Raw genomic sequence first — 453,633 nt, forward strand, 5'->3', positions numbered from 1 at the left:
CGAACGCCGCCGGTTCGCTGACGATCAGGGCGGCGCTGTGCAGCAGCACCACCGCCGCGGCGGCAAGCCAGCGGGCGGCATCCAGTCGGGCGTAGCGGTCATCGGTCAAAGGCATCGGACTCCCGGAGACAAGTGAGGCGGGGGAGGGCGCGGCGGCCGTCCTCGCTTTTCACCTTAGCAGCCGGGGCGGCGCGGGTACTGTATCCAGGGGTTAGGTTGCGCATGAAAAACCGACAGGGCCGCGCGGGCGCTGTCGGTTGAGGGGCGCCCTGGGCGCCGGTTCGCGGACGTTGCGGGTCCGTGAACCTTTTGTCACGAAACGGCGGTGGCCGTCATTGCAGGACGATATTGGCCTGCTTGATCAGTTGCGACACGATGGGCTGCTCGTTCCTGATCTGCCGGGCCAGTTCCGACGGGCTGCCGGAACGCGGGTCGATGCCCATCTCCAGCATGCGCTTTTTCACGGCTTCGTCCTTGAGCGTATCTGCCAGGGCCGCCTGCAGCTTTTCCAGCACCGGGGCCGGCGTGCCCTTGGGCGCCACGAAGCTGAACCAGGCGGTCATGTCGAAGCCCGCGTAGCCCTGCTCGGCCAGGGTCGGCAGTTTCGATTCGGTGGCCAGGCGGTTGGGGCTGGTGATGGCGAACACCTTGACCTTGCCGGCCTCGGCCTGCGGCATGCCGGTGGCGACCATGTCGAAGAACAGGTCGACGTCGCCGCTGATCAGCGCCGGCAGGGCCTGGGTCGCGCCCTTGAACGGCACATGCAGGATGTCAATGCCGGCGCGTTCCTTGAACAGTTCGCCCGCCAGGTGCGACGAGGTGCCAGCGCCGAAGGTGGCGAAGGTCAGCTTGCCCGGGTTCTGCTTGGCGTACGCGACCACGTCCGCCGTGCTGTTGAACGGTCGCTTGGGGCTGGACAGCAGCACCAGTGGGCCCACCCCGACCATGCCGATCGGCGCGAAACCGTCGGGATCGTAGGGCAGTTCCTTATACAGGTAGCGGTTGGTCACCAGGGTGGAGTTGGTTGCCATCAGGATGGTGTAGCCGTCCGGCGTCTCGCGCGCCACGAAGGCGGCGCCGATCGAGGTGCCGGCGCCCGCCTTGTTCTCGACGATCATGGGCTGTCCCAGCGTCTTGGCCATGCGCTCGGCCAGCACCCGGGTCAGTACGTCGGTGGCGCCGCCTGCCGGGAACGGCGACACGACCTTGATCGGACGCGACGGATAGGAATCGGCCTGGGCGCCCAGCGCGGCGACGCTGAGCAGTAAACCCGCCAGGAATGGGTAGCGCTTGCGAATCATGTTTTCCCCTTGAAATCGCGTGTGTGTTAAATTCCGAATACTGGAATTTAGTTTTGTTATTCGAAATAAACTATAAAAACGAAGCGAATAGAAATGCAATCTTTTTCTGACCCCAAGCGCATTCCCCATCCCGCCGCCAAGCCCGACCAGAAGCTTGAATTGAGCGCGCCGGCGCGCCGCAAGCGGGCGGGGGCCGTGGGCGAGGGGCCGGTATCACCGGATTTCATCACCGCGCTGGCGCGCGGGCTGGAGGTGCTGCGCTGTTTCCGGCCCGGCGTGGCGGCGCTGGGCAACCTGGATCTGGCCCGCCTGACCGGCCTGCCCAAGCCCACCATCAGCCGCATTACCTACACCCTCACCGAACTGGGCTACCTGCGCTATCACCCCGATACCGGCAAGTACTCGCCGGGCTATGGCGTGCTGGCGTTGGGCTTCGGCCTGTTGGCCGGGCTGGAGGTGCGCGAGCTGGCCAAGGCCTCCATGACCGACCTGGCGCGCGAAACCGGCGGCGCGGTGGCCCTGGGCGCCTTCGACGGCGACGCCATGACCTACGTCGAGGCCATCCATGGTTCGTCCGCTCTCTACCTGCGCCTGCCGGTGGGCTATCGCGCCAGCCTCGACAGCGCCATGGGCCGCGCCTACCTTGCCAGCCTGCCGGCGGCGGCCTGCGCCGACGTGATGGAACGATTGGGGCCGGCCGCGCCGGCGGCTGCCGCGATCGAGCGCGCCCGCGCCGAGTTGCGCGACACGGGTTGCTGCTTCGCGATCGGCGAGTGGCAGTCGGGCATCAATGCCGTGGCGGTGCCATTCACGTCCGTGACCGGGGAGGGCGTGTTCGTCATGAGTTGCGGCGGCCCCGAAGGCCTGCTGCCCGAGGCCGGGTTGCGCACCCAGGTGGCGCCGGCGCTGCGGGCCGCCATCGCGGGCCTGGCGGGCGCTCCCGCCTGAGCGCAAAGGCGCGGCGTGGCGCGACCGTGGTATCTCGTACAATTCACGGATTGATCCACCCCTAGCGCCCTCGGAGACCCGTTTGGCCAAACCCGCACAAGCCGATCCGCAGACCGACGACCGTCCCTTGCCCCAGGATTTCGAAACGGCCCTGGCCGAACTCGAATCGCTGGTCGCGGCCATGGAAGACGGTTCGCTGCCGCTCGAGCAATCGCTGGCCGCGTACCGTCGCGGCGTGGCGTTGACGCGCGTCTGCCAGGACCGCCTGGCCCAGGCCGAACAACAGGTCAAGGTCCTCGAGGGCGACCTGCTGCGCCCGCTGGATCCGGCGGCGCTGGATGACGAATAAGAATCGGATGAAGCAAATACAACTCGCTTTCCCGGAGTGGCTGCAGGGCCGCGTGCGGCATGTCGAAGACGTGCTCGACGATCTCCTGCCGCCCGCCGACGCCGTGCCCGCCCGCCTGCATGAAGCCATGCGCTACGCCGTGCTCGGCGGCGGCAAGCGGGTGCGCGCCGCGCTGGTCTACGCCGCCGGCCAGGCCTGCCCGGTCAGCGGCAGCGTGCTGGCCGTCGAGGCCTCGCTGGACCGCGCCGCCGCGGCGGTGGAACTGATCCACGCCTATTCGCTGGTGCACGACGACCTGCCCTGCATGGACGACGACGTCCTGCGCCGCGGCCGCCCCACCACCCACGTGCAGTTCGACGAAGCCACCGCCATGCTGGCTGGCGACGCGCTGCAGCCGCTGGCCTTCGAATTGCTGGCCTCCATGCCGATCGCCCCGGCGCTGATCGTGCAGGCCACGCAGTCGCTGGCGCGCGCCGCGGGCAGCCAGGGCATGGCCGGCGGCCAGGCCATCGACCTGTTCAGCGTCGGCCGTTCGCTGTCGCGCGACGACCTGCAACTGATGCACAGCATGAAGACCGGCGCCATGCTGGCCTGCAGCGTGGCGCTGGGCGGCATCGTCGCCGGCGCCAGCTCGGCTTCGCGCCAGGCGCTGGACGTCTATGCGCAGGCCATGGGGCTGGCGTTCCAGGTGGTGGATGACATCCTCGACGTGACCGCCGATTCCGCTAGCCTGGGCAAGACGCCGGGCAAGGACGCTGCCGAAAACAAGCCGACCTACGTTTCGCTGCTGGGCCTGGACGAGGCCCGCGCCTTTGCCGGCGAGCTGCGCGAAGCCGCGCTGGCCGCGCTCGAGCCGTTGGGCGATGCCGGTTCGCGCCTGGCCGAACTGGCTGATTTCATCGTCCTCCGAGACCGCTGAACCGTGACCCGTCCGGGCTGGCCGCAGGCCGGGCATACGAACCCCATACAAGCATGACGACAGAATTACTGGACCGCATCCAATCCCCGGCAGACCTCAAGCGCCTGGATCGTCGCGAGCTCAAGCGCCTGGCCGACGAGTTGCGCGGCTTCGTGCTGGAGTCGGTCTCCAAGACCGGCGGCCACCTGTCGTCGAACCTGGGCACGGTGGAGCTGACGCTGGCCCTGCATCAGGTCTTCGACACGCCGCATGACCGCATCGTCTGGGACGTGGGCCACCAATCCTACCCGCACAAGATCCTCACCGGACGCCGCGCCGGCATGGCCAAGCTGCGCCAGCAGGGCGGCATCTCGGGCTTTCCCAAGCGCAGCGAATCCGAGTACGACGCCTTCGGCACCGCGCATTCGTCCACTTCGATCTCGGCCGCGCTGGGCATGGCGGTGGCCTCGCGTAACGCTGGCGTGCAGCGCCAGCACATCGCCGTGATCGGCGACGGCGCGATGTCCGCCGGCATGGCCTTCGAGGCCATGAACAATGCCGGCGTCACCGCCAACATCAATCTGCTGGTGATCCTGAACGACAACGACATGTCGATCTCGCCGCCGGTGGGGGCGCTGAACCGCTACCTGGCGCGCCTGATGTCCGGCCGCTTCTACGCCGCCGCCAAGAACGTCGGCCGCGCCGTGCTGCAACATGTGCCGCCGGTGCTGGAGCTGGCGCGCCGCTTCGAGGAACACGCCAAGGGCATGGTCACGCCGGCCACGCTGTTCGAGGAATTCGGCTTCAACTACGTCGGCCCGATCGACGGTCACGACCTCGATGCGCTGGTGCCGACGCTGCAGAACCTGAAGGCGCTGCAAGGGCTGCAATTCCTGCATGTGGTCACCAAGAAAGGGCAGGGCTACAAGCTGGCCGAGGCCGACCCGGTGCTGTACCACGGCCCGGGCAAGTTCGATCCCGCCGTCGGCATCCAGCAATCCAAGGCGCCCGGCAAGCGCACCTTCACCCAGGTGTTCAGCGACTGGCTCTGCGACATGGGCCAGCAGGATCCGCGCCTGGTGGCTGTCACGCCCGCCATGCGCGAAGGCAGCGGCCTGGTCGAATTCGAGAAGCGCTTCCCGCAACGCTACTTCGACGTCGGCATCGCCGAGCAGCACGCCGTGACGTTCGCCGCCGGCGTGGCCTGCGAAGCGCAGAAGCCGGTGCTGGCGATCTACTCGACCTTCCTGCAGCGCGGTTACGACCAGCTGATCCACGACGTGGCGCTACAGAACCTGGACGTCACCTTCGCGCTCGACCGCGCCGGCATCGTCGGCGCCGACGGCGCCACCCACGCCGGCAACTACGACACCGCCTTCCTGCGCTGCGTGCCAAACATGGTGGTGGCCACGCCCTCGGACGAAAACGAAACCCGCCTGCTGCTGTCCACCTGTTATCAGTATCCCGGCCCGGCCTCGGTGCGCTATCCGCGCGGCGCGGGCTGCGGCGCGGCGGAAACGGCCGGCCTGGACACGGTCGAGCTGGGCCGCGGCGTGGTGCGGCGCGAAGGCCGCAAGATCGCCATTCTTGGCTTCGGCACGCTGCTGCAGCCGGCGCTGGCTGTGGCCGAAAAGCTGGATGCCACCGTGGCCGACATGCGCTTTGTCAAGCCGATCGACCGCGCGCTGATCCTCGACCTGGCCAGCCGCCACGACGCGCTGGTGACGATCGAGGACGCCGCGATCATGGGCGGCGCTGGCAGCGCGGTGCTGGAGGTGCTGGCCGCCGAAGGCGTCTCGATTCCGGTGCTGCAACTGGGCTTCCCCGACGAATTCATCGACCACGGCGATCAGTTGGCGCTGCTGGCCGGAATCGGCCTGGATGCCGCGGGCATCGAGCAATCGATCCGGACGCGCTACGCCGCGCTGCTGGCCTGATTGCGCGCACCCACGGACCGGCCCGGTGGTTTGGTCCGTGTGGCGAAACAGTGTGTTCCGGCCCCGACAGCCTACGAATGAAAGGGTTTTCCCTGGCGCTGGCGGGACTTTGGGCGATAATGGCCCCCTCCTAAAGATTCCTGGGTCTGCGTGTTCACGCCACGCTCGTCGCCCAGACTGGTAAGCCGAAATGAATTCTCCGATCGACCCCGCCATCGTGATGCCCGACGTCCAGAGCTCGACGGACACGCGGCACATCCCGATCCAGCGCGTGGGCATCCGTGGCGTGCGCCACCCCATGCTCATCGAGAACGCCGATGGTTCGCCCCAGGGCACCGTGGCCAACTGGACCCTGACGGTGGCGCTGCCGCCCGAAGAAAAGGGGACGCACATGTCCCGCTTCGTGGCGCTGCTGGAAAAGTACCGCAGCACCCCCATGACGCCGACGCTGTTCCGCGCCATGGCGGCCGACATGCTGCCGCTGCTGCATGCCGAGCGCGGCGACATCACCGCGGCTTTCCCGTACTTCATCAACAAGTCGGCGCCGATCTCCGGCGTGCAGAGCCTGCTGGACTACGAAGTGCAGTGGATCGCCCGCGCCCAGGGCGACCAGGTCGAGTTCGAGCTGGTGGTGCAGGTGCCGGTGACCAGCCTGTGCCCGTGTTCCAAGGCCATCTCCGAATACGGCGCGCACAACCAGCGCTCGCATGTGACGGTCTCGGCCATCCTGGAATCCGACATCAGCATGGACGGCGTCATCCGCCTGATCGAAGACGAAGGCTCGTGTGAGCTCTGGGGCCTGCTCAAGCGCCCCGACGAGAAGTACGTCACCGAACGCGCCTACGACAACCCCAAGTTCGTCGAGGACCTGGTGCGCGACGTGGCGGCCCGCCTGAACGCGCATCCCGGCATCGCGCGCTACCGCGTCGAGGCCGAGAACTTCGAATCGATCCACAACCACTCGGCCTACGCCGTGGTGGAAGGCTGAGTCCTCCGTGCGGCATCCGGCGGCCAATGACTGGCCGCTCATCGCGAGACTGCAGGGGTGGGAAGCGCGGCTGGCCGATCATCTGGCCGGCCGCGGTCGTTTGGGCGTCGCCTTCTACGAGTTCTTCCGCTTCGGCGTGAAGCAGGCCTGGGCCTGCCTGTTCGGCGGCCTGATGTGCGCGCTGCTGCTGGGCACGCACTGGTGGTATCCCAAGGACGCCTGGCTGGCGCGCTACGATTTCCTGACGCTGGCGGCCCTGGCGATCCAGGCGGCGCTGCTGGCCCTGCGCATGGAAACCTGGAGCGAGGCCAAGGTCATCCTGATGTTCCATGTGGTCGGCACCGGCATGGAACTGTTCAAGACAGCGGCTGGCTCCTGGATCTACCCCGAGGCGAGCGTGCTGCGCATCGGCGGCGTGCCGCTCTTCACCGGCTTCATGTACGCCGCGGTCGGCAGCTACCTGGCGCGGGTCTGGCGCCTGTTCGACTTCCGCTTCCGTGCCCATCCGCCGCTGGCGGCGACCGTGGCGCTGTCGGTGCTGATCTACGTGAACTTCTTCGCGCACCATTTCATTGTCGACTTCAGGCTGGCGCTGTTCGGCCTGACGGCGCTGCTGTTCGCCCGCACCTGGGTCTATTTCCGCATCTGGCGCGACTACCGCCGCATGCCGTTGCTGCTGGGCTTCGTGCTGGTGGCGCTGTTCATCTGGTTCGCCGAGAACATCGGCACCTTCGCCAACGCCTGGCGCTATCCCAACCAGTCGCAGGGCTGGGAACTGGTATCCATTGCCAAGCTGGGCTCGTGGTTCCTGCTCATGATCATCAGCTACGTGATGGTCAGCCTGGTCAGCCGGCCGCAGCCGATCGGTGTGGCGGCTGTGCCGCATGCCGTGGGACCGAATAACGCGTCCCCGATTTCCTGAGCGCCGCTGGCTTGCGTCCAGGGGCCCGATCGGCGATAATCGAGAGCTTTCTTGCTCGACCGCCCATGTTTTTTGGGTAGCGGGCTGCCCCTTGCAAGCCATACGCCTCGAAGAAAAAGACCAGTGATAGAGAAAGCACTGGAAAGCCGGAACTGATCGCGAACACGATGTGTGCGCGGACTGATGACGGTGTCGGGCGGACGGCGGGCAAGACATCCTCAAGGAGTTTTACTCATGCGTCACTACGAAGTGGTGTTTATCGTTCACCCCGACCAAAGCGAGCAAGTGCCCGCCATGGTCGAGCGTTACCAAGCGCTGGTCACGGGCCAAGGCGGCTCGGTGCACCGCCTGGAAGACTGGGGCCGCCGTCAACTGGCCTACCCGATCCAGAAGCTCGTCAAGGCTCACTACGTCTGCCTGAACATCGAGTGCGGCCAAGCCACGCTGGATGAGCTGGAACACTCGTTCCGCTACAACGACGCCGTGCTGCGCCACCTGGTCATCAAGACCAAGAAGGCCCAGACCGCTCCCTCGATCATGATGAAGTCGGTCGAGCGCGAAGAAGCCCGCAAGGCTTCGGCGGAAGCTGTCGCGGCTCAGGCCGAGTAAGCAGGGCTCAGGCAGAGCCCATCCCATGAAGTCCCCTTGGTGCCTGGCAGGATGAACAAGCTGGAACTCAGCGCCCGCGTTCTCGAATGCGAGCCTTTGCGCCACACTCCCGCCGGTCTGCCAGCCCTGGAAATGGTGCTGGCGCACGAATCCGAGGTCATCGAAGCCGGCCATCCGCGCCGTGTCGAACTGACGATCTCGGCCGTGGCACTGGGCGATCTGGCGTTGCTGTTGCAAGGAACGGCGCTGGGGTCCGAATTGCAGGTGCAGGGGTTTCTGGCCCCCGTACGCAAGGACTCGGTGAAGTTCAAGCTGCATCTGCAGCAGGCGCGCAGGATCAGCGGCAGCGCAGGACGCGATCCGCTGGTGGCTTGACGGGAAGGGCAACGGGCGCGAGAGCGCCTTCTGAATACGGATAGGTTACGGGGAGTCGGGCCCGATCAAGGCAGACCCGGTCCCCTCAAACATAAGGCACATATCATGGCTTTCTTCGGAAAACGCAAGGAAAAACGCAAATTCACGCAGCAGAACCCGCTCTTCAAGCGTCGTAAGTTCTGCCGCTTCACCGCCGCCGGCGTCGAAGAGATCGACTACAAGGATCTGGACACCCTGCGCGACTTCGTGCAAGAAAACGGCAAGATCATCCCGGCTCGCCTGACCGGCACCAAGGCAATCTACCAGCGCCAGCTGGACACCGCCATCAAGCGCGCGCGCTTCCTGGCCCTGTTGCCTTACACCGACAACCACAACTAATCCGGGGCACTGAAATGCAAGTTATTCTGCTCGAAAAAGTCGTCAACCTGGGTAACCTCGGCGAAGTCGTCCGCGTGCGTGATGGCTACGCCCGCAACTTCCTGATTCCCCAGAAGAAGGCCCGTCGCGCAACCGACGCCGCCCTGAAGGAATTTGAAGCCCGCCGCGCCGAACTGGAAAAGATCCAGGCCGAAAAGCTGGCCGCCGCCCAGGCCCTGGGCGAGCGCGTCAACGGCTACCAGCTGAAGATCGTCCAGAAGGCTGGCGTCGACGGCCGTCTGTTCGGCTCGGTCACCAACGCCGACATCGCCGAAGGTCTGAAGAAGGCCGGTTTCGAAGGCATCGAAAAGGCCCAGGTGCGCATGCCCAATGGCCAGCTCAAGGCCATCGGCGAGTTCCCGATCCAGGTCGCCCTGCACGCCGACGTCGTCGTCGACGTCACGGTGTTGGTCGAAGGCGAACTGTCGTAAGCCTCGCCCCGCGGTAGAAAAAAGCCGGCCCGCGCGCCGGCTTTTTTTCTTTGTGGCTTGTTTTCCGCCGCGGTACTCGCCGCCATTTGCGTGTAGTCTTGCGGGCTGCACGCTTGTCTCCCACGCCGTTTCCTTCGAGGACCTCTTGACCCAGCCGCCCGTCCACCATAACGCCCCCGCCGGATTGCGAGCCTGGCTCGACAGCCTGGACGCCGAGCGCGAGCCGTCGGTGCGCGATGCGACCATCGATGGGGTGCGCTGTATCGTCAAGCGCCGGCGCCCGGGACTGGCGAGCGGCGTGAGCTACGTGTTGCGCTATGCGCGCGCGTTGTTCCTTGGGCTGGGGTGCAAGCTGTTCCTGGGCGAATTCCCGCGGCCCGGCATCCTGTTGCGCAACGGCCTGGAGCACGAGGCCCGGCGCCTGAAGCAATTGCTGCAGGCCGGCTGCCGCGTGCCCGAGGTCTGGTGGCAGGAAGAGGGGCTGCTGGTGCTGGAGTTCGTCGGCGACGACCTGGCCGACCTGATCCGCAACGAAGACACCACCTCGCGCCTGTGGCTGACGCGGGCGGCCGCGACCGACCTGGCCGCCTTCCACGCCCGTGGGCTGTGGCATGGCGGCGCCCAGATCCGCAACATCACCTTGCAGGATGGCGAGTTGTGGCGCATCGACTTCGAGGAAAACATCGGTTCGACGCTGTCGCGGCCGCTGGCGCAGGCCTATGATCTGTTCCAGATGCTGGCGTCGCTGGCATCGTTGCGCAAGTTGCCCGACGAGGTCGGCCGCACCCTGGGTAAACTGGCGCTGGAAGTCTATTTCGAGTGCAATCCCGATCCCGAGGTCAAGGCGCGCCTGCGCCGCCTGACCCGGGTGCTTTCTTTCATCGCCACGCCGTTGCGCCCGCTCCTGGGCCGGCTGCCGTCGCGCGATGTGCAGGGTTTCTTCCGCGTCGCGGATATCCTGCAGCCGTTACTATTGAAGCCATGAACACACCTGCCGATTCCCAGCTCGAATACCTGCGCGTTCCTCCCCATTCGATCGAGGCGGAGCAGTCGGTGCTGGGTGGCCTGCTGCTGGACAACGCAGCCTGGGACCGTATTGCCGACGTGCTGGTCGAAGAGGACTTCTACCGCCACGACCACCGGCTGATCTGGCACCACATCGCCCGCCTGATCGGCCTGGCGCGTCCGGCCGACGTCATCACGGTGCATGAATCGCTGGTCAGCGCGGGCAAGGCCGAGGACGCCGGCGGCCTGGCCTACCTGAACGCGCTGGCGCACAACACGCCGTCGGCCGCCAACATCCGCCGCTATGGCGAAATCGTGCGCGAGCGCGCCATGCTGCGCAAGCTGGTGTCGATCGCCGACGAGATCTCCTCGGCCGCCATGAATCCGCAGGGCAAGGAAGCGCGCCAACTGCTGGACGAGGCCGAGTCCAAGGTGTTCCAGATTGCCCAGGAAGGCGCGCGCGGCGCCGCCGGCTTCCAGGAAATCCAGCCGCTGCTGACGCAGGTGGTCGAACGCATCGACGAGCTCTATCACCGCGAAAGCACTTCTGATGTGACTGGCGTGCCCACCGGTTTCACCGATCTCGACAAGATGACCTCGGGCATGCAGGGCGGCGACCTGATCATCGTGGCCGGCCGCCCGTCCATGGGCAAGACCTCGTTCTCGATGAACATCGGCGAACACGTGGCCATCGAAGAGGGCCTGCCGGTGGCGGTATTCTCGATGGAAATGGGCGCGGTGCAGCTGGCGATGCGTATGCTGGGTTCGGTCGGCCTGCTCGACCAGCACCGCATGCGGACCGGCAAACTGATCGCCGAGGACTGGCCGCGCGTGACCCACGCGGTGCAATTGATGCAGGACGCGCAGGTCTACATCGATGAATCGCCCGCGCTCAGCCCGATGGAAGTGCGCGCCCGCGCGCGGCGCCTGGCGCGCCAGTGCGGCCAGCTCGGCCTGATCATCATCGACTACCTGCAGCTGATGTCGGGCAACGGTTCTGGCGAGAACCGCGCCACCGAGGTGTCGGAAATCAGCCGTTCGCTCAAGGGCCTAGCCAAGGAACTGAACTGTCCGCTGATCGCGCTGTCGCAGCTGAACCGAAGCCTGGAACAGCGCCCCAACAAGCGCCCCGTGATGAGCGACCTGCGCGAATCGGGCGCCATCGAACAGGACGCGGACGTGATCCTGTTCATCTACCGCGACGAAGTCTACAACCCCGATTCGCCGGACAAGGGCACCGCCGAGATCATCATCGGCAAGCAGCGTAACGGCCCGATCGGCACGGTGCGCCTGACCTTCCAGGGTTCCAGCACGCGCTTCCTGAACTTCTCCGGCGCGCAGCCGCGCGACATGTACTGAGCGCCCGGCGCCCGGCCCCCCAAAAAAAAACCGCGCCCGAGCGCGGTTTTTTCATGCGGGCACGGCGATTCACTCGTCCGTTTCGGGGCGCTTGCCGTAGCGCGCGGCCAGCACGCCGCAGACCATCAGCTGGATCTGGTGGAACAGCATCAGCGGCAGCACGATGGCGCCCACCGCATGGCCGGCGAACAGCACCTGCGCCATGGGAATGCCGCTGGCCAGACTCTTCTTGGAGCCGCAGAACAGCAGCGTGATGCGGTCGGGCAGGTTGAAGCCGAACATCTTGCCGGCCAGCGCCGACAGGCCCAGCGCCAGCGCCAGGATGACGGCGCAGCACACCACCAGGCCCAGCAGCGCCGGGATCGGCGTGGAACTCCACAGGCCCTCGTTGATGGCTTCGGAGAACGCGGTATAGACCACCAGCAGGATCGAACCCTGGTCGACGAACTTCAGCATCGCCTTGCGCTTGTGCACCCAGGCGCCGATCCAGCGGCGGGCAAACTGTCCCAGCACGAACGGCAGCAGCAGCTGCAACATGATCTTGCCGACCGCATCGAACGAGATCGGCGCGCTGCCGGCGTTGGCGACCACGGTGCCCACCAGCAGCGGCGTCAGGAAAATCCCCAGCAGGCTCGAGGCCGAGGCGCTGCAGACCGCCGCCGGCACGTTGCCGCGCGCCATCGAGGTGAAGGCGATGGCCGACTGCACGGTGGCCGGCAGGCAGCACAGGAACAGGATGCCGAGATAGAGCTCGGGGGTGACCAGCGGTTCCAGCACCGGCTTGAGCGCCAGGCCCAGCAGCGGGAACATGAGGAACGTGGCCGAGAAGATCGTGAGATGCAGCTTCCAGTGGGTCAGGCCGGCGATGATGGCCTCGCGCGACAGGCGCGCGCCGTGCAGGAAGAACAGCAGGCCGACCGCGATGTTGGTGATCCAGCCGAACACCACCACGCCCTTTCCGTGGGCGGGCAGGATGCTGGCGATGATGACGGTGCAGATCAGGTAGAGGGTGAAGCGGTCGGGCAGGAGGCGGGCAAGGCGTGACATGGAGATAGGGAGGGGAGGAAAAGCGGCGGCGGCGCGCGACAGGCGCCGGAATCGGGGCGTATTGTAGACGCGGGGGCTTGGACGGTCAGGGCGTCATGGCCAGGGCCAGGTCGAACGCGGCGATCAGCGAGGCCTGGTCGGCGACCCCCTTGCCGGCGATGTCGAAGGCGGTGCCGTGGTCGACACTGGTGCGCACGAACGGCAGGCCCACCGTGACATTGACGCCATGATCCAGGCCCAGGTACTTGACCGGGATCAGGCCCTGGTCGTGGTACTGGGCCACCACGATGTCGAACTCGCCGCGGCGCGCTCGCATGAAAATGGTGTCGCCGGGCCACGGGCCGCTGGCGTCGATGCCCTCGTCGCGCGCGCGGCGGATGGCAGGCTCGATGATGTCGATGTCTTCGCGCCCGAACTTGCCGCCTTCGCCGGCATGCGGATTCAGCCCGGCGACCGCGACCCGCGGGCGCGCGATGCCCATCTGGCGGCAGGCATGGTCGGCCAGGCGCATGGCGGTGAGTTCGGCCTCGGGGGTGATGCGCGCCATGACGTCGGCCAGCGCCACATGGATGGTCACCAGCAGCACGCGCAACTCGTCGTTGGCCAGCATCATGGCGAAATCATCGGTGCCGGAGCGTTCGGCCAGGATTTCGGTGTGGCCGGGATAATCGATGCCGGCCTCGTGCATCGATTTCTTGTTCAACGGCGCGGTGACGATGGCGCGGATGTGGCCGGCCCGGGCGTCGTCGATGGCGGCGCAGACATAGTCGTAAGCGGCGCGGCCAGCGGCGGCACTGATCCGGCCATAGGGCAGGTCGGGCGGCAGGGCGGGGCTGCAGGTCACCACCTCGATGCGGCCGGCGTCGCCGCTGGCCTGCCCGGCCCGCGCGATCTCGGTGATCTCCAGGCGCGCGCCCAGCGCGCTGGCGGCGCGGCGCAAGGCGCCGGCGTCGCCATAGACCACGCAGGGGGCGTTCAAGCCCTGGGCGCAGGCCTTGACGACGATTTCGGGGCCGATGCCGGCGGCATCCCCCATGGTGATGCCGACGGGCGGGGGTGTCTTCACGATGGGTTCCCGGCTTATTGCTGCGGCGCGCTCTTGGGCGGCGGAACCTCGCCGCATTCGAACGTGACGGTGGCGCGCTTGGAGCCCAGGCCCGTGGCGTGGTTCGAGGTGATGGCTGGCTTTTGCAGCTTGCGTCCGATCGACTGGCAATACTGGTCGGCGCGCTGCAGCGCCTGGTTCTTGATTTCGACCCAGGTCAGCAATTGCGTGCCGGAACTGTAGGTGACGCTGTAGCTGTTCTTGCCGGTGGGCGTCACTTCGCTCATGCTGGAACAGGCGGTCAGCAGGGCGAGCAAGGCGGAGGCGAGGGCAAGGCGTGCGAACATGGGGAATCCGTAAAAGGCGACAATTCACATTACAACATTATGCCGCTCCCGCTGTCCCCGGGATACACAATACGGAGAAAGGCCAACGTCGCGTGGCGGCTGCCGGCGGGCCGGTCAGCGCGCCGCTAGGGCGCGCCCACGGCGCTGCGCCGATCGACCTTGCGGCTCAGGACGATCGAGGTCTGCGTCTGCTTGACGCCATCGATCAGGCCAATGCGGTCCAGCAGCGCGTCCAGTTGTTCGTGGGTTTCGCAGCGCAGGAAAATCAGGTAGTCGTAGGGGCCGCTGACGGACGAGACTTCCTCGACCTCGGGCATTTTCTCCAGTTCGCGGATCACCGCGGCCGGCGTCTTGGGCAGCACGCTGATGAAGCAATACGCACGCACCGCGGCTTCTTCAAGCAAGCGCCCCAGGCGCACGCCGTAGCCTGCCACGATGTTCTCGCGTTCCAGGCGGGCTATGCGCGCCACCACCGTGGTGCGCGCCAACCCCAGCTTGCGCGCCAGGATGGCGGCGGGTTCACGGGCGTTGGCCTGCAGCAGGCTGAGCAACTGCCGATCGATGGCGTCTAGGCGTTCGTTCATGCGCCCGACCATACAGGCGCGGCGCGGCGCAAGTCAATGCATGTGTCAGCCGTCGGATTCTGGCGGGATGCCGCCGCGGTAGACGCGGCCGTCGAAGACGAAGCGGGTGATGGTCCGGGAGGCGGCGTCGAAGACCCGGTCGCGGCGCGCGGCATCCTGCTCCCGCGCCGGAACCAGGGTGAAACGACAGAGGTCGGCGCCGCTGTCGTAGCGCGCCACGCGCACCAGGTCGGTGACGCCGAACGCCTGGGCATGGTGCGCGAATTCCCGCAATTGCTCCATCTCGTGGAAGGCGCCGTGGTCGCTGACGAGCTGCATGCCGAACTTGCTTTCCTGCGCGGGAGGCGGCGCCGGCGTCGGCGTCGCAAGCGGCGCCCGGGCGATGTCATAGTCGAAGCGCGCGCCGATCTCGCGCATGGCCGCCAGCACCGCCTGCCAGGCCGGGTCGTCCAGGGCCAGGCGGGCGGCGATGGCTAGCAGCCGGTGCTGTCCCAATGCCCGCGGTTGCGGGCCGCCGATATAGCTGGACCAGGGCACGGCATCGTCCAGGCCGGCCAGTTCGGCCATCTGGGCGTCGCCGTATCCCAACCGTTCCTGCAACCGCCGCAGCGCCGCCGCGTCGGGGGGCATGTAGTCGTGGATCGTCTTCATGGGTACGCTCCCGGTTGCCTTGGCGCGCCGTCGCCGCGCCGCGCTACGCTTCATGCTAGCGCGCAGCGCGCGCCTTGCCCAGTGGCCGCGCGCGCCCATGCTAGGATTTGCGCCGACATCAATCCAGGAGGCTTACCCATGGACACCCAGGAACAAATCGCGGTCATCGTGCATACCATCTCGCACCAGGGCGGCCGCATCGATGCGCTCAATTCGGCGTTGTTGACGATGCTGCACCTGGCCAAGGCTTCGCCCGGACTGCGCGAGGCGATCGAGGCCCAGCTGGAGCAAAACTATTCCAGCCTGCTCGCCCGTTCCGAAAACCCGCAGTACGTGGCCGGATTCGAGAGCGTGCGCGACCAGATCGTCGCTGCGCTCAAGTAGCCACACAGTCTCACGGCCCGCCGAAGTTACCCACAACTTCTGTGGACAAGCCTTGGGATAGCGCTGGCATAGGATGCCTTTTTCCTTTGTTTACAACGGCTTGCAAAGTGCGATCAAAGGCGGCGCCAGAGTCGCCCACGAACGGCGCCTGACGCAGGCCGGCAAGGGTCACGCAAGCCGGGTAATATGCCGCCCCATGCGGAATCAGTATCCATTGGAACACCGGAACCGTGGCCTGGCGGCCCGGGGTTCGGAAGCGGCAAAGCTGGCGGCCTTCGACCCCGGCAAACTCTCTCCCGAGGCGCGCCAGAGCTGGGAGCGCCTGGGCCATGGCTTCAAGGCCTGGCACGACTTCGACCAGCGCCATCCGGTCCTGCGGCGGCTGGCCCTGTTGCCCTTCATCGGCGCGTTGTATCGCAAGGCGCGCCGCCGCCACGTGATGCGCGCCAGCGGCAAGCTGGTTTTCTGAAACGGCATCCGCCTGGCGCCGCCACGCATAGGGCCCTAGCGCCGCCGACGGCGGCGCGCATACCACCAATACACCAGCCAGGTTGCCGCGCCGATCACGGCGGCCACCGCCAGCTTGGTTTCCACGCCGTGCAAGCGGCCGAGCAGGGACTCGATGGTCTGCCCGAACAGATAGCCCACCAGGCTGAAGCACAGCGCCCAGATGGCGGCGGCAAGGGCGTTGAGCGCGAGAAAGCGCATGGGCGGAACCTGCGAAACCCCTAGCGCCACCGGTCCCACGGTGCGCAGGCCGTAGAGAAAGCGCAGCGCCAGGATGAAGCCGTGCGGATAGCGGTCGACCGCGGCCAGGGCCTTGCCGAAGGCCGGTTGCGCGCGGATGCGCCGCACGTAGCGATGTTCGCGATAGCGCCTGCCAAGGTAGAACAGCGCCTGGTCGGCCAGGAACGAGCCCGCGAATGCGCACAGCATCACGTAGGGCAGGTGCAGCAGCCGCTGGTGCGACAGGAAACCCGCCAGCACCACCACGCTTTCCCCTTCGAGCAGGGTGCCGCCGAAGACCGCCCACAGGCCATAGTCGACGATGAACTGGTGCAACTGCGGATTCATGGCTGGCGCGCGCCCACGATTCGCGCCAGGGTCACCAGCGCCCGCGCGATTTCGGGGGTGTGGCGCTGGCCACAACTGATGCGCAGGAAATGGTTATAGCGCGCGCTGTTGGAAAACATGGCACCGGGTGCCACGCGGATGCCCTGCTGCAGGGCGGCTTCGAACACTTCCAGCCCGGAGCGGCCGTCCGGCATTTCGACCCACAGCAGCATGCCGCCGGTAGGCATGCTGAGGCGGGTGCCGCGCGGGAAGTGCGCGGCGATGACTTCGGCGGTCTGGTCGCGCTGCGTCTTCAGGAGCCGGCGCAGCCGCGTCAGGTGCCGGTCGTAGGCGCGCGAGCCCAGGTACTCGGCGACCGCCATCTGCGCCAGCGGCTCGTTGGGCCGGCTTTGCGCGAATTTCAGCATCGCGATGCGGGCCTTCCAGCGGCCGCCCAGCAGCCAGCCCAATCGCATGCCGGGCGCCAGGGTCTTGTGCATCGACGCGCAATAGATGACGTTGCCGGTGGGGTCCCAGGACTTGGCGGCGGGCAGCGGGGTGTCGTCGTCGGTCAGCGCGCCATAGGTGTCGTCTTCGATCAACGGCACTTGTTGGCGTTCGCACAAGGCCACCAGCCGCGCCTTCTCGGCATCCGGCATGACGCAGCCGAGCGGATTCTGGAAATTGGGCACCACCACCACCGCGCGGATGTTGCCGTGGGTCTGGAAGGCCAGGTCCAGCGCTTCGATCGACAGTCCGTGCTGCGGGCTGGTGGGAATTTCCAGCGCGCGCATGCCCAGGCTTTCGAGAATCTGCAGCAGGCCGAAGTAGGTCGGCGATTCGACGGCGATGGTATCGCCCGGGCGCGCCACGGCGCGCAACGCCAGGTTCAGCGCTTCGATGCAGCCGTGCGTGACGATGACGTCGTCGGGGGTGGCATTGATACCGTTGGCCAGGGCGCGCCGCGCCAGCACGGTGCGCAGTTCCGGGTGGCCCTGCGGCGGCACCGGGCTGACCAGCACCTGCGGCGCCTGCCGCAGCGCGCGGATCATGGCCTGCTTCAGGTCTTCCATGGGATAGGCGTCCGGCACCGCCGCGGCCAGCGCGAAATTGGCGCTGACGGGATGGGCCTCGCATTTGGCGACGAAGTCCGACACGCGGTCGTGGATGCCGACGTACTGGGCGGCGCCCAGCGCCTGGCGGATGTCGGGTTCGTTGACCGGTGGAATGCTGTTGCGGCGTGGCTTGAGGACGAAATAGCCGGACCGTGGCCGGGCCTCGATCAGGCCGTCGTCTTCCAGCAGCCGGCAGGCCTGCAAAGCGGTCGACAGGCTGACGTGGTGGGTGCGCACCAGGGTGCGCACGGAAGGCATGCGCTGGTCGGGGGCCAGGACCCCGGTCTGAATGGCGCGCCGGTAGTGGTTCGCCAGGCGGAGATATAGCGGTTGCGGGTCCATGCGCCGATCATGCTCCCCTAGGTTGGGTTGAGGGTAGGCACAGATTCACGCAAAGTACACCATAACAGGGCTAAAATCGGAAGACTGCATCGGTACAGAAAGCCGGATTGTGTGGCTGTTGCGCAAAGCAGGGCGCGCGTAGCCTGTGAGGGTCAGATTGGAGATGACCATGGCCCTTTTTTCCGCCCCCGAGCCGCAATCCCTACGCTTCGACCTGCCGGCCGGCGCCAGCCGGCAGGTACGCCTGCGTGCCGGGGCCGCCGTCGTCTGCGTCAGCGGCCGCCTGATCGCGATAGAGCCGTCGTCCAGGCCGGATTTGCCGCCCGGCGGGCGTTTGGCGCCGCCGCCAAGGTTGAATGCCGGCGAGACCTATTGCCTGGCGGAAGGGGGCTGGCTGGCATTGAGCGCGGTGACATCGGCCCAGGTGATCTGCCTGAATCCGCCGGGCATGGCGGCCCGTGCCGTGGCGGTCCTGGCCCGGCTTTTGCACCTGGTACGGGGCAATTGCGCGCCAGCGCGCCTGGGTGCAATGCACAAGATTTCAAAATGATGTATGATTCACACATCAGACGCGGGGTGGAGCAGTCTGGCAGCTCGTCGGGCTCATAACCCGAAGGTCGTAGGTTCAAATCCTGCCCCCGCAACCAGTTTCCAGCAGTACCCGGCGCCATTGGCGGCAAGGTTCCAAGCCTTTGCCAGCGCTGTGAAAAAACCGTGACACGCGTCGCGGTTTTTTTTCGCCCTTCGCTTGCCTTGCATCAAGCCATCGTTCCAGTCGGGAGTTTCCCTGGGTCCACGGACCGCACAGCCGGCGGGCGCTGCGCTACCATGGCTCAAGCGCGCGAGTCCGCCGCATACGAGGAGGGTCCATGGGCACGGCAAAATACGATCATCCCGGCTATGTCGCCGATACCGGCGCCGAAGGCAAGTACCATGTGGGCATCTGGTGCCCGCACGGCTATCCGGCCCACATCCATATCGGCCGGCCTGCCGAACGCGGCGATCCGCAGGCGCTTCTGCGATTGCGCATTCCCGATGGGGTGTTCCAGTCCTTGCCCGACGATCCCGAAACCCTCTGCCGCCGGGCCCTGGGCCAGGCCTTGGGGGCGGGGCTGTTGCGCGCCGTGGCCGTCGACGGCGAATACCAGGAGCTGCGTTTCCAACTCGATGCCGAACCCTGGTCGGGCCCGATGCAGGCGGCCGGCAACGCCTAGGCTGGAGTTACCCACAGCGATTGTGGACAAGCCTTGGGATAGACGCTGTGCATGTCTCGATATGGCAGCAATATCAAGGGCTTGGCCGCGGCGATGAAAAAATGCCCCATACGGGGCTTTTTTCATTCCGGCGGCAGGCGCCGTGACGCGTGCGACAATCGCAGCCCCGGCGGCGTGTGCCGCCTCGGTAATTCCGGATTCCTCCTCATGCATTGCAACCCGCATCCGTTCCGTGGCGGCGCGAAGGCGCCAGCGCCATGAGCGCGTCCTCCTGGCGTGTGGCCGTCATCGGCGGCGGGCCGGCTGGCCTGATGGCCGCCGAAGGCCTGGCCGCGCGCGGCATCCAGGTCGATGTATACGACGCGATGCCATCGGTGGGCCGCAAATTCCTGATGGCCGGCCGTGGCGGGTTGAACCTCACCCACAGTGAAGCCGCGGCGCCGTTCCTGGCGCGCTACGGCGCGCGCGCCGCGCAGATCGAACCCTGGCTGCGCGCGCTGGATGGCGATGGCCTGCGCGCCTGGGCGCGACAGCTCGGCATCGAGACCTTCGTGGGGTCGTCGGGGCGGGTCTTCCCCGCGGAAATGAAGGCCGCGCCCTTGTTGCGGGCCTGGCTGGCGCGCTTGCGAGCGAGCGGCGTGCGCTTCCACATGCGTCACCGTTGGTTGGGCTGGCCGCCGGCCGAGCGGCCCGACGCGGCCAGCCTGCGCTTTGATACGCCCGACGGCGTTCGCACTCAGGCGGCGGACGCCGTGGTGCTGGCGCTGGGCGGCGGAAGCTGGGCCAAACTGGGCTCCGATGGCGCGTGGCTGCCGGGACTGGCGGCGCACGGCATTGCCATGGCGCCCTTGCGGGCGGCCAATTGCGGCTTCGAGGTGGCGTGGTCCTCGCATTTCCGCCAGCGCCATGCCGGCCAGCCGGTCAAGTCGGTCACGCTGCGCTGTGTCGGCGACGCCGGACCCGGGCCGGCCCGCCAGGGCGAATTCGTGGTGACCGAGAGCGGCATCGAGGGCAGCTTGGTGTATGCGTTGTCGGCGCTTTTGCGCGATCGGATCGAAGCGGCCGGCCAGGCCGTGGCGCTGCTCGATCTGGCGCCGGACTGGAGCGACGAAAAGGTACTGGCCGCGATCATGCATCCGCGTGGCGCGCGTTCGATGTCGAGCCACTTGCAGAGCAGGCTGGGGCTGACGGGAGTCAAGGCGGGGTTGCTGCGCGAATGCGCGGGCGCCGACGATTATCGCGACCCGGCGCGCCTGGGCCGATTGATCAAGGCCTTGCCATTGGTATTGCAGCGGACCCGTCCGATCGACGAGGCCATCAGCACGGCGGGGGGCGTGTGCTTCGACGCGTTGGCGCCCGGCCTGATGTTGCGCCAGGCGCCGGGCGTGTTCTGCGCGGGCGAGATGCTGGATTGGGAAGCCCCGACAGGCGGCTACCTGCTGACCGCGTGCATGGCCAGCGGCGTGATCGCCGCCGAGGGCGTGGCGCGGTTCCTGGCGAGCCGCTGAGCGACTTCAGGAGCCGTTGGGATAGGGCGCGGCGCTCTGCGCCGGGCGCGGCGCCAGGTCGTTGACCACGTGGCCGACCACCGCCGGGCCCTCGGGTTGCGTGACGATGCCGATGACCCGGGTGATGGCGCTGGCCGGCATGCTGGTGCCCTGGCCGGGATCCTGCACCAATTGCCAGATCCTGGCGTCCCCGGAAAAACCATCGGTTTCCGTGCTGTCGGGGGCATCCAGACAGCTGCGGGCGAATACTGACCAGTCGGAGGCGCTGCAGGGCAGGCCGTGGGCGGTGGCCAGGCGGGCCAACGCCAGGGGCGCGTCCGCCTGGCTCGCGGCATGTTGCGCGGCCGCGCCCAACGAGACATCCAGCGACAGCAGGCGGAGGAACTCTACGACGTTGTCGGTATTCATGCTGCGGTCTCCCTCTTGTTGGAGCTGTTCTGGCCGGTCGCCCACAGGCGCGCCGGGGCGGGGTCAGCCGGGTGCTTGGCCAAGCATCGCGACCAGCGACTGTTTCAGGCGCGACGAAAAAATGGGTACCGTATGCGAGACGCCGCTGCGGTCGACGCCTTCCTTGAGCTGCACCGACTGCCCCAGGAAAATCTCGGGCGCCGCGGCGATGTCGTTGTATCGGACCAGCAATTGGTCGACTTGTTCCTGGGCATCCGCCAGGGTGCTGCTGGCCGCCAGTTGGCCGGCGGCGTGCGCCTGCAGGATGCGGTGCAGATCGTCGATGAAGAGCGCCAATGCGGCCTGGCCGCGGCATTGCGGCTGTTCCCAGCCCCATGCCTGGGGCCCGCCGCCCGTGTTTTCCGATAGGTGTTTCGTGGTCATTGGAGAATCCTAATCGATTGCCGGCAAATACGCGACAGGCCGCGCAAGGCCGGGCCATGTGACCGCGCGGTTGGCCAGGCCGGCGAGAGACGCCAGCGACACAGCGCGCAAAACGGCGGTCTTTGCGGTATGCTGGCTTCGGTTTTCACGCCTCGATAGGAGATGCCCATGAAGAACAAAGTCATTCTCGTGATGCTGCTTTCGATTGCCGCCATGTCGGCGGGGTGCAATACCGTGGCAGGGGCCGGCAAGGACATCCAGCGCGGTGGCGAGAAAATCGAGGGCGCCGCGACCAAGTAATCCGGGCAGGCGAGCCGGGCAAGCCAGTCTCGGCCGGCATGGGTTTCGCGCTTCGCGGCGCGGCCAGGGCCACGCAGGAATGTTGCGGCATTTCGGGCGTGGCCTTTTTGCGTGCGCTGGCATAATCGCGGAATCCGAATCCGATGGCAGGAAGAATCATGCGCAAGTCTGTGTGGGTGGGCGTCACGTTGATGGCCTTGTTGGGTGGTTGCGCCAGCACGGGCGTCTACGAGTCCGAAACCACGCTGAAGGAAACCTTCAGCGTGGATACCAATTACCAGGCTGCCTTCCGCCGCGCGGGCGAATACGTGCGCACCTGCCACGTCAACGTGCAGCATCCCTACAACGTCGCCTATGCGTGGAAGCACGTCATCGGCGAGAAGGGCGCCCCCGACGAGGTGCAGGTCTACAAAGTGGGTGAAACCGCCAAGATCCTGGAGCTGGTGTCCGCCGAGTCCGACGGGCCGGCCAAGGCCAAGGTCACCGTGACGGTGCTGGGCGAGGGCCGCTGGGACGCGGCCGAGATCGCCGCCGCCCGCGCATCGATCCAGAGCGCCACCCCCGTGTGCCGCAAGGGCGACTAGGCATGGACCCGCGCGCCCAGCAGATCCGCGCCGCCGGCTTGCCGTTCGCGCTGCTGACGGGCGCTTTTCGCCTGCTGGGCTGGTTGAACGGCGGCGCCGCGCTGGGCCTGGTGGCATTCGTGCTCGGCATGGTGGGCGGCGACATCGCCGCGCCCGATCTGCAATTGCCGCTGTTCTTCCTGCTGGCGGGCCTGCTGGTGGCCTGCCTGGGCGTGTTGTTCGCCTACCTGGCGCAGGTCAGTCTGTTGCGCCAGGGCTACACCGGTCGCCTGGGCCGCGGCCACCTGCCGGCGCAGATGCTGGCCATGCTCTGCTACGTGGCCAGCGCCCTGGCATTTTGCGCCGCCTGCTGGCTGGCCGCCGGGCAGGGCGCCACCGATGCCGCCTCGCAAATGACGACTTACGCCACGCTTTGAATTTTCAGGGTAAACCCGTGTGCGCAAAAATGTTGGACTTGCGCATGCGTTGGGCATAATATGCGCAGTGCGTATATAACCCCATTCTCCGGGACCTGCCATGACCATTTCCCAGCAAGCCTTCCTGCGCGACGCGATGCGCCGCCTGAACCTCACGCGCGATGTGTTCGCCACCCGGATCGGCGTCAAGCGCCGGGCCCTGGATACGTGGCTGCTGCCGGAAGGATCGCAGGAATTCCGCGCCATGCCTGAAGTGGTGCAGCGCTTCGTCAGCGAAATCGTGCAGAACGGCGTGCTGCTCGAAAAATATACGCAAAGCGTACAAGAAGGGCCGCTGCGTGAACGCATCGCGGTGGAAGGCAAGCATCAACTGCTGTCGGTGGACCAGTTCACCCGGGAATCGGTGGAAGACCTGTTCCGAGTGGCCGACATGATGCAACCCATCGCGCGCCGCCAGAAGGTCTCGCGCGTGCTGGAAGGCGCAGTGCTGGGCAACCTGTTCTTCGAGGCCAGCACGCGCACCCGCGTCAGCTTCGGCTCGGCCTTCTGCCGCCTGGGCGGCTCGGTGTGCGACACCACGGGCTTCACGTTTTCGTCGATGGCGAAGGGCGAATCCATCTACGACACCAGCCGCGTCATGAGCGGCTACGTCGATGCGATGGTGATCCGCCACCCCGACCAGGGTTCGGTCGCGGAATTCGCGCGCGCCACCAACATCCCGGTGGTCAACGGCGGCGACGGCCCGGGCGAGCATCCCAGCCAGGCCCTGCTGGACCTGTACACGATCCTGACCGAGTTCTCGCGCCTGGGCAAGCTGCTCGACGGCGCGCACATCGCCATGGTGGGCGACCTGAAATACGGGCGCACGGTGCATTCGCTGATCAAGCTGATGGCGCTCTACAAGAACGTCAAGTTTTCGCTGGTGTCGCCCAAGGGACTGGAAATGCCGTCCTACATCGTCGAGCAGGCCAGCCGCAACGGCAACATCATCGAGCAGAAGAGTTCGTTGGCCGAAGGCCTTGCCGGCGCGGACGTGATCTACGCCACGCGCGTGCAGAAGGAGCGCTTCGCCAACGAAGAGAACGAAGGCTATACGCCCGACTTCCAGATCAACCGCGCCATCATCGACGCCTATTGTGGTCCGGACACCATCGTCATGCACCCGCTGCCGCGCGACAGCCGGCCGGGCGCCAACGACCTGAGCGTGGACCTGAACCACGATCCGCGCCTGGCGATCTTCCGCCAGACCGACAACGGTATTCCCATCCGCATGGCCATCTTCGCGGTGCTGCTGGGCGTGGAAGGGCTGGTGCAGCACTCGCTGCGCGATGTGACCTGGCAGCACCCGTCGCACATCGGTCCGGACGACTCGGTGTTCCACGGCCTGGAATAAGGCGTCCGCGGGCCGCGCGGCGGTGTGGTCATGACGGCCGCCGCCGGCGATTTCAAGCATAATCCGCGCTGGTTTTTCCCGTCGCGTGCCGCTCCAGGGCACGCCGTGGAATCTTCGGTCGGATGGTCTTATGTCTTCGAGCAGTCGCGCAGTCCCGTCTTCCCCTGATCCCGCCGGGCAGGCGTGCTACCTCAGCGCTTCCAATGCCCAGGCCTGGCAGGCGGTCTATTCCTCGGTCGATGCCTATACCCGCGGCCAGGTTGCCGCGGTGGTGTCCGACAGCGCCAACGAACTGGTCGACGCCTTTTATTCCACCCTGCTGGCCGATGCCGAGGCCGGGCCGCGCCTGTCCCACGAGATCGTTTCCACGCGCCTGCACAAAGGCATGAAGGGCTGGCTCAGGGGCCTGCTGTGCGTGCGCGAGCAGGGCGACATTGCGGTGTTGATGGCGACCCAGAAAAAAGTGGGCGAAGTCCATGCGCGCGTGCATATCCCGATCCATCTGGTGATGGCCGGCGCCCGCATTCTGAAAAATGAGATCGCCCAGCGACTGCGCGCCAGCGACCTGGATGGCATGGCTGCGTCGATCGCGACCCAGTACGTCTGCAACCTGTTCGACCTGGCGATCGAGCAGATGAGCCGCGCGTTCATGCGCGACATCAACCGCGGCGCCCGCAACGACGAGGCCTATCGCTTGTTCGCGTTGGGACAGAACATATCGACCGAGCGCGAGCGCCAGCGGGCCGCGTTGCTCGAATGGAGCCAGGCGGTGCTGATCGGCCTGCACTATCGCGCCCCCGAGCAGGTGCTGCCGCGGCTGGCCGCTTCCGAGTTCGGCCTGTGGCTGCAACACAAGGGCGGGGTGCTGTTCGAGAGCGCGCCCGCGCTGGGACAGATCATCGAGGCAGTGGCGCGGCTCGACGACGTGGTGCTGCCACGCCTGCTGCAGGGCGGCCCCGAGTCGCTGCCGGACCAGGTGCGCGAACTGCAGGAACTGGTGGAGCGCATCAAGCATCTGCTCAACGGCCTGTTCGACATGGTGGCCGAGATCGAAAGCGGCAGCGATCCCCTCACCAATGTGCTCAACCGCCGCTTCCTGCCGTCGGTGATCGGCCGCGAGATCCTGATCGCCACGCGCGAGCATTCGACCTTCTCGGTATTGCTGCTGGACATTGATCACTTCAAGGCCATCAATGACAGTCATGGCCACGCTGGCGGCGACCAGGTGCTGCGGCAATTCGCCGAAGTCGTGCATCAGTCCTGTCGCTCCAGCGATTTCGTGTTCCGCTATGGCGGCGAGGAATTCCTGGTGGTGCTGGTGGACACGGCGCGCGAGGCGGCGCTGGCCGCGGCCGAGAAACTGGGCGCGGAAATCCGCCGGCACGCCTTCGCCATTCCGGAAGCGGGCAGTCTGCGGATCACCGCCAGCATCGGCGTGGCGACCTTCGATGGCCATCCGGACTACGCCTACCTGATCGATCGGGCCGACAAGGCCTTGTACCAGGCCAAGCAGGCGGGGCGCGACCGCAGCGTCGCCGGCTAGCTGCCCCCCGAGGGGGCGTTTTCATCTTGAGGCGGCTCGGCGATGAAGGAAGCCCCCACGCCGCGCCTTCGGCTTGCTGCCCCCCAAGGGGGCGTTTTCATCTTGAGGCGGCTCGGCGATGAAGGAAGCCCCCACGCCGCGCCTTCGGCTTGCTGCCCCCCAAGGGGGCGTTTTCATCTTGAGGCGGCTCGGCGATGAAAGAAGCCCCCACGCTGCGCCTTCGGCTTGCTGCCCCCCGAGGGGGCGTTTTCATCTTGAGGCGGCTCGGCGATGAAAGAAGCCCCCACGCTGCGCCTTCGGCTTGCTGCCCCCCGAGGGGGCGTTTTCATCTTGAGGCGGCTCGGCGATGAAAAAAGGCCGCCTCTTGCGAAGGCGGCCTGTGTCGGCGAGGCGGGCTGCGTTCAGATCTTCTTTTCGCCGCCGAGAGCCTCGACCAGCTCGGCCAGCATCTTGGCCAGTTCGCCGGTCATGAGTATCATGTCGGAGTCGAACTTCTCGTCGTCGTTGGCGGCGACGGTGTCGTTGCCTTCCTTGAGCACGTCCAGCGGCGCGACGCGCTTGACGTCCAGGCCCTCGGTCAGCACGAACGAAATGCGGTCGGCCCAGGTCATGGCCAGGCGCGTGCACTGCTTGCCCGACTGGATGTGGCGGCGCACGTCGTCGGCGTCGATGGAGTGCTTGACGTAGCGGATGGCCGCGCCGCTTTCACCGGACGAACGCAGCTCGGTGTCCTGGTCGATGCTGAAGTTGCTCGGCGCTTCGTCTTCCGCCAGCCAACCGGTCATCGCGGAGGCGGGCGACTGCGCCACGTACAGGTTTTCGAGCGGGAACGGGTCCACGCACTTGGCCAAAAGGCCGATGACTTCATCGGCCTTGGCCGAGGCGGCGGCGTCGATCACCAGCCAGTGGTTCTGCGGGTCGATCCACACGCGGGTGTCGCGGTACACGCTGAAGGCGCGCGGCAGCAGTTCGTCAGTGACGCGCTCCTTGATTTCCTTCATCTGCTTGCGGCCCGGCTTGTAGCCTTGCTGCTCTTCGATTTCCTGGGCGCGCGCCTTGGCGACCTGGTTGACGACGGTGCTGGGCAGCAGCTTTTTCTCGGCGCGCAGATTCAGCAGGATCTGCCCGCCCACGACGTGGGCCAGCCCGCCGTTTTCGCGCGGCGGGACCCAGCCCAGGCTTTGCATTTCGAGGTTGTTGCCGGCCTGGTAGGCATGCCGCGCAAGCGTTTCTTCAAGCTGCTCGCCGGTCAGCGTCCACGGCGAGGAGAGACGGTAAATCTTGAGATTCTTGAACCACATGAGCGTCGGCCAAAAGGGTTGATTCTATACGACGCGGACCGCTTTGCCGTAGCGGCGCAATACGATGGGGCCAGGCGACACGTTCTGTCACTGACAGGGGGACGGCCTTGCGGTAATGTCCGCGACATCCCCGTGCAATAGGAGAAGAAGCATGAAGATCGTCGGCGCCATCCTGATCGTGCTGGGCATTGCCGCCCTGGCCTACAAGGGCTTCAGCTACAAGTCCGAGGAAACCGTGCTGCAGGTCGGCTCGGTCAAGGCCACGGCCGAGACCGAGAAGTCCGTGCCAATTCCGATGTGGGCCGGTATTGCCGCGATCGTGGCCGGCGTGCTGGTCATCGGGGTCGGCATGCGCCGTTGAGGCGCATCCCCCGGAAAACCGGAGGCGGCCATCGCGGCCGCCTTTTTTTTGCGCCGGCGTCAGCCACCGCAAAAAAAAGCGGCCCGGCTCAATAAAGGCCGGGCCGGTACGGGAGCACACAATACCGCGTCATAAAAGGCTCGCGGGGAACGCGGTATCGGTGTCAGAACACTAGCCCTGCAACCGCCTGGCAGGGGGATCAATCGCCGGGCGATGAGGCGCAAGGCCGTAATCTGAGGCGCCAGTCTAACGGCGGGGGTCTGACAGCGTCCTGAATCAGGATTGCGCATCGCGTGTCCGCGGTCCATCCAGCCCCGGTCGTTGCCAGGCTGGACGGCCGGCGAGGATTGCGGCGCAAAAAAAAAGCTCCCAGGGGAGCTTTTGAAAGGCCGGGCAGGCGCAGCAGTCCCGCCCGGCGGGGGATGGTCGTTAAGCGTTGATGTCGTTGTCCTTGGACTCGCGCACGAAGAGCGTGCCGATGACCAGGGTCATGACCGCGATGATGATCGGGTACCACAGGCCGTCGTAGATGTTGCCGGTGGCGGCCACCACGGCGAAGGCGACCGGGGGCAGGAAGCCGCCGAACCAGCCGTTGCCGATGTGGTACGGCAGGCTCATCGAGGTGTAGCGGATGCGGGTCGGGAACATTTCCACCAGCATGGCCGCGATCGGGCCGTACACCATGGTCACGTAAATCACCAGGATGGTCAGCAGTACGACGACCATGACGTTGTTGCTCTGCGCCGGATCGGCCTTGGCCGGGTAGCCGTGGCTGCGGATCGCGGTGGTCAGGGCCTTGTCCAGCTCGGCGGCCTTGGCCTTGAAGTCGGCCGGGGCCATGCCCTTGCCGTCGAACGAGGCGAATTCGTCGCTGCCGATCTTGACCTTGGCCACCGAGCCGGCCGGGGCCGCCTCGTTCTTGTAGTTCACCGAGTTGCGCGCCATGAACGACTTGACCACGTCGCAGGAGCTGGTGAACGAAGCAGTGCCCACCGGGTTGAACTGGAATGAGCAGGTGGACGGGTCGGCGATGACCGTGACCGGCGCGCTGGCCTGCGCCTTTTCGAGCGCGGGGTTGGCGAAGTGCGTCAGGCCCTGGAAGATCGGGAAGTAGGTTGCGGCGGCGATCAGGCAGCCCGCCATGATGATGGGCTTGCGGCCGATCTTGTCCGACAGCGCGCCGAAGATCACGAAGAACGGCGTGCCGATCAGCAGCGCGATCGCGATCATGATGTTGGCGGTGTTGGCGTCGACCTTCAGCGTCTGCGTCAGGAAGAACAGCGCGTAGAACTGGCCGGTGTACCAGACCACGGCCTGGCCGGCGGTCAGGCCCAGCAGCGCCAGCAGCACGACCTTCAGGTTCTTCCACTGGCCGAACGATTCGGCGATGGGAGCCTTCGAGCCCTTGCCTTCATCCTTCATGCGCTGGAAGGTCGGCGACTCGTTCAATTGCAGGCGGATCCACACCGAGATGCCCAGCAGCACGACCGAGATCAGGAACGGAATGCGCCAGCCCCAGGCCTTGAAGTCGTCCTCGCCCATGAAGGTGCGGATGCCCAGGATCACCAGCAGCGACAGGAACAGGCCGAGCGTGGCGGTAGTCTGGATCCACGACGTGTAGAAGCCGCGGCGGCCGTGCGGCGCGTGCTCGGCGACGTAGGTCGCGGCGCCGCCGTACTCGCCGCCCAGCGCCAGGCCTTGCAGCAGGCGCAGGACGATCAGGATGGCGGGCGCGGCCAGGCCGATACTGGCGTAGCTGGGCAGCACGCCCACCAGGAAGGTGGACAGGCCCATGATCACGATGGTGACCAGGAAGGTGTATTTACGTCCGACCAGGTCGCCCAGGCGGCCGAACACCAGCGCGCCGAAAGGGCGCACCGCGAAACCGGCGGCGAAGGCCAGCAGCGCGAAGATGAAGCCGGCCGTGGGGTTCACGCCGGAGAAGAAGTGCTGGGCGATGATGGCGGCCAGCGAACCGTAAAGATAAAAGTCATACCACTCGAACACCGTGCCCAGCGACGAGGCAAAGATGACGCGGCGTTCATCCTTGGTCATCGGGCGCGGATTCGCGGATGGACCGCGACCTGCCATGGTAGTTGTGCTCATGATGTCTCCTCGATTTTTCTGGCCGGCGGTTTTCCGCCGTGCTTGACCCTCCGCCGGCGGGGCCGACATCGAGCTACCGCAAGGTTGGAACGCCAGGCTGACGGGGTTCTGACGAGACCCTTACCTGAATCTTAAAATTGAAATAAAAGGTAACTTTTCCCTGGGGGGCTAGGGATAGTCCTAGGGACATAGTGGGGAACCTTGCCTCGCCCGGGCGCGAACCTGCCATGCGAAGAATGGGTCGGCAAGATGGGGCGTGCGCCTGTGCGCAAGGGGGGAGCCTTGCATGGCGCCCGCACGCCACGGCAGCCCTAGTCGCCGAGGTCCTCGACCGGTTCGGCGTAGAGCGGAAACACCACCCGGATGCGAGTGCCGGGCAGCTCGGAGTGCGGGGTCGGATGGTCGCTGATGAGGACGGTCGCCTGGTGCTTCTGGGCGATTTCCCGGACGATGGCCAGGCCCAGTCCGCTGCCGTCGGACAGGGTGCCCAGCACGCGGTAGAAGCGGTCGAACACGCGTTCGCGCTCTTCGAGCGCGATGCCGGGGCCAGAGTCCTCGACTTCCAGCACGGCCTGCCCATCGAGGGCTTGCACGCGCACCGTGATGTGGCCGCCGCGCGGCGTGTAGCGCAGCGCGTTGTCGACCAGGTTGTTGAGCAGCTCGGCCAGCAGCAGCGGGTTGCCGTTGATCTCGACCGGGGTCTCCGAACCCTCGAAGCCCAGGTCGGTGCCGAGCGACAGCGCCTGCGGCACCCAGTGCATGGCCTGCTCATAGGCGATGGCGTTCAGGTCGGTGGCGGCCAGCCCGATGGCGCTGGGGTTTTCGGCCCGCGCCAGCAGCAGCAATTGGTTCACCAGGCGGGTGGCGCGTTCGGAGCCGGTCACCAGCTGGCGCAGGCTGGCCTGCATTTCCTCGGGACTGGCGTCGCGCAGGGCCAGCTCGGCCTGGGTGCGCAGGCCGGCCAGCGGCGTCTTCAACTGGTGCGCGGCGTCGGCGACGAAGCGGCGCTGCGCCTGCACGTTGGCGGACAGGCGGTCGAGCAGGTCGTTCATGGCCGCCACCAGCGGCGCGATCTCGGAGGGCGCGGCGCGTTCGTCGATGGGCGACAGGTCGTCCGGCCGGCGCGCCCGCAGCCGCTGCTGCAGCGCGTTCAGCGGCGCGACGCCGCGCGACAGGCCGAACCACACCAGCAACACCGCGATCGGCAGCACCACGAACTGCGGAATGATCACGCCCTTGATGATGTCGTTGGCCAGCTGGGTGCGCTTTTCCACCGTCTCGGCCACGATCAAGAGCGCCGGCTGGGTATTGGGCAGGTTCAGGTCGACCCAGGTGAAGGCCAGGCGTACGCCGAAGCCGCGCAGGGTGTCGTCCTCGTACTGGACTTCGCCGGGTCGCGGCTGGCCGACCGAGGCCGGCAGCGGCAGGGCGCGGTCGCCGCCCAGGTATTCGCCGCGGCTTCCCAGGGCCAGCCAGAACACGCTGTCGGTTTCATCGGCGCGCAGCACCTCGCGCGCCGGGTCGGTCATGCGCAGCACCGCGCGGCCATCCTGGGCATGGACCTGGCGCGTCAGCACGTGCAGGTTGTTGGCCAGCGCGCGGTCGTAGGGCACGTTGGCGATGTTCTGCGCCACCACGTAGGTGATGGCGACGCTCATGGGCCACAAGAGGAACAGCGGCGCCAGCATCCAGTCGAGGATCTCGCCCAGCAGCGAGCGCTGCGGTGGCGCGAAACTGGGGCCGCGGGCCCCGGCCTGCATCACATCCAGCGCTTCCTGGTTGAGCGCCTCCGGCTGTGGCGGTTCAGCTGGCGAGGTAGGCCGCACCCTGGTCCCGTTCGAGGCAATAGCCCAGGCCGCGCACCGTCACGATCTTCACGCCGCTGGGCTCGAGCTTCTTGCGCAGGCGGTGCACGTAGACTTCGATGGCATTGGTGCTGACTTCCTCACCCCATTCGCACAGGTGGTCCACCAGCTGGGTTTTGCTGACCATGCGGCCGCTGCGGGTCAGCAGGATTTCCAGCAGGCTGACCTCGCGCGCGGACAGGTCCAGCGTCTGGTCGTCGACCGTGGCCACGCGCCCGGTCTGGTCGAACACCAGTCGGCCATGCTTGAGCAACGTGGCGCCGCCGCCCGCGCCGCGGCGGGTCAGAGCGCGCACGCGCGCTTCCAGTTCCGACAGGGCGAAGGGCTTGGCCATGTAGTCGTCGGCGCCCAGGTCCAGCCCCTTGACGCGCTGCTCGATGCTGTCGGCGGCGGTCAGGATCAGGACAGGCAGGGCGGAATTGCGGGCGCGCAGCCGGCGCAGGACCTCCAGGCCGGCCAGTTGCGGCAGGCCGAGGTCGAGGATCAGCAGGTCGAAGGCCTGGGCCGCCAGCGCCGAATCGGCCGCCAGGCCGTCGCGGACGGCGTCGACCGCGTAACCGTTGTGGCGCAACGAGCGTGACAGGCCGTCGGCCAGGATGCTGTCGTCTTCCGCGATCAGGATGCGCATGGGCAGTCGAAAAGAAGAAGGGCGCCGGGTGAGCGGCGCACGCGTGCCGCCCTCGGTGGGATGCCGGGGCGGCGTGCCGGGAGCGCAATGGGGACATAGCGCCAGTTTTTTCCCTGATTCTGTCATACGGCACCGGGCTTGCCCACTCAGGGAATACGTGGAAAACTGTGGCGCACTGGTTTTTTGTACAGTACAATCCGATGCCATAATCTGCGCTATCGCTTTACCGATCACCGCTTCAGCGCCACAGCTTTCACCGCCAGTTTTCTGGCAACAGCTGTCAGCAACGGCCCGATCACCCCTTGCGACAACCCGCGCGCTGACCGACACCCGTGCCGCGCCCCGATACGTTACAGACCCAGACCTGACAGGACACTACATGGACGACAAAACCACCAAGGCCGCCGCTTCGGAAAAAGCCAAGGCGCTGGCCGCCGCGCTCTCGCAGATCGAAAAGCAGTTCGGCAAGGGCTCGATCATGCGCTACGGCGACAACGAGGTCTCGCATGACATCCAGGTGGTGTCGACCGGCTCGCTGGGGCTGGACATCGCGCTGGGCGTCGGCGGCCTGCCGCGTGGCCGCGTGGTGGAAATCTACGGTCCGGAATCCTCGGGCAAGACCACGCTGACCCTGCAGGTCGTGGCCGAAATGCAGAAGCTGGGCGGCACCTGCGCCTTCGTCGACGCCGAACACGCGCTGGACGTGCAGTACGCCTCGAAGCTGGGCGTCAACCTGGCCGACCTGCTGATCTCGCAGCCGGACACGGGCGAGCAGGCCCTGGAAATCACCGACGCGCTGGTGCGCTCGGGTTCGGTCGACCTGATCGTGGTCGACTCGGTCGCCGCCCTGGTGCCCAAGGCCGAAATCGAAGGCGAAATGGGCGATTCGCTGCCCGGCCTGCAGGCCCGCCTGATGAGCCAGGCGCTGCGCAAGCTGACCGCCACCATCAAGAAGACCAACTGCATGGTCATCTTCATCAACCAGATCCGCATGAAGATCGGCGTGATGTTCGGCAACCCCGAAACCACCACGGGCGGAAACGCGCTCAAGTTCTACGCCTCGGTGCGCCTGGACATCCGCCGCATCGGCTCGATCAAGAAGGGCGACGAGGTCGTCGGCAACGAAACCCGCGTCAAGGTGGTCAAGAACAAGGTCGCGCCCCCGTTCAAGCAGGCCGAGTTCGACATCATGTACGGCGCCGGCATCTCGCGCGAAGGCGAAATCATCGACCTGGGCGTGGCCGCCAACGTGGTGGACAAGTCGGGCGCGTGGTACAGCTACAACGGCAACCGCATCGGCCAGGGCAAGGACAACGTCCGTGAATACCTGAAGGAACACAAGGAACTGGCGATCGAGATCGAAAACCGGGTCCGCGAGAACCAGGGCATCGTCAGCCGCGCCGCGGAATTCGTGCCCACCGCCGAAGACGACAGCGAAGAGTAATCGCGTCGCCCCTTCACCGGATAGCGCCGGGCCCGCCAGCCCGGCCGCCAGCGGCAGGCTCCCGTCCCGGGAGGCCTGCCGCTGGCACATAGAGGAAGCGCATGAGCTGGAAACCGCCCGTCACGTCCGCTGATCGCCTGCGCGCCAGGCTGGACGATGAATTCGAGACCGTGGCCAAGCCCGAAGGGCTGCGCCGCACGTCGGACCTGCGGCGGGCCGCCGAATCCACCGGGGCGTCCGGCCAGGAACCAGAGGGCGCCGGCGCGCCGGCGTCGCAGTGGCAGCGCAGCTCCGAACGGCGCGCGGCCGGCGGGCGCGGCCGGCGTGGCAAGGGCGGTGATGATGGCGATGGCACGGACGAGGGGGCGCAGGCATCCGAAGACAAGTCGCGCCCGCGCCCCAAGGGGCCGTCGCTGAAAATGCGGGCGGTGGGTTATCTGTCGCGGCGCGAGCATGCCCGCGATGAGCTGGCGCGAAAACTCGCGCCCCATGCCGAAGACCCCGATGAGGTCGAGCGCGTGTTGGACGCGCTGGAAAAGGAAGGCTGGCTGTCGACCGAGCGTTTTGCGCAAAGCCTGGTGCACCGCCGCGCCTCGCGCCAGGGGGCGGCCCGCATCGTGCAGGAATTGCGCCAGCACGGCGTGGATGACGCCCAGGTATCCGAGCTGCGCGAGCAATTGCGCGCCACCGAATACGAGCGCGCGCTCGAGGTCTGGCAGAAACGCTTCGGCGCCAAGCCCGGGGATCGCGCCGCCTATGCCAAGCAGGCCCGCTTCCTGGCCAGCCGCGGCTTCGCGCATGACGTCATCCGTCGCATCCTGGGCGCGGGCGACGACGACTGAGCGGGCCGCGCGGCGAGGGCCATTGCCGGCCCGTCGTTGCCTTTTCCTATTTCGCCGACTTGATGCCGCTCAGCGTCTTGAAGCAGACGTCGCGCGTCAATGTCAGGAATTCGTCGATGTACGAGGCGTCGGTGTCCTCGCTGCGCACCGTCGCGTACAAGGTGCGCCACACGCCCTGGGGCCCCAGCCGGCACTGTCGCAGCCAACCCTGGTTCATGTATTCGGTCAGCGCCCAGTTGGGCAGGGCGGCCACGCCGCGGTTGCTGGCCACCAGTTGCGCGATGATGGGCGTCAGTTCCGCCTTGCGGATGGCGGCCGGTTCGACGTCGGCGGGATCCAGGAAGGCCGTGAAGATGTCCAGGCGCTGCTTGTCCACCGGATAGGTGATCAGCGTCTGGTCGGCCAGTTGGTCGGGCATGACGAACTTGCTGCCGGCCAGCGGATTCGATTCGGACACGGCCAGCACCAGTTCGTACTTGAACAGGGGCAGGTACTCGACCGCGTCCAGCGGCTGCGGGTCGGACGTGATCACCAGGTCGAGGTCGCCGCGCACCAGCGCGGGCAGGGGGGCGAACGAGAAGGCCGCCGACAGGTCCAGCGCCACGTCGGGCCATTGCGCGCGGAAGGCGTCGAGCGCCGGCATCAACCACTGGAAGCAGGAATGGCAATCGATGGCCAGGTGCAGGCGGCCGGTGCGGCCCGCGGCCAGCCGCTGCAATTCCCGTTCGGTGGCGCGCATGCGCGGCAGCACTTCGTCGGCCAGCGCCAGCACGCGCAGGCCCGCCGTGGTCAGGCGGGCCGGCCGGGTGCGGCGGTTCAGCAGCGGCGTGCCCAGCCGGGTTTCGAGGTCGCGCAACTGATGCGACAAGGCCGACTGGGTCAGGTGCAGGCGCTCGGCGGCTTCCTGCAGGCTGCCGCCTTCGCGGATGGCGGTCAACGTTTCGAGGTGGCGGATTTCCAGCATGGGGCGGCGGTAGCGGTGAGGATGGCGCCGTCGCCGGGGGGGCAACACGGCGGGAACTCCCGACCAGGGGCGGGCATGAACTTATATTCTATGAGATTTTTTCATCTTATGAATGTAGACATTGATTTTGATTCATTTTGCTTTGGGTCCAGAATAATCGGCACTTGAACAAAATTTGCCTAAGACGCGACTGCCATGACTACGATTCATAATTTGGGGTTCCCCCGCATTGGTGCCCAGCGCGAACTGAAGCGCGCGGTCGAAGCCTATTGGGCGGGTAAGCAGACCGGCGAAACGCTGGAGCAGACCGGCCGCGAGCTGCGCGCCCGGCACTGGCAGGTGCAGGCCGCCGCCGGCGTCAAATTCGTGCCGGTGGGCGATTTCGCCTGGTACGACCAGATCCTGGAATGGACCACGCTGTTGGGCGCCGTGCCGGCGCGGTTCGGCCAGAAGGACAACGAGCCGGTTTCGCTGGACACGCTGTTCCGCATGGGCCGCGGTCGCGCCCCGTCGGGCAAGCCCGCCGCCGCTTGCGAAATGACCAAATGGTTCGACACCAACTACCACTACATCGTGCCGGAACTGGTGCCGGGCCAGGCGTTCCGCATCGCGCGTGAATCGCTGTTCGAGCAGATCCGCGAAGCGCAGGCGCTGGGCCATGCCGTCAAGCCGGTGATCCCGGGTCCGCTGACCTGGCTGTTCCTGGGCAAGGGCGACGCCTTTGCCGGCGGCGCGGCCGACGCGGCCAAGCTGCAATTGCTGGCCAACCTGCTGCCGGTGTACCAGGAAGTGCTGGCCCGCTTCGCCAAGCTGGGCGTGGAGTGGGTGCAGATCGATGAACCCATCCTGGTGCTGGACCTGCCGCAAGCCTGGCGCGATGCCTTCAGGCAGGTCTACGCCACGTTCTCGGCCAGCCCGGTCAAGCTGCTGGTCGCCACCTACTTCGATGGCCTCAAGGACAACCTGGGCACGGCGCTGGCGCTGCCGGTAGCCGGCCTGCACGTGGACCTGGTGCGCGCTCCGGAGCAACTGGCCGACGTGCTGGCCGGCCTGGGCGCCGACAAGGTGCTGTCCGCCGGCGTCATCAACGGCCGCAACATCTGGCGCACCGATCTGGATGCCGCGATTGCGACGCTGGCGCCCGTCAAGCAGCAACTGGGCGAGCGGCTATGGCTGGCGCCGTCGTGCTCGCTGTTGCACGTGCCGGTGGACCTGGCCAACGAAACCGAACTGGACGCCGAGCTCAAGAGCTGGCTGTCGTTCGCCGCGCAGAAGCTGGACGAGTTGAGCTTGCTGGGCCGCGCGCTGGACAGCGCCACCGAGGCCAGCGTGCAGGACGGCCTGGCCCGTCAGCGCGCCGCCCTGGCCGCGCGTCGCTCGTCCGCCCGCATCCACAACCCCGCCGTGGCGCAACGCATGGCCGCCTCGGCCGCGGTATCGCGTGACCGCGCGCCTTTCGCCGGCCGTATCGCCCGGCAGCAGGAAGAGCTCGGCCTGCCGGCGTTCCCGACCACCACCATCGGTTCGTTCCCGCAGACCGCCGAGATCCGCGCGTTGCGCCGCGACTGGAAGGCGGGCGCGCTGACGGATTCGGCCTACGAGAGCGCCATCCGCAAGGAAATCGAGGAAGTGATCCGATTCCAGGAGAAGGTCGGCCTGGACGTGCTGGTGCATGGCGAACCCGAGCGCAACGACATGGTGGAGTACTTCGGCGAGCTGCTGGCCGGCTTTGCCTTCACCAGGAACGGCTGGGTGCAGAGCTACGGTTCGCGTTGCGTCAAGCCGCCGATCATCTTCGGTGACGTGGCGCGCCCCGCGCCGATGACGGTGGGCTGGTCCTCGTACGCCCAGTCGCTGACCGACAAGCCGGTCAAGGGCATGCTGACGGGTCCGGTCACCATCCTGCAGTGGTCGTTCGTGCGCGACGACCAGCCGCGCGAACAGACCTGCCGCCAACTGGCGCTGGCCTTGCGCGACGAGGTGGTGGACCTGGAAGCGGCCGGCATCAGCGTCATCCAGATCGACGAGCCGGCCATCCGCGAGGGCCTGCCGCTGCGCCGCGCCGATTGGCAGGCGTACCTGGACTGGGCCGTGGATTGCTTCCGCCTGTCGACCGCCGGCGTGCGCGACGAGACCCAGATCCACACGCACATGTGCTATTCGGAGTTCAACGACATCATCGAGTCGATCGCCGCCATGGACGCGGACGTGATCACGATTGAGACGTCGCGCTCCAACATGGAACTGCTCAAGGCGTTCGAGGATTTCCGCTATCCGAACGACATCGGCCCGGGCGTCTACGACATCCACTCGCCCAACGTTCCGGAAGTGGACTGGATGGTCGGCCTGATGCAGAAAGCCGCCGCCCGCCTGCCCAAGGAGCGGTTGTGGGTCAATCCGGATTGCGGCCTGAAGACCCGCGCCTGGCCGGAAACCGAAGCGGCGTTGATCGGCATGGTGCAAGCCGCCCGCGCACTGCGCGAAGCCGCCTGACCGGCGGCTGCCGGCCCGCCGTGAGTTTGCCGGGGCCGGCAACCCGGAGCCCCTGTGTTGCGCGCCTGATGCACGCCACAGGGGTTTTTTTCGTCCCTGCTTGAACGAATTCGCACCGTGTGGGTCAATAGGCAAACATCCCATTTGCCGGATTGTCGCCGTACCTATGATTCTCCAAGGCCCCCGTCGGCCGGATCTGCTGCAAGCGGAAACGCTGCCCGATATCCTGGAAGCCACGATCCTGCGGCATCCCGCCGCCATTGCCATCCACTGGCTGGATCAATCCCTCACTTATGACGAACTCGGGCGCCGCGCCGACCTGGCCGCGCACCACCTGATCGAGGCCGGCGTGCGGCCGGGCGACATCGTCGGCCTGTGCCTGCCGCGCGGCGACGAACTGCTCGTCATGCAGGCGGCCATCGCCAAGGCGGGCGCGGCCTGGCTGCCGTTCGAATCCGACACGCCGCCCGAGCGCATGCTGGTTTGCCTGCAGGACGCCGGCGCCCACGGGCTGGTTGCCGGTGGCGAGGTCAGCCTGGACGGCATGGCCACCTGGACGCCTTGGGAATTGGCGGCGGCGGTCGACGCGCCATTGCGGCGCCGGGATGGCCTGCTGCCCGAACATCCCGCCTACGTCATCTACACGTCGGGGTCCACCGGCAAGCCCAAGGGCGTGCCGATCAGCCAGGCCAGCATCTGCCATTTCCTGCGCAGCGAAAACGAGGTGCTCGGCGTGCGCCACGGCGACAAGGTCTACCAGGGCTTCTCGGTTGCCTTCGATATGTCGTTCGAGGAAATCTGGATCAGCTACCTGGTCGGCGCGACGCTGTGGGTGGCGCCCAAGATGCTGACCACCGATCCGGAGGCGCTGCCCGATGCGCTGGCGCGCGAGGGCGTGACCGTGCTGCACGCGGTGCCGACGCTGCTGGCGCTGTTCGCGCGCGACGTGCCGGGCCTGCGCATCGTCAACCTGGGCGGCGAGATGTGCCCGGAGTTCCTGGTGCAGCGCTGGGCCACGCCCGGCCGGCGCCTGTTCAATACCTATGGTCCCACCGAGACCACCGTGTCGGCCAGCCTGGCCGAACTGCTGCCCGGCCAGCCGGTGACCATCGGCACGCCACTGCCCAACTACGGCATGCTGATCCGCGGCGAGGACGGCGCGGTGCTGCCGCAGGGCCAGACCGGCGAGCTCTGTATCACCGGCCCGGGCGTGGCCGGCGGCTATCTGGGGCGCCCCGAACTGACAGCCGAGAAGTTCCTGGCCAACCCGCGTCCCAGCGGCGAACATGACACCCGCATGTACCGCAGCGGCGACCTGGCGCGCATCGATGAGAACGGCCAGATCCAGTGCCTGGGCCGCAGCGACGATCAGGTCAAGGTGCGCGGCTTTCGCGTCGAACTGGGCGAGATCGAGGCCGCGCTGTACCGCCAGGCTGGCGTTGGCGCCGCCGCCGTGGTGCTGCGCGACCTGGCGGGCATCGACCAACTGGTGGCGTTCCTGACGCCGGAGGGCGATGCCCGTCTCGACCCGCACGCGCTGCGGGCGGCGCTGGCCGCCGAACTGCCGGCCTATATGATTCCGGCCCGTTTCGAGCTGGTGGCCGAGGTGCCGCGCCTGACCTCGGGCAAGATCGACCGCAAGGCCTTGAAGGCGCGCGAACTGGCCACGGCGTCCGAGCCCAGCGGCGAGGATGACGTGCCGGTCTCGGCGGGTGAGCAGGCCCTGTTCGAGGCGCTGCGGCCACTCTTTCCGGGCCAGCCGCTGCGGCTGGCGAGCGATTTCTTCCGCGACCTGGGCGGCCATTCGCTGCTGGCGGCGCGGCTGGTGTCGTCGTTGCGCAAGCATCCGCAGTTCTCGGCTCTGACCATGCACGAGCTCTACCAGCATTCGGTGCTGGGGGCCCTGGCGGCCCGGCTCGATGCGCTGGCGCTCGCTTCGGATGAGGTCCAGGCCCCGGCGGCCGAGGCAGCGGTGGTCGAGCGCGCGCCGCAGTGGCGCCGCTGGGCCTGCGGCCTGGCGCAGCTGGCGGTGCTGCCGCTGTTGATCGGCGTGCGCATGCTGATCTGGCTGACGCCGTTCTTCACTTACCACTACTTCACCGGCGACGAGGGCGATTCGGTATGGCGCGCGGTGGCGCTGTCGATCGCCAGCTACCTGGCCTGCAACCTGCTCAGCTTTGGCGTGGCGGTGGTCTGCAAGTGGGGCATCCTGGGGCGACTCAAGGCCGGCCGCTATCCGCTCTATGGCTGGACCTTCTATCGCTGGTGGCTGGTCGACCGCATCCTCGACATCCCGCCGGCTCACCTGCTGGCGGGCTCGCCGTTGCAGGCCTGGTACTTGCGGGCGCTGGGCGCGCGCATTGGCCGCGACACCGCCATCAGCCGCATTTCGGTGCGCGCCCCGGATCTGCTGACGGTGGCTGACGGCGCCAGCATCGGCGCCGCCGTCAACCTGGAGAACTTTGAAGTGCGCGGCGCGCATTGGGAGGTGTCGCCCATCGCGCTGGGCGCGAATGCCTACGTCGGCTCCTACGCGGTGGTGCAGGGCGACGTCGTGATCGAGGACGACGGCCGGCTCGAGGGCCTGTCTTCGCTGCCCGCCGGCGCCCGTATCCCGGCCGGCCAGATATGGACCGGCGCGCCGGCGCGGCACGATCCGCAGGCGCGCGCCCCCGAGCTACCCGCGCGGCCGGCGCGCGAAGGACGCTGGGCGCGGCTGGACGTGCTGGCCTACGCGGCCGGCGGCACGCTGATCGCGGCCCTGTTCTTCATGCCCGTGTTCCCGAGTTTCGTGCTGATCGACTGGATCGACGCGCGCTGGCTCGACCTGATGGGCTCGCGCGTGTCCTGGCCCTACGCGTTCCTGGTCTACCTGTTGCTGGCGCTGCCGGCCAGCGCCTTGCTGCTGCTGCTGACCGTGCTGGTGTCCGCGCTGTTGCGCTGGACGCTGCTGCCGCGCCTGACCAGCGGCCGCTGGCCGGTGTATGGACAAATCTACCTGCGGCGCTGGCTGACCAACCAGATCCAGGAATCCAGCCTGAGCGTGCTGCACGGTTTGTACGCGTCGATCTACGCCGGCACCTGGTACCGGCTGCTGGGCGCCAGGGTCGGGCGCGGCACCGAAATCTCGACCGCGATGGGCATCGTGCCCGACATGTTGACCCTGGGCCGCGACAGCTTCATTGCCGACGGCGTGATGCTGGGCGACGAGGAGATCGACCGGGGCTGGATGACCATGCGGCCCACCGTCATCGGCAATCGCAGCTTCGTTGGCAACGGCGCCTATGTGCCGGACGGCTCGGTGCTGCCCGACGACGTGCTGATCGGCGTGCAGAGCCGGGCCCCGGCCAATGCCCGCATGGCCAGCGGCCAGACCTGGCTCGGCAATCCGCCGTTGGCGCTGCCGGCGCGCGAGCAGGCGGCCGGTTTTCCCGAGCACCTGACCTTCCGCCCCAGCCTGGGCCGCAAGGTGGCGCGCGGCGCGGTCGAGCTGATGCGCATGATCCTGCCGCTGGCGGTGGTGATCGCGGTGGGCTACCTGACGGTCATGAAGGTCATCCCGATCGCCGCGCGCGAGGGATTCCTGGCCGCCTTCGACGAGCTGATGCTGGCCGGGGTGCTCTACGGCGTCGGCACCTTCCTGTTCCTGGTGCTGCTCAAGTGGCTGCTGGTCGGCCGCTACCGGCCGCGTGCCGAGCCCATGTGGACGCCGTTCGTGTGGAAGAGCGAGGCCGTCACCAGCCTGTATGAATCGATCGCGGTGCCCAATTTCTTCAATTTCCTGCGCGCCACGCCCTGGCTACCGCTGGCGCTGCGCTGCATGGGCGCGCGCATCGGCAAGCGCGTGTTCATGGACACCACCGACGTCACCGAGTACGACTGTGTATCAATTGGGGACGATGCCGTCATGCACGCCTGGTCGGGCCCTCAGACCCACCTGTTCGAAGACCGCGTGATGAAAATCGGGCCGGTACGGATCGGCCATGGCGTCAACGTCGGGCCGCGCAGCACCATCCTGTACGACACCCGGGTCGAGGACGGCGCCCGACTGGGGCCGCTGACCCTGGTGCTCAAGGGCGAGAGCATCCCGGCTGGGCAGTCCTGGATGGGTAGCCCGGCCACGCCGTGGACGCGCCAATGAGCCGGCAAGTGTCGGCAAGTGTCGGCAAGTGCCGGCACGCCCGGCGCGGGGCGGGCGCAGCGCGTATTCTGACGGTCGGGGCAGGGCGGGCTGCGCTATACTTTGAAGGTTTTGTTGCCGCGCACCATGCGCCGGCCGTCTCTGCCCCGCAGGCCCCAAGCATGCCCTTGCCACCGCCGGATTGTCCTCGCCAGCCGCTGCACACGCGTTCCATACGCGTGCAGTCGTATGCGCGCGATGACGGCAACTGGGACCTGGAGGCCGAACTCATCGACGTCAAGGCGTACGATTTCCCCAAGCGCGACGGCGAGATGTTCAAGGCGGGGCAACCCATCCACCATATGCACCTGCGCATCACCATCGATGGCGATTTCACCATCGTGGCGGCGCAGGCCGTCTATGATGCCGCGCCTTACGGCGAGCATTGCATGGCCATCGAATCCGCCTACGCTGACCTGATCGGCATGAACCTGCTCAAGGGGTTCCGCCGCCAGGTCAAGGAGCGCTTCGGCCATGTCGAGGGCTGTACGCACATGACCGAACTGTCGCAGGTGCTTCCCACCGCGGCGGTGCAGACCATGGCCAACCGCCGGCGGCAGGAAAGCAACCCGAACCGGCGTCCATTCCAACTGGACGGCTGTCATGCCCTGAGCACCGACGGCCCGGTGGTGGCTGAGCACTATCCCAAGTGGTACACCGGGGGCAGCGCTGAGGCATCGGCCGATTCGACCTCCGATTCACCTTCTCTTTCTCATACGTCCTGACAGGTAACACATGAAAATCCACGAGTATCAAGGCAAGGAACTGCTGAAGCAATTTGGCATCCCGGTGCCGCGCGGGATCCCCGCTCTTTCCGTCGACGAGGCCGTGGCTGCCGCTGAAAAGCTGGGTGGACCGGTCTGGGTCGTCAAGGCACAGATCCACGCGGGCGGCCGCGGCAAGGGCGGCGGCGTGAAGCTGGCGCGCTCGCTGGACGACGTGCGCAAGCTCGCCTCCGAAATCCTGGGCATGCAGCTGGTCACGCACCAGACCGGCCCGGAAGGCCAGAAGGTCCGCCGCCTGTACATCGAAGACGGCGCCGACATCCAGAAGGAATACTACGTGTCGCTGGTCACCGACCGCGCCACCCAGAAGGTCGCCTTCATCGCCTCCAGCGAAGGCGGCATGGACATCGAGGAAGTGGCCCACTCCACCCCCGAGAAGATCGTCACCGAATACATCGACCCGCTGACCGGTCTGTCCGCCGAGCAAGCCACCAAGATCGCCAACGCGATCGGCCTGCCCGCCGACTCGACCGCCCAGGCCGTGGACGTGTTCCAGAAGCTCTACAAGTGCTACATGGACACCGACGCCTCGCTGGTCGAAATCAACCCCCTGAACCGCGACAGCAAGGGCAACATCATCGCCCTGGACGCCAAGTTCAACTTCGACTCCAATGCCCTGTTCCGCCATCCGGAAATCGTCGCCTACCGCGACCTGGACGAAGAAGATCCGGCTGAAATCGAAGCCTCGAAGTTCGACCTGGCCTACATCCAGCTCGACGGCAACATCGGCTGCCTGGTGAACGGCGCCGGCCTGGCCATGGCCACCATGGACACCATCAAGCTGTTCGGCGGCGAGCCGGCCAACTTCCTGGACGTCGGCGGCGGCGCCACGGCCGAGAAGGTCACGGAAGCCTTCAAGATCATGCTCAAGAACAAGAGCGTGAAGGCCATCCTGGTCAACATCTTCGGCGGCATCATGCGCTGCGACGTCATCGCCGAAGGCGTGATCGCCGCTTGCAAGGCCGTCAACCTGAACGTGCCGCTGGTCGTGCGCATGAAGGGCACCAACGAAGAACTCGGCAAGAAGATGCTGGCCGAGTCGGGCCTGCCGATCATCAGCGCCGACACGATGGCCGAAGCCGCCACCCGCGTCGTCGCCGCCGTCAAGTAAAGAGAAAAAATCCAAGGATTCACAAATGTCGATTCTGATCAACAAGGACACCAAGGTCATCACCCAGGGCATCACGGGCAAGACCGGTCAGTTCCACACTCGCATGTGCCGCGAGTACGCCAATGGCAAAGCCGCCTTCGTGGCCGGCGTGAACCCCAAGAAGGCCGGTGAGGACTTCGAAGGCGTGCCGATCTTCGCGTCGGTCAAGGACGCCAAGGCCGATACCGGCGCCACCGTGTCGGTCATCTACGTGCCGCCCGCCGGCGCTGCCGCCGCCATCTGGGAAGCCGTCGAGGCCGAACTGGATCTGGTGATCTGCATCACCGAAGGCATCCCGGTCCGCGACATGCTGGAAGTCAAGAACCGCATGAAGGCCAAGGGCAGCAAGACGCTGCTGCTGGGCCCGAACTGCCCCGGCCTGATCACCCCGGACGAAATCAAGATCGGCATCATGCCCGGTCACATCCACCGCAAGGGCCGCATCGGCATCGTCAGCCGCTCGGGCACCCTGACGTACGAAGCCGTGGCGCAAGTCACCGAGCTGGGCCTGGGTCAATCCAGCGCCGTCGGCATCGGTGGCGACCCCATCAACGGCCTCAAGCACGTCGACGTCCTGAAGATGTTCAATGACGATCCCGACACCGACGCCGTCATCATGATCGGCGAAATCGGCGGCCCGGACGAAGTCAACGCCGCCCAGTGGGCCAAGGACAACATGAAGAAGCCGGTCGTCGGCTTCATCGCCGGTGTCACCGCCCCTCCCGGAAAGCGCATGGGCCACGCCGGCGCGCTGATCTCCGGCGGCGCCGACACGGCCGACGCCAAGCTGGAAGTCATGGAAGCCTGCGGCATCCGCACCACGCGCAACCCCTCCGAAATGGGCAAGCTGCTCAAGTCGGTGCTGTAAGGTTGTCAGCCTGACCCAAAAGGCCCGCTTCGGCGGGCCTTTTTCTTGCCCGCTCACCGCAGGGCCTAGGGGAAATCCCGCGTCCATGATGCGGCCGGGTGAAACATACGGAAAGCTGAACGAAACTATAATGAAAGAAATTCTGCACGTACCCAGCAAGAATGCCGTCGGGCTCGCACCAAGACGGTCAGTACGTCTTTTTGTCTTTTCCACCCATTCATTTGGTTTGTCCTAGGGGGATCACGTCCTAGGAAAGAGAGGTATGGAACTCAGTTCAGCGGCATTCTGGTTAGCGTTGCTCCAGATCATTTGGGTCAACATTCTGCTGTCGGGCGACAACGCCGTGGTAATTGCGCTGGCCGCGCGCTCGCTGCCTCCGGCGCAGCAAAAGAAAGCGATCGTGATCGGCTCTGCCGCCGCGATCATCATGCGTATCGTGCTGACGCTGGTCGCCGCCAAGCTGCTGATGCTGCCGTGGCTCAAGCTTATCGGCGCGTTGCTGCTGGTCTACATCGGCGTGACGCTGCTGTTGCCCGAAGGCGAAGAAGAGGGCGATGGCAAGACCCACGGCAATCTGCTGACCGCAATCCGCACTATCATGATTGCCGACCTCGTGATGAGCCTGGACAACGTGGTGGCCGTGGCCGCCGCGGCCATGGGCGACACGACCCTGCTGGTGCTGGGCCTGGCGATCAGTATTCCGCTGGTCATTTTCGGCAGCACGCTGCTGCTCAAGGTCATCGAGCGCTTCCCCCTCATTGTCTGGGTGGGCGCGGCGCTGCTCGGGTTCATCGCCGGCGAACTGCTGGTGGGCGATCCGGCCCTGCAGGAGCCGGTGGCGCGCATCGACGCGGCCCTGGGCGTGACGCAGCACAGTTTCGCCCTCATGACCGGCGCGATGGGTGCGCTGCTGGTCCTGGCAATTGGCAAAGTTTTGTTGATGCGCCAGAAAGCTGACTGAAAGCTGAACTACAATAATATGTTGTTTTGAATGGGCCCGCCCGCGCCAGGCGCGCGGCGGGCTGGCCGGCACGGGGCCGGCCTTTATTTTGATAAATGCCTTCGGGGGTTCAAATTGCTTGAGTTTTTCCAGACGCTGAGTTGGGCAGCGGTATTCCAGATCATCCTCATCGACATCCTGCTCGGTGGCGACAACGCGGTGGTGATCGCGCTGGCGTGCCGCAACCTGGAGCCCAAGCAACGCATGCAGGGCATCCTGTGGGGCACCGCCGGCGCCATCCTGCTGCGCGTGGTCCTGATCGCCTTCGCGCTGACCCTGCTGTCGATCCCGTTCCTGAAGGTGGTGGGCGGCGCATTGCTGGTGTGGATCGGCGTCAAGCTGCTGATCCCCGAAGACGACGCCCATGGCAACGTGAAGGGCGGGACGTCCATCATCAGCGCCATCAAGACCATCATCATCGCGGACTTCGTGATGAGCCTGGACAACGTCATCGCCATTGCCGGCGCCGCCCAGAACGCTCACGCCGATCACCAGATCGGCCTGGTGATCTTCGGCCTGGTCGTGAGCGTGCCCATCATCATCTGGGGCAGCACGCTGGTCCTGAAGCTGATCGACCGCTACCCGCTGGTGGTGACCTTCGGCGCGGCGTTGCTGGGCTGGATCGCGGGCGGCATGCTGGTTACGGACGTGTTTGTCGAAAGTCAATTCGGCGTCCAGCCCACTGCGGTTAAAATCGGCGTAGAAATCTTCGGCGCCTTGCTCGTTGTTGTCCTTGGACGGTGGCTGGCAAGCCGCAAAACCGCCTCCAAGGAATCCGTACATGAGTCTGCGTAGATCCGCCGATCCCCAGCAATCCGAATCAGGCCTGAGCCTCCTGCAGGGCCTGTTCGTGCTGGCCATCCTCGGGGTCGTGGCGACGGTCATCGTCTCCAACTTCGTTTGATGGCGCGACGTGTCGCTACCGCAACGCTTGGTCATCGCGACCCGCGCCAGCCGGCTTGCCCTGTGGCAAGCCGAGCATGTGCGCGATCGGCTGCGCACGCTGTATCCGGCGTGCGCGGTTGAGCTTCTCACCCTGACGACCCGAGGCGACCAGATCCTCCACCGCACCCTCTCCAAGGTGGGTGGCAAGGGACTCTTCGTCAAGGAACTCGAAACCGCCTTGCTCGACGGCCGCGCCGATCTGGCCGTGCATTGCCTGAAGGACATGCCGGTCGACATGCAGGCCCCGTTCGAGCTGTGCGCGGTGCTCGATCGCGCCGATCCGCGCGACGCCTTTGTCTCCAACCGCTACGCCACGCTGGCCGACCTGCCGGCCGGCGCGGTCGTCGGCACCTCCAGCCTGCGCCGCGAATCGCAGATCCGCGCGCGCTATCCGCAGTTGGTGGTCAAGCCGCTGCGCGGCAACCTCGACACCCGCCTGGGCAAGCTCGATCGCGGTGAATACGACGCCATCGTGCTGGCCGCGGCCGGCCTGAACCGGCTCGGCCTGACCGACCGCATCAGCAGCCTGCTCGATCCCGCCGAAAGCCTGCCGGCGGCAGGACAGGGCGCGCTGACCATCGAAATCCGTGACGATCGCGACGATATGCGCGCCTGGCTGGCGCCGCTGAATGACGCGGGCGCCACGTCGATTTCGCTGGCCGAGCGCGCCGTGTCGCGCCGGCTGGGCGGTTCCTGTCAGGTGCCGCTGGCGGCCTACGCTGAAATCGCCGATGACACCCTGACGCTGCGCGCATTGGTGGCGTCGCCCGATGGCACGCGCATGCTGCGTGCCCACGGCAGCGGCCCGGTGGCCCAGGCCCAGGCGATCGGCGAGGCGGTCGCCGCCGAGCTGTTCGACGCCGGCGCCCAGGCCATCCTCGACGAACTGCAGCAAGACGCCGCCCCCGAGTGATGGAAAGGGCCGCCGCCCGAGCGTCGCGCGTGGCCGTGCTGACACGGCCCGCGGGCCGCAATGAGGCGCTGGCCGACCGTCTGCGTGCCGCCGGCTGGACGCCTTGCGTCCTGCCGGCGCTTGCCATCCATGCCTTGCCGGTGGCCGCGGACGACCTGCCGCGGCCGGCCGACCATGACATGGTGGTGTTCGTCAGCGGCAATGCCGCCCGACAGTACCTGGACCAGCTGGCGCGCGTCGGAGCCTGCACGGCCTGGCCGCGGCAGGTGGTCGTCGCCACGGTCGGGCCGGCCAGCGCGGCGGGGCTGCGGGAAATGCCGTGTTTTGGCGCGAATACAACAGTTCTGCACCCTGGGGACGAGGCCGCCAGCCATGACTCCGAAGCCCTCTGGGAGGTCCTTCGCGGGCTGCCACGGGCTCCCGCCCGGGTTCTGCTGGTCCGCGGCACGCAGGGGCGTGACTGGCTGGGCGAAAAATTGGCGGCGCATGGCGTTGTCGTGACACGTCATGCGGCCTATGCGCGGTCTCCCGCGCAATGGGACGAATCCGAGCTGTCGCGCCTGCGGCGCTGGGCCGCGGAAGGCGTTTTCCCCACCTGGCTCATCACCAGCGGGGAGGGCGCGGACGCGGTGCGCGCACAACTGCGGGCCGCGGGGCTGGCCGCCTGGTGGCAGCGCTGCAGCTTCGTCCTGACCCATCCCTCGCTCGGCGCCCGCGTGCCCGCACCGGCCGGTGGAGCCGGGCAGCAGGCAATGGTAAAAATCTGCATGCCCAACGACGAGTCGATTTTCCAGGCTTTTGTTGCTGCTTGATTCGTTGCTTCGGACTGACACCGAATACAATCGCGTCATGACAGACAAGACTCCCGCTACCGATCCGGCCGTTCACCCGGCCGCCCCGGGCGCCAGCGCGCCCGCATCGGCCCCGGCCGATTCCGTCAAGGCCCGTCCGGCCAAGCGCGGCAGTGGCCCCCTGGTCACCGCCCTGATCATCGTCATCCTGCTGGCCGTCGGCCTGGGATACGCGCTGTGGCAACAGCGTACCCAGTTCGTCGCCGCCGGCCGCGAGGTCGCCTCGCGCCTCGATACGCTGACCGCCGACGTGGCGCAGGCGCGCAAGGACGCGCGCGAAGCGCTGGCGCTGGCGCAAGCTCAGGCCGGTCGCCTGGGCGACCTCGAAGAAAGCGTGCGCGAGACCCAGAGCCAGTACAACGCCCTGCAACAGGCCTGGCAGAACTTCAACGACAGCGCCAGCGACGAACTGCTGGCCAACGACGTCGAGCGCCTGCTGACCATCGGCAGCCAGCAGTTGCGCCTGGCCGGCAACGTCTCCAACGCCATCGTCGCGCTGGAAACGGCGCAGGCGCGGCTGGCCCGCGCCGACCGTCCGCGCTTCTCCAGCCTGCAGCAAGCCATCAATGGCGACCTGGACCGCCTGCGCGCCGTGTCCACCGTGGACATCCCCGCCCAATCGGCGCGGATCGAGCGCCTGACCGCCTTGGTCGGCAAGGCGCCGCTGCTGGTGCCGGACGCTGCCGCGCCCGGTATCGCCGCCGCCGGCGACGCCCGTCCCGCGGCCCCGGCTCCGGTCGTGGCCGACCCACAGGCCGCCTTGCCGGCCGATGCGCCCTGGTGGCAACGCTGGCGCGCCGAAGTGGCGTCCTGGCCTGGCCGTGCCGGTTCGGCGCTGGCGCATGAACTGGGCGGCCTGATCACCATCCAGCGCGTGGACGAACCCGCGGCGCTGCTGTTGTCGCCGGAACAGGCCGACCAGGTGCGCGGCACGCTGCGCCAGCGTCTGCTGACCGTGCAACTGGCCATGTTGATGCGCCAGCCCGCGGTCTGGAAGAGCGAACTCGACAACGTCGGCACCACGCTGGCCAAGTACTTCGACAACCGCTCACCGGACACGGTCGCGGCCCAGAACCTGGCCCGCGAACTGGCGCAGACGGACATCGCCGTGCGCATGCCGGACGTCTCCGACAGCCTGAACGCCGTGGCCGCCCTGCGCGCCGCCGGCTTCAAGACCACCGACCAGGACTAGGCCCATGCGTACCTGGTTCTGGACCCTGCTGCTTGCCGTCATCGCCGTCGCCCTGGCGGTGGTGCTGCGTTCCCATTCCGGCAATGTCCTGCTGCTGGTGTGGCCGTGGCGCATCTCCATGTCGCTGACGCTGGCCGTGCTGTTGATCGTGGCGGCCTTCGTGGTGCTGTACGTGGGCCTGCGCCTGCTGGCCTGGCTGCTGGCGATTCCCGATCGCGTCCGCGCCTGGCGCGGCAAGCGCGCGCAGGCGCGTGATCACGAATTGCTCGAACGCGGCTGGATCGGCCTGCTGGAAGGCCGCTATTCCCATGCCGAGAAAGACCTGACCCGCCTGCTCGACCAGACCAAGGTGCAGACCCGCCGTGTGCTGGCCGCCTTGTCCGCCGCGCGCGCGGCGCATGGCCTGGGTGAATTCGACCGCCGTGACCGCCTGTTGGCCGTGGCCCAGGAACATGCCGGCGCCGAGCCGGGCCTGGTGGAGGCCACCGCCACGGTGTCGGCCGACATGCTGCTCGACCAGGGCCGCGCCGAACGCGCGCTGGCGGTGCTGGCGCCGCTGGCCGACGGCGGCGCGCGTCATTTGCATACCATGCGCCTGCTGCTGCGCGCCCACACGGCCCTGCATCATGACGAGCAGGTCTTCACGCTGGCGCGCGGCCTGCTGCGCCGCAATGCGCTGGCGCGCAGCGAAGGCGACCAACTGATCGACGCGGCCGGCGCGGCGCGCCTGCGCGCGGGTGCGGCCAATGACGCCTGGCGCGCCATCTGGAAAGACCTGAAGGCCGAAGAGCGCCTGCTGCCGGAAATCGCGCTGGCCGGCGCCTCCGCCTTCGAGGCGGCGGGCGAGGCCAACGAGGCCGCCAAGGTGCTGGAAGCCGCCATCGCCGTGAAATTCAATCCCGCCCTGGTGGCTGCCTACGCCCGTTGTGATGCCGGGCAGGTCTCGCGTCGCCTGGCCAAGGCCGAGACCTGGCTGCAGCAGCGTCCCACCGACCCCGATCTGCTGACCGCGCTGGGCATGCTGTGCCTGAACGGCCAGCTGTGGGGCCAGGCCGAGCGCTACCTGCTGCGCAGCCTGTCGCGCCGCAGCGACGCGCAGACGCACGCGCTGCTGGGCAGCCTGTACGACCGCCTCGATCGGCCGGCCGACGCGGTGCGCCACTGGCGCCTGGCGACGGCCGCCAGCATGGCGCTGCCGGTGCTGGCCGCGGACGCGGCGCTGCCGGCCGCGGATACCGGATCGGATCCCTACCACGTCGACGCCGAGGGCGGCTACGCGGTGGGGCTATCGGATGGCGACGCCGAGATCGGCGGCGACTATCCCGCGTTGCCGCCCGCCGTGGCGGCATCGGCGTCCGACTACGTGCTGGATCCGGATGCCCGCGCCAGCAAGGAGCAGCAGGCCCGCGCCCTGGCGCCCGAAGACGCGCCGGTCGTCGGCGGCAGCACCTCCGACATCGACGAGTATTTCGACAGCGCGCCCATTCCCGCGGCGGCTTTCGACAATCCCGTGCCGACCTATACGCCGGCCACGCCGGCCGCCCCCAAGCCGGCCGCGCCGCCCGCCGTGCCGGTGCCGACCACCAAGCCGCCGTTCAAGGACGACGGTTCGCTTTGATCCTCTTTTCAGACTGACAAGGTTCCATCATGAGTTATGACCGCGTGCCCCCCGGCAAGAAGCTGCCGGAAGACTTCAACGTCATCATCGAAATCCCCATGAACGCCGACCCGGTGAAGTACGAGGTCGACAAGGAATCGGGCGCGATCTTCGTCGACCGCTTCATGCTGACGGCCATGCACTACCCGTGCAACTATGGCTACATCCCGCAGACCCTGTCGGAAGATGGCGACCCCGCCGACGTGCTGGTGCTGACCCCGTTCCCGATCCAGATCGGCGCCGTGGTGCGCTGCCGCGCCATCGGCGTGCTGGAAATGGACGATGAGTCCGGCGGCGACGCCAAGCTGCTGGCCGTGCCGATCGAAAAGCTGTACCCCCCGTACCGCAACATCAAGTCCTACGAGGACCTGCCGGCCGAAGACACCGCCCGTATCCAGCATTTCTTCGAGCACTACAAGGACCTGGAAAAGGGCAAGTGGGTCAAGGTCAAGGGCTGGAAGGGCGTCGACGCCGCCCACGAGGAAATCACCAAGAGCGCCGAGCGCTACAACAAGGCCTGATCAGGCCTTGCCACGCCGCGCCGGTGTCGCACCGGCGGGCGTCTTCAGGCGGCGCGGCCGCGACGGCATGATGCCGATCGCTGCCGCGCCGTTGTCTTGCAGGCCCTGCAGATTCTGCGTCACCTGCGCCGCCGCGGCCTGGATGCGTTCCTGCAGTAGCGCCAGCCGCTTGGCCGGGGTGCGCGCCTCGGCGGCGATGAACACCAGGCTGCCCACCACCTTCTGGTCCGGCGTGAAGATGGCCGAACCGATCCCCATCAACCCCGGGTCGACCTCGCCGTGCGACACGCACACGCCGGCCGCCCGCAATTGCTTGAGGTTGGCGCGGAACGCATCCCAGTCCTCGCCCAGCCCGGCCTCGCGGATTTCGGCGGCATGCCACAGCATCAGGTTGCGCAGCTGGTAGGGCGGCAGGTTGGCCAGGATGGGCTTGGCGGTGGCGCCGCGGAACATCGGGAAGGGGCGACCGCGGGCGTAGCTGGATTCGATCGAATGGTCGGTCCAGTAGCGGTCCACGCACATGACCTTGTCGCCGTAATAGCTGCACAGCATCAGGTTGGCGTTGAGTTCGTCGCCGGCGGCGCGCATGACGTCGCGCGCCGCGCGCATCAGCGGATCGTGCCGGCGCAGGTGCCGGTCCAGCTCGATGATGCGCGAGCCGAGCACGTAGGCGCCGCCCGCGGTGGGCGCAAGCAGCCCGCTTTCGGTCAGCGACTTGAGATAGCGGTAGGCGGTGGCGCGCGAGCACTCCAGATGCGCCATGACGTCCTCCTGGAAGGCGGCGGTGGTGTCGTCGCGGAAGAGGTCGAGGATGGACAACATGCGATCGGGAGTGCTCATTGCTGCTGACGCGCCTAGTGAATGTGGAAGCCGCCGTTGACGTCGACCACGATGCCGGTTGAGTAGGAGGACAGGTCCGAGGCCAGGAACAGAATGGCCTGCGCCACTTCGGCCGGAGAGCCGAAGCGTTGCAGCGGAATGCCCTGTTTGAGTTCTTGTTCCCAATTTTCGCCGAATTTGCCGAGCGTCATGTCGGTCTCGATGATGCCCGGCGCCACGCAGTTGGCGCGCACCCCGCGAGGCCCCAGTTCGCGCGCCAGCGCCTTGGTGAAACTGATCACGCCGCCCTTGGACGCGGCATAGTGCGATCCGCCCAGCAGGCCGCCGCCGCGCAGTGCGGCCGTGGAGCCCAGGTTGACGATGGCGGGGCCGCGTCCGCTCTCGAACAGATGGGGCAGGGCGGCGCGGGTGACGTTGTAGGTGCCGGTCAGGTTGACGTCGAGCATGCGGCGGAACTCGTCCTCGGGCAGGTCCCAGATGCGGGTGGCGGCGACGATGCCGGCGTTGTTCACCAGCAGGTCTATGCCGCCCAGCGCCTGCGCCGCCCGCGCCACGGCCTGCTCGCAGGAGGCGCCGCTCGACACGTCGCAGTGCAGGTTGACGCGGCCGCCGACCAGCGCGGCGTCGGCGCCGGCCGGGTAGTCGCGGTCCAGCACCGCCACGCTGGCGCCCTGCGCCAGGAACTGCGCGACGATGGCCGCGCCGATGCCACGGGGGTTGGCGCCCCCCGTGACCACGGCGCGCTTGCCGGCCAGCAGTCCGAGTGAGCCGCCGCTCATGGCTTCACCAGCGCGCAGCCGCCCTGGTCCAGCGGACGGAACGCCTGTTCGGCGGGAATCTTGCGCACCAGCTTGTAGTAGTCCCAGTCGCGCTTGGATTCCGACGGCTTCTTCACCTGGAACAGGTACAGGTCGCGCATCACGCGGCCATCCTCGCGGATGCGGCCGTTCTCGGTCATGAAGTCGTTGATGGGGGTGTCATGCATCTTCTTGAGCACCGCCTCGGACGCATCGGTGCCGGCGGCCTTGACCGCGTTCAGGTAGTGCATGGCGGCGCTGTAGTTGCTGGCTTGCACCATCGAGGGCATGCGCCCGGTGCGCTTGAAGTAGCGTTCGGACCATTGCCGCGCCTTGTCGTCCTGGTCCCAGTAGAACGGCTCGACCAGGTTCAGCCCCTGCGCGTATTCCAGCCCGACGCTGCGCACGTCGACGATGCTCATGAAGAGCGCGGCCACGCGCTGCTTGCTGCCCATGATGCCGAACTCGAAGGCCTGCTTGATGCTGTTGATGGTGTCGCCGCTGCCGTTGGCCAGGCCGATCACCTGGGCCTTGGAGGCCTGCGCCTGCAGCAGGAATGACGAGAAATCGGCGCTGGCGATGGGGTGGCGCACGCTGCCCACGACCTGGCCGCCCTTGGCCTTGACCACCGCCATGGCGTCGCGTTCGAGCGAATGGCCGAAGGCATAGTCTGAGGTGATGAAGTACCAGCTCTTGCCGCCGTCCTCCATGACGCCGCTGGCCACGCCGGTGGCGTAGGCGTAAGTGTCGTAGGTCCAGTGCATGCCGTTGGGCGAGCACGCCTTGCCGGTCAGGTCGGCTGAGCCGGCGCTGGTGAAGATCACCACGCGCTTCATCTGGCGGGTCAGGTCCTGCACCGCCAGGGCGATGGCGGAGTTGGGCACGTCCAGGATCAGGTCGACCTTTTCGTTCTCGTACCAGCGCCGCGCGATCGAGACGCCGATGTCCACCTTGTTCTGGTGGTCGGCGGACACCACCTCGATGGGTTTGCCCAGCACCGTGCCGCCGAAATCCTCGACGGCCATCTTCACGGCCTCGACGCCGAACTTGCCGGACAGGTCGGCCATCATGCCAGACTGGTCGCCCAGCACGCCGATCTTGACGACGTCGTCGGACACCTGTGCCTGGGCCGACAGTGAAACGGCGCCCAGCGCGCAGGCGGCCAGGCAATGCTTGAAACGGATCTTCATGGGTTTGTCTCCTCGGGGGCTTGTATCTTGGCGCGCCATCCTGTGCCGGGCGGTCGCGCGGGTCTTACCGGGGTGCGCCTGTTCCGGCGTCTATTCCAGCGTCTGGCCGGCGTAGGCGTCGATGAACAGATTGGGTTTCAGGAAGAAGCTCAGCACCAGCGCGCCGTGCGGCGCCCGCGCCACGTGGCGGTTGCCGCGCGGGCGCCAGACGTAGTCGCCGGCGCGCACTTCGCCTTCGGCATCGACGATCGAGCCTTCCAGCACGTAGGTCTGCTCGACCTCGACGTGCTCGTGCAGCGGCAGCTCGGTGCCCGGCTGCCAGCGGAACAGGGCGGTCAGCAGGCCGGACTCCTTGTCCTGCATCAGTACCTTCATGTCGATGCCTGCCACTTGCGTGGGTTTCCAGGGCAATTCATCCACTTTCAAAAAGCGCGATGCCAGCGGCGGCAGCGCGTTGGCCGCAGGGCAGCCAGGGGTTTCGAGGGCCATGATGTCTCCTAGCCAAAACTCGTTATGGAAGAAAAACTAAAAATCTTGTTATTGAGTGTTTAAAAATAGTCGCGTATATTGAGATTTATGTCAATCACGTTCTCCAGCAAGGAAAGCGGAGCGACACGGGCCGGGCCAGGGCGCGGCGACCTTCAGGAGCCAATCCCGAAGGTCGCCCGGCGAGAGATCCGGCGCCTATAAAACAAGGAGACAAGCTTGAATCAGGACTATCTGGGCCAGGCCTTCGGGCTGGCCGGGCGCACCGCGCTGGTGACGGGGGCCGCGCGCGGGCTGGGCTATGCGATTGCCGCCGGCCTGGGCCGGGCGGGCGCGCGCGTGATCATCAACGATCTGTCGCAGGCCGCCTGCGATGGCGCCTGCGAACAATTGGCCGCGGCCGGCATCACGGCGCGTAGCGCGGTGTTCGACGTGGCCGACGGCGCCGCCGTGGCGGCGGCCGTCGCGCAGCTGGAAGCCGATGGCGTGGCCATCGACGTGCTGGTCAGCAATGCCGGCAACCAGAACCGCAAGCCGGTGGTCGAGATGACTCCGGCCGAGTGGCAGGCGCTGCAGAACGTCCACGTCAACGGCGCCTTCCATTGCGCCCGCGCGGTGCTGCCCGCCATGACGGCGCGCGGCTTCGGCCGCATCGTGCTGATGTCGTCGGTCGCGGGCCAGGCGACCATGCCGAATATCGCGGCCTACGCCACCGCCAAGGGCGCGATCGCGGCGTTCACCCGCGCGCTGGCGGTCGAGTATGGCGGCCAGGGCATCACCTGCAACGCATTGGCGCCGGGCTTCGTGCGCACCGACTTCACCCAGGGGCTGCAGGACAATCCGCAGTTCCAGTCGTTCCTGTCGACGGCGGTGCCGGTGGGGCGCTGGGCCACGCCCGAAGACATCGCGCCGGCGGTGGTGTACCTGGCCTCGCCGGGCGCCGCGTTCGTCAACGGCCACGTGCTGGCCATCGACGGCGGCCTGCTGGCCCGCATGTAGGAGGACGGCCATGAGCACCCAAGCGGTTCTGTCCGCCCAGGGGCTGGTCAAGCGGTTCGGCGGCTTCAATGCCGTCGACGGCGTGTCCCTGGCCCTGCGGGAAGGTTCCATCCATGCCTTGATCGGCCCCAATGGCGCCGGCAAGACCACCTGCTTCAATCTGCTGACCAAGTTCCTGACGCCCGACCTGGGCACGATCCACTACCGCGGCCGCGACATCACCGCGCTGGCGCCGGAGCAGATCGCGCGCCTGGGCATCGTGCGCTCGTTCCAGATCTCGGCGGTGTTCCTGGGGCTGACCGTGCTGCAGAACATGCGCGTGGCGCTGATGCGCCAGCATGGCGACGGCATGCGGTTCTGGCGCAGCCGCCGCAGCGTCGATCGGCTCAACGACCAGGGCCTGGCCCTGCTGGAGGCCGTCGGCCTGGCGGGCCTGGCCGACACCACGGCGGCGCTGCTGCCCTACGGCCGCAAGCGCGCGCTGGAAATCGCCATGACGCTGGCCCTGGAACCCGAAGTGATGCTGCTGGACGAGCCGATGGCCGGCCTCGGCCAGGAAGATGTGGCCCGTATCGCGGCGCTGATCCGCCGGGTCTCGCCCAATCGCAGCATCCTGATGGTGGAGCACAACCTGTCGGTGGTGGCGGACCTGTCCGATTCCATCACGGTGCTGGCGCGTGGCGCGGTGCTGGCGCAGGGCGACTACGCCACGGTGTCGCGCGACGAGCGCGTCATTACCGCCTACATGGGCGCCGACGAGGGAGACGACTGATGCTGTCGATCAAGGACCTCAACGCCTGGTATGGCGAATCGCATGTGCTGCACGGCGTCGACATCGAGGTGCGGCGCGGCGAGCTGGTCACGATCCTGGGCCGCAATGGCGCCGGCAAGACCACCACGCTGCGCGCCGTCATGGGCATCCTGGAAAAGCGCCGCGGCTCGATCCGGCTCAATGGCCAGGAAACCGTGGGCATGGCGCCGCACCGCATCCCGCGCCTGGGCGTGGTGTATTGCCCGGAGGAACGCGCGGTGTTCCGCAGCCTGGACGTGACCGAGAACCTGATGCTGCCGCCGCGCCTGGCCGACGGCGGCATGTCGCTGGACGAGATCTACACCCTGTTTCCCAACCTGCGCGAACGCAGCGGCAGCTCCGGTGGCAACCTGTCCGGCGGCGAGCAGCAGATGCGGCCATCGCGCGAATCCTGCGCACTGGCGCCCAGCTGATCCTGCTGGACGAGCCCACCGAAGGATTGGCGCCGGTGATCGTGCAGCAGATCGGGCAGGCCATCCGCACGCTCAAGGAGCGCGGCTTCACCATCGTGCTGGTCGAGCAGAATTTCCGCTTCGCCACCAAGGTGGCCGACCGCCACTACGTGATGGAGCATGGCCGCGTGGTCGACCAGTTGTCGGCGCAAGAGGCGCGCAACGATCCCGGGCGGATCGCGCGCCGCCTGGGTGTCTGAGGGGGAGAATCCTGTGTTCGAAATTTTCGGCGTGCCGTCCACGGCACTGTTCGGCCAGCTCCTGCTCGGCCTGATCAACGGTTCGTTCTACGCCTTGCTCTCGATCGGGCTGGCGGTGATCTTCGGTCTGTTGAACATCATCAACTTCGCCCATGGCGCGCAGTACACGGCGGGCGCGTTCCTGGCCTGGATGCTGCTGAACTACCTGGGGGTGAACTACTGGGCCGCGCTGGTGCTGGTGCCGCTCATCATGGCGGCGTTCGCCATCGTGGTCGAGCGCGTGCTGATCTCGCGCACCTACCGCATGGACCATCTGTACGGGCTGCTGCTGACCTTCGGGTTGGCCTTGCTGATCGAGGGCGGGCTGCGCCAGGCCTATGGGGTGTCGGGGCTGCCCTACACCATCCCCAAGGCGCTGACCGGCGGGGTCAACCTGGGTTTCATGTTTCTGCCCTGGTATCGCGGCTGGGCGGTGGTGGTGTCGCTGGTGCTGTGCCTGGCGGTGTGGGTGCTGATCGAGAAGACCCGGGTCGGCGCCATGCTGCGCGCGGCCACCGAGAACCCGACCATCGTGCGCTCGTTCGGCATCAACGTGCCGCTGCTGATCACGCTGACCTACGCGCTGGGCGTGGCGCTGGCCTCGGTGGCGGGCGTGATCGCCGCGCCCATCTACCAGGTCAGCCCGATGATGGGCTCGAACCTGGTGGTGGTGGTGTTCGCCGTGGTCGTGATCGGCGGCATGGGCTCGATCATGGGCGCCATCGTCAGTGGCTTCGGACTGGGCATCATCGAGGGGCTGACCAAGGTGTTCTACCCGGAGGCCGCCAACCTGGCGATCTTCATCATCATGGTGCTGGTGCTGCTGTGCAAGCCGGCCGGCCTGTTCGGCAAGCCGCTGCAGGTGCAGAACGTGCTGGCGGCCGAAGCCACGCGCGAGCCGGTGCAGCTGGGCCGCCGCGCCATGCGCTGGTGCATGGCAGGCCTGGCCGTGGTGGCGCTGGCCGCGCCCTGGTTCGTCTATCCCACCTTCCTGATGAAGGTGCTGTGTTTCGCGCTGTTCGCCGCCGCCTTCAACCTGCTGGTGGGCTATGTCGGCCTGCTGTCGTTCGGCCATGCGGCCTTCTTTGGCGCGGCGGCCTACGCCACCGGCATCGTCATGAAGTTGCTGGGCGCCACGCCCGAACTGGGCCTGCTGGCCGGCGTGCTGACCGGCGGCCTGCTGGGGCTGGTATTCGGCGCCATTGCGATCCGGCGCCAGGGCATCTACTTCGCCATGATCACGCTGGCGTTGTCGCAACTGGTGTACTTCATCGCGGTGCAGGCGGGTTTCACCGGCGGCGAGGACGGCCTGCAGAGCGTGCCGCGCGGCAAGCTGTTCGGCCTGTTCGACCTGGACAGCGTGATGCCGATGTACTACTTCACGCTGGCGGTGTTCGCCCTGGGTTACGCCTTCGTGCTGCGGGTGCTGAACTCACCCTTCGGCGAGGTGATCCGCTCGGTGCGCGACAACGAGCAGCGCGCGCGTTCGCTGGGCTATTCGACCTCGCGCTACAAGCTGCTGGCCTTCACGCTGTCTGCCGCGGTCGCGGGGCTGGCCGGCGGGCTCAAGGTGCTGGTGTTCGGCGTGGCTTCGCTGACCGACGTGCATTGGCACGCCAACGGCGAAGTGGTGCTGATGGCGCTGCTGGGCGGCATCGGCACGGTGTTCGGGCCGCTTGCCGGCGCGTTCACCTTCGTCTCGCTGCAGAATTACCTGGCGCCGCTGGGTTCCTGGGTATTGATCGTGCAAGGCGCCATTTTCATCCTCTGCGTCCTGCTGTTCCGCGACGGCATCATGGGACTGGTGTCCCGCGCCTGGCTGGCCGTCGCCCGTTCGAAAAAGGAGTCCTGATGTTCCTGCATGTCGTGATGCTGCAATTGTCCGGCGCCGCCGATGCGCGCTTCCATGACCGGGTGCAGGGGTACTGCGACCGCATCCTGGCCGAATGCGACGGGGTGGCCGGCTACGCCTTCCGGCCCAATCTGGCCAGCCGCGCGGACGGCCTGACCCACGCCGTGGTGGCGGCTTTCACCGATGCCGCCGCCCACGACCGCTACCAGGTGTCGCCTGCCCACCAGGAAATGAAGGCCTACATGGCGGATTTCATTGAACGCCTGGTGGTGTTCGACGGGGAAATCCCTACAATTTCCTGAATATTCGCGTTCCCGGAAAGGGATACACTCGCGGATGATTTTTGCCATCGGACCGTCCCACCCGTCATAGGTTGATAGATCATGGACTACGTATTGCCTCCCCAGCCGCTGACCGCGGTTCCCGTTGCCGGCAGCGCCGCGTTGTTCCCGGTGCGCCGCGTCTACTGCGTCGGCCGCAACTACGCCGAGCACGCCAAGGAAATGGGCTTCACCGGCCGTGAAGATCCGTTCTTCTTCTGCAAGCCCGCCGACGCGGTGCTGAGCGTGGCCGACGGCGAGACGGGCAAGATGCCGTACCCGTCCAAGACCTCCAACCTGCACTACGAAATGGAACTGGTGGTGGTGCTGGGCAAGGGCGGCCGCGACATCCCCGTTGAAGAAGCCAACGACTGCGTCTGGGGCTATGCCCTGGGCCTGGACATGACGCGCCGCGACCTGCAGGGCGAGATGAAGAAGCAGGGCCGTCCCTGGGAAGTGGGCAAGGCCTTCGACCTGTCGGCGCCGCTGGGCCCGATCCATCCGCGCAGCGTGGTCGGCACGCTCGACAAGGGCGCCATCTGGCTCGACGTGAACGGCCAGCGCAAGCAGGCCAGCGATATCTCCCAGATGATCTGGAACGTGCCGGAAAGCATCGCCTACCTGTCGGGCCTGTTCGAGCTGCAACCGGGCGACATCATCTTCACGGGCACGCCGGAAGGCGTGGGCGCCGTGGTGCAGGGCGATGTCATCACCGGCGGCGTGGAAGGCCTGGGCGAACTCCGCGTCCAGATCGTTTAAAGTACGCCCCGGAACCGTTTCTTCACTTCAGGAGCGCCAGCATGCGCAGCAAGATCGTGCTGACCGCCTTCGTCGTGTTCGGCTTCGTACTCGCCGGTTGCAATACCGTGGCGGGCATGGGCAAGGACATGTCGCGGGCCGGCAACGCCATCACCAACGCCGCCGACAAATAATCGTCCGGCCCCGGTGATAAAAAAGCCCCTTGATCGCTCAAGGGGCTTTTTCTTTGGAGACGCCGTCCCGGGGAGGCAGCGTCCGCCCACGGCGGTGGGCGCGGCGTGGAGACTCACCCGCGAGGGTTCACAGCACGTCTCCGGCGTAGTCCGCCAGGCGCGAGCGTTCGCCGCGCTGCAAGGTCACGTGGCCCGAATGCGGCCAGCCCTTGAAGCGGTCGACCACGAACGTCAGGCCCGAGCTGCCTTCGGTCAGGTAGGGGGTGTCGATCTGGGCGATGTTGCCCAGGCAGATCACCTTGGTGCCGGGGCCGGCGCGGGTCACCAGCGTCTTCATCTGCTTGGGCGTCAGGTTCTGGGCCTCGTCGATGATCAGGTACTTGTTCAGGAAGGTGCGCCCGCGCATGAAGTTCAGCGACTTGACCTTGATGCGCGAACGGATCAGGTCCATGGTGGCGGCGCGCCCCCAGTCGCCATTGCCTTCGCCTTCGCCCATGTTCAGCACGTCGAGGTTGTCTTCCAGCGCGCCCATCCAGGGCAGCATCTTTTCTTCCTCGGTGCCGGGCAGAAAGCCGATGTCTTCGCCGACGGGCACCGTGACGCGGGTCATGATGATCTCGGTGTAGCGCTTGGTTTCCAGCACCTGGGTGATGCCGGCCGCCAGCGCCAGCAGCGTCTTGCCCGTGCCCGCCTGGCCCAGCAGCGACACGAAGTCGCATTCCGGGTTCATCAGCAGGTTCATGGCGAAGTTCTGCTCGCGGTTGCGCGCGGTGATGCCCCAGACGTTGTTCTTGCCGTGGGTGTAGTCACGCAGCGTCGCCAGCACCGCCATCTTGCCGCTGACCTCGCGCACCTGGGCATACAGGGGCATCTGGCCTTCGAAGTAGACGAACTGGTTGACCACGAACTGCGAACACAAGGGGCCGTGGATGCGGTAGAAGGTGGTGCCGCCCTGTTGCCAGGATTCGACGTCCTTGCCGTGCTTGTTCCAGAAGTCCTCGGGCAGCTGCATCACGCCCGAGTACATCAGGTCCGAGTCTTCCAGGACGTGGTCGTTGAAGTAGTCTTCCGCGGCCATGCCCAGCGCGCGCGCCTTCAGGCGCATGTTGATGTCCTTGGACACCAGCACGACTTCGCGCTGCGGGTATTTTTCCTGCAAGGCCCGCACCACGCCCAGGATCTGGTTGTCGGCCTTGCCCATGGGCAGGTCCGACGGCAGGGTGCTGTGGATGGCGGTGGTCTGGAACATCAGGCGCCCGGTGGCGTCCTTGTTGCCCAGCTTGGCCAGCTCCAGGCCGTCTTCGAGTTGGGTCGCGTCCTGCACCAGCGCGTCGAGCGAGCGGCTGACCTGGCGGGCATTGCGCGCCACTTCCGACATGCCCTTTTTCTGGTGGTCCAGCTCTTCGAGCGTCATCATCGGCAGGAAGATGTCGTGCTCTTCGAAGCGGAACAGCGAGCTGGGGTCGTGCAGCAGCACGTTGGTGTCCAGCACGAACAGCTTGCGCGGGGCGTTCTGGGCACGCGCCTTGGCGCGCTTGGCCGGGGCCGGCGCGGGTTTGGCCTGGCGGGCCTGGGGGCGCGGCGCCGGCGCGGCGGGCGGCGGGGGGGGAACCTGGCGGGCCGGGATCTGCGCCTTGCGGGCCGGCGAGCCGATACCGTCGAGTTCGGGCTGGACCAGCAGCTCGTCCTCGTCGTCTTCGGCCAGGACGGCCTGGGTATTGGTATTGGACCGCGCAGCGGCGGTCTTGGTCGTGCGGGCCTGCGCCCGGGCGTTATCGCCCGAGGGGAAGGTCAGGATGGCTGCGGGGCGGGTGGGCAACTTCGGAAGCGGCATATGCGTCACTCTCCAGTATGGGCCGGCTATGGCACCTGACGGGTATTCCTGTGCACGGCTAACCGATGCTCTTGGCGGCCTGCAGGACTTCCTTGGCGTGGCCCGGGACCTTCACCCCGCGCCACTCCTGCACCAGCACGCCATAAGCGTCGATCAGAAAGGTGCTGCGCTCGATGCCGCGCACCTGCTTGCCGTACATGTTCTTCTGCTTGATGACGCCGTACAGGTTGCACACGGTTTCGTCGGCGTCGGAGATGAGAGGGAAAGGAAGCTCGTACTTGGCCTTGAAGTTCTCGTGCGACTTCAGCGAATCGCGCGAGATTCCGACCACCACGGCGCTGGCCGACAGGAAGTCGGCGTGCAGGTCGCGGAAATCCTGGCTCTCGGTGGTGCAGCCAGGGGTGTTGTCCTTGGGGTAGAAATACAGGATCACGGCGCGACCCTGGCACTGCTCCAGGCTGATCGGCCCGATGGTGCTTTCAGCGGTGAACAGCGGGGCGGGCTTGCCGATGATGGGCATCATCATGTCTGGGGGTCTCCGTTGGGGGGGATGAGGGCGACGACCACGCGCCGGCCCTCCGCCATCAGGATGTTGTACGTGCGCGAGGCGGCGTGGGTGTCCATGATTTCGACGCCGATGCCGGCCGCCAACAGGGGACGCAGCACCTCGGGGCGCAGGAACTGTTGCCGGCCGCCCGTGCCGACCAGCAGCACTTCCGGCGCATTGGCCGGGCGGCTGGGGGTGGCTTCGGGTTCGTCCAGGAACGCCAACGGGTCGCGGACGGGTTCGGACAATCCGGCCGCCTGGCGCAAGAGGGTGGGGGTGATGTCGGCCGGCGACTGAACGGGCCAAGGGGTAACTTCGCCTTCGGGGCCAAAAGCGACCGAGGAGGAAAAACGTACCTGGTTGACCTCGATATAGCCATCACCATAAGCGGTGACGGTGTTCAGGGCGGCCGTCGCAGGATCGGTATGCAGCTTCAATAAATACTCCGGCTTTATGGTTCCGATAATAGCGCATCAGGATGGCCGTATGTTGCAAAGGGAATACCCCCACGCTTGACTCGTTGCGCTCGCGCTCCGCCCCCCCGCGGGGGTTGCCCGCCCTTGGGGCGGCCCGGCGGGCGGGCGGGCATTTTCGCCACCAAATTCGCCATCAAGCAGGCCCTATTTTTGTTCCATTTGCCGCCCGGGCGTCCTTGCGCTAGATTACAGGGTTTTGCTGCGCCGCAAACCTGCGCTGGCGCGGCTTTTGAGCCCGTTTCCCCTTCGCGCGCCCGCGCCCTGGATTTTTGCCCCTTCGCCCCTAAGGATTCCCATCATGAGGAAGTTCTCTCGCATTGAGCGTTTGCCCCCGTACGTTTTCAACATTACCGGCGAGCTCAAGATGGCAGCCCGTCGGCGCGGCGAGGACATCATCGACATGTCGATGGGCAATCCGGACGGCGCCACTCCCAAGCACATCGTCGACAAGATGGTCGAGGCCACCACCCGCCCGACCACCCACGGCTACTCGGTATCCAAGGGCATCCCGCGCCTGCGCAAGGCCATCTGTGACTGGTACCAGCGCCGCTACGCGGTCGAGTTCGATCCCGATTCCGAAGCCATCGTCACCATCGGCTCCAAGGAAGGCCTGGCGCACCTGATGCTGGCCACCCTGGACCGTGGCGATACCGTGCTGGTGCCCAACCCCAGCTACCCGATCCACATCTACGGCGCGGTCATCGCCGGCGCCAACATCCGCTCCGTGCGCATGACGCCGGGCGTGGACTTCTTCGAGGAACTCGAGCGCGCCGTGCGCGAGTCGATTCCGAAGCCCAAGATGATGGTGCTGGGCTTCCCCAGCAACCCGACCGCCCAGTGCGTCGACCTGTCGTTCTTCGAGCGCGTGGTGGCCCTGGCCAAGGAACACGACATCCTGGTGGTGCACGACCTGGCCTACGCCGACATCACCTTCGACGGCTACGTCGCCCCCTCGATCATGCAGGTGCCCGGCGCGCGCGATGTCGCGGTCGAGTTCTTCACCATGAGCAAGAGCTACAACATGGCGGGCTGGCGCATCGGCTACATGGTCGGCAACCGCGAGCTGGTGGGCGCGTTGGCGCGCATCAAGAGCTATCACGACTACGGCACGTTCACGCCGATCCAGGTGGCTTCGATCGCAGCCCTGGACGGCCCGCAGGACTGCGTGAACGAGATCGTGGCGCAGTACCAAAGCCGCCGCGACGTGCTCGCGCGCGGTCTGCACGAAGCAGGTTGGAATGTGGAAATTCCCAAGGCGTCCATGTACATCTGGGCGCAGATCCCCGAACCCTACCGGGCGATGGGCTCTTTGGAGTTTGCCAAGCGTGTCCTGTCGGATGCGAAAGTGGCCGTGTCCCCCGGGATCGGCTTCGGCGAGTATGGCGACGAATACGTGCGCTTCGCTCTTATCGAAAACGAGCAGCGCACCCGCCAGGCGGTGCGCGGTATCAAGGACATGTTCCGCAAGGACGGCTATAGGTAAGGTCCCCCCCCGAAGGTAGGCCCACCCCCGAAGCGCCTGCGGCGCTTCCCCCTCGAGGGGGCATGCCTGCGGACCGGCGGAGCCGGATCCGCGGCATCCCGATACGGGGGCAGCCGTTTTTTGCGTGGCGTAGCGCCCGCATTATGGAGAAATGAAATGAATTCGCCTCAACGCCCGCCCGCGGAGGGCGCCGCGATGAATCCCATGAAAGTGGGCCTGCTCGGCCTGGGCGTGGTCGGCGGCGGCACCTGGACGGTGCTGTCGCGCAATGCGGAAGAGATCGCGCGCCGCGCCGGTCGCCGCATTGAAGTGACCCGCGCCGCTGTGCGCGACGTGCCCAAGGCGCGCGCCCGCGTCGGCGACACGCTGCCCGTGGACACCGACGTGCACGCGCTGGTGCGCGATCCCGAGATCGACATCGTGGTCGAGCTGATCGGCGGCGATACCCTGGCGCGCGAACTGGTGCTGGAAGCCATCGCCAACGGCAAGCACGTGGTCACCGCCAACAAGGCGCTGCTGGCCAAGCACGGCAACGAGATCTTCGCCGCGGCTTCCGAGCGCGGCGTGATGGTGGCGTTCGAAGCCGCCGTCGCCGGCGGCATCCCCATCATCAAGGCCATCCGCGAAGGCCTGACCGCCAACCGCATCCAGTGGGTCGCCGGCATCATCAACGGCACCACCAATTTCATCCTGTCGGAAATGCGCTCGCGCGGCCTGCCGTTCGCCGACGTGCTGGCCGAGGCCCAGCGCCTGGGTTACGCCGAAGCCGATCCCACGTTCGACGTGGAAGGCGTCGATGCCGCGCACAAGCTGACGCTGCTGGCCTCGCTGGCCTTCGGCGTGCCGGTGCAGTTCGACCGCGCGTACATCGAAGGCATCTCGCAACTGGCCGCCGAGGACATCGAGCACGCCGAGCGCCTGGGCTACCGCATCAAGCTGCTGGGCATCACCAAGCGCCGCGCCGACGGCATCGAGCTGCGCGTGCATCCGGCGCTGGTGCCGGCCGAGCGCCTGCTGGCCAACGTCGAAGGCGCGATGAACGCGGTGCTGGTCAAGGGCGACGCCGTCGGCCCGACGCTGTACTACGGCCAGGGCGCCGGCGAAGAGCCGACCGCCTCGGCGGTGGTGGCCGACCTGGTCGACGTGACCCGCCTGCACACCGCCGATCCGGGCAACCGCGTGCCGCACCTGGCGTTCCAGCCGGACGCTATGGCCGACACGCCGATCCTGCCGATCGAACAGGTCAGCACGTCGTACTACCTGCGCCTGCGCGTGGACGACCAGCCGGGCGTGCTGGCCGACATCGCGCGCCTCCTGGCCGACCGCTCGATCTCGATCGGCTCGATGATCCAGCAGCCTTCGCACATCGGCGGCGCGGACATCATCTTCCTGACGCATGAAGCGGTGGAAGGCAACGTCAACCAGGCCATCGAGCGCATCGAGGCCTTGCCGTTCGTACGTTCCAAGGTCACGCGCCTGCGCGTGGAGCATTTGGTATGAGGTCCCACCCCCGAAGCGCCGGCGGCGCTTCCCCCTCAAGGGGGCGCCGGCGGCGGCCCGGCGGAGCCGGCTCCGCGCGGCCTGGCTCGGCGGGATGCCGTGCATTGTGGAGTTTCTGATATGAAATACATCTCAACCCGTGGGGGCATGGCGCCCCAGCCGTTTTCCGACATCCTGCTCGAAGGGCTGGCGCCGGACGGCGGCCTGGCCGTGCCGGAACAGTTGCCGCAGATTTCGGCCGAGACGCTGGAATCGTGGCGCGGCCTGTCGTACGCCGACCTGGCGTTCGAAGTGCTGTCGCGCTTTGCCACCGACATCCCGGCCGAGGACCTGCGCCGCCTGACCCGCGCCGCCTACACCTCGCAGATCTTCAACAGCGAAGACATCGTCCCGCTGCGTCCGCTGAACGACGGCCTGTCGCTGCTTGGGCTGTCCGAAGGCCCGACGCTGGCCTTCAAGGACATGGCCATGCAGTTCCTCGGCCAGGTGTTCGAGTACGTGCTGACCCAACGTGGCACCACGCTCAACATCGTCGGCGCCACCTCCGGCGACACCGGTTCGGCGGCGGAATACGCGCTGCGCGGCAAGCGCGGCGTGGCCGTGTTCATGCTGTCGCCGCACGGCCGCATGAGCGCGTTCCAGCGCGCCCAGATGTACTCGCTGCAGGACGAGAACATCCACAATATCGCCGTGCGCGGCGTGTTCGACGAAGCCCAGGACATCGTCAAGGCGCTGGCCGGCGACCTGGCTTTCAAGGCCAAGTACCGCCTGGGCGCGGTCAACTCGATCAACTGGGCGCGCATCGCCGCCCAGGTGGTGTACTACTTCCACGGCTGGCTGCGCGCCACCGACAAGCCGGGCCAGCAGGTCTCGTTCACGGTGCCCTCGGGCAACTTCGGCAACATCCTGTCGGGCCACATCGCCCGCGGCATGGGCCTGCCGGTACGCCGCCTGGTGCTGGCCACCAACGAGAACAACGTGCTGGAAGAATTCTTCCGCACCGGCATCTATCGTCCGCGTCCGGCCGAGCAGACCTACGCCACCTCCAGCCCGTCGATGGACATTTCGCGCGCCTCGAACTTCGAGCGCTTCGTGTTCGACCTGGTGGGCCGCGACGCCGGCCGCGTCAAGGCGCTGTGGGCCGACATGGCGCGCGATGGTTTCTTCGACCTGTCGGCGCTCAAGCCGCAATTCGAGGCGCAGTACGGCTTCGTCGCGGGCGCCAGCACGCACGATGACCGTCTGGCCACCATCCGTTCGCTCTACGACCAGACTGGCGTGCTGGTCGATCCGCACACCGCCGACGGCGTCAAGGTCGCGCGCGAGCACGTCGAACCCGGCGTGCCGATGCTGGTTCTGGAAACCGCCTTGCCGGCCAAGTTCTCGGAAACCATCGAGGCCGCGCTGGGCCGTCCGGCCACGCCGCCGGGCAACCTGGCCAACCTGGAATCGTTGCCGCAGCGCGTTGAAGTCATGGACTGCGATGTCGCCGCCGTGCGCCGCTACATCGAGGCGCACGCCAAGGTGTAAAGGCAGCTTGCGGTTGTATGGGGTTGCAACCCCTCGCCGGTGTGAGCCGCGAGGGGTTTTTTACGTTCATATGCATTTTGGCCACATGCCGTCACTTTTTCCGGGCGGTCATCCGATAAAGTGAATTCACCATTCACAATCGGAGAACACGCCCATGAATCTGAAGACCATGACGTTGGCCCTGGTGGTGACCGGAGTAGGGGTGCTGGCCGGATGCTCGTCGCCCTCGGTTATTCAGCAACGGGACGGGACCTCGACCGTGACGCCCGACGAGCCGACCTATGACAAGAAGTCCGGCATGTACGAGTACGACAAGGACGGCAAGAAGGTCCAGATCAACAAGGACGACGTGAAGTCCATCGAAGAGGTCAAGTAACCCCTTCGCGGGATCTGGATGAAAAAGCCCCGGCTCAGGCCGGGGCTTTTCGTTTGGCCGCGTGCGTGGCTTACTTGCCCGCGTCCTCGGCGTGGTAGCGGCCCACGCGCTCGACTTCGTTCTTCGAGCCCAGGATCACGCTGACGCGCTGGTGCAGCTTTTCCGGCTGGATGTCCATGATGCGCTGGGTGCCGTTGATGGAGGCGCCGCCGGCCTGTTCGATGAGGAAGCTCATGGGGTTGGCTTCGTACATCAGGCGCAGCTTGCCGGCCTTGCCCGGCTCGCGCGCGTCCCAGGGGTACATGAAGATGCCGCCGCGGGTCAGGATGCGATGCACGTCGGCCACCATCGAGGCGATCCAGCGCATGTTGTAGTCCTTGCCCAGGGGGCCGGTGGTGCCGGCCAGGCAGTCGTCGATGTAGCGCTTGACCGGGGCGGCCCAGTGGCGCATGTTCGACATGTTGATGGCGAATTCCTTGGTGTCCTCCGGCACGCGGATGTTCTCGTGGGTCAGCACCCACGAGCCCATTTCGCGGTCCAGCGTGAAGCCGACCACGCCGTTGCCGATGGTCAGCACCAACATGGTCTGCGGGCCGTAGACGGCATAGCCGGCCACCACCTGCTTGTTGCCCGGCTGCAGGAAGTCGGCCTCACAGACCGGCGCCCCCGACACGTTGTGAGGAGCGTGCAGCACCGAGAAGATGGTGCCGATCGACACGTTCACGTCGATGTTCGACGAGCCGTCCAGCGGATCGAACAGCAGCAGGTATTCGCCCTTGGGGTAGCGGTTCGGAATCAGGTGGATGGTCTCCATCTCTTCCGAGGCCATGGCCGCAAGATGGCCGCCCCATTCGTTGGCTTCGAGCAGGATCTCGTTGGACAGCACGTCCAGCTTCTTCTGCACTTCGCCCTGCACGTTCTCGCTTTCGAGGCTGCCCAGGACGCCGCCGAGCGCGCCCTTGCTGACCGCGTGGCTGATCGCCTTGCAGGCGCGCGCCACGACTTCGATGAGCAGCCGCACTTCGGGGGCCAGGGCCTGCGCGGAGCGTTGCTGCTCCACCAGGTATTGGGTAAGTGTTTTACGTTTCAAGAGGTTCTCCCTATGCTGCGAATTCTAAAGCCTTGGATACGATTTCCTGCACGTTGCGCGACAGCCCCTCGTGGCCGCGCACCCGCTGCAGGGCTTCCTGCATGGGGCCGCGCAGGGCGGGCACGTAGCGCGACCAGTTGTCCAGGGCGCGCGCCAGGCGCGCCGCGATTTCGGGATTGAGCGCATCCAGCGCCAGCACCTGCTCGGCCCAGAAGGCGTAGCCCGATCCATCCGGATGGTGCATGCCGCGGGCGTTGTTCAGGCAGAACTGGAAAATCAGCGCGCGCGCCCGGTTGGGATTGCGCAGCGTGAAGGCCGGGTGCGTCATCAGCTCGCGCGCGGTTTGCACCGTGGTGTAGCGCGCCGCGGCCTGCAACGCGAACCACTTGTCCACCACCAGCGCGTTGTCGCGCCACCTGTCGTAGAACGCGGCCAGCGCCTGTTGCGGGAAATCGCCCTGGCCGTAGTTGATCAGGGCCGACAGCGCCGCCATGCTGTCGGTCATGTTGCCGGCGTGCTCGTATTGCTGCTCGGCCAGGCGCTGCGCCTCGTGCTCGCCGGCCGCCATCAGATGGCTGAGCGCCAGGTTCTTCATCGCGCGCTTGCCGGCCGGCACTGGCGCGGGGCTGTATGCGCCCGGCGTCTGGTTGTCATCGAAGGCCTGGCGGAATTCGGCCGCCAACTGCCGGCCCAGCTCGGCGCGCAGGAAGTCGCGCGCCACCGCCAGCGCCGGCGGATCAACGGCCTGCATGCGTTCGGCCAGCGTCTTTTCCGACGGCAGCGCCAGGGCGCGGGCGCGGTAGGCGGCATCCAGCGCCGGGTCGGTCAACAGCGCGCGCCAGGCGGCGATGAAGGCCGGGTCGGCGTGCAGCGTGCGGCCGGCCTGGCGCGCCTCGGCCAGCGCCAGGATCTGGCGGGTGGCCAGTTCCTGGCCGGCTTCCCAGCGCGCGAAGGGGTTGCCGTCGTGGGCCGACAGCAGCGCCAGTTCCTCGTCGCTCCAGTCGTACTCGACGATCACCGGCGCGGAAAAATCGCGCAGCAGCGAAGGCACTGGCATCTCGTCGATGCCGTCGAAATGCCATTGCTGGGTCTGCGTGGTCAGTTCCAGCAGCGCCGTGTCACGCTCCACGCCGTCGAGCCGCAGGGGCAGGGCGCGGCCATGGCGGTCCAGCAGGCCGATGGCGAACGGGATGTGGTACGGCGCCTTGACGAAGCCGGCGGGGGCCTTCTTCTCGACGCCGACCGGCTGGCATTCCTGCGACAGCGTCACGGTGCAGCGGCGCGCCGCGGCGTCGTGCGTCAGCTTGACCGTCACGCGCGGCGTGCCCGCCTGGCGGTACCAGTTGCGGAACACCGACAGATCACGGCCCGGGTGCTGGCGCGTGTAGACCGATTCCATGGCGGCGACGAAGTCGTCGCAGGTCACGGCCTGGCCGTCGTGGCGGCGGAAATACTCGTCCATGCCGGCGCGAAAGCCCGCCTCGCCCAGCAGCGTGTGCTGCATGCGGATGACTTCGGCGCCTTTCTCGTACACCGTGGCGGTATAGAAATTGCCGATTTCCTGGTAGCTGTCGGGGCGGATCGGGTGGGCCATCGGGCCCGCGTCCTCGGGGAACTGCGCCGCGCGCAGCGTCACCACGTCGTCGATGCGCTTGACCGCGCGGGCGCTGGCGGCAGCCGCCTCGTCCATGTCCTGCGCCATCATGTCGGCGCTGAATTCCTGGTCGCGGAAGACCGTCAGGCCTTCCTTCAGGCTCAACTGGAACCAGTCGCGGCAGGTGACGCGGTTGCCGGTCCAGTTGTGGAAGTACTCGTGGCCGATGACCGATTCGATGCCTTCGTAGTTGGCGTCCGTGGCGGTATCCGCGTCGGCCAGCACGTAGGCGGCATTGAAAATGTTCAGGCCCTTGTTCTCCATCGCGCCCATGTTGAAGTCATGGACGGCCACCACCATGAAGCGGTCCAGGTCGAGTTCCAGGCCGAAGCGGGTTTCGTCCCAGCGCAGCGCGCGCACCAGGGAATCCAGCGCCCATTCGGTCTTGGTCTCGGCGCCCGGGTCGCTGTAGACCTGCAACAACACGTCGCGGCCGCTGGCGGTCTTGACCGTGGTTTCGCGGTGGGTCAGGTTGCCGCCCACCAGGGCGAACAGGTAGCAGGGCTTGGGGAACGGATCTTCCCATTCAACCTCGTTGCGGCCGTCGGGCAGTTGGCGCGAGGCCACCAGGTTGCCGTTGGACAGCAGGACCGGGTAGGCCGGCGCGGCGCGCAAGGTCACGCGATAGCGCGACATGACGTCGGGACGGTCGGCGAACCAGGTGATGCGGCGAAAGCCCTCGGCCTCGCATTGCGTGAAGAAATTGCCGCCCGAAACGTACAGGCCCATCAGCGTGGAGTTGGCCGAGGGTTTGCAGCGGCTGACGATCTCGACGGTGGCCTCGGCGGGCAGGCCGTACAGCGCCAGGCTGTGTTCGGACAGGTGGTAGCGGTCGGGGGGCAGCGCCTGGCCATCCACCGCTACCGAAACGAGTTCCAGCTCTTCGCCATCGAGCACCAGCGCGGCGTCGGCGCTGGCCTCGGCTTTGCGCCGGACCTGCATGACGCAGCGGACTTCGGTGCTGTCGGGCGCGAGATCGAAGGCGAGGGAAACCTGCGGGATGTCGTAGGGGTAGGGCTGGTAATCCTTGCGGTATACGGTAACGGGCGTGTCGGTGCGCATGGGATTGCAGTCCTGTATGAACGAGAGTCCTATTGTAGTGGCTGGGTTGCCGGGCGCAGGGCTGCAAGGCGTCGCAAGGCGTAAACTTTCCACGGGCCGCGCGGTCCAAGCTCAGTATGATGGGCGCCGTTGCGCGCGATGAGGAGTTGCAAATGTTCCGTTCTTTCCCGTTCAATACCGGCCGCTGGGCGGCCGTCCTGGCCGTATTCGGGGCACTGGTGCTGAGCGGATGCGCCACCCCCACCGTATCGGCGCGCGTCACCTCGTTCCAGCAATGGCCTGCCGGGGTCGAAGGCCAGACTTACCAATTCGTGCCGGCCGAGCCGTCGCAGGCCAATAACCTCGAATACCAGTCCTACCAGGACATGGTTCGCGCCGGTATCGGCGCCACCGGACTGGTGGAGGCCCAGGGCGGCGCCAAGGCCCGTTTCAATGTCTCGTTCCGTTATGGCACGACGCAGACGCAGGTCATGGTGCGGCGCCCGTACGATCCGTATTTCAATGGCGGTTACGGTTATGGCGGTTTCTACGGCCCGCGTCCCTGGGGTGGTTACTACGGCTACTGGGGCCCCGAATGGGTCGACGTGCCCGTGGTGGCCCAGCGCAATACGCTCACGCTGCAGATCCACGACAGCCAGCGGGGCGGGGCCGAAGTCTATCGGTCCAGCGCTTTCATACTCAGCGAGCAGGACAATTTCATGCGCATGATGCCCTATCTGGTTCGTGCAATATTTGACAACTTTCCAGGAAATAATGGCGCGGAGCGCGAAATCCAATTCCCGGTTCAGTAAATTTCAGCAGCCCGCAAGGATTGTTCGAAAATAAAAAAGGCGCACCATTTTGGTGCGCCTTTATTTTTCTTACTGAAAGATAGGTTTTATTCTTTGATAAGAAAGCTGTCGCGCGTGGCCCCCGCGGCTTCTTCCGCGGCGAGCCAGCGAGGCGCCTTGCCGCGGCCGCTCCAGGTCTCCCCGGTCTGGGGATGACGGTACTTGGGCGCAACGGCGCGTTTGGCGGCGTTGGCGGGGCGGGCGGCGGCGCCGGTCTTGCGGCGACCACCGCTGCTGGCGGTGCGAACGGATTTGCCAGCACCAAAGGCGGCGGCAATTTCTTCGGGCGTGATGTCGTACTCGCGCATCGAGGTGATGATCGAAGCGATCACCGGCTTGCGACGCTTGGTCTGGAGGACTTCAGCCTTCTTTTGGAGCTTGTTGATTTCCTTTTCGATCTTTGCTTGCAGAGCTGCGTAGGTTTCTCGGGCCATGGTTATTCCTGATTATGGAACTGCTTTAATCGCCGGCGGAGTTATGTTTATTTGTTGTGCCTCGCATAATACAGAAGTTACCGAGCCATTGCCGCAGTTTCGGACTAATTACTTTGTATCAAAACCGCCCGAGAGCGTTCAGGCTTGCGGCTTCCGGCCTGGAACAAGTATTGGGAATGATATTCCCAAATTTGGGACTAATTGAAACAAGATAGTCTTTGGTTCACGGGGCGGACGAATGCTGCCGGTCGGGCGCCGAATTGCACGGTTTTGTTTCACGAAGCGAGCGGATGAGAAGGGAATCGGTATTTTTCACGGTAAGGGAACACGCCTGGCCAGGGTTAGGCAAATTCCGCGGATGAGGAATGCGCGCGGCAAATCAGTGGTAGGACGACATGGATACCGTGGCATATTCGCGGGATTTGGCCAGGGTATGCGGATTTTCATTCCCATCCTGCGAGAATGGTATACGTGCCCCCTTGCGCCGTGTTTTTTTTCGGGTGTTCATTTTGTCGTTGGGTTGTATGACAAGTTTTTGATCCGAGCGCGGCAGGCCGATTTGGCGCGTCCGGACGGCGACGGAGCCGCTGGCGTCCGGGTCGTGCCGGGGGCTTCCTTATTTTGTGCCGCGAGCCCGCAACAGTTTGGGAACGGTCCCCAATTGGTTAACTTGATAGACAATATTCGCGGCCCGGGACGCCGGACCCGTGTCGGCGTTACGATAGAGGCTTGCGTGTCACGGCTGCCGCGTTTTCCGCGCCTGCGCCCCCAAACAGAGTCCTATGAAAATCATCGATCCCGCTATTGCATCCCTGGCCACCGCCAAATCGCTGTTGCTCGACCCCTGGGGGCTGACCGAGGCCGACATGGCGCGCGCGCTCGGCGAAATCTTCACCCACAAGGTCGACTATGCCGACCTGTACTTCCAATACACCCGCAGCGAAGGCTGGAGCCTGGAAGAGGGCATCGTCAAGACCGGCAGCTTCTCCATCAGCCAGGGGGTCGGCGTGCGCGCCGTGAGCGGCGAGAAAACCGCTTTCGCCTATTCCGATTCCCTGTCGCCCGAGGCGCTGCTGTCGTCGGCCCACGCGGTGCGTGGCATCGCCCGCCGCGGCGCCGGCAAGGTCAAGGTCGCGGCTCAGGTCGAAGCCGAGATGGGCCGCAGCCTGTATGCGGACATCGATCCCGTGGCCACGCTGAGCGCCCCCGAGAAGGTCGCCTTGCTTGAACGCATCGAACGCATGGCGCGGGCCCGCGACCCGCATGTGATCCAGGTCATGGCCGGCCTGGGCGCCGAGTACGACGTGGTGCTGGTGGCCGGCAGCGATGGCCGCCTGGCCGCCGACGTGCGCCCGCTGGTGCGCCTGTCGCTGACCGTGATCGCCGAGCGCAATGGCCGGCGCGAAATGGGCCATGCGGGCGGCGGCGGCCGGCTGGGGCTGGCATATTTCACCGACGAAATGTTGCAGGGCTACGTCGAGCGCGCCGTGCACGAAGCCATGGTCAACCTCGAGGCCCGTCCCGCGCCCGCCGGCGAAATGACGGTGGTGCTGGGGTCGGGTTGGCCCGGCATCCTGCTGCACGAAGCGGTCGGCCATGGCCTGGAAGGCGACTTCAACCGCAAGGGCTCCAGCGTGTTCTCGGGCCGTATCGGTGAACGCGTCGCGTCCAAGGGCGTTACCGTGGTCGACGACGGCACCATCCCCGACCGCCGCGGTTCGCTCAACATCGACGACGAGGGCAACGCCACCCAGCGCAACGTCCTGATCGAAGACGGCATCCTGCGCGGCTACATGCAGGACACCCTGAATGCGCGACTCATGAAGACCGCGGCCACCGGCAACGGCCGCCGCGAATCGTTCGCGCACCTGCCGATGCCGCGCATGACCAACACCTACATGCTGGCCGGCGACAAGGCGCCAGAGGAAATCATCTCGTCCGTCAAGCGCGGCCTGTATGCGGTCAATTTCGGCGGCGGCCAGGTCGACATTACCAACGGCAAGTTCGTGTTCTCGGCCTCCGAGGCCTACATGATCGAGGACGGCAAGGTGACGTATCCGGTCAAGGGCGCCACGCTGATCGGCAACGGCCCCGACGCCATGACCCGCGTCACCATGATCGGCGACGACCTGAAACTGGATTCGGGCGTGGGCACCTGCGGCAAGGATGGCCAGAGCGTGCCGGTGGGCGTGGGCATGCCGACCGTCCGCATGGAAGGCCTGACGGTGGGCGGCACCGCGTGAAATGGGGCGCCGTCCGCCGCTGAAATCCGGCGTGACGGCTCCAAAATTTTGTGCTAGAGTCTTTTCCCATGAAATTCGCGTCCCCCGCCTTTTACTTTTACTTTTATGGTTTTCTGAAGCCGCTGGCGGAGGAAGGGACGCGCTCAATCTGAAGTTTGGAAAGAATCCCCCCAAAAAAGCCGCCAGCGAACTGGCGGCTTTTTTTGTGCCGTCAGCTTGAGGAACACCCCGGGACCGATCCCGGTGGCGGGAAACCCAGGAGCAGTACCGTGTCACACAATACCGACGACCTTCGCATCCGAGAAATCAAAGAGCTGAATCCGCCCGCGCACGTGATGCGCGAGTTCGCCTGCACCAAAGAGGCCTCCGACACCGTGTTCGCCGCCCGGCAGTCGATGCACCGCATCCTGCATGGCATGGACGACCGCATGATTGTCGTGATCGGCCCGTGTTCGATCCACGACACCCGCGCGGCGATCGAATACGCGAAACGGCTCAAGCCGGTGCGCGACCGTCTGAGCGCAGATCTGGAAATCGTCATGCGCGTGTATTTCGAGAAGCCGCGCACCACGGTCGGCTGGAAAGGCCTGATCAACGATCCGGACCTGGACGGCAGCTTCGACATCAACAAGGGCGTGCGCGTGGCGCGTGAACTGCTGCTGGACATCAACAGCCTGGGCCTGCCGGCGGGGTGCGAGTTCCTGGACATGATTACGCCGCAATACATTGCGGACCTGGTTTCCTGGGGGGCGATCGGGGCGCGCACGACGGAGAGCCAGGTGCATCGCGAGCTGGCGTCCGGATTGTCGTGTCCGGTGGGTTTCAAGAATGGCACCGACGGCAATGTGAAGATCGCGGTCGATGCGATCAAGGCGGCGTCGCAGCCGCACCACTTCCTGTCCGTGACCAAGGGCGGGCATTCGGCCATCGTCTCGACGGCCGGCAACGAAGACTGTCACGTCATCCTGCGCGGCGGCAAGACGCCGAACTACGATGCCGCCAGCGTCGATGCGGCCTGCCAGGACATGTCCAAGGCCGGTCTGGCGCAACGCGTGATGGTCGATGCCAGCCACGCCAACAGCAGCAAGAAGCCCGAGAACCAGCCGCTGGTGATCGAGGACGTGGCGCGTCAGATGGAAGCCGGCGACGCGCGCCTGGTCGGCGTGATGGTCGAAAGCCACCTGCTGGGCGGCCGCCAGGACATGGTGCCGGGCACGCCGCTGGTCTACGGCCAGAGCATCACCGACGGCTGCATCGACTGGGATGCGTCGGTGGCCGTGCTCGAGCGCCTGGCCCATGCCGTGCGTGAACGCCGCCGCGTCGCGCTGACCTCCGGCAAATAAGGCAGGATTGCCGCAAGCCGCCGCGGGCGGCGGTTTGCGGCGCAGCAAGGCGGGCGGCGTAGAATAGCCGGATTACCCAACCCGAGAATCCGCTGATCATGAATGCTCCCCTGCACGCTGAATCGCTGCGCCGCGCGGTGCCGGCCGCCTGTCTCGAGGCCCTGCGCGCCCGCTTTGGCGATCGTTTCTCCGAGTCTTCCGCGGTGCGCGAGCACCACGGCCGCGATGAATCGCCGTATCCGGCGATGCTGCCCGACGCCGTCGTCTTCGCCCAGAGCACCGAGGAAGTCGCCGAGGTCGCCAGGCTGTGCAACGAACACCGCGTGCCGCTGATTCCCTATGGCGCGGGTTCGTCGCTGGAAGGCCACATCCTGGCGATCCAGGGCGGCATCAGCCTGGACCTGTCGCAGATGAACAAGGTGCTGGCCGTCAACGCCGAAGACCTGACCGCGACGGTGCAGGCGGGCGTGCTGCGCAAGCAGCTCAATGAAGAGATCCGCAGCACCGGCCTGTTCTTCCCGATCGATCCGGGCGCCGACGCCAGCCTGGGCGGCATGGCCGCCACGCGCGCCTCCGGCACCAACGCCGTGCGCTACGGCACCATGCGCGAAAACGTCATGTCGCTGACCGTGGTCACCGCCGACGGCCGCATCGTGCGCACTGCCGGCCGCGCCCGCAAGTCGTCGGCCGGCTACGACCTGACCCGCATCTTCGTCGGTAGCGAAGGCACGCTCGGCATCATCACCGAAGTGACAGTGCGCCTGTATCCGCAGCCCGAGGCCGTGTCGGCCGCGGTCTGCAACTTCCCCACGCTCGACGCCGCGGTGCAAAGCGTGATCGAGATCATCCAGATGGGCGTGCCGGTGGCGCGCGTCGAGTTCATGGACGCGGCCAGCGTGCGCGCCGTCAACCTGCACAGCAAGCTGACGTTGCGCGAGACGCCGCTGCTGGTGTTCGAATTCCACGGCAGTCCGGCGGGCGTGCAGGAGCAGGCCGAGACCGTGCAGGCCATCACCGCCGAGCATGGCGGCATGGACTTCGAATGGGCCGAGCGCCCCGAGGACCGCAGCCGCCTGTGGACCGCGCGCCACAATGCCTACTTCGCCGGCCTGCAATTGCGTCCGGGATGCCGCGCCAGCACCACCGACGTATGCGTGCCGATCTCGCGCCTGGCCGATTGCGTGCGCGACACGGTCGAGGAACTGGATCGGGCCAGCTTCCCATACACCATCGTCGGCCACGTCGGCGACGGCAATTTCCACGTGCTGATGTTGCTGGACGCCGACAGCGAACGCGAATGGCAGGAGTCGGAAACCATCAACCACAACCTGGTGCGGCGCGCGATCGCCGCCGACGGCACCTGCACCGGCGAACACGGCGTCGGCCTGCACAAGATGCAATTCATGGCCGAAGAGCACGGTGACGACGCGCTGGACCTGATGCGCAGCCTCAAGCATGCGTTCGATCCGAACAACATCCTGAATCCGGGCAAGATCGTGTCCTGGTGAGTCGTCCCAAGGGGCGCAGATGAAGGCCGGCGGGGGGCGACCCGCCGGTTTTTTTTTCGTCCAGCGGAACGGGCGACGGGCATGGCCGAGAGGCATTCCCAATGGATGGGAATGAAGTGGGTGCCTGGGCCAGCAACGTCCATGTCCATTCGGCGCGCAGTGACTTTACGGCTGGTTACGTCTGTGCGCCCTTGTGGCCGGCGGATGTACGCAGGATGCGGGTAAATCCCGGCCTGCGTCCAATCTGCGGTCGCGCTATTGTTGCGCTCATGAATTCACTGGTCGAAACCGGCCTGGCTCAAGCGCAGGCGCCTTATTCGTTGCAGCAACTCGTCGAGGCGTTGTCGGCCGCGCTGCCGTCGCATTGCGTGCTGTTTCGTGAAGAGGACACGCGTCCCTACGAATGCGACGGCCTGTCGCTGTACCGCGCGCTGCCGGCGGTAGTGGCCCTGCCCGAGAGCGAAGAGCAGGTGCAGGCCGTGATGCGCATCTGCAAGCGCCTGAATGCCCCGGTGGTCGCGCGCGGCGCCGGCACCGGCCTGTCGGGCGGCGCCATGCCGCACAGCCAGGGCGTGCTGCTGGGCCTGTCCAAATTCAATCGCATCAAGCATATCGACCTGGCCAGCGCGACCGCGGTGGTCGAGCCCGGTGTGCGCAACCTGGCCATTTCGGAGGCCGCGGCGCCCTATGGGCTGTACTACGCGCCGGATCCTTCCAGCCAGATCGCCTGTTCGATCGGCGGCAACGTCGCCGAGAATTCGGGCGGCGTGCATTGCCTGAAGTACGGCCTGACCGTGCACAACGTGCTGCGGGTGCGCATGGTTACCATCGACGGCGACGTGGTGGAACTGGGTTCCGAGGCGCCGGATGCGCCGGGACTGGATCTGCTGTCGGTATTCATCGGCTCGGAAGGCATGCTGGGGGTGGTGACCGAAGTGACGGTCAAGCTGATTCCCAAGCCGGCCTGCGCCCAGGTCGTGATGGCCAGCTTTTCCAGCGTCGAGGCCGCGGGCAACGCGGTGACGCAGGTGATCGCCGACGGCATCATTCCCGCCGGGCTCGAGATGATGGACCGGCGCGCCACGCACATGGTCGAACCCTTCGTGCGCGCCGGCTACGACATGGACGCGCAGGCCATCCTGCTGTGCGAATCCGACGGCACGCCGGAGGAAGTGGCGCACGAGATCGCGCGCATGGAAGCCATCTTCCGCGCGGCCGGGTCCACCCGCTGCCAGGTGTCGGCCTCGGAGGCCGAGCGGCTCAAATTCTGGGCGGGGCGCAAGAACGCGTTTCCCGCCGCCGGGCGCGTGTCGCCCGATTACTACTGCATGGACGGCACGATTCCGCGCCGTCATCTCGCCCGGGTGCTGGGCGCCATCGAGCAAATGGAAGACGAGTTCGGCCTGCGTTGCGCCAACGTGTTCCATGCGGGCGATGGCAACCTGCATCCGTTGATCCTGTTCGATTCGAATAAACCGGACGAAGTGGAGCGCGCCGAGAAATTCGGCGCGGCCATACTCGAACTGTGCGTGCAGGTGGGAGGAACCGTGACTGGAGAGCACGGTGTGGGAATGGAGAAAATAAATCAAATGTGCGTGCAATTCTCTCGCGAAGAACTCGACGCGTTCCTGGCGGTCAAGCGGGCATTCGATCCGCCGTGCCTGCTCAATCCCGAAAAGGTCATACCTACGCTGGCCCGCTGCGCTGAATACGGCAAGATGCACGTACACGCGGGCGAGCTGCGCTTCCCGGATCTCGCACGCTTCTAGGACGTCTCCCTTATGGATTTCGTCCTGTCGGAATTGTGCGACCAGGTCATGACGGCTCGCGCCGGTCACAAGCCGCTGTTCGTCATGGGCGGCGGCAGCAAGGCGTTCTACGGCAACTACCGGCCGGTGACGCCGCAGGATGGCCATTGCCTGCTGGACATGACCCCGTATCGCGGCATCGTCAGCTATCACCCGTCGGAACTGGTGGTGACGGTCAGGGCCGGCACGCCGCTGGCGGAGCTGGAGGCGGCGCTGGCCGAGCACGGCCAGATGCTGGCCTTCGAACCCCCGCATTTCTCGCCCGCCGCCACCATCGGCGGCTGCGTGGCCGCGGGACTGTCGGGGCCGCGCCGCATGAGCGCCGGCGCCTTGCGCGACTTCGTGCTGGGCGCGCAGCTGCTGGATTCCGACGGCCGGGTGCTGTCGTTCGGCGGCGAGGTCATGAAAAACGTGGCCGGCTACGATGTGTCGCGGTTGCTGGCCGGTTCGCATGGCATCTTCGGTGCGATCCTCGAAGTGTCGCTCAAGGTCGTGCCTCGGCCGATGGAAGAACTGACGCTGGCGTTGCCGGCGACGCAGGCCCAGGCCCTGGCCAGCTTCGCGCTGTGGCGCGGCAAGCCCTTGCCGATTTCGGCGACCAGCTGGGTGGGCGGTGCCGACGAGGAAGGCCAGATGCATGTGCGCCTGTCGGGCGCGCCGCCGGCCATCGCCGGCGCGCGGCAGGTGATCGGCGGGGATCCGCTGGCGCCGGAGGCGGCGCAAGCCTGGTGGAGCGGGCTGCGCGAACAGACCCATCCGTTCTTCGCGCCGGGCCAGCCCTTGTGGCGATTGGCCCTGCCGCCGACGGCGGCGGCGATTGGCGGCGGCCAGGCCCTGGTGGAGTGGGGCGGCGGCCAGCGCTGGCTGTCGGGCGCGCAGGATGCCGCCGAGCTGCGCGAACTGGCGCAACGGTTGGGCGGCCATGCGACGCTGTTCCGTACGGCAGGCACGCGGCCGCCGACCGACGGCGTGTTCCATCCGCTGTCGCCGGGCGTGGCGCTGATCACGCGCCGCCTCAAGCAAGAACTCGATCCGGCGGGGCTGTTCAATCCCGGCCGGCTGGTCCTGGAGCTATAGGCATCATGCAAACCAATCTGGCAGCCTGGGCTCGTGACACCGACCTGGGCAAAGAGGCCGACGCGATCCTGCGGCGCTGCGTGCACTGCGGCTTCTGCACCGCCACCTGTCCCACCTACCAGGTGCTGGGCGATGAACTGGACAGCCCGCGCGGCCGCATCTACCTGATCAAGCAGGTGCTGGAGGGCGCCGAACCGACGCAGTCGACCCAGCAGCACCTGGATCGCTGCCTGACCTGCCGCAATTGCGAAACCACTTGCCCCTCTGGCGTGGAGTACGGACACCTGGTGGATATCGGGCGCCAGATCGTCGAGGAACGCGTGCCGCGGCCCTGGGCCGAGAAGGCCAAGCGCAAGATGCTGCGCCGGGCCATGCTGTCGCCGCTGTTCGGGCCCGCCATGCGGGCGGGCCAGGCCGTGCGCGGGCTGTTGCCCGAGGCGCTCAAGCGCAAGGTGCCGGAACGGCGTCCCGCTGGCGCGCTCCCGCAAGTGGCCGGGCACGGCCGCCAGGTGCTGATGCTCGCCGGCTGCGTGCAGCCGTCGATGATGCCGACGATCGACGCCGCCACCATCCGCGTGCTGGATGCCATCGGCATCGGCGCGCGCATTGCCCCGGGCGCCGGCTGCTGCGGCGCCGCCAGCTTTCACCTGGACGCGCAGGCGGCCGCGCTCGACCAGATGCGCGCCAACATCGACGCGTGGTGGCCGCTAGTGAAGGATGGCGGGATCGAAGCCGTCGTCATGAATGCGTCGGGTTGCGGCGCCATGGTCAAGGAGTATGCGCATCACCTGCGCCATGATCCCGCCTACGCCCAGCGGGCGGCGGACATCGTGGCGCTGGTCAAGGACGTGGCGGAAATCGTGGCGCCGCACGCGGCGCAACTGCGCCAGAGACTGGCGGGCAAGGGCGCGCGGGCATCGTTCCACCCGCCATGCACCCTGCAGCACTGGCAGGGACTGCGGCCGTTGTCGGAACGATTGCTGGTCGAGTTGGGGTTCGAGTTGCAGCCGTTTGCGGAGCAGCACCTGTGCTGCGGCTCGGCGGGCGCGTATTCAGTGCTGAATCCCGAAATCGCGTTGGCGCTGCGCGACCGCAAGCTGGCCGCGATCGCGCCGGCCGCGCCGGACGTGATCCTGTCGGCCAATATCGGCTGCATCGGGCACTTGCAGAGCGGCACCAGCACGCCGGTGCGGCACTGGATCGAAGTGGTGGACGAGCAACTGGCGCCGGCCTGATCGCGCGGACGTTGCCGCGGACATTGGGCGCGGGGCCGCAGCCTGGCAGGAAGCGGCCCCGCGGATGCGCATGCGCATCGCGAGGCCACGCGCATCACTCCACCGCCTTGACCATGTCTTCCAGCACCTTCTTGGCGTCGCCGAAGACCATCATGGTGCGGTCCATGTAGAACAGTTCGTTGTCCAGGCCGGCGTAGCCGGAGGCCATCGAGCGCTTGTTCACGATCACGGTGCGGGCTTTGTAGGCTTCCAGGATCGGCATGCCGGCGATCGGCGATTTCGGATCGTTCTTGGCCGCCGGGTTGACCACGTCGTTGGCGCCCAGCACCAGCACCACGTCGGTCTGGCCGAACTCGCTGTTGATGTCTTCCATCTCGAAGACCTGGTCGTAGGGCACCTCGGCCTCGGCCAGCAGCACGTTCATGTGCCCTGGCATGCGCCCCGCCACCGGGTGGATGGCGTACTTGACCGTCACGCCGCGTTCGGTGAGTTTTTCGGCCAGTTCCTTGAGCGCGTGCTGGGCGCGCGCCACCGCCAGGCCGTAGCCCGGCACGATGGTGACGCTTTCGGCGTTGGTCATCAGGAACGCGGCGTCGTCGGGGCTGCCCGACTTGACGCTGCGCTGCTGGCCGCCCCCAGCCGCCGCGGCCTCGCCCGCCTGGCCGCCGAAGCCGCCCAGGATGACGTTGAAGAACGAGCGGTTCATCGCCTTGCACATGATGTACGAGAGGATGGCGCCGGACGAGCCCACCAGCGAGCCGGCGATGATCAGCATCGGGTTGTTGAGCGAGAAGCCGATGCCGGCCGCCGCCCAGCCCGAATAGCTGTTCAGCATCGACACCACCACCGGCATGTCGGCGCCGCCGATCGGGATGATGATCAGCACCCCCAGCACGAAGGCGATCAGCGTCATGATGACGAACGGCGTCCACGCCTGCGTCAGCATGAACCACACGCCCATCGCCAGCATCAGCAGCGCGAGCGCCAGGTTCAGCATGTGCTGGCCGGGGAACACCACTGGCGCGCCCTGGAACAGCCGGAACTTGTATTTGCCCGACAGCTTGCCGAAGGCGATCACCGAACCCGAGAAGGTGATGGCGCCGACGAAAGTGCCGATGAACAGCTCGAAGCGGTTGCCGGTGGGGATCAGCGTGCCGGCGGCGACGATGCCGAAGGCGTGCGGCTCGGCCACCACGGCCACGGCGATGGCGACCGCCGCCAGGCCGATCATGCTGTGCATGAAGGCGACCAGTTCGGGCATCTTGGTCATTTCGACGCGCTTGGCCATCAGCGTGCCGATCGAGCCGCCGACCAGGAGGCCCAGCAGCACCCAGCCCAGCCCGATGGTGGCGGTGCCCGAGCGCGCCAGGCCGACGATGAGCGCGCCGGTGGTCAGCACCGCGATCGCCATGCCGGCCATGCCGAAGGCGTTGCCCAGGCGCGAGGTGGTGGGGTGCGACAGGCCCTTGAGCGCCTGGATGAAGCAGACCGAGGCAACCAGGTAGAGCAGCGTGACGAGGTTCAGCGAGATCATTTCGCTTCCTCCTTGGCCGGCTTCCTGTCCTTTTTCTTGAACATCTCCAGCATGCGCCGCGTGACCAGGAAGCCGCCGAACACGTTGACCGCGGCCAGCGCCACGGCGAACACGCCCATGCCGCGCGCCAGTCCGCCTTCGGTCAGCGCCGCCGCCAGCATGGCGCCGACGATGATGATGGCCGAGATCGCGTTGGTCACCGCCATCAACGGGGTGTGCAGCGCGGGGGTGACGTTCCAGACCACGTGGTAGCCGACGTAGATGGCCAGCACGAAGATGATGAGATTCATCAGGGTGGGATTGATCGCTTCCATGCTTTCAGCTCCTGCGCGTCACATTGCCGCCTTCGCACACCAGGCAGGCCGCCACGATTTCATCGTCGCGCTGGATTGCCAGCGCGCCGTCCGCATTGATGATGAGTTTCAGGAAGTCGAGGATGTTGCGGGCATAGAGCGCCGACGCGTCCGTTGCGACCAGGCCGGGCAGGTTGGTCAGCCCGACCAGCGTCACGCCGTGTTTCTCGACCACCTTGCCTTTCTCTGACAGCGGGCAGTTGCCGCCGCGTTCGACCGCCAGGTCCACCAGCACCGAGCCGGGCTTCATGGCCGCGACCGTCTCGGCCGACACCAGCGTGGGCGCGGGGCGGCCGGGGATGAGGGCGGTGGTGATGACGATATCGGCCTGCTTGCAGCGTTCCGACACCAGCGCTGCCTGCCGCGCCATCCAGGCCGGCGGCATGGGGCGGGCATAGCCGCCCACGCCTTGCGCGATCTCGCGTTCCTCGTCGGTCTCGAACGGCACGTCGATGAACTTGGCGCCGAGCGATTCGACCTGCTCGCGCGCGGCGGGGCGCACGTCCGAGGCCTCGACCACCGCGCCCAGGCGCTTGGCCGTGGCGATGGCCTGCAGGCCGGCGACGCCGGTGCCCAGCACCACGGCGCGCGCGGCCTTGAGCGTGCCGGCGGCGGTCATCATCATGGGGATCAGGCGGCCGTAGTGGTGGGCCGCCAGCAGCACGGCCTTGTAGCCGGCCAGGTTGGCCTGCGACGAGAGCACGTCCAGGCTTTGCGCGCGGGTGATGCGGGGCGCGGCTTCCAGCGCGAATCCGACCAGTCCGGCGGCGGCCATCTGCTGCAGGCCGTCGGCATCGAAGGGATCGAGCATGCCGATGACCACGCTGCCGGGTTTCATCTGCGGCAGTTCGGCCGCAGACGGCGCGCGAACCTTCATCACGAGCTCCGCCCCCAATGCCTCCTGGGCGGTGCCGAGCGTGGCGCCAGCGGCTTCGTAGGCTTCGTCGAGATAGCGCGCCGCAGTGCCCGCGCCACGCTCCACGACAACGGTGTGTTTGCCGCCTACGTACTTCTTGACGGTCTCTGGTGTTGCTGCGACACGGGTTTCCCCGTCTCGGGTTTCCCTTGGTATCCCGATGTGCATCGACGCCTCTCCTCAGAAGGTTCGCCGTAGTTATAACGGATATACGCCCGGGGGAGGAGGTTCGGCGGGGCGCAAAAGAAAAGCCCCATGGGGTTAACCATGGGGCTTTGGGGCTCGCGCCCCGGTCATACCGGCCAGACTGACAGCTGGCTGCTGGCCGGCACCCGGCGCGCAGGCGTCCGGCGTCAGGCCGTCTGCGCGCGAGTCCAGTCGATCAGCGCGGCGGTGAGATCGCGCAGGTCGGCCTTGAGCCGGCCGTAGTTGGCCGACGGACGCAGGCTGGCCTCGTCCATGTAGAGCTTGCGGTTGATCTCGATCTGCAGGCTGTGGCGGCCTTCTTCGGGACGGCCGAAGGCGCGTACCAGCTCGACGCCCTTGTAAGGGTCGTTCACGGTCACGTTGTAGCCGCGCTCGCGTAGCCACGCCGCGATGAATTCACGGAAGGCTGGATCGCTGGTGCTGCCGTCGCGGTCGCCCAGCACGAAGTCGGGGTGGACCAGGCCGGGACGGTCGGTGGCGTAGGCGCCGGCGACGCTGGGCATGGAGTGGCAGTTGATGTGCCAGACCTTGCCGAACTTCTGGTGGGCGCTGTCGAGCACCTGGCCGAGGGCGGCGTGGTACGGCTTCCAGCAGGCCTCGATGCGGTGCGTCACTTCCTCGACGCTCAGCTTGCGGTCGTACAGCGGCGTGCCGTCATCCAGCATGCGCCAGATCAGGCCCTTGCCCAGCTTGACCTTGGGCGAGGCGTTGACCGCGCCGGGCCAGGCCTGGTCCAGCAGCAGTTCGTCGATTTCGTCCGGGGCGCGATTGGCATCGATGTAGGCGCGCGGAAAGCTCGCGGCGATCATGGGCACGCCCATGTCGATGGCGTCGCCCCACAGATCGTCAACCCAGGTGTCCTCGGCGGTGCGCAGGGCGCCGAAATCGACCGCGGGCGCGAAGTCGGGCGGGTAGGTGGTGCCGCTGTGCGGGGAGTCCAGCACCAGCGGGGCCGAGGGCGCCGAGTTCGGATATTGCTGCGGGAGGTCGAGCCGATAGGACAGGGGTTGGGTAATTCGCATATGGGGGTATTGCGTTCGTGAATCGGAGATCCCCGCGCGCCGCGCGGGCGCGGCGGGGATCGAAGGTCGCTCAGTCGATCTTCACATTGGCTTCTTTGGCGATGCGCTTGTTCTTGGCGATTTCCGCCGAGATCTGCTTGGCAAACGCTTCGGGGCTGTTGGCGGCCGGCTCGGCGCCCAGCGCTTCCAGGCGCGACTTGACGTCGGCTTCGGCGCTGACCTTCTGCACGGCGGCGTTCAGCTTGGCCAGGATCGGGGCGGGCAGCTTGGCCGGGGCGACCAGGCCGAACCACGAGGCGTCGTTGACGGCGGGCAGGCCGACTTCGGCGAAGGTGGGCACGTTCGGCAGGCTGGCCACGCGCTTGGGCGCGGCGACGGCCATGGCGATCAGGCGGCCGGACTGCACATGTGGCAGGGTCGAGGGCAGGTTGTCGTACATGACGTCGACCTGGCCGGCCAGCGCATCGTTCAGCGCCGGGCCCACGCCGCGGTACGGTACGTGCATCAGGTCGGTGCCCGAGGCCATCTTGAACAGTTCGCCCATCATGTGCGACACCGAGCCGTTGCCGGCCGAGGCGTAGGTCAGCTTGCCCGGCTGGCTCTTGGCCAGCTTGATGAACTCGGCCATGTCTTTGGCCTGCACCTTCGGGTTGATGGTCATGATGTTCGGCACGGCGGCCAGGTTCGAAACCGGCGTGAAGTCCTTCTCGCCATCGAACGGCAGGTTCGGGTAGATGGCCGGGTTGATGCCGTGCGTGCTGACGGTGGCGATGCCCAGGGTGTAGCCGTCCGGCGCGCTGCTGGCCACGAAGGCGCTGCCGATCGAGCCGCCGGCGCCGCCGCGGTTTTCCACCACCACGGTCTGGTTCAGTTCCTTGCCGAGCTTGTCGGCGAACAGGCGGCCGACGATGTCGGTGGTGCCGCCGGGCGGGAATGGCACGATCAGGCGGATCGGCTTGCTCGGGTAGGCGTCTTCGGCATGGGCGATGCCCGAGGTCAGCGGCGTGGCCAGGGTCGCGGCGGCGACACAGAGACCTAGGACTACATTACGGCGTTGCATGGATTCCCCTATAAATTGGAAAGCGACTGCGCAAAAGGCAGACGCAAACAGGAAGATTCTTTCGTGCAAGGCCGGTTTGCACAAACGAAAGTTTCTCCTTAAGCTATGACTTTTTTTCATGCCTCTTTTGCGGCGAAGTTTTCTTTTTGTAACTTCAAGCCCCGTCGACCGGGTCCGCAGGCATTCCCCCCATGAGACGGTTCTGTCCTTCGCTCACCGACCTGCAAGCCTTTGAAGTGGCCGCCAGGCACAGCAGCTTCACCCGCGCCGCCCAGGAGCTGTGCGTGACGCAGGGTGCGGTAAGTAAGCAAGTGAAACATCTGGAGGAGTTCGTCGGCGTCGAACTATTCCTGCGCATCAGGCAAGGGCTGGTCCTGACCGAGGCCGGCCGCAGCTACCTCACCAAGATCCAGGCGGGACTGGGCCAGATCGAGGCGGCCACCGTGGAACTGATCGCGCACCAGGGCCAGGGCGGCACGCTCAACCTGACCTGTATGCCGACCTTCGGCGCGCGCTGGCTGATCCCGCGCCTGACGGCCTTCATGCGGCTGCGCCCGGACATCCACGTGGAATTCCTGCCGCACCGCCAGGGCTACGATTTTTCGTCGCCCGAGCTGGACGCCGCCGTCCGTTTCGGCGAGGGCATCTGGCCGGGCAGCGGCGCCGACTACATCGTCGGCCGCGAGATCCTGCCGGTCTGCAGCCCGCGCCTGATTCCCGGCGGCTGTAGCGTGCCGGCGGACCTGCTGGCCTACCCCCTGCTGCACCATACCTCGGCTCTGGAAGGCTGGCGCGACTGGTTCGAGCAAGCCGGCTGCGACACCCGGCGCAGCCTGGAAGGGGCGCGCTTCGACCAGTATGCATTGCTGTCGCAGGCCGCCGCCGCCGGCTTCGGCGTGGCGCTGATCCCGCGCTGCCTGATCGAGGACGAATTGCGCGACGGCAAGCTGGCCGTGGCGATCCAGCTGCCGATCCGCGCGCGCATGGGTTACTACCTGTGCTACCCCGAGCAGAAGGCCAACCTGCCCACCCTGCAGGCGTTCCGGACCTGGCTGATGGAGGTCTCGCGGGCGGCCGAGCCGCAGCCGCAGGACGCGGCCAGCCCACAGTAAAATGGCATCATCATGAGTCAAACATCCACCAAGAAGGGCCGCGTTGTCGTCGGCATGTCCGGCGGGGTCGATTCTTCGGTCACCGCCTGGCTGCTCAAGCAGCAAGGCTACGAGGTCGTCGGCCTGTTCATGAAGAACTGGGAAGACGACGACGATTCCGAATACTGCTCCACCCGCCAGGACCTGCTGGACGCGGCCAGCGTGGCCGACCTGGTCGGCGTGGAATTCGAATACGTCAATTTCGCCGCCGAGTACAAGGACCGCGTGTTCGCGGAATTCCTGCGCGAGTACTCGGCCGGCCGCACGCCCAATCCGGACGTGCTGTGCAACGCCGAGATCAAGTTCAAGGCCTTCCTCGACCACGCCATGGCGCTGGGCGCCGAACACATCGCCACCGGCCACTACGCCCGCGTGCGCGAAGTGGCCGCCGAGGGCGGCGGCTCGCGCTTCGAGCTGCTCAAGGCGCTGGACGGTTCCAAGGACCAGAGCTATTTCCTGCACCGGCTGAACCAGGCGCAACTGTCGCGCACCCTGTTCCCGCTGGGCGAGATTCACAAGACTGAGGTGCGTCGCATCGCGCACGAGATCGGCCTGCACAATGCGGCCAAGAAGGACTCCACCGGCATCTGCTTCATCGGCGAACGACCGTTCCGCGAGTTCCTGAACCGCTACCTGCCGACCGAACCGGGCCCGATCCTGACGCCGGAAGGGCAGAAGGTCGGGCGCCACGAGGGCCTGTCGTTCTACACGCTGGGCCAGCGCAAGGGCCTGGGCGTGGGCGGCGTGAAGGGCCGCCAGCGCGAGGACGGCACGGCCGAGGCCTGGTACGTGGCGCGCAAGGACCTCGAGCGCAATGTGCTTTACGTGGTGCAGGGGCATGACCATCCCTGGCTGCTGTCCGGCTCGTTGCGGGCGCAGGACGTCAGCTGGGTGGCGGGGCAGGCGCCTGCCGCGGGCGAATACGGCGCCAAGACGCGCTACCGCCAGGCCGATGCGGCCTGCCGCCTGGGCGACGCGACCACCGAGGGCTTCACGCTCGATTTCGCCGAGCCGCAATGGGCGGTCACGCCCGGGCAATCGGCGGTGCTTTACGATGGCGATATCTGCCTGGGCGGCGGCATCATCGTCTAGGCACGCCGGCCTGTGACGGGCCGTTGCAACACCGATAGCAGTTCCAGCCAGGCCCCGCGGGCGTCGCGTCCGCGGGGCCTGGCTCATGAAAAACGGCGCATGCCGACAACGAGGAGAGGGATGTGGATGTAACGATGGTGATTTGCCTGCTGGCGCTGGGCGCGGTGGCGGGCTTCGCGGCGGGGCTGCTGGGCATTGGCGGCGGCATGCTGCTGGTGCCGTTCCTGACGATGCTGTTCGCCTGGAAAGGCATGCCGGCGGACCTGGTGGTGCACGCCGCTATCGCCACCTCGATGACCTCGATCCTGTTCACCTCGATCTCCAGCGTGCGCGCCCACCAGCAGAAGGGCACCATCAAGTGGCCGATCGTCTGGGCCATGGCGCCGGGCATCATCCTGGGCGGCCTGCTATCGGGCGGCGCGGTGTTCGCCGCGCTCAGCACTCTGTGGCTGTCGCTGTTCTTCGCGCTATTCGTGGGCTATTCCGGCTGGAACATGCTGCGCAACAAGAAGCCCAAGCCGAGCCGCCAGATGCCCGGCGTGATCGGCACCAGCGCGGCCGGCGCCGGCATCGGCTTCCTGTCGGGGCTGGTGGGGGCGGGCGGCGGCTTCCTGTCGGTGCCCTTCATGGTCTGGTGCAACGTGGCGCTGCACAATGCGGTGTCGACCTCGGCGGCGCTGGGCTTTCCCATCGCGCTGGCCAACAGCATCGGCTATGTGGTGTCGGGGCTGAACGAAGGCGCGACCCGCCCCGGCATGCTGGGCTACATCTACTGGCCGGCGCTGCTGGTGCTGGTGTGCGTCAGCGTCCTGACGGCGCCGCTGGGCGCGCGCATGGCGCACCGCTTGCCGGTGCAGACGCTGAAGCGGGTATTCGCCTGCCTGCTGTTCGCGCTGGCCGCCTACATGCTGTTCAAGGCCGGGCAGGCGTTCCGGGCCTGAGCCGCAAGTGAAACCGGCCGCGCAAGGCGGCCGGAACGGTGCGGGACGATGCCGGTGGGCGTCAGGCCGTCTTGGGGATGGTATCCACGAACGACTGGCGCTGCGACAGCTTGTCGTACAGGCGCGCCAGGTTGGGGTGGTTGGCGCGCCAGTCCAGCTCGGCGAAGCGCAGGTCCAGGTAGCCCAGGCCACAGCCCACGGCGATGTCGGCCAGGCTGTAGTTGATGCCCATGCAGTGGGCGTTCTCGCCCAGGCTCTTGTCCATGGCGTCCAGGCTGGCGTGGATCTTGCCGTACTGGCGTTCGATCCATTCCGGGCTGCGCTGCGCCTCGGGGCGCTGCTTTTCCTTGACGATGGTGACGCAGGCGTCCAGCAGGCCGTCGGCGATGGCTTCCCAGCACTTGACGGCCGCGCGGTCGCGGCCCGGCTGCGGAATCAGGCGGGCGACGGGGGACAAGGTATCCAGGTACTCGACGATGACGCGCGAATCGAACAGGGCGCCGCCATCTTCCATGACCAGGCAGGGCACCTTGCCCAGCGGGTTGTACGTTTGGATCTGCGTGTCGGCGGACCAGACGTTTTCGAGTTCAAGCCGATAATCCAGCTTTTTCTCGGCCATGACGATACGCACCTTGCGCACGTATGGACTGGTAAGCGAGCCGATCAGTTTCATGGATTCACAAGCGGAGTCGGAAAGCGGCCGAAGTATAGCAGGCCGCATGACGGCCAAACCGTCCGCGGGACGGAATCCCGCTCAGTTTGCCACAATGTTGCGCGGCCCTGAATGATAAAATCGCCGGGTTTTCCCACCCGCAGCTTTTTCCTTCCCAGACCATGCAAATCGCCGACCAGCTTAGCCAACTTAATGCCCTTTCGCCACTGGATGGCCGATACGCCTCCCGCGGCGACGCGCTGCGCGGGCTGCTCTCCGAGGCCGGTTTCATGGCCCACCGCGTCGAGGTCGAGGTGGCCTGGCTCGTGGCCCTGTCCGATGCCGGTCTGCCGGAGCTGCCCGCCTTCTCCCAGGAAGCCCGCGCCCGCCTGCAACAGCTGGTGCGCGACTTCTCCGAGGCCGACGCCGCCCGCATCAAGGACATCGAACGCGTCACCAACCATGACGTCAAGGCGGTCGAATACTGGCTCAAGGAAAAGGTCGCCGACCACGCCGAGCTGGCCACCGCGGCCGAGTTCATCCACTTCGCCTGCACCTCCGAGGACATCAACAACACCTCGCACGCGCTGATGCTGTCGCGCGCCCGCAGCGAAGTGGTGCTGCCGCGCCTGCGTGAAATCGCCGCCAGGCTCAACGACATGGCCGTGGCCCAGGCCGACCAGCCGATGCTGTCGCGCACCCACGGCCAGCCGGCCAGTCCCACCACGCTGGGCAAGGAATTCGCCAACGTCGCGGCGCGCCTGAACCGCGCCATCGCCGCGATCGAAGCGGTCGAGCCGCTGGCCAAGCTCAACGGCGCCACCGGCAACTACAACGCCCACCTGTCGGCCTACCCGGAAATCGACTGGCCCGCCTTCAGCCAGCGCGTGCTGGCCGGCCTGGGCCTGACGCAGAACCGCCACACCATCCAGATCGAACCGCACGACTGGATGTCGGCGCTGTTCGATGCCATCGTGCGCGCCAACATCATCGTGCTCGACCTGGACCGCGACATCTGGGGTTACGTGGCCCTGGGCTATTTCAAGCAACGCCTGAAGGAAGGCGAGGTCGGTTCGTCCACCATGCCGCACAAGGTCAACCCGATCGACTTCGAAAACTCCGAAGGCAACCTGGGCCTGGCCAATGCCGTGCTGCGCCATCTGTCTGATAAATTGCCGATCTCCCGCTGGCAGCGCGACCTGACCGACTCCACCGTGCTGCGCAACCTGGGCGTGGGCCTGGGCTACTGCCTGGTGGCGTGGGACGCCTGCATGCGCGGCCTGGGCAAACTCGAAGTCAACACCGCCGCGATCGACGCCGACATCGACGCCTGCTGGGAAGTGCTGGCCGAGCCGGTGCAGACCGTCATGCGCCGTTATGGCCTGCCGCAGCCCTATGAACAGCTCAAGGCTTTGACGCGCGGCAAAGGCATCACCGAGGAAGCCCTGCGAGAATTCATCCAGGGCCTGGCCCTGCCGGACGAACCCAAGGCGCGCCTGCTGGCGATGACCCCGCGTTCGTATATCGGCCTGGCCGCGGACCTGGCCCGGGCGGTATAGTCGCCTTGCCGCGCGCCGGGCGCGCGGCATCCTTGTTGTACTTACGGGAGATTGCAATGAAGAAGTTGTCCACGCTCGCCGCGCTGGCCTGTATGACCGTCGGATCGCTGCTGGCGACCTCGGCCCAGGCGCAGTTCGCCAAGCCCGAAGATGCCGTCAAGTACCGCCAGTCGGCGCTGACGCTGATGGCCTCGCACTTCGGCCGCATGACGCCGGTGGTCAAGGGCCAGGCGCCCTACGACGCGGCCCAGATCAAGGCCAACGTCGAAGTGCTCAAGACGCTGTCGGCGCTGCCCTGGGCGGCTTTCGGTCCCGGCACGGAAGGCGGCGACGCCCGTCCCGAGATCTGGAGCGACGCGGCCGGTTTCAAGCAGAAGCAGCAGGCGTTCCAGGACAACATCGTCAAGCTGTCGGCGGCTGCCGACGCCGGCGACCTGGACAAGCTGCGCGCCGCATTCGGCGACGTGGGCGCGAGCTGCAAGGCCTGCCACGACGCCTATCGCAAGAAGAAGTAAGCCGGTACCGCGGCCCTGTGGCGCACCAACGGAAAAGCCCCTCGACCGAGGGGCTTTTTCGTTGGTGCGCGGCCTGGATACCGGGCGTGGCCGGCGGCCAGCGCCACGCGCGAGCCCGATGACTACGAGAACGACATGTCCGCGGCGATCTCCAGCGAGCGAATCCACAGCACTAGGCCGGTGACACAGGCGCCCAGGATCAGGGCGCGCAGCCAGATCGCGAAGCCGTCCTGGGTCGGCGGTGTGCCGGGCGGAACGTCTTTCGGATCGACGTTGCCGGTGATGATGGCGCGCACCAGCCGCTTGCGGCGCACCAGGGCGTACCAGGTCACGGCCAGCAGGTGCAGGGCGATCAGGCCGATGATGACCCATTCATTGAGCTTGTGCCACGAGGTCAGCAGGCCGGCGGTGGACTCGCTGACGTGGCCGAACAGCGGGCCCTGCGTCATGATGTCATCGGTGGTGAACAGGCCGCTCACGGCCTGGAAGCCGAGCACCAGCAGCAATGCCAGCACCGACCACGCCCCCAGCGGATTGTGGCCGGCCGGCGCGGCCGCGCCCTTGAGATAGTTGGCCACCGCGCGCGGCCCGCGCACGAACTGGGTGAAGCGCGCATAGCGCGGACCCACAAAGCCCCACAGCACGCGAAAGACGATCAGGCCCAGCGCGACACAGCCGAAGCGCACGTGCCAGTCCATGTACAGGCCGCCCAGCTTGACGCTGACGAAGGCGCCGACAATGCAGACGACGAGGGCCCAGTGGAAGAGTCGGGTGGGAAGGTCCCAGATGCGAATGGCAAGCCGGTTGTTTTGCATGATGGTCGCGCCTTGACTGCGTTGCCTGCGACTTTATCACGCACAAATGAAGCCGCCACGGCGTGGGCCGTGGCGGTTTTGCGCCAGATTAAGGTTGGGAACCGCTGGCTCAGCGAGCGGCGCGGCGCACCGGTTCGATGCGGTGCACGTGCTCGTGGCGGAAGCGGATACGCTGTCCGGGGACCTTCTGCGCGGCCGTTCCGCAAGGCACGATTTCGGTGGTGTACGTGGTCGTGCCGTCGATCGGCGCGTTGAAGATCACGGCGGCGCGGATGGCCGGGCCGTCGGCCGGTTGCAGGTAAACGATGTCGCCGATGTGGATCGGCATGTTGTCCAGCTTGGTATGGGCCGGGCGTCGGATCAGGTCCGAGGTAGTGAAACGAGTATTCATGTTGTGTTCTCTTTCAAGTTCTTGTTATGGGAATTGCTGCGTAGCGCATGCCACGAAGCGGGGGCGAGGGCGCTGTCGCGCGCCGCGCCCCGGCCACGTGCCGGGTCATGCATGACACTAACGCATATCCGCCGCCGGTCCTTTGCGCATTCTCATGGTTTGCGGGCGCGCCGGACTGGCTGCGGGGGCCGTCCCGGGCCTGGACCTGGGACGTTGCGGGCGCCGCCTGCCAGTATTGGTGGACGGCGGACCCAATAGGCGATGGCGTTACGGCGCCATCGCGGGCGCATGGCAGCGGATCAACGCTGCGTTGTGCGTTTTCCGACCGGGCCGGACTCGGCGGCATGGTCGGGGCGAAGGTTGGCTATGGCCCGCGCCATCGTCGTGACGACGCGCAAGGCAAACCGGCAACACAATTGCGTGCAATAAATGGTTGGCAACCGGTTCCGCGTTCTTAGGGTTGTCTGTCGCGAAACAGGATGAACACCGGGGTGATCAACGGGTTGGCCAATAGGGTTGGTCAACGGATGGTGACCGATGCCCCGCCGGGTAGCTCAATGGCTGGTTTTTCAACGCCTGGTTCGCTGGCGGACCCAGTTGAGGCTGAGTGGGACCTGAGCAAAACCCGACCAAGGCGGCGGCAAAGCCTGGAGCGCCAAATGGCCAAGTTCCATAGGATCAACCAATGATTATATGGCTAAATTAATGATTTCGCAAGGATTTTTGTGAGGCGCGCCGAAATGAGTGCGATGCCACCCTTGCCGTCCGGCCGGGGTGCCCCCTGGCGCGGGCGCTGACGCCTCCCGCGCCAGGGGGGCAGGACCCAGGTCAGTGCGTGGCGGGGCGCGCCTGGCGTTGCGCTTCGATGATCAGCGCCTCCAGGCGGGGCGACATGCGCAGCGCGACCTGCGCGGCGGTCGAGCCGTCGGGACGGGTGTCGGTTTCCAGCGCCAGCTCGATGCGTTCGCCATCGAAGGCTTCCGGGGCGGCCTCGATCTCGGTATAGCGTTGCAGCAAGGCATCCACGGCTTTCTGCGCATCGGCCAGCGCTTCTTCGCCCAGGTGCCCGGGGCGCAGATACTGGTTGGCCACGCGGGCCAGGTCGTTCATGAAAAACAGCAGGGCGGCGGCGCCACGGCAATCGGGATGGGCGAAGCCCCAGGTGTCGGGGGAAGCGTCTTGGGTCATTCAGGCTGGAAAGACAAGAGGTGGCGGGCGGCCGCAGCGGGCCGGCAATCCTGCATTTTAGGCCGGGTCCGGCCCATTGCGGGGCGCTGGCGGAACGCGGCCAAGCGTGAGGTCCCGGCGCGCGGCCCGCACAGTGGGGCTGCGCATCCCGTTTCCGTGCCGCTTGGGGCATACTGGGCGCCCCATGATCAGACACGCACGCCCCGCCGACCTGGCGCTCCTGCCCGATATCGAACGTTCCGCCGCCGCCCGCTTCCTTGGGACCCCCATGGCCTGGGCCGCCGCGGGCGAGCCCCTGCCGCCAGCCGAATTGGCGCGCGCCGCTGCCGCGGGCCTGTTGTGGGTCGCGCCGGGCGACGACGACCGGCCGGCGGGATTCGCGCTGGCCCGGCCGATGGACGGCGACCTGTACCTGGCGGAAATGTCGGTCGCGCTGCCTATGCAGGGGCGCGGCCTGGGACGCGACCTGCTGCGGGCGGTGGTCGAACATGCGCGCGCCGCGCGCATCTACCGCGGCGTGGCGCTGACCACCGATCGCGAGCTGCCCTGGAATGCGCCTTTCTACCAGCGGCAAGGCTTTGTCGAGGTCCCGGCCCCGCAATTGGGGCCCGCATTGCGGGCTCGCCTGGAGGCGGAGGCGGCCGCGGGTTTCGACCCGGCGCGCCGCTGCGCGATGCGCCACACGCTGGCGGTGTGAGCCGCGAAGGCGCGCGCCGGTGGGCTGTGTCATATCGATTCGATGGCAACAAAATCCGCCCACCGGCGGCGGGTGGCGGACGCTTCGGGATAATCTGCCGGGGAGGATGCCGGCCGCCGGGCGGGTGTTCCCGATGCAACGTTTTACGCAAGGAGGGAAGGGCATGGCAATGCTGCGGATCTGCCTGGCCGGCCTGGCGGCGGCTTCGATGCTGGCGCTGGCCGCTTGCGGCAATCGCGAGCCGCAGGAACGCGCGGCCTTCATCGAGCTGCTGCAAAGCCGTATCGCGTCCGGGTCGCTGGTGCCGGTCGGCGCCCTCGGCGAAGCCGAGAAAGACGCCGTGGGCCGCTACGACGATGCCTACGAGGTGATCGTCGATTTCCAGTCCGCCATGGCCAAGGCGGCCGTGACGCTGCGCCCCATCCTTGCGGCCGAGCGCATCCAGTCGGTCGACGACATCGTGCGGCGGCGCGAGGCCCTGCTGGCCGCGCGCAAGACGCTGGCCGACAGCGCCGGCGCCTTGCAGGATGCCAAGGCCCGCGCCGACCGCGCGCGCAGCGGACTGGAGCTTGCGCCGGATCTGGCGCCGGTCTACGACGGGGTGTATGACGAGGCGGTCACGGCGCCGGCGGCCGAGTTGATGGACGCGGCGGCGCGCATGGATACCGTCGCGCGCGATGCGCTCGGCATCGCCGATTTCGTCGCGGCCAATGAGGCCGAGATCACGCTCGAGGATGGGCTGGCCAAGGTCGCCACGCCGTCGCTGCAGCATGAACTGAATCTGCGCCTGCAGGGCCTGAACGCCCAGTCGCCGGCGCTGGAGGCCGCCCGCGCCGTGGTGTCGCGAGCGGCCGCCGGCGAGCCCTGAATGCCGGCCGCGCGCCGCTTTCCGCGCAATGGCGCCCGCCGGACGGCCCGGGCCGGGGCCAGCGGGGGAAACGAGCGGGGCGGGACGCTGCTTTGTACAATGCGGGTCTCCGCGGTTCAGGCCGCGCCTTGGACGGAACATGAGCCAATCTTCCAGCTTGCACTACCGTACCTTCCTGCTCCTCCTGGTGGTGGTATCCATCGCGTTCGGCTGGCTGTTGTGGCCGTTCTACGGCGCGGTGTTCTGGGGCGCCATCCTGGCCATCCTGTTCGCGCCGCTGCAACGGCGGCTGGTGCCGCGCATCGGCGGCCGGCGCAACCTGGCGGCGCTGATCACGCTGGCCATGGTGCTGCTGCTGGTGATCCTGCCGCTGGTGGTCATCAGTGGGTCGCTGGTGCGCGAGGGGGCGAACCTGTACCAGAGCATCAAATCCGGCCAGATCAACTTTGGCGCCTACTTCCAGCAGGCCATGGAAGCGCTGCCGCCGTCCGTGCATGACCTGCTGGCGCGGTTCGACCTGGCCGACATCCCCAGCCTGCAGGAAAAGCTCAGCGCCGGCGCGATGCAGGCCAGCCAGTTCCTGGCGACCCAGGCGCTCAGCATCGGGCAGGACACCTTCCAGTTCGTGGTCAGCTTCGCCATCATGCTGTACCTGCTGTTCTTCCTGCTGCGAGACGGGCCGCAACTGGCCCAGCGCGTCAAGCGCGCGGTGCCGCTCAGCGAAACCCACAAGCACCATCTTTTCCGCAAATTCACCACGGTGGTGCGCGCGACGGTGAAGGGCAATATCGCGGTGGCGGCCTCGCAGGGCGCCCTGGGTGGCATCATTTTTTCCATCCTGGGGATCCAGGGGGCGCTGCTTTGGGGCGTCATCATGGGCTTTCTGTCGCTGCTGCCGGCGGTAGGAGCGGGCCTGATCTGGGCGCCGGTGGCGATCTATTTCCTGTTGACCGGCGCGACCATCAAGGGCGTGGTGCTGATCGCCTTCGGCGTGCTGGTGATCGGCATGGTCGACAACGTGCTGCGTCCGATCCTGGTGGGCAAGGACACCAAGATGCCCGACTACGTGGTGCTGATCTCGACCCTGGGCGGCATGGCGCTGTTCGGCCTGAATGGTTTCGTCATCGGCCCGCTGATCGCCGCGCTGTTCATGGCCAGCTGGGACCTGTTCTCGCCTCCGGATGACGTGGTCGCGGCCGCGCTGGCCAAGCCCGTGGTCCCGCCTTCCAGGCCGGCGACCCCGGCCTCGACCCCGGTTGCGCCCCCCAAGGCCGACTGACAAGGCCGAGCGCGCCTGCCAGTGGCCTGTGCGCGGTCAAGACGACGTCAGGGCCGAGGGTGTAAGGTGTGGTGGTGCCGGCCCGCCGGGGCCGGCGTCCTGTCTCCGCGGCGCCGCCGGCCTGACCCGGCTGTGCTGCGGATTTCCTTCATGAGGAGCGCGTCGGATATGGACTGGAAACTACACAAGTCGGGCTGGATCGAAGAGCGCAACTTCGACATCGAATTCGCCGAAACTCCCGAGGGCTACCATGCCCGCGTCCGCGTTTTCGGCTTTCCCGTGCTGGAAGACACGCGAAACGTGTTTCCGAACGCGATGCTGGCGGAGAAGGGCGCGCTGGCGCTGCTCAAGAGCCAGTTCGCCGGCACGCCGGACCTGGAAGAAAAGTAGGCTGCGGCAGGCCGCCGCCTGCGGCCCGCGCAACGCACGCGGGCTTGCGCTGGAGACGGCGGCGGCGCGCCATTCAGCGCAGCGGCAGGCGGCGTCCTCCGACGATGAGGTCGCGGTCCTGGCGTGGCTCGGTATGCACCTGCCCCTGTGCCAGCGCCCCGCCCATGTCGACTTCCGGACCGCTCTCGGACGTGCGATGGGTCCTGGACGACACCACGCGCCAGCCGTCCTTGCCCAGCCCCTGATAGGTCAGGAAGATTTCGTAGCCCCCGGCCGTGGCGTCGGCGCGCGGCGGTACATACAGGACCAGATCGGCCGCGCCGGGGCCGGTGATGTCCGCATGGATCAACCAGCAGCGCGCAGCGGCCAAGACGGGGTTGGACGGATCGTCGGCAGCGGCCTTTTCCGCGCTTACGCATCGGTCCAGCTCGAACGGGTTTTCGGTCGCGGCGTAGCGCCACCAGGCGTCCGGCACGGCGCTGCCGGCAGGATGGACCTGCAGGCTGCCGGGCTTGGTCAGCGAGGCTGCCAGGCCGGACTGGCGCGGCCCCCAATCGTAGTATTTGCCCGTCAGTGCGTCGGCGGCGGCGATTGCGATCTTGGGCGATTGGGCCTGGGCGGCACCATCGGCCAGCCTGCGCACCGCCTGCCGGCCGTATTCGCCGCGATCGCGCGCGGCCGAGAGATAGCTGAATTCCTCGGGCGGGACGCGGCCGTCGATCAGGCGTTGCACCTGGCTGTCGACCTCGATGCGGTCGGGATTCAGGAGCGGCGTGTTCACCAGGGCCAGCATGGCCAGCGCGCAGAAGGCCGCGACGATGTTGGTGCCTCCCAGGATCGTGTGGAAACGCCGCGGCGCGAGCGCCGCCCAGGCATAGCCCAGCGCGTATAGCGTCAACAGGACCGCGGCGTAGACGCCCCAGATGCGCGGAATGGTCCAACCGTACTGTTCGACCCGCACGACGAGACCGTACAGCGCCACCAGCGCCAGCGGCAACAGGCCGCACGCCGCCACGCGCAGCACCGCGCGCAGGCGCGGGCCGAAGGGCGGCGCCTCGGGGCTGTCCTGCCAGGCGGAGTTGATGAGCTTGATCCACAGCGCGCTGAAGGCGATGAGGGCGCCGGCGGACAGCGCCACCGCCTGCAGGTCCAGCGCCAGCCGGGCCGCCAGCGCCATCACGAAGGCGATGCCGACCAGCGCAACCAGCGGCAACAGCCACGCGGTGAGCGTGAGCCAGGAGCGTTGCAGCGTGTCCGCCAGCTGCGGCCGGCGATGTACCCCCACCAGGCTGACCGCCAGCACCAGCGGCATCACGCCCAGCGTGAAGCGGGTGGACTTGACGACCTTGCCGACGGCGCCAATGCCGATCATGCCGAACATGGCGCCCGCGGCCCAGAACAACAGCCAGACCGCCAGGGCCAGGCCGCCGGCCAGCGCCAGCTTGACGGTGTTGCGCCAGGCCGCGCGAAACACCGCGGGGTAGTCCCAGCCCGCCCGGGATGGGTCCAGCGCCTGGATCAGGGGAAGCAGCATGAAACCGCAGGCGGCGGTGATCACGGTGGCGAGCGCGCGCGGGCCGTCGTCGGAATAGCGCACGGGTTGCGAGCCCAGCAGCGGCATCAGGCCGTAGGCGTGCAGCGCGGGCAGCGCCAGGGCATAGGCCAGCAGCGCCAGCAGCCAGCGCCTGCCAGAGCGCATGCCGGCCAGCATGGCGCCCGCCAGTGGCACCAGCCAGACCCACTGGATCGCGAACAGGGTGGCGAACGGGTTGTGCCATGGCCACACGCGGTTCAGCAGCGCGGCATGCAGCGCCAACGCCAGCAGCGCGCCGAGCGCGCCGTGGACCAGGATGGTTCTTTCGGGAGCCGACAGGGGAGAGCGGGTTGCCATGGGGTCAGAAGTCCTCGCTGCGCCAGACCTTCAGCACGCGGCCGAAGACCTCGAAATCCATGCCTTCGGTGATGTCCCAGGCGTCGTACTTGGTGTTTTCGGACTTGGCCCGCACCACCAGCCCGGAGGCGGTGGGAATGCGCTGCAGCCGCTTGATGAAGCCTTCGCTGCCGACGCGGAAGAAGTAGATGGCGTCGTATTCGACGGCCTGCACGCCGCGGTCGACGATCAGGGGATCGCCGGGATTGAACATGGGGCGCATGGAATCGCCAAAGCCCGTGACGATGCACAGGTTCTTCGAGGCGGAAAAGCCGCGGACGTTCTTCTGCAGCCATTCGGGGCTGACGTTCCAGCTCTGGATGACGCCCGGCTGGTCGCGCAGTTCCAGGCCGCTTCCCATCGCGCCGCCGGTATCGAACTGGGCGATGAGCACATTGCCGTGATCGGGCCGGCCCAGCCGCCCGTGGTTGAAGGAGACCTGCCGGCCCGGTGGCTCGTCGGCGATGACGTCGGGCGAGAGCTCGTGCCACAGGTCGGGGTGGGGAAGATCCATCCAGTGGGCGGGCTGGCCCAGGCCGGCGGAAATCCTGGCGGCCAGGGCATCGCCGACGCGGCGCGGGTTCTTGTCGCGCTTGCCCTGGAACCCCTGGAGGATCTGGTCGAGGTATTTGCGACTCACGCCCGCGCGTTCGGCCAGGCGGTCCACTCCCCCGGCCTGGAGCACAGCGTACTTGAGGTTGTTCAGTCGTATCGAGCGGATATCCATGGTAGCGATAGTAGCAATCCGCTACCTGAAAGTACAGTAGCGATTCGCTGTTGATTTTCAGGTAGCGAGTCGCTACCATGATTCCAATCCCGAAGATAGTCGGGGCGACCGCAGCCATCCCCGGCCGCCGGTGGCCCTGCCGGGACCCACCCCGCCGACCGTGGCGCACGAAGGGGCACCGGCCAATGTGCCCTTGAATCGCTACCGGAGTAGCGACCGCCATGGGCGGACAAACCGGGATGACGACGAATCGAAGGCTTGGAACAAGGAAAAAAGCATGGATAAGCATCTTGTCCGGGAGGCATCCCGATGAAATATGCAAGCGAAGTCCTGGATCTCATGGCGGCGGCGCCGGGGCGTCCCTGGCGCATGGCGGAACTGGTGCGCGGCGCATCCGGCGCGCGCGAGCTGACGCGGCGCGAACGCAACGCGATGCGACAGGCCATCCTGCGCGTACTCGAAACGCTGCGCGAGGGCGGCCAGGTGGCGCGCATCGAGCATGCCCGCAACTCGCTCAGCTACGTCTGGAGCGAAGTGCGACACAATGGGGATTGCCAGCGCGCCTGATGCCGCGAGACAATGCATCCATGTCGTCGCGCTGCGCACCGACGACGAACCGAAAAAGGCCCGCCACCAGCGGGCCTTTTTTATGAGAGGGTACGTGTGCCCGGGCGGTGCGTCCCAAGGCGGATGCATCACCTGCCCGTTCCCCCCTCGCGCTCTTTGCAGTTCCCCACGACAGGCTCGCCACAGGCGGGCCTTTTCTATTTGCACGCCCCGCGTTCTCGAACAGAGCGCGGGGCGTTTCGTTTGGGCCGTCCAGCGGCCTGCCGCCTCGCCTTTCCTGCAATGACCGGGCCTTTCTCCCGCCCGTGGTGACCCGGAACGGCTCGAGGCGGCAGCCCGGTGGGCGACAGCCGGAATCCGCCGCAACCCGGCCGTACGCATCACGCAACGCGGCATCGCGCCGATGGCGCGGCAAAGTCGGCGATCCGCCTCCAGGCAACTGGATTCCCCCGATCCGCCCTCGGGCACTTCAACACGACAAAGGAGCTACGCATGGCGAACAGTTCGGCCACCGGCGGCTACCTGGCGCCGATCGCCATTTCTCCGCCCCTGGAGGATGCCGAACTCGAGGCGCTGTTCCTGGGGTTCATCGCCGGCGTGTCCGGCTTGCCCCCGAACATGGTTCGTACGCACTGGCCCGCGGCCGGTGTGGAACCGCCCGCGCAAAGCGATACCTGGTGCCTGATGGACATCCGGGCGCAAACCGCGGACGCCGGCCCGGTCGTCGCTCACGACCCGGCCGGGGAAGGATCTGATTCATACGTCCGGCACGAAGACATCGAGGTGCTTTGCTCGATGTTCGGCCCGAACGCGTTGCGCCACGCGGCCTTGCTGCGCGATGGCGCCGCCGTGCCGCAGAACCGCGAACCCCTGCTCGCGCAGGGCATGGCGGTCGGCGGCGCGGGGCCGATCCTGGCCCGGCACGAGCTCGTGAATCAGCAGTGGATACGGCAGTTCGACATGACCTTGCATTTCAAGCGCCGGGTCACGCGCATCTATCCGGTCCTGAATCTCCTGTCGGCGCAGGTCACGACGCATGCCGCGTCGCTGTCGCCGACGGATCACATCAACCACCTTGCAGATTAAGGGATCTACCATGGCTAATGGATTGCCGGTATCACGCCTGATCAACGTCACGATCAACATGTCGCCGCTCGCGGCGCAGGGCGCGAGCCTGAATACCGCGCTGCTGCTGGGCGCCTCCGCCGTCATCGACACCGGCGAGCGCATGCGCTCCTATGGCGGCATCGACGCCGTCGCCGCCGACTTCGGCACCGCCGCGCCCGAATATCGCGCGGCCCTGCTGTATTTCCAGCAGACGCCCCAGCCCTCGCAGTTGTACATCGGCCGCTGGGCCAAGGGCGCGACCTCGGCCACGCTGCGCGGCGCGGTGTTGTCGGCCGCCGAGAAGCAGATGTCGGCCTGGACCGCGGTGACCGCGGGCGCCTTCACGCTGTCGGTCGACGGCACCGCCAAGACGGTCAACGGCCTGGATTTCTCCGGCGCCACCAACCTGAACGGGGTCGCGTCGATCATCTCGACGGCACTGGCCTCCGCTTCCGTCACCTGGAACGGCTCGCAGTTCGTGGTGACTTCGAACACCTCCGGCGCGACCTCGACGCTGGGCTACGCCACGGCCGCGGGCACCGGCACCGACATCTCGTCGATGCTGGGCCTGACCGCGGGCCAGGCCTCGACGCCCGTCGCCGGCATCGTCGCCGAAACGCCGGTGGACGCCGTGTCGCTGTTCCTGGACCGCTTCGCCAACAAGTTCCTGGGCGTGGCGTTCGCCGATGCCGACATCACCGACGCGCAGCACCTGGCCGTGGCCGGCCTGATCGAGGCCGACCAGCGCCACCTGTACGGTGTGTCGACCCAGGCGCCGCAGGTGCTGGACCCGACCAACCACGAGGACATCGCCAGCCAGCTGAAGGCGCTGAAATACAAGTACTCGATCGTGCAGTTCTCCAGCGCCAGCCCGTATGCGGTCGCTTCGCTGCTGGGCCGCATGCTGACGGTGAACTTCAACGCCAACAACACCACCATCACGCTGATGTACAAGCAGGAGCCCGGCATCGTCGCCGAGACCCTGACCAGCAGCCAGGCCGACACGCTGGCGGCCAAGAACTGCAACGTGTTCGTCAACTACGACAACGACACGGCCATCATCCAGTACGGCGTGACGCCCAGCGGCATCTTCATCGACTCGGTCTACAACGCGATCTGGTTCCGCAACCGCGTCCAGACCGATGTCTACAACCTGCTGTACACCAGCCCCACCAAGGTGCCGCAGACCGACGCCGGCAACCAGCTGATCGCCTCGGTGATCGAGGCCGCGTGCGAGGCCGCCGTCAACAACGGCTACCTGGCGCCGGGTGTGTGGAACTCGGCCGGCTTCGGCGCCCTCAAGCAGGGCGACACGCTGGCCAAGGGCTACTACGTCTACGCGCCGGCGATCGCCACCCAGTCGCAGGCCGACCGCGAAGCGCGCAAGGCCGTTCCGTTCCAGGTCGCCGCCAAGGAAGCCGGCGCCATCCACACCGTCGACGTTCTGGTCACGGTCAACCGCTAAACAGGAGTAGCAGATGTCTACCTATTCGTTCGCTGATATCAGCGCCAGTCTCGTGGGCCCGGGCGGGGCGATTTCGCTGGGTTCCGGCTCCGGCGTGGCCGATGAAGGCATCGCCATCGCCGCCAAGGGCGAGAAAAGCGCCATGACGGTGGGCGCCGATGGCGAGGTCATGCACACGCTGCGCGCCGACAAGAGCGGCACCGTGACGCTGAGCTACCTGAAGACCTCGCCCGTCAACGCCCAGCTGCAGGCCCTGTACGACGCCCAGTCGCTGGACAGCCGCCTGTGGGGCAAGAACCTGATCACCATCACCAATCCGGCCACCGGCGACGTGACGGCGTGCCGCTCGTGCGCCTTCAGCAAGAAGCCCGACCTGACCTACAAGAAGGACGGCGACGTGGTGAAGTGGACCTTCGACGCCGCGAAGATCGACACGATCCTGGGAACCTACTAAGCCATGGCACAGGAACTCGATCTGAACGGCCACCGGTACTCCATCGGGAAACTGAGCGCCAAGCAACAGTTCCACGTGTCGCGCCGCATCGCTCCGATCGTTCCTACGCTGATCCCCGTGTTCGTCCGCCTCGCGGCGGGCGGGCGCGGGATCACCGAGGATCCGGGCGGCATGGCCGACGTGCTGCAACCGCTGGCCGATGGCCTGGCGGCGATGAAGGACGAGGACGCCGACTACGTGCTGGACACCTGCATGCAGGCGGTCCAGCGCCGGCAGGAGCATGGCTGGACCGCCATCTGGTCGGCCGGCCAGCGCGTGCCGATGTTCCAGGACATCGACCTGTCGGTCATGTTGCCGCTGGCGCTGCGCGTCATCGTCGGGAGCCTCGGGCCTTTTATACAAGGGCTGCTTACCAGCCAGACCGGCAGCCCCGAGGCGACACAGGCTGGCTGAAGAGCCTGCCCGGTGGCGAGGATTGGTTGCTGGCGCCGGTCCTCGAGGGACTCTGCAAGTACGAGTCCCTCAAGGACGGCACCCTGGACCTGGCCGACATCGCGCTCCTGAACGACGCGCTGTCGGTGCGGGCAGACAACAAGGCGGAAGCGTACCGCCGCCACATGGCAGAAAAAAATGGCTAACACGATTCTGTCCATCGACCTGTCGGGGTTGATGGGCCCATTCAAGATCGACAAGGACGACCTGAAGGACCTCAAGCAGGCAATCGGCGACTCGCGCAAGCAGAGCCTGGCCGATGCGCTCGCGGTGTTCGCGGGGCGGGCCAAGAGTGTCGTCGACTTTGCCGAGAACAAGATTGCCCAGTTCGAGCAAGGCTATTTCGCCGCCCGGCTGGGCGGCACCTCGGGCAGGGACATGCGGGCGCTGGAGACGGTCGCGCAGGACTTCGGCGTTTCCGTCGAAGCGATGCGCAACAGTACCCAGGCCTTGCATCGCAATGTGCGCGATGACCCCAGGGTTGCCGCGCTGCTGGAACAGCTGCATATCTCGCCGAGCGATGGCGCGGGCGGCCAGCGCAACACCGCCGACCTGGTGCTGGAACTGAGCGATGCGCTCAAGCGCGTGGACCCCGGCCAGGCCGGGGAGACGGGCAGGAAACTGGGGCTGGACGCCGGCCTCGTGGAGGCCCTGCGCGATCCGGCATTCGGGCAGCGCCTGTCGGTGCAGCGTGACGCCGAAGAAAGCAGCAGGATCGAGGCGGCCGGCGAGCGCGCCCATCAACTGATGGCCACCATCCGCGCCTTGAGCGGCTCCGTCGACGCGATGTTCGCGCAGGCGCTGCTGACGATGGGCCCGCAATTGCAGCAGACGCTCGACAGCATTTCGGCCTGGTTCAAGGAGAACGGGCAGACCGCCGGCAAGCGGCTGGGCGAAGTCGGCAATTTCGTGTTGTCGATCATGTCGTTGCTGGGGCCGGTGGTCAGCCTGATCACTTGGCTCGACGGCGTGACGGGGGGGCTGAGTTCGCAGCTCCTGTTGCTGGTCGGCGGATTCCTGATGCTGGGCGGCGGCGGCGTCGTGGGAGCGCTGGCAGGCCTGGTCTCGCGACTGGGTGGCATGCGGTCGCTCATCGGCGGGCTGGGCTCCCAGCTGGCATCGTTGCCAGGACGGATCGGCGGTTTCGTGAGCCGGGCCTGGACGGTGACCAGCAATTTCGTTGCTGGCGTGTTCGGCAGGATGACCTCGATGGGCCGCACCGCCGTGACCCAGATGGGCAATATGGCCGGCGCGGTCTGGTCCTGGATGGGCAATATGGCCGCGCGCGGCGGCGCGCTGGTGGTCGATGGCGTCAAGGCCGCGGGCCAGACCGCGTTGCAGTGGGGCAGATCGCTGTGGGAAGCCGCGGGCTCGTGGATCGGCCGCATCGCCGATGGCGCCAAGGCGGTGGTGCGCAGCGTGGCCAGCAGCCCCGCGGCCGTGGGCGCGGGACTGCTGTTGTACCCCAGGCCCCTGGGCGACGGGACGTTGAAATCGCTGGAGGGGATGCCAGGCTTTCCGGCCGGACAGCCCGGCCCGGGCCTGAACCTGCCCGGTGGCGGCATCCGGCCCGAGCACATGGACGGCGCCCAGGTCGAGCCGTGGCGCGATTACCGCTCCGGCTTCGCCACGGGCGAAACGGCGGCCGGCGTGCTGGCCGCGCCCGCGCCCGCATCGGTTTCCATCAACGCCACCACGAATATCCACGTCAATGGGACGAACGATCCCCATGCGACCGGAGAAGCCGTGGCCAATCAACAGAGCCGGGTCAATGCCGACCTGACGCGCAACCTGCAGGGATCCTATGGCTGACTTGAACATCGCGGGCGCCGACATGGTCGGCCTGCTGTCGAAGAAAATCGGCGACATCGTGGTGGAGGCGACGCTCAGCGAGTCGCATGAGGACACGCTCAAGATCACCAGCCACCCGGTGGAGTCGGGCCCCTATGGCAAATCGGCGATCAGCGACCATGCCTTCAAGCAGCCGCTGACGCTGACCTTGAAGTGCGCGTGGAGCAACGCCTCGTATGAGGCGCTGGCGGGCGCGCAGGCCAAGGACGTGGCCAATGGCAAGGCCGCGGCCGACGACTACGCGACCGCCATTTACTCGCAGCTGCTCAGCCTGCAGGAATCGCGCGAGCCGGTGACCGTGGTCACCAGCCGGCGGCGCTACAGCGACATGTTGATCGAGAAGCTCTCGGTCGAGACCAACAAAGACAGCTTCGGCGCCGTGTTCGCGACGGTGACGCTGCGCGAAGTGGTGGTGGTACAGACGCGCAGCACCTCGCTGCCCCCGTACGCGGGCCAGAAGGAAAAAGAAAATACCGCGGACAAGCAGAACCTGGGCGTGAAGACGCCCCGGCCCGTGGCGGCGCCCAACGGCGGGTCGCTGCACTGGAACTAGGAGATACGCATGAACTACTTCGAGATACCCGTGTCGCCGATTCCGCAGGTGTTCGCGATTTCGCTGGGCGGCGACGACTATCGGCTGACATTGCAATACCGCGACGGCTGGATCCTGGACGTGGCCGACGATCTGGGCCGGCCGCTGGTGTGCGGCGTTCCGTTGGTGGCCGGCCTGAACCTGTTGGGCCAGTACCGCCACCTCGGTTTCACCGGCGGGCTGCGGGTGACGGGGGCGGAATCGCCGGACGACGCGCCGACGTTCACCGACCTGGGCCGCGGCGCCCGGCTTTATTGGGTGGCGGACTGACATGGCCGGGACGACCACAATGGAACCCATCGCCGTGTACGGCGATCCGGTGGACGACGACAAGGGCGTGCGCCAGTGGGGCAGGAAAGTGTCGTTGATCGTCGGCGACGAGGAAGCGCTGGATCTGTCGGCGCTCAGTTTCAGCTTCGCGATCAAGCGCAATGATGCCAAGGCGCCCAACACCGCCACCATCAAGGTGATGAATGCCAGTCGCGAGACGGCCAGCATGGTGCAGCGCGAATTCACGCGGGTCGTGCTGCAGGCCGGCTACGAGGGCAACTACGGCGTGATCTTCCACGGCAACGTGGTGCGGGCCAGGTGGGGGGGATCGGGCGACACCGAGACGGTGCTGGAGATCACGGCGGCCGATGGCGACAAGGCCTACAACTTCGCGGTGGTCAATGCGACCGTGCCCAAGGGCTCCTCCCGCGCCGACAAGGTGCGGTTGCTGTGCTCGGCCATGAACCCGTATGGCGTCAGGCAGGGCTACGTACCCGACCTGGGCGGCAAGACCGCCATCCGCGGAGCCGTGATGTCCGGCATGGTGCGCGACCACATGCAGGACGTCTGTGACGGCGCGAACACGCTGTGGAGCATCCAGGACGGCAAAGTCGTGATCGTTCCCGAGACCGCCTACGTGCCGGGCTCGGTGCCCGTCATCTCGCACGACACCGGCCTGGTCGGCATGCCCGAACAGGCAGAGAAGGGCATCAAGGTGCGCATGTTGCTCAACCCCAGCATCCGCGTGGGCGGGCTGGTCAACCTGGACAACAGCCGCATCGCCGAGTACGGCTACGAGGGGCGCGCCCAGGGCAAGGACGCGACAGAAATCGATCGCGGCGAACAGCGCCGCATCAGCGGCGACGGCTACTACTACGTCATGGAAGTCGAGCATCGCGGGCATACCCGCGACAACGACTGGTACACGGAGATCCTGTGCCTGGCCACCGATGCGACGCTGTTCCCGGACGACCTGGGACGGGCAGGGGCGGAGGGCGCCGCGGCCAGGCCGGCCGACGTCGTCAAGTAACGGCCCGCGCGGCTTCATTTCAGCAGGATGATTCATGAACCGACTAGAGAATTTGAACGACCCGCAAGCCGCGATCGGCGCGGCGCTGCGCGGCGCGCTGGCGCAGACCTGGACCGCCATGCCGGCCATCATCGGCGCGTTCGACCCGGTGGCCATGACGTGCACCGCGCAACCGGCCATCCGCGCGCGCGTCACCACGCCCGAGGGAACGCAGCGCAGCATGACGTTGCCGCTGCTGGTGGATTGCCCCGTGTACTTTCCCGCGGGGGGCAATTGCACGCTGACTTTCCCGGTGAAGCCCGGGGACGAATGCCTTGTGGTGTTCGCGTCGCGCTGCATCGATGCCTGGTGGCAATCGGGCCAGGTCCAGGACCAGGCGGAAGTGCGGATGCATGACCTGTCCGACGGTTTTGTCTATGTGGGCGTGCGGTCGCAGCCGCGGGTGCTGCCCGCGGTCAGCACTCACACGACCCAGTTGCGCAGCGACGACGGCTCGACGTTCCTGGAGCTGGATCCGGCCGCGGGCAAGGTGAGGATCGTGGCGCCGGGCGGCTTCGACGTGGTCGCGCCGACGTCCGAGTTCTCCGGACAGGTGCTGGTCAACGGCCTGCTGAGCTATCTGGCCGGCCTGGTCGGCAGCGGCGGCCAGGGCAATACCGCCCAGATCACCGGCGTGTTGAACGTGATCGGCCAGATCCTGGCCAATGGAAAACGGGTGGACGACACGCACACCCACATCGCCCAAGGGGCCAACGCGGTGACCACACCGCCCAATTGAGGACTCCCATGCGTTACCGAAAACTGGACGCCGACGGCGACTATTCATTCGGCTCGTCACGGGCCGATTTCCATCGCGACACGGCCGCGACCGTGGCTCAGGCCGTCAAGACGCGGCTGATGCTGGCGCGCGGTGAATGGTTCCTCGACGTCACCGAAGGCATGCCCTGGCGCGGCGAGGTGCTGGGCAAGCAATCCAGGGCCAGCTACGACTGGGCCATCCGCCAGCGCATCCTGGGCACGGCCGGCGTGACCGGCCTGGCCGGGTATTCGAGCCGGCTCGATCCGCAAACCCGCGGCCTGAGCGTCACGGCATCCATCTCAACCCTTTACGGCACGGCCACTGTGCAGGCGGCATTATGACGATTCCATCCACGGCCCCGGTCATCGACGCCGCGGGCATACGCGCGCCGAGCTACGGCGAGGTGCTGCAGTATTTCAAGGAGCAGTACCGCGGCATCTACGGCGCGGACACCTATCTGGAGGCGGACAGCCAGGACGGCCAGTTGCTGGCCCTGTTCGCCCTGGCCATCCACGAGGCCAACACGGCGGCGATCAATGTGTACAACGCGTTCTCGCCCGCCACCGCCGCCAATGCGGCGCTGTCCAGCAACGTCAAGATCAACGGCCTGGCGCGCGGCGTGGCGACGCGCTCTGCGGTGGACCTGCGCATCGTCGGGCAGGGCGGCGTCACCATCGTCGATGGCGTGGCGACCGATGCCAATCGCGGCCGCTGGCAATTGCCGTCCAGCGTCACCATCCCGCCTGGCGGCGAGATCACCGTCACCGCGCTTAGCCAGACGCTGGGCGCGGTGACGGCGCCGGCCGGCAGCATCAACCAGATCGGCACGCCGACGCTGGGCTGGCAGTCCGTCACCAATCCGGCGGCCGCGACCCCTGGCGCGCCGGTCGAGAGCGATGCCGCCCTGCGCGTGAGGCAGGCCATCTCGGTGGCCCTGCCATCGCGCAGCGTGCTGGAAGGCACCATCGGCGCGGTGGCGTCGGTGCCCGGGGTATTGCGCCATGCCGCCTTCGAGAACGACGCCGCGGTGGTCGACGCCCACGGGCTGCCGCCGCACAGCATCGCCTTGGTGGTCGATGGCGGCGACGCGGCCTCGATCGCGCAAGCCATCGCCGCCAAGAAGACGCCCGGCACGGGCACGCACGGCACCACCACGGTGGTGGTGACGGACATCTACGGCATCGCGCATCGCATCCGCTTTTTCCGGCCCACCCTCGTGCCGCTCTCGGTACAGGTGCAGATGCGGGCGCTGCCCGGCTACACCACGGCCATCGGACAAGCGGTGCAGCGCGCGGTTGCCGACTACATCAATGGTGTCGCGATCGGTGGCGGCGCCAGCGCCTCGGTGGAATGGGCCGACGCCATCTCGGCCGCGAACGGCGTGGCCGGCAATGGCACGTTCAAGATCACGGGCCTGGCGCTGCGCGGCCCGGCCGGCGATGGCGCGCCGGATGTGCCGCTGGCCTTCAACGAAGCCGCCGCCGCGACGCCCGACGACGTGAAACTCACGGTGAGCTGACATGGCCAATACGGACGACTACATCGCGCGGCTGTCGGCCTGGCACCGCGGCAAGCCCAGGTTCGTTGCCACCGTGACCGCCCTGTGCGGCGCGGCGGCCAGCCTGCGTGAGTTGTACGGCGGCATGCCGGCGGCTTTCGACCTGGACCTGGCGGTTGGGGCGCAGCTGGATGCCGTGGGGCGCTGGGTGGGGCTGGACCGGAAGGTCCGCACGCCGATCGCCAACGTGTATTTCTCGCACGACACCGACGGCCTGGGTTTCGACCAAGGGGTATGGCAGGGACCGTTCGATCCGGACAGCGGCCTGACCGCGCTGGACGACGACACCTATCGCCTGCTGCTGCGCGCCAAGATCGGCGCCAACCACTGGGACGGCACGCTGGAGGCCTCGGCCGCCATCCTGGAGCGCATCTTCGGCGGCGGCACCCACGTGTTCATCCAGGACAACGGCGACATGTCGGTCGACATCGGCGTCGCCGGCACGCCGCCGTCGGCGCTGTTCCTGGCACTCCTGACGGGCGGGTACATCCCGCTCAAGCCGCAGGGCGTGCGCATCAGTTACTACGTCATCCCCTCGAACGAGGGGCCCCTGTTCGGTTTTGACGTTCAGAACCATTACATCTCGGGGTTCGACAGCGGACTCTGGGGTTCGCTTTTCGCAGGTTGAATAAGGACAATTCCGTGGCTATCAATCAAATTCTTCCCTTCGGCACCGTGCCCGGCGCCAACGTGCTCGATCCCGCCGACTACCAGGCCCTGGCGGCCCGGCTGGGCGGCTTCTCGGCCGGCACGGCCAAATCCAAGGAACTCAACACCGTCTGGCGCCAGGCGTCCTTCGTGGCCGCCATGATCGGCCAGTACATCGCCGACAAGACGGGCCAGGACGTACTCGACGACGGCGACCTGGCGGCGCTGCAGGCCCGCTTCGTGGCCGCGCTGGCGGCGTCGCCGGCGCTGACCGGGACGCCGACCGCGCCGACGCCGGCGGCGGGCGACAAGAGCGCCCGTATCGCGACGACCGCGTTCGTGGCGGGAAATTTCCCCAGGATCTACTCGATCAACGCGCTGCCGACGCAGGATGTCGGCCCCATCATCGTTGCGGAATGCAGCGAAGTCTGGAACTGGGTGGCCGGACAGTATTTCACCGGCTACCGTTCGCCCCTTTGCGGCCGCCCGTTGGATGGCCATACCAACCTGCCGCTGGCCAGCGAGGTCGACGCCACCGGCGGTTTGCTGTCGAAGACGGATTACGCCGCGCTGTGGGGTTACGCGCAGGAGCAGGGGTTGGTGAAAACCGAGGCCGTGTGGTCGGCAAGCCGCGGCAGTCATTGGTTTTCGGACTATTCGGCGACGCAGTTCCGGGTGCCGGATCTGCGCGATATGTTCCGTCGATTTACCGGAACTGACGCTGACACTGCAAATGCGAGAGCGATGGCCAGCCGGCAGGCCGGCGATTTCGCGAGCCACGTACACACCCTGTTATACCGATGGCGGCACCCGGGACACCTTCAGCGGCTCATCTGCAATGAGTGGTGGCGGAACCTCCGGAACAGTGATTGGGCGTCTCGGAACGACTCCCACAGGCGGCAAGGAAACTCGTCCGATGAACGTCGCATTTCACCCGCGAATTCATGCGTAGATTTATGCATGAATGCGCGGGTGATAGGCCACGTTCTGGGGCCTGGTCTCGGCGCCGCCCGCTGGAGTCGCCGATGTACGTCAATACTGGCGCCGGAGCCACCGCCAGTATTCAGCCCAAACAGGCCGCCGCCGGTGTCCCGGGTTTGCCGACATCAGGTATCCAAACAGCTGGTGCCGATGAGCCTGCAACGCCCCAGCCTGGCGGCTTGCGAATGCTCTCGCATTTGCAGTGAAAGAGGCATCACGCATGGATGCGAGGGTGATAGGCGACGTTCACGGGACGGCTCTCCGCTCCCCCACTAGCAGCTGTACTTCCCCCGTTGGACTGAACCCAGCCTTGAGGATCCACAGCAATGTTCGCGTACCCCCCAACTGCGGGGATCTTGTTGATTACGAAGTTGCTGCCCGATGAGGGCAAGTGGAAGTGCGATTTGTTGGCGTCGGCTTGGCGGCCGGCCAGAACGCGCGCATTTGCAGTGCAAATCTCATATTGAAGGAGTAACCAACATGCAGAAAGCAGTATTCCAGGCCGATAACGACGGCCTTTACCTGTATCAATCGACCGCGAATGAACTGGCCTTGACGCCAGGTTCGTTCAACATTCCCTACGGCGCATACGAGGACGCGCCGCCGGCGCCGCCGGCCGGAAAATGGCCCCGGCGCCTGGGCGATGCCTGGGCCATGGTCGATGACTATCGCACCACGCCGCTGTGGGTGGTGGAGACGGGAGCGCCGTATTCGATCGGCGCGCAGCATGACGGCACGATCGGCAAGGTCAGCTATCCGGGCTGGGGGGAATTGCCGGCCTGGCTGACCACGGTGGAACCGCCGCGCCCGGTTGAAAGCGCTGCCGCGTAGCGTCAGGCGGCCAGGGGCAACGTATCCAGCTCGACCTCGCGCTCGCGCCGCATTTCCTCGAGCTGGCGCCGGCCTAGCTGGCTGCGCGCCAGCTTCTGGGCCAGTTCGCGCCCATGCGGGTGGTAATAGCGCAGCAGCATGCGGGTGTCGACGTTGCCGTTGACCTTGGCCAATTCATGGATCTGGAACACGGTGGCAAGTTGCGACGTGCCTTCATGCCGCAGATCATGGAATCGCAGATCGCGGAAGTAGGCGGCATTGGGGCGCCGGCCATAGTGCCGGCACATGCCTTCGTATCGCGATCGGGCACGGCGACGGGCGCGAATGAATGCCCGGGTGACCGAGCCGGGTTGCATTGCGAAGATGCGGCCTCGCATCGGTTTGCCTGTGACCCAGCGGCGCAGGGCCTCGCGGGCCCGGGGGGTAAGCGGAACATCGCGGGCCCGGCCATTTTTCGTATGGGGCAGATGCACCACTCCGTGCATCAGATCCAGATGCTCGCGCTGGATCCCCACGACCTCGGACCGGCGCATGCCGGTTTCCTTGGCCACCGTCAGGATCGTGGGTAGTTCGGCCGAGCGGGTGGCGCGGATGATCCATTCCAGTTCTTTGCGCGGACAGTCGTCCTCCGACAGCCCGCGCAGGGTGATGCGGTCGAACAGACGCCGGTCTCGAGCGTCGTCCACAGCCGGACGTCGCACCAACTGGACAGGATTGGCCAACTGGTCGAAACCCCAATCCTTTCGGATCACCGTATAGACGTGTGACAGGAAAGCCATGCGGCGCACCACGGTGGCCGGGGCACGATCCTTGAGCCATTCGTCGCGCAGTTCCGTCAGGTCCGAGCTGCGGATGCGATCGACCGGGCGGATCGCCAGACGCGTGGCGCGCCAGATCCGCGCGATCGACTGTTCCGACGTATGGCCTTTCTTGGTTGCCGAGACCTCGAGGAGATAGCGGGCGAGCGCCTCGGCGAGGGTCGGAGCGGGCTTGCGGCGAGGTTGGCGGCGGGTCCAAGGTTTCATGGCAGGTCGGACTGAAAGGAAAGGGAAATAGACAGGGAAGATACCAGGACGCATGCAGGCAGCGCCTGCACCAAACGGACGACAGTGTCGCCCGCATTTCAATTTGTCCATCCGGTGCGCCATTGCGGCGCCCGTGATGTTCACGGGAGGCAGCAATGCGCACCGTCGACAGGAGCGGTGTAACCATGGAACCGGCATCTACAGGATTGGGCGGCTGGGCCGCCCTGAAAATCGCGCTGGCCTTCGGCATGCCGGCGGCGATGGCGGCCTTGATCGGCATGTTGCTGATGCCGCCGCGCACGCCGCGCGAATTCGTCGCGCGCACCGCTTGCACGGTGGTCAGTTCTTTTCTGTTCGGGCCGTTGCTGGCGATCGCCATGATTGCCTGGATGCCCGACATCATGTCGTCCGCCTATTGGATGGCGCAGCGCACCGGGCTGGGCGAGGACGGTCTTCTGGCCATGTTCTATGTCCTGGGCCCCTGCATGCTGCTGGCCGGCCTGCCGGCCTGGTGGGTGCTGGGCGCCTACCTGCGCCTGACCGCCAAGCTGCAGAACCAGGACCTGGTGGACTGGGCGGTGGAGATCCGGCGCAAGACGCTGGGCATGGATACCCAAACGGATAAGGAGGGCAGGCATGACGCTTGACCAGATCACGGATCACGCACTGCGGCCGGCGATGGCATCACTGCCGGCGCGCATGGATACGGGCGAGGCGCGTTGCATGCTGCTGGCGATCGGCCTGCAGGAAAGCCGCTTCGTGCATCGACGCCAGATCGGCGGACCGGCGCGCGGTTTCTGGCAGTTCGAGAGGGGCACGCCCGCCAGTCGCGGCGGTGTGTGGGGCGTGTTCCTGCACGCGGCGAGCAGGGATTGGCTGACCGCGCTGTCCCGGGCGCGCGGCGTGGCCGCCGATCCGGACGCGATCCACGCCGCGCTCGAGCATGACGACGTGCTGGCAGCCGGCGTCGCCCGGTTGCTGCTCTGGACCGATCCGAAGGCGCTGCCACCGGTCGGTGAGACAGATGCCGCGTGGGCGCTGTATCTGCGCACCTGGCGGCCGGGCAAGCCCAAGCCTGACAGTTGGCCCGCCCTGTATCAGCAGGCCGTTGCGGCCGTCCGGGCGCGGGCAGACAGGAGCGCGACGCATGTTGCAGCAATGGATTAAGCGGGGCCTCGGCTTGATGGCGGCAGTGCTGGCGGGCCTGGCCGCCGTCGCCGGGGTTTATTGGCGGGGGCGGGCCATGGGCCGGGCGCAGGAACGCTCGGACAGTGCGGCCCGCCTCCAGGAGCGGGCGGGCCAGGCCCGCCAGGAGGCCAGGGATGTGCAGGATAAAGTGGCTCGCAGCGATGACGATGCCGTGGCTGATCGCCTCAAGTCTGGGTGGGTGCGCGCCGCTCGCCCCGCGGACCGGGATTGAGTATTGCGAGCATGCCCGGCCGGTATATTTCAATTCCGCCGCCGAGGTCGACGCCACGCCGCCGAACATCCGCCGGCAGGTGCTCGAGCATAATGAAATGGTGGCTCGGCTTTGTTTTTGAGGTAAATTGGGGACGCGGATTTTTCATCGTCGGGAACCTGATTCCTGGCGCCGACAGGCGATGAATGAGTATGCCGCGGTCTGGTTCTGCAATGATTTCTGGTTTTTCGCCAACCCGCGCCCGAGGCGCGGTTGGCTTTTCCAGGAGAGGCGCAATGGGTCAGAGAATGCAGTATCGGCAAACGTGTTGTCCCGCGCGGTGGCGCGGCCGGGAAAAACAACATGGCTGATGGCGAAAGCCTGGCCGCCGCGCGGGTCCGTTCCAAGCACCGGTACTCGATGCGCACCGGCCTGCTTGGGCTGGTGGTCGCCTGTATCGCGCCGGCGCTGGTGGTGGCCTCGATCGCCGTCTACGAAAGCTATCTGATCCAGAAAGAGCGGATTTTTCGCGACACGATTTTCCTGGCGCGCAACCTCACTGCCATCCTCGATCGCGAAATGACCGGGGTCGAGGCCGGCTTGCAGATGCTGGCATCATCGCCAGACCTGCTCAGCGGCGATATGGCCGGATTTCACCAGCGTGCCCGCGAAGCCATCAAGTTCCAGGTCATCGACAGTTATGTCCTGACGGACAGGTCCGGTCGCCAGCTCGTCAATACCCTGGTGCCCTACGGCACCGAACTGCCGCCATCGGGCGTGGCGCAAGAGCTGACGCGCGTTTTCCGCGCGCGCGAACCGGTGTTGAGCGGCTTGTTCACCAGCGCCGTCGGCCGCAGTCCGACCATTGCGCTGGGTGTCCCCGTGGTGCGCGGCGACGACGTCATCTACAGCCTCAACGTGGGCCTGTCGCCCGAGCGCATCGGCAATGTGCTGGGACGTCGGGGACTGCCGGACGGCTGGGTGGCGGCGGTGCTGGACAAAAGCGGCACCATCATCGCGCGTACCCGCGACATGGAGCGCTTCGTCGGGCAGAAGGCGGTGCCGGCATTGGCGCACGCCGTGCAGATGGAAAACGAGGGCTCGCTGGAAACCATCACCAAGGAAGGCACCCCGGTCTATACCGCGTTCAGCCGATCCAGCCTGACCGGTTGGACGGTCGCGGCCGGCGCGCCGATGACGTTGGTGACGACCGATCTGTATCGTTCCATCGCCTGGCTGGTGCTGGGCACGCTGGTAACCTTCGGGCTGGGGCTGTGGCTGGCCTTGCGGCTGGCCAACCGCCTGACCTCGGCGGTGCAGGGCCTGGTCGGACCGGCTCTGGCGCTGGGTGAAGGCCGCAGCGTCGAACTGCCCGGCACGCGCGTCAAGGAGGCCGCCGAGGTCGGCGCGGCCTTGCTGCAGGCGTCGCGCATGCTGGCGCATGCGCAACACCTGGCGCACTACGATCCGCTGACCGGGCTGTGCAACCGGGTACTGTTCGGCGAACTGGTGCTGCGTGAGCTGGCCGTGGCGCAGCGCAGCGGCGAGTCGTTCGCCATCCTGGCGATCGACCTGGACGGCTTCAAGGCGGTCAATGACCGGCATGGGCATGCGGCGGGCGATACCGTGCTGAAAGAGGCGGCCGACCGCATGGCCCGTGCCATCCGGGTGTCGGACGTGGCGGCGCGGCAAGGTGGCGATGAGTTCGCCGTGCTGCTGCTGGGGGCCGGGGGCGACGACGCCACGGGAGTCGCCGAAGCCCTGGTCGAAAGCCTGTCGCAGCCGTATCCCAATATCCAGGTGGCGGTTTCCGCCAGCATAGGCATCGCGGTCTATCCGCAGTCCGGCGTCACCATGCTGCAATTGCTGGAGCGGGCCGATGTCGCCTTGTACCGGGCCAAGGGCCTGGGCAAGCGGCGCGTGGCCTTTGACGGCCCCTGACTCCGTCATGCTGCCTTCCCCGTGCCTTCCTGCTTCAAGGCGGATCGAGGGCAGGGGGGCGGCGGGGCGCGGGGGTGAGGGCAGTCAGCACCTCGCCTGAATGCAGCCGGTAGCGCCGCTCGTCCAGTGCGATGACACGCTCTCCCTCCGATGTCCTGAGGATGTAGCGGAAAGTCATGTCGCCTGTGGCTGGTCCGTCCTGCCGGTCCGGCTGCGTGAACACTTCGATCCGATAAAGTCGGCCTGATGCCGTTGTGGCGAGCACGTCGGTCAGCCTGCGTACTGAGATGGTCATGCGGCCTGATCTCCCTCTTGTCGGTGATTCCACTGATTCGCCACGCGCCGCATTCCTTGCCGGTATGCCGATGCCGCCGCGGCTGTTTTCCTGTTTCGCTACACTGCGTCGTTCTGGCGCGCGTTGCCCGGCGCGGCGCCTGGATGGACATCGGGCAATCGGAAAAAGTAATGCAATTTGCTCCCAGCCGGAACACGGCGACCTTTCTTGGGCTGATGGCCGTGGTGCTCTGGGGCACCGTGGTCGGCCTGATCCGCAGCGTCAGCGAGAGTTTTGGACCGATCGGCGGCGCGGCCCTGATCTATACGGTAGGTTCGGTGTTTCTCGTCCTGCTGCTGGGGTTTCCCCGTCTGCGGTCGTTCCCCCGCTCCTATCTGGTCAGCGGCAGCATTCTGTTCGTCGCCTACGAAATCTGCCTGTCGCTTTCGCTGGGTTTCGCCGCCAATCGCGGCCAGGCCATCGAACTGGGCATCGTCAATTACCTGTGGCCGTGCTTTACCGTCATCCTGGCGATACTGATCAACGGCCAGCGTGCCAGCGCCTGGGTCGTTCCCGGCATCGCTTTGTCGCTGTGCGGCATCGTCTGGGTGGTGGGCGGCGACGGCGGCATTTCCTGGGACCGGCTGGTCGCCAACATTTCCAGCAATCCCCTCAGTTACGGGCTGGCGTTCAGCGGGGCCATCATATGGGCCGTTTATTGCAACGTGACCAAACGCTATGCCGACGGCAAGAACGGTGTGGCATTGTTTTTCATGCTGACTGCGATCGTACTGTGGATCAAATACGGCATGAGCGCGGAACCCGCGCTGGCCTTCGGCGGCGGCGCCACGCTGGAACTGTGCGTGACGGCGGGCGCCATGGCCGCGGGCTACGCGCTCTGGAACCTGGGGATCCTGAACGGCAACCTGACCTTGCTGGCCACGGCGTCATATTTCACGCCGGTGCTGTCGACATTTTTCGCGGCCATATGGCTATCCACCCGCCTGACGCTGACTTTCTGGCAGGGGGTAGCGATGGTCACCGCCGGTTCGTTGATTTGTTGGGCGGCGACCCGAGGCAGGCCGGCCCGGGGAAGTTGATCCCCGGGCGTGGGAGGTTCAATCCAGAACCATGGTTTGCGCCACCGCGTAACCGAGCGGAATGAGCAAAAGGGAAGCGAACAGGGAACTGACAATCGCCGCCGATATCTTCAGCCAGGGTTCGGACCCCGCGCTTTGAATCGTCTGAATCACCAACGCGACGATACCCACAACCATCAGACAGCTGATAACCACTGCTACGTAAGTCATGTTGTCTCCGTCTTCGCCTGATTAAAGGGATGCGGCGCCGCTATCGCGGTCTAGTACGTTTGATCTGATTGTGCGCCTGGTTTCGAGGGGATGGCGCTAGGGTTTTCCAGGTTCCGGCCAATGATGTGGCGTTTTCGCCGCGCAGGTTGCAGCATTGAAACGGTGTGCATTGCAGCATTTTTCGGCGCTCGAGGCGCCCGCGCTTTGCGCTACGATGAAGGCCTTGAGTCCTCTTCGAGATCGCCAGATGCCGCAACGACTGCGCCCGGGCACGCGTGCCACCTTGCAGGTCAGGCAATTGATGCCGGGTGAATTCGCCTGGATCATCACGCTGCTGGAACCGGAAACCGGCAATGTGCGCAGCACCAATTATTCCGAGCGGCGTTATGCCAGCCAGGATGAGGCCTCCGCCGCCGGCAAGGCAGCCGTGGTGGAATTCCTCGGGCGGGACGCCTCTGACGGCATGGAAGCGCCCGGCGGCGGCAAGACTGGCCGGGGTTGATCTCCGAGGCACTGCCGGCAGCTCTCCCACGCAAAACCCTCGTTCGAGGGTTTTTTTGCGTCCGCCGGACGGGCATGGCGCTTGCTGGCGGATCGGCTGGCGCGCTTGGCGCCGTCGAGGAGAACTGCCATGTCCCCATCTCTTCACCGTCCACCGGGCGCGCCCGACGACGTTCCACCCGATGACCCGCCATTGCCCGGCGATCCCTCGCCGGAGGATCCGCGACCGGATCCGAATCACGCGCCCGATGATCCCGGCGCGCCCGGCATAACGCCGCCCGCGCCCGATCCGCGCGCGCCCGGCACGATCGACCTGGCCTGAGCGCCGGGATTCCATTCATTTCAAGGAGGTCTGCATGCGTTCCATCCTGCTATGGCTGCTGGGGGTGCCCATTCCCATCATCATCCTGCTGGCGCTGTTCTGGCACTGATCGCCGCTTCGACTCCGCGCCGCGCCGCGCACTATGAACAAGGAACAACCATGGAAAATGCAAATACGGCCAACCGCCCCTACGAGGGCATCATGCATGCGCGCGAATCGGCAATATCCGCCGTGTCGTGGGCGGCGGTCTTCGCCGGCGCCGTGATCGCCGCCGCCTTGTCGCTGGCGTTGTTCGCTGGCGGCACCGGGCTGGGCTTTCTGTCTGTTTCACCCTGGAGCGGCGAAGGCATGTCCGCGCCGGCGGTGGGCATAGGCGTGATCGCCTGGATGCTGTTCACCCAGATCGTGGCCTATGGCGTGGGCGGCTACGTCGCCGGCCGGCTGCGCACCAAGTGGGCCGACGTGCACGGCGACGAGATCTACTTCCGCGATACCGCGCATGGCTTTCTGACCTGGGCATTGAGCGCCGTGGTCAGCGCGGCGCTGCTGGGCTCCGCCGTCGCCACGTTGGCCTCGGGCGCGGCCAAGGCCGGCGCCTCGGCGGCCGCCGGGGCGGGCACCGCCATCACCGCGACCGCGGCCGCGGGTGCCGGCGCGGGCGGCATGGACCGGGCCGGCGATTATTTCACCGACGTGCTGCTGCGTTCCGAACGTCCCGACGCCACTGGCGACCGCGCCGCGGCCAGGGCCGAAGTGGGCCGTATCGTGGCCATGAGCCTGGCGCGTGGCGAGATGACGGCCGCGGATCGCGACTACGTGTCCAAGGTGATCGCGGCGCAAGCGCAGATCGATCCCGCGGCGGCGCAGCAACGCGTGGAGCAGACCATCCAGAACGCCAGGAAAGCCGCCGATGACGCCAAGCAGAAAGCCCGCGAGGCGGCCGACCAGGCGCGCAAGGCGGCTGCGGCGTTCGCGTTGTGGGGTTTCGCTTCGATGTTGATCGGTGCGTTCGTCGCGAGCCTGTGCGCCACCTGGGGCGGACGCCGCCGCGATATGCTGGTCAAACTGTAGCTGGGGGTAGTCAGGATTTGGGGCTGCCAAGATTTGGGCTGCCAAGATTCGGGCTGCCAAGATTCGGGCTACCAAGATTCGGGGCTGCCAAGATTCGGGGCTGCCAAGATTCGGGGCTGCCAAGATCCGGGACTGCCAACATTGGTTGGCCAGGAAGGGTTGATCAAAGCGGGTTGATCAAGGTCCGTCGGCCAAAACCAAAACACCTCCCCAAAACACCTCCCCCAAACACAAAAACAAAAAGGCCCGCAATTGCTTGCGGGCCTTGCTTTGAATTCTTTGGTGGCGCATCCCTGATTCGAACAGGGGACCTGCGGATTATGATTCCGTCGCTCTAACCGGCTGAGCTAATGCGCCACGTCTTTATTGCTACATCTTCATTGCTGCTGACCCGCTGTTGAAAGAGAGCCAAGCAACGAAGAACAAAATTCTAGCACGGAATTTTTTGGGAATGCAACCAGGCGGAGATTTTTTTCTACATCCGCCCGGCCGCGACTCAGGCATCGCGTGCCAGCCGGATCCCCGAGAACTGCCAGCGCGCCTCGGACGGGAAGAAATTGCGGTAGCTGGGACGGATATGGCCGCGCGGCGTGGCGCAGGAGCCGCCGCGCAACACGTACTGATTGCACATGAATTTGCCGTTGTATTCCCCCACCGCTCCGCTATCGGGCTTGAAACCGGGGTAGGCATCATAGGCGCTGGCGGTCCATTCCCAGGCATCGCCGAACAACTGGACCGGTCCGCTGGCGCCGAGCCGCGCGGGGGCCGGCCGCGGATCCAGGTGGCCGTTCTCCAGCAGGTTGGCGCGGGCCGACCAGGCCTCGTCGGGCAGTTGGCGCGCCGCATGCTCCCATTCCGCTTCACGCGGCAGGCGTACCCGGGCCCAGCGGGCGTAGGCATCGGCTTCGAAATAGCTGATGTGGGTGACCGGCGCCTGCAGCTCCAGCTCCTGCAGGCCACGCAAGGTAAAGATGCGCCAGTCGTCGCGCTGGCCTTCCCAATACAGCGGCGCGCGCCATCCTTCGGCACAGACACGTTCCCAGCCCAGCGACAGCCACAGCTCCGGGCGCTTGTAGCCGCCGTCGCGAATGAAGGCCAGGTACTCGTGCTGGGTCACGAGCCGGTCGGCCAGATGAAACGGCGTCAGCAGCACCTCGTGCGCGGGGCCTTCGTTGTCGAAGCCGAAGCCGCGTCCATCATGGCCGATGCGGACCACGCCGCCGTTGTATCGGGTCCAGCCGGCCGGCGTGCCCGGCGGCAGCGTCGGCGATCCGCCGGCCACGTAGGCAGGCTTGAGCGGATTGGCGGAAAGCATGTGCTTCAGATCCGTCAGGATCAGTTCCTGGTGCTGCTGCTCGTGGTTCAAGCCCAGCTCGAGCAACGCGTCGAACGCCGGGTCGTTGCCGCCGAGCCGCGATATCAACGCATGCATGGCCTCGTCCACATGCTGGCGATACCGTATCACGTCCGCCAACGGCGGCCGTGACAGCAGGCCGCGCTGGGGATGCGGATGCTTGGCGCCGATGGCGTTGTAATAGGAGTTGAACAGCATCCGGTACTGGGGATGGAAGACCGCGGTCGGCGGATGGAAATGGGTCAGCAGGAAGGTTTCGAAGAACCAGGTGGTATGCGCCAGGTGCCACTTGACCGGGCTGCAGTCGGGCATGGATTGCACCTGGCAGTCTTCCGGGCTGAGCGGCGCGGCCAGCGCCGTGGTGGTGGCGCGCACGGCGTCGTACCGGTCGTGCTGGCCGGCCTGGCCGGCGGCGTAGGGGCCGTTGGCGGGATGGGTCAGCAGGCAGGCGGGTTCCATGGCGATCCTCCAGTGGCGGGTTTGGCGGGGCGCCGCATCAGGCGCGGGCGCTGAAAACCGAAAACCAGCCGCGGGCGTCCGACCAGTGCTCGATGCTGTGATAGCCCGCGTCCTGCAGCAGGCGGGTGAATGCCGGTGGGCTGAACTTGTAGGAGTTCTCTGTGTGGATGCGCTCGCCCGCGACGAAGTGACGCTCGCCGCCGGGCCAGCTGACGGTGGTTGCCCGACGCGCCTCCAGGTGCATTTCGATGCGCGAACGGTCGCTGTTGAACAGCGCCACGTGGCGCCAGTCATCGACATCGAAATCCGCGCCCAGCACGCTATTGACGTGGCGCAGCAGATTCAGGTTGAAGGCCGCGGTCAGGTGCAGGGCGTCGTCGTAGGCCGGTTCCAGGACCTGCCTGGGCTTGACGCGATCGACACCCACCAGCAGTCCGCCGCCGGCGCATTGGCCATGGATCCGTCGCAGCATGGCGAGCGCCGCCTCCGGGTCGAGATTGCCGATGCTGGAGCCGGGATAGAAGAACAGGCGCTGCTCGATGGCGATATCGGCCGGCAGCGCCAGTGCCTGGGAGAAGTCCAGGCCGATCGGCGTGATGCGCAATTCGGGATACGACAGCCGCAGCCGGCGCACCGCCGATTGCAGGTAGTCGGCGGAAATGTCGATCGGGACGTAGTGTCGGGGGCGCAGGCTGGCAAACAGGCGCTCCGCCTTGGCACAGTCGCCCGCGCCCAGGTCGATCATGGCCTGGACCGGGCCGATGTGGCGGGCGATGTCCGCGCCATGGCGTTCGAAGATCTCGGCTTCGCAGCGGGTCGGGTAGTACTCCGGCAACTGCGTGATGGCGGTGAACAACGACGAGCCGAGCGCATCGTAGAGGAACTTGGGGTCGATATGGGCGGGGCGATCGCGCAATCCCGCGTGCAGTTCGCGCTGCTCGGCGCCGGCGGGTTGCGGTTGCGGCGCCAGGAATCGCGGCGCGGCGTCGGCAAGAAGTGCGGAAGGAGAGACCATGCGTTCAGTTCCTTTTTGAGGCGGGTGAAGCGCATTGCAAAGGCTTATTGTGGCCGCCAGAGGGGTTCTGGTGTCAAGTCTAAGCCCCTGAAATGCAATGGACTTTTACGAAATTGGGCGCGCACCCGGAGGGCTGCCATGCCGGCCGGCGGCCAATGGCGTTGCGTACGGTTTCCTCCAGGCGCAAGCTCCTCAGCAAGCGCCGCGCCACTGAAATATCGGTTAACGGCTGGTTGCGAAAGCTCGGGCGCAGCGCGGCGGGAATGGCCACAATGGTTCCATGGCCCGGCGCAGCAGCATGCCCAACCTGGTCCGGCTCCATGCCGGGCAGGCGGCCAGCCGGGAAGCTCAACGATCGACAAGCAATAAGGAGCGACTATGAATCGAAAGAACCAACGCGCCGAAATGGCCCTGCACCGCGACCGCGTGAGCGACAGCCTGCACGAACTGCTTGCCGGCACCGAAGACCTGTTGCGTTCCACGGCCTCGTATACCGGCTCCGAAATCGAAGCGGCGCGCACGCGCCTGAAGCGTCAACTGGCCGAGGCGCGTGAATCCGCTGGCAATTGGGAAGGCGCTGCCCGGGAGCGGGCGCGCCGGGCCAAGGCCTACGCCGATGAATACGTGCACGAAAATGCATGGAAGTCGGTCGGCGTGGCGACGCTGGTGGGCGTGCTGTTGGGTTGCTGCCTGCTGGCCAACCGGCGCTGAGCCGCAATCCCATGAGGTCGCCTGCGGCCCCGCCGCCGGGCAGGTCCGCGCCGGCCGCAGCCCCGGCGCGCGGATGGCGCCGGTGGGTGCGAGCGTGGGCGTTGGCATGTTGCGCCGCGCTGCTGGCCGCCTGCGCCAGCGTGCCCGACGCCCAGGAACGCGCGGCGCGCAAGGCGCAAGCGGGCCTGTCCACCGACGCGGCGCAGGATAGCTATCGCCGCGGCCAGGCCATCGCGGCGGATCCGCGCAATGCCAGCCGTGATTTCCTGGCCCGGCACCTCGCGGTCGAAGAGGCCGTCAGCGGCGCGCCCCTGACGGCCGGCAATCGCGTGCGCCTGTTGGCCGATGGCCCCGGCACTTACCAGGCCATGCTGCGCTCGATCGCGCAGGCGCGACATTATGTGCACATGGAGACGTATATCTTCGACGACGACGCGCAAGGCGCGCGCTTCGCCGACGCCCTGATCGCGGCGCGCAACCGCGGCGCCGACGTGGCGCTGATGGTGGATGCCGTGGGCACCATCAAGACGCCGGACGCCTTGTTCCAGCGCCTGCGCGACGCGGGCGTGCAGGTCGCGGTGTTCAATCCGGTGAGCCCCGTCAACGGCAGCCGGGCCGGCTGGTCTCCGAACCAGCGCAATCATCGCAAGATCCTGGTGGTCGATGGCAAGGTGGGTTATCTCGGAGGGATCAACGTCAGCGACGTGTACGCATCTTCGCCGGCCAGCGGGAGTGGCGGCTCCGGGGGCGTGGGCAGTGGCGCCGATGCCCAGCGCACCGACGCCCGTGCCGCGCCCTGGCGCGATACGCACCTGCGTATCGAGGGGCCGGCCGTGGCGCAATTGGAAGCCGTGATCCGCGACGGCTGGCAATCACAGGCCAAGGAACCGCTGCGGGGCGGCGGCGAGGCGATCGCGCCGCCGTCGGGATCGACGCGGGTGCGGATCCTGGCCAACCAGCCCGATCGCAGCGATGGCTACACCGTCTATCTGACGTTGATGTCCGCATTCGAGAGCGCGCAGCAATCCATTCACATCACCATGGCGTACTTCGTGCCGGACCCGGCCTTTGTCGACGCGCTGGCCGCGGCCGCGCAACGCGGCGTGGACGTGGTGCTGGTGCTGCCTGGCTTCAGCGACTCCTCGCTGGTGTTCAACGCCGGCCGCTCGCATTACGGCAAACTGTTGGATGCTGGCGTGAAGCTCTACGAGCGGCGCGACGCGTTGCTGCACGCCAAGACCGCGGTGGTTGACGGTGTCTGGTCCACGGTCGGGTCGAGCAACATGGACTGGCGCAGCTTCGCCTTGAACTACGAGGTCAACGCGGTGGTGCTGGGGCCGGAGTTTGCCGCCGAGATGGAGGCCCTGTTCCAGCGCGATGTTGCCGAGTCGGTGCGCATCACGCCCGAGGCCTGGCGGGCCCGGGGCGTGGATGACCGCTTCATGGAATTCTTTTCACGGATGTTCGAGCGCTGGCTCTAGCGCCGCCGCGCCGTGCGGCGTTGCGCGCGATTCAGGCCGGCGCGGGATGGGGCGGATGCGCCATGGCGTGTTCCTGCGCCAGCGCGGTGCTGATGTCGTGGGTCGGCTGGAACGAATCGGCGCGCGCCATCGACCAGCCGGTACGGAACACCTGGTGGCGGAACTCGCCGCGCAGCAGTTCGCCGGGTGCCAGTTCGGGGAACAGCGCCGACAGCAGCCGGATCTCGCTGGACGAAATTCGGCGGGCGATGTGGTGCGGGCGCAATTGGCCGGGATGGGTCAGGCCGGCGGCGGCCAGCAGTTCGGCCAACGCGTGCAGTGTGTTCTTGTGGAAGTTGGCGACGCGCTCGGCCTTGTCCGGCACCACCAGGGCGCGCTGGCGCAGCGGATCCTGGGTGGTGACGCCGGTGGGGCACTTGCCGGTGTGGCAGGCCTGGGCCTGGATGCAGCCAATGGCGAACATGAAGCCGCGCGCGGCGTTGCACCAGTCCGCGCCCATGGCCATGACGCGGGCCATGTCGAACGCGGTGATGATCTTGCCCGAGGCGCCCAGCTTGATGCGCTCGCGCAGGTTCACGCCGATGAGGGTGTTGTGCACCAGGCGCAGCGCTTCGCGCAGCGGGGTGCCGACATGGTCGACGAACTCAACCGGCGCGGCGCCGGTGCCGCCTTCGGCGCCATCGACCACGATGAAGTCCGGCGTGATGCCGGTTTCCAGCATGGCCTTAACGATCGCGAACCATTCCCACGGGTGGCCGACGCAGAACTTGAAGCCCACCGGTTTGCCGCCGGACAGCTCGCGCAGGCGGGCGACGAACTTCATCAGGCCGATGGGTGTATCGAAGGCCGAATGGCTGGCCGGCGAGTTGCAGTCCTGCCAGGGAGCCACGCCGCGCGCCTCGGCGATCTCGGGCGTGACCTTGCCGGCCGGCAGGATGCCGCCGTGGCCCGGCTTGGCGCCCTGCGACAGCTTGATCTCGATCATCTTCACCTGTGGCGTACAGGCGTTCTTGACGAAGGCTTCCTCGGAAAAGGCGCCGTGTTCGTCGCGGCAGCCGAAGTAGCCCGAGCCGATGTTCCACACCAGGCTGCCGCCCGGCTGGCGATGATAGCGGCTGATGCCGCCTTCGCCCGTGTCATGCGCAAAGTTGCCTTGCCGCGCGCCTTCGTTCAGCGCCAGCACCGCGTTGGCCGACAGGGCGCCAAAGCTCATGGCCGACACGTTGAAGGCGGACATCGCGTACGGTTGGGTGCAGTCCGGGCCGCCCACGGTCACGCGGAAATCGGTGTCGCCGATATGGGTGGGCGACATGGAATGGTTGATCCACTCGTAGCGATCGCCGTAGACGTCTTCCTGGGTGCCGAAGGGGCGCTTGTCGATCTCGCGCTTGGCGCGCTGGTACACGATGGAGCGCTGCGCGCGCGAGAACGGCGAGGCCTGGGTGTCGTCTTCCAGGAAGTACTGGCGGATCTCGGGGCGGATGAATTCGAACAGGAAGCGCAGGTTGCCCAGCACCGGATAGTTGCGGCGGATGGCGTGGCGCGTCTGGATCAGGTCGTACACGCCCAGCAGGCTCAACAGCACCAGCGGCACGGCGGCCCACAGCCACCAGTACGAATCCGTGAACACCAGGATGGTGGTCGCGGCCGCGGCCACCAGGGTCAAGATAAAGGCCGTGTAGCGGCCGGCAATCCATTGCATGTCCATCTCCGTATTGCGGAATGCAGCAACCATACACCAGGGCGGCTGTAAAACCGGTAAACGGGTCGTGCGGCCCGGCAGCCGCCACGGGCCGGCGTGGGGACGTGGAAACGGCGCCAGTGCTGGCTCTGCGGGCCGCGGACGTAAAAAAGCCCCCTGGTCAGGGGGCCGTTGCTGGAACAGTGTTTCTCAGCAGCTGGATGCCGCGGGCGTCTTTTCGACCGCCAGACCGAACAGCGGGCGCAGGCGCACGCCCAGGGCGCTGCCGGCAAATGCCGCCGGCAGCCACAGCCAGGCGTGCAGGCTGCCCGACAGAATGCCGCTGAAGTAGGCGCCGATGTTGCAGCCGAAAGCCAGGCGCGCGCCGTAGCCCAGCAGCAGGCCGCCGATGACGGCGCCGGCCAGCGAGCGCGCGGGCACCTTCCAGACCGGCGCGAACTTGCCGGCGGCGCTGGCCGCGGCCAGCGCGCCCAGCATCAGGCCGATGTCCATCACCGTGGTCACGTCCTGGCGCAGCGGCGCGCCCAGCGCGGCCTGCTTGCTCCAGTAGGCCCAGGTGGCCACGTCGCCGCCCATCGCGTCCAGTGCCTTGGCGCCCCACAGCGCGAACGCCGAGGTGATGCCCCAGGGGCGGCCGGCCAGCGCCAGCGTGGCGAAGTTCAGCGCCACCAGCGCCACGCCGCCCCAGATCAGCGGCCAGGGCCCCTGCAACAGCGACGTCGGGCGCGCGGTGCGCGAGGCGAACGAGATCACATGGCCGTGACGGCGTTTTTCCAGCTTGGTGGCGACCCAGGCGATCAGCGCGAACACCGCCAGGTTGGCGATGATGGCGGGCGCCAGGCCCCAGGTCTTGATGAGCGAGGTGGGCGCCAGCGCGGGCAGGGTCGACCACCAGCCGAAGTGGGCGGTGGCGATGACCGAACCGACGATGAAGAACAGCAGCGTGACCAGCATGCGGGTATTGCCGCCGCCCACCGCGAACAGCGTGCCCGAGGCGCAACCGCCGCCCAGCTGCATGCCGATGCCGAACAGGAACGCGCCCAGCAGCACCGATACGCCCGGGGGCGAGACCAGGCCGTTGACCGGCTGGCCGAACAGCGAACCTTGCGCCAGGAATGGGAAGAACAGCAATACGCCGAGGGCCAGCATGAACATCTGCGCGCGCAACCCGGCGCCGCGGCGGTCCGACACGAACACGCGCCAGGCCTGGGTGAAGCCGAACGACGCGTGGTACAGCGCCACGCCCAGCAGCGCGCCGACGATCCACAGCGCGCCCTGGCGCCAGCTCACGGTCTGGTTCAGGTACAGGGCGCCTGCCAGCACCAACAGCAGCGCGATCCAGAGCGGCTTGCGGTTGATCTGGATCGGCGGCAGCGCCGAGGGCAGGGGCAGGGTGGAGGCGTTGGTGCTCATGGTCGAGTCCGGGGGATCGGTAAGGTGAAATCCGGCGAAGGAAAAGCAAACGGGCGCGTCGCCGCACCCGTCATCGTGGTGTCCAGTCTAAAGCGCGTCAAACATTTCTCAAAGCATCAATTTGCACTTTCTTAATAACCAATGGTTATATTTTGGCCTGCGCCGGCCGATCACATGATCGGGTTGGCACTGATCCACGCCACCAGCAGGCTCACGGTCACGACCGACAGCACGGTCGACACCAGGATGGCGCGGGACGTCACGCGCGCGTCGCGGCCATACATCTGCGCCAGCATGAAGGGGCCGGTGCCGATCGGCAAGGCGCTCATCAGCACCGCCGTCCAGGCCCACAGCGGCGGCATGGAAAACACCTGGAACGCGAGCAGCGCGGTCACGGCCGGCTGCAGCAGCAGTTTGCCGGCCACCAGCCGCAGCACGCCGGGACCGGAGCTGGCCGATTCGGTCTGCGCCAGGAACAGGCCGATGGTGACCAGCGCGCATGGGCTGGCGGATGCGCCCAGCAGCGACACGTAGCGATCCAGCCCCTCGGGCAGCGCCAGCCCGGTGCCGGCCCACGCCAGGCCCAGCACCGGCGCGGCCAGCAGCGGATTGCGCATGAGCGCGCGGCCGACCTTCACCAGCGTGGCGCCCAGGCCGGGCGCCTGCTGGCGGTCGAATTCGATCAGGGCGATGGCGAAACCGAACAGCACGCTGGCCGTCATCAATGTGGTGAAGGCCGCCGGCGCCAGGCTTTCGGCGCCAAACAGCGCTAGGCATAGCGGGATGCCCATATAACCGGCATTGGCGTAGGCCGCCGCCAGTCCTTCGATGCTGCGGTCGGTCAGGCCGCGCGGGCCGCGTTTGCGCGGCAGGAACGACAGCGCGAAAGTGACCGCAATGCCGCCGGCGAACGCGCCGACAAAGCCCCAGTGCGCCATGTGCGCCAGATCCACCTGGGTCATGGCGCGAAACAGCAGCGCCGGCAGCGACAGGTAGACCACGTAGCGGTTCAGGGCGTCGGTGGCGGCCGGCCCCAGGATGCGCCAGCGCGCCGCCAGCCATCCGGTCAGGATCAGCGCGAAGACCGGCAGGGCGGCGGTGATGACGGCATTCATGGCGGCGACGGAAATGGGCGCGAAAGGGCGCTCATTCTACTTGCCGCGCCGGCGCGGGCGTGCGCGCCGAACGGGTCACCAGCAGGATGCCGAGCGCGGCCAGGGCCATGCCGGGCCAGGCCAGCGGCGGGATCGGCTCGTCCAGCACCAGCAGCGCGATGACCGCGGTCGATGGCGGCACCAGGAAGAACAGCGCCGATACGCGCGACGCCTCGCCATGGCGCAGCATGGCCAGCAACAGGGAGATCGCGACCAGCGAATTGCCCACCACCAGGTAGGCCAGCGAGCCCAGCAACGGCCCGGTCCAGTCGATGTGCATCGGTTCCAGCCAGAATGCCAGCGGCGCCGTGACCGCCAGCCCCACGGCGTATTGCACTGTGTTGGACGTGACGGGGTGGGTCTGCACACCGAAGCGCTTTTCATACAGCGTGCCGCTGGTGATGCAGAGCAGGGCGGCCACGGCGAACACCAGCCCGAGCGGCGAGGCCAGGTCGACCGAGGCCTTGGCGACGATGACCAGCGCCGCGCCGGAAACGCCCAGTCCCAGCCCGGCCCAGCGCCGCGCGTCGACGCGTTCGTGGGCGATCACCGGCGCCAGCAGTCCGATCAGGATGGGCTGCAGCGACGTGATCAACGCCAGCCCGCCGGCGGACATGCCCTGCTTGAGCGACAGATAGGTGAAACAGAAATAGCCCGCCTGCAGCAGCAGGCCGACCATGGCCAGGTGGCCCCACGCGCTGGCGCCTTGCGGCAGCGGCGGGCGCAACGCCAGCAGGAACGGCGCCAGCAGCGCCACCACACAGGCATAGCGCAATGCCAGAAAGGTCATGGGATCGGCATAGGCCAGGCCCACTTTCAGCACGACAAAGCCGCTGGACCACAGCAGCAGGAAAAGCGCGGGCGCGAATTTCAACCAGGCGGGCGTTGCGGCTTGCGGCATGATGGCGATCAGCTGCGGGAATGGGCCAGCCGCGATGGTACGCCTGTTTCGCCGATGCGCCATCCCTGCGAAAATGTCGACAGTGGATTCATATTCAGCAGTGGCGCGAGGGAAAAAAATGGCCAACCAACAAAAGCCGACGGTACGTATCACCCTGGGAACCTGGGATCGCCTGCGCGACGACGCGTCGTCGGTGCGCTACGACGTGTTCGTGGTCGAGCAGAACGTGCCGCCCGAAGTCGAGATGGATGACGACGATGCGGTCTCGGTGCACGCCGTGGCCTATGCCGCCGACGGCACGCCGCTCGGCACCGGCCGTCTGCTGCCCGACGGCCACATCGGCCGCATGGCCGTGCACAAGCGCGCGCGCGGCCTGGGCGTGGGCGGCCAGTTGCTCGACGCCCTGATCGGGCAGGGCCATGGCGATGGCCACCGCATGCTGGTGCTGCACGCGCAGACCCACGCCAAGGGCTTCTACGAGGCCCACGGTTTCCAGGTGGAAGGCGAGGAGTTCATGGAAGCCGGCATCGCGCACGTCGTCATGACGCGGGTGCTGGCCTAGGCGCTTGCGAGCGAACGATCGGCCGGCTGTCTAGGCTGGCCCGATCATTCGGGCCGCCAAAGACAAAACCCCGGACGCTTTCGCGAACGGGGTTTTTCTTGGCGCATCACGACAGGTACCTCGTGATGTAATAATTGGTGCCCAGGAGAGGACTCGAACCTCCACACCTTGCGGCACATGGACCTGAACCATGCGCGTCTACCAATTCCGCCACCTGGGCGCTGATGTCTTACCTTCCGCGTCGCTTTCCAGTTTGCATTCCGTCTTTCGACTTCTTGCTACCGGCTGCGTTTCGTTTCGTGTTCAACAGCAGAGGAACGAGATTATGCATACTTTTTTGGAAGTGTGCAAGTCATGCAGCATTTTTTTCACTTTTTTTTTGATGCGGCCGGCTTCGCTATAGTGTCGCCCCATGTCACGCCCTGTTTGCCTGCGCTGTAAGCGCCCCGAATCCCATTGCCTGTGCGCCTTGATCCCGGCGCTGCTGCCGCGAACCCGTGTGGTGGTGTTGCAGCATCCGAGCGAGGCGCGCCATGCGCTGAACACGGCGCGGCTTGCGGTGTTGGGGCTGGATGGCGCGCGGCGCCTGGTGGGCGAACGCTTTCAGCATGAGCAGTGGGCCGAGCCCGGGTATGCACCCTGCGTGCTGTTTCCCGGCGAGGGCGCGGAGGTATTGAGTCCGGGGTGCGCCGCCGCGACGGGCGGGCCGGTGCAATTGATTGTGCCCGATGGCACCTGGACTCATGCGCGCAAGCTGCTGCACATCAACCCGCAACTGGCCGCGTTGCCGCGCGTGATGCTGCCGGCCGGCCTGGCGACGCGCTACCGGGTGCGGCACGCGGACATTCCGGGTGCGCTGTCCACCATCGAGGCGGTGACGCACGCGCTCAATGCGCTGGAGGCGCCACGTAATTTCGATGAACTGCTGCGGCCGTTCGAGGCCTTGATCGATGGCCAGATCGCGGGGATGGGGGCGGACCTGTATGCGCGCCATCATCTGAACCGCAAGGTCCCTTGGCGCTGAAGGTTGTCCGATCGAGCAATACTGTCCCGGGGGGGGGGCTAACGTTGGGGTGGGGGCTTCACCATCCTTGTGATGGCCTTTGAATCTGGTCGCGGATGGGTCGGCACAGGGCAATTGGTGCCGTGCAAAGCAGTTCACGCCAGACCATTCACGCAGCTCAAAGCAAAAACCCCGAAAATCTCACGATTTCCGGGGTTTTCAACTTTTTTGCCAATGCTGTCTGTTTGATTTCACGGCGATGTTTTTTCCATCGCAAACCCAAACAGCCTCAGCTGAAATTCCGTGGTGCCCAGGAGAGGACTCGAACCTCCACACCTTGCGGCACATGGACCTGAACCATGCGCGTCTACCAATTCCGCCACCTGGGCACTGAGACATTCCAGTCAGAACTTTGTGATACGCTGCCACTTCGATTGCATGAGGTTTTTATTCTCATGTATTTAAAGCGCATGTATTCAAAGCGCAATTGCAAAATCACTCTACAATCCGTCTGACCATTTCTGCTTCAGTGTTCAGCCTTGGGCGAACCACAGAAGCTGCGCATTATATACGGAAAAATTAGCTTTGGCAAAACGATCGAATAACGAATCGAACAACAGATCCACTCCGTTGCCGGAAGCGCCGCCAGACTTCGATCCCGATGTCCCGTCCCGTGAAGCCATTCTGAAGGCGCTGCGATCCGCGGGGGCGCCGCTGTCTCCGGTGGAGCTGGCCGAGCGCATGGGCGTGGAGCGTCCGGCGACGATGGTGGGATTCGAACGCCGCCTGGGCGCGATGGAGCGTGATGGCCAATTGATGCCCAATCGCAAGGGCGTGCTGCTGCTGGCCACCAAGCTGGACTTCGTGGCGGGCAAGGTGCTGGGCCACCGCGACGGTTTTGGCTTCCTGCTGCGCGATGACGGCGGGCCGGACCTGTTCCTGTCGCCGCGCGAAATGCTCAAGGTGCTGCATGGCGACCGCGTGCTGGTCAAGCCGTCGGGCGAATACCGCGGCAAGCCGGAAGGCACCATCGTCGAAGTCATCGAGCGCCGCACCAACAAGCTGGTGGGCCGTTTCCTGCACGAGCACGGCCTGTCCATCGTGGTGCCGGAAGACCAGCGCATCAAGCACGACATCCTGATCCCGCCCAGCGACACCAACGGCGCCCAGCATGGGCAGGTGGTGGCGGTCGAGATCATGGAGCAGCCCACCCGCCACACGCAGCCGCTGGGCCGAGTGTCCGAGGTGTTGGGCGAGATCGACGATCCCGGCATGGAAATCGAGATCGCGGTGCGCAAGTTCGACGTGCCCGTCGAATTCTCCGAGGCCGCGCGCAAGCAGGCCGCCCGCCTGCCGGACGTGGTCCGCAAGAGTGACCTGAAAGACCGCGTCGACCTGCGCGACGTGCCGCTCATCACCATCGACGGCGAAGATGCGCGCGATTTCGACGATGCCGTCTACTGCGAGGCGGTGGAGCTGGGCACCGGCCAGCGCAAGCGGCCGGGCTGGCGCCTGCTGGTGGCGATTGCCGACGTCAGCCACTACGTGCGGCCCGGCGACGCGCTGGACGACGACGCGCTCGAGCGCGGCACCAGCGTGTATTTCCCGCGCCGGGTCATTCCGATGCTGCCCGAGTCGCTGTCCAATGGCCTGTGCTCGCTGAATCCGGACGTCGACCGCCTGGTGCTGGTCTGCGACATGGTGATTCCGGCCTCGGGCGCCAAGGCCGGCACGGTCACCGCCTACCAGTTCTACAACGCGGTGATGCACTCGCATGCCCGCACCACCTACACCAACATCTGGGCGGCGCTGCAGCAGCCCGGCGGCCCGGCGGCCCATGCCATGCGCGCCGTCATGCCGCAGGTGCAGAGCCTGTATGAACTGTTCCACCTGCTGTCGCAGAGCCGCAAGAAGCGCGGCGCGATCGATTTCGACACGGTCGAGACCAAGATCGTCTGCAATGAGCTGGGGCGCATCGAGCAGATCGTGCCGTCGGTGCGCAACGATGCCCACAAGCTGATCGAGGAATGCATGCTGGCCGCCAATACCTGCGCGGCCGACTTCATGACGCGCAGCAAGCATCCCGGCCTGTACCGCATCCACGAAGGCCCGACGCCCGAGCGCCTGCAATCGCTGCGCGAGTTCCTGCGCACCATGGGCCTGTCGCTGGGCGGGGGCGATACGCCCACGGCCAAGGACTACGGCGATTTCCTCGATTCCGTGCGCGGTCGTCCCGATTACCAGTTGCTCCAGACCATGTGCCTGCGCTCGATGCAGCAGGCCATCTACAGTCCGGACAACCTGGGTCACTTCGGTCTGTCGTATCCCGGCTACAGCCACTTCACCTCGCCCATCCGGCGCTATCCGGACCTGCTGACGCACCGCGTCATCAAGGCCCTGCTGGCGGGGCAGCGCTACGTGCCCAGCCTGGACGACCAGCCGGTCGTCATCGGCCGCACCCAGCGCGAGCATGAGCACGCCATCTGGGAAAAGATGGGCCTGGTGCTGTCGGCCAGCGAACGCCGCGCCGACGAGGCCTCGCGCGACGTCGAGGCCTGGCTCAAGTGCTGGTTCGTCAAGGAGCGCGTGGGCGAGGACTTCAGCGGCACCGTCACCGGCGTGGCCAGCTTCGGCATCTTCGTCACGCTGGATACGCTGCACGTCGAAGGGCTGGTGCACGTGTCCGAGCTGGGCGGCGAGTACTTCCAGTTCAACGATGCGCTGCATGAACTGCGCGGCGAACGTACCGGCATGCGCTACCGCCTGACCGACAAGGTCCAGGTGCAGGTCTCGCGCGTGGACCTGGAGGCGCGCCGCATCGAGTTCCGCCTGGTGCAGGGCACCAGCTTCGACGCCTTGCGCAAGGCGTCCGCGCGTGGTCCCGACGAGGGTCCGCGCCGCGTGAAGAAGGCGGCCGCGCCCAAGCCGGCCGCGCTCAAGGGCCAGACCGCCAAGGAGCGGCGCGCCGAGGCCAAGAAGGCCGGCAAGCCGTCCAAGGTCGCCCAGCAGCGCGCCGCGCCTGCCAAGAAGGCCACGCGCAAACGCCACTGACAGGGCGCCGCCCGGGTTTCGGCCCGGGCGGGCGGCCGCCCCATAAGGGGTAACATTGCGCCTATGGCCGGCCTGTCCGGCGGCCCGCTCCGTTCCGGGGCGGGCATTCGTTTCTCTAAAGGTATTTGCATTTATGGCGTCGACCCAAGTCCTTGCCGGGTTTCACGCGGTTGTCGCGCGGCTGCGCCACGCGCCCGAGTCGATCAGGGAAATCTACGTAGAAGCGTCGCGCCGCGACAAGCGCATGCAGACGTTCATCGAGCAGGCCGAGAAGGCCGGCTGTCGCCTGCATCCGGTCGGCATGGAGCGCCTGGACGGCCTGGCGCGCGGCACCCGTCACCAGGGCGTGGTGGCGCTGGCCGACGAGCGCCAGCTGGCGGTGGACGTGGACGAAGTGCTCGACGTGATCGAGGGCCCGCCGCTGCTGCTGATCCTGGATGGCGTGACCGATCCGCACAACCTGGGCGCCTGCCTGCGCACGGCCGACGCCGCGGGCGTGCACGCCGTGATCGCCCCGCGCGACCGCGCGGTGGGCCTGAACAGCACCGTGCAGCGCGTGGCCTGCGGCGCAGCCGACACCGTGCCGTACCTGATGGTCACCAACCTGGCGCGCACCATGCGCAGCCTGAAGGACCGCGGCGTATGGCTGGTCGGCACCGACGACCAGGCGACCGACAGCATGCACCGGATCGACGCGCGCCAGCCGATGGCCTGGGTCATGGGCGCCGAAGGCGAGGGCATGCGCCGCCTGACGCGCGAGACCTGCGACCAACTGGTCAACATTCCCATGCTGGGTTCGGTCGAGAGCCTGAACGTCAGCGTGGCCAGCGCGGTGTGCCTGTATGAAACCGTGCGCCAGCGCCAGGCCTGAACCGGCCATGCCTTCCTTTTCGTAGACCCTTTCTCTTTCGCGTCGCCCATCATGCACCAGAACGGCTTTACCACCACGATCCTCCATTCCGACCGCCAGCAATCCGTCGAGCACGGAGCGGTGCACAAGCCGATGCATCCTTCGTCGGAGTTCGCCTACGCCGATGCGCGCGAACTGGCCGCCGTCTTCCAGGGCAAGGCGGGCTTCACCTATGCCCGCCAGGGCACGCCGACCACCACGGCGCTGGAAGCCAAGGTGAACCACATGGAGGCGGGCAAGGGTACGGTGAGCTTCGCCACCGGCATGGCAGCGCTGGCCGCCATCTTCACCACGCTGCTGCGCCGTGGCGACCACCTGGTGTCGAGCCAGTACGTGTTCGGCAACACCAACAGCCTGCTGGGCACGCTGCTGGAGCTGGGCGTGGAGATCACCTTCGTCGATGCCACCGACTCGGCGCAGGTGCGCGCGGCGATCCAGCCCAACACCCGCATGGTGTTCACCGAGACCATCGCCAACCCCGGCACCCAGGTCGCCGACCTCGCGGTGATCGGCGAGATCTGCCGCGAGAAAGGGCTGGTCTACGTCGTGGACAACACGCTGACCTCGCCGTGGATGTTCCGGCCGGCGACGGTGGGCGCGTCGCTGGTGATGAACTCGCTGTCCAAGTACATCGGCGGCCACGGCAATGCGCTGGGTGGCGCGGTCACCGACACGGGCCTGTATGACTGGGCCAATTATTCGAACATCTACGATGCCTACCGCAAGGGGCCGTCCACCGGCTGGGGGCTGACCCAGATCAAGAAGAAGGGCCTGCGCGACATGGGCGGCACGCTGGCGGCCGAGCCTGCGCACCGCATTGCGGTGGGCGCCGAGACGCTGGCGCTGCGCATGGCCAAGCATTGCTCCAATGCGCTGGCGCTGGCGCGCTTTCTGGAAGAGCACCGCGGCGTGGCCAAGGTGCATTACCCCGGCCTGGCCAGCCATCCGCAGCACGCGCGCGCCGCGGCGCTGTTCGGTTCGCGCTTCGGCGGGCTGCTGGGCGTGGAACTGGCCGACGGCGTGGACTGCTTCGATTTCCTGAACCGCCTGCGCATCGTGCTGATGGCGACGCACCTGGGCGACACGCGCAGCCTGGCGCTGCCCGCCGCGCACACCATCTATTACGAGATGGGCGCCGAGCGCCGCAAGCAGATGGGTATCGCCGACAGCCTGATCCGGGTATCGGTGGGCATCGAGGATGAGACCGATCTGCTATTTGACTTCGATCAGGCGCTCAACGGCTGCCTGCAGGGATAATTCACGGGGCATGGCGCGCGGCAGGGCCCCGCGCCGCAACCCGGGCAGGAACCCATGCTTATACAGATCGCCGAAGTTTTCACTGCCGACGAGGCCGCCGCCATCCGCAATCGCCTCGAGGCCGCCGACTGGGTGGATGGCAAGGTCACGGCGGGCTACCAGTCCGCCGAGGTCAAGCACAATCGCCAATTGCCGGAACAGCATCCGTTGGCGCAGGAACTCGGCAGCCTGATCCTGCAGCGCCTGGCGGGCAACAACCTGTTCATGTCCGCCGCGCTGCCGCGCAAGATCTTCCCGCCGCTGTTCAATCGCTACGAAGGCGGCGAGGCTTTCGGCTACCACGTCGACAACGCCGTGCGCGGCATTGCCGGCAGCGGCGAACGCGTGCGCACGGACCTGTCCGCCACGCTGTTCTTTTCCGAGCCTGATTCCTACGACGGCGGCGAACTGGTCGTCGACGATACCTACGGCCCGCGCAGCGTGAAGCTGCTGGCCGGGCACATGGTGCTGTATCCGGGAACCAGCCTGCACAAGGTCAATCCCGTGACGCGCGGCGCCCGGATCAGTTCGTTCTTCTGGATGCAAAGCTTGGTGCGCGAAGACAGCCAGCGCGCCTTGCTGCTCGACATGGATGTGGCCATCCAGCGTTTGAACCAGGACGCGGCGGGGCATCCGTCGATCATCCAGCTGACCGGCATCTATCACAACCTGCTGCGCCGCTGGGTGGATGTCTGAGCGTGATTCGAGGCGCGCTCGACGCGCATTCGGAACGCATTTGGAACATCATTTGGTGTTGTCGCGCAAACCCCGAAATGCGTGTTTTTGTTTATTGCGAAAAGGCCTAAAAGCTAGTATTGGTGCGGCTTGTGGTGAGGTTTTCGCTTGACAGCCGCTCTACGCCAAGGCCTAATACACGTCTGCGTCGCTGACGGTTCTGGAGCTGCAAAGCCCTTGAAACCCAGGCGGCGCAGCAGTTTAAAAGTTGTGCTTTGCAGCGCAAGAAAAAGTTTATCCACTAGTCTGTTCGTCGTTTGTCGGGTCTTCGCGTCAAGTCGTGGCGTCCAACATGACAGCCATGAACTGCACTCCCGGCAGACTCCATACCTTGTGAGGGGTACACCTGAATGAACAAAACCGAACTCATCGATCACATTGCCAGCAAGGCCGATATCTCCAAGGCTGCCGCCGGTCGTTCGCTTGACGCCCTGATCGGTGCCGTCAAGACCACCCTGAAGAAGGGCGGTACGGTCACGCTGGTGGGCTTCGGCACGTTTGCCGTGTCGGCTCGCGCCGCTCGTACCGGCCGCAACCCGCGCACCGGCGAAACCATCAAGATCAAGAAGGCCAAGGTGCCGAAGTTCCGTCCGGGCAAGGCCCTGAAGGACGCCGTCAACTGATCGACGGCCAGGCAGATTGCACGGGCACGGCACCCGTTGATTTGCCGACAGGTACGCGGTCCGGTATACTCCGGCCCGCGTATTGCTTTTGAGTACCCCAGCCAGCGATTTTCCGCGTTCCGTTCGCGGCAGATTCGACACCAAGACGGGTGCTTAGCTCAGTTGGTAGAGCGGCGCCCTTACAAGGCGTAGGTCACAGGTTCGACCCCTGTAGCACCCACCATCAGCAAGCCGAAACAGAAACCCGCACACGGTACCGTGGCGGGTTTTTTGTTTGACGATGACTCCAGCCCGGTACTTCGCTGGACTGCGCCGTAGCTCGATGAAGCAGGTTTATCAAGGACTTACGCGCGTCCATCATATGCCGGTGCTTTCTGAAACTTGACCCGGTTTTCCCTCGCGCCGCTCCTATCTGGCTCTTGGAATTCGGGTCGTTCCAAGGAGTCATCATGGCGAAGATCAAGCTCACCAAGACCGCCGTAGAGTCGGCGCAACCCCAGGCCAAGGACATCGAACTACGGGATACCGTGGTGCCGGGTTTCCTCTGCAAGATTACCCCGAAGGGCCGTCGGGTGTTCATGCTCCAGTACCGCACGAACTCCGGGCAGCCCCGCAAGCCCTCGCTGGGCCTGTTCGGGGAACTGACCGTGGAGCAGGCCCGCGTCATGGCGCAGGACTGGCTGGCCGAGGTTCGCCGAGGCGGCGACCCCGGCGGCGCCAAGGCCGAGGCGCGCAAGGCGCCCACGGTCGAAGCGCTGTGCAAGAAGTTCATGGAGGACTACTCCAAGAAGCGCAACAAGCCGAGCACGCAGCGCGGCTATCAGGCCGTCATCGACCGCTGCATCGTCCCGCTGATCGGCCGCAAGAAGGTGCAGGACGTGAAGCGGCCCGACATTGCCGGGCTGATGGAGAAACTGGCCTACAAGCCCGCCGAGGCGAACAACGCCTTCGGCGTGCTGCGCAAGATGTTCAACCTGGCCGAAGTGTGGGGCTACCGCCCGGACGGCACGAACCCGTGCCGCCACGTCCCGATGTACCCGCCCGGCGAGGAAACCCGGCTCATCGTGGACGACGAACTGGCGCTGATCTTCCGCCAGTTGGAGAAGCTGGAGGCGGAAGGACTGGAGAACTACGTCATCCCGCTGGCGATTCGCCTGCAATTCGAGTTCGCCGGCCGCCGCTCCGAAATCTGCATGCTTGAATGGGATTGGGTCGATCTGGAGAACCGGCGCGTGGTCTGGCCCGACAGCAAGACCGGCGGCCTCTCCAAGCCCATGAGCGCGGAAGCCTATCGACTGTTCTCGACGGCACCGCGCCGAGAAGGTTGCCCCTACGTCCTGCCTTCGCCCAACGACCCGACCAAGCACCTGACCTTTGGCGAGCACTATGGCGGATGGTGCCGGGTGCTCAAGGCAGCCGGCGTCCCACACGTCGGCACGCACGGCATCCGCCACCGCTCCACGACCGACATTGCCAATTCGGGAGTGCCGACCAAGGTAGGCATGAAGCTGACGGGCCACAAGACCGTGGCGATGTTCATGCACTACGTCCACACCGAGGACAAGCCGGTGCGGGATGCTGCCGAACTGGTGGCGAGTCGGCGGCAGGCCATCACGGGCGCGCGGCGCCCTGCGGAGGCCACGGCATGAGCAAGAGGACGCTTTCGGTGGCGCCCCCCGCTGCCTTGGCGGCCGACTATCCCCGTTCCGCAATTTCCGAGACAGTGTCTGGGAAATTCGGCCTCGCCGAGCTGGCCAAGGTCTTCACGCTGCCGTGGTCGGCCTATGCGCTGCTGATTTCGGTCAAGGATGCCCGCGGATCGGTGGCCGGCATCCCGTCCAGTCGGCTCCGATTGTCGTGCCGGCGTCACGACAATCGGGCGGGCCATCCCTTCTATCTAGGTGCTACACCGGAGACTGGAAAAGTATGCCCGTTTCGGGTATAGTTTGGAGGTCGAAATGACGGTCATCCTCAAGCGCAAGGACTTTGCACGCTGGCAGTCGGGCGAGAAGCTGTCCGATGCCGCGTTGTGCAAGGCGGTTCAGGAGATGGAAAGCGGTCTGATCGACGCGGACTTGGGCGGCTCCCTCTACAAGAAGCGGGTGGCCCGCCCCGGTGGTGGTAAAAGCGGCGGCTACCGCACACTGGTATCGGCCAGGATCGGCAGCCGCTACGTGTTCCTGCATGGGTTCCCGAAGAACGACAAGGCGAACATCACGCAGGACGAGAAGAAGGCGCTGCAATTCGCCGGCAAAGCGTTCTTGCAACTGTCCGGGGAAACGTTATCGAAGGCGTTGCAGTCGGGCGTGTTATTGGAGGTGCATTGTGAGCAAGATCATTGAATCCCTGCGTGACGACCTGGCCACGCTTCATGAAGTGGGTGCGATCAGCAAGGTGACGATGCGCGAGTTCGACGCGATCTGCCCGCCGCCAGTGCGGGAGTTTGGCGCCGAGGACATTAGGCGCCTACGGGAGACGCTGAAATTCAGCCAGCCGGTGTTCGCGCATCACCTGCACACCTCGGCCTCGACCGTGCGCAAGTGGGAGCAAGGTGAAACCCGACCCGCTGGCCCGGCGCTGAAGCTGCTCAACATCATCGCCGACAAGGGGCTCCGGGCGATCCTTTGATTGATCTGCGTTTTCTGCCATAACCACCTAATTTCAGTTACGATCTTTTACGCTATCAAAACGTCGATGGAGGTGACAGATGGCAGAGAAAAGGAACGTGTTTATCAGCCATGTCCATAAGGACGATCATGGGCTCCAAAAGCTCAAAGATCTGCTGGCTCCGAAAGGGATGGATGTAAGGGACTCCTCCATCCATACAGGAAAGTTCAACAACGCCACGGATGAGCATTACATCAAGACGCAGATTCTGGCCCCAGCGATAAACTGGGCGGGCGTATTTATTTGCTACGTCTCACCCCAGACGAAAGATAGCGACTGGGTGACCTGGGAAATCGAATATGCAGCCAAGCAAGGCAAACGTATTGTTGGCATCTGGGAGCATGGTGAGAAGGAATGCGACATTCCTGAGGCACTGAAAGAATACGCCGATGCCTTGGTCGGCTGGAATGGTGACTCAATCATTGATGCGATCAACGGAAAAGATACATGGGAAAAACCCGACGGTGGCGCCTGTGATCCGGTTCCTCTGAAAAGGCATCCCTGCTGATGGCACGTGTCCACTCCTACGTGGTGCGGTACGACAGTGGTTTCGCACCCAATCCCTTTTACGAATACTGCACGCTTGCAACCTGCAAGCCAAATATCCGCAAGGGCGCTGACATCGGTGATTGGGTGGTAGGCAGTGGCAGCAATGATCGAAGTGTTCGGCGAGGCGGGTATCTGGTTTATGCGATGCAAGTCACCGAAACGATGACATTTGATGAATATGGGGCAGATCCACGGTTTGAATCTAAAAAGCCCTATCGCAACGGTAGTCGGAAGCAAAGTTGCGGGGACAATATCTACTTCAGAGCCGCACCAGCGGCCGTCTGGCAGCAACGAGATTCCTTTCACTCTCGCCCCGATGGTTCACTTAATCCTGATCACGTCACTCGCGACACGGGTGTAAACAGGGTTCTCATCAGCAATGACTTCGTGTACTTCGGAGGAGAGGGGCCGGAGTTCCCGGAAGAGCTAAAAGACCAGCAAGGCCGGTCTCTATGCAAAACAGGAATAGGTCTAACTACTTTTGACGATCCAAAACTGATTGCGAACCTAGAGCAATGGGTTCGTAGCTTTGGGCTGAATGGATATCAGGGCGCTCCATTCGAATGGCTGACGCTTCGGAGGTAACCGATGCACAAGGAAGGTTCTCTGCTGCTTTCGGACTACGCTTCGGAAATTGCAGCTACGGATGTACTCAGTCCAACCGATTTCAATCCTGTCCTTCAAGGGCTTTATGGGGAAGTCGGTGGAATAATGTCTACTGTCAAAAAACATGTCCGGGAAAAATCTGCGTACCCTGGTTTCAGAAGGGCGGCGGAAGAAGAATTCGGTGATACGCTTTGGTATTTGGCTGCGATCTGCCGGCGCATGCAAGCTCCACTTGAAGATATCTTTGCCGAGGCGGCGAATCACGGGAACTTCAAGAACATAGGGGCAGCAAGCGACATAGCCGAAGGTGCATTCGCTTACATCGCCATGCCTGTGGCGGCCCCTGCGTCGTTGGACATTACCTTGGTACGCTTGGGGCAGGCGGCCGCAGCTCTGCTGGGAAGTGGGCCTGCGCGCAATGACGTGGTCACCTTCGCGCGAGCCTATCTCGATGCAATCCATGCCGCAGAGTTGGCGTTCTCGGACGTAGCGCGGGGGAACCTCCGGAAAGCTAGGGGTGCATTCTTGGAGCCACAGGCGGTTGACCTGATTGGCCTTGATTTCGATAGCGAGTTTGGAATAGAAGAGCAGCTCCCTAGAGAGTTCAAGATCCGAGTCAATCAACGCGGTAGCGGCAAAAGCTATCTCCAATGGAATGGCGTATTCATAGGTGATCCCCTGACCGACAACATCGCTGACCGAGATGGCTACCGATTTCATGATGTTTTCCATTTTGCATATGCAGCCATCTTGCATTGGTCACCTGTAATACGGGCATTGATCAAGCACAAGCGAAAGAGCCAGTCCAAATATGATGAAGAGCAAGACAGCGGCCGGGCAATCGTCGTTGAGGAAGGGCTTACGGCATGGATTTTCTCTAGAGCCAAGGAATTAAACTATTTTGAGAATCAAGAAAAGGTTTCCCTTGGGATTCTCAAAACCATTGAAGAGTTTGTGAGTGGCTATGAGGTTGAGAAGTGCCCGCTAAAGCTTTGGGAAAAAGCCATCATGGACGGATATTCCGTATTCCGTCAAATCAAGAAAAATCAAGGCGGCTGGATCATCGGCAACCGAAAAGAACGCACCCTACAATATATGCCGCTTGAGTCTTAAGAATGAAAATCCACCCCTTTGTTGAATCAGTTTCCTCGCTGCAATTTGAGGACTGCTTCAATCCTTATTCTGATCGCTGTGAAGTTCATGATCGTCGAGACGCGCCCCGCCGCCGCGCCGCCGCACTTTCCGCATTATTGCGTCGCGCTTCAGAGGAGCCTGTAGATGCGATTTGGATCGGTCGAGATTTGGGGTATCGCGGAGGCCGCCGAACTGGGTTGGCCCTGACTGACGATGTTCACATGAGCCAACATGCCAAACGTTGGAATGTCGATCTGGCTCCAGAACGGCCCACAGTCGGCAATGCCGTAGCCGAGCGAACCGCTGCGGTTATATGGGGAATGCTAGAGCACATTGATGCTCGCATCTTTCTCTGGAATGTTTTCCCACTTCACCCTCATGAATCAGGGGATCCGTTCACCAACCGGCAACACAACGCCCGTGAAAGGCGAGCCGGCGAAGAGCTACTACAACAGCTCATCGTTCTGCTTCGTCCCTCGCGCATCGTCGCCATCGGCAACGATGCTGCCGCAGCCGCTCATCGAATCACGGATAGCGTGCCTGTTATCTGCGTGAGGCATCCGAGCTATGGCGGACAGACGCAGTTTCAAGGGCAAATCTCTGAACTGTATGGACATCCAATGAAGACTGGATCGCTGTTCTGACGAATTGCTCCAGCATTTTAGCGAGCGGATACCGCCCCTTCTATCCAACTCGCCAGGTTTTCACTGATGCAGCGACTGAAAGAGGCTCTGACGCTGGTGGAGGTGCGCACACTGGATCACGTCGTTGTGGCCGGGCAGGAAACAACTTCATTTGCAGAGCGAGGGCTATTGTGAACCGAGGGGGCTGCACAGGCGGCCCCATTTTTTTATTCGCTCCATCAAGCTTACTGAACGCAGTTACTGCAAAATTTCCCGGCTAATCCACAGGCAGAAGCTTTCGACGAAATAAGCTGGAATAGGTTCGGTCGCGTGAAAAAATTGGATCATATTCTCCCTGTTGATAAATTATTTTGGCGGCGGCCCCTGTTGTTGAAAGCGGGAGCACTGTAGCTTTGGGATGGTGTTCGACGAACAATTTATGCTCCTCATAGATCCCCTCCATGCCGCCGACGAACACCGCTGCGCTGAAACGGCGGCTTTCGATCATTGCTTGCCTCATGGCCGTCAAACTGGCTTCTCTGTTGCCATCAACCGCTGGCACCATATGCACGTCGACGAACTCCGCTAGCTCAGGAGGCAATCGACCCTCAAAAAGCTTACTTTGGTAAATCGCCACCCTGTTGCGGTCAAGGTTTGCCTCGCGGGAAAAGAGAGCCAATAGCGGCGTTATCGCCGGATGGCCGCCGCACGTGATTCGTCCAATCGGCAACACTACTTCAACCAAAGCCTTGATTGCTTCCCGTATAGCAAGAACATCGGCGGTGTCGAAAAATACCCGATTGCGATCAGGCAAAGGCACGCTGGCAGATAGAAATATATCTATCATGCGGTGAGCTCCTTCAGAAGTTGTGGCGCCTTCGACATTTGCACGGCCCGGATCGGCAAATACGAGTCAAGCCAATCTAGGTGAGAGAGCCACGTTCTCAGTACACCTCTATTGTCGTAAATCACCCATATTTCTCTCGTCTCAACAGTGGGGTTGGTAATGGCTTCGAACACTTCGTTGATGCGATCAGCGGTTGGTATTCCCACTGCCGGTACGATCGCCAGCGTTCGATTGGACTCGGTTTTGAGAGAAATCCAGCCTTCAATCTGAACACTTGGATCAAGTCCCTCGTCGCGGGCGGCGTCGCAAAAGTTATCGACCAAATATCGGTGGCGGGCGGCAATTGCTGGTGCGCGTAGCCGTTCGACCTCGTCGCAAATTCTCGTCACCAATCCCTTCGTGGCCCAACGCCCCCGCATTGGAATAAATCCAAAGAAGTCCCGACGCCTAAGCTTCATGAAGTGGCTGAAGGACGATGCAGGGTCTTCCTTTTGCCCCGGCCATAGTAGGTGCAAGATTTGCACATTGGTCGCGTTTGCGCGCGCCAATTCTTCAGCCGTCCAACGACCTTCTCTGAAGCCAGGTGTGTCGATCAGCACCACGACATCGGAATCCGACATCCTGTGCCAGAGTTGTGATTGGAAATCTGCGGCTGGAGGCACTGACCTCACGTCGATGAAAACGTCAAAGCCACGAGCATCGAGCGCATCGTACAACCGATCGGCCAGCGGCTGAGACCCTGTTCGTTTGTAACTGATGAAAAGTCGTCGCTCACGTCGCAACAGCCTAAATGTCTCAAGGACTAGCGTAACGAGGCGGGTGATGCCTTCATCGTTGGTGCCCAATACAATAGCATTGACATGTCTGAGCTGCGGCGGAATTTCTGCATGAACCTGGGACAAATCCGAAACGACCGGAGCGATAACGATCGAGTCATCAATCAACTCCGTCACAAGTGCGGTATCGGCAGTGCTTTCCGACGAGCCGAAAAATACTGCCATCACCGGCGATTTTAAGCTGCGGTTAGAGGCGTTGGCATCGCTGAGAAACGTAATTGCGTTGCTCGGAATCCCGAGCCCCTGAAGCGCCAGATCAACGCTACGGCGGAGGCGAGTGTCATGCCCATGGACCGCACCCAGCAGGATAAGCTGGTAGGGTGATCTCATGCTTGAGTTCTCGCTCATCGGCCAGCCATTCCCGCAGCAGTTTCAATCCATCCGCCAATATTTTTCCTGCCATCCTGGCCTATGAAATCGTAACTCAGGCAGTGATTTGACAGTTGGACTACGCTATTCGTTTTTGGTGCTGTGAACCACAGATCACCCTCAGGAATCGCAAGCGTGTAATCTGCGTAGGCCACCCACTTTCCGTCCTTCCACTCGGCGAGATATATGCCGCGATCGGTTCTATAAAGTCCCATCTGCGCCAATGGATCAGCACCCTTTGTAGATGTCGCTTTGTCTTTATTCTGGACACCGTGAATGAAAACGGTTAGCAAGCCGTTTCCCTTGATAACACTGCGAGCAATTTCGTAGCGCACCCATCGCCGTGACCATGTATGGGTTCCAGCAAGGACACAAGTTACCGAAGTATTCTCCAACCCCTTGCGGAGAAAAGTCTTTAGTGCATCGTCACTCTCTTTTTTCGATGCCTCAAACACGCTGCTGTCAAAGAAGCCCCGGCTTTCCTCATCGGATTCCTTCACAACCCAACTGTTGCGGACATTCCAGGCGCGCCATACATCAGGCTCATAGTGAAAAGAAAAGAATGTTCTGCGTGGCATTTTGACTCCATCTATTACACTAAACCCAGGCAAATTTGGATGTAGGTGACCCGCATCCTCCACAGCAAACGACACCTCGCAGGATGCAATTCAGATATTGCCGGTTCATCGTGCCTTTATAGCGTCGCTGACCCAAGTTTCAATATTCGACTTGATGTAGTCATACACATTGGTGCTGGTGGTGTATGGCGGATCGTAGACTTTACCCGTGACAGCTTCTCCATCAACGGTGAGGCCTGTAAACGGATTAGATCCTTTCGACGACTGATTTCCGTCTGAGTCTTTCAGATTGTGGACATGGATGGCGAGTACACCCAGCCCGTCCTTCCAGGCTTTCTTTATCTCGTGTTTGACCCAGCGGCGGCTGGCAGTCTTCTCGCCCACAAGTACGACAAGGCATTCTTTGCCTTTCATGTTGTCGGCGATCCATTTTTTGATGGCATCATCGCCTGCTTTCTTGATTTCTTCCCATTTGTTCGAATCCAGTAGAGGCTGTTTTTCGATAGCTCCGATTTGCCGAACTTGCGACACGCGCCAACTATCCTGTTTATAGTGAAAGCTCAGAAAGCATTTATTCGCCATGACTTATCTCCATTTGTCGTTGGTGCTTCGATGAAGCAAATCTCGAATTGAGGATTGCGATAGTTATTTAACTGAAGTCGTAATTAATCGCTGGCTTGAAATACTTTCTTGTAAATTTCCTTACAAATGATAGCTGAAAGTGTGCGCCTGCGTCTCCGCTTCGCGGACCGCGCTGCTCCAGGTTCGCTATTCGCTCATCCCTGACGGGACTGGCATTCGCCAGCCTTCCACATCCCTGACGCCTCCGGCCCGGCTTCCAGCTTCGGGCCTGCGCGCTTCGCTTGCGTGCGGTCAGCACAAAGGGATGGCCGTTGCCTTGTCCAGCCGTCTCCCCTGACTTCATCACCTTACCCGCGACCGTAGCCCGCTCCCGTGTGCCGTCAAGGCGCGCAGGGCCGTGTCCTCGGCTGCGCCTGCGGGCCGCACCAACCCTGCGCTTGTCTCCTTGACGGCCCCCGTCCGCGCGCTCCTTTGGCCGCGGGCGATGAACTCAGGAAAGACGGTGGCAACAGGGCCAACCGGGTTCCTCGTGCCGACCGCACCGAACAGCCGAAAGGCTGGGCTCCGAATCTAGGAATCCGGTGTGCGGTTTGAACAGCAAACCCTTTTCGTCAGGAGAAATGCAATGCAACTCGCATCCCGATTCGCTTCCCGTTCCCCGTCGCTGCGCAGCGATTACCCGCTGTCCGATGACCAAATCCGCCGTGTGGCCCCGTCCATCTTCGCGGACGCGCCGCACGAAAGCCGTTCCGAACGGTACGCCTATATCCCCACCGCCGCCGTGCTGGCGGAACTACGCAAGGAAGGGTTTGAACCCTTCATGGCAGCGCAAACCCGCGTGCGCCACGACGACCGCCGCGACTACACCAAACACATGCTGCGCCTGCGCCACGCCAGCCAGATCAACGGCGCGGAGGCTAACGAAATCGTGCTGCTGAACTCGCATGACGGCACGAGCAGCTATCAGATGCTGGCCGGAATGTTCCGGTTCGTGTGCAGCAATGGCCTTGTCTGCGGCGACACGGTGGCGGACGTGCGCGTGCCCCACAAAGGCGACGTGGCCGGTTCCGTCATCGAAGGCGCTTACGAAGTCTTGCGCGGCTTCGACCGCGTGCAGGAATCCCGCGATTCCATGCGCGCCATCACCTTGAACGATGGCGAATCCGAAGTGTTCGCCCGCGCCGCGCTGGCCCTCAAGTACGACGACCCCGACAAGCCCGCGCCCATCACGGAATCGCAAATCCTGATGCCGCGCCGCTTTGATGACCGCCGCCCGGACTTGTGGAGCGTGTTCAACCGCACGCAAGAGAACCTGACCCAAGGCGGCCTGCGCGGGCGCAGCGCCAACGGACGCCGCCAGCAAACCCGCCCGGTACAGGGCATCGACCAGAACATCCGCCTCAACCGTGCGCTTTGGCTGCTGGCCGATGGCATGCGCCAGTTGAAAGCCTGAACCCCCACGCGGCAGGGGCAGGCAGCAGCCCTTGCCGCTTCTCTCGCTGCTGCATCCCTAACCGCAAGGAGTTATCACCATGAACGCCGTTACCCAAACCGAAACCCGCGCCATCGAAACTGCCGCGCCGCTGGAAGTGGCCGACCCGAGCAAGAACCTGATTTTGGTTCCACTCTCGCAGTTGCTGCCGCGCCGCTCCAAGCGCAACGCACGCAAGACCCCGCGCCTGTCCATTCCCGAACTGGCCGCGAGCATCGCCCGCATCGGCCTGCTGCAAAATCTCGTCGTCATCCTCGCCGCCGATGGCGAGCAGTACGAAGTGGTGGCCGGCGACCGCCGACTGACCGCGTTGAAGCTGCTGGCGAAGAAGAAGCGCATCCCTGCCGACTACGAAGTGGCGTGCCTGCTGGTGCCCGATGCTTCGGCCCGTACCGTCAGCCTCGCGGAAAACCTGCTGCGCGAGCAGATGCACCCGGCCGACCAGTTCGAGGCGTTCGCCGCACTGGTCAAGGAAGGCCGCCCCATCGAAGACATTGCCGCCGACTTCGGCGTGACCCCGCTGGTGGTGCAGCGCCGTCTCAAACTCGCCAACGTCTCGCCGCGCCTGCTGGCCGACTACCGCGCCGGAGCCGTCACCCTGGAACAGTTGATGGCCCTGACCATCACCGACGACCACGCCGCGCAGGAAAGCGCGTTCTACGGTGCGCCAGAATGGCAGCGTGGCGCGTCCGCGCTGCGCGAACGCCTGACCGAACGCGAAATCGACGCCACGCATCCGCTGGTGCGCTTCGCCGGGCTGGACGCCTACACGGCGGCGGGCGGCGGCATCCGCCGCGACCTGTTCGCGGAAGGCGATGCCGGAACCTACCTGACCGACGCCACGCTGCTGGAAACGCTGGTGCGCGGCAAGCTGGATGCGCTGGCTGGGGACGTGCGCGCCGAGGGTTGGGCGTGGGTCGAAGCCGTGCCGCACATGAGCTACGCCGAGCGGCAGGCGTTCCAGAACGCACCGCGCCAGCGCCGCGAACCGAGCGCCCGCGAAGCCCGCCGCATCGCCTCGCTGCAAACCCGCCTCGACAAGATCGACACCGAACTGGAAGAAGCCTACGACGCCGAGGACGAGGACAAGACCGAAGCGCTGGAACCGCGCCGCGAACAGGTTGCCGGGGAACTGCAAGCCGTGGAGGAAGCCTTGCAGGGCTACGCCCCGGATGTGCGCGCCGTGGCCGGCGCCATCGTCACCCTCGACCGCAGCGGCGAAGCCGTGATTCATCGCGGGCTGCTGCGCGAGGCAGAAGCCAAGGCGCTGCGCACGCTGGAACGCTTGCGGCAGGGTTTCGGCAGCGCGGAAGGCGAGGCCGGGAACGACGACGAAGGCGAGGACACCGAGCAGCCCAAGGCCGCGAGCCTGTCCGACCGGCTGGCGCAGCGGTTGAGCGCGCACCGCACCGCCGCGCTGCAAATCGAAGTCGCCCGGCATCCGCAAGTCGCGCTGGCCGCGCTGGTGCATGGCATGGTGCAGAGCGTCTTGCAGGACAACCACTACGGCCACGACTTGCCGCTGGGCGTGAGCCTGAAAGTGCAAGACCGGCTGGAAGGCATGGCCCCCGACTGGCCCGAGTCGCCCGCCGCCGTCGCCCAGCGCGAGTTGCAGCAGGTCGCGGGCGAAGCGCTGCCGCAGGACAGCGCCGAACTGTTCGTCGCGCTGCTGGCGATGGAGCAAGGCGAACTGGTGCGGCTGCTGGCGGTATGCGTAGCGGCGACCGTGGACGTGGTGACGCCTCGCGCCACTGCGCACCAGCCGGGCGCGGAACTGGCGCAGGCTGTGGGGCTGGACATGGCCGCATGGTGGCAGCCCACCGCAGACGGGTATTTCCAGCATGTGCCGAAGGCCGCGATTCTGGAAGCCGTGGGCGAGTTCGCACCGTCGCACGCTGCACGGCTGGCGAAGTTGAAGAAGGCCGACATTGCCAGCGAAGCGGAACGGCTGGCCGATGGTACGGGCTGGATGCCCGCCATCTTCCGCACCGAAAGCCCGCAACAGGACGCGCAGGCCGTGGCAGTGGATGCGGGCGCCGAAGCGCCGGAGGAAGTCGCCGCCGTGGCGGATGAGCTGCCGCAGGCCGAGGCACTGGCCGCGTGATCCTGCACCGCAGATAGCGCCCCGGTTCCGGCCGGGGCGCTTCACGCCAAGGATTCCTATCATGAGCCGCAACACCACGGACCGCCCGCGCATGGCGGCGATCTATGCCCCCGGTACGGTACGCGCCCGCCGCTGGCACGGCGATGGCGACGTGCGCGGCTACCGTCCGCCGCGTGGCTGGACGGCCCGCGCCGACCTGACCGACCTACATCCCATTACCGGCCACACCTTGCCGCGTGCCGCGTGGTGGATTGTCGAAACCAAGGAATAACGAGCAGCACCGGCCCCAAGCCGTTCCGCCTTGGGGCCGGTGGTCAAAAATCCGGGGCGTCGGTGGCCGCGCCCGGTTCCAACGTCGAAGTCAAAATCGCCCCGTTGCCGCCTTCGTCCAGGCGGCAACGGGGCGGACGTGCAAGTGCCTTGCACGCGACACGTCCATCGGTGCCCGCTGGCGCGGGCAAGGTTTCGATGGCGCCCCGCCGCAATGGGCGGGGCTTGTAGGGCTACGCCCCGGCTTGCTGCGGCAGGTTGTGCGATAGCGTGCCGTCCCCGACGCTGGCGATTCGCGCCTGTACGTCACGAAGGGCGATTCACCGACACGCCACCCGGCCTCGCTATGGAGCATCCACACCACGCCTCAAGCATGTGGTCGCGCGCTGCGGCAGGGGCGCTCTGGCCTTGTCGTCGGGGCTTTGACCTGGTTCGCGTCAGGGCGCAAGCCGGTGCAGCCGTCACGCGGGGATGCCGAGTCGGCCATGTCTCCTTTCGGGGGCGGGCGGCCCGTGCGTCCTTGGCTTGTCGTGAATCCTGGCGAGGGAACGGCTACGCCTTGGGCTTCATGGCCGCAACCTTCCAGCGAAAACAATTTCCCCGCCGCTGCGCGGCTTCCTCGCGCGGCAAATTCTTTTCGCTTCCAGGTTCTCCACGGTGTTGCGACCGCTGCGCGGTGCGGCCAGCCCATCCCCCGCCGGCCGGATCACAACAAGGACGCACTGGCGCGACCTTGTTCAACCCGAAAGGAGAAACATCATGGCTAACATCGGCACCTTCACCGCAGAGAAAGACGGCTTCACCGGCCAGCTCCGCACCCTGACCCTGAACGTCAAGGTCAAGCTGGTTCCCAACGACAAGGGCGACAGCGAGAACGCCCCCGACTTCCACCTTCAGGCGGCCGGCCACGAGATCGGCGCGGCGTGGAAGAAGACCAGTGAGGCCGGGCGCGAGTACCTGTCCGTGAGCATCGACGACCCTTCGTTCCCGGCGACGGTCTATGCCCGCCTGATCGAGAACGAGGACGGCACGCACGACCTGATCTGGTCGCGCAGCAAGCCCAAGGCAGCCTGACGGCCGCCCACCGCGCCCCGTCCATTGCGGCGGGGCGCCGTGCTGCTGGCGCAGCACGTCACGCACGCGCCTACGGCGTGTCGCGTTCCTTCAACACCGCCTCCAGCTCCTGGCGCACCTGCGCCAGAAGCTGATCGGCCCTGCGCGTGCTGTCGCCGGCATAGGCCAGCGTCAGCAACGTGAGCGGATGCACGTCCATGACCTCGCACAGCTCGGTCAGCTTGTGCATGGTCGGGCTCTTCAGGTCGCGCTCCAGCAAACTCAGGTAGGTACGGCTGGACACGTCGGAGAACGCTTCCTGGCTCAAGCCGCGCGCTTTCCTGACCGTCCGTATTGCTGTCGCCAATGAGTCTTTCGCCGCCACCTATGGTTTTCCTTAGAAAACCAAGATGACAGCCGATTGCGCACTATAGGGCTACAAACTATAGTGCGCATTTGGTGTCGTTGATTTCCGTATTCGTGCCTTTGCAGAAATCCGCATGGGCGGATTCCGACAGAATCTGGGAACCGCATCTGTGTCTTTCCTGGCCTGCGCAATTCCGCTTCCGCGTTTCCGTGCATGTACGGATTCGATGGCTTGCGCCTTCGTGCTTTCCCGCCAAAGCACGCATCCGCTTCGGCGGTTCCGCGCTTCGGTGGAAAATCGTATCCGTGCATCCTCGGATGCGTGGGGATTCGGGCCATGACCCAGCCGCTCGTCACCGCTGAACAGCGGGCGCAACTGCTCGCCGTCGGCGCGGCACGCGCCGCTGGCCGAAGCATCGACCCAATGCCGGCGGTGCGACTGTTCACCCCCGACGCGCACGCCACCTGGCTGCTGGCCGCGCTCGACCCGGCCGATGGCGATACGGCATGGGGGCTGATCGACCTGGGAATAGGCATGCCCGGCCTGGGCCATGTGAAGCTGTCCGATCTGGCGTCCATCGTCGGGCCGCACAAGCAACCTGTGATGCGCGATCGCTACTTCCAGCCCGTGCGGCGGCTGTCGGAGTACCTGCGGCTGGCCGAGGAAAACGGTTCGATCACCGACTGAGCAGTCCCAGCCAACGACGGCGCATTCTGACTATTTCAGTCTTACCCAAGACCTGATTGGTCTGAATCCGCACTCTTGCACCGAAGCGGTGCGCTTCTGATGCAAACAGTCATGATCTATGGCGCGGGCTGCTGCACGGTGCTCCATGCTGCGCACCATTTTTGTGGCGCGCAACCGTCGCATTCAGACGATTTCCGCAATGCCCTGGAGCCAATCGGTCTTGACACCGCAGTTACAGAGTACCCCGATTTCGATGACGACTTGATGGCGACTCGATAGCTCCCGCACAGCGGAATCCGTGGCGACGTTCCTGCTGAATGACAGGAGGCTGCGTCATGGCTGACCCGAGCGCCGAACACTGGTATCCGACCGCCGCGTATCTCTACATGCTGCACCTCGACGGCCCCGCGCTGGCGTGGGAATACCTGCGTCGCCACCCCGACTACCGCCGCGACTGGCTGCGCCGCCGCCGCCGGCCAGAGGCCGCCGCGCGCTGGGGACTGCGCCTGCTGGAAGATCCCGCCCTGGATGCGCGCGACGCGCACCCGGCCTGGTTCCCCGATCACGATGCGGTAGTGCAGCTCTACCCGGACGCCGACCCGCCGCCCGACGCGGTGGCTTTCGCGTTCTGGTGCCTTCCCGGCCAGAAGCACCTGATCCACGACGGCAAGCGCCTGGTGCTGCTGACACGCTGGCTGGGCTGCTGCCTGCGGCTGGTGATCGCTCCCGGCCTGGCCGACGGCATGGCTTACGCCTATGCCATTCGCGCCTGCGCCGCATCCTGCGGACGCTATCAGGCGCTGGCGGCCGAACTGGACAAGCTGGCCGCCGCTGGCGATGCAGCGCCAGCGGGAACGGCACGGTCGCGGCCGGCACCCGCTGCGCTGCTGGAGTTGAACACGCTCCAGGCGCTCGACGGCACCCTCGCGGGCGCGTCCCTGCGCGACGTGGCCGAAGGGCTGTTCGGCGTCGATGCTGTCGCCGCCGACTGGTACGCCGATAGCGCCTTGCGCGCCCGCGTGCGGCGACTGGTGCACCGGGGCGATGCGCTGATGCGCGGCGGCTATCGCCGCCTGGCACAGCTTCCGCCCGTTGCACAGGGACGCGCTGCATCCCCTGCAAAACGTCCCTGAGCAGGAAGCCTTGCTTTCTTGAAAGTGCCTCTATCCGGCCGCGTGGTGTGGCCGGGCTTGATGGAGGTACATCCCATGCGACCCGCTCCCTTGCGGCCTGCCGCCGCTGCTGTCGCTGCGCCCGTGCAGCCCCAACGCTACCTGACCAACGACGAAGCCGCCGAATACCTGCGTCTGTCGCCGCGCACGCTGGAGAAACAGCGCGTGATCGGCGGCGGCCCGAAGTTCCGCAAGTTCGGCCGCCGCGTCATGTACGCGGTGGCCGACCTCGATGCCTGGGCCGACCAGCGCAGCTACGAGGCCACGTCCGACCCGGAATATGCCGAGCGTCACGCGGGCGACTACCGTGATGGCCGCTGATCGTCGGCTCGCCGGTGGCCATCGTCATGTCCAGCCCATCGCTGCCGTCGGGGCAGCGATCGCAGCAGCGGGAACAGCTCGACCTGTTCCGCGCGCTGCCGGGCGACGGCATGGCGCCGCGCGACAGCCAGGACTTGATGGCCTTTCCGTTCTTCTCGCTGGCGAAGTCGCGGCGCACGGCGCCGATCGACTTCCGCAGCGGGAACATCACCATCCGCGTGGAAGGCACGGCCGAGCACGGCATCGCCACGATATGGGATGCCGACGTGTTGATTTGGGCGGCCTCGCAGATCGTGGAGGCGCGCGACGCAGGCATTCGCCCGTCGCGCTGGATACACGCCACGCCCTACGAAATCCTGCGCTTCATCGGGCGCGGCACGTCCTTGAACGACTACCAGCGCCTGAAAGCCGCGCTCGACCGGCTGCAATCGACCAGCGTGGCGACTTCCATCCGCGAAACCACCGGGAGGCGCTTGCACCGCTTTTCGTGGGTGAACGAATGGCGCGAGCTGGCCGACGCCAGCGGCACGCCGCTGGGCATCGAGCTGATCCTGCCGGACTGGTTCTATGCCGGCGTGCTCGATGCCGCCCTGGTGTTGACCATCGACCCGGCCTATTTCCGCTTGAAAGGTGGCATCGAACGCTGGCTGTATCGCCTGGTGCGCAAGCACGGCGGGCGGCAGGAACACGGCTGGCAATTCGACTTCCGGCATCTGCACCGCAAGTCCGGCAGCGCGGCGCGCTTCTCGGACTTCGCCTACGACCTGCGCGTGCTGGTCGCGCGGCAGTCGCTGCCCGGCTACGTCCTGGGCATCGAGTCGATGCCGGACGAGAAGCTGGAACTGCTGACCTTCCGGCCCGTGCCGTTCACGGCACGGGGATAACTGCGGGAAAAGCTGTGGACGGCCTCGTGCTATCAGGAGTGCCGGGTATCGTGCTATCGGGAGTACGCCTATCGTGCTATCAGGAGTACGAAAACGCCGCAAAGCCAGTAACGGCGCGGGTTTGCGACCCCTCTAACTTACCTAACTATAAATCTCTAACTTTTAGTAGAAACGCGTCGTTTCGGTGGACAACCACGAAACGGCACGGCCAGGCCGGCTTTCCAGCAGGGAGGGCCGCGCCATGATCTTCGCGTTTCTCAACCAGAAAGGCGGCGTCGGCAAGACCACACTCGCTACCCACATCGCGGGCGAGCTGGCGATGCGCGGGCTGCACGTCATCCTGCTGGACGCCGACCCGCAGGGTTCTTCGCTGGACTGGACGCAGCGCAGAAGCCAGCAGGGCTTGCCACGGCTGTTCAGCGCCGTGGGCCTCGCCCGCGAAACGCTGCATCAGGAAGCGCCGGAGCTGGCCCGCCGCGCCGATCACATCATCATCGACGGCCCGCCGCGCATCGCCGCCCTGGCGCGTTCCGCGCTGCTGGCGGCCGAGCGCGTGCTGATTCCCGTGCAGCCCAGCCCGTATGACCTTTGGGCCAGCGCCGAGATGGTGGCGCTGATCCGCGAGGCACAGGTGTTCCGGCCTGCGCTGCGCGCGGCCTTCGTCATCAATCGGCGCGTCAGTACCACCATCATCGGCAGGGAAGCACGGCAATCGCTGGCCGAACAGCCGCTGCCGGCGCTGCACAGCGAAGTGCGCCAGCGCATCGTCTTCGCCGACAGCGTGGCCGCTGGCCGGCTCGCCCGCGAAACCGCGCCCGACAGCGCCGCCGCACGCGAGATTGCCGTGCTCACCGATGAACTGCTGCGGTGGCCGACATGAGCAGCCCGCGCAGCAAGCGCGTCGGCATCGGCGCACGTCCGCCCGCGAATCCGCACGCCGAGGCGTGGATTCGCCAGGGCGATGCCGATGCACTCAACAAAGGCGACCTCTACACCGCACGCCTGACGCTCGACGTGACGCCTGCGCTGCGCGCGCGCATCAAGATCGCCGCCTTCGGCCAGGGCGTGACCGTGGCCGAACTGCTGCGCGGCCTGCTGGAGCGGGAGTTTCCCGACAAGCGCCCGGAGAACCTGCCATGAACGGATCCGCCTTGCCTGCCGCTCATGCGGCGACGGCTGCACCGGCTGCTGCGCCGCCGCCTTCGCTTTCGACGCTCGCCGACCAAGCTGGCAGCGTGCCGCTGACTCGCGTATCGCTCGCCTACATCGAACCGCGCTTCAAGCTCTACCTGCGCTTCGGCGAGCCGGCGCGCACGCTGCGGCTCGACCGCTGGCGGCGCTGCGCGGTGTTCCTGCCGCGTGCAATGTTCTGCCGCGTGCGCTGGGAAGCAAACGACTACGGCACGATCCGCTGGCAACTCATGGTGATGCAAGCCGCCACGCCGCTGGACGACATGCAGCGCATCCCCGGCGTGCGGCCGGGCGCACGCCTGCTGCTGCACGCCGAAGGCGAAAACGCGGTGCCTGCCGTGCTGGAACGCATCGACGGCATCGAAGGGCAAGGCATCGCCGCCATCGACGTGTCGCCCGCGTACTGGCGCACGCTGGGCAACCGTCTGGCGGCCCGCCTGGCGCTGCCCGAATACACCGCCGAGCGGCACGCCGCCTGGCTGGCCGGAAAGGCGCTGCCATGACGACCCAATCCAACACCACATGCACGCACGAAGCCGCGCCGCATCCTCGCTCGCGCCTGCGCGTTCGCATCGTGCTGGCGGGCTTCGCTGCCGTCGGCCTCGCTGCGCTGGCCTGGGCGGCTTTTGTGTCGCCGCTGCCGCGTCTGACCTACAACCCGTCCGACAGCGTGGCGGTCGGCTGGTATCGCATCGAACCGTTCGACCCGCGCACCGCCTCGCTGCCACGTCCGTTGTCCGTGGACAGCATCGTGCTGGTGCCGCTGCCCGACAGGGCCGCCATGCTGGCTGCGCAGCGCGGCTACCTGCCGACCCGCGTTCCGCTGCTCAAACGTGTGGGCGCGGTCGCGCCGCAACACGTTTGCATGGTCGCCGGGCAGGTACGCATCGACGGCGTGCCTGCGGCCGCCTCGCTGCCTGCCGACCGGCTGGGCCGGCCGCTGCCATCCTTGCAGCTTTGCCGCCGCCTCGAACCGGGCGAGCTGTTCCTGTTGAGCGTGACCAATCCGGCATCGTTCGACAGCCGCTATTTCGGCCCGGTCAGCGCATCCGCCGTGATCGGCGTCGCGCACCCGGTCTGGCTGGAGACACGCCCATGATGGCCGTCGATTCGCTGCACGTTGCCGTGCCTCTCGTCGTGCCATCGAGCATGTCGTTCCAGTGGCTGCCGCCGTGTCGTCGCGCGTGCAGCGCGGGCGCATTCGCGCCGCGCCTCGCGCAACATCCGGCGCAGCCGTCCAGCGTGCAGGTGTCTTGCCTCGAACGCGCCCGGCCTGCGGCCATTGGCGCGTTCGCCGGCGGGCTGGCTGCAAGCAGCGCAGCGCCGCCGGGCCGCCGACGCCCGGAGCGACAGCGAGGGGCAAAGGCGGAAGGCAAGACAAAAGGACGCGGCACCGGGCCGCGTCGAAAGCCAGTCTGCACATGGGGGTTGCGCGGCACGGAGCGGCTTCGCCGCCGTGCCGCGTGGGGCGCGAAGCCCGCGCCGATGCGGGCGTGTCCGCGTGCTTCGCACGACCGGACACGCCAGAGCTTGCAGGGGGCGCAGCCATGACCGACCGCCGCGACGATGATTTCCGCATCCGCCCCAGCGCCCCGAAGAACCGGGGCCAGGGCTTCGTCTCCAAGGTGCTCAAGCAGGCAGGCAAGGCCAGCAGCGGCAAGTCGTCGGTGCGTCGTCCTGGTGCTGCCGGCGGCTCCGGGAGGGGCACGGGCCAGCGGCCCGGCTCGCGCCTGGGTCGCGGCCACACGGCGGCGCGCTTCGCCGGGGCGAAGCTGACGCCCATGTCGCGGCGCGTGACCATCAAGACGCTGCTGGTCAACCAGCGCCAGGCCAGCCCGCAGTCGCTCGCCAAGCACCTGCGCTACATCGAGCGCGATGGCGTAGGCCGCGATGGCGAGCCGGGCCAAGCCTACGGGCCGCAGACCGATGCCGCCGACCTCGACGCCTTCAAGGAACGCTGCGCCGACGACCGGCATCACTTCCGCTTCATCCTCTCGCCCGAGGACGGCGCCGAGCTGGAAGACCTGCGCACCTACACGCGGCACCTCATGGGCCGCATGGAGGCCGACCTGGGCATGGGCCTCGATTGGGTAGCCGTCAACCACTGGAACACCGACAACCCGCACACGCACATCGTCGTGCGCGGACGCGACGACACCGGCAAAGACCTCATCATCGCGGGCGACTACATCGCCGATGGCTTCCGCCATCGCGCCGCCGAACTGGCGACCGAATGGCTGGGGCCGCGCACCGAGCTGGAGATCCAGCAGACCTTGCAACGCGAGGTGGAGCAGGAACGGTGGACGAGCCTCGACCGTACCCTGCAACGAGAGGCCGGCGAGGATGGTCGGGTGCAGATCGAACGGTTCAACGAACCTGGGCTGCAACGCCAGCGCCTGCTGCTGATCGGCCGGCTGCAACGCTTGCAGCGCCTGGGCCTGGCCGACGAGATGCAGCCGGGCACCTGGGCCGTCCATGCCGACGCGGAAAAGACCCTGCGCGCCCTGGGCGAACGTGGCGACATCATCCGCACCATGCAGCGGGCGATGCGCGGCGAGCCGCGCGAACTGGCGGTGTTCGAGCCGGGCGACGAGGGCCGAACCATCCTCGGCCGCGTGGCCGCGAAGGGACTGGCCGACGAGCTGCGCGACCGGGGCTATCTGGTCATCGACGGCGTGGACGGCAAGGCCCACTACGTCGCGCTCAATGCCCGCGACGAGCTGGCGAACTACCCGACTGGCGCCGTGGTGGAGGTGAAGGGGTCGGCCGACGTGCGCGCGGCCGACAAGAACATCGCCGCGCTGGCGAGCGATGGCCTGTACCGCACTGACCACCACCTGGCCGTCGCGCAGGGTCAGGCCGTGCCGGGCCGCGATTCGCACGAAGTCGTCGCGGCCCACGTCCGCCGGCTGGAAGCCCTGCGCCGCGCCGGCATCGTGGAGCGCGTGGCCGAGGGGCTATGGAAGGTGCCGAACGACCTGGCCGAACAGGGCCGCCGCTATGACGCGCAGCGCCTGGGCGGCGTGGCGGTGGAACTGAAATCGCACCTGCCCATCGAGCGGCAGGCCCGCGTGATCGGTGCCACTTGGCTCGACCAGCAGTTGATCGGTGGCGGGTCGGGGCTGGGTGACCTGGGTTTTGGCAGCGAGGCCAAACAGGCGATGCAGCACCGTGCCGACTTCCTGGCCGAACAGGGGCTGGCAGAGCGGCGTGGGCAGCGCGTGATCCTGGCGCGCAATCTGCTGGGCACGCTGCGCAATCGGGAGCTGGCGCAGGCCGCCAGGGACATTGCGGCCGAAACCGGCCTGGAATATCGGCCTGCGGGTGACGGTCAGCGCGTGGCCGGTATCTACCGGCGCAGCGTCATGCTCGCCAGCGGGCGCTACGCCATGCTCGATGACGGCAAGGGGTTCAGTCTGGTGCCGTGGCGGCCGGTGGTCGAGCAGCGGCTGGGCCAGCAGCTTGCCGCTACGGTGCGCGGCGGCGGGGTGTCCTGGGAGATAGGACGGCAGCGTGGGCCTGCCGTTGGCTGATCTCCTGATATAGATCCATCCAGCGTCAACATGAAACCGCAGGTCTTGTCATAAAGAGCTTGGTTATAGAAATCTGTCTGGCATACGCAGAATATTCCTATCGCAGCCTCACGAACGTCGTGCGTTGCTAGCTGACATCGGAAGTGGAGTGCCAGCCTATTCGAAAGGGCACTTCCTGATTCAATGTGTTGCCAGGCCGCCTGGGGGTTGTTGATCCCAAGGGCTTGGGTTCATTCAGGCAGGCGGCCAGTTATGGGTTTCGTCTTGACCCTCTCGGTTCCAAGCATAGAGGGCGTCATACATCACCAGGCCGTGGCGCAGCATCTCGTGGTCGTCCACGAACATGCGCGATAGGCCGAGCGAGATCGCGTAGAGGCCCGCCGATTGTGGTGTGAGTTCGAGGCGTGAAGTGTCGGCACCGCGCACGATGTTGGCCAACTGCACGAGTGCTGGTTCGGTTAGCTGGTACTTTGCCAAGAAGGCATCGAAGCTGCATTGCTCCCCGACGTGGCTAAACTCTACTCCTGGGATGTCATAGGGTATCGCACCCGTTTTCTCTGCAATGGCTAGAACCTCTGATGCGGGTACGTAAAGGAACTCGGCATCATGGTCGATGAAGCGCAGAATTAGCCAGGGACAAGCGATACGGTCGATTTTGGGACGTTCACGTGTAATCCACTTCATCATTGCCTCCTTCGTGACTCGGCTGACTTGATCGAACCCTTCATCAAAGCGCAGATGCTGATCAGGCTGTCCGGGCGCACTGGATATATCGGTTGGCCACTTCATCCCACAGGATATTTTCCATAAATGCATCTACATAGGCTGCTGCCTTCGCGCCGTAGTCGATGTGGTAGGCGTGTTCATACATATCCAGGGCCAGTATGGGCGTTCCCCCTGCCATGGCGTGACAGTGATCAGATCCCCATTGATTGCTGAGCCGACCATCACGCGGTGACCAGACCAACAGCACCCAGCCAGAACCCCCCGCCAATGCTTTGCCCATTGCAGAGAACTCGGTTTGCCAGCGAGCCAGACTTCCGAAGTCGCGCTCAATGGCGTCCCGTAAGTCGCCGGGCGGCAACTGGCCATCACCGCCCAGCGCCGCAAAGTACACTTCATGCAGCACCATCGAGTTGTAGGCCACCAGTTCTTCTCGCTTGAGGCCATTGATCAGAAATCCAGCCTCATTCAAGTAATCAAGTTCTGCGAGCTTTCTGCGAATGGCATTGAGTCTTTTGACCGCGCCTGAATAGTTGTTTTCATGGTGGCTGACAATCAGTCGTTCCGATAGACCCCTGAGACTGGTTGGATCAATTGGCAAGGCGCGTATTTCAAGTGACATGGCTTCGTTCCTCACAGAATCAGGGTTTTCAACACCAGGCCCACGACAGCGCTGGCGGCAATGACTTGGATGACGCTGCGCTTGAAGCGGAACAGGGCTACAGCCGCTCCCAGCGCCATCAGCGCCGATATCCAGTCGAAGCGCCCGGCCAGGCCCTCGGGCCATAGCACGTGATAGGCGAAGAACACGGCCAGGTTCAGGATCACACCGACGACGGCTGCGGTGATGGCGGTCAAGGGCGCCGTGAAGCGAAGATTGCCGTGGGTCGATTCGACGAGCGGTCCGCCGGCGAGAATAAAAATGAAGGAAGGCAGGAAGGTGAACCAGGTCACCAGCGCCGCCGCGACGGCACCGGCGACGAACAGAAGGTCGGGACCGAACAGCGCCTGCACATAGGCGCCCACGAAGGCGACGAAAGCCACCACCATGATCAGTGGCCCCGGATTCGCTTCGCCGAGGGCCAGGCCGTCAATCATCTGCGTCGGGGTGAGCCAGGCGTAATGGCCAACCGCGCCTTGGTAGATGTAGGGCAGTACCGCATAGGCGCCGCCGAAGGTCAGCAGGGCCGCCTTGGTGAAGAACCATCCCATCTGCGTCAGGCTGTGATCCCAGCCGTAGCCTGCCGTGAGCAGCGCCATGGGAATCAACCACAGGAGAAAGCCGGCGACGGCCACGCGCAACAGGCCGGACCAGCGGAATCGGGCATGTTCGGGCGTTGGTGTGTCGTCATCAATCAGTGCCGGGCCGTAGGACTTGTCCGCTGCGGCATGACCACCACCCGTCTTGAACCTGTGCGGTGCAATGCGCCCGCCGATGTAGCCGGTCAGTGCGGCGCCGGCAACGATGTAGGGGAAGGGCACGTTCAGCGCGAAGATGGCCACGAAAGCGGCGGCGGCAATGGCCCACATCACGCTGTTCTTGAGTGCCCGCGAGCCGATGCGATGCACGGCCTGCACCACGACCGCCGTGATGGCGGGCTTGATGCCGTAGAACAGTCCCGCCACCAGGGCCGTGTCGCCGTAGGCGATGTAGAGCCACGACAACAGGATCAGGAAGCCCAGCCCCGGCAGCAGAAACAGGGTGCCCGCCACAATGCCTCCCCAGGTACGGTGCATGAGCCAGCCCATGTAGGTGGCCAACTGCTGCCCTTCCGGACCCGGCAGCAGCATGCAGTAGTTGAGCGCGTGCAGGAAACGGCGTTCACTGATCCAGCGGCGCTGTTCGACCAGTTCCCGGTGCATGAGGGCGATCTGTCCGGCGGGGCCGCCGAAGCCGATGAAACCGAGTTTTAGCCAGAGACGAAAAGCCTCCCAAAAACCGACCGGCGGCGGAGCCGCCACTACAACGTCCTCCGTCAAACTTTCTGTCACGTTATTTGTCACGTTATGGTTGCTCCTTTGTTGTCAAAGCTGGCGAGCAAGCCGTCGAAGACAGCAGATGCGGCGGCCAGCAGCGAATCGTCTTGGGTAAGGGTTTCGCGCAGCCCGGCGAGTACGCTCTCGATGCCGACCGCCTCGGGCGGCTGGATGCCACCGACATCGAGGTAATGCACCAGTAGGCCAAGCCGTGCGATGGCAGCCTGTTCCAGCCCGAAACTCACAGCCAGCACCTCGAAGGTGACGCGACCACCGATGTGGCTGAAGGTGGCACCATCGAAATCGAAGCCCAGCGCGTCGGGCGGGCAGTCGTCAGGACTGTCCAGCCACAGAATCCGCGCCTGCGGGTCGATGAAACGGCGGATTAGCCAGGCGCTGGCCAGCCGGTCCACCCAGGGCCGGCGCCGCGTCGCCCAGGTACGGCCCTGATAGTCGGACAGGCCCAGGCGCTCAATCACGCCGTTCATCGCCTGCGGTTCGTCCGGGGACAAGGCCCGCGCACAGGCCAGTTCCAGTTCACACAGGGCGGCATCCGTCTGCCGTTGCGCTTCGCCGGGGAAGAAGTCGATTTCGATTAGATTGGTGAAGGCCCTGCGCAGCTTGCGCACTTGCTTGAGCGCGTCTTGAACGGTCTCGGGGGTCAGCGTTTCCCGCACCTGTGCCACTTCGGCTGACAGGGCGGTGAATTCAGCGCCGCGATCGAACAGGGCGACGAAGCTCTCTCCCTCCGGCTCCTCGATGTGCAGCACATGGGCGCTCCCTCCTCCCTCGCGCACTTCGGCCGCCAGCCCTTCCAGGGTGGTGCGGCAATCTTCGTGTTCCGGCATCAGGTAGACACCGTCGCGCAGGACGGCGGCGCCGGATGCCTTGAGGGCACGCCAGACCCGTTGCCGGGCTGTGGCGTTCTCGGTGGGCAAAGACAGAATCAGGGTGATCATCTTCATGTTGTAGATATTATCTCAATGTAGAATAATACTCTACAACATTTTTTTCTGAGGCGGAGGGTCACATGAGCATCCACCTTGCTGGCTTAGTAGGTACGGCTTTCGGCTTTCTGTTCTCGGCCGGACTGATTAAGGCGGCGGCGCTTCCGGCAGTCGTCGTCGCTAGTAGGCGCAACGGTGGATTCGGCGAAAGACTCCTTCGCGGAACACGCATCTACCTCCAAACGCCACGGTTGCGCGGTCTGCTGGCATTGCATCTTTGCGCGGCGGCCGGTGGGGCGATGGTGTTCGTCAACACCATCGTGATCGTTCGGAACTTCTTGGATGGCAGCGAACAGCAGGTTGCACTGGCGCTTGCGACCTTCGGAGGCGGTTCCACGTTGGCCGCGCTGCTATTGCCCAAGGTGCTTGACCGAATCTCTGATCGCTGCGTGATGTTGTCCGCCGCGACGATGATGGTGCTTGCGCTGCTGGCCACTGCTGCCGCCTGGATCGCATTGCCATCTTGGCGAGATTGGGCGTTGCTGCTGCCGGCATGGGGCGTGTTGGGCGTTGCCTATGCCGGATTGGTGACGCCTGGAGGGCGCTTGATACGGCGGTCGGCACACGAGGAGGATCTACCAGCGGTGTTCGCCGCGCAATTCTCCTTCTCGCATATCTGTTGGCTGCTGGCGTACCCATTGGCAGGCTGGGTCGGCCTCAAGTTCGGTCTTGGCGTTGCCTTGGCTGCTCTGAGTTGCCTTGCGGTCGTTGGGATGCTTGCCGCAGTTCGGAGCTGGCCGCGAGACGACCAATCAGTTCTTGTGCATGAGCATGGCGATCTTCCAGATGACCATGCGCATCTTCGGTCGTATGGCGTAGCGCCGCACGCACATCCGTTTGTCATCGACACGCTGCATCGGCGCTGGCCCGGATGAACAAGTCGAGGTTCCGGCAATGGTTAAGGAGCGGCTTCTTTCTTGGTTCGCAGGGAGTGAGTATTCGATGGAATTGAGACACCTGAGATATTTTCTCGCTGTAGCGGAGGAACTTCACTTCGCACGTGCCGCAGAGAAGCTGCACATCGAGCAATCGCCCCTGTCCCGAGCCATCAAGGAGTTGGAAGAAGAATTGGGCGTTGTGTTACTCGCCCGTACCACACGCAGTACGCGGCTGACTCGTGCTGGCAAACTCTTCATAGTGCATGTGCGCCGCGTGTTCTCCGCCTTGGAACAAGCGCGCGACAGTGTGAAAGCAGCGGCGAATGGCTTTCATGGGCAGTTGCGTGTGGCCTTGTCCGATGGCATCACGCCATCGCGCCTGCCAGCTTTGCTGGCGTTGTGCCGCCAAGAAGAACCCGAGGTTGAACTGCGATTCTTCGAGGTGCCATTGTCTCAGCAGATCAAGGGGCTGCATGAAGATATGTACGACGTGGGGTTTGCACAGTCCGATGACGTGGGCGATGGCATCGCCACCATGCCGGCCTGGAATGACACGCTCATCGTGACGGTGCCAGCGCGGCATCCGCTGCTGGCACACAAGCGCATCCCTCTGGAGGAACTGCTGCGCTATCCGCTGGTTCTGTGCGATCCACAAGTGTGCGAAGGCCATGCCAAATTCGTCGATCGGGTGCTGCGCCGAGCCGACATTGAGCCGCTGGTCGCAGAGCGTGTCGCTACGTGCGATCTGATGATGGCCTTGGTATCGGCCGGCCTCGCGCTTGGGTTTACTGGCGCCGCGCGCATTGCCGCCAATCCCGATTCAGGCGTGGTGGCCCGGCCGCTGGCATTGCGCGTGCCGCCGCTGACAACCTACCTGCTGTACCCCGACGGCGAGCCGTCCGAGGTGCTGGCGCGGTTCGTTGAGCGCGTGCAGGCCATCGAGTCACCGGAACCCGCAAGGCCCAAGGCGGGTCGTCATTCCGATTTCCTAGAGGAGCCTCCGCCATGAAGAAGACCGTCCCATTCTTGTTGGTGGCCGCATTGACTGCCTGCGGCCAGTCCGAGACGCCTCAGAAGGCCAACACGTCGGAAGCGAATATCCCGACAGTGGAAGAACTGGCGGCCAACCCCGAACGGCTCAAAGAGTTGCGCCAGCAATGCAAGACCGATCGCCCCAAGCTCGGCGACTTGCTGTGCAACCGAGTGGCCGAGGCCACACGCAAGCGGTTCTATGGCGACGTCGAAACGCCGTACACGCCGCCGAAGGAACCGCCCAAGTTCTGATCGTTGGCGATTCGCCGCATCGCCTTCATTTTTCTGTTCGACACGCCGCAATGCGCCTTCGCTTGCGGCGTTTTTCTTTGGCTCGCCGTCACACTCATTCTGTCTTTTTGCTCGACCTTTCTGCTGAAAACGGTCTTTGACCGGCACTGACCCGGCACCGATCCTGACGCCTGCGGCACGCCTTTGTGCCGCTCTTTCCATGAGGAATCAGCTCAGGAGAAATCGGAGGCCAGGTCATGCAAGGGACGAACGTGCTGTTCGGTCAGATCGCCGTCGTATTCGGCATCGTGATCGCCGGCGTGTGGGGCGCCACACAATGGACAGCAGCCGCCCTTGGCTATCAAGTACGCCTTGGCTCGCCCTGGTTCGACTTCCTTGGCACGTCGATCTACCACCCTTGGAAACTGTTTGAGTGGTGGTTCTTCTTCGGGGCCTATGCACCGGAAGTATTCGACACCGGCGGCACCATCGCCGGCACCAGCGGCATGGTCGCCGTGGGCGTTGCCATCGCCATGTCGGTCTGGCGCTCGCGCCAAGCTCGCCTCGTTACCACCTACGGCTCTGCGCGCTGGGCTAGCGCGCAGGACATTCGCAAGGCGGGCCTCACGCAACCGGCCGGCGTGTTCCTCGGCCAGCACGACCGCCAGTACCTGCGGCATGAAGGCCCGGAACACGTCCTGACCTTCGCGCCTACGCGCTCGGGCAAGGGCGTTGGCCTCGTGGTGCCGACGCTGCTTTCCTGGCCCGCATCCGCCGTCATCCACGACATCAAAGGCGAGAACTGGCAGATCACCGCAGGCTGGCGCTCGCGTTTCTCGCATTGCCTGCTGTTCAACCCGACCGATGCGAAGTCGGCGGCCTACAACCCGCTGCTGGAGGTGCGGCGAGGCGCGCATGAGGTGCGCGACGTTCAGAACATCGCAGACATTTTGGTCGATCCCGAAGGTGCATTGGAGCGCCGGAACCATTGGGAGAAAACCAGCCACGCGCTGTTGGTCGGTGCGATCTTGCATGTGCTCTACGCCGGCGAAGACAAGACGCTGCGCGGCGTCGCCAACTTCCTCTCCGACCCGGCCAGCCCGTTCGAGCTGACCTTGCACCGGATGATGACCACGCCCCACCTGGGCGATGGGCCGCATCCTGTCGTCGCTTCGGCGGCGCGCGAAGTGCTCAACAAGTCGGACAACGAGCGTTCCGGCGTGTTGAGCACCGCCATGTCGTTCCTCGGCCTGTACCGCGACCCGACGGTGGCCGAAGTCACCTCGCGCTGCGATTGGCGCATCGCCGACCTGATCGCGGTCGAGCATCCGGTATCGCTGTACCTCGTGGTGCCGCCTTCGGACATTTCGCGGACGAAGCCGCTCATTCGCCTGATCCTCAACCAGATCGGACGGCGCCTCACCGAATCGCTCGATGGCTCCGATGGCATCGAGCGCCGCCACAAGCTGCTGCTGATGCTCGATGAGTTCCCTGCGCTGGGGCGCCTGGACTTCTTCGAGACGGCGCTGGCCTTCATGGCGGGCTACGGCATCCGCAGCTTCCTCATCGCGCAGTCGCTCAACCAGATCGACAAGGCGTATGGGCAAAACCACTCCATCCTCGACAACTGCCATGTGCGCGTGACGTTCGCCACGAACGACGAGCGCACCGCCAAACGGATCTCCGAGACGCTGGGCACGGCCACCGAGCTGCGCGCCCAGCGCAACTACGCGGGCCATCGGCTCGCGCCGTGGCTGGGCCACCTGATGGTGTCGCGCCAGGAAACCGCGCGCCCGCTGCTGACGCCGGGCGAAGTGATGCAGCTTCCGCCCGACGAGGCGGTGGTGATGGTGTCCAGCGTCGCGCCAATCAAGGCGAAGAAGCTGCGCTACTACGCGGACGGCAATTTCAAGCGTCGCGTGCTGTCGCCGCCCGTACTGGCGGGCGGGCAGTACGCAGACGCGCCGCCATCGCGGCCCGACGACTGGAGCGGGTTGGCGGTTCCCGCCGTGCCCGCCGCACCGGCCACGGCATCCGCCGATGGCCTGGGTTCCACGGATGACGGCGGCCCGCGCCGCCAACCCGAACTCTCCGAAACCGTCACCTACGCCCCCGAGCTGGCCGTGCCGACTGCCGACCTCGCGCTGCTCGATGACGACGACGACCTGCCGCTTCCCCTTCCTCGCCAGCTTGACCCGGTCATGCAGCGCACGGCGCGGCTGGCTTCCCTCGACCCCAACGACGGAATCGAGCTATGAGCCACTACCGCCTCAACCTATTCATCCAGCCAGAGCACGCCAAGCGCCTGGACGAGCTGGCCGCCATGAAAGGCGTGTCCAAGTCGTCCATCGTCGCCGCTGCCTTGGCGTCCTGGCTGTCGCCCGATGCCGCCGACCAGCGCGAGGCGGCCATCGCCAAGCGGTTGGATCGCCTGTCGCGCCAAACCGAACGCCTGGAGCGCGACCAGAACATCCAGATCGAGACGCTGGCGCTGTTCATTCGCTACTACCTCACGGTCAGCACGCCAGTCCCCGAGGCACACCAAGAGGCCGCCCGCGCCCAAGGCAAAGCGCGCTTCGAGCAGTTCGTTGAACAGTTGGGCCGGCACCTGCTGCGCGGGCGCAGCCTGGTGCGCGACGTGGTGGAAGAACTGCATCCCGACCCGATGCGGATGGAAGACGCGGCGGCAGCCGCGCAAGCGCAGGAGCGTGCGTCATGAGCGCCGTTCCGCAGTCCATGAGCGCCACGTCGCTCGACCGCCGCTTCCAGATGCTGCGCACGGCGATGGGGCCGCTGATCGCCGCGGCACTCGAAGACCCGGACGTGGTGGAGGTGATGCTGAATCCCGATCGCACCCTCTGGGTGGATCGGCTTTCCAGTGGTCGGGCGCCGATGGGCGTGGAACTGTCCGAAGCGGACGGTGAGCGAATCATCCGCCTCGTGGCAGCCCATGTCGGAGCGGAGGTGCATCGCGGCCAACCGCTGCTGTCGGCCGAGTTGCCGGAAACGGGAGAACGCTTCGAGGGCATCTTGCCGCCTGCCGCGCCGGGGCCAGCCTTCGCGCTGCGCAAGCGCGCCATCGGCGTCATTCCGCTGGAGCGGTACGTCATCGACGGGATGATGACCAGCGCGCAAGCGGGCTTTCTCGTTCGCGCCGTGCGCGAGCGGCAGAACGTCTTGATCGCCGGCGCTACCAGCAGCGGCAAGACGACCCTGGCCAATGCGCTGCTGGCCGAGATTGCCGCCACGGGCGACCGCGTGCTGGTGCTCGAAGACACGGTGGAGCTGCAATGCGCGGCCCGTGACCACGTTCCCCTGCGCACGCGCGCAGGCGTGGTGTCGATGACCGAGCTGGTTCGCTCGTCCATGCGCCTGCGGCCTGATCGCGTCGTCGTTGGCGAAGTGCGCGGCGCCGAGGCGCTGGATCTCATCAAGGTATGGGGCACGGGCCACCCCGGCGGCATCGCCACGATCCATGCCGGCTCCGCGCTCGGCGCGCTGCTGCGCCTGGAGCAACTGATTCTCGAAGTGGCGGTGAATCCGCCCCGTGCGCTGATCGCCGAGGCGGTCAACGTGGTGATCCACATCGCCGGACGCGGGCGCAAGCGCCGCATCGAGAGCATCGCCCGTGTCGTCGGCTTCGACGCAGTGGGCTACCAACTGGCGGACGCGCTGGAAACGCCGTTTCCCGAGCTTCAGCCACTTCCCGATGCCGCACCCGCTGCGGCGACTTCCCCACCCCCTGACTCACTTGGAGAACTGCCATGACGCAGATGACCATTCCTGCTTTCCGTTTTTCTGCAAATCCGGCTTTGCGTCTTGCGCGGCTGCGCTGCCTGGCCCGTCCTGCGGGACAAGGGCTGCTGCTGGCCGCGCTGCTGTTGTTCCTGGCCGGAACCGCGCAGGCCGCCGGTTCCTCGATGCCGTGGGAAGGCCCGCTGCAATCCATCCTCGAATCCATCCAGGGGCCGGTGGCGCGCATCGTGGCCGTCATCATCATCATCGCCACGGGCCTCGCGCTCGCCTTCGGCGATACGTCGGGCGGATTCCGCAAGCTGATCCAGATCGTCTTCGGCCTGTCCATCGCGTTCGCCGCTTCGAGCTTCTTCCTGTCGTTCTTCAGCTTCTCCGGCGGGGCCGTCGTATGAGTGCCCCGGACACCTTCGCCGCCGGCTTCGAGGTGCCGCTGCATCGCTCGCTGACCGAGCCGATTCTGCTGGGCGGTGCGCCGCGCACCGTGGCGATCGCCAACGGCACGCTGGCCGCCGCTGTCGGGCTGGGCCTGCAATTGTGGATACCGGGCGTGGTGCTCTGGATCGTCGGCCATTCGCTGGCGGTCTGGGGCGCGCGCCTTGATCCGCAGTTCATGGCCGTGTTCGCCCGCCACATCAAACACAAGCCGCTGCTGGATGTTTGAGGGGAGGACGCCGCGATGCTGAATCTCGCCGAATACCGCCAGCGCCCGGCCTTGCTGGCCGACTGGCTGCCCTGGGCCGGACTGGTCGCGCCGGGCGTCGTCTTGAACAAGGACGGCAGTTTCCAGCGCACGGCCCGGTTTCGCGGGCCTGACCTCGACAGCGCGACGCAAGGCGAACTGATCGCCACGTCGGCGCGACTGAACAACGCGCTGCGCCGCATGGGATCGGGCTGGGCGCTATTCATCGAAGCCGAGCGCCATGCGGCCGCCGACTATCCGCGCTCGGAGTTTCCCGAGCCGCTTTCGTGGCTGGTGGAGGAAGAACGCCGGGCCGCGTTTGAGGAATCCGGCCATCACTTCGAGAGCGGCTATCACCTGACGCTGGTGTACCTGCCGCCGGAGGAATCCCGTGCTCGTGCAGCCAAGATGCTCTACGAGAACACGCCGACAAATGGCGTGGACTGGCGCGAGCGGCTGCAAGCCTTCGTCGCGGAAACGGATCGCGTCTTTGACCTGCTCGACGGCGTGATGCCGGAAATTGACTGGCTCGATGACGCGCAGACGCTGACCTACCTGCACGCGACCATCTCGACGCGGCGCTACCGCGTCGGCGTGCCCGAAGTGCCGTTCCACATCGACGCGCTGCTCACCGATTCCGCACTGATCGGCGGCCTGGCGCCCATGCTAGGCGATCAGCACCTGCGGCTGGTGTCGGTGCGGGGCTTCCCGACCTCGACCTGGCCGGGGATTCTGGACGACCTCAACCGCCTCGGTTTTGCGTACCGCTGGAGCACGCGCTTTCTCTGCCTCGACAAAGCCGAGGCGGAAAAAGAACTTTCCCGCCTGCGCCGCCAGTGGTTCGCCAAGCGCAAGAACGTCATCGCGCTGCTGCGCGAAACGATCTTCCAGCAGGAAAGCCCGCTGGTCGATACCGACGCCAACAACAAGGCCGCCGATGCCGACGCCGCCTTGCAGGAGTTGGGCAGCGATCAAGTCGCCTTCGGCTATCTGACGGCGACCGTCACCGTCATGGACGAGGACGCCGCCGTCGCAGACGAGAAGCTGCGCATGGTGGAGCGCGTCATCCAGGGTCGGGGCTTCGTCACCATCCCTGAAACGCTCAATGCCGTGGATGCCTGGCTGTCCTCGCTCCCCGGCAATGCTTACGCCAACGTGCGCCAGCCCATCGTCTCGACGCTGAATCTGGCGCACATGATGCCGGTGTCGGCGGTATGGGCCGGGCCGGAGAAGAACGAACACCTCGACGGCCCCCCGCTGATCGTGACACGCACCGACGGCGCCACGCCGTTCCGGCTGGTGACGCACATCGGCGACGTGGGCCATACGCTGGTCGCGGGGCCGACCGGCATGGGCAAGTCGGTCTTGCTCGCCACGCTGGCGATGCAATTTCGCCGCTATCGCGGCTCGCGCATCTTCGCCTTCGACATGGGCCGCTCCATGCGGGCCGCCATCCTCGGCCTGGGCGGCGAACACTACGACCTGGGCACGGATGGCGAAATCGCCTTCCAGCCACTCGCGCGCATCGACCGTGAGGGCTACCGCACCTGGGCCGCCGAATGGATCGAAGGCCGCTTGCTGCACGAAGGCGTGGCGATCGGCCCCGACGAGAAGGCGGCTATCTGGTCGGCGCTGGGAAGTCTCGCCGGTGCGCCGGTGGAGCAGCGCACGATGACGGGACTTTCCGTGCTGCTGCAATCGAACACGCTGCGACAAGCGCTGTCGCCCTATGTGCTGGGTGGCGCCCACGGCAAGCTGCTGGACGCCGACCACGACCGGCTGGGCATGGCCGACGTGCAGTGCTTCGAGATGGAGGAGCTGATGCACAGCAAGGCCGCCGTCATGGCCGTGCTGCATTACCTCTTTGCGCGTTTCGATGAACGCTTCGACGGGGCGCCCACGCTGCTGATCCTTGATGAAGCGTGGCTGTTCCTCGATGACCCGGTGTTTGCCGCGCGTATCCGCCAGTGGCTCAAGACACTGCGCAAGAAGAACGTCAGCGTCATCTTCGCCACGCAGAGCCTCGCCGACATCAAGGATTCGAGCATCGCGCCCGCGATCATCGAGAGCTGCGCGAGTCGGATTTTCTTGCCCAACCCGCAGGCCACCGAGCCGCAGATTCGCACGATCTACGAGGGCTTCGGCCTCAACAGGCGGCAGATCGAGATCGTCGCCACCGCGCAGCCCAAGCGCGACTACTACTACCAATCCCGCCTCGGCAACCGCCTGTTCGAACTCGACCTGGGGCCGGCGGCTCTGGCGTTTGCGGGCGCTTCCACGCCGCAAGACCAGCGCGACATAGACCGCGTGCTGCTGGACGCCGGCGTGCCCGGCTTCGCGGGCGCCTGGCTGCGCCATCGCGGCCTCGATTGGGCGGCCGACCTGCTGCCCTCGTTCCCCGGCCTCGCGCCGGGTTCCCTCGCTGACCAACCTCTGGAGAACCTGCCATGAATAAGCGCCTTATCGCCGCCGCCATCGCGGCCATGCTTTGCACCGCCACCGCCCATGCGCAATGGGTCGTGGTCGATCCCACGAACCTCGTGCAGAACACGCTGACCGCGATCCGCACGTTGCAACAGATCAACAACCAGATCCAGCAGCTTCAGAACGAAGCGCAGATGTTGATGAACCAGGCGCGCAACCTCGCCAGCCTGCCGTCCAGCGTGGTGAACCAGTTGCGCGCCAATTTGGCGACGACCGAGCGGCTAATCGCCCAGGCGCGCGGCCTGGCCTACGACGTGACGAATCTGGATCGGGAGTTCGCGCGCCTGTATCCCGAGCAGTACGCCGCCACCGTCAGCGGCGACCAGATGTACCGCGACGCGCAGGAGCGTTGGAGGAACACGCTCCACGGCTTGCAGACCACCATGCAGATGCAAGCGCAGGTATCGCAGAACCTGGGCGAAGACGAAAGCGTGCTGGCCGACCTCGTGGGCAAGAGCCAGTCGGCCGAAGGCGCGTTGCAGGCGATGCAGGCCATGAACCAGTTGCTGGCTTTGCAGGCCAAGCAGTCGATCCAGTCGCAGCGGCTCCAGATCACGCAAGACCGGGCCGCCTCGCTGGAGCTGGCGCGGCAGGCGGCGGCCACCGAACGCGCCCGCGAGGTGCGGCGGCGCTTCCTGGGTGAAGGCACGCCGTACACGCCGCAGCGCGTGGACTTCTACGGCAACTGACGGAGGCCGCCATGCGATGCGTCCTCGCCCTGTCGGTTTCGCTGCTTGTGGCGCTGCTGGCCGCTTGCAGCGAGCAGCCGACCGACAACCTTGCCGATGCCCTGACCGCCGATCCCGTGCGGCTCAAGGCATTGCGCGCGCAATGCGCGGCCGACCGGCAGGCCACGGGCGAGGACGCTTGCCGCGCCGCCGCCGAAGCCTTCCGGCGGCGCTTCTTCTCCGGCCAGGCCGGGCCGGATGAGTACCAGACGCTGGCCGACCTGCCGCCGATCCCGCCAAGTTTCGATGCACCGGCCGAATCGGACGACGGCAGCGAATCGCCGGCCGCATCCGATCAAGAGGACGCGCCATGAATGACGTGACCATCATCGACCGCTTCCTCAGTATCTTCGCCGCCTACATCGACTCGGGTTTCGGGCTGTTGCAGGGCGAAGTGGCCTTCCTCACCGCAACGCTGATCGTCATCGACATGACGATCGCCGGACTGTATTGGGCGATGAGCCACGCCACCGGCCAGGGCGAGGACGTCATCGCCAAGCTGCTGCGCAAGGTGCTCTACGTCGGTGCCTTCGCCTACATCATCGGCAACTTCAACTGGCTGGCCGGCATCGTGTTCCGCTCCTTCGCCGGGCTGGGCATCACCGCCACCGGCTCGGCCATCACGATGGAGAACTTCTTGCAGCCGGGCCGGCTGGCGAAAACCGGCATCGACGCAGGAGCGCCGATTCTGGAGCAAGTCGGCGAGATGGCCGGCTTCCCCGAGGTGTTCGTCAATCTTGACGCCATCACGGTGATGTTCCTCGCCTGGCTGATTGTGGTCTTGAGCTTCTTCGTGCTGGCGATCCAGCTATTCATCACGTTGATCGAGTTCAAGCTGACCACGCTCGCAGGCTTCGTGCTGGTGCCTTTCGCGCTCTGGAATAAGACGAGCTTCTTGGCGGAAAAGGTGCTTGGCAACGTGGTGTCGTCTGGCGTCAAGGTCTTGGTGCTGGCTGTCATCGTCGGCATCGGTTCGGGCGTGTTCGCGGAGTTCCAAGTCCATCCCGCCGAGCCTTCCATCGACCATGCGCTGGTCATCATGCTGGCCTCGCTCACCTTGCTGGCGCTCGGGATCTTCGGCCCCGGTATCGCCACGGGCCTGGTGTCCGGTGCGCCGCAACTCGGCGCGGGCGCGATGGCCGGGGCCGCTGTCGGCGCCGCCGGCACGGCCGTTGCCGTCGGAGCTGCCGCGACGGGCGTAGGCGGCGCCGTCATGGCCGGGGCGCGCATGGCGCCTGCCGCCGCCAAGCTCGCTGGCAGCGGCGCGCGTGCTGCCGCCTCGACGGCCAGCAGCGCACGCTCGGCGTTTCAGGCCGGTTCCGCCGCCGCAGGCGGTGGCGCGAAGGGCGCGATGGCCGGCTTGGGCAACGTCGCCAAGACCGGCGCGCAGTCCGCCGGGCGCGGCATCGCATCCCGTGCTTCCGCTGCTGGGCAACGCATGGCAGCTCCCTTCCGCTCTGGTTGGAACGGCCAGGCGGCTGACGGCGACTCGGCAGCCGGAGCATCCGGCCAGGCCGCCGCAGGCGAGGCCACGTCCGGCGCAGCCAATACACAGCCCGCTTGGGCCAAGCGGCTGCATCGCCGCCAGCAACTCACCCATGCCGCGACCACCACCGCCCATGCGCTGCGCGGCGGCGACGGCGGCGGCTCCGGCCAGGGGCCGAGCCTGCGCGATTCCGATTCATAAGGAGAACTGACAATGCGATTCAAGAAACCGCAGGTGCGCTATGCCGACACGCCGCAGCCTGCCACGCCGTACCAAGCTGCCGGCCAGGTATGGGACGAGCGTATCGGCTCGCCGCGCGTGCAGGCGAAGAACTGGCGGCTGATGGCCTTCGGTTGCCTGACACTCGCGCTGCTGATGGCTGGCGGCCTGGTGTGGCGCTCGGCGCAGTCCATCGTGACGCCCTACGTGGTGGAGGTGGACAGCGCGGGCCAGGTGCGCGCCGTCGGCGAAGCCGCCACGCCTTACCGGCCCAACGATGCGCAGACCGCGCACCACATTGCGCGCTTCGTGACGCTGGTGCGCTCGCTGTCCATCGACCCCATCGTCGTCCGCCAAAACTGGCTGGACGCCTACGACTATACGACCGACAAGGGCGCAGCCGTGCTCAACGACTACGCGCGGGTCAACGACCCATTCGCACGCATCGGCAGGGAGTCGGTGACAGTGCAGATCGCCAGCGTCGTGCGCGCCAGCGACACGTCTTTCAACGTGCGCTGGACGGAACGCCGCTACGTCAACGGCGCCGCGGCTGGCCTAGAGCGGTGGACGGCCGTGGTGTCCATCGTGCTCCAGCCGCCGCGCACCGAAGAACGCCTGCGCAAGAACCCCCTGGGCATCTACGTCAACGGCTTGTCGTGGAGCCGAGAACTGGATTCTTCCGAAGGAGCCAAGCCATGAACCTGTCTTTCCGTATTTACGTTTCCGTGCTGATGCTTGCGGCCCTGGCGGGCTGCGCCACGCAGGGCAAACCGCCGCCGGTGATTTCGCTCGATGAGCCGGTGCAGGCTCAGCCGCTGCCCGAGCCGCCCGCGCCGGTGGAGGTGGTGGCCGTACCCGAGGTGTTGCCGATGCCGGCGCAGTTGAAGCCAGCGCCCGAAGCAGAAGACGCCAAACCCACGCCGGAACCGGCCGACGAGAAGGTGCGCGTCTCGCGCGCCAATGCCGAGGCCCGCGTCGCACCCACGCGCGAGGGCTACGTCAACGCGATTCAAGTCTGGCCCTTCACCGATGGCGCGCTGTATCAGGTCTATGCCGCCGTGGGTCGCGTGACCGTGATTTCGCTCCAGCCGGGCGAAGAACTGGTGACGGTAGCCGCCGGCGATACCGTGCGCTGGATCGTGGGTGACACGTCCAGCGGCAGCGGCGCCGAGTTGCGCGTGAACGTGCTGGTCAAGCCGATTCGCTCGAGCCTCAAGACCAACCTCGTCATCACTACCAGCCGCCGCACCTATTTGCTTGAGCTGACCTCGACGGAAAAGACGTGGATGGCGTCGGCGTCATGGGAGTACCCGCGCGACCGGATGCTGGCATTGCAGCGCCAGGCGCAGGCGGCCAGTGCCGCCGCCCCGGTCGATACCGGACTGTCGCTGGAGAAGCTGCGGTTCCGCTACGCGATCAGCGGCAGCAATCCGCCGTGGAAGCCGCTGCGCGCCTTCGATGACGGCGAGAAGGTCTATATCCAGTTTCCGCCGGGCATCGCGCAAGGCGAGCTGCCACCGCTGTTCGTCATCGGCGCGCAGGGCGATGGACAACTGGTGAACTACCGCTTCCGCTCGCCGTACTACATCGTGGATCGGCTGTTCGGCGCGGCCGAACTGCGCCTGGGCAGTGACAAGGGCGACGTGGTGCGAATCGAGCGCACGGACGGCGTTGCGCGGAGGAACTGACCATGAGCCAAGACGACGCCCCTGACCTTGCCACGCCGCAGGCGGGCAAGGTAGCGCCCGAGGCGGTGGCGCTGCGCGCCCAGCCGCGCCCGGTCACGCGCCTGAATCGGCGCACGCTGGCCATCCTTGCCGGCGGCCTGTCGGTCGCCGTGTTCGGGGCCACGATCTGGTCATTGCAGCCGCAGCGGCGCGGAGCCAGCGAGCAGGCCGAGCTTTACAACGTCGATCGCGTGTCGAAGTCCGAAGGGCTGGACGCGCTGCCAACCGATTACTCGAAGCTGCCGGCCTTGCCGCCCGCCGCACCCGAACTGGGGCCGCCACTACCGGGCGATCTTGGCCCGGCCATCGTGAACTCGCAGCAGCCGGTGACACCGGCCTATACGCCTCCGGGTCACGATCCCGAGGATGCCTTGCGCAAGGAAGCTGATGCGGCGGCGGCTTCGTCGGTGTTCTTCCGCTCGGGCGGCCAAGGCCAGGCCGCCGCCACGGTGGCGCAGGCGGCGCCGGGGGTGCCTGGCGCTGCCAGCGCGCTCGCGGCCTTCGACCCACTCGCTGCCGGGCCGGCCTCTGTGGCTGCACAGCCAGCCGATCCGACCGCCGTGCAGAACCGGCAAGACCAGAAAGAGGCATTCCTGAAAGGCGGCTCTACGGAAACCCGCAATTCCGGCAACCTGGCGCTGCCGGCATCGCCTTATCAGGTGATGGCGAGCACGGTGATCGCCGGCGCGCTGGTGACAGGTATCAAGTCGGACTTGCCGGGCGACGTGATCGCCACGGTGACAGAGCCGGTCTATGACACGGCCACGGGCAAGTTCCTGCTGATCCCGCAGGGATCGCGCATCCTCGGGCGCTACAACAGCCAGGTCAGCTACGGGCAGAGCCGCGTGCAGGTGGTGTGGAACCGGATCATCCTGCCCGATACGTCCTCGCTGACGCTCGACAACCTCGTGGGCACCGACCCGGCCGGCTACGCCGGCCTGGAAGACGACGTGGACTGGCATTGGGATCGCATCGTCGCCGGTGCTGTGCTGACGACGCTGCTGGGCGTTGGCGCCGAGCTGGCCGCGCCGGAGAACCGCCAGGACGGCAACCGCATCGTCATCGCCGGACGCGACAGCGCACAGGACAGCATCAATCAGGTCGGCCAGGAGATGACCCGGCGCAACATGAACATCCAACCCACGCTGACCAGCCGGCCCGGCCTGCCGGTGCGGATCATCGTCAACCGGGATCTTGTGCTGCGGCCGTACCAGCCGCTGTTCTTCAACCGGGGGGCTTCGCAATGAGCACGACCAAGAAGCTGCGGCTCGGGCCGCTGCCCAAGACCGAAAGCGTCAAGCTGACCTTCGCCTGTCCGGCCAGCCTGAAAGCCGACCTCGATCGCTACGCCGCGCTGCACGCGCAGGCGTATGGCGAGGCGGTAGATGCCATGACGCTGATCCCGCACATGCTGGAAGCCTTCATGGCGGGAGACAGGGGATTCAGGAAGGGCACGGCCACGCGGAGCGCGCCATCGAAGCCGGCATGATGGTGTCGTACATCGCCCGCCGCATCCATCGAACGCGCAGCCCCAAGGCTGCGCGTTCTTCGTTCTGGATGCCGCCAAGCCTCTTGGGCTATGATGATGCGGCAGGCCCGCCGTTCCTCGGCAATCAAGCACGACACAGTGCGATGCGGCTTCCCCTCCCGACGCTCTTATGTGGCTCCTAGCCCACGAAGCCGCAGTGCTGCAAAGCGGCCCCGAAAAGAGCTAACCTACTGCCCCACATACGGTTTCAAGCCCTTCGTGATTTACACGAAAGACTTGACACCGGCACTTTTTTGTTTTTGCGCTTATCGTGCGCATGTGGGGCGTCTGGGGGGGCGTCTGGGCAGGCTTGCGGACGCGAGTCATGTGGATGCGCACTGTGGATGCGCACTGTGGATGCGGTGCGCGCAGGCTCCGTGGCGCAGGCGCTGGCGAAAGAGCGCGTGGTGTGTGTTCGTTCCTGTGCGGGTTGCGGGCTTGTTTGCGCGCGCGCAGGGTTGGCGGAGCATCGGAGTGTTACGCTATTGCAGACGAAATATGACGTGCGAATCATTCGCATTTAAGATATGATGTTTGGCTTGTACCGGTCAGCCGGCGCGCGCCCGTGGCGCGCGTTTTCCTGGCTGGCCAGATAAGTTAATGCACCCTGGCTGATTCATGCCTAGCTTTCAACGTGGTTTGAACACTTCACCGCCGTCTTCCCTTGGTATACGCGTAGGCGCTGGCCTGGCGGTCGTTGCGCTACACGCCGCAGTGGTCTATGCCATTTACCTGGCTCCCGAGAACCGTCCTGAACTGGAGGAACCCGAGGCCATCATGGTGAGTGTGGTGGACGCTCCCACTCCCCAGATCGCCAAAGCCGACCCCACGCCGGAAGTGCCGCAACCGGTGACCGAAACGCCGCCCGAACCACAGCCCGAGATCGAACCCGAACCCGAGCCGGATCCGAAGGTGGAGCCCGAACCGGAGCCCGAACCCGAACCGGTGGTCGAAAAACCGCCGATGCCGGCCCCCAAGCCGAAGCCCAAGCCGAAACCCAAGCCCCAGCCCAAGCAGGAAGTCAAGCCCGAGCCCAAGCCCGAGACGCCGCCCGTCGAAACACCGCCCACCGGTACCCCCGAAGGCGCGCAGACCACGCAGGCGCCGCGCCAGGGTCCGCCGCCCGACCAGATCCTGCAGGAAACGCAGATCGAATACCTGGGGGCACGGCCCATGCCCAACTACCCGATGGCATCGCGCCGCATGCGGGAAGAGGGCCGGGTGGTGGTGCTGGTGGAAATCAATACCCAGGGACTGGTCGAGCGGGCCACCGTCGATTCGTCCTCGGGCTTCCCCAGGCTGGACGAGTCGGCATTGGCCGCCGCGCGCAAGGCCCGCATGAAACCCTATAGCCGCAATGGCGTGGCTTATCCCGCCAAAGCAAAAATTCCGTTCGATTTCGTAATGAGGAACTGAGATGTCCAACGCAATGCACAGCGCCACCCTGGTGGCGCAGGCGGCCACCAGCCCGGCAGCGGCTCCGGCGGCCGCGGCACCCGCCGCCGCCGCTGCGGCGCCCGCCGCCCAGCAAGCCGCCACCGCGGCCGGCGGCATCGTCCAGCAGGCCACCGGCGCCGTCCAGCAATCCGCGGAGGCGCTGCACAGCGCCGCCGCCGCGCTGCCCGCGGTTGCACCGGTGCCGGCACCGGCGCCGGTCCCCGACATGGGCTTCCTGCACTTCGTCGCGCAGAGCGACTTCGTCGGCAAGACCCTGTTCATCATCCTGATCCTGATGTCGCTGGTGACCTGGTACCTGATCCTGGTCAAGGTTGGCAGCAACATCAGCATGCGCCGCCGCTCGGCCGACTTCCTGAACAAGTTCTGGAACTCCAGCTCGCTGGAACAGGTCGAGCACGAGATCACCACGCACGGCGCGCGTGATCCGTTCTCGCACCTGGCCAGCCACGCCATGCATGCCCAGGCGCATCACAACAAGTTCGGCGCCACCAAGCTGGAAGAAGCCGGCTCGAACGGCGATTTCGTCACGCGCACCATGCGCAAGGTGATCGACGAGGAAACCGCCAAGCTCGAAAACGGCCTGACGGTGCTGGCCTCGGTGGGCTCGACCGCGCCGTTCGTCGGCCTGTTCGGCACCGTGTGGGGCGTGTACCATGCGCTGGTCGGTATCGGCCTGTCCGATGGCGTCACCATCAACCGCATCGCCGGTCCGGTGGGCGAGGCCCTGATCATGACCGGCCTGGGTCTGGCGGTCGCCATTCCGGCGGTGCTGGCTTACAACACCTTCGTGCGCAACAACCGCGTCTACCTGTCGCGCCTGGATGCCTTTGCGCACGACCTGTTCGCCTTCCTGACGACCGGCCAGCAAGTGGCCCTGTCGGACAGCAAAGTGCGCGCCCTGCGCCGCCAGCACGGTAACGGCGCCGCGGTTCAACGCGGGAGCGAATAATGGCTTTTGGCAGCTTCGAGGGCAAGGGATCCGGGAGCCATACGGTTTCCGAGATCAACATGGTGCCGTTGATCGACGTCATGCTGGTGCTGCTGGTGATCTTCATCATCACGGCGCCGTTGCTGGCCCACTCGATCAAGATCAACATGCCCCAGGTGGCCGCCGAGCAGATCGAGGAAGAACCCAAGACCGTGGATCTGGCCATCGATGCCGGCGGCGCGCTGTTCTGGGACGAAAAGCCGGTCAATATCGACGACCTGCCGAACCGCTTCAAGTCGATCGCCGGCACCAAGCCGCAACCCGAGATCCGCATCCGCGCCGACCAGAATACCCGCTACGAGACCCTGGCCAAGGTCATGGCTTCGGCGCGCCGGTCGGGCATGACGCGCATCGGCTTCGTCACCACGCCGCCCTCGGGCGCGCCGGCGGGGGAGGCCCCGGCAGCAGGCGGAGCCGCCCCGGCACCGTCCGCCCGTTGAACGATTCCCGGCAGCGGGGCGCATTTCGCGCCCCGTTTTTTTCGGGATCGCGCTAGAATCGCGGCATGCGAGTTCTGGTAATCGAAGACGACACCACCCTGGGCCATGCGCTCCAGGAATTTCTGGCCGACCAGGGTTATGCGGTCGACTGGCTCACCGACGGCGACCGGGTTCTGGGCGCGCTGGCAGGCCAGCCGTATGACCTGATGCTGCTCGACCTCAACCTGCCGGGCATGAGCGGCCTGGACGTGCTGCGTCAACTGCGCCAGGACGGCAACCAGGTGCCGGTGCTGATCCTGACGGCCCGTGACGGCATCGAGGACCGCGTCGCCGGCCTGGATGCCGGCGCCGATGACTACGTCACCAAGCCTTTCGAACTGCCCGAGCTGGCCGCCCGGGTGCGCGCCTTTGGCCGCCGCCGCGCGGGGCAGGCGCAGCCTTTGATCGAAGTCGGGCCGCTGGTGTTCGACACCGTCGGCCGCGAAGTCCGCGCCAATGGCCAGCGCCTGTCGCTGTCGGTGCGCGAGCTGTCCGTGCTGGAAATGCTGATGGCCCGCGTGGGCCGCGTGGTCACCAAGCGCCAGATCGTGAATTCCCTGTCCGCCTGGGATGCCGATTTCAGCGAAAACGCAGTGGAAGTCTACGTATACCGCCTGCGCAAGCGCCTGGAAGGCACCGGCGCCAGCATCCAGACCGTGCGTGGCTTCGGCTACATGCTGGATGTGGAAACGGCCTGACGGCCTCCCTGGCCGCCTGGCGCCGGCTGGCGTAGCCGGCCCGCGGCGGCCGGAATCCCTGCCCGCCTAAGCGAGGGCACCGCGTCATGACGCTAGAACGCACTCCTCCCGCTCCTACGGCCTCGCGCCCCTTGCTCCCCTCCCGTTCGCTCGCGCGGCATCTGGTCATCCGGCTGATGCCGCCCATCCTGCTGCTGGTGCTGCTGGACCTGGCCGCCACCTGGGTCATCACCCACAAGATCGACATGTCCCTCTGGATGCTGGAGGACTTTTTCTGGCTGATGGTGGTGGGGCAGGTGGCGTTGATCGGCCTGTTCACCTGGGTCGTGGTGCAGGGTGTGCGCTCCGGCCTGCGCTCGGTCAACCACCTGTCCGAGGAAATCCGCCAGCGTTCCATCGACGACATGCAGCCACTGGAAGTGGTCGGCGTGCCGGTCGAGATCGAACCGCTGGTCACGCATACCAACGACCTGCTGCTGCGGCTCGATGCTTCGCTGGCGGCGCAGCGGCGCTTCATCGGCCACGCCGCGCACCAGTTGCGCACGCCCCTGTCGGGGCTGCGCCTGGAATCAGAACTGATGCTGGCCCGGCCCCTGCCCGACGATGTGCGGGCGCGCGCCGAGCGCATCAAGGCGGTCAGTGATCGCATGATCCGCCTGGGCCAGCAACTGCTGGTGCTGGCGCGGGCCGACCCCAACGCCCGGCCGCAGGACAGCTTCGTGCGCATCGACCTGTGCGAATGGGTGCGGGCGCACGGCGCGGAGTGGTTTCCGCGGGTGCGCGAGGCACGCTATGAACTGGACCTGGTGGCCCCGGATGCGCCGATCTGGATCGACGCCGATCCGTTGTTGCTGGCCGAGTTGCTGGGCAACCTGATCGACAATGCGCTGCGCTACGGCAACGCCACCGGCCGGATCACCTTGATCGTGGGCGCCAACCCGCCTTCGTTGACGGTCGAGGACGATGGCCCAGGCATTCCTCCCGAAGAACGCGACCGCGTCTTCGAGGCGTTCTATCGTTCCCCGTCGGCCAGCGCCGGCGGTTCGGGCCTGGGATTGGCCATTGTGCGCGAGATCGCGCACGCCCACGGCGCCTGGTGGAAGCTCACCAGCCGCCCGGATTTTTCCGGAACGCGGCTTTCGGTCGTGTTTCCCGGCCCTCGCAAGGGGGCTCAACTCACTCGGCAAGAACCCACATCATGAGCCAGGGCTCGGTCAGCGTTCCTCCCTCGTCCAACGGCCACGCCGCCGGCGGGCATGCACCTTCGTCGCGCGCGGCTCTCGTCCTGGGGGCGCTGGGCGTGGTGTATGGCGATATCGGCACCAGTCCGCTGTACACGCTGCGCGCCTGCCTCACCGGGCTGAGCGTGCACACCGACCTGGAGCCGGCCCACTTGCTGGGTGTGCTGTCCATCCTGTTCTGGATGTTGATGGTGGTGGTGTCGTTCAAGTACGTGACGCTGGTGCTGCGCGCCGACAACCGCGGTGAAGGCGGCACGCTGGCCCTGCTGGAGCTGGCGGTGCGCAGCCGCGAGGGCAAGCTGCGCTGGGTATTGATCGTGCTGGGCATTTTCGGCGCGGCGCTGTTCTATGGCGACAGCATGATCACGCCGGCGATCTCGGTGCTGTCGGCGCTGGAGGGGATCGGCATCGTGTCGCACACGCTGGATGCGTGGGTGGTGCCGTTGGCGCTGGTGGTGCTGGTGGCGCTGTTTGCGATCCAGTCGCACGGCACGGGCGCCATGGGCAAGCTGTTCGGGCCGGTGATGCTGCTGTGGTTCGGCACGCTGGCGGCGCTGGGCGCCTGGCAGGTGTGGCAGACGCCCGAGGTGCTGGCGGCGCTCAATCCGATGTGGGGCCTGCGCTTCATCGTCGAATTCCCGTGGATCAGTTTCGTGCTGCTGGGCGCGGTGGTGCTGGCGCTGACCGGCGCCGAGGCGCTGTATGCCGACATGGGCCATTTCGGCCGCCCGGCCATCCGCAGCGCCTGGTTCAGCATGGTGTTGCCGGCGTTGACGTTGTGCTATTTCGGCCAGGGCGCGCTGTTGTTGCGCGATCCCAGCGCGATCCGCAATCCTTTCTTCATGATGGCGCCGGAGTGGGGCCTGGCGCCGCTGGTGGCGCTGGCGACGGTGGCCACCATCGTGGCGTCGCAGGCGGTGATCTCGGGCGCTTACTCGGTGACGCGCCAGGCGGTGCAGCTGGGGTTCTGGCCGCGCATGCAGATCCTGCACACGTCGGCGGTGGAGAAGGGCCAGATCTACCTGCCGCAGGTCAATGCGCTGCTGCTGTGCGCGGTGCTTGTGCTGGTGCTGCTGTTCCGCAATTCCGACAACCTGGCGGCGGCCTACGGTTTCGCAGTGACGGGGACGATGCTGACGACGTCGGTGTTGGCGTTCGCGGTGCTGCCGCGGGGCACGACGGGCGCCAAGCGCATGCTGTGGTTCGTGGTGCTGGGCCTGCTGCTGTTGTTCGATGTGCTGCTGTTCTCGGCCAACGTCTTCAAGATCCACGAAGGCGGCTGGCTGCCGCTGGTGGTGGCGATCGTGGTGTTCACGCTGATGATGACCTGGCGCCGCGGCCGTCGGCTGCTGTCCGACATGCAGCAGCGCGACCGCCAGCCGCTCAAGGAATTCATGGAGCAGCTGGAGGCCTATCCGCCGTCACGGGTGCCGGGCACGGCGATCTTCATGACGATGAATTCGGGCAATGTGCCGCCGGCGCTGCTGCATAACCTGAAGCACAACAAGGTGCTGCATGACCATGTGCTGTTCCTGACTATCCGGGTGGCCGACGTGCCCTATGTGTCCGAGGACGAGCGCTTCACGGTGCAGAAGATGAGCGCGTCGAGCTGGGCGGCGACGATCAACTACGGTTTCAAGGAAGATCCGGACGTGCCGGAGGCGCTGCGGCTGGTGGCGGAGGCGTATCCGGAGCTGGATCTGGAGCCGATGCGCACGTCCTACTTCCTCTCGCGGCAGACTGTGGTGGCGGCCAGGAAGCCGGCCTTGTGGCGCTGGCGGCGGGCGGTGTTTTCGTTCATGGCGCGCAATTCGACGCGGAGCACGAAGTTTTTCAAGATTCCGGCGAATCGGGTTGTGGAGATGGGGATGCAGGTCGAACTTTAGGCCTGGGAGTTGAGTTCTTGAGGCGCCCGCCGCGTTGGCGTTGCGGGGGCGCGGGGCTACGATTGCGGTCCGGAGCGTTCGCTCCGGACTGCCCCTTTCTCATCCTCGTCCTCGCCTTCGGCGACTCCTTCGGATTCCGTCGGGCGCATCTACACGCCCCGCACCCCCGCAACGCCAACCCGGCGGGCTGCAATGTCTGCATCTTGGCGGACTTGGGGGCGGGCGGTTTGCTTGACGTTCTTGCCCATGGTTTATTGAAGTGAGAAGGATCTTTCGGGGTCGCCAAAAGGAGGCCGCGCGGGCGGCCACCTTTTGGCATTTGGGCGGTGGGGCGGGACGGCTCGCGTTGTGTGGCGTGTTGAACAAAAAAAGCCCCTCGGTGTTGCCGAGGGGCTTTTTGTTGGGCGGGAAGAATTACTTCTTCTTGGCCTCGTCCTTCAGTTGCGGCAGCGAGGTGCCGGAGGCGGAGAGCAGGCCGGTCTTCGTGTAGGTGAACAGCTTGGCGCGGGTGTCGACGATGTCGAGGTTGCGCATGGTCAGCTGGCCGATGCGGTCGGCGGGGGTGAAGGGGGCGTTCTCGACCTTTTCCATCGACAGGCGCTCGGGGGCGTAGGTCAGGTTGGGCGATTCGGTGTTCAGCAGCGAGTAGTCGTTGCCGCGGCGCAGTTCGATGGTGACTTCGCCGGTGATGGCGCGGGCGACCCAGCGCTGGGCGGTTTCGCGCAGCATGATGGCTTGCGGGTCGAACCAGCGGCCCTGGTACAGCAGGCGGCCGAGCTTGCGGCCGCTTTCGCGGTACTGCTCGATGGTGTCTTCGTTGTGGATGCCGGTGACCAGGCGCTCGTAGGCGATGAACAGCAGGGCCAGGCCCGGGGCTTCGTAGATACCGCGGCTCTTGGCTTCGATGATGCGGTTTTCGATCTGGTCGCTCATGCCCAGGCCGTGGCGGCCGCCGATGCGGTTGGCTTCGAGCATCAGTTCGACCGGGTCGCTGTATTCAACGCCGTTCAGGGCGACCGGCTGGCCTTCCTCGAAGCGGACGGTGACTTCCTCGGCCTTGACGGCGACGTCATCGCGCCAGAACGCCACGCCCATGATGGGCTTGACGATGCGGATGCCGGAGTTCAGGTGTTCCAGGTCCTTGGCTTCATGGGTGGCGCCGAGCAGGTTGGAGTCGGTGGAGTAGGCCTTTTCCGCCGACATCTTGTAGTCGAAGCCGGCCTGGCGCATGTACTCGGACATTTCCGAGCGGCCGCCGAGCTGGTCGATGAACTGCTGGTCGAGCCAGGGCTTGTAGATCTTCAGGTCCGGGTTGGTCAGCAGGCCGTAGCGGTAGAAGCGCTCGATGTCGTTGCCCTTGAAGGTGCTGCCGTCGCCCCAGATGTTGACGTTGTCTTCCTTCATGGCGGCCACCAGCATGGTGCCGGTGACGGCGCGGCCGATGGGCGTGGTGTTGAAGTAGGTGATGCCGGCGGTCGAGATGTGGAAGGCGCCGGCCTGCAGGGCGGCGATGCCTTCGGCCACGAGCTGCGCGCGGCAGTCGATCAGGCGGGCGTTCTCGGCGCCGTAGGCCATGGCCTTGCGCGGGATCTCGTCGTAGTCGGATTCGTCGGGCTGGCCCAGGTTCGCGGTGTAGGCGTAGGGGATGGCGCCGTTGTTGCGCATCCAGAGCAGCGCAGCGCTGGTGTCGAGGCCGCCGGAAAAGGCGATGCCGACCTTCTGGCCGGTGGGAAGGTTCGGGAGGATAGTGGTCATTGTTTGAGGTGAGACGCCAACGGGACTTTGACAGCAACGAGCCGCCAAACAAGAAATCTGCCCGCCATTTTAACGCGTTTGGGCGGTCCGGGCAGGGGCCCGGGCAGGGGACCGGGCTGGAGTCAGGGCAGGGGGTGGGCAGGCGGGGCGGCCGGCTCGAACAGCGCCGCCAGGTTCAACTGGCGGATCAGGTCGCCGGTGGCGCTGGCCAGGCGGGTGGCGGGGCGGTGGCGGGCGCTGGCGAGCACCAGGTTGTTGGTGATGCGGGGCGCTTCAATCTCGCTGAGCGACAGCGCGTGCTCGGCCGCCGGGCCCCGCGCGGCCGAGCGCGGCAGGATGGCGTAGGCGTCGCCCTGGGCGGCCAGTTCCACGATGGTCTGCACCGCGTCGACCTCGGCCGCGACCTGCAGCCGTACCCCCTGGGCGCGGCAGATGCTCTCGACCAGGGTGCGGATGGCGTTGGGCAGGCTCGGCAGGACCAGGGGATATGCGCCGAGGCCGGCCACCGCGATGCGGGCGGGCAGCGGCGGCTGGTGGTTGGCGGCGGCCACCAGCACCAGATTCTCACGGAACAGTGATTCATAGCCCAGTTGCGGCGAAGGCGCGGGGTCGTACAGCAGCGCCAGGTCGACCCGTCCAGCCAGCAGCCATTCGCGCATCTGCGCGCTCAGCCCTTCGGCCACGGCGATCGATGCATCGGGAAAGCGGCGCCGGAACGCCTGCACCAGCGGCGGCGTCAGCACCCGCGCGATGCGGGGCGGCAGGCCGACCACCACCTTGCCCGTCGGGGTTTCGCGCAGGGTCTGCAGGTCCTGCTTGGCGCGGTCGGCCAGCGCCAGCAGGGCGCGGGCATGCTCCAGGAAACGCAATCCTGCCTCGGTCGGTTCGGCGCCGCGGCCGTTGCGGTAGAGCAGGTGCTGGCCCAGTTCGAGTTCCAGCAGGCGCACCTGGCGGCTTAGGGTGGGCTGGGCCACGTCGAGCAGTTCGGCCGCGCGCGAGAAACTGCGGCGTTCGGCGACGCGCACGAAATACTCGATTTGCTTGAGGTCCATGATGGGGCCGGGAGGCGGGAAAGGGTGTGTGGATATTTGTATTTTCTATATCTGAAATCAAAGATATAGCATTGTTAAGCGGCTCGCAATCGATGAGCATGGTGTTTTGCCCGCAGGAACCCGCCCGTGCCCGATTGTCGTCCCCCGCTAGCCACGCCTTCCCGTCCCCGCCATGCGCTGCCGGCCGGGGCCTGCGATACGCATTGCCACGTCTTCGGCCCCGCCGATGTGTTTCCGTATGCCGAGGGGCGCTCTTACACCCCGCCCGACGCGCCCTACGCCAGGATGGCGGCCCTGCATGCGCACCTTGGCGTGCAGCGCGCCGTGGTGGTGCAGGCCAACTGCCATGGCAGCGACCACGCCGCGCTGCTGGACGCGCTGGCGCAGAGCCAGGGCCGCTACCGCGGCGTGGCGCTGCTGGGCGCGGACGCCACGCCGGCCAGCGTGCGCCGATTGCACGAGGGCGGGGTGCGCGGCGCGCGCTTCAACTTCGTGCCGCACCTGGGCGGCGCGCCCGATCCGGCGGTGTTCGACCACGTCATCGGGCTGATCGCGCCGCTGGGCTGGCACGTCTGCCTGCACCTGGACGGCGCCATGCTGCCAGAGCTGCTGCCGCGCCTGCGGGCGCTGCCGGTGCCGTTCGTGATCGACCACATGGGCCGCGTCAAGGCCGCCGAAGGTTTGGGCGCGCCGGCGTTCCGCGCGCTGCTTGACCTGGCGCGCGAGCCGCGCGCCTGGGTCAAGGTGTCCGGGATCGACCGCATCGCCTCGGGCAAGCGCCCCTTTGCCGAAGGCATTCCGTTCGTGCGCGCCCTGGTGCAGGCGCTGCCGGAACGCACGTTGTGGGGCACGGATTGGCCGCATCCGAACGTGGCGGGCGATATGCCCGACGACGGCGAGCTGGCCGACGCTTTTTTCCTGGCCTGCCCGGACGCTGAGATGCGCCGGCAGGTCCTGGTGGACAACCCGGCGCGTCTCTACGGATTTCCGTAGCCGCGCCATCGCCTGCTGCCAGGCGACAAGAAAACACGATATCCCGAGGAGACAATCCATGTTCAAGAAACTCGTATTCGCCGGCCTGCTGGGCCTGGCCAGCCTGGGCGCCACGGCGCACGCCGATGGCCCGGTGCGCCTGATCATTGCCTTCCCGCCGGGCGGCCCGGTGGACCTGGTCGGCCGGGTGCTGGCCGAACAACTGGGCAAGGAACTCAAGCAGTCGGTCATCGTCGAGAACAAGGCGGGCGCCAACGGCAACATCGCCGCGGCCTACGTCGCCAAGGCGCCGGCCGATGGCTCGGTGCTGTTCCTGACCAGCGTTGGCGCGGTCTCCATCAGCCCGGCCTTGTACAAGGACCTGCCGTATGACCCGGTGCGCGATTTCGCGCCGGTGTCGCGCGTGGTCAACAACGCCACCGTGTTCGTGGTGAATCCGGCCAATCCGGCGACCGACGCGGCGGATTTCGTCAAGCGTTCGCAGGCGGCTTCGCAATCGGTGGCCATCGGTTCGTCGGGCATCGGCAGCATTCCGCATCTGACGCTGGAAATGTTCGCCGACGCCAGCAAGGCCAAGGTGCTGCACGTGCCGTACAAGGGCGCGGCGCCCGTCATCAACGATGTGCTCGGCAACCAGGTGGCTGGCTTCTTCGGCGACGTGCCGGGCCTGATCGGCCACATCCAGGGCGGCAAGCTCAAGCCGCTGGGCATCGCCGCGCCGACGCGCCATCCGCTGCTGCCGGACGTCAAGACGCTGGCCGAGCAGGGCATCAGCGGCGTCGAGTCGAACAACTGGTACGGCATCGTTGCGCCCGCCGCCACGCCGCCGGCCACGGTCGAGAAACTGAACCAGGCCCTGCGCGCCGCGCTGGGCAATGAAGCGGTGCGCGCCAAGCTGGAGAAGTTCGGCGCCCAGGCCGCGCCCAGCTCGCCGCAGGAGCTGGCGGCGCTGATCGCCGCCGACCGCGAAAAGTGGGGTTCGCTGATCCAACGCAAGAACATTCGTCCGGAGTGAGCATGAGCGATTGCCGAGTCTCGCCGGTCGTGCCGGGCACGCGCCCGGCCCTGGCCGAAATGGAAGCGCGCATCGCGGCCGCGCGCGGCCGCATCTCGCCGCTGTACCAGGTGCTGCTGAACAGCCCCGCCGTGGTGCAGGGCTGGGAGGCGATGCTGACCGCGATCCGCCTGAACACCTCGCTGTCGCCACGGGTGCGCGAACTGATCATCCTGCGCGTGGCGACCCTGAACAACGCGCCGTACGAGTTCGACGCGCACGTGCCGCACGCGCTGGCGGCGGGCATGCCGCAGGCGGTGGTCGACCAGTTGCGCGGCGGCCCGCAAGCGGACGCGGTGCAGGGGCTGGAGGCGGGCGAGGCCGACGTGCTGGCCCTGACCGATGCCATGACCCGCGACATCGAGGTGCCGGACGCGCTGTTCGCGCCGCTGCGTTCGCGCTACAACGACCAGGAACTGGTCGAACTGGCCGCGACGGTAGCCGCCTACAACATGGTGTCGCGCTTCCTGGTGGCGCTGCGCGTCGGGCACTGAAAGGAGCTTTGCATGGACAAGACGGTATTGCTGGTGTCGCTGGGCGAGCGTTTCGACGCGGCGCGCACGGCCGACATGGCGCAACGCCTGACCGAGGGCCTGGACGGCGTGCGGCTGCGCGCTTTCGCCGCGGTCGATGAGGACGAGACCTATGTATATGTCGACGGCGACGCCGGTGGCCAGCCGGAAGTGCAGGCGCGCCTGGCCGAACTGTTCCCCGGGGCGCAGGCGCGCGTGCTGCACCTGACCCTGGACCTGGCCGGCGCTTCGGCCGGCTTGGATGCGCCCTGGCACTACATCGTCGAGACCGACGTGCTGCCCGAGGCCGAGGCGGACCTGAATGCCTGGTACGACCAGGAGCACCTGCCGGGCCTGGCCGCGGTGCCCGGCACCGTGCGCGCGCAGCGCTATGAATGCCGCGACCAGGGGCCGCGCTACCTGGCCTGCTATGACCTGGCAACGCGCGAGACCTTCGGCAGCCCGCCGTGGCTGGCGGTGCGCGCCACTGACTGGAGCAGCCGGGTGCGGCCGTCGTTCCGCAACACGCGCCGCACCATGTTCCAGAAGATTCTTTGACACAGAAGAACGAGGAGACAACGATGGGCAAGCGATGGGCGAGGGTTTTGCTGTGGGGCGCGTTGAACGCGGCCGGGTTGTCGCTGGCCGCGCAGGCCGCGCCGACGCCTGCCGCGGCGGCGCCTGCGGACAAGGTCGAGCGCGTGACGGTGCTGCCGGGCAACGGCGCCCGCATCGAAGTGCTGGTGCAGGGCCAGGGCCCGACCCTGGTGCTGTTGCCGTCGCGCGGCCGTGGCCAGGAGGATTTCGACGACCTCGCAGCGCGGCTGGCGCAGGCCGGTTACCGCGTGCTGCGGCCCGAGCCGCGCGGCATCGGCGGCAGCAGCGGGCCGATGAAGGACATCACGCTGCATGACTTCGGCAACGACATGGCGGCGGTGATCCGCGATGTCGCCAAGCAGCCGGTGGTGATGATCGGGCACGCCTTCGGCAACTGGGTGGCGCGCACCACGGGCGTGGACCATCCCGACCTGGTGCGCGGCGTGGTGATCGTGGCGGCGGCGGCCAAGAAGTACCCCGCCGGCCTGAGCGAGCACGTCGACCGCAGCGCCGACCTGTCGCTGCCCGACGCCGAGCGCCTCAAGTCCATCCAGTACGCGTTCTTCGCGCCGGGCCATGACGCGAGCGTCTGGCTCAGCGGCTGGTATCCCGAGGTCAGCGAAAGCCAGCGCCTGGCCGGCAAGGCCACGCGCCAGTCGGACTGGTGGTCGGGCGGCAGCAAGCCGCTGCTGGATCTGCAGGCCGGCGCCGACCTGTTCAAGCCGGAATCGACCCGCAACGAGATCCGCGATGAATTCGGCGAGCGCGTGTCGGTGGTGGTGATCCCGGGCGCCGGCCACGCGCTGGTGCCGGAAGCGCCGCAGGCGGTGGTCGACGCCATCGTGCGCTGGGAAAAGTCGCTCAAGCCCTGAATGCCGCGCCTGGCGCGGATAAAAAAAGCAGCCCCACGGGGCTGCTTTTTTCATGGGCGAGTTGCTTACTTCAACTGGCCCAGCAGCAGGAACTCCATCAGCGCCTTCTGCACGTGCAGGCGGTTCTCGGCCTCGTCCCAGACCACGCTCTGCGGGCCGTCGATGACTTCGCCGGTGACTTCCTCGCCGCGATGGGCGGGCAGGCAGTGCATGAACACGGCCTGGGGATCGGCGGCGGCCATCATCTCGGCGTCCACGCACCAGTCGGCGAAGGCGGCGCGGCGCTCTTCGTTCTCGGCCTCGTAGCCCATGCTGGTCCAGACGTCGGTGGTGACCAGGTGCGCGCCCTGGCAGGCCTGCATCGGGTCCTTGAACTGGCGCAGCACCTTGTCGGACGGCGAGCCGATGCGGGCGGCTTCGAGCTCGTAGCCGGCCGGGGTCGACACGTGCAGCGTGAAGCCCAGCATCTCGGCGGCCTGCAGCCAGGTGTAGGCCATGTTGTTGGCGTCGCCGACCCAGGCGACCGTCTTGCCGGCGATGGGGCCGCGGTGCTCGATGTAGGTGAAGATGTCCGCCAGGATCTGGCAGGGGTGGAATTCGTTGGTCAGGCCGTTGATCACGGGCACGCGCGAGTGCGAGGCGAAGCGCTCGATGCGGGTCTGCTCGAACGTGCGGATCATGACGATGTCGACCATGCGCGAGATGACGCGCGCGGTGTCCTCGATGGGCTCGGAGCGGCCCAGTTGGGAATCGTTGGAGGTCAGGTTGATGACCGAGCCGCCCATCTGGTACATGCCGGCCTCGAACGAGACGCGGGTACGGGTGCTGGCTTTTTCGAACACCATCGCCAGCGTGCGGTCGTGCAGCGGCATGTGGGGTTCGTAGCGCTTGAATTTTTCCTTGATCAGCCGCGCGCGGTCCAGCACGTAGGCGATCTCGGCGGACGAGAAGTCCTTGAACTGCAGAAAGTGCCGCAAGGGGCCGTTTTGAGTCGTGGGAGGAGTCATGGTGATGTCGCAGGTCATTGGGCCCGGACGGGCTCGTGGCCCGGGCGGGAGGTTGATTATGGATGTTCGGCCTGGAACTGTCGAATCAGCGGCGCCAGGATGCCGACGATCTGGTCGGCTTCGGCGCGCGACAGGACCAGCGGCGGCAGCAGGCGGATGACGCGGTCGCGGGTGACGTTGATCAAAAGGCCCGCTTCCAGGGCGCGCAACGCCAGCACGCCGCAGGGACGGGTCAGTTCGATGCCCAGCATCAGGCCGCGGCCGCGCACCTCGACCACGCCGGGCACGCCGGCCAGTTCGGCGGCCAGCCGCGCCTGCAGGTGTCCGCCCACGTCGTGGGCATTGGCCAGCAGGTTTTCCGATTCCAGCGCGTCCAGCACCGCCAGGCCGGCCGCGCAGACCAGCGGGCCGCCGCCGAAGGTGGTGCCATGGCTGCCGGGGGTGAAGACGCCCGCCGCAGGGCCGGCGGCCAGCATCGCGCCGATCGGCACGCCGCCGGCCAGGCCCTTGGCCAGGGTCATCACGTCCGGCACGATGTCGGCCCACTGGTGGGCGAACCACTTGCCGGTGCGGCCGATGCCCGACTGGACCTCGTCGATCATCAGCAGCCAGCCGCGCTCGGTGCACAGTTGTCGTACCTCTTGGAGGAAGGCGGCATCGGAGGGACGGATGCCGCCTTCGCCCTGCAGGGCTTCGAGCAGCACGGCGGCCACGCGCGGCTCGGCGTCGCCGGCGGCGCGGATCGCGGCGGCATCGTTGTACGGCACCTGGATGAAGCCCGAGGGCAGGGGCTCGAAGCCCTTGCGCGCCTTGTCGCTGCCGGTGGCGGCCAGCGTGGCCAGGGTGCGTCCGTGCCAGGACGAGTCCATGGTGATGATGTGGGCGTGGCTGTTGCCGTGCCGGTAGGCGTAGTAGCGCGCCAGCTTGATGGCGGCTTCGTTGGCCTCGGAGCCGCTGTTGTTGAAGACCACGTCGCGCATGCCGGACAGCCGCGCCAGGCGCGCGGCCAGCTCGGTCTGCTGCGGGACTTCGTAGATATTGGAGGTGTGGATGACGCGCGCGGCCTGCTCGCTGATGGCCGCGACCAGCCGGGGATGGGCGTGGCCCAGACAGGAGACGCCGATGCCCGCCAGCGCGTCCAGGTACTTGCGGCCCTGCGCGTCCCACAGCCAGACCCCCTGGCCGTGGGTGAACGAGACCGGCAGCCGGGCGTAGATATTGGCCAGAGGCGAGGTCATGACGGGTCCTCCTGGGCTTTTTCCCTGGGCGGATCGCCTTTCGGGACAGGGCAAAGGATCAATCATATACAATTCGCGGCGCGGGGCGCATGTTTGATCACGCCGACGATCCGGCTTCGTGAAGGGCGTTCCGTAGTGAAGAATCCATGGCAACTCGCGTCAGACAATTCGTAATTCATGGCGTTACCGAAAGCGGTAGCCGCTTTCGCCCCAGCGATTGGGCGGAACGGCTCGCCGGCGTAATGGCACAGTTCCGGCCCGCCGGCTGTGCCGGTAACCACCTCACCTACTCGCCCTACGTGCTGCCCGTCGTCATCGACGGCGTGCGTGGCATCGTGGTCGACCAGCGCTTGCGCGACCTCGAACCGCTGGCGTACAAGTTCGTGGTGGATTTCGCCCGCGACAACCACCTCAAGACGGAAGAACGCGAAATCTAGGCTTGCCGAAACCACAAAGCGCCCGAATCGGGCGCTTTGTCTTTCAGGCTTGCTACAGGCCGCGCCCCTCTCGCCGGGGCGGGGTGGCGCGCGGCCGCCCGCGTGGCGGCCGGCCGCGTTGCTACTTGGCGTAGACCAGGTCGCGCAGTCCCAACGACAACCCCGGCCAATATGTAATCACCATCAGGCAGACAATCACCACTCCCACGAACGGAATCAACGGCTTGATCAACCGCTCCAGCGGCAATTTGGCCACTGCGCACGCCGCGAACAGATTCACCCCGAATGGCGGCGTGATCATGCCCAGGGCCAGGTTGACCACCATGATGATGCCGAAGTGCACCGGGTCCAATCCGAACTTCAGCGCCACCGGCAGCAGCAGCGGGGCCAGCACCACGATCGAGGCCGAGGTCTCGATGAACATGCCGATCACGAACAGCGCCAGGTTCACGCCCATCAGGAACGAGAACTGGGTGTCGAACAGCTGCGCCAGCCACACGCCCAGCGCATCGGGGATGCCGGCGCGGTTCAGCAGGAAGCTGAAGACGCCGGCATTGGCGATCACGAACATGATCACGGCGGTGGACACCACCGACTTATGCAGCGTGTCCGACAGCTGTTTGAAGCTCAGGCGGCGGTAGACGAACTTGCCCACCACCACCGCGTACATCACCGCTACCACCGAGGCCTCGGTCGGGGTGAAGACGCCGCCGTAGATGCCGCCCAGGATGATGACCGGCATCATCAGCGCCAGCCAGGCGCGTTTGAAGGCCGGCCACAGCGGCAGACGGCCTTCGCCGTCGCGCTTGCCCAGGTTGTTGCGCTTGGCGTAGAGCCACACGTAGAACATCAGCGCCACGCCGATCAGGATGCCGGGCATGACGCCGGCGATGAACAGTTCGCCGGTGGAGGTGTCGGTGGACACCGCGAACAGGATCATCGGAATCGACGGCGGGATGATCACCCCCAGCTCGGCCGCGCTGGCCTGCAATGACGCGGCGAAGGGGGCGGGATAGCCGTGGCGGATCATGGCCGGGATCAGGATGGCGCCCACCGCGAAGGTGGTGGCGACGCTGGAGCCGGCCACGGCGGCGAAGATCATGCAGGTCAGCACGCAGGTGCAGGCCAGGCCGCCCTGGATGCCGCCGACCACGCTCTTGGCGAACTCCACCATGCGTTCGGAGATGCCGCCGGCTTCCATCAGGTTGCCCGCCAGGATGAAGAACGGGATCGCGACCAGCGGGTACTTGTCCAGCGCGGCATAGAGCTGCTGGGCCACCACCAGCCAGGGCAGGTTGGCGGCGCCGACCCCCGCCAGGCTGGCCAGCCCGATCGACACGGCGACCGGCACGGACAGCCCGAAGAAAATCAGCATCGAGACAATCATTAATTGGGACATGGCGATATCGGCTGCTTGGATTCGGGACGGGACTCAGCCCTGCGCGTCGTTGCGCACGGGGACGTCTTCTTCTTCGCCGGCGCACCAGCGCGCCAGCACGGCGATGGCGGCGAGCGTCGCGCCCACCGGGATCGCCAGGTAGATCCAGGAGATCGAGATGTCCAGGCTGGGCACGTTCTGGAAACGCACGCGGTAGGTCATCTGGCCGCCGATCCAGGCGATGAAGCCGAGAAAACCGGCGCAGATCAGGCCGATGACGGCCTCCAGCACGCGGCGGCGCATGCCGCCCAGCAGGTTGCGCAGCAGTTCGACGCTGATCATGGCGCCGTGGCGAAAGGCCAGGGCCACGCCCAGCAGCACGGTCCAGATCAGCAGGGCGCGGGTCAGCACCTCGCTCCAGTCGGCGGGCGAATGCAGCACGAAGCGGGCGATGACCTGGTAGAAAGCGGCGGCCGCGGCGGCCACCAGCAGGAGTTGGGCGATGACCGACACCAGCTTGAACAGGATGCGGTCTAAGGCGCAGAGCAGACGCATGGGGGTTTCCAGGACGGATGGCGGAGCGCGCGGAGGGCGGAGCGGCAGGCGCCGCCGGGGACGAAATTCGCTTCCGTCATCCCGGCGCCTCGCGCCGCGCCGGCCTTGCGCTTACTTGGTGTCGCGGATCGACTCGATCAGCTTCTTGTCGAACTTCTTGTAGTACTCGGGATAGGCCGGCTCGACGGCGGCGGCGAAGGCGGCGCGGTCGACTTCGGACACCTGCATGCCTTCCTTCTTGAGTTGCTCGACGCCGGTCTTCTCGATGTTGTCGACATAGGCGCGCATGGCCTGGGCCGATTCCTTGCCGGCCTTGTCGAACTTGGCCTTGTCGTCGGCCGACAGGCCGTCATAGACGTTGGCCGACATCAGCACCAGCGCCGGGCCGTAGACGTGGCCGGTCAGCGACAGGTATTTCTGCATCTGCGACAGCTTGGCCGAGGTGATGACCGACAGCGGGTTTTCCTGGCCGTCGATGGTGCCCTGCTGCAGGGCGGTGGCCACTTCCGGCCAGGCCATCGGCGTCGGCAGGATGCCGATCTGGCGGAAGGCGGTGATGTGGATCGGGTTTTCCGTGGTGCGGATCTTCAGGCCCTTGGCGTCGGCCGGCGTCTTGACCGGGCGCACGTTGTTGGTCAGGTGGCGAAAGCCCTGCTCGCCCCAGGCCAGCGCGATGATGCCGCGGCTGGGGAACTTTGCCAGCATATCCTGTCCGATCTTGCTGTCGAGCACGTTGCGCGCGTGTTGCAGGTCGCGCAGCAGGAAGGGGATGTCGAAGACGCCGGTCTCGGGCACGAAGTTCAGGGTGGCGCCGGTCGAGACGATGGCCAGGTCGATGGTGCCGATCTGCAGGCCTTCGATCACTTCGCGTTCGCCGCCCAGCGCGCTGTTGGCGAATTGCTGTACCTTGTACTTGCCGTTGCTGGACGCCTCGATCGACTTGGCCAGGGCGTCGGCCCCAGCGCCGTAGTGCGACGACGTCGACAGGGCATAGGCCATCTTCAGGGGAGTCTGGGCCGAGGCGGCCAGGGGCGCGGCGACCGCGCAGGCAGCCAGGATCGTGGCCGCGAGCCAGGATTTACGCATTGTCTTCTCCAGGGATATCAGTATTTTTTGCAGTGTGTTTTGCAGTCGGTATGCGGCGCCGCAAGGCGCTTCGCGCATGATAGCGGGATTCGGCCCCCATTCCGGCCGTTGGTTAACATTGGCAGATGATGGATTTCCCTGATGTCTCACGGGCCAGGCGCCCCGGCTTTTGGACCACCCTGGCGCTGGGCGCCCGCATGATGATGCGCGACGCCCGCGCCGGCGAGCTGCGCCTGCTGGTGCTGGCCCTGGTGGTGGCGGTGGCCGCCGTCACCAGCGTCGGCTTCCTGGCCGACCGGGTCGGCCGGGCGCTGGAACGCGACGCCGGCCAGATGCTGGGCGCCGACCTGGTGCTGGACGCGGACGAACCGGTGCCGGCGGCCTTCCTCGATCAGGCCCGCGAGCGCGGCCTGTCCGTCTCCAGTACCTGGCAGTTCCCGTCCATGGTCAGCGCCGGCGACGGCGCCCAATTGGCGGCCCTGAAGGCGGTCGAGCCCGGCTACCCGCTGCGCGGCGCCCTGCGGGTGACGGACGCGCCGTTCAACCCCGACGGCCCCACCCGCGACATCCCGCCCGAGGGCGCGGTCTGGGTGGACGGCCAACTGCTGTCGCTGCTGGGCCTGAAGGTCGGCGACACCCTGAACGTGGGCGACGCCCACCTGCGCATCGACCGGGTCATCACCTACGAACCGGACCGCGGCATGCAGTTCGTCAACGTCGCGCCGCGGGTGATGCTGCGCGCCAGCGATCTGCCGGCCACCGGGCTGATCGCGCCCGGCAGCCGCATCGGCTATGCCCTGCTGGTGGCCGGCGAACCGGATGCGGTGGCGAATTACTCCGCCTGGCTGGGCCAGAACCTCAAGCGCGGCCAGAAGGTCGCCACGCTGGAATCGGGCCGGCCCGAGGTGCGCCGCACCCTCGACCGGGCGCAGCGCTTCCTGTCGCTGGTGGCGCTGCTGGCGGTGCTGATTTCCGCCGTGGCAGTGGCGCTGGCGGCCGGCCGTTACATGACCCGGCACCGCGACGGCATTGCCGTGATGCGTTGCCTGGGGGCGGTGCAGTCGCAGATCGCCCGCATGCTGACCCTGGAATTCGCGCTGGTCGGCCTGTTCGCCTCGGCCGCCGGCTGCCTGCTGGGCTACGCGGTGCACCAGGTGCTGGTGATGGTGCTGGGTTCGCTGATCGACACGACCTTGCCGGCGCCCTCGGCCATTCCGGCCCTGCAGGGGCTGCTGACCGGCCTTTTGCTGTTGCTGGGTTTCGCCCTGCCGGCTCTGGCGCGGTTGCGCCACGTGCCGCCGGCGCGGGTGCTGCGGCGCGACGCCGACGTCATCAGCGCCCGCGGCGCGCTCGGCTACGGCGTCGGCGCCGTCGGATTCGCCCTGCTGATCTGGTGGTTCGCCGGCGACGCGAAGCTGGGCGGCGTGGTGGCGGGCGGGTTCCTGGGGGCCTTTGCGCTGTTCGCGCTGGTGGCCTGGCTCTGCATCCTGGGTCTGGCGCGCCTGCGCGGCCTGGCCGCAGGCCTGCCGGCGCTGCGTTTCGCGCTGGCCGGGGTGGTGCGCCGGCGCGCCGCCACCATCACCCAGGTGTGCGCGCTGGCGGTGGGCCTGATGGCCCTGCTGCTGCTGGCCATGACCCGCACCGACCTGATCCAGGGCTGGCAGCGCACGCTGCCGCCGGACGCGCCCAACCGTTTCCTCATCAATGTGCAGCCCGACCAGCGCCAGGCCGTGACCGACGCGCTGACCCGCGAGGGGCTGGGCCGGATCGTGCTGTCGCCGATGGTGCGCGGCCGCCTCATCGCCGTCAACGGCAAGCCGGTGGGGCCGGACGACTACGAGGAGCCGCGCGCCAAGCGCCTGGTGGACCGCGAGTTCAACCTGTCCTATGGCGAGCAGATGCCGTCGTCCAACCGCATCGAGCAGGGCCGCTGGCTCAAGTCGGGCTCGGCCGAGGTGTCGCTGGAGTCGGGCCTGGCCAAGACGCTGGGCATCAAGCTGGGCGACAAGATGACCTTCGACGTGGCCGGCCAGCAGTTCGAGGTGGCCGTGTCCAGCACCCGGCGGGTGGATTGGGATACGATGCGCGTCAATTTTTTCGCCATCCTGACGCCCGAAACCCTGGCCGACATGCCGCAAAGCTGGATCACGTCCTTCTACCTGCCGCCGGAAAAGGCCCAGGTGCTGCCCGCGCTGGTGCGGCAGTTCCCGAACCTGACGGTGTTCGACGTGGGCGCCATCCTGCAACAGTTGCAGTCGGTGCTCAACGAGGTCGGCCGCGCGGTGCAGCTGCTGTTCCTGTTCACCCTGGCGGCCGGCGTGCTGGTGCTGTCGGCCGCCCTGACCGCCACCCGCGACGAGCGCATGCGCGAAGCCGCGGTGCTGCGCGCGCTGGGCGCCACCCGGCGCCAGCTGGCGCGCTCGCAGCGCATCGAGCTGTGGGCGGTGGGCGGCCTGGCCGGCCTGCTGGCCGCGGCCGGCGCCAGCGCGATCGCTTGGGCTTTATCAACCCAGGTGTTCGATTTCACGATTACCCTCAGCCTCTGGCCCTGGCTGGTGGGGGTCGGCGCGGGTATGCTCGGCGCCTGGGCCGGTGGCGCGCTGGCGTTGCGCGGCGTGCTGCGCACCCCGCCGCTGGTCACCCTGAGAGAAACCTGATGACGTCCTCCGTCCAAACCCCTACCGAACCCGTGGAAACTTCCTCCAGCATTTTCGATCTCCTGGGCGGCGAACGCGGCGTGCGCGCCCTGGTCGACCGCTTCTACGACCTGATGGACATGGAGTCCGACCTGAAGGAACTGCGCGCCGCGCACGGCCCCAGCCTGGACGAGGCTCGCGACAAGCTGTTCTGGTTCCTGTGCGGCTACTTCGGCGGCCCCAATCACTATATAGAGCGCTTCGGCCATCCGCGCCTGCGGGCGCGGCATTTGCCGTTCTCGATCGGCCAGGTCGAGCGCGACCAATGGGTGGCCTGCATGGGCCGCGCCATGGAAGACGAGGGCGTCGAACCCGCCCTGGTCGAGCGCCTGCTGCAATCGTTCTTCGGCGTGGCCGACTGGATGCGCAACCGTGAAGGCTGATCGGGACCCTTGCGGCGCCCGGCGCCATGCCTGGCCGGCGCCGCTGGCCGGCGCCATGCTGGCCGACCCGCGTCTGGGCGATGCCGGTCCCGAGCTGTTCAACCCGGCGCACTATGGCGACCGGGCCCGGCCGGTGGATGCTGGCGGCCGCCAGGCGGCCTGGTTCGTGCAGGGCCAGGGCTGGCAGGGCGTGCTGCGACGTTATCGGCGCGGCGGCCTGATCGCCAAGCTCAGCCGCGACACCTACCTGTGGGCGGGCCAGGCGCGTACCCGCAGCTTCCGCGAATTCCGCCTGCTCGCCGCCATGCGCGCCCAGGGCCTGCCGGTGCCGGCGCCGCTGGCCGCCGCTTACTGGCGCCAGGGGCCGACCTACCGCGCCGCCATCGTGGTCGAGCGCATCCCGGGCGTGCGGCCGCTGGCCCAGGCGCTGGCCGAGCCGTTGTGGCAGCCGGTGGCCGAGGCCATCGTGCGCATGCACCGGGCCGGCGTCTGGCACGCCGACCTGAACGCCTTCAACATCCTGATCGGGTCCGACGGCCGGGTCTGGTTGATCGATTTCGACCGCGGCACCGATGGCGGCCTTTCCGACCGCCAGCGCCAGGGCAACCTGGAACGCCTGCGCCGGTCGCTGGTCAAGGTGGCGGGGGACGAGGGCGAGCGTTTCTGGCTCAAATTGCGCGACAGCTACTGGACCGCCTGGGGGATCGGCGTACAGCCCTGAGACGGGCGGCGCCCGCGGCCCGATCCGGGCCCAATTGCGGCAAATTGCGCTAAATCCGCCGGTAAAGTTGGGCAGGCCATCGCTAAAAGGCTTTATGATTCCGCCTTTTGGTACTCCTGTAACTTACGGCATATAGCTGGGGGGCTGGTAATGAAACTACGGGCGGGAATGCGCTGGGCGCTGGGGACGATGCTGGTCGCGGCAGCCACGTCGGCGGCGGTGGCGCAGAACAAGGTCGTCAACGTCTACAACTGGGCCGAATACACGGCCCCGGACACGATCCCCGGTTTCGAGAAGGAAACCGGCATCAAGGTCCGTTATGACGTCTACGACAGCAACGACACGCTGCAGGCCAAGCTGCTGGCCGGCAAATCGGGTTACGACGTCGTTGTCCCGTCCACGCATTACGCCTCGCGCCAGATCGAGGCCGGCCTGTTCCAGAAGCTGGACAAGTCCAAGATCCCCAACTGGAAGTACCTGGATCCCGACGTCATGACGCTGGTCGCCTCGGTCGATCCCGGCAACGAATACGCCATTCCGTGGGGCTACGGCACCAACGGCCTGGGCTACAACGTCACCAAGGTCAAGCAGATCATGGGCGAGAACGCCGACCTGGCCAACTGGGACATGATCTTCAAGCCCGAGAACGCCGCCAAGCTCAAGGAGTGCGGCATCTCGATGCTGGACGAGGCCGCGCAGGTGTTCCCGGCCGTGCTCAAGTACCTGGGCAAGGACCCCAACAGCGCCAACCCGGACGACTACAAGGCCGCGCTGGACGTGCTCAAGCAGATCCGTCCGTACATCCGCCAATTCAGCTCGTCGGGCTACATCGACGAACTGGCCGTGGGCGACTTGTGCATGGTCTACGGTTTCTCGGGCGACGTCATGATCGCCCGCAAGCGCGCCCAGGAGGCCAAAAAGCCTTATGAAGTGAACTACTTCATTCCCAAGGGCGGCGCCCCGGCCTGGTTCGACCTGATGGTCATCCCGAAGGACGCGCCGCATCCGGAAGAGGCCCTGGCGTTCATCAACTACATCGAGACGCCGCAGGTGCACGCCGCCATCACCAACACCATGTTCTACCCCAACGCCAACAAAGAGGCGCGCAAGTACGTGGTCAAGGACGTGGCCGACAACCCGATGATCTACCCGTCGCCCGAGGTCTCCAAGTCGCTGTATGTCATCAAGGCCCAGCCCTTGAACATCCAGCGCCTGCAGACGCGCATGTGGGCCGAGCTGAAATCGGGACGCTGAGCATCATGAGCGATAGCCGTTACTCGGCGCAGCATGCGGCCGACCCGGACGAGTTCGTCCGGGTCGCCGATGTGGTCAAGATCTTCGGCGACGTGGTCGCCGTCCGTTCCGTCAACCTCTCGGTCAAGCGCAACGAGATCTTCGCGTTGCTGGGCAGCTCCGGCAGCGGCAAGTCGACCTTGCTGCGCATGCTGGCCGGCTTCGAGGAAGCCACCTCGGGCCAGATCCTGCTCGATGGCGAGGACATCACCAACGTGCCGCCGTACCGGCGGCCGGTGAACATGATGTTCCAGTCGTACGCGCTGTTCCCGCACATGACGGTCGAGGCCAACGTGGCCTTCGGCCTGAAGCAGGAAGGCGTGGACCGCGCCGAAATCCACGACCGCGTGTTCGAGGCGCTCGACCTGGTGCAGATGGCCGGCTATTCGCGCCGCAAGCCCAACCAGCTGTCCGGCGGCCAGCAGCAGCGCGTGGCGCTGGCGCGCAGCCTGGTCAAGCGGCCCAAGCTGCTGCTGCTGGACGAGCCGATGTCGGCGCTGGACAAGCAGATCCGCCAGAAGACCCAGATCGAGTTGGTCAAGATCCTGGAGCAGGTCGGCGTGACCTGCATCATGGTCACCCACGACCAGGAAGAGGCCATGACCATGGCGCACCGCCTGGCGGTCATGACCGAGGGCCAGATCGTGCAGTGCGGCACGCCGCAGGACGTCTACGCCTTCCCGAACTCGCGCTTCGTCGCCAGCTTCATCGGCTCGACCAACATGTTCACCGGCACCATCGTGGTCGATGAACCCGACCACGTCGCCATCGAAAGCCCCGAACTGAGCCGCCCGCTGTACGTCAGCCACGGCGTCAGCGAGCCGCTGGGCATGGACGTGCACGTCTCCATCCGCCCCGAGCGCATGGTGGTGTCGCGCGAACAGCCGGCGGGCGAATACAACTGGGCCCACGGCATGGTCAGCCACATGGCATGGATGGGCAGCTACGCGCTCTACCAGATCCGCCTGGATTCCGGCGCCATGGTCGAGGCCAGCGTGCCCAGCCTGCAACTGGCCCAACTGGACGCCCCGGGCATCGACGAAGAGATCTTCGTCAGCTGGGACGCCGACAGCGCGACGGTGCTGGCGTCATGAGCCGCTTCTCGCCCCGCGACTGGCTGCCCTCGGGCCGGACGCTGGCGGTGGTGCCGCCGTTCGCCTGGCTGGTGCTGTTCCTGCTGGTGCCGTTCCTGCTGGTGTTCAAGATCAGCTTCGCCGAGCTCAAGTTCGGCATTCCGCCGTACACCTCGCTGGCGGAGTTCAAGGACGAGGCGGTGCAGTTCAGCCTGCACCTGCGCGGCTACATCCTGCTGTTCACCGACAGCCTGTATTTCGCCACCTACCTCAGTTCGGTAAAGATCGCGGCCATCACCACGCTGGCCTGTGTGCTGATCGGCTATCCCATCGCCTACTACATCGCGCGATCGTCGCCGCGGGTGCGCAACCTGCTGCTGCTGGGCGTGATCCTGCCGTTCTGGACCTCGCTGCTGCTGCGCGTGTACGCCTGGGTCGGCATCCTGCGCAACGACGGTCTCTTGAACAACTTCCTGCAATGGCTCGGCATCATCTCCAGCCCATTGGAGATCTACCGCACCGACCTGGCCGTGTATATCGGCATGGTCTATGCCTACCTGCCGTTCTTCATCCTGCCGCTGTATGCCACGCTGGTGAAGATGGACCTGCGCCTGCTGGAAGCCGCCTACGACCTGGGCGCCAGGCCCTGGCAGGCGTTCTGGCAGATCACCGTGCCGCTGTCGCGGCAGGGCGTCATCGCCGGCGCCATGCTGGTGTTCATCCCGGCGGTCGGCGAATACGTCATTCCCGAAATGCTGGGCGGCGCCAACACGCTGATGATGGGCCGCGTCATGTGGAACGAGTTCTTCAACAACACCGACTGGCCGATGGCCTCTGCGGTGACTTGCGTGATGGTGCTGCTGTTGCTGGTGCCGCTGGCGCTGTTCCAGTACAACCAGGTCAAGCAGCAGGAACTGGCCAACGGGGGGCGCAAATGAACGGTCCCAACAAGACCTTGCGCGCCGTGGTGCTGGGGCTGGGCTACTTCTTCCTGTACGTGCCCATCATCAGCCTGATGGTGTTCTCGTTCAACGAATCGCCCGCCGTGACCTCCTGGACCGGTTTCTCGTTCCGCTGGTATCACTCGCTGTTCAACGACGACGCGTTGCTGCGCGCGGCCTGGCTGTCGTTCCGCATCGCCGCCATGACCGCCACCGCGGCCGTCATCATCGGCACCTGGGCCGGCTACGTGCTGGGCCGCATGGGGCGCTTCCGCGGTTTCGCGCTGTACGTGGGCATGCTGAGCGCGCCGCTGGTGATCCCCGAAGTGGTGCTGGGCATCTCGCTGCTGCTGATGTTCGTGGAGTTGCGCGGCCATCTGGGCTGGCCGGCCGAGAATGGCATCTTCACCATCTGGGTGGGCCACGTGACGCTGTGCATGGCCTTCGTGGCGGTGGTGATCCAGACCCGCATCCGCGACCTCGACCGTTCGCTGGAAGAAGCCGCGCTGGACCTGGGCGCCACGCCCATCACGGTGTTCTTCAAGATCACGCTGCCGCTGATCGCGCCGGCGCTGGCCTCGGCCTGGCTGCTATCCTTCACATTGTCGCTGGACGACGTGGTGCTGGCGTCGTTCCTGTCCGGTCCCAGTTCCAGCACGCTGCCGATGGAAGTCTTCTCGCGCGTGCGGCTGGGCCTGAAACCCGAGATCAATGCGTTGGCGACGCTGTTCATCCTGGCGGTGGGCACCTGCGTCATCCTGGCCAACCGCATGCAATGGCGCAAGGAGTCCGAACCCAAATGAAGCAAACCACCCTGTATGGCCTGACCAAGTGCAGCACCTGCGTCAAGGCGCGCGAGTGGCTGACCGCGCACGGCGTCGACCACCAGTTCATCGACTACCGCGACCATCCAGTGCCGGCCGCCACCCTGAAGGAATGGGCCGGCCAGCTCGGCGGCTGGGAAAAACTCGTCAACCGCGCTTCCATGACCTGGCGCAACCTGCCGGACGATCGCAAGACGGCCAGCACCGACGCGCAGTGGACCAAGCTGATCGCCGAGTTCCCGGCACTGGTGCGCCGCCCGGTGGCGGTGACGCCGGATGGCGAAGTCGGCGTCGGCTTCAGCGAAAAGCGCTACGGCGAACGCTTCGCCTGACGCCGTGGCGGGCAAGGCCGACAAGGCATCGCGCGGCGCCGGCAAGGCGTTGCCCGATGCCTTTTTCAATCGCGACGCGCGCCAGCTGGCGCGCGAACTGCTGGGCAAGGTGGTGCGCCACCGGGTCGACGGCCTGTGGCTGTCGGCGCGCATCATCGAGACCGAGGCCTACTACCTGGAAGAGAAGGGCAGCCATGCCTCGCTCGGCTATACCCACAAGCGCCGCGCCCTGTTCATGGACGGCGGCGTGGTCTACATGTATTACGCGCGCGGCGGCGACTCGCTCAATTTCAGCGCGGGCGGGCCGGGCAACGCGGTGCTGATCAAGTCCGGCTATCCCTGGGTCGACGCGCTCTCGGGCCCCGAGGCGCTGGCCCGCATGCAGGCCTTGAATCCCGATGCCCAGGGCCGTCCGCGCCTGCCGGCGCGCCTGTGCGCGGGCCAGACGCTGCTGTGCCGCGCGCTGGGCCTGAAGGTGCCGGACTGGGATGCGCGGCGCTTCGACCCCGACGCGCTGTACGTCGAAGACGTGGGCGAATCGCCGCAGGCATTGATCAGCACCGCCCGGCTTGGCATCCCGCCCGGGCGCGACGAACACCTGGAATACCGCTACGTCGATCCGGCCTATGCGGCCTGGTGCACGCGCAACCCTTTGCGTCGCGGGCAAGTGGCCGGACGGGACTATCACTGGGTCGACCGGCAGGGGGCGCCGCTCAAGCAGGCGCCCTGAGGCGGGCGCGGCATGGTTGGTACCGGGCCGCGCGGCCTTCAGCCCTGGGGGGCGGAGCCGCCCGTGCCCGCCTGTTGCGCCGCCTTGCGGGCGCGCTCGGCCATGCCGGCCCGCATCTCGGCGTATTTGCGTTGGATGCGCCGGCGGTTGATGCGCTTGCTCCACGCGTAGATGGGCACCAGCGGCAAAACGCCGAACCCGTCGATCAGGAACAACCCCGACCGGCCTTCCGCGTTCTGGCCACAGGCGATATTGCTGGCGGTCAGGTCGTGCAACACCACGTGCGCGTCGGCCAGGTCCTCGATGAACTCATCCAGTTGCGCCGACAGGGCCGCATCCATTGTTCCCTGGGGCGCCAGGTCCGCCAGGGTAGGGGCGATATTGCCCGCTTCATCGGTGATTTTCTCGACCAGCAGGCCCAGGCCCAGTGTGGTCTGGGCCACGCCCAGAATGCGCGCCATCGGCACCTGCCAGACGCCGGACGGGCGCGTGGTCGTGGTGACGTATTCCGTGATTTCGTTCAGGTAGACGCGATAGGCGCTTTCGCGCTGGTATTGCTTGTACCAGCGCTTGAACGGCCGGGCTTCGAGGTAAATCGCGCGCGCCTGCATGTCCATGACCTTGACCAACAGGGAAGGGGCATGGGGATGCTGGAAGATATGACGGTCCCCGCCCACCGCGACCGGAGTTTCGTCATTGAGATTCAATGGACCGAAAATCGATTCGAAGGCGACGGGAGGCGGACAGTACGTGGGGAAATCAGCTGTATTCAACTGTTTTTAAGGTTTATACATACGTTGTTAACAGTTTAATGCTGTTGTTTGCTTTTGGTTTTTTCTGAGTGCCCGGAAAGTCGTTTCGGATAGCTACAGAAGGCCGGGTATGCCGCCCTATAATTTCACGCGCCCGGCGTGGGCGCGCAGCGTTGAGGGTCCGTTTTGTCAAACGAAGTTCTGCTCTGGGTCGCCGCCGGCGGCGCGGTACTGGCCTGCCTGGCGGCCCTGATGGCCTGGCTGTCGCGCCCGGCTCGCGATGATCGCCTGGACGCCTTGCTGGACGGCCTGGAACGCACCGAGCGCGCGTTGCGGGCCGATATCGCCGAGGGCCAGCGCGGTCTGCGCGCCGAGTTCTCGGAATCGACCCGCGGCCTGCGGCAGGAACTGGCGCAATCCCACGGCGAGCTGCGCGCGGCGCTGACCCGCGATGCCCAGGCGGCGCGGGCGGAATCGGCCGAATCACTGGCGCGCTTCGCGGCCGGGTTCAACGAGCAGTTGCAAGGGCTGATACAGATCAACGAGCGGCGCCTGATGGAGGTGCGCGAGACGGTCGATCAGCGTTTGCAAGCGTTGCAGAATGACAACAGCGCCAAGCTCGATGACATGCGTCGCACGGTCGACGAGAAGCTCCACGCCACCCTGGAGCAGCGCCTGGGGGAATCATTCAAGCAGGTTTCCGACCGCCTTGAAGCGGTGCACAAGGGATTGGGCGAAATGCAGGCGCTGGCCGCGGGCGTGGGCGACCTGAAACGGGTCCTGACCAACGTCAAGTCGCGCGGCACCTGGGGCGAAGTGCAATTGGCGCGCCTGATCGAAGACAACATGACGCCGGAGCAGTACGCCAGCAATATCAAACCGGTGCCGGGCAGCGACGCGGTGGTCGAATTCGCCATCCGCCTGCCGGGTCGCGGCGATGGCGGCATGCCCGTCTGGCTGCCGATCGACGCCAAGTTTCCCAAGGAAGAGTACGAGCGCCTGATGGATGCGCAGGAGGCGGCCGACGCCGAGGGCGTGAAGGCGGCCGGTGCCGCCTTGGCCAAGGCGGTCGAGCTGCAGGCGCGCCTGATCGCCACCAAGTACGTGGCGCCGCCGCACACCACGGATTTCGCCATCATGTTCCTGCCCACCGAAAGCCTGTATGCCGAAGTGTTGCGGCGCCCGGGGCTGCTGGATCGACTGCACGACCTGCGTATCAACGTGGCCGGGCCCAGCAACCTGGCGGCGCTGCTCAACAGCCTGCAGATGGGCTTTCGCACGCTGGCCATCGAACAACGCTCGTCCGAGGTCTGGCAAGTGCTGCGCGCGGTCAAGACCGAATTCGGCAAATTCGGTGACGCGCTGGCCGGCGTGAAGAAGACCCTGGACACCGCCAGCAGCAAGATCGGCCAGACCGAGGTGCGCACGCGCGCCATGCTGCGCAATCTGAAAAGCGTCGAAGCGCTGCCCGAAGCCGAGGCGCTGCGCCTGTTGGGCGGCGAAGGCGCCGCCGACGAGACCGCGGCCGAGGGCGACGCGCCCGCTTCCCGCGCCTGACTGGCGCGCCCGGCTGCCGGCTTTCCGCGCCTGCGTCGCCGCGTCGCCCACGGGGGCCGCTGCCCGGGCGCCGTTCCCCGCCCGCGGCCCGGCGTGGCGCCCTCCGGGGCCGAGCTTGTGACCCGGGCGCTCTGCCGATATCCTCATACTTGCGGCATTCCGCCGTCGATATCTGGAGCATCGTAAGCATGGGCACGGCTGACCGAGTTGATTCCTCTTCCTTCGACGCGATGGCGCTGGGCGCCGAGATCGCCCAGGGGGCCACCACGGCGCAGGCCGCGATGCAGCAGGCGGTGGAACGGGTGGCGGCGCGCAATCCCTCGATCAACGCGGCGTGTGGCGTGCAGGCCGAGCTGGGCCTGGACCTGGCCCGCGCGCTGGACGATGAGCTGGCGACGCTGACGGCCGAGCAGCGGCTGGCGCTGCTGCGCGAACGTCCGTTCCTGGGCGTGCCGACCTTGCTCAAGGACCTGGGCACCGCCGCGCTGGGGTTGCCCAGCGCCATGGGCTCGGTGCTGTATGGCCAGGTTGAATGGAATGTCGACGCTGAAATCGTCAAGCGCTATCGCCGCGCCGGCCTGATTCCTTTCGGCCGCAGCACCAGCGCCGAACTGGGCCTGAGCCCCACCAGCGAATCGCCGGTCTACGGCGCGCCGACCCAGAACCCCTGGAAGGCCGGCCACAGCGCCGGCGGTTCCAGTGGCGGGGCAGGGGCGGCGCTGGCCAGCGGCATGGTGCGCATCGCCCATGGCAGCGACGGCGGCGGCTCGATCCGCATTCCGGCCTCGTGTTGCGGCGTGCTGGGCCTGAAGCCGTCGCGCGGCATGATGCCGCTGGGGCCGCTCAAGGGCGAGGGCTGGGGCGGCCTGGCGACAGAACACATGATGACGCTGTCGGTGCGCGATTGCGCGGCGGCGCTGGATATCAGCGCCGGCGCCGACGTCGGCGCGCCGTATGCGGCGCCGGCCAGGCCAGGCGAATCCTATCGCGACATCGTGGCGCGGGTGTCGGCGGATCCGCGCTCATCGCCGCGCCGCCGCATTGCCTATATCAACACCACCTACGAAGGCGAAGCGATCCATCCCGAGGTCGCGGCGGCGGTCGACGAGGCCGCGCGCCTGTTCGCCGGCCTGGGCCACGAACTGGTGGTGGCCGCGCCGCCGGTGGGTTCCGAGGAAGTGCTGTCGCCGATGCTGCCGCTGATCGCCAGCGCCGCCGCCAATGCCATCGACAGCTTCGTCGGCGCGCGCAATCGTCGTCTTGCCGCAGACGAATTGCAGCCGACCACGCTGGGCGCGCGCGAGTACGCCCGCGCGATTTCCGGCGCGCAGTACGTGGCTTGCGTCGATACCTGCCACGAGATCACGCGCCGCATCGGCCGCTTCCTGCATCGCGAGGGCACGCAGGGCCACGACCTGTTCCTGTCGCCGGTGTTGGCGCAACTGCCGGCGCCCATCGGCCGCTATGCGATGGACAACGCCGATTACCTGGCCTATCGCCTGGGCAAGAAGGGCGTGATCGGCTATTCGCCGTTCGCGCCGTTGGCCAACCTGACGGGCATGCCCGCCATTTCCATTCCGTTCGGCCTGTCGGCCGACGGCCTGCCGATCGGCATCCAGGTCATGGGCCCGCTGGGCAGCGAGGCCTGGCTGCTGGAACTGGCCGCCCAGGTCGAGGCCCTGCGGCCCTGGCAGCGGGTGGCGCCCATCGCCAGATAGGCCGCCGGGCGGGGCGCGCCGGCAAGCACGGCGCATCAACGAAGAGGAGCCAGCATGCCGTCGTTCGTGACCCATACCGTACTCAACCAGGTCCCGCCCCTGGAAGACTATTCGCTGTTCGAGACCGACCCGGCGTTGCGCGAGGCGGCGGTCCGCGAGGGCGCTGGCGCCTGGCTCGGCGACCTCGGCGCGCATGGGGCCTGGCTCGGCCGCGCCCAGACCCTGGCCGCCGGCGTCGACGCCAACCGCTATCCGCCGCGGCTGCAGGCCTATGACCGGACCGGCCATCGCATCGACCATGTCGATTTCCATCCCGCCTGGCAATTGTTGATGAGCGGCATCGTGGCGCGCGGCCTGCACAGCCGCGCCTGGGCCCAGCCGGTGCCGGGGGCGCAGGTGGCGCGGGCGGCGGCCTACCTGATGCAGGGCCAGGTCGAGGCCGGCACGCTGTGTCCCACCACCATGACCTTTGCCGCCGTGCCTCTGCTGCAACGCGAGCCGGCGGGCGTGATCGACTACACCGGCGATTGGCTGCCCGCGCTCTATTCGCGCGAATTCGACGGCGCCGACGCGCCGCTGGCCGGCAAGCGCGGCGCGCTGATCGGCATGGGCCTGACCGAGAAGCAGGGCGGTTCCGACCTGCGCGCGGTCACGACACGCGCCGCGCCGCTGGGCGCGATCGGGCGCGGTTGCGCCTATTTGCTGGTGGGCCACAAATGGTTCTTCTCGGTGCCGCAGGCCGACGCCCATCTGGTGCTGGCGCAGACCGACGAGGGCCTTGGCTGCTTTCTGGTGCCGCGCTGGATTCCGGAAGGCCCGCGCAACGCCGTCCGCATCCGGCGCCTGAAGGACAAGCTGGGCAATCACAGCAATGCCAGCGCCGAGGTCGAGTTCGAGGACGCGTGGGGCGTCATGGTCGGCGAACCCGGGCGCGGCCTGGCGGTGCTGCTGGAGATGGCCGCCACCACCCGCCTCGATTGCGTGCTGGGCAGCGCCGCGTTGCTGCGCCAGGCCCTGGTGCAGTCGCTGCACCATGCCTGCCACCGCCAGGCTTTCGGCAAGCCGTTGCTGGCGCAGCCGCTGATGCGCAATGTGCTGGGCGACCTCGCGCTGGAGTCGGAAGCCGCCCAGGCGCTGGCGCTGCGCCTGGCGCGCGCGGTGGACGAGCGTGGCGACGCCGGCGCGCGCGCGTTGGCGCGGGTCGGCACGCCCGCCGCCAAGCTGTGGGTCTGCAAGCGCGCGATCGCGGCGGTGGCCGAATGCATGGAGGCATGGGGCGGCAACGGTTACGTCGAAGAGGGACCGATGCCGCGGCTGTATCGCGAAACGCCGGTCAATTCCATCTGGGAAGGGTCCGGCAATGTCATGGCGCTGGATGTGCTGCGTGCCTTGCAGCGCGAGCCCGAGGCGCTGCCCGCGCTGGAAGGCGAGTTCGCCCCGGCCCTCGGCCAGTACCGCGAGTTCGATGCCGCGCTGGCGCGGTGGCGCGCCCTGTTGGCGGACCCGGCGCAGGCGGAGTTCCAGGCCAGGCGCATCGCCTGCGGCCTGGCGTGCCTGTGGCAGGCGGCGCTGCTGATCCGGCACGCGCCGGGGCCGGTGGCGCAGGGGTTCGTCGGCAGCCGCTTGGCGGGTGTGGGCGGCGTGTTCGGCGAACTGGCGGGGGGCCTGGACGTCGGGACGATCCTGGCGCGGGCCTGGCCGGTGGCGGCCGCATGCTAAATTTCCCGGCTTCAACCACCTTTATTCCGCATCGCCATGCTCTCCCAGCAAGAACTCAAGCAGCAAGCCGCCGACGCCGCCCTGGAACTCGTTGAACAGGTCGCCGGCCCCGACGTCATCATCGGCGTCGGCACCGGCTCCACGGCCGATCTCTTCATCGACGGCCTGGCGCGTTTCAAGGGTCGGATCGGCGGCACGGTCGCCAGCTCCGAGCGCAGCGCCGCGCGGCTGGCCGGCCATGGCCTGAAAGTGCTGGACCTGAACGACGTCACGTCGATGCCGATCTACGTCGATGGCGCCGACGAGATCGACGCCAACCTGCACATGATCAAGGGCGGCGGCGGCGCGCAGACGCGCGAGAAGATCGTCGCCTCGGTGGCCGACCGCTTCGTCTGCATCGTCGACGAGTCCAAGTTGGTCGAGGTCATGGGCAAGTTCCCGCTGCCGATCGAAGTCATTCCGATGGCGCGCGAGGCGGTGGCCCGCGCCATGACGGCCATGGGCGGCCAGCCGCGCCTGCGCGAGGGCTTCGTGACCGACAACGGCAACATCATCCTGGACGTGGCCGGCCTGTCGATCACCGATGCGCCCGGCCTGGAAGCCCGCGTCAACAATCTGCCCGGCGTGGTCACCTGCGGCCTGTTCGCGATCGCCGGCGCCGACGTGGCGCTGCTGGCCACGCAGAACGGCATCCGCCGCCTGGACCGCCGCGCCTGAGTGGGCATGGCCGACCGCCCTTGCGGGCGGTCCGGCCGCGATTCATAATCCTGTCACACTTGGGTCATAACCTTGCGGGTTGTGCAGGCCCACACACGAAACGCTTTCTTATCGGGGCAATGCAATGAGATCAACCACGCAGGGAGCCCGGATGACGGAGCATACAAACAAGCAGTTCGACGCTGACCTGGAAAGCGTCCGTTCGCAATTCTTGCAAATGGGCGGCGTGGTCGAAGCCATGATCCAGGAGGCCATCGATGCGCTGGCCAGCGGCGATCTGACGCTGGTTGAGAAAGTGCGCGAGCGCGAGAAGGAAGTCAATCGCCACGAAGTGGAGATCGACGAAAGCATCAGCCGCATCCTCGCCCGCCACCAGCCCACCGCGATCGACCTGCGCATGCTGATGGCCGTGTCCAAGATGCTGACGGACATGGAGCGCTCCGGCGACGAGGCCGAGAAGGTGGCCACCGTGGCCCGCCGCATCCACGAGTCCGAAGTCCGCCACATCCCGGTGATCGAACTGCGCCACATGGCCGCCAACGTGCGCACCATGCTGCACCAGGCGCTGGACGCCTTCGCCCGCCTCGACCCCATCCTGGCCGCTGCCGTGGTGCGCAGCGACAAGGAAGTGGACAAGGAATGGAAGGGCGCGTTGCGCCACCTGATCACCTACATGATCGAAGACCCGCGCACCATCTCGCGCGCCATCGACATGATCTTCATCGCCCGCGCCCTCGAACGCATCGGCGACCATGCCAAGAACATGTCCGAGCGCGTGATCTACATGGTCAAGGGCGCGGATGTGCGCCACACCGGCGTCAAGAACACCGAGCGCCTGGCGCGCGGCGAAGAGGATACCCCCGGGCAGGACGACTGATCGCCGCGGCGGCCGCGCCGCCCGTCCTGCCGGGAGGCAACAGAAAAAGCCCCACGCTCCGCCGCTCGCGGGTCGATGCCCCCCGAGGGGGCGTTTTTGCCTTGGGGCGGCCCGGCGGCAAAAAAAAGCCCCCACGCTCGCCGCTGCGCGGGTCGCTGCCCCCCGAGGGGGCGTTTTGCCTTGGGGCGGCCCGGCGGCAAAAAACCCCAGGCGCCACGGCGCGTTGGGGTTTTTTACGTGTCCGGCCGCCTACAGCGGCAGCTCGGCGCCCTGGCACAGGCGCGGGTCTGGTACGCCCGACTTGCCGGCGTTGATGCGCCCGGCCAGCCGCCGGCCGAAGGCCGGCAGGCCCTGGGCGCTGACGTCCAGGTCGTACCAGCCTTCGCAACCGGCGTATTTCAGTTCCAGCGCGCCGCCGGCCTGCACATGGGCCATGGCGCGCCAACCGTCGCCCATGCGTGATTCGATCTGCACCGGCAGGTGGGTGTCGCCGTGGTTGATGAGGCGCAGGCGAATGCCGGAGGTCACCGGCACCAGCTGCGTTTCCAACAGGCCGGCATCCCGGGTGTCGCCGCGGAACCTGCGGTGGAAGCCGTCCGGACCCAGCAGCCACAGGTCATAGGCGCCTTCGGCGTCGAGACGCCAGCCGTCATCCAGCCGCGCGCCGGCGCCGACGGTGTAGCGGCGCGGGGCGCGCTCCAGCGCCCGGCGATCGTAGACGTGCAGCACCGCGCCCGCCGTGCCCGGGTTGCGGAAGGTCAGGCGGTAGTGTTCGCCGTCGGCGGTCATGCGGCCCACGGCCTCCAGGGCATAGGGCAGGGCGCAGGTGTGGCGCGCGCTGTCGGCGTGCAGCGTGGCCCGGTCGCCGGCGAAATCGAAGGCCGAGGTCAGGTCGCCGGCCACGGCGCGGCGCCAGGCGCTGATGTTGGGCTCGGCCACGCCGAAGCGGGCCTCCAGGAAACGGATCACAGAGGTGTGGTCGAACACTTGCGAATTGACCCAGCCGCCGCGGCTCCACGGCGACACCACCAGCATCGGCACGCGCGGCCCCATGCCGAAGCCGCGGCCATGCAGGGCGGCGGGGTCGTCCGGGGTGGCGGCGCTGGGGCCGTGGCGGGTGTCGTGGTATTCGCCATCCAGCTCCACCGTCGACAAGCCGCCCGAGCGGCCGTCGGTCTCGCGCGCGGGCGGCGCGGGCGGTGGCATATGGTCGAAAAAGCAATCGTTCTCGTCGTAGGTGACGAGGAACACACAGCCGCTCCAGACGGCGGGGTTGCGCGTCAGGATCTCGAGCACGCGTTCGGTGTAGGCGCCGCCCTGGCGCGGCGACGAGACCTCGGGATGTTCGGAGTCGGCGGCGGGAGCGATGATCCAGGAGACCTGCGGCAGCGTACCCTGTTCCACGTCATGCGCCAGGTCGTCCAGGGTGTGGGTGGACAGGCCCCGGTCGCGTAGCGGCGCGTCGGCGCCGCCGGCCTCGTGCTGGCGCCGGTACTGGCGGAAGCCGGCGAGCGGGTTGTCGTGGAAGTTGTCCGCCATGTCCTGGTAGATGCGCCAGTCGATGCCGGCGGCCTGCAGGCGTTCAGGATAGGTGGTCCACCCGTAGCCCTGGTCGGCCGGGCCGAGCCGGTCGAAGGTGTTGACCAACGCCGGTCCGCCAGCGCGTCCCAGCGGGTCATTGGTGCCGGTCCACAGGAACAGGCGGTTCGGATTGGTGCCGGCCTGGACCGAGCAGTGGTAGGCATCGCACAGTGTGAAGGCATTGGCCAACGCCGTCTGGAACGGCACTTCGGCGGGGCGGTAGGCGCCCATGCCCAGGCGGCGCTTGGCGGCCAGCCATTGGTCCATGCGGCCGTCGTTCCAGGCGCGCTGGGCGTCGTCCCAGGTATGCGGAGTGATGTAGCCCACGGGCGTGTCGCTGGCGTACTCGCCTTGCAGCGCATAGGGGCGGACTCGCTCGGCGCCGTCGGCTTGTGTCAGGACATCGCCGGCCGGGGTGGGCACCGGATGCGGATCGGCAAAGCCGCGCACGCCGGGCAGGCTGCCGAAATAGTGGTCGAAGGACCGGTTTTCCTGCATCAGGATGACGACGTGCCGCACGTCGTGGAGCGTGCCGTGCTTGCGGTCGGGGGCCACCGCCAGCGCGCGCCGGATGGCCGGGGGCAGGTCGGAGGAAGAGGCGGAACTCGGATCTTCTTTCATGACAGCGTTAATACGGCCAGCAATAATGGAATCTTAAGCCAGCCACGGGCATGGCCGGATCGACCGGCCAGAAGCACGAAGCCCCTCGCGGACGAGGGGCTTCGCAGGAGGGGCCGCGCGCGCGGCGTGGCGCGATCAGGCCGAGGGCGGAACGTAGCCCTGGGCTTCGACGCTGCCGTCCTCGAACAGGAAGCGTTCCATCTGCTGCTGCAGGTACTTGCGGGCGCGGGCGTCGGCCAGGTTCAGGCGGTTTTCATTGACCAGGCGGGTCTGCACCTGCTTCCACTCTTCCCAAGCTTCCTTGGAAATGCTTTGCCAGATGCGGGTGCCGAGTTCGCCGGGGTAGGGCGGAAAATCCAGCCCTTCGGCTTCACGCTTCAATTTCACACAGTTGACGGTACGGGCCATGGTTCGCTGCCGGAAAGAATGGGTAATGCGCCATTTTAGCGGGCTTGGCGCCGGAAGGCCGCCAAGCCCCTGCGGGCACTGCGGTTAGGCCTCGGGGCCAGCCCGGGGCGGGGCCGCGTCACAGCTTCTTGATGAACACCAGGCTGTTGCGCGAGCGGTTGTAGTTGTTCTGTTTTTCGCGCGGCAGGTCGGCGATGCCGCCCTGCACGAAGCCGCGCTTCATGAACCAGTGCGAGGTGCGCGTGGTCAGCACGAACAGCCGCTTGGCGCCGCTGGCACGGGCGCGCGATTCCATGTGGCGCAGCAGGATCTCGCCCTCGCCGGACCCCTGCCATTCGGGGTGCACGATCAGGCAGGCCATCTCGGCCATGTGATCCTCGGGGAAGTTGTGCAGCGTCGCGCAACCGTAGATCACGCCGTCGTGCTCGAGCACGGTGAAGTTCTCGACGTCGCGCTCGATCACGCTGCGCGGGCGCGGCACCAGCGTGCCGTCGGCTTCCAGCGGCTCGATCAGGCTGAGGATGGCGCCAACGTCATCGAGCGTGGCCGGGCGCAGGTCGTCCAGCGTGTCCTCCACCACCATGGTGCCGACGCCATCGTGAGTGAAGATCTCCAGCAGCACGCTGCCGTCCAGCGCGAACGGCACCAGGTGGGCGCGGGCCACGCCGCGCTTGACCGCCAGCGACGCGTATTGCAGGTAGGCGCCGGTTTCCTCGTCCAGCGAGCCGCCCGCCAGCAGCGCGTCGGCATCGACGCGGGCCAGTTCGGTGTCGACCGAGCCGTCGTCATTGAGCACGCCCTGGCCGCTGGACAGGAAGATCAGCTTTTCGGCGCGCAGCGCCACGGCCACGCTGGTGGCCAGGTCTTCCATGGCCAGGTTGAAGGCGTCGCCGGTGGGCGAGAAGCCCAGCGGCGACAGCAGCACTACCGACGAACCCTTTTCGATGGCGAACTTGAGCGCGTCGACGTCGATCTTGCGCACCTGGCCGGTGTGCTTGTAGTCCACGCCGTCCAGCACGCCGGTGGGGCGGGCGGTGACGAAGTTGCCCGAAATGACGCGGATGTGCGCGTGCGACATCGGCGTGTTGGGCAGGCCCTGGCTGAAGGCGGCCTCGATGTCCAGGCGGATCTCGCCGGCGGCTTCCTTGGCGCATTCCAGCGCGGCCGCGTCGGTGGGCGCCAGGCCGCGGTCGAACTGTTGGGTGAAGCCCTTCAGGCGCAGTTGTTCGTTGACCTGGGGGCGCGAGCCATGCACCAGCACCAGGCGGATGCCCAGCGACGACAGCAGCGACAGGTCCTGCACCAGCGCGTTCAGCGCCCCGGCCTGCACCAATTCACCGCCAAACGCCACCACGAAGGTCTTGCCTCGGAACGCATGCACGTAGGGCGCGACGTCTCGGAACCATCGGACGAACTGGGCAGGGGCGAATTCGGGGGCTTCAAGGGCGGAGACGGTGTCTGGTTCCAGGTCGGGCATGATGGGTGGGGCGATTCCTGAGAGTGGCAACAACGCGGCCCAGGGGCCGCGTCAACGCGCCGTCATGGGACGGCGTGGCGAAATTATATGACCGGCGGCCGTTTATATAATAGGCAGCTAACCGGACAAATCGTACATGCCAGAATCTTCCCGCCCGCGGCCGCCCGTGCCGGCCGACGGGCCGACCCGGGGCCCCCGCAAGCCGCGTGCCGATGCCGCGGCCCCGGCGGCCCGCCAGGCGCCCCGCCCCGAGCGGCCCATTCCCGCCGTGACCTACCCCGAAGACCTGCCCGTCAGCGCGCGGCGCCAGGAAATCGCGCGCGCCATCGCAGGCCACCAGGTGGTCATCGTCAGCGGCGAGACCGGCTCGGGCAAGACCACCCAATTGCCCAAGATCTGCCTGGAACTGGGCCGCGGCCGCCAGAAGATGATCGGCCACACCCAGCCGCGGCGGCTGGCCGCCACTTCGGTGGCCAAGCGCATCGCCGAGGAACTGAACACGCCGATGGGCGAGGTGGTGGGCTACCAGGTGCGTTTCAACGACCGCACCGGCCCCAATGCGTCGATCAAGCTGATGACCGACGGCATCCTGCTGGCCGAGTCGCAGCGCGACCCGCTCCTGCGCCGCTACGACACCATCATCATCGACGAGGCGCACGAACGCAGCCTGAACATCGACTTCCTGCTGGGCTATCTCAAGCAGCTGCTGCCGCGCCGTCCCGACCTGAAAGTCATCATCACCTCGGCCACCATCGACGCCGAGCGCTTCGCCCGCCATTTCGCCGCGTCCGAGGACAAGCCGGCGCCGGTGATCGAGGTCTCGGGCCGGTTGTATCCGGTCGAGGTGCGCTACCGTCCGGTGCGCGAGGAAGCCGCCGAGGACGAGACCGCGCCCGCCAGGCCGGGCCGCGACCGCGAGCGCATGTCGGGCGACGAGGAACGCGACCTGATCGACGCCATCGTCGACGCGGTCGACGAATGCGCCCGCCACGGCCCCGGCGACGTGCTGGTGTTCCTGCCGGGCGAGCGCGAGATCCGCGAATCGGCCGAAGCGCTGCGCAAGCGCCACCCGGCCGGCACCGAGGTACTGCCGCTGTACGCGCGCCTGTCGCAGGCCGAGCAGGAACAGATCTTCCATCCGCGCGGCAACGCGCGCCGCATCGTGCTGGCCACCAACGTGGCCGAAACCTCGCTGACGGTGCCCGGCATCCGCTTCGTGGTCGACAGCGGCCTGGCGCGCGTCAAGCGCTATTCCTGGCGCAACAAGGTCGAGCAGCTGCGCATCGAACCGGTCAGCCGCGCCTCGGCCAACCAGCGCGCCGGCCGTTGCGGCCGGGTCGGCCCCGGTGTCTGCATCCGGCTCTACGACGAAGCCGACTTCAACGCCCGCGCCGCCTTCACCGACCCCGAGGTGCTGCGTTCCTCGCTGGCGTCCGTGATCCTGCGCATGAAGTCGCTCAAGCTGGACGACATCGAGCAGTTCCCGTTCGTCGAGGCCCCGCCCGGGCGCGCGGTGGCCGACGGCTACCACCTGCTGCAGGAACTGGGCGCGATCGAACTGGCGGCCGCCGATGATGGCGACGACGCCAGCCGCACCGGCGCCTCGTTCGTCCTGACCCAGACCGGCCACGAATTGGCAAAGCTGCCGGTGGACCCGCGCATCGGCCGCATGATCCTGGCCGCGCGCGAGCACCAGTGCCTGGCGGAAATGCTGATCATCGCTTCGGCGCTGTCGGTGCAGGACGCGCGCGACCGGCCCATGCAGGAACGCGAGGCGGCCGAAGCCGCGCACGCCAAGTTCGCCGACGACAAGTCCGAATTCATCTCCTTCCTCAAGCTGTGGCGCTGGTACGGCGAGCAGGTGCAGCACAAGGCCTCGCAGCGCAAGCTGGTGGGCCTGCTGCGGCAGAACTTCCTGTCGCCCATCCGGCTGCGCGAATGGCACGACGTCCACACCCAGCTGGCCGCCCTGGTGGGCGAGCAGGGCTGGCGCGTCAACCAGGTCGAGGCAACCTACGAACAGCTGCACATGGCGCTGCTGTCGGGCCTGTTGGGCAACATCGGCTTCAAGAGCGACGAGGGCGGCCACTACCAGGGCGCCCGCGAGATCCGTTTCCACATCCATCCGGGCTCGCGCCTGGTGAAGAAGGCCGGGCGCTGGATCGTCGCCGCCGAACTGGTCGAGACCACCCGCCTGTACGCGCGCTGCGTGGCGCGCATCGATCCGGTCTGGCTGGAAAAGGTCGGAGCCCATTTGATCCGCAAGAACTGGTCGGACCCGCGCTGGGAAAAGAAGGCCGGCCAGGTGGTGGCCAACGAACGCGCCACGCTCTATGGCCTGACCATCTACAGCGGCCGCCGCATCCAGTACGGCCGGGTCCATCCGCGCGAGGCGCGCGAACTGTTCATCCGCCAGGCGCTGGTGCCGGGCGAGATCGACACGCGCCTGGCCTTCGTGGCCCACAACCGCAAGCTGATCGCCGGCATCGAGAAACTTGAGCATCAGACCCGCCGCCCCGACATCCTGGTCGATGACGAGCTGATCTACGCCTTCTATGACCGCCAGCTGCCGGCCGACATCTCGCAGACCGCGACGCTTGAAAAGTGGGTCAACGGCCTCGACAAGGCCGAAGCCGCCAAGCTGCTGCTGACGCGCGACGAACTGATGCGGCACGAGGCCGCCGGCGTCACCACCGACGTCTTCCCCAAGAAGGTGGAGTGGCAGGGCGTGTCGATGGCGCTCGATTACCACTTCGAGCCTGGCTCGCCGCGCGACGGCGTGACGCTGGCGGTGCCGCTGTTCGCCCTGAACCAGATCGATCCGGCGCGCTGCGAATGGCTGGTGCCCGGCATGCTCAAGGAGAAGGTGCACCTGCTGCTCAAGTCGCTGCCGCAGAAGCTGCGCCGCCACTGTGTGCCGCTGCCCGACTACGCCGCCGGCTTCTACGACCGCTGGTTCGAGCGCCTGGGCGACCCGCAGACCGGCCTGGTGGACGCCCTGATCGCCGACATGTGGGACCAGGTGCAGGTGCGCCCGGCCGCCGCCGACTTCAAGCTCGAGACGCTGCCGGCGCACCTGTTCATGAACTTCCGCGTGGTCGACGAGCACGGCCGCATGCTGGCCGCCGGCCGCAACCTCGCGCAGTTGCGCGCTGAGTTCGGCAAGCAGGCCCAGGCCACCTTCCAGCAGTTGGCCGCCAGCGACACCCAGGTGGCGCAGGCGCTGGCGCACGAGAACCTGACCGCCTGGACCTTCGGCCCGCTGCCGGAGATCATGGAGATCAAGCGCCGTGGCCAGTCGGTCATCGGTTACCCGGCGCTGGTCGACCGCGGCGCGCATTGCGACCTGGACGTGTTCGACGACCCGGACGAGGCCCGCAAGGCGCACCGCGCCGGCCTGCTCAAGCTGTTCCGGCTGGGCCTGCGCGAGCAGGTCAAGTTCCTGGAAAAGAACCTGGCCGACCTGACCAGGATCAGCATGCTCTACATGACGCTGGGCACGCAGGAAGAACTGCGCGACCAGATCATCGACTGCGCCCTGGGCCAGGCCTGCCTGGCCGAGCCCTGGCCGGTCAACGAGCAGCAGTTCGAGGCGCGCCGGGCCGAGGGCAAGGGCCGGCTGGGCCTGCTGGCGCAGGAGGTGGCGCGCCTGGCGGGCACGATCCTGACCGAATACGCGGCCCTGCAGCGCAAGCTGCCGCAGGCCAAGCCGCACGCCGCGGCCTATGCCGACCTGCAGCAGCAGCTGGGGGCGCTGATGCCCAAGTGGTTCATCCGCGACACCCCTTACCCCCAGCTGTCGCATTTCCCGCGCTACCTGAAGGCGGCGGTGGCGCGCATCGACAAGCTGCGCGCCGATCCGGGCCGCGATGCCAAGCTGGTGGCCGAGATGGCCCCGCTCGTGACCCAGTACCAGCGGGCCCGCTCGGCCCTGAAGGGGGCGCCCGACCCGCGCCTGGACGAGTTCCGCTGGTTGCTGGAGGAGCTGCGGGTAGCCCTGTTCGCGCAGGAATTGCGCACGCCGATGCCGGTGTCGGTCAAGCGCCTGATGAAAAGCTGGGAATCCCTGCAGCGCTGATCTTGCAGGTTCAGGCGTGGCCGGCGCGGCCCCGTCAACCGAGGAATACGGGGCGGCGGGAGCCGTCCCGTATTACCGTCAGATTTCAGTCGTTTTCTGTTCAGTGACGCGTCATCTGGTTATGCTTCAATGCGCGGGCCTTCACCCCCCGCTCCCTGGAGCATTGCCGACATGTTCGAGCTCTTCAGCACCCGGACGCGCCCGTCCGCGTCGTCCCGCTCCACGCCCAATCGCTGGGACTGGGCGCTCCTGCCCCTGGTGCTGGGGGTGCTGGCCGCGATGGCCTATGGCGCCTCGCAGATGAGCCGCCCCTTCGCCGTCGGCGAAGAACTGCCGATCTCGCTGGATCCGATCTACCTGCCGTACTACCTGCTGCGCACCATCCTGCGGATGTTCACGGCGCTGGCCTTTTCGCTGCTGTTCAGCTTCGTCTTCGCGGCCATCGCGGCCAAGTTCCGCACCGCCGAAAAAGCCATGATCCCGATGCTGGACATCCTGCAATCGGTGCCCATCCTGGGTTTCCAGGCCATCGCCATCGCGCCCTTCATCGCGCTGTTTCCCGGCAACCTGCTGGGCGTGGAGTGCGCGGCGATCTTCGCCATCTTCACCTCGCAGGCCTGGAACATGGCGTTCAGCCTGTACCAGTCGATGCGCACCGTGCCGGCCGAGCTGAACGAGGCCGCGCGGGTGTTCCGGCTGTCCGGCTGGCAGCGTTTCTGGCGCCTGGAGCTGCCGTACGCCACCCCGGGCCTGTTGTGGAACATGATGATGTCCATGTCCGGCGGCTGGTTCTTCCTGGTGGCGGCCGAGGCCATCTCGGTGGCCGGGCAGGACATCAAGCTGCCCGGCATCGGCTCGTACATCGCGGTGGCCATCGACGCCGAAAACGGCCGCGCCATCGCCTGGGCCATCGGCGCCATGATGGCCGGCATCCTGCTCTACGACCAGTTGTTCTTCCGGCCGCTGCTGGCCTGGGCCGACAAGTTCCGCTTCGAGGAATCGCAGGCCGACGTGGCGCAACAGTCCTGGTTGCTGGCCTGGACCCGCCGCAGCCGCTGGATGCAGGCCCTGTCGAACATGTTCTGGGCGCGGATGCGGCGCGCGCTGGGCTGGTTCAGCGTGCCCTACGACGGCACCTCGATCCGCGCCCGCGCCAAGGCGCCGGACCTGCGCTGGACCCGCATCTGGGATTCGCTGCTGGCCGCGGCCGCGCTGCTGGCGACCTACAAGCTGGTCGTGTTCGTGCACCAGGAAGTGGGCTGGGGCGAGGTGCTGCACGTGGTCGGCCTGGGCGGCATCACCCTGGCGCGGGTGATGGTGCTGATCGGACTTGCGTCGCTGATCTGGGTGCCGATCGCGGTCTGGATCGGCCTGCGGCCCCGGTATTCGCAACGGGTGCAGGCGGTGGCGCAGTTCCTGGCGGCGTTCCCGGTCAACCTGCTGTTTCCGGCCGTGGTGTTTGTGATGGTGGCGTTCAAGCTCAATCCGAACATCTGGCTCAGCCCGCTGATCATCTTCGGCACCCAGTGGTACATCCTGTTCAACGTGGTGGCGGGCGCCTCGACCATTCCCAATGAATTGCGCCTGGCGGCCGGCAACCTGGGCCTGAAGGGCTGGCTGCTGTGGCGCCGGGTCTACCTGCCGGCGGTGTTTCCCAGTTTCATCACCGGCGCCATCACCGCCAGCGGCGGCTCCTGGAACGCCAGCATCGTGGCCGAGTACGTGTCCTGGGGCAATACCTCGCTGGTGGCCGACGGCCTGGGCAGTTACATCAAGCAGATGACCGAGCAGGGCGATTTCCACCGCATCGCGCTCGGCATTGGCGTCATGAGCATTTTCGTCATGCTGCTGAACCGGTTTTTCTGGCGCAAACTGTATTTGCTGGCCGAAGACCGCGGCCGGTAGGAGTCTCCATGCCTTCCAATTTCCTGATTGAACTGCACGATGTCGGCAAATCGTTCCGCGCCGCGGATGGCACTGCCCGGCACGTGCTGGAACACGTGGACTTCACGCTGCGCGAAGGCGAGATCGTGGCCCTGTTGGGCAAGTCCGGTTCGGGCAAGTCGACCCTGCTGCGCATCATGGCGGGGCTGGTCAACGCCGACCAGGGCACCGTCACCTACCGCGGCCAGCCGGTGTACGGCCCCGCGGCAGGCATCGCCATGGTGTTCCAATCGTTCGCGCTGTTCCCGTGGCTGACCGCGCAGCAGAACGTCGAGCTGGGGCTGGAAGCCCAGGGCGTGGCGCCGGCCGAGCGCGCCAGGCGCGCCGACGCGGTGCTGGACCTGATGGGGCTGGGCGGTTTCGGCGGGGCCTTGCCGCGCGAGCTGTCCGGCGGCATGCGCCAGCGCGTGGGCATCGCCCGCGCCCTGGTCATGAATCCCGACGTGCTGCTGATGGACGAGGCCTTCTCGGCCCTGGACGTGCTGACCGGCGAAACGCTGCGCGACGACATGCTCGAACTATGGGACGAGAGCCGCATCTCGACCAAGGGCATCCTGATCGTGTCCCACAACATCGAGGAAGCGGTCATGATGGCCGACCGCATCATCGTGTTCTCCAGCGACCCCGGCCGCATCCGCAGCCAGGTGCAGATCGGCCTGCCGCGGCCGCGCAACGCCGATTCGCCGCAGGTGCGGGCGCTGATCGACGAGGTCTACGCGCTGATGACGCAGCGCCCGGCGCACGACATGCCGACGCCGCGCCAGCAGGGCCTGGGCTACCGCTTTCCGCAGACCGAGGTCGAGCGCATGGAAGGCGTGCTCGACGTGCTGGCCGAGGCGCCGTTCAATGGCCGCGCCGACCTGCCCAAGCTGGCCGAGGAAGCCGAGATCTCCGACGACGACCTGCTGCCGGCCTGCGAAGCGCTGGGCTTGTTCGGGCTGGCCCAGATCGACAAGGGCGACATCTACCTGACGCCGCTGGGCCAGCGCTACGTGCAGGCCGACCAGGACCAGAAGCAGGCCATCTTCGGCCGCCAACTGCTGGCCCACGTGCCGCTGGCCGCGCATATCCGCCACAGCCTGGAACAGGAACCCGCCGGCGAGCTGCCGGAAAGGAATTTCCTGGATTCGCTGGAGGAATTCCTCAAGCCCGACGAAGCCGAGCGCGTGCTGAAGATCGCGGTGGAGTGGGGCCGCTATGGCGAGATCTATGGCTACGACTACCACACCGGCCTGTTGAGCTTGCCGGAGCGCGCCGCGGGTTAGGGTGGGGAGCGGCGGGCCGGACGGCCCGCCGTGGTGGCGTGATGACCGCGCGATCCGCGCGGTCGGCCTGATCACAGGGCGATGAAGCCCGCGATCACCAGGATGATCAGGCCGTACTTGGTGGCCTTGTAGACGTTGCGGTTCCAGGCCTTGAAGGCCTTGCGCTTCTGGTCGATGACCCAGTGCGCATGGGTCAGCTTGTTGATGGCGCCGGTCTGGTCGCCGCCGTCGTTGGGCGAGCTGGCCGCCGACATCACCACGCGGCCGAACCAGCGGTTGAAAGCCTCGGCCCAGCCCCACTTGAGCGGCCGCTCGACGTCGCAGAACAGGATGATGCGGTTCTGGTCGGTGTGGTTGTAGGCCTCGTGCACGTAGGTCTCGTCGAACACCACGCTTTCGCCGTCGCGCCAGCTGTAGGATTCGCCGTCGACGATGATGTGGCAGCGGTCGTCGTTGGGCGTGGTCAGCCCCAGGTGGTAGCGCAGCGAGCCGGCGAACGGGTCGCGGTGGGCGTTGAGCTTGCCGCCCGGCGGCAGCTCGGCGAACATCGCCGCCTTGACCTTGGGCAGCGTCTTCAGGATGGCCACCGTCTTGGGGCACAGTTCCTCGGCCGAGGGGTGGCGGGCGTCATACCACTTCAGGTAGAAGCGCTTCCAGCCGTACTTGAAGAAGGAATTGAAGCCGATGTCGTTGTGGCTGTCGGCCGCCTTGATGCGGCGCAGCTCGGCCATCTGCAGGGCTTCGTCGCGGATCGTTTCCCAGTTGTCGTCCAGCACCTTGAGTTCGGCGATCTCGCTGGTGGTCAGGTAAGGGGTGGACGGCACGCGCGAGGTCAGCACCATGAAGGCGTTGACCGGCGCCAGCAGCACCGAGTGATCCAGCAGTTGCCGGCCCAGCGGCAGCTTGACGCGGCCACGGAAGTGCGCGAACAGGATGGCGGCAAGCCAGATCCCGGGTATCAGCCATTTCATACGTAAATCTCGTCCTGCGGCGGGTGAGTCAGGTGCAATCGCCTATTGTTACACAGCGTCGCCGAACAGGCCGTGGAGGAATCGTCCGCAGGGCGGTTTTAGGCCCTCCGACTAGGTACAATTCCTCCTATGTCCGAAGCCGTAACAACTCCGTCCCCTTTTGTCCACCTGCGCGTCCATTCCGAGTTCTCGGTAGTGGACGGCATCGTGCGCATTCCCGACCTCATCAAGCGTGTCGCCAAGCTGGGCCAGCCGGCTGTCGCGCTGACCGATCTGTCGAACCTGTTCGGCCTGATCAAGTTCTACAAGGGCGCGCGCGGCGCGGGCATCAAGCCCATCGCCGGCTGTGACGTCTGGCTGAGCAACGACGACGATCCCGCCAAGCCGTTCCGCGTGTTGCTGCTGGTGCGCAACCACCAGGGCTACCTGAACCTGTGCGAACTGCTGTCGCGCGCGTTCCTGACCAACCAGGGCAAGGGCCGGGCCGAGATCCGCCGTGAATGGCTGCAGGGCCAGGACGGCCTGATCGTGCTGTCGGGTGGCCGCGGCGGCGACGTCGGCCAGGCGCTGGACGCCGGCAACGCGGTGTCGGCGCTGGCCTTGGCGCGCCAGTGGGCGCATATGTTCCCGGGCAGCTACTACATCGAGTTGCAACGCGCCGGCATGGACGGCGACGAGGCCTACACCCAGGCCGCCATGCGCCTGGCGGCCGAGGCCGGCCTGCCGGTGGTGGCCACGCACCCGGTGCAGTTCCTGGACGAATACGAATTCCAGGCGCACGAGGCCCGTGTTTGCATCGCCGAAGGCGAGATCCTGGCCAACCCGCGCCGCGTGCGCCGCTTCAGCAAGGAACAGTACCTGCTCAGTTCCGAGGAAATGGCGCGTCGCTTTGCCGACGTGCCCTCGGCGCTGGCCAATACGGTCGAGATCGCCAAGCGCTGCAACCTCAGCCTGGTGCTGGGCAAGCCGCGCCTGCCCAACTTCCCCACGCCCGACGGCGTGTCGCTGGACGACTACCTGGTGCAGTTGTCCGAAGAGGGCCTGGAAAAGCGCATGGCCTTCCTGTTCCCGGATGAAGCCGAGCGCGCGTCCAAGCGCGAGCAGTACTACGAACGCCTGCGCTGGGAATGCAAGACCATCATCCAGATGGGCTTCCCGGGCTACTTCCTGATCGTGCAGGACTTCATCAACTGGGGCAAGAACAACGGCGTGCCGGTCGGCCCGGGCCGGGGTTCGGGCGCCGGTTCGCTGGTGGCGTACGCGCTCGGCATCACCGACCTGGATCCGATCCGCTACGACTTGCTGTTCGAGCGCTTCCTGAATCCCGAGCGGGTCTCGATGCCCGACTTCGATATCGACTTCTGCCAGGACAACCGCGAACGCGTCATCGACTACGTCAAGGAAAAATACGGTCGCGCCGCCGTGAGCCAGATCGCCACCTTCGGCACGCTGGGCGCCAAGGCCGTGGTGCGCGACGCCGGCCGGGTGCTGGACATGCCCTACATGTTCTGCGACGGCCTGTCCAAGCTGATCCCGTTCAACCCGATGGACCCCTGGACGCTCGAGCGCACCCTGAAGGACGAACCGGCCTTCAAGGACCGCTACGAGCAGGAAGAGGAAGTGCGCGCGCTGGTCGACCTGGCCAAGCCGCTCGAAGGCCTGACGCGCAACATCGGCATGCACGCCGGCGGCGTGCTGATCGCGCCCGGCAAGCTCACCGACTTCTGCCCGCTGTATTGCCAGCCGGGGCAGGAGAACAGCGCGGTGTCGCAGTTCGACAAGGACGACGTCGAAGCCGCCGGCCTGGTCAAGTTCGACTTCCTGGGCCTGCGCAACCTGACCATCCTGGACTGGGCCGTGCGCTACGTGCGCCAGTTCAACGAGGACAAGCGCGACTTCGACGTCATGGCGCTCAGCCTCGACGATCCGGCCGCCTACAAGATTCTGTGCGACGCCAACACCACCGCGGTGTTCCAGCTGGAATCGCGCGGCATGAAGGAACTGCTCAAGAAGCTGCGGCCCAACACCTTCGAAGACATCATCGCCATGCTGGCCCTGTACCGTCCGGGGCCGCTGGAATCGGGCATGGTGGACGACTTCGTCAACCGCAAGCACGGCCGCGCCGCGGTGGACTACTTCCACAACGATCTGGAGAGCACGCTCAAGAGCACCTACGGGGTCATCGTCTACCAGGAACAGGTGATGCTGATCTCGCAGATCATCGGCGGCTACTCGCTGGGCGGCGCCGACCTGCTGCGCCGCGCCATGGGCAAGAAAAAGCCCGAGGAAATGGCCAAGCACCGCGAACTGTTCGAGAAGGGCGCCAAGGAAAAAGGCCACGACCCCGACCTCGCGGTCAAGCTGTTCGACCTGATGGAGAAGTTCGCGGGCTACGGCTTCAACAAGTCGCACTCGGCCGCGTACGCGCTGATCTCCTACCAGACCGCCTGGCTCAAGGCCTACCACCCGACCGAGTTCCTGGCCGCCACCATGTCCTCCGACATGGACGACACGGACAAGGTCCAGATCTTCTGCCGCGACGCCCAGGACAACGGCGTCGAGGTGCTGCCCCCCGACGTCAATTTCTCGGGCTACCGCTTCGAACCCGTGGCTGACAAGCACACCGAAAAGGGCAAGCCGCCGCGCACCATGCGCTACGGCCTGGGGGCGGTCAAGGGCACGGGGCAGGGCGCGGTCGAGGACATCCTGCGCGCGCGCAAGGAAGGCGGCCCGTTCCAGAACCTGTTCGACTTCTGCCGCCGCGTCAGCAAGCACGCGGTCAACCGCCGCACCATCGAGGCCCTGATCAAGGCCGGCGCGTTCGACACCATCGAACCCAATCGCGCCGCCATGCTGGCCTCGGTGCCCACCGCCATGGAAGCGGCCGAGCAGGCCGCGCGCAGCGCCAACCAGTCCTCGCTGTTCGGCGACGACAGCAGCGACGTGGTGGCCGGCGAACTGGCCAAGGTCGCGCCGTGGGACCTGCACAAGAAGCTGACCGAGGAAAAATCGGCGCTGGGCTACTACTACAGCGGCCACCTGTTCGACGCCTGGCGCGACGAAGTGCGCCAGATCGTGCCGATGCAGCTGGCGCGGGTCGAGCCGCAGCGCGACCTGCAATGGATGTGCGGGGTGCTGGCCAGCGTGCGCGTCATGATGACCCGTCGCGGCAAGATGGTGTTCGCGGTGCTGGACGACGGCACCGCGCAGGTCGAGATCTCGGTCTTCAACGAGCTCTACGAAAAGCACCGCAACCGCCTGCGCGAAGACCAACTGGTCATCGTCCAGGGCAAGGTCAGCAACGACGACTACTCGGGCGGCATGCGCATCGTCGCCGAGCAGCTCTATGACCTGCAGCTGGCGCGCGAGGCGCGCGCCAAGTCGCTGCGCGTCAAGCTCAACGGCGGCGCCGACGCCGCGCGCCTGCGCCAGATGCTCAACCCGTTCCGCGCCGAGCCCGAGAACGGCATCCCCGGCGTGCCGGTGGACATCGTCTACACCAAGAACAATTTCCTGTGCACGGTGCGGCTGGGCGAGGAATGGCGGGTCCGCATGGCCGATACCCTGCTCGAAAACCTGAATGCCTGGACCAAGCCCAACGGCGTGGAGGTCACCTACTGATGCGTATCGTCCATTCGGAAGCCGCCACCAGTTTCGGTGGCCAGGAAGGCCGGATCTTCAAGGAAATGAACGCCATGCGCGCGCGTGGCCATCACCTCGAAGCCATCTGTCAGCCCACCGCCCTGCTGGCCGAGCGCCTGTCGGATGCCGGGTTCACGGTGCACACGCTGGAAATGGACGGTCCCGTCAATTACGTCAAGGGCGTCATCGCCATCCGCCGCATCCTGCGCGAAGGGCGTTTCGACGTGCTCAATACCCACAGCCGGCGCGATACGGTGATCGCCGCGGCGGCCGGCCGGCTGGCGGGCACGCCGCTGATCGTCCGCACCCGCCACTTGTCCAACAAGGTCGGTTCGTTGTGGTCATACACGCGCCTGCCGCACCGCGTCACCACCGTCAGCGACCACGTGCGCGAGCATCTGATCGGGCGCGGCGTGCCGGCCGACCACGTCGCCACGGTCTATTCGCCCATCGTGTTGCCGCCGCCGGTCGAGCATTCCACGCTGCGCGAGGAACTCGGCCTGGCGGCCGATGACGTGGTGGTCGGCTGTGTGGCTGTGATGCGCGCCACCAAGGGCCACAAGGACCTGATCGACGCCATCGCGCCGCTGATGGCCGCCCGTCCCAACCTGCACCTGGTGTTCGTGGGCGGGGGATCGCCGGTGTTCGAGCAGACCCAGGCCTACGTGGCCGAACGCGGCCTGGCCGATCGCATCCACCTGATGGGGATGCGGCGCGACGTGCCCAACCTGCTGGCCGGCTGTGATCTGTTCGCGCTGGCGACCCAGCAGGAAGCGTCCGGCACCGTCTACGTCGAGGCCCAGGCCAGCGGCCTGCCGGTCATCGGCACCGATGTCGGCGGGGTTTCCGAGATGTTCCGCGACGGCGAAACCGGCATCCTGGTGCCGCCGAAGGACCCGGCCGCGCTGACCGCCGCGCTCGAAAGACTGGTCGATGACGCCGCGCTGCGCCACCGCATGGGCGAGGCGGGCCGCAAGATGGTCTGGGAAGAAGGCGTGTTCTCGCCCGCCCGCCTGGCCGAAACCACCGAAGCCGTCTACGCCCGCTGGCTGGCGGAGCGGCGCGGATGAACGCGCCCAACGTCCCGGTGTTGATGTATCACCACGTCACGCCGGCCGGCGGCATGATCGCCGCCACCCCCGAGGTTTTTGAGGCGCAGATCGCGCGCCTGGCGCGGGCCGGCTACCAGTCGCTGTCGACCGACCAGTTCGCCGCCTACCTGGCCGGCGCGCCGGCGCCCGAGCGGTCGGTGCTGATCACGTTCGACGACGGCTATCTCAACAACTGGGTCCATGCCCATCCGGTGCTGGCGCGCCACGGCATGCGCGCCGTGCTGTTCACCATTACCGGCTGGATCGGCGACGGGCCGGCGCGCCCGCACGCGGGGCAGGGCCTGCCGTTGCCCGCCACGCCCGACCACGACGCCTGCAAGAAGCTGATCGCGGCCGGGCGCGGCGACGAGGCCATGCTGCGTTGGAGCGAAATCGAGGCGATGCGCGCCGCCGGCACTTTCGAGTTTCATTCGCATACCCACACCCACACGCGCTGGGACAAGGTCTGCGGCGCCGACACCGAGGCCAAGCGGGCCCATATCGCGCGGGAACTGTCCGATTCGCGCGAGACGCTGATCCAGCGCCTGGGGCAGGCCAGTGATCATCTTTGCTGGCCGCAGGGCTATTTCGACGCCGACTACGTGGCGGCCGCCAGGCAGGCGGGCTTTCGGCACTTGTACACTACCGACCCTTTCGGCCAGAACACGCCTGGCGCCGACCCCGGCCACATCTACCGCTTCGCGGTGCGCAACCAGGGCGGTACCTGGTTGAACCGGCGCCTCTGGCTGTCGCGCGATCCCTTCTGGGGGCCGCGCTATCACGCCTGGAAAGCCTGGAAAAAGCGTCTTAGGAATCGCGGATGAAGTTATCAGTCATAGTCATCACCAAGAACGAGGCGGCCAACATCGCCGAATGCCTCAAGTCGGTTGCTTTCGCCGACGAGTTCATCGTCGTGGATTCGGGCAGCACCGACGGCACGGTGGAGCTGGCCAGGGCCCTGGGGGCGCGGGTCGAAGTGACCTCCGACTGGCCCGGCTTCGGTCCGCAGAAGAACCGCGCGCTGGACCTGGCCACCGGTGACTGGGTGTTGTCGATCGACGCCGACGAGCGTGTCACGCCGGAGCTGGCGCGCGAGATCCAGGACACCCTGGCCGCGCCGCGCGCCGACACCTACGAGATCGCCCGCCTGTCGAATTTCTGCGGCCGCGACATCCGCCACAGCGGCTGGTGGCCCGACTACGTGCTGCGCCTGTTCAAGCGCGGCGCCGCGCGCTTCAATGACGCCGCCGTGCACGAGCGCGTGGTGCCGGCCAATGGCCAGCCGCCGCTGCAGCTCAAGGGCTACTTCCATCATTACCCGTACGACAACCTGGACGCGCTGGTCACCAAGATCAACCGCTACTCGTCGGACGCCGCCGCCATGATGTACGCCAAGGGGCGCCGCACTTCCGTGTTCGGCGCGCTGGGCCACAGCTTCTGGACTTTCGTGCGCATCTACCTGATCCGGCGCGGCTTCCTCGACGGCCGCCACGGCCTGGTGCTGGCGGTGACCGCGGCGGCGGGCAGTTTCTTCCGTTACTCGAAGCTGATGTTCCTGGCCGAGAAGAACAAGTGAAGATTCTCTACACCAATTTCCACGCCGGCAACGGCGGTGGACACGTCACCTACATCATCAACCTGTGCCGCGCCCTGGCCGCCGAGCACCAGATCACGGTCGCCGCGCCCGCCAGCAGCCGCCTGTACCGCTACGCCAAGGCGATCCCCGGCGTCACGGTCGCGGACATGCGCTACACCACGCGGCCCTCGTCCTGGTTCAAGGACCGCGCGCGGCTGCGCCGCCTGATCAAGGACGGCGGCTTCGACATCATCCATGCCAACGGCTCGGCCGATCACAAGCAGGTGATGCTGGCCACGCTGGCGATGGCGCGCCGCCCGCGCATCGTGTTCACCAAGCACAACGACCATCCGCTCACCAGTTTCGGCCACAAGCTGCGGGTGGCGCTGGCCACCGACCACAGCATCGCGGTCAGCGACTACATCCACGGCCTGCTGTCCGATTCGCCGTACCGCAAGCGTCCCATCACCACCATCCGCCACGGCATCGACACTCAGTTCTTCGCGCCGCCGGCGCCCGAGAGCGTCGACAAGCTGCGCGAACTCTTTTTCGGCCCGCAATGGCGCGGCAAGCTGCTGCTGGGCAGCGCCGGCGGCACCGACTACGACAAGGGCTGGCTCGACCTGGTGGCCGCGGTGGCGGCCTTGCCGCCGAGCGACAAGGAGCGGGTGCTGCTGCTCGTGGCCGGCGATCCGCCGTCCGAAGCCAAGCTGGAGCGGGTGCGCGAATTGGGCATGACCGATCAGCTGCGTTTTCCCGGCCTGCTCGACGACGTGCGGGCCGCCTTGGCCGCGTGCGATGCCGGTTTCGTGCTGTCGTACCGCGAGGCGTTGTCGTTCGCCTGCCGCGAGATCATGGGCCTGGGCCTGCCTGCCCTGGTCACCAACGTCGGCGGCCTGCCCGAGAACGTGAATGACGGCGTCGACGGCTGGATCGTGCCGGTGCGCGACGTGGCCGCCATGACGGCGCGCCTGCGCATCATGCTGGACGATCCCGGCCAGGTCCGCGCCATGGGCGCGAACGCCCGCGAAACCGCGGTGCGCGACTTCAACCTGGCGCGTTTCGCGCAAGCCACGGTCGACGTCTACCAGCGTACGTTGGGCGGACACTGAGCCTTATAATCCGCGCTATGTCTATCCCAATTCTCATGTACCACCAGATCGGCGAGCCCAATCCCAAGGGCACGCCGTTTCGCGGCCTGACGGTGCACCCGGACGATTTCGCGCGCCAGATGCGCTGGATGCGCTTCCTGGGTTATCGCGGCCTGTCGATGCGCGACATCATGCCGTACGTGCGCGGCGAGCGCCACGGCAAGGTATTCGGCCTGACCTTCGACGACGGCTACCGCAACGTGGTCCAGAATGCGATGCCGGTGCTGGACAAGCTCGGCTTCACGGCCACCAACTACCTGGTGGCCAACCAGTTCGACGGCGGCAATGTCTGGGACGCCAAGATCGGCATTCCCTTTTCGCCCCTGATGACCGTCGACGAGATGCGCCAGTGGGCCGCCTCCGGCCACGAGGTCGGCTCGCACACCCTGGATCACGTCCACCTGCCCGAAATGACGCCCGAAGAGGCGCGCCGCCAGATGGTCGAGTCCAAGGACGTGCTGGAGCAGGCTCTCGGCGCGCCGGTCACCGCCTTCTGCTATCCCTACGGCGACCATGGCCCGGAACACCTGGTCATGGCGCGCGAGGCGGGCTACGACAACGCCACGTTGACCAAGCGCGGCCTGGCGCGCGCCAGCGACGATCCCTTCGGCCTGCCGCGAGTGACCGTGTCGCGTTCGACCGGCATCTTCCGTTTCCTGCAGAAATGCCTGACGCGCTATGAAGACACCCGCGGGCGCCGCTGAGCGGCGGCTGCGCATCGCACTGCTGGTCGACCGCTTCGGCAACCGCTTCGGCGGCGCCGAGGCCTACGGCGTCGAACTCATGCGCGTGCTGGGCCAGCGCCACGATATTTCCGTGGTGGCGCGCGACTTCGACAGCGATCTGCCGTTTCCCTTCCACCCGGTGCGCTTTCCCGGCTGGCTGCCCAGCTGGATGCGGGTGCTGTATTTCGCCTGGAAGGCCGATCGCCTGACCCGTGGCCGCTACGACATCGTCCATTCGCACATGAACGGCTGGGCCGGCGAAATCCAGGTCATGCACGTCACGCCAGTACGCTACAACCGCCTGACCCGGGCCAAGCCGCTCAAGCGTGTACTCGCCTGGCTCAGCCCGCGGCTGGCCACGTATCTGTTGCTCGAGAAATTCCGGGTGCGCCGCGCGCCCGCCCGTCGGGTGGTGGCGGTGTCCGGCCTGATCATGGACCAGTTGCACCGCAGCTACGGTCCGCAGCTGCCGGTCGAGATCATCGCGCCCGGCGTCAAGCTGCCCGCGCCGGAAGCGGCGGACTCGCGCGCCGCCACGCGCGCCTCGCTGGGCTGGGAGGCAGACACCATCGGTTGCCTGCTGGTGGCTCGCAACCCGCTGCGCAAGGGGCTGCCCGCGCTGCTGGACGCGCTGGCGCTGCTGCCCGCGCCGTACCGCCTGCTGGTGGTGGGAGCCGACGCCGCGACCCGCGACCGGGTGCGCGCGGCCGGCGCGGTGGCCAATCGCGTCACGCTGGTCGATCCCACGCCCGATGTCGCCAGGTACTTTGCCGCGGCCGACATCTACGCCCATCCGACGCTCAACGACAGCTACGCCATGGCGCCGCTGGAAGCCATGTCGCATGGCTTGCCGGTCGTGGTCAGTTCCCCCGCCTACTGCGGATTCGCGCAATACCTGTCGGCCGGCAAGGATGCCCTCATCCTGCAGGATCCGCGCGATGGCGCGCAGCTGGCGCAGGCCCTGCAGCGCCTGGGCGACGAACCCGAACTGCGCGCGGCGCTATCCGAGCGCGGCCTGGCGATCGCGCGCGACCAGAGCTGGGAGACCGTGGCGTCGCGCTACGAAGACCTCTACCACGGGGTGCTGGCCGAGCGCGGCTGACAAGCGGCCGCAGGCAAAAAAAACGGGACCGCAAGGTCCCGTTTTCGCTTTCAACGCGTCGGCGCCGTGGCCCGTTCCAGTTCCCCCAGCCAGCGGATCGCATATTCGCGCTCGGATCCGCACATTTCGGGCTGGGCCTGCAGCCCGCCGCAGAAAGCCGGACGCTCGGGCTGGCCGAAGAGGGCGCAACGCATGTCCGGCAGCAGCTGGATACAGGGCACGCCTGCCGGCTTGCCGTCGGGCATGCCGGGAATCGGCCGCGTGATCGACGGCGCGATGCAACAGGCGCCGCACCCCGGCCGGCACGCCAGCGAGGCCGGCATCTTCAGACCCACCCGCGCAGCCAGTAGACGAACAGGCCGGCGTATTCCTTGATGATGGAGCGGCTGGCGTCGAACGTGCGCTGGTCGGGCAGCCACGGGTTCAGCGAACCATCGGCGGGCGCCACGATCTGCGGGGGCGCGGGCGCGGCGATGGCGATCACGCCCTGCTTGGAGAACGCCGCCATGGCGCGCGGCATGTGCAGGGCGGACGTGACCAGCAGCACCTTGCCGATGCCGCGGGTCTTGAGCTGGTCTTCGGTCAGGGCCGCATTCTCGTAAGTGGTGCGGCTGGCGTTTTCCAGGATCAGGGCCGATTCCGGCACGCCCTGTTGGCGGATGGCGTGGGCCATGCCGCGCGCCTCGCTCACGTCGCCTTCCAGCGCGCCGCCCGACAGCACCACCTTGGGCGCCCGGCCCGCCAGGTAGAGCTGGGCCGCGGTGTCGACGCGCACCACGGCGGTGTCCTTGTCGTAGGGCAGGAACCAATTGGCGCGGCCATTGGCGGTATTGCCGCCCAGCACCACGATGGCGTCGGCGGTGGGAGACTCGGCGGGCGGCAGGTGCGGATAGCGGTTTTCCAGCGCGCCGCCGAGCCAGAGCGAAGTCACCGGAAGCGACCACGCCAGCGCCCACAGCAGGCCGGCGAGGATCAGGGCGCCGCCGGTCTTGCGCAGCCGGAACAGGCCCAGCACCAGGCCGACCACCACCAGGGTCAGGCACAGGTTGTAGGGAATGATCAGATTCGTGAGGTAGCTCGACATGGTCATTTCAAGACAAACTGTTTACCGCGCATTGTCCAGCATGGCGTTGGCCTGCTGTTGCACCGCCTCGGCGGATGGCCACGCCGTTTCCGAACCGATGCACACCGCCCGGGGCGACCACGGTCCGGTCCGGCCGGGGCGGGTGACGCCGAATAGCGTGAGTTCCCGCGCGCCGGCCGCCGCGGCGACGTGCGAAACGCCGGAATCGTTGCAGACCACCAACGCTGCTTTGGTCGTCAACGCGGCGAACGCGCCCAGGGACAAGGGAGGCAGCAACTGCGCGCTCGGGGCATTGCGCCGGGCTTCGTCGGTTTCCGCCGGAGGGGGGCACATTACCACGGTATGGCCCCGTGCCTGCAAGGCGCGGGTAAGTGTATCGAATCCTGGCCACACCTTGATCTTTCCCTTGTGCAGCCCGGTGGCCGTGGGCGCGATCAGGACGAAGCGCTGCCCGGCCAGGCCCGCCGCCTCCAGGGCCAGGTCGGCGGCGCCCTGGTGCGTTGGCGTCAGGGGCAGGTCGAGTGTGGGAGCCGGGTCGGCGGGGCCGGTGGGCAGACCCCAGCGGGCCAGCGCTTCGCGTGTCAGGTGATGCCAGGACTGCACCGCGTGCAGGGCGGCGTCCGGCTTGGCTACCGGCCAGCGCAACAGGAAGCTGCGGCCGTCGTCGCGATAGCCCGCCGATGGCACTCCCGCCAGCCGGAACACCAGCGCGCTGGACAGCGAATCCGGCAACAACAGGCCGCGGGCGCGCCGCCCCTCGGCGCCCAGGGCGCGGCGATGGGCGCTGACCGTGGCTCTATCCGGCCCCACTTTTCCCAGCATCGGCAGGAACTCCCGTTTGTCGATCCCGTCCAACAGGTCCCGCGCCCAGGGGCGGGCACAGATAACCAGGGGCAGGCCGGCGGCCTGCAAGGCCCGCAGGCTGGGCAGGCTCATGCAGACATCGCCCACCCAATTGGGCAGGCGGACGTAGAGGCAACTGATTTCGGACATGGACAGGCGCACCGCGCGATAGGAACTGAAAGGGGGACGCCCGGCCCCGCGCGGCAACGCGTAGCCAGTACAATCCGGGGCACAATTGTATAAAAGCGAGTGATTCCATTGAATTCTGCCGCACGCAACGCGCCCGCAGGCTCCCAGCCTGTCAAAGCTGAACTCTGGAGCCGAATCTATAGCCGGGTCGGTTCCTACTGGAAGGGGCTGGTGCTGGCGACCCTGCTGATGGCCGGCGCCGCCGCCACGCAGCCCACGCTGGCCGTCATTATGCAGCCCCTGCTGGACGACGGCTTCTCGGGCGCCAAACCGTACTATGTCTGGGCGCTGCCGCTGGCGGTGGTCGGGTTGATCTTCCTGCGCGGCGTCTGCAACTTCTTCAGCGACTACCTGCTGGCCTGGGTCGCCAACAACGTTCTGCTGGGCATGCGGCGCGACATGTTCGAACGCCTGCTGGGCCTGCCCGACGCCGATTTCAAGCGCGGCGACACCGGCCGCCTGCTGAACCGCTTCACCATCGACGCGGGCAACGTCACCGGCTACGCCACCGACGTCATCACGGTGCTGGTGCGAGAAACCCTGGTGGTCATCGCCCTGATCTGCGTGCTGCTGTACACCTCGTGGGTGCTGACCCTGATCATCCTGATCATGCTGCCCGTCTCGGTGCTGATCGCGCGCACCTTCATCAAGCGCCTGCGCCGCATCAACCGCGACACCGTCAACATGAACGCCGAGCTGACCCGGGTGGTCAGTGAGGGCATCGACGGCCAGCGCGTCATCAAGCTGTTCGACGGCTACGAGGTCGAACGCGGCCGCTTCGATTTCGTCAGCAGCCGCCTGCGCCGCTTCGCCATGCGCACCGCCACCGCCGACGCCGCCCTGACGCCCCTGACGCAGGTGTGCATCTCGATCTCGGTGGGCGCGGTCATCGCCGTCGCCCTGGGCCAGGCCAACAACGGCTCGCTCACGGTCGGCAGCTTCGCCTCCTTCATGGCCGCGCTGGCCCAGATATTCGACCCCATCAAGCGCCTGACCAACCTGGCCGCCCGCATGCAGAAGATGCTGGTGTCGGCCGAAAGCGTGTTCACCCTGATCGACCAGGTGCCCGAAAGCGACACCGGCACGCGCGAACTGCCCGAGCCCGTGCGCGGCAAGGTCGAGTTCCGCAACGTCACCCACCGCTTCGCCGACGCCGACCGCGACACCATCAATGATGTGTCCTTCGTGGTCGAACCCGGCCAGACCGTGGCGCTGGTGGGACGCTCCGGCAGCGGCAAGACCACGCTGGTCAACATGCTGCCGCGCTTCGTGCTGGCCGACAGCGGCGCCATCTACGTCGACGACGTGCCGATCAACGACCTTAAGCTGCGCAGCCTGCGTTCCCACCTGTCGCTGGTCAGCCAGGACGTGGTGCTGTTCGACGACACCATCGCCGCCAACGTCGGCTACGGCGCCCTGGGCGAAGCCAGCGAGCAGCAGGTGCGTGACGCGCTGGCCGCCGCCAACCTGCTCGATTTCGTCGAAGGCCTGCCGCAGGGCATCAACACGCCGGTGGGCGAAAACGCCGCCCGCCTGTCCGGCGGCCAGCGCCAACGCCTGGCGATCGCCCGCGCCCTGATCAAGAACGCGCCGATCCTGATCCTCGACGAGGCCACCTCCGCGCTCGACAACGAGTCCGAACGTCAGGTGCAGGCCTCGCTCGAGCGCCTGATGAAGGGGCGCACGACGCTGGTCATCGCGCACCGCCTGTCCACGGTGCAGAACGCCGACCGCATCATCGTGCTGGACGCCGGCAAGATCGTCGAGCAGGGCGCCCACGCCGAGCTGCTGGCCGCCGACGGCCTGTACGCCTCGCTCTACAACATGCAGTTCCGCGAAGACTGATCGCGTGCGCGGCGCCCGGGGCGCCGCGCCAGGCCACCCAGGAGCCGCCCATGTCCCTGCCCGCAGAAGGCAACCAGCTGGTCAACGTCGTCGTCCTGCTGGGCGCGGCGGTGGTGGCGGTCCCCTTGTTCAAGCGCCTGGGACTCGGTTCCGTCCTGGGTTACCTGGCCGCCGGCCTGGCCATCGGCCCGTTCGGCATCGGCTGGTTCTCCGATCCCCGTTCCATCCTGCATGTGGCCGAACTCGGCGTGGTGATGTTTCTGTTCATCATCGGCCTGGAAATGCAGCCGTCGCGGCTATGGAAGCTGCGCGGGGAGATCTTCGGCCTGGGCGTGGCCCAGGTGGTGGCCTGTGGCGCGCTGTTGACGGCGGTCGGCCTGTTGGCCGGATTGTCGGGGCCGGCGGCCTTCATGGCGGCGATGGGTTTCGTGCTGTCGTCCACCGCCATCGTCATGCAGATACTGGCCGAGCGCGACGAGACCGCCAGCGCCCAGGGCCAGCGCATCGTTTCCATCCTGCTGCTCGAAGACCTCGCCATCGTGCCCCTGTTGGCCCTGGTGGCGTTGCTGGCGCCGGCAGGCACCACCGAGCATGGCGATCCCTGGCTGCAGGCGGCCATCGCCATCGGTTGCGTCCTGGCGCTGCTGGCGGCCGGGCGCTGGTTGCTCAATCCTCTGTTCCGCCTGCTGGCGGCCGCGCATGCCCGCGAAGTGATGACCGCCGCCGCGCTGCTGGTGGTGCTGGGCGCGGCGCTGCTGATGGAATTGGGCGGCCTGTCGATGGCCATGGGCGCCTTCCTGGCCGGCGTGCTGCTGTCCGAGTCCACCTTCCGCCATCAGCTGGAGGCCGAGGTCGAGCCGTTCCGCGGCATCCTCCTGGGCCTGTTCTTCCTGGGCGTCGGCATGTCGCTGGACCTGGCCGCGGTGGCGCGTGAATGGCAGTTGATCCTGGCGGGCGTGCTGGTCTTCATGCTGGTCAAATCGGTGGGCGTCTACCTGGTCGCCCGGCTGTTGCGCGCCAGCCATGCCGAGGCCGTGACCCGCGCGGCGTTGTTGGCCCAAGGGGGCGAATTCGCCTTCGTGCTCTACGGCGCCGCCGCGGCCGCGGGCATCTTCGATGCGCACCTGGCCGCCGTGCTGATCGCCGTGGTCATCATTTCCATGGCCTTGACGCCCTTGTGCGTACTGGCGCTGCGCTGGCTGCTGCCCAAACCCGTCCCCTCGATGGAAGGGGTGGACGTGGCCCGGGACCTGGAAGGTTGCGCGCTGATCGTGGGTTTCGGCCGTTTCGGCCAGATCGTGACGCAGGCGATGCTGGCGCGCGACATGAAGGTCTCGATCCTGGATATCGACACCGATGCCATCCGCGCGGCCGCCAAATGGGGCGTCAAGGTTTATTACGGGGACGGTACCCGCATCGACATGCTGCGCACGGCCGGCGCCGAAACCGCCAAGGCCATCCTGATCTGTATCGACAATCCGCAGTCAGTCAACCACATGGTCAAGCTGATCAAATCGGAATTCCCCCTGGTGCAACTGGTGGTGCGGGCCTATGACCGCATCCATTCCCTGGCGCTGGCCAGGGAAGGGGTCGACTACCAGGTGCGCGAGACCCTGGAATCGGCCCTGGTTTTCGGCGAAGCCGCGCTGCGCGCCATCGGCGTGCCGCCGGACGAAGCCGCCGACGTGGTGGCGGACGTGCGCAAGCGGGACACCGACCGGTTCGAGCTGGAGGTGGCCGGCGGCTTGTTCGCCGGGCGCTCGCTGCTGTACGGCAACATGACCGGCCCGGCGGATGGCAGGAACGACCAGCCGGACCGTGAAACCGTGGCGCCGGCCGGGCATGCGGAGCCTGGCGCGCCGGCATGACCGCCGTATGACAAGCGACCCGTATCGCGTATTACAGCCTCTTTGCATTACTTTACGCATCATTTCACGCGCAAGTCCGATCGGCTGAGGTAGATTTAGCTTCAAGCGCGCTCCACTTCCGGAGCGTTTCTGCCAGGGGGCTGCCATGCTGCAATCGGATCGGATTTCCACGACCCCGCAAGCGGTCGCGCTTGAGCTTGCACGCCGTCAAGCCACGACCCTGCGTTGCGGGTTTTGCGCGGGCGCCATGCGCCAGCTCGTCCTGTCGGCGGGCGGGGCCGGCCCCGCCTGGGCCATCAGCGCCCATCGCGAAACCGACAAGGCGCGCGGCGCCAAGGCCTTCCCCTTCCGGATCGCCGCCACGCTGTCCTGACGCGCTGGCCCGGCCGCGCGGCCGTGGGGGGCGCGTGGCCGGCTGCCATCGCCACGCGGCGCTTGCCGGCCTGGCGCCACCAGGCAAGATGCCCGGTCGGCGCCATGCCGATACGGCTTTCGATATCGATCGGTACGCCCCGGCGTGGATCCGCCGACGCCGTTCCTGGCTGTGAACGGGCGCCATCTTGCATGGTCGCCCGCGCTTGCGGCATCATGACCCGTAAAAGGCATGACACCCCGCCGCGATCGCGAAGGAGCGCCGTATTGAAGTCCCATGGGTTTCTACATCGCAGCCTGTACGCCCTCGCGGGGTTGATCGCCATCGGCATCTGCGCCGCCTCGATCGCGTTGCTCTGGACGGACCGGCGCATCACCTGGAACCTCGCCTACGTCGCCGCCGGCAACCTGACGGAAGTGCTGTCGGCCGACATCAGCCGCACCATTCGCGTCTATGACCTGTCGCTGCAAGGCGTCATTGAACGCCTGCAAGAGCCGGGTATCGAAGACCTGCCACGCGGCACCCTGCATCGCTTCCTGTTCGACCGCGCCGCCAGCGCCGAGTACCTTGGCACCATCCTCATCCTGGACCGCGACGGAAACGTCCGCTACGACTCACAGAGCCTCGATCCTCCCATCGCCAATTTCGCCGACCGCGACTTCTTCCAGGTCCATCGCGACAGGCCCGACGCCGGCATGTATGTCAGCCGCCCGTACCTCAGCCGCTTGCGCGGCGGCGACGAGAGCATCGGCATCAGTCGCCGGCTTGCCGCGCCCGACGGCAGCTTCGCCGGCGTGGTCTCCGGGTCGCTGCGCCTGGCCTATTTCCGCGAGCGCTTCGCCGGGCTGTCGATCGGCCCGCGCGATTCCATCACCATCTTCCGCAACGATGGCGCGGTGCTCGCGCGCACGCCTTATTCCTCCGCGGACCTGGATGCCGACATCGGCCAGGAACCGGACTTCCAGCAATTCCTGATCCGCCGCGAAGGCGTGTTCGTCGGCGCGCTGGCGCCGGATGGCGTCGACCGTCTTTATACCTTCGACAGCGTGCCCGGCACGCCGCTGGTCATCGACGTCGCGATGGCGGTCGACGAAGTCCTGGCGCCATGGGAACGACGGGCGATGCTGGTCATCCCCATCACCCTGGCGCTGTTCGCCTCGGTGGTGGCGCAGGTCGTGCTGTACCGGCGCGAGACGCGGTTGCGCCTGGAAGTGGAGACCAGGCTTGAAAAAGAGGCCCAGACCGATGGCCTGACAGGTATTGCCAACCGCCGCACCTTCGATGAAGCACTGGCGCGCGAATGGGCCAGCGCGGGCCGCGACGGCGAACCCTTGTCACTGCTGTTTCTCGACGCCGACCGCTTCAAGCTCTACAACGACCGCTATGGTCACCAGGAGGGCGACGAGCTGCTCAAGATACTGGCGCTGACCGTGCGCGGCAAGGCGCGGCGCCCTCGCGACCTGGCGGCGCGCTATGGCGGAGAGGAGTTCGTGGCACTGTTGCCCAATACCCCGCTCGAGCATGCGATCGACATCGCCGAACGCATACGCCAGGCCGTGGTCGGCCTGCACGCGCAGCACGAAGACAACGAAGGCGGCATTGTCACCGTCAGCATCGGCGTGGCCACCGCGGTGCCCCGGCCGGGCGACGAAGTCGCCGCCCTGGTTGAAGCCGCCGATGCGGCCGTCTACCGTGCCAAGGAGGCCGGGCGCAACCGCGTCGTGGCTGCCGGCCCATGACGGGCGTCGACCTGTCGCCGCCGTCGCGGACGCCAAGAAAAACGGGACGGCCGTTGCAAGGACCGTCCCGTCGAGATGCCAGCGAGGCGCTCAGCGGCCGAGCATGACGGCCTGCAGGCGGGTTTGCGCCTGTTGCACCTTCTGCGCCTGGGCGGTCAATTCCTGCAGCAGCTTGTTCAGCTCGGCCAGCACGGCCGGGTCCTGCACCCGCGGCGCCGGGCCCGTCAGGTCGATCTGCGCCTTGTGCGTTTCGACGTATTCCGCCACCTTGAGGCTGCTGTCCAGCGTGCCGCTGATTTGCGGCAACACTTCGCGGAAGGTGTCGGCCGGCACCGTCACCGTCTTGGCGTAGGCCTTGTCATACACCGCCTTCAGGTCGTCGGGCTGCTTCAGTTGCGCGCGCGCCGCGTCCGCCTTGGCCTGCTCCTTGGTCAGGGCCTCGCCCATGTCCTTGAGCGCGGCCTGCACCGTCTTGATGTCATCGCGCCGGGCCACCACGTCGTTCAGCGAACGCACGGCGCCCTTCTGCATCAAGCTGCCCATCGGCTTGACCGAAGCGTCCATGCCGGCATTGAAATCGGTGATCACAGCATACTGCGCGGCGTAGTCGCCGAAGGACTTCTTCTCTTCTTCCGTCAGCTGCGGCACGCGCACGCCCGGCTTGTCGACGATGCGGGTCTGCAGGAACTGCGTGAACGCCGCGCGTTGCTCAGGCTCCTTGTTGCCGCAAGCGGTCAGCGCCAGCGGCAACGCCAGGGCCAGCAGCACGAAAGGACGGAATAGGGATTTCATTACGTGATTCTCCGGAAAACATGGGAAATGGCGCGCCCCTTTTAAAACCGGGGGTGGCCAGCCGGGGGCGAGCTTATCGGGTCGTGGCCTTCGTCGCCATTGGTTTCAAACTTCATTTCAATCGAAGTGCCAAGATACAAAATTCACACACATTGACGTGAAAATTTGCATGGCAGCTGGTACGCGCGAGCGGGCGTAGGCAGGGCGGAGTACGGCCGCCATGAAGGATGGTCACGATGGAGTAAGGCCGCCATGAAAGAAGAAAGCCGCTGTCGCGGCTTTCCGGCATCACAGATCATGGAGTACCGGCCATGGGCCGGCAAGGCTGCGGGTTTCAAACTAGGATGATGTCGTACTTTTCCTGCGAATACGTGCTCTCGACTTCCAGCGACACCCGCTTGCCCACGAAATCGCCCAGCATCGCCAGGTGCTGGCTTTCCTCTTCCAGGAACAGGTCCACCACGTCCTGCGACGCCAGGATGCGGAATTCCTTGGGATTGAACTGGCGCGCCTCGCGCAGGATCTCGCGCAGGATCTCGTAGCAGACCGTGCGCGGCGTGCGCACGTTACCGCGCGACTCGCACATGGGGCAGGGCTCGCACAGCTGGTGCGCCAGCGAATCACGGGTGCGCTTGCGCGTCATCTCCACCAGGCCCAGCTGCGTGAAGCCATTGACCGTCATGCGGGTGCGGTCGCGCGCCAGCGCCTTCTTCAGTTCGGCCAGCACGGTCTCGCGGTGCTCCTGTTCCTCCATGTCGATGAAGTCCAGGATCACGATGCCGCCCAGGTTGCGCAGCCGCAATTGACGGGCAATGGCCTGCGCGGCTTCCAGATTGGTCTTGAAGATGGTGTCGTCGAAGTTGCGGCCGCCGACGAAGCCGCCGGTATTGACGTCGACCGTGGTCAACGCCTCGGTCTGGTCGATGATCAGGTAGCCGCCCGACTTCAGGTCGACGCGGCGCGACAGGGCCCGCGCAATCTCCTCATCGACGTTGGCCGTATCGAACAGGGGGCGCTCTCCGCTGTAATGCTGGATGCGATCGACCACGGAAGGCGTATAGACGCGGGCCCATTCCAGCATCGCCGCGGTGGTGGTGCGCGAGTCGACCAGGATGGCGCCCGTCGACGGCCCTACCATGTCGCGCAGCACTCTCTGCGCCAGTGTCAGGTCCTGGTGCAGCAGCGCCGGCGCCGGTTGGGTGCGGGCCGCGGCCTGCACACTGGTCCAGAGCTTGCGCAGGTATTCCAGGTCGGCCGCCAATTCCTCGTCATTGGCGCCTTCGGCCTGGGTGCGCACGATGAAGCCGCCTTTTTCCTCGCTCGGCATCAACGCCTGCAGCCGCTCGCGCAGTTGGATGCGCTCGGATTCCGAGTCGATCTTCTGCGAAATGCCGATGTGCGGATCGTGCGGCAGGTATACCAGCATGCGGCCGGCCATGCTGATCTGCGTCGACAGGCGGGCGCCCTTGGTGCCCAGGGGATCCTTGACCACCTGGACCATGATGGTCTGCCCCTCGAACAGCAGTTTTTCGATGGGCGTTGGCGTCAGGCCCTGGCTGCGCTCGCCCCGGTTCTCGCGCAGGTCCGCGATGTGGATGAAGGCGGCCCGCTCCAGGCCGATGTCGATGAAGGCGCTCTGCATGCCCGGCAGCACCCGGACCACGCGTCCCAGGTAGATATTGCCGACGTGCCCGCGCTGGATGCTGCGTTCCACGTGCAGCTCCTGCACCGATCCTTGCTCGACCAGCGCGACGCGGGTCTCGAAAGGCGTGACGTTGATCAGGATATCTTCGCTCAACGCGATGGTGGGGGGCATGGGGGCATCTTCTCCAAGTTAAGGGCAGTGCGGCGCAAGGCGAATAGTAAACGTACCGGCGCGCCGGGCAAGCGGCGCGGCGCCCTGCTGGCGAGATCGCCTATCCATATGGATAAGAGGGGGCGAGGGAGGCGCCCTATATATCTATATAGATAGGGAAGACTGCGCCATCGGCACGCGGGCACACAACGCTATCTATATAGAGAGACGAGGCGTTGGACAAGTGCGCGAGCAGGGAACGGACGGCCCGCGGGCGGCTTGCGTTCCGATGTCCTGCAAAATTCATCAGTCTTTTTGCGTCCGGCGTGTGACAAGCCGAAATTCTGTGCTATAGTCTCGCTCCTTCGCAGTTCAAGCAGTTTTGTTGAGCGGCGAGGCCAGGCAAGTACAACGGATCCAAGTGCTACGGCAAGCGGATCTGCCGCAGGGCAGCGAGGCGGTGAGTCAGCGATGATTCTCTCGAACCGGCGGTCAGCGAATTTTGCATAGGATGGTGCGAATCAGGCAGAAGCCAGTTGCACGATCTGCAAAAATTGTGCTATAGTCTTGGGCTTGGCTGGTGGCGGCGAATCAGGGTTTACCCGGTAGGGTGGTCTGGTCAGCGTTGCAAGCCAGCTGGGGCGGTAACCAACCTCCGAAGCGATTCGGGGCTGCTGCGAAGTGAGGCGATTCACGAAGCGGCGGGGTTGCAAGATAAGGTGCAAGTTAGGCAAAAGCCGGTTGCATAATCTGCAAAAGTTGTGTTATAGTTTCAGGCTTGGCGGTTACCGAAAACTTAGGGTTAACCCTGATATTTCGATAGCTGCTAAAGAGAAAGCCGGGTGCGAGCCTGGTGAGGCCTGAAGAGGTCGTAGGCAAGGCAGCGAAGTGAAGCAAGCGACGCTGACTTGACAAACGATAAAAACTTCTTCATAATCTCGTTTCTCTGCTGCTGACACAGCGATCGACGCGAAAGCGAAATCGCCGAAGAAAGCAGAAGATGCAGTAAGTAGTTTGGTAGTACAGAATTTGGCAGTACCGCTCTTTAACAATTAAACAACCGATAAGTGTGGGCGCTTGATGCGGGTGCACAGTGACTGGGTTTTAAGCCCCTTCACAAGCACAATGAAATCAAGTGCTCACTAGAAGTGAAGTACCTTAGATGTCAAGTCTAAGCACATACCTCACTTCCTTTGAGTAGCGACGTATGACTCGGTTCTTCGGAACTAAGAAATACGAAACAAATACAGAGATTAAACTGAAGAGTTTGATCCTGGCTCAGATTGAACGCTAGCGGGATGCCTTACACATGCAAGTCGAACGGCAGCACGGACTTCGGTCTGGTGGCGAGTGGCGAACGGGTGAGTAATGTATCGGAACGTGCCCAGTAGCGGGGGATAACTACGCGAAAGCGTAGCTAATACCGCATACGCCCTACGGGGGAAAGCAGGGGATCGCAAGACCTTGCACTATTGGAGCGGCCGATATCGGATTAGCTAGTTGGTGGGGTAACGGCTCACCAAGGCGACGATCCGTAGCTGGTTTGAGAGGACGACCAGCCACACTGGGACTGAGACACGGCCCAGACTCCTACGGGAGGCAGCAGTGGGGAATTTTGGACAATGGGGGAAACCCTGATCCAGCCATCCCGCGTGTGCGATGAAGGCCTTCGGGTTGTAAAGCACTTTTGGCAGGAAAGAAACGTCGCGGGTTAATACCCCGCGAAACTGACGGTACCTGCAGAATAAGCACCGGCTAACTACGTGCCAGCAGCCGCGGTAATACGTAGGGTGCAAGCGTTAATCGGAATTACTGGGCGTAAAGCGTGCGCAGGCGGTTCGGAAAGAAAGATGTGAAATCCCAGAGCTTAACTTTGGAACTGCATTTTTAACTACCGGGCTAGAGTGTGTCAGAGGGAGGTGGAATTCCGCGTGTAGCAGTGAAATGCGTAGATATGCGGAGGAACACCGATGGCGAAGGCAGCCTCCTGGGATAACACTGACGCTCATGCACGAAAGCGTGGGGAGCAAACAGGATTAGATACCCTGGTAGTCCACGCCCTAAACGATGTCAACTAGCTGTTGGGGCCTTCGGGCCTTGGTAGCGCAGCTAACGCGTGAAGTTGACCGCCTGGGGAGTACGGTCGCAAGATTAAAACTCAAAGGAATTGACGGGGACCCGCACAAGCGGTGGATGATGTGGATTAATTCGATGCAACGCGAAAAACCTTACCTACCCTTGACATGTCTGGAATGCCGAAGAGATTTGGCAGTGCTCGCAAGAGAACCGGAACACAGGTGCTGCATGGCTGTCGTCAGCTCGTGTCGTGAGATGTTGGGTTAAGTCCCGCAACGAGCGCAACCCTTGTCATTAGTTGCTACGAAAGGGCACTCTAATGAGACTGCCGGTGACAAACCGGAGGAAGGTGGGGATGACGTCAAGTCCTCATGGCCCTTATGGGTAGGGCTTCACACGTCATACAATGGTCGGGACAGAGGGTCGCCAACCCGCGAGGGGGAGCCAATCCCAGAAACCCGATCGTAGTCCGGATCGCAGTCTGCAACTCGACTGCGTGAAGTCGGAATCGCTAGTAATCGCGGATCAGCATGTCGCGGTGAATACGTTCCCGGGTCTTGTACACACCGCCCGTCACACCATGGGAGTGGGTTTTACCAGAAGTAGTTAGCCTAACCGCAAGGGGGGCGATTACCACGGTAGGATTCATGACTGGGGTGAAGTCGTAACAAGGTAGCCGTATCGGAAGGTGCGGCTGGATCACCTCCTTTCAGAGCTTAGTGCTCGTGTTAAGCGTCCACTCTTATCGGTTGTTTGATATAGCTGGGATCGGTTGTGGGCTTGGGTAGAGGGACTCCTCCCTGTGTCCATGACTTCTGACTACTGATCCGGGAAGGTTTTGGGTCTGTAGCTCAGTCGGTTAGAGCACCGTCTTGATAAGGCGGGGGTCGTTGGTTCGAATCCAACCAGACCCACCAAGTATTCGCAGGTAGAGATGCCGTGAATATGGGGGTGTAGCTCAGCTGGGAGAGCGCCTGCTTTGCAAGCAGGATGTCATCGGTTCGATCCCGTTCACCTCCACCAAGACCTGTGCCTGGTGGGATGTAGAGGCTAACTCATAGCGTCGTGCGGATAGTATCTGCCCGGTCTTATGAGTTGGGTTTTACTCAACAGCTATATTTGTTCTTTAACAATCTGGAAGAAGCACAACGAAATGTGCTCATCGAGTAGTCAGCTTGCTGATGAAGATGGGTACGGGTTGTGATTGCATTAATTTTGTTCCAAGTTCTCAAGACTGGGGTGAATAACCTCAGACTGCTTTGAAACTTATGAACGGCACAAACGCTAATACTCAGGTCCTATAGCCTACAGCGTTATAGGATCAAGCGACTAAGTGCATATGGTGGATGCCTTGGCGATCACAGGCGATGAAGGACGTAGTAGCCTGCGAAAAGCTGCGGGGAGCTGGCAAACAAGCTTTGATCCGCAGATATCCGAATGGGGAAACCCACTGCGCAAGCAGTATCCCTGACTGAATACATAGGTCAGTGGAAGCGAACCGGGTGAACTGAAACATCTCAGTAGCTCGAGGAAAAGAAATCAACCGAGATTCCGAAAGTAGTGGCGAGCGAAATCGGAAGAGCCTTCACGTTTTAGCATGCAAGATAGTCGAACGGAATGGAAAGTCCGGCCGTAGCAGGTGATAGCCCTGTAGACGAAATTTTGTGTGTGGAACTAAGCGTGAGAAAAGTAGGGCGGGACACGTGAAATCCTGTTTGAAGATGGGGGGACCATCCTCCAAGGCTAAATACTCGTGATCGACCGATAGTGAACCAGTACCGTGAGGGAAAGGCGAAAAGAACCCCGGAAGGGGAGTGAAATAGATCCTGAAACCGTATGCATACAAACAGTAGGAGCCTCCTTGTGGGGTGACTGCGTACCTTTTGTATAATGGGTCAGCGACTTACATTCAGTGGCAAGGTTAACCGAATAGGGAAGCCGTAGCGAAAGCGAGTCCGAATAGGGCGATTCAGTCGCTGGGTGTAGACCCGAAACCAGATGATCTATCCATGGCCAGGTTGAAGGCACGGTAACACGTGCTGGAGGACCGAACCCACTAATGTTGAAAAATTAGGGGATGAGCTGTGGATAGGGGTGAAAGGCTAAACAAATCTGGAAATAGCTGGTTCTCTCCGAAAACTATTTAGGTAGTGCCTCAAGTATTACTGCGGGGGGTAGAGCACTGTTATAGCTAGGGGGTCATGGCGACTTACCAAACTATGGCAAACTCCGAATACCCGCAAGTACAGCTTGGGAGACAGAGCACCGGGTGCTAACGTCCGGACTCAAGAGGGAAACAACCCAGACCGCCAGCTAAGGTCCCAAATTATCGCTAAGTGGGAAACGAAGTGGGAAGGCATAGACAGTCAGGAGGTTGGCTTAGAAGCAGCCATCCTTTAAAGAAAGCGTAATAGCTCACTGATCGAGTCGTCCTGCGCGGAAGATGTAACGGGGCTAAGCGATAAACCGAAGCTGCGGGTGTGTACTTTGTACACGCGGTAGGAGAGCGTTCTGTAAGCCTGCGAAGGTGGCTTGTAAAGGCTGCTGGAGGTATCAGAAGTGCGAATGCTGACATGAGTAGCGATAAAGGGGGTGAAAAGCCCCCTCGCCGTAAGTCCAAGGTTTCCTGCGCAACGTTCATCGGCGCAGGGTGAGTCGGCCCCTAAGGCGAGGCAGAGATGCGTAGCTGATGGGAAGCTGGTTAATATTCCAGCACCGTCGTACAGTGCGATGGGGGGACGGATCGCGGAAGATCATCAGGGTGTTGGATGTCCCTGTTGACGTATCGAAGATGGCGCTTAGGCAAATCCGGGCGCGTAAATCAAGGGTACGGCACGAGCGAGCATTGCTTGCGAAGTGATTGGAAGTGGTTCCAAGAAAAGCCTCTAAGCTTCAGCTGTACGAGACCGTACCGCAAACCGACACAGGTGGACGGGATGAATATTCCAAGGCGCTTGAGAGAACTCAGGAGAAGGAACTCGGCAAATTGATACCGTAACTTCGGGAGAAGGTATACCCCGGTAGTGTGAAGCGCCTGCGCGCTTAGCATGATGGGGTCGCAGAGAATCGGTGGCTGCGACTGTTTATTAAAAACACAGCACTCTGCAAAGACGAAAGTCGACGTATAGGGTGTGACGCCTGCCCGGTGCCGGAAGGTTAAGTGATGGGGTGCAAGCTCTTGATCGAAGCCCCGGTAAACGGCGGCCGTAACTATAACGGTCCTAAGGTAGCGAAATTCCTTGTCGGGTAAGTTCCGACCTGCACGAATGGCGTAACGATGGCCACACTGTCTCCTCCTGAGACTCAGCGAAGTTGAAGTGTTTGTGATGATGCAATCTACCCGCGGCTAGACGGAAAGACCCCATGAACCTTTACTGTAGCTTTGCATTGGACTGTGAACCGGCCTGTGTAGGATAGGTGGGAGGCTTTGAAGCGTGGTCGCTAGATCACGTGGAGCCATCCTTGAAATACCACCCTGGTTTGTTTGCGGTTCTAACCTTGGTCCGTTATCCGGATCGGGGACAGTGCATGGTGGGCAGTTTGACTGGGGCGGTCTCCTCCCAAAGTGTAACGGAGGAGTTCGAAGGTACGCTAGGTACGGTCGGAAATCGTGCTGATAGTGCAATGGCATAAGCGTGCTTGACTGTGAGACTGACAAGTCGAACAGGTGCGAAAGCAGGACATAGTGATCCGGTGGTTCTGAATGGAAGGGCCATCGCTCAACGGATAAAAGGTACTCTGGGGATAACAGGCTGATACCGCCCAAGAGTTCATATCGACGGCGGTGTTTGGCACCTCGATGTCGGCTCATCTCATCCTGGGGCTGTAGCCGGTCCCAAGGGTATGGCTGTTCGCCATTTAAAGAGGTACGTGAGCTGGGTTTAAAACGTCGTGAGACAGTTTGGTCCCTATCTGCCGTGGGCGTTGGATACTTGACGGAGCCTGCTCCTAGTACGAGAGGACCGGAGTGGACGTACCTCTGGTGTACCGGTTGTCATGCCAATGGCATTGCCGGGTAGCTAAGTACGGAAGAGATAACCGCTGAAGGCATCTAAGCGGGAAACTCGTCTGAAGATTAGGTATCCCGGGGACTTGATCCCCCTGAAGAGTCGTTCGAGACCAGGACGTTGATAGGTCGGGTGTGGAAGCGCAGTAATGCGTTAAGCTAACCGATACTAATTGCTCGTGAGGCTTGATCCTATAACACTGATGGTTATGACCTGGTGATATAGCGTTCCAAGTGTCGTTCAATACAAAATCTGGCTGCCCCGTCAGCAGCCAGCCAACACCAATTACACCCACTGTGCGGGATCATCGAGACACTCTCTGATCCCCACACGTTGCGCTTCTTCCAAGATTGGAGCGGTTGTCCCCAAAGACAATCTCTCAACCCGTTACGCCTGACGACCATAGCAAGGTGGTACCACTCCTTCCCATCCCGAACAGGACAGTGAAACGCCTTTGCGCCGATGATAGTGGACGGACGTCTGTGAAAGTAGGTCATCGTCAGGCTTTTATTGCTCAAAACCCCATAGGCTCGCGCCTGTGGGGTTTTGTTTTTGTGGCGTGTGAAACAAGAACCCCCGTGCGGCTGGCGCCGCACGGGGGTTTTTACTTGGTCCCCCGGAAATTCAGCGCGGACGCTTCAGTTGGTGGCGCCGGTGTAATCCTGCCGATCGATGCCGTGGCGCTGCAGCTTGTCGTAGAAGGTCTTGCGCGGAATGCCCAACGCTTCCAGCGTGGCGCGCACATCGCCCTGGTGGGCGGCGAGGGCGTCGCGGATGAGCTGGGCCTCGAAGCGTTCCATCTTTTCCGGCAGGGTGCCTGGCGTGGTTTCCGCGGTTGGCGAGACTGCGGCCGGCGTGTTGAGCACGCCCAGCACGAAGCGCTCGGCGAAGTGGGCGAGTTCCCGCACGTTGCCGGGCCAGTCGTGCGTCAACAGGTGACGCTTGATGTCGGCCGGCATATCGGGAATGTCGCGTTGGAAGCGGCGCGAGGCGTGACCCAGATAATGGGCCAGCAGCAGCGGAATGTCCTCGCGGCGTTCGCGCAGCGGCGGGATACGGATGGTGACGACGTTGAGCCGGTAGAAGAGATCTTCACGAAATTTGGCGCGGATCGCGGGATTGCCCAGGTCTTCCTTGGTGGCGGCGACGACACGCAGATCCAGGTTGCGGACTTCGTTGCTGCCCAGCGGCGTGATCTGGCGGGATTCCAGTACCCGCAGCAGCTTGACCTGCACGGCGAGCGGCATGCTTTCGATTTCGTCCAGGAACAGCGTGCCGCCGCTGGCATGCTCGATACGCCCGATGCGGCGCTTCTGTGCGCCGGTGAAGGCGCCGGCCTCATGGCCGAACAGCTCACTTTCGATCACGCTTTCGGGTAGCGCGCCACAGTTGATCGCGACCAACGCCCGGTGACGGCGGCGGCTCAGGCGATGCAGGGCGGTGGCGACCACTTCCTTGCCCGTGCCGGTCTCGCCCTCCACCAGGACATCGACGTCCGCATCGGCGATGTGGCGCAAGGTCTGCTTGATGCGCTGCATGGCCGGTGTGGTGCCGATAAAGGGCACTTCATCGGCTTCGACGGCGAACGCCGCTTCGCGCAGGCGGCGGTTTTCAAGCACCAGGTGGCGCTTTTCGGCGGCGTGGGTGATGGCGGTGACGAGGCGGTCGGGCGGATAGGGCTTGGCCAGGAAATCATAGGCGCCGTCGCGCATGCATTGCACCGCCATGGCGATATCGCCATGGCCGGTAATGAGGATGACGGGAATTTCCGGATCGATGGCGCGCAGGCGCTGGAACAGTTGCAGGCCGTCGATATCGGGCATGCGGATGTCGGTGACCACCACGCCATCGAAATCACGATTCAAGGTGGCAAGCGCGCCGCGCGCGCTGGTGTGGGCTTGCACGTCGATACCGCGCAGCTTGAGTGTCTGCACGTTGGCGCGGCGCAGTTCGTCGTCGTCATCGATGAAAGCCACCAGGGGCGCCGGCCGGTTGCCGGCAGCCGCTTCGAACATTGCGGCCATGGCCGGCTCGGCCTCGGTGTGTTCCTGGTGTCTGGTGTCTGATGCCGGCGTCGCCGGATCGGGCCGGGTCGGCGGGCGGGAAGGGGAATCAGGAACGCGGGTCATGGATCGGCGGGCGGCGACTTGCGCAGCGTGAGGGTGAACATCGCGCCGCGGTCGGGACCGTGGGGCGCGGGAAAAATGGCGTCGCCGGGATGGGCGACACGCAGGTCGCCGCCGAACTCGGCGACGATGTCGCGCGAGATCACCAACCCCAGTCCGAGGCCTTCGGCCTTGGTCGTGTGGAACGGCGTGAACAGCCGGGCGCTGGTTTCGGCCGACAGACCTGGGCCGTTGTCGCTGACGAACAACAGCACCGATGCGCCCATGTCCTGCATGGCGACGACGATGCGGCCGTCGGCCCGGCCTTCAAGCGCATCCAGACCGTTCTGCAGCAGATTCACCATCACCTGCTCCAGACGGATGCGGTCGGCCCACACCCGATGATCCTGTTCGACGGGAGGCCGCTGCAGGACCACGCCCTGCCGCCTGGCGCGCGGACCGACCAGCAGCAGCGCGCCGTCCAGCACTTCCTGCAGGCTGGTGGGACCGACCGAGGCCCCGGCCTTGCGCGAAAAGGCTCGCAGTTCGCCGGTTATATGGCCGATGCGTTCCGTAAGCGAGGCGATGGTGGCCAGGTTTTCCTCGACCGAGGGATTGTCGCGCCGGCGCAGGAATTCGGCGGCGTTGTCGGCATAGGCGCGGATGGCGGCCACCGGCTGGTTGATTTCATGCGCCACGCCGGCGGCCACCTGTCCCAATAGCGCGAGCTTGCTGGCCTGCACCAGTTCGTCCTGCATGGTGTGCAGGCGCGCTTCGGTGCGTTGGCGTTCGTCCATCTGCGCGACCAATTGCTGATTGGCCGCGCGCAACTGCGCGGTGCGTTCCTCGACCTGCGCGGCCAGTTGCCGGCGTACGGCCAATTGCTGCGCGCTGCGCTCGCGGCCCCGGTGACGGCGGTACAGCAGGATGCCGACCACCGCGGACAGCACGCCTTGCGCCAGCAGCGCGCCCAGCTGCGCGTTGGCGGTGGCGCGGTTCAGGGCCGACTGCACCGGAGACAGCAGATGCAACGTCCAGCCCGGCGATTCGACAATGGGCAGCGTGGTGTGCAGCAGCGGCGCACTGGCCGGGATTTGCGGCAAGGCTTCGCCGGCCCGCACCAGTTGGCCGCCACTGACGGTTTGCAGGGGCGGCTGCAACGGGAGTGGCTGGAACATGGCATCGCCGAACTGCAGGCTGGTGCGCAGGGTTTGGGCCAGGTCGGGCGCGAGCGGCGCCACGACGCGAAAGCGCCAGTCGGGCACGCTTCCCAGGAGCACCACGCCATGCTCGTCGGTGACGAAGATGGGCGCGTTCGACTGGCGCCAATCGGCCTCGAGATCGCGGAAATCGACTTTCAATACCACCACGCCCAGCATGGCGCCATTGGCGTCGTCCACACGGCGCGACAGGTACAGCCCGGCTTCGTGGCTGACCGTGCCCAGCGCGAAGTGTTCGGCCGAGCCATGTGCCACTGCGCCGCGGAAATACGGCCGGAACTGGTAGTCGACACCGACGAAGGTGGCCGGCTCGCGCCAGTTGCTGGCGGCGATCGCATAGCCGCTGCGGTCCAGCACGTAGATTGCGGATGCGCCGACGCCGCGGCTCAAGGTATCGAGTTTCTCGTCGAGCGCTTCGATCTGCGCTGCCGAGGGCGCCTGCAGCGTGGCGCGCAGGTCCACGTCGCGCGTCAGGACGAAGGGCAGCGCGCGGAACTTGTCCAGGTTGTTGCGCAGCAGGGCGGCATTGATCTGTCCCGCGCTGCGGGCCTGCTGGTAGGCCTCCTTGAGCGCTCCTTCCCGCGCCCATTGACTGGCGGCGTGCAGGATGCCAAAGACGGCGGCCACCGCCACCAAGGCCAGCAGGATCCAGGCCCAGGCGGGAAGGCGGCGTGGGCCGATGGCGTCCGGGTCCGGCTGCGTCGGCGGGAAGGCTGAGGGGAGGGGCATGGTGTTGTGCGGTTTTTCGCACATTTTATCCGGTTTCTGTGCGGTATTTCGCTCGATATTTTGTCGGTGTACCTTGGGGTGTAAAAAATTCCAAGTCGAATCAAACACTTGAGGCAGCGGCGAGGGAGGCTTGCTGCTGGCACGGGGTTTGCGTATGTCCCTCCAAGCCCGGCCACATCGCACACCGGGTGAAATCGGCCTGCGCCAATACGCAAGGCTCTAAAAGAGATAACGCCCCGATATCCGCTGCGCCACGACGCGGGGGAACAGGGGCCCCTGGTGGGGACAAATCCCAATGATCGAAGTGGATCAAGGCGCGCCTGCGCGCAAGCTCAAGTTCTATCAAATCCTGTACGTGCAGGTGCTGTTCGCCATTGTGGTCGGCATTCTGCTGGGCTATTTCAAGCCCGATCTCGGCCAGGCGATGCAGCCCCTGGGCGATGGCTTCATCAAGCTGGTGAAGATGATCATCGCGCCGGTGATCTTCCTGACGGTGGCGACCGGCATCGCGGCCATGAGCGACCTGAAGAAGGTCGGCCGCGTGGCCGGCAAGGCCATGCTGTACTTCCTGGTGTTTTCGACCCTGGCGCTGATCGTCGGCATGCTGGTGAGCCACCTTGTGCAGCCGGGCGCCGGCATGCACATCAATCCGGCCACGCTCGACCAGAAGGCGGTGTCGGGCTATGTCGCCAAGGCGCATGACTCGACCATCACTGGCTTCCTGCTGAACGTCATCCCCACCACGATCTTCAGCCCCTTCGTCGGCGGCGACATCCTGCAGGTGTTGTTCGTGGCGGTGCTGTTCGGCATCGCGCTGGCGCAGGTCGGCGAGCGCGGCAAGCCGGTGCTGGACTTCCTGACGGCGCTGGCCCAGCCCATCTTCAAGCTGGTCGCCATCCTGATGAAGGCCGCGCCCATCGGCGCATTTGGCGCGATGGCGTTCACCATCGGCAAGTACGGCATCAAGTCGATCATCAACCTGGCGATGCTGGTGGGCACGTTCTACGCCACTTCGGTGCTGTTCGTGGTCGTGGTGCTGGGCCTGGTGGCGCGCTACAACGGCTTTTCGATCCTGAAGCTGGTGCGCTACATCCGCGAAGAACTGCTCCTGGTGCTGGGCACGAGCTCGTCGGAAGCGGCACTGCCGACGCTGATGCAGAAGATGGAGCGCGCCGGCTGCTCGAAGTCGGTGGTCGGCCTGGTGGTGCCCACCGGGTATTCGTTCAACCTGGATGGCACCAACATCTACATGACGATGGCGGCGCTGTTCATCGCCCAGGCCTGCGACATTCCGCTGTCGTTGGGCGACCAGATCCTGCTGCTGCTGGTGGCGATGCTGAGTTCCAAGGGCGCCGCGGGCGTGACGGGCGCCGGCTTCATCACGCTGGCAGCCACGCTGTCGGTGGTGCCGACCGTGCCGGTGGCCGGCATGGCGCTGATCCTGGGCGTGGACCGCTTCATGTCCGAATGCCGCGCGCTGACCAACCTGGTGGGTAACGCCACCGCCGCCGTGGTGGTGGCGCGCTGGGAAGGCGAGCTGGACAAGGACCAGTTGCATGCGGCGCTGGAAGGCGAGGCCCCGGCGCCCGGCGTGCAACCGCAGGCGATGGCGCAGGTGTCGACCTCGCAAAGCTGATCGCTGCCGCGGATCGCTACAAAAAAGCCCCCGGGGTCGCCAAGGTCCCGGGGGCTTTTTCATGTTGCCGCGCGAATCAGGGAATCGCGATGCCGGCGGCCCGCAGCAGGTTGGCGGTTTCGAACAGGGGTAGGCCCATGACGCCGGTGTAGCTGCCGTCGATGCGCGCGATGAAAGTGCCGGCCAGTCCCTGGATGCCGTAGGCGCCGGCCTTGCCGTAGGGTTCGCCGCTGTCGCAATAGCGCGCGATTTCGTCCGCTTGCAGCGGACGCATTTGCACCTCGGTGATGGAGACCGACTCCAGCAGGCGTTCGCCGCTCCACAGCGCCACGGCGGTGTGCACCTGGTGCGTCTGGCCCGACAGCGCCTGCAGGATGCGGATGGCGTCCTCGCGGTCGGCGGGCTTGCCGAGCACCTGGCCGTTCAGGATGACCGTGGTGTCCGCGGCCAGCAGCGGCATGATGGGCAAGGATTGGGCGCGCAGCCAGTCGCGGCCGCGTTCGGCCTTGTCGCGGGCCGTGCGCCGGACGTAGTCGGCGGCGCTTTCGCCGGGGTGTTGCGGTTCGTCTTCGCCGGGCGGCGCGGGTACGCGCAGCACCTCGTGCGGCAGGCCGATCTGTGTCAGCAATTCGCGCCGGCGAGGACTGGCGGAGGCGAGGTAGAGGCGTGCGGGCAAGGCGTCAGTCATGAGAGGCGGCGCGCTTCAGGCGCGCGAGGCTGGCGCCCGGCGTCATGCCTCAGGCGCGGTGATAGGGATGGTTGGTCATGATGGCCCAGGCGCGGTAGAGCTGTTCGGCCAGCACCACGCGCACCATGGGGTGTGGCAGCGTCAGGGATGACAGGCGCAGTTGACCACTGCACGAGGCCTTGAGGTCGGCGTCGAGTCCGTCGGGGCCGCCGACCAGGAAGGCAACGTCCTGGCCGCCGGCGCGCCATTGCTCGAGCTTTTGCGATAACGCCATGGTGGTGAGATCGCGGCCGCGTTCGTCCAGCGCCAGGCGCAACGCGCCGGCCGGCAGGGCGGCCTCGATGCGCTTGGCTTCGGCCGCCATCATCTGTGCCGGGGTCTTGCCGGTGGTGCGCGGTTCGGGCTTGATTTCACGCAGTTCCAGTGCGCAGTCGGGCGGCAGGCGCTTGGCGTAGTCGTCCCAGGCGGTCTGCACCCAGTCCGGCATGCGGGTGCCCACGGCCGCGACGATCAGTTTCACGACGCGCCTCAGTCGTCAGTGCTGTCGTAGCCGCTGTCGCCGGCGATCGGCGCGGACCGGGTGGATTCGGGCAGCAGTTTGACGCGCACCGGCTTGCCGCCCCAGATCTCTTCCAGGTTGTAGTACTGGCGGATGGCGGGCTGCATGATGTGGACGACAACGTCGCCCAGGTCGACCACGACCCATTCGCCGGTGTCTTCGCCTTCGATCGTGATGCCCGACAGGCCGAGCGCGCGGCCGCGGTCGGAGACGCTGGAGGCCAGCGCGCGGGTCTGCCGGTTGGAGGTGGCGCTTGCAATCACGACGCGATCGAACAGGCTGGTCAGATGCGTGGTGTTGAAGACCTTGATGTCTTGCGCCTTGACGTCTTCGAGGGCGTCGATGACGGCGCGTTGGAGTTTCTGTATATCCATAGCTGCAAATATAACCCGCTGACGGGCGGTGGGAGCCGGTTCCGCGGCGCCGCGCGCCGAGGCGGGGGGGGGTTATCGGTAAAGATGGTGCGCCGCAATATAGGCGGCGACAGGGGCGGCCAGCAGGCCGTCGGTCGGTTCGCCCCGGGCCAGGCGCTCGCGGATCTGCGAGGCCGAGACCGGCATCGGGGCAAAAGGCAATTCTTCGAGTTCGCGCCCCTGGCCGCGCAGCCAGTCGGCCAGTTCGGCCGGCGGCGTCAGCGGCGTGCCGGGGCGCGTGGCCACGGCCAGGTCGACCAGGCTGGCGATGTCGCGCCAGGACTGCCAGGTGCAGAAATTGGCCAGCTGGTCGGCGCCCAGCAGCCAGACGTAGCGCGCATCGGCGGGCAGGGCGCGCAGGGTGTCGATGGTGTAGGTGGCGCCGCCGCGCTCCAGTTCGATCGGGTTGACCGCCAGGCCGTCGCGGCCCGCAATGGCCAGTTCCAGCATGGCGCGGCGTTGTTCCGCGGTGGCGTGCAGGGCGGCGCGTTGCCACGGGTTGGCGGCTGGGATCAATTGCACCTGCGCCAGACCGAGCGCGCGCAGCGCGTTTTCGGCCAGGGCGACATGCGCGACGTGGACGGGGTCGAAACTGCCGCCCAGGAGCCCGATACGCTTCACACCCAATCCCGCGGCGTCAGGTAGGCGGCCAGTTCGGCCTCGGGCGTCCCTGCCTGGGGCTGCCAGTCGTAGCGCCATTGCGCCAGCGGCGGCATCGACAACAGGATCGACTCGGTGCGGCCGCCCGATTGCAGGCCGAACAGCGTGCCGCGGTCGAACACCAGGTTGAACTCGACGTAGCGGCCGCGGCGGTAGGCCTGGAAGTCGCGTTCTCGCTCGCCATACGGCGTGTGGCGGCGGCGGTCGACGATTGGCAGGTAGCTGTCGAGGAAGGCGTCGCCGACCGAACGCGTCAAGGCGAAGGAGGCGTCGAAACCGGGGGCGTTCAGGTCGTCGAAGAAGATGCCGCCGATGCCGCGGGTTTCGTTGCGGTGCTTGAGGAAGAAGTATTCGTCGCACCAGCGCTTGTAGCGCGGGTAGTAGTCGGCGCCGTGGCCCGCCAGGGCGTCGCGGCACACTGTGTGGAAGTGGCGCGCGTCTTCCTCGAAGGGGTAGTAGGGCGTCAGGTCGATCCCCCCGCCGAACCAGAACACGTCGGTTTCGTCATGGCCGGGACGGGCCGTGGCGACGAACATGCGCACGTTCATGTGCGTGGTGGGCACGTAGGGGTTGCGCGGATGCAGCACCATCGAGACACCCATGGCCTGCCACGAGCGGCCGGCCAGTTCGGGCCGGTGCGCGCTGGCCGAGGGCGGCAGCTTGGAACCCTGGACGTGGCTGAACAGCACGCCGGCGCGTTCGAACAGCTGGCCGCCTTCGAGCAGGCGCGACACGCCGCCGCCGCCTTCGGGCCGGATCCATTCGTCGGTGCGGAACGGGCCGCCCTCGGCGGCTTCCAGCGCCCCGACGATGCGGGCCTGCAGGCCGGTGAAGTAGCCGCGGACGTCGGCGACGGGCAATGCGTTCATCGGCGCTTCCGGTTACGCGTTGGACTTGGGCTTCTGCTGCGACGGCTTGAGCGCGCGCCAGCCGATGTCGCTGCGGTACTGGCGGCCGTCGAAGTGGATGCCGTCGATGGCTTCGTAGACGCGGTCGCGCGCCATCTTGACCGAGTCGCCCAGCGCGGTGACGCACAGCACGCGGCCGCCGGTGGTCTGGGTTTCGTCGCCTTCCAGGCGGGTGGCCGCATGGAACACCATGCAGTCGTCGGCGTCGGCGGGCAGGCCGCGGATGACGTCGCCGGTGCGCGGGGTATTGGGATAGTTGTGCGAGGCCAGCACCACGCCCAGGGCGGTGCGGCGGTCCCAGGTGATGTCGGCCTGGTCCAGCGTGCCTTCGACGGCGTGCTCGAGCGCGTCCAGCAGGTCGCTCTTGACGCGCATCATGATGGGCTGGGTTTCCGGGTCGCCCATGCGGCAGTTGAATTCCAGCGTCTTGATGTCGCGGTCGGGATCGTCGCCGGGGGCGATCATCAGGCCGGCGTACAGGAAGCCGGTGTAGGGGATGCCGTCGCGCGTCATACCCTGCACGGTCGGCAGGATGATTTCGCGCATGATGCGGTGGTGCAGTTCGGGCGTGACGATCGGGGCGGGCGAGTAGGCGCCCATGCCGCCGGTGTTCGGGCCCTGGTCGCCGTCCTGCAAGCGCTTGTGGTCCTGGCTGGTGGCCAGCGCCAGCACGTTGCGGCCGTCGCACATGACGATGAAGCTGGCTTCCTCGCCGACCAGGCATTCCTCGATGACGACGCGCGCGCCGGCCTCGCCCATGGAGCCGTCGCCCAGCATGGCGTCGACGGCGGCATGCGCCTCTTCGAGCGTGGCGGCGACCACCACGCCCTTGCCGGCGGCCAGGCCGTCGGCCTTGATCACGATGGGGGCGCCCTGCTGATCGATGTAGGCGTGGGCGGCGGCGGGATCGGTGAAGGTCTCGTAGCGCGCGGTCGGGATGTTGTGCCGGACCATGAAGGCCTTGGCGTAGTCCTTGGAGCTTTCCAGCTGCGCGGCGGCCTTGGTGGGGCCGAAGATCTTCAGGCCACGGGCGCGGAAGACGTCGACCACGCCAGCGGCCAGCGGCGCCTCGGGGCCGACGACCGTCAGGGCGATGCCTTCGCGCTGGACGAAATCGGCCAGTTCCTCGGCATTGGTGAGCGGGATGTTTTCCATCTGCTCGGCCCGTTGCGTGCCGCCGTTGCCCGGCGCCACATACACCTTGTGTACGCGCGGGGAGCGGGCCAACCGCCAGGCGAGGGCATGTTCGCGGCCGCCCGAGCCAATTACCAGGAGTTTCATTGTTGCGTGATTCTTAAGGTTGCCAGTCGAGTGTCGTCAGACACCTGCCCGAGAAATAGGCCACGGATCCGGGCGGACCCGGATCCGGTGACAGCGGGGCGCGGGGAAGGCCAGGCCTGCGGCGCGCCGGGTAATGGAAAAACTGCGTGGAAAAGCAGCGTCGACAAGACTGCGGAAAATTATTGCGCTTCGTCGAAAATGACGGTCGTATAGACTTCCTGCACGTCGTCCAAGCTTTCCAGGGCGTCGAGCAGTTTCTGCATCTTGATGGCGTCTTCGCCGGCCAGTTCGGTTTCGTTCAGGGCCTTCATGACGATGCCGTCGACTTCGGCCTTCAGGCCGGCGTCGTCGAAGGCCTTGCGCACGGCGGCGTAGTCGGCCGGGGCGCAGACCACTTCGATCACGCCTTCCTCATCGGTGGTGACGTCTTCGGCGCCGGCCTCGAGGGCGGCTTCCATGACCTGGTCTTCCGGCGTGCCGGGAGCGAACACGAACTGCCCGCAGTGCTTGAACATGAAGGCCACCGAGCCTTCCTGGCCCAGGTTGCCGCCGTTCTTGGCGAAGGCGTGGCGCACTTCCGCCACGGTGCGGGTGCGGTTGTCGGTCATGCAGTCGACGATGACCGCCGCGCCACCGATGCCGTAGCCTTCGTAGCGGACTTCCTCGTAGGCGTCGCCGTCCGCGCCGCCCGCGCCGCGCTGGATGGCGCGCTGGATGTTGTCCTTGGGCATGTTGGCGTCGGTGGCCTTGTCCCAGGCCATGCGCAAGCGCGGATTGCTGTCCGGGTCGGGGCCGCCGGCGCGCGCCGCCACGGTGATTTCACGAATGATCTTGGTCCAGAGCTTTCCGCGTTTGGCGTCTTGGCGGCCTTTGCGGTGCTGAATATTGGCCCATTTGCTGTGTCCGGCCATGGCTTCCCAGGATAAATTGTCTGCAAAACGGGCATTTTACCGTGCCGGCGGCCGGTGCGCCCGGCTGCCGACCGCCTGTGTCCATATTGCCACGCGCACAAGCGCCGCGGCAGGCTCTACACTTGGGCATCTGAGTCATTCCGGTCCGGAGAGCAGTCCATGCCCAACCCCATCGTCATCGCCAAGAACGCCCAGACCGAGCTGGCCCTGTTGCCGGCCCTGGCCAACCGCCACGGCTGTATCACCGGCGCCACGGGGACGGGCAAGACCGTCACCCTGCAGGTGCTGGCCGAGTCCTTTTCCCGCATCGGCACGCCGGTCTTCATGGCCGACGTCAAGGGCGACCTGACCGGCATCTCGCAGGCGGGGGCGGCCAGTCCCAAATTGCAGGAACGCCTGAAAAACCTGGGCCTGTCGGAGCCGGCGTGGGGCGCCAGCCCGGTCACGCTGTGGGACGTGTTCGGCGAGCAGGGCACGCCGGTGCGGGCCACCATTACCGACATGGGCCCGCTGTTGCTGGCGCGCATCCTGGAACTGAACGATACCCAGGAAGGGGTGCTGACCCTGGTTTTCAAGGTGGCCGACGACGAAGGCCAGTTGCTGCTGGACCTGAAAGACCTGCGCGCCATGCTGCAGAACGTCGCCGATCGCGCCGCCGAACTGAAGACCCGTTACGGCAATGTGTCGGCGGCCAGCGTCGGCGCGATCCAGCGCAGCCTGCTGGCGCTGGAGTCACAGGGCGCCGAGAAATTCTTCGGCGAACCCATGCTGGACGTGGCCGACCTGATGCGCACCGACGCCCAGGGCCGCGGCATCGTCAACGTGCTGGCCGCCGACAAGCTGATGCAGGCGCCGCGGCTGTACGCGATCTTCCTGCTGTGGCTGCTGGCCGACCTGTACGAGAAGCTGCCCGAAGTGGGCGATCCCGACCAGCCCAAGCTGGTGTTCTTCTTCGACGAGGCGCACCTGCTGTTCAACGACGCGCCGCCCGCGCTGCTGAACAAGATCGAGCAGGTGGTGCGCCTGGTGCGTTCCAAGGGCGTGGGCGTGTATTTCGTCACGCAGAATCCGCTGGACATCCCGGACACGGTGCTGGGCCAGCTGGGCAACCGGGTGCAGCACGCGCTGCGGGCCTTCACGCCGCGCGACCAGAAGGCCGTCAAGACCGCGGCCCAGACCATGCGGCCCAATCCGGGGCTGGATATCGAGGCGGCCATCACCGAACTAGGCGTGGGCGAAGCGCTGGTGTCGCTGCTGGATGCCAAGGGCCGGCCGATGCCGACGGAGCGCGCCTGGATCGTGCCGCCGGCCAGCCGCATCGGGCCGGCCACCGACGCCGAGCGCCAGGCCTTGCGCCAGGGCAGTCCCATGTCGGCCAAATATGACAAGGCCATCGACCGCGAATCCGCCTACGAAGTGCTGGCCGGACGCGCCGCAGCGCCTGCCGATCAGGCGCCCGGGAAGGCCGCGCCCACGCCAACGGCGGGGGGCGCGCCGGCCGAGAAGCAGGGCGGTGGTCTCATGGACAGCCTGAATGACGTGCTGTTCGGCTCGACCGGACCGCGTGGCGGCAAACGCGACGGCGTGGTGCAGACCTTCGCCAAGAGCACGGCCCGTTCTATCGCGACGCAATTGGCCCGGGGTATCCTGGGGTCGCTGCTGGGATCCAAATCCCGCCGCTGAACGCTGTATTCCATTTTTAGGACAAATTCGGGCCCCCGCGTGTTGTAACCCGAGGTATTGTGTTGTTTGTAACTGGGGGTGTTGCGTTGGCACCATTTATGCCTATGATTCTGGGCGATATAACCCGGAAATCCAAAGGAAAAAGTGGTGGCAAAACACAAGATTGCAGTGCTTCCAGGAGATGGCATCGGCAAGGAGGTCGTGCCGGAAGGCTTGAAGGTGCTTGAGGCCGCCGCGAAGCGCTTCGGCATCGATTTCCAGTGGGATCATTTCGACTGGAGCTGCGACTATTACGCCAAGCACGGCAAGATGATGCCGGACGACTGGCAGCAGCAGATTGGCCAGCACGAGGCGATTTTCTTCGGCGCCATCGGCTGGCCCGCCACCGTGCCCGATCATGAAGCGCTCTGGGGCTCGCTGTTCAAGTTCCGTCGCGAATTCGACCAGTACATCAATCTGCGCCCGGTGCGCCTGATGCCCGGGGTGCCGTCGCCGCTGGCCGATCGCAAGCCGGGCGAGATCGATTTCTTCATCGTCCGTGAGAACACCGAAGGCGAGTATTCAAACAGCGGTGGCGTACTGTTCGGCGGCACCGAGCGCGAGGTGGTCATCCAGGAAAGCGTGTTCACCCGCGTCGGCGCCGACCGGGTCCTGAAGTTCGCCTTCGAACTGGCCCGTAAGCGCGGCAAGCACTTGACCGCGGCAACCAAGTCCAATGGCATTTCGATCTCGATGCCGTGGTGGGACCAACGCGTGGCCGACATGGCGGGGAACTACCCCGACGTCCGCTGGGACAAATATCACATCGACATTCTGTGCGCGCATTTCGTGCAGCATCCTGACTGGTTCGACGTGGTCGTGGCTTCCAATCTTTTCGGCGATATCCTGTCCGATCTCGGCCCGGCTTGCACCGGCACGATCGGCATCGCGCCGTCGGCCAACCTGAATCCCGAGCGCAAGTTTCCGTCGTTGTTCGAACCGGTGCATGGATCCGCGCCCGACATCTACGGCAAGGGCATCGCCAACCCAATCGGCCAGATCTGGAGCGGCGCGCTGATGCTGGATTTCCTGGGTTATCCGGACGCATCGGCGGCGGTGGTTCGCGCCATCGAAACCGTGCTGGCCGATGGCCCGCGCACACGCGACATGAAGGGCAGCGCGTCCACGGCTGAAGTGGGCGACGCCATCGCGTCGCTGATTCCCACCGCGTAGCGATGCATCAGCCAGGGGCCGATAACGTGGTCGATTCGATTGCCTCTCCGCCCGCGCCGGTGGGCGGGAGCCGGGCCGACCGCTTCGCCCGCAAGCTGTTTCGCATGCTGCGCTCGCGCACGCAGCGACACAACCAGCACCTGTGGCCGTTCGTGCGCATCTGGCGCGATCCGTCGGGCGTGATCTGCGGTTTTCGGGCGTTCGGACGCACCTTTCCCATCACCCCGCTGCAGCAGGGCTATGACCCGGCGGACGCTGAGGTGCACCTGATACTGAGCGGACCCTCCATTGCGCAGATTCCATACGACCGCCTGGATATCCGGACGGCGATGGGCGTCAATGGTTCGATCGCGCTGGCTCGCAAGTTCAAGGTGCCGTTCAAGTACTACTGCATCATCGACCAGAATTTCGTGCGTGATCGCATCGACCTGGTGCGTGAAATCGTCGCCTGCGACCTGACCTTGTATGTGTTGCCGGAAGTCCTGCGCTACATCATGCAGGGCATTCCGCAGGATCTCATCCGTTGCCGCATCTGCATCATCGAGCTGATCTCGGAGCGCGCCTACGAGCGCAGCGCCGCGCCGGCGGTGCTCAAGCGCATGGTGGCGGCATCACCCGACCTGCAATTGCTGGATGCCAAGCAAGGGTTGGGCTACAGCTTCGACGCGTCGCTGGGCGTGTTCGATGCCGATACGGTGGCCTATGTGGCGCTGCAGGTCTTGATTTCGGGCGGAGCGCGCAAGGTCTACTTGCATGGTCTCGACCTGACATTGCAGCACGGCATGCGTTTCTACGATGAGGGCGCCACGCCGCGGACCAGCCGCCTGGCGCGCAACTTTGCCCGCTTGATCGAGCCATCGTTCCGTTTTGCCGCGCAGCAGTGGCGCGGCCGAGGCGTGTCGGTGATCAACCTGTCGCCGGTGAGCGCGTTGCCGCCGGAGGTGATCGAGCGGCAGGATTGGCAGGCGCTTCTCAAGAACTGAAAAAAAGCCCGGCGAGCGCCGGGCTTTTTTTTCGCGTGCTTCGCGGGCGTGGCGCCGTTCAGTGAGCGCCCGCCGCGGCTTCCGCGGCGCCGCCGCCACCGCCCGCCTTGGCCGAGCGGGGCCGCGCGAACCATACCAGTCCGGTCAGCAGCAGGAAGATCACCGCCGAGGCGTAGAAGACATCGACCGCCGACATGGTGAAGGCCTGCGAGTTGATCATCCGGTCCACGGTGCTGAGCGCCTGCGGGTGCGACATGCCCACGCTGTTCTGCAGCAGGTTCACGGTCTGGTCGAAGGCCTGTTGGCCGGGCTTGGCGACTTCGGTCAGCTGCGCGTGGTGCAGGGTGGCGCGGTTTTCCCACGACGTGGTGACGATCGAGGTGCCGAATGCACCGGCCGTCAGGCGCAGGAAGTTCGACAGGCCGGAGGCCGCGGGTATGCGCCAGGGTTCGATGCTGGACAGCGTGATCGAGGTCAGCGGCACGAAGAACGCCGCCATGGCCGCGCCCTGGATGATGGTGGGGATCATCAGCGTGCGCACATCGGTCTGCGTATTGAAACCGGACCGCATGAAGCAGACCAGCGCGAAGATCAGGAATGCCACCGTGACGATCTGACGCGGGTCGCGCGTGGCCAGCATCTTGCCCACCATGGGTGTGAGCAGGATGGCCAGCAGTCCCACCGGCGCGGTCACCAGACCGGCATAGGTGGCGGTGTAGCCCATGTAGCTCTGCAGCCACAGTGGCAGCAGCACCACATTGCCGAAGAACACGCCGTACGCCACCGCCAGGGTCAGCGCGCCCACCGTGAAGTTACGGACCTTGAACAGGCGCAGGTCCACCACCGGATGCGCATCCGTCAGTTCCCAGATCAGGAAAAAGACGAAAGCGACGAAGGCGATCGCCGCCAGCGCAATGATGGTGGGACTGGCGAACCAGTCCAGTTCCTTGCCCTTGTCGAGCATGATCTGCAAGGCGCCGACCCACACCACCAGCAGCACCAGGCCGAGCTTGTCGATCGGCAGCTTGCGGGTCAGCGATTCGCGATTGCCATAGATGCGCCAGCTGATCCACGCGGCCAGCAGGCCCACCGGCACGTTGATGTAGAAGATCCACGGCCAGGTGTAGTTGTCGGAGATCCAGCCGCCCAGCAGCGGCCCCGCCACCGGCGCGACCAGTGTCGTCATGGACCAAACCGCCAATGCCATGCCGGCCTTGGATTTGGGAAAGCTGGCAAGCATCAATGTTTGCGACAGCGGGATCATCGGCCCGGCCACCGCGCCTTGCAGCACGCGAAAGGCGATCAGCGCTTCGAGCGAGGGCGAGAAGCCGCACAGCCACGAGGCCAGCACGAACAGCAGCGTGGAGATCAGGAACAGCCGGACCTGGCCGAACCGCTGCGTCAGCCAGCCGGTCAGCGGCACGGTGATGGCGTTGGCCACGGCGAACGAGGTGATGACCCAGGTGCCCTGGCTGGAGCTGACGCCCAGGTCGCCGGAGATCGTGGGAATGGACACGTTCGCGATCGAGGTGTCCAGCACGTTCATGAACACCGCCGTGGATAGGGCGATCGACCCGATGATGCGGGTGGCGCCTTCCAGCGGCGGGTAGGTGCCCGGCGGGAGAACGGTGGGTTCGGCGGGGGCGCCGCCGGCCGCGGGCTGCGCGGTGGTGCTCATGGGAGCGCTCCCTTACTTGGCGCCGCGCGCCAAGCCGGCTTTGGCCACGGGCGAGGCGTCCGCCTGCGGGGTGAATTCGTCGGAGGCGAGGTTGGCCTGGATGATTTTCTGGATCATGGCGTCGAGCTCGTCATGGGCGGGTTCGAAGGCGCGCGTCGACCAGGCCGGTTCCTTGCGGGTGGCGGCCGTCAGCGCTTCGCCTTCCTGTTTGCCGACGTCGACTTCCACATCCATCGACAGGCCTACGCGCAGCGGGTGCGTTTTCAGGTCTTCGGGATCGAGCTTGATGCGCACGGGCACGCGCTGCACCACCTTGATCCAGTTACCGGTGGCGTTCTGGGCCGGCAGCAGGGCAAACGCGCTGCCGGTGCCGGCATCCAGGCCCTCGACAGTGCCGTGATAGGTGATCGAGCTGCCGTACAGGTCGGCGACCATCTTGACCGGCTGGCCGACGCGCATCTTGCGCAGCTGGCCTTCCTTGAAGTTGGCTTCGACCCAGACCTGGTCCAGCGGCACCACGGTCATGAGCGCGGCGCCGGGCGCCACGCGCTGGCCCACCTGCGCGCTGCGGCGGGCGACGACGCCGCCGACGGGGGCCGGCAGCACCGTGCGCGATTGCGCCAGCCAGGCGTTGCGCAGGCCGGCCACGGCCTGGCGCACGTCGGGGTGGTCCGCCACCGTGGTGCCCTGGGTCAGTGCCTGATTGGTCGCCAGCTTGGCGCGCGAGGCGGCCAGTGCCGCGCGGGCCTGGGCCAGGCCCGATTGCGCGGTCTTCAGCGCGGCTTCGGCGTGCAGGATTTCCTCGCCGCTGACGCCGCCCGACTTGGCCAACTGCTGGCGGCGGCTGACGTCGCTCTGGGCGCGGGTCAGTTCGGCCTGGGCGCGCAGGATGTCGGCGTTGCGCAGGTCGACGTCGGCGGCCAGCGCGTCGTTCTGGACATAGTAGGTGCGGACCTGGCGCACGGTCTGCGCCAGCTTGGCCTCGGCCTGCTGCAGGGCGACCTGCGTGTCGGCCGGATCGAGGCGCACCAGCGGCTGGCCGGCCGCGACGGTCTCGGTGTCATCGGCCTCGATGGCCACCACGGTGCCGGGCACCTGCGGCGTGATCTGCACCAGGTTGCCGTGCACGTAGGCGTCGTCGGTGCTCTCGAAGTGGGCGCCGAACAGGACCCACCAGATGCCGTAGGCGATCGCGATAAGGAGGAAAACGCCGGTCGCGATCAGCAGCAGGCGTTTGCGGGCGGGATTGGTCGTGGGAGTGGCTGCGTTCATGACGTCTGAATCCGGAGCGTTCAATGAGTGGAGTTCGTGGCGGGCGCGGCGTCGGTCGCGGGGGCGGGCGCATAGCCGCCGCCCAGCGCGTTGGCCAGGTTGGCATCGAGTTGGTAGGCACGGATGCGCAGGTCGGTGTCGAGTCGCGCCTGCGTCAGCACGCCGGTCTGCGCGATCAGCACGGTCAGGTAGTTGCCCATGCCCGCCTTGTAGCGATTGACGGCCAGTTCATAGGCCGCCTCGATGGCTTCGCGCGCCTGGCGCTGCTGCGCTCTTTCCTGTTCCAGCAGGCGCAGGCCGTCGAGCGCGTCGGCGACCTGGTGCACGGCATCGAGCACGGTCTGGTTGTAGTCGGACACGGCCAGGTCGGCGTCGGCGCGGCGGCTGGCCAGGTTGGCGTTCAATTCGCCGCCGTGGAAGATCGGCAGGGTGATGGCGGGGCCGATGCCGGCGGTGCGGGCGGCGGCGCCGAGCAGGTTGCCGGTGCCGATCGCCTGGAAGCCGGCGAAAGCCACCAGATTGACGTTGGGATAGAACTCGGCGCGGGCGCTGTCGATCTGGTGCCGGGCAGCTTCGGCGCGCCAGCGCGCCGCGACCACGTCGGGGCGGTGGCCCAGCAGCTCCAGCGGCACGCTGGCGGGCACGCCGCCGGCGGGGGCGGTCAGCGCCGTTGCCACCAGCGACTGGCCGCGCTGCGGACCGGCGCCCGCCAGCGCCGCGACCTGGTTGCGCAATTGCGCCAGCGTGGTTTCGGTCTGGGTCAGCTCGACCTGGCCGGCGGCCAGCGACGATTCGGCCTGCTTGACCTCGACCTGGGTGTCCAGCCCGGCGGAGTAGCGGCCGCGGGTCAGCGACAGCACTTCCTCGCGCTGGGCCAGCACGCGCTTGATGACGTCGCGCTGGGCGAAGGCGTCTTGCAGATTGAGGTAGGCGCGCACGGTGGCGCTGGCGAGCACGTTGCGCGCGGCCTGGGCGTCGGCTTCGGCGGCGGCCTGCTGCGAGACGGCGGCCTTCAGGTGCGAGCGATTCTTGCCCCAGAAATCGAGCTCGTAGCTGAAGTCCAGCGCCAGGCGGTTTTCGCTGACCACCGAGCCACCGAGCGGGGCCGGATAGATGTAGTCGGCGGACAGGTGCTCGCGGTTAAGCGTGTAGTTGGCGTCGACGCGCGGCATCAACGGGGCGCGGGCCGTACTGACGGCCGCGTTGGCCTTGGCCAGGCGGGCCTGCGCTGCGGTCATGGAGGGGCTGTTGGCCAGCGCCTCGTCCATCAGCGTGTCGAGCTGGCTGTCGCCGTAGCGCTGCCACCATTTCGTTTCGGGCCAGGCCACTGCCTGGCCCGTCAATCCCAGCTTGGCTTCATTCAGGGCGGCCACCGGCTCGGGGCCGGGTTCCATCAGGGCGCAACCGCTCAAAGCCAACACTAATGCGGTAGAAAGAAGGCGTTTCATCCTGACAATCTGCTGAAAGTAATTGATTAATCTGTATTTGCCTAGGCAAATATTACGTCAAATAAAACCCCTTTTACAGGGGTGGGGCGGTGCCGGCCGACGCCGTCAGCGTTCGGGGGCGGAGGCGGAACCGTTGGCGAGCATGCGGCGCAGGAAGTGCATCAGTTGCGTGACTTCGTCAGCGGAAAAACCGCGCAGATGATGGTTCAACACATGGGCGATATTGGGCGGGATTTCGCGCGCCTTGGCTTCGCCCAGTTCGGTCAGTTCGATTTTCACGACGCGCCGGTCTTGCTGGCTGCGGGCGCGGCGCAGCAAGCCCTTGGCCTCGAGCCGGTCGAGCGTGCGCGTCATGGCGCCGGTGTCCACCCCATTGAGCCGGGCCAGCTCGGCGGGCGTGTCGGCACGGCCCAGGGAGACCATGGCTATGGGGCGCCACTGCATGGCGGTGAGATCGAGCGGGGCCATTTCCTGGTCCAGCATCCGGTTCAGGGAGTTGGCGACGAGCTTGATCAGGTAGCCGGCGTTCTCTTCCATCATGCAGCGCGTGTCGCCGCGATAATGGATCGGATGTTCGGAGGACTCAGGGCGGGGCGGGGCATTCATCCGCGAATTTTACTGCCTAGACAGTAATTGTCAAGACTGCTTTCCAGGCTCGCTTTCCGGGAGAGGAGCAGGCGTCTTGCGCAGGCCGGACCAGACGATGGCGGCCACGATCAGGGCCGCGCCGGCCATCATGCGCACGGTCGGCTGCTGGCTGAACAGGAGCCAGGCGAAGGCGATGGCGTAGACCGGCTCCAGCGCGATCACCAGGCCGGCGCTGCGCGCGTTCAGGCGCGTCAGGCTGGAAACGAACAGGAAATGCGACAGGCCGGTGCAGAACACGCCCAGCAATGCCAGCCAGAACCAGTCCATGGCGGGCAGGGCGGGCAATTGGCCGACGGCGAATGGCAGCATCACCAGCGCCACCACCAGGTTCTGCCAGCAGGCCACCTGCATCGGATCCATGCCCGAGGCCGAGCGGCGGTTGCTCAGGGCCAGCAGCGCGAAGGTCAGGCCCGACAGCAGGCCCCAGGCCAGGCCGATGGTGCCCTGGTCGGCGAGATCGAACGAGGGCGTGACCAGCACCAGGCCGGCGGTGACCAGTCCCAGCAGCAACCATTCGGCCAGCCGCACGCGCTCACGGAAGATCAGACCCTCGAACAGCGTGATGAAGGCGGGAAAGCTGGCAAAGCCCAAGGTGGCGATGGCGATCCCGCCCACTTTCACCGAAATGAAGAAGGTGACCCAGTGGGCCGCCAGCAGGGCGCCCGCGATCACCAGCACGAACAACTGGGCCGGCGTCAGGGCGCCGAGCAGCGGGCGCCGCCGCATGCGGGCAAAAAGCCCCAGCGAAATGACCGCGAAGACCGCCCGGCCCAATGTGATGACCGCCGCGCTGGCCTGGATCAGTTCGCCGAAGACGCCGGTCAGGCCGAACAGGACGGCGGCGATGTGGATGTAGGTGAGGGCGCGGTGTCGGGTCATTCGCAATGGGACGGCGGGGGGACGCTGGGCTAGTGGCTAAAAAAAGCGCGCGGGCGTGCAAATCCCGTGGCGCTGAATCTAAAATCATCGCATGAATCGTATTGCCAAGCTTTTGCCGGTCTCCCGTCCCTCCAGCCGCGCGGCCGGGTTCTTCATGGCCGCGCTTGGCGCCATCCTGTTTTCGGCCAAGGCCATCGTCGTCAAGTTCACCTACCGCTACGGCATCGACGCGGTCACCCTCATCGCTTTCCGCATGTTGTTCGCCATGCCGTTTTTCGCGGCCGTGGCCTGGCACCAGTCGCGCCTGGCGGCGCGCGGCGAGATCGTCGTCATGACCTGGAAAGAGCGCCTGCAGGTCTGCCTGCTGGGGTTGCTCGGGTATTACCTGTCCAGTTTCCTGGACTTTCTCGGCCTGCGCTACATCACCGCCAGCCTGGAGCGGCTGATCCTGTTCCTGTCGCCGTCGCTGGTGGTGCTGATTTCGGCGTTCTGGTTCAAGCGCCCGGTCGAGCGCCGCCAGTGGCTGGCAATGACGCTGTCATACGCCGGCGTGGTGCTGGTTTTTGCCCATGACCTCAGCTTCGGCGGCTCCGTCGAGGTGTTGTCAGGGTCTTTGTTCGTTTTCGGTTCGGCGCTCAGCTATTCTGTGTACCTGATCTGTTCCGGGGAGCTGATCAAGCGCGTCGGACCCACGCGGCTGGTGGCCTATGCCATGCTGGTGTCCTGCGTGGCCTGCATCGTGCAGTTCTTCGTGATCCATCCCGCCTCCGTGCTGGTCCAGCCGATGGGCGTGTACGGCTACTCGATCATCCACGCCACCCTGAACACGGTGGTGCCCGTCTTCATGCTGATGTGGGCGGTGGCGCTGATCGGTGCGCCGACCGCCTCGCTCCTGGGCATGCTGGGGCCGGTGTCGGTGTTGTTCCTGGCGTCGTGGTTCCTGCAAGAGCCCATCACGGTCTGGCAGATGGCCGGGACCGCGCTGGTACTGGCGGGTGTATTCGTATTGATGGGGGGCGGGGCCGCCAGGCCTTCGCCCGCCGCGCCCGGCAGCAACGCTGCCCCGCGTTGAAGTCCGGGCTTCCCGTTTGATTCTCAAGCTTGCGTCGCAACAATCCAATGAAAGGAGGCCAGCATGGCCAGCAATCTCGTCAAGGCAATCCGTATCGAGCAGCATGGCGGTCCCGAAGTCCTGAAACTGGTCGAAGTCGAAGTGCCGCCGCCGGCCGCCAATGAGGTCACCATCGACCAGCATGCGGCCGGGCTGAACTTCATCGATATCTATTTCCGCACGGGCTTGTATCCCCATCCGCTGCCGCATGGCCTGGGCTTCGAAGGCGCTGGCGTGGTCACCGCCGTGGGCGCCGACGTCAAGCACCTGAAAAAGGGCGACCGGGTGGCCTATGGCCAGAGCCCCATCGGCGCCTACGCCAAGGCCCGCAACGTGCCGGCCAACCAGGTCGTGAAGGTGCCCAAGGGCATCGGCTTCGACGAAGCGGCGGCGGTGATGCTCAAGGGCCTGACCGTGCAGTACCTGTTCCGCCAGACCTACCGCCTGCAGGGCAACGAGACCATCCTGTTCCACGCCGCCGCGGGCGGCGTCGGCCTGATCGCCTGCCAATGGGCGCGCGCCCTGGGCGTGAAGCTGATCGGCACCGTCTCCAGCCCCGAGAAGGCCGAGCTGGCGCGCGCCAACGGCGCCTGGGAAACCATCGACTACTCGCGCGAGAACGTCGCCGAGCGCGTGCTGGCCCTGACCGGCGGCAAGAAGGTGCCGGTGGTGTACGACGGCGTCGGCAAGGACACCTGGGAAACCTCGCTGGACTGCATCGAGCCGCGCGGCCTGATGGTCAGCTTCGGCAATGCGTCCGGTCCGGTGGCGGGCGTCAACCTGGGCATCCTGAACCAGAAGGGCAGCCTGTACGTGACGCGGCCGTCGCTGGGCGTGCACGTCAACACGCTGGAAAAGCTGCAGGCCGCCTCGGATGAGCTGTTCGACCTGGTCCTGAAGAAGAAGATCAAGGTGCGTATCGACCAGCGCTACGGCCTGGAACAGGCGGGCGAAGCGCAGACCGCGCTGGCCTCGCGCAAGACCACCGGCGCCACCGTGCTGATGCTGGATTGATCCGGCGCGCCCCCCGGGGGGCGTGCGATTGGCAAGGCGGGGCGCAGCGAGCGCCCCGCTTTTTTTTGGGCCGTGCGCACCGGGACAAATCGCCATGCACGGGCGGACAAGCGAACGCGATGGGCCGTTGCTATGCTGGCCCGACACTATCCGTTGGAGCTTTCGCATGTCGTCCGCCCGCCCCTCCGCCAGCGTTTCCGCCACCGGCCGTCCGGAATTGGCTGCCATCCGGGAATACATGATCGTCGACGGCAAGCCGCTGCGCGAGGGGCAGGGCGATCCCATTCCCGTCCACGATCCGGCAACCGGCGAGATCATCGCCATGCAGCTGGACGCTGGCGCGGCGCAGGTCGACCTGGCGGTGCAGGCCGCGCGCCGGGCGTTCGCCGGTGGCCCTTGGCACGAGATGCTGCCGGCCGGACGCGAGCGCCTGCTGCTGAACCTGGCGGACCTGGTGGAACGCCATGGCGAGGAACTGGCGCGCCTGGAGACCCTGAACAACGGCAAGCTGCTGGGTGTGGCGCAGGGCCTGGAGGTCGGCTCCGGCGCCCAATGGCTGCGCTATATGGCGGGTTGGGCCACCAAGCTGACCGGCGACACGCTGGCCCTGTCGATCCCGTTCCCGCCCGGGGTGAAGTACAGCGCCTACACACTGCCGCAGCCGGTGGGCGTGGTGGCCGCGATCATTCCGTGGAATTTTCCGCTGTTGATGGCGATCTGGAAGATCGCGCCGGCACTGGCCGCCGGTTGCACGGTGGTGCTCAAGCCGGCCGAGGAAACCCCGCTGACCGCCTTGCGCCTGGCCGAACTGGTGCTGGAGGCGGGGTTCCCGCCGGGCGTGGTCAACGTGGTGACCGGCCGTGGCGAGACCGCTGGCGCGGTGCTGGTTGCGCATCCCGGCGTGGACAAGATCGCCTTCACCGGCTCCACCGAAGTCGGCAAGCTCATCGGCCGCGCCGCCGTGGACGACATGAAGCGCGTCTCGCTGGAGTTGGGCGGCAAATCGCCCGTCATCGTGCTCGATGACTGCGATGCGGATGTGGCGGCACAGGGAGCCGCCGCCGCGATCTTTTTCAACCAGGGACAGGTCTGTACCGCCGGCTCGCGCTTGTATGTGCAGAAAGGCTTGTACGGCAAGGTGGTGGAGCGGCTGGCCGACCTGGCCAGCGGCATGAAGCTGGGTTCCGGCTTTGCCCCGGATACGCAGGTCGGTCCGCTGGTGTCGGCCCGCCACCAGCAACGGGTGATGGACTACATCGGTATCGGCCGCGCCGAAGGCGGCAAGGTGCTGGCCGGCGGCGAGGCGGGCGAGGGCGGCGGCTATTTCGTGCGGCCGACCGTGTTCGCGGATCTGCCGCAGGACGCCCGCATCGCCCGCGAGGAGATCTTCGGGCCGGTGGTGGTGGCCCAGTCCTTCGACACGCTGGACGACGCCGTGAGGCTGGCCAACGACAGCGCGTTCGGGCTGGGCGCCAGTCTCTGGAGCAATGACCTGGCGCGGGTCCAGCGGCTGATTCCGCGCATCGACGCGGGCACGCTCTGGATCAACACCCACAACATGCTGGACCCGAACATGCCGTTCGGAGGTTTCAAGCAGTCCGGTGTCGGCCGTGAACATGGCCGCGCCGTCCTCGATCTGTACCTGGAGAAGAAGTCCGTTTGTATCGCTTACTAGACTGACGGCCGCGCGGGACAAGCCGGGAGATACCGGCGCGCGCAGGCCGCGCAACCAAGGGGAAGTGCATGGCAGGCAAGACCAATTGCCGGGCCCGGGCGCGCACAGCATTGCTGCTGGCGTGCCTGGCGATGGCGCAGACGGCATGGGCCGGAGATCCCAGCGCGCGCGACTGGATACCCGCGCCGGTGGGCACCAATATCATCGCCGGCTACCTGTCCGGACTGCGTTCGTCCGGGCTGTACTCGGCCGGCAAGCGCGTCGACGGCGCCTCGGTGGACGTGGACGCGCTGATCTACCGCCAGATGCACTATCGCGAACTGTTCGGCAAGACCGTGCAGTTGGAGTTCATCGTGCCGATGTCGCGCACCACCATGGAGATGCCGGGCGCCTCGCGTGATCGCCAGACCGGTATCGGCGACGTTACCCTGGGTTCCGCGATCTGGCTTTACAACAATGAGCAGACCAAGACCTGGTTCGCCTGGGAACCCTTCGTGGTGGTGCCGCTTGGCCGCTACGACGGTTCGCGCCCCGACACCTCGCCAGGCAAGAATCGCTGGTCCACGGTCCAGGACTTTTCGTTCGTCAAGGGCGTGGGCGAGTCCACCTTCCTCGAGGCCATCGCCGAAGTGGAAATCTACGGACGCAACACCGACTGGATGAGCCAGACGCTCAAGAAGGACCCGTCCTTCCGTTTCTTTGCGCTGGCTTCCACCAACCTCACGCCCGACACCTATACGGGCATACGCTACCGCTATGAGACTGGCGGGCGCGAGCGCTCCAGCGGCGAAACCGTGACCAGCCGCGCGCGCAACCACCAGCTGGCGCTGGAGCTTACCCACCAGATCAACGACGCCAACCAGATCCAGATGCAGTACATCCACGACCTGAAGGTCGAGAACGGCCCGCGCATGCGGGGCGTGCAGATGCGCTACGTCTACGCCTTCTAGGAGCATGGACATGACACCAGGAGAGAGCCAATGATTGCGCTTTGTGCCAAGGGCAGCGCCGGGCGGGCCGGCAAGTGGGCGCTGTGCGCGGCGCTGGCCGCCGCGGCCGGGCTTGCCCGCGCCGACCTGCCGGTCGAGGAACTCAAGGGCGGCACGCGCCTGCCGCCGGCCACGCCGCATCGGTTGTACGTGATGGATGCGGTGTTCAACCACCTGGTCGACAGCCGCATCAACATCTATGACGGCGATACGATGAAATTCCTGGGGCTGGTGCCTTCGTCGTTCAACGGCCACATGACGGTGTCCGCGGACGGCAAGGACATCTACATCATGACCACCTACTACGAGCGCCTGAACCGGGGCAAGCGCACCGACGTGGTCGAGGCCTGGGATGCCGAGACGTTGACGCCCAAGTACGAGGTGCCCATCCCGGAGAAGCGCGCGCAGGCGTTGAATTATCGCAATTACCTGCAGCAGAGTTCGGACGGCGGCCTGCTGTTCGTGCAGAACGCCACGCCCGCGTCGTCGGTGACGGTGGTCGACCTGAAGACGCGCAAGTTCACCGACGAAGTGACCGCGGCGGCGGGCTGCTGGAGCATCATCGTGCCGCCATCGCGGCCGCGCAGCTTCGCCAGCATCTGCGGCGACGGCTCTTTCGTCACGGTCGACCTTGATGCCGCCGGCAAGCCATCCGGCCAGCAGCGCAGCAAGCCGATGTTCGAGGTGGAGAAGGACCCGATCTTCACCCATACCGACCGGTTGGGCGACACCTTCTATTTCGTCTCGTACAACGGCAACGTCTACAGCGCCGACTTCAGCGGCGCCGAGGCCCGCTTCGGCGAGCGCTGGTCGCTGCTGGACGCTTCCGGCAAGGATCGCGGCTGGCGCCCCGGCGGCTACAACCTGCTGGCGGTGAACCGCGCCAGCAAGCGGCTGTACGTGGGCATGCATCCGAATGGCGCCGAGGGGTCGCACAAGACGCCGGCGGCCGAGATCTGGGTCTACGACCTGGCCACGCACAAGCGATTGGCGCGCATCCCGGGCAAGAACGCGTTGTCGATGTCGGTGTCGCAGGACGACAAGCCGCGCCTGTTCACCATCGACGGCGGCAACGTCAACGTCTACGATGCGGCGCCGGCCGCGCCGGTGTTCAAGGGCACCATCCAGGGCGCCGGTGAAACCGCCTTGCAGGTCGAACCGCAACCGGGAGGCACGCCATGACCGATCCCGTCCTGCTCTATGCCGCCAGCGCCGCGCTGGCCTGCGTGCTGCTGTTGGGGGCATTGGAAAAGCTCAAGGACATGGCCGCGTTTGCCGCCGCCGTGCAGGCCTATGAGATCGTGCCGGCAGCGTTCGGTGGCCTGTTTGCCTGGGGCTATGTGCTCGCCGAAGCGCTGGCTGGCGCCTTGCTGCTGGCGCCCGGCCTGCGTTCGCCGGGGGCGGCGCTGGCGCTGCTGGTGCTGGCGCTGGCCACCGTCGGCGTGGCGGTGAACCTGGCACGCGGTCGCCGCGACATCGATTGCGGCTGCGGCGGTCCCGCCATGCGCGGCGCGGCGGCGCGCGGCGCCGGCCTGTCTTGGTGGATGGTGCCGCGCAACGCCTTGCTGGCGTTGTGGACGCTGCCGGTTTTCGCCGCGGCGCAGGGCGCATCGCGCAGCCTGCAATGGGCCGACGCCGCCTCGGTGTTCGGCCTGGCGATGAGCGCCGTGGCCCTTTACTTCACCGCCAATCACCTGCTGGCCTCGCACCTGAAGCTGCGGCAGCTGCACATCTAGGAACAACGGAGAGACACGATATGGAAGCCTTGATCATTTCCAATTTTCTGCTGTGGGGCGTGGTGCTCTGCCTGCTGCTGGTCATCCTGGCGCTGTCGCGCCAGATCGGCGTGCTGTACGAACGCGTGGCGCCGATGGGGGCCCTGACCATGGACAAGGGGCCGGCGGTGGGCGAGGCCGCGCCGCGGTTCGAGCTGGCCGACCTGCTGGGGCGGCGCCTGACCATCGGCGAACGCGGCCAGCACAGCCAGTTGCTGTTCTTCCTGTCGCCGACCTGCCCGGTGTGCAAGAAACTGTTGCCCATCCTGAAGTCCGTGGCGAGCACCGAGAGCGCCTGGCTGCGCATCGTGCTGGCCAGCGACGGCGAGATGCCCGAGCACCTGGCGTTCTACCGCCAGGCCGGCCTGGAGCGTTTTCCCTACCTGCTGTCGACCGAACTCGGCATGAAGTTCCAGATCAGCAAGCTGCCTTATGCCGTGCTGATCGACGAGTCCGGCGTGATCCGCGCCAAGGGCCTGATCAATTCCCGCGAGCAGCTCGAAAGCCTGTTCACGGCCAAGGAGCTGGGCGTGGCCTCGGTACAGGAATTCCTGGCCGGGAGCGCGCTGCAGGAAACCCGTGTTTCACGCAAGGAGAACGGCAATGCTCTGGCTGGATAAGCTTGGCGAGCGCGTCACGCGCTCCGTCGCCCACACCACCTCGCGCCGTAGCGTGCTCAACCGCATCGGCCGCGTGCTGGTCGGCACCGCCTTCCTGGTGCCGGTGCTGCCGGTGGCCCGCTCGGCGCCCGCGGCGGCCAAGAAGCCGCAGACCGACGAGACCGCTTGCGACTACTGGCGCTATTGCGCGGTGGACGGCTTTCTGTGCTCATGCTGCGGTGGCAGCATGACCTCATGCCCGCCGGGCACCTCGCCGTCGGCGGTATCGTGGGTGGGAACCTGCCACAACCCGCTCGATGGCAAGGACTATCTCATCAGCTACAACGACTGCTGCGGCAAGACGGCCTGCGGCAAGTGCATGTGCGCCTCGGCCGAGCGCGAGCGGCCCGGCTACCAGATGTTCCTGCACAACGACGTCAACTGGTGCATGTCGAACGAATCGTCCATCTTCCATTGCACCACCTCCGTCATCGTGGGGTTGGCCAAGAAGAAGCCATGAACGTCGCGGCGGCAAGGGCTCGCGGCGGGGCGCGGCGGCGGGGCGCCGGGGTTGTGCTCGCCTGTGCCATGGCCATCGGGGCGGCGGCCGCGCCCTTCGGCGCGGCCGCCGGCGATGTCGTCCCCGCCGCGGCGCCAGACGCCCCGGGCGCGGCCGACACGGGTGCGCTGTGGCAGGCCGCTCGCGCCGACTACATACTGCAATGCGCAGGGTGCCATCGGGTCGACGGGCGCGGCAGCACACCGCACGGCATTCCCGATTTCCGCAATTCGGTGGGCGCGTTCACGCACCTGCCCGCGGGCCGCGAATACCTCATCCGGGTGCCGGGCGCCGCCTATTCACAATTGAACAACGCCGAATTGGCGAACGTGCTGAACTGGCTGCTCCACACCTTCAGCCCGGCGCAACTGCCGGCCGGGTTCCGTCCGTACACCGAAAACGAGGTGGCGGCGGCCCGGCCACGCCGATACGACGATGTGGTGCCGGTACGCCACGGCCTCGCGCGTGAGTTGGGGGCGCTGGGTTTTGCCCTGTCCGACTATTCGTATGGCAGCGCCCGCAAGCCCTGAGGCGCTCGTTGTCGGGCCCGCCGGCGCGGAGGGCGCCCGGCATGCTGGATTACGGTTGCGCCCTAGGGGTTGTCACCGATACTCCGCGCCCGGGGCTCGGTGATAGAAAGAAGACCGCCACTTGTTCCATGCCGCGCGCTGGAGTCGCCATGTCACCCCCCCTCGTACGCAGCGCGCCCCAGCAGTTCCTGGATTGCGCCAGCTGGAAGGAAAACATCAGCAACACGTTCGTGCCGCTGGAAGTGTCGGCCGCCGATCCCAAGCACTTTCGCAGCAGCGTGGCGGTGGATGCGCTGGGATGGATGCAGATCTGCGAAATGCGCACGGGGGCCCAGCGCGTGCGGCGCACCCGGCTGCTGGCCGAGCGGGCCGAAGCGTCCGGCTACAAGGTGACGCTGCAGCTCGACGGCCGCAGTGAAATCCGCCAGGCCGCGCGCACCGCCTTGCTGATGCCGGGCGAATGGGGCATCTACGACACCACCCGGCCGTACGAGGTCGATGTCGACGACAATGCGCATTTCCTGGTGATGCAGGTGCCCGCCAAGCAGTCCGAAGCCTGGCTGCCGGCCATGCGCAACGCCGTGGCGCGCAGTTTCAGCGCGCGCCATGGTTGCGGCCGGATGGCCATGGATCTGCTGCGGGTGGCCCTGAGCGAACACGCGCACCTGTCCGAAAGCGCCGCGCGCGACGCCGCCAACGCGGTGATGCAGATGATGGGGCTCGACATCAGTGAGCGGGCGGGCGGGGGCGGGGCGCAAGACCCCGCTGAATTGCGGCAGGCGCAATTGCGGCGGGTGCAGCAGTACCTGATCGAGAACCTGCATGACCCCGATCTGTCGCCGGCCACGGCGGCCGAGGCGCTGCGCGTGTCGCGGCGTTATCTGTACAACCTGTTCGCGCAGGCGGCCACCACGCCGGCCGACTTCATTCTCGGCGCGCGGCTGGAGCGTTGCCGCGACATGCTGGCCGACGCCGCACAGACCGCGCGGCAGATCGGCGAGATCGCCTTCCGGCATGGGTTCTCGGACGCGGCGCGCTTCAGCCACGCGTTCCGCAATCGCTATGGGGTGTCGCCGTCGGAATACCGGCGCCAGGGACGCCGGACGGACGAGCCGGACTGAGCGGCCGGGCGGGGCCGGCGCGGACCCACGCAGGCCTTAAAGCTCTTCCGCGTTGATCAGGTCTTCCTTGCCGTAGAACTTCACGCCGATGTGGATGCGCTCGCGGCCCTGCGCGCGACGATGGCGGTTCGTGTCGCGCAGCGAATAGACGCAGCCGCAGTATTCCTGCTGGTAGAAGTTCTCGCGCTTGCTGATCTCGATCATGCGCGACGAGCCGCCGCCCTTGCGCCAGTTGTAGGTCCAGTAGACCAGGTCGTCGTAGCGCGCGGCCGCGCGTTCGCCGCAGCCGTTGATCTGGTTCATGTCCTTCCAGCGCGAAATGCCGAGCGAGCTGGTGATGGTGTCGAAGCCATGCTCGTGGGCATACAGCGCGGTGCGCTCGAAGCGCATGTCGAAGCAGGCGGTGCAGCGCTCGCCGCGCTCGGGCGCGTCTTCCATGCCCTTGACGCGCTCGAACCAGTTGTCCATATCGTAGTCGGCGTCGATGAATTCGATGCCGTGCTGCTCGGCGAAGCGGATGTTCTCCTGCTTGCGGATCTCGTATTCCTTGACCGGATGGATGTTCGGGTTGTAGAAGTAGATCGCGTAGTCGATGCCGGAAGCCGTCATGGCTTCCATGACTTCGCCGGAACAGGGCGCGCAGCACGAGTGCAACAGCACCTTGCTGCGGCCGACGGGCAGGTCGAGTTTGGGGCGCACGAATTCGGACATGGTCAAAGCGGGCAATGAGACGGAAAACCCCTTATTTTACGCCGAGTTGCCGTGACGGCGGGCGGCGCGTGGCAAGCGGAGGGGGGCGTCCCCCGTTGTTCAGCCCAGCACCGCATCCCACAGTTCGCGCACGGCCGTGCGCTCGGCCTGCAACTGGTCCGGCGCCACGCGCGCCTTTTCCACCCCCTGCATGCGCAATTGGTGCTGCACGCGCCGCAGCGTGCGGTAGGCGTCGCCCGCGCGCGCGGCCAATGCCGGATCGATCAGCCCGGCCTCGCCGGCCAGCCGCAGCAGGGTGATGTTGCCCAGGTTGCGCACCAGCACCGGGTGGGTGCCGGCATGGCTCAGCACCAGGTACTGGGTCACGAATTCCACGTCGACCATGCCGCCGGCGTCGTGCTTGAGATCGAACCGGTCGGTGCTGTTCGGATGGCCGGCGTTGATCTTCTGGCGCATCGCCAGCACTTCCTCGCGCAGCTTGGCGGTATCGCGCGGCATTACCAGGATGGCTTCGCGGATCTGCTCGAAGCGCTGGCCGACCGCGGCATCGCCGGATGCGTAGCGGGCGCGGGTCAGGGCCTGGTGTTCCCAGGCCCAGGCGTGCTTTTGCTGGTACTGCTCGAAGGCTTCGACCGATACCGCCAGCAGCCCGGCGTCGCCGTCCGGGCGCAGGCGCAGATCGACTTCATACAGGCGGCCCGACGAGGTCATGGTCGACAGCCAGGAGGTCATGCGGCGGCCCAGCTTGGCGTAGACCTCGGCGGCGTCCTCGCGCGCATCGTCATACAGGAACACCAGGTCCAGGTCGGAGGCGTAGCCCAGTTCCTTGCCGCCCAGCTTGCCGTAGGCGATCACGGCGAAACGCGGTTCGGCGCCCGCGACCTTGTTCACCAGCGGCCAGGTGCGGCGGATGGTTTCCGTTAGCAGCAGGTCGGCCAGCGCGGATAGCTGGTCGGCGAGCTTTTCGACCGTCAGCTCGCCCTCCAGGTCCTGCGCCAGCAACTGGAAGCTGGCCTGGCGCTGCACGTCGCGCATCAGGTTCATCTGGCGCTCGATGTCGGGATCGCCATCGGGCAGGCGGCAGGCGTCGAGGTCGGCGGACAGCTGGCGTGCGATCTGGGCGAAATCCAGCGGTTCGAACAGCGTGCGCCAGTCGATCAGGCTGTCCAGCAGCAGCGGATGCTGCGTCAGGTACTGGGCCGCCCACGGGCTGGCCGCGACCATGCGCGCGACCCGCGCCAGGGTGTCGGGGTATTCCGCCAGCAGGGCCAGATAGGCGCTGCGCTGGGCGATTTTCTCGATCAGGTCGAACAGGCGCACCGCCGCGTCCAGCGGCGCGTCGGTCTGGCGGGCGGCCCGCAGCGCGGCCGGCAACAGCGTTTCCATGCGGCGCCGGCTGCTTTCGGGCAGGCTGCGCACGCGATGGCTGCCCAGCAGCGTTTCGGTGCGGCGCAGCAGGTCGTCGGCCTGCTCGCCGAAGGCCTGGCGGATCTGCTCGGCCAGTTCGCATTGCTCGTCGCTTTCGTCCGCGGTGGTTTCTTCGGTGGCATCGGCGCTGTCCGCCTTGTCCATGCCGACCATGCGGAATACGTTGCGGAAGGTCTGCGAGACGAACTGGCGATGCGCCGCCAGTGTGGTTTCGAAATCCTGCGCGCTCATGCCGAGGGCGGCGGCCAATCCGGCGCGCAGCGCCGGGTCGCCCGGCAGGAGATGGGTCTGTTCGTCTTCCCGGTATTGCAGCGCATGTTCGGTGCGGCGCAGGAACCGGTAGGCATCCTCCAGGCGGCGCGCGTCTTGCGCCGGAACCAGGCCGGCGACGCATTCGGCGTGCAGGGCGGGCAACAGTCCGCGTTGTTGCAGTGCCGGCATGCGGCCGCCGCGGATCAACTGCGCCAGTTGCACCACGAATTCGATTTCGCGGATGCCGCCATCGCCCAGCTTGATATTGTTGGCGCTGTCGATGCCGTTGCGGGCGGAAGCCCGCCGCTGCCAGTCCTGGCGGATGCGCTCGCGCAGGGCGCGCAGGGCGGCCAAGGCGTCGAAGTCGAAATACTTGCGGTAGACGAAGGGCACGCGCAGGCTTTCCAGCTGACGGGCCTGGGCGGCGCTGTCGCTGCCCTCGAACGCCTGCGCCGGCATCAGGCGCGCCTTGAGCCATGCGTAGCGTTCCCATTCGCGGCCCTGGCCGATCAGATAGTGCTCCAGCGCGTCCAGGCTCCAGGCCAGCGGGCCGGCGTCGCCGTCGGGACGCAGGCGCAGGTCGGTGCGGAACACCTGGCCGTTGGCGTCGACCTCGGACAACACCGGCATCATGCGGCGCGTCAGGCGGCCATAGAACTCGTGGTGGCTGATGCGGCGCGGCCCATCGGTGTCGCCTTCCTCGCCGTACAGCATGATCAGGTCGATGTCGGAGGACACGTTCAGTTCGGCGCCGCCCAGCTTGCCCATGCCCACGATCAGCATTTCCTGGGGCAGGCCGGTGGCTGGGTCGCGCGGCACCCCGTGCACCTCGGCCAATTCGGCGGCCACGCTGCGATAGGCGGCGGCCACCGCGGCATCCGCCAGCGCCGTCATCGCGCCCACCACTTCCTCGAGCGGCGCCTGGCCGGCCAGGTCGCGCACGATCAGCGTGCTGAAGACCCGCTCGCGCAATTTGCGCAGCACCTGGCGGCACAATTCCACGGGCAGGATGTCCGGCGCGCCGGGGCCGGCCAGTTCGGCCTGCCAGTGCGCCAGCCGTTCCCGCGTGACGGGTTCCCGCACGGCGTCTTCCAGCCACGCGGCCAGGTCCGGATGGGCATCGAGACGGCGGCGCAGGTGGCCGGACCAGGCAAGGGCGGGGGCGAACAGGGCGGGCATGGACATGGCGATCGGACGGGAGACGAATGGACGCGTTTCAGGTATAAGTGGGGACGATACCGCAAGACTATTCTCCTGCCCACCGATCCGTGTCTGTTTCAAAGAAAGTGTTCTGCTGCCTGTTCTGGGTGGCGCTGACCGTGTACGGCGTCGTGGCCATCGGGCTCCTGGGCGTGCGCTATTGGGTCTTGCCGCGCGTGGACCAATGGCGCCCGCAGATCGAAGCCTACGCCAGCCAGGCGCTGGGCGCACGCGTCGCGATCGGGGCCATCCGGGCGGATTGGCAGGGCCTGAACCCCAAGCTCGAACTCAGCGCGGTGCAAGTCTATGACGACGTGCCGGAGCCGGTCCTGAGCCTGCCTTCGGTGTCGGCGGTGCTGGCCTGGCGCAGCCTGTTCACCCTGTCGCCCACGTTGCTGCGCCTGCGGGTGGAGCAGCCGGACCTCACCTTGCGCCGCGACGCCGCCAACCGCCTGTGGGTGGCGGGGCAGGGCATCGACCTGAATGCCAGCGATCACCAGTCGGACCTGAATCATCCGGCGCTGCGCTGGCTGACCGGGCAGCGCGAGGTGCAGATCCGTGGCGCCCGGATCCGCTGGCAGGACGAATTGCGCCAGGCGCCGGATCTGGTGCTGAACAATGTCGATCTGCTGGTGCGCAATGGCAGCCTGTCGCATCGCTTCGTGCTGCGCGCCGACGGCGATCCGGTGTTGGCGCGCAAAGTGGACCTGCGCGGAGAATTCAATCGCAGCCTGTTCTCGGCCAATGCCGCCAGCCCGGCCAACTGGAGCGGGCAGCTCTACGCCGCGCTGGATGACGCCGAACCCCTGGCCTGGGCGCCCTGGCTGTCGCCCCCGCCGATCAAGGGACGCATCAGCACCCGCGCCTGGCTGCAGCTCGATCATGGCAAGTTCACCACGCTCACGGCCGACGTGGCCACGCGGGGGGTGGACTGGTCGGCGGCGCCTGGTGCCACCGCGGTGCGCGCCGGCTATGCGCAAGTCCGCATCGAGGGCGTGCCGGGCGATTTCATCGACGGCGAGCGCGTGCCGCTGGCGCGCAGTTCCGGCGCGGCCAACCTGTCGGTCATTGGCCATGCCGAGCAATTGCGCGTGGCGCTGCCGGGCATATTCGAACAACCCGAGCTGGGAGCCGACGAGGTGGCGCTGGACGCCCGCATCAAGGGAACCAGCGAACACGACTGGTTCATCGACGTGGCCCAACTGCGGATCGCCAATGACGATCTGGATGTGCGTCTGCAGGGGCAGTGGCGCAGGGAAGGCAGGAGCGCGGCGGGTAGCGTCGACATGCGTGGCACGCTGGTGCGCGGCGCCATGAACGCGATCCATCGTTATCTGCCGCTGGAGGTGAACGCGGACGCGCGCGAATGGCTCGCGACCGGATTGCCGGCCGGCCAGATGGAGTCGGCGTCGATTGTGCTCAAGGGCGACCTGGACGAATTTCCCTTCGGGGCGGCCGGATCGAGCGGCGAGTTCGTCATCGCCGGCGCCTATTCCGGCGCCAAGGTCGACTACGCGCCGGCGCGCCCTCACCGCAAGGGCTGGCCGATGCTGGAGAACCTGTCGGGCAGCTTCCGCATCGACAAGGTTGGGCTGGTGCTCGACAGTCCGGGTGGCGCGCTGGCGCATACCGGCCCAGGCCAGACCGTGACGCTGGGCGCGGTGACCGCCTCCATCCCGGATATGGAACACAATGCGCAATTGACCGTCAACGGCGAAACCAGCGGTCCGGTGCCGGCCTACCTGGCGCTCTCGGAAAGCTCGCCGCTGGGCCAGTTGCTGGACGGCGCGCTGGACGAGGCGCGCGGCACCGGCACCTGGCGCATGCCGCTCAAGTTGAAAGTGCCGTTGATGAACACCGACGACACGCAGGTGGAAGGCAAGATCCAGTTCGCCGACAACACCTTCACCTTCATGCCGGAAATGCCCTTGCTCAGTCAGATGCATGGCGACCTGGATTTTTCGGAGAAGGGCGTGCGCACCAAGGAGATCCGCGCCCAGTTCCTGGGCGGACCGGTCAAGCTCAGCGGCAGCCTGGCGCAACCGACCGATGCCTTGCGTTTCGAGGGCGTGCTGGCGGGATCCGGGCTGACGCAGATCAGCAATACGCCGTCGATGGGCCGTTTTACCGGGAAGACCGCCTACAAGGGCCGGATCGGCTACCAGCGCGGCGGTTCGGTCGAGTTGTCGGTGGAGTCCGACCTGACCGGCCTGGCGATCGATATGCCGGCGCCCGTGGGCAAGCCGGCGTCGCTGGCCCGGCCCCTGAAGTTGCAATGGGGGGCCGCGCAGGATCCGGGAGCCAAGGGCAGGCGCTGGCTCACCGCCAGCCTGGGCGACAATCTCAATGCGCTTTTCGAACGTGATCCGGCCGATGCCTCGCCGTCATACTTCACCCGCGGCGCGCTCGGGATCGAGCGTCCCGCCAGCCTGCCCGAACGCGGCTTGAGCCTGAACGCCAGCCTGCCGGAACTGGACATGGACGCCTGGGAAGCCGTGTCCAACGGCTTCAACCCGCCGCCAGCCAAGGGGCGCGCGGCGGCCCGGCCGCTGCTGCCGGTTGCCGAGCGCGTCAGCCTGAGCGCGGGCCTGCTGCGCGCCAGCGGCTACACGCTGAACGATCTGACCCTGTACGCCACCCGTCCGGCGCCGGCCCAATGGCGCGTGGACATCCAGTCGCGCCAGGCAGCCGGTTCGCTGTCATGGCGCGAAGCGTCCGGCGCGATCGCCGGCCAGATCACCGCCCGTTTCAAGTATCTCGCGCTGGGCGGCGCCGACGACACCAACGAGGCCGACAAGGCGCTTTCCTCGGGCAACGACCTGTCGGACATTCCCGCCATCGACCTGCAGGCCAAGGAATTCCGCCTCTATGGCAAGAACCTGGGCGAATTGCAGGTGCTGGGCACGAATCTGGAGCGTGGTCGCCAGTGGCGCCTGGATAAACTGTCGATCACCAATGACGCCGCGGCCTTGAATGCGACCGGTGCCTGGCGCCTCGAAGGCCCGGAGCGTGGCTTGACGGTGGACGCCACCGCCAAGTTCGAGAACGTCGGCAGCTTCATGGATCGTATCGGCTTTGACCGGGTCGTGTCCGGCGGGACCGGCAGCATCAAGGGCAAGGCGACCTGGCGCAACCTGCCATGGACCCATGACATCGCCGACCTGGTGGGCGACGCCGAGATCAGCCTGGACAAGGGCCGTTTCATGCACGTGAATTCGCGTACGGCGCGCCTGCTCGAGCTGCTGTCGCTGCAGTCGCTGCAGCGCCTGGCCCGGCTCGACGTGAATCCGACCAACCTGCTGCGCGACGGCTTTCCTTTCGATACCGTGCGCGGCCAGATCAAGCTGGCCGATGGTTCGCTGAATACCGAGGGCTACAAGATCAATGGCCCGGTCGCGGCCATCGTGCTGGCGGGGGGCGTCAACATCGTGCAGGAGCGTTGGGATCTGAAAGCGGTCGTGATCCCCAATCTCGACGCCAGTGGCGCAGCCATGGTGACGGCGTTGGCGGTCAATCCGCTGATCGGCCTGGGCGCCTTCGTGACCCAATGGGTGCTCAAGCAGCCGCTGGCCCGCGCCATGACCATGGAATACGCCGTGACCGGCAGCTGGGACGATCCCAAGATCGACCCGATCGACGCGTCGGGCAAGCCGGCGCCCAAGCAGACGCCCAAGCCGCGCAGCCTGGAAGAGTTCATCGAGCACTGATCCGGCTGCCCCAGCGATCGCTGGCATGGCGATACAGGCTCCCAAAAAGCATTTGGCGAGGACCGCCGTGGGGCAATCCTCGCCAAATCGATGCGTGCGCCCGGCATGCGGGCGGCGACGGCTTACTTCTTCTTCATCATGTCGAAGAATTCGGCGTTGGTCTTGGTGGCGCGCATCTTGTCCAGGATGAATTCCATGGACTGGACTTCGTCCATGTCGTGGATGAACTTGCGCAGCACCCAGACCTTCTGCAGCAGGTCCGGCGCGATCAGCAGTTCTTCGCGGCGGGTGCCCGACTTGTTCAGGTTGATGGACGGGTAGACGCGCTTTTCCGCCAGGCGACGCTCCAGGTGCACTTCGGAGTTGCCGGTGCCCTTGAATTCTTCGTAGATGACTTCGTCCATGCGGCTGCCGGTCTCGATCAGCGCGGTGCCCAGGATGGTCAGCGAGCCGCCTTCCTCGAGGTTGCGCGCGGCGCCGAAGAAGCGCTTGGGACGTTGCAGGGCGTTGGCGTCGACACCGCCGGTCAGCACCTTGCCGGAAGCCGGCACCACGGTGTTGTAGGCGCGCGCCAGGCGGGTGATCGAGTCCAGCAGGATCACCACGTCCTTCTTCATTTCGACCAGGCGCTTGGCCTTTTCGATGACCATTTCGGCGACCTGCACGTGGCGGGTGGCGGGCTCATCGAAGGTCGAGGCGACCACTTCGCCGCGCACGGTGCGCTGCATTTCGGTCACTTCCTCGGGCCGCTCGTCCACCAGCAGGACGATCATGACTGCGTCGGGGTAGTTGGTGGTGATGGCGTGCGCGATGTGCTGCATCATCACCGTCTTGCCGGACTTGGGGCTGGCGACGATCAGGCCGCGCTGGCCCTTGCCGATGGGGGCGAAGACGTCGAGGATACGGCCGGTGAGGTTTTCCTCGCTCTTGATGTCGCGTTCCAGGCGCAGCGGCTGGTTCGGATGCAGCGGCGTCAGGTTCTCGAACATGATGCGATGCTTGATCGCCTCGGGCGCCACGCCGTTGACCTTGTCCACCTTGACCAGCGCGAAGTAGCGTTCGCCATCCTTGGGCGTGCGCACCTCGCCTTCGATCGAGTCGCCGGTGTGCAGGTTGAAGCGGCGGATCTGGGACGGCGAGATGTAGATATCGTCCGTGCTGGCCAGATACGAGGTCTCGGGCGAGCGCAGGAAACCAAAGCCATCGGGCAGGACTTCCAGCACGCCGTCGCCAAAGATCTGCTCGCCCTGCTTGGCGCGCCGTTTCATGATGGCGAACATCAGCTCCTGCTTGCGCAGGCGGTTGGCGTTCTCGATTTCCAGGCCAGCGGCCATTTCCAGCAGCTGCGAGACATGCAGCGCCTTCAGTTCGTTGAGGTGCATCGCGGTGAGTGTTGGGGGAAAAGTAAAGGAGGGTTCTGGCGGCGCGCCACGGACGGGCTCGCGCGGTATTGAATGCGCGCCGCCCCCAGGGCGGCGCGTTCGTTCACAGCACGCAGTTTACAACGCGCCGTCCAGGAATGCCGTAAGTTGCGACTTCGACAGCGCGCCAACCTTGGTGGCGGCAGCCTGGCCGTCTTTAAAGAGCATGAGGGTGGGGATGCCACGGATGCCGTACTTGGCGGCGGTGCCCTGGTTCTCGTCCACGTTGAGCTTGGCGATCGTCAGGCGACCGGCGTATTCGGTGGCGACTTCTTCCAGGATCGGGGCGATCATCTTGCAGGGGCCACACCAGGCAGCCCAGTAGTCCACCAGCACCGGCTGGCCGGATTTCAACACATCGGCATCGAAGCTGGCGTCACTGACGTTCTTGATTTGGTCGCTCATGATGGTGTTTCTCGGTTCGGCAGCAAAAGGCGCGTAAAAAGGGACGCGCCTTGCCGTTGTTCTTGTTTGTGGAATGGATTAAAGCATACCACTGTCAATAACAACAGGCATACCACTGTTTATAACAACAGTATTCGCCGCTTTTGTGTAGGATATCGCGGCGCAGTTATCGCGATCCGGCGCATTGAACCCGGATCCGCTGGCTGTGTCTCTATCGTCATCCTACCGAATTCGGAGCTGGTCAGGTCGTGCGCATCCCACCCGGAGCCGCGCAGAATCTGGGCTTATCCGTAAAATGTCGGTTTTTTTCCACAGATGTTGGGGATAACTTGGCCACTCCACGTTACAACGAGGCGTCCATCCGCGTCCTGAAAGGGCTGGAGCCCGTGCGGCAGCGCCCGGGCATGTACACCCGCACCGAAAACCCCCTGCACATCGTGCAGGAAGTCATAGACAACGCCGCGGACGAGGCCCTGGCCGGCCACGGCAAGCAGATCCTGGTTACGCTGCACATCGATGGCAGCGTCTCCGTCGAGGACGACGGCCGCGGCATTCCCGTCGGCCTGCACCCCGAGGAAAACGCCCCCGTGGTCGAGCTGGTCTTCACCCGGCTGCACGCGGGCGGCAAGTTCGACAAGGCTGGCGGCGGCGCCTACGCCTTTTCCGGCGGCCTGCACGGCGTCGGCGTGTCCGTCACCAACGCCCTGGCCACCCGCCTCGAAGTGGTGGTGTGGCGCGATGGCGCCGTCAACCGGCTGGTGTTCAAGGGCGGCGACGTCGCCGAACCGCTGGCGCCCTACGACCAAGGCGGCCGCAAGAAATCCGGCACCCGCGTGCGGGTCTGGCCCGACGCCAAATATTTCGACAGCCCCAATATCCCGCTGGGCGAGCTGACCCACCTGCTGCGCAGCAAGGCCGTGCTGCTGCCGGGCGTGAAGGTCTCGTTGGTCAACGAAAAGACCGGCGACACCAAGACCTGGCAGTACCAGGACGGCCTGCGCGGCTACCTGTCCGAGGCGCTGGCGGGCGCCGAGCTGATGGTGCCGTTCTTCGAGGGCCAGCAGTACGCCGGCGCCGACCACGAAACCTTCGCCGAAGGCGAGGGCGCCCAATGGGTGGTGGCCTGGACCGAGGACGGCAACGCGGTGCGCGAGTCGTACGTCAACCTGATCCCGACGCCGGCCGGCGGCACCCACGAGTCGGGCCTGCGCGAAGGCCTGTTCGGCGCGGTCAAGGGCTTTGCCGAGCTGCACAGCCTGCTGCCCAAGGGCGTCAAGCTGCTGCCCGAGGACGTGTTCGCGCGCGCCAGTTTCGTGCTGTCTGCCAAGGTGCTGGACCCGCAATTCCAGGGCCAGATCAAGGAACGCCTGAACAGCCGCGACGCCGTGCGCCTGGTGGGCGGGTTCGCCAAGAGCGCGCTCGACCTGTGGCTGCACAGCAATGTCGAATACGGCAAGAAGCTGGCCGAACTCGCCATCCGCCAGGCGCAGGCGCGCCAGCGTTCGGCGCAGAAGGTCGAAAAGCGCAAGAGTTCCGGCGTGGCGGTGCTGCCCGGCAAGCTGACCGACTGCGAGTCCAGCGACGCCACCCGCACCGAGGTCTTCCTGGTCGAGGGCGATTCGGCCGGCGGCTCGGCCAAGATGGGCCGCGACAAGGAATTCCAGGCCATCCTGCCGCTGCGCGGCAAAGTGCTCAATTCCTGGGAAGTCGACCGCGACCGCCTGTTCGCCAACAACGAAATCCACGACATCTCGGTCGCCATCGGCGTCGATCCGCACGGCCCGGGGGACACCCCCGACCTGTCGGGGCTGCGCTACGGCCGCATCTGCATCCTGTCGGACGCCGACGTCGACGGTTCGCACATCCAGGTGCTGCTGCTGACGCTGTTCTACAAGCACTTTCCCAAGCTGGTCGAGGCCGGCCACGTCTACGTCGCCAAGCCGCCCCTGTTCCGCCTGGACGTGCCGGCGCAGGGCAAGCGCCCCGCGCGCAAGATCTACTGCCTGGACGAAGGCGAGCTGGAAGCCGCGCAGGACAAGTTGCGCAAGGAAGGCTCGCGTGAAAGCAGCTGGGCGGTCAGCCGCTTCAAGGGCCTGGGCGAAATGAATCCCGAGCAGCTGTGGGAAACCACCATGAATCCGGACACGCGCCGGCTGCTGCCGGTGGGCTATGGCGACCAGACCCCCGAAGACACCACCCGCATGTTCGACATGCTGATGGGCAAGGGCGAGTCCTCGCAGCGCCGCGCCTGGATCGAAGAGAAGGGCAACCTGGCGGAGCTGGACATCTGATGTCGTTGCCCTCGTCCCCGCCGCCGTCCGCCGCCATGGCGGTCGACCTGACCGCCGACGACTATGCCGAATTCGCGGCCTATGTGTACAAGCGGCCCGAATTGCGCCGCCGCCGCTACCTGTCGCACCTGCGTTTCGCGGTGTTGATGGTGGTGGTCCTGCTGGGCTACCTGGTCTGGCAGACCTGGGACGGGCCTGGCCCGAACTGGGGCCTGCTGCTGCCGGTGTACTTCGAGGGGCTGGCGGTCGGCCTGGGCATCCTGGCGCTGCTGGCGCTGGCCTACGAGTTCGTGCTGCCGGGACTGGTGCGCATGAACACGCGCCGCATGCTGGCCAAGCGGCCGGACGGGATGTTCCTGGGGCGCCACCAACTGGTGTTCGGCGCCGACGGCATCGAGGACAGCATTGCCGACGCCTCGGGGCGCATCGACTGGGTCGACGTGCGGCGGGTCGAGGAAACACCGCAGCATCTGTATGTCATCCTGGGGACGCTGCAAGGCGTGATCGTTCCCAAGCGCGGGCAGGACGCCGCCACCCTGGACGCGGTGCGCGCCCAGTTGCGCGAGCACGTGGCCGATACCCAGCTGCTGGGCGCCGCGCGTCCCCAATGACGCCGTTTCAATGAATTTGTCTACCTGAAACCATCATGACCGACAGCAATCAACAAGGTTTGTTCGACGCCGCGCCCGACGGGGGCGGCGATGCCGCCATCACCCTGGCGCGCTATGCCGAACAGGCCTATCTGGACTATGCAGTGTCCGTGGTGCGGGGTCGGGCCCTGCCCGACGTCGGCGACGGGCAGAAGCCCGTGCAGCGCCGTATCCTGTTCGCCATGCAGGCCATGGGCCTTGCGGCCGGCGCCAAGCCGGTCAAGTCCGCGCGCGTCGTCGGCGACGTGCTGGGCAAATACCACCCGCACGGCGACCAGGCGGCCTATGACGCCATGGTGCGCATGGCGCAGGACTTCTCCCTGCGCTATCCGCTGATCGACGGCCAGGGCAACTTCGGTTCGCGCGACGGCGACAACGCCGCGGCGATGCGCTACACCGAGGCGCGCCTGACGCCGATCGCCAAGCTGCTGCTGGACGAACTGGACGAAGGCACGGTCGATTTCGTGCCCAACTACGACGGCAGCCAGCAAGAGCCGCAGATGCTGCCGGCGCGCCTGCCGGTGATGCTGCTGAACGGCGCTTCCGGCATCGCGGTCGGCATGGCCACCGAAATCCCGCCGCACAACCTGCGCGAAGTGGCACAGGCCTGCGTGGCGCTGATCAAGCAGCCGCAACTGCCGGACGCCGAGCTGTTCGGCATGATCCCCGGCCCGGACTTCGCTGGCGGCGGCCAGATCATCACGCCGGCCGCCGACATCGCGCAGATCTACGCCGGCGGGCGCGGCTCGCTCAAGGTGCGGGCGCGCTGGCAGTTCGAGGAAATGGCGCGCGGCCAGTGGCAACTGGTGGTCACCGAGCTGCCGCCCGGCACCTCGTGCCAGAAGGTGCTCGAAGAAATCGAGGAAATTACCAACCCCAAGGTCAAGAGCGGCAAGAAGAGCCTGACGCCCGAGCAGACGCAGGCCAAGGCCGTGATGCTGAACCTGCTGGACGCGGTGCGCGACGAATCCGGCAAGGACGCCGCCGTGCGCCTGGTGTTCGAACCCAAAACCTCGCGCGTCGACCGCGACGAGTTCGTCAACACCCTGCTGGCGCAGACCAGCATGGAAAGCAGCGCCTCGGTCAACCTGGTCTGCATTGGCACCGACGGCCGTCCGCGCCAGAAGGGCCTGCGCGACATCCTGACCGAATGGCTGGCGTTCCGCACCAATACCGTGCTGCGCCGCACCCGCTTCCGTCTGGACAAGGTCATCGACCGCATCCACGTGCTGGAAGGCCGCATGGTGGTCTACCTGAACGTGGACGAAGTGATCCAGACCATCCGCGAATCGGACGAGCCGCGGGCGGCATTGATGGAGCGCTTCAACCTGTCCGACCGGCAGGCCGAGGACATCCTGGAAATGCGCCTGCGCCAGCTGGCGCGCCTGGAAGGCTTCAAGATCGAGCAGGAGCTCGAGGACAAGCGCAAGGAGCAGGTCGCGCTGCAGGAACTGCTGGATAATCCCAACACCCTCAAGCGCTTGCTCATCAAGGAAATCGAGGCCGACGCCAAGCAATATGGCGACGACCGCCGCACCCTGATCGAGACCGCCGAGCGCGCCGTGCTCGAAACCAAGGTGCTGGACGAACCGGTCACCGTGATCGTGTCGCAGAAGGGCTGGCTGCGCGCCCGCCAGGGCCACGGCCACGATGCCTCGCAGTTCGGCTTCAAGCAGGGCGACGATCTCTATGGCGCCTTTGAATGCCGCACCACCGACACGCTGATCGCCATGGGCGACAACGGCCGTGTCTACTCGGTGCCGGTGGCCGGGCTGCCTTCGGCGCGTGGCGACGGCCAGCCGGTCACCACCATGATCGACCTGGAAAGCGGCACCCGCATCGTCCACACCATCGCGGCGGCGGCCGACAGCCGCTGGCTGCTGGCCACGCGCGGCGGCTATGGCTTTGCCGCCAAGCTGTCGGACATGACCAGCCGCCAGCGCGCCGGCAAGCAGTTCATCACGCTGGAGGCGGGCGACGAACTGTTGCGTCCGGTGCCGCTGTTCGAGGGCGCCACGCAACTGGCGCTGCTGTCGCAGAAGGGCAAGTTCCTGGTGTTCGGGCTGGACGAGGTCAAATCGTTGTCCGGCGGCGGGCGCGGCACCATCCTGATGGGGCTGGACGGCGCCGACAAGCTGGACCAGACCGTGCCGATCGGCGCGCTCGGCCTGCGCGCGGCGGGCATCTACCGCAACAAGCACACCGAGGACATCCTGGCGGGCGCGGCGCTGGCCGTGTACGTCGGCAAGCGCGCCCGCAAGGGACGGGCGCTGGACGTGCGGCCCAAGCAGCCGCTGCTGTCGCCGGTGCTGGGCTGACCTGCCGGCGGGCGCGGCCATCAACGGCGGACCCTCGGGTCCGCCGTTTTTTCATCCCTTGGCTTGACCGTCGCACGTGGCGTGATATTTAATAGATAGATCAATCAGTCTATTAAATAATTCTCCGTCAGCCGCATGCGCAAGATCGATCCCGCCCGGCAACTGGAGCGGCGCCGCCAGATACTGGCCGCGGCCGCCGAGTGCTTCGCGGAAAATGGTTTCCACGCCACCTCGACCGCGCAGATCTGCGCACGCGCCGGGATGAGTCCCGGCAACCTGTTCCACTACTACGCCAGCAAGGCCGAGATCATCGAGGCGCTGATCGCCTCGGATACCGACACATTGCGCGAACGCCGGCAGGCGGATCCTCCGGCGGCCGACGCGCGTGCCGCCTTGATCGGCTGGATCGACGAGAACCTGGCGCAATACCGTGATCCGGGCTTTGCCCGTCTGGGCATGGAGATCCTGGCGGAGGCGGTGCGCAATCCTCGGGTGCACGCGCTGGTCATGGCCAACGAGGACGAACGCAAGGCGTCGCTTTCGGCGCTGCTGGCGGCCGTGTGGCGCAACCTGCCGCAAACCGCAATGCCGCGGCCGGTGGCGGAAATGGCCGACATGCTGTTGCTGCTGCTGGATGGGATCTACAGCCGGTCCGTGGTCGATCCGCAATTCGACGCGGCGGCGGGCGGCCGCTTGCTTGACGCGGCGTTGCTGGGGTGCCTGCCGCCGGCGCCCGGCGCGGCGGGAGAGCGGCCATGAGCGCCGCCCACGGCAGCATCGCCAATGACGCCACCGGCGGCGTCGCGATGGCGCCGCCGCGGCTGGCGCAGGTCGATGCTTTGCGCGGCTTCGCCTTGCTTGGCATCCTGGTCGTCAACATCGGCGTATTCGCCTCGCCGTTCTATGCCAACGGCATCGCCGATCCGGCGTTTTCGAGCCGGGCGGATCTGGCCGTGCGGTGGCTGGTGGCGTGGCTTTTCGAAACCAAGTTCTACCTGCTGTTCTCGTTCCTGTTCGGCTATAGCTTCACCTTGCAGATGGCCGCCGCCGAGCGCGGCGGCGCGGCCTTCGCGCCGCGCTTCCTGCGCCGCCTGGCAGGGCTGGCGGCGTTGGGCCTGGCGCACGCCGTGCTGTTCTACCAGGGCGACATCCTGTTGACCTACGCGCTGCTGGGGCTCGCCCTGATGGCCGTTCGCGGCATGGCGCCGGGCCGCGCCTTGCGCCTGGCGTTGTGGCTGATCGGGCTGGTGTCGCTGGCCTGGGCGCTATTGGCCGGCCTTAGCCTGCTGGACCCCGCCGGCACCGAAGCCCTGAGCCGTTCTGGCGCCGACGCCTACGTGGCCGACGCGCAGGCGGCGCTGGCGGCCTACCGCGGCACCATCGGCACCACTATCGCGCGGCACTGGTACGAACTGACCTCCAGTATCTGGGGTGTCATCCTGCTGGTGCAGGGCCCCTTCGTTTTCGCGATGTTCCTGGTCGGATATGCCCTGGGGCGCCGGCAGGCGCTGGCCGATCCATGGCGCCAGCCGCGCGTGCTGTGGCTGCTGTGCGCGCTGGGGGCCTTGCCCGGACTGGCGGGATCCGCCGCCTATGCGACCAGCGCGCTGCCTGCGATGAGCGCCCTGTGGGAGACGCCGGGCCTGGCGATGGATCTGTTCACCGCGCCGTTGCTGAGCATGTCATACGCCGCCGCCTTCCTGCTGGCGATGCGCACGCGGCCGGGAGCCTGGCTGGCGCGCTGCCTGGCGCCGGCGGGCCGCATGGCGCTGACCAATTACCTGATGCAATCGTTGCTTTGCGCCTTGATCTTCAAGGCGTGGGGGCTGCGGCTGTCGGGCAGTGTTTCGCCCGGGGCGGGAGTGCTGATAGCGGTGGCCATCTTTGTGGCGCAGTTGCCGCTGTCGGCATGGTGGCTGCGCCGCCATGCCTACGGCCCGGTCGAGTGGCTGCTGCGCGCGTTGACCATCGGCGCCTGGCCCGCCTGGCGCCGCGTGGCGGCGGAACAGGGAAGCTAGCGCGGCGTCAGGCGCCGCCGCCAGCGATGGCGGCGTCGATGGCGCCGGCCAGGCGCTCGGTCAGTTGGTCCAGTTCGTCGTCGGAGATGATGAAGGGCGGGGCCAGCAGCACGTGGTCGCCGTGGCGGCCGTCGATGGTGCCGCCCATCGGATAGACCATCAGGCCGCGCGCCATGGCTTCGCGCTTGATGCGCGCATGCAGCGACAGCGCCGGATCGAAGGTCGCCTTGCTGGCGCGGTCGCGCACCAGTTCCACGCCCATGAACAGGCCGCGGCCGCGGATGTCGCCGACGTGCGGGTGCTCGCCCAGGGCTTGCTGCAAGCGCTGGCGCAAGCCGTCGCCCTGGGTGCGCACGCGCGCCAGCAGATGGTCGCGTTTGATCACCTCCTGTACCGCCAACGAGGCCGCGCACGCGGTGGCGTGGCCCAGGTAGGTGTGACCGTGCTGGAAGAAGCCGCTGCCTTGCTGCATCGCCTGCACGATGCGCTCTTGCGCCATGACCGCGCCGATCGGCTGGTAGCCGCCGCCCAGGCCCTTGGCGATGGTGATCAGGTCGGGCGTGATGCCTTCCTGCTCGACCGCGTAGAGCGTGCCGGTGCGGCCCATGCCGCACATCACCTCGTCGGCGATCAACAGCACGCCATGGCGATCGCAGACTTCGCGGATGCGGCGGAAGTAGCCCGGCACCGCGGTCACCGCGCCCGAGGTCGCGCCCACCACCGGCTCGGCGACGAAGGCCATCACGCTGTCGGGGCCGAGGCGCTGAAAGGTCTGCTCCAATTCCTGCGCCAGGCGTTCGGCGTACTGATCGTCGGTTTCGCCGTCGTGGCGGTCGCGATAGGCGTAGCAGGGCGCAACGTGGGCCACGTCGATCAGCAATGGCGCGAACTGCGCCCGGCGCCAGGCGTTGCCGCCGACCGCCAGCGCGCCCAGCGTGTTGCCGTGATAGCTCTGGCGCCGCGCGACGATATGGCGGCGCTGCGGCTGGCCGATCTCGACGTAGTACTGGCGCGCCATCTTCAGCGCGGCCTCGATGGCTTCCGAGCCGCCAGAGACGAAGTAGGCGTGCGAGGTGCCGGCGGGCGCGTCCGCGACCAGCGTCGCCGCCAGCCTTTCGGCCACCTCGGTGGTGAAGAAACTGGTGTGGGCGTAGGCCAGCGCGTCGATCTGCGCATGCATCGCGGCCTGCACGTCGGGATGGTTGTGGCCCAGGCACGAGACCGCCGCGCCGCCGGAGCCATCCAGGTAGGCGCGGCCCTGCTGGTCATAGAGCCACACGCCCTGGCCGCGGACCGCGACCGGGGGCGTGCTGCGCAGGGAACGATGAAGGACTCGGGTGCTGGTCATGGCGAGGGACTCCGGGACGGGAACGTTGGCAAGGGGCGTGAAATGTCGGGGCTGGCGTGAGCGCGGGGCGCGGGCGCGTTCAATCAGGGACCGGAGCGCGGTTGCGGCCGCCCCGCGGCGCCGGCTCCTTCCAATAGGCGCCTTCGTCCCGCAATCGTGTTTCGATCTCGGTCAGTCGTTGCAGCACCTCGTCGCCGCCACGGGCCGCGAGCCGCGCGATCAGGTGCTCGGCCAGGCCCAGCAGGCCCGCGGTGCTGTGGAAGAACGAGGCGGGGCCGCGCGGCGCCGATGCGTCCGCGCCGGCCTCGGCGGGGCGGGCAAAATGCAATACATGGCGAGCGGCCCGGGCCACTGGGCTGGTGGGGCTGTCGGTCAGCGCCAGCACGGTGACACCGCGGGCGGCGATCTGGGCCGTCAGGCGCACGGTGGTGCTGGGGTAGGGGGCTTGCGACACCACTACCAGCGCATCGCCCGCCTGCAGGCTGTCGGCATCTTCGGCCGACGCGCCGCCCAGGCCATCGATCAGGATGCCGTTGCGGCGCAGCAGGTGGTAGGCATAGCGCATCTGGAAGGCGATGCCGAAAGCGGAGCGCGTGCCCAGGAAGCCGACCTGGCGGGCCCGCAGCATGGTGTCGACGGCGGCGTCCAAAGCGGCGGCGTCGTTGACCTGCCGGATCGAGGCCAGGGCGGCTGTCTGCCATTGCGTCAGCGCGTCCTGCCCGGGGCCGCCGGACTGCCGGGCGTGCGAGGCTTGCAGGCGCGCCGCGCGCTCACGCAGACCATCCTCGGCGGCGCCGGCCAGCGCGCGCTGGAACGGGGCGCGGAAGGCCTCATAGCTGTCGTGGCCCGCGGCGCGCGCCAGCCGCAGCATGGTGGCGGGCGATACGCCCACCGCCTGCGCCTGCCGCCGCATCGACCAAAGCCCCACTTCGGCGGGGTTGGCCAGCACCCATTGGGCGGCGCGCTGCAACTCGGCGGGCAGCGTGGCGCTGAGGTGGCGCAGATGGTCTTGCAGAGGCGCGATCATGGCAGCAGGGAAGGAGAGATAAAACAAATGCTACATCCGTCTTGGCAAAAAGAAAAACAGATGTTTTATTTGCGGAATGTAGAACAACTCTGGCAAATCGTAACGCCGGCGTTTCCCTGGAACGCCCCGGCGACTTGACGGCGGATTGCGCGGAAATGATTACAAAATGAGGGTCAATCCGGTTTGACACGGGGATGGGTCACCCATATCATTCGTATAGAAATCAATTTAGCTGAACTAATTCAGTCATGAATAAACAGACCGTAACCGACCCCGCGCAGCAATACGACCTGCGCATCCTGCGGGCGCTGCGCCGGATCACGCGATCCATCGCGTTGCATTCGCGCCAGCTGTCCGCGGTGAGCCACATTACCGCGCCGCAGCTGATGTGCCTGCGCACGGTCATTGCGAACGGGCCGCTGACGGCCACGGCGATCAGCCGCGAGATCCACGTCAGCCCCAGCACGGTCGTCGGCATTCTCGACCGCCTGGAAGACAAGGGCCTGATCCGCCGCGAGCGCGGCCGCGAAGATCGCCGCATCGTCTTCGTGACGGCCACCGATGCCGGCCGCGAAGTCGCGCAGCAGGCGCCGTCGCCGCTGCAGAAGCACCTGGCCGACGCGCTCAACGCGTTGCCGGAGCTGGAGCAGGCCACCATCACCCTGTCGCTCGAGCGCATCGTCGCGCTCATGGAAGAAGAGAGTGGGGTGGCGACGGAAACCCAGGGCGACGTCTCGTCGCCCATCCTCGAGGTGCCCACGGGTGGCGCGCCTCCCGAATCAGGATTGGTTGTATGAGAGCAAACGAACTGAACGACCCTACGACCTCAAGTGCCGTGGCGCCGGCGGCGGGCAACAAAACGCATCTGTTGCGTGAGCCCCGCCGCAAGGACGGCGCCGCGATCCACCAGCTCATTTCCGAGTGCCCGCCACTCGACCTCAATTCCCTGTACGCGTACCTGCTCCTGTGCGAGCACAACCGCGGCACCTGCGTCCTGGCCGAAAGCGCCGGAGGACGCATCGATGGATTTATCTCCGCTTACGTGCTTGCCGACAGGCCCGACGTGTTGTTCGTCTGGCAGGTCGCCGTGCACACCCGCGCACGCGGCCAACGGTTAGGCCGCGCCATGCTCCGGGCGCTCTTGCAACGCGAGGGGCTCGTGCATGTTCGTCATCTTGAAACCACGGTGGCGCCTGACAACCAGGCCTCGCGCCGCACCTTCGCCGGCCTGGCCAGCGAGCTGGGCGCCCACGTCTCCGAGCAGCCGTTCTTCGATCGGCAGCTTTTCGGCGGCGCGGACCATGACGACGAGATGTTGTTGAGGATAGGCCCGTTCACCCTGCCCGCCCCCTAGGCGGCAACGCGGTCCTGTCGAAAACCGGGATGGCTTTGACGCATCCGGATGCGCCCGGCGCGCATGCGGAAGGGATCTGGCCGTCTGTCAACTTATGAGATGAAAGGGAGGATTAATCACATGGACTTGAAAATCTTTGACCGGATGGAGTCGGAAGTACGAGGCTATATCCGGTCGTTTCCCGTGATCTTCAGCCAGGCCAGGGGTTCGACGCTGGTGGATGAGGACGGTGGCGAGTACATCGATTTCTTCAGCGGCGCAGGCACGTTGAACTACGGTCACAACAATCCCATCTTCAAGGAAAAGCTGCTCGAGTACGTGCAGGCGGACGGCGTGGTGCATGGCCTGGACATGGCCACCAGCGCCAAGAAAAGCTTCCTCGAGGCGGTCGACCGCGTGCTGCTCAAGCCGCGCAACTGGCAATACACCCTGCAGTTCACCGGCCCCACCGGCACCAATGCGGTCGAGGCGGCGCTCAAGATCGCGCGCCAGGTGAAGGGGCGTCCCAATGTGATCTCCTTCACGCACGGCTTTCACGGCGTCAGCGGCGGCTCGCTGGCGGTCACCGCCAACATGAAGTTCCGCGACGCCTCCGGCTACCCGCTGGCCAACACCACTTTCATGCCCTATGACGGCTACTTCGGCCCGGACGTGGACACCATGGCCTACCTGGAACGCATGCTGGAAGATCCCAGCAGCGGCATGGACAAGCCCGCCGCCGTCATCGTCGAGACGGTGCAGGGCGAGGGCGGCGTCAATGTCGCCACCCTGCGCTGGCTCAAGGAACTGGACAAACTCTGCAAGCGCCACGACATGCTGCTGATCGTGGACGATATCCAGGTCGGCTGCGGCCGCACCGGCACCTTCTTCAGCTTCGAGGCCGCCGGCATCCGCCCGGACATCATCACGCTGTCCAAGTCGCTGTCGGGCTTCGGCCTGCCGATGTCGCTGGTGCTGATGAAGCCCGAGCTGGACGTCTGGAAGCCCGGCGCCCATAGCGGCACTTTCCGTGGCAACAACCTGGCCTTCGTCACCGCCACCCAGGCGCTGGAAACCTACTGGACCAACACCGCGTTCACCGCCGAGATCCAGCGCAAGGAGCGCCTGGTGCGCGACTGGCTGGAAAACCTGGTGCACAGCTATCCCAACGCCGGCCTGTCGGTGCGTGGCCGCGGCCTGATTCAGGGCCTGGTGAGCAACGCCACCCCGGCGCTGTCCAACCGCATCGCCGCCAACGCCTTCAAGCGCGGCGTGGTCATCGAGACCTCGGGCGCGCACGACGAAGTGCTCAAGCTGCTGCCGGCCCTGACCATCGAGGAAGACCTGCTGTCCAAGGGCCTGGAAGTGATCGAGGCCAGCGTGGCCGACGCGCTGGCCGAAGAGGGGCAGTCCGCCCGCATCCTGAAATTTGGAGGAAAACGTCAATGATCGTACGCAATGTCAAAGATGTGATCGGCACCGCCGACGAAGTCCGCACCGATACCTGGGTCAGCCGCCGCGTGCTGCTCAAGAAGGACGGCATGGGCTTTTCCTTCCACGAGACCACCATCTTCCCGGGCGGTCGCACCCACATCCACTACAAGAATCACCTGGAGGCGGTGTGGTGCATCGAGGGCGACGGCTCCATCGAGACGATTGCCGACGGCAAGAAGTATGAACTCGGCCCGGGCGTGGTCTACGCGCTGAACGAGCACGACGAGCATTGGCTGTGCGGCGGCAAGGAGCCGCTGCGCGTCATCTGCGTCTTCAACCCGCCGCTGACCGGCCAGGAAGTGCACGACAAAGAGGGCGTCTACGCCCTGCCTGAAGCCGAAGCCCAAGCGGCCTGATACAAGGAGGTTCGCATGATCTCACCTGCGCAGGATCCGTACGCCTCCCGTACGGATCGAAGTTCCGCCATCATTTCTCGCCAGGATCCGGTGGTCTATGGAGAAGGCAAGTATGCCGACGCCCTGAGCGGCGAGCAGATCGGCAGCTATGAGCGCGATGGTTTCCTGCTACTGGAGGACGTGTTCTCCGAAGCCGAAGTGCGGGCGCTGTCGGCCGAGGTCGAGCGCATGACCCGCGACCCGTCGATCGTGCGCCGCGAGGAGTCGATCACCGAGCCCGGCAGCAACGCCGTGCGCTCCATTTTCATGGTGCACGTCCTGAACCCCGTGCTGGCGCGCCTGGTGCGCGACCCGCGGCTGGTCAATGTGGCGCGCCAGATCCTGGGGTCCGAGGTCTACATCCACCAGTCCCGCGCCAACATGAAGCCCGGCTTCAAGGGCAAGGAGTTCTACTGGCACTCCGACTTCGAGACCTGGCACGTGGAAGATGGCATGCCGTCGATGCGCGCGCTCAGCTGCTCGGTGCTGCTGACCGAGAACAATGATTGCAACGGCCCGCTGATGCTGGTGCCGGGTTCGCACCGGCAGTTCATCTCGTGCGTCGGCGAAACGCCCAACGACCACTACAAGCAGTCCCTCAAGAAGCAGGAGTACGGCGTGCCGGATCCGGTCAGCCTGCAATTGCTGGTCGAGCAGGGCGGCATCCGCACCATGACGGCCAAGGCCGGCTCGGTGGTGTTCTTCGATTGCAACACGATGCACGGCTCCAACAGCAACATTTCGCCGTGGCCGCGCGCCAACGTGTTCATGGTCTACAACAGCATGGAAAACACGCTGGAGCCGCCCAAGTACGGCCTGACCCCGCGACCCGAGCACATCGCCACGCGCAAGGCGTTCAAGGCGGTCACGCCGCTCGATACGTTGAAGCTGGTCGGCAGCTAACGCGGCACGTTGTCCGCGGCGAATGCTTGCCGGCGCTGGTCGGGGCGTGGCCTGACCGGCCGCGCGCGGGGGCGACCCATGCCGTTCCCGCTGCGCGCTTTCCCGTGAGGGAAAGAACGCCCGCGCCGCTTGCATGCGCCGCAGCCCAGGCCTTTCGGCCTGGGCTTTTTTTCGTCGTTCCGCTATGCTCTGCCGTCTTTCCCTGCCGGAAGTCGCATCATGTCCGCCCGCATCCTCAGCCTGCATATCTACCCCGTCAAATCCTGTGCCGGTATCAACCTGTCCGAGTCGCCGGTGGACCGCGCCGGGTTGGCCCACGACCGCCGCTGGATGCTGGTTGGGGCGGACGGCCATTTCATGACGCAGCGTCAATGGGCGGCCATGGCCCTGATCCGCACGGCGCTCACGGCCGATGCCTTGCGGCTTTCGGCGCCCGGCATGCCCGACCTGGACGTGCCGCTGGACGGCTCGGCGCTGCAACCCGGCGTCGAAAGCGTGGGCGTCTGGAAGGACACGCTCGACGCGCGCCGCGAAAGCGAGGCCGCGGCGCAGTGGTGTTCGGATTTCCTCAAGACGCCTTGCCGCCTGTACAAGGTCGACGCCGGCGCGACGCGGCCCGCCAAGCCGGAATGGGTGGACAAGTGGGCCGAAAGCCATCCAGATCTGGCGCAGACGTTCGGGGGAGATCACTTCTTCGGCTTTGCCGACGGCTTCCCCCTGCTGGTGGCGAACCAGGCATCGCTCGATGACCTGAACGCGCGCCTGCGGGCCAAGGGCGTGGCGCCGGTGCCGATGGACCGGTTCCGGCCCAATATCGTGGTGCAGGGCGAGTGGGAGGCCTTCGAGGAAGACCATACCGCCATGATCACCACGGGCGCGGTCAGCATGGCGTTCGTCAAGCCGTGCACGCGCTGCTCGATTCCCGACATCGATCAGCGCACCGCCGTGCAGCACGACGAGCCGGGCCGCACGCTGGCGGGCTACCGCAACCTGGAGATCGGGGTGGTGTTTGGCCAGAACGCCATCGTCGATGCGCCGGCCGGCGCCCGCCTGAAGGTGGGCGACGCGGTCGACATCGAACTGGATTTCTAGCCCGCCGCGCCCCGGCGCGCGGCCGGGGCGGCGGTATCCGGCCGTCGATCAGGCCGACGACAGCTTCAGGCCGATCAGGCCCACGACGATCAGCGCCACGCTGGCGATGCGCAGCCAGCTGATGGATTCATCGAACAGGATGATGCCGGCCACGAAGGCGCCGACGGTGCCGATGCCGACCCACACCGCGTAGGCGGTGCCCAGCGGCAGCGTCTTCATGGCCAGCGCCAGCAGCCAGAAGCTGATGAGCATGCCGCCGACGGTGACGAGCGACGGCATCAGGCGCGTGAACCCATGGGTATATTTGAGGCCGACGGCCCAGACGATTTCGAACAGGCCGGCCAGTACAAGGATGATCCAGGTCATGACGACTCCTACTTGAGAGGGGTCGTCCCCGGATTGATGCGCTTGCGGCAATGGCCAATGCCGTCGTTGCCGATGGCAAATGCCGCCATGTCGCGGCCAGCGCAGCAACGGGCCGTCCCGTCGCGGCAAAAATTATAGAATACCGGCTTCCGACGGCAAAACCGGGTGCCGTTCGGCTGCATGCCCGCAGGTGCGCGCCATCCGCGGGTGTTTCACATTCATCGCATCACTTCGCGTTCCGGCACGCGAAACCAGGATATTTCCATCATGCAACGCATCATGCTGCGGGCAAAGCTGCACCGCGTCACGGTCACCGAAGCCGACCTGCACTACGAAGGGTCTTGCGGCATCGACGAAGACCTGCTGGACGCCGCCGGCATGCGCGAGTTCGAACGCATCGAGCTCTACAACATCAACAACGGCGAACGCTTCGACACCTACATCATCAAGGCGGCCCGCGGCAGCGGCATCATTTCGCTCAATGGCGCGGCCGCGCGCCGGGCGCAGGTCGGCGACCTGATGATCATCTGCACCTACGGGCCGATGTCCGAAGAGCAATCCGCCACCCACAAGCCGCAGGTCGTGCTGGTGGACGACGCCAACCGCGTCAAGGAAATCCGCAAGTTCCCGGCCTGAGGCCGGGCCGGGCGGCGTGCCGTGGGGTGTGTCCCATGGGCGCCGTCAACCCTGATCCCCCTGATACGTTTCATCATGAGCTTCCAGGTCATCATCCAACCCAGCAAGCATCAATTCCCGGTCGAGCCCGGCCAGACCGTGCTCGACGGCGCCCTGGCCGCGGGCATCGTGCTGCCCTACAGCTGCCGCAACGGCGCCTGCTCCACCTGCAAGGGCAAAGTGGTGTCCGGGGAGTTCGACGCCGGCCAGTACCCCGCGCAGATCCTCTCGCCCGAGGAGCTGGCCGACGGCTACACCCTGTTCTGTCAGGCCCGGCCCGCCTCCGACATGGTGGTCGAGTCCACCGAAGTGCGCCTGGCCAGCGACATCCAGATCCGCAAGCTGCCTTCGCGCGTGCAGACGATGGAAAAGGCGGCGCCGGACGTGACCGTGCTCAAGCTGCAATTGCCCGCCTCGGAGCAATTCCGCTACTACGCCGGCCAGTACATCGAGATCATCCTCAAGGACGGCCGCCGCCGCAGCTATTCCATGGCTGGCGCGCCGCACACCGGCAGCCCGCTGGAACTGCACATCCGTCACCTGCCGGGCGGGGTGTTCACCGACCACGTGTTCGGCGCCGGCGACACGCAGATGAAGGAACGCGAGATCCTGCGGCTGGAAGGGCCGTTCGGTTCGTTCTTCCTGCGCGAAGACAGCGACAAGCCGATCATCCTGCTGGCCAGCGGCACGGGCTTTGCGCCCGTGAAGGCCATCGTCGAGCACATGATCCACAAGAACATCCGCCGTCCGGTCGCGCTGTACTGGGGCGGTCGTCGCCCGCGCGATCTGTACATGGACGCGCTGGCGCAGTCGTGGGCCCGTGACCTGCCGGACTTCCGCTACGTGCCGGTGGTGTCGAACGCGCTCGAGGAAGACGGCTGGAGCGGCCGTGACGGTTTCGTCCACGAGGCCGTGCTGCAGGACATCCCCGACATGTCGGGCCACCAGGTCTACGCCTGCGGCGCGCCGCCGATGGTGGACGCCGCCCGGCGCGAATTCAGCGCCCAGTGCGGCCTGCCGCCCGAGGAATTCTATGCGGACGCCTTCACGTCCGAGGCCGATCTGGCGAAAGCCGCGACTTGACCGATATCAGGCCGCGCGCAACGCGAAGGGGAGGGATCCGGCATCGGCGGATTCCTCCCCTTTTTTTGATGGCGGCGGGCGTAGGCGAGGGCGGGGCGCCGGGGTAAACTGCGGTGTCATCTTGGCAGCGGCTTGCCGCGGGGGGGCGGACATCGTGTCCGCAGGGCCCGCGGGTACGCAGGGAGCAATGCGGGCATGAAAGTAGCGGTATTGGGTAGCGGCATCATCGGAATCTCCAGCGCCTGGTGGCTGAGCCAGGCCGGCCACGACGTCGTGGTCATCGACCGCTGCACCGGACCCGCCCAGGAGACCAGCCTTGCCAACGGCGCGCAGATCTCGGTCTCCTATGCGGAGCCCTGGGCCAATCCGCAGGCGCCCCTGAAGCTGCTCAAATGGATGTTCCAGGACGACGCGCCGCTGTTGTTCCGTCCGCAGCTGGACCTGCGCCAGTGGATGTGGGGCCTGGCCTTCCTGCGCGAATGCCTGCCGGGCCGGCTGGCGCCGAACATCCGCGCCATGGTGCGCATGGCCGAATACAGCCGCGCCACGCTGCGCGGCATGCGCGCCGAGCTGGGCATCGAATACGATCACCTCGAGCGCGGCATCCTGAATTTCTACCGCGATCAACACGAATTCGAGAACTCGCAGCGCGCCGCCGGCCTGATGCGCGACTTCGGCGTGGAGCGCCGCGTCGTGTCGACGGACGAGGTCATCGCCATCGAACCGGCCTTGGCGCCGCATCGCAACACCATCGTCGGCGGCGACTACACGCCCGAGGACGAGAGCGGCGACGTGCACCTGTTCACCGTCGCGCTGGCCGAGCGCTGCGCGCGCGCCGGCGTCGAATTCCGCTACAGCACCCGCGTCACCCGGCTCATCACCGAGGCCGGCGCGGTCAGCGGCGTCGAACTGATCGAACCCGATGGCCGCTACGGCGCCCTGGCCGCCGACGCCTACGTGGTGGCCATGGGCAGTTTCAGCCCCTCGCTGCTGCGCCCGCTCGGCATTCCGTGCAATGTCTATCCGGCCAAGGGCTATTCGGCGACCTTCCCGGTCCTGCAACCGGGCGCCGCGCCCACGGTCAGCCTGACCGACAGCAGCCACAAGGTGGTGTTTTCGCGGCTCGGCGACCGCCTGCGCATGGCCGGCACCGCCGAGCTGTCCGGCTATTCGCGCGGCCTGAACACCGGCCGCTGCGAAGCCATGACGCGGCTCGCCCGCGAACTCTTTCCCGACGCGCTCGATTTCGAGCGCGTCAGCTATTGGTCGGGCCTGCGCCCGTCCACTCCCTCGAACGTGCCCATCATCGGCCGTAGCCGTATCCCCAATTTGTATATCAATACCGGACACGGTACTCTCGGCTGGACGATGGGCGTCGGCTCGGGCCGGGCACTGGCCGATCTGCTGAGCGGACGCCGTCCAGAACCGGAATTCCCTTTTCTTGGTCTATGAACCTATGAAGAAATTGCAATTGGCGGGCATTGCCCGCGCGATGTTCGCCAGCCGGCGCACATGGGTGTTTGGCGCCGCCATGGCGGTCGCGGGCGCGGTCCACGCCGCACCCGTCGAAATCCAGGTCTGGCACACGCTGCCGGACGCCAACAAGGCCGAGTTCGAGAAACTGGCCAAGCAGTACAACAAGGAACAGGACCAGGTCAAAGTGACCCTGCGCGCCTTCGCCTCGCAGGCGCAGCTGCAGCAGGAAGCCACCGCCGCGGTCAAGGCCAAGAAGGCCCCCAACCTGGTGCAGCTGAACGACAACCACTCGCCGGAAGTGGTGGCCGAGCACAAGGCGATCCTGCCGATGTACGACCTGCTGGCCAAGTATCCGGTCAAGGACCTGAACTGGTTCGTGCCGGCCACCAGCAGCTTCGTGCGCGACGGCAAGGGCCGCCTGCTGGCGTTCCCCTGGATGGCCGAAGTGCCGGTGATGTTCTACAACACCGCCGCCTACAAGAAGGCCGGCCTCGATCCCAACAAGCCCGCCCGCACCTGGACCGCCCTGCAGGGCGAGCTGCTCAAGCTGCGCGACGTGGCCGACCTCGACTGTCCCTATGCCTCCAGCGATCAGGTCACGGTCCACCTGGAAAACCTGGCGCCGGTGAACAACCAGCAGTACACCAGCAACAACAACGGCCTGGACGCGGTCACCAAGAAGAGCGCGGCGCCGGCGATGCAGTTCGACACGCTCTACATGCGCCACATTTCGCTGATGGTCAGCTGGAAGCGTTCGCTGCTGTTCATGGCGCACACCGCCGACAACAGCGCCGACAAGCTGTTCGCCAAGGGCGAGTGCGCCGTGCTGACCGGCTCCTCGGGTTCGTTCGGCCAGTTCCTGAACACCAAGTCGCTGGCGTTCGGCGTGGCCCCGCTGCCTTACTATGACCAGGTCACCCAGAACGGCGGCCAGCCGTTCGTGAGCGGTTCGGCGCTGTGGGCGCTGGAAGGCCGTCCCAAGGACGAGGAAAAGGCCACGGCGCAATTCCTGGCCTGGCTGTCCAAGCCCGTCATCGCGGCCGAATGGCACCAGCGCACCGGCTACCTGCCGCTGACCGAGGCCGCTTTCCGCGCCTCCGACGTGTCGTTCTACAAGAGCATCCCCGGGGCCCAGGCGGTGGTGGCTTCCATGAGCAACCGCCCGGTCGCCAACAGCCGCGGCTTCCGCATGGCCAACTACGATCGCATCGAGCCGGTATTCAACCAGCAGCTCAACGATGCGCTGGAAGGCAAGACGCCGCCGGTGGCGGCCCTGAACAACGCCGCTAGCCAGGCGCGCAGCATCGCCACGCAGCGCTGAGGCCGCGCCAGCCGGCCCGGCGCCCGCGCGCCGTCCGGCAGCGCCCGCAAGCCCGGTTTTCGAACCGGGCTTTTTTCTTGCCCGCGTCCTTGCCGCGTCGGGAGGAGGGCGATTCGATCCATGCGTACATGCCGGTCTGCCTTTCCGGCCCGCAGGGGTTCACCATGCCCGGCGTGGTGCGATCCGTTCCCGGGTCGCCGTTCCTGGGATGGTGGGGCACATGGTACGAATCCTCTTTCTCGCCGGCGCGCTGTCGAGCCTGGCCGGTTGCGCATGGACGCCCGGCGCGGCGCCGATGGCAGGGGCCGGTTGGCGGGCATCCGGCGTCGCCGTGCCGGGGTTCCGTTTCGATTGGCTGTTGTCGGGCGATCCCGCGGTCGCGCCGATGCAGGTGTTCGACGATGGCCGGGAGACCTGGCTGCAGTTCGCGCCGGGCCAGGCGATACCCGCCATCTTCGGCGTGGACGCCGATGGCGAGCGGGTCGTTCCCTACGTGCGCCGCGATCCCTACGTGGTGCTGGCCGGCAACTGGGATAGCTTGTGGTTTCGTGGCGGCAGGCTGCTTGCCCGGGCGCGGCGCGCCCCGGCAGGGGGGCTCGATCAAGGCGCGGCGGATGGCGATGCGTCCGCCGGGATGTCCCCCAGGGTGCAAGGCGCCGACAACCCTCTATAATCAACGATTCGCCTAAATCCTGCTTCATCCACGATGAAATCCTCCGAGATTCGCCAGCAGTTCCTGCAATTCTTCAAGTCCAAGGGACACACCATCGTTCCTTCGTCGTCGCTCGTGCCGGGCAACGATCCGACCCTGCTTTTCACCAATTCGGGCATGGTCCAGTTCAAGGACGTCTTCACGGGCAAGGAATCGCGGTCGTACACGCGTGCCACGTCGTCGCAGCGCAGCGTGCGCGCCGGCGGCAAGCACAACGACCTGGAGAACGTGGGCTACACCGCCCGCCACCATACGTTCTTCGAAATGCTGGGCAATTTCAGCTTCGGCGATTACTTCAAGCGCGATGCCATTCAGTACGCCTGGGAACTGCTGACGCAGGTCTACAAGCTGCCGGCCGAGAAGCTCTGGGTCACCGTCTACCAGGAAGACGACGAGGCCTATGACATCTGGGCCAAGGAAGTCGGCGTGCCGGCCGAGCGCATCATCCGCATCGGCGACAACAAGGGCGCGCGCTACGCGTCGGACAACTTCTGGCAGATGGCCGACACTGGCCCCTGCGGCCCGTGCTCGGAAATCTTCTACGACCACGGCCCCGAGATCTGGGGCGGCCCCCCGGGATCGCCCGAGGAAGACGGCGACCGCTACATCGAGATCTGGAACCTGGTGTTCATGCAGTTCGAGCGCGACGCCGCCGGCAACATGCCGCGCCTGCCGCGTCCCTGTGTCGATACCGGCATGGGCCTGGAGCGCATCGCGGCCGTGCTGCAGCACGTCCACTCCAATTACGAAATCGACCTGTTCCAGAACCTGATCGCCGCCGCCGCGCGCGAAACCGGCGTCAATGACCTGGAAAACAATTCCCTCAAGGTCATTGCCGACCACATCCGCGCCTGCTCGTTCCTGATCGTCGACGGCGTCATTCCCAGCAACGAAGGCCGCGGCTACGTGCTGCGCCGCATCGTTCGCCGCGCGCTGCGCCACGGCTACAAGCTGGGCCAGACCAAGCCGTTCTTCCACCGCCTGGTGCCCGACCTGGTCGCCGAGATGGGCGAAGCCTATCCCGAACTGGCCGCCACCGCCGAGCGCGTGGCGCAGGTGCTCAAGCAGGAAGAAGAACGCTTCGGCGAAACGCTGGAACACGGCATGCGCATCCTCGACGGCGCGCTGGCCAACGTGCCCAAGGGCGGCCAGCTGGACGGCACCACGCTGTTCACGCTGTACGACACCTACGGCTTCCCCGTGGACCTGACCGCCGACATCTGCCGCGAACGCGAAGTCGACGTCGACATGGCCGGCTTCGAGGTCGCCATGGAACGCCAGCGCGACCAGGCCCGCGCGGCCGGCAAGTTCAAGATGGCCGAGGGCCTGAGCTACGAAGGCGCGGAAACGCGCTTCGAGGGCTACGAAAAGCTCGAACTCGACAACGTCAAGGTCACGGCCCTGTATGTCGACGGCACCCAGGTGCAACAGGTCCAGGCCGGCCAGAGCGCCGTGGTGGTGCTGGACGCCACCCCGTTCTACGCCGAGTCCGGCGGCCAGGTCGGCGACACCGGCCTGCTCGAAGCCGCCGGCGTGCGCTTCGCCGTGGGCGATACGCTCAAGATCCAGTCCGGCGTGTTCGGCCATCACGGCACGCTGGAAGAGGGCAAGCTGGCGGTCGGCGACACCGTGCTGGCGCGCGTGGACGCGGTGCGCCGCGCCCGCACCGTGCGCAACCACTCCGCCACCCACCTGATGCACAAGGCCCTGCGCCAGGTGCTGGGCGCGCACGTGCAGCAGCGCGGCTCGCTGGTCGACCCCGACAAGACCCGTTTCGACTTCGCCCAGGACGCGCCCCTGACGGCCGAGCAGATCGCCCGCGTCGAGGCCATCGTCAACGCCGAAATCCTCGCCAACCAGCCCACCGTGGCCCAGGTCATGGCCTACGATGACGCCGTCAAGGGCGGCGCCATGGCGCTGTTCGGCGAAAAGTACGGCGACACCGTGCGCGTGCTCGACATCGGCTTCTCGCGCGAACTGTGCGGCGGCACCCACGTCGGCCGCACCGGCGACATCGGCCTGTTCAAGATCGTGTCCGAAGGCGGCGTGGCCGCCGGCGTGCGCCGTATCGAGGCCATCACGGGCGACAACGCCCTGGCCTGGGTACAGAACCAGAGCGCCTTGCTGGCCCAGGTGGCCGGCATGCTGCGCAGCACGCCCGCCGACCTGCCCGCCCGCATCTCGCAGGTGCAGGACCAGGTCAAGCAGCTCGAAAAAGACCTGGAACAATCGCGCAGCAAGCTCGCCGCCAGCGCCGGCAACGACCTGGCCAGCTCCGCGGCCGTCGAGGTCAAGGGCATCAAGCTGCTGGCCGCCAGCATCGGCGACGTCGATCCCAAGGCCCTGCGCGGCATGGTCGACAACCTGAAGGACCGCCTCAAGCCCGCCGTGGTGCTGCTGGCCACCGGCTCGGCCGATGGCAAGATCAGCGTCGTCGGCGGCGTCACGGCCGACCTGACCAACCGCATCAAGGCCGGCGACCTGGTGGGCTTCGTCGCCAGCCAGGTGGGCGGCAAGGGCGGCGGCCGTCCGGACATGGCCATGGGTGGCGGCACCGACATCGCGGCCTTGCCCGCCGCGATCGCCAGCGTGCAGAAGTGGGTCGATGAGCGCCTCTGACATGGACAACGCGTCCGGCGCGCCAGCGCCGTCCTTCGACCAGGAGGTGGATGCCAGCGGCCTGACCTGCCCCTTGCCCATCCTGCGCGCCAAGAAAGCCCTGGCGCAGATGGAAAGCGGGCAGGTGCTGCGCGTCGTCACCACCGACCGCAACGCCATCCGCGACTTCCAGGCGTTCTCGCGCCAGACCGGCAATGTGCTGGTCGCGCAGCATGAGGCGGACGGCCACGGCGTGCATTTCCTGCGCCGCCGCTAGCTAGGCGATTGCGACGCGATACATGAAAAAGGCCAGCCTCTCCCCGGGCTGGCCTTTTTGTTGGCGATCGCCGCGCCTTATTTGTGGATCGCCGCCGCCACCGCTTGCGTGATGGTGAAGTCCACCAGGTCGCCTTCCTTGAGCTGCGCCAGCCGGGCCTGCAGGGCGGGGTCCTGTACCTGGATCGTGCGCAGGCCGCCTTGCGGACCCTTCAATGTCACGAGGTTGGCGCTCTTGTTGATGTGCCAGATTTCCGCGGTGATGGTGGTCTGCCGGCCCATCGCGCCACCTGGCTTGGCGCCCTTGGCGCTGCGCGTGGCGGCGGTCTCGGTGACCACCTCCGGTGCGCCGGAGCCTGCCCGGCGCACGTCGATGGCGACCGACTCGTAATAGTCCAGCGTAAGCGAATCGCCCGGCTTGATTTGCTTGAAGTTACGCACGTTCGGTCCGGCCTGCACATCCACTACATTGCCATTGGTGCCTTGCAGGGTGATGGTGCGGCTGGCGGGGTCGACCGCCGTGACCTTGCCGGTGACGGTGGTGAGCGCCGCGCCGACCACCCGGGCCTGGGCCGCCATCGGCAGCGCCAGCAGGCCCGCCAGCAAACCTGTGGCCGCCAGGCGCGCGACAGGGGTGAAGACAGTTTTACGGTTCTTCATGGTGTTGCACCCTCCGGTAGAGGAAGTTTGGGAAAAACACTGGGGAGAAATGGGGCGCGGTCAGCCGCTGCGAAACCGCGGACGTTTGCGCGGGCGCAGGGGGCGCGAGGACGGAGAAAGGCGGCGCCGTTGCGGCGCGGCAGGGGGAGGCGGGCTTGCGGATGTGGCGCAGGATGACATTCCGATCTCTCCAATCGGGGAAATGCTTCACACGCACTTGCAAAGGGCGCCGTTCCGGCAGGGCATCCCGGGTGGAAACCCCGCCCGGCCACTTTCGTGCGCCCTCGCGCAGCACAGCGGCCCGTGACGGGCTACACTCTGTCTGCGGCGGGCTCCGGCCCGTATTTTGATTTTGTAGAATACCGTATGTGGTGCATATGTGGTGTTTTCGCGTATGAATCGCGCCGCGACTTCCGAGATTCAGCACGGGCATTTGCCAGCTGGCTTGTTTAAGTGCTAGAATTTCCCGTTTTTCACAACTAATTCAAGGGATTACCTATGGTGGTGATTCGCCTGGCCCGCGGTGGGTCCAAGAAGCGTCCGTTCTACAACCTGGTGGCCACCGATTCGCGTAACCGTCGCGACGGCCGTTTCATCGAGCGCGTGGGTTTCTACAACCCCGTCGGCAATGAAGGCGCCGAAAACCTGCGCATCGCGCTGGATCGCGTGCAGCACTGGACCAGCAACGGCGCCCAGCTGTCGCCGGCCGTCGAGCGTCTGGTCAAGGACTACTCGGCCAAGGTTTCCGCCGCGGCTTGATGCCCGCGTCGTACGCCTGAACCCTGCTAGTTTCCAGCTACGCTGTACGAAACCGATAGCCCGATACATGTCTGATGCCGCACATTCCAACGCGGCGCCTGCGGACTTGATCGAGCTGGGTCGCATCAGTGCGGCCTACGGTGTGAAAGGCTGGGTCAAGGTGCAGCCGCATTCGGCCAATGCCGAAGTGCTGCTCTCAGCTTCTCAATGGTGGTTGACTCGCCCTGTGCCTGAATTGGCGCGGGGCGCTGTCGCGTCTGCGCCTGTCGCATACAAGGTCGTGCAAGTCCGTTCGCAGGGCGCCACCGTGGTGGCCCAGCTGGCGGGCATCGCCGACCGCGACCAGGCCGAAGCGCTGCGCGGTTTTTCCGTGCAGGCGCCGCGGGGCTCCTTCCCCGCGCCCGAAGAAGACGAATACTACTGGGTCGATCTCATTGGTTGTTCGCTGTACACCACGGCGGATGGCGAGGCTGCGCTCATTGGCGTGGTCGATGAAGTCTTTGACAACGGCGCCCACGCCGTCTTGAAAGTCTTGCGCCAGCAGGCCGGGGCCAATGGTCCCGAACCTGTCCTGACCTCCAAGGGAAAGCCCGCCGAAATGCTCGTTCCGTTCGTGCGCGCGCATATCCATGCCGTCGATCTGGCCGCGCGCCGCATCGACAGCGACTGGCCCGCGGATCTCCCCTGATGCGCATTGACGTCGTGACGCTCTTTCCCGAAATGTTCGGGGTGGTGCGTGACCTGGGCGTCACCGGCCGGGCCCACGCCCAGGGCCGGTGGGCCCTGCATGCGTGGAATCCGCGCGATTTCACCAATGATCCTCACCGTACCGTGGACGACCGCCCCTATGGCGGCGGCCCTGGCATGGTGATGATGGCGGCCCCGCTGGAGGCCGCCGTCAATGCCGCCCAGGCGGCGCGCGCGGCCCAAGGCCTGGGGCCGGCCCCGGTGGCGCTGCTCGCGCCCGTGGGCAAGCGCTACGACCAGACCGGCGCCGAGGCGCTGGCCGCCAGCGACGGCCTGATCCTGATCTGTGGTCGCTACGAAGGCGTCGACCAGCGCTTCATCGAGCGCTGCGTCACGCAGGAAATCTCGCTGGGCGACTTCGTCTTGTCCGGCGGGGAAATCGCCGCGCTCGCCGTCATTGACGCCGCGGTGCGCCTGTTGCCGGGCGTGCTGAACGACGGCGACTCCGCGTTGCAGGACTCCTTCAACGACACGCTGTCCGGCCTGCTGGACAGCCCGCATTACACGCGTCCTGAAGTCTACGAGGGCGCACCCGTGCCGGCGCCGCTGCTCAGCGGCCACCATGCCAACATCTCGCGCTGGCGCCGGGAACGCTCGCTGGCGCTGACCGCTGCGCGTCGCCCCGAGCTGATCGAGTCGGCCCGCGCCCAGGGATGGTTGTCGCTGGCCGACGAACGCTTCCTGGCCGAGCTGGCCGGCGAGCCGTTGCCGCCGTTGCCCGCCAAGCGCCGCCGCGGCGGCAAGCCCAAGGCTTCCTGAGCCGGCGCAGGCATCTCCGGGGTCCGTGCCAGGACGTACCCTCCGCCGGTTCCGGCGGGGCGCATCTCTGCCTGTTTCGCGGTGGGGCGGGTCTTCCCGGTTCGCGCGCCCGGGTCTTACGCCCGGATGCGCGCATCCCGCTTTCATGCTGGGACTCCGGTCTCTGTCTGTCCTTCTTCCCAGGCGTCGGCCTGCGTGCTGCCGTTCTTCGGCAGGTTTCCCTCCGCAAGCTTTTTCCCTTTTTCCAAGACTGGATCGGCCTAGGGATGCTCCTAGGTTGTAGCGGCCCGTCTCGCTCCTTAGTATTGAAAATTACATAAAAATGAAATTTTCATATGAGTCGATCCTCATCTTCCGCTGCGCATGACGATGCGGCGCTGTCCAAGCCGGCGCTGGCGCCGGGGCGGCCCGAATCGGCCGTCGACATGTGGCTGGGCCAGCAGCTGCGCCAACTGCGCAAGCAGCACGGCCGCTCGCTGGCGGACGTGGCGCAGGCCTGCGGCATGTCGCTGGGCCTGCTCAGCCAGATCGAGCGCGGCCTGAGCTCGGCCTCGGTCAAGACCCTGCATCAGTTGGCGCGCGAGTTCGGCGTCTCGGTCAATACGCTGCTGCGCAATGCCGAACACACCGAAGGCGAGGATGGCGGGCGCGTGGCCCGCGCCGGCACGCACCGCTACATCGACTTGCGCGAGAAGGGCATCGTCAAGGAGATGTACACGCCGCCGGCCTGCCGCAGCATGGATCTGTGCCGCGCCACCATCGAGCCGGGCGGCTCGACCGGCAACGAGCTGTTCGTGACCGGGCAGGGCGAGCAGATCGGCGTGGTGCTCAAGGGGGCGCTGGAGTTGTGGGTGGGCGACCGGGTCGTGCTGCTCAAGGAGGGCGACAGCTTCTGTTATGCCAGCAGCACGCCGCGTCGCTGGCGCAATCCCGGCTCGCAGGTGACCGAGGTCATCTGGGCCATCTCGAATATCAATCAAGCCGCGGGGGATGGGACGCAACCGCCGCCGTGAGCGCGCGGGCAGTGAATCGGCGCGATGACACTGGGGATCATCCGCCTTCCGGGCGCTGCCCGGAACTCTTTGCCAAGATGAGGAAATGTCATGAAATTCAAGACTCTGGTTGTCTCTGTATTCGCAGCATTGTCCACGGCCACGGCCGCGCAGGCCCAGACGGTATTGAAGGTGGGGTCCACGCCCACCGGCAGTCCGTTCACCTTTCTCGACACCAAGACCAACTCCATCGAGGGGGTGATGGTCGATATCGTGAAAGCGGTCGGCAAGGAGGCCGGCTTCGACGTCCAGATCGAGCCCATGGCGTTTTCCGCCCTGATCGGGTCGCTGACCTCCAAGCGCATCGACATCGTCTCGGCGGCCATGTTCATCACGCCGCAACGCCAGCAGGTGGTGAGCTTTTCCGAGCCGGTCTATCGCTACGGCGAGGGCCTGATGGTGCCCAAGAGCGATAACAAGGAATACAAGTCCTTTGCCGACATGAAGGGCATGACGGTCGGCGTGCAGGTGGGCACCGCCTTCGTCGAGCCGATCCAGAAGAGCGGCGTGTTCAAGGAGGTGAAGCTCTACGACAATCCGCCGGACATGATGCGCGACGCCAACGCCGGCCGCATCCAGGGCGGTTTCATGGACTATCCCATCGCCGCCTACATCCTGACCCAGGGCAACTATCCCAACCTGAAGATGGCGCAGTCCTATCAGCCCACCGTCATGGGCAGCCTGGGACTGGCCACGCGCAAGGACGACACCGCCTTGCTCGAACGTATCAACAAGGCATTGGCCAAGCTCAAGGCCGATGGCGCCATCGACCGGATCCTGAAGAAGTGGGGGCTGGGCGGCTGATGTCGCGGGTTGGCGCGCATGCCCGAGGGGCCGCCAATCGGCCTTGGGGAACGCGCCTGACTGAACGCCCGCGCGCATCGCGGCGGGTTCGCGCAGGGATGGCCGCTGCGCGTCCGGCGGCCCGCCGCGGGCCCGCGGCGGGCGCGGTTTTTTCTCGTGTCAACCGGTCCTGGTCGGGATGGATGGAGTCATGACGGAATTCTTCAAGGACGCGGCAGAGTACCTGCCGATATTGCTGGAGGGCGCCAAGCTCACCATTCTGGTGACGCTGGGCTCCCTGGTGCTGTCCACCCTGCTGGGGCTGGTGTGGGCGCTGATGCGGGTGTCGGGCAACAAATACCTGTCCAGGTTCAGCGCGGGCGTGATCAATCTGCTGCGCGGCATCCCGATCATCGTGCTGCTGTTCTATATCTACTTCGTGATGCCGGACATGGGCATCGCGCTGACGGCGGTGCAGGCCGCCATCATCGGCCTGGGCATCGCCTACTCGGCCTACCAGGCCGAGAACTTCCGCGCCGGCATCGAGGCCATCGACCGCGGCCAGATCGAGGCGGCCATGGCGATGGGCATGAGTTGGAGCATGACCATGCGGCGCGTGGTGCTGCCGCAGGCCGTCAAGATCGTGCTGCCGCCCTACGGCAACATCATGATCATGATGCTCAAGGACTCGTCGCAGGCGTCCACCATCACGGTGGCCGAGCTTGCCCTGCAGGGCAAGCTGATCGCGGTGTCGACCTTCAAGAACGCAACCGTGTTCTCGCTGGTGGCGCTGATGTACCTGGTGATGTGCGTGCCGCTGATCCTGCTGGTGCGGCATCTGGAAAAGAGGAGTGCCGCCAAATGATCGAACTCAAGGGTGTGCGCAAGAGCTTCGGGTCGCTGGAGGTGCTCAAGGGCATCGACGCCGAGGTCAGCAAGGGCGAGGTGGTGTGCGTGATCGGGCCATCCGGTTCGGGCAAGTCCACCATCCTGCGCTGCATCAATGGGCTGGAGCGCTACAACGCCGGCCGCATCACCGTGGATGGCGAACTGGTGGATTGCGATGCGCCGTCCATCGTCTCCATCCGCACGCAGGTGGCGATGGTGTTCCAGCGCTTCAACCTGTTTCCCCATCGCACCGCGCTGGAAAACGTGGTGGAAGGGCCGATCTACGTAAAGGGCGAGCCGCGCGCGCAGGCTTTGGCGCGTGGCCGGGAATTGCTGGCCAGCGTCGGCCTGGCCGACAAGGCCGACGCCCATCCGCCGCAACTGTCCGGCGGCCAGCAGCAGCGCGTGGCGATCGCGCGGGCGCTGGCCATGCAGCCCAAGGCGATCCTGTTCGACGAACCGACCTCGGCGCTCGATCCCGAGCTGGTCGGCGACGTGCTGGGCGTGATGCGCAAGCTGGCCGAGGCCGGCATGACCATGGTCGTCGTGACGCACGAGATGAGCTTCGCGCGCGAGGTCGCCGATCGCGTCATGTTCTTTGACGGCGGCGTGATGGTGGAGCAGGGCGCCGCCCGTGAAGTGCTGAATCACCCGCAGCACCCGCGCACGCAGGATTTCCTGCGCCGCGTGCTGCATCCCATGTGAGGAACCATCATGTCGCAGACGCCGTTTCCGCTTTCCCCGTCGCTCTGGGCCGCCACCGCGGCGGCGCCGCCGGACACGCAGCCGCTGGCGCAGTCCGCGCAGGCTGACGTGCTGGTGGTGGGTGGTGGTTACGCCGGCCTGAGCACAGCGCTGCACCTGGCCGAGCAGGGCGTGCGCGTGGTGTTGCTGGAGGCGCGCGAGATCGGTTTTGGCGGCTCGGGGCGCAACGGCGGACAGGTCATTCCCGGCCTGAAATACGATCCTGACGCGCTGATCGCGATGTTCGGCGGCGAGCGCGGTGAGCGCCTCGTGCGCTTCGCCGGCGCCACCGCCGATTCGGTCTTCAACCTGATCGAGCGGCATGCGATGGACGTGCCGCACGTGCGCAATGGCTGGATCCAGGGCGCGCACAACTCCGCGGCGCTGGAGCTGGCGCACGCCCGCGCCGCGCAATGGGCGCGCCATGGCGCCGACGCGCAACCGCTGGACAAGGCGCAGGTGGCTCGCCTGATCGGCACCGATCGCTACCTGGGCGGCTGGGTCGACCGGCGCGCGGGCGCGGTGCAGCCGCTGAGCTATGCGCGCGGGCTGGCGCGCGCCGCCTTGAACGCCGGCGCCGTGATCCATACCGACACGCCCGTTACCGGGTTCAAGCGCGACGGCGGCAAGTGGACCGCCACCACCGCTGGTGGCCCCAGCGTGACCGCCGACCGGGTGGTGATGTGCACCAATGCCTACGGCGCCGACCTGCTGCCCGGCCTGAAACCCTCCATCATCGACGCCAATACCTTCCAGGTGGCCACCACGCCCTTGCCGGAGCGGCTGCGCGCGGGCATCTTTCCGGAAGGCCACGTCACGTCCGATACCCGCAACCTGCTGCTGTATTTCCGTCTCGATCACCAGGGGCGGCTGCTGATGGGCGGGCGCGGACCCTTCCGCGAGCCCAAGGGCCCGCAGGACTGGGCCCACCTGGAGCGGGTGATGGTGAAGATGTTCCCGCAGGTGGCGGGCACGCCGTTCGAGTACCGCTGGTGCGGCCGCGTGGCCATCACCCGCGACTACCTGCCGCACCTGCACGAACCGCAGCCCGGCTTGCTGGTGGATATCGGCTGCCAGGGGCGCGGCGTGGGCCTGCAGACCAGCATGGGCCGCGCCATGGCGCAATACCTGGTCAGCGGCGATGCCAAGGCGCTGCCGGTGCCGCTGTCGCCGGTGAAGCCGTTCCCGCTGTATGGTTTGCGTCGCCTGTACGTCAACGCGGTGGTCACGTGGTATCGCATGACCGACGGCGGGGTGTAGGCAGGCAGGATCGCGCAGGCGAAAAAAAGCCCCGGACGCCGTCCGGGGCTTTGCATGGGCGCCAGTCTGGCGATCAGTTGCCCAGCTTGCCGCGCTGTTCACGCACCTTTTGCAGCGTCTCGCCGAATTGCGCCATGCGGGCTTTTTCCTGCTCGACCACGGCGGCCGGGGCGCGCTCGACGAAGCTGGCGTTGGACAGTTTGCCGTTGGCCTTGGCGATCTCGCCTTCCAGGCGGGCGATTTCCTTGTCCAGGCGCACGCGCTCGGCCGCCACGTCGATCTCGACGTGCAGCATCAGGCGGCTCGCGCCCACCACCTGCACCGGCGCGCCGGCGTCGGGCAGGGTGTCCAGCACGTCGACCTGGCTGAGCTTGGCCAGCGCGGCCAGGTAGGGGGCGTTGCGCGTCAGCGTGGGCGCATCGCCCTGGGCGCACAGCGGCACCTTCTGGGCCGGCGACAGGTTCATCTCGCCGCGCAGCGCGCGCACGGCCTCGACCTGGGCCTTCAATTCGGCGACGTCCGCTTCGGCGGCGGTGTCCACGGCGGCCGGGTTGGCCTGCGGGTACGGCTGCACGCTGACGCTGTCGGCCACGCCCTGCTTGCGCTTGCCGGCCACCACCGAGACCTTCTGCCACAGTTCTTCCGTGATGAACGGAATGATCGGGTGGGCCAGGCGCAGCACGCCCTCCAGCACGCGGATCAGCGTGCGGCGCGTGCCCAGCTGCTGGGCCGGCGTGCCGGTCTGGATCTGCACCTTGGCCAGTTCCAGGTACCAGTCGCAGTATTCGTCCCAGACGTAGCGGTACAGCGCGTTGGCGACGTTGTCGAAGCGGTAGTCGGCGAAGCCGCGCGCCACGTCGGCTTCCAGCGCCTGCAGCTGGCTGACGATCCAGCGGTCGACGAAGGAGGTTTCGCCCGCGTCCGCACCGGTCAGGTCGTGGCCTTCGGTGTTCATCAGCACGAAACGGGTGGCGTTCCAGAGCTTGTTGCAGAAGTTGCGGTAGCCCTCGCAGCGTTTCAGGTCGAAGTTGATGTTGCGGCCCAGGGTCGCGTAGGCGGCCATGGTGAAGCGCAGCGCGTCGGCGCCGAAGGCGGGGATGCCGTCCGGATACTGGCGGCGCGTGGCCTTTTCGATGGCGCCGGCCTGCTTGGGGTTCATCAGGCCGTAGGTGCGCTTGGCCACCAGGCCATCCAGGTCGATGCCGTCGATCAGGTCGATCGGATCGAGCGTGTTGCCCTTGGACTTGCTCATCTTCTGGCCGTCGGCGTCGCGGATCAGGCCGTGCATGTAGACGTGCTTGAACGGGATCTTGCCGGTCAGGTGCGTGGTCAGCATGACCATGCGCGCAACCCAGAAGAAGATGATGTCGAAGCCGGTGACCAGCACGCTGGACGGCAGGTAGCGTTCCAGGTCGGGCGTCTGGTCGGGCCAGCCGAGGGTCGTGAAGGGCGCCAGGCCCGAGGAGAACCAGGTGTCGAGCACGTCCGGATCGCGCTTGAGCTCGCCGGTGACGCCGGCGGCGCGGGCCTGCTGGATGGCTTCGGCTTCGTCGTGGGCGACGAACACCTGGCCGTCTTCCGCGTACCAGGCGGGAATCTGGTGGCCCCACCACAGCTGGCGCGAAATGCACCAATCCTGGATGTTGTTGAGCCACTGGTTGTAGATGGTGGTCCAGTTGTCCGGGTAGAACTGGATGCGGCCGTCGGCCACGACTTCCAGCGCCACTTCGGTGATGCTCTTGCCCGGATTGAGCGTGCCCTCGGGGGCCGGCTTGCTCATGGCGACGAACCACTGGTCGGTCAGCATGGGCTCGAGCACCACGCCGGTGCGGTCGCCCTTGGGCTGCATCATCTTGTGCGGCTCGACCTTGACCAGGTAGCCCTCGGCTTCCAGCTGGGCGACCACGGCCTTGCGGGCCTCGTAGCGCTCCATGCCCTGGAACTGCTTGGGACCGTTCTCGTTGATGTGCGCGTCGAGCGTGAAGATCACGATCAGCGGCAGGTCGTGGCGCATCGCGCAGGCGTAGTCGTTGAAGTCGTGCGCGCCGGTGATCTTGACGCAACCGGTGCCGAATTCAGGGTCGACGAAGTCATCCGCGATGATGGGGATGTTGCGGTCGCACAGCGGCAGCTCGACTTCCTTGCCGACCAGGTGCTTGTAGCGCGGGTCTTCGGGGTGCACGCACAGCGCGCCGTCGGCCAGCATGGTCTCGGGACGGGTGGTGGCGATGGTCATGCCGCGCAGGGTGACCGTCTGGCCGTCCTTGTCGACGATGGTCTGCGGACCGTCGACGAAGGGGTAGAGGATGTGCCACATGTGGCCATCGGTCTCTTCCGACAGGACTTCGAGGTCGGACACGGCCGTCAGCAGCTTGGGGTCCCAGTTGACCAGGCGCTTGCCGCGGTAGATCAGGCCCTGTTTGTGCAGGCGCACGAAGGTTTCCACCACGCCGCGCGACATGCGTTCGTCCATGGTGAAGTATTCGCGCGGCCAGTCGGCGGAGGCGCCCAGCCGGCGCACCTGGCCGGTGATGGTGCTGCCCGATTTTTCCTTCCATTCCCACACTTTCTCGAGGAATTTCTCGCGGCCGAGGTCGTGGCGCGAAACCTTCTGGGCGTCGAGCTGTCTTTCAACGACGATCTGCGTGGCGATGCCGGCATGGTCCGTCCCCGGAATGAAGACGGTGTCGTCGCCCAGCATGCGGTGGTAACGGATCAGACCGTCCATGATGGTCTGGTTGAACGCATGGCCCATGTGCAGGGTGCCTGTCACATTGGGCGGCGGGAACTGGATGACGTAGGGTTGCGCTTCCGTCCCTGTTTTTACGTGCGACCCGGCGGCGAAGTAGCCGCGCTTGTCCCACTCGGCGTACCAGCGGGATTCGAGTTCGGCGGGTTCGAAGCTCTTGGAGAGTTCCGGGGAGTCGGTCGCGGCGGGCGCGGCGTTCGGGGGAGCGGCTTGAGTCATTACAGGGTTCCGGCAGACAGGGCGCCCGGTCGATGGAAACGGGCAAGCAAACCGCTCATTTTAAGATGTAATGCGGTCGTATCGGCGTGTTAGAATACCGGGTTACTGTAAACCTTTTAGAAGTCCCTGAATTCATTGAGGTTTCGCCAAAAGTTCATTGAAAAAACGCTGAGGATTTCAGCACAATGGACCGAGCGAACATTCAGTGCGGGATAACTCCGAAGGGTTGGCAGTGTCGAATCCCCGCCTTGGCACAGGCGGCCGGGACGGCCCGGAACACGCTGTCGTGACACAGCGGGTCCGAGTCGCTTGCGCGCCCATGGCGCGCTGCCGCTTGAAGGGTGACACCAACAAGCGCAGGCCACGCCAGGCAATCATAGAAACCAGTCAGCAATCCGTTTTTGGAGTTCCCATGTCCGTCCAACGCACCCTCTCGATCATCAAGCCCGACGCCGTCGCCAAGAACGTCATCGGCCAGATCGTCGCCCGCTTCGAGCAAGCCGGCCTGAAGGTCATCGCCGCCCGCCTGGCCCAGCTGTCGCGCGCCGACGCCGAGCGTTTCTACGCCGTGCACAAAGAGCGCCCCTTCTTCAAGGACCTGGTCGACTTCATGGTCTCGGGCCCCGTGTTCGTGCAAGTGCTGGAAGGCGAAGACGCCATCCAGAAGAACCGCGACCTGATGGGCGCCACCGATCCCAAGAAGGCCGCCCCGGGCACCATCCGCGCCGACTTCGCCGACAGCATCGACGCCAACGCCGTGCACGGCTCGGACGCGCCGGAAACGGCCGCTGTCGAAGTGGCTTTCTTCTTCCCCGAAATCAACATCCACAGCCGTTGATTTCCAGGAAATCGTTTTAGCGTCATAGCAATACCAGGTCATGGAATCCGTCGAACGAATCAATCTGCTGGGGCTGGACGGCTCCGCCCTGTCCGAACTCGTCGGGCAGTGGGGCGGCAAGCCGTTTCGCGCCCGCCAGCTGCAGCGCTGGATGCACCAGCGCGGCGCGGATTCGTTCGACGCCATGACCGACCTGGCCCGCGATTTCCGCGGCCAGCTGGCGTCGCGTTGCGTCATCGAGGCGCTGGCCGTCAATACCGAGCAACGCTCGTCCGACGGCACCCGCAAGTGGCTGTTCGACGTGGGCCAGGGCAACGCCATCGAAACCGTCTTCATTCCTGAAGACGATCGCGGCACCTTGTGCATCTCCAGCCAGGCTGGCTGCGTGGTGAACTGCCGTTTCTGCTCGACCGGGCACCAGGGGTTCAACCGCAACCTCAAGACCAGCGAGATCATCGGCCAGCTGTGGTGGGCCAAGCGCGTGCTGGAAGCCGACATCGGCACCGCGCGCCTGGAAAGCGCCCGCGCCACCGACGATACCCGCGTCATCAGCAATGTGGTCATGATGGGCATGGGCGAGCCCCTGCTCAACTACGACCAGGTGCTGCCGGCCCTGCGCCTGATGCTCGACGACAACGCCTATGGCCTGTCGCGCCGCCGCGTCACGGTGTCGACCTCCGGCGTCGTGCCGATGATGGACCGCCTGTCGCAGGACTGTCCGGTGGCGCTGGCCGTGTCGCTGCATGCGCCCAACGACGCGCTGCGCGACGAGCTGGTGCCGCTGAACAAGAAATACCCGCTGAAGGAGTTGCTGGCCGCGTGCGAACGCTACCTGGCTTTCGCGCCGCGCGACTTCATCACGTTTGAATACTGCATGCTGGATGGCATCAACGACACCGACCAGCACGCCAGGGAACTGATACACATTGCCCGCCAGATCCGCTGCAAGCTGAACCTGATCCCGTTCAATCCCTTCCCCGCCTCCGGCCTGAAGCGTTCGCCTTCGGCCCGCGTCAAGGTGTTCGCCCAGCGTCTGATGGACGCCGGCATCATCACGACGGTGCGCAAGACCCGGGGGGACGATATCGACGCCGCTTGTGGTCAACTGGCTGGAGAAGTGCGCGACCGTACCCGCATCACCGAGCGGAACGCCGCGCAGCGCCAGACCATACCAATTAGACAGGTGCATGCATGACGCAGGATATCGCTTCTGCAGTTTCAGAGACGCCCGCGAGCGCGGGCGGTTCGGGCAATGTGGGCTCGGCGCTGCGCACGCTGCGCCAATCCAAGGGCTGGTCGCTCGATGAAGTGTCCAGCCGCATCAAATTTTCGGCCAAGCAGATCGAGGCGCTGGAAAACGAGCAGTGGGGCGAACTGCCCACCGGTGTGTCGCTGCGCGGCCTGATCCGCAACTATGCCCGCATGCTGGGCGCCGATTCCCAGGCGATCGTCGACTCGCTCGATCCCAAGGCCCGCGTCACCGGCCCGGTCAAGCTGAGTCCGGGCGCGCTGCATTCGGCGCATTCCATTCCCCAGTCCGGCGCCGACGACGATCGCGCGTCGTCGACCTCCTGGGGCTGGCTGATCGCCATCGTGCTGGTGCTTGCCGCCGGCGTCGCCTATGCCTTCTGGCAGGGCTGGCTGCCGCAGCAATGGCTGGCGTTCGACTGGCTTCCCAAGCTGTCCAAGTAAATACCGGTTTCGCCGATGCAAGATTCCTCTCTGCCTTGCCAGGATGCGCCGCCGCCCTCCGTGGGCGCGGCTCCCCGCCGCGCCACGCGTTCGGTGGCGGTGAAGTGGGGCGACCGCACGGTCATGATCGGCGGCGATGCGCCGGTGGTGGTGCAGTCCATGACCAACACCGACACCGCCGACGCCATCGCCACGGCGATCCAGGTCAAGGAACTGGCGCAGGCCGGCTCCGAGATGGTGCGCATCACCGTCAATACGCCCGAAGCCGCCAGGGAAGTGATGGCGATCCGCGAGCAGCTCGACCGCATGGGCGTGGATGTGCCGCTGGTGGGCGACTTCCACTACAACGGCCACAAGCTGCTGACGCAATTCCCGGACTGCGCCCAGGCGCTGTCCAAGTACCGCATCAACCCCGGCAACATGGGCGGCGGCAAGCGCCGTGACGACAACTTCGCCCAAATGATCGAGGTGGCCTGCCGCTACGACAAGCCGGTGCGCATCGGCGTGAACTGGGGCAGCCTGGATCACGAGCTGATGGCGCGCAAGATGGACGAAAACAGTCGCCGCGCCCAGCCCTGGGAAGCGCAGGCGGTGATGCGCGACGCGCTGGTGGTGTCCGCCATCAGCAACGCCCAGCGCGCCGAGGAACTCGGCCTGCGCCGCGACGCCATCATCCTGTCGTGCAAGGTCAGCCACGTGCAGGACCTGATCGCGGTCTACCGCGACCTGTCGGCGCGCTGCGACTATCCGCTGCACCTGGGCCTGACCGAAGCCGGCATGGGCAGCAAGGGCATCGTCGCCTCGACCGCCGCGCTGGCCGTGCTGCTGCAGCAGGGCATCGGCGACACCATCCGTATCTCGCTGACGCCGGAACCCGGCGGCGACCGCGGCCGCGAGGCCGTGGTGGCGCAGGAGATCCTGCAGACCATGGGCCTGCGCGCGTTCACGCCCATGGTGGTGGCCTGCCCCGGTTGCGGCCGCACCAGCAGCACGTTCTTCCAGGAACTGGCCGATAGCATCCAGTCCTACCTGCGCCGGCAGATGCCGGTGTGGCGCGCCCAGTACCCCGGCGTCGAAAGCATGAACGTCGCGGTCATGGGCTGTGTGGTCAACGGGCCTGGCGAAAGCCGCCACGCGGACATCGGTATCAGCCTGCCGGGCACCGGCGAGGTGCCGGCCGCGCCGGTGTTCGTCGACGGCGAGCGCACGGTCACCCTGAAGGGCGACCACATCGCCGAAGAATTCCAGGCCATCGTTGAAGACTACGTCGCGCGCCGCTACGGCGCGCTCGCCTCTCATTAAAAGAAAGGGTGTGGCCGCGAGGCGCGCTTGCCAGCGCGCGGGGCGGCATGATCAAGATGACTCAAGCTTTCCAGAAAGTAGCCGCCATCCGCGGCATGAACGACCTGCTGCCAGGGCCCAGCGCCCGCTGGGAGCAATTCGAGGAAATCGTGCGCGGCTGGCTGCGCGGCTATGGCTATCGCAACGTGCGTACGCCCGTGCTTGAGCATACGCGCCTGTTCACGCGCGGCATCGGCGAAGTGACCGACATCGTCGAAAAAGAGATGTACACGTTCACCGATGCGCTCAATGGCGAATCGCTGACCATGCGGCCCGAGATGACCGCCGGCATCGTGCGCGCCTCGATCGAGCACAACCTGCTGTACGACCGCCCGCAGCGCGTCTATTCGATCGGCCCGGTGTTCCGCCACGAGCGCCCGCAGCGCGGCCGCTACCGCCAGTTCCACCAGATCGACGTCGAGGCGCTGGGCTTCGCCGGTCCCGACGTGGACGCCGAACTGATCGTCATGCTGGCCCGCCTGTGGAAGCTGCTGGGCCTGACCGACGTGCGCCTGGAACTGAACTCGCTGGGCCAGCCGGCCGAGCGGGCCGCGCACCGCGCCGCGCTGATCGCGCACCTGGAAAAGCACGTCGACATCCTGGACGAGGACGGCAAGCGCCGCCTGTATACCAACCCGCTGCGCGTGCTGGACACCAAGAACCCCGCCATGCAGGAAATGGCCGACAGCGCCCCGCGCCTGTTCGACTTCCTGGGCGAGGAATCGCGCGCGCACTTCGACGGCGTGTGCCAGCGCCTGACCGACGCCGGCATCGAATACCGCCTTAATCCGCGTCTGGTACGCGGACTGGACTACTACAACCTGACCGTTTTCGAATGGGTCACCGACCGCCTGGGCTCCCAGGGCACGGTGTGCGGCGGCGGCCGCTATGACGGCCTGATCGAACTGCTGGGCGGCAAGCCCGCGCCGGCCGTGGGCTTCGCCATCGGCATGGAACGCCTGCTGGATCTGTGGGAGCAGAGCGTGCAGGTCGAAGCGCCGGCCGAATGCGACGTCTATGTCGTGCACCAGGGCGAAGACGCGCAGCGCCTGGCCGCGCGCGTCGGCGAAGACCTGCGCGACGCCGGCCTGGCGGTGGTGGTGCATGCCGGCGCCGCCAGCTTCAAGTCCCAATTCAAGCGCGCGGACGCCAGCGGCGCCCGGGTTGCGGTTATCCTTGGCGCCGATGAAGTGGCTTCGCAGACCGCCAGCATCAAGTTCCTGCGCGCCGACGCCCAAGGCGATGGCGCGCAGCAGCAAGTCCCGTTGGCGGGCTTGGCCGACGTATTGAATCTCAAGGGTTAGCATGGCATACGATCTGGAAGAACAGGAAAAACTCGACGCGATCAAGGCGTGGTGGGCCCGCTACGGCACCCTGGTGATGCTGCTGGTGGCCGCTGTGGCGCTGGCCTGGGGCGGCTGGTGGGGCGCCAAGGCCTACCAATCGCACAAGGCCAACCAGGCCATGGGCTATTTCGAGGCGCTCGAAGACGCGGCCCGCCTGGGCGGCGCCGATTCGTCGGTGCGCATCAAGGCCGCCGCGGCGACCCTGCGCGAGCAATACGGCTCGACCGGCTACGCCACCCGCGGCGCGCTGGTGGCGGCCCAGGCGCTGCAGGCCCAGAAGGACGTCGACGGCGCGCGCCAGCAGCTTGAATGGCTGGCCGGCCAGTCCAAGAACCCCTCGATGCAGGCCGTCGCCCGGCTGCGCCTGGCGGGCCTGTTGCTCGACCAGAAGCAGTACGACGCCGCGCTGGGACAGCTGAACAATGCGCCGGCCGCCTTTGCCGCCTTGTTCGCCGACCGCCGCGGCGATATCCTCGCGGCGCAAGGCAAGCGCGATGAAGCGCGTGCCGCGTGGCAAAGCGCCATCGATGGCCTGGGCACGGCGAATCCGCTGACCCAGGTCGTGCAACTGAAACTGGATGCCCTGAGCGGAGCGTGACTGTAATGCGTAAATTTGCTTTTGGTCGTACGACGTGGCGTGGCGCGGTATGCCTGACGGGCCTGTTGGCGCTGGGCGGCTGCGGCCTGTTTTCCCATGACGATGGCCGTTACGACCCCGCTCCCCTGACTGAATACAAGGCCGGCATGTCGGTGCGCCAGGTCTGGTCGACCTCGATCGGCAGTGGCTCCGGCCTGGGCTTCGCGCCCACCGTGCTGAACAATGCGATCTACGCCGCCACCCCCGACGGCTCGGTCGGCAAGTTCGACCTGCAAAGCGGCCGTCCCATCTGGAAGTCGCAGGCGGGCGTGAAGCTGACGGCGGGCGCCGGCAGCGACGGCACCACCACCGCCGTGGCTTCGCCCGATGGCGACGTGGTCGCATTCGACGACAGCGGCAAGGTCAAGTGGAAGGTGCGCGCCACCAGCGACGTCAATATCTCGCCGGTGGTGGGGTATGGCATCGTCGTGGTCCGCAGCGGCGACTACCGCATCCAGGCCTTCGATGCCAACAACGGCGAACGCCTCTGGAGCGTGCAGCGCCCCGGCCCGGCGCTGGCCCTGCGCAGCGCCGCGCAGATGGTGCTGGCCGAAGGCCTCGTCATCACCGGCCTGCCGGGCGGCAAGCTGATGGCCATCGCCTCCGACAGCGGCAACGTGCAATGGGAAGGCACCGTCGCCACCCCGCGCGGCGCCAGCGACCTGGAACGCCTGACCGACGTGGTCGGCTCGCCCCAGATTGCCGGCAACCTGCTTTGCGCGGTGGCCTATCAAGGGCGTATCGTGTGCTTTGACGTCACGGCCGGCGGCCGTCCGATCTGGGCCAAGGACTTTTCCAGCGTCAGCGGCATGGTCCTGGATCAGCGCTTTGCCTATTCGGCCGACCAGAACAGCGTGGTCAACGCTTTCGCGCTCGACAACGGCGGCAACGTCTGGAAGCAGGCCGCGCTGAAGAACCGCCAGCTCACCGCTCCGGCCCTGCTGGGCGGCGCGCTCGCGGTCGGCGACCTGGACGGTTACGTGCATTTCCTGTCGCGCAGCGATGGCAGCCTGATGGCGCGCCTGTCCGTGGGCGGTGGCGCCGTGGTCTCGCCGCCGCAGACGACTTCCCAAGGTGTGCTGGTCCAGACGGGCAATGGCAATCTCGTCCTGATCGGCACCAACTAAACCCTCAAGAACAAAGCCTTACACCGTGTCTTTCAAGCCTGTCGTTGCCCTGGTCGGCCGCCCCAATGTGGGGAAATCGACCCTATTCAATCGCCTGACGCGATCGCGCGCCGCGCTGGTGGCCGATTTTTCCGGTCTGACCCGCGATCGCCACTACGGCGAGGGCAGGGTGGGCGAGATCCCCTTCATCGTCATCGACACGGGCGGTTTCGAGCCGGTCGCCAAGGACGGCATCCTGCTGGAGATGGCGCGCCAGACCCGGCAGGCCATCGCCGAGGCCGACGTCGTGGTGTTCCTGGTGGACGCCCGCGCCGGCCTGAACGCGCATGACCACGAGATCGCCATATTGCTGCGCAAGTCGGGACAGCAACGCGTGCTGCTGGCGGTGAACAAGGCCGAGGGCATGGGGGCGGGCGCCGCCATCGCCGAATTCCACGAGTTGGGCCTGGGGCAACCCTATCCCATCTCGGCGGCGCACGGCGACGGCATCGTCGACCTGATCGAACTGGCCCTGCAGGACCTGGCCGAGCCGCCGGCCGAGGAAGAAGAACCCGCCGAAGAGGGCGAGCACGATCACCGCATCAAGCTGGCCATCGTGGGTCGCCCCAATGTCGGCAAATCCACGCTGATCAACACGCTGATGGGCGAGGAGCGCGTGATCGCGTTCGACATGCCCGGCACCACGCGCGACGCCATCGAGATCGACTTCGAGCGCGACGGCCGCCGCTACACGCTGATCGACACCGCCGGCCTGCGCAAGCGCGGCAAGGTGTTCGAGGCGGTTGAAAAGTTCTCGGTCATCAAGACGCTGCAGGCCATCGAGGCCAGCAACGTGGTGCTGCTGATGCTGGACGCGCAGACCGAGATCTCCGAGCAGGACGCCCACATCGCCGGCTTCGTGCTGGAAACCGGCCGCGCCGTGGTCGTGGCCGTCAACAAGTGGGATGGCCTGGACGGCGAGGAAAAGGAACGCATCGAGCGCGAGTTCATGCGCAAGCTGCGCTTCCTGTCGTTCGCTCGCGTGCACACCATTTCGGCCCTGCGCGGCCAGGGCATCAAGCCGCTGCTCAAGTCGGTCAATGCCGCCCACGCCGCCGCCTTCGCCAAGCTGTCCACGCCCAAGCTGACGCGCGAGCTGCAGGCCGCCGTCGAGCAGCAGCCGCCGCCCCGCAAAGGCATCTTCCGTCCCAAGATGCGCTATGCGCACCAGGGCGGCCAGAATCCCCCGCTGGTGGTCATCCACGGCAACGCGCTGGATGCGGTGCCGGATTCATATCGCCGCTACCTGGAAACCCGTTTCCGCAACGCGTTCGACCTGGCCGGCACGCCGCTGCGGATCGAATTCAAGTCTTCGCACAACCCCTACGCGCAGGAAAGCTGATCCATGAGCCGTTTCTGGAGTCCCGTGGTCGGGACGCTCAGTCCGTATGTGCCGGGCGAGCAGCCCAAGCTTCAGAACCTGGTCAAGCTGAACACCAACGAGCACCCCTATGGGCCATCGCCCAAGGTGCTCGAGGCGATCCGCGCGGCGTGCGACGACACGCTCAAGCTCTATCCCGATCCGTCGTCCGACCACCTGCGCCAGGCCGTGGCGAAGGCGGTGGGGGTGGCGCCGGCTCGCGTGTTCGTGGGCAACGGCTCCGACGAAGTGCTGGCGCACGCCTTTCTGGCGCTGCTCAAGCATGAACGCCCGCTGCGCTTTCCGGACATCACCTACAGCTTCTATCCGGTCTATTGCGGCCTGTACGGCATCGACTACGAGACCCTGCCGCTGACCGACGATTTCCGCATCGACGTCGAAGACTACCTGCCGGGCCGCCGCGGTCAGGCCGGCGCCATCATCTTCCCCAATCCCAATGCGCCCACCGGCCGCGCGCTGAGCGTGGCCGAGATCGAGCGCGTGGTGGCCGGCAATCCGGACACCGTGGTGGTGGTGGACGAGGCCTATGTCGATTTCGGCGCCGAATCGGTGATTCCGCTGACCGAACGCTACGACAATCTGCTGGTCATCCAGACGCTGTCCAAGTCGCGCTCGCTGGCGGGCCTGCGGGTCGGTTTCGCGGTGGGCAGCCCGGAACTCATCGATGGCCTGGAGCGGGTCAAGAACAGCTTCAACTCCTATCCCGTGGATCGGCTGGCCTCGGCCGGCGCGGTCGCGGCGCTCGAGGATGTCGAGTATTTCGAGCAGACCCGCCAGGCGGTGATCCAGACCCGCGGGCGGATGACGGCGGGCCTGCAGGCGCTGGGCTTCGAGGTGCTGCCGTCCAGCGCCAACTTCGTGTTCGCCCGGCATGCGTCGCGCGACGCCGCCGAGTTGGCGGCCGGCCTGCGCGAACGCAGCATCATCGTGCGGCATTTCCGCTTGCCGCGCATAGACCAGTTTCTGCGTATTACAGTGGGAACCGACGCCCAGTGCGAGTTGCTGCTGAAGGCGCTCGCCGAGGTCGTTTGACCCCCGGCTGAAGGGCCTTTCCGGCGGAAAACTCTGGTGTCATCTTTTGCATCCGACACAAGTAGCACGGGCCGGGAAAACCCTGTAGAGTACATGTTTCGGCGTGCCCCACCTGTAAAAAGCGCGTCATCACCCAATAACAAACAAATGGAGCCTGGCCAATGAGCAATAAAGGGCAAACTCTGCAAGATCCGTTCCTGAACACGCTGCGCAAGGATCATGTGCCGGTGTCGATCTACCTGGTGAACGGTATCAAGCTTCAAGGGCAAATCGAATCTTTCGACCAATACGTGGTGCTGCTGCGTAACACGGTCACGCAAATGGTCTACAAGCACGCCATTTCCACCGTCGTTCCCGCCCGCGCCGTGAATTTCCAGGTGGAAGTCCCTGCTGAGTAATCTCGCTCCCGCAGTACCTTTTATTGCCCGCCGGACGGTCGACGTCGGCGGGCATTTTCGCTTTGGCTCCAAAATGGTGCATGTATGCGCGCACTGATCATCAGCGTGGATCTGGGTGATCCCGACTTCACGGCCCACGCCGAGGAATTCGCCATGCTGGCCAAGGGCGCCGGCGCGGAAATCGTCGGCACGCTCACGGCCCGCCGCGACCGTCCCGACGCCAAGTTCTTCATCGGTTCCGGCAAGGCCGACGAAGGCGTGGGCATGGCCCAGGCGCTGCTGGCCGACATCGTGCTGTTCGACCAGCCCTTGTCGCCCGCCCAGCAGCGCAACCTGGAACGGGTATTCAACCTGCGCGTGGTGGACCGCGTGGCGTTGATCCTGGATATCTTCGCGCTGCGCGCCAAGAGCCACGAAGGCAAGCTGCAGGTCGAGCTGGCCCAGTTGCAGCACCTGGCCACGCGCCTGACCCGCATGTGGAGCCACCTGGAGCGGCAACGCGGCGGCATCGGCATGCGCGGCCCTGGTGAATCCCAGCTCGAAATGGACCGCCGCATGATCGGCGCCAAGGTCAAGACGCTGCGCGAACGCCTCGATCGCGTCGAGCGCCAGCGCGTCACGCAGCGGCGCGCGCGGGCCCGCGGCGGCGCCTTGTCGGTGTCGCTGGTGGGGTACACCAACGCCGGCAAGTCGACATTGTTCAATGCCTTGACCCGGGCCGATACCTACGCCGCCGACCAGTTGTTCGCCACGCTGGACACGACTACCCGTCGCATCTGGATCGAAGGGGCGGGCAACGTGGTGGTATCGGACACCGTGGGCTTCATCCGCGACCTGCCGCATGACCTGATCGCGGCGTTCCGCGCCACCCTCGAAGAGACCGTGCACGCGGATCTGCTGCTGCACGTGGTCGACGCCGCCAGTCCGCAGCGCGATGAACAGATCTTCGAGGTCAACAAGGTCCTGGCCGAAATCGGCGCTGCCGCGATTCCCACCATTCTGGTATACAACAAGATCGACCGCGCTGGCCTGGAACCCCGGGCGGAGCGTGATGCCCATGGTACGATTGCGCGAGTATTTGTAAGCGCCACCGAGCGCGCCGGTTTGGACGCGTTGCGCGGGGCAATTGCGGAGACCGGACAGATTGTGGGAAACAATGCCTCGAATTATCAAACTCTTCAATCTGAATGACCCCGGCTGGGGTCGTGGAAACAATAATGGCTCCGAGCCGCCGCCCAAGCGGCCCCAAGGCAACGGAGACGGTCCGCCCGACCTCGACGAGGTCTGGCGCGATTTCAATAATCGCATCGGATCGTTGTTCGGCCGCAAGGGCGGGGGCGGCAACAATCGCCCTGGCGGCAATCGCGGCGGCATGACGCCGCCGTCACCGCGGGGTGCGCGCATCGGGCTGGGGGTGATCGCCCTGGTCGCGGTCGGCATCTGGGCGGCCAGCGGTTTCTACATCGTGCAGGAAGGCCAGGTCGCCGTCGTCACGCAGTTCGGCAAATACAAGAGCACTTCGCAAGCCGGCTTCCAGTGGCGCCTGCCTTACCCCATCCAGAGCCATGAAATGGTCAACGTGTCGCAACTGCGCACGTTCGAGGTCGGTTTCCGAGGCGGCGCCCGCAACAAGGTGCTGCCCGAGGCGCTGATGCTCACGACGGACGAGAACATCGTCGACATGCAGTTCGTCGTGCAGTACCGCCTGCGTGCCGATGGCGCGCCCGACTACCTCTTCATGACGCGCGACCCGGACGATTCCGTGCGCCAGGCGTCTGAAACCGCCATGCGCGAAGTGGTCGGCAAACAGTCCATGGACTTCGTGCTGTACGAAGGCCGGACCACGGTCGCCAGCCAGGTCCAGGCGCTGATGCAGCAGATCCTCGACCGCTACCAGACTGGCGTGCAGGTCAGCACGGTCGCCATCCAGAACGTGCAGCCGCCCGAACAGGTGCAGGCCGCGTTCGACGACGCCGTCAAGGCCGGCCAGGACCGCGAACGCCAGATCAACGAAGGCCAGGCCTACGCCAACCAGGTCGTGCCGCTGGCCAGCGGCCAGGCTTCGCGCATGATGGAGCAGGCCGAAGGCTACCGCGCCAAGGTGACCGGCGACGCGCAGGGTAATACCGCGCGCTTCACCAGCATCCTGGCCGAATACGAGAAATCCCCGGTGGTCATGCGCCAACGTATGTACCTGGAGAGCATGCAGGACATCTTCACGCGCGCCAGCAAGGTCATGGTCGACACCAAGAGCAACAACAACATGTTGTATCTGCCTCTGGACAAGATCATGCATCTGGCCGCCCAGGACGCCAGCAAGTCCGCGGTAGGCAATCCCGGATCGCCCGCATTGGTCAGTCCGCCGCTACAAGCGCCACTGCGTGGCAACGTGGCGCCGGCTCCGCAACCCTCCGGCAGCAGCAATAGCAACGCGCTGCCCCGCGACCGCCAGTCGCGCTAACCCGGAGGATTCTTGATCATGCAACGTCTTATGCCCATCCTGGTCGGCCTGCTCATCGTGCTGGCCGCCCTTTCTTCCTGCGTGTTCGTGGTGCGCGAGCGCGACTACGCCCTGGTGTTCTCGCTGGGTGAAGTGCGCAAGGTCATCAGCGAGCCCGGCCTGTACTTCAAGGCGCCGCCGCCGTTCCAGAACGTGGTGACGCTGGACAAGCGCATCCTGACCATCGAAACCAATGAAGCCGAACGCATCCAGACTTCCGAAAAGAAGAACCTGCTGATCGACTCGTACGTCAAGTGGCGCATCGCGGATCCCCGCCTGTACTACGTGACCTTCGGCGGCAACGAACGCGCCGCGCAGGAACGCCTGCAAGCGCAGATCCGCGACGCGCTCAACGCATCGGTCAACGTGCGCACGGTGCGCGACGTGGTCTCGACCGAACGCGACAAGATCATGGCCGAGATCCTCACCAACGTGGCCAAGCGCGCCGAGCCGTTGGGCGTGCAGATCGTCGACGTGCGCCTGCGCCGCATCGAATTCGCGCCCGAGATCTCGGAGTCGGTGTACCGCCGCATGGAAGCCGAACGCACCCGCGTCGCCAACGAGCTGCGCTCGATCGGCGCCGCCGAGGGCGAGAAGATCCGCGCCGAAGCCGACCGCCAGCGCGAAGTGATCGTGGCCCAGGCCTACGCCAAGGCCCAGACGATCATGGGCGAGGGCGATGCCGCGGCCGCCGCTATCTACTCGCAGGCCTACGGCAAGAACCCGCAGTTCTATACGTTCTACAAGAGCCTGGAAGCCTATCGCGCCTCGTTCTCGAAGCCGGGTGACGTGCTGGTGGTAGACCCCAGCTCCAGCTTCTTCCAGTTCATGAAGGATCCCACCGGACAGGCGCTGGCTCCGGTGACGGTGCCCGCCAAATAAGGCGAGCGGCGCTCGCGCCAGCCCCAAGAAGCCCCTTGGTTTTCCAAGGGGCTTTTTTCCGCCGGCGCGATGGGCGGGAGGGCAATCGGGGACGGTTACACGGTGGGGATGGTCCGGCTGGCGCTGCTGGCTGAACCATGTACAATACCGCGTAAGCTAGAAAACATTCCGCAGCGGCTGAGCGGGCTTACGCCCCCTCAGCCGCTTTTTCGTTTGGGCGACGCCCACGCATCTCTAGGCGTTATTCAGGTAAACATTCATGGGTAACTGGTTGCTGCCCGAGAGCCTTGCCGACGTACTTCCGGCAGAGGCCCGGCGCATCGAGGAATTGCGCCGCGAACTTCTCGATCTGTACCGTACTTACGGCTTCGAGTTGGTCGCGCCGCCCCTGGTCGAGTACATCGATTCATTGCTGTCCGGCACCGGCAGCGATCTGGATCTGCGTACCTGCAAGCTGGTCGACCAACTGTCGGGCCGCACGCTGGGCGTACGCGCCGACATGACTCCCCAGGTCACGCGCATCGACGCGCACTTGTTGAACCGCGCCGGCGTGACCCGCCTGTGCTACTGCGGCAACGTGCTGCACGCCCGCCCGGCGGATCTGCTGTCCAGCCGCGAGCTGCTGCAGATCGGCGCCGAGATCTACGGCCATGCGGGCTTCGAGGCCGACCTCGAAATCGTCCAGCTGGTGCTGGAAACCGTGGCCATTGCCGGTGTGCGCAATCCGCGCCTGGTGTTGTGCCATCCGGGCGTGCTGCGCGCCATCGTCGAATCCGATCCGGCCGCCGCCGCGGTGTCGCCGGACGTCATCCGGCTGATGCGCGAAAAAGACGTGCCGGGCCTGACCGAACTGGCCGCGCGCACCGCCGGCATGCGGGCCGAAACGCTCAAGGCGCTGCAACTGCTGCCCAAGCTCTATGGCGGACCCGAAGTGCTGAAGCGGGCCCGTCACGATTTGCCGCTGCTGCCCGGCGTCGTCGCGGCGCTGGATGCGCTGCAGGTGCTGGTGGATGGCATGGCCAATGTCGACGTGGGCGTCGACCTGGCCGACGTGGATGGCTACGGCTACCACTCCGGCATCAAGTTCGCGCTGTACGCCGAAGGCTGGCGCGATGCGCTGGTGCGCGGCGGCCGCTATGACGATGTCAGCCTGGCGTTCGGACGCGCGCGTCCGGCCACCGGCTTCAGTCTGGATTTACGCAAGCTGGCGGCGGGTTTGCCGCCGGCGGAACGGGCGCGTGCGGTTCGCGCGCCCTGGGGGCAGGCCCCCGCCCTGACCGAGGCGGTCCGCCGCCTGCGCCGGTCAGGGGAAATCGTCGTTCAGGTATTGCCCGGTCACGAGCAGGATCAGGACGAATTCGTTTGCGATCGCGAGCTGGCGCTGCAGGATGGCGCCTGGACGGTCAGAACGCTGTGACTAACTCCCTCTCGGCAACGAGAGGGCCGCGGGGAGATTTCCGGATTTCCCGAGAAACTCGATATTGATTCGTAACATGAGCAAGAACGTAGTCGTAATCGGCACCCAGTGGGGTGACGAGGGCAAGGGCAAGATCGTCGATTGGCTGGCGGAATCCGTCCAGGGCGTGGTCCGCTTCCAGGGCGGCCACAACGCCGGCCACACGCTGTGGATCAATGGCAAGAAGACGATTCTTCGCCTGATCCCGTCGGGCATCATGCATCCCGGCGTCACCTGCTTCATCGGCAACGGCGTGGTGTTGTCGCCGGAAGCCTTGCTCAAGGAAATCGAAGAGCTCGAGGCCGCCGGCCTGGACGTGCGTTCGCGTCTGCGCATCTCCGAAATCTGCCCGCTGATCCTGCCGTACCACGTGGCCGTCGACAAGGCCCGTGAGGCGCGCAAGGGCGATGGCAAGATCGGCACCACCGGTCGCGGCATCGGCCCGGCCTACGAGGACAAGGTCGCCCGCCGCGCCCTGCGCGTGCAGGACCTGTTCAACCCCGCGCTGTTCGACGAGAAGCTCGCCGAAGTGCTGGATTACCACAACTTCGTGCTGACCCAGTACCTGGGCGCCGAAGCCGTGTCGGCCAACGAAGTGCGCGATCAGGCCATGGCGCTGGCGCCGGCGATCGCTCCGATGGTCGCGGACGTCTCCAGCACGCTGTTCACCATGCAGCAGGAAGGCAAGCGCCTGCTGTTCGAAGGCGCGCAGGGCGCGCTGCTGGACGTCGACCATGGCACCTACCCGTACGTCACCAGCAGCAACTGCGTCGCTGGCGCCGCCTCGGCGGGCGCCGGCGTCGGTCCGCAGTCGCTGGACTACGTCCTGGGCATCACCAAGGCCTACACCACGCGTGTCGGCTCGGGCCCGTTCCCCACGGAACTGGTCGACGAGATCGGCACCCGCCTGGCCACCATCGGCAAGGAATTCGGTTCGGTCACCGGCCGTCCGCGCCGCTGCGGCTGGTTCGACGGCGCCGCGCTCAAGCGCTCGGTCCGCCTGAACGGCATCACCGGCCTGTGCATCACCAAGCTGGACGTGCTCGACGGCCTGGAAACCATCCAGCTGGGCGTGGGCTACCGTGTCAACGGCGAATTCCGCGACGTGCTGCCGTACGGCGCGCATGCCGTGGCGCAAGCCCAGCCGGTGCTGGAAGAACTGCCGGGCTGGAGCGAATCCACCGTCGGCATCACCGAGTACGACAAGCTGCCCGAGGCCGCCCGTCGCTACCTGGAGCGCGTGGCCGAAGTCTGCGGCGTGCCGATAGACCTGGTGTCGACCGGTCCCGACCGCAACGAAACCATTGTGCTGCGTCATCCCCTGAAGGGCTGACATCGGGTTATCATTCGCAAGGCCGCCGCCGGTCTCCTACCGGCGGCGGCCTTTTCGTATTTTCACGCAGGAGATCCTTGCCTATGAGCGCGCCAACCAGTGACGATAGCCATCTGTGGGTGACGTGGGACGACTACAACCGCTTGATCGAGCGCCTGGCCTTGCAGGTGCACCAGTCCGGTTGGGAGTTCGATAAGATTTTGTGCCTGGCGCGTGGTGGCATGCGCGTGGGCGACGTCATGTCCCGCATTTTTGATGTGCCGTTGGGCATTCTGGCGACCAGCAGCTACCGCGAAGCTGCGGGCACCAAGCAGGGCGATATGGATATCGCGCAGTTCATCACCATCACGCGCGGCACGCTGTCCGGGCGGGTGTTGCTGGTGGACGACATGGTGGATACCGGCAAGACGTTCATGAAGGTGTATGACCACCTCAAGAGCCAGTTCGCCGACATCACCGAATTGCGCAGCGCCGTGCTGTGGTGGAAGGGCCATTCCCAGGCGCAGCCCGACTATTACGTCGACAAGCTGCCGACCAATCCCTGGATCCACCAGCCGTTCGAGGATTACGACAGCCTGCGTCCGCACCAGCTGGAAGCCTGGATCCGCAAGGGTTCCAAGGGCTGAAGTCATACGGGGGACGGATGGTCTGGCAGTCCTGGCCGCCGATGCGCGGCATGATGGTGCGAGGGCAGGGCGCCAGACTGTTCCCCCGGTAGTCAAAATAGCCATGACCATGCTAGAATCGCTGGTTATCGCTAAACCGAACTTGGCTTGTTACTCTTTAGGTAGTCTTTGGGTAACGCAACCGGCCCTGGAGACTCTTGCCAGTCAGCAGCCAGCCGGCCCTAGAGCCAGCCGATTTTAGGACTTTAGCGCTGCAAGGCTCTTGGCGCTGGCGCCTGGAAGCAAGGAGTTCGGCGGGCAGGGAATCCTGTGCGCGGGGCTCTTGAACTCTTGGTCCGGACAGCATGCGCGATTACTATTGTCGCGTGTGTAGTCTGCGGCCTGAGCTTACAGGCGGTTCGCCGTCCGGAACCACGTGGCGTTGCTGGTAAGCAAGCCAGGTTTGTCATCAACTTTTGTTACCCTACAAGCAGGCCAATCACTTTATGCCTATCGTTCGACTGAAGGAAAACGAACCGTTTGAAGCCGCTCTGCGCCGCTTCAAGCGCACCATCGAAAAGACCGGTTTGCTCACCGAACTGCGTTCGCGCGAGTTCTATGAGAAGCCCACGGCCGAGCGCAAGCGCAAGCACGCCGCCGCTGTGAAGCGCCACTACAAGCGCATCCGTAGCCAGCAACTGCCCCCGCGCCTGTATTGATTTCTGATTCCAGAATCTATTGATTCCAGAATCATTCATCCAGGAATTACTCGCCCGGGTCGACGTCGTCGATGTAGTCGGGCGATACGTGCAGTTGCGAAAGGGTGGGGCCAACCTGCTTGGCCTGTGCCCCTTTCATAACGAAAAAAGTCCGTCGTTCACTGTCAGCCCCACCAAGCAGTTCTATCACTGCTTCGGTTGCGGAGCCCACGGCAGCGCCATCACCTTCCTGATGGAACACACGGGCGCCAGTTTCCCCGAAGCCGTGCGCACGCTCGCGGCTTCGGCGGGAATGACGGTCCCCGAAGAAAATCGCAGTCCGCGCCAGCAGCAGGAAACCGCGCGCCGCAAGGCCGAGGAGTCCCGCCATACGCAAGTGCTGGACGCCGCCCAGGCCCATTACCTGAAGCAGTTGCGCGCATCGCCCGCGGCGATCCGCTATCTGAAGCAACGTGGCCTGACCGGCGAGATCGCGGCGCATTTCGGCTTGGGCTGGTCCGGCACGGACCGGCACGGGCTGTCGCAGGTTTTTCCCAATTACGAAGATCCCACGCTGGTGGAATCAGGGCTTGTCATCGAATCCGAGGATGGCCGCCGCTACGACCGCTTCCGCGAACGGATCATGTTCCCGATCCGCAATGCGCGCGGCAGCCTGATCGGCTTTGGCGGCCGCATCATCGGCAAGGGCGAGCCCAAGTACCTGAATTCGCCGGAGACCCCGCTGTTTTCCAAGGGCCAGGAGCTGTACGGCCTGTGGGAAGCCCGCCAGGCGATCCGGCAGGAAGGGCAGGTCATCGTGGTCGAAGGCTACATGGACGTGGTCGGATTGGCGCAGCAGGGTATCGCCAACGCCGTCGCCACGCTGGGTACCGCGACCACGCCGGATCACGTCAAGAAGCTGCTGCGCACCAGCGACAAGGTGATTTTCAGTTTCGACGGCGACGGCGCGGGCCGCCGCGCCGCGTGGCGCGCCTTGCAGGCATGCCTGCCGGTGCTGCGCGACGACATCGCCATTCGCTTCCTGTTCCTGCCGAGCGAGCATGACCCGGATTCGTATGTGCGCGAACTGGGCGCCGAAGCCTTCCGCGCCTGCCTGGGCGAGGCGGTGGCGCTGTCGCGCTTCCTGCTGGATGAACTTGCATCGCGTCACAACATGGACGAGGCCGAAGGTCGCGCCAGCTGCCTGCATGAGGCCAAGCCTTTGCTGGCTTCGATTCCGGAATGCGCCTTGCGCGTGCAGATCGAGCGCGAGATGGCCAAGCTGGTGCAACTGACGCCCGAGGAAATGGCCCAGGTGCTGGCGCAGCAACCCGCCAAGCCGTTCGGCGCGCCAGCCAAGCCGGCGCCTGTCGAAGGGGGCGGGGGCGCCGCCGCGGCATTGCACGATGGCGCGCCCGCGGATGCCGGTTACGACTTCGGCGGCCATGACTTCCACGACATCCCGGCCGATGATGGCGAATACGTCGACTACGGCCAGTTTTCCTCGCCGGGCGGGGAGCAGGGCGGCGGCTGGAATGCCGGCGCGGGCAAGCAGGACTGGAAAGGCAAGGGCGATTGGAAGGGCAAAGGCGACTGGAAGGGCAAGGGTGACTGGAAGGGCGGCAAGGGCAACTGGAAGGGCAAGCGCGATGACGTTGGCGGTTTCGAAGGGCGCCGCACCATGCCGTCATTGGCCAAGCGTCTGTTGAGCCTGTTGCTGGCCCATCCCGAACTGGTGGACTCGATGGGGGACCAGCAGCTTGAAGTCATCGACCACGGCCCCCATCTAGGATTGGTAAGGGACCTGATCATGCTGGCCCAATCCAGCGGGGCGCGTCATGTCGGGGCCCTGTTGGAAGCCGCCGAGCCCGACTCCGATCTGGCGACGGTGCTCAAGGGGTTGCGGGTCGATATCCTGTCCCAGGAGGACCTGCCCGACCCGCAGACCGAGTGGGACGACGCGCTGCGGCGGATCGAATTCGATTCGGCCAAGGCGGAAATGGCCAAGCTGGCGGCATCTGGCCTGGCGACGGAAGAGGCGCGCAAGCGCTACCTGGAACTGTCGAGCCGCATGCTGGTGCTCAAGGGTGCCGGCATACGCTAAATGCGGTAAAATCAAGGGTTTTCCGCCGCGAAAGGTTGAAAAAGGGTTGAAAAAGCGGTTGTGGCAAGGGCGATTGCGCAAGATACGCAATCGGCTGCGAGCAATTGGCGACGGTAGCCGACGCAGGCAACTGGGTCAGGCAACTGATACGGTCGACTGAGAGGCGACTACAGCGTGGCCGCAGGAAGCGAAGTGACGGCAGGAAAAATGCGGCGCGCGGAATCTATTTGCGCCGCCTGAATCTAATAGTTTTAAGGTTTGACGAGCGGATCGGCCGAAGTTTTGGCGGATGGGCAGGGGCGGTACCGGATTGCCGGGAATCCCAGCCGATACGTGAAAAAAAAGCGGATGAGTGCGTCAAATTTGTTACATAGTTAATTACTATAGCTGAGTGGTGAATCACGCAGTCCGGCGACGGTTATCTTCGCGTCGCGTCTGAGGTTTGGGTGCTGTGTCTATCCAGCTGCCAAGGGCAAGGCCCGCCAGGCAAGCAACGCCTATTTATAGGCAGACAGCCCCCCTCGATGCCCGAAGTCCGTCGCGGGATGAAGCCATGCACGCCAGGCGCCCAGCCGGTCACGGACCGCAATGACGCCAGGCGGGCTCGCAAGAGCCGGTGCTGCGAACAACGCAGCCGCAGGGTTTCCGCCGATTCACCAGTTTTACCCGCATGGATGCCGCGGTGGGCCTTTGCCCGGCGGCGGTTTCATGCGGTGCAACATGCCCGAACGGGTTGCGACGACCACGGAAGCGACTATGACCAAATCCACCGGCAAATCCTCCTCTGCAATTGATGCGACCGACACGCTGGCCACCAAGGCCAAGCGCGTCGTCAGCATGGCGGCGGAAAAAGCGCCCGCCAAGACGGCGGTGAAGGTCGCCAAGCCTCCCGCGAAGACGGCCGCCAAGAAGGCGGCTGCCAAGACGGCGGCGGCGGACAAGCCCGAGAAGGTGACCAAGGCCCGCGCCAAGAAGGCCGAGGACAAGCTCGCCGACCTGGTTGGCAGCGCGCGTCCGGCCCCCAGCGGCCGCCGCCCGGGCCGCCCGGCCAAGAATGCCAACAACGATTCCGACGGTTTCGATGACACTATGGACGGCGAAGGCGAAGTCCTGCCGGACCTGAAGCCGCCCAAGCGTGGCGGCAAGCGCGGCAAGGCCGATCCCAAGGACCTGATCGCCCGCGGCCCCGTCTCGGCCGAGGAATATGAAGCGCGCCGCAACCGCCTCAAGCAGCTCATCAAGCTGGGCAAGGACCGCGGCTACCTGACGTACGGGTACGGCGAAATCAACGACCATCTGCCTGACGACCTGGTCGACGCCGAAGCCATCGACGGCATCATCAGCACGTTCAGCGACATGGGTATCGCGGTCTACGACCAGGCGCCCGATGCCGAAACGTTGCTGATGAGCGAAAACGCGCCGGTCGCGTCCAACGACGACGACGTCGAAGACGAAGCCGAAGCCGCGCTGACCACCGTGGATTCGGATTTCGGCCGTACCACCGACCCCGTGCGTATGTACATGCGCGAGATGGGCTCGGTGGAACTGCTGACGCGCGAAGGCGAAATCGAAATCGCCAAGCGCATCGAAGACGGCCTGAAGCACATGGTCATGGCCATCTCGGCCTGCCCGACCACCATCAACGAGATCCTCGCCCACGTCCTGCGCGTGCGTGAAGGCCAGGCGCAGATCGACGAAGTGGTCGACGGCCTGGTGGATCCGGAGGACGGCGAGGAATACGCGGGCGCCGGTGTCTCGGCCGATGAAGACGAGAGCGACGACGGCCCCGCCGGCGGCATGTCCAGCAAGCAGCTGGAAGACCTGCGCGTGAAGGCGCTGGCCAAGTTCGACGAGGTTGGCAAGCAGTTCGACAAGATGCGCCTGTCGTACGAGAAGGACGGCTACAAGTCGGACATCTACGTGCGCGCGCAGGAGGCGATCCAGAACGAACTGATGGGCATCCGCTTCACCGCCAAGATGGTCGAGAAGCTGGCCGACACGCTGCGCAACCAGGTGGAAGAAGTGCGCCAGCTCGAACGCGCCGTCCTGCACACGTGTGTGGACCGTGCCGGCATGCCGCGCACGCATTTCATCAAGGTGTTCCCGGGCAACGAAACCAACCTGCAGTGGGTCGTCGACGAAGTGGCTGCCGGCCATCCGTACGCCGAAACGCTGGAGCGCCAGATCCCCGCCGTGCAGGAACTGCAGCAGAAGCTGATCGACCTGCAGACCCGCGTGGTGCTGCCGCTCAAGGACCTGAAGGACGTCAACAAGCGCATGGCCACCGGCGAAGCCAAGGCCCGCAAGGCCAAGCGCGAAATGACCGAGGCCAACCTGCGCCTGGTGATCTCGATCGCCAAGAAGTACACGAACCGCGGCCTGCAGTTCCTGGACCTGATCCAGGAAGGCAACATCGGCCTGATGAAGGCCGTGGACAAGTTCGAGTACCGTCGCGGCTACAAGTTCTCGACCTACGCGACGTGGTGGATCCGTCAGGCCATCACGCGTTCCATCGCCGACCAGGCGCGCACCATCCGTATTCCGGTCCACATGATCGAAACGATCAACAAGATGAACCGGATCAGCCGCCAGATCCTGCAGGAAACCGGCGCCGAGCCGGATCCCGCGACCCTGGCGCAGAAGATGGACATGCCCGAGGACAAGATCCGCAAAATCCTGAAGATCGCCAAGGAGCCGATCTCCATGGAAACGCCGATCGGGGACGACGACGATTCGCACCTGGGCGATTTCATCGAGGACACCTCCACCCTGGCGCCTTCGGACGCGGCGCTGCATGGTTCCATGCGCGACGTGGTCAAGGAAGTGCTAGACTCTCTGACCCCGCGGGAAGCCAAGGTGCTGCGCATGCGTTTCGGTATCGAAATGAGCACCGACCAGACCCTGGAAGAAGTGGGCAAGCAGTTCGACGTCACGCGTGAGCGCATCCGCCAAATAGAGGCCAAAGCGCTGCGCAAGCTGCGTCACCCGAGCCGGGCCGACAAGCTGAAGAGCTTCCTGGAAGGGCAGTAAGTTTCCTGGGCCTCTAGCTCATGCCTGGTTAGAGCAGCGGACTCATAATCCGTTGGTGCCGAGTTCGACTCTCGGGGGGCCTACCAAAGAACGATGCGGGTCTCGGAGCAATCCGAGGCCCGCTTTGTTTTTCGTGATGCAGCGGCAGTCCACCGCGCCATGTCGACAGGCGCCCGCATGGCATCGGTTTATCGTCGGGTGGCGGTTTTTCTGGTCGAAGGCTCGCAAAAGACCTGCGCGCAAAAGGCCTGCATTTTCTGAGCCCTGATTCCCGGTCGGCACAGACCGGGCCGGCATGGGCGGTACGTAGGACAGCGCTGATGACGATGCCTCGCGCAATGCGAGGGCGGAGCGCGCCCGTCGTCATTCCCCTATGGCTTTCCCCTCAATTTTCCCGCCATCGGCGCTGTTGCGGCCGACGGGCCTGCGCGGCGCAAGAGGCCGTTCGGCTTCTGGTTCCAACCCTTGTTGTCTGGGTATTGCACCTTTCGTGCCAGTGCATGCCGACGGCGCCACCTTGGGCAGGAGGGGAGGTGTGGAATCAAAATATTACTAAATAAGCAAAGAAATTAACAATAGTTAAAGGCAGCGCCTAATTCGTCCCCTTTTGCCTGTCTATATTCCTGACCGATAGCTAAATTTCACAAAATTGGCGTTTCAGTTGGTTTCGATGACCCGATAGCCTGCCGCGCAAGGATGCGCGACGGCCATCTTACCAAGCGCCGACCTGCGGATTCGAGATCCCGCTCATGCCGCGCCTGCCTGGGCGCGAACCGGGTCGGGCTGGTCCGGGGGCGGAGTTGCCGCCGGGGTGTCGCCAGTTGCGTCACGCCTTCCGGTCTTTTTATTTTCATGCAAATTCTGCACACGCTTTCCGGCTCGAACCTGGGTGGCTTGGAGTTTCGCGTCCTGGATCAGGCCCGCTGGCTGCGGGAGCAGGGCCACGCTGTGGCGATTGCCGCGCCGCCTGAAAGCGAAACCCTGAAGCTTGCGCGCAGTTGGGGATTGGCGACCATCGGCATGAACTTCCGTTCGCCGTATTCGTGGTCGGGCATGCTCAAGCTGCGCCGGCTCGTCAAGGATCTGCGCATCCAGGTCATCGATGCGCACGGCACGTCGGACGCCAAGGCGACCGCGCTATGCCGCGACCTGTGCTCGTTGGTACGGACCTGGCACTTCGCCCGCCCTCTGGGCACCTGCTGGCGCCGACGGCTGGAATGGCGCCTGGGCTGCCACCGCGTCATCACCACCAGCCAGGGGGGCGCCCAGGATATCGTCACGGCGGGCTTTGCCACGCAGGACCGTATCAGTGTCGTTGGGGAATGGGCCGACCATGGCTTTTTCGTGGGCGGGGACAAGCTGGAGCGGCGCCAGGCGGCCCGGCGCGAGCTGGGGCTGGATCCGGCCGCGTTCGTCGTCGCGACCATCGGCATGCTGCGCCCGGACAAACGCCAGGAGGACCTGCTGCGCGTGGTGCATCTGCTGCGCCAGCGCGGATTGCCGGCGCACGCCCTGGTGGTGGGCATGCCGACACGCGGCACCATGGCGTATGGCCAGAAACTGCACGAGCTGGTGGCGGAACTGGGAATCGGCGGGTGCGTGACATTCGCCGGACATCGCGAGGATATCGCCAGTGTCATCCATGCCGCCGACGCGGTGCTGGTGCCATCCGTCAACGAGGCTTGGTCCCGCGTCGTGCCGGAAGCCTATGCGGCGCGTTGTCCGGTGGTCGCCAGCGCGGTCGGGGGATTGCCGGAGATCGTTCACCCTGGCAGCACGGGTTGGCTGGCGCCGGTGGGCGACATCGCCGGTTTTGCCGAACGACTGGCGTGGATCTGGTCGCATCCGGAGCAGGCCGCCCGCATTGCAGAGCAGGCGCGGGCGTTCGCCGACCGTCACCTGGTACTGTCCCAGAAGATGGCCGAGACGTTGAGCGCTTACGAGGCCGCGATGGACGAGGCGAGGATGGTCAGAAGCAGGGCGCTGGTAGCCTGACGCGATAACGACATTCAGGAAGAAGTCTCGTGCGCGGGTCGGCAATCGGCCTTGCCGAGCCAGGCTGGTTGCCGACATGTCGACAACCGGCCTGTTTGTTTTCCCGCTCAGCGGCGTTGGCGATGCACCATGCGTCCGAAGCAACGCATCACCGCGGCCACCGTGGTGGCCTCGCGCCAATATTTGCGGCGCAAGGTCCGCAGGGGCAGCCACCACGGCTTGACGATGATGTTGTCGGCCCAGGCCGGCCGCCAGCGCGGCATATTGCGGGGGCGGTCGACGATGGTCACCGTCGGCAGGCCGCAACAGGAGGCCAGGTGGCCGATCCCGGAATCGGTGCCGATGAACCAGCCCGACTCGTAGACTTGCGCGGCGACACCGTCGATGGAGGGCGCTTCCACCAGGCTGGCATGGGCCTGCTCCAGCAGCGGGCGCCAGAACGCGCGCTCGGAGGACGCCAGCACGAAGGTGGGTTCATAGCCCATGGCCCGCAGGCGACGGGCGACCAGGACGTATTTTCCCGGCGTCCAGCAGCGTTCCGCTTCGCTCGAGGTGGGGTGCAGGATTACGCGTTTGTCGTGCAGGCGGGCCTTGAAGCGCGCGGGCGCGCGCAGTCCGTTGTCGTCGCTCCATTCGGTCAGGCCGAAGGCGTCGACCGAGAACCGGCGGAATTCATCCAGGATGCCGTTGGGCGAGGCATGCCTGCGCGGCGCCGCCCGGATCTTGCCCCATTCCTTGGTGCTGAGAAAACGCCTGCAGACGCGGGTCAGGCCGTCGAATGGGCTGTCCGGGTCCATTTGCACGATGGTGTCGTATCCCGCCAGGCCGTCGATGTCCGCGGGTAGGGGCTGGATATCGAAGTCGGGAAACCATTCCTGCAAGGCGTGGCCGTGCACGCCATACACGGTGAGGTCGCGGCCGGCCTTGCGCAGATTGTTGGCCAGGGTCATCTGATATAACGTATCACCCAGCCGATTGGACAGGACCAACGCCAGTTTGCCGGTCTGGAAGGAATGAGCGGTGCTCACGTTCGATTCATCCTCGTGGTTTTTGCTGCGGAGGATAACCGATCCTATGCTTTTTCACGGTGGCCTTGCCGGATGGGTGCCAGCGGCGCCAGACGCACCGCGTGGAACAGAGCAGCCGTCTGCCGCTTCATCATGGGGCGGGCCGGGCCAGCCAGTGGCGCATGGGCGTCGAATAATAGCGCGCCACCAATCCCCCCAGCATGGCCGACAGCAGGATCGCCAGCACGCTGGCCGCGGTCAGCGCGCCCGCCCGCCACCAGGTCGACACGACGCCGCCGGAATTGCGGCACGATGCGGCCGCCAGCAGCAGCACGGGGAACATGTGGGTGAGGTAGATCTCGTAACTGTTTTGCCCGGCCCAGCGCAGCGCGGCGGCGATGGCGTTGGGACGTGGCGCACGCCGCGGACGGCTCCAGCCTATCAGCAGGCAGGCCACGCCGATCTCCAGCAGCGTGACGTTCAGCCCCAGGCCCGTCAGGCCCAGCATGTGGGTGGTCTTGCGCAACAGGAACACCAGTGAGAACAGCGCGGTGCCGGCAAGCAGCAGCCTGCGGCCGTGCCGCGCGCAGCGGGCGGGGCAGGCGGCGTACAAGGCCGCGAGGCAGCCGATGGCGATGCCGTCCATGCCGGACAGGTAGGCGTGGTCGGCCCAGATTTCGTTGGCGCTGAGGGCAACCCGGGCGAAGGGACCCAGCACCACGAACAGCAGCAGCGCCACGACCAGTGCGCGCCGGCCCGCCGCTAGCGCCAGCATGCAGATCAGCGGAAACGCCAGGTAGAACGCCTCTTCGATGGACAGCGACCACAACACGTTCCAGGCCGCGGGCAGGTAGCCGACCTGGGCTTCCAGCCAATTCAGATGCAGCGCCAGCGCGCTGGCCGCAGCCCGGGCGAGGCTGGTGTTGTCGACGACGAAGCCAGGGACCTCGGCCCAGTGCAGGCCGGCCAGTATCAATACCAGCAAAGCCAGGCAGGGGTAGATGCGGGCGATCCGGCGTCGCAGGAACGGTTTCCAGGGGACGGCTTCCAGGCTGCCCCAGCGTTCGAGGGCTGCGCGCGTGATGAGAAAGCCCGAGATCACGAAAAAAATGATGACGCCGTAATAGCCGCTGCGAAAGACGAGGTTGAAGAGGGCGGGCGGCAGCACTTTTCCCAGCAGGCTCTGTTCTTGCGGGATGTGGATCTGCACGTGCAGCAGCACGACGCACAGGATCGCCAGGCCACGCAGGGTGTCGATGGCGGGATTGCGGACGGCGGCGCCCTGCACGGGGCGCGAGGCCCTGGGCTGTGGGGCGTAGGCAAGCATAGGTCGTCAATCGAATCGGGCAACGAAAGACGCAATGCTAGCCATGGCCCTGTGAGGGGATTGGGCGACTGTGTATAGATTTTGTAATGCCGCCGGCGCGCCGGGCCCTGTCTGCGGGACGCGCAATGGAAGAGCGCCCCAGCTCGCGATGAGTCTGAGGCGCTCCTGCCCGGCTTCGCACGCGATGGGTGTCAGACAGCCCGGCAACTTCAATCTACTGCCGCCCTGAGGCCTGGGCAATAGGGAAAACCCGATGGAAATTAAGGGGTTACAACATTTTTTTTGGGCGTTGTCCTGGGCCGATGTCTACTCGGCCGGATGGTGCGATGTTTTGATCCAGCTCGGTATCCGCGAATTGTGGCGCCCTGCGGCAGCCTCGACACTGTGACCCTCATTCATCGCGAGCGGAGAACGGCAGTGTCGGGATATTTGCAGCGTCAGGCGGGGCAGGGCATGACGGAATACATCGTGATCGTGGCGCTGGTGGCGATTGCCGCCATCGCGGTCTATCAGCATTTTGGTCAGGTCGTGCGGGCGCAGACCGCGGCCATGGCGCGCGAACTCGCGGGCGAAGACGGCAGCGCGCAAACCCGTGCGGCGGCCGCGGCGGTAAAAAAGGCGGCGGGCCAGGTCTCAACGCGCACGCTCAAGTCCTTCGCCGGCAATGCCGTGGGCGACAAATGAATGCTCGGTCAAAAGGCCGCCTGAAGTCCGAGGCACAGCGCGGCCAGGCTTTGGTATTGGGCCTGTTGCTGCTTGCCGTGGCCGTTGCGTCGCTGGCAATGCTGCATGGCGTGGGACGCGTGGTTGAGGCGCGGATGCGCCTGACGCACGCGGCGGACGCGGCGGCGTATAGCGGCGCGCTCGCGCAAGCCCGCCGATTGAATCTGCTGGCCTACGCAAACCGCACGCTGGTCGCCCACCAGGTCGCGATGGCACACCTGGTGACCCTGGAGGCATCGATGGCCTTCACGCGCACGCTTGCCGGGCAGCGCCGTCGCAACAACCCTCCGGTGCGGCTGCTCGCCACGCTGTTCGGTCGCGACGTGGCGGCGGCCTATCGCGTGGCGCGCGCCGAGCCTGGCACCGCCGCGGGGTTGGCGCAAGCCTATGCCGAACACGATCGTGTCGTGCACCAGGTGCTTGCGGTCGGCATGGCCTCGGCCGTGGCCGACCTTCCGGCCACGCGCGCTCGCCTCATGCGGCTGGTGCTGCAAGACAACCATCCCACGGTGCCCGTGCCATCCATTCGCATGCTCAGCGACGGCTGGCCGGGATACCTCGAGCGGCGCGATGCCATGGGCCACGCTGGCTTGCGTTCCGCTGTCGAGCGGGCTGTGCAGCGCTATGACTTTGTGGGGCGCCGCGACGGTACGCGCCGCAACGCCGTGCCGGCTGTCGCGCATTGTCCACAAGGACACCACACCTTGCGCCGCCGGGGCGCGACCTGGTTGGGAGCGGACGGGCGCTGGGGCGCGGTGGATACGCAGTCGTTCCATTCGCTGCGGTTCAACCGTTGGGCGGGATGCTATCTGCGCGAGTACGCGATGGGCTGGGGCGTGGTGCTGGGCGACGGTTCCAGGGCTCCGTCCGACCTGGAGCACGTCGAGAATCCCCCGGCGGATTTCATTGCACAGGACTTCTGGCGTTGGGTACGGCAGTCCACCTCATGGGATCTGCGTACCGGCACGGGCACGCCGCTGGCCAATTCCTACGCGGTGGCGCAGGGCCAGCGCTGGCCTGGCCAGGGTTTGCCGGATTACTACGAGCTGGCCCACTGCTGCCAGACGGCGCCGCTGCGGTTTGCGGTGGCGGTCAAGCTGGACCGCGACACGGCGCCAAAGACGGCGATCATGGGCGGTCTGTTCCTGCCTGGCGCCGATGCGGCATTGACGGTCACGAGCGCCGCCGAGACGTTCTTCTCGCGGCCACAGGCTCGTGCTGATGGGTACACCGAGCTGGCCACGTTGTTTCGTCCGTATTGGCAGGCGCGGTTGTCACCGGTGACAACCGCGGAAGCGCTGCTGGCCAGGGCTACGCCATGATGAGCGCTCGTCACCGGCAGCAAGGCCAGGCCATGGCTGAAGCGCTGCTTGTCCTGCCCGGGCTGGCCCTGGTTCTCCTGGCAATCGGCTGGTTGGGGCGGCTGCAGTTTTCCGCGCAAATGCTGCTCCAGGCCAGTCGCATGACCGCGATGGCGAGTGCGGCAGGCGCGCCGAATCCCGGTCAATCCGGATTCCGGGTGCAGCTGGAACATGTTCCATTGCATTCCGGTGCGGATGGCTTCAACCACACCCTGCCGCAAGCGGAGTGGCTGGGCGGAGAGGTGCGGCTGGTTTCTGCGACGGCCCGCGGCGCTGTGACCGGTGCAGGTCCCTGGAGCGTCATGACACTGCAGCGCCGCACAAGCGTTGCCTTGGGGGCCGGGCATGCGTCCAATGACGCGGACGCGGGCCGTCGCATCGCGGCGGCGACGACGACATGGAGACAGTTTGCTGATCGCTCACAGGCTGTCGCGCGCGCGGCCGGGCCGGTGGCCGCCGCTACCGATGCACCATGGCGCCGGGCGCCGCTTGCGCTGGACTGGCTGTCCGCATGGGCGGACGTGGTGCCGGCCGACAGGCTGCTGCCCGTCGCGAGGGCCGGCCAATGATCACGCATGCCCACTTCGTCGTTTGGCGCGGCGTCCGCCGTGGGGGCGCGCGTACGGTCGTCATGGCGGGGTTGGCGGCCCTTGCTGCATTGGCCCTGGCGCTGGGGACGGCGGCCCTGGCGACGACGCCGGCCAACGCGTTGCCGTCGGCATCAGGGCCTGTGTCCTTGGCGGACCTGCGTTTTCCTCCTGGCTCGCGGGTCGAATCCGTGGCCGAGCGCATGTGGTTGCACGGCATGCCGGTACAGGTGTGGGTATTTGACGCCCCGGTCGACGTTGCGACGCTGATCCAGGCCCTGTCGCGGCAACAGCCGGCGCTGGAAGATCTCCGGATCATGCCCGGGTTCGCCATCCTGTCGGGCCGCGTTGGCGAGGCCTATTGGGTGCTGCGGCTCACCAGTCCCACCGCGGGTCGCAGCGTTGGCAGCATGTCGTCGCTGTCGGCCTTTGCCACGTCGGCATCCCCGCCGCCCGCATGGCTGCCATCCGGGGCGCGGCTCCGGCTGGATTTCGCCGTTGCCCAAGCGGATCGCGTGTTGTCCGAATCCATCTGGCAGTACCAGCTGTCGCCGTCGCGCCTGGCGCCGTTGCTGCGGCGTGGCCTGGCGCGCGACGGCTGGCGCGATATCGAAGCGGGGCCGGGAGACGGCGGCTGGCAGTCATGGCAGCGCCGACAGGAACGGCTGCAATGGCTATTGGTGCCGCTCGAATCGGGAAGTGGCATCTGGATCCGGAGATCGACACCATGATGCGCTTGCTCGGATGGGGGTTGCGCGCCTTGCGCAAGATGGCGGTTCCCTTGTTGGCCCTCGCCGCCGGGTTGGTGGCGGTCTGGGCGGTTCGCGAACACGTGCGGCAGCGGGTCGATATCTTGGCGGGCGAGCACCGCGAGGCCATGGTCAGTCGATTGGTGGCGGCGCGCGATTTGCCGGCCGGCACCGAGCTGACGCCAGCGCATCTGGCGATACGCGACATCCCGGCGCAGTGGGCCCCGGCCGCCAGCATCGAGCCACGCGATGGCGACAGCGTCCTGGGGGCCCGCTTGGGGGTGGCGCTGGCCCAGGGAGATCCGGTGCTGAGCGGGTGCCTGGCTCGCGCCGACAGCGCTTCGCCGCCGGCACTGGCGGCACGGCTCGATCCCGGCCAGCGGGCCTTGCAGGTTCCGGTCTCCGATCTGGGAACCGTGGCGGATCTGTTGCGGGTGGGGGACCTCGTCGACATCTATGTCTCGTTCCCGCATCGGGGCCGCGAGGTGACCGCGCCGCTATTGCAGGGCGTGCGCGTCCTGGCCGTGCCCGATGCCAGCGGCGGCACCGGTCCGGCGCAGGTCACGCTGGCCGCCACGCCGAACCAGGCCATGCGATATCTCGCAGCGCGGCGGGCCGGTACGCTGACCGGCTTGGTGCGCAATCGCGCCGATACGGCCAGGATTCCGGAGGACCCGCCCCGCGACCTGGCGTCGTTGATCGGGCTGGCTCCCGAATCGCCCCGCGAACCGGCCGTGGTCATCCTGTATGGCGACCGGCCAGGGCTGTCGGCAAGCGCGCCTGGCACGGTCTTGGCGGATTTTGAGTCGGAGCATCCATGAACATCAGATCCTTTGCGGTCCTGGCCACGTTATGCCTTGGGTTGGCCGCCAGATCGGCCTGGCCGGCAGGCCAGACACTCGAAATGCAGGTGGGGGAAAGCCGCGTGCTGGCGGAGTCCGGAGTGACACGCGTGGCCATCAGCGACAGCCAGGTGCTCAGTGCCATCGCCACCGACAGCCGCGAGGTCGTGGTCTTTGCGCGCACCGAGGGCGTGTCGTCGATACAGGTCTGGGCCGATGGCGGCGTGCAGGCCTACGACGTGCATGTCGCGGCGGCCGGTGTCACGCGCCTGCGCGCCGAGGTCGATGCCTTGCTGGCACGCATCCCGGGGGCCCGCAGCTCCCTGGTCGGTGGCCGTGTCGTCGTCGAGGGGGATGACCTTTCCGATGACGACCACGCCCGTATCGCGGCGCTGGCGGAACACTACCCCGAGGTCATGGACTTCACCGGCAGGGGGGGGTGGGACAGCATGGTGCAGCTGGACGTGCAGGTGGTGGAAATGCCGCGCTCCAGATTGCGCGAGATCGGCGTGCGTTGGGACGGCCTGACGCAAGGCGGTGTCAACGCCGGATTGGCGTGGGATGCCGGTTCCCTGGGCCGGATGGCGCGACCGGGTGAGGCGGTGATCGACACGCCCGCGCCGGTGTCGTCGGTCGCGGGCTATTTCGGCGTGAATGCGCTGTTGTCGGCACGTATCGCCACGTTGGCGCAAAGCGGCGAGGCCGTCATGCTGGCACAGCCGCAACTGCTGGCGCGCAGCGGCGCCAGCGCGACGTTCCTGGCGGGAGGCGAAGTGCCTTACGTCTCCACCGATTCGCGCGGCAATCCCACCACCTTGTTCAAGCCCTATGGCGTGTCCCTGCGGATCACTCCCCGCATCGATCGCAATGGCGTCATCCGTTCGCTGATCGAGGTCGAAGCCAGCTCGGTGGACATGGCGTTGACCGGCGCGAGCGGACCGGCGCTGCGGACCCGCCGCGCCTCGACCGAGTTCAATGTCCGCTCCGGCGACACATTGGTCATCGGCGGATTCCTGTCTCGCGAACGCGCCGACGACAGCAGCGGCCTGCCCGGCTTGAAAGACATTCCGATCCTTGGCGCCCTGTTTGCCTCGCGACGCTATCAGTTGCGCGAGACCGAGCTGGCCATTTTCGTTACGCCCCGGATCGTATCGCGCAACGAGCCAGCCATGACGGATCGCGTACGGCGTGGACGCGACGTGATCCGCGCTGCCTTTCCCGAACCGTCACGATTGGGCACGGAGGTTCCCGTGATGGCGGGGTGGAATATCCATGGGGGGGAGGGCTCGCAATGGGCCGGCACCGCCCGCGAACCGGCCCCGGCCAATCAGGAGTAGCACCATGCTTGAAATCGACATGACCTTTGACGACGGTGCCACGCGCAAGATCAGGGCCGCGGCTCCGGCGCTGATCGGCCGCGGCGCCCATTGCGGCGTGCGCATCGCCAACTGGCGAGTGGGCCGGCAGCACGCGCGGCTGCGGCAAGAGGCCTCGGCCGTTGTGCTCGAGGACCTTGGCGCCCTGGGCGGTGTATTCGTCAATGGCTTGCGCGTGGCGCACCATGCGCCGGTACTGCCGCAGGATGAAATCCTGATCGGGCCGTGCCGCCTGCGGGTGCAATTCGTGAAGGCGGACGCGCGCGGCCACGCGCTCGCCCGGATTCATCCGCCTGCACCCTTGCCGTCGATGCCGGCCCGGATCCCGGATTCGACACGATCCTCCTTGCCGTCGCTCGACCTGCGTCGCCGGCTGCATGCCGCCTTGCTGGGAGCGCTGGACCTGCGCCGTCGCGATGTGTCGGGCATGAGCGACGCCACGCTGCGCGCCGAAGCCGCGCGCCTGCTGGCACAGATCGTGGCCGATGAGGATGTGTCGGCGCCAGGGGTGGACCGGGCAGCCTTGTGCCGCGAGGTGCTGGACGAGGCGGTCGGGCTGGGGCCGCTGGAGCCTCTGCTGGCGGCGCCGGACATCACCGAGATCATGGTCAACCGGCACGATGAGATCTACGTCGAGCGCGAGGGCCGGCTCTGGCGTCACGCGGCCGCGTTTACCGGCGAGCAGTCCGTGCGCCGTGTCATCGAGCGCATCGTGACGCCGCTGGGGCGTCGCATAGACGAAAGCTCGCCGCTGGTGGATGCCCGGCTGCCCGACGGGGCGCGGGTGCATGCCGTCATCCCTCCGGTCGCGCTCAAGGGTGCCAGCCTGACCATTCGCAAGTTTCCGCGCAGCCGGCCGGACATGCCGGCGCTGCTTGCCGCGGGAGCGCTCAGCGATGCCATGGCGCGGTTCCTGGCCCGTTGCGTGCGGCTGCGCAAGAACCTGCTGGTCTCGGGAGGCACGGGTTCTGGCAAGACCACGCTGTTGAACGTCCTGTCCAATGAGATCCCCGAGGGTGAGCGCGTCGTCACCATCGAGGACGCCGCCGAGCTGCGTTTGAATCACGCGCATCTGGTGGCCCTGGAAGCCCGTCCTCCCAACCAGGAGGGCCGGGGGCGCGTCGATATCCGCGAATTGGTTCGCAATGCCCTGCGGATGCGGCCGGACCGGATCGTGGTGGGTGAGTGCCGCGGGGCAGAGGCGTTCGACATGCTTACCGCCATGAACAGCGGACACGAAGGTTCCCTGACCACATTGCACGCCAATTCGCCGCGCGACGCGCTGGTGCGCCTGGAATCGATGATCCTGATGGCGGGACTGGATCTGCCATTGACGGCGGTGCGTGAGCAGATCGCGGCGAGCATCGACATCATCGTGCAACTGGCACGCCAGCCCGACGGACGCCGGGTGGTGCTTTCGATCGCGGAAGTCACCGGCATGGAGAGCGGCCGGATTCAGCTGCAGGATCTATTCCGGCACGAGCGCGCCGGCGGATTCAGCGGCTGCGGCACGATACCCAGTTTTGCGCCGGAATGGCAGCAGGCGGGGGCGGGCTTGGATATGGCCTGGTTTGCGGCCGGACAGGCCGGCACGGCCTCGGATGGCCTGGCGGCCTCGCCATGATGTGGCTGGCGGCGGCGGGAGCGATGATCTGCGTCACGACATTGGCGTGGTGGGCGGCGCGCCGGCTGGCGCCAGCCTTGCGGCGCTACCGCGAGCGCTACACGCGGGATGCGGACCTGCGGTTCACGGAACTGTTCCTGTTCGTCGAACCCGCCCGGCTCTGGGCCTGCGCGGTGACGTTGGCGCTGCTGGCGGCAATGTCGGCCTTCGCGCTCACGGCGAGCGGCATGGCCGCCGTTGGAACGGGCGTGGCGGCATTGCGGGCGCCGGCCATGCTGGCGGGCCTGTTGCGACGTCGGCGGGTGCGGCGCTTCGAACAGCAATTGCCCATGGCCTTGCTGATGCTGGCGTCGGCCCTGCGGGCGGGTGTCGCCTTGATGCCCGCTTTGCGGCAAGTGGTGGCGCAGGGCGAGGCGCCGCTGGCACAGGAGTTTGGCTTGATGCTGCGGGAACAGCGGCTGGGCGTGCCGTGGGACGAGGCCCTGGCGCGCCTGAACACGAGAATGACGGCCGAATCCACAACCCTCATGGTGGCGGCCATGCGCACCGCCGCGCAGACCGGTGGCAACCTGGCCGAAGCGCTCGACAGCATCGCGCAGACATTGTCTGCCAGGCTGCAGTTGCAGGCCAGGCTGCGGACCTTGACCGCGCAGGGGCGCATGCAGGCCTGGATCGTGGGCGCGTTGCCGGTGCTGCTGCTGATGGTGCTGGATCGGCTCGAGCCGGACATCATGATGCCGCTCTGGCACACGCCTGCCGGGTGGACGGTGCTGGCCGTGCTGGGCGGACTCGAGACCGCGGGGGTGCTGCTGATCCGGCGCATCGTCCGGATCGATATTTGAAGCGGGAGGCGCCATGTGGCTGTATTTTGGAATGATCACGGCGGGGCTGGGAGCGGGCTGGGGGACATGGCGTGTCCTGCGTCCTGCCATGCGGGGCGGCCCCCGCCCGAATCCCGACCTCGCTCCCATTCCCGGCGCCGTGCCGTGGTGGTGGCGTCTGGCCTGGCCCTGGCTCACGGGTGTCGCGCCGGCGTTGGACCGGTTCTGCCCGAGGCGCTGGCGCGCTTGGCTGAGCGGGGCGCTGATGCGGGCGGGATTGCCGCCGCAAGTCAGGGAGGGGCATGTCTTGGCCCTGAGCGTCGCCGCATTGATCGGCGGTGTCGGGTTGTTGGGGGTGGCTTACCTGTTGCGGCAGCCGGTGGCGGGCATGGTGGCTGATATAGGGGTGCAGCCGCAGGGGATACAGACGCCATGGACGCCGATGCCGCTCGCGGCGAGCGGACCGGCCTGGGCGATCGCGGGCGGGGCCGTCGCTTTCACGGCGGCGCTGCTGCCGTTCGCATGGCTGCGGGCGCAGGGCGTGGCACGGCGCCGTGGGATCGAACGCGGCCTGCCGTTCATGCTCGACATGATGACCCTGTGCGTCGAGGCGGGGCTCGGCGCACATGCAGCGTTGCAGGCGGCCGCCGCGAATGGTCCATCCGGACCGTTGCGTGACGCTTTGGCCGGTGCGCTGGCGCAGGTCCGTGCCGGAGTCCCCCGGGTGGCGGCCATCCAGGCCATGGCGGATCGTTGCGGCAGCCCGCTGGTTCATCGTTGGGCCACGGCCCTGGCGCACGCGGACGCGCTGGGGATCAGCCTGGGGCCTTTGCTGCGGGCGCAGGCAGCCCATTGCCGCAGCGAGCGTCACATGCGAGCCGAGCGGCTCGCGATGCAGGCTCCGGTCAAGATGCTTTTGCCGTTGATCGGCTGCATTTTTCCCTGCACGTTCCTGGTGCTGGCGTTTCCCATCGCGGTCCAGCTGTCCAGGGGGCTGGGATGAACGACCGGCGACGCTTGCCGCAGGCACGGCTCAGGCTGCTGCGGGTCAATGGTTGGATGGGACGGATGCGGGGGTTGCTGTGCCGTCGAGCGCCAGGGTCGAGATCGGGGATTCTGCTGCGCCCTTGCCGGGCGGTGCACACCTTCGGCATGCGGCACGCCATTGACGTGGCGTTCGTATCGCGTGGCGGGCGCGTGGTGAAGGTGTGCAGGGCGTTGCCGCCCCGCCGGATCGCGTCATGCCTGGGCGCCGTGGCCGTTGTCGAGATTCGGGCTGGGACTATTGATGCCGAACACGGAGGTGTACGACGGATAGAAGCTGCAATAGAACACGCCTGCCGCGGCGATCGTGAATGGGATCTGCAGGGTGCTGGCCAGTTGCGGCGAAAGCCCGATGGCGATCAGCAGCCCCGAGCACAGGTCCAGGAACAGCGCGATCAGGACCCACGCGGCCGCGTAGACCAGGAAGGCCCATTTGTTACGCCAGCAAGCGATGCCCGAGAAAAACAGCGCCTGGGTCAGTCGCAGGCCGTGCCAGGCCACCAGGACCGGCGCATACCAGAACAGCGCCGCGATCACGATATAGACGATCGTGAAAATGATGAGCGGCGCGCGCATTGCCATCAGGATGGGTTCCATGCTGTTCTCGATGGAGGCGATGCGCATGCCTTCGGCGAACGCCGACGAGAACGGCAGGAACGTGGCAAGTCCGGCCGTCAGGCTCACGGCGGCATACAGCAGGCCCATCAGGAACAATTTGCGGAGCACCCCGGGCTGCTTCAAGGGTTTGGCCCACATCGAAGGCAGCATGACGCGGTCCGCCTCGACGTGCTTGCAGGCAGCCAGGCTCATCAGGGTGACCGACGGCATCAGCGCAATGAACAGGATCGGGCCGACGATCTGCGCGGCGAAGGCGAAAATCACCAGAAGGCTGTTGACCAGCGCCCAGGTGTACATGGCCAGGGGTTGCTTGCGGAACAGACGGAAGCCGTCTCGAACCCATTGCCAGCCGGAAGACGCGGGTAGGAATGCTGCTTGCATGGCTCTCTTGGGGGTGATCTCTCAATAAGGGACGTGCTACCCCCAATTATGGGGGGCGTAACGATTACGGCAATACCGGCAGGCCGGGGCGGTGGCGCGCCTGCAACACTCTTTCGAAATGTCGGGGGTCGTGTGGCTTGAGCGTCTGAGCCGGGCGCGGCAGGAAAAAGTCGTACAGGCGCGACAGCCAGAAGCGCAGGGCGGCGGCGCGCAGCATCAGCGGCCAGGCTTCACGTTCCGCGTCGGTGAATGGCCGCACGCGGGCGTAGGCGTCCAGCCAGGATTCGACCAGCTCGGGGATGAATTCACCGGTATCGCGTTCGATGCACCAGTCGTTGACGCTGACGGCAACGTCGAACAGCCAGGTGTCGCAACCCGCGAAATAGAAATCGATGATGCCGCCCATGAGCGGGTTTTCGAAGGTGCCGGCGAACAGCACGTTGTCGCGGAACAGGTCGCAATGGGCGGGGCCGGCGGGCAACGTCCGCCAGGACGGGGCGGCCGCGGCGGCCTGCTGGGCGGCCAGTTCCGATTGCAGCAACTGCGCCTGGCCGGGATCCAGGAAGGGCAGGACCTTGGGCGCCGTCTCGATCCACCAGGAAAGACCGCGCAGGTTGGGTTGCTGGATCGGGAAGTCGCGCGCCGCCACATGGGCGCGGGCCAGCGTGGCGCCGGCCAGGGCGCAATGGGCCGCGCCCGGTGCCGGCTCGTAGCCGCCGGGCAGGCGCGAGACAATGGCGCAAGGCTTGCCGTGCAGTGTGGTCAGGCGGGTGCCGTCGCGCAGGGTCTGCGGCTGTGGCACCGGAATGCCGCGGCTGGCCAGGTGGTACATCAGCTCGATGTAGAACGGCAATTGCGCGTGCGTCAGCACTTCGAACAGCGTCAGCACGTACTCGCCGCGGCTGGTGTGCAGGAAGTAATTGGTGTTTTCGATGCCCGCCGTGATCCCTCGTAGCGAGACAAACTCGCCCAGGTCGAAATGCGCCAGCAGGGCGCGCGCGTCGTCATCGGATACGGGGGTGAAAACGGCCATTGATGTCAGGAAAATAGGGGTTAACGAACGCGGGTGACGGACGCCTGGACATGCGTGCACGCGGCGGCGGCGCAATTTTAGACCACATGGCCGGCAGGGTCTGGCGGCCCGCCCGCGGGACCCGCCCGGCAGAATCGCGCCAAGCACCGTAAAATACCGCATCCCCTTGTTTTGCTGAGTGATTCTTGGACTCCCCCGACTGGCGGCTGTGCGTCGCCCCGATGATCGACGTGACCGACCGGCATTGCCGCTATTTCCACCGGCTGCTGGCGCCGCGCGCGCGTCTGTACACCGAAATGATCACCACCGGCGCGCTGCTGTATGGCAACGTGGCGCGCCATCTCGATTTCGACGAAGCCGAGCACCCTGTCGCGTTGCAGCTGGGTGGCAGCGAACCGGACGCGCTGGCGCAGTCGGCCAGGCTGGGACAGCAATGGGGTTACGACGAAATCAACCTCAACTGCGGCTGCCCGTCGGAACGGGTGCAGAAGGGCGCATTCGGGGCCTGCCTGATGGCGGAGCCGGACCTGGTGGCCGATTGCATCAAGGCGATGCAGGACGCGGTCGACATCCCGGTGACGGTCAAGCATCGCCTGGGGCTGGACTATGACGAGTCGTACGCCTTCGTACGTGACTTCGTCGGCAAGATCTACGACACCGGCTGCCGGGTGTTCATCGCCCACGCGCGCAATGCGGTCCTCAAGGGCCTGTCGCCCAAGGACAACCGCGAGATCCCGCCGCTGCGCTATGACGTGGTCAGCCAGCTCAAGCGGGATTTCCCGGACTGCGTGTTCGTGCTGAATGGCGGATTGGCCGATGCCGCGCAATCGGTGCGCGCGGCGGCCGACTTCGATGGCGTCATGCTGGGCCGCGCGGCGTGGCACACGCCGCGGGTGCTGTCGGAAGTGTCGCTGCAATTGTGGCCGTCGGTGCGCCTGCCCGGCGATGCCCAGGTGGTCGATGCGATGATGGAATACGCCGCGCGCCAGGTGGCGCAGGGCGTGCCGCTGCGGGTGATGACCCGGCCGATGCTGGGACTGGTGAACGGCCAGTCGGGCGCGCGGCGCTGGCGCCGCATGTTGTCGGATCCGGCGCTGCTGGCCGCCAATGACCCCGCGCTGATCTATGACGCCTGGCGCAGCCAGCGGCATGTGCCGCCCGAACGCGACGGCGCTTCGTTGACGGCCGCTCCCGCGAGCGCCTGAGCATCCATCGGAACGGCTTGAACGCAAAAACGCCCGGACGGCCGCGAGGCCGCCCGGGCGTTTTTACGGATATCCCCTGCAGGCCGGTGGGCCAGGCCGCCGCCAGGCGATCGCCGATGGCTCAGGATTGGGTCGATTCCGCGCTTTCCGCGGGCCAGTCGCGGATATAGGCCTTGAGCATGTTGTTTTCGAACTGCTGTGCGGCCACGATGGCCTGGGCCATGTCGTAGAACGAAATCACGCCCATCAGCGTCGGGCCGTCCATGACGGGGATGTAGCGCGCATGCTTTTCGAGCATCAGGCGCTGCACTTCGTCGGCGCTGGTATTGGGCGATACGCTGACCGGCGCGTCGTCCATGATGGAACGGATGGTGGTTTCGCCCGCGCCGCCGTGCGCATGCATGTGGCGGATGATCTCGCGGAACGTCAGCATGCCTACCAGCGTGCCGAATTCCATGATGACGAGCGAGCCGATATCCTGCTCGCTCATGGTTTGCACGGCCTGGGACACGGGCATGTCCGGCGATGCGGTGTAAAGCGTGTCTCCCTTGACGCGCAGAATTTCGCTGACCTTCAACATCGGTTTCTCCTGGGCGGATGACGCCCTGATTGCTATTTCTTGTTCGCTTCCAGCTGCAATACCGGGGCGACGTCATTTCCGGTATTTTGCGCTTCTCTGCAGAGTTCTTCCAGCACGGGCGCATTTTCCCGGGAAATCACCGCCGCGGCGACCCGCAGGATTTCGGCGTCGTTGCGCACCCGGGGTTGACCGCGATCCAGCAGGAAGCGGTCGACCACCGGCGCCAGCGACGTCTCGCGGGCATCGCAGGTCAGCACCCAGAGATGGTCGGGGCTGCGGGTGGCCAGGCCCATGTCGCCGAGCGTTTCAAGGACGTCGTTCAGTTCGTCCTGGTGCAGTTTCAGGCGGGAGGCGAGCACATTGGCGGGCAGGCCGGGCGGGGTGAGGGACTGCGCCCGGCGCAGCGCGCGCAGGACATCGAGTGCGTCGACGAACGGGGCGCCGGGGTAGCGGTTGAACTCCCAGCGGCCCAGCCGGATGAGCGGCGCGCTGGCCGCCAGGGTGGCGCCCAGCAGCACCGCCAGCCAGGACAGGTAGATCCACAAAAGGAAGATCGGCAGCGTGGCGAAGGCGCCGTAGATGACGGTATAGGTGGGGAAGCGCGTCAGATAGTAGGCGAACGCCGATTTCATGACCTCCAGCGCGACCGCGGTGACGCAGCCGCCGATGAGCGCGTCGCGCCACAGCACCTGCCGGTTCGGCACCACCACGAACAGGGCGGCAAAGCCCAGGCCGGTCAATACCAGCGGAATGAACGAGATGGCGACGCTGACCACTTCGGGCACGTCGCGCACCAACCCCAGCGATTCGCGGGCCACGAACGACGTGGCCCACAGGCTGGCGCCGGCCACCACCGGGCCCAGGGTGATGACCGCCCAGTAGACCAGGGCGCGCTGCGGCAGCGGGCGCTGCCGCGTGACATGCCAGATGTCGTTGAAGGCCTTGTCGATGGTCATGATCAGCAGCAGGGACGTGACCAGCAGGAAGCCGCCGCCGATCGCGGTCAGGCGCGAGGCCTGGCGGGCGAACTGGTTCAGGTAGTCCATGATGTTGTCCGAAACGGACGGTGGCATCAGGCTATTGGTCAGGAAGTCCTCGAGCGCGACTCGGAATTCCTGGAATACGGGGAACGCGGTGAACAGCGACAGCACCACGGCCAGCATCGGCACGATTGCCAGCACCGTGGTGAAGGTGAGGCTGGACGCGACCTGCAGCAGCTTTTCCTCGTCGGCGCGCTGCGCGGTGAAGACAAAAGCGCGTCCGACCCGCGCGGCCCACGATGCGCGCGGGGGCAGGGGCTGGGTGGCCGCCGGCGCGGCGGCGGCAGGCTCGGCGGGGCGGTTCATCAGGCGATAATAGCAGCATGAACCCTGAACTCAACCCTCGCTTGCGCCTGGCGGCCTCGGTGTCGCTGTTCGCCCTGATCGTGCTGTGCGTCACCTGGGAGACGCTGGTGGCGCCGCTGCGCCCGGGGGGCTCCTGGATGCTGCTCAAGGCCTTGCCGCTGGCGCTGCCGCTGCGCGGCATCGTGCGCGGCAATCTCTACACCTACCAGTGGGCTGCGATGTTGTCGCTGCTGTACCTGATGGAGGGGGCGGTGCGCGCCATGTCGGACCCGGCGCCGCTGTCGGTGCTGATGGCGTGGGGCGAGATCGCGCTGTCGACGATTTTCTTCTTCAGCGCCATTTTCTATGTGCGGCCGGCCAAGCGGGCCGCCAGGAGGCAACGCGCGTGAACGTCCATTCCCTGTCCGACCTGCGGGCCGTCAACTCGTTTGCCGCATTGCCCGCCGCGTTCTACACCCGCCTGGCGCCTCAGCCGCTGAACCAGCCGCGCCTGCTGCATGCCAATGCGGATGCGGCGGCATTGATCGGGCTGGAGCCGTCGGCGCTGCGGACGCCGGAATTCCTGCGGGTGTTTTCAGGCGCCGAGCCGTTGCCCGGCGGCGATACGCTGGCCGCGGTCTACAGCGGCCATCAGTTCGGCGTCTGGGCAGGGCAACTGGGCGACGGCCGCGCCCATTTGCTGGGCGAAATCCAGGGACCGGGCGGCGCCTGGGAGCTGCAGCTCAAGGGGTCGGGCCTGACGCCTTATTCACGCATGGGCGACGGCCGCGCCGTGCTGCGCTCGTCGGTGCGCGAATACCTGGCGAGCGAGGCCATGCACGGCCTGGGCATACCGACCACCCGCGCACTGGCGCTGGTCGCCTCGGACGATCCGGTGTGGCGCGAAACCGTGGAAACCGCCGCCATCGTGACGCGCATGTCGCCCAGCTTCGTGCGCTTCGGTTCATTCGAACACTGGTCCTCGCGCCGCCAGCCGGACATGCTCAGGACGCTGGCCGACTACGTGATCGATCGCTATTACCCCGAATGCCGGGCCACGCCGGCCGGTGAACCCCAGGACGAGGCCGCGCCCTATGTGGGGCTGCTGCGCGAAGTCACCCGGCGCACCGCGCTGCTGATGGCGGATTGGCAGGCCGTGGGGTTCTGCCACGGGGTCATGAACACCGACAACATGTCGATCCTGGGCCTCACCCTCGACTATGGTCCCTACGGCTTCATGGACGGATTCCGGTTGGGCCATGTCTGCAACCATTCCGATTCGGAAGGCCGTTATTCCTGGAATCGGCAGCCTTCCGTGGCCCTGTGGAATCTCTACCGGCTGGGCGGCAGCCTGCACACGCTGGCCCCGGACGTCGACGGCTTGCGCGCCGTGCTGGACGAATTCGAAGGCGTGTTCACGCGCGCTTTCCATGACCGCATGGGCGCCAAGATGGGCCTGGCGGCGTGGCGGCCGGCGGATGAACCGTTGCTGGACGACCTGCTCAAGCTGATGGACGCCAACCAGGCCGACTTCACCCTGACCTGGCGCCGCCTGGCCGATGCGGTGTCGGGCGACCGGGCCCCGTTCCAGGACCTGTTCATAGACCGCGCCGCCGCGTCGGCCTGGCTCGACCGCCTGCTGGCGCGCCACGCCCAGGACGGGCGTCCGGCGGCCGAGGTGGCCGAGGCCATGAACCGGGTCAATCCCTTATATGTATTGCGCAACCATCTGGCGGAAGAGGCGATCCGCGCCGCCAAGGCCGGCGACGCCAGCGAGATCGACACCCTGATGACGTTGTTGCGGGCGCCGTTCACGGCCAGAGTTGGCTACGAAAAGTATGCCGGCCTGCCGCCGGACTGGGCCAACGGCATCGAAGTCAGCTGTTCGTCTTGATGTTCGTTTTGCGCGTTTGGTGACGACAAAATCGTCTTTTGAGCGCGGAAGATGCGGAAAATTGGCGCAATGAGGCGAAAAATCGCAGTTTTTTTCTCTGCAATCATTCGTTTCCATTGTAAAAGTCGTAAGATTGTCGCCTGCGGGACACTCAGGATGGCATGCCTGTCACTGGGGCATTTGTCGACAATTTTCAATATAAAGCACTCTGAATATGCCTGGCGCAGATGGTTTGCTGTGTATCGGCCTGCTTGAGGATGATGCGGACTTCCGGGAGGAGTTGGCGTTGGGCCTGGGCGGGTACGGTTTCCGTGTGGCGTTCGCCTGTGACAATGCCGCGGCGTTTTACCGCCGTTTGCAGGAGCAACCCTGCGATATCGTCATTCTCGATGCCCATCTTCCCGGAGAGGACGGTTTTTCAGTGGCGACGCGCCTGCGGGCGCTCAGCCCCGTCGGCATCGTCATGCTGACGGGCCGCAGCGCGCTCGAAGACCGGGTGCGCGGCCTGGAAGGCGGCGCCGATGTCTACATGACCAAGCCGGTCGACCTGCTCGAACTCAGTTCGGTCATCCGCAGCCTGGCGCGCCGCATGCGCCTGGCCAAGGCGCCGCGGCCGGTCGATGCTGAAACCCGCGCGGCCGCCGACACCTCCTGGTCGTTGCAGGACGGCGGCTGGATCCTGGTGGCGCCGGACGGCGCCTCGCTGCACCTGAGCGCCCAGGAGCGCACTTTTCTCATGGCCTTGATGGATGCGGCGGGTTCGGCGGTCAGCCGCCAGGCATTGGCCGAGCTGTTCCTGCCCGACAGCCCGGGCGGCTTCGAACTGCGCCGTATCGATGTGCTGGTGAGTCGCTTGCGCGCCAAGGCGCAGAGCGCGGGCCTGAAGCTGCCGGTGTTGTCGGTGCGCGGACAGGGCTACGTATTCGCCGCCTGATCGCGCTCGCCCGGCGCGGGCGCCCGGGCGGGCAGCTTAATCACGAAACGCGTGCCTACGCCCACTTCGCTTTGCATCGTCAGTGAACCGCCCTGGCTCTGGCAGATGCGCCGCGCCAGGTACAGGCCGATCCCCATCCCCTGGGTCTCGCGATGTGCGGCGCGACGAAAGCGCGGCTCGAAGATGCGCGCCTGTTCATCCGGGCCGATGCCCGGGCCGCGGTCGGTCACCGCTACCCATGCCATCGGCGCGCCGTTTACCTCGACCTGGCCGGTTTCGATCCGGATCGGTTCGCTGGCCGGCGAATACTTGACGGCATTGTGGATCAGGTTGCGGACCACCACGCTGGTCAACGGGCGGTCGCAGTACACCGGCAACGCATCGCCGCTCGTCTGCAGGCGCAGCGCGTGGGCGGTGTCGGGCTGCATGGCCATGACGACGTCGCTGGCCAGCTCGGACATGTCGGTCAGTTCGCCGCGCGGCGTCCAGGCCTGTTCCCCGAGCCGGTCCTGGTTCAGCAGTTGCTCCATCAGCTCGGTCATCCGGCTCACCGACCGGTGAATGCGGGCCAGGCGGCTATCGACGGTTTCGCCGCTGCCGGACAGGATCATGTCGAGCGACTGGGCGGCCGCGCTGATCGTGGCCAGCGGCGCTCGCAGTTCGTGCGAGATCAGGGCGTTCATCTGGCGCTGCGTGTCCAGCGCGCTCGCCATTTCCACCAGCCGCAGTTCGCCCTGTACCAATTGGTCGGCGTCGGCCCTGGCGTGGGGGGCGGCCGAGCCTGTGCCGCGCTGGGCCAACCCGGCCAGGAGCAGGGCGGCCAGCACCAGCAGCAGCCGCGCCAGCGGCAACACCAGGGAGCCGTCGCCGGGCACGAATCCGGCGTCGCGGGCCAGGATCGCGATCGACAGCAGATAGGCCAGGCCCAGCGCCGCCGTCGCGGCCCTTTGCGGGCCGGATCGCGCCGCCGCGGCCAGGAACCACAGGGCCAGTACCGCGCTGGCGGCGGCGCCCGCGCCGGCGATCAGCGCAGGCGCCATGCCGCCGTCACCGTCATAGACGAAGATCAGCGCCAGCGCTGCCACGCCGGTCAATGCGATGCAGGTCCAGTGGCAGGCCGCGGCCAGCCGCAAGGCGACGGGGCGGCCCGAGATCAGGGGAATGGACAGGGCCAGCAGCGCGGCGTACGAACCTGCCTGCAATGCGCCGGCGGGAAACAGCGCCGGCTGGGCGCGCAATATGCCTTCGACCAGCGCGAATGCCAGGCCGGCGCCAAAGATCGCCGCGCGCGAATAAATCCAGGCGACGGCGCAGGCCGCGGCGCAAGCCACGGCGATGCCTGCGGCAAGGCCGATCTGCAGGTCTGGAGGGGAATGGCCGGATCCGGCGGCCAGGGCGGTGCCAGGCCAGAAAAGCACGGCGCCCAGCCACTCCGGCCAGGCGGATCCGGCCGGACGGGCGCGCGGCGCGCGGCGCTGGCGCGACCGCCAGCGGGTGCGAAGAAACAATCCTTCCGTCAACTAGAAACCCATTGTTGGTCAGGCGCGAGGTCGTGCGCGCGGGCGAAGTTTACGACAGCGCCACGAATCGCGCGGACACCGATTTGCTCCAGGATGGCGCGGGTGGCTTCGTCGGGCACATCTTCGGCGTATACCGACATCCGCAGGGATACCGCGGTGGCCACCACGGTGGCCGCCAGGTGCTGGCTGCCCGGGCTGTGCAGGATACCGGTGACGAAGCCGCCGCAGAGCTTCACGTAGGACAAGGGATATTCGTGCAGGTGTTCCATCGCGCCGAATTGCTGCGACAGGCGCGACAGGCCGATACGGCCGCCGCCATGGCTGACGATCTGGCACAGCTGGCGCATGTCGGCGCCGTGCTCCACCAGCGCCGCGGCATCCACTTCCAGGATCAGCCGTGACGCCTGGGCCGGCCGGTCGGCCAGCATGCGTTCCAGCCTCGACAGGAAAGCGCCCTGCGCCAGCGAGGCCAGCGAGACATGCACGGTAAGCGCGTCGGCATGGGTGTAGAGCCAGTCCAGCCCGAGGCGGATGGCCTGGATGTCGCATTCCGCCGACAGCCCCAGTCGCACCGCGGGCGGCATGAAGATCGAGGCCGGCACCGGGTCCGCGCCTTCGGCATCGTGCAGCGTCAGGCTGGCCTCGTAATGCAACGGGGCGCCGGACACGTCGGCCAAGGGTTGCACGGACAGCGAGAAACGGTGTTGCTCCAGCGCCGTGGACAGCGCGTCGTGCCAGCTGTATTCGCCGATGCGCGTACTGTCGGCGGCCTGGCTGGCCGGGGCGATCTGATCGTCGTCGGCGCTTTCCGCGCACATCAGCGCATGATCCAGCCGCGCCAAGGTGTCGCTGATGTTGTCGCCGGGCGTGAAGGCCGCCATCGCCAGGGCCCAGCGGCACCAGCCGTGTTTGTCCATCGGCACGCGCAGCGACCGCAGTTCATGCCGCACGCGCTCGGCCAGCAGGCCGGCCTGGGGCGCCGAGGTGCGCGGCATCAGCAGGGCGAAGTCCGAGCCGCTGATCCGCGCCAGCGTCATGTCGCCATCACCGCCGCCGTCGACCAGCTTGCGCAGGCGGTCGGAGGAGGAGCGCAGCCATTGGTCGGTGAAGGCGCGCGACAAATGCCGATTGATCTGCGCCAGGTCGCGTTGCCGGAACATCAGGATGTGCCCGCCGGCTTCGGGCGCCGGGTCCGCCAGGGCCTGGCGGAAATGGTCGATGAAGTACTTGCGGTTGGGCAGGCGGGTGACGGCGTCCCGATGGATTTCGCTCTGCAGCGATTCGATTCGTGCGTTCTGTTCCTGCACCGTCGCGGCGACCTGGCGCTGCGCGTCGACCAGGGCCTGGTCCGTCAGTTCGCCGGGGCGGCCGGGCGCGCCGCCATCCGACGCCTGCGCGCGTGCCCGGTCGTGGATCTCCCGGGCGGCGCGCGCTTCGATCCAGCGCAGCAGGTTGGCGGCGAACAGCACCCAGAAGACGGCCGCGGCCAACGTCAGGCCGATGACCCGCACGCCGCCCTGCCACAGCGTGTCGCGCGCCAGCCGGGCGTCGGCCTGGACCGTGACCGTGCCGAGCCGGCGGCCGTCGGGCGCCTGATAGGGCCGGGTGGCCGCTGGCGCTTCCATCGCCAGCCAGCCGTTGCGCCAGTCGCGCGCCAGGTCCGGCCGGTCGGGCGCGGGCTCGCGCCGCTCGACTTGGGTGTCCCCGTTTTCTCCCGTGATCCGCACGAGGGCGTAGGCGCCGGCCGTGAAAAATTCGTCGGCCAGTCTGGCCTTGTCCTGGACGCCGGTCGCGTCGTGCGACAGGGCCCAGGCCAGCGCGTTCGCGCCGACCTCACCCTGCTGCGCCAGCTGGGTGTTCAGATAGCGATGGGCGGCCAGCATCCCCAGGGCCTGGGTGCCGAGCAGGATGAGGGCAATCAGGAGGGCGGTGCAGAGGATCAGCCGGCGTAGTGTGGACATGGATCAAGGCTTCCCTTCGTGGCCTGCACCGTTGCCGGTGCCGTTCGATGCCGGCCTGCCAATGAAAGGGGGGAACGTCAGGCCACGCAAGTGCCCGATTGGGAAAAATGCTGGATAAGAAACGTGACACACGTTACTAATACCTCAGTGTCGCCGTGTACGCTGTAATTCCGTATGTCACAAAACATACAGAATATTACGAAGTCAGCAGCGATATCAGACAACCTGTGCAATTATTTCGCTCGTGATAATTGCCCGGATGACAACTATTGAGACAGGCCGTATTAATTTTCCGGCCCGGGGTGTCGTAGTAAGGGCACGGCATGGCGCAATGGAGCGGCCAGCGACTGCTATCCAAGGACCGTCATGACCCCTCGCGAGCAATCAGATCAGGGCAGGAATCGAAGGAAAGGGAGCGCGTTGCTCCTGAAGTGTGGCGTTTTTTTGCGAAAATAATGCATAATTTAAAAAATGTTACAGCCCTTGGGTTTCTTTCCGGACCACAACGCCAAGGGTTTCTAGATAGGGGGCTCCGTGCGTGAGAGTTACCTGCTCGCACTGTGCCTGACGCTCGCGGGCGCACTTGCAGCGATATGTTTGTTCTTCGTCCGCCGGGAACGCGTCCTGCGCGGACGATTGACGCGTGACGAATTGACCGGTGTCCTGAGCCAGCAGGAGCTGCAGCGCCGCGCGCGCGCCTGGCTGAACCAGGCCGAAAGGCAGTCGGGCCGAGGCATTTTCGGACCCCGCGGCTCGGCCCAGGATGAGCGCGAATCCCTGGGTATTTCGCGTGCTCGCGCCGGCTCTCGGGGCATCGGCGCCTTTTTCCTGGTCAGTTTCGACCAGTACGCCGAGATCAGCGCCATGCTGCGCGCGGGCGAGGACCAGACGCTGTTGGTGATGGTGGCGGACCGGCTCAGTCTGTTGACGCGCGCGCTCGGTGGGATGGTGGCGCGTACCGGCACCGACGCATTCACGGTGTGCATTCCCGACGTGGATGAGGTGGGCGCCGCCCAGGTGTCGGCCAAGCTGCTCGAGGACCTGTCCGTGCCCTACGAACTGGGCGGTCGGCCCCTGATCGCGGTGTTCCGCGTGGGGGCGGCGTTGTATCCAGACCACGGTCGCAGTGTGGAAGAACTGCAACGCTGCGTGCAGGTGGCGATGGTGCCGCTCAAGGAGCGCGGCGGGCCGGGCTGGAACATGTTCGATTTCCGCCTGCTGGCGCGCCAGCGCGATCAGCAGGGGCTGGAGAACGACCTGCGGCTGGCGCTGACCACGGCGGCCATGGACCAGTTCGAGTTGTACTACCAGCCGGTGTGTGACAGCGGCACCGGCGTGGTGCAGGGCTGCGAGGCCTTGTTGCGTTGGCACCACCCCGAACTGGGCAGCGTGTCGCCCGCCGTGACAATCGAACTGGCCGAGCGCAGCGGCCTGATCGTGCCGCTGGGCGCCTGGATCCTGGAGCGCGCCTGCTCGCAGGCGGCGCTGTGGCCGCCCGCCTGGCGCGTGCACGTCAATCTGTCGGTCAAGCAGATGAACGAAGACAGCCTGGTGCAACTGGTTTCCGACGTGCTGGCCTCGACCAAGCTGGCGCCGCGCAAGCTGGTGCTGGAGATCACCGAGTCGATCTTCATCCTGCATTACGAGCGGCACGTGAAGATCCTGAACACGCTGCGTGCCAAGGGCATCGGCGTGGCGCTGGACGACTTCGGCTGCGGTTATTCCAGCCTGAACCATCTGCGCCATCTGCCCATCGACTGGGTCAAGATCGACCGCAGCTTCATCTCCGCGCTCGAGTCCGACGCCGGCAGCCGCGAAGTGGTGTCGGCGTTGTTCGGGCTGTGCCAGGCGATGCACCTGCCGGTCGTGGCCGAAGGCGTCGAGACCGAGGGGCAGCGCGAGATCCTCAAATCGCTCGGCTGCCGCGTGATGCAGGGTTTCCTGCTGGGGCGTCCGGCGCCGGCCGCGGAAATTCAGGCTTTGGCGTCGGCGGTGTCATAATCGGGGTTGCTTGCAAACCCACCTGTTGACTTCCTATGCCCGGCAATACCCTCGGTACTCTGTTCACCGTCACGAATTTTGGCGAATCCCACGGGCCAGCCATCGGTTGCGTCATCGACGGTTGCCCTCCCGGGATGTCCCTGGAGGCGGCCGACATCCAGCTCGAACTGGACCGCCGCCGCCCCGGCACCTCGCGCCACGTCACCCAGCGCCAGGAAGCCGACCAGGTCGAGATCCTGTCCGGCGTGTACGAGGGCCTGACCACGGGCACCCCCATCGGGCTGCTGATCCGCAACACCGATGCGCGCAGCAAGGACTACTCCAACATCACCGACACCTTCCGGCCGGGCCACGCCGACTACGCCTACTGGCGCAAGTTCGGCTTGCGCGATCCGCGTGGCGGCGGCCGTTCGTCGGCGCGCCTGACGGCACCCACGGTGGCCGCGGGCGCCGTGGCCAAGAAATGGCTGGCCGAACAGTACGGCGTGAAGGTGCGCGGTTACATGAGCCAGCTGGGCCCGATCGCGATTCCCTTCGTATCCTGGGACGAAGTTCCGAACAACCCGTTCTACGCGCCCAACGCCGAGGTCGTGCCCCAACTGGAAGCCTACATGGACCAGTTGCGCCGCGATGGCGATTCCGTCGGCGCGCGCATCGAAGTGGTGGCCGAGAACCTGCCTGCCGGCTGGGGCGAGCCCATCTACGATCGCCTGGATGCCGACATCGCCCACGTGATGATGGGCCTGAACGCGGTCAAGGGCGTCTCGATCGGCGCCGGCTTCGATTGCATCGCGCAGCGCGGCTCCGAGCACGGCGACGAGATCACGCCGGACGGTTTCCTGACCAACCACGCCGGCGGCGTGCTGGGCGGCATTTCGACCGGCCAGCCGGTGACGGTATCGCTGGCCATCAAGCCCACTTCCAGCATCCGGGTCGAGCGCCGCTCGGTCAACCGCGCCAACGAACCGGTCATGGTGCAGACACTGGGTCGTCACGATCCCTGTGTCGGCATCCGCGCCACGCCCATCGCCGAAGCCATGCTGGCCCTGGTGCTGATCGACCACGCGCTGCGCCATCGCGGCCAGTGCGGCGAGCCGGGCTGATACCGGCCGCATTACCGAGTTCCTGACCGTTTGTAGGAGGCTGGCATGAGCCTAGACCGCTATCCGTTGCGCCGCATGGTGGCCGCGCTGTCCCTGGCGACCCTGGCGGGCTGCACGGGGATGAACACCACCCAGTCGGGCGCCATCGGCGTCAATCGCACCCAGTACATGTCGAGCATGGTGCCGTCGCAGGCGCTGGAGCAGGAAGCAAACCAGCAATACGCCGACATCATCAAGCAGGCGCAGGCCAAGAACCTGCTCGATCGCGATGCGCAGCAGGTGGCGCGCGTGCGCGCCATCTCGCAGCGCCTGATCGCGCAGACCGGCGTGTTCCGCCCCGATGCGTCCGCCTGGAAATGGGAAGTGCACGTGCTGACCAGCGACGAGGTCAATGCCTGGTGCATGCCGGGCGGCAAGATCGCCGTCTATACCGGCCTGATCAACAAGATCAAGCCCACCGATGATGAACTGGCGGCGGTGCTGGGGCACGAGATATCCCATGCGCTGCGTGAACATGCGCGCGAGCGCGTGTCGCAGCAGATGGCCACCAACCTGGGCCTGCAGGTGCTGTCCATCGCCACCGGCTCGAGCGCCGCGTCGGACCTGGGCGGCAAGCTCAGCGACGTGATGTTCACGCTGCCCAACAGCCGCACGCATGAAACCGAGGCCGACCGCATGGGCGTCGAGCTGGCGGCGCGCGCCGGCTTCGATCCGCGCGCGGCGGTCACGTTATGGCAGAAGATGGGGGCCGCCGACAATGGCAGCGCGCCGCCCGAGATCCTGTCGACCCACCCGTCGGCGGCCTCGCGCATCACCGACCTGCAAGGGGCGGCCCAGCAGGTGCTGCCGCTGTACGAGCAATCGAAGGGGCGCGCGGCGCGCTAGTGCATTGCCGGCGAGGCCGGCAGTTTGACGCCGGGGCCGCGCATCACGCGGATGCCCAGGTCGGCCAGGATGCGTCGCGTTTCGCTGTCCGGCACGTCTTCCGCGTAGACGTCGATGCGCAGTTTACGGGCGGTTTCCAGCACCGAGGCAGTCAATTGCTGGCTGCCCGGACTTTGCGACATGCCGCCGACGAAACCGCCGCCCAGCTTCACATAGGACAGGGGCAGGGTGTGCAGTTGCGCCACCGCGCCGAACTGCTGCGCCAGGCGGCGCACGCCGATATGCGCGCCGAACTCGGTCGCCACCCGCGCCAGCGTGGCGATCTGTTCGTGGCATTCCACCAGCCCGTGCGCGTCGATTTCGAGAAACAGGCGGCGCGCCAGCGCCTTGCGTTCGGTCAGCAACAAGGCCAGCTGGCGGAAGTACTTCTGGCCGCGCAGCGAGGGCAGGGCGACGCGCAACGTCAACTCGCCATCGTGACTGGCGAGCCAGTCCAGCCCCAGGGCGACCGCCTCCAGGTCGCAGTCGGCAACCAGGTCCAGCCGCACGGCGGGCGGAATGAAAAGCGTGGCGGGGATCGGCGCCTGGTCGGCGGCGATGCGCAACATCAGCATGGCTTCCGTGCGGATGGGCGCACCGCTCGCGTCGCGCAGCGGCTCGGTGGCCAGCTCGAAACGGTGCGCTTCCAGGGCCGACAGGATGGCATCCTTCCAGGCCCGTTCGCCCGACTCGGACGGCGACTGGGCATCCGCCGCGCCGGCGATCACGACCTGGTCATTGCCCGCGCTCTCGGCCCGCATCAGGCCGAAATCGAGCCGTGACAGCACCGGGCCGGCCTGGTTGCCGCGGCTGTAGTCGGCCATGGCCTGGGCCCAGCGGCACAGGTGGCCTTCACCCACCGGGATGCGCGAGGCGTGCAGGTCGGCACGCAACTGCTCGGCGATCATCATGGCCTGCGGCGCTGCGCAGCCCGGCAGCAGCAAAGCGAAATCCGAGCCGTTCAGGCGCGCCAGCAGCGGATCGGCCACGTGCAGGGACTTGAGCGAAGCCTGGATGCGTTCGCAGGCGGTGCGCAGCCACTGGTCGATGAATTCGCGCGGCATGTGGCGGTTCAGGTCGGCCAGGTCGCGCTGGCGGAACACCAGTACGTGGCCGCCGTCGATGCCGGTGCGTGCCGATACCGGGCCGGCGGCGGGACCGGCGTCGAGCGCGCGGCGGAATTCGTTGACGAAATACTTGCGATTCGGCAGGCGCGTGACGGGGTCCTGGTTCAGTTCCAGTTCCAGGGATTCGATCTTGGCGTTCTGTTCCTCGACGCTGGCGTAGACCCGTTCACGCGTCTGGTTCAGTGCCTGGACCACGCCGGACAGCTCGGGCACGCGGGCTTCCATCTGCTGCGGCGGCGAGTCCTGGCCGATGCTGCGGACGTGGTCGCTGACCTCGCGCAACAAGCGGTTCTTGATCCATCCCACCAGCGCGAAGGCGAACAGCGCCCAGATCAGGCCGGCTCCCAGCACCAGCGCGATCATGCGCAGGCTGCTGCGCCACAGGGCTTCCCAGGCGTAGGCGTCGTTGGCCACCAGCGTCACTTCGCCGATCTGGCGCCAGCCGTCGCTGACCGCGTGCGAGGCCGAGCGCGCATCCAGCGGCGCCAGCGCGCGGAACCAGGCCGGCACCGAGGCCGCTGTGGCGGTCGACTGGCGTTCGATCAGGACCTTGCCTTCCGGGTCGGCCAGCCGCACCAGCGAGAAATGGCCGCCGTCGTACAGCGCCGACACCAGCAGTTCCTGCACCACCGGGTCATTGTTGGCCGGCTGCGACAGCGACAGTGCCAGCGACACGGCGGCGTCGGTGGCCTGCACCTGCAATTGCCCGGACAGGTATTCGCGCGCGGCGTTGACGCTGAGCGCCAGGGTGCCCAGCAGGATGACGCCGATCGCGAGGGTTACGCTGAGCAGTAGCTGTCGAAGTATGGACATAGTCTTGGTTCCGGACGTCAGGGGCGTATGCCTTCCCGTTCCATGCGTTGGAGTAGATCGCGCCAGCGGCTGAGACGGTCAACCGGTGCGGCGGGTTTGCCGTCGACGTAGACGCCATCGGCGTTGAAGCTGAAGACCGGCGTCAGGTCGCGCCGTTGCGACGCCGGCAGGATGGTCGAGACCAGGCTGTCCAGCACCAGCGGTACCGCATTGGGTGTTTCGTAGTAGCCCAGCACCATGTGGGCGATCTGGCTGCTGCTGGCCGGGCCGCCCACGCGCGCGCGGACATAGATGAAGCGCAGTTTGTTGGCCGGCACGCCCATCGACAGCAGGGTGAAATACTTGCCGATGACATAGTCTTCGCAATCGCCCGCGCCCTTGCCCAGCGATTCGAGCGGGGTGGCCCAGTAGTCATCCTTGCCCCAGATCGTGATGTCCTCGCCGGACAGCAGTGCGCGGTTCCAGAAATCGTTGGCCAGCGTCAGCCGGTCCTTTTCCAGCGGCGGCGCCGCGCCGCGCAGCAATTGCAGCCAGCTCGTTACCGCCTTTGCGCCGCGCGCGCCATAGCGGCTGGCCGACAGGCTTTGCAGCTTCTCGGCGTTGATCTCAAGGGCGGAACTTCCGCCCCAGCCGCAAGCCAGGCAGAGCAAAACCAGTCGGCACAGATTCAGCGTGGCGCGGAAACGGCGGGTTGATCGCATGAAACGGATTTTCACATTTTTCCGGGTGATCCAGTCGATATCCGGAAAAAAACCCCGCGCCGCCTGCGCGCCGCGTCGCCATACCTTGTCATCCGAACGGGCAGGGCCGCGCAATGGCCCTGCCCGCAGGCTGCTTAGCTGTGGTCGACGTTCAGTTTGCCCTTCTGCAACAGGTCGTTGATGATGGCCTGGTTGTTCAGCTGGCCGCCCTGCGTCAGGTCGACGTTCTCCAGCACGATCTTCTGGTCCGCGCCCTGGGTGCCAAGCTTGCCCTGGGTGTTGACGTCGATGACCGTGTTGTTGCCTTCCTTGTGGAAGTTCAGGTATTGCGTCAGGGTGCCATCCTTTTCGCCGACCAGCAGGTCCTTCAGGTCCAGGACGTCGCCGCCATCGGCGGGCTTGTCCAGCGAGAAGTCCTTGATGGTGTCGACGGCCGGCTTGGCGGTCGTGCCCTGGTCGCCCAGTTCCCACTTGAAGGTATCGCTGCCGGCGCCGCCGATCAGCGTGTCGTCGCCCTTGCCGCCGATCAGCAGGTCGTTGCCGTTGCCGCCTTCCAGCGTGTCGTTGCCCGAACCGCCATGCAGCACGTCGTTGCCTTCGCCGCCGTACAGCTTATCGTCGCCGGCGCCACCATAGATGATGTCGTTGCCATCGTCGCCGTACAGGGTATCGTTGCCGCCCTGGCCGTAGATGATGTCGTCGCCGGTGCCGCCGTGGATCGTGTCATCGCCGCCGCGCGGGTCGTCGGCCAGGTTGAAGTCGGCGTGGTGGTCCTTGATGTACTGGTACAGGTCGCCGTTGGTGGGCGCATGTCCGTCGCGCATCTCCAGGAACACTTGCAGCGCTTTCAGGCCCGAGCCCTGCACCAGGTCGGCGGGGCGGCCGCCCACCGAGGCCCAGTTCAGCACGTTGCCATCGGTGTTGAGGGTGTCGCCGAAGATGATGTCGTGGCCCGCGCCGCCGTTGATGATGTCGTTGCCGACGGCGGCCGGATCGGTGCTGGACGAACCGCCCTGCAGTGCCGCGGCCAGGTCCTTGGCGGTGTTGACGATCTGCGGCTGGCCAACTGGGCCGGTGACCGTGTTGGTCGTCCACCAGCTCGACCAACTGACGGAGCCATTGCCGGTAACGGTAGTGTTGTCGAAGAACTTCAGGTAACCCTCGTTGACCCCGTTGCCAATACCGATGGCGTGCACGGTGCTCTTGCCGCTCAGGTCCTTGAAGGCATCGACGGCGTCCTTCATGTCGCGGTAGTCCGTCGTGGTGCCGCCACCGTTGCTGCCGTTGTTGCTGAAGGTCGGATCACCGTCGGTCAGGAAGTAAGTGACGTTTTCGAACGCCTTGCCATTGGACGAGGTCGGCTGCTTGTTGAACCACTTCACGGCTTCGTCGAACGCGCCTTCGTAATTGGTGCCGCCGCTGGCGCTGAGCTTCTCGATGGCCTTGATCAGGTCGCCGACGTTGCTCGCGTTCAAGCCGTTGATCGTGTACTTGGTGCTGGCCGTCGATTCGAAGCCGATCAGCGCCACGTTGACGATACCGTCATGGCCCTTGAGGGTGTTCGCCAGGTTCTTGAGCGCGTCGATGGTCAGCTGCATGCGCGTCAGGCCCTTGGTGCCGGAGGCTTCCGACATACTGCCCGACGTGTCCACCACGATCGCGATGTTGTAGTTCTTGCCCGGTTCGACCGTGGTGACGGTGCCGCCCTTGTCGCCAAGGATGACGTCGTCGCCGCTGCCGCCGTTGATGGGCGGCTTGGTGCCGGTGCCGCTGCCGTCATTGTCGCCCGAGATGAAGTTGTTGGTCTTGATGGCGAAGTTGTAGTCGCCCGACGTGTCCTTGCCGCCGTTGGCGGTGCCGCCATCGTCGCGCACCTGGAAGCCGAACGAGGTGTCCTGGCCCGAGGCCGAAGGCGTGTAGACCAGTTTGCCCGCGGCGATGTCCGCGGCCGAGACCACGGTGTTGATCGAGACCGCCTGGCCATTCAGCGTCAGCGTGCCGTCCGTCGGCAGGCGCGTGATGATGACGCTGTCGAGCTGGTTGCCCTCGGCGCCGTCATTGAAGTTGAACTCGGCGGCGGTGAAGGTGTGGCTGCTGCCGACATCGACGCTGGTGGCGTTGTCGGCGGCCACCGGCGCGTCGTTGGTGCCGATCACGTCGACCGTGATCAGCTGCTTGCCGGTGCCATCGGCCGAGACGACCTCGAAGGTTTCCTTCAGCACGGCGCCCGGCCGCAGATCCTGGACCACCTTCAGGCTGTTGTTCAGCGTGTAGGTCCAGTTGCCGTTGGCGTCGATCGAGAACGTGCCGTACTTGCCCGCCACGTTGGTCTGGGCGATCAGCGCGCTCTGGCCGGCGTCGGCGTCCGAGACCGTCAGCTTGCCGGTGGTGACCAGCGTCTTGTCCTCGATCACGGCGCCGGTGGACTGGCCGGTGATCTTGGCGATGTCGTTGGTGCCGGTGACGGTAACGGTGATCTCCTTGACCGCCGTGCCGCCATGGCCATCGTCCACCGTGACCTTGATGGTGTCGGTCACGGTTTCGCCTTCCTTCAGGGCCTGGACCTTGGTGCTGGCGTTGTCCAGCGTATAGGTCCACTTGCCGTTCTGATCGACGGTGAAGGTGCCGTACTGGCCCTTGCCCTCGTTGTTGACGGACCAGGTGTGCGTGTCGTTGGTGTCGACATCGGTCTTGGTCAGTTGGCCGGTGGTGACCAGCGTGCCGTCTTCCTTGACGGCGCCGGTGGCCGTGCCGCCGATGGTCGGGGCGTCGTTGGTGCCGGTGATGTCGATGGTGATGACCTGCGTGGCCTTGCCGCCGTTGCCGTCGTCCACGGTCACCGTGATGGAGTCAGTGGCCTTCTGGCCTTCGGCCAGGGCCTGGACCTTGGCGCCGTTGTTGTCCAGCACATAGGTCCACTTGCCGCTCTGGTCGAGCGTGAAGGTGCCGTACTGGCCCTTGCCGTCGTTGTTCAGCGACCAGGTGTGCTTGTCGTTGACGTCGACGTCTGCCTTGGCCAGCTGGCCAGTCACCGTCTGGGTGCCATCTTCCTTGACGGCGCCGGTGGCCGTGCCGCTGATCGTCGGGGCGTCGTTGGTGCCATTGATGGTGATGACCACCTTGCCGGTGGTGCCGTCGGCGCTGGTGACCGTGAAGGTCTCGGTCAGGTGCTCCTTGGCGCCCAGCTGCTGGATGGCCTTGGCGTCGTTGTCGAGCTTGAAGCTCCAGTTGCCGTTGGCGTCGATCGAGAACTTGCCGTACTGGCCCTGGAAGTCGGTCTGCGGCTTGAACGAAGCCTGGCCGGCGTCCTTGTCGACGATGTCCAGCTTGCCGTTGGCGGTCAGGGTGGTGTCTTCCTGGACGCTGCCCTTGTCGTCGCCCGGCTTGCTGGGGGTGATGACGGCGGCATCGTTGGTGCCGGTGATGTCGACGGTGATGACCTGGGTCGCCTTGCCGCCGTTGCCGTCGTCGACGGTCACGGTGATGGTGTCGGTGACCTTCTGGCCTTCGGTCAGCGCCTGGACCTTGGCGCTGTCATTGTCGAGCACATAGGTCCACTTGCCGTTCTGGTCGACGGTGAAGGTGCCGTACTGGCCCTTGCCTTCATTGTTGACGGACCAGGTGTGCTTGTCATTGACGTCGACGTCGGTCTTGGTCAGCTGGCCGGACGTGGTCGTGGTGCCGTCTTCGGCGACGGCGCCGGTGGCCGTGCCGCTAACGGTCGGGGCGTCGTTGGTGCCGTTGATGGTGATGACGACCTGGCTCGTGGTGCCATCGGCGCTGGTGACCGTGAAGGTCTCGGTCAGGCTTTCTTTGGCGCCCAGCTGCTGGATGGCCTTGGCGTCGTTGTCGAGCTTGAAGCTCCAGTTGCCGTTGGCATCGATCGAGAACTTGCCGTACTGGCCCTGGAAGTCGGTCTGCGGCTTGAAGGAAGCCTGGCCGGCATCCTTGTCGACGATGTCGAGCTTGCCGTTGGCGGTCAGGGTGGTGTCTTCCTGGACGGTGCCCTTGTCGTCGCCCGGCTTGCTCGGGGTGATGACGGCGGCATCGTTGGTGCCGGTGATGTCGACGGTGATGACCTGGGTCGCCTTGCCGCCGTTGCCGTCGTCGACGGTCACGGTGATGGTGTCGGTGACCTTCTGGCCTTCGGTCAGCGCCTGGACCTTGGCGCTGTCATTGTCGAGCACATAGGTCCACTTGCCGTTCTGGTCGACGGTGAAGGTGCCGTACTGGCCCTTGCCTTCATTGTTGACGGACCAGGTGTGCTTGTCATTGACGTCGACGTCGGTCTTGGTCAGCTGGCCGGACGTGGTCGTGGTGCCGTCTTCGGCGACGGCGCCGGTAGCCGTGCCGCTGACGGTCGGGGCGTCGTTGGTGCCGTTGATGGTGATGACGACCTGGCTCGTGGTGCCGTCGGCGCTGGTGACCGTGAAGGTCTCGGTCAGGTGCTCCTTGGCGCCCAGCTGCTGGATGGCCTTGGCGTCGTTGTCGAGCTTGAAGCTCCAGTTGCCGTTGGCGTCGATCGAGAACTTGCCGTACTGGCCCTGGAAGTCGGTCTGCGGCTTGAACGAAGCCTGGCCGGCGTCCTTGTCGACGATGTCCAGCTTGCCGTTGGCGGTCAGGGTGGTGTCTTCCTGGACGGTGCCCTTGTCGTCGCCCGGCTTGCTCGGGGTGATGACGGCGGCATCGTTGGTGCCGGTGATGTCGACGGTGATGACCTGGGTCGCCGTGCCGCCGTTGCCGTCGTCGACGGTCACGGTGATGGTGTCGGTGACCTTCTGGCCTTCGGTCAGCGCCTGGACCTTGGCGCTGTCATTGTCCAGCACATAGGTCCACTTGCCGTTCTGGTCGACGGTGAAGGTGCCGTACTGGCCCTTGCCTTCATTGTTGACGGACCAGGTGTGTTTGTCGGTGGCATCGACGTCCTGCTTGGCCAACTGGCCGGACACGGTGGTGTCGGCCGCGTCTTCCTTGACCGCGCCCGTGGCCACGCCCGAGATGGTCGGGGCGTCGTTGGTGCCGTTGATGGTAATGGTGACCTGGCCGGTGGTGCCGTCGGCGGTCACGACCGTGAAGGTCTCGGTCAGATGGTCCTTGGCGCCCAGTTGCTGGATGGCCTTGGCGTCGTTGTCGAGCTTGAAGCTCCAATTGCCGTTGGCGTCGATCGAGAACTTGCCGTACTGGCCCTGGAAGTCGGTCTGCGGACGGAATACGGCCTCGCCGGCATCAGGATCGACGACGTCGAGCTTGCCGCTGGCGGTCAGGGTGGTGTCTTCCTGGACGGTGCCCTTGTCGTCGCCCGGCTTGCTCGGGGTGATCACGGCGCCGTCGCTGGTGCCATCGACGGTGATGGTGATGACCTGGGTGGCCTTGCCGCCATGGCCGTCGTCGACGGTCACGGTGATGGTGTCGGTCAGGTGTTCGCCATCCTTGAGCGCCTTGACGTCCGGATTGGCGTTGTCGAGCTTGTAGGTCCACTTGCCGTTCTGGTCGAGCGTGAACGAACCATACTGGCCCTTGCCGTCATTGTTCAGCGACCAGGTGTGCGTGTCGTTGGTGTCGACGTCGTGCTTGGTCAGCTGACCGCTCACGTCCTGGTTGCTGCCTTCCTGGATCTGGCCAGTGGCCGTGCCGGTGATGGTCGGGGCGTCGTTGGTGCCGGTGACCGTCACGGTAATGACCTGAGTGGCCTTGCCGCCGTTGCCGTCGTCGACGGTCACGGTGATGGTTTCGGTGGCCTTCTGGCCTTCGGCCAGGGCCTGCACCTTGGCGCTGTCGTTGTCCAGCGTGTAGGTCCACTTGCCGTTCTGGTCGAGCGTGAACGAACCGTACTGGCCCTTGCCGTCGTTGTCCAGCGACCAGGTGTGCTTGTCGTTGGCGTCGACGTCGTGCTGGGTCAACTGGCCCGACACTGCCTTGGCGCCGTCTTCCGTGACGTCGCCGGTGGCCGCGCCCGTGATGGTTGGCGCGTCGTTGGTGCCGTTGATGGTGATGACGACCTGGCCCGTGGTGCCGTCGGCGCTGGTGACCGTGAAGGTCTCGGTCAGGTGCTCCTTGGCGCCCAGCTGCTGGATGGCCTTGGCGTCGTTGTCGAGCTTGAAGCTCCAATTGCCATTGGCGTCGATGGAGAACGTGCCGTACTGGCCCTGGAAGTCGGTCTGCGGCTTGAACGTGGCTTCGCCGGCGTCCGGATCTGCGACGTCCAGTTTGCCGTTGGCGGTCAGGGTGGTGTCTTCCTGGACGGTACCCTTGTTGTCGCCCGGCTTGCTCGGGGTGATGTTGGCGGCATCGTTGGTGCCGGTGATGTCGACGGTGATGACCTGGGTGGCCGTGCCGCCGTTGCCGTCGTCGACGGTCACGGTGATGGTGTCGGTGACCTTCTGGCCTTCGGTCAACGCCTGGACCCTGGCGCTGTCGTTGTCGAGCACGTAGGTCCACTTGCCGTTCTCGTCGACGGTGAAGGTGCCGTATTGGCCCTTGCCCTCATTGCTGACGGTCCAGGTGTGCGTGTCGGAGGTGTCGACGTCGGTGACGTCGAGCTTGCCGGTGGCGCTGGTGGTGCCGTCCTCGGCCACGGCGCCATCGGTCTTGCCGCTCAGCTTCGGATCATCATTGGTGCCGTCGATGGTGACGGTGATGGTGCTCTTGGTGCCGTCGGCGGTGGTGACGGTGAAGGTCTCAGTCAGCTTTTCGTCCACGGCCAGGGCCTGAACCTTGGGATCGTCGTTGTCGAGTTCGTACTTCCAGTTGCCATTGGCGTCGATGGAGAACTTGCCGTGGTCGCCCTTGGCGTCGGTCTGCGGGTTGAAGGTGGCTTCGCCCGCGTCCTTGTCGGTCACGTCCAGCTTGCCGCCGGTGGTGAGATTGCCGTCTTCCTGGACGGTGCCGGTGGCCGTGCCGCTGATGGTCGGGGCGTCGTTGGTGCCGGTGATGTCGATGGTGATGACCTGGGTGGCCGTGCCGCCGTTGCCGTCGTCGACGGTCACGGTGATGGTATCGGTGACCTTCTGGCCTTCGGTCAACGCCTGGACCTTGGCGCTGTCGTTGTCGAGCACGTAGGTCCACTTGCCGTTCTGGTCGACGGTGAAGGTGCCGTACTGGCCCTTGCCCTCGTTGTTGAGGGACCAGGTGTGCTTGTCGTTGACGTCGACGTCGGTCTTGGTCAATTGGCCGGACGTGGTCGTGGTGCCGTCTTCGGCGACGGCGCCGGTGGCCGTGCCGCTGACGGTCGGGGCGTCGTTGGTGCCATTGATGGTGATGACCACCTTGCCGGCGGTGCCGTCGGCGCTGGTGACCGTGAAGGTCTCGGTCAGGTGCTCCTTGGCGCCCAGCTGCTGGATGGCCGTGGCGTCGTTGTCGAGCTTGAAGCTCCAGTTGCCGTTGGCGTCGATCGAGAACGTGCCGTACTTGCCCTGGAAGTCGGTCTGCGGGCGGAACACGGCCTCGCCGGCATCCGGATCGGCGACGTCGAGCTTGCCGGCAGCGGTCAGGGTGGTGTCTTCCTGGACGGTGCCCTTGTCGTCGCCCGGCTTGCTCGGGGTGATCACGGCGCCGTCGCTGGTGCCGTCGACGGTGATGGTGATGACCTGGGTGGCCTTGCCGCCGTTGCCATCGTCCACGGTCACGGTGATGGTGTCGGTCAGGTGTTCACCGTCCTTGAGCGCCTTGACATCCGGATTGGCGTTGTCGAGCTTGTAGGTCCACTTGCCGTTCTGGTCGAGCGTGAACGAACCGTATTGGCCCTTGCCGTCGTTGTTCAGCGACCAGGTGTGCGTGTCGTTGGTGTCGACGTCGTGCTTGTTCAGCTGACCGGAGGTGATGTTCGTACCATCTTCCTTGACGGCGCCCGTGGCCGTGCCGCTGACGGTCGGGGCGTCGTTGGTGCCGTTGATGGTGATGATGACCTGGCTCGTGGTGCCGTCGGCGCTGGTGACCGTGAAGGCCTCGGTCAGGTGCTCCTTGGCGCCCAGTTGCTGGATGGCCTTGGCGTCATTGTCGAGCTTGAAGCTCCAGTTGCCGTTGGCGTCGATCGAGAACTTGCCGTACTGGCCCTGGAAGTCGGTCTGCGGCTTGAACGAAGCCTGGCCGGCGTCCTTGTCGACGATGTCCAGCTTGCCGTTGGCGGTCAGGGTGGTGTCTTCCTGGACGGTGCCCTTGTCGTCGCCCGGCTTGCTCGGGGTGATGACGGCAGCATCGTTGGTGCCGGTGATGTCGACGGTGATGACCTAGGTCGCCGTGCCGCCGTTGCCGTCGTCGACGGTCACGGTGATGGTGTCGGTGACCTTCTGGCCTTCGGTCAACGCCTGGACCTTGGCGCTGTCGTTGTCGAGCACGTAGGTCCACTTGCCGTTCTGGTCGACGGTGAAGGTGCCGTACTGGCCCTTGCCTTCATTGTTGACGGACCAGGTGTGCTTGTCGTTGACGTCGACGTCGGTCTTGGTCAGTTGGCCGGACGTGGTCGTGGTGCCGTCTTCGGCGACGGCGCCGGTGGCCGTGCCGCTGACGGTCGGGGCGTCGTTGGTGCCATTGATGGTGATGACCACCTTGCCGGCGGTGCCGTCGGCGCTGGTGACCGTGAAGGTCTCGGCCAGGTGCTCCTTGGCGCCCAGTTGCTGGATGGCCTTGGCGTCGTTGTCGAGCTTGAAGCTCCAGTTGCCATTGGCATCGATGGAGAACGTCCCGTACTTGCCCTGGAAGTCGGTCTGCGGGCGGAACACGGCCTCGCCGGCGTCCGGATCGGCGACGTCGAGCTTGCCGCTGGCGGTCAGGGTGGTGTCTTCCCGGACGGTGCCCTTGTCGTCACCCGGCTTGCTCGGGGTGATGACGGCGGTGTCGTTGGTACCGGTGATATCGACGGTGATGGTCTTGGTGGCGGTACCGCCATGGCCGTCATCGACGGTCACGGTGATGGTGTCGGTGACCTTCTGGCCTTCGGTCAGCGCCTGAACCTTGGCGCTGTCGTTGTCGAGCACGTAGGTCCACTTGCCGTTCTGGTCGACGGTGAACTTGCCGTATTGGCCGTCGCCGTTGTTGCTGACGGTCCAGGTGTGCGTGTCGGAAGTGTCGACGTCGGTGACGTCCAGCTTGCCGGTGGCGCTGGTGGTGCCGTCCTCGGCCACGGCGCCGTCGGTCTTGCCGCTCAGCTTCGGATCATCGTTGGTGCCGTCGATGGTGACGGTGATGGTGCTCTTGGTGCCATCGGCGGTGGTGACGGTGAAGGTCTCGACCAGCTTCTCGCCCGCGGCCAGGGCCTGGACCTTGGGATCGTCGTTGTCGAGTTCGTACTTCCAGTTGCCGTTGGCGTCGATGGAGAACTTGCCGTGCTCGCCCTTGGCGTCGGTCTGCGGGTTGAAGGTGGCTTCGCCGGTGTCCTTGTCGGTCACGTCCAGCTTGCCGCCGGTGACGAGGTTGCCGTCTTCCTTGACCGTGCCGGCGTCGTCGCCCGGCTTGGCGGCGGTGATCTGGGCCGGGTCATTGACGCCGACCACGGTCACTTCCACGGTGGCGGTGGAGGTCGCGCCGCTGGGGTCGGTGACCACGTAGGAAATCGTGGTGGTCGTGGTCTGGCCCTCCGGCAGGTGCTGGAAGCTGGTGCCCGGCACGAACACGTAGCTGCCGTCCGGCTGCACGATGAAGGTGCCGCCGTTGGAGCCGGTGACAGCGACGCCATTCGGCGTCATGGGCCGGCCGTTGATCGAGACCAGGCTCAACGGATCGCCGTCGGGATCGCTGTCGTTGATCAGCAGGTTGCCGCGCACGGCGCTCTTTTCATCGGTGCGGGCAACGTCATTGATGGCCAGGGGCGCGTTGTTGTTGTCGCCCGCGGCGCCGCCATCACCGCCGGCGCCGCTGGAGGCGCGGTCGATCGTGTCGGCGCCACGGCCCGGATTGGGGTAGGCCAGGTCCAGCGGGCTGGTGGTTTCCAGGATGCGGGCCAGGCGCACGAAGCTGCCGCCGCCGTCGTCGCCGCTGCCGCCGGTCAGGGTGGCGGCGGTCGGATCCAGCACGTCGAACGGATCCTGGCCCGCTTGCAAGGCCGCCAGCAGGCGGTCGGAGTCGGTACCCTTGGGCGCGGCCACGGCCGCTTCGGTCGGGTCGGCCAGCGGGCCGGCCATGTCCTCGGTGACCGCCACCGCCCGGCCTTCGCCGATCACGATCGGCATGCCATTTTCCACCTGCAGCGCCACCGTGGCGCCCGATGCCGTGACGATGTCGCTGCCGGCGGGCACCTTGCTGCCTTGGTGCAGCTCGGTCAGGGAACCGTCGCTATTGCGTATCCACGCGCGACCGGTGATTTCGTTGACGACTGCGGGGGAGGAGTTGGCCATGTTGGTTCCGTTTCAGGGAGTTATCCAAGATGGCCTAGATACTAGAGGGGGCCGCCGCGCGGCGGTATTGTCCTCGAGGACAGGTTCACGAGGGGATTTTGCTGCGCGTATCGGCCGGCGCCGAGATGCCGTGCACCCGCAGCGCCAGTTGCAGGCGGTCGGTCACCTCGAGTTTTTCGAAGACCGCCGACAGGTGGGCCTTGACGGTGCGCTCGGTGATGCCGAGCGCGTCGGCGATCTGGGCGTTGGACTGGCCGCTGGCGGCGTAGCGCGCCACGGTGGTTTCACGCTCGGTCAGGGTGCCGTTGTCCCAGGACCGACTGTCCTGCGCGCGCTCCGTGACCAGCCGCAGCAGGCGCGTCACCAACGAACGACCCATCCAGATGCCGCCGGAGGTGACCACCTCCAGCGCCTGCGCCAGGGCCGGCGCCGGGGCGTAGCTGTGGCAATACCCCAAAGCGCCGGCGCCCAGCGCCTGGGCGCCCTGTTCGTCGTTGGGGCTGGCGCTGGCCACCACCACCTGTAGCCCGGCGAGCTGGGCATTCCAGGCGGGGTCCTGCCAGGACGGCAGTCGCGGCAGGTCGGTGTCCAGTACCGCCAGGGCGCGGCCCTGCTCGCGCCAGCGCTGCAGGTCCGCCAGGCCGCGCCCGCGGGCCGCCAGCCAGCGCGCCGGATCCAGGGCGCGCCAGTGCTGCCACAACAGGTCGTCGTGCGTAATCAACAAGACGGGAACGGATTTCATAAAGCCTTCTCGCTCTCCTCTAACGCTCGGTAAAGGCGTTGGCCTTCGCGCGCAGCACCGGCTTGAGCAGGTACTGCAACACGGTGCGCTTGCCGGTCAGGACGTGGACCTCGGCCACCATCCCGGGGATGATGGGCAGGTTCTTGTCGCCCACCGTGCTGCGGTCCGTGCGGACCCGCACCACGTAATAGGAATTGCCTTTCTCGTCGGTCACGGTGTCGGCGCCGATCTGCTCGACCTTGCCTTCCAGCCCGCCATAGATGGCGAAGTCGTAGGCGGTGAACTTGACCTCCGCCTTCTGGTCGGGGTGCAGGAAGCCGATGTCGCGCGGCAGGATGCGCACCTCCAGCAGCAGGGTGTCGTCCTTGGGCACGATCTCGATGATGTCCTTGCCCGGCTGGACCACGCCGCCCACGGTGTTGTTGAACAGCGTCTTGACCGTGCCGCGCACCGGGGCGCGCACTTCGGCCAGCTTGACGCGGTCGGCCAGGGCCAGCTTGCCCTCGCGCAGGGTCGACAGCTTGGTGTTGGTCTCGGACAACTCGTTGCGGGCCTGGTTGCGGATGTTCAGCTCGGATTCCTCGAGCTTGCTCTGGGCTTCCTTGATGGAGGCCTGGATGCGGTCGATCTGGGCCTCGGCGCCTTTCTGTTCGCCGCAGTAGCGGGCCACGTCGCGTTGCAGGCGCAGCAGGTCGACCTCGGACACCGCGCCGCTCTTGAGCAGCGGCCGGGTCACCTGCAATTCGCGCGAGGTCAGGCCGCAGCTGGCCGACGCCTGGTCGCGCTTGGCGATGGTCTCGCGCAGTTCTTCCTGGCGCTGCTTGAGCTGTTCGCGGGCGACGTTGACGGTGGCGTTCAGTTCGGTGGTGCGGGCCTGCCAGGCGTTACGCTCCATTTCGGCCAGGCCGGGCGCCTGCTTCAGCACTTCTTCGGGCGCGACGAAGGGTTCGCCCGTGGCCAGCGCCTTTAGGCGCGCCGACTTGGCCAGCAGCGACAGGTATTCGGCATTGTTTTCGCCCAGCGACGAGGCGAAGCGGGTGGAATCGATCTTCAGCAGGATCTGGCCGGCCTCGACCTCCTGGCCGGGCTTGACCAGGATTTCCTCGACGATGCCGCCGTCCAGGCTCTGGATGATCTGTACCTGGCGCGAGGGCACGACCTTGCCTTCGCCGCGCACGACTTCGTCGATATAGCCGAAGGCCGCCCACAGCAGCAGCAGGAAGACGGCCAGCAGACTGGTCCACAGCAGCACGCGGGCGCCGCGCGCCTGCGATTCGTGGATGACCCATTCGGCGTTGCCGACGTAGTCGGTGCGCGCCTTGGGTTTGCCTTTCTCGGCGCCATCGAGCAGGCGGTCGAAGAAGTAAATGAAGACGCCGCGTATGCGCAGCCACAGCCGCTTGAGCAGGCCGGGCCGGGCAAGGGCGGGTTTCGGGATGGCGGTGGTGTTGTCCATGCGGCTCTCAGCTTCCGCGTCCGACGCGCCCCTGGCGCAGGGCTTCGACGACCTGTTCCTTGGGGCCATCGGCCACGATGTGGCCGTTATCGATGACGATCAGGCGATCGACCAGTTCCAGCAGGGCGGTGCGGTGCGTCACCAGCAGGATGGTCTTGTTGGCGCTGGCTTCGCCCAGGCGGCGGCGCAGTTGGGCCTCGCTCTGGTGATCCATGTTGCTGCTGGGTTCGTCCAGCAGCAGGATGGGCGGATCGTTGATCAGCGCCCGCGCCACCGCCACCGACTGGCGCTGGCCGCCCGACAGCGACTCGCCGCGCTCGCCGATGAGCATGTCGAAGCCGTTCGGGTGCAGGTTGGCGAACTCGGTCACGCCGGCCATGTTGGCCGCCGCCAGGATGCTGGCGTCGTCGGCGTAGGGCGCGCCCATCGCCAGGTTGTGCTTGAGGCTGCCGTAGAACAGCAGCGGGTCCTGCGGCACGTGGCCGATGGCGCGGCGCACGTCGGCCGGGTCGATCTGGCGCACGTCCACGCCGTCCAGCAGGACCGCGCCCTCGGTCGGCTGGAACAGCGCCAAGGCCAGCTTTTCCAGCGTGGTCTTGCCTGAGCCGATGCGACCGATGATGCCGACCTTTTCGCCCGGCTTGAGCTTGAAGGACACCTTCTTGAGCACCGGCTGGGTGCTGCCCGGGTAGGTGAAGCTGACGTCGCGGAATTCCAGGCCGCCATGGAACACCGGGCGGTGCAGGAACTCGGCCTCGGCCGGGCGTTCGATCGGCAGCTTCATGTAGTTGTCGATCGAACCCAGCGAGGTGCGGGCATTCTGGTATTGCATCAGCAGGCCGGCCACCTGGCCCAGCGGGGCCAGGCAGCGGCCGGCGATCATCGAGGCGGCGATGATGCCGCCCATCGACAGGGCCGAATCCTGCGCCAGGTACACGCCGATGATCACGACCGAGATCGACACCAGCTGCTGCACCGCCTGCACGAAGCCCACGGTGGACGACGAGATCAGCTTGAGCTTGCCGCCCGTCTGCGCGATGAACTCGGTGGAACGCTCCCAGTTGCGCTGGATTGCGCCCTGGGCGTTGAGGGTCTTGACCGCTTCCAGCCCCGTCAGGGCCTCGACCAGGGTGGCATTGCGCTGCGACGAAGCCTGGAAAGAAGCCATCGTCAGCGCTTCCATGCGTGCCTGCGCGGCCAGCGACACCACCAGGATCAGCACGATCGCCATCACCGGCGGCAGCACCATCCATGGCGAGATCCAGGCCAGCGCGGCCAGGAACAGCAGGATGAAGGGCAGGTCCACCAGCGTGGTGATGGTGGCCGAGGCGATGAAGTCGCGGATCGATTCGAACGAGCGCAGGTTGGCGGCGAACGAGCCGACCGACACCGGGCGGCCTTCCATGCGCAGGTCCAGCACCCGTTCCATGATCTGCGCCGACAGGCGCACGTCGACGCGCTTGCTGGCGCTGTCGACCACGTGCGAGCGCGCCGTGCTCAGGATCATGTTGAAGATCACCACCAGGGTGATGCCCAGCGCCAGCACCCAGAGCGTCTCGACGGCGTTGTTGGGCACCACGCGGTCATACACGTTCATGGTGAACAGCGGCATCGCCATCGCGAAGATGTTGATCAGCAGCGCGGCGATGAGCGCGTCGCGGTACAGGCGCCGGTTTTCCATGATGGCGGCCCAGAACCAGTGGCGTTCGCGCACCTTGGCCACTTCCGGCGCGCGCGCGTCGAAGCGGAACTGCGGCCGCACGAAACAGACCAGGCCGGTGTATTGCGCGTCCAGCTCGGCCGCGCTCATCTCGACCGCGCTGCCGCCGAGCTCGGGATGGCTGATCACGCACTTGTCGCCATCCCTCTTGAGCAGCAGGCAGGCCCGCTCGCCATTCAGCAGCAGGATGGCCGGCAACAGGTCCGACGGCAGGCCGTCCAGCGGGCGCTTGACCACGCGCGCCGACAACTGCGCGCGCGCCGCCGCTCGCGGCAGCAGGGCCGGGGTCAGGCGATGCGATTCCAGCGGCAGGCCGGCGGACAGCGCCTGCGCGGTGGCCGCCACGCCGTGCAGCCGGGTGATCTCGACCAGGCAGTCCAGCAGCGGGTCGTCATGCGCGGCGCGCGCGTCGGCGCGCCATTCCCGGGCGGCGGCGTCAGATAACTTGTCCATCATCGTCATCCAGCAGGTCCAGATGCTCCGAGAGTCGCGCGCGCTGTTGCTTGCGCTGGGTGAGTTTTTGCTGGGCCTGTATCGGCAGGTCCGTCATGCGCAAGGTGCCATTGGCGATCAAGGCGTCGATCAAGTCTTCCAACACGCGGACGAAGTCCGCATCCAACCGTGAAAAGTCGTTGTCCTCTGTAGCCATATGGCCTCCTTGCGCGCGCCTCGTCAGGGACGGGCCTGGGCGGCGGGCGCGTTCAGCGGCACCAGCGTGGGCGGCAGGGTGCCTTCGTTGTATTGCACACGCACTGGCGTCAGCCGCGCCGAATCGGGCACCGTGGAATTGCACAGGCGGATGACATCGTCGGACACCACCAGCTTGCCGTTTTCCTCGGGCATTTCGTTGCGCGCGGGCTGCAGCGTCAGCGCCGGCAGCAGCTTATGCGAAAGCGCCAGCCAGCGATACTGGGCCAGCCTCAGGTCATAGACCGCGTTGGTCAGGGCGCGGCGCGATTCGAACAGTTCGTTTTCGGTGTTGAGCAGGTCGAGCAGGGTGCGTTGGCCAATCTGGAACTGCTGGCGATAGGCATCGCGCACCTTGGCCGTGGCCATTTCGTGGTCGCGCAGGAAGGGCAGCTTTTCCTGCAGGCTGGTGATGTTGTTCCAGGCCACGGCCAGGTCCTGCTGCACGTTGCGGCAGGTGTAGTCGCGCACGTCGCGGGCCGCGTAGGATTGGGCCGCCGTCTGGCGCACCCGGGCCGAATCGGCGCCGCCGCGGTACAGGTTGTAGTTCATGACCACCTGGACGCTGGAGCTGCGGATGTTGCGGTTTTCCGGCGTCGGGTCGTTCTGGTCGCGGCCGGTGGCGGCGACGAATTCGAACTTGGGCGAGAACGCGCCCTTGGAGGAGGCCACGCCCGCTTCCGCCGCCTGCAGGGCGGCCTGCTTGGACAGGAAGCTGGGGTTGCGGCGCAGCGACTCGTTGAAGTTGCCGGGCTTGGTCGGCAGCTTGTCGGAGATGTCCGGCACCGGCTGCATCGACTCGGGCGGCAGGGCGCCGGTCACGCGCTGGAAGCGCTGCTGCACGTCCAGCAGGTTGGTGGTTTCGGTCATCAGGTTGGTCTGGGCCAGCGCCAGGCGGCCGCCGGCCTGTTCCAGGTCGACGCGCCGGCCCACGCCGGATTCCGTGCGCTGGCCGATCTGCTTGAGGGTTTCCTCGTGCAGCGAATAATTCTGGCGGGCCAGCAGTTCCATGTCGCGGTAGCGCTGCAGGTCGATATAGGCCTGCACGGCGGCCAGAGCGGTGCTGTCGCTGGTGGCCAGCACGTCATAGAAACGCGCCAGCTTGTCGAACCCGGCCTGCTTGACGTCGTTGCTGGTGCGGAAACCGTCGAAAATCAGCTGGCGCAGTTCGAAGTTGTAGCCGGGGCGGTTCCAGTTCTGCGAGCCGACGCCGGGGACATTGTTGCGGTATTCGCGGCCGACATAGCCCAACGCGTTGACTTGCGGGAAGAACGCGCCGCGCGCCACTGCCTGGCCTTCCAGCGACGCCTGGAAATCGTGGTATTTCGCCTGGATTTCGGGGTTGCTGAGCAGGGTCTGTTCAACAATCTGGTTCAACGTCGTGACGCCCGGGGTGGGCGCCGCAGTGCTGGAATCCGCCGCGGCGGGCTGGGCAAAGGTGACAGGAACGAATGCCAACGCCAGGGCGGAAACCGAGGTCTTAAGCAGAAACGAAGACATAGGGATTATTCGCGAGTCAAGTTTGGGATTAGTAGCCGGCATATTGTGTGCAAATGTCAGAATTGACGAGTCAAGATTTGTTAATTCTTGACGGATGTTTGCCGGCCCGTCGGGATTTGTTTCACGTAAATCACGACAATTGACGTGATTTGCGCGAAATTCAACATGGACGGATTAATCAAAAACTATTAATGCGTTTTATGTCGCATTATTTCGGTTTCTGCTTTGCCACATTGAAACTTGATTATACCTGCTTGCGTCTTTTGTATCTAAATTGTTTTTATATTGCGCTCGCCGATTATCTGCTGGTTCTTGCCGGAATCCATGCGCGGAAACGTTGATATCGAGGCCGAGGGCCGAGGCATGGTGGTATTGCATGTACTAGTATTGTTGGTGTGCTTGTACTAGGTTTGGCGGCTGTGCATAATTCTTCCATGCCGCAGCGGCCGGCGCGGGAACGTTGGTTTTCCTAGCGCCAGGCACCAGCCGGATTGTCTATTTGCAGAGCGCATCCATGGCCCAAACCCTTTACGACAAACTCTGGGACGCCCACATCGTCCACCAGGAATCAGACGGCACCTGTCTGCTCTATATCGACCGCCACCTGCTGCATGAGGTGACCAGCCCGCAGGCGTTCGAAGGCCTGGCCATCGCCGAGCGCAAGCCGTGGCGCAACGGCGCCAACCTGGCGGTCGCCGACCACAACGTGCCGACGATGAACCGCGCCCAGGGTATCGACGACCCCATCTCGCGCCTGCAGGTCGATACGCTCGACGCCAACTGCGACAAGTACGGCATCACCGAATTCCGCATGAACGACCTGCGCCAGGGCATCGTCCACGTCATCGGGCCGGAGCAGGGCGCCACCCTGCCGGGCATGACCGTGGTCTGTGGCGATTCGCATACCAGCACGCACGGCGCGCTGGGCGCGCTGGCGTTCGGCATCGGCACGTCCGAGGTCGAACACGTGCTGGCCACGCAGACGCTGCTCATGAAGAAGGCCAAGAGCATGCTGATCAAGGTCGAAGGTGAACTGCCGTTCGGCTGTACGGCCAAGGACGTCGTGCTGCACGTCATCGGCATCATCGGCACCGCCGGCGGCACCGGCCACGCCATCGAATTCGCCGGCAGCACCATCCGCGCGCTGTCGGTCGAAGGCCGCATGACGGTCTGCAACATGGCCATCGAGGCCGGCGCCCGCTCCGGCATGGTCGCCGTCGACGACAAGACCATCGAATACTTCCGCGGCCGTCCGTTCGCGCCGTCCGGCGTGCTGTGGGACCACGCCGTGGCCTACTGGCGCACGCTGCATACCGACGCAGGCGCCAAGTTCGACACCGTGGTCGAAGTCAACGCCCGCGACATCAAGCCGCAGGTCACCTGGGGCACCTCGCCCGAAATGGTGCTGCCGGTCGACTCGCGCGTGCCGGACCCCGACCGCGAAAAAGACGACGTGCGCCGCAGCGGCATGGAACGCGCGCTCGAATACATGGGCCTCAAGCCCAATACGCCGCTGACCGACATCCGCGTGGACCGCGTCTTCATCGGCTCCTGCACCAACTCGCGCATCGAGGACCTGCGCGCCGCCGCCGTCGTGGCGCGCGGCAAGCACGTGGCCTCCAACGTGCGCCAGGCCATGGTGGTGCCGGGTTCCGGGCTGGTCAAGCAGCAGGCCGAGCGCGAAGGCCTGGACAAGATCTTCATCGAGGCCGGCTTCGAATGGCGCGAGCCGGGCTGCTCGATGTGCCTGGCCATGAACGCCGACCGGCTCGAGCCGGGCGAGCGCTGTGCCTCGACCTCGAACCGCAACTTCGAAGGCCGCCAGGGCCAGGGTGGCCGCACCCACCTGGTGAGCCCGGCGATGGCCGCGGCCGCCGCCGTGGCCGGCCACTTCGTCGACGTCCGCACGTTCCGTTAAGCGCCCACCGAGTACCGACATCATGCAAGCATTCACCACTCACGAAGGCCTGGTGGCTCCGCTCGACCGCGAAAACGTCGACACGGACCTCATCATCCCCAAGCAGTTCCTCAAGTCCATCAAGCGCACCGGCTTCGGCCCGAACCTGTTCGACGAATTGCGCTACCTGGACCACGGCGAACCGGGCATGGACAACAGCAAGCGTCCGCTCAACCCCGATTTCGTGCTGAACCAGCCGCGCTACCAGGGCGCCTCGGTGCTGCTGGCGCGCAAGAACTTCGGTTGCGGCTCGAGCCGCGAGCACGCGCCCTGGGCCCTGACTCAGTTCGGTTTCCGCGCCATCATCGCGCCGTCGTACGCCGACATTTTCTTCAACAACAGCTTCAAGAACGGCCTGCTGCCCATCGTGCTGTCCGAGCTCGAAGTGGCGCGCCTGTTCGACGAAGTGAAGGCCTTCCCCGGCTACAAGCTCAATATCGACCTGGAGCGCCAGGAAGTGGTGGCGGCCGACGGCCGCGCCATGAAGTTCGACATCGAGCCGTTCCGCAAGTACTGCCTGCTGAACGGCTTCGACGATATCGGCCTGACCCTGCGCCACGCCGACAAGATCCGCGCCTTCGAGGCCGAGCGCCTGGCCCGCCATCCCTGGCTGGAAAGCCGGCCGATCGCCTGACAGCTCCCTTCATACCGACCACAGGACCGTTTTTTCCATGACTCACAACATTGCAGTCTTGCCGGGTGACGGCATCGGCCCCGAAATCGTCGAACAGGCCGTGCGCGTCCTGAAGGCGCTGCACGTGCCGTTCGACATCAAGCAGGCCGCCGTCGGCGGCGCCGCCTTCGACGAGTTCGAGCACCCGCTGCCCCCGGCCACGCTGAAGCTGGCCAAGGAATCGCACGCCGTGTTGTTCGGCGCCGTCGGCGACTGGAAGTACGACAGCCTGCCGCGCGAATTCCGCCCCGAGCAGGCCATCCTGGGCCTGCGCAAGGCGCTCGGCCTGTTCGCCAACCTGCGTCCCGCCATCCTGTATCCCGAGCTGGCCAGCGCCTCCTCGCTCAAGCCCGAGATCGTGTCCGGCCTGGACATCCTGATCATCCGCGAACTGACCGGCGACATCTATTTCGGCACGCCGCGCGGCGTGCGCTCATCGCCGGACGGCGTCTTCAGCGGCGAACGCGAAGGCTACGACACGATGCGCTATGCCGAATCGGAAGTGCGCCGCATCGCCCGCATCGGCTTCGAATCCGCCCAGAAGCGCAACAAGAAGCTGTGCAGCGTCGACAAGGCCAACGTGCTCGAGACCTCGCAGTTCTGGCGCGACATCGTCATCGAAGTGGCGCGCGAGTATCCGGACGTCGAGCTGTCGCACATGTACGTCGACAACGCCGCCATGCAGCTGGTGCGCAACCCGCGCCAGTTCGACGTGATCGTCACCGGCAACCTGTTCGGCGACATCCTGTCGGATGAAGCCGCCATGCTGACCGGCTCCATCGGCATGCTGCCGTCGGCCTCGCTGAACGCCGGCGGCCAGGGCCTGTACGAGCCCAGCCACGGCTCGGCGCCGGACATCGCCGGCCAGGGCATCGCCAATCCGCTGGCGACCATCCTGTCGGCCGCCATGCTGCTGCGCTACTCGCTGAATCTGGCGCCGCAGGCCGACCGCATCGAAGCCGCCGTGCGCCGCGTGCTGGCCGATGGCCTGCGCACCGCCGACATCTTCGAACCCGGCACCACCAAGGTCAGCACCTCGGGCATGGGCGACGCCGTCCTCAAAGCCCTGGCCTGATGCCTGCAAGGGACGCGCCCTTGCGGCGGGGTCCCGATTCCAGGGGCCGCCCGCAGGGCGGCCCCTTTTTCATGTCGATGTTGCCGCGGCGCCGCGAAAGCAGGGTGGCTTTTATTGCGGCCCCGTTTTTTCAAGCTGCGCCGCAACATCCATGCGTGCATTCTGATAAATTGTTGGGTTCTTGCACGTTTTTTCACCACACCTTGTCCCCACCTTTAAAGAGCGATTGAAATGAATCAAGCAGTAGGCCTTGTCGGCTGGCGCGGTATGGTCGGCTCGGTGCTCATGCAACGCATGCGCGACGAGAACGACTTCGCACTGATCGAACCGGTGTTTTTCTCCACCAGCAACGCTGGCGGCGCCGCCCCCACTTGGGCGACTGGCGCGGGCCCGCTGCAAGACGCCTACAACATTGACGCTCTGAAAAAACTGCCGATCATCGTGACGGCGCAAGGCGGCGACTACACCTCCGAGGTCTACCCGAAGCTGCGCGGCGCGGGCTGGAACGGCATCTGGATCGACGCCGCCAGCACGCTGCGCATGGCCGATGACGCCATCATCGTGCTGGACCCGGTCAACCGTCCCGTGATCGACGCGGCGCTCAAGCGCGGCGTGCGCAACTTCATCGGCGGCAACTGCACGGTCAGCTGCATGCTGATGGGCCTGGCCGGCCTGTTCAACAACGACCTGGTCGAGTGGATGACCACCATGACGTACCAGGCCGCCTCCGGCGGCGGCGCGCAGCACATGCGCGAACTGCTGACCCAGTTCGGCGAGCTGAACCACGCCGTCAAGCCGCTGTTGGACGATCCGGCCTCGGCCATCCTGGAAATCGATCGCGGCATCCTGGCCAAGCAGAAGGACGCGGCGCTGCCCCACGAGCACTTTGGCGTGCCGCTGGGCGGCAGCCTGATTCCCTGGATCGACAAGGACCTGGGCAACGGCATGTCCAAGGAAGAGTGGAAGGGCGAGGTCGAGACCAACAAGATCCTCGGCCGTGGCGCCGCCTTCGGTACCGCCGCCACCCCGATCGACGGCCTGTGCGTGCGCATCGGCGCGATGCGCTGCCACAGCCAGGCGCTGACCATCAAGCTCAAGCGCGACCTGCCGCTGGACGAGATCGAAGCGCTGATCGCCCAGGGCACGCAGTGGGCCAAGGTCATCCCCAACAGCAAGGAAGAGACCATCCGCGAGCTGACCCCGGTCGCGGTCACCGGCACGCTGGACATCCCGGTGGGCCGCCTGCGCAAGATGTCGATGGGCCCGCAATACCTCAGCGCCTTCACCGTCGGCGACCAGCTGCTGTGGGGCGCCGCCGAGCCGCTGCGCCGCATGCTGCGTATCGCGCTGGCCGAAGCCTGAGGCCTGGCGGGCGGCGTGGCCGCCCGCTCGCGACGAGGCCGTACCGCAAAGGCACCTTCGGGTGCCTTTGTCGTTTGCGCCGGGTCATCAGCGCATCGGACGCGGCCGGCAATGTGCCGGCCAGCCAACGCCGATGCGCCTCTCAGGTTTGTGAAACGCGCTCGATCCATTACACTTTTCCGGTGAATTGAGGCTTGTTCTCACGCGTTCGCCGCGAACAGCCCCCGCCCGACCATTCGACGACAAGAACGGAATTCCAGCTTATGACCCAGCGTTCGCGCCAAGTGAAGCATGCCCGCCGTTTGAAGGCCCTCCAGTGGGCGATCGCGCTGGCGATCGGCGCGAGCGCTTGCAGCCCGGCGTTGGCCATGCGGGTCGGGCATTCGCGGGTGGTCTCGGCCCCGGGCGCGCCCTTGCAGGCGCTGGTGGGATTGCAGGAACTCACACCCGACGAAATCGCGTCGCTGCGGGTGTCGGTGGCCGACGAGGCTTCGTGGCAACGCGCGGGCTTGAAGCCGCCCGCGCCGCTGGCCAGTCTGGTGGTGCGTGTCGAGGATGGGATGGATCCGACCCGCAAGAACCTGCGGGTGCGGTCGACGCAGGCGCCGTCCGGCGGCGCGGTCGACCTGCTGCTGGACATCAGCTCCAGCTCGGGCCAGCGGCAGGTGCAGGTCAGCATCCTGGTGCCGTTGCGGGGCGCGGGCGCCGAGGTTTCGCCCGCGGCCGTTGGCACGCCGAGCCGCGCCCGCGGCACGGCGGGGTCGGTCAACGTGAAGTCGGGCGACACGCTGTTTGCGATAGCCCAGCGCAATGCGGTGCCGAACGCCTCGATCTACCAGATGTTGGTGGCGTTGTGGCGCGCCAATCCCGATGCCTTCATCCAGGGCAACATGAATCTGGTGCGGGCCGGGCAGAAGCTGGCGATTCCCGACGCGGCAACCGTGCGCGCCGTCGATCCGGCGGAGGCGCGCCGTATTTTCAACGAGCACGCCGAAGCGTTCGCCCGCTACCGGGCCCGTCTGGGCGCGGCGGCCGGCGCCAACCCCTCGGTGGTCAAGGGCCAGGATGCCGCTTCCGGCACGGTGGCCCGTCCCGGCGACACGGGCGTGGCCACGGCGTCCCAGCCGCAGGACCGGGTGCGCCTGTCCTCCGGCCAGGCCCAAGGCGGCGCGACGGCCCAGGCCGACGCGCAGGCTGATCAGCGCACCTCCGACGCGCGAGCCATGGCGGATGCCCAGGGCCGCGTGAACCAGTTGCAGAGCAACGTCGATGAATTGAACAAGGCCGTCGCGGGGCAGGGGGGCGCCACTGGCACTCCTGGCGCCGCGGGGGCATCGGGCACGCCTGGTTCGACCGGAGCGGCGGGTGCATCTGGTACGCCTGGCGCGACCGGAGCGGCGGGCGCATCGGGTACGCCTGGCGCGACCGGAGCGGCGGGTGCATCCGGTACGCCTGGCGCGACTGGCGCGGCAGGTGCATCGGGTACGCCTGGTTCGACCGGAGCGGCGGGTGCATCGGGCACGCCTGGCGCGACTGGCGCGGCGGGCGCATCGGGTACGCCTGGTTCGACCGGAGCGGCGGGTGCATCGGGCACGCCTGGCGCGACTGGCGCGGCGGGTGCATCGGGTACGCCTGGCGCGACTGGTGCGGCGGGTGCATCGGGTACGCCTGGCGCGACTGGAGCGGCGGGCGCATCGGGCTCGCCCGGCGCAACGGGTGCCGCAGGCGCATCGGGCACCCCTGGCGCCGTCGGCGCCACGGGAGCGCCGGGCCTCTCCGGCACGCCCGGCGCCGCCGGTCCTTCGACGGCCGCCGCGCAACAGGACAAGGCCGCCGCGCAGGCGTCGGCCGACAAGAACAAGGATAAGGATTTGACTTCTTCGATGCCGGCCTGGTTGGCCGACAACCTTCTCGTCATCGTCACCGCCGTGCTGGCGCTGATCGCTTTCGCCATCGCCTGGGTGCTGCGACGCGCGGGCGCGCGGCGCGGCGATGACGACGAGGAAACCTACGCCTATAACGAGCCGGTGCTGGACACCGCGGCGCTGAACCGCAAGCTCGATTCCATCAGCCTCGACCTGGACGAACCGCCCACGGACGAACCGCGCCCGGTTGGCGGTCCCCGGATTTGAACGATGCCTAGAGTTGCAATGGGGCTGGCATACGACGGCTCCGCCTGGCAGGGTTGGCAGACCCAGCCGCACCGGCAGACGGTGCAGGACACACTGGAGGCCGCGCTGGCGCAGTTCTGTGGCGTGACGGACGCGGTCCCCACCATCTGCGCCGGCCGCACCGACACCGGCGTGCATGGCGCGATGCAGGTTATCCATCTCGACACCACGCTCGATCGCCGCATGGAATCCTGGGTGCGCGGCGTGAATGCCTTCCTGCCCTCCAGCATTTCCGTACAATGGGCCAAGGCGGTGCCGGACGCGTTCCACGCCCGGTTTTCGGCCCACGCCCGGACTTACGTCTACCTGCTGTGGCGAGGCCGGGTGCGTCCCGCTCTTTGGGCCGGCCGCGCCGGGTGGTGCTACCAGCCTCTGGATGTCGATGCCATGCGCGCCGCAGCGAACGCCCTGCTGGGCGAGCACGATTTTTCCAGTTTTCGTTCCTCGCAGTGCCAGGCCAAACACCCGGTGCGCATCATGCATCGGCTCGACATCGACGAGCGCGGTCCGTTCCTGGTGTTCACGCTGCGGGCCAACGCGTTCCTGCATCACATGGTGCGCAACATCATGGGCGCGTTGCTGCAGATTGGGCAGGGGCGCGAGTCGGTGGACTGGATGGCGCAACTGCTTTCATGGCGCGACCGCCGGCGCGGCGCGCCCACGTTTTCTCCCGATGGCCTGTATCTGTCGGCCATCGATTACCCGGACGAGTTCGGCCTGGACGAGCTGGATGGCGGAGCCCTGTTGCTGTCGCCCTTCACCCGACCGTCGGGCAACCCGCCCTAGCCGGACGCCGGCCGGCGCCCAATGGAGGCCTGTCTCATGCAACGCCGCGCGTTTTTGAAACGAACCGCCCTGGGGGCCGCGAGCGGCGCCGTGATCGCCGCGCCGGCGTATGCGCAGGATGCGCCGGCGGTTTCGTGGCGGCTGGCATCGAGCTTCCCCAACGAGTCGCCGACGCTGTTCGCCGGCGCCGAGGACGTGGCGCGCTATGTCGGCGACGTCACCGACGGCAAGTTCCGCATCGAGATATTCTCCGCCGGTGATCTGGTGGACGCCGGCCAGGTGTTGGACGCGGTGCAACAGCGCGTCGTCGAATGCGGCCACACCGCGTCGACCCGGTTCTTCGATACCGATCCCGCATTGTGCTTCGATGCCGGCGTGCCATTCGGCCTGAATACCCGGCAGATGAATGCCTGGATGATCCAGGGCGAGGGGCTGGCGCTGACCCGCGTGTTGTTCGACAAATACAACATCCTCAACTTTCCCTGCGGCTTTACCGGCGCCCAGATGGGCGGCTGGTTTCGCGGCGAGGTCAAGACGGTGGACGACCTGCGCGGCCTGAAGGTCAAGGCCGGCGGTTTCGCCCGCCAGGTGCTGGCCCGCATGGGCGCCGCGCCGGTGGACCTGCCGATCGCCGATACCTATGCGGCGCTGGAGCAGGGCGGCGTCGATGCGGTGGCCTGGATCGGTCCGCACGATGACGAGAGCCTCGCGCTCTACAAGGTCGCCCGGAACTACTATTTTCCTGGCTGGTGGGCGGGCACGTTGCAGTTGTCGCTGTACGTCAATCAGGACGCGCACGACGAATTGCCCAAGTCCTACCAGGCGGCGCTGGAGCTGGCCTCGCGGATGGCCACTTCCAACATGATCGCAAAGTACGACGCCGGCAATCCCGACGCCCTGCGCCGGCTGGTGCAGCGCGGCGCGCAGCTCAAGGCTTTCCCCAGGCCGATGCTGCAAGCCGCCCACGAGGCCGCGCTCAAGCTCTACCAGGAGTTGAGCGGCAAGGATCCCATGTTCAAGAAGCTGTACGAAAGCATGAGCGCCTTTCGCGACAAGGAAATCCCCTGGTTCCGCGTGGCCGAGGGCAGCTTCGATTCGCTCATGGCCACGCTGGGCCAGCCGGCCGCCTGAACGCGCCTGGCCGGGCCGGCGCGCCGGGGCCGGAGAGCGTTCCCTTATACTGATCGGACCTGTCGCGCCGAGCGACACAAGCGGTGAATTCCATGCGCACACGCATCAAGATCTGCGGCCTGACCCGCGAAGAAGATATCGACGCCGCCGTCTCGGCCGGCGTCGATGCCATCGGTTTTGTCTTCTATCCCAAGAGCAAGCGCTACGTCACGCCGACCCGCGCGGCGCAACTGCGCCGCGCGGTGCCGGCATTCGTGGATGTGGTGGCGCTCTTCGTGAACCCGGATCCGTCGCAGGTGCAGGCGGTGCTCGACGAGGTGGGACCGGAGCTGCTGCAATTCCATGGCGACGAAACGCCGCCGGACTGTGCGCGCTATGGCCATCGCTACCTGCGTGCATTCCGTGCCGGCGCGCCCGGCCTGGATACGCCGGAAGACCTGGCGACGTACTGCCGCGCCTTCGGCGAAGCCGCCGGCTGGCTGTTCGACAGCTACAGCGCGGGCTACGGCGGCAGCGGCCATGGTTTCGACCATGCCTTGCTCGCCGACGTGGCGGCCGATCCCGTGTCGCGCCCGCTGATCCTGTCGGGCGGACTGAACCCCGACAACGTTGCCGCGGCGGTGCAATCGGTGCGGCCGTGGGCGGTCGATGTGAGCAGTGGCGTCGAGGTCGAGCAAGGAATAAAAAGTTCTGATAGAATCTCGTTCTTCGTTGCTGCGGTGCATGCCGCAGACGCGAAGAAATAGAAGGGAAAAGCAGTGCTGGCCGGGAAGGTGAAAACCACGAACCCGGCCGTTGCGGCTGAAGAATTTAGTGAATCGAAGGTATCTGCCAAATGCATGATCCAAACGATTCGCGGCATTTTCTGATGCCTGATAATTTCTGAAGCCTGATAAGCAACGAAATAAAAACAGCAAAAAATCTGAAAAGACGATTTGCACAGTTTAAAAAAGCACTATATAATTCTTCTTCTTTGCAGGCGGTTAGCTCAGCTGGTTAGAGCGCCACGTTGACATCGTGGAGGTCGTTGGTTCGATTCCAATACCGCCTACCAAATTCCTGCAAAGTGAATGCCTGATAGAGCTAGTCAGGCATCACCCTGAAAAGCCGCGACAGTCCTGGACTTCGCGGCTTTTTGCTTTTTCACGATGTGGATCAGGCAGGGCAGAACCATCTGCCTGGGTGGTGAAGACCCACGTGAAAACCCGGGTGAAATCTTCAGTAGAGTTCTTCGACCACCAGCGGCCCATCGGTGATGCTGGCAACATTTCCGTCATTGCTCGCGAACATCACGCTGACAGTATGATTGCCACCCGCCGGTATATCGAACAGTTTGATTCGCCATATCCATTCTTCGGACGGCGCCGCACACCGTTTCAGTTGTTGATGCCGGCTACGAAGCGATTGCCGTCAACTGTTCTCGATGATTCACTTTTGAAGCGGACCAGCACTTGGTTCCGCTTGGATTCATTATGGGAAACCTGTTGTATTCGGAGAAATGATTGGTGTCGCAGCGCCACGGCTTCTGCCCGGCAAACGGCGTGATTTGCGACACGGGAAGGACGACGTCTTTCGGAAATGCGGAGAATCGTGGCTGGCGAGCCACGGGGGCTTGAAGTACACCCCCGCGCCTGCCCGTCCGGGCACGCGACTTGCTCAGCGGTGTCGCCACTGCCCGATGTCCCTACCCGGAGAAGCCGCCATGCCTATCATCGCGTTCGACACTCATGCCCCGGCGGCGCCCGCCGTCACCAACGCCGAGCGATGCGCGCGGCGTACGCTCGAGGCGGCGCACCGCCTTCTGCATCCTGGAAGCGAAGTGCAATCCATGTCAGTGGTGGAGCTGGAATTGGCGCGGTATGTCAAAGAGACATACCGGCCGCGCTTCACTTCGCGTTCTTATCCAGAAACCGTCGGATGACCGCGCCGATCTCGGCTCCGTGGGTTTCCAGCGCCAGATGGCCGGTGTCGTAGAAGCGCACGTCGGCGCTCGGGATATCCCGTTTCCAGGCCTCGGCGCCGGCGGGCAGGAAAAAGGGATCGTTCTTGCCCCACACGGCCAGCAGCGGCGGCTGGTGCTTGCGGAAGTACGCCTGGAACTCCGGATACTTCTGGACGTTGGAGGCATAGTCCAGCAGCAGGTCGAGCTGGACGTCGGCATTGTCGGGCCGGGAAACCAGGTGGCTTTCGAGCGCAATCGCGTCGGGGGCCACAAGGGTCTGGTCCGGAACGCCTTCGAGGTATTGCCACCGGATCGAGGCCGGCGTGGCGAACTCGCGCAGGGCGTCGCGGTTGGCCTGCGATGGGTCCTTCCAGTATTTCTGGATCGGCGCCCAGCCCGCTCCCAGCCCCTCTTCGTACGCGTTGCCGTTCTGCGAAATGATGGCGCTGATGCGCGCCGGGTGTTCCGCGGCGAGGCGCCAGCCCACCGGGGCGCCATAGTCGAACACCTGCATGGCGTAGCGATCCAGCCCCAGTTGCCGCGTGAACTGTCCAATGGTCTCGGCGAGCTGGTCGAAGGTGTAGTCATATTGCCCGCGCGCGGGGGCTTCGGTGAAGCCAAAGCCAGGCAAGTCGGGCGCAATGACGCGGTACCCGTCCGCAAGCAGCGGGATGAGATTGCGGTACATGAATGAAGATGCGGCGTAGCCGTGCAGCAGAAGCACGATGGGCGCATCGCGCGGGCCTGCCTCCCGGTAGAACACCTTCACGTCTCCCGCCTGTTCGAACCGATGATGGACCTGCAGATCGGCCGCGGATACGCCTGCGGTCAATGGGGCCGAGGGCAGGTCGCTGGTTTCCGTCGCGCTATTCGAAGTCATGATGCATTTCCTTGGTAACTGTTGAATGTGTTTTTTCAGGTTACTTTGGATTGGCGTAACTGGTCAAATTTATTTTTATAGGTTACATTTGTCCCATGCCAGACACCGCACAAAATCAAAAAACCCCGCTTTTCGTGGGCGACGACCTTGCACTCGATTTCATCAATACTGAATACGGGGTGGGGGCGGCTCGTCACGACTGTTTCGGCGACGATGACGCCGTGTTGGCATGGTTGAAATTGGCGGATGTGTTGCCGCGGGGGACCCGCGTGGCACCTCCGGGCCTGCTGGAGCTGGCCCTGCAATTGCGCGAAAGCGCTCGATCCCTGTTGCAGGCCGCCAAGTCGGGCGGCGACTCGGACGCCAGCGTGGTCAACCACGTGCTCAAGGCGGGGGGGGCGGCCACGGAATTGGCGTGGGACGGCGCCAGCCAGTCCTTCAAGGCGGTCAGGCCGCGCCGCCTGGACGACGCGGCCGGCGTGCTCGAGCCTGTTGCCCGAGCCATCGTCGAATTGCTGACCGACACGCCGTTGGCGCTTGTGCGGCAATGCGAGGCGCATGACTGCACGCTCATGTTCCATGACAGGACCAAGTCGCATCGGCGCCGCTGGTGCAGCATGGCGCTATGCGGCAACCGGATGAAGGTCGCGGCGTTCCGGTCGCGCAAGAAGGAGAGCGAGTCCGATTGATGCCCGGGGCTGCTCAAACCGCCGCGCCCGGAGTTTCGTGAGAATTCATGAAACTGTGCCCCGTTTCATTTTGTAGGATTCCCCGCAAGAGGAATTGAAAGACAAATGAAAGGTGAGGGCGATGGCGGATTGTGAAGATTGCAGGGCGATCGTGCGGGCCACCTCGGGCGCGGCGGGCCATGACCAGTTGATCAGCCTGGGCTACGTGCGCAGCCTTGCCGCGGTGCAGGGCGGGGCGCGGCACGAAGCATTCGTCTGCTCGGCCTGCAGTGCCGAGTGGAATTACGTGCATGGCAAGCGCGCCGAGCCCGCGGGCTGGCTGCGGAGCTGATCCGGTTCAGGGCAGGGGGATGTTGCCGGTCGAGAGGGTCGCCGCCAGCCGCATGTTGGTATTGCGGATCCAGCCGGGAATCAGGAAGGCGTCGACGATCACCCAGATTCCCACGGCCGCCAGCAGTACCAATCCCACGCCGATGACGCTGAGGGCGATGCCGACAATGGTGAGCGCGAGCATGGCGATGGCCGATCCGGTCCTGCCGGTATAGAAGCGATGCCCGCCCGCGCTGCCCAGGAAGAACCATAGGAGGTAGGCCACGCCGACGCTTTTGCGATTGGCGTCGTACATCATGGTTTGCATGGCGGGACTGTTCACGTTATCTCCGGGAAGAACCAAAGGTCTGGCCGGCGGTATCCGCCGGCCGCAAGTTGGCGAATGATTTTTCGCCGCGTCAGATGATTGGTTCTTTCGAAGTGTCCGGCTAGGGCTGCGGGCCAAATCTCGGACTGCTGAACAGCGCGGGGACGTGTCCGAGCCTTCCCGCGTCGGGGCATCTCTCGCCCCGGATTCAACGGGCCTGCAAACAGCGCCCGACCATTTCCATATAGTGTTCCAGCGGCGGCGTGGACAGGCCGACCACTTTGGCCTGGTCGTCATAGCGGCGCAGGCGCACCGCGGCCTGGGCGTGTGGCTGCGCGGCGAACGCGTCGGCCTGTGCCGGGGTGAACACGCCGCCCTGCAGCGCCAGGCTCTGCACCGAGGCGGGCGACAGGGTGTCCAGATAGGCGGGTTCGATCACGCCCAGATAGCGCTTGGCGGCAACGTGCAGGCGCACCGGCGCCGTGATCGCGTCGCCGAACAGCGGGGCGAGGGCTTCGGCGGCCACATCCTGGTGGCGCATGTCGGTGGTGATGCTCTCGGCCAGCATCAGGTGGCCGAGGTCGTGCAGCAGCGCGGCGACGATGACGGCTTCGGACTCGCCGGCCTGTTCGGCCAGTTGCGCGCATTGCAGCGCGTGTTCGGTCTGGCTGATGGCTTCGCCGCCGTAGTAGGCGGCGCCATGGCGGGCGAACAGGTCCTGGATGATGGGCAGGGTAAGCATGGGTGGATACCTTCGAGGCAGTGGATCGGTGGAGACGATATGCCTCGAGAGTGACATCTAGATGACTAGAGCATTGTCGCGTCCCGGCACGAATGCGCGCAGGGGCGCCGCGCGTTCGATGGGCCCGCATCGCGATGTCCGGGCCATGCTGTCCCGCGTCCGGCGGGCGGTCAGGCGCGCTAGCTGCAGGTCAGGATGTTGATCCAGGCGATGGCGCTGGCCAGCAATCCCGCGGCTTGTACCCGTTCCGGTGTCTGGCGGCCGGCCTGCAATTGCGCCAGCGCCTTCTTCATGTGCATGAGCGGCGTGCCTTCCGTCTCGGTGGCGGGCGGCACCGCGGGCGCGGCGCGCGGGCGGCGGGTCTTGGCGTTGAGCGGTTCGGTGGTCAAGAAGGCCTCCTGGAGGGGGCGCCGGTCGCGGCGGGAGGGGATCTGACCGAAGGGAGGGCGCAAATGTTCCGGGCAGGCAACTGCGTTATCCTGCACCCCATCATGATGAGAGCACTTTGGCTGATCCTGGGTTGCGCGATGCTGGCGCTGGGCGTGATCGGCGCCTTCCTGCCGGTGATGCCGACGACGATTTTCCTGATCCTGGCGGTGGCCTGCTTTTCGCGTTCGTCCCCACGGCTGGAACGCTGGCTGCTGGATAGCCCCACCTACGGCCCGTCGCTGCGCGCCTGGCGCGAGCAGGGGGCGGTGTCGCGCAAAGGCAAGCTGTATGCCTCGCTGGGCATGGCGGTGGGCTACGGCCTGTTCTGGTGGGGCGCGCATCCGTCGCCTTTGCTCGCATCCGGCGTCGGCCTTTTTTTCCTGGCAAGCGCCGCCTACGTGCTGACGCGCCCCAGCCCGCAAGCGCCTGATATCTCAAAGGAAAACACCGACGAGCCGAGCGGCCCGGCGGCCGGTCGCTGAGGCCGGACTGAAAGCCCGGCCCCTGCGTGACGCGCCGAAATCAACGCATCTTTTTCCTCTACATTGCGGGCGTCGCCGGAGCGCTGCCGCCGCCTTCAGTGCGAATGCCGGGGATCGCCGCGCGTTTCGACCACCTTGAGGTACAGGGTGGCGGGTTCCAGGCAGCCGCCGGTTGACAACTGGCCGACCAGCTGCCGGTACAGCTCCTGCCACGGCGTCTGGGCCGGCGGCGGCTGGTAGGGCGGATCCTGCCGCCGCCGCGCCAGTTCGGCTTCGTCCACCAGCGCGATGACGCTGCGCTGGTTCAGGTCGACGCGGATGCGGTCGCCGGTGCGCAGCAGCGCCAGACCGCCACCCACGGCGGCTTCTGGCGACATGTTCAGGATCGACGGACTGGCCGAGGTGCCGCTCTGGCGGCCGTCGCCCAGGCAGGGCAGCGAGTCGATGCCGCGCTTGATCAGGTGCGATGGCGGCGCCATGTTGACGACCTCGGCGCTGCCCGGATAGCCGACCGTGCCGGCGCCGCGAATGACCAGGATGCAGTGTTCGTCGATGTTCAGGGCTGGGTCTTCGATGCGCGCGTGGTAGTCCTCCGGTCCTTCGAACACGATGGCCCGCGCCTCGAAGGCATTCTCGTCGCCGGGCGCGGACAGGTAGGCGCGGCGGAACGCCTCGCCCACCACCGACATCTTGATGACCGCGCTGTCGAAGAAATTGCCCGACAGCACGATGAAGCCGGCGCGGTGCTTGAGCGGCGCGTCGCAACCGCGGATGACGTCGGCGTCGTGGGTCTTGGCGCCGGCCGCGATTTCGCCGATGGTCTTGCCGGACACGGTGGCGCAATCGGCATGCAGGCGGCCGGCGGCCAGCAGTTCGTGCATCACGGCTGGCACGCCGCCGGCGCGGTGGAAGCCCTCGCCCAGGTGTTCGCCGGCGGGCACGCAGTTCACCAGCAGCGGCACGTCTTCGCCCAGCCGCTGCCAGTCGTCCAGGCTCAGGTCGATGCCGGCGTGGCGCGCCATGGCGATCAGGTGCGGCGGACAGTTGCTGGACGCGCCCAGCGCCGAGGCCACGACGATGGCGTTCTCGAAGGCCTCGCGCGTCAGGATGCGGGACGGGCGCAGGTCCTCGCGCACCATGTCGCAGATGCGCAGGCCGGTGGCGTAGGCCATCTGCCCGCGTTCGCGGTAGGGCGCGGGGATGCTGGCGCAGGTGGGCAGCGACATGCCCAACGCCTCGGCCAGCGAATTCATGGACAGCGCCGTGCCCATGGTGTTGCAGTGGCCGATCGAGGGCGAGGAGGCGGTGGCCAGCGTCATGAAGCCTTCGTAGTCCAGCTTGCCCGCGGCCATCAGGTTGCGGGCATGCCAGATGACCGTGCCGGACCCGACGCGCTGGCCGTCATGCCAGCCGTCCAGCATCGGGCCGCCGGACAGCACGATGGCGGGAATGTCGACGGTGGCCGCCGCCATCAGGCAGGCGGGCGTGGTCTTGTCGCAGCCGGTGGTCAGCACCACGCCGTCCAGCGGATAGCCGTGCAGGATCTCCACCAGGCCCAGGTAGGCCAGGTTGCGGTCCAGCGCCGCGGTCGGGCGGCGGCCCTGTTCGGCCAGCGGATGCACCGGGAACTCCATCGGGATGCCGCCGGCGTCGCGGATGCCGGCCTTGATGCGTTCGGCCAGCGCCAGGTGGTGGCGGTTGCAGGGCGCCAGGTCGCTGCCGGTCTGGGCGATGCCGATGATGGGCCGGCCCGATTGCAGTTCCTGGCGCGTCAGGCCGTAGTTCAGGTAGCGCTCGACGTAGATCGCCGTCATGTCGGCGTGGGCGGGATCGTCGAACCATTTCTGGCTGCGCAGCTTGCGGGGAGTGTCGGTCATGGGTGCCTCGTGTGCTTCGGTGATGCGTGGCGCGCCGGCGGGCGCGCCGGGGACCTAATTGCGTGCCTTGCTGATCTCGGCGTTCAGTTGCCGGACCAGGTCCGGGCCGAGTTCCTGGGTGTACTTGTCGACCACGGGCTGCACCTTCTCGCGCATCCGCGCCACTTCCTCGGGCGACACGGTGTTGATCTTCATGCCCGCCTTTTCCAGCGTGCCCATCGCCTTGAGCGAATCGGCGCGGCTGTCCTTGCGTTCGAAGTCGCGCGAGGCCTCGGCGGCCTGGCGCACCAGCTTTTGTTCGTCGGGCGAGAGCTTGTCCCACCATTTCTTGGACGCCAGCACCACCCAGGGCGTGTAGACGTGGCGGGTGATCGTCAGGTAGGGCTGCACCTCGTAGAACTTGCTGCTCTGGATGGTGGTGATGGGGTTCTCCTGGCCATCGACCGTGCGCGTTTCCAGCGCCGTGAACAGTTCCGAGAACGGCATCGGCACCGCGTTCGCGCCCAGGGTGTTGAACACGCCCAGCGCGATCTGGTTCTGCATCACGCGCAGCTTGATGCCCTGCATGTCCTCGGCGCGCACGATGGGGTGCTTGGAGTTGGTCATGTTGCGAAAGCCATTTTCCCAGTACACCAGGCCCACCAGGCCCTTGGCTTCCAGCTTCTTGAGCAGGTCCTGGCCGAGCTGGCCGTCGAGCACCGCGTCGGCTTCTTTTTCGCTGTTGAACAGGAACGGCAGGTCGAACACGCCGAATTCCTTGACCATGCCGGCCAGCGGCGCGGTGGAGCCGACCATCATTTCCTGCGCTCCGCCGACCAGCGCGCCCTGCATCTGCTCGTCCGAGCCGAGGTTGGCCGAGCCGAAGGTCTTCATCTTCAGCTTGCCGCCGCTGATCTTCTCCAGCTCCTGCGCCAGGTGGCGGGCGGCGCGGCCCTGCACGCTGTCCTCGTTCAGGCCGTAGCCGAAGCGGATCAGGCGCGGCTTGACGTCGGCGGCCGCGGCGGCGCCGGCGAAGGCGCAGGACAGCGCGGCCGCCAGCACGACGAGACGGGTCTTGAAACGGATGTTCATGGTTGTTCCTCCTTGGCTTCTTCTGAATGGCGCGGGGTCGGCGCCTCTGTGTACGGGCCTCAGTGCATCCAGCTCGCGGGGACGGTGATCAGCTCGGGAAAGATCACCAGCAGTACCAGCAGCAGCGTGTAGGCCGCGACATAGCGCCACACGCCCCTGCAGATGGTTTCCATGTTGATGCGGGCCACGCCGCAGACCACGTTGAGCACGGTGCCGACGGGCGGCGTGAGCAGGCCGACGCAGCCCACCATGACGAACATCACGCCGAAGTAGACCGGGTCGATGCCGGCCTGCGTGACGACCGGCATCAGCACCGGCGCCAGGATCAGGATGGTGGGCGTCAGGTCCATCACCGTGCCGATCAGCGTCAGCAGGACCAGCAGCGCGAACATCAGCAGCTTGGGGTGGTCCAGCACCGGTTCCAGCAGGGCGATCAGGTCCTGCGGCATGTCGGCCAGCGTGATCATGTAGGACGAGACCATGGCGGCGGCCACCAGGAACATCACCACGGCGGTGGTGCGGGCGGCGTTGATGAACAGCGGCAGCAGGTGGCGCAGGCCGATCTCGCGGTAGACGAACAGGCTGATCAGCAGCGCGTAGACGGCGGCCACCACCGCCGCTTCGGTAGGCGTGAAGATGCCGCCGCGCAGGCCGCCGATGATGATGACGGGCAGCAGCAGCGCCCAGGCCGATTCGCGCAGCGCCCGCAGCCGGGCGCTCCAGGGCTGGCGCGGCGCGGGCTTGATGGCGCCGTGCTTGCGCGCCACCCAGGTCCACACCGCCACCAGCGTCAGGCCCATCATCAGGCCGGGCGCGATGCCGGCGAAGAACAGCTTGGTGATGGAAACGTTGGTGGCGACGCCGAAGATGATGAACGAGATCGACGGCGGGATGATCGGCGCGATGATGCCGCCGGCCGCGATCAGGCCGGATGCCTGGCCGGCGTCGTAGCCTTTCTCGCGCAACATGGGAATCAGCAGCGAGCCGAGCGCGGCCGCGTCGGCCACGGCCGAGCCGGACAGGGCCGCCAGCAGCACGCTGGCGAAGATGGCGACGTAGCCCAGGCCGCCCTGGATGTGGCCGACGAACATGCTGGCCAGGTTGACGATGCGGCGCGAAATGCCGCCGGCGTTCATCAGTTCGCCGGCCAGCATGAACAGCGGCACCGCCATCAGCGTGAAGCTGTTGGCGCCCGACAGCATGTTCTGCGCCAGGATCTGGGTATCGAAGAAATCGAGTTGGAACATCATGGCGACCGCGCTCAACAGCAGCGCGAACGCGATCGGCATGCCCAGGGCGATGAAGCCCAGCAGCACCAGTAGGAAAATGGTCAGGATCATTGGGGCGGGTCCGAACGTGGAGGCAAGGGGCCGGGGTCAGACCAGCGGGTCTTCGGGGCTGGATTCCGCGGGCAGCGGGCCGCCGGCCAGCACGCGAACCAGGTCGAACAGGGTCAGCAGGCCCATTGCCACGGCGGCGTACAGCGCGGCGGCGTTGAACACCGCCAGCGGCATCGCGGTCACGGGCAGGCGGGTATCCAGGCCGATCAGGGTCTGGGCCCAGCTGCCGTCGGCCAGCAGCCACAGCATCCACAGCACCAGCAACTGACAGACCACGTGCGAGACACGGCGCGCGGCCGGCCCGAAGCGTTCCACCAGCATCGTGACGCCGATGTGCTGGTGATCGCGCAACGCCAGCACCGCGCCCAGGAAGATCAGCCAGACGAAGGCCAGCCGGGAGATTTCGTCGGAGGCGTTGATGCCGGAATTGAACAGGTAGCGCATGGCGACATTGCCGAACAGCAACACCACCATGACCGCCAGGCAACCGGCCATCAGCCAGGTCTGCAATCGAGCGCACCAATCCGCCGCGCGCGCCATCGGGCCGGCACCGGGCCGCCCCGGGGGGGAACCATGCATGCTTGTCTCCTCGTTCCGTTTTCCGGAATTTTTATGGGTATCGCGGTGTTGATGTTAGCGCTAACATTTTTGGTTTGGCAAGCCCTGATCTTTACGTCAGACTACGGACTCGCCAACCGCTCAGAACGGCCGATGTCCATCCGAAAGCCCCGCAGCACCCGCGCCGGCCGCGTGACCATGCAAGAGGTCGCGCGCCGCGCCGGGGTCAGCGCGATCACCGTGTCGCGCGCCTTGCGCACCCCCGACAAGGTGGCCGAGGCGGTGCGCCTGCGCATCACCCAGGTCTGCCAGGAACTGGGCTACGTGCCCAACCATGCCGCCAGCGCGCTGGCGTCGGCGCGCTCGCAGACCATCGTGGTGCTGATTCCGTCGTTGAGCAACGTGGTGTTCGTGGACATCATCAGCGGCATCAAGGAGGTGCTGGACGAGCAGGGTTATCACCTGCTGATCGGCGTCACGGGATATTCGCCCGATGCCGAGGAGGCGTTGTTGCGCAAGTACCTGCAGCACCTGCCCGACGGCCTGATCCTGACCGGCATCGACCACAACCCGGGGGTCTGGGAACTGCTGCGGGCGCAGGGCATGCCCACGGTCCATACCATCGAAACCCTGGAGGACAGCGATGGCATGAGCGTCGGCTTCTCGCAGTTCGATTCGGGCTACGCCGCCGGCCGGCACCTGGTCGAGCGCGGTTGCCGACGCATCGGCATCGTCGGCGCCCAGCTGGATCCGCGCTCGCTCAGGCGCTGTGAAGGCTGCCGCCAGGCCCTGCGCGATGCCGGCCTGCACGACCCGGCGCTTGAGATCATGACGCCCGAGAAGTCCTCGATCGCGCTGGGGGCGGCGCTGCTGGAAGCCCTGCTGGCCGAACATCCCGATTGCGACGCGGTGTTCTTCTGCAATGACGACCTGGCGCAGGGCGCGGTGTTCCAGTGCGGCCGGCTGGGCGTGAGCGTGCCCGGCCAGATGGCGCTGGTGGGTTTCCATGACTTTGCGGGAACGGCCTGGACCACGCCGCCGCTGTCGACCATCGCCACGCCGCGCTACGAGATTGGCCGGGAAGCGGCGCAACTGCTGATGCGCCACCTGGCGGGGCAGCCCATCGCGCAGCGTCACGTGGACCTGGGCTTCACGCTGGTGCGGCGCGAAACCAGCTGAAGCCGTTGCCGGCTAGCCGGCGCGGCGCAGCGCCAGGAATATGCCCGACGCCATGATCATCGCGATGCCGGCCAGCGCCAACCCGTCGGGGGGACGCTGGAACCAGAAGGTGCTGAAGGCGACCGCCAGCAGCAGCTGGAAGTAGTTCAGCGGCGCCAGCGTGGCGGCCGCCACCCGCTGGAATGCCGCGATCAGCAGGATCTGCGCCAGCCCGCTGCAGGCGCCCAGGCCGACGATCAACGCCATGTCGGTCGGGCCCGGCCAGGGATCCGGCAGGAAGAAGGGCGCCGGCAACGCCGTGACGATCAGGCAGATGAACGCCGTATAGGCGTATTGGACCGGCCCGGCCACCTTGCCCGACAGCTTGCGCGTCAGCACCTGGAAGATGGCGTAGCTGACCGCGGACACCGCCATCAGCAGCGTGCCCAGCCAGGGCAGGTCGCCGCCCGGCCGCACGATCAACAGCATGCCGACGAAGCCCGCCGCCACCGCGGCCCATTGCACCGGCCGCACGCGTTCGCCCAGCAGCCAGGGCGACAACGCCACCATGATGAGCGGCGAGGTGAAGTAGATGGCCGTGGCCTCGGACAGCGGCATCCAGATCAGCGCCGTCATGAAGCAGGTGCCGACCGTTGCCAGCATGACGCCTCTGAGCACCAGCAGGGGCTTGTGGGGGACGGCGCGCAGGCCGGGCCAGCGCTGGCGCCACAGCAGCGCCAGCGCCAGGATCGCCACGGCGATATAGCGCACGATGTTCAGGAACGGCGCCGGATAGCGGGCCAGCATCTGCTTGGATCCGGCATCGAAGGTGGCAAAGGCCACCAGCGCCGCGAAGAACAGCAGGATGCCGGCCTGGCGCGAGCCGGCGGCCGGGGCCGGGATGGAGGAAACGGCGGCGGGGTTGCTCATGGCAGGGTTCAGGCGCGGGCCAGGCCTTCCAGGAATGCGTCCAGCGCCTGGCCGATGGCCTGCACCATGTAGCCGCCTTCCTGCACCACCACCGTGGGCACGCCCAGGCCGGCCACGCGCGCGCCGATGTCGCGGTAGGCGTCGATGTCCAGCCGCAGCACGCTGATGGGATCATCCTTGTAGGTATCGAAGCCCAGCGCCAGCACCAGCGCCTGCGGCCCGTAGCCGGCCAGCGCCGCCAGCGCCGTGTCCAGCGCCCGCAGGAACGGGTCGTTGCCGGCGCCGTGCGGCAGCGGCAGGTTGAGATTGCAGCCCTCGCCGGCGCCATGGCCGCGCTCGTGCGCATAGCCGGTGTAGAACGGGTAGTAGCCGGCGGGATCGGCATGCAGCGACACCGTCATGACGTCGGCGCGCTGGTAGAAGATGTTCTGGGTGCCGTCGCCATGGTGCGCGTCGACGTCCAGCACCGCCACCTTGGACCAGGTCTGCAACAGCCGGGCCGCGGCGGCCGCGCTGCTGTTCAGGTAGCAGAAGCCGCCGGCGCGGTCGCGATGGGCGTGGTGGCCCGAGGGCCGGCACAGGGCATAGGCCGCGCCGCCGCTGGCGGCCACGTGCTCGGCCGCGGCCACCGCGCTGTGGGTGGAGCGCAGCGCCGAGCGCCAGGTGTGCGGGCCGATGGGGCAGGACAGGTCGCTCAGGTAGTAGCCGGTCTGCGCCACGATCGACGGCGACGGGCAGGGGCCACGGCCAGCCGTTTCGATGCGGCCGCTGTAGTAGGGCGACAGGTTCGGCAGCACTTCCGGGCCGGGATCCACGCCCGGCCCCCTGAGCGCCTGCCAGCGCGAAAACGCGCTTTCCAGGTAATCCAGGTAGTCCGGACTGTGAATGCTCTCGAGCGGCTGGCGGCCGTAGTCGGGCGGCGCCTCGACCGCGATGCCACGGGCCGCCAACGCGCCTTGCAGGCTGTGCGCGCGCGACGGCAGGTCGGTGGGAGCGCTGATGCGTCCCAGCCGCATGAACTGCTGCGGCGTGTGCAGCAGCTGTTCTTCCGAGAAAAACGCCTTCATGGTGTTCCTTTGCGCGTCAGTGCGAACAGCCGGAGTCCGGAGCCTGCCCCGGCTGCTTGATCTCGATCTCGACGAACACGAATTCGGTGTCGCCGGGGTTGATGACGTTGTGTTCGACGCCCACCGGCCGGTAGTAGGACACGCCGGTGGTGAGCTGGCTGGTGACCTGGCCGTTGGGCGTATCCAGCAGCAGCGGGCCGGTGGTCTGCGGCACCACTACGTAGTTCATGCCGTGGCGGTGCCAGCCGGTTTCACCGCCGGGCGGAAAGCGCCATTCGGTGACGGTGACCTGGTCGTTGTCGATCTGGACGGTGGGCACGGCGGGCGGGCGTTGCATGCGAGTCTCCTGGTTGTGATGGCCGCTTCAGGCCGCGGCCTGCGCCTGGGTCGGATCCCAGTGCTGGCCGGGCACGGCGGCGATGAGTTGTTGCGTGTAGGCGTGCTGCGGGTTGTCGAAAATCTGGCTGGGCGATCCGTATTCCACCACTTTGCCCCGGTGCATGACCAGCACCGAATTGCAGATCTGGGCGGCCACGCGCAGGTCGTGGGTGATGAACACCAGCGCGATCTTCAGGCGCTGCTGCAGGTCGTGCAGCAGTTGCAGCACCTGCGCCTGCACCGACACGTCCAGCGCCGACACCGATTCGTCGGCCACCAGCACCTTGGGTTCCAGCGCCAGGGCGCGGGCGATGCCGATGCGCTGGCGCTGGCCGCCGGAGAACTGGTTGGGGTAGCGGTCGAACGCCGACGGGTCCAATCCCACCAGCGACAGCAGCTCGCGCACGCGAGCCTCGGCCTGGGCGCGCGGCACGCCGTTGGCGACCGGGCCGTCGCTGATGATGCGGCCAACGGTATGGCGCGGGTTGAGCGAGGCGAAGGGATCCTGGAAGATCATCTGGATGTCCTTGCGCAGCGGCCGGAAGCGCGATTCGGGCATGGCGGCGATGTCCTGGCCGTTGAAGATCAACTGGCCGCCGTTGATGCCGACCAGCTTGAGCAGGCACTTGCCGATGGTCGACTTGCCCGAGCCGGACTCGCCGACGATGCCCAGCGTCTCGCCGCGCCGCACGCTGAAGCTGACGCCGTCGACCGCATGCACCTCGCGCTTGCCGCCCAGCCAGCCATGGCCGACGACGTAGGTCTTTCTCAGGTCCTTCACCTCCAGCACCGGTTGTTCCGGCGTGGCGGCGGCGCGTTCCTCGCCGCGGCGGTGCGGCACCGCGGCGATCAGGCGCTGGGTGTAGGGATGGCGCGGGCGGTTCAGCACCTCCTCGGCCGGGCCCTGTTCGACCAGCACGCCTTTTTCCATCACCGCCACCCGGTGCGCGATCTCGGCCACCACGCCGAAATCATGGGTGACGAACATCACGCCCATGCCCTTTTCCTTCTGGATGCGGGCGATCAGCGCCAGGATCTGGGCCTGGGTGGTGACGTCCAGCGCCGTGGTCGGCTCGTCGGCGATCAGCAGCGCCGGTTCCAGCGCCAGCGCCATGGCGATCATGACGCGCTGGCGCTGGCCGCCCGACAGGCGGAAGGGATAGACATGGTAGAGCGTGGCCGGATCGGGCAGGCCGACGAAGGCCAGCAGTTCCAGCGTGCGCCGCATGCGTTCCGGTCCGGGGTAGGCGTTGTGGACCCGCATGACCTCGTTGATCTGTTCGCCCACCGTCATCAGCGGATTCAGCGCCGACAGCGGTTCCTGGAAGATCATGGCCATGTCCTTGCCGCGCATGCCTTGCAGGGTGGCTTCGTCCTGGCGCAGCAGGTCGGTGCCGCGCAGCAGGATGCGGCCCTGCTGCGGCGTCAGGTAGTCGGGCAGCAGGCCCATGATGGCGTTGGCGCTCATGGACTTGCCCGAGCCGGACTCGCCGACGATGCAGAGGATCTCGCCGGCGTGGATGTCGTATGACACGTCCTGCACCGCGAACGGACGGTCGCCGCCGCGGGGCAGGGCGATGCTGAGGTTCTGGATGGACAGCAGGGGCGGGGAAGCGTTCATGCCGGTCTCCTATTCGCCGCGCTTGCGCAGTTGCGGGTTGAGGGCGTCGTTCAGGCCTTCGCCGATCAGGTTGATGGCCAGCACGGTCAGCAGGATGGCCACGCCCGGCCACACGCTCATCCACCAGGCTTCGCGGATCATGGTGCGGGCCGCGCCGATCATGAAACCCCAGCTCATCTCGTTGCGGTCGCCCAGCCCCAGGAAGGACAGCGACGACTCGGTCAGGATGGCGGTGGCCACCATGAACGAGGCCGAGACGATGATGGGCGACATGGCGTTCGGCAGGATCTGCGTGCCGACGATGCGCGCCGGCGTCTGGCCGATGACGATGGCGGCCTGCACGAACTCGCGCTGCTTGAGCGTCATGAACTCTGACCGCACCAGCCGCGCCGCGGGCGGCCAGGACACCACCGCGATCGCGCCCATGATGGAATACATCGACGGCCCGAGGATCGCCACCAGCACCACCGCCATCGCCAGCTGCGGGATGGTCTGGAAGAACTCGGTGAAGCGCATCAGCGCGTCGTCGACCCGGCCGCCGCAGTAGCCGGCGATGGCGCCCACGACGATGCCGAACACCAGCGCCACGGCGGTCGACAGCAGGCCCACCATCAGCGAGACCCGCGCGCCCCACACCAGGCCGGCGGTGATGTCGCGGCCCAGCATGTCGGTACCGAAGGGGTAGGCCGCGTCGGTGAAGGGCGGAATCAGCGGATCGGCCACCATCATCCAGGGCGAATCCTCGTACAGCAGCGGCGCGGCCAGCGCCACGATGACCACGGCCAGCACGATGGCCAGTCCGGCCACCGCGCCGTAGTTGCGCATATAGCGTCGGGCGAATTGCTTCATGCCGCGGCTCCTTGCTGCGCGCCCGCGCTGATGCGTGGATCGATCAGGCGATACAGCACGTCGGTCAACAGGTTGAACACCACCACCATGATCGAGGTCACCAGGAAAATGCCCAGCAGCAGCTGGTAATCGCGTTGCAGCAGCGCGTCGAACATCAGTCGGCCGATGCCGGGCCAGGCGAACACGGTCTCGGTCAGCACCGCGCCGCCGGCCATCTGGCCCAGCTGGATGCCAGCGAAGGTGATCACCGGCAAGAGCGCGTTGCGCAGCACGTGGGCGCGGATCACGCGGCCGGGGCTGACGCCCTTGGCGCGCGCGGTCTTGACGAAGTCCATGCCGATCACTTCCAGCATCGAGGCGCGCGTCAGGCGCACGTACACCGCCATGAAGAAGCAGCCCAGCGTCACCGTCGGCAGGATCAGGTGCTGCGCGATGTCGGCGGCGCGGGCCCAGCCGGTCAGGCCGGCGCCCACGGTTTCCATGCCGAAGGCCGGCAGCCAGCCCAGCACCACCGAGAACAGCAGAATGCCCATCAGCGACAGCCAGAACAGCGGCGTGGCGTACAGCAGCAGGGCGCCGGTCATGACCGAGCTGTCGATCCAGCGGCGCTTGTTGCGGTAGCGCGCCTTGGCCGCGACCACGCCCAGCAGCACGCCCAGCACGATCGAAAAGACGAAGGCGCAGGACATCAGCAGGAAGGTGGCGGGCAGGCGTTCGACGATCAGGTCCAGCACCGGCACGTGGTTGCGGTAGGAAAAGCCCAGGTCGAGCTGGACCACGCCCTTCAGGTACAGGAACAACTGCGTCAGCACCGGCTTGTCCAGCCCGAACGCGACGCGCAGTTGCTCGACGTAGGCGGCATCGCCCGCGCCGGCCTGGCCCGCCAGCACGGCGGCGGGGTCGCCGGGCGCCAGGCGGATCAGGAAGAAATTGATGATCACCACGCCCAGCACGACCACCAGGGCCTTGCCGATGCGTGAAACCAGGAAAGACAGGAATTTCATGCTCAGGGTCCTCCGTGGACGGGCGCGGACGTCCGTCGCGCGGCCGGGCGCCGCAAGCGAGCCGGGGTTGGCTGCGCTTGCGGCTTGCGGCGCTTACTTCTCGATGTAGACGTCGTCGAACGACTCGTTCAGGCCGATGGCGGTCTTGACCAGGTTCTTGACGTTGGCGCGATACAACGTGGGGAACTCCATGTCCACCAGGAAGCCATTGGCGACTTCATTGACCAGCGTGGTCTGCAGCTGCGTGTAGAGCGCCTGGCGCTTGGCCGGATCGACTTCGGACGCGGCGGCTTCCCACTGCTTGTCGGTCTCGGGGTTGCTGTAGCCCTGCACGTTGGCGAACGGCGATCCCTTGACGATGTTGGACGAGATGTACAGGCGCTGCACGCCCAGCGCCGGATCGCCGTACTGGTAGGTGAAGTTGGTGGTCAGGTCGAAGTCCCAGTTGCCGGTGCGGCTGGCCCAGCCGCCGGCGTCGGTCGATTCCAGGTTGACCTTGAAGCCCAGTTGTTCCAGCGCCTGCTTGGTGTATTCGCCCAGACGGTCCCAGGTCGAGCCGTACGGGAAGCTCAACTGGCGGATGGTGTAGTCGCCAGGCTTGATGCCCGATTCCTTGATCAGCGCGCGCGCCTTCTTCATGTCGAAGGGCATCGGCGGCATGTTCTTGTCGTAGAACATCTCGGTGGTGACGAACGGGCTGGTCGAGACCTTGCCCAGGCCGAAGAAGATGTTGTTGACCACCATGTTGCGGTTGATCGCGGCCATCACCGCCTGGCGCACCTTCAGGTTGTCGAAGGGCGGCTTGCGCATGTTGAAGATCAGGTAGGCCTGGGGCGAGAACATCTCCCAGCCGGCAGTGGTGTATTCCACCTTGGGCAGGGCGCGCAGGCGCTTGATGTCGACGTTGTCGACGTCGCCGCCACGCAATACGTCGACGCTGCCGCGCTCGAACGCCACCGCGCGCGAGGCCGCGTCCGGGATCACGTTGAACACCAGCTCATCCAGGTAGGGTTTGCCGGGCTTCCAGTAGTCGGGGTTGCGCGCCAGCTTGATGTATTCGCCACGTTTCCATTCCTTGAACACGAACGGGCCGGTGCCGATCGGTTTCTGGTTGGCCGGGTTGGTCATGTAGTCGGTGCCGGCGTAGATGTGCTTGGGCATCATCGGCGCGAAGCCGGGTTCGAACATCAGCATGAAGGCCGGGAATGGCGATTTCAGCTTGATGACCACCGTCTTCGGGTCGCTGGCCTGCACCGAATCGACGAACTTGTTCAGAATCACGCGAGCTCGCGCATGGGTCTTGGGCAGCATGTCCGACAGCGTGAAGACCACGTCGTCGGCGGTGAACGGCTTGCCGTCGTGCCACTTGACGTTGTCCTGCAGGTGGAAGGTGTAGGTCAGGCCGTCGCTCGAGGCTTCCCACGACTTGGCCAGGCCGGGCTGGGGCTTGAGGTCGGTGCTGTACGTCAACAGGCTTTCGTAGATCTTGCCGGCGACGAACTGGGTGGGACCCTGCTGGTTGATGGCCGTGACGATCACGGGCGGCTCGGGCTGGACGATCATGTTGAGCGTGCCGCCCTTGGTCTGGGCCAGCGCCTGCGTGGCGGGCAAGGCGGCCGCCAGGACCAGGGCGCCGATGCTGAGGGAGAACCAAGTCTTCGATTTCACTGCGAGCCTCCGGGCTGGAAGAGGGTTGTCAGGTGGCCGCGCGTCACGCGGCGTGTGCCGGCTATGACAAGCAAACCTCGTGCCACCTGTTTCTCGGGGAACTGCGGGGTGGAGCTGCTACAACAATGCTACGTATGGGTGCAGAGACGGCGCCGCGCACCAATGCGGCGACAGACGAGGTGCACGGTGGGTGCGCTATTGGGTGATGTCGATCCAGGTGGTTTTGAGGTCGCTGTACTTGTCCAGCGCGTGCAGCGATTTGTCGCGGCCGAAGCCCGACTGCTTGACGCCGCCGAACGGGACCGTGATGTCGCCATCGGCGTAGCAATTGACCCACACCAGGCCGGCGCGCAGGCGGCGCGACAGGCGGTGCGCGCGGCCCAGGTTGGCGGTCCACAGGCCGGCGCCCAGGCCGTACGAGGAATCGTTGGCCAATGCGATGGCTTCGTCTTCCGTATGGAAGCGCTGCGCCGCCAGCACCGGGCCGAAGATCTCCTCGCGGATCAGCGTGCTGGAGGCGTCGGCGCAATCGAAGATGGTGGGCTCGATGTAGAAGCCGCCGCTCTCAGCGTGCAACTGGCGCCCGCCGATGCGCAGTGTCGCGCCCTCGGCCTGGCCGGCCGCGATGCGCGCCATGACCGAGCGCGTCTGGCGCTCGTCGACCATGGCGCCCAGCGCCGTGGCCGGATCCAGCGGGTTGCCCGGCCGCATCTCGGCGGCGTGGTGCGCCACTTTTTCCATGAAGGCGTCGTAGATGGCGTCGTGCACGTACAGGCGCGAGCCGGCGATGCACACTTCGCCCTGGTTCGAGAAGATCGCCAGCGCGGCGATCAGCGCGGCGCGGTCCAGGTCGGGGCAGTCCTCGAAGACGATGTGCGGCGACTTGCCGCCGCATTCCAGCCATACGCGCTTCAGGTTCGATTCGCCCGAATAGCGCATGAAGCGCTTGCCGGTGGCGGTGGAGCCGGTGAACGCCACGCAGTCCACGTCCGGATGCAGGCCCAGCGCGCTGCCCGCGACCGGGCCCGTGCCGGGCACCACGTTGAACACGCCCGCGGGGATGCCGGCCTGCTCGGCCAGCGCCGCCAGCCGCAGCGCGCTCAACGACGACTGCTCGGCCGGCTTGAGGATCACGCTGTTGCCGGCGGCCAGCGCCGGCGCGACCTTCCAGGCCGCCATCAGCAGCGGATAGTTCCAGGGAACCACGGCGGCCACCACGCCGAGCGGTTCGCGCGTGACCGTGGCCAGGGCATTGCCGCCCGTCGGTGCGATCTCGTCGTAGCGCTTGTCGATGGCCTCGCCATACCAGGCGTAGCAATGCGCGGTTTCGGGCAGGTCGAAGGCCAGCGCGTCGCGGATCGGCTTGCCCATGTCCAGGGTTTCGATCAGCGCCAGTTCCTCGCTGTGTTCGGTGATGAGCTGCGCCAGCCGCGTCAGGCGCGCCTTGCGTTCGCGCGGCGCCAGTTGGGACCAGACGCCGGCTTCGAAGGCGCGGCGGGCGGCCGCCACGGCGCGGTCGACGTCGGCCGCGCCGCAGGCTGCCACGTCGGCCAGCTTGCGGCCGTCGATCGGGCTGGTGGCCACGAAGGTGGCGCCGTCCGCGGCGTCGACGTAGGCGCCGTCGATGTAGGCCTGGCCGCGCAGCGTCAGCGCAGCGGCGCGGGCTTGCCAGTAGTCGAGGGTATGCAGGGTCATGACGAGGTCCTCGATTCAGCGCGCGGCGTTGGCGCGGGCCATCATGGCGTCCAGCAGCACGTTGCAGCCGGCTTCCAGGTGCGCGGGCTGCGCGTCTTCGATTTCGTTGTGGCTGATGCCGTCCTTGCACGGCACGAAGATCATGGCGGTGGGCGCCACGGCTGCCATGTAGACGGCGTCGTGGCCGGCGCCGGTGACGATGTCCATGGCCGGCAGGCCGCGGCGCGCGGCGCCCTGGCGCACCTTCTCCACCAGATCGGGATCGAACGGGGTGGGGCGGAAGTACTGCACGTCCTTCACCTCCACCTGCACGCCGTGCCTGTCGGCGATCTCGCGGCAGGCCTCGCGCCATTGCTGGTCCATGCGCGTGAGCGTGGCCTCGTCCTCGTGGCGCAGGTCGGTGGTGAAGCGCACCTGGCCCGGGATCACGTTGCGCGAGCCGGGGTGGGCATGGATCTCGCCCACCGTGCCGCGCCCGTGCGGCTGGTGCGCGTTGGCGATGTTGATGACCGCCTGCACCAGGTAGCTGGCGGCGAACAGCGCGTCGCGGCGGATGCCCATGGGCGTGGGGCCGGCATGCATCTCCATGCCGGTCACGGTGACGTCGTACCAGCGCAGGCCGAGCGAGCCGGTCACCGCGCCGATCACTTTTTCTTCGTGCTCCAGGATCGGACCCTGCTCGATGTGGGCCTCGAAATAGGCATCCACCGGGCGGCCGCCGACCGGTTCCGTGCCGGCGTAGCCGATGGCCTGCAGCTCGTCGCGCACCGCCAGTCCCTTGGCGTCGCGCGCGCTCAACGCCGTCTCCAGCGAGAACTTGCCGGCGAACACGCCCGAGCCCATCATCACCGGCACGAAGCGCGAGCCTTCCTCGTTGGTCCAGATGGCCAGCTCCAGCGGCGCCTCGGTCTGCACGCCGGCATCGTTCAGGGTGCGCATCACTTCCAGTCCGGCCAGCACGCCGAAGCAGCCGTCGAACTTGCCGCCGGTGGGCTGCGTGTCGATGTGGCTGCCGGTCATCACCGGGGGCAGCGAGTCGTTGCGGCCGGCGCGGCGGGCAAAGATGTTGCCCACCTGGTCCACGCGGATCGTCAGGCCGGCGTCGCGCATCCAGCCGGTGACCAGGTCGCGGCCCTGGCCGTCGAGCGCGGTCAGGGCCAGGCGGCAGTTGCCGCCCTTGGGCGTGGCGCCGATCTCGGCCAGATCCATCAGGGATTGCCAGAGCCGGTTGCCGTTGACGGACAGGGATGAAGTCATGGGGATCCTCGTTCGGTGTTAGTGGGTGGAGGCGGCGGCCTGGCGGGCCAGCGCCGCGTCGCGGATGGCGGTGAGGGTCTGGCCGGGGGCGATGCCGTCGGCGTCGTAGCGGATTTCCAGCAGCGCGGGCCGGCGTTCGCGCTCGGCGTAGGCCAGCGCGCGGTCGAACGCCGCGGCGAAATCCTCGGTGCGCTCGACGGCTTCGCCATAGCCGCCGTAGCCGCGCACGATCTGTGTGAAATCGGGGTTCTCGAAGTCCAGCGCGATCGGGCGTCCGGGAAACTCGCGTTCCTGGTGCGCGCGGATGGTGCCCCACATGCCGTTGTTGAACACCAGCACCACGATGCCCAGCCGGTACTGCTGGGCCACGCCCAGTTCCTGCAGGTTCATCTGGAAGCAGCCGTCGCCGGCATAGCAGACCACGGTCTTGCCGGGGTATTCGAGTTTGGCCGAGACCGCCGCCGGCAGGCCGTAGCCCATCGATCCCACGGTGGGCGCCAGGCTGGTGCCCGGACCGGTGAACTGGCGATAGCGGTGCGGATACAGCGCGTAGTTGCCCGCGCCCACCGTGATGCAGGCGTCCGGCGCCAGCCGCTGGTTGACCAGCGCGGCCACGGCGTCCAGGCCCAGCGGGCCGGGCGAGGGCAGCGGCGTGAGCGAATCCAGGTACTCGGCATGGGCCGCGCGCACCGCCGCGCCGCGGGGCGTGGCGTGGGCAGGCCGCAGCGAGGCGACCGCTTGTGCGAACCCGGCCACGCTGGCCGCGATGGCCTGGGTCGGGGCGTAGACGCGGCCCGGTTCCTGCGGATCCGGATGGACATGGATCAGCGCCTGCCGCGGCAGCGGGCTCTCGATCAGCTGGTAGCCCTCCGTGGTGGCCTCGCCCAGCCGCGTGCCGACAGCGAGCACCAGATCGGCGTTCCTGATGCGGGCCCGCAGCGCCTCGGTCATGCCCCAGCCCATCTGGCCGGCGGCATTGGGATGGCGCTGGTCGAAACATTCGAGCCGGCGCCATGCGGTCGCCACCGGCAATTCGAAGCGTTCGGCGAAGGCGGCGATCTGCCCGATCGCGTCGGCATTCCAGCCGCTGCCGCCCAGCACCATGACGGGCCGTTCGGCCTGGTCGAGCAATTGGCGCATGCGTTCCAGGTCGGACTGGCCGGGGCTGGCGGCCACGCGCTGGTAGCGCGGCATGTCGGCCACTGTCGCGGTGCCCCACAGGGTGTCTTCCGGCAGCGCCAGCACCACCGGGCCAGGGCGGCCGCTGGTGGCGGTGGCGTAGGCGCGCGCCACGAATTCCGGAATGCGGTCGGTGCGGTCGATCTGCGCCACCCATTTGGCCATCTGGCCGAACATGCGGCGGTAGTCGATCTCCTGGAAGGCCTCGCGTTCGTAGAAGTCGTTGCCGACCTGGCCGACGAACAGGATCATCGGCGTTGAATCCTGGAAGGCGGTATGCACGCCGATGCTGGCATTGGTGGCGCCCGGACCGCGTGTGACGAAGCAGACGCCCGGTTCCCCGGTCAGCTTGCCATGCGCCTCGGCCATGTAGGCGGCGCCGCTTTCCTGGCGGCAGACCACCGGTTCGATGGCGCCGCGATGTTCATTGAGCGCATCGATGCAGGGCAGGTAGCTCTCGCCCGGGATCATGAAGATCCGGCGCGTGCCGTGGATGCGCAGCTGCTGCATCAAAATCTGGCCGCCATTGCGCGGCAGGGGGGCTACAACCGTCATGCAAACACTCCCGGGGAGGTGCTGTCCGCGTCCGGCGCGGACTGGTTTCATGGCAAGGCAGGGGCGCGGCGGCGCCGGCGGGATGGCGAGCGAAGCCTAGATGTCGGGCCGGATGCTCCCGTCGTCGTCGCCGAAGTCTTCCCGCAGGCGCGCCAGGATGCCGATCAGGTGCGCATGCATGGCATGGCGCGCGCGGATCGGATCGCGCGCCAGGATGGCGGTCAGGATGCGCTGGTGCTCGGCATGGGCGACCGCCCAGACCTTGGTGTTGACGAAGTAGTCCTGCATGCGGCTGAACACCGGGCTGGCCAGGCTCAGGCTCCACAAATGCGCCACCGCCGCCGCCAGCGCCGCATTGCCGCAGGCGGCGGCGATGGCGCTGTGGAATTCGCGGTCGTGCCAGCCCGGCGCGTCGGTCAGCGACATGGCTTCGTGGGCCGCGCGGATGGCGGCGATCTGCGCCGGCGAACCCTGCTGCGCGGCGAGCGCGGCGCACTCGGGTTCGATCAGCATGCGCGCTTCGAGCAGGTCGAAGGGACCGATATCGTCCTGGGTGGCCGCCTGGGCGCTGGCGGTGAGGGCGGGGGCGGCCTCGCGCGTGGCGGTGACGAACACGCCGGTGCCCACGCGCACTTCCACATAGCCTTCGATCTCCAGCGCGATCAGCGCTTCCCGGATCGAGGCCCGGCTCACCTGCAGTTGCTCGGCCAGTTCCCGTTCCGACGGCAGCCGGCCGCCGCGCGGGAAATCGCCCGCGCGGATACGCCCGGCGATCTGGTCGGCGATCATGCGATAGAGGCGGGTCACGGCGACGGCTTGGAAGGTGTTCATCTCGGTACTGCAAATTTTGGTCAGGTGGTCAGGCCACCAATATAGGTAGCTTCCCCTTGAAATAAAAGTAAAAAACGCCAAACAGAGGGAAAACGATCAGAGGGATTTCCCTCTTCCTATCTGGTGGTCAGGCCAGCTAGGGGGCACCTGTGCGGGTAGGCCGCGGGCAGGGGGCTTTACAGTTTCAGAACAATTGCCGAACAAATCCCCCGGCGTTGGAGCCGGACCGGATCTGATAATTCCTGCGCCTCGAAACGGGGCGACAGGGCGGGGCATCGCGTACGCCAGGAACGGGAGAGTGGCGTGCAATCTGGCGTCAAAGAGACGTGGAAACCGGGGCTGTGGCAGACCGGCATCGGCATGGCGGTGTTCGCCCTGGCCTGGCTCTGGTTGTCGAACCGGATCGTGCTGGTCCCGCCGACCGACAACATCGAGCAATTGATCTGGGTGCGCAGCCTGGAATGGGGTTACTACAAACATCCGCCGCTGCCGACCTGGCTGCTGTGGCCGGTGGTGCGCCTGCTGGGCTGGAATGCCTGGGCCACCTATGTCCTGGGCGCGGCCTGCACGCTGGGGGCGTTCGCGCTGTTATGGAACATGCTGCGCGGCATGCGCGGCGAGGCCTATGCCGCGACGGCCGCGTTGGCCGGCCTGTGCATCACGTTCTACAACGGCCGGTTGTACTTCTACAACCACGAGATCGTCCTGATTCCATTGGTGGCGGGGTGCGCGGCGGCGTGCTGGCAGGCCTACAGCACCCGCAAGATCGGCTGGTGGGTCGTGCTTGGCCTTTGTCTTGGGTTGGGCGCGCTGGCCAAGTACCAGGCCGCCGTCGCGGGACTGGCGGTGCTGGCGTTCTGGTGCCGCCGCAAAGCCTGGCGCGACCCCATGCAGCGGTTCGGCCTGCAGGTCGCGGGCCTGACCGCGCTGGCCGTGTTCGCGCCGCACCTGATCTGGTTGATCCACCACGATTTCGAGCCGCTGCGCTATGCCATGTCGTCGTCACTGGCCGCCGGCCTGCCATGGAGCGGGCGCGCGCACGAGATCGCCAGATGGTGGGGCGACCAATTGCTGAACCGCGCGCTGCCGGCCTGGGTTTTCCTTGCGGCGCTCTGGGTAGTGGGCCGTGGAGATCGCAACGCGCGCGCGGCGGCGCCGGCCGCGGACGGCGACGCGGCGCGCGCGCTGTTGCTGTCGTTCGGCCTGATCCCGCTGCTGTTCGTCAGCGTGATGACGTTGATCTCGGGTTCGCATATCCAGTTGCACTGGGGCACGCCGTTCCTGCTGTTCGTCGTGCCGGCGGCGATGGAGCTGACGCGATCGGCCTGGCAGGCGCCTTTCCGGCCGCGCCGGGCGGTCCTGGTGTTCGTGCTCATCCAGCTGTTGCTGATGGCGCGGGTGGAATTGACCGGCCCCAATGGCGCCGGCCTGATGCGGCGCGCCTCCGACTGGCGTTACTTCGACGCGCAAGCCCTGGCGGACACGCTGCATCCGCGCGCCGTCGCGGAACTGGGCGGTCCGGTGCGCGTGATCTCGGGGCCGTGGGAGGAGTCGGGCGCATTGGCGTTGAGGCTGCCCGGGCAACCGTTGGTATTGATCCACGGGCAGCTGCGATTCAGCCCGTGGGTTGGCGCCGACCTGCTGGCCGCGTGTGGTGCCCTGGAATTGAGCAAGGGCCGGACGCGGCCCGATGGCTTCGCGCCGGTGGGACCCGCGTTTCCGTCGCTGTACTGGCGGGTCTGGCGGCCAGCCACGGATTGCGGCGGCGATGCCGCGCCATAGCGCGGACAGGGATCGTCCGGGCGGTGGCGATGGACGGGAAGGGCGGGCGGCGGCGCATGTCCGCGGCCCGGCCGGCCGTCCCGCTTCGCTGAACGGGGAATCAGGTTCCGGAATCGGGTTCCGGCGTCTGCGTGAAGGCGCGCACCAGGCGCGCAATGCCGTCCAGTTCGTCGTGCGCGCCAGTCGCCCATTCGGGCTTGTCGAAAGGGCTGTCCGATGGCGTGTCGTCCAGATTGGCCTTCAGGTCGTCCAGCAGCTCCAGCGCCATATCGGTGGCTTGCGGGCTGCCGCGGGTGGAAAGGGCGATGGCGATCGCCAGCGCCTGGCGCAGCGCGAGCAGGCGGCCGTCGAGTTCGGTGTCCACGGGGAAGGTCCTTGTGATGGGGGGAATCCCCGCATTTTACGGGGCGGGGCGCCGCCACGCGCCGGGACCGGCAGTTTCGGTTGTTGCGCCCCTTTGCCTGCCTGCGAGCCCGTTTGCGCAAGATCAAGGCCTGGGGGGAGCCTCAGGCGAATAATCAAGGGTATGCAAGCCGTCCTACGCCCACTTTCCGCCGAACCGCCGGCCACCGCGGCCGAACCGTTCTTTCCGCCCCAGTTGCTGGCCCGGCTGGACAAGAACGGCCCTCGCTACACCTCCTATCCCACGGCCGACCGCTACCACCCCGGTTTTGCCGAAGCCGAATACCGCCAGGCCTTGCGGCAACGGCGCGAGGCCTGTACGAACGAGCCCCTGTCGCTCTACGTACACATTCCGTTCTGTGATTCCGTCTGTTACTACTGTGCCTGTAACAAGGTCATCACGCGCCATCACGATCGCGCCGCGCGTTACCTCGATGCCCTGGCGCGGGAAATCGCGTTGCACGTGGCCGAACTGGGCGCGGGCATGCCGGTCTCGCAGCTTCACTTCGGGGGCGGCACGCCCACCTTCCTGTCCGACGAAGAACTGGACCGCCTGATGGCGGACTTGCGCGGCGCATTCCGTTTCGAACCAGACGCCGAAATCTCCATCGAGGTGGATCCCCGCACGGCCACCCCGCAGCGGCTGGAGAAATTGCGACGGCTGGGTTTCAACCGGCTGAGCTTCGGCGTGCAGGATTTCGATGCGCGCGTGCAAGTGGCGGTGCATCGCGTGCAGTCCTTCGAAGACGTGCGCGACCTGATGCAAAGCGCCCGCGCGCTGGGCTATGCCTCGATCAACGTCGACCTCATCTACGGCCTGCCGCTGCAGACTGCCGAATCCTTCGCGCGCACCATCGCCCAGGTCAGCGCGTTGCGGCCCGACCGCATCGCGCTGTACGCCTACGCCCACCTGCCGGAACGCTTCAAGCCGCAGCGGCGCATCAATCCGCTCGACCTGCCCGACCGCGCTACGCGGGTCGGGCTGCTCAGCGCGGCCATCGAAGGGTTCCTGAAGCAGGGCTACGCCTACATCGGCATGGACCATTTCGCCTTGAACACCGACGCCCTGGCCATCGCCAAGCAGCGCGGCCAATTGCATCGCAACTTCCAGGGCTACAGCACCCAACCCGATCGTGATCTGGTCGCGCTCGGCGTATCAGCCATCGGCCGCATCGGCGATACCTACAGCCAGAACGCCAAGGACCTCGACGAATACTACGCCGCCATCGAATCTGGCCGGTTTGCGGTCGAAAAGGGACTGGCGCTCGATGCGGACGATCTGGTCCGCCGTGAGGTCATCATGGACATCATGTGCCAGGGGCGCGTGGATTTCGCGCGCGTGGAGGCGCGCCATGGCCTGCGGTTCGGCACGTATTTCGGACCGGAGCTGACGCAGATGGCCAACCTGGCCGAACTGGGATTGGTGAACCTGGGCGCTGGCGAACTGCGCGTGACCGGCCTGGGCTGGTATTTCGTCCGGGCGGTCGCCATGGCGTTCGACGGCTATCTGCGCAGCGCCAGCACGGGCGCCAGCTACTCGCGCATCATTTGAGGCGCCGGAGTGGGCGTCGGCGTCGTGCGATGACGGCCGGCCGCCGGGTGGGGGTCATTCCGCGAATTTTTCGCGCAGGAACAGGGCCAGCGCCAAATCGTCGGACAGCTGCAGCTTGCGCATGGCGCGGCGCTTGTGGGTGCTGACGGTCTTCTTGCTGCGCTTCAGGCGCATGGCGATCTGCGTGACCGACATCCCCTGGCTGATATGACGCAGGACTTCGACCTCGGAAGTGGTCAGCAGGGCATGCGGCGGCCTGGGGGACAGGGGGCGGATCTTGCCTTCCTGCACGGACAGGAACGGGTCCTTGCGGCTGAGGACGCCGTGGATCATCTCGGGCAGCAGGATCATGCCCCATTGCTTGGCCAGGTAGCCGTTGGCGCCGGCGCGGAACGCCGCATACTGGGTCTCCTGGCGGTTGCCGGCCGAGAACGTGATGATCGCCATGGTCGGGTGATAGCGCCGCAGCCTGCGCAGGTAGTTGACGCCGTCCCAGGGCTCCTGGGGCAGGTAGAAGTCGATCAGGGCGACGTCGCAAGGCGAGGTCGCGAGTTTTTCCAGCAGCCTGCGGGCCGAGGTTTCCTGGTGGATGACGCGGAAGCCGGGGCGCGAGTCGAGGTAGGCGCCGACGCCCAGCGCGACGACCGGATGGTCGTCCAGGATCGCGACCCGGATGACGGGCGGCGGCCGCGACAGCAGCAGGTGCTTGCGAGAATTGGGGCGGTCACCTGCATCGTTGGGTCGCGGCTCGGAAAAGGAGGCGGCGTCCGGCGCTGAGGCAGTATTCATCAAGGCTCCACAGAATGGCAATGGCAACGGTCCGGTAAAAAGGGCGCGCCCGTGGGCGGCAGCTCCGTACTCGCCGTAACCAGTCCGAAATTCGAGTGCGAAGCTTAGGGTCTTACGGCTCGTTCCGGCCAAAAACTAAACGCGAATAAGACGAAACTACATTCGTAATAACGTAGCGCGACGTTACTGGCCCGCTCGCGAGGTGCCGCCCGCGGGGAATAGAATTCCCTTGTTTTCCGGACCGGCATGTGGCCGGACCGCGGCGCAAGGCAAGCATGGCGATGGACGGCAGATGCCCAAGAAGATCCTGGTGATAGGCAGGGACGGCCAACTCGGCTTCGAGTTGCGGCGCAGCCTCGCGCCCCTGGGCGTGGTGACGGCGGTCGGCCGGGCCGATTGCGACCTGACCTATCCGCTGCAGATCGCGCGGCTGGTGCGGCGTGAAAAGCCCGACGTCATCGTCAATGCGGCTGCCTTCACCGCGGTCGAACGGGCGCAAGAGGATGGGGTGCGCGCCATGCGCATCAACGCCGAGGCCGCGGGCGAGCTGTCCGCGCTGGCTGCCGAGCGCGGCGCGCTGATCGTCCATTATTCGTCCGACTACGTGTTCGATGGCGCCAAGCCTGGGGCCTATGACGAGCGCGACACACCGGCGCCGTTGAACGTCTATGGCCGCAGCAAGCTGGCCGGCGAGCAGGCGGTGCGCGCCATGAATCCCGCGCATCTGGTGTTCCGCACCTCGTGGGTCTATGGCGTGTTCGGCAATAGTTTCCTGAAGACCATGCTCATGGCCTTGCGTCAACCAGAGACGCTGCGCGTGGTAAGCGACCAGCGCGGCGCGCCGACGGGCGCCGCCTATATCGCCGATGCCACCGCCCTGGTCCTGGCTCGCTACCTGGCGCGGCCGGCGGACGGGGCCTTTCCGTTCGGCCTGTACCATCTGGCGGCCACCGGCGACGCCAGTTGGCATGAATACGCCTGCTTCATTGCCCGGCAGGCCCGGCGCGCCGGCCTGGCGGTCACGTTGACGCCCGCCGACATCCGCGCAGTGCCATCCGATCAATACCCCACCACCGCGCGCCGTCCGTTGAATTCGCGGCTCGACAGCCGGCTGCTCGAGCGCACCTTCGGAATCCGCGCCCCGCACTGGGAGGACGGGGTGACCCATGCCCTGGCCGCGATCGCCGACAGCCGCAACCTGGCCTGATCCGGACACGCTTCTTGCCGGCACTGTCGTGCCAATGTCACGAAAGGGGGCGCAAAAGGTGCTACAATCGGCAACGATAAAGCCCGTCAGTTTCGCTGGCGGCGCATCGCCAGGTTGTCCTGAAATTACCCCGCAAGGTCCGAATACCATGTTTTTCCCGCTGGCACGAACTACGACCCGGAACTTTCGCCCTATGTCGCGTTAGTTTTTCGTGCGTCGGGTTTCACCGTGTCAGGTCAGCGGTAGGACTCAGCAAGACAACCAGATAAACGCGGCTACCAGCCGCGTTTGTCGTTTCTGAATTTCGTTTCTTTTTCCCAAGAACCCCAGGAAGCACTCCCGATGGTACAGATCACATTGCCCGATGGTTCGCAGCGCCAATACCCGGGGCCGGTCACGGTCGCCGAAGTGGCGCAGTCGATCGGCGCGGGATTGGCCAAAGCCGCCTTGGGCGGCCGCGTGACCTTTGACGGCGCCGACTCCACGCTGGTCGACACCAGCTACCGCATCGAGGGCGACGCCCGCCTGGCCATCGTGACCGCCAAGGACGCCGACGGCCTGGACATGATCCGCCATTCCACGGCCCACCTGCTGGCCTATGCCGTCAAGGAGCTGTTCCCCGACGCGCAGGTCACCATCGGCCCCGTGATCGACAACGGCTTCTACTACGACTTCTCGTACAAGCGCCCGTTCACGCCGGAAGACCTGGCCGCCATCGAGAAGAAGATGGCCGAGCTGGCCAAGAAAGACGAAGTCGTGACGCGTGAAGTCTGGTCGCGCGACGACGCCGTCGAGTTCTTCAAGGGCATCGGCGAAAAATACAAGGCCGAGATCATCGCCTCGATCCCGTCGAACGAACCGCTCAGCCTGTACCGCGAAGGCGAATTCATCGACCTGTGCCGCGGCCCGCACGTGCCGTCCACGGGCAAGCTGAAGGTCTTCAAGCTGATGAAGGTGGCCGGCGCCTACTGGCGCGGCGACAGCAAGAACGAGATGCTCCAGCGCATCTACGGCACGGCCTGGGCCACCAAGGAAGAACAGGAAGCCTACCTGCACATGCTGGAAGAGGCCGAGCGCCGCGACCACCGCAAGATCGGCCGCGAGCTCGACCTGTTCCACTTCCAGGACGAAGCGCCTGGTCTGATTTTCTGGCACCCCAAGGGCTGGGCGCTGTGGCAGCAGGTGGAGCAGTACATGCGCTCCGTCTATCGCGACAACGGCTACCAGGAAGTGAAGGCGCCGCAGATCCTCGACATCTCGCTCTGGAAGAAGACGGGGCACTGGGACAACTACCGTGAAAACATGTTCACGACGGAGTCCGAGAACCGCGTCTATGGCCTCAAGCCCATGAACTGCCCGGGGCACGTGCAGATCTTCAACGCCGGCCTGCACTCGTACCGCGAGCTGCCGCTGCGCTACGGCGAATTCGGCCAGTGCCACCGCAACGAACCGTCCGGCTCGCTGCACGGCATGATGCGCGTGCGCGGCTTCACGCAGGACGACGGCCATATCTTCTGTACCGAAGAACAGTTGCAGGACGAATGCGCCGACTTCACGGCCCTGCTGCAGAAGGTCTATCGCGACTTCGGCTTCACCGAAGTGCTGTACAAGGTCGCCACGCGCCCGGAAAAGCGCATCGGCTCGGACGAGGTCTGGGACACGGCCGAACAGGCCCTGATGGAAAGCCTGCGCCGCACCGGCTGCGAATTCGAGATCTCTCCGGGAGAGGGCGCCTTCTACGGCCCCAAGGTCGAATACACGCTGAAGGACGCTATCGGCCGCCACTGGCAGTGCGGCACGATCCAGGTCGACTTCTCCATGCCCGTGCGCCTGGGCGCCGAGTACGTGGACCAGAACGACCAGCGCCGTCCGCCCGTGATGCTGCACCGCGCCATCCTGGGTTCGCTCGAGCGTTTCATCGGCATGCTGATCGAAAACCACGCCGGCGCGATGCCGCCCTGGCTGGCTCCGGTGCAGGCCGTGGTGTGCTGCATTTCCGAACCTTCGGCCGATTATGCGGCTGAAATCACGCAAAGCCTGAAAAAACAAGGCTTTAGAGTAGAGTCCGATTTGCGCGGTGAAAAAATCACTCGTAAAATTCGGGAGCACAGCCTGCAAAAGGTGCCGTACATCCTCGTCGTCGGCGACAAGGAGAAGCAAAACGGTACCGTCGCCGTACGCGGATTGGGCGGTCTGGACCTCGGCGCCATTGCGTTCGACGACTTCGTCGCCCGCCTGTCCGAAGACGTATCCACCCGCCGCGACGTCAATCAACCCGATGGCAGCGCTGCTTAACATTTCTAGGAGCTTTCAACATCGCCACTGAAAAAGCCAATCGCATCAACGGTGAAATCCGCGTCCCCGAGGTGCGCCTGATAGGTCTGGACGGAGAACAGCTGGGCATCGTCAAGATTGCCGATGCGTTCCGTCTTTCCGAGCAAAACGACGTGGATCTGGTGGAAATCGCGCCGAACGCCGAGCCGCCGGTCTGCCGTTTGATGGACTACGGTAAGTTCAAGTACCAAGAGCAGAAGCGTCAGGCCGAAGCTCGTTCGAAGCAGAAGGTCATCCAGGTCAAGGAAGTCAAATTCCGTCCGGCCACCGACGAGGGCGACTACCAGGTCAAGCTGCGCAACCTGCGCCGCTTCCTCGAGGAAGGCGACAAGGCCAAGGTGACGCTGCGGTTCCGCGGCCGTGAAATGGCCCACCAGGAACTGGGCATGCGGGTACTTGAGCGTGTGCGCGACGATCTGCTGGAATTGGCCCAGGTCGAAGCCATGCCGAAGCTCGAAGGCCGTCAGATGGTCATGGTGCTGGCGCCCAAGAAGAAGGCTGCCCCCGCGGGCAAGCCGGAATCGGCGGCATAAAGCTCCTGCCGGCCTTCCCGTCCGGGAAGGCCTGGCCGCTCTTCTCCGCGACCCGCCGTCCAGCCCATGTTCGGCGGGTTCGCTTATTGGGCGGCTCTGCGCTACGATGTCATAGATAGCCGCCTTCCCGAAAGGGAAGGCGGTGTACGTTCGGGGTGTCGCGATGCATGTTTTGTTCGTTTTGGATCCCTTGCCGCTCTTGAAGGCGTACAAGGACAGTTCTGTCGCCATGATGCGTGCCCTGGTGGCGCGCGGGCATACGCTCAGCGTGGCCATGCAGGGCGACCTGTACATCGAGACCGGCACGGTCAAGGCCGTCACCACGCCCATCGAGCTGGTGGATGGCGCCGACCTGCACGGCCATGACTGGTGGCGCGAATCGGCGCCGCAGGACCTGCCGCTGGCCGATTTCGGCGCGGTGGTGATGCGCAAAGACCCGCCTTTCGACATGGAATACGTGTATTCCACCCACCTGCTCGAATACGCCCAGGCGCAAGGCGCCAAGGTGTTCAACGGTGGCGCGGCGATCCGCAACCATCCCGAGAAGCTGGCCATCACCGAAATCAGCGAGTTCACCGCTCCGACGCTGGTGACGCGCAACATGGCGCGCCTGAAGGCCTTCCACGACACCCACCACGACGTCATCGTCAAGCCGCTGGACGGCATGGGCGGCACCGGCGTGTTCCGCCTGCAGCCCAAGGACCCGAACCTCAACGCCATCCTGGAAACGCTGACCGACAACGGCGCGCGCACCATCATGGCGCAGCGTTACATCCCCGAGATCGTCAAGGGCGACAAGCGCATCCTGCTGATCGGCGGCGAACCGGTGCCGTATTCGCTGGCGCGCATCCCGCTGGCCGGCGAAACCCGCGGCAACCTGGCCGCGGGCGGCCGTGGCGTGGCGCAGCCGCTGTCGCCGCGCGACCGCGAGATCGCCGAGGCGGTGGCCCCCAGGCTGGCCGCGCGCGGCCTGCTGCTGGTCGGCCTGGATGTCATCGGCGACTACGTCACCGAGGTCAATGTCACCAGCCCCACCTGTTTCGTGGAAATCGCCGAACAGACGGGTTTCGACGTCGCGGGCATGTTCGTCGAGGCGCTGGAAAAGGCCGTGGCGACGGGTGCCGTGGCCGCTGCCGCCTGAGCGCGCCGGAATCCGCCATGACCACGGGTATCGTCATCGTCGTGCACGCGCCGCTGGGCGCCGCCATGCGCGAATGCGCCAGCCATGTCATGGGCAACCTTGACGGCATGCTGGCGATCCACGACATTCAGCCCGAGGACTTGCCGGACGACCTGGCGCCCGCGGTGCTCAAGGATATCCTGGAGCAGGACCATGGCGGCGGGGTGTTGGTGCTGACCGACCTGATCGGCGCCACGCCCGCCAATATCTCCAAGCGCGCCGTGGCCGATGCCCAGGCGCAGGGCATCCAGTGCTGTGTGCTGGCGGGCCTGAATACCCCCATGCTGCTGCGCGCCTTGACCTACCGTAGCCTCTCCCTGGCGGAGACGCGCGAAAAGGCGCTGGCCGGCGGGGTGCAGGGCGTGTTGCGGGTAGACTGACGGGCAGGAACTTGTCCTATTATTTCGGCTAATATTTCAAGCCGATGAGTGGTTCGACAATTTGCTGCAATCACCAACTGCGGCGTGATGCCGTGGTCATAATATCTCCTATGCCTAATACAGACATTGTCATCAGCAATAAACTGGGTTTGCATGCGCGGGCGGCCGCCAAACTGACGCAACTGGCGAGCAAGTTCTCCAGCGAGATCTTCATCTCGCGGGGCGCGCAGCGGGTCAATGCCAAGAGCATCATGGGGGTCATGATGCTGGCCGCCGGCCTGGGCGTGACCGTCAAGCTGGAGGCTTCGGGCAGCGATGCCGAGCAGGCCCTCTCCGAAATTGAAACTCTGTTCGACAGCAAATTCGGTGAACAGGAATAGCAGCGCTTCCGAATCCGCCGGCCCGGACGACGTCCGGGCCGGCATGTCCGCGGCCGGTACCGCGGTTCTTGCACATGACGGGGATGGCTCAGCCAGCCCCGTTATTTGTTTGTACGGCAAGGGCGTGGCGCGCGGTTACGCCATCGGCCGCGCGGTGGTCATGGGGGCGGCGGCGCTGGAAGTCGCGCACTACCGCATCGCGCCCGAGGACGTGCCGGCCGAGAGCAGCCGCCTGACCGAGGCGCTGGCCTCGGCGCAGCAGGAACTGCGGCAACTGGCCGATACCCTGCCGGCCGATGCGCCGCGCGAGCTGGGCGCGATGCTCAATGTGCACAGCCTGTTGCTGGGCGACCCGCTGCTGGCCGAGCAGACGCTGGCGCTGATCGCCGAGCGGCACTACAACGCCGAATGGGCGCTGACCACGCAGGGCCAGATCCTGGGCCAGCAGTTCGACGCCATGGAAGACGAATACCTGCGCGAACGCGGCGCGGACGTGCGCCAGGTGATCGAGCGGGTGCTGCACGTGCTGTCCGGCACCTCGGCCATCCTGCCGGACATGTCGCACATGGGCGGCGACGAGGCGCTGGTGGTGGTGGCGCACGACATCTCGCCGGCCGACATGCTGCGCCTGCGCGGCGGACGCTTCGCCGCCTTCGTCACCGACCTGGGCGGGCCGACCTCGCATACCGCCATCGTGGCGCGCAGCATGGGCGTGCCGGCCGTGGTGGCCATGGGCAACGTGCGCGAGCTGGTGCGCGACGGCGACATGCTGATCATCGACGGCGCCGCCGGCGCGGTGGTGGTCAATCCGTCGGAACGCATCCTGCAGGAATACCGCCGCCGCCAGGCCGCGTACGCCGATGAGCGCGCCGAACTCGGCCTGTTGCGCGACGAGCCGTCGGTCACCCTCGATGGCATCGACATCGTCCTGCACGCCAACATCGAACTGCCGGAAGAGGCGGCGCTGGCGCTGGCCTCCGGCGCGCACGGCATCGGCCTGTTCCGCAGCGAATTCCTGTTCATGGGGCGTCCGGACCTGCCGGGCGAGGAAGAGCAGTACGAGGCCTACGCGTCCGTCGTGAAGGTGATGGCGGGCCGTCCCGTCACCATCCGCACGCTCGACATCGGCTCGGACAAGACGCTGGACGGCGAAGCCACGGTGGCCACCAATCCGGCGCTGGGGCAGCGCGCCATCCGTTACTGCCTGGCGCGCCCGGAGATGTTCGCGACCCAGCTGCGCGCCATCCTGCGGGCCTCGGCCCATGGGCCGGTGCGGCTGCTGATCCCGATGATCGCCCACATGCACGAGGTGGTGGCGACGCGGGCCGCCATCGAGTCGGCGCGGCGCGAGCTGGATGCGCGCGGCCAGGCCTATGCGGCGCACATGGAAGTGGGCGCCATGGTCGAAGTGCCGGCCATCGCCATCGCGATCGAGCCCTTCGCGCAGGCGCTGGATTTCCTGTCGATCGGCACCAACGACCTGATCCAGTACACGCTGGCCATCGACCGCGGCGACCACGACGTGGCGTCGCTCTACGATCCTTTGCATCCGGCGGTGTTGCGGCTGGTGGCCCACACCATCAATGCCGGCGAGCGGGCCGGCAAGCCGGTGGCGGTGTGCGGCGAAATGGCCGGCGATTCGCGCATGACGCGGCTGCTGCTGGGGCTGGGGTTGACCGAATTTTCCATGCATCCGCAGCAACTGCTGGACGTGAAGCGGGAAGTGCGGCGAGCGCACACCAACGCGCTGCGCGTGAAGGTGGCCAGCGCCTTGAACCGGGCCTTGCCAGTGGATCTGGATACGCTCGATCTGGCCTGAGAGCCGCTGACGCCGGGGCCTCGCCCCAACGAACGGAAAGCCCGGCGCATGCGCCGGGCTTTTTTTGCGCCGGCGGGCGCGGGGGGAGGGGCACCTTGGGAGGGGCAGGCCGCTTGCGTCTGGCCCGGCCTTCGAAACGGGATCGCCGGGACGAAAAAAAGCCCCCTGCGAAGAGGGGGCTTCCCGTGGCCCCGCCCGGCAGCGGGCGGGGGTGACGATCAGCTGTGATAGGCCGATTCGCCGTGGCTGGTGACGTCCAGCCCTTCGCGTTCCTGGTCTTCCGGCACGCGCAGGCCACACAGGGCGTTGGCGATCTTGTAGGCGATCCAGGCGACCACGCCCGACCAGACGATGGTCAGCAGCACGCCTTCGAGCTGCACCCAGAGCTGGCCCAGGATCATGCCAGGCTCGGCCAGGCCCGGGCCGCCCAGGGCCTGGGCGTTGAAGATGCCAGTCAACAGGGCGCCGACGATGCCGCCCACGCCGTGCACGCCGAACACGTCCAGCGCATCATCGGCGCGCAGCAGGCGCTTCAGGCCATTGACACCCCACACGCAGACCACGCCGGCAACCACGCCGATGATCAGCGCGCCCACCGGGCCCACCAGGCCTGCGGCCGGGGTGATGCCGACCAGGCCGGCGACGGCGCCCGAGGCGGCGCCCAGCATCGAAGGCTTGCCCTTGATGGCCCATTCCGTGAACAGCCAGGCCAGCACGGCGCCAGCGGTGGCGATCATGGTGTTGAAGAAGGCCAGGGTGGCGTTCTCGTTCGCGGCCAGGGCGGAGCCGGCGTTAAAGCCGAACCAGCCCACCCACAGCAGCGCGGCGCCCACGAAGGTCATCGGCAGGTTGTGCGGCTGCATGGCTTCGCGGCCATAGCCGACGCGCTTGCCGACCACATACGCGCCCACCAGGCCGGCCACGCCGGCGTTGATGTGCACCACCGTGCCGCCGGCGAAATCCAGCGCGCCCTTGGCATTGAGCAGGCCCGGCGCCGTTTCCGAGGCGAACCAGACCATGTGCGCAATGGGGATGTAGGCGAAGGTGAACCAGATCACCGTGAACACCAGCACCGCCGAAAAGCGGGCGCGTTCGGCGAAGCTGCCGACGATCAGCGCGCAGGTGATGCCGGCGAACGTGGCCTGGAAGGAGGCGAACAGCAGCTCGGTCAGCGAGTTCGACATGGCGTACTTGCCGTCGGCTGGCGTGAACATGCCGGAGAAGAAGGCGCGCGAAAGGCCGCCGAAGAATGCGTTGCCTTCGGTGAAAGCGAGGGAATAACCGTAGATGAACCAGAGGACCAGGCCCAGCACGAACGTGCACATCACTTGCAGCAGCACCGACAGCACGTTCTTGCTGCGTACCAGGCCGCCATAGAACATCGCCAGACCGGGTACGGCCATCATCAATACGAGGAGGGTAGAGACGAGCAACCAGGAGATATCTGCTTTATCCATTTTCAGGCTCCAATGAGTCTTTCTTATTTGTCTACAGCGCAGCTTCGCCGGCTTCACCCGTCCGGATGCGGATCACTTGTTCGAGGGGGGCGGCGAAGATCTTGCCGTCGCCGATCTTGCCGGTGCGGGCGGCCTGTTCGATCGCTTCGATGACCTGGTCCACCAGATGGTCGGGCACGGCGGCCTCGACCCGCAGCTTGGGCAGGAAGTCGACGGCGTATTCCGCGCCGCGGTACAGCTCGGTATGGCCCTTCTGGCGCCCGAATCCCTTCACTTCGGTAACGGTGAGGCCCTGGACGCCGATTCCGGATAGAGCCACCCGCACTTCGTCGAGCTTGAAGGGCTTGATGATGGCGATGATGAGTTTCATGGCATTTCCTCTCATGGTTGCACGTTGGCATCGACAATCAAGCAAATTCCATGCCATGTGGGGCGATGCCTGGAAAGCATAGAGGCAGGCGCGTTTGTTGTGCCGAACCGCACCAACATGGTGCGTCATGCACCATCTGCCAGCCTCAATCCGGTGCATCCCGCCCCCAAGGTGAGGAATGCAACGGAATATGTTCTGGCGCCGCCATTTGTTGCCAGTTGATGCCGGTTTGATCGCGCTCTGTTGCGCTCGCGGTGCGTGATGCGTATCGCCCATGGCCGTGCGCGCCTGGCCGCCGAGCCTTGCGGGGCGGGCTTCGCGCGTCCGTGAAAGCGGTTTCAGGAGCTTGAAAGCGGAGCACGCTCACGCCTAAAAAGGGGGCGGGGCGTGATACGAGGGTTTACACGCATAAGCTTGTTGCCAAAGGTAGGCTGAAGAAGAATCAAGTCCGGCTCATTGCGATGGCAGGGCCTGATCGGGCCGCGACAAGAGGTTCCGGCGTTGCGGCTCTCTGAATACGAAAAGCAATAAAGGAAAGAGGAATGATGAATACCCAACGCAAGACCTTTGCCGTGCTGGCGCTGGCCGCCGCGCTGGCCGCCCTGGCTGGCTGCAACAAGAGCGACGATAAGGCCGCCCCGCCCGCGGCTTCGACCACGCCGGCCCCGTCCACCACCACGCCGGGCACGCCGCCCGCGGCCACCACGCCGCCGGCCACGACCGCGCCGTCCGGCTCGGGCGCCCCCGCCGGCGCCACCGCCGGCCTGCCTGCCGAGTGCGATGCCTACCTGACCCAGGTCAGCGCGTGCATGGACAAGCTGGGCGCCTCCAATCCCGCCGCGGCCAGCTTCAAGCAGCAGCTCGACGCCGCCAAGACTCAATGGGCCACGATCAGCGACAAGACGCAGCTGGCCTCCCAATGCAAACAGTCGGCCGACCTGTTTGCGCAGTCCGCTTCGCAGATGGGCTGCAAGTAACGATGTTGGTAGGGGGCTGCCCCCAAGGCGGCCCGGTTTTCTCCTGTGCTTTGATGGGCGGTCACCGCATGCGGCCCGCCCTCTTTTTTTGCCGCCGGGCCGCCCCAAGGCAAAAACGCCCCCTCGGGGGGGCAGCGACCCGCGCAGCGGCGGAGCGTGGGGGTCTTTTTTTGCCGCCGGGCCGCCCCAAGGCAAAAACGCCCCCTCGGGGGGCAGCGACCCGCGCAGCGGCGGAGCGTGGGGGTCTTTTTTTGCCGCCGGGCCGCCCCAAGGCAAAAACGCCCCCTCGGGGGGCAGCGACCCACGCAGCGGCGGAGCGTGGGGGTCTTTTTTTGCCGCCGGGCCGCCCCAAGGCAAAAACGCCCCCTCGGGGGCAGCGACCCGCGCAGCGGCAGAGCGTGGGGCCGGAAAGCACTACACTTGAGGCACCAAGAATATCGTGAGGCCGCTATGAACAATCGCACCCAGTGGATGGAAGACATCCAGAAGAACATCTCCGACCTGATCGCCCGCAGCCCGGCGGCGGATGTCGAGCGCAACGTGCGCGCCATGATGACGCAGGCGTTCTCCAAGCTCGATCTGGTCACCCGCGAAGAGTTCGACGTGCAGGCCGATTTGCTGGCGCGCACGCGGGCGCGCGTCGATCAGTTGTCCGCCACGGTTGAACAGCTGGAGTCGCGCCTGGCGGCCCTGGACAAGTAATCCGCGCGGACATTTCTGCCACGGCCGCATCCGCGGCCGTTTTCGTTTTCGGCATACTGGCCTTCGATCGCCCTCGGAGACCGCCTTGACTCTTGCCGTAATCGCCAGCTGCACGCTCAGCGGCCTGCACGCCCATGCGGTGCGCGTCGAGACGCACCTGGGGCCGGGCCTGCCGAGTTTCAACGTGGTCGGCCTGCCCGACACCGAAGTCCGCGAAAGCCGTGAACGCGTGCGCGCGGCCATCCTCAACAGCGGCTTCAATTTCCCCGCCGGCCGCATCACGGTCAATCTGTCGCCGGCCGACATTCCGAAGGAGTCCGGCCGCTTCGACCTGCCCATCGCGCTGGGCCTGCTGCTGGCCGCCGGACAATTGGCGCCTCGGGAGGAGGGTGCGCAGGAAGGGGGCGCGGCCGCGGCGCAGGCCGCCGCGCCCGATCCGCTGTTGGCCGGCCTGGTGCTGGCGGGCGAATTGTCGTTGACGGGCGCGCTGGTGCCCGTCTCGGCAGCCCTGGTGATCGCGCTGAGCGTGGCGCGGGAATCGCCCGGCGCCACGCTCATCCTGCCGGCAGGCAGCGCCGAGCAGGCGGCCTGGGTCGAGGGCCTGCGGGTGCTGTCGGCCCGCAGCCTGGCGGATGTGGCGGCTCATGTGGCGGGCGTCTGCCACTTGCCGGACGCCATTGCGGCGAGCTGGCCGGCCGCGCCGCCGGCGCCGTGCCTGTCGGACGTGCGCGGCCAGCCCGGTGCGCGGCGCGCCCTTGAAGTGGCGGCCGCGGGCGGCCACAGTCTCTTGATGGTGGGGCCGCCTGGGGCCGGCAAGAGCATGCTGGCCGCGCGCCTGCCCGGCCTGCTGCCGCCGCTGGCGCGCACGCAGGCGCTCGAGGTCGCGGCTATCGCCGCGCTGGCCGGCGCGCCGGACGCGCGCATGGGCACGCCGCCGTTCCGCGCCCCGCATCATTCCGCGTCCCCGTTCGCGCTGGTGGGCGGCGGCGGCCGCCCGCGTCCCGGGGAGATCAGCCTGGCCCATCACGGCGTGCTGTTCCTGGACGAGCTGCCCGAGTTCAGCCGGCGCACGCTCGAGGCGCTGCGCGAGCCGCTGGAGACGGGTAGGGTGGTGATCGCCCGCGCCCTGCACACCGCCCAGTTCCCCGCCCGCTTCCAGCTGGTGGCGGCGATGAATCCGTGCCCCTGCGGCTGGCGCGGCCACCCGCGCCGGGCCTGCCAGTGCACGCCGGACCAGGTGGCGCGTTATGCCGGCAAGGTTTCGGGGCCACTGCTCGACCGGATCGACCTGTATGTGACCCTGCCGCCGCCCGATCTGGAAAGCCTGCAGGGACCGCCCGGCGAGGCGTCGGCGCCAGTGCGGGCGCGAGTGGCGCGTTGCCGCGAGCGCCAGCTGGCACGGCAGGGCAAGTCCAATGCCGGCCTGGCCGGCGCCGAACTGGAGCGTCATTGCCCCATGGACCCGTCCGCCCAGGCGCTGTTGCTGCAGGCGATGCGGCGATTGGCGGGGTCCGGGCGGGCGCTGCATCGCGCCCTGCGGGTGGCGCGGACCATCGCCGACCTGGACGGGGCGGATACGCTACAGGCCAGCCATGTGGCCCAGGCGGTGCAGTATCGACGGCCGGGGGTATGATGGCGGATCGCCCCTCGGGACTTGGGGCCGCCTCGGTGCGGGGTTCTGTTTCCCCTGGTCCGTCCCTGGTTGTGCTGCCCTGTTGTCCGGCGCCGTGTCCCGGCTCGACAAAACCAGGGAAATCACCATATAATCAAAGGCTTTCCCGGATCCAGGCTACTTTTTTGCCGGCGGTGCGGGGAAGGCCGGGCCAAATGCCCTGGCGGCAGCCGAATGGCGCAAGCCGGGATTCATGGCCCTGGGGGTATTCGAGTAATGCCCCAGCAGTACCCCAGCAGTACCCCCAAGAAGTGGCAAGAGGTCCTCAAGTTTTGCCGCAATGGTGTAGGTCGAACGTTTCCGCCTTCGTGGCTTGGGGCGTTGCCAACCGCCTTGCGACAAGCACCTCGCGTCATGTAAATCAACAATGCGTTCAGTTTAGGGAATCATCATGCCCAAGATGAAAACCAAGAAAAGCGCCGCAAAGCGCTTTCAGGTTCGCGGCAGCGGATCCATCAAGCGTGGTCAGGCGTTCAAGCGTCACATCCTGACCAAGAAGACCACCAAGAACAAGCGCCAGCTGCGCGGTTCGGCGGCGGTTCACGAGACCAACGTGGCTTCCGTGAAAGCCATGATGCCTTTCGCTTGATATAAGGGAGATCTACTATGCCTCGCGTCAAACGCGGCGTTACCGCCCGCGCACGTCACAAGAAAGTCATTTCCGCCGCCAAGGGTTACCGTGGCCGCCGCGGTAATGTGTTCCGTATCGCCAAGCAAGCGGTCATGCGCGCTGGCCAATACGCCTACCGCGACCGCCGCAACAAGAAGCGCACGTTCCGCGCGCTGTGGATCACGCGTATCAACGCCGCCGTCCGCGAACATGGCGTCAGCTACAGCGTGTTCATCGCCGGCCTGAAGAAGGCTGCGATCGAACTCGACCGCAAGGTCCTGGCCGATCTGGCCGTGCGCGACAAGGCCGGCTTTGCCGCCATCGTGCAGCAAGCCAAGGCTGCCTTGGCTGCCTGATCGCGCGCTTTAACTCATCGCGCATCGCTGCAAACGGGGCTGTAATGGCCCCGTTTGCGTTTTGAAGGCTGGATTTCATGACTCAATCGGTTGACGACCTGGTTTCCCAGGCGCAAGAACGGTTCGCCGCGGCCACCGACGCCGCCGCGCTCGAAAACGCAAAGGCCCGTTTCCTGGGCAAGGACGGCGCGCTGACGGTCCTGCTCAAGGGGCTGGGCAAGCTCGATCCCGAGCAGAAGCGCGACATGGGCGCCCGGATCAATCAGGCCAAGCAGAAGGTCGAAGAGCTTTTGAATCTGCGCCGCGCCGCCTTGGCGCAAGCGGAGCTGGATGCCCGCCTGGCCTCCGAAACCATTGACGTATCGTTGCCGGGCCGCGGTCGCGTGCCGGGCGGCATTCATCCGGTCATCCGGACCTGGGAGCGGGTCGAAGAAATCTTCCGCTCCATCGGCTTCGACGTGGCCGACGGCCCCGAAGTCGAGAACGACTGGACCAATTTCACCGCGCTCAACAACCCGCTGGACCATCCGGCGCGTTCCATGCAGGACACGTTCTACGTCGACATGAAAGACGCCGACGGCCTGCCGCTGCTGCTGCGCACGCACACCAGCCCCATGCAGGTGCGTTACGCCCGCATGCACAAGCCGCCCATCAAGGTCATCGCGCCGGGGCGCACCTATCGCGTCGACAGCGACGCCACGCACTCGCCCATGTTCCACCAGGTGGAAGGGCTCTGGATCGCCGAGGATATCTCGTTCGCCGACCTGAAGGGCGTGTATACCGATTTCCTGCGTTGCTTCTTCGAAAGCGACGATCTCGTCGTGCGTTTCCGTCCGTCGTTCTTCCCGTTCACCGAACCGTCGGCCGAAATCGACATGATGTTCACGTCGGGTCCCAACCGCGGCCGCTGGCTGGAGATCTCCGGTTCGGGGCAGGTGCACCCGCAGGTGGTGCGCAACTTCGGCCTGGACCCCGAGCGTTACATCGGCTTCGCCTTCGGTTCCGGCCTGGAGCGCCTGACGATGCTGCGCTACGGCGTCAACGACCTGCGCCAGTTCTACGAAGGCGATTTGCGCTTCCTGCGCCAGTTCAACGAATAACAGACGGCTGATCATGCAATTTCCCGAATCCTGGCTGCGTACGCTGGTCAATCCTCCGATCGCAACCGATGAACTCGCGCACCGGCTCACCATGGCCGGCCTGGAAGTCGAAGACACCGTGCCGGCCGCGCCCGCGTTCACGGGCGTGGTGGTCGCGCACATCGTCGAGATCGCCCCGCACCCGGACGCCGACAAGCTGCGCGTCTGCCAAGTCGATGACGGCTCCGGCGCGCTGCTGCAGATCGTCTGCGGCGCGCCCAACGCGGCCGCCGGCCTGAAGGTGCCGCTGGCCCGCGTCGGCGCGGAACTGCCCGGCGGCATGAAGATCGGCGTGGCCAAGATGCGCGGCGTGCAATCGTCGGGCATGCTGTGCTCGGCGCGCGAACTGGGCCTGTCGCAGGACCATGCCGGCCTGCTGGAGCTGCCGGCCGATATGGCGCCGGGCCAGTCGATCCGCGAAGCGCTGGACCTGGACGACACGCTCTTCACGCTGAAGATGACGCCCAACCGCGCCGACTGCCTGTCGATCCTGGGCGTGGCGCGCGAAGTGGCCGCGCTGACCGGCGCGCCGCTGTCGGTGCCGACCGCCAAGGCCGTGCCCGTGACTTTGGACGAGCTGCGTCCTGTCAGGATCGAGGCGCCGGACCTGTGCGGCCGCTTTGGCGGCCGCGTGATCCGCGGCGTGAATGCGCGCGCGCAGACCCCCGCCTGGATGAAGACGCGCCTGGAGCGCGCCGGCCAGCGTTCGGTGTCGGCGCTGGTGGACATCTCCAACTACGTCATGCTGGAACTGGGCCGGCCCTCGCACGTGTTCGATCTGGACAAGATCCACGGCGACCTGTCGGTGCGCTGGGCCCGCGAAGGCGAGACGCTCGAACTGCTGAACGGCCAGACCGTCACGCTGGATTCGAAGGTCGGCGTGGTGGTGGCAGGCGACCAGGTCGAA

At 66.3% G+C, this 453,633-nt stretch carries 416 protein-coding genes, 9 tRNA genes, 3 rRNA genes and 4 pseudogenes (2 of these 432 running past the window's edge); 293 read left to right on the forward strand and 139 right to left on the reverse strand.

The features are described from left to right. Both ACUTAG_RS23845 and ACUTAG_RS23850 read right to left on the reverse strand, forming a co-directional pair. Positions 1 to 115, reverse strand: the start of a protein-coding gene (locus tag ACUTAG_RS23845; protein ID WP_047992286.1) for an acyltransferase. 896 nt of this gene lie to the left of the window's left edge; 115 of the gene's 1,011 nt are visible here — the first part of the coding sequence; it begins with the start codon at positions 113 to 115; its stop codon lies off the left edge, out of view. 217 nt (positions 116 to 332) lie between these two features. Further along, a complete protein-coding gene (locus tag ACUTAG_RS23850) occupies positions 333 to 1,301 on the reverse strand; it encodes a Bug family tripartite tricarboxylate transporter substrate binding protein (RefSeq protein WP_020924529.1) in 969 nt (322 codons plus the stop codon). 93 nt (positions 1,302 to 1,394) lie between these two features. Between ACUTAG_RS23850 and ACUTAG_RS23855 the strand changes: the two genes are divergently transcribed. The 12 genes from ACUTAG_RS23855 (at position 1,395) to ACUTAG_RS23910 (ending at position 11,539) form a co-directional block, all read left to right on the forward strand. Continuing rightward, positions 1,395 to 2,249, forward strand: coding sequence for an IclR family transcriptional regulator (locus ACUTAG_RS23855; protein ID WP_047992287.1), 855 nt, complete (start codon positions 1,395 to 1,397; stop codon positions 2,247 to 2,249). An 82-nt stretch (positions 2,250 to 2,331) separates the two neighbouring features. Further along, the gene (locus ACUTAG_RS23860) at positions 2,332 to 2,598 is read left to right on the forward strand and encodes an exodeoxyribonuclease VII small subunit (RefSeq protein ID WP_006388363.1); all 267 of its coding nucleotides are present in this window, start codon (positions 2,332 to 2,334) and stop codon (positions 2,596 to 2,598) included. 7 nt (positions 2,599 to 2,605) lie between these two features. Next, positions 2,606 to 3,517, forward strand: a complete 912-nt coding sequence (locus ACUTAG_RS23865) for a polyprenyl synthetase family protein (RefSeq protein WP_006388364.1) — start codon at positions 2,606 to 2,608, stop codon at positions 3,515 to 3,517. 53 nt (positions 3,518 to 3,570) lie between these two features. Continuing rightward, positions 3,571 to 5,433, forward strand: coding sequence for a 1-deoxy-D-xylulose-5-phosphate synthase (gene dxs, locus ACUTAG_RS23870; RefSeq protein WP_026383129.1), 1,863 nt, complete (start codon positions 3,571 to 3,573; stop codon positions 5,431 to 5,433). Between the two features lie 190 nt (positions 5,434 to 5,623). Then, a complete protein-coding gene (gene folE2, locus ACUTAG_RS23875; protein WP_006388366.1) occupies positions 5,624 to 6,421 on the forward strand; it encodes a GTP cyclohydrolase FolE2 in 798 nt (265 codons plus the stop codon). Positions 6,422 to 6,428: 7 nt separating this feature from the next. Next, on the forward strand, positions 6,429 to 7,343 hold the full coding sequence (locus tag ACUTAG_RS23880) for a DUF817 domain-containing protein (protein ID WP_148316513.1): 915 nt from the start codon (positions 6,429 to 6,431) through the stop codon (positions 7,341 to 7,343). 234 nt (positions 7,344 to 7,577) lie between these two features. Next, a complete protein-coding gene (gene rpsF / locus ACUTAG_RS23885) occupies positions 7,578 to 7,952 on the forward strand; it encodes a 30S ribosomal protein S6 (protein WP_020924524.1) in 375 nt (124 codons plus the stop codon). A gap of 51 nt (positions 7,953 to 8,003) precedes the next feature. Then, on the forward strand, positions 8,004 to 8,327 hold the full coding sequence (gene priB, locus ACUTAG_RS23890) for a primosomal replication protein N (RefSeq protein ID WP_006388369.1): 324 nt from the start codon (positions 8,004 to 8,006) through the stop codon (positions 8,325 to 8,327). A gap of 105 nt (positions 8,328 to 8,432) precedes the next feature. Beyond that, positions 8,433 to 8,705: a 30S ribosomal protein S18 gene (gene rpsR, locus ACUTAG_RS23895; RefSeq protein WP_006218308.1), complete on the forward strand. Its 273-nt coding sequence runs from the start codon at positions 8,433 to 8,435 to the stop codon at positions 8,703 to 8,705. Between the two features lie 14 nt (positions 8,706 to 8,719). Further along, on the forward strand, positions 8,720 to 9,175 hold the full coding sequence (rplI, locus tag ACUTAG_RS23900) for a 50S ribosomal protein L9 (protein WP_020924523.1): 456 nt from the start codon (positions 8,720 to 8,722) through the stop codon (positions 9,173 to 9,175). Between the two features lie 145 nt (positions 9,176 to 9,320). Further along, the gene (locus ACUTAG_RS23905; protein WP_006388371.1) at positions 9,321 to 10,160 is read left to right on the forward strand and encodes an RIO1 family regulatory kinase/ATPase domain-containing protein; all 840 of its coding nucleotides are present in this window, start codon (positions 9,321 to 9,323) and stop codon (positions 10,158 to 10,160) included. Then, a complete protein-coding gene (locus tag ACUTAG_RS23910; RefSeq protein ID WP_006388372.1) occupies positions 10,157 to 11,539 on the forward strand; it encodes a replicative DNA helicase in 1,383 nt (460 codons plus the stop codon). Before ACUTAG_RS23905 ends, ACUTAG_RS23910 begins: the two co-directional genes overlap by 4 nt. 69 nt (positions 11,540 to 11,608) lie before the next feature. On the opposite strand, the gene ACUTAG_RS23915 is transcribed toward ACUTAG_RS23910, so the two are convergent. From ACUTAG_RS23915 to ACUTAG_RS23935, 5 genes are all read right to left on the reverse strand, one after another. Further along, entirely contained in the window at positions 11,609 to 12,586 is a 978-nt protein-coding gene (locus ACUTAG_RS23915; protein ID WP_148316515.1) for a bile acid:sodium symporter family protein, read from the reverse strand. An 85-nt stretch (positions 12,587 to 12,671) separates the two neighbouring features. Further along, positions 12,672 to 13,652, reverse strand: a complete 981-nt coding sequence (gene pdxA / locus ACUTAG_RS23920) for a 4-hydroxythreonine-4-phosphate dehydrogenase PdxA (protein WP_081397418.1) — start codon at positions 13,650 to 13,652, stop codon at positions 12,672 to 12,674. A gap of 14 nt (positions 13,653 to 13,666) precedes the next feature. Beyond that, positions 13,667 to 13,978 (reverse strand): hypothetical protein, encoded by a 312-nt coding sequence (locus ACUTAG_RS23925; RefSeq protein ID WP_006388375.1) that lies wholly within the window; start codon positions 13,976 to 13,978, stop codon positions 13,667 to 13,669. Between the two features lie 125 nt (positions 13,979 to 14,103). Then, a complete protein-coding gene (locus ACUTAG_RS23930) occupies positions 14,104 to 14,562 on the reverse strand; it encodes an Lrp/AsnC family transcriptional regulator (protein ID WP_026383132.1) in 459 nt (152 codons plus the stop codon). A 45-nt stretch (positions 14,563 to 14,607) separates the two neighbouring features. Beyond that, entirely contained in the window at positions 14,608 to 15,213 is a 606-nt protein-coding gene (locus tag ACUTAG_RS23935) for a hypothetical protein (RefSeq protein WP_054437307.1), read from the reverse strand. Positions 15,214 to 15,351: 138 nt separating this feature from the next. Between ACUTAG_RS23935 and ACUTAG_RS23940 the strand changes: the two genes are divergently transcribed. Both ACUTAG_RS23940 and ACUTAG_RS23945 read left to right on the forward strand, forming a co-directional pair. Beyond that, complete coding sequence (locus tag ACUTAG_RS23940; protein ID WP_006388378.1) at positions 15,352 to 15,597, forward strand: hypothetical protein; 246 nt, start codon at positions 15,352 to 15,354, stop codon at positions 15,595 to 15,597. Positions 15,598 to 15,811: 214 nt separating this feature from the next. Next, positions 15,812 to 16,066, forward strand: a complete 255-nt coding sequence (locus ACUTAG_RS23945) for a hypothetical protein (protein WP_020924519.1) — start codon at positions 15,812 to 15,814, stop codon at positions 16,064 to 16,066. Between the two features lie 35 nt (positions 16,067 to 16,101). Here the strand turns inward: ACUTAG_RS23945 and ACUTAG_RS23950 are convergent, their stop codons facing one another. Together ACUTAG_RS23950 and ACUTAG_RS23955 are read right to left on the reverse strand one after the other, a co-directional pair. Further along, positions 16,102 to 16,671, reverse strand: coding sequence for a DedA family protein (locus ACUTAG_RS23950; RefSeq protein WP_006388380.1), 570 nt, complete (start codon positions 16,669 to 16,671; stop codon positions 16,102 to 16,104). Further along, positions 16,668 to 18,107, reverse strand: coding sequence for an aminotransferase-like domain-containing protein (locus ACUTAG_RS23955; RefSeq protein ID WP_054472021.1), 1,440 nt, complete (start codon positions 18,105 to 18,107; stop codon positions 16,668 to 16,670). The genes ACUTAG_RS23950 and ACUTAG_RS23955 overlap by 4 nt, the downstream gene beginning before the upstream one ends. Before the next feature lie 163 nt (positions 18,108 to 18,270). On the opposite strand from ACUTAG_RS23955, the gene ACUTAG_RS23960 reads away from it, so the two are divergent. The 4 genes from ACUTAG_RS23960 to ACUTAG_RS23975 all read left to right on the forward strand — a co-directional run bounded on the left by ACUTAG_RS23960 (position 18,271) and on the right by ACUTAG_RS23975 (position 20,829). Continuing rightward, positions 18,271 to 18,657: a hypothetical protein gene (locus ACUTAG_RS23960; RefSeq protein WP_446650367.1), complete on the forward strand. Its 387-nt coding sequence runs from the start codon at positions 18,271 to 18,273 to the stop codon at positions 18,655 to 18,657. Positions 18,658 to 18,677: 20 nt separating this feature from the next. After that, positions 18,678 to 18,754 (forward strand) — tRNA-Met (locus tag ACUTAG_RS23965). 222 nt (positions 18,755 to 18,976) lie between these two features. Continuing rightward, positions 18,977 to 19,321 (forward strand): hypothetical protein, encoded by a 345-nt coding sequence (locus ACUTAG_RS23970; protein WP_006388383.1) that lies wholly within the window; start codon positions 18,977 to 18,979, stop codon positions 19,319 to 19,321. 257 nt (positions 19,322 to 19,578) lie between these two features. Continuing rightward, on the forward strand, positions 19,579 to 20,829 hold the full coding sequence (locus ACUTAG_RS23975; RefSeq protein ID WP_148316519.1) for a TIGR03862 family flavoprotein: 1,251 nt from the start codon (positions 19,579 to 19,581) through the stop codon (positions 20,827 to 20,829). A gap of 6 nt (positions 20,830 to 20,835) precedes the next feature. Here the strand turns inward: ACUTAG_RS23975 and ACUTAG_RS23980 are convergent, their stop codons facing one another. Further along, on the reverse strand, positions 20,836 to 21,237 hold the full coding sequence (locus ACUTAG_RS23980) for a hypothetical protein (protein WP_006388385.1): 402 nt from the start codon (positions 21,235 to 21,237) through the stop codon (positions 20,836 to 20,838). Positions 21,238 to 21,300: 63 nt separating this feature from the next. Then, positions 21,301 to 21,660 (reverse strand): hypothetical protein, encoded by a 360-nt coding sequence (locus ACUTAG_RS23985; protein ID WP_006388386.1) that lies wholly within the window; start codon positions 21,658 to 21,660, stop codon positions 21,301 to 21,303. Positions 21,661 to 21,828: 168 nt separating this feature from the next. Here ACUTAG_RS23985 and ACUTAG_RS23990 point away from each other — a divergent pair, with 168 nt between their 5' ends. The 5 genes from ACUTAG_RS23990 to ACUTAG_RS24010 all read left to right on the forward strand — a co-directional run bounded on the left by ACUTAG_RS23990 (position 21,829) and on the right by ACUTAG_RS24010 (position 25,896). Continuing rightward, complete coding sequence (locus ACUTAG_RS23990; protein WP_006388387.1) at positions 21,829 to 21,960, forward strand: entericidin A/B family lipoprotein; 132 nt, start codon at positions 21,829 to 21,831, stop codon at positions 21,958 to 21,960. Between the two features lie 158 nt (positions 21,961 to 22,118). After that, a complete protein-coding gene (locus ACUTAG_RS23995) occupies positions 22,119 to 22,544 on the forward strand; it encodes a BPTD_2524 family lipoprotein (protein ID WP_020924512.1) in 426 nt (141 codons plus the stop codon). A 2-nt stretch (positions 22,545 to 22,546) separates the two neighbouring features. Next, positions 22,547 to 22,960 carry a hypothetical protein gene (locus tag ACUTAG_RS24000; protein WP_054445464.1) on the forward strand — a complete coding sequence of 138 codons (414 nt, stop codon included), beginning with the start codon at positions 22,547 to 22,549 and terminating at the stop codon, positions 22,958 to 22,960. 100 nt (positions 22,961 to 23,060) lie between these two features. Beyond that, the gene (locus tag ACUTAG_RS24005; protein ID WP_006388390.1) at positions 23,061 to 24,353 is read left to right on the forward strand and encodes an aspartate carbamoyltransferase; all 1,293 of its coding nucleotides are present in this window, start codon (positions 23,061 to 23,063) and stop codon (positions 24,351 to 24,353) included. A 130-nt stretch (positions 24,354 to 24,483) separates the two neighbouring features. Continuing rightward, entirely contained in the window at positions 24,484 to 25,896 is a 1,413-nt protein-coding gene (locus tag ACUTAG_RS24010) for a diguanylate cyclase (RefSeq protein ID WP_148316523.1), read from the forward strand. A 401-nt stretch (positions 25,897 to 26,297) separates the two neighbouring features. On the opposite strand, the gene ACUTAG_RS24015 is transcribed toward ACUTAG_RS24010, so the two are convergent. Further along, positions 26,298 to 27,197, reverse strand: a complete 900-nt coding sequence (locus ACUTAG_RS24015) for a recombination-associated protein RdgC (RefSeq protein WP_148316525.1) — start codon at positions 27,195 to 27,197, stop codon at positions 26,298 to 26,300. Between the two features lie 151 nt (positions 27,198 to 27,348). Between ACUTAG_RS24015 and ACUTAG_RS24020 the strand changes: the two genes are divergently transcribed. Next, complete coding sequence (locus tag ACUTAG_RS24020; RefSeq protein ID WP_006388393.1) at positions 27,349 to 27,558, forward strand: hypothetical protein; 210 nt, start codon at positions 27,349 to 27,351, stop codon at positions 27,556 to 27,558. Positions 27,559 to 27,987: 429 nt separating this feature from the next. Here ACUTAG_RS24020 and ACUTAG_RS24025 read toward each other — a convergent pair whose 3' ends face one another. From ACUTAG_RS24025 to ACUTAG_RS24035, 3 genes are all read right to left on the reverse strand, one after another. After that, positions 27,988 to 29,649 carry an MFS transporter gene (locus tag ACUTAG_RS24025; RefSeq protein ID WP_035183535.1) on the reverse strand — a complete coding sequence of 554 codons (1,662 nt, stop codon included), beginning with the start codon at positions 29,647 to 29,649 and terminating at the stop codon, positions 27,988 to 27,990. Between the two features lie 326 nt (positions 29,650 to 29,975). Next, a complete protein-coding gene (locus ACUTAG_RS24030; protein ID WP_026383137.1) occupies positions 29,976 to 31,352 on the reverse strand; it encodes a sensor histidine kinase in 1,377 nt (458 codons plus the stop codon). 115 nt (positions 31,353 to 31,467) lie between these two features. Beyond that, positions 31,468 to 32,157, reverse strand: a complete 690-nt coding sequence (locus ACUTAG_RS24035) for a response regulator transcription factor (protein ID WP_006388398.1) — start codon at positions 32,155 to 32,157, stop codon at positions 31,468 to 31,470. A 379-nt stretch (positions 32,158 to 32,536) separates the two neighbouring features. On the opposite strand from ACUTAG_RS24035, the gene recA reads away from it, so the two are divergent. Together recA and recX are read left to right on the forward strand one after the other, a co-directional pair. Then, a complete protein-coding gene (gene recA, locus ACUTAG_RS24040) occupies positions 32,537 to 33,601 on the forward strand; it encodes a recombinase RecA (protein ID WP_020924505.1) in 1,065 nt (354 codons plus the stop codon). Between the two features lie 101 nt (positions 33,602 to 33,702). Then, positions 33,703 to 34,443 (forward strand): recombination regulator RecX, encoded by a 741-nt coding sequence (recX, locus tag ACUTAG_RS24045; RefSeq protein ID WP_026383138.1) that lies wholly within the window; start codon positions 33,703 to 33,705, stop codon positions 34,441 to 34,443. A 46-nt stretch (positions 34,444 to 34,489) separates the two neighbouring features. Here recX and ACUTAG_RS24050 read toward each other — a convergent pair whose 3' ends face one another. After that, entirely contained in the window at positions 34,490 to 35,407 is a 918-nt protein-coding gene (locus ACUTAG_RS24050) for a LysR family transcriptional regulator (protein ID WP_006388402.1), read from the reverse strand. A 195-nt stretch (positions 35,408 to 35,602) separates the two neighbouring features. Here ACUTAG_RS24050 and metE point away from each other — a divergent pair, with 195 nt between their 5' ends. From metE to ppa, 13 genes are all read left to right on the forward strand, one after another. Then, positions 35,603 to 37,900, forward strand: coding sequence for a 5-methyltetrahydropteroyltriglutamate--homocysteine S-methyltransferase (metE, locus tag ACUTAG_RS24055; RefSeq protein WP_148316527.1), 2,298 nt, complete (start codon positions 35,603 to 35,605; stop codon positions 37,898 to 37,900). A 166-nt stretch (positions 37,901 to 38,066) separates the two neighbouring features. After that, positions 38,067 to 42,041 (forward strand): Pls/PosA family non-ribosomal peptide synthetase, encoded by a 3,975-nt coding sequence (locus ACUTAG_RS24060; protein ID WP_446650368.1) that lies wholly within the window; start codon positions 38,067 to 38,069, stop codon positions 42,039 to 42,041. Positions 42,042 to 42,202: 161 nt separating this feature from the next. Beyond that, the gene (locus tag ACUTAG_RS24065; RefSeq protein ID WP_006388408.1) at positions 42,203 to 42,805 is read left to right on the forward strand and encodes a DUF2889 domain-containing protein; all 603 of its coding nucleotides are present in this window, start codon (positions 42,203 to 42,205) and stop codon (positions 42,803 to 42,805) included. Between the two features lie 10 nt (positions 42,806 to 42,815). Then, entirely contained in the window at positions 42,816 to 43,976 is a 1,161-nt protein-coding gene (sucC, locus tag ACUTAG_RS24070) for an ADP-forming succinate--CoA ligase subunit beta (RefSeq protein ID WP_006388409.1), read from the forward strand. A gap of 25 nt (positions 43,977 to 44,001) precedes the next feature. Beyond that, entirely contained in the window at positions 44,002 to 44,883 is an 882-nt protein-coding gene (sucD, locus tag ACUTAG_RS24075) for a succinate--CoA ligase subunit alpha (RefSeq protein WP_006388410.1), read from the forward strand. Positions 44,884 to 45,145: 262 nt separating this feature from the next. Continuing rightward, positions 45,146 to 45,844, forward strand: coding sequence for a TerC family protein (locus ACUTAG_RS24080; protein WP_006388411.1), 699 nt, complete (start codon positions 45,146 to 45,148; stop codon positions 45,842 to 45,844). 114 nt (positions 45,845 to 45,958) lie between these two features. Next, positions 45,959 to 46,678 (forward strand): TerC family protein, encoded by a 720-nt coding sequence (locus ACUTAG_RS24085; RefSeq protein ID WP_006388412.1) that lies wholly within the window; start codon positions 45,959 to 45,961, stop codon positions 46,676 to 46,678. Further along, entirely contained in the window at positions 46,665 to 46,787 is a 123-nt protein-coding gene (locus ACUTAG_RS24090; RefSeq protein WP_020924500.1) for a hypothetical protein, read from the forward strand. The genes ACUTAG_RS24085 and ACUTAG_RS24090 overlap by 14 nt, the downstream gene beginning before the upstream one ends. A 9-nt stretch (positions 46,788 to 46,796) precedes the next feature. Next, on the forward strand, positions 46,797 to 47,741 hold the full coding sequence (gene hemC, locus ACUTAG_RS24095) for a hydroxymethylbilane synthase (protein ID WP_058664049.1): 945 nt from the start codon (positions 46,797 to 46,799) through the stop codon (positions 47,739 to 47,741). Next, positions 47,741 to 48,553, forward strand: coding sequence for a uroporphyrinogen-III synthase (locus ACUTAG_RS24100; protein ID WP_446650369.1), 813 nt, complete (start codon positions 47,741 to 47,743; stop codon positions 48,551 to 48,553). Before hemC ends, ACUTAG_RS24100 begins: the two co-directional genes overlap by 1 nt. Before the next feature lie 37 nt (positions 48,554 to 48,590). After that, complete coding sequence (locus ACUTAG_RS24105; RefSeq protein ID WP_102964839.1) at positions 48,591 to 49,784, forward strand: uroporphyrinogen-III C-methyltransferase; 1,194 nt, start codon at positions 48,591 to 48,593, stop codon at positions 49,782 to 49,784. Positions 49,785 to 49,788: 4 nt separating this feature from the next. Continuing rightward, a complete protein-coding gene (locus ACUTAG_RS24110; RefSeq protein ID WP_026383143.1) occupies positions 49,789 to 51,402 on the forward strand; it encodes a heme biosynthesis HemY N-terminal domain-containing protein in 1,614 nt (537 codons plus the stop codon). 29 nt (positions 51,403 to 51,431) lie between these two features. Further along, on the forward strand, positions 51,432 to 51,962 hold the full coding sequence (gene ppa / locus ACUTAG_RS24115; protein WP_006388417.1) for an inorganic diphosphatase: 531 nt from the start codon (positions 51,432 to 51,434) through the stop codon (positions 51,960 to 51,962). Here the strand turns inward: ppa and ACUTAG_RS24120 are convergent, their stop codons facing one another. The 4 genes from ACUTAG_RS24120 to ACUTAG_RS24135 all read right to left on the reverse strand — a co-directional run bounded on the left by ACUTAG_RS24120 (position 51,963) and on the right by ACUTAG_RS24135 (position 55,278). Next, entirely contained in the window at positions 51,963 to 52,802 is an 840-nt protein-coding gene (locus ACUTAG_RS24120) for an IclR family transcriptional regulator (RefSeq protein ID WP_006388418.1), read from the reverse strand. Positions 52,803 to 52,816: 14 nt separating this feature from the next. Beyond that, positions 52,817 to 53,581, reverse strand: coding sequence for an SDR family NAD(P)-dependent oxidoreductase (locus ACUTAG_RS24125; protein WP_020924494.1), 765 nt, complete (start codon positions 53,579 to 53,581; stop codon positions 52,817 to 52,819). Beyond that, positions 53,578 to 54,789, reverse strand: coding sequence for an ABC transporter substrate-binding protein (locus tag ACUTAG_RS24130; protein WP_020924493.1), 1,212 nt, complete (start codon positions 54,787 to 54,789; stop codon positions 53,578 to 53,580). Before ACUTAG_RS24130 ends, ACUTAG_RS24125 begins: the two co-directional genes overlap by 4 nt. Before the next feature lie 90 nt (positions 54,790 to 54,879). Continuing rightward, complete coding sequence (locus ACUTAG_RS24135) at positions 54,880 to 55,278, reverse strand: cupin domain-containing protein (RefSeq protein WP_006388421.1); 399 nt, start codon at positions 55,276 to 55,278, stop codon at positions 54,880 to 54,882. 216 nt (positions 55,279 to 55,494) lie between these two features. Between ACUTAG_RS24135 and ACUTAG_RS24140 the strand changes: the two genes are divergently transcribed. From ACUTAG_RS24140 to ACUTAG_RS24170, 7 genes and pseudogenes are all read left to right on the forward strand, one after another. Further along, the gene (locus tag ACUTAG_RS24140; RefSeq protein ID WP_054506917.1) at positions 55,495 to 56,274 is read left to right on the forward strand and encodes an SDR family NAD(P)-dependent oxidoreductase; all 780 of its coding nucleotides are present in this window, start codon (positions 55,495 to 55,497) and stop codon (positions 56,272 to 56,274) included. 10 nt (positions 56,275 to 56,284) lie between these two features. Continuing rightward, positions 56,285 to 57,046, forward strand: coding sequence for an ABC transporter ATP-binding protein (locus tag ACUTAG_RS24145; protein ID WP_058664051.1), 762 nt, complete (start codon positions 56,285 to 56,287; stop codon positions 57,044 to 57,046). Beyond that, positions 57,046 to 57,737, forward strand: a pseudogene (locus ACUTAG_RS24150) (ABC transporter ATP-binding protein). Before ACUTAG_RS24145 ends, ACUTAG_RS24150 begins: the two are co-directional and overlap by 1 nt. Positions 57,738 to 57,750: 13 nt before the next feature. Then, positions 57,751 to 59,628 carry an ABC transporter permease gene (locus ACUTAG_RS24155; protein WP_047992301.1) on the forward strand — a complete coding sequence of 626 codons (1,878 nt, stop codon included), beginning with the start codon at positions 57,751 to 57,753 and terminating at the stop codon, positions 59,626 to 59,628. Further along, positions 59,628 to 59,930 (forward strand): Dabb family protein, encoded by a 303-nt coding sequence (locus tag ACUTAG_RS24160; protein ID WP_020924489.1) that lies wholly within the window; start codon positions 59,628 to 59,630, stop codon positions 59,928 to 59,930. The genes ACUTAG_RS24155 and ACUTAG_RS24160 overlap by 1 nt, the downstream gene beginning before the upstream one ends. An 81-nt stretch (positions 59,931 to 60,011) precedes the next feature. Next, positions 60,012 to 60,707 carry a fumarylacetoacetate hydrolase family protein gene (locus ACUTAG_RS24165; RefSeq protein WP_020924488.1) on the forward strand — a complete coding sequence of 232 codons (696 nt, stop codon included), beginning with the start codon at positions 60,012 to 60,014 and terminating at the stop codon, positions 60,705 to 60,707. A gap of 41 nt (positions 60,708 to 60,748) precedes the next feature. Continuing rightward, a complete protein-coding gene (locus ACUTAG_RS24170) occupies positions 60,749 to 60,880 on the forward strand; it encodes an entericidin A/B family lipoprotein (protein WP_006388428.1) in 132 nt (43 codons plus the stop codon). 127 nt (positions 60,881 to 61,007) lie between these two features. Here ACUTAG_RS24170 and ACUTAG_RS24175 read toward each other — a convergent pair whose 3' ends face one another. From ACUTAG_RS24175 to ACUTAG_RS24185, 3 genes are read right to left on the reverse strand one after another with little or no spacing between them, the layout of a single operon-like run. After that, positions 61,008 to 62,714 (reverse strand): PhoH family protein, encoded by a 1,707-nt coding sequence (locus tag ACUTAG_RS24175; protein WP_024068242.1) that lies wholly within the window; start codon positions 62,712 to 62,714, stop codon positions 61,008 to 61,010. Positions 62,715 to 62,772: 58 nt separating this feature from the next. Further along, positions 62,773 to 63,237, reverse strand: coding sequence for a peroxiredoxin (locus ACUTAG_RS24180; protein WP_006388430.1), 465 nt, complete (start codon positions 63,235 to 63,237; stop codon positions 62,773 to 62,775). Further along, on the reverse strand, positions 63,237 to 63,698 hold the full coding sequence (locus ACUTAG_RS24185; protein WP_006388431.1) for an Mth938-like domain-containing protein: 462 nt from the start codon (positions 63,696 to 63,698) through the stop codon (positions 63,237 to 63,239). Before ACUTAG_RS24185 ends, ACUTAG_RS24180 begins: the two co-directional genes overlap by 1 nt. Positions 63,699 to 64,035: 337 nt before the next feature. Here ACUTAG_RS24185 and alaC point away from each other — a divergent pair, with 337 nt between their 5' ends. The 4 genes from alaC (at position 64,036) to ACUTAG_RS24205 (ending at position 68,626) form a co-directional block, all read left to right on the forward strand. Next, positions 64,036 to 65,220 carry an alanine transaminase gene (gene alaC / locus ACUTAG_RS24190; RefSeq protein WP_006388432.1) on the forward strand — a complete coding sequence of 395 codons (1,185 nt, stop codon included), beginning with the start codon at positions 64,036 to 64,038 and terminating at the stop codon, positions 65,218 to 65,220. A 195-nt stretch (positions 65,221 to 65,415) separates the two neighbouring features. Further along, complete coding sequence (locus ACUTAG_RS24195; RefSeq protein WP_020924485.1) at positions 65,416 to 66,720, forward strand: homoserine dehydrogenase; 1,305 nt, start codon at positions 65,416 to 65,418, stop codon at positions 66,718 to 66,720. A gap of 120 nt (positions 66,721 to 66,840) precedes the next feature. Further along, on the forward strand, positions 66,841 to 68,250 hold the full coding sequence (gene thrC / locus ACUTAG_RS24200; protein WP_058664052.1) for a threonine synthase: 1,410 nt from the start codon (positions 66,841 to 66,843) through the stop codon (positions 68,248 to 68,250). A 154-nt stretch (positions 68,251 to 68,404) separates the two neighbouring features. Beyond that, positions 68,405 to 68,626, forward strand: coding sequence for a YgdI/YgdR family lipoprotein (locus ACUTAG_RS24205; protein WP_006388435.1), 222 nt, complete (start codon positions 68,405 to 68,407; stop codon positions 68,624 to 68,626). Between the two features lie 70 nt (positions 68,627 to 68,696). On the opposite strand, the gene ACUTAG_RS24210 is transcribed toward ACUTAG_RS24205, so the two are convergent. Together ACUTAG_RS24210 and pepN are read right to left on the reverse strand one after the other, a co-directional pair. Then, on the reverse strand, positions 68,697 to 69,716 hold the full coding sequence (locus tag ACUTAG_RS24210) for a class 1 fructose-bisphosphatase (RefSeq protein WP_058664053.1): 1,020 nt from the start codon (positions 69,714 to 69,716) through the stop codon (positions 68,697 to 68,699). 10 nt (positions 69,717 to 69,726) lie between these two features. Continuing rightward, positions 69,727 to 72,432 carry an aminopeptidase N gene (gene pepN, locus ACUTAG_RS24215; protein ID WP_058664054.1) on the reverse strand — a complete coding sequence of 902 codons (2,706 nt, stop codon included), beginning with the start codon at positions 72,430 to 72,432 and terminating at the stop codon, positions 69,727 to 69,729. A 152-nt stretch (positions 72,433 to 72,584) separates the two neighbouring features. On the opposite strand from pepN, the gene ACUTAG_RS24220 reads away from it, so the two are divergent. Then, positions 72,585 to 73,223: a DUF4136 domain-containing protein gene (locus ACUTAG_RS24220; RefSeq protein ID WP_006388438.1), complete on the forward strand. Its 639-nt coding sequence runs from the start codon at positions 72,585 to 72,587 to the stop codon at positions 73,221 to 73,223. Positions 73,224 to 73,309: 86 nt separating this feature from the next. Here the strand turns inward: ACUTAG_RS24220 and ACUTAG_RS24225 are convergent, their stop codons facing one another. Beyond that, positions 73,310 to 73,696, reverse strand: coding sequence for an H-NS histone family protein (locus tag ACUTAG_RS24225; protein ID WP_006388439.1), 387 nt, complete (start codon positions 73,694 to 73,696; stop codon positions 73,310 to 73,312). 782 nt (positions 73,697 to 74,478) lie between these two features. Between ACUTAG_RS24225 and tldD the strand changes: the two genes are divergently transcribed. From tldD to glcF, 6 genes are all read left to right on the forward strand, one after another. After that, positions 74,479 to 75,939 (forward strand): metalloprotease TldD, encoded by a 1,461-nt coding sequence (gene tldD, locus ACUTAG_RS24230; protein ID WP_020924482.1) that lies wholly within the window; start codon positions 74,479 to 74,481, stop codon positions 75,937 to 75,939. A gap of 269 nt (positions 75,940 to 76,208) precedes the next feature. After that, the gene (gene aroG / locus ACUTAG_RS24235; protein ID WP_006388441.1) at positions 76,209 to 77,282 is read left to right on the forward strand and encodes a 3-deoxy-7-phosphoheptulonate synthase AroG; all 1,074 of its coding nucleotides are present in this window, start codon (positions 76,209 to 76,211) and stop codon (positions 77,280 to 77,282) included. 98 nt (positions 77,283 to 77,380) lie between these two features. Beyond that, on the forward strand, positions 77,381 to 78,790 hold the full coding sequence (locus tag ACUTAG_RS24240; protein ID WP_024068245.1) for an FAD-binding oxidoreductase: 1,410 nt from the start codon (positions 77,381 to 77,383) through the stop codon (positions 78,788 to 78,790). A gap of 269 nt (positions 78,791 to 79,059) precedes the next feature. Further along, positions 79,060 to 80,559 (forward strand): FAD-linked oxidase C-terminal domain-containing protein, encoded by a 1,500-nt coding sequence (locus ACUTAG_RS24245; protein ID WP_006388443.1) that lies wholly within the window; start codon positions 79,060 to 79,062, stop codon positions 80,557 to 80,559. Between the two features lie 12 nt (positions 80,560 to 80,571). After that, entirely contained in the window at positions 80,572 to 81,675 is a 1,104-nt protein-coding gene (gene glcE, locus ACUTAG_RS24250; protein WP_060721067.1) for a glycolate oxidase subunit GlcE, read from the forward strand. Between the two features lie 5 nt (positions 81,676 to 81,680). Further along, on the forward strand, positions 81,681 to 82,910 hold the full coding sequence (glcF, locus tag ACUTAG_RS24255; protein ID WP_024068248.1) for a glycolate oxidase subunit GlcF: 1,230 nt from the start codon (positions 81,681 to 81,683) through the stop codon (positions 82,908 to 82,910). A 94-nt stretch (positions 82,911 to 83,004) separates the two neighbouring features. On the opposite strand, the gene ACUTAG_RS24260 is transcribed toward glcF, so the two are convergent. The 5 genes from ACUTAG_RS24260 to ACUTAG_RS24280 all read right to left on the reverse strand — a co-directional run bounded on the left by ACUTAG_RS24260 (position 83,005) and on the right by ACUTAG_RS24280 (position 88,002). Further along, complete coding sequence (locus ACUTAG_RS24260; RefSeq protein ID WP_006388446.1) at positions 83,005 to 84,444, reverse strand: NAD(P)(+) transhydrogenase (Re/Si-specific) subunit beta; 1,440 nt, start codon at positions 84,442 to 84,444, stop codon at positions 83,005 to 83,007. Continuing rightward, entirely contained in the window at positions 84,441 to 84,758 is a 318-nt protein-coding gene (locus tag ACUTAG_RS24265) for an NAD(P) transhydrogenase subunit alpha (protein ID WP_006388447.1), read from the reverse strand. Before ACUTAG_RS24265 ends, ACUTAG_RS24260 begins: the two co-directional genes overlap by 4 nt. A 4-nt stretch (positions 84,759 to 84,762) precedes the next feature. After that, on the reverse strand, positions 84,763 to 85,881 hold the full coding sequence (locus ACUTAG_RS24270) for a Re/Si-specific NAD(P)(+) transhydrogenase subunit alpha (protein WP_024068250.1): 1,119 nt from the start codon (positions 85,879 to 85,881) through the stop codon (positions 84,763 to 84,765). Between the two features lie 185 nt (positions 85,882 to 86,066). Beyond that, a complete protein-coding gene (locus ACUTAG_RS24275; RefSeq protein WP_020924476.1) occupies positions 86,067 to 86,942 on the reverse strand; it encodes an N-formylglutamate amidohydrolase in 876 nt (291 codons plus the stop codon). Positions 86,943 to 87,012: 70 nt separating this feature from the next. Then, positions 87,013 to 88,002, reverse strand: a complete 990-nt coding sequence (locus ACUTAG_RS24280) for a Bug family tripartite tricarboxylate transporter substrate binding protein (RefSeq protein ID WP_024068252.1) — start codon at positions 88,000 to 88,002, stop codon at positions 87,013 to 87,015. Between the two features lie 191 nt (positions 88,003 to 88,193). On the opposite strand from ACUTAG_RS24280, the gene gcvA reads away from it, so the two are divergent. From gcvA to ACUTAG_RS24295, 3 genes are all read left to right on the forward strand, one after another. Continuing rightward, complete coding sequence (gcvA, locus tag ACUTAG_RS24285) at positions 88,194 to 89,114, forward strand: transcriptional regulator GcvA (RefSeq protein ID WP_020924474.1); 921 nt, start codon at positions 88,194 to 88,196, stop codon at positions 89,112 to 89,114. A gap of 12 nt (positions 89,115 to 89,126) precedes the next feature. After that, on the forward strand, positions 89,127 to 90,245 hold the full coding sequence (mnmA, locus tag ACUTAG_RS24290; protein WP_026384181.1) for a tRNA 2-thiouridine(34) synthase MnmA: 1,119 nt from the start codon (positions 89,127 to 89,129) through the stop codon (positions 90,243 to 90,245). Positions 90,246 to 90,367: 122 nt separating this feature from the next. Then, entirely contained in the window at positions 90,368 to 91,186 is an 819-nt protein-coding gene (locus tag ACUTAG_RS24295; RefSeq protein ID WP_047992308.1) for a sulfite exporter TauE/SafE family protein, read from the forward strand. Between the two features lie 61 nt (positions 91,187 to 91,247). Here ACUTAG_RS24295 and ACUTAG_RS24300 read toward each other — a convergent pair whose 3' ends face one another. Then, positions 91,248 to 91,859 carry a glutathione S-transferase gene (locus ACUTAG_RS24300; RefSeq protein WP_006388454.1) on the reverse strand — a complete coding sequence of 204 codons (612 nt, stop codon included), beginning with the start codon at positions 91,857 to 91,859 and terminating at the stop codon, positions 91,248 to 91,250. Between the two features lie 161 nt (positions 91,860 to 92,020). Between ACUTAG_RS24300 and purB the strand changes: the two genes are divergently transcribed. Together purB and ACUTAG_RS24310 are read left to right on the forward strand one after the other, a co-directional pair. Then, complete coding sequence (purB, locus tag ACUTAG_RS24305; protein ID WP_006388455.1) at positions 92,021 to 93,397, forward strand: adenylosuccinate lyase; 1,377 nt, start codon at positions 92,021 to 92,023, stop codon at positions 93,395 to 93,397. 56 nt (positions 93,398 to 93,453) lie between these two features. After that, entirely contained in the window at positions 93,454 to 93,912 is a 459-nt protein-coding gene (locus ACUTAG_RS24310; protein ID WP_047992310.1) for a c-type cytochrome, read from the forward strand. Between the two features lie 122 nt (positions 93,913 to 94,034). Here ACUTAG_RS24310 and ACUTAG_RS24315 read toward each other — a convergent pair whose 3' ends face one another. The 3 genes from ACUTAG_RS24315 to ACUTAG_RS24325 form a co-directional block, all read right to left on the reverse strand. Continuing rightward, positions 94,035 to 94,727 (reverse strand): cytochrome b/b6 domain-containing protein, encoded by a 693-nt coding sequence (locus tag ACUTAG_RS24315; RefSeq protein ID WP_058664056.1) that lies wholly within the window; start codon positions 94,725 to 94,727, stop codon positions 94,035 to 94,037. Positions 94,728 to 94,836: 109 nt separating this feature from the next. Further along, positions 94,837 to 95,118 (reverse strand): hypothetical protein, encoded by a 282-nt coding sequence (locus ACUTAG_RS24320; protein ID WP_006388458.1) that lies wholly within the window; start codon positions 95,116 to 95,118, stop codon positions 94,837 to 94,839. 828 nt (positions 95,119 to 95,946) lie between these two features. Then, positions 95,947 to 96,306: a hypothetical protein gene (locus ACUTAG_RS24325; protein ID WP_026384180.1), complete on the reverse strand. Its 360-nt coding sequence runs from the start codon at positions 96,304 to 96,306 to the stop codon at positions 95,947 to 95,949. Positions 96,307 to 96,490: 184 nt separating this feature from the next. Between ACUTAG_RS24325 and ACUTAG_RS24330 the strand changes: the two genes are divergently transcribed. From ACUTAG_RS24330 to ACUTAG_RS24345, 4 genes are all read left to right on the forward strand, one after another. Then, positions 96,491 to 97,003 carry a GNAT family N-acetyltransferase gene (locus ACUTAG_RS24330; protein WP_047993552.1) on the forward strand — a complete coding sequence of 171 codons (513 nt, stop codon included), beginning with the start codon at positions 96,491 to 96,493 and terminating at the stop codon, positions 97,001 to 97,003. Positions 97,004 to 97,166: 163 nt separating this feature from the next. Beyond that, positions 97,167 to 97,871: a DUF3053 family protein gene (locus ACUTAG_RS24335; RefSeq protein ID WP_054515392.1), complete on the forward strand. Its 705-nt coding sequence runs from the start codon at positions 97,167 to 97,169 to the stop codon at positions 97,869 to 97,871. A gap of 139 nt (positions 97,872 to 98,010) precedes the next feature. Further along, on the forward strand, positions 98,011 to 99,150 hold the full coding sequence (locus ACUTAG_RS24340) for an AI-2E family transporter (RefSeq protein WP_045952796.1): 1,140 nt from the start codon (positions 98,011 to 98,013) through the stop codon (positions 99,148 to 99,150). Between the two features lie 168 nt (positions 99,151 to 99,318). Further along, entirely contained in the window at positions 99,319 to 99,540 is a 222-nt protein-coding gene (locus ACUTAG_RS24345; RefSeq protein WP_006388464.1) for a hypothetical protein, read from the forward strand. A gap of 73 nt (positions 99,541 to 99,613) precedes the next feature. Here ACUTAG_RS24345 and ACUTAG_RS24350 read toward each other — a convergent pair whose 3' ends face one another. Continuing rightward, complete coding sequence (locus tag ACUTAG_RS24350) at positions 99,614 to 101,431, reverse strand: DUF4153 domain-containing protein (RefSeq protein WP_148316538.1); 1,818 nt, start codon at positions 101,429 to 101,431, stop codon at positions 99,614 to 99,616. Between the two features lie 4 nt (positions 101,432 to 101,435). Next, the gene (locus tag ACUTAG_RS24355; RefSeq protein WP_148316540.1) at positions 101,436 to 102,197 is read right to left on the reverse strand and encodes a S24 family peptidase; all 762 of its coding nucleotides are present in this window, start codon (positions 102,195 to 102,197) and stop codon (positions 101,436 to 101,438) included. Between the two features lie 309 nt (positions 102,198 to 102,506). Here ACUTAG_RS24355 and ACUTAG_RS24360 point away from each other — a divergent pair, with 309 nt between their 5' ends. The 16 genes from ACUTAG_RS24360 (at position 102,507) to ACUTAG_RS24435 (ending at position 114,842) form a co-directional block, all read left to right on the forward strand. Beyond that, positions 102,507 to 102,764, forward strand: coding sequence for a hypothetical protein (locus ACUTAG_RS24360; RefSeq protein ID WP_006388467.1), 258 nt, complete (start codon positions 102,507 to 102,509; stop codon positions 102,762 to 102,764). 492 nt (positions 102,765 to 103,256) lie between these two features. Further along, positions 103,257 to 103,850, forward strand: a complete 594-nt coding sequence (locus ACUTAG_RS24365) for a phage neck terminator protein (RefSeq protein ID WP_006388468.1) — start codon at positions 103,257 to 103,259, stop codon at positions 103,848 to 103,850. 10 nt (positions 103,851 to 103,860) lie between these two features. After that, positions 103,861 to 105,336 (forward strand): DUF3383 domain-containing protein, encoded by a 1,476-nt coding sequence (locus tag ACUTAG_RS24370; protein WP_148316542.1) that lies wholly within the window; start codon positions 103,861 to 103,863, stop codon positions 105,334 to 105,336. 13 nt (positions 105,337 to 105,349) lie between these two features. Continuing rightward, positions 105,350 to 105,790 carry a phage protein gene (locus ACUTAG_RS24375; RefSeq protein WP_006388470.1) on the forward strand — a complete coding sequence of 147 codons (441 nt, stop codon included), beginning with the start codon at positions 105,350 to 105,352 and terminating at the stop codon, positions 105,788 to 105,790. A gap of 3 nt (positions 105,791 to 105,793) precedes the next feature. Then, positions 105,794 to 106,243, forward strand: a complete 450-nt coding sequence (locus ACUTAG_RS24380) for a phage tail assembly chaperone (protein ID WP_024068262.1) — start codon at positions 105,794 to 105,796, stop codon at positions 106,241 to 106,243. Positions 106,244 to 106,269: 26 nt separating this feature from the next. After that, on the forward strand, positions 106,270 to 106,428 hold the full coding sequence (locus tag ACUTAG_RS24385; RefSeq protein WP_006393814.1) for a DUF6889 family protein: 159 nt from the start codon (positions 106,270 to 106,272) through the stop codon (positions 106,426 to 106,428). Then, positions 106,421 to 108,094 carry a phage tail protein gene (locus tag ACUTAG_RS24390; protein ID WP_148316544.1) on the forward strand — a complete coding sequence of 558 codons (1,674 nt, stop codon included), beginning with the start codon at positions 106,421 to 106,423 and terminating at the stop codon, positions 108,092 to 108,094. Before ACUTAG_RS24385 ends, ACUTAG_RS24390 begins: the two co-directional genes overlap by 8 nt. Then, complete coding sequence (locus tag ACUTAG_RS24395) at positions 108,087 to 108,686, forward strand: phage baseplate protein (protein ID WP_148316546.1); 600 nt, start codon at positions 108,087 to 108,089, stop codon at positions 108,684 to 108,686. Before ACUTAG_RS24390 ends, ACUTAG_RS24395 begins: the two co-directional genes overlap by 8 nt. 9 nt (positions 108,687 to 108,695) lie before the next feature. Beyond that, on the forward strand, positions 108,696 to 108,995 hold the full coding sequence (locus ACUTAG_RS24400; protein ID WP_006388474.1) for a phage baseplate plug family protein: 300 nt from the start codon (positions 108,696 to 108,698) through the stop codon (positions 108,993 to 108,995). A gap of 19 nt (positions 108,996 to 109,014) precedes the next feature. Then, positions 109,015 to 110,025 (forward strand): phage protein, encoded by a 1,011-nt coding sequence (locus ACUTAG_RS24405; RefSeq protein WP_148316548.1) that lies wholly within the window; start codon positions 109,015 to 109,017, stop codon positions 110,023 to 110,025. Between the two features lie 34 nt (positions 110,026 to 110,059). After that, positions 110,060 to 110,803 (forward strand): Gp138 family membrane-puncturing spike protein, encoded by a 744-nt coding sequence (locus tag ACUTAG_RS24410; protein ID WP_024068266.1) that lies wholly within the window; start codon positions 110,060 to 110,062, stop codon positions 110,801 to 110,803. A gap of 8 nt (positions 110,804 to 110,811) precedes the next feature. Further along, positions 110,812 to 111,165, forward strand: a complete 354-nt coding sequence (locus ACUTAG_RS24415; protein ID WP_020924456.1) for a hypothetical protein — start codon at positions 110,812 to 110,814, stop codon at positions 111,163 to 111,165. Further along, positions 111,162 to 112,343, forward strand: a complete 1,182-nt coding sequence (locus ACUTAG_RS24420; RefSeq protein ID WP_054437229.1) for a baseplate J/gp47 family protein — start codon at positions 111,162 to 111,164, stop codon at positions 112,341 to 112,343. Before ACUTAG_RS24415 ends, ACUTAG_RS24420 begins: the two co-directional genes overlap by 4 nt. Position 112,344: 1 nt before the next feature. Next, positions 112,345 to 113,010 carry a DUF2612 domain-containing protein gene (locus ACUTAG_RS24425; protein ID WP_148316550.1) on the forward strand — a complete coding sequence of 222 codons (666 nt, stop codon included), beginning with the start codon at positions 112,345 to 112,347 and terminating at the stop codon, positions 113,008 to 113,010. 14 nt (positions 113,011 to 113,024) lie between these two features. Further along, complete coding sequence (locus tag ACUTAG_RS24430) at positions 113,025 to 114,287, forward strand: hypothetical protein (protein WP_446650370.1); 1,263 nt, start codon at positions 113,025 to 113,027, stop codon at positions 114,285 to 114,287. Positions 114,288 to 114,491: 204 nt separating this feature from the next. After that, positions 114,492 to 114,842, forward strand: a complete 351-nt coding sequence (locus ACUTAG_RS24435; protein ID WP_058664061.1) for a hypothetical protein — start codon at positions 114,492 to 114,494, stop codon at positions 114,840 to 114,842. 2 nt (positions 114,843 to 114,844) lie between these two features. Here ACUTAG_RS24435 and ACUTAG_RS24440 read toward each other — a convergent pair whose 3' ends face one another. Further along, positions 114,845 to 115,867 carry a tyrosine-type recombinase/integrase gene (locus ACUTAG_RS24440; RefSeq protein ID WP_058664062.1) on the reverse strand — a complete coding sequence of 341 codons (1,023 nt, stop codon included), beginning with the start codon at positions 115,865 to 115,867 and terminating at the stop codon, positions 114,845 to 114,847. Positions 115,868 to 116,052: 185 nt separating this feature from the next. Here ACUTAG_RS24440 and ACUTAG_RS24445 point away from each other — a divergent pair, with 185 nt between their 5' ends. The 4 genes from ACUTAG_RS24445 to ACUTAG_RS24460 all read left to right on the forward strand — a co-directional run bounded on the left by ACUTAG_RS24445 (position 116,053) and on the right by ACUTAG_RS24460 (position 119,207). Further along, entirely contained in the window at positions 116,053 to 116,514 is a 462-nt protein-coding gene (locus ACUTAG_RS24445) for a hypothetical protein (protein ID WP_006388484.1), read from the forward strand. Continuing rightward, positions 116,504 to 117,034, forward strand: coding sequence for a hypothetical protein (locus ACUTAG_RS24450; RefSeq protein WP_148316552.1), 531 nt, complete (start codon positions 116,504 to 116,506; stop codon positions 117,032 to 117,034). Before ACUTAG_RS24445 ends, ACUTAG_RS24450 begins: the two co-directional genes overlap by 11 nt. Further along, positions 117,015 to 117,287, forward strand: coding sequence for a hypothetical protein (locus ACUTAG_RS24455; protein ID WP_026384171.1), 273 nt, complete (start codon positions 117,015 to 117,017; stop codon positions 117,285 to 117,287). Before ACUTAG_RS24450 ends, ACUTAG_RS24455 begins: the two co-directional genes overlap by 20 nt. Before the next feature lie 342 nt (positions 117,288 to 117,629). Next, a complete protein-coding gene (locus tag ACUTAG_RS24460) occupies positions 117,630 to 119,207 on the forward strand; it encodes a sensor domain-containing diguanylate cyclase (RefSeq protein WP_020924451.1) in 1,578 nt (525 codons plus the stop codon). Positions 119,208 to 119,241: 34 nt separating this feature from the next. Here ACUTAG_RS24460 and ACUTAG_RS24465 read toward each other — a convergent pair whose 3' ends face one another. Continuing rightward, positions 119,242 to 119,502, reverse strand: coding sequence for a hypothetical protein (locus ACUTAG_RS24465; RefSeq protein WP_026384169.1), 261 nt, complete (start codon positions 119,500 to 119,502; stop codon positions 119,242 to 119,244). Between the two features lie 170 nt (positions 119,503 to 119,672). Here ACUTAG_RS24465 and yddG point away from each other — a divergent pair, with 170 nt between their 5' ends. Beyond that, positions 119,673 to 120,581 carry an aromatic amino acid DMT transporter YddG gene (yddG, locus tag ACUTAG_RS24470; protein WP_026384168.1) on the forward strand — a complete coding sequence of 303 codons (909 nt, stop codon included), beginning with the start codon at positions 119,673 to 119,675 and terminating at the stop codon, positions 120,579 to 120,581. Positions 120,582 to 120,599: 18 nt separating this feature from the next. Here yddG and ACUTAG_RS24475 read toward each other — a convergent pair whose 3' ends face one another. Then, positions 120,600 to 120,791: a hypothetical protein gene (locus tag ACUTAG_RS24475; RefSeq protein ID WP_006388489.1), complete on the reverse strand. Its 192-nt coding sequence runs from the start codon at positions 120,789 to 120,791 to the stop codon at positions 120,600 to 120,602. Positions 120,792 to 121,038: 247 nt separating this feature from the next. Between ACUTAG_RS24475 and ACUTAG_RS24480 the strand changes: the two genes are divergently transcribed. From ACUTAG_RS24480 to ACUTAG_RS24490, 3 genes are all read left to right on the forward strand, one after another. Continuing rightward, a complete protein-coding gene (locus ACUTAG_RS24480; RefSeq protein ID WP_006388490.1) occupies positions 121,039 to 121,293 on the forward strand; it encodes a hypothetical protein in 255 nt (84 codons plus the stop codon). A gap of 129 nt (positions 121,294 to 121,422) precedes the next feature. Further along, complete coding sequence (locus ACUTAG_RS24485; protein WP_006388491.1) at positions 121,423 to 121,614, forward strand: hypothetical protein; 192 nt, start codon at positions 121,423 to 121,425, stop codon at positions 121,612 to 121,614. Between the two features lie 159 nt (positions 121,615 to 121,773). Continuing rightward, on the forward strand, positions 121,774 to 122,685 hold the full coding sequence (locus ACUTAG_RS24490; protein WP_020924446.1) for a hypothetical protein: 912 nt from the start codon (positions 121,774 to 121,776) through the stop codon (positions 122,683 to 122,685). A 280-nt stretch (positions 122,686 to 122,965) separates the two neighbouring features. Here ACUTAG_RS24490 and ACUTAG_RS24495 read toward each other — a convergent pair. The 3 genes from ACUTAG_RS24495 to egtD all read right to left on the reverse strand — a co-directional run bounded on the left by ACUTAG_RS24495 (position 122,966) and on the right by egtD (position 125,513). Then, positions 122,966 to 123,042, reverse strand: a tRNA-Met gene (locus ACUTAG_RS24495). 139 nt (positions 123,043 to 123,181) lie between these two features. Continuing rightward, positions 123,182 to 124,498 carry an ergothioneine biosynthesis protein EgtB gene (gene egtB / locus ACUTAG_RS24500; RefSeq protein ID WP_446650371.1) on the reverse strand — a complete coding sequence of 439 codons (1,317 nt, stop codon included), beginning with the start codon at positions 124,496 to 124,498 and terminating at the stop codon, positions 123,182 to 123,184. 37 nt (positions 124,499 to 124,535) lie between these two features. Further along, positions 124,536 to 125,513 carry an L-histidine N(alpha)-methyltransferase gene (egtD, locus tag ACUTAG_RS24505; RefSeq protein ID WP_047993540.1) on the reverse strand — a complete coding sequence of 326 codons (978 nt, stop codon included), beginning with the start codon at positions 125,511 to 125,513 and terminating at the stop codon, positions 124,536 to 124,538. A 378-nt stretch (positions 125,514 to 125,891) separates the two neighbouring features. On the opposite strand from egtD, the gene ACUTAG_RS24510 reads away from it, so the two are divergent. Then, positions 125,892 to 126,224 carry a DUF883 family protein gene (locus tag ACUTAG_RS24510; RefSeq protein ID WP_058664066.1) on the forward strand — a complete coding sequence of 111 codons (333 nt, stop codon included), beginning with the start codon at positions 125,892 to 125,894 and terminating at the stop codon, positions 126,222 to 126,224. A 101-nt stretch (positions 126,225 to 126,325) separates the two neighbouring features. Next, positions 126,326 to 127,705: a phospholipase D-like domain-containing protein gene (locus ACUTAG_RS24515; protein ID WP_081322321.1), complete on the forward strand. Its 1,380-nt coding sequence runs from the start codon at positions 126,326 to 126,328 to the stop codon at positions 127,703 to 127,705. Positions 127,706 to 127,736: 31 nt separating this feature from the next. Here ACUTAG_RS24515 and ACUTAG_RS24520 read toward each other — a convergent pair whose 3' ends face one another. The 4 genes from ACUTAG_RS24520 to ACUTAG_RS24535 all read right to left on the reverse strand — a co-directional run bounded on the left by ACUTAG_RS24520 (position 127,737) and on the right by ACUTAG_RS24535 (position 132,875). Further along, on the reverse strand, positions 127,737 to 129,407 hold the full coding sequence (locus ACUTAG_RS24520) for an FMN-binding glutamate synthase family protein (RefSeq protein WP_058664068.1): 1,671 nt from the start codon (positions 129,405 to 129,407) through the stop codon (positions 127,737 to 127,739). Positions 129,408 to 129,596: 189 nt separating this feature from the next. Then, on the reverse strand, positions 129,597 to 130,820 hold the full coding sequence (locus tag ACUTAG_RS24525) for a YeeE/YedE family protein (protein WP_058664069.1): 1,224 nt from the start codon (positions 130,818 to 130,820) through the stop codon (positions 129,597 to 129,599). Between the two features lie 170 nt (positions 130,821 to 130,990). After that, entirely contained in the window at positions 130,991 to 131,935 is a 945-nt protein-coding gene (locus ACUTAG_RS24530; protein ID WP_020924440.1) for an AEC family transporter, read from the reverse strand. Positions 131,936 to 131,966: 31 nt separating this feature from the next. Beyond that, positions 131,967 to 132,875 (reverse strand): DMT family transporter, encoded by a 909-nt coding sequence (locus ACUTAG_RS24535; protein ID WP_026384164.1) that lies wholly within the window; start codon positions 132,873 to 132,875, stop codon positions 131,967 to 131,969. Between the two features lie 118 nt (positions 132,876 to 132,993). On the opposite strand from ACUTAG_RS24535, the gene ACUTAG_RS24540 reads away from it, so the two are divergent. Next, entirely contained in the window at positions 132,994 to 133,437 is a 444-nt protein-coding gene (locus ACUTAG_RS24540; protein ID WP_020924438.1) for a GNAT family N-acetyltransferase, read from the forward strand. Positions 133,438 to 133,572: 135 nt separating this feature from the next. Here the strand turns inward: ACUTAG_RS24540 and ACUTAG_RS24545 are convergent. Next, positions 133,573 to 133,657, reverse strand: a tRNA-Leu gene (locus ACUTAG_RS24545). A gap of 192 nt (positions 133,658 to 133,849) precedes the next feature. Between ACUTAG_RS24545 and ACUTAG_RS24550 the strand changes: the two genes are divergently transcribed. Beyond that, positions 133,850 to 134,461, forward strand: coding sequence for a tRNA-uridine aminocarboxypropyltransferase (locus ACUTAG_RS24550; protein ID WP_054446162.1), 612 nt, complete (start codon positions 133,850 to 133,852; stop codon positions 134,459 to 134,461). Between the two features lie 283 nt (positions 134,462 to 134,744). On the opposite strand, the gene ACUTAG_RS24555 is transcribed toward ACUTAG_RS24550, so the two are convergent. Continuing rightward, a tRNA-Leu gene (locus ACUTAG_RS24555) sits at positions 134,745 to 134,829 on the reverse strand. 196 nt (positions 134,830 to 135,025) lie between these two features. Between ACUTAG_RS24555 and rnr the strand changes: the two genes are divergently transcribed. The 15 genes and pseudogenes from rnr to ACUTAG_RS24630 all read left to right on the forward strand — a co-directional run. Continuing rightward, positions 135,026 to 137,491 carry a ribonuclease R gene (gene rnr / locus ACUTAG_RS24560; protein WP_026384162.1) on the forward strand — a complete coding sequence of 822 codons (2,466 nt, stop codon included), beginning with the start codon at positions 135,026 to 135,028 and terminating at the stop codon, positions 137,489 to 137,491. Positions 137,492 to 137,624: 133 nt separating this feature from the next. After that, entirely contained in the window at positions 137,625 to 138,362 is a 738-nt protein-coding gene (rlmB, locus tag ACUTAG_RS24565) for a 23S rRNA (guanosine(2251)-2'-O)-methyltransferase RlmB (RefSeq protein WP_148316556.1), read from the forward strand. Between the two features lie 51 nt (positions 138,363 to 138,413). Further along, complete coding sequence (locus tag ACUTAG_RS24570) at positions 138,414 to 139,658, forward strand: cystathionine gamma-synthase family protein (RefSeq protein WP_006388509.1); 1,245 nt, start codon at positions 138,414 to 138,416, stop codon at positions 139,656 to 139,658. 54 nt (positions 139,659 to 139,712) lie between these two features. Further along, positions 139,713 to 140,393: a Fe2+-dependent dioxygenase gene (locus ACUTAG_RS24575; RefSeq protein WP_148316558.1), complete on the forward strand. Its 681-nt coding sequence runs from the start codon at positions 139,713 to 139,715 to the stop codon at positions 140,391 to 140,393. A gap of 389 nt (positions 140,394 to 140,782) precedes the next feature. Further along, the gene (locus ACUTAG_RS24580) at positions 140,783 to 141,055 is read left to right on the forward strand and encodes an HU family DNA-binding protein (protein WP_003812968.1); all 273 of its coding nucleotides are present in this window, start codon (positions 140,783 to 140,785) and stop codon (positions 141,053 to 141,055) included. Between the two features lie 147 nt (positions 141,056 to 141,202). Beyond that, positions 141,203 to 141,278: transfer RNA gene (locus ACUTAG_RS24585), tRNA-Val, on the forward strand. 226 nt (positions 141,279 to 141,504) lie between these two features. Then, positions 141,505 to 142,704, forward strand: a complete 1,200-nt coding sequence (locus ACUTAG_RS24590; RefSeq protein ID WP_028240170.1) for a tyrosine-type recombinase/integrase — start codon at positions 141,505 to 141,507, stop codon at positions 142,702 to 142,704. Beyond that, the gene (locus ACUTAG_RS24595; RefSeq protein ID WP_033045758.1) at positions 142,701 to 143,000 is read left to right on the forward strand and encodes a hypothetical protein; all 300 of its coding nucleotides are present in this window, start codon (positions 142,701 to 142,703) and stop codon (positions 142,998 to 143,000) included. The genes ACUTAG_RS24590 and ACUTAG_RS24595 overlap by 4 nt, the downstream gene beginning before the upstream one ends. A 13-nt stretch (positions 143,001 to 143,013) precedes the next feature. Next, a complete protein-coding gene (locus ACUTAG_RS24600) occupies positions 143,014 to 143,397 on the forward strand; it encodes a type II toxin-antitoxin system RelE/ParE family toxin (protein WP_028240169.1) in 384 nt (127 codons plus the stop codon). Next, a complete protein-coding gene (locus ACUTAG_RS24605) occupies positions 143,381 to 143,683 on the forward strand; it encodes a helix-turn-helix domain-containing protein (RefSeq protein ID WP_028240168.1) in 303 nt (100 codons plus the stop codon). Before ACUTAG_RS24600 ends, ACUTAG_RS24605 begins: the two co-directional genes overlap by 17 nt. Before the next feature lie 79 nt (positions 143,684 to 143,762). Beyond that, on the forward strand, positions 143,763 to 144,230 hold the full coding sequence (locus ACUTAG_RS24610; RefSeq protein WP_028240167.1) for a TIR domain-containing protein: 468 nt from the start codon (positions 143,763 to 143,765) through the stop codon (positions 144,228 to 144,230). Then, entirely contained in the window at positions 144,230 to 144,856 is a 627-nt protein-coding gene (locus ACUTAG_RS24615; protein ID WP_033045760.1) for an Nmad2 family putative nucleotide modification protein, read from the forward strand. Before ACUTAG_RS24610 ends, ACUTAG_RS24615 begins: the two co-directional genes overlap by 1 nt. A 3-nt stretch (positions 144,857 to 144,859) precedes the next feature. Beyond that, positions 144,860 to 145,990 carry a nucleoside triphosphate pyrophosphohydrolase family protein gene (locus ACUTAG_RS24620; protein WP_028240166.1) on the forward strand — a complete coding sequence of 377 codons (1,131 nt, stop codon included), beginning with the start codon at positions 144,860 to 144,862 and terminating at the stop codon, positions 145,988 to 145,990. Positions 145,991 to 145,992: 2 nt separating this feature from the next. After that, positions 145,993 to 146,655 carry a uracil-DNA glycosylase gene (locus tag ACUTAG_RS24625; RefSeq protein ID WP_071534888.1) on the forward strand — a complete coding sequence of 221 codons (663 nt, stop codon included), beginning with the start codon at positions 145,993 to 145,995 and terminating at the stop codon, positions 146,653 to 146,655. A 60-nt stretch (positions 146,656 to 146,715) separates the two neighbouring features. After that, positions 146,716 to 146,829, forward strand: a pseudogene (locus ACUTAG_RS24630) (JAB domain-containing protein); the annotation flags it as partial. 82 nt (positions 146,830 to 146,911) lie between these two features. On the opposite strand, the gene ACUTAG_RS24635 reads toward ACUTAG_RS24630, so the two are convergent. From ACUTAG_RS24635 to ACUTAG_RS24650, 4 genes are all read right to left on the reverse strand, one after another. After that, positions 146,912 to 147,481, reverse strand: coding sequence for an SLOG domain-containing protein (locus ACUTAG_RS24635; RefSeq protein WP_033041349.1), 570 nt, complete (start codon positions 147,479 to 147,481; stop codon positions 146,912 to 146,914). Beyond that, positions 147,478 to 148,647, reverse strand: a complete 1,170-nt coding sequence (locus ACUTAG_RS24640; protein ID WP_158407679.1) for a toll/interleukin-1 receptor domain-containing protein — start codon at positions 148,645 to 148,647, stop codon at positions 147,478 to 147,480. Before ACUTAG_RS24640 ends, ACUTAG_RS24635 begins: the two co-directional genes overlap by 4 nt. A gap of 14 nt (positions 148,648 to 148,661) precedes the next feature. Then, complete coding sequence (locus ACUTAG_RS24645) at positions 148,662 to 149,264, reverse strand: TIR domain-containing protein (protein WP_033041352.1); 603 nt, start codon at positions 149,262 to 149,264, stop codon at positions 148,662 to 148,664. A 105-nt stretch (positions 149,265 to 149,369) separates the two neighbouring features. Further along, positions 149,370 to 149,846, reverse strand: a complete 477-nt coding sequence (locus ACUTAG_RS24650) for a TIR domain-containing protein (RefSeq protein WP_033041353.1) — start codon at positions 149,844 to 149,846, stop codon at positions 149,370 to 149,372. A gap of 625 nt (positions 149,847 to 150,471) precedes the next feature. Between ACUTAG_RS24650 and ACUTAG_RS24655 the strand changes: the two genes are divergently transcribed. The 4 genes from ACUTAG_RS24655 to ACUTAG_RS24670 all read left to right on the forward strand — a co-directional run bounded on the left by ACUTAG_RS24655 (position 150,472) and on the right by ACUTAG_RS24670 (position 154,786). Beyond that, positions 150,472 to 151,299 carry a DUF932 domain-containing protein gene (locus tag ACUTAG_RS24655; protein ID WP_028240164.1) on the forward strand — a complete coding sequence of 276 codons (828 nt, stop codon included), beginning with the start codon at positions 150,472 to 150,474 and terminating at the stop codon, positions 151,297 to 151,299. A 79-nt stretch (positions 151,300 to 151,378) separates the two neighbouring features. Further along, positions 151,379 to 153,442, forward strand: coding sequence for a ParB/RepB/Spo0J family partition protein (locus tag ACUTAG_RS24660; protein WP_028240163.1), 2,064 nt, complete (start codon positions 151,379 to 151,381; stop codon positions 153,440 to 153,442). 61 nt (positions 153,443 to 153,503) lie between these two features. Continuing rightward, the gene (locus tag ACUTAG_RS24665; RefSeq protein ID WP_028240162.1) at positions 153,504 to 153,713 is read left to right on the forward strand and encodes a hypothetical protein; all 210 of its coding nucleotides are present in this window, start codon (positions 153,504 to 153,506) and stop codon (positions 153,711 to 153,713) included. A gap of 758 nt (positions 153,714 to 154,471) precedes the next feature. Next, positions 154,472 to 154,786, forward strand: a complete 315-nt coding sequence (locus ACUTAG_RS24670; RefSeq protein ID WP_014646114.1) for a DUF736 domain-containing protein — start codon at positions 154,472 to 154,474, stop codon at positions 154,784 to 154,786. Between the two features lie 70 nt (positions 154,787 to 154,856). Here the strand turns inward: ACUTAG_RS24670 and ACUTAG_RS24675 are convergent, their stop codons facing one another. Next, positions 154,857 to 155,150: a helix-turn-helix domain-containing protein gene (locus tag ACUTAG_RS24675; RefSeq protein WP_015476703.1), complete on the reverse strand. Its 294-nt coding sequence runs from the start codon at positions 155,148 to 155,150 to the stop codon at positions 154,857 to 154,859. Between the two features lie 318 nt (positions 155,151 to 155,468). On the opposite strand from ACUTAG_RS24675, the gene ACUTAG_RS24680 reads away from it, so the two are divergent. From ACUTAG_RS24680 to ACUTAG_RS24720, 9 genes are all read left to right on the forward strand, one after another. After that, positions 155,469 to 155,819, forward strand: a complete 351-nt coding sequence (locus tag ACUTAG_RS24680; RefSeq protein ID WP_015476702.1) for a DUF2958 domain-containing protein — start codon at positions 155,469 to 155,471, stop codon at positions 155,817 to 155,819. Between the two features lie 335 nt (positions 155,820 to 156,154). After that, on the forward strand, positions 156,155 to 156,952 hold the full coding sequence (locus ACUTAG_RS24685; RefSeq protein WP_028240160.1) for a DUF2285 domain-containing protein: 798 nt from the start codon (positions 156,155 to 156,157) through the stop codon (positions 156,950 to 156,952). Between the two features lie 75 nt (positions 156,953 to 157,027). Further along, a complete protein-coding gene (locus ACUTAG_RS24690) occupies positions 157,028 to 157,312 on the forward strand; it encodes a helix-turn-helix transcriptional regulator (RefSeq protein WP_026069907.1) in 285 nt (94 codons plus the stop codon). A gap of 26 nt (positions 157,313 to 157,338) precedes the next feature. Continuing rightward, on the forward strand, positions 157,339 to 158,196 hold the full coding sequence (locus tag ACUTAG_RS24695) for a replication initiator protein A (RefSeq protein WP_156867395.1): 858 nt from the start codon (positions 157,339 to 157,341) through the stop codon (positions 158,194 to 158,196). A 241-nt stretch (positions 158,197 to 158,437) separates the two neighbouring features. Continuing rightward, the gene (gene parA / locus ACUTAG_RS24700) at positions 158,438 to 159,076 is read left to right on the forward strand and encodes a ParA family partition ATPase (RefSeq protein WP_015476698.1); all 639 of its coding nucleotides are present in this window, start codon (positions 158,438 to 158,440) and stop codon (positions 159,074 to 159,076) included. Next, positions 159,073 to 159,336, forward strand: coding sequence for a hypothetical protein (locus tag ACUTAG_RS24705; protein WP_023094609.1), 264 nt, complete (start codon positions 159,073 to 159,075; stop codon positions 159,334 to 159,336). Before parA ends, ACUTAG_RS24705 begins: the two co-directional genes overlap by 4 nt. Further along, entirely contained in the window at positions 159,333 to 159,890 is a 558-nt protein-coding gene (locus ACUTAG_RS24710) for a DUF2840 domain-containing protein (RefSeq protein WP_015476696.1), read from the forward strand. The genes ACUTAG_RS24705 and ACUTAG_RS24710 overlap by 4 nt, the downstream gene beginning before the upstream one ends. Then, positions 159,887 to 160,486 (forward strand): S26 family signal peptidase, encoded by a 600-nt coding sequence (locus tag ACUTAG_RS24715; RefSeq protein WP_028240158.1) that lies wholly within the window; start codon positions 159,887 to 159,889, stop codon positions 160,484 to 160,486. The genes ACUTAG_RS24710 and ACUTAG_RS24715 overlap by 4 nt, the downstream gene beginning before the upstream one ends. Positions 160,487 to 160,934: 448 nt before the next feature. Beyond that, on the forward strand, positions 160,935 to 162,920 hold the full coding sequence (locus ACUTAG_RS24720) for a relaxase/mobilization nuclease domain-containing protein (RefSeq protein WP_028240157.1): 1,986 nt from the start codon (positions 160,935 to 160,937) through the stop codon (positions 162,918 to 162,920). 234 nt (positions 162,921 to 163,154) lie between these two features. Here ACUTAG_RS24720 and ACUTAG_RS24725 read toward each other — a convergent pair whose 3' ends face one another. The 4 genes from ACUTAG_RS24725 to ACUTAG_RS24740 form a co-directional block, all read right to left on the reverse strand. Next, on the reverse strand, positions 163,155 to 163,604 hold the full coding sequence (locus ACUTAG_RS24725) for a chromate resistance protein ChrB domain-containing protein (RefSeq protein ID WP_017677027.1): 450 nt from the start codon (positions 163,602 to 163,604) through the stop codon (positions 163,155 to 163,157). 61 nt (positions 163,605 to 163,665) lie between these two features. Continuing rightward, on the reverse strand, positions 163,666 to 164,265 hold the full coding sequence (locus ACUTAG_RS24730; RefSeq protein ID WP_028240156.1) for a superoxide dismutase: 600 nt from the start codon (positions 164,263 to 164,265) through the stop codon (positions 163,666 to 163,668). An 11-nt stretch (positions 164,266 to 164,276) separates the two neighbouring features. Next, positions 164,277 to 165,623, reverse strand: coding sequence for a chromate efflux transporter (gene chrA, locus ACUTAG_RS24735; protein ID WP_028240155.1), 1,347 nt, complete (start codon positions 165,621 to 165,623; stop codon positions 164,277 to 164,279). Between the two features lie 20 nt (positions 165,624 to 165,643). Then, positions 165,644 to 166,585, reverse strand: a complete 942-nt coding sequence (locus ACUTAG_RS24740; protein ID WP_028240154.1) for a chromate resistance protein ChrB domain-containing protein — start codon at positions 166,583 to 166,585, stop codon at positions 165,644 to 165,646. 65 nt (positions 166,586 to 166,650) lie between these two features. Between ACUTAG_RS24740 and ACUTAG_RS24745 the strand changes: the two genes are divergently transcribed. The 22 genes from ACUTAG_RS24745 to ACUTAG_RS24850 all read left to right on the forward strand — a co-directional run bounded on the left by ACUTAG_RS24745 (position 166,651) and on the right by ACUTAG_RS24850 (position 188,125). Further along, a complete protein-coding gene (locus ACUTAG_RS24745; RefSeq protein WP_051231742.1) occupies positions 166,651 to 167,502 on the forward strand; it encodes an MFS transporter in 852 nt (283 codons plus the stop codon). Positions 167,503 to 167,569: 67 nt separating this feature from the next. Further along, a complete protein-coding gene (locus ACUTAG_RS24750) occupies positions 167,570 to 168,514 on the forward strand; it encodes a LysR family transcriptional regulator (protein ID WP_017677032.1) in 945 nt (314 codons plus the stop codon). Next, positions 168,511 to 168,789 (forward strand): EexN family lipoprotein, encoded by a 279-nt coding sequence (locus tag ACUTAG_RS24755; protein WP_028240153.1) that lies wholly within the window; start codon positions 168,511 to 168,513, stop codon positions 168,787 to 168,789. The genes ACUTAG_RS24750 and ACUTAG_RS24755 overlap by 4 nt, the downstream gene beginning before the upstream one ends. 236 nt (positions 168,790 to 169,025) lie before the next feature. Beyond that, complete coding sequence (locus ACUTAG_RS24760) at positions 169,026 to 171,026, forward strand: conjugal transfer protein TraG (RefSeq protein WP_028240152.1); 2,001 nt, start codon at positions 169,026 to 169,028, stop codon at positions 171,024 to 171,026. Continuing rightward, on the forward strand, positions 171,023 to 171,487 hold the full coding sequence (locus ACUTAG_RS24765; protein WP_028240151.1) for a ribbon-helix-helix protein, CopG family: 465 nt from the start codon (positions 171,023 to 171,025) through the stop codon (positions 171,485 to 171,487). Before ACUTAG_RS24760 ends, ACUTAG_RS24765 begins: the two co-directional genes overlap by 4 nt. Further along, positions 171,484 to 172,536, forward strand: coding sequence for a P-type conjugative transfer ATPase TrbB (trbB, locus tag ACUTAG_RS24770; RefSeq protein ID WP_028240150.1), 1,053 nt, complete (start codon positions 171,484 to 171,486; stop codon positions 172,534 to 172,536). Before ACUTAG_RS24765 ends, trbB begins: the two co-directional genes overlap by 4 nt. Continuing rightward, positions 172,533 to 172,916: a TrbC/VirB2 family protein gene (locus ACUTAG_RS24775; protein WP_003103996.1), complete on the forward strand. Its 384-nt coding sequence runs from the start codon at positions 172,533 to 172,535 to the stop codon at positions 172,914 to 172,916. The genes trbB and ACUTAG_RS24775 overlap by 4 nt, the downstream gene beginning before the upstream one ends. Beyond that, positions 172,913 to 173,185: a VirB3 family type IV secretion system protein gene (locus ACUTAG_RS24780; RefSeq protein WP_023083647.1), complete on the forward strand. Its 273-nt coding sequence runs from the start codon at positions 172,913 to 172,915 to the stop codon at positions 173,183 to 173,185. Before ACUTAG_RS24775 ends, ACUTAG_RS24780 begins: the two co-directional genes overlap by 4 nt. Before the next feature lie 15 nt (positions 173,186 to 173,200). Continuing rightward, entirely contained in the window at positions 173,201 to 175,654 is a 2,454-nt protein-coding gene (gene trbE / locus ACUTAG_RS24785) for a conjugal transfer protein TrbE (RefSeq protein WP_028240149.1), read from the forward strand. Further along, the gene (trbJ, locus tag ACUTAG_RS24790) at positions 175,651 to 176,376 is read left to right on the forward strand and encodes a P-type conjugative transfer protein TrbJ (RefSeq protein ID WP_028240148.1); all 726 of its coding nucleotides are present in this window, start codon (positions 175,651 to 175,653) and stop codon (positions 176,374 to 176,376) included. Before trbE ends, trbJ begins: the two co-directional genes overlap by 4 nt. Positions 176,377 to 176,387: 11 nt before the next feature. After that, positions 176,388 to 176,729: a hypothetical protein gene (locus ACUTAG_RS24795; protein ID WP_028240147.1), complete on the forward strand. Its 342-nt coding sequence runs from the start codon at positions 176,388 to 176,390 to the stop codon at positions 176,727 to 176,729. After that, positions 176,726 to 178,102, forward strand: a complete 1,377-nt coding sequence (trbL, locus tag ACUTAG_RS24800) for a P-type conjugative transfer protein TrbL (RefSeq protein WP_028240146.1) — start codon at positions 176,726 to 176,728, stop codon at positions 178,100 to 178,102. The genes ACUTAG_RS24795 and trbL overlap by 4 nt, the downstream gene beginning before the upstream one ends. Before the next feature lie 12 nt (positions 178,103 to 178,114). After that, positions 178,115 to 178,819: a conjugal transfer protein TrbF gene (trbF, locus tag ACUTAG_RS24805; protein ID WP_028240145.1), complete on the forward strand. Its 705-nt coding sequence runs from the start codon at positions 178,115 to 178,117 to the stop codon at positions 178,817 to 178,819. Continuing rightward, a complete protein-coding gene (gene trbG / locus ACUTAG_RS24810; RefSeq protein ID WP_028240144.1) occupies positions 178,816 to 179,808 on the forward strand; it encodes a P-type conjugative transfer protein TrbG in 993 nt (330 codons plus the stop codon). The genes trbF and trbG overlap by 4 nt, the downstream gene beginning before the upstream one ends. A gap of 2 nt (positions 179,809 to 179,810) precedes the next feature. Continuing rightward, the gene (locus ACUTAG_RS24815; RefSeq protein ID WP_028240143.1) at positions 179,811 to 181,094 is read left to right on the forward strand and encodes a TrbI/VirB10 family protein; all 1,284 of its coding nucleotides are present in this window, start codon (positions 179,811 to 179,813) and stop codon (positions 181,092 to 181,094) included. Further along, entirely contained in the window at positions 181,091 to 181,336 is a 246-nt protein-coding gene (locus tag ACUTAG_RS24820) for a DUF2274 domain-containing protein (RefSeq protein ID WP_028240142.1), read from the forward strand. Before ACUTAG_RS24815 ends, ACUTAG_RS24820 begins: the two co-directional genes overlap by 4 nt. A 657-nt stretch (positions 181,337 to 181,993) precedes the next feature. Further along, entirely contained in the window at positions 181,994 to 182,791 is a 798-nt protein-coding gene (locus ACUTAG_RS24825; RefSeq protein ID WP_045952791.1) for an energy transducer TonB, read from the forward strand. A gap of 1 nt (position 182,792) precedes the next feature. Beyond that, entirely contained in the window at positions 182,793 to 183,782 is a 990-nt protein-coding gene (locus tag ACUTAG_RS24830) for a MotA/TolQ/ExbB proton channel family protein (RefSeq protein WP_020924431.1), read from the forward strand. Next, entirely contained in the window at positions 183,782 to 184,261 is a 480-nt protein-coding gene (locus tag ACUTAG_RS24835; protein ID WP_006388514.1) for an ExbD/TolR family protein, read from the forward strand. The genes ACUTAG_RS24830 and ACUTAG_RS24835 overlap by 1 nt, the downstream gene beginning before the upstream one ends. Before the next feature lie 65 nt (positions 184,262 to 184,326). Then, positions 184,327 to 184,998, forward strand: coding sequence for a response regulator transcription factor (locus ACUTAG_RS24840; protein WP_024068289.1), 672 nt, complete (start codon positions 184,327 to 184,329; stop codon positions 184,996 to 184,998). An 86-nt stretch (positions 184,999 to 185,084) separates the two neighbouring features. Beyond that, positions 185,085 to 186,200 carry a sensor histidine kinase gene (locus tag ACUTAG_RS24845; protein WP_006388515.1) on the forward strand — a complete coding sequence of 372 codons (1,116 nt, stop codon included), beginning with the start codon at positions 185,085 to 185,087 and terminating at the stop codon, positions 186,198 to 186,200. Further along, positions 186,197 to 188,125: a potassium transporter Kup gene (locus tag ACUTAG_RS24850; RefSeq protein ID WP_006388516.1), complete on the forward strand. Its 1,929-nt coding sequence runs from the start codon at positions 186,197 to 186,199 to the stop codon at positions 188,123 to 188,125. The genes ACUTAG_RS24845 and ACUTAG_RS24850 overlap by 4 nt, the downstream gene beginning before the upstream one ends. 414 nt (positions 188,126 to 188,539) lie before the next feature. Here the strand turns inward: ACUTAG_RS24850 and argG are convergent, their stop codons facing one another. Together argG and ACUTAG_RS24860 are read right to left on the reverse strand one after the other, a co-directional pair. Then, complete coding sequence (gene argG / locus ACUTAG_RS24855; RefSeq protein WP_006388517.1) at positions 188,540 to 189,880, reverse strand: argininosuccinate synthase; 1,341 nt, start codon at positions 189,878 to 189,880, stop codon at positions 188,540 to 188,542. Positions 189,881 to 190,002: 122 nt separating this feature from the next. Then, entirely contained in the window at positions 190,003 to 190,932 is a 930-nt protein-coding gene (locus tag ACUTAG_RS24860) for a LysR substrate-binding domain-containing protein (protein WP_054472050.1), read from the reverse strand. Between the two features lie 126 nt (positions 190,933 to 191,058). Between ACUTAG_RS24860 and ACUTAG_RS24865 the strand changes: the two genes are divergently transcribed. Genes ACUTAG_RS24865 through ACUTAG_RS24885 form a run of 5 tightly spaced genes read left to right on the forward strand, consistent with a single transcriptional unit; the run spans position 191,059 to position 194,960 of the window. Further along, positions 191,059 to 191,925, forward strand: coding sequence for an amidohydrolase family protein (locus tag ACUTAG_RS24865; protein ID WP_446650372.1), 867 nt, complete (start codon positions 191,059 to 191,061; stop codon positions 191,923 to 191,925). 58 nt (positions 191,926 to 191,983) lie between these two features. Continuing rightward, on the forward strand, positions 191,984 to 192,940 hold the full coding sequence (locus ACUTAG_RS24870; protein ID WP_020924426.1) for a Bug family tripartite tricarboxylate transporter substrate binding protein: 957 nt from the start codon (positions 191,984 to 191,986) through the stop codon (positions 192,938 to 192,940). 2 nt (positions 192,941 to 192,942) lie between these two features. Beyond that, entirely contained in the window at positions 192,943 to 193,473 is a 531-nt protein-coding gene (locus tag ACUTAG_RS24875) for a carboxymuconolactone decarboxylase family protein (protein ID WP_020924425.1), read from the forward strand. A 12-nt stretch (positions 193,474 to 193,485) separates the two neighbouring features. Next, the gene (locus ACUTAG_RS24880; protein ID WP_446650373.1) at positions 193,486 to 194,049 is read left to right on the forward strand and encodes a hypothetical protein; all 564 of its coding nucleotides are present in this window, start codon (positions 193,486 to 193,488) and stop codon (positions 194,047 to 194,049) included. 23 nt (positions 194,050 to 194,072) lie between these two features. After that, positions 194,073 to 194,960, forward strand: a complete 888-nt coding sequence (locus ACUTAG_RS24885; protein ID WP_446650374.1) for an alpha/beta fold hydrolase — start codon at positions 194,073 to 194,075, stop codon at positions 194,958 to 194,960. Positions 194,961 to 195,025: 65 nt separating this feature from the next. Here the strand turns inward: ACUTAG_RS24885 and argF are convergent, their stop codons facing one another. Further along, entirely contained in the window at positions 195,026 to 195,967 is a 942-nt protein-coding gene (gene argF / locus ACUTAG_RS24890) for an ornithine carbamoyltransferase (RefSeq protein WP_026382721.1), read from the reverse strand. A 56-nt stretch (positions 195,968 to 196,023) separates the two neighbouring features. Beyond that, a complete protein-coding gene (locus ACUTAG_RS24895; RefSeq protein ID WP_020924422.1) occupies positions 196,024 to 197,205 on the reverse strand; it encodes an aspartate aminotransferase family protein in 1,182 nt (393 codons plus the stop codon). Positions 197,206 to 197,351: 146 nt separating this feature from the next. Between ACUTAG_RS24895 and ACUTAG_RS24900 the strand changes: the two genes are divergently transcribed. Then, positions 197,352 to 197,642, forward strand: coding sequence for a DUF3579 domain-containing protein (locus tag ACUTAG_RS24900; protein ID WP_006388526.1), 291 nt, complete (start codon positions 197,352 to 197,354; stop codon positions 197,640 to 197,642). A 121-nt stretch (positions 197,643 to 197,763) separates the two neighbouring features. Here the strand turns inward: ACUTAG_RS24900 and ACUTAG_RS24905 are convergent, their stop codons facing one another. From ACUTAG_RS24905 to ACUTAG_RS24915, 3 genes are all read right to left on the reverse strand, one after another. Continuing rightward, a complete protein-coding gene (locus ACUTAG_RS24905; RefSeq protein WP_020924420.1) occupies positions 197,764 to 199,041 on the reverse strand; it encodes a TRAP transporter large permease in 1,278 nt (425 codons plus the stop codon). Between the two features lie 33 nt (positions 199,042 to 199,074). Beyond that, positions 199,075 to 199,575 (reverse strand): TRAP transporter small permease, encoded by a 501-nt coding sequence (locus ACUTAG_RS24910; protein WP_024068297.1) that lies wholly within the window; start codon positions 199,573 to 199,575, stop codon positions 199,075 to 199,077. Between the two features lie 111 nt (positions 199,576 to 199,686). Further along, a complete protein-coding gene (locus ACUTAG_RS24915; protein ID WP_446650375.1) occupies positions 199,687 to 200,661 on the reverse strand; it encodes a TRAP transporter substrate-binding protein in 975 nt (324 codons plus the stop codon). Between the two features lie 125 nt (positions 200,662 to 200,786). Here ACUTAG_RS24915 and ACUTAG_RS24920 point away from each other — a divergent pair, with 125 nt between their 5' ends. The 9 genes from ACUTAG_RS24920 (at position 200,787) to ACUTAG_RS24960 (ending at position 209,654) form a co-directional block, all read left to right on the forward strand. Continuing rightward, on the forward strand, positions 200,787 to 203,318 hold the full coding sequence (locus tag ACUTAG_RS24920; RefSeq protein ID WP_446650376.1) for an ABC transporter permease: 2,532 nt from the start codon (positions 200,787 to 200,789) through the stop codon (positions 203,316 to 203,318). Beyond that, positions 203,318 to 203,740 (forward strand): group II truncated hemoglobin, encoded by a 423-nt coding sequence (locus ACUTAG_RS24925; RefSeq protein WP_006384574.1) that lies wholly within the window; start codon positions 203,318 to 203,320, stop codon positions 203,738 to 203,740. Before ACUTAG_RS24920 ends, ACUTAG_RS24925 begins: the two co-directional genes overlap by 1 nt. Beyond that, positions 203,730 to 204,461 carry a 3-deoxy-D-manno-octulosonic acid kinase gene (locus ACUTAG_RS24930; RefSeq protein ID WP_038503137.1) on the forward strand — a complete coding sequence of 244 codons (732 nt, stop codon included), beginning with the start codon at positions 203,730 to 203,732 and terminating at the stop codon, positions 204,459 to 204,461. The genes ACUTAG_RS24925 and ACUTAG_RS24930 overlap by 11 nt, the downstream gene beginning before the upstream one ends. 150 nt (positions 204,462 to 204,611) lie before the next feature. Further along, positions 204,612 to 205,715, forward strand: a complete 1,104-nt coding sequence (locus tag ACUTAG_RS24935) for a polyamine ABC transporter substrate-binding protein (RefSeq protein WP_053498779.1) — start codon at positions 204,612 to 204,614, stop codon at positions 205,713 to 205,715. Between the two features lie 5 nt (positions 205,716 to 205,720). Next, positions 205,721 to 206,848: an ABC transporter ATP-binding protein gene (locus tag ACUTAG_RS24940; protein WP_006384057.1), complete on the forward strand. Its 1,128-nt coding sequence runs from the start codon at positions 205,721 to 205,723 to the stop codon at positions 206,846 to 206,848. Further along, a complete protein-coding gene (locus ACUTAG_RS24945; protein WP_006384056.1) occupies positions 206,845 to 207,765 on the forward strand; it encodes an ABC transporter permease subunit in 921 nt (306 codons plus the stop codon). The genes ACUTAG_RS24940 and ACUTAG_RS24945 overlap by 4 nt, the downstream gene beginning before the upstream one ends. Further along, on the forward strand, positions 207,762 to 208,571 hold the full coding sequence (locus ACUTAG_RS24950; RefSeq protein ID WP_006384055.1) for an ABC transporter permease subunit: 810 nt from the start codon (positions 207,762 to 207,764) through the stop codon (positions 208,569 to 208,571). The genes ACUTAG_RS24945 and ACUTAG_RS24950 overlap by 4 nt, the downstream gene beginning before the upstream one ends. Then, positions 208,568 to 208,924, forward strand: coding sequence for a Spx/MgsR family RNA polymerase-binding regulatory protein (locus tag ACUTAG_RS24955; protein ID WP_006384054.1), 357 nt, complete (start codon positions 208,568 to 208,570; stop codon positions 208,922 to 208,924). Before ACUTAG_RS24950 ends, ACUTAG_RS24955 begins: the two co-directional genes overlap by 4 nt. A 49-nt stretch (positions 208,925 to 208,973) precedes the next feature. Then, positions 208,974 to 209,654: a DNA-3-methyladenine glycosylase gene (locus ACUTAG_RS24960; protein ID WP_035181090.1), complete on the forward strand. Its 681-nt coding sequence runs from the start codon at positions 208,974 to 208,976 to the stop codon at positions 209,652 to 209,654. A 38-nt stretch (positions 209,655 to 209,692) separates the two neighbouring features. Here the strand turns inward: ACUTAG_RS24960 and ACUTAG_RS24965 are convergent, their stop codons facing one another. Next, complete coding sequence (locus ACUTAG_RS24965) at positions 209,693 to 210,427, reverse strand: PhoP regulatory network YrbL family protein (protein WP_045952788.1); 735 nt, start codon at positions 210,425 to 210,427, stop codon at positions 209,693 to 209,695. Positions 210,428 to 210,658: 231 nt separating this feature from the next. Between ACUTAG_RS24965 and rmuC the strand changes: the two genes are divergently transcribed. The 5 genes from rmuC (at position 210,659) to phoU (ending at position 216,994) form a co-directional block, all read left to right on the forward strand. Then, on the forward strand, positions 210,659 to 211,963 hold the full coding sequence (rmuC, locus tag ACUTAG_RS24970; protein WP_242610378.1) for a DNA recombination protein RmuC: 1,305 nt from the start codon (positions 210,659 to 210,661) through the stop codon (positions 211,961 to 211,963). 188 nt (positions 211,964 to 212,151) lie between these two features. Next, complete coding sequence (locus ACUTAG_RS24975; protein ID WP_006384050.1) at positions 212,152 to 213,681, forward strand: amidase; 1,530 nt, start codon at positions 212,152 to 212,154, stop codon at positions 213,679 to 213,681. Positions 213,682 to 213,735: 54 nt separating this feature from the next. Beyond that, positions 213,736 to 215,400 (forward strand): isovaleryl-CoA dehydrogenase, encoded by a 1,665-nt coding sequence (locus ACUTAG_RS24980; RefSeq protein WP_148316565.1) that lies wholly within the window; start codon positions 213,736 to 213,738, stop codon positions 215,398 to 215,400. A 36-nt stretch (positions 215,401 to 215,436) separates the two neighbouring features. Further along, positions 215,437 to 216,117: a ribose-5-phosphate isomerase RpiA gene (gene rpiA / locus ACUTAG_RS24985; protein WP_049055496.1), complete on the forward strand. Its 681-nt coding sequence runs from the start codon at positions 215,437 to 215,439 to the stop codon at positions 216,115 to 216,117. A 151-nt stretch (positions 216,118 to 216,268) separates the two neighbouring features. Then, complete coding sequence (phoU, locus tag ACUTAG_RS24990) at positions 216,269 to 216,994, forward strand: phosphate signaling complex protein PhoU (protein WP_006384047.1); 726 nt, start codon at positions 216,269 to 216,271, stop codon at positions 216,992 to 216,994. A gap of 249 nt (positions 216,995 to 217,243) precedes the next feature. On the opposite strand, the gene ACUTAG_RS24995 is transcribed toward phoU, so the two are convergent. The 3 genes from ACUTAG_RS24995 to argA form a co-directional block, all read right to left on the reverse strand. After that, positions 217,244 to 219,196 (reverse strand): phosphocholine-specific phospholipase C, encoded by a 1,953-nt coding sequence (locus ACUTAG_RS24995; RefSeq protein ID WP_047993498.1) that lies wholly within the window; start codon positions 219,194 to 219,196, stop codon positions 217,244 to 217,246. A 135-nt stretch (positions 219,197 to 219,331) separates the two neighbouring features. Then, positions 219,332 to 219,604, reverse strand: coding sequence for an oxidative damage protection protein (locus ACUTAG_RS25000; RefSeq protein WP_006384045.1), 273 nt, complete (start codon positions 219,602 to 219,604; stop codon positions 219,332 to 219,334). Positions 219,605 to 219,722: 118 nt separating this feature from the next. After that, positions 219,723 to 221,081: an amino-acid N-acetyltransferase gene (gene argA / locus ACUTAG_RS25005; RefSeq protein ID WP_006384044.1), complete on the reverse strand. Its 1,359-nt coding sequence runs from the start codon at positions 221,079 to 221,081 to the stop codon at positions 219,723 to 219,725. A 136-nt stretch (positions 221,082 to 221,217) separates the two neighbouring features. Between argA and hrpA the strand changes: the two genes are divergently transcribed. From hrpA to ACUTAG_RS25020, 3 genes are all read left to right on the forward strand, one after another. Next, entirely contained in the window at positions 221,218 to 225,159 is a 3,942-nt protein-coding gene (hrpA, locus tag ACUTAG_RS25010) for an ATP-dependent RNA helicase HrpA (protein ID WP_262352208.1), read from the forward strand. A 171-nt stretch (positions 225,160 to 225,330) separates the two neighbouring features. Beyond that, complete coding sequence (locus ACUTAG_RS25015; RefSeq protein ID WP_148316566.1) at positions 225,331 to 227,064, forward strand: ABC transporter permease; 1,734 nt, start codon at positions 225,331 to 225,333, stop codon at positions 227,062 to 227,064. Positions 227,065 to 227,072: 8 nt separating this feature from the next. Beyond that, on the forward strand, positions 227,073 to 228,368 hold the full coding sequence (locus ACUTAG_RS25020) for an ABC transporter ATP-binding protein (RefSeq protein WP_026382732.1): 1,296 nt from the start codon (positions 227,073 to 227,075) through the stop codon (positions 228,366 to 228,368). A gap of 71 nt (positions 228,369 to 228,439) precedes the next feature. Here ACUTAG_RS25020 and lpxO read toward each other — a convergent pair whose 3' ends face one another. Continuing rightward, the gene (gene lpxO / locus ACUTAG_RS25025; protein WP_020924404.1) at positions 228,440 to 229,339 is read right to left on the reverse strand and encodes a lipid A hydroxylase LpxO; all 900 of its coding nucleotides are present in this window, start codon (positions 229,337 to 229,339) and stop codon (positions 228,440 to 228,442) included. Positions 229,340 to 229,468: 129 nt separating this feature from the next. Here lpxO and dnaE point away from each other — a divergent pair, with 129 nt between their 5' ends. From dnaE to ACUTAG_RS25060, 7 genes are read left to right on the forward strand one after another with little or no spacing between them, the layout of a single operon-like run. Beyond that, a complete protein-coding gene (gene dnaE / locus ACUTAG_RS25030) occupies positions 229,469 to 232,960 on the forward strand; it encodes a DNA polymerase III subunit alpha (RefSeq protein ID WP_006384039.1) in 3,492 nt (1,163 codons plus the stop codon). Beyond that, the gene (locus ACUTAG_RS25035) at positions 232,960 to 234,051 is read left to right on the forward strand and encodes a glycosyltransferase family 4 protein (protein ID WP_148316567.1); all 1,092 of its coding nucleotides are present in this window, start codon (positions 232,960 to 232,962) and stop codon (positions 234,049 to 234,051) included. Before dnaE ends, ACUTAG_RS25035 begins: the two co-directional genes overlap by 1 nt. Continuing rightward, positions 234,048 to 234,896: a polysaccharide deacetylase family protein gene (locus tag ACUTAG_RS25040; protein WP_006384037.1), complete on the forward strand. Its 849-nt coding sequence runs from the start codon at positions 234,048 to 234,050 to the stop codon at positions 234,894 to 234,896. The genes ACUTAG_RS25035 and ACUTAG_RS25040 overlap by 4 nt, the downstream gene beginning before the upstream one ends. After that, a complete protein-coding gene (locus ACUTAG_RS25045; protein WP_006384036.1) occupies positions 234,893 to 235,648 on the forward strand; it encodes a glycosyltransferase family 2 protein in 756 nt (251 codons plus the stop codon). The genes ACUTAG_RS25040 and ACUTAG_RS25045 overlap by 4 nt, the downstream gene beginning before the upstream one ends. After that, positions 235,645 to 236,760: a glycosyltransferase family 4 protein gene (locus tag ACUTAG_RS25050; RefSeq protein ID WP_020924400.1), complete on the forward strand. Its 1,116-nt coding sequence runs from the start codon at positions 235,645 to 235,647 to the stop codon at positions 236,758 to 236,760. Before ACUTAG_RS25045 ends, ACUTAG_RS25050 begins: the two co-directional genes overlap by 4 nt. Positions 236,761 to 236,777: 17 nt before the next feature. Then, a complete protein-coding gene (locus tag ACUTAG_RS25055) occupies positions 236,778 to 237,503 on the forward strand; it encodes a polysaccharide deacetylase family protein (protein WP_006384034.1) in 726 nt (241 codons plus the stop codon). After that, complete coding sequence (locus ACUTAG_RS25060) at positions 237,478 to 238,626, forward strand: glycosyltransferase family 4 protein (protein WP_047993494.1); 1,149 nt, start codon at positions 237,478 to 237,480, stop codon at positions 238,624 to 238,626. Before ACUTAG_RS25055 ends, ACUTAG_RS25060 begins: the two co-directional genes overlap by 26 nt. A 50-nt stretch (positions 238,627 to 238,676) precedes the next feature. Here the strand turns inward: ACUTAG_RS25060 and ACUTAG_RS25065 are convergent, their stop codons facing one another. Genes ACUTAG_RS25065 through ACUTAG_RS25075 form a run of 3 tightly spaced genes read right to left on the reverse strand, consistent with a single transcriptional unit; the run spans position 238,677 to position 240,703 of the window. Beyond that, positions 238,677 to 238,949: a YkgJ family cysteine cluster protein gene (locus tag ACUTAG_RS25065; RefSeq protein ID WP_035199663.1), complete on the reverse strand. Its 273-nt coding sequence runs from the start codon at positions 238,947 to 238,949 to the stop codon at positions 238,677 to 238,679. A gap of 2 nt (positions 238,950 to 238,951) precedes the next feature. Beyond that, on the reverse strand, positions 238,952 to 239,716 hold the full coding sequence (locus tag ACUTAG_RS25070) for a YdcF family protein (RefSeq protein ID WP_006384031.1): 765 nt from the start codon (positions 239,714 to 239,716) through the stop codon (positions 238,952 to 238,954). Between the two features lie 15 nt (positions 239,717 to 239,731). Then, entirely contained in the window at positions 239,732 to 240,703 is a 972-nt protein-coding gene (locus ACUTAG_RS25075) for a glycosyltransferase family 9 protein (RefSeq protein WP_054515489.1), read from the reverse strand. A 108-nt stretch (positions 240,704 to 240,811) separates the two neighbouring features. Between ACUTAG_RS25075 and msbA the strand changes: the two genes are divergently transcribed. From msbA to ACUTAG_RS25095, 4 genes are all read left to right on the forward strand, one after another. After that, positions 240,812 to 242,587, forward strand: coding sequence for a lipid A export permease/ATP-binding protein MsbA (gene msbA / locus ACUTAG_RS25080; protein WP_047993493.1), 1,776 nt, complete (start codon positions 240,812 to 240,814; stop codon positions 242,585 to 242,587). Between the two features lie 50 nt (positions 242,588 to 242,637). Then, positions 242,638 to 244,455 (forward strand): monovalent cation:proton antiporter-2 (CPA2) family protein, encoded by a 1,818-nt coding sequence (locus ACUTAG_RS25085; protein ID WP_054500050.1) that lies wholly within the window; start codon positions 242,638 to 242,640, stop codon positions 244,453 to 244,455. Between the two features lie 145 nt (positions 244,456 to 244,600). Beyond that, positions 244,601 to 244,828: a hypothetical protein gene (locus ACUTAG_RS25090; protein ID WP_006384026.1), complete on the forward strand. Its 228-nt coding sequence runs from the start codon at positions 244,601 to 244,603 to the stop codon at positions 244,826 to 244,828. A 266-nt stretch (positions 244,829 to 245,094) separates the two neighbouring features. Then, positions 245,095 to 246,567 (forward strand): sensor domain-containing diguanylate cyclase, encoded by a 1,473-nt coding sequence (locus ACUTAG_RS25095; protein WP_006384025.1) that lies wholly within the window; start codon positions 245,095 to 245,097, stop codon positions 246,565 to 246,567. A gap of 90 nt (positions 246,568 to 246,657) precedes the next feature. Here ACUTAG_RS25095 and ACUTAG_RS25100 read toward each other — a convergent pair whose 3' ends face one another. After that, positions 246,658 to 247,359 (reverse strand): DUF3053 domain-containing protein, encoded by a 702-nt coding sequence (locus ACUTAG_RS25100; protein ID WP_049053731.1) that lies wholly within the window; start codon positions 247,357 to 247,359, stop codon positions 246,658 to 246,660. Positions 247,360 to 247,693: 334 nt separating this feature from the next. Beyond that, complete coding sequence (gene rng, locus ACUTAG_RS25105) at positions 247,694 to 249,157, reverse strand: ribonuclease G (protein ID WP_026384722.1); 1,464 nt, start codon at positions 249,155 to 249,157, stop codon at positions 247,694 to 247,696. A 1,252-nt stretch (positions 249,158 to 250,409) separates the two neighbouring features. On the opposite strand from rng, the gene ACUTAG_RS25110 reads away from it, so the two are divergent. The 5 genes from ACUTAG_RS25110 to rrf all read left to right on the forward strand — a co-directional run bounded on the left by ACUTAG_RS25110 (position 250,410) and on the right by rrf (position 255,742). Then, a 16S ribosomal RNA gene (locus tag ACUTAG_RS25110) occupies positions 250,410 to 251,940 on the forward strand. A gap of 130 nt (positions 251,941 to 252,070) precedes the next feature. Then, a tRNA-Ile gene (locus ACUTAG_RS25115) sits at positions 252,071 to 252,147 on the forward strand. A gap of 30 nt (positions 252,148 to 252,177) precedes the next feature. Beyond that, positions 252,178 to 252,253 (forward strand) — tRNA-Ala (locus ACUTAG_RS25120). A 296-nt stretch (positions 252,254 to 252,549) separates the two neighbouring features. Then, positions 252,550 to 255,430, forward strand: a 23S ribosomal RNA gene (locus tag ACUTAG_RS25125). Between the two features lie 199 nt (positions 255,431 to 255,629). Further along, positions 255,630 to 255,742: ribosomal RNA gene (gene rrf / locus ACUTAG_RS25130) — 5S ribosomal RNA — on the forward strand. The 16S, 23S and 5S rRNA genes sit together here with 2 tRNA genes alongside, the layout of an rRNA operon. 133 nt (positions 255,743 to 255,875) lie before the next feature. On the opposite strand, the gene ACUTAG_RS25135 is transcribed toward rrf, so the two are convergent. Beyond that, on the reverse strand, positions 255,876 to 257,261 hold the full coding sequence (locus ACUTAG_RS25135) for a sigma-54-dependent transcriptional regulator (RefSeq protein WP_053499208.1): 1,386 nt from the start codon (positions 257,259 to 257,261) through the stop codon (positions 255,876 to 255,878). A gap of 101 nt (positions 257,262 to 257,362) precedes the next feature. Continuing rightward, positions 257,363 to 259,291, reverse strand: coding sequence for a sensor histidine kinase (locus tag ACUTAG_RS25140; RefSeq protein ID WP_262352209.1), 1,929 nt, complete (start codon positions 259,289 to 259,291; stop codon positions 257,363 to 257,365). A 295-nt stretch (positions 259,292 to 259,586) separates the two neighbouring features. On the opposite strand from ACUTAG_RS25140, the gene ACUTAG_RS25145 reads away from it, so the two are divergent. Next, the gene (locus ACUTAG_RS25145) at positions 259,587 to 260,927 is read left to right on the forward strand and encodes a dicarboxylate/amino acid:cation symporter (protein ID WP_006387788.1); all 1,341 of its coding nucleotides are present in this window, start codon (positions 259,587 to 259,589) and stop codon (positions 260,925 to 260,927) included. Between the two features lie 76 nt (positions 260,928 to 261,003). Here the strand turns inward: ACUTAG_RS25145 and ACUTAG_RS25150 are convergent, their stop codons facing one another. The 7 genes from ACUTAG_RS25150 to ACUTAG_RS25180 form a co-directional block, all read right to left on the reverse strand. Next, a complete protein-coding gene (locus ACUTAG_RS25150) occupies positions 261,004 to 261,615 on the reverse strand; it encodes a Maf family protein (protein WP_026384875.1) in 612 nt (203 codons plus the stop codon). 49 nt (positions 261,616 to 261,664) lie between these two features. After that, the gene (rlmH, locus tag ACUTAG_RS25155) at positions 261,665 to 262,135 is read right to left on the reverse strand and encodes a 23S rRNA (pseudouridine(1915)-N(3))-methyltransferase RlmH (RefSeq protein ID WP_006387790.1); all 471 of its coding nucleotides are present in this window, start codon (positions 262,133 to 262,135) and stop codon (positions 261,665 to 261,667) included. An 8-nt stretch (positions 262,136 to 262,143) separates the two neighbouring features. After that, positions 262,144 to 262,548, reverse strand: a complete 405-nt coding sequence (rsfS, locus tag ACUTAG_RS25160) for a ribosome silencing factor (protein ID WP_006387791.1) — start codon at positions 262,546 to 262,548, stop codon at positions 262,144 to 262,146. 72 nt (positions 262,549 to 262,620) lie between these two features. Then, positions 262,621 to 263,208 carry a nicotinate (nicotinamide) nucleotide adenylyltransferase gene (gene nadD, locus ACUTAG_RS25165; RefSeq protein WP_047993442.1) on the reverse strand — a complete coding sequence of 196 codons (588 nt, stop codon included), beginning with the start codon at positions 263,206 to 263,208 and terminating at the stop codon, positions 262,621 to 262,623. After that, positions 263,205 to 264,116 carry an oxygen-dependent coproporphyrinogen oxidase gene (hemF, locus tag ACUTAG_RS25170; protein WP_020926888.1) on the reverse strand — a complete coding sequence of 304 codons (912 nt, stop codon included), beginning with the start codon at positions 264,114 to 264,116 and terminating at the stop codon, positions 263,205 to 263,207. Before hemF ends, nadD begins: the two co-directional genes overlap by 4 nt. Positions 264,117 to 264,128: 12 nt before the next feature. Beyond that, positions 264,129 to 265,436, reverse strand: coding sequence for a phosphoribosylamine--glycine ligase (purD, locus tag ACUTAG_RS25175; protein ID WP_026384878.1), 1,308 nt, complete (start codon positions 265,434 to 265,436; stop codon positions 264,129 to 264,131). Positions 265,437 to 265,615: 179 nt separating this feature from the next. Next, entirely contained in the window at positions 265,616 to 266,347 is a 732-nt protein-coding gene (locus ACUTAG_RS25180) for a YebC/PmpR family DNA-binding transcriptional regulator (RefSeq protein WP_006387795.1), read from the reverse strand. Between the two features lie 159 nt (positions 266,348 to 266,506). On the opposite strand from ACUTAG_RS25180, the gene ACUTAG_RS25185 reads away from it, so the two are divergent. The 3 genes from ACUTAG_RS25185 to ACUTAG_RS25195 all read left to right on the forward strand — a co-directional run bounded on the left by ACUTAG_RS25185 (position 266,507) and on the right by ACUTAG_RS25195 (position 270,225). Beyond that, positions 266,507 to 268,030, forward strand: a complete 1,524-nt coding sequence (locus tag ACUTAG_RS25185; protein ID WP_020926891.1) for a helicase HerA-like C-terminal domain-containing protein — start codon at positions 266,507 to 266,509, stop codon at positions 268,028 to 268,030. 144 nt (positions 268,031 to 268,174) lie between these two features. Beyond that, positions 268,175 to 269,242, forward strand: a complete 1,068-nt coding sequence (locus ACUTAG_RS25190; protein WP_045953049.1) for a tartrate dehydrogenase — start codon at positions 268,175 to 268,177, stop codon at positions 269,240 to 269,242. Positions 269,243 to 269,244: 2 nt separating this feature from the next. Beyond that, complete coding sequence (locus tag ACUTAG_RS25195; protein ID WP_148316569.1) at positions 269,245 to 270,225, forward strand: hypothetical protein; 981 nt, start codon at positions 269,245 to 269,247, stop codon at positions 270,223 to 270,225. Positions 270,226 to 270,283: 58 nt separating this feature from the next. Here ACUTAG_RS25195 and ACUTAG_RS25200 read toward each other — a convergent pair whose 3' ends face one another. From ACUTAG_RS25200 to ACUTAG_RS25220, 5 genes are all read right to left on the reverse strand, one after another. After that, entirely contained in the window at positions 270,284 to 271,903 is a 1,620-nt protein-coding gene (locus ACUTAG_RS25200) for a DHA2 family efflux MFS transporter permease subunit (RefSeq protein ID WP_054446180.1), read from the reverse strand. Between the two features lie 12 nt (positions 271,904 to 271,915). After that, on the reverse strand, positions 271,916 to 273,175 hold the full coding sequence (locus ACUTAG_RS25205; protein ID WP_020926895.1) for an HlyD family secretion protein: 1,260 nt from the start codon (positions 273,173 to 273,175) through the stop codon (positions 271,916 to 271,918). Between the two features lie 20 nt (positions 273,176 to 273,195). Then, entirely contained in the window at positions 273,196 to 274,623 is a 1,428-nt protein-coding gene (locus ACUTAG_RS25210; protein ID WP_026384881.1) for an efflux transporter outer membrane subunit, read from the reverse strand. A gap of 105 nt (positions 274,624 to 274,728) precedes the next feature. Continuing rightward, positions 274,729 to 275,163 (reverse strand): MarR family winged helix-turn-helix transcriptional regulator, encoded by a 435-nt coding sequence (locus ACUTAG_RS25215; protein ID WP_020926897.1) that lies wholly within the window; start codon positions 275,161 to 275,163, stop codon positions 274,729 to 274,731. Positions 275,164 to 275,259: 96 nt separating this feature from the next. Next, on the reverse strand, positions 275,260 to 276,150 hold the full coding sequence (locus ACUTAG_RS25220; protein ID WP_020926898.1) for a DMT family transporter: 891 nt from the start codon (positions 276,148 to 276,150) through the stop codon (positions 275,260 to 275,262). Positions 276,151 to 276,241: 91 nt separating this feature from the next. Here ACUTAG_RS25220 and ACUTAG_RS25225 point away from each other — a divergent pair, with 91 nt between their 5' ends. The 10 genes from ACUTAG_RS25225 to ACUTAG_RS25270 all read left to right on the forward strand — a co-directional run bounded on the left by ACUTAG_RS25225 (position 276,242) and on the right by ACUTAG_RS25270 (position 285,523). After that, a complete protein-coding gene (locus tag ACUTAG_RS25225) occupies positions 276,242 to 277,222 on the forward strand; it encodes a DMT family transporter (protein WP_148316571.1) in 981 nt (326 codons plus the stop codon). Positions 277,223 to 277,285: 63 nt separating this feature from the next. Next, positions 277,286 to 278,275, forward strand: a complete 990-nt coding sequence (locus tag ACUTAG_RS25230) for a quinone oxidoreductase family protein (RefSeq protein WP_006387805.1) — start codon at positions 277,286 to 277,288, stop codon at positions 278,273 to 278,275. Positions 278,276 to 278,441: 166 nt separating this feature from the next. Beyond that, the gene (locus tag ACUTAG_RS25235) at positions 278,442 to 279,950 is read left to right on the forward strand and encodes an aldehyde dehydrogenase family protein (protein WP_148316572.1); all 1,509 of its coding nucleotides are present in this window, start codon (positions 278,442 to 278,444) and stop codon (positions 279,948 to 279,950) included. Between the two features lie 68 nt (positions 279,951 to 280,018). Next, positions 280,019 to 280,900, forward strand: coding sequence for a transporter (locus ACUTAG_RS25240; RefSeq protein WP_020926900.1), 882 nt, complete (start codon positions 280,019 to 280,021; stop codon positions 280,898 to 280,900). Between the two features lie 30 nt (positions 280,901 to 280,930). Next, on the forward strand, positions 280,931 to 282,121 hold the full coding sequence (locus ACUTAG_RS25245) for an amine dehydrogenase large subunit (protein ID WP_026384882.1): 1,191 nt from the start codon (positions 280,931 to 280,933) through the stop codon (positions 282,119 to 282,121). Continuing rightward, positions 282,118 to 282,675, forward strand: a complete 558-nt coding sequence (locus ACUTAG_RS25250; protein ID WP_026384883.1) for a MauE/DoxX family redox-associated membrane protein — start codon at positions 282,118 to 282,120, stop codon at positions 282,673 to 282,675. The genes ACUTAG_RS25245 and ACUTAG_RS25250 overlap by 4 nt, the downstream gene beginning before the upstream one ends. 20 nt (positions 282,676 to 282,695) lie before the next feature. Then, positions 282,696 to 283,334, forward strand: a complete 639-nt coding sequence (gene mauD, locus ACUTAG_RS25255; RefSeq protein WP_026384884.1) for a methylamine dehydrogenase accessory protein MauD — start codon at positions 282,696 to 282,698, stop codon at positions 283,332 to 283,334. Further along, entirely contained in the window at positions 283,318 to 283,833 is a 516-nt protein-coding gene (locus ACUTAG_RS25260) for a methylamine dehydrogenase light chain (RefSeq protein WP_026384885.1), read from the forward strand. The genes mauD and ACUTAG_RS25260 overlap by 17 nt, the downstream gene beginning before the upstream one ends. Then, positions 283,830 to 284,402, forward strand: a complete 573-nt coding sequence (locus ACUTAG_RS25265; RefSeq protein WP_392388236.1) for a c-type cytochrome — start codon at positions 283,830 to 283,832, stop codon at positions 284,400 to 284,402. Before ACUTAG_RS25260 ends, ACUTAG_RS25265 begins: the two co-directional genes overlap by 4 nt. Positions 284,403 to 284,551: 149 nt before the next feature. Then, on the forward strand, positions 284,552 to 285,523 hold the full coding sequence (locus tag ACUTAG_RS25270; RefSeq protein ID WP_006387812.1) for an AraC-like ligand-binding domain-containing protein: 972 nt from the start codon (positions 284,552 to 284,554) through the stop codon (positions 285,521 to 285,523). Between the two features lie 36 nt (positions 285,524 to 285,559). Here the strand turns inward: ACUTAG_RS25270 and ACUTAG_RS25275 are convergent, their stop codons facing one another. Together ACUTAG_RS25275 and glnE are read right to left on the reverse strand one after the other, a co-directional pair. Beyond that, entirely contained in the window at positions 285,560 to 286,234 is a 675-nt protein-coding gene (locus ACUTAG_RS25275) for an epoxyqueuosine reductase QueH (protein ID WP_006387813.1), read from the reverse strand. Between the two features lie 99 nt (positions 286,235 to 286,333). Continuing rightward, entirely contained in the window at positions 286,334 to 289,099 is a 2,766-nt protein-coding gene (gene glnE, locus ACUTAG_RS25280) for a bifunctional [glutamate--ammonia ligase]-adenylyl-L-tyrosine phosphorylase/[glutamate--ammonia-ligase] adenylyltransferase (RefSeq protein WP_006387814.1), read from the reverse strand. An 83-nt stretch (positions 289,100 to 289,182) separates the two neighbouring features. Between glnE and ACUTAG_RS25285 the strand changes: the two genes are divergently transcribed. Further along, positions 289,183 to 292,821 (forward strand): YhdP family protein, encoded by a 3,639-nt coding sequence (locus tag ACUTAG_RS25285; protein WP_392388237.1) that lies wholly within the window; start codon positions 289,183 to 289,185, stop codon positions 292,819 to 292,821. Positions 292,822 to 292,943: 122 nt separating this feature from the next. On the opposite strand, the gene rho is transcribed toward ACUTAG_RS25285, so the two are convergent. Next, the gene (gene rho / locus ACUTAG_RS25290) at positions 292,944 to 294,203 is read right to left on the reverse strand and encodes a transcription termination factor Rho (RefSeq protein WP_006387816.1); all 1,260 of its coding nucleotides are present in this window, start codon (positions 294,201 to 294,203) and stop codon (positions 292,944 to 292,946) included. A gap of 117 nt (positions 294,204 to 294,320) precedes the next feature. Further along, on the reverse strand, positions 294,321 to 294,647 hold the full coding sequence (gene trxA, locus ACUTAG_RS25295; RefSeq protein WP_006387817.1) for a thioredoxin TrxA: 327 nt from the start codon (positions 294,645 to 294,647) through the stop codon (positions 294,321 to 294,323). A 329-nt stretch (positions 294,648 to 294,976) separates the two neighbouring features. Between trxA and parE the strand changes: the two genes are divergently transcribed. The 5 genes from parE to ACUTAG_RS25320 all read left to right on the forward strand — a co-directional run bounded on the left by parE (position 294,977) and on the right by ACUTAG_RS25320 (position 301,924). After that, positions 294,977 to 296,938: a DNA topoisomerase IV subunit B gene (gene parE, locus ACUTAG_RS25300; RefSeq protein ID WP_026383474.1), complete on the forward strand. Its 1,962-nt coding sequence runs from the start codon at positions 294,977 to 294,979 to the stop codon at positions 296,936 to 296,938. Further along, positions 296,938 to 297,549 (forward strand): YcxB family protein, encoded by a 612-nt coding sequence (locus tag ACUTAG_RS25305; RefSeq protein WP_148316573.1) that lies wholly within the window; start codon positions 296,938 to 296,940, stop codon positions 297,547 to 297,549. The genes parE and ACUTAG_RS25305 overlap by 1 nt, the downstream gene beginning before the upstream one ends. A 35-nt stretch (positions 297,550 to 297,584) precedes the next feature. Continuing rightward, the gene (parC, locus tag ACUTAG_RS25310; RefSeq protein WP_020926908.1) at positions 297,585 to 299,906 is read left to right on the forward strand and encodes a DNA topoisomerase IV subunit A; all 2,322 of its coding nucleotides are present in this window, start codon (positions 297,585 to 297,587) and stop codon (positions 299,904 to 299,906) included. A 135-nt stretch (positions 299,907 to 300,041) separates the two neighbouring features. Further along, positions 300,042 to 300,665, forward strand: coding sequence for a TetR/AcrR family transcriptional regulator (locus ACUTAG_RS25315; RefSeq protein ID WP_020926909.1), 624 nt, complete (start codon positions 300,042 to 300,044; stop codon positions 300,663 to 300,665). After that, positions 300,662 to 301,924 (forward strand): DUF418 domain-containing protein, encoded by a 1,263-nt coding sequence (locus ACUTAG_RS25320; protein WP_148316575.1) that lies wholly within the window; start codon positions 300,662 to 300,664, stop codon positions 301,922 to 301,924. Before ACUTAG_RS25315 ends, ACUTAG_RS25320 begins: the two co-directional genes overlap by 4 nt. Before the next feature lie 7 nt (positions 301,925 to 301,931). On the opposite strand, the gene ACUTAG_RS25325 is transcribed toward ACUTAG_RS25320, so the two are convergent. After that, positions 301,932 to 303,272, reverse strand: a complete 1,341-nt coding sequence (locus tag ACUTAG_RS25325) for an aspartate aminotransferase family protein (protein ID WP_026383470.1) — start codon at positions 303,270 to 303,272, stop codon at positions 301,932 to 301,934. A gap of 79 nt (positions 303,273 to 303,351) precedes the next feature. After that, complete coding sequence (locus tag ACUTAG_RS25330; protein WP_148316577.1) at positions 303,352 to 304,299, reverse strand: MurR/RpiR family transcriptional regulator; 948 nt, start codon at positions 304,297 to 304,299, stop codon at positions 303,352 to 303,354. A 248-nt stretch (positions 304,300 to 304,547) separates the two neighbouring features. Here ACUTAG_RS25330 and ACUTAG_RS25335 point away from each other — a divergent pair, with 248 nt between their 5' ends. The 6 genes from ACUTAG_RS25335 (at position 304,548) to ACUTAG_RS25360 (ending at position 309,516) form a co-directional block, all read left to right on the forward strand. Further along, complete coding sequence (locus ACUTAG_RS25335) at positions 304,548 to 305,096, forward strand: MarR family winged helix-turn-helix transcriptional regulator (protein ID WP_006387826.1); 549 nt, start codon at positions 304,548 to 304,550, stop codon at positions 305,094 to 305,096. Further along, a complete protein-coding gene (gene ectA, locus ACUTAG_RS25340) occupies positions 305,093 to 305,653 on the forward strand; it encodes a diaminobutyrate acetyltransferase (protein ID WP_045953051.1) in 561 nt (186 codons plus the stop codon). The genes ACUTAG_RS25335 and ectA overlap by 4 nt, the downstream gene beginning before the upstream one ends. A 120-nt stretch (positions 305,654 to 305,773) precedes the next feature. Further along, positions 305,774 to 307,081 (forward strand): diaminobutyrate--2-oxoglutarate transaminase, encoded by a 1,308-nt coding sequence (ectB, locus tag ACUTAG_RS25345; protein WP_020926914.1) that lies wholly within the window; start codon positions 305,774 to 305,776, stop codon positions 307,079 to 307,081. After that, a complete protein-coding gene (locus ACUTAG_RS25350) occupies positions 307,078 to 307,482 on the forward strand; it encodes an ectoine synthase (RefSeq protein ID WP_006387829.1) in 405 nt (134 codons plus the stop codon). The genes ectB and ACUTAG_RS25350 overlap by 4 nt, the downstream gene beginning before the upstream one ends. A gap of 15 nt (positions 307,483 to 307,497) precedes the next feature. After that, positions 307,498 to 308,424: an ectoine hydroxylase gene (gene thpD / locus ACUTAG_RS25355; RefSeq protein ID WP_020926915.1), complete on the forward strand. Its 927-nt coding sequence runs from the start codon at positions 307,498 to 307,500 to the stop codon at positions 308,422 to 308,424. 219 nt (positions 308,425 to 308,643) lie between these two features. Continuing rightward, positions 308,644 to 309,516: an MOSC domain-containing protein gene (locus ACUTAG_RS25360; protein ID WP_148316579.1), complete on the forward strand. Its 873-nt coding sequence runs from the start codon at positions 308,644 to 308,646 to the stop codon at positions 309,514 to 309,516. Between the two features lie 48 nt (positions 309,517 to 309,564). Here the strand turns inward: ACUTAG_RS25360 and sugE are convergent, their stop codons facing one another. After that, positions 309,565 to 309,882: a quaternary ammonium compound efflux SMR transporter SugE gene (sugE, locus tag ACUTAG_RS25365; protein ID WP_006387832.1), complete on the reverse strand. Its 318-nt coding sequence runs from the start codon at positions 309,880 to 309,882 to the stop codon at positions 309,565 to 309,567. Positions 309,883 to 310,149: 267 nt separating this feature from the next. Here sugE and panD point away from each other — a divergent pair, with 267 nt between their 5' ends. From panD to ACUTAG_RS25400, 7 genes are all read left to right on the forward strand, one after another. Then, positions 310,150 to 310,518: an aspartate 1-decarboxylase gene (gene panD, locus ACUTAG_RS25370; protein ID WP_006393954.1), complete on the forward strand. Its 369-nt coding sequence runs from the start codon at positions 310,150 to 310,152 to the stop codon at positions 310,516 to 310,518. A gap of 75 nt (positions 310,519 to 310,593) precedes the next feature. Beyond that, the gene (locus ACUTAG_RS25375) at positions 310,594 to 311,640 is read left to right on the forward strand and encodes a CDP-6-deoxy-delta-3,4-glucoseen reductase (RefSeq protein WP_006387834.1); all 1,047 of its coding nucleotides are present in this window, start codon (positions 310,594 to 310,596) and stop codon (positions 311,638 to 311,640) included. 195 nt (positions 311,641 to 311,835) lie between these two features. Next, the gene (locus tag ACUTAG_RS25380; RefSeq protein ID WP_024068339.1) at positions 311,836 to 313,092 is read left to right on the forward strand and encodes a D-amino acid dehydrogenase; all 1,257 of its coding nucleotides are present in this window, start codon (positions 311,836 to 311,838) and stop codon (positions 313,090 to 313,092) included. A 4-nt stretch (positions 313,093 to 313,096) separates the two neighbouring features. Next, a complete protein-coding gene (locus ACUTAG_RS25385; protein ID WP_006387836.1) occupies positions 313,097 to 314,437 on the forward strand; it encodes an extracellular solute-binding protein in 1,341 nt (446 codons plus the stop codon). A gap of 220 nt (positions 314,438 to 314,657) precedes the next feature. After that, positions 314,658 to 315,110: a TrbG/VirB9 family P-type conjugative transfer protein gene (locus tag ACUTAG_RS25390; protein WP_053500210.1), complete on the forward strand. Its 453-nt coding sequence runs from the start codon at positions 314,658 to 314,660 to the stop codon at positions 315,108 to 315,110. 33 nt (positions 315,111 to 315,143) lie between these two features. Next, positions 315,144 to 317,768: an alanine--tRNA ligase gene (alaS, locus tag ACUTAG_RS25395; RefSeq protein WP_148316581.1), complete on the forward strand. Its 2,625-nt coding sequence runs from the start codon at positions 315,144 to 315,146 to the stop codon at positions 317,766 to 317,768. Next, the gene (locus tag ACUTAG_RS25400) at positions 317,755 to 318,024 is read left to right on the forward strand and encodes a sulfurtransferase TusA family protein (RefSeq protein ID WP_054446191.1); all 270 of its coding nucleotides are present in this window, start codon (positions 317,755 to 317,757) and stop codon (positions 318,022 to 318,024) included. Before alaS ends, ACUTAG_RS25400 begins: the two co-directional genes overlap by 14 nt. A 77-nt stretch (positions 318,025 to 318,101) precedes the next feature. Here the strand turns inward: ACUTAG_RS25400 and ACUTAG_RS25405 are convergent, their stop codons facing one another. After that, positions 318,102 to 318,683, reverse strand: a complete 582-nt coding sequence (locus ACUTAG_RS25405; RefSeq protein ID WP_006387840.1) for a hypothetical protein — start codon at positions 318,681 to 318,683, stop codon at positions 318,102 to 318,104. Between the two features lie 498 nt (positions 318,684 to 319,181). On the opposite strand from ACUTAG_RS25405, the gene rpsP reads away from it, so the two are divergent. The 8 genes from rpsP (at position 319,182) to ACUTAG_RS25445 (ending at position 325,675) form a co-directional block, all read left to right on the forward strand. After that, positions 319,182 to 319,442, forward strand: a complete 261-nt coding sequence (rpsP, locus tag ACUTAG_RS25410) for a 30S ribosomal protein S16 (RefSeq protein ID WP_006387841.1) — start codon at positions 319,182 to 319,184, stop codon at positions 319,440 to 319,442. A gap of 67 nt (positions 319,443 to 319,509) precedes the next feature. Next, entirely contained in the window at positions 319,510 to 320,130 is a 621-nt protein-coding gene (rimM, locus tag ACUTAG_RS25415) for a ribosome maturation factor RimM (RefSeq protein ID WP_054486061.1), read from the forward strand. Further along, positions 320,130 to 320,948, forward strand: coding sequence for a tRNA (guanosine(37)-N1)-methyltransferase TrmD (trmD, locus tag ACUTAG_RS25420; protein WP_148316583.1), 819 nt, complete (start codon positions 320,130 to 320,132; stop codon positions 320,946 to 320,948). Before rimM ends, trmD begins: the two co-directional genes overlap by 1 nt. Before the next feature lie 335 nt (positions 320,949 to 321,283). Then, positions 321,284 to 321,961 (forward strand): helix-turn-helix domain-containing protein, encoded by a 678-nt coding sequence (locus tag ACUTAG_RS25425; RefSeq protein WP_006387844.1) that lies wholly within the window; start codon positions 321,284 to 321,286, stop codon positions 321,959 to 321,961. Positions 321,962 to 322,051: 90 nt separating this feature from the next. Beyond that, complete coding sequence (locus tag ACUTAG_RS25430) at positions 322,052 to 322,804, forward strand: ABC transporter substrate-binding protein (RefSeq protein WP_054486059.1); 753 nt, start codon at positions 322,052 to 322,054, stop codon at positions 322,802 to 322,804. Between the two features lie 190 nt (positions 322,805 to 322,994). After that, positions 322,995 to 323,648, forward strand: a complete 654-nt coding sequence (locus ACUTAG_RS25435; protein WP_006387846.1) for an amino acid ABC transporter permease — start codon at positions 322,995 to 322,997, stop codon at positions 323,646 to 323,648. Then, on the forward strand, positions 323,645 to 324,376 hold the full coding sequence (locus tag ACUTAG_RS25440; protein ID WP_006387847.1) for an amino acid ABC transporter ATP-binding protein: 732 nt from the start codon (positions 323,645 to 323,647) through the stop codon (positions 324,374 to 324,376). Before ACUTAG_RS25435 ends, ACUTAG_RS25440 begins: the two co-directional genes overlap by 4 nt. Positions 324,377 to 324,385: 9 nt before the next feature. Further along, positions 324,386 to 325,675, forward strand: a complete 1,290-nt coding sequence (locus ACUTAG_RS25445; protein ID WP_054486058.1) for an NAD(P)/FAD-dependent oxidoreductase — start codon at positions 324,386 to 324,388, stop codon at positions 325,673 to 325,675. Positions 325,676 to 325,748: 73 nt separating this feature from the next. On the opposite strand, the gene ACUTAG_RS25450 is transcribed toward ACUTAG_RS25445, so the two are convergent. Then, a complete protein-coding gene (locus ACUTAG_RS25450) occupies positions 325,749 to 328,643 on the reverse strand; it encodes a valine--tRNA ligase (RefSeq protein ID WP_020926925.1) in 2,895 nt (964 codons plus the stop codon). Between the two features lie 412 nt (positions 328,644 to 329,055). On the opposite strand from ACUTAG_RS25450, the gene ndk reads away from it, so the two are divergent. From ndk to ACUTAG_RS25555, 21 genes are all read left to right on the forward strand, one after another. Next, positions 329,056 to 329,481 (forward strand): nucleoside-diphosphate kinase, encoded by a 426-nt coding sequence (ndk, locus tag ACUTAG_RS25455; protein ID WP_006387851.1) that lies wholly within the window; start codon positions 329,056 to 329,058, stop codon positions 329,479 to 329,481. A gap of 40 nt (positions 329,482 to 329,521) precedes the next feature. Then, entirely contained in the window at positions 329,522 to 330,676 is a 1,155-nt protein-coding gene (gene rlmN / locus ACUTAG_RS25460; protein ID WP_006387852.1) for a 23S rRNA (adenine(2503)-C(2))-methyltransferase RlmN, read from the forward strand. After that, positions 330,673 to 331,173 carry a helix-turn-helix domain-containing protein gene (locus ACUTAG_RS25465; RefSeq protein WP_006387853.1) on the forward strand — a complete coding sequence of 167 codons (501 nt, stop codon included), beginning with the start codon at positions 330,673 to 330,675 and terminating at the stop codon, positions 331,171 to 331,173. The genes rlmN and ACUTAG_RS25465 overlap by 4 nt, the downstream gene beginning before the upstream one ends. A gap of 15 nt (positions 331,174 to 331,188) precedes the next feature. Further along, positions 331,189 to 332,475: a flavodoxin-dependent (E)-4-hydroxy-3-methylbut-2-enyl-diphosphate synthase gene (ispG, locus tag ACUTAG_RS25470; protein WP_026383460.1), complete on the forward strand. Its 1,287-nt coding sequence runs from the start codon at positions 331,189 to 331,191 to the stop codon at positions 332,473 to 332,475. 56 nt (positions 332,476 to 332,531) lie between these two features. Further along, positions 332,532 to 333,818: a histidine--tRNA ligase gene (gene hisS / locus ACUTAG_RS25475; protein WP_026383459.1), complete on the forward strand. Its 1,287-nt coding sequence runs from the start codon at positions 332,532 to 332,534 to the stop codon at positions 333,816 to 333,818. A 1-nt stretch (position 333,819) separates the two neighbouring features. Then, positions 333,820 to 334,458, forward strand: a complete 639-nt coding sequence (locus ACUTAG_RS25480; RefSeq protein WP_020926929.1) for a YfgM family protein — start codon at positions 333,820 to 333,822, stop codon at positions 334,456 to 334,458. Positions 334,459 to 334,463: 5 nt separating this feature from the next. After that, positions 334,464 to 335,624, forward strand: a complete 1,161-nt coding sequence (gene bamB / locus ACUTAG_RS25485; RefSeq protein ID WP_020926930.1) for an outer membrane protein assembly factor BamB — start codon at positions 334,464 to 334,466, stop codon at positions 335,622 to 335,624. Between the two features lie 25 nt (positions 335,625 to 335,649). Further along, complete coding sequence (gene der / locus ACUTAG_RS25490) at positions 335,650 to 337,005, forward strand: ribosome biogenesis GTPase Der (protein WP_446650377.1); 1,356 nt, start codon at positions 335,650 to 335,652, stop codon at positions 337,003 to 337,005. 3 nt (positions 337,006 to 337,008) lie between these two features. After that, positions 337,009 to 338,076 carry a histidinol-phosphate transaminase gene (hisC, locus tag ACUTAG_RS25495; protein ID WP_026383457.1) on the forward strand — a complete coding sequence of 356 codons (1,068 nt, stop codon included), beginning with the start codon at positions 337,009 to 337,011 and terminating at the stop codon, positions 338,074 to 338,076. A 161-nt stretch (positions 338,077 to 338,237) separates the two neighbouring features. Further along, positions 338,238 to 338,474, forward strand: a complete 237-nt coding sequence (hfq, locus tag ACUTAG_RS25500; protein WP_006218585.1) for an RNA chaperone Hfq — start codon at positions 338,238 to 338,240, stop codon at positions 338,472 to 338,474. A gap of 84 nt (positions 338,475 to 338,558) precedes the next feature. Continuing rightward, complete coding sequence (hflX, locus tag ACUTAG_RS25505; protein ID WP_006387860.1) at positions 338,559 to 339,665, forward strand: GTPase HflX; 1,107 nt, start codon at positions 338,559 to 338,561, stop codon at positions 339,663 to 339,665. After that, positions 339,631 to 340,935, forward strand: a complete 1,305-nt coding sequence (gene hflK, locus ACUTAG_RS25510) for an FtsH protease activity modulator HflK (RefSeq protein WP_006387861.1) — start codon at positions 339,631 to 339,633, stop codon at positions 340,933 to 340,935. Before hflX ends, hflK begins: the two co-directional genes overlap by 35 nt. An 18-nt stretch (positions 340,936 to 340,953) precedes the next feature. Continuing rightward, positions 340,954 to 341,856: a protease modulator HflC gene (gene hflC / locus ACUTAG_RS25515; protein WP_006387862.1), complete on the forward strand. Its 903-nt coding sequence runs from the start codon at positions 340,954 to 340,956 to the stop codon at positions 341,854 to 341,856. A 259-nt stretch (positions 341,857 to 342,115) separates the two neighbouring features. Beyond that, positions 342,116 to 343,273, forward strand: coding sequence for an ATP phosphoribosyltransferase regulatory subunit (locus tag ACUTAG_RS25520; protein WP_006387863.1), 1,158 nt, complete (start codon positions 342,116 to 342,118; stop codon positions 343,271 to 343,273). 76 nt (positions 343,274 to 343,349) lie between these two features. Next, positions 343,350 to 344,645 (forward strand): adenylosuccinate synthase, encoded by a 1,296-nt coding sequence (locus ACUTAG_RS25525; RefSeq protein WP_006387864.1) that lies wholly within the window; start codon positions 343,350 to 343,352, stop codon positions 344,643 to 344,645. Positions 344,646 to 344,728: 83 nt separating this feature from the next. Further along, a complete protein-coding gene (locus ACUTAG_RS25530) occupies positions 344,729 to 345,271 on the forward strand; it encodes a phosphoribosyltransferase (protein ID WP_006387865.1) in 543 nt (180 codons plus the stop codon). Between the two features lie 485 nt (positions 345,272 to 345,756). After that, positions 345,757 to 345,969 carry a 30S ribosomal protein S21 gene (gene rpsU, locus ACUTAG_RS25535; RefSeq protein WP_006218592.1) on the forward strand — a complete coding sequence of 71 codons (213 nt, stop codon included), beginning with the start codon at positions 345,757 to 345,759 and terminating at the stop codon, positions 345,967 to 345,969. A gap of 19 nt (positions 345,970 to 345,988) precedes the next feature. Then, positions 345,989 to 348,052, forward strand: coding sequence for a DNA primase (gene dnaG, locus ACUTAG_RS25540; RefSeq protein WP_053499128.1), 2,064 nt, complete (start codon positions 345,989 to 345,991; stop codon positions 348,050 to 348,052). Between the two features lie 756 nt (positions 348,053 to 348,808). Next, a complete protein-coding gene (gene rpoD, locus ACUTAG_RS25545; RefSeq protein WP_446650378.1) occupies positions 348,809 to 351,082 on the forward strand; it encodes an RNA polymerase sigma factor RpoD in 2,274 nt (757 codons plus the stop codon). 7 nt (positions 351,083 to 351,089) lie between these two features. Next, positions 351,090 to 351,168 (forward strand) — tRNA-Ile (locus ACUTAG_RS25550). A gap of 766 nt (positions 351,169 to 351,934) precedes the next feature. Further along, positions 351,935 to 353,077: a glycosyltransferase family 4 protein gene (locus ACUTAG_RS25555; protein ID WP_054446196.1), complete on the forward strand. Its 1,143-nt coding sequence runs from the start codon at positions 351,935 to 351,937 to the stop codon at positions 353,075 to 353,077. Positions 353,078 to 353,184: 107 nt separating this feature from the next. Here the strand turns inward: ACUTAG_RS25555 and ACUTAG_RS25560 are convergent, their stop codons facing one another. Together ACUTAG_RS25560 and ACUTAG_RS25565 are read right to left on the reverse strand one after the other, a co-directional pair. Then, on the reverse strand, positions 353,185 to 354,105 hold the full coding sequence (locus ACUTAG_RS25560; RefSeq protein WP_148316585.1) for a glycosyltransferase family 9 protein: 921 nt from the start codon (positions 354,103 to 354,105) through the stop codon (positions 353,185 to 353,187). A 130-nt stretch (positions 354,106 to 354,235) separates the two neighbouring features. Then, entirely contained in the window at positions 354,236 to 355,411 is a 1,176-nt protein-coding gene (locus ACUTAG_RS25565) for an acyltransferase family protein (RefSeq protein WP_148316587.1), read from the reverse strand. Between the two features lie 453 nt (positions 355,412 to 355,864). On the opposite strand from ACUTAG_RS25565, the gene ACUTAG_RS25570 reads away from it, so the two are divergent. From ACUTAG_RS25570 to ACUTAG_RS25615, 10 genes and pseudogenes are all read left to right on the forward strand, one after another. Next, on the forward strand, positions 355,865 to 356,095 hold the full coding sequence (locus ACUTAG_RS25570; RefSeq protein ID WP_085941767.1) for a hypothetical protein: 231 nt from the start codon (positions 355,865 to 355,867) through the stop codon (positions 356,093 to 356,095). Beyond that, complete coding sequence (locus tag ACUTAG_RS25575) at positions 356,092 to 357,456, forward strand: pilus assembly protein TadG-related protein (RefSeq protein ID WP_148316589.1); 1,365 nt, start codon at positions 356,092 to 356,094, stop codon at positions 357,454 to 357,456. Before ACUTAG_RS25570 ends, ACUTAG_RS25575 begins: the two co-directional genes overlap by 4 nt. A gap of 32 nt (positions 357,457 to 357,488) precedes the next feature. Beyond that, entirely contained in the window at positions 357,489 to 358,064 is a 576-nt protein-coding gene (locus ACUTAG_RS25580; RefSeq protein ID WP_235442408.1) for a pilus assembly protein, read from the forward strand. Continuing rightward, entirely contained in the window at positions 358,061 to 358,813 is a 753-nt protein-coding gene (locus ACUTAG_RS25585) for a hypothetical protein (protein WP_233638943.1), read from the forward strand. Before ACUTAG_RS25580 ends, ACUTAG_RS25585 begins: the two co-directional genes overlap by 4 nt. Further along, positions 358,753 to 359,652, forward strand: a complete 900-nt coding sequence (gene cpaB, locus ACUTAG_RS25590) for a Flp pilus assembly protein CpaB (RefSeq protein ID WP_262352210.1) — start codon at positions 358,753 to 358,755, stop codon at positions 359,650 to 359,652. Before ACUTAG_RS25585 ends, cpaB begins: the two co-directional genes overlap by 61 nt. Beyond that, the gene (locus tag ACUTAG_RS25595; RefSeq protein ID WP_148316590.1) at positions 359,649 to 361,010 is read left to right on the forward strand and encodes a type II and III secretion system protein family protein; all 1,362 of its coding nucleotides are present in this window, start codon (positions 359,649 to 359,651) and stop codon (positions 361,008 to 361,010) included. The genes cpaB and ACUTAG_RS25595 overlap by 4 nt, the downstream gene beginning before the upstream one ends. A gap of 4 nt (positions 361,011 to 361,014) precedes the next feature. Continuing rightward, positions 361,015 to 362,673, forward strand: a complete 1,659-nt coding sequence (locus ACUTAG_RS25600) for an ATPase, T2SS/T4P/T4SS family (protein WP_026383446.1) — start codon at positions 361,015 to 361,017, stop codon at positions 362,671 to 362,673. Beyond that, on the forward strand, positions 362,670 to 363,515 hold the full coding sequence (locus ACUTAG_RS25605) for a type II secretion system F family protein (RefSeq protein ID WP_148316592.1): 846 nt from the start codon (positions 362,670 to 362,672) through the stop codon (positions 363,513 to 363,515). Before ACUTAG_RS25600 ends, ACUTAG_RS25605 begins: the two co-directional genes overlap by 4 nt. Positions 363,516 to 363,801: 286 nt before the next feature. Beyond that, entirely contained in the window at positions 363,802 to 364,497 is a 696-nt protein-coding gene (locus ACUTAG_RS25610; RefSeq protein WP_262352211.1) for a type II secretion system F family protein, read from the forward strand. Positions 364,498 to 364,562: 65 nt separating this feature from the next. Continuing rightward, positions 364,563 to 364,727, forward strand: a pseudogene (locus tag ACUTAG_RS25615) (DUF192 domain-containing protein); the annotation flags it as partial. A gap of 6 nt (positions 364,728 to 364,733) precedes the next feature. Here ACUTAG_RS25615 and ACUTAG_RS25620 read toward each other — a convergent pair. Continuing rightward, positions 364,734 to 365,537 carry a BPSS1780 family membrane protein gene (locus ACUTAG_RS25620; protein WP_262352212.1) on the reverse strand — a complete coding sequence of 268 codons (804 nt, stop codon included), beginning with the start codon at positions 365,535 to 365,537 and terminating at the stop codon, positions 364,734 to 364,736. 64 nt (positions 365,538 to 365,601) lie between these two features. Further along, positions 365,602 to 366,570, reverse strand: coding sequence for a homoserine kinase (locus tag ACUTAG_RS25625; protein WP_026383443.1), 969 nt, complete (start codon positions 366,568 to 366,570; stop codon positions 365,602 to 365,604). A 185-nt stretch (positions 366,571 to 366,755) separates the two neighbouring features. Between ACUTAG_RS25625 and dusA the strand changes: the two genes are divergently transcribed. Then, on the forward strand, positions 366,756 to 367,775 hold the full coding sequence (gene dusA, locus ACUTAG_RS25630; RefSeq protein ID WP_076412749.1) for a tRNA dihydrouridine(20/20a) synthase DusA: 1,020 nt from the start codon (positions 366,756 to 366,758) through the stop codon (positions 367,773 to 367,775). Between the two features lie 121 nt (positions 367,776 to 367,896). On the opposite strand, the gene ACUTAG_RS25635 is transcribed toward dusA, so the two are convergent. Both ACUTAG_RS25635 and ACUTAG_RS25640 read right to left on the reverse strand, forming a co-directional pair. Beyond that, a complete protein-coding gene (locus ACUTAG_RS25635) occupies positions 367,897 to 368,355 on the reverse strand; it encodes a CBS domain-containing protein (RefSeq protein ID WP_006387928.1) in 459 nt (152 codons plus the stop codon). Between the two features lie 32 nt (positions 368,356 to 368,387). After that, positions 368,388 to 369,701 (reverse strand): YihY family inner membrane protein, encoded by a 1,314-nt coding sequence (locus ACUTAG_RS25640; RefSeq protein ID WP_006387929.1) that lies wholly within the window; start codon positions 369,699 to 369,701, stop codon positions 368,388 to 368,390. 17 nt (positions 369,702 to 369,718) lie between these two features. Between ACUTAG_RS25640 and ACUTAG_RS25645 the strand changes: the two genes are divergently transcribed. The 3 genes from ACUTAG_RS25645 (at position 369,719) to ACUTAG_RS25655 (ending at position 372,508) form a co-directional block, all read left to right on the forward strand. Then, a complete protein-coding gene (locus tag ACUTAG_RS25645) occupies positions 369,719 to 370,090 on the forward strand; it encodes a DUF2069 domain-containing protein (RefSeq protein ID WP_006387930.1) in 372 nt (123 codons plus the stop codon). Further along, positions 370,087 to 371,574: a protein adenylyltransferase SelO gene (locus tag ACUTAG_RS25650; RefSeq protein ID WP_148316596.1), complete on the forward strand. Its 1,488-nt coding sequence runs from the start codon at positions 370,087 to 370,089 to the stop codon at positions 371,572 to 371,574. Before ACUTAG_RS25645 ends, ACUTAG_RS25650 begins: the two co-directional genes overlap by 4 nt. Before the next feature lie 214 nt (positions 371,575 to 371,788). Further along, positions 371,789 to 372,508 (forward strand): response regulator transcription factor, encoded by a 720-nt coding sequence (locus ACUTAG_RS25655; protein WP_024068372.1) that lies wholly within the window; start codon positions 371,789 to 371,791, stop codon positions 372,506 to 372,508. On the opposite strand, the gene ACUTAG_RS25660 is transcribed toward ACUTAG_RS25655, so the two are convergent. Together ACUTAG_RS25660 and ACUTAG_RS25665 are read right to left on the reverse strand one after the other, a co-directional pair. Further along, positions 372,490 to 373,926 (reverse strand): sensor histidine kinase, encoded by a 1,437-nt coding sequence (locus tag ACUTAG_RS25660; protein WP_148316598.1) that lies wholly within the window; start codon positions 373,924 to 373,926, stop codon positions 372,490 to 372,492. The genes ACUTAG_RS25655 and ACUTAG_RS25660 overlap by 19 nt on opposite strands. Positions 373,927 to 374,024: 98 nt before the next feature. Further along, positions 374,025 to 375,989, reverse strand: coding sequence for a bifunctional diguanylate cyclase/phosphodiesterase (locus ACUTAG_RS25665; protein ID WP_148316600.1), 1,965 nt, complete (start codon positions 375,987 to 375,989; stop codon positions 374,025 to 374,027). 591 nt (positions 375,990 to 376,580) lie between these two features. On the opposite strand from ACUTAG_RS25665, the gene ACUTAG_RS25670 reads away from it, so the two are divergent. Genes ACUTAG_RS25670 through ACUTAG_RS25680 form a run of 3 tightly spaced genes read left to right on the forward strand, consistent with a single transcriptional unit; the run spans position 376,581 to position 379,978 of the window. Continuing rightward, entirely contained in the window at positions 376,581 to 377,990 is a 1,410-nt protein-coding gene (locus ACUTAG_RS25670) for a putative bifunctional diguanylate cyclase/phosphodiesterase (protein WP_373563279.1), read from the forward strand. A gap of 35 nt (positions 377,991 to 378,025) precedes the next feature. Next, entirely contained in the window at positions 378,026 to 379,093 is a 1,068-nt protein-coding gene (gene aroC / locus ACUTAG_RS25675; RefSeq protein ID WP_020927002.1) for a chorismate synthase, read from the forward strand. 45 nt (positions 379,094 to 379,138) lie between these two features. Further along, entirely contained in the window at positions 379,139 to 379,978 is an 840-nt protein-coding gene (locus ACUTAG_RS25680; RefSeq protein ID WP_006387937.1) for a M48 family metallopeptidase, read from the forward strand. Here the strand turns inward: ACUTAG_RS25680 and ACUTAG_RS25685 are convergent. The 10 genes and pseudogenes from ACUTAG_RS25685 to ACUTAG_RS25730 form a co-directional block, all read right to left on the reverse strand. Next, positions 379,975 to 381,957 (reverse strand): bifunctional diguanylate cyclase/phosphodiesterase, encoded by a 1,983-nt coding sequence (locus ACUTAG_RS25685; RefSeq protein ID WP_148316602.1) that lies wholly within the window; start codon positions 381,955 to 381,957, stop codon positions 379,975 to 379,977. The genes ACUTAG_RS25680 and ACUTAG_RS25685 overlap by 4 nt on opposite strands. Positions 381,958 to 381,974: 17 nt before the next feature. Then, positions 381,975 to 382,658 (reverse strand): transglutaminase-like cysteine peptidase, encoded by a 684-nt coding sequence (locus ACUTAG_RS25690; protein WP_104414536.1) that lies wholly within the window; start codon positions 382,656 to 382,658, stop codon positions 381,975 to 381,977. A 134-nt stretch (positions 382,659 to 382,792) separates the two neighbouring features. After that, on the reverse strand, positions 382,793 to 390,550 hold the full coding sequence (locus ACUTAG_RS25695; RefSeq protein ID WP_446650458.1) for a VCBS domain-containing protein: 7,758 nt from the start codon (positions 390,548 to 390,550) through the stop codon (positions 382,793 to 382,795). Then, a pseudogene (locus tag ACUTAG_RS25700) lies at positions 390,524 to 390,880 on the reverse strand (VCBS domain-containing protein); the annotation flags it as partial. The pseudogene ACUTAG_RS25700 and the gene ACUTAG_RS25695, both read right to left, overlap by 27 nt. A 3-nt stretch (positions 390,881 to 390,883) precedes the next feature. Continuing rightward, the gene (locus tag ACUTAG_RS25705) at positions 390,884 to 392,986 is read right to left on the reverse strand and encodes a retention module-containing protein (RefSeq protein WP_446650379.1); all 2,103 of its coding nucleotides are present in this window, start codon (positions 392,984 to 392,986) and stop codon (positions 390,884 to 390,886) included. An 85-nt stretch (positions 392,987 to 393,071) separates the two neighbouring features. Then, positions 393,072 to 393,728: a helix-turn-helix transcriptional regulator gene (locus ACUTAG_RS25710; RefSeq protein ID WP_054449442.1), complete on the reverse strand. Its 657-nt coding sequence runs from the start codon at positions 393,726 to 393,728 to the stop codon at positions 393,072 to 393,074. Between the two features lie 19 nt (positions 393,729 to 393,747). Next, positions 393,748 to 395,184 (reverse strand): HlyD family type I secretion periplasmic adaptor subunit, encoded by a 1,437-nt coding sequence (locus ACUTAG_RS25715; RefSeq protein ID WP_006387945.1) that lies wholly within the window; start codon positions 395,182 to 395,184, stop codon positions 393,748 to 393,750. 7 nt (positions 395,185 to 395,191) lie between these two features. After that, the gene (locus tag ACUTAG_RS25720) at positions 395,192 to 397,357 is read right to left on the reverse strand and encodes a type I secretion system permease/ATPase (protein ID WP_392388238.1); all 2,166 of its coding nucleotides are present in this window, start codon (positions 397,355 to 397,357) and stop codon (positions 395,192 to 395,194) included. After that, positions 397,341 to 397,553 carry a hypothetical protein gene (locus ACUTAG_RS25725; RefSeq protein ID WP_006387947.1) on the reverse strand — a complete coding sequence of 71 codons (213 nt, stop codon included), beginning with the start codon at positions 397,551 to 397,553 and terminating at the stop codon, positions 397,341 to 397,343. Before ACUTAG_RS25725 ends, ACUTAG_RS25720 begins: the two co-directional genes overlap by 17 nt. Before the next feature lie 23 nt (positions 397,554 to 397,576). Next, the gene (locus tag ACUTAG_RS25730) at positions 397,577 to 399,091 is read right to left on the reverse strand and encodes a TolC family outer membrane protein (protein ID WP_006387948.1); all 1,515 of its coding nucleotides are present in this window, start codon (positions 399,089 to 399,091) and stop codon (positions 397,577 to 397,579) included. Between the two features lie 514 nt (positions 399,092 to 399,605). Between ACUTAG_RS25730 and leuC the strand changes: the two genes are divergently transcribed. From leuC to ACUTAG_RS25785, 11 genes are all read left to right on the forward strand, one after another. After that, positions 399,606 to 401,009: a 3-isopropylmalate dehydratase large subunit gene (gene leuC, locus ACUTAG_RS25735; protein ID WP_006387949.1), complete on the forward strand. Its 1,404-nt coding sequence runs from the start codon at positions 399,606 to 399,608 to the stop codon at positions 401,007 to 401,009. Between the two features lie 22 nt (positions 401,010 to 401,031). Beyond that, positions 401,032 to 401,682: a 3-isopropylmalate dehydratase small subunit gene (gene leuD, locus ACUTAG_RS25740; protein WP_006387950.1), complete on the forward strand. Its 651-nt coding sequence runs from the start codon at positions 401,032 to 401,034 to the stop codon at positions 401,680 to 401,682. A gap of 37 nt (positions 401,683 to 401,719) precedes the next feature. Next, on the forward strand, positions 401,720 to 402,796 hold the full coding sequence (gene leuB, locus ACUTAG_RS25745; protein ID WP_148316605.1) for a 3-isopropylmalate dehydrogenase: 1,077 nt from the start codon (positions 401,720 to 401,722) through the stop codon (positions 402,794 to 402,796). Between the two features lie 231 nt (positions 402,797 to 403,027). Next, a complete protein-coding gene (gene asd / locus ACUTAG_RS25750; RefSeq protein WP_006387952.1) occupies positions 403,028 to 404,158 on the forward strand; it encodes an aspartate-semialdehyde dehydrogenase in 1,131 nt (376 codons plus the stop codon). Between the two features lie 263 nt (positions 404,159 to 404,421). Beyond that, entirely contained in the window at positions 404,422 to 406,290 is a 1,869-nt protein-coding gene (locus ACUTAG_RS25755; protein WP_148316607.1) for a FimV/HubP family polar landmark protein, read from the forward strand. Between the two features lie 3 nt (positions 406,291 to 406,293). Next, on the forward strand, positions 406,294 to 407,115 hold the full coding sequence (truA, locus tag ACUTAG_RS25760; protein WP_026385236.1) for a tRNA pseudouridine(38-40) synthase TruA: 822 nt from the start codon (positions 406,294 to 406,296) through the stop codon (positions 407,113 to 407,115). Between the two features lie 36 nt (positions 407,116 to 407,151). Beyond that, positions 407,152 to 408,246 (forward strand): TRAP transporter substrate-binding protein, encoded by a 1,095-nt coding sequence (locus tag ACUTAG_RS25765; protein WP_049054011.1) that lies wholly within the window; start codon positions 407,152 to 407,154, stop codon positions 408,244 to 408,246. Positions 408,247 to 408,338: 92 nt separating this feature from the next. Then, positions 408,339 to 408,992 (forward strand): phosphoribosylanthranilate isomerase, encoded by a 654-nt coding sequence (locus ACUTAG_RS25770; RefSeq protein WP_006387957.1) that lies wholly within the window; start codon positions 408,339 to 408,341, stop codon positions 408,990 to 408,992. Positions 408,993 to 409,223: 231 nt separating this feature from the next. Beyond that, positions 409,224 to 409,300, forward strand: a tRNA-Val gene (locus ACUTAG_RS25775). A 143-nt stretch (positions 409,301 to 409,443) separates the two neighbouring features. Continuing rightward, positions 409,444 to 409,791, forward strand: coding sequence for a hypothetical protein (locus tag ACUTAG_RS25780; protein ID WP_131726767.1), 348 nt, complete (start codon positions 409,444 to 409,446; stop codon positions 409,789 to 409,791). A 157-nt stretch (positions 409,792 to 409,948) separates the two neighbouring features. Beyond that, on the forward strand, positions 409,949 to 410,167 hold the full coding sequence (locus tag ACUTAG_RS25785; RefSeq protein ID WP_127481419.1) for a hypothetical protein: 219 nt from the start codon (positions 409,949 to 409,951) through the stop codon (positions 410,165 to 410,167). Here the strand turns inward: ACUTAG_RS25785 and ACUTAG_RS25790 are convergent. After that, positions 410,133 to 411,068 (reverse strand): alpha/beta fold hydrolase, encoded by a 936-nt coding sequence (locus tag ACUTAG_RS25790; RefSeq protein WP_148316609.1) that lies wholly within the window; start codon positions 411,066 to 411,068, stop codon positions 410,133 to 410,135. The two genes, ACUTAG_RS25785 and ACUTAG_RS25790, sit on opposite strands and share 35 nt — an antisense overlap. A 95-nt stretch (positions 411,069 to 411,163) precedes the next feature. On the opposite strand from ACUTAG_RS25790, the gene ACUTAG_RS25795 reads away from it, so the two are divergent. After that, positions 411,164 to 411,757, forward strand: coding sequence for a CGNR zinc finger domain-containing protein (locus ACUTAG_RS25795; RefSeq protein ID WP_047993519.1), 594 nt, complete (start codon positions 411,164 to 411,166; stop codon positions 411,755 to 411,757). A 121-nt stretch (positions 411,758 to 411,878) separates the two neighbouring features. Next, positions 411,879 to 412,088, forward strand: coding sequence for a hypothetical protein (locus ACUTAG_RS25800; protein ID WP_035183331.1), 210 nt, complete (start codon positions 411,879 to 411,881; stop codon positions 412,086 to 412,088). Between the two features lie 6 nt (positions 412,089 to 412,094). Here ACUTAG_RS25800 and ACUTAG_RS25805 read toward each other — a convergent pair whose 3' ends face one another. From ACUTAG_RS25805 to ACUTAG_RS25815, 3 genes are all read right to left on the reverse strand, one after another. Further along, positions 412,095 to 412,409 carry a TM2 domain-containing protein gene (locus tag ACUTAG_RS25805; RefSeq protein WP_006387962.1) on the reverse strand — a complete coding sequence of 105 codons (315 nt, stop codon included), beginning with the start codon at positions 412,407 to 412,409 and terminating at the stop codon, positions 412,095 to 412,097. 193 nt (positions 412,410 to 412,602) lie between these two features. After that, the gene (locus ACUTAG_RS25810; protein WP_024068392.1) at positions 412,603 to 413,136 is read right to left on the reverse strand and encodes a phosphonate degradation HD-domain oxygenase; all 534 of its coding nucleotides are present in this window, start codon (positions 413,134 to 413,136) and stop codon (positions 412,603 to 412,605) included. A gap of 179 nt (positions 413,137 to 413,315) precedes the next feature. Continuing rightward, complete coding sequence (locus ACUTAG_RS25815; protein ID WP_024068393.1) at positions 413,316 to 413,525, reverse strand: hypothetical protein; 210 nt, start codon at positions 413,523 to 413,525, stop codon at positions 413,316 to 413,318. A 102-nt stretch (positions 413,526 to 413,627) separates the two neighbouring features. Between ACUTAG_RS25815 and ACUTAG_RS25820 the strand changes: the two genes are divergently transcribed. Continuing rightward, positions 413,628 to 414,047: a YbaN family protein gene (locus ACUTAG_RS25820; protein ID WP_197742391.1), complete on the forward strand. Its 420-nt coding sequence runs from the start codon at positions 413,628 to 413,630 to the stop codon at positions 414,045 to 414,047. A gap of 95 nt (positions 414,048 to 414,142) precedes the next feature. Here the strand turns inward: ACUTAG_RS25820 and ACUTAG_RS25825 are convergent, their stop codons facing one another. The 4 genes from ACUTAG_RS25825 to ACUTAG_RS25840 are packed head-to-tail and all read right to left on the reverse strand — an operon-like array spanning position 414,143 to position 418,914. Continuing rightward, entirely contained in the window at positions 414,143 to 415,924 is a 1,782-nt protein-coding gene (locus ACUTAG_RS25825; protein ID WP_006387967.1) for an IlvD/Edd family dehydratase, read from the reverse strand. Positions 415,925 to 415,978: 54 nt separating this feature from the next. Then, positions 415,979 to 416,995 (reverse strand): TRAP transporter substrate-binding protein, encoded by a 1,017-nt coding sequence (locus ACUTAG_RS25830; RefSeq protein ID WP_006387969.1) that lies wholly within the window; start codon positions 416,993 to 416,995, stop codon positions 415,979 to 415,981. A 59-nt stretch (positions 416,996 to 417,054) separates the two neighbouring features. Next, on the reverse strand, positions 417,055 to 418,335 hold the full coding sequence (locus ACUTAG_RS25835) for a TRAP transporter large permease (protein ID WP_020927028.1): 1,281 nt from the start codon (positions 418,333 to 418,335) through the stop codon (positions 417,055 to 417,057). 36 nt (positions 418,336 to 418,371) lie between these two features. Further along, the gene (locus ACUTAG_RS25840) at positions 418,372 to 418,914 is read right to left on the reverse strand and encodes a TRAP transporter small permease (protein WP_047993522.1); all 543 of its coding nucleotides are present in this window, start codon (positions 418,912 to 418,914) and stop codon (positions 418,372 to 418,374) included. Positions 418,915 to 419,046: 132 nt separating this feature from the next. On the opposite strand from ACUTAG_RS25840, the gene ACUTAG_RS25845 reads away from it, so the two are divergent. After that, positions 419,047 to 420,072, forward strand: a complete 1,026-nt coding sequence (locus ACUTAG_RS25845) for a LacI family DNA-binding transcriptional regulator (protein WP_047993523.1) — start codon at positions 419,047 to 419,049, stop codon at positions 420,070 to 420,072. Positions 420,073 to 420,084: 12 nt separating this feature from the next. On the opposite strand, the gene ACUTAG_RS25850 is transcribed toward ACUTAG_RS25845, so the two are convergent. From ACUTAG_RS25850 to ACUTAG_RS25900, 11 genes are all read right to left on the reverse strand, one after another. Further along, on the reverse strand, positions 420,085 to 420,981 hold the full coding sequence (locus ACUTAG_RS25850) for a DMT family transporter (RefSeq protein ID WP_054485922.1): 897 nt from the start codon (positions 420,979 to 420,981) through the stop codon (positions 420,085 to 420,087). Positions 420,982 to 420,989: 8 nt separating this feature from the next. After that, the gene (locus ACUTAG_RS25855; protein WP_054485923.1) at positions 420,990 to 422,048 is read right to left on the reverse strand and encodes a histone deacetylase family protein; all 1,059 of its coding nucleotides are present in this window, start codon (positions 422,046 to 422,048) and stop codon (positions 420,990 to 420,992) included. A gap of 16 nt (positions 422,049 to 422,064) precedes the next feature. After that, positions 422,065 to 422,385: a cupin domain-containing protein gene (locus ACUTAG_RS25860; protein ID WP_006387975.1), complete on the reverse strand. Its 321-nt coding sequence runs from the start codon at positions 422,383 to 422,385 to the stop codon at positions 422,065 to 422,067. 27 nt (positions 422,386 to 422,412) lie between these two features. Further along, positions 422,413 to 424,047, reverse strand: a complete 1,635-nt coding sequence (locus ACUTAG_RS25865; RefSeq protein ID WP_020927033.1) for an ABC transporter ATP-binding protein — start codon at positions 424,045 to 424,047, stop codon at positions 422,413 to 422,415. 9 nt (positions 424,048 to 424,056) lie between these two features. Next, entirely contained in the window at positions 424,057 to 424,896 is an 840-nt protein-coding gene (locus ACUTAG_RS25870) for an ABC transporter permease (protein ID WP_006387977.1), read from the reverse strand. After that, on the reverse strand, positions 424,893 to 425,900 hold the full coding sequence (locus tag ACUTAG_RS25875; protein WP_006387978.1) for an ABC transporter permease: 1,008 nt from the start codon (positions 425,898 to 425,900) through the stop codon (positions 424,893 to 424,895). The genes ACUTAG_RS25870 and ACUTAG_RS25875 overlap by 4 nt, the downstream gene beginning before the upstream one ends. Positions 425,901 to 425,993: 93 nt before the next feature. After that, positions 425,994 to 427,568 carry an ABC transporter substrate-binding protein gene (locus tag ACUTAG_RS25880; protein ID WP_006387979.1) on the reverse strand — a complete coding sequence of 525 codons (1,575 nt, stop codon included), beginning with the start codon at positions 427,566 to 427,568 and terminating at the stop codon, positions 425,994 to 425,996. 195 nt (positions 427,569 to 427,763) lie between these two features. Continuing rightward, complete coding sequence (locus tag ACUTAG_RS25885; RefSeq protein WP_148316611.1) at positions 427,764 to 429,263, reverse strand: aldehyde dehydrogenase; 1,500 nt, start codon at positions 429,261 to 429,263, stop codon at positions 427,764 to 427,766. Positions 429,264 to 429,278: 15 nt separating this feature from the next. Further along, complete coding sequence (locus tag ACUTAG_RS25890) at positions 429,279 to 430,520, reverse strand: Zn-dependent hydrolase (protein ID WP_148316613.1); 1,242 nt, start codon at positions 430,518 to 430,520, stop codon at positions 429,279 to 429,281. 18 nt (positions 430,521 to 430,538) lie between these two features. Continuing rightward, positions 430,539 to 432,254, reverse strand: a complete 1,716-nt coding sequence (locus ACUTAG_RS25895) for a thiamine pyrophosphate-binding protein (protein WP_024068402.1) — start codon at positions 432,252 to 432,254, stop codon at positions 430,539 to 430,541. 96 nt (positions 432,255 to 432,350) lie between these two features. Beyond that, on the reverse strand, positions 432,351 to 433,085 hold the full coding sequence (locus ACUTAG_RS25900) for a FadR/GntR family transcriptional regulator (RefSeq protein ID WP_020927038.1): 735 nt from the start codon (positions 433,083 to 433,085) through the stop codon (positions 432,351 to 432,353). A gap of 303 nt (positions 433,086 to 433,388) precedes the next feature. On the opposite strand from ACUTAG_RS25900, the gene ACUTAG_RS25905 reads away from it, so the two are divergent. After that, the gene (locus ACUTAG_RS25905; protein ID WP_148316615.1) at positions 433,389 to 434,867 is read left to right on the forward strand and encodes a glycosyltransferase family 39 protein; all 1,479 of its coding nucleotides are present in this window, start codon (positions 433,389 to 433,391) and stop codon (positions 434,865 to 434,867) included. Positions 434,868 to 434,967: 100 nt separating this feature from the next. Here ACUTAG_RS25905 and ACUTAG_RS25910 read toward each other — a convergent pair whose 3' ends face one another. Then, on the reverse strand, positions 434,968 to 435,231 hold the full coding sequence (locus ACUTAG_RS25910) for a hypothetical protein (protein WP_049053308.1): 264 nt from the start codon (positions 435,229 to 435,231) through the stop codon (positions 434,968 to 434,970). A 162-nt stretch (positions 435,232 to 435,393) separates the two neighbouring features. Between ACUTAG_RS25910 and hemN the strand changes: the two genes are divergently transcribed. Further along, positions 435,394 to 436,821, forward strand: a complete 1,428-nt coding sequence (hemN, locus tag ACUTAG_RS25915) for an oxygen-independent coproporphyrinogen III oxidase (RefSeq protein WP_187378256.1) — start codon at positions 435,394 to 435,396, stop codon at positions 436,819 to 436,821. A 54-nt stretch (positions 436,822 to 436,875) separates the two neighbouring features. Here hemN and ACUTAG_RS25920 read toward each other — a convergent pair whose 3' ends face one another. Beyond that, complete coding sequence (locus ACUTAG_RS25920) at positions 436,876 to 437,610, reverse strand: response regulator transcription factor (protein WP_054505520.1); 735 nt, start codon at positions 437,608 to 437,610, stop codon at positions 436,876 to 436,878. A 292-nt stretch (positions 437,611 to 437,902) separates the two neighbouring features. On the opposite strand from ACUTAG_RS25920, the gene rfbD reads away from it, so the two are divergent. From rfbD to ptsP, 7 genes are all read left to right on the forward strand, one after another. Continuing rightward, on the forward strand, positions 437,903 to 438,817 hold the full coding sequence (rfbD, locus tag ACUTAG_RS25925) for a dTDP-4-dehydrorhamnose reductase (RefSeq protein WP_047993531.1): 915 nt from the start codon (positions 437,903 to 437,905) through the stop codon (positions 438,815 to 438,817). A 342-nt stretch (positions 438,818 to 439,159) separates the two neighbouring features. After that, positions 439,160 to 441,112 carry a threonine--tRNA ligase gene (gene thrS, locus ACUTAG_RS25930; RefSeq protein ID WP_006387989.1) on the forward strand — a complete coding sequence of 651 codons (1,953 nt, stop codon included), beginning with the start codon at positions 439,160 to 439,162 and terminating at the stop codon, positions 441,110 to 441,112. Positions 441,113 to 441,132: 20 nt separating this feature from the next. Then, positions 441,133 to 441,684 (forward strand): translation initiation factor IF-3, encoded by a 552-nt coding sequence (gene infC, locus ACUTAG_RS25935; RefSeq protein ID WP_076410237.1) that lies wholly within the window; start codon positions 441,133 to 441,135, stop codon positions 441,682 to 441,684. 163 nt (positions 441,685 to 441,847) lie between these two features. After that, positions 441,848 to 442,825 (forward strand): glutathione synthase, encoded by a 978-nt coding sequence (gshB, locus tag ACUTAG_RS25940; protein WP_026385253.1) that lies wholly within the window; start codon positions 441,848 to 441,850, stop codon positions 442,823 to 442,825. Positions 442,826 to 442,842: 17 nt separating this feature from the next. Next, positions 442,843 to 443,244, forward strand: coding sequence for a PTS sugar transporter subunit IIA (locus tag ACUTAG_RS25945; protein ID WP_020927045.1), 402 nt, complete (start codon positions 442,843 to 442,845; stop codon positions 443,242 to 443,244). A gap of 110 nt (positions 443,245 to 443,354) precedes the next feature. Further along, entirely contained in the window at positions 443,355 to 443,624 is a 270-nt protein-coding gene (locus ACUTAG_RS25950) for an HPr family phosphocarrier protein (RefSeq protein WP_006387993.1), read from the forward strand. Positions 443,625 to 443,667: 43 nt separating this feature from the next. Next, positions 443,668 to 445,443, forward strand: a complete 1,776-nt coding sequence (gene ptsP, locus ACUTAG_RS25955) for a phosphoenolpyruvate--protein phosphotransferase (protein WP_045953099.1) — start codon at positions 443,668 to 443,670, stop codon at positions 445,441 to 445,443. A 218-nt stretch (positions 445,444 to 445,661) separates the two neighbouring features. Here the strand turns inward: ptsP and amt are convergent, their stop codons facing one another. Together amt and ACUTAG_RS25965 are read right to left on the reverse strand one after the other, a co-directional pair. After that, complete coding sequence (amt, locus tag ACUTAG_RS25960; protein WP_006387995.1) at positions 445,662 to 446,900, reverse strand: ammonium transporter; 1,239 nt, start codon at positions 446,898 to 446,900, stop codon at positions 445,662 to 445,664. 31 nt (positions 446,901 to 446,931) lie between these two features. Then, positions 446,932 to 447,270, reverse strand: coding sequence for a P-II family nitrogen regulator (locus ACUTAG_RS25965; protein ID WP_006218735.1), 339 nt, complete (start codon positions 447,268 to 447,270; stop codon positions 446,932 to 446,934). 542 nt (positions 447,271 to 447,812) lie between these two features. On the opposite strand from ACUTAG_RS25965, the gene ACUTAG_RS25970 reads away from it, so the two are divergent. The 7 genes from ACUTAG_RS25970 to pheT all read left to right on the forward strand — a co-directional run. Continuing rightward, on the forward strand, positions 447,813 to 448,247 hold the full coding sequence (locus tag ACUTAG_RS25970; protein ID WP_148316617.1) for a DUF5339 family protein: 435 nt from the start codon (positions 447,813 to 447,815) through the stop codon (positions 448,245 to 448,247). Positions 448,248 to 448,697: 450 nt separating this feature from the next. Further along, on the forward strand, positions 448,698 to 448,949 hold the full coding sequence (locus ACUTAG_RS25975; RefSeq protein WP_006384618.1) for an accessory factor UbiK family protein: 252 nt from the start codon (positions 448,698 to 448,700) through the stop codon (positions 448,947 to 448,949). A gap of 85 nt (positions 448,950 to 449,034) precedes the next feature. Continuing rightward, the gene (locus ACUTAG_RS25980; RefSeq protein ID WP_148316619.1) at positions 449,035 to 450,582 is read left to right on the forward strand and encodes a YifB family Mg chelatase-like AAA ATPase; all 1,548 of its coding nucleotides are present in this window, start codon (positions 449,035 to 449,037) and stop codon (positions 450,580 to 450,582) included. 430 nt (positions 450,583 to 451,012) lie between these two features. Continuing rightward, the gene (gene rpmI / locus ACUTAG_RS25985; protein ID WP_006387997.1) at positions 451,013 to 451,210 is read left to right on the forward strand and encodes a 50S ribosomal protein L35; all 198 of its coding nucleotides are present in this window, start codon (positions 451,013 to 451,015) and stop codon (positions 451,208 to 451,210) included. A gap of 17 nt (positions 451,211 to 451,227) precedes the next feature. Further along, complete coding sequence (gene rplT / locus ACUTAG_RS25990; protein ID WP_006387998.1) at positions 451,228 to 451,587, forward strand: 50S ribosomal protein L20; 360 nt, start codon at positions 451,228 to 451,230, stop codon at positions 451,585 to 451,587. Between the two features lie 77 nt (positions 451,588 to 451,664). Next, a complete protein-coding gene (gene pheS / locus ACUTAG_RS25995; RefSeq protein ID WP_006387999.1) occupies positions 451,665 to 452,687 on the forward strand; it encodes a phenylalanine--tRNA ligase subunit alpha in 1,023 nt (340 codons plus the stop codon). Between the two features lie 13 nt (positions 452,688 to 452,700). Beyond that, on the forward strand, positions 452,701 to 453,633 hold the start of the coding sequence (gene pheT, locus ACUTAG_RS26000; RefSeq protein WP_006388000.1) for a phenylalanine--tRNA ligase subunit beta. It continues 1,485 nt past the right edge of the window; only the first 933 of its 2,418 coding nucleotides appear in the window; the start codon lies at positions 452,701 to 452,703; its stop codon lies beyond the right edge, outside the window.

It is taken from the genome of Achromobacter sp. CSND-B12 (assembly GCF_052906545.1).

Coding starts and splice junctions, on each gene's coding strand:
- ACUTAG_RS24595 (WP_033045758.1), top strand. CDS start 142,701: ATGAGCAAGAGGACGCTTTCGGTGGCGCCCCCCGCTGCCTTGGCGGCC.
- ACUTAG_RS24615 (WP_033045760.1), top strand. CDS start 144,230: ATGGCACGTGTCCACTCCTACGTGGTGCGGTACGACAGTGGTTTCGCA.
- trxA (WP_006387817.1), bottom strand. CDS start 294,647: ATGAGCGACCAAATCAAGAACGTCAGTGACGCCAGCTTCGATGCCGAT.
- ACUTAG_RS24590 (WP_028240170.1), top strand. CDS start 141,505: ATGGCGAAGATCAAGCTCACCAAGACCGCCGTAGAGTCGGCGCAACCC.
- rpsU (WP_006218592.1), top strand. CDS start 345,757: ATGCCTATCGTTCGACTGAAGGAAAACGAACCGTTTGAAGCCGCTCTG.
- rplI (WP_020924523.1), top strand. CDS start 8,720: ATGCAAGTTATTCTGCTCGAAAAAGTCGTCAACCTGGGTAACCTCGGC.
- ACUTAG_RS24365 (WP_006388468.1), top strand. CDS start 103,257: ATGGCGAACAGTTCGGCCACCGGCGGCTACCTGGCGCCGATCGCCATT.
- ACUTAG_RS23975 (WP_148316519.1), top strand. CDS start 19,579: ATGAGCGCGTCCTCCTGGCGTGTGGCCGTCATCGGCGGCGGGCCGGCT.
- ACUTAG_RS24660 (WP_028240163.1), top strand. CDS start 151,379: ATGAACGCCGTTACCCAAACCGAAACCCGCGCCATCGAAACTGCCGCG.
- ACUTAG_RS25525 (WP_006387864.1), top strand. CDS start 343,350: ATGAGCAAGAACGTAGTCGTAATCGGCACCCAGTGGGGTGACGAGGGC.
- ACUTAG_RS24695 (WP_156867395.1), top strand. CDS start 157,339: ATGTCCAGCCCATCGCTGCCGTCGGGGCAGCGATCGCAGCAGCGGGAA.
- ppa (WP_006388417.1), top strand. CDS start 51,432: ATGAGTTATGACCGCGTGCCCCCCGGCAAGAAGCTGCCGGAAGACTTC.
- ACUTAG_RS24345 (WP_006388464.1), top strand. CDS start 99,319: ATGGACTGGAAACTACACAAGTCGGGCTGGATCGAAGAGCGCAACTTC.
- ACUTAG_RS25065 (WP_035199663.1), bottom strand. CDS start 238,949: ATGCCGGCCTCGCTGGCGTGCCGGCCGGGGTGCGGCGCCTGTTGCATC.
- mauD (WP_026384884.1), top strand. CDS start 282,696: ATGGAAGCCTTGATCATTTCCAATTTTCTGCTGTGGGGCGTGGTGCTC.
- ACUTAG_RS24065 (WP_006388408.1), top strand. CDS start 42,203: ATGCCCTTGCCACCGCCGGATTGTCCTCGCCAGCCGCTGCACACGCGT.
- ACUTAG_RS25890 (WP_148316613.1), bottom strand. CDS start 430,520: ATGACTTCATCCCTGTCCGTCAACGGCAACCGGCTCTGGCAATCCCTG.
- metE (WP_148316527.1), top strand. CDS start 35,603: ATGACTACGATTCATAATTTGGGGTTCCCCCGCATTGGTGCCCAGCGC.
- ACUTAG_RS23925 (WP_006388375.1), bottom strand. CDS start 13,978: ATGTTCGCACGCCTTGCCCTCGCCTCCGCCTTGCTCGCCCTGCTGACC.
- ACUTAG_RS24005 (WP_006388390.1), top strand. CDS start 23,061: ATGACCATTTCCCAGCAAGCCTTCCTGCGCGACGCGATGCGCCGCCTG.
- ACUTAG_RS25440 (WP_006387847.1), top strand. CDS start 323,645: ATGATCGAACTCAAGGGTGTGCGCAAGAGCTTCGGGTCGCTGGAGGTG.
- ACUTAG_RS25060 (WP_047993494.1), top strand. CDS start 237,478: ATGAAGACACCCGCGGGCGCCGCTGAGCGGCGGCTGCGCATCGCACTG.
- ACUTAG_RS25230 (WP_006387805.1), top strand. CDS start 277,286: ATGGCCAGCAATCTCGTCAAGGCAATCCGTATCGAGCAGCATGGCGGT.
- ACUTAG_RS24980 (WP_148316565.1), top strand. CDS start 213,736: ATGCCGTCGTTCGTGACCCATACCGTACTCAACCAGGTCCCGCCCCTG.
- ACUTAG_RS25305 (WP_148316573.1), top strand. CDS start 296,938: ATGTCGTTGCCCTCGTCCCCGCCGCCGTCCGCCGCCATGGCGGTCGAC.
- ACUTAG_RS24485 (WP_006388491.1), top strand. CDS start 121,423: ATGTCCCCATCTCTTCACCGTCCACCGGGCGCGCCCGACGACGTTCCA.
- ACUTAG_RS25085 (WP_054500050.1), top strand. CDS start 242,638: ATGTCCCTGCCCGCAGAAGGCAACCAGCTGGTCAACGTCGTCGTCCTG.
- bamB (WP_020926930.1), top strand. CDS start 334,464: ATGCGTAAATTTGCTTTTGGTCGTACGACGTGGCGTGGCGCGGTATGC.
- ACUTAG_RS24880 (WP_446650373.1), top strand. CDS start 193,486: ATGGACAAGACGGTATTGCTGGTGTCGCTGGGCGAGCGTTTCGACGCG.
- ACUTAG_RS24655 (WP_028240164.1), top strand. CDS start 150,472: ATGCAACTCGCATCCCGATTCGCTTCCCGTTCCCCGTCGCTGCGCAGC.
- rpsF (WP_020924524.1), top strand. CDS start 7,578: ATGCGTCACTACGAAGTGGTGTTTATCGTTCACCCCGACCAAAGCGAG.
- ACUTAG_RS23995 (WP_020924512.1), top strand. CDS start 22,119: ATGCGCAAGTCTGTGTGGGTGGGCGTCACGTTGATGGCCTTGTTGGGT.
- ACUTAG_RS23935 (WP_054437307.1), bottom strand. CDS start 15,213: ATGAAGACGATCCACGACTACATGCCCCCCGACGCGGCGGCGCTGCGG.
- ACUTAG_RS24270 (WP_024068250.1), bottom strand. CDS start 85,881: ATGCACATCGGGATACCAAGGGAAACCCGAGACGGGGAAACCCGTGTC.
- ACUTAG_RS25055 (WP_006384034.1), top strand. CDS start 236,778: ATGTCTATCCCAATTCTCATGTACCACCAGATCGGCGAGCCCAATCCC.
- ACUTAG_RS24440 (WP_058664062.1), bottom strand. CDS start 115,867: ATGAAACCTTGGACCCGCCGCCAACCTCGCCGCAAGCCCGCTCCGACC.
- ACUTAG_RS24225 (WP_006388439.1), bottom strand. CDS start 73,696: ATGGCCCGAGAAACCTACGCAGCTCTGCAAGCAAAGATCGAAAAGGAA.
- ACUTAG_RS24220 (WP_006388438.1), top strand. CDS start 72,585: ATGTTCCGTTCTTTCCCGTTCAATACCGGCCGCTGGGCGGCCGTCCTG.
- ACUTAG_RS24775 (WP_003103996.1), top strand. CDS start 172,533: ATGACGCAGATGACCATTCCTGCTTTCCGTTTTTCTGCAAATCCGGCT.
- ACUTAG_RS25400 (WP_054446191.1), top strand. CDS start 317,755: ATGAGCGCCTCTGACATGGACAACGCGTCCGGCGCGCCAGCGCCGTCC.
- ACUTAG_RS25885 (WP_148316611.1), bottom strand. CDS start 429,263: ATGACCCTGCATACCCTCGACTACTGGCAAGCCCGCGCCGCTGCGCTG.
- ACUTAG_RS25825 (WP_006387967.1), bottom strand. CDS start 415,924: ATGACCGACACTCCCCGCAAGCTGCGCAGCCAGAAATGGTTCGACGAT.
- dxs (WP_026383129.1), top strand. CDS start 3,571: ATGACGACAGAATTACTGGACCGCATCCAATCCCCGGCAGACCTCAAG.
- ACUTAG_RS24425 (WP_148316550.1), top strand. CDS start 112,345: ATGGCCAATACGGACGACTACATCGCGCGGCTGTCGGCCTGGCACCGC.
- ACUTAG_RS24845 (WP_006388515.1), top strand. CDS start 185,085: ATGACGCTAGAACGCACTCCTCCCGCTCCTACGGCCTCGCGCCCCTTG.
- ACUTAG_RS24170 (WP_006388428.1), top strand. CDS start 60,749: ATGCGCAGCAAGATCGTGCTGACCGCCTTCGTCGTGTTCGGCTTCGTA.
- alaC (WP_006388432.1), top strand. CDS start 64,036: ATGAGGAAGTTCTCTCGCATTGAGCGTTTGCCCCCGTACGTTTTCAAC.
- purB (WP_006388455.1), top strand. CDS start 92,021: ATGCAAATCGCCGACCAGCTTAGCCAACTTAATGCCCTTTCGCCACTG.
- ACUTAG_RS24945 (WP_006384056.1), top strand. CDS start 206,845: ATGAGCCGCTTCTCGCCCCGCGACTGGCTGCCCTCGGGCCGGACGCTG.
- ACUTAG_RS23940 (WP_006388378.1), top strand. CDS start 15,352: ATGGACACCCAGGAACAAATCGCGGTCATCGTGCATACCATCTCGCAC.
- ACUTAG_RS25875 (WP_006387978.1), bottom strand. CDS start 425,900: ATGAAATTCCTGTCTTTCCTGGTTTCACGCATCGGCAAGGCCCTGGTG.
- ACUTAG_RS25570 (WP_085941767.1), top strand. CDS start 355,865: ATGACGGAATACATCGTGATCGTGGCGCTGGTGGCGATTGCCGCCATC.
- ACUTAG_RS25265 (WP_392388236.1), top strand. CDS start 283,830: ATGAACGTCGCGGCGGCAAGGGCTCGCGGCGGGGCGCGGCGGCGGGGC.
- ACUTAG_RS24690 (WP_026069907.1), top strand. CDS start 157,028: ATGCGACCCGCTCCCTTGCGGCCTGCCGCCGCTGCTGTCGCTGCGCCC.
- lpxO (WP_020924404.1), bottom strand. CDS start 229,339: ATGAAATGGCTGATACCCGGGATCTGGCTTGCCGCCATCCTGTTCGCG.
- rlmN (WP_006387852.1), top strand. CDS start 329,522: ATGGAATCCGTCGAACGAATCAATCTGCTGGGGCTGGACGGCTCCGCC.
- ACUTAG_RS23950 (WP_006388380.1), bottom strand. CDS start 16,671: ATGAATCCGCAGTTGCACCAGTTCATCGTCGACTATGGCCTGTGGGCG.
- ACUTAG_RS25015 (WP_148316566.1), top strand. CDS start 225,331: ATGTTCGAGCTCTTCAGCACCCGGACGCGCCCGTCCGCGTCGTCCCGC.
- ACUTAG_RS25830 (WP_006387969.1), bottom strand. CDS start 416,995: ATGAACATCCGTTTCAAGACCCGTCTCGTCGTGCTGGCGGCCGCGCTG.
- ACUTAG_RS24020 (WP_006388393.1), top strand. CDS start 27,349: ATGAAGATCGTCGGCGCCATCCTGATCGTGCTGGGCATTGCCGCCCTG.
- ACUTAG_RS25320 (WP_148316575.1), top strand. CDS start 300,662: ATGAGCGCCGCCCACGGCAGCATCGCCAATGACGCCACCGGCGGCGTC.
- ACUTAG_RS24620 (WP_028240166.1), top strand. CDS start 144,860: ATGCACAAGGAAGGTTCTCTGCTGCTTTCGGACTACGCTTCGGAAATT.
- ACUTAG_RS25035 (WP_148316567.1), top strand. CDS start 232,960: ATGCGTATCGTCCATTCGGAAGCCGCCACCAGTTTCGGTGGCCAGGAA.
- ACUTAG_RS25210 (WP_026384881.1), bottom strand. CDS start 274,623: ATGAAACGCCTTCTTTCTACCGCATTAGTGTTGGCTTTGAGCGGTTGC.
- ACUTAG_RS25850 (WP_054485922.1), bottom strand. CDS start 420,981: ATGAGCAACCCCGCCGCCGTTTCCTCCATCCCGGCCCCGGCCGCCGGC.
- argA (WP_006384044.1), bottom strand. CDS start 221,081: ATGCCCGACCTGGAACCAGACACCGTCTCCGCCCTTGAAGCCCCCGAA.
- ACUTAG_RS24315 (WP_058664056.1), bottom strand. CDS start 94,727: ATGCAAAACAACCGGCTTGCCATTCGCATCTGGGACCTTCCCACCCGA.
- hfq (WP_006218585.1), top strand. CDS start 338,238: ATGAGCAATAAAGGGCAAACTCTGCAAGATCCGTTCCTGAACACGCTG.
- ACUTAG_RS24105 (WP_102964839.1), top strand. CDS start 48,591: ATGACAGACAAGACTCCCGCTACCGATCCGGCCGTTCACCCGGCCGCC.
- ACUTAG_RS24755 (WP_028240153.1), top strand. CDS start 168,511: ATGAAGAAGACCGTCCCATTCTTGTTGGTGGCCGCATTGACTGCCTGC.
- leuC (WP_006387949.1), top strand. CDS start 399,606: ATGGCCCAAACCCTTTACGACAAACTCTGGGACGCCCACATCGTCCAC.
- ACUTAG_RS25970 (WP_148316617.1), top strand. CDS start 447,813: ATGATGAATACCCAACGCAAGACCTTTGCCGTGCTGGCGCTGGCCGCC.
- ACUTAG_RS25595 (WP_148316590.1), top strand. CDS start 359,649: ATGAACATCAGATCCTTTGCGGTCCTGGCCACGTTATGCCTTGGGTTG.
- ACUTAG_RS24570 (WP_006388509.1), top strand. CDS start 138,414: ATGCACCAGAACGGCTTTACCACCACGATCCTCCATTCCGACCGCCAG.
- ACUTAG_RS24475 (WP_006388489.1), bottom strand. CDS start 120,791: ATGACTTACGTAGCAGTGGTTATCAGCTGTCTGATGGTTGTGGGTATC.
- ACUTAG_RS23855 (WP_047992287.1), top strand. CDS start 1,395: ATGCAATCTTTTTCTGACCCCAAGCGCATTCCCCATCCCGCCGCCAAG.
- ACUTAG_RS24680 (WP_015476702.1), top strand. CDS start 155,469: ATGACCCAGCCGCTCGTCACCGCTGAACAGCGGGCGCAACTGCTCGCC.
- ACUTAG_RS24455 (WP_026384171.1), top strand. CDS start 117,015: ATGTTGCAGCAATGGATTAAGCGGGGCCTCGGCTTGATGGCGGCAGTG.
- ACUTAG_RS24060 (WP_446650368.1), top strand. CDS start 38,067: ATGATTCTCCAAGGCCCCCGTCGGCCGGATCTGCTGCAAGCGGAAACG.
- ACUTAG_RS25855 (WP_054485923.1), bottom strand. CDS start 422,048: ATGAAGGCGTTTTTCTCGGAAGAACAGCTGCTGCACACGCCGCAGCAG.
- ACUTAG_RS24395 (WP_148316546.1), top strand. CDS start 108,087: ATGGCTGACTTGAACATCGCGGGCGCCGACATGGTCGGCCTGCTGTCG.
- parC (WP_020926908.1), top strand. CDS start 297,585: ATGACCGACAGCAATCAACAAGGTTTGTTCGACGCCGCGCCCGACGGG.
- ACUTAG_RS24320 (WP_006388458.1), bottom strand. CDS start 95,118: ATGAATACTCGTTTCACTACCTCGGACCTGATCCGACGCCCGGCCCAT.
- ACUTAG_RS25865 (WP_020927033.1), bottom strand. CDS start 424,047: ATGAACGCTTCCCCGCCCCTGCTGTCCATCCAGAACCTCAGCATCGCC.
- ACUTAG_RS24090 (WP_020924500.1), top strand. CDS start 46,665: ATGAGTCTGCGTAGATCCGCCGATCCCCAGCAATCCGAATCAGGCCTG.
- ACUTAG_RS25135 (WP_053499208.1), bottom strand. CDS start 257,261: ATGGCCGCAATGTTCGAAGCGGCTGCCGGCAACCGGCCGGCGCCCCTG.
- ACUTAG_RS25350 (WP_006387829.1), top strand. CDS start 307,078: ATGATCGTACGCAATGTCAAAGATGTGATCGGCACCGCCGACGAAGTC.
- ACUTAG_RS25975 (WP_006384618.1), top strand. CDS start 448,698: ATGAACAATCGCACCCAGTGGATGGAAGACATCCAGAAGAACATCTCC.
- ACUTAG_RS23970 (WP_006388383.1), top strand. CDS start 18,977: ATGGGCACGGCAAAATACGATCATCCCGGCTATGTCGCCGATACCGGC.
- ACUTAG_RS24265 (WP_006388447.1), bottom strand. CDS start 84,758: ATGGAAGCGATCAATCCCACCCTGATGAATCTCATCATCTTCGTGCTG.
- ACUTAG_RS23930 (WP_026383132.1), bottom strand. CDS start 14,562: ATGAACGAACGCCTAGACGCCATCGATCGGCAGTTGCTCAGCCTGCTG.
- trbG (WP_028240144.1), top strand. CDS start 178,816: ATGAACCTGTCTTTCCGTATTTACGTTTCCGTGCTGATGCTTGCGGCC.
- ACUTAG_RS25565 (WP_148316587.1), bottom strand. CDS start 355,411: ATGCTTGCCTACGCCCCACAGCCCAGGGCCTCGCGCCCCGTGCAGGGC.
- ACUTAG_RS25245 (WP_026384882.1), top strand. CDS start 280,931: ATGATTGCGCTTTGTGCCAAGGGCAGCGCCGGGCGGGCCGGCAAGTGG.
- ACUTAG_RS24015 (WP_148316525.1), bottom strand. CDS start 27,197: ATGTGGTTCAAGAATCTCAAGATTTACCGTCTCTCCTCGCCGTGGACG.
- ACUTAG_RS24525 (WP_058664069.1), bottom strand. CDS start 130,820: ATGAGCACCAACGCCTCCACCCTGCCCCTGCCCTCGGCGCTGCCGCCG.
- ACUTAG_RS24580 (WP_003812968.1), top strand. CDS start 140,783: ATGAACAAAACCGAACTCATCGATCACATTGCCAGCAAGGCCGATATC.
- ACUTAG_RS24715 (WP_028240158.1), top strand. CDS start 159,887: ATGACGACCCAATCCAACACCACATGCACGCACGAAGCCGCGCCGCAT.
- ACUTAG_RS25185 (WP_020926891.1), top strand. CDS start 266,507: ATGCCCAACCCCATCGTCATCGCCAAGAACGCCCAGACCGAGCTGGCC.
- rmuC (WP_242610378.1), top strand. CDS start 210,659: ATGGCCTGGCTGTCGCGCCCGGCTCGCGATGATCGCCTGGACGCCTTG.
- ACUTAG_RS23865 (WP_006388364.1), top strand. CDS start 2,606: ATGAAGCAAATACAACTCGCTTTCCCGGAGTGGCTGCAGGGCCGCGTG.
- hrpA (WP_262352208.1), top strand. CDS start 221,218: ATGCCAGAATCTTCCCGCCCGCGGCCGCCCGTGCCGGCCGACGGGCCG.
- ACUTAG_RS25720 (WP_392388238.1), bottom strand. CDS start 397,357: ATGGACAAGTTATCTGACGCCGCCGCCCGGGAATGGCGCGCCGACGCG.
- hemN (WP_187378256.1), top strand. CDS start 435,394: ATGCAAGCCGTCCTACGCCCACTTTCCGCCGAACCGCCGGCCACCGCG.
- ACUTAG_RS25705 (WP_446650379.1), bottom strand. CDS start 392,986: ATGGCCAACTCCTCCCCCGCAGTCGTCAACGAAATCACCGGTCGCGCG.
- ptsP (WP_045953099.1), top strand. CDS start 443,668: ATGTCCGCGGCCGGTACCGCGGTTCTTGCACATGACGGGGATGGCTCA.
- ACUTAG_RS24360 (WP_006388467.1), top strand. CDS start 102,507: ATGAAATATGCAAGCGAAGTCCTGGATCTCATGGCGGCGGCGCCGGGG.
- ACUTAG_RS25390 (WP_053500210.1), top strand. CDS start 314,658: ATGGTACGAATCCTCTTTCTCGCCGGCGCGCTGTCGAGCCTGGCCGGT.
- ACUTAG_RS24740 (WP_028240154.1), bottom strand. CDS start 166,585: ATGAAGATGATCACCCTGATTCTGTCTTTGCCCACCGAGAACGCCACA.
- ACUTAG_RS25605 (WP_148316592.1), top strand. CDS start 362,670: ATGATGTGGCTGGCGGCGGCGGGAGCGATGATCTGCGTCACGACATTG.
- sugE (WP_006387832.1), bottom strand. CDS start 309,882: ATGACCTGGATCATCCTTGTACTGGCCGGCCTGTTCGAAATCGTCTGG.
- leuD (WP_006387950.1), top strand. CDS start 401,032: ATGCAAGCATTCACCACTCACGAAGGCCTGGTGGCTCCGCTCGACCGC.
- ACUTAG_RS23915 (WP_148316515.1), bottom strand. CDS start 12,586: ATGTCACGCCTTGCCCGCCTCCTGCCCGACCGCTTCACCCTCTACCTG.
- asd (WP_006387952.1), top strand. CDS start 403,028: ATGAATCAAGCAGTAGGCCTTGTCGGCTGGCGCGGTATGGTCGGCTCG.
- rfbD (WP_047993531.1), top strand. CDS start 437,903: ATGCCCAAGAAGATCCTGGTGATAGGCAGGGACGGCCAACTCGGCTTC.
- ACUTAG_RS25530 (WP_006387865.1), top strand. CDS start 344,729: ATGAGCGCGCCAACCAGTGACGATAGCCATCTGTGGGTGACGTGGGAC.
- ACUTAG_RS24530 (WP_020924440.1), bottom strand. CDS start 131,935: ATGAATGCCGTCATCACCGCCGCCCTGCCGGTCTTCGCGCTGATCCTG.
- ACUTAG_RS25835 (WP_020927028.1), bottom strand. CDS start 418,335: ATGATCCTGACCATTTTCCTACTGGTGCTGCTGGGCTTCATCGCCCTG.
- ACUTAG_RS25250 (WP_026384883.1), top strand. CDS start 282,118: ATGACCGATCCCGTCCTGCTCTATGCCGCCAGCGCCGCGCTGGCCTGC.
- ACUTAG_RS25435 (WP_006387846.1), top strand. CDS start 322,995: ATGACGGAATTCTTCAAGGACGCGGCAGAGTACCTGCCGATATTGCTG.
- ACUTAG_RS25240 (WP_020926900.1), top strand. CDS start 280,019: ATGGCAGGCAAGACCAATTGCCGGGCCCGGGCGCGCACAGCATTGCTG.
- ACUTAG_RS25430 (WP_054486059.1), top strand. CDS start 322,052: ATGAAATTCAAGACTCTGGTTGTCTCTGTATTCGCAGCATTGTCCACG.
- ACUTAG_RS25385 (WP_006387836.1), top strand. CDS start 313,097: ATGAAGAAATTGCAATTGGCGGGCATTGCCCGCGCGATGTTCGCCAGC.
- folE2 (WP_006388366.1), top strand. CDS start 5,624: ATGAATTCTCCGATCGACCCCGCCATCGTGATGCCCGACGTCCAGAGC.
- ACUTAG_RS24180 (WP_006388430.1), bottom strand. CDS start 63,237: ATGATGCCCATCATCGGCAAGCCCGCCCCGCTGTTCACCGCTGAAAGC.
- panD (WP_006393954.1), top strand. CDS start 310,150: ATGCAACGCATCATGCTGCGGGCAAAGCTGCACCGCGTCACGGTCACC.
- ACUTAG_RS23985 (WP_006388386.1), bottom strand. CDS start 21,660: ATGACCACGAAACACCTATCGGAAAACACGGGCGGCGGGCCCCAGGCA.
- ACUTAG_RS24650 (WP_033041353.1), bottom strand. CDS start 149,846: ATGGCGAATAAATGCTTTCTGAGCTTTCACTATAAACAGGATAGTTGG.
- ACUTAG_RS25330 (WP_148316577.1), bottom strand. CDS start 304,299: ATGATCGCGCCTCTGCAAGACCATCTGCGCCACCTCAGCGCCACGCTG.
- ACUTAG_RS25800 (WP_035183331.1), top strand. CDS start 411,879: ATGGCGGATTGTGAAGATTGCAGGGCGATCGTGCGGGCCACCTCGGGC.
- ACUTAG_RS25270 (WP_006387812.1), top strand. CDS start 284,552: ATGTCACCCCCCCTCGTACGCAGCGCGCCCCAGCAGTTCCTGGATTGC.
- ACUTAG_RS24335 (WP_054515392.1), top strand. CDS start 97,167: ATGGCAATGCTGCGGATCTGCCTGGCCGGCCTGGCGGCGGCTTCGATG.
- ACUTAG_RS24520 (WP_058664068.1), bottom strand. CDS start 129,407: ATGCAATGGATTGCCGGCCGCTACACGGCCTTTATCTTGACCCTGGTG.
- hemF (WP_020926888.1), bottom strand. CDS start 264,116: ATGAACGCATTGCCCGTCGCCGACGTCCGCGGCTACTTCACCGGCCTG.
- ACUTAG_RS23980 (WP_006388385.1), bottom strand. CDS start 21,237: ATGAATACCGACAACGTCGTAGAGTTCCTCCGCCTGCTGTCGCTGGAT.
- phoU (WP_006384047.1), top strand. CDS start 216,269: ATGACGGAGCATACAAACAAGCAGTTCGACGCTGACCTGGAAAGCGTC.
- ACUTAG_RS24600 (WP_028240169.1), top strand. CDS start 143,014: ATGACGGTCATCCTCAAGCGCAAGGACTTTGCACGCTGGCAGTCGGGC.
- trbE (WP_028240149.1), top strand. CDS start 173,201: ATGCTGAATCTCGCCGAATACCGCCAGCGCCCGGCCTTGCTGGCCGAC.
- ACUTAG_RS25150 (WP_026384875.1), bottom strand. CDS start 261,615: ATGACTGACGCCTTGCCCGCACGCCTCTACCTCGCCTCCGCCAGTCCT.
- ACUTAG_RS24705 (WP_023094609.1), top strand. CDS start 159,073: ATGAGCAGCCCGCGCAGCAAGCGCGTCGGCATCGGCGCACGTCCGCCC.
- argF (WP_026382721.1), bottom strand. CDS start 195,967: ATGACTCCTCCCACGACTCAAAACGGCCCCTTGCGGCACTTTCTGCAG.
- ACUTAG_RS24935 (WP_053498779.1), top strand. CDS start 204,612: ATGAAACTACGGGCGGGAATGCGCTGGGCGCTGGGGACGATGCTGGTC.
- priB (WP_006388369.1), top strand. CDS start 8,004: ATGAACAAGCTGGAACTCAGCGCCCGCGTTCTCGAATGCGAGCCTTTG.
- ACUTAG_RS24465 (WP_026384169.1), bottom strand. CDS start 119,502: ATGACCATCTCAGTACGCAGGCTGACCGACGTGCTCGCCACAACGGCA.
- ACUTAG_RS25000 (WP_006384045.1), bottom strand. CDS start 219,604: ATGGCCCGTACCGTCAACTGTGTGAAATTGAAGCGTGAAGCCGAAGGG.
- ACUTAG_RS25220 (WP_020926898.1), bottom strand. CDS start 276,150: ATGACCCGACACCGCGCCCTCACCTACATCCACATCGCCGCCGTCCTG.
- ACUTAG_RS25445 (WP_054486058.1), top strand. CDS start 324,386: ATGTCGCAGACGCCGTTTCCGCTTTCCCCGTCGCTCTGGGCCGCCACC.
- sucC (WP_006388409.1), top strand. CDS start 42,816: ATGAAAATCCACGAGTATCAAGGCAAGGAACTGCTGAAGCAATTTGGC.
- rsfS (WP_006387791.1), bottom strand. CDS start 262,548: ATGGATATACAGAAACTCCAACGCGCCGTCATCGACGCCCTCGAAGAC.
- glcE (WP_060721067.1), top strand. CDS start 80,572: ATGGATTTCGTCCTGTCGGAATTGTGCGACCAGGTCATGACGGCTCGC.
- ACUTAG_RS25275 (WP_006387813.1), bottom strand. CDS start 286,234: ATGTCCGAATTCGTGCGCCCCAAACTCGACCTGCCCGTCGGCCGCAGC.
- ACUTAG_RS25945 (WP_020927045.1), top strand. CDS start 442,843: ATGACCACGGGTATCGTCATCGTCGTGCACGCGCCGCTGGGCGCCGCC.
- ACUTAG_RS25140 (WP_262352209.1), bottom strand. CDS start 259,291: ATGCCCCTCCCCTCAGCCTTCCCGCCGACGCAGCCGGACCCGGACGCC.
- thrC (WP_058664052.1), top strand. CDS start 66,841: ATGAAATACATCTCAACCCGTGGGGGCATGGCGCCCCAGCCGTTTTCC.
- ACUTAG_RS24885 (WP_446650374.1), top strand. CDS start 194,073: ATGGGCAAGCGATGGGCGAGGGTTTTGCTGTGGGGCGCGTTGAACGCG.
- ACUTAG_RS24460 (WP_020924451.1), top strand. CDS start 117,630: ATGGCTGATGGCGAAAGCCTGGCCGCCGCGCGGGTCCGTTCCAAGCAC.
- ACUTAG_RS24490 (WP_020924446.1), top strand. CDS start 121,774: ATGGAAAATGCAAATACGGCCAACCGCCCCTACGAGGGCATCATGCAT.
- ACUTAG_RS24325 (WP_026384180.1), bottom strand. CDS start 96,306: ATGACCCAAGACGCTTCCCCCGACACCTGGGGCTTCGCCCATCCCGAT.
- ACUTAG_RS24165 (WP_020924488.1), top strand. CDS start 60,012: ATGGACTACGTATTGCCTCCCCAGCCGCTGACCGCGGTTCCCGTTGCC.
- ACUTAG_RS25070 (WP_006384031.1), bottom strand. CDS start 239,716: ATGACCATGTCGAGCTACCTCACGAATCTGATCATTCCCTACAACCTG.
- ACUTAG_RS25810 (WP_024068392.1), bottom strand. CDS start 413,136: ATGCTTACCCTGCCCATCATCCAGGACCTGTTCGCCCGCCATGGCGCC.
- ACUTAG_RS24875 (WP_020924425.1), top strand. CDS start 192,943: ATGAGCGATTGCCGAGTCTCGCCGGTCGTGCCGGGCACGCGCCCGGCC.
- ACUTAG_RS25575 (WP_148316589.1), top strand. CDS start 356,092: ATGAATGCTCGGTCAAAAGGCCGCCTGAAGTCCGAGGCACAGCGCGGC.
- ACUTAG_RS23990 (WP_006388387.1), top strand. CDS start 21,829: ATGAAGAACAAAGTCATTCTCGTGATGCTGCTTTCGATTGCCGCCATG.
- ACUTAG_RS24750 (WP_017677032.1), top strand. CDS start 167,570: ATGGAATTGAGACACCTGAGATATTTTCTCGCTGTAGCGGAGGAACTT.
- ACUTAG_RS25635 (WP_006387928.1), bottom strand. CDS start 368,355: ATGTTGAAGGTCAGCGAAATTCTGCGCGTCAAGGGAGACACGCTTTAC.
- ACUTAG_RS25920 (WP_054505520.1), bottom strand. CDS start 437,610: ATGAATACTGCCTCAGCGCCGGACGCCGCCTCCTTTTCCGAGCCGCGA.
- ACUTAG_RS25380 (WP_024068339.1), top strand. CDS start 311,836: ATGAAAGTAGCGGTATTGGGTAGCGGCATCATCGGAATCTCCAGCGCC.
- aroC (WP_020927002.1), top strand. CDS start 378,026: ATGCCCGGCAATACCCTCGGTACTCTGTTCACCGTCACGAATTTTGGC.
- ACUTAG_RS24920 (WP_446650376.1), top strand. CDS start 200,787: ATGATGGATTTCCCTGATGTCTCACGGGCCAGGCGCCCCGGCTTTTGG.
- ACUTAG_RS24445 (WP_006388484.1), top strand. CDS start 116,053: ATGGAACCGGCATCTACAGGATTGGGCGGCTGGGCCGCCCTGAAAATC.
- ACUTAG_RS24110 (WP_026383143.1), top strand. CDS start 49,789: ATGCGTACCTGGTTCTGGACCCTGCTGCTTGCCGTCATCGCCGTCGCC.
- ACUTAG_RS24535 (WP_026384164.1), bottom strand. CDS start 132,875: ATGCCGCAAGCCGCAACGCCCGCCTGGTTGAAATTCGCGCCCGCGCTT.
- ACUTAG_RS25795 (WP_047993519.1), top strand. CDS start 411,164: ATGCCAGACACCGCACAAAATCAAAAAACCCCGCTTTTCGTGGGCGAC.
- glnE (WP_006387814.1), bottom strand. CDS start 289,099: ATGTCCATGCCCGCCCTGTTCGCCCCCGCCCTTGCCTGGTCCGGCCAC.
- rpsP (WP_006387841.1), top strand. CDS start 319,182: ATGGTGGTGATTCGCCTGGCCCGCGGTGGGTCCAAGAAGCGTCCGTTC.
- ACUTAG_RS24400 (WP_006388474.1), top strand. CDS start 108,696: ATGAACTACTTCGAGATACCCGTGTCGCCGATTCCGCAGGTGTTCGCG.
- rplT (WP_006387998.1), top strand. CDS start 451,228: ATGCCTCGCGTCAAACGCGGCGTTACCGCCCGCGCACGTCACAAGAAA.
- ACUTAG_RS24710 (WP_015476696.1), top strand. CDS start 159,333: ATGAACGGATCCGCCTTGCCTGCCGCTCATGCGGCGACGGCTGCACCG.
- ectB (WP_020926914.1), top strand. CDS start 305,774: ATGGACTTGAAAATCTTTGACCGGATGGAGTCGGAAGTACGAGGCTAT.
- ACUTAG_RS25090 (WP_006384026.1), top strand. CDS start 244,601: ATGCTGCAATCGGATCGGATTTCCACGACCCCGCAAGCGGTCGCGCTT.
- ACUTAG_RS24405 (WP_148316548.1), top strand. CDS start 109,015: ATGGAACCCATCGCCGTGTACGGCGATCCGGTGGACGACGACAAGGGC.
- ACUTAG_RS24480 (WP_006388490.1), top strand. CDS start 121,039: ATGCCGCAACGACTGCGCCCGGGCACGCGTGCCACCTTGCAGGTCAGG.
- ACUTAG_RS25715 (WP_006387945.1), bottom strand. CDS start 395,184: ATGGACAACACCACCGCCATCCCGAAACCCGCCCTTGCCCGGCCCGGC.
- ACUTAG_RS25900 (WP_020927038.1), bottom strand. CDS start 433,085: ATGAACACCTTCCAAGCCGTCGCCGTGACCCGCCTCTATCGCATGATC.
- ACUTAG_RS25870 (WP_006387977.1), bottom strand. CDS start 424,896: ATGAAGCAATTCGCCCGACGCTATATGCGCAACTACGGCGCGGTGGCC.
- ACUTAG_RS25260 (WP_026384885.1), top strand. CDS start 283,318: ATGCTCTGGCTGGATAAGCTTGGCGAGCGCGTCACGCGCTCCGTCGCC.
- ACUTAG_RS24550 (WP_054446162.1), top strand. CDS start 133,850: ATGTCACGCCCTGTTTGCCTGCGCTGTAAGCGCCCCGAATCCCATTGC.
- ACUTAG_RS25040 (WP_006384037.1), top strand. CDS start 234,048: ATGAACGCGCCCAACGTCCCGGTGTTGATGTATCACCACGTCACGCCG.
- ACUTAG_RS24175 (WP_024068242.1), bottom strand. CDS start 62,714: ATGCCGCTTCCGAAGTTGCCCACCCGCCCCGCAGCCATCCTGACCTTC.
- ACUTAG_RS24795 (WP_028240147.1), top strand. CDS start 176,388: ATGCGATGCGTCCTCGCCCTGTCGGTTTCGCTGCTTGTGGCGCTGCTG.
- ACUTAG_RS25405 (WP_006387840.1), bottom strand. CDS start 318,683: ATGAAGAACCGTAAAACTGTCTTCACCCCTGTCGCGCGCCTGGCGGCC.
- ACUTAG_RS25790 (WP_148316609.1), bottom strand. CDS start 411,068: ATGACTTCGAATAGCGCGACGGAAACCAGCGACCTGCCCTCGGCCCCA.
- ACUTAG_RS25725 (WP_006387947.1), bottom strand. CDS start 397,553: ATGGCTACAGAGGACAACGACTTTTCACGGTTGGATGCGGACTTCGTC.
- mnmA (WP_026384181.1), top strand. CDS start 89,127: ATGAGTCAAACATCCACCAAGAAGGGCCGCGTTGTCGTCGGCATGTCC.
- ACUTAG_RS24025 (WP_035183535.1), bottom strand. CDS start 29,649: ATGGCAGGTCGCGGTCCATCCGCGAATCCGCGCCCGATGACCAAGGAT.
- ACUTAG_RS24850 (WP_006388516.1), top strand. CDS start 186,197: ATGAGCCAGGGCTCGGTCAGCGTTCCTCCCTCGTCCAACGGCCACGCC.
- ACUTAG_RS25690 (WP_104414536.1), bottom strand. CDS start 382,658: ATGCGATCAACCCGCCGTTTCCGCGCCACGCTGAATCTGTGCCGACTG.
- ACUTAG_RS25180 (WP_006387795.1), bottom strand. CDS start 266,347: ATGGCCGGACACAGCAAATGGGCCAATATTCAGCACCGCAAAGGCCGC.
- ACUTAG_RS25480 (WP_020926929.1), top strand. CDS start 333,820: ATGGCATACGATCTGGAAGAACAGGAAAAACTCGACGCGATCAAGGCG.
- ACUTAG_RS24895 (WP_020924422.1), bottom strand. CDS start 197,205: ATGACCTCGCCTCTGGCCAATATCTACGCCCGGCTGCCGGTCTCGTTC.
- ACUTAG_RS25375 (WP_006387834.1), top strand. CDS start 310,594: ATGAGCTTCCAGGTCATCATCCAACCCAGCAAGCATCAATTCCCGGTC.
- ACUTAG_RS24825 (WP_045952791.1), top strand. CDS start 181,994: ATGCCTAGCTTTCAACGTGGTTTGAACACTTCACCGCCGTCTTCCCTT.
- ACUTAG_RS24010 (WP_148316523.1), top strand. CDS start 24,484: ATGTCTTCGAGCAGTCGCGCAGTCCCGTCTTCCCCTGATCCCGCCGGG.
- ACUTAG_RS23910 (WP_006388372.1), top strand. CDS start 10,157: ATGAACACACCTGCCGATTCCCAGCTCGAATACCTGCGCGTTCCTCCC.
- ACUTAG_RS25685 (WP_148316602.1), bottom strand. CDS start 381,957: ATGTCCATACTTCGACAGCTACTGCTCAGCGTAACCCTCGCGATCGGC.
- ACUTAG_RS25755 (WP_148316607.1), top strand. CDS start 404,422: ATGACCCAGCGTTCGCGCCAAGTGAAGCATGCCCGCCGTTTGAAGGCC.
- ACUTAG_RS25655 (WP_024068372.1), top strand. CDS start 371,789: ATGCCTGGCGCAGATGGTTTGCTGTGTATCGGCCTGCTTGAGGATGAT.
- hflK (WP_006387861.1), top strand. CDS start 339,631: ATGCCTCGAATTATCAAACTCTTCAATCTGAATGACCCCGGCTGGGGT.
- ACUTAG_RS25450 (WP_020926925.1), bottom strand. CDS start 328,643: ATGACTCAAGCCGCTCCCCCGAACGCCGCGCCCGCCGCGACCGACTCC.
- rpsR (WP_006218308.1), top strand. CDS start 8,433: ATGGCTTTCTTCGGAAAACGCAAGGAAAAACGCAAATTCACGCAGCAG.
- ACUTAG_RS25100 (WP_049053731.1), bottom strand. CDS start 247,359: ATGAAATCCCTATTCCGTCCTTTCGTGCTGCTGGCCCTGGCGTTGCCG.
- ACUTAG_RS24390 (WP_148316544.1), top strand. CDS start 106,421: ATGGCTAACACGATTCTGTCCATCGACCTGTCGGGGTTGATGGGCCCA.
- ACUTAG_RS24375 (WP_006388470.1), top strand. CDS start 105,350: ATGTCTACCTATTCGTTCGCTGATATCAGCGCCAGTCTCGTGGGCCCG.
- ACUTAG_RS24820 (WP_028240142.1), top strand. CDS start 181,091: ATGAGCACGACCAAGAAGCTGCGGCTCGGGCCGCTGCCCAAGACCGAA.
- ACUTAG_RS25895 (WP_024068402.1), bottom strand. CDS start 432,254: ATGACGGTTGTAGCCCCCCTGCCGCGCAATGGCGGCCAGATTTTGATG.
- ACUTAG_RS24145 (WP_058664051.1), top strand. CDS start 56,285: ATGAGCACCCAAGCGGTTCTGTCCGCCCAGGGGCTGGTCAAGCGGTTC.
- ACUTAG_RS25145 (WP_006387788.1), top strand. CDS start 259,587: ATGATCGAAGTGGATCAAGGCGCGCCTGCGCGCAAGCTCAAGTTCTAT.
- ACUTAG_RS25765 (WP_049054011.1), top strand. CDS start 407,152: ATGCAACGCCGCGCGTTTTTGAAACGAACCGCCCTGGGGGCCGCGAGC.
- cpaB (WP_262352210.1), top strand. CDS start 358,753: ATGGCTATTGGTGCCGCTCGAATCGGGAAGTGGCATCTGGATCCGGAG.
- tldD (WP_020924482.1), top strand. CDS start 74,479: ATGAAAATCATCGATCCCGCTATTGCATCCCTGGCCACCGCCAAATCG.
- ACUTAG_RS24245 (WP_006388443.1), top strand. CDS start 79,060: ATGAATTCACTGGTCGAAACCGGCCTGGCTCAAGCGCAGGCGCCTTAT.
- ACUTAG_RS24160 (WP_020924489.1), top strand. CDS start 59,628: ATGTTCCTGCATGTCGTGATGCTGCAATTGTCCGGCGCCGCCGATGCG.
- ACUTAG_RS25840 (WP_047993522.1), bottom strand. CDS start 418,914: ATGCATGGTTCCCCCCCGGGGCGGCCCGGTGCCGGCCCGATGGCGCGC.
- recX (WP_026383138.1), top strand. CDS start 33,703: ATGAGCTGGAAACCGCCCGTCACGTCCGCTGATCGCCTGCGCGCCAGG.
- ACUTAG_RS25465 (WP_006387853.1), top strand. CDS start 330,673: ATGACGCAGGATATCGCTTCTGCAGTTTCAGAGACGCCCGCGAGCGCG.
- ACUTAG_RS25770 (WP_006387957.1), top strand. CDS start 408,339: ATGCGCACACGCATCAAGATCTGCGGCCTGACCCGCGAAGAAGATATC.
- hisS (WP_026383459.1), top strand. CDS start 332,532: ATGACTCAAGCTTTCCAGAAAGTAGCCGCCATCCGCGGCATGAACGAC.
- ACUTAG_RS24275 (WP_020924476.1), bottom strand. CDS start 86,942: ATGCGAATTACCCAACCCCTGTCCTATCGGCTCGACCTCCCGCAGCAA.
- ACUTAG_RS24035 (WP_006388398.1), bottom strand. CDS start 32,157: ATGCGCATCCTGATCGCGGAAGACGACAGCATCCTGGCCGACGGCCTG.
- ACUTAG_RS24925 (WP_006384574.1), top strand. CDS start 203,318: ATGACGTCCTCCGTCCAAACCCCTACCGAACCCGTGGAAACTTCCTCC.
- ACUTAG_RS25950 (WP_006387993.1), top strand. CDS start 443,355: ATGCCTAATACAGACATTGTCATCAGCAATAAACTGGGTTTGCATGCG.
- hflC (WP_006387862.1), top strand. CDS start 340,954: ATGCAACGTCTTATGCCCATCCTGGTCGGCCTGCTCATCGTGCTGGCC.
- ACUTAG_RS24195 (WP_020924485.1), top strand. CDS start 65,416: ATGAATCCCATGAAAGTGGGCCTGCTCGGCCTGGGCGTGGTCGGCGGC.
- purD (WP_026384878.1), bottom strand. CDS start 265,436: ATGAAACTCCTGGTAATTGGCTCGGGCGGCCGCGAACATGCCCTCGCC.
- ACUTAG_RS24100 (WP_446650369.1), top strand. CDS start 47,741: ATGGAAAGGGCCGCCGCCCGAGCGTCGCGCGTGGCCGTGCTGACACGG.
- ACUTAG_RS23850 (WP_020924529.1), bottom strand. CDS start 1,301: ATGATTCGCAAGCGCTACCCATTCCTGGCGGGTTTACTGCTCAGCGTC.
- ACUTAG_RS25860 (WP_006387975.1), bottom strand. CDS start 422,385: ATGCAACGCCCGCCCGCCGTGCCCACCGTCCAGATCGACAACGACCAG.
- ACUTAG_RS24780 (WP_023083647.1), top strand. CDS start 172,913: ATGAGTGCCCCGGACACCTTCGCCGCCGGCTTCGAGGTGCCGCTGCAT.
- ACUTAG_RS24900 (WP_006388526.1), top strand. CDS start 197,352: ATGGCAACTCGCGTCAGACAATTCGTAATTCATGGCGTTACCGAAAGC.
- yddG (WP_026384168.1), top strand. CDS start 119,673: ATGCAATTTGCTCCCAGCCGGAACACGGCGACCTTTCTTGGGCTGATG.
- ACUTAG_RS25335 (WP_006387826.1), top strand. CDS start 304,548: ATGAATAAACAGACCGTAACCGACCCCGCGCAGCAATACGACCTGCGC.
- glcF (WP_024068248.1), top strand. CDS start 81,681: ATGCAAACCAATCTGGCAGCCTGGGCTCGTGACACCGACCTGGGCAAA.
- ACUTAG_RS25665 (WP_148316600.1), bottom strand. CDS start 375,989: ATGTCCACACTACGCCGGCTGATCCTCTGCACCGCCCTCCTGATTGCC.
- hflX (WP_006387860.1), top strand. CDS start 338,559: ATGCGCGCACTGATCATCAGCGTGGATCTGGGTGATCCCGACTTCACG.
- ACUTAG_RS24300 (WP_006388454.1), bottom strand. CDS start 91,859: ATGAAACTGATCGGCTCGCTTACCAGTCCATACGTGCGCAAGGTGCGT.
- ACUTAG_RS23960 (WP_446650367.1), top strand. CDS start 18,271: ATGACCATGGCCCTTTTTTCCGCCCCCGAGCCGCAATCCCTACGCTTC.
- trbF (WP_028240145.1), top strand. CDS start 178,115: ATGCGATTCAAGAAACCGCAGGTGCGCTATGCCGACACGCCGCAGCCT.
- ACUTAG_RS24835 (WP_006388514.1), top strand. CDS start 183,782: ATGGCTTTTGGCAGCTTCGAGGGCAAGGGATCCGGGAGCCATACGGTT.
- ACUTAG_RS24725 (WP_017677027.1), bottom strand. CDS start 163,604: ATGAAGTGGATTACACGTGAACGTCCCAAAATCGACCGTATCGCTTGT.
- ACUTAG_RS24995 (WP_047993498.1), bottom strand. CDS start 219,196: ATGAAAGAAGATCCGAGTTCCGCCTCTTCCTCCGACCTGCCCCCGGCC.
- ACUTAG_RS25205 (WP_020926895.1), bottom strand. CDS start 273,175: ATGAACGCAGCCACTCCCACGACCAATCCCGCCCGCAAACGCCTGCTG.
- ACUTAG_RS25730 (WP_006387948.1), bottom strand. CDS start 399,091: ATGTCTTCGTTTCTGCTTAAGACCTCGGTTTCCGCCCTGGCGTTGGCA.
- ACUTAG_RS24080 (WP_006388411.1), top strand. CDS start 45,146: ATGGAACTCAGTTCAGCGGCATTCTGGTTAGCGTTGCTCCAGATCATT.
- rpoD (WP_446650378.1), top strand. CDS start 348,809: ATGACCAAATCCACCGGCAAATCCTCCTCTGCAATTGATGCGACCGAC.
- ACUTAG_RS25585 (WP_233638943.1), top strand. CDS start 358,061: ATGATCACGCATGCCCACTTCGTCGTTTGGCGCGGCGTCCGCCGTGGG.
- ACUTAG_RS24540 (WP_020924438.1), top strand. CDS start 132,994: ATGGCCAACCAACAAAAGCCGACGGTACGTATCACCCTGGGAACCTGG.
- ACUTAG_RS24340 (WP_045952796.1), top strand. CDS start 98,011: ATGAGCCAATCTTCCAGCTTGCACTACCGTACCTTCCTGCTCCTCCTG.
- ACUTAG_RS25620 (WP_262352212.1), bottom strand. CDS start 365,537: ATGCAAGCAGCATTCCTACCCGCGTCTTCCGGCTGGCAATGGGTTCGA.
- ACUTAG_RS25640 (WP_006387929.1), bottom strand. CDS start 369,701: ATGAACCGCCCCGCCGAGCCTGCCGCCGCCGCGCCGGCGGCCACCCAG.
- rpiA (WP_049055496.1), top strand. CDS start 215,437: ATGCTCTCCCAGCAAGAACTCAAGCAGCAAGCCGCCGACGCCGCCCTG.
- ACUTAG_RS25645 (WP_006387930.1), top strand. CDS start 369,719: ATGAACCCTGAACTCAACCCTCGCTTGCGCCTGGCGGCCTCGGTGTCG.
- ACUTAG_RS25200 (WP_054446180.1), bottom strand. CDS start 271,903: ATGAGCACCACCGCGCAGCCCGCGGCCGGCGGCGCCCCCGCCGAACCC.
- rpmI (WP_006387997.1), top strand. CDS start 451,013: ATGCCCAAGATGAAAACCAAGAAAAGCGCCGCAAAGCGCTTTCAGGTT.
- ACUTAG_RS25360 (WP_148316579.1), top strand. CDS start 308,644: ATGTCCGCCCGCATCCTCAGCCTGCATATCTACCCCGTCAAATCCTGT.
- thpD (WP_020926915.1), top strand. CDS start 307,498: ATGATCTCACCTGCGCAGGATCCGTACGCCTCCCGTACGGATCGAAGT.
- trmD (WP_148316583.1), top strand. CDS start 320,130: ATGCGCATTGACGTCGTGACGCTCTTTCCCGAAATGTTCGGGGTGGTG.
- ACUTAG_RS24240 (WP_024068245.1), top strand. CDS start 77,381: ATGAATGCTCCCCTGCACGCTGAATCGCTGCGCCGCGCGGTGCCGGCC.
- ACUTAG_RS24135 (WP_006388421.1), bottom strand. CDS start 55,278: ATGGCCCTCGAAACCCCTGGCTGCCCTGCGGCCAACGCGCTGCCGCCG.
- trbL (WP_028240146.1), top strand. CDS start 176,726: ATGAATGACGTGACCATCATCGACCGCTTCCTCAGTATCTTCGCCGCC.
- ACUTAG_RS25045 (WP_006384036.1), top strand. CDS start 234,893: ATGAAGTTATCAGTCATAGTCATCACCAAGAACGAGGCGGCCAACATC.
- ACUTAG_RS24130 (WP_020924493.1), bottom strand. CDS start 54,789: ATGAAGATCCGTTTCAAGCATTGCCTGGCCGCCTGCGCGCTGGGCGCC.
- ispG (WP_026383460.1), top strand. CDS start 331,189: ATGCAAGATTCCTCTCTGCCTTGCCAGGATGCGCCGCCGCCCTCCGTG.
- ACUTAG_RS24635 (WP_033041349.1), bottom strand. CDS start 147,481: ATGATAGATATATTTCTATCTGCCAGCGTGCCTTTGCCTGATCGCAAT.
- ACUTAG_RS24205 (WP_006388435.1), top strand. CDS start 68,405: ATGAATCTGAAGACCATGACGTTGGCCCTGGTGGTGACCGGAGTAGGG.
- dnaE (WP_006384039.1), top strand. CDS start 229,469: ATGTCCGAAGCCGTAACAACTCCGTCCCCTTTTGTCCACCTGCGCGTC.
- gcvA (WP_020924474.1), top strand. CDS start 88,194: ATGAGACGGTTCTGTCCTTCGCTCACCGACCTGCAAGCCTTTGAAGTG.
- egtB (WP_446650371.1), bottom strand. CDS start 124,498: ATGGAACCCGCCTGCCTGCTGACCCATCCCGCCAACGGCCCCTACGCC.
- ACUTAG_RS24120 (WP_006388418.1), bottom strand. CDS start 52,802: ATGAGCACTCCCGATCGCATGTTGTCCATCCTCGACCTCTTCCGCGAC.
- pheS (WP_006387999.1), top strand. CDS start 451,665: ATGACTCAATCGGTTGACGACCTGGTTTCCCAGGCGCAAGAACGGTTC.
- trbB (WP_028240150.1), top strand. CDS start 171,484: ATGAGCGCCGTTCCGCAGTCCATGAGCGCCACGTCGCTCGACCGCCGC.
- ACUTAG_RS25315 (WP_020926909.1), top strand. CDS start 300,042: ATGCGCAAGATCGATCCCGCCCGGCAACTGGAGCGGCGCCGCCAGATA.
- ACUTAG_RS25710 (WP_054449442.1), bottom strand. CDS start 393,728: ATGAAATCCGTTCCCGTCTTGTTGATTACGCACGACGACCTGTTGTGG.
- ectA (WP_045953051.1), top strand. CDS start 305,093: ATGAGAGCAAACGAACTGAACGACCCTACGACCTCAAGTGCCGTGGCG.
- gshB (WP_026385253.1), top strand. CDS start 441,848: ATGCATGTTTTGTTCGTTTTGGATCCCTTGCCGCTCTTGAAGGCGTAC.
- ACUTAG_RS23955 (WP_054472021.1), bottom strand. CDS start 18,107: ATGGACCCGCAACCGCTATATCTCCGCCTGGCGAACCACTACCGGCGC.
- ACUTAG_RS24645 (WP_033041352.1), bottom strand. CDS start 149,264: ATGCCACGCAGAACATTCTTTTCTTTTCACTATGAGCCTGATGTATGG.
- hisC (WP_026383457.1), top strand. CDS start 337,009: ATGAGCCGTTTCTGGAGTCCCGTGGTCGGGACGCTCAGTCCGTATGTG.
- ACUTAG_RS24420 (WP_054437229.1), top strand. CDS start 111,162: ATGACGATTCCATCCACGGCCCCGGTCATCGACGCCGCGGGCATACGC.
- ACUTAG_RS24905 (WP_020924420.1), bottom strand. CDS start 199,041: ATGTCCCAATTAATGATTGTCTCGATGCTGATTTTCTTCGGGCTGTCC.
- ACUTAG_RS24950 (WP_006384055.1), top strand. CDS start 207,762: ATGAACGGTCCCAACAAGACCTTGCGCGCCGTGGTGCTGGGGCTGGGC.
- ACUTAG_RS24435 (WP_058664061.1), top strand. CDS start 114,492: ATGCAGAAAGCAGTATTCCAGGCCGATAACGACGGCCTTTACCTGTAT.
- ndk (WP_006387851.1), top strand. CDS start 329,056: ATGTCCGTCCAACGCACCCTCTCGATCATCAAGCCCGACGCCGTCGCC.
- ACUTAG_RS25555 (WP_054446196.1), top strand. CDS start 351,935: ATGCAAATTCTGCACACGCTTTCCGGCTCGAACCTGGGTGGCTTGGAG.
- ACUTAG_RS25195 (WP_148316569.1), top strand. CDS start 269,245: ATGCATCAGCCAGGGGCCGATAACGTGGTCGATTCGATTGCCTCTCCG.
- ACUTAG_RS24955 (WP_006384054.1), top strand. CDS start 208,568: ATGAAGCAAACCACCCTGTATGGCCTGACCAAGTGCAGCACCTGCGTC.
- ACUTAG_RS24840 (WP_024068289.1), top strand. CDS start 184,327: ATGCGAGTTCTGGTAATCGAAGACGACACCACCCTGGGCCATGCGCTC.
- ACUTAG_RS25325 (WP_026383470.1), bottom strand. CDS start 303,272: ATGACCAGCACCCGAGTCCTTCATCGTTCCCTGCGCAGCACGCCCCCG.
- ACUTAG_RS24830 (WP_020924431.1), top strand. CDS start 182,793: ATGTCCAACGCAATGCACAGCGCCACCCTGGTGGCGCAGGCGGCCACC.
- ACUTAG_RS25965 (WP_006218735.1), bottom strand. CDS start 447,270: ATGAAACTCATCATCGCCATCATCAAGCCCTTCAAGCTCGACGAAGTG.
- pepN (WP_058664054.1), bottom strand. CDS start 72,432: ATGCGCACCGACACGCCCGTTACCGTATACCGCAAGGATTACCAGCCC.
- ACUTAG_RS24610 (WP_028240167.1), top strand. CDS start 143,763: ATGGCAGAGAAAAGGAACGTGTTTATCAGCCATGTCCATAAGGACGAT.
- ACUTAG_RS24350 (WP_148316538.1), bottom strand. CDS start 101,431: ATGGCAACCCGCTCTCCCCTGTCGGCTCCCGAAAGAACCATCCTGGTC.
- ACUTAG_RS25820 (WP_197742391.1), top strand. CDS start 413,628: ATGATGAGAGCACTTTGGCTGATCCTGGGTTGCGCGATGCTGGCGCTG.
- ACUTAG_RS24745 (WP_051231742.1), top strand. CDS start 166,651: ATGAGCATCCACCTTGCTGGCTTAGTAGGTACGGCTTTCGGCTTTCTG.
- ACUTAG_RS25425 (WP_006387844.1), top strand. CDS start 321,284: ATGAGTCGATCCTCATCTTCCGCTGCGCATGACGATGCGGCGCTGTCC.
- truA (WP_026385236.1), top strand. CDS start 406,294: ATGCCTAGAGTTGCAATGGGGCTGGCATACGACGGCTCCGCCTGGCAG.
- ACUTAG_RS24575 (WP_148316558.1), top strand. CDS start 139,713: ATGCTTATACAGATCGCCGAAGTTTTCACTGCCGACGAGGCCGCCGCC.
- ACUTAG_RS24280 (WP_024068252.1), bottom strand. CDS start 88,002: ATGCAACGCCGTAATGTAGTCCTAGGTCTCTGTGTCGCCGCCGCGACC.
- ACUTAG_RS24760 (WP_028240152.1), top strand. CDS start 169,026: ATGCAAGGGACGAACGTGCTGTTCGGTCAGATCGCCGTCGTATTCGGC.
- ACUTAG_RS24765 (WP_028240151.1), top strand. CDS start 171,023: ATGAGCCACTACCGCCTCAACCTATTCATCCAGCCAGAGCACGCCAAG.
- ACUTAG_RS24975 (WP_006384050.1), top strand. CDS start 212,152: ATGGGCACGGCTGACCGAGTTGATTCCTCTTCCTTCGACGCGATGGCG.
- recA (WP_020924505.1), top strand. CDS start 32,537: ATGGACGACAAAACCACCAAGGCCGCCGCTTCGGAAAAAGCCAAGGCG.
- thrS (WP_006387989.1), top strand. CDS start 439,160: ATGGTACAGATCACATTGCCCGATGGTTCGCAGCGCCAATACCCGGGG.
- ACUTAG_RS24260 (WP_006388446.1), bottom strand. CDS start 84,444: ATGATCTCGCTGAACCTCGTCACGCTGCTCTACCTGGTTGCCTCGGTC.
- ACUTAG_RS24815 (WP_028240143.1), top strand. CDS start 179,811: ATGAGCCAAGACGACGCCCCTGACCTTGCCACGCCGCAGGCGGGCAAG.
- sucD (WP_006388410.1), top strand. CDS start 44,002: ATGTCGATTCTGATCAACAAGGACACCAAGGTCATCACCCAGGGCATC.
- ACUTAG_RS24410 (WP_024068266.1), top strand. CDS start 110,060: ATGAACCGACTAGAGAATTTGAACGACCCGCAAGCCGCGATCGGCGCG.
- amt (WP_006387995.1), bottom strand. CDS start 446,900: ATGGATAAAGCAGATATCTCCTGGTTGCTCGTCTCTACCCTCCTCGTA.
- ACUTAG_RS24450 (WP_148316552.1), top strand. CDS start 116,504: ATGACGCTTGACCAGATCACGGATCACGCACTGCGGCCGGCGATGGCA.
- trbJ (WP_028240148.1), top strand. CDS start 175,651: ATGAATAAGCGCCTTATCGCCGCCGCCATCGCGGCCATGCTTTGCACC.
- ACUTAG_RS24050 (WP_006388402.1), bottom strand. CDS start 35,407: ATGCTGGAAATCCGCCACCTCGAAACGTTGACCGCCATCCGCGAAGGC.
- ACUTAG_RS24665 (WP_028240162.1), top strand. CDS start 153,504: ATGAGCCGCAACACCACGGACCGCCCGCGCATGGCGGCGATCTATGCC.
- ACUTAG_RS24125 (WP_020924494.1), bottom strand. CDS start 53,581: ATGAGCGGCGGCTCACTCGGACTGCTGGCCGGCAAGCGCGCCGTGGTC.
- ACUTAG_RS24380 (WP_024068262.1), top strand. CDS start 105,794: ATGGCACAGGAACTCGATCTGAACGGCCACCGGTACTCCATCGGGAAA.
- ACUTAG_RS24415 (WP_020924456.1), top strand. CDS start 110,812: ATGCGTTACCGAAAACTGGACGCCGACGGCGACTATTCATTCGGCTCG.
- ACUTAG_RS24860 (WP_054472050.1), bottom strand. CDS start 190,932: ATGGACCTCAAGCAAATCGAGTATTTCGTGCGCGTCGCCGAACGCCGC.
- ACUTAG_RS24370 (WP_148316542.1), top strand. CDS start 103,861: ATGGCTAATGGATTGCCGGTATCACGCCTGATCAACGTCACGATCAAC.
- rho (WP_006387816.1), bottom strand. CDS start 294,203: ATGCACCTCAACGAACTGAAGGCGCTGCATGTCTCGCAGCTGCTGGAA.
- ACUTAG_RS25215 (WP_020926897.1), bottom strand. CDS start 275,163: ATGATGGAAGAGAACGCCGGCTACCTGATCAAGCTCGTCGCCAACTCC.
- rlmB (WP_148316556.1), top strand. CDS start 137,625: ATGGCGTCGACCCAAGTCCTTGCCGGGTTTCACGCGGTTGTCGCGCGG.
- ACUTAG_RS24670 (WP_014646114.1), top strand. CDS start 154,472: ATGGCTAACATCGGCACCTTCACCGCAGAGAAAGACGGCTTCACCGGC.
- ACUTAG_RS24870 (WP_020924426.1), top strand. CDS start 191,984: ATGTTCAAGAAACTCGTATTCGCCGGCCTGCTGGGCCTGGCCAGCCTG.
- ACUTAG_RS24355 (WP_148316540.1), bottom strand. CDS start 102,197: ATGGATATCCGCTCGATACGACTGAACAACCTCAAGTACGCTGTGCTC.
- ACUTAG_RS24685 (WP_028240160.1), top strand. CDS start 156,155: ATGGCTGACCCGAGCGCCGAACACTGGTATCCGACCGCCGCGTATCTC.
- leuB (WP_148316605.1), top strand. CDS start 401,720: ATGACTCACAACATTGCAGTCTTGCCGGGTGACGGCATCGGCCCCGAA.
- ACUTAG_RS24000 (WP_054445464.1), top strand. CDS start 22,547: ATGGACCCGCGCGCCCAGCAGATCCGCGCCGCCGGCTTGCCGTTCGCG.
- ACUTAG_RS25680 (WP_006387937.1), top strand. CDS start 379,139: ATGAGCCTAGACCGCTATCCGTTGCGCCGCATGGTGGCCGCGCTGTCC.
- alaS (WP_148316581.1), top strand. CDS start 315,144: ATGAAATCCTCCGAGATTCGCCAGCAGTTCCTGCAATTCTTCAAGTCC.
- ACUTAG_RS24730 (WP_028240156.1), bottom strand. CDS start 164,265: ATGTCACTTGAAATACGCGCCTTGCCAATTGATCCAACCAGTCTCAGG.
- rimM (WP_054486061.1), top strand. CDS start 319,510: ATGTCTGATGCCGCACATTCCAACGCGGCGCCTGCGGACTTGATCGAG.
- ACUTAG_RS24030 (WP_026383137.1), bottom strand. CDS start 31,352: ATGCTGGCGCCGCTGTTCCTCTTGTGGCCCATGAGCGTCGCCATCACC.
- ACUTAG_RS25785 (WP_127481419.1), top strand. CDS start 409,949: ATGCCTATCATCGCGTTCGACACTCATGCCCCGGCGGCGCCCGCCGTC.
- ACUTAG_RS24640 (WP_158407679.1), bottom strand. CDS start 148,647: ATGAGATCACCCTACCAGCTTATCCTGCTGGGTGCGGTCCATGGGCAT.
- ACUTAG_RS25625 (WP_026383443.1), bottom strand. CDS start 366,570: ATGGCCGTTTTCACCCCCGTATCCGATGACGACGCGCGCGCCCTGCTG.
- ACUTAG_RS25580 (WP_235442408.1), top strand. CDS start 357,489: ATGGCTGAAGCGCTGCTTGTCCTGCCCGGGCTGGCCCTGGTTCTCCTG.
- ACUTAG_RS24910 (WP_024068297.1), bottom strand. CDS start 199,575: ATGCGTCTGCTCTGCGCCTTAGACCGCATCCTGTTCAAGCTGGTGTCG.
- ACUTAG_RS25225 (WP_148316571.1), top strand. CDS start 276,242: ATGAATCGTATTGCCAAGCTTTTGCCGGTCTCCCGTCCCTCCAGCCGC.
- ACUTAG_RS25235 (WP_148316572.1), top strand. CDS start 278,442: ATGTCGTCCGCCCGCCCCTCCGCCAGCGTTTCCGCCACCGGCCGTCCG.
- ACUTAG_RS24940 (WP_006384057.1), top strand. CDS start 205,721: ATGAGCGATAGCCGTTACTCGGCGCAGCATGCGGCCGACCCGGACGAG.
- ACUTAG_RS25075 (WP_054515489.1), bottom strand. CDS start 240,703: ATGTCCGAAATCAGTTGCCTCTACGTCCGCCTGCCCAATTGGGTGGGC.
- egtD (WP_047993540.1), bottom strand. CDS start 125,513: ATGGTCTCTCCTTCCGCACTTCTTGCCGACGCCGCGCCGCGATTCCTG.
- ACUTAG_RS24510 (WP_058664066.1), top strand. CDS start 125,892: ATGAATCGAAAGAACCAACGCGCCGAAATGGCCCTGCACCGCGACCGC.
- parA (WP_015476698.1), top strand. CDS start 158,438: ATGATCTTCGCGTTTCTCAACCAGAAAGGCGGCGTCGGCAAGACCACA.
- ACUTAG_RS24625 (WP_071534888.1), top strand. CDS start 145,993: ATGAAAATCCACCCCTTTGTTGAATCAGTTTCCTCGCTGCAATTTGAG.
- ACUTAG_RS24720 (WP_028240157.1), top strand. CDS start 160,935: ATGACCGACCGCCGCGACGATGATTTCCGCATCCGCCCCAGCGCCCCG.
- argG (WP_006388517.1), bottom strand. CDS start 189,880: ATGACCACTATCCTCCCGAACCTTCCCACCGGCCAGAAGGTCGGCATC.
- ACUTAG_RS25520 (WP_006387863.1), top strand. CDS start 342,116: ATGGGTAACTGGTTGCTGCCCGAGAGCCTTGCCGACGTACTTCCGGCA.
- ACUTAG_RS25600 (WP_026383446.1), top strand. CDS start 361,015: ATGCTTGAAATCGACATGACCTTTGACGACGGTGCCACGCGCAAGATC.
- ACUTAG_RS24915 (WP_446650375.1), bottom strand. CDS start 200,661: ATGCGTAAATCCTGGCTCGCGGCCACGATCCTGGCTGCCTGCGCGGTC.
- ACUTAG_RS24330 (WP_047993552.1), top strand. CDS start 96,491: ATGATCAGACACGCACGCCCCGCCGACCTGGCGCTCCTGCCCGATATC.
- ACUTAG_RS24310 (WP_047992310.1), top strand. CDS start 93,454: ATGAAGAAGTTGTCCACGCTCGCCGCGCTGGCCTGTATGACCGTCGGA.
- ACUTAG_RS25020 (WP_026382732.1), top strand. CDS start 227,073: ATGCCTTCCAATTTCCTGATTGAACTGCACGATGTCGGCAAATCGTTC.
- ACUTAG_RS25845 (WP_047993523.1), top strand. CDS start 419,047: ATGTCCATCCGAAAGCCCCGCAGCACCCGCGCCGGCCGCGTGACCATG.